This window comes from Quyinboa mangrovi (assembly GCF_042219825.1).
Classification (GTDB): Bacteria; Bacteroidota; Bacteroidia; order Bacteroidales; family UBA5342; genus JBHJHP01.
On the sequence record NZ_JBHJHQ010000004.1, the window covers coordinates 288,358 to 652,078 of the forward strand.

The following is a 363,721-nucleotide window of genomic DNA, read 5'->3' on the forward strand; positions in this document are numbered from 1 at the left end:
TTTCGTAATATGTCCCGGAAATATCCAGGGTACTTTTATCTTCTTTCTGCTTTTTGGTATTGCAGGAATTCAGCAATGATAGTATTATAAAAGTGAGGATGATATTAATTTTCATGTTGATTATTTTTTAGAAATTGAATGAGCGCCAGCATATTACGTATATATTGTGATGTAGAGATATATTCCTGGTCAGACATATCCCTGTAAGGTGACGTGTCTGTTTCGTCTCCTACAAAGGTCGTTGCATATTTATCAGTTTCGGTTTTGTTTTGTCCGTCACCAATGTACGGGTGGCTGGTCATGGCATGTTTAATAAGCCATCGGTGTTTTTCATCCAGTGAATTTATGATATCAGAAACAGTTTCTTTTTTTGGGTAAAACATGAATTTGAAACCACTTAGATTATAATATTTTTGTGGTGTATCTGCTTGAGTAAATGGTGAGGGAAGGAGAGGAGACTCTTTGGTGACTTCTTCAGCATTTAATTCTGAAAGGCGCTTATATTCGTTTTTCAGTTGTTCTAATGGAACCCTGCATTTTCCATAATAATGTGAAGGGAGGTTTTGATCACTTTCATCGGTATAATAAATGCCATATTTAACATTCGATCCTTTTCGGTGAACGAAGATAGGTTTGTTAGTTTCAGTATTGACAAAGGTCGGATGTGTGCGTTCGCCTTCAATCTCGGTTTCTGGTAGTTTTGTATTCTCAAGCCACTTAATTGCGGCAGGTACATTTTCAAGAAAACGAGTATCACCGGTGTACTGGTAAAATTTAAGCAGCAAAAATGCATTTTCGCAAGTGGTGGATGGTAAAAAGGCCAGCGGTTCAAAAGTTCGTGCACTGGCAGGTTTAAGATCCATATCCAGTTGTTGTGCCCACGCTCCGCAATTGTCCTGCGAAAGCAGGTAAAAATCCATTCCTTTTTTTATGGGCTCAAGAAATCTTTTTTCACCAAGTGTGAGGTAACATTGTATCAGAAAATTTATGTTTTCCCAAGTTACATCATCATTGAATGTATAAAACGAAGTATAATCAGGAAATCCCTGTTTGATAAAATCATGTCGTAAAGGATAGCGTTGTGGCCAGCCGCCATTTGGATACTGACTCTCCAGAATAAAGTTGATTGCTTTATCCAGTGAGGGTTTGTATTTGGGATCCAGTTTTTCAAGGTACATTTGCAATAAGAAACGGGCCGCATCGCTTGAAACATCATCATCGAAGGTGGAATTGCCATAGTAATGCTGAAATTCCTCCAGCCTCCAACCGTTTTTTCCGATTGTTTCATACCAGTGTTTTAATGATCTATCACCCGCAAAATCCACCATGTAATTCCATCCACCTTCAGGGTTTTGTCCCCAGATAATGGCAGCAGCTGCTTTTTCTGCAGCCTGATAATAGTATTCATTACCTGTAACGTGATAGGCTTCCATGAACACATGCCCCATACTTACAGTGCCAGGATGTTGGAGCCATATCATAGTTGGATATGCTTCCATTTCACCCCATTGTCGAGACATATCGGGCAGATAATTCCAAAGATAACCACCATTGGTACTGACGTCATCCACCATAAAACGGGTGGCATCATACATGGTCTCCAAAACTTTTTGTGTGATGGAATCTTCGGATTGACTAAAACTATTGATTGGTCCGATAAGAGAGCAACTCAATATGACCACCAAAGTGAATAATTTCTTTTTCATAATACAACGGGAAGAAGGTTAGCATTTAAGCCGAAAAAGGGAAGTCCTTAAGGACTTCCCTTTAATTATTTTATAATTAAAATTTATTGTTGTGGAAAACCATATCCGTTTGTTATTTTACCTTCAGAAGTAGAAATGGTTTGAGCAGTTAAAGGATACATGTAAATTGGTGCTAATCCTTGTTGATACCCACGGAAAACATATGTGGAATATTCGTCTGAGAAATCGGTAAATTCACCTGTCTCATCCGGCAATTTGTATCCAACTATGTCTGCTCCCCAGCGTGTTCTTACATAACCATCAGCTTCGAGTTGTGCGGCTTCCGCGCCATTTGGATCAATGTATCTGAATAAACCTTTAATGGCGGTATTCGTATTATAGTCACCATTATATTTAGCCCCGATACCTTCACCGCCTACATTTTCCCAATCATTATACTGACCTCTCCATCCAGGGAAGAGCAGAGGATTAGATTCATCTGTGCTCTGGGTAGTTAAACGATAACCTAATTCAGTACCAGCATCAACTTCTTTAGTCCAAACGTAACATGGGAATACGTTGCCATTAGCGAATTCATAATACCCATTTGTTTTAAGTCCCTGTACCATTGCAGCAAGATTTGCTTTAAGGGTTTCGATCATTTCCGGCAATTTACCGTTATAAAGCATATCCCATTTGCGGATTCCTTCACCTGCCAGTTCGAACTTTCTTTCGGTAAGAATCGCATCCAAGAGAGCATCACCTGATTTACCGTTGATATAAGAATCTACTTTATCTGCCTGTTTATCGGAAGAGAATGCACGACTACGAACTTTTTTCCATTCTTCCTTGGCACCGGATTCGTCGCCTAATACGGCATCAACTTCTGCCAGTAACAGAATCATATCTGACATATGCATATAAGGATTGTTTACCCCTGATTGGCGTTGTGCCTGATAATAAGGTGGGCTCATACGGTTTTCATCCCATTTGTTATTGCCGAAACCACCGTTGGTTTTATTACCAGGTGTAAGGCTTAGTAATGTTTCCCTTCCATTGCCCTGACTACATGTCACAGCTACTGTAACATCCCGTCTCATGTCGTCAGGATCATAATCGCCGTAGTAAAATGTAGGATGCATTCTGCTTTGTCCATAACTTTTACATGGAAAAGCATTGGAGCCACCTCCTCCGGACGGACGACCAAAGGCATATGGACGTTCTGAGTATACGCCCTGTGTTTCAGGGATTTCGTAAATAGATTCTGTAGAAACATCCAGATCCAGCATTTGTTGGAATTTATACTGGAATGGATTACCAAATTTTTCACCATTTGCTCCGGTACCCCGAGGGTCTGAAGTGATCAATTCTGCAGCACCTGGATTATTAACAAGGTCAGTCAGATATTTTTTAGCTTTTTCGTAGAATTTCATATAGTCTGTACGGCGCTCGTAAATTCCGCCATTGTTTTCAGCACCCATTGTTTCAAACGAAATGGTGTTGCCATCCAGATCATGGTAGAATTCAGCTCCAAGGTCTGTACGACGTGTAGAGTAACCGCCTGCAAATAAGCATAAACGTGCAACCAATCCTTCTGCATACGTACGTGTCATTCTTGTTTTTACAGACTGTTCATTTTCACCGGCACGGTACATTAATGGAATAACTTTCTCAACTTCTTTTATGTGATATTCCCATATATAATCACGGCAGGTTAAGAAAGAATCAACATCCAGACTTGAAATCTGATTCACAATATCACCAAAATAACGGGTTAATTCGTAATAAATAGTAGCCCTTAAACAAACAGCTTGTCCGTAAATATTTGAAAGGTCGGTTGGTGTTTGATTGTCCAGCCAGTCCTGATAAAAACTGGTTGCTTCATAGTTGGTTATTAATTGATTACAAGTAGCAATAACGTTGTAACCTCTTGTCCATCCTGTTGAACCGATATCAATATTTGCCCAGGCTGAGGTTCCTCCATAATATAAGTTTTCGGGAATGTGACGTTCCTGGTCTGCATATTTCTCAGGATGACGTTCTGCATCTGAGCTACATACACTAAGTTCATAAAACATCCCGTTTGAGTGAATGCGACTGTCTCTCCATACATCATAAGCACCGTCTAACAATGCCAACGCACTGGTTGGATTTGAAAGTACTTCTTCGAGGGTTATTTCTGAAGGGGAAGATTGCTCGATGTAATCCTTACAGGAGGTACTAATCAGTACAGCACCTATAAATGTGAATATATAAATTATCCTTTTCATATGTATTATAAATTTTCTCAGTTAAAATTAAAAATCAACATTTACACCAAATGTATATGTTCTGGCTCTTGGATATGCACCGAAATCAAGGCCCGGTGTAGCATAAGACCCCTTGCTCTCATTTGCATTTACTTCCGGGTCAAGACCTGAATATCCAGTAACTGTTAGTAAGTTTCCACCGGTAAAATAAACCCTTAACCTGTCAATGGCAACTTTTTTAGTCAAACTCTTTGGTAAGGTATATCCTAACGTTAATGTATTCAAACGTAAATAATCCGATTTTTCAATCCATTCAGACAGAACCAGACCGAATTCATGGTATGGTGTATGATATAATGCATTGGCATTTAACGCATTCAAATTATCAGGATCTGTTACAGGAATAAGGTCACCGGAACCATCAATATCATAATATCTGTAAGTATCCTTTACAAAATTTAAACTGTTTGAACCGAATGTGTAGTCTTTTCTACCTGTTGTATTTAAGAGTTTTGCCACGTTATAAACATGACCACCTAACGCATATACAAAATTAGTAGTAAAGTCGATACCTTTATAGCGTACATTTAATCCAAATCCACCTGTATGACGAGGTATCATTTCACCTAGTATAGTTGCATCGTCCGGAGTGATTACACCGTCACCATTTGTATCCTTAATTTTTAAAGCGCCTGGGAACACCTTAGTACCAATATCTACTGCAGTTCCGGTTGAGTCCATGCGTACAACATTAAAAGGATTAGGATAATTACCAATTTCGTTAAAATTATCGTAATAAGGTACACCGTCTTTCAGTGTATACTCACCGGTATTGCTATCATAGTTGAAATCATCCGGGCTGTAATAACCGTCATAGACATATCCCTGGATTGTTCCCAATGGAGTTCCTTCTTTAAACAGGAATTCTTTTCTGGGATATGTTGAGGTTGAATTCCAGTCAGTACCGTAATCTGTTACGACACCTTCTTTCAGTTTCTCGATATTATTTTTGTTGTAATTATAAGTAGCATTTACACTAATGGTAAGATCTTTATTGCGTACAATATCTGTATTGAATGAGATTTCCACACCTTTATTCGATGTATTGCCTAAATTCTCCCATTTATAATCATACCCGCTTGACTGTTGTGTTGGTACCTGACCTAATAAGTCAATTGAATTGTTTGAATATACTTCAACTGTACCGTAGATACGGCCATTAAATACACTGTAATCAACACCCAAATTTCTTGAGATAGTGGTCTCCCATTTCAAGTTATTGTTAGGATAAATACCATTGGACACATAAGTGATATTGCCGTTGGCATCAAAGCTTGGAGAATAAAGAGCATGCCAGGCATCATAAGGAATATTGTCGTTTCCTGATGAACCATAGGAAATACGAAGTTTCAAATTGTCAAGCCATCCTCTGGTAGACTCCAGGAATGGTTCATCGGATGCACGCCAGGCAAAAGCTCCGGAGGGGAAAGTACCTGTTCCGAATCTCGGTGCAAAATTAGATGAAACATCAGTCCTTACGGCTGCCGTAAATAAATATCTGCCTTTATAATCATAATTTAAACGGCCGAAGTATGAATATGCAGCTGAAGCAACATTGAAATTATTGTAAAAATCAAAGTTTTGCTTTTGGATCGGATACAATCCAGACGCTTCATCATACGATGATAAATCCGCAAACTGCATTCTTGCCATAGTTGTCTGGAAATCATAATCTGCGGGATAACTTTGTCCAAAGATGCGTGATGTTTTACTTTGTGATTTTGAAATCTCAAAACCTGCCAGTAATTTTAAGCTATGTTCTCCAAGACCCTGAACTTCCCAGTTAACTGTTGTAAACGATCTGTAGGCAGTTGACCGGTATAAATCAAGTCTGGCCCGACGGTCAGTAACCAGATTGTCGGCATTTGGAATTGCAATACCCGCATTATAATACTGATTTTCTGAATACCGGTTCGAACCATTAATTTCAGATCTGAAGGTCAGTCCGTTAATAATCTCCCAGTTAATATAAGCAGATCCTCTGAACCGTTGAAGGTTTCTGATATCTTCTACATTGGTTGTAAGTACGTAAGGGTCATAAGTTGGATCCACATTAACGTCACCATTACCAAACCCTGAAGGGATAGGATCATACTGTCCCAGCGGATTGTCAATTGGTCTGAAACGGTATGCAGAAGATAAAATTGATCCTGAACCGTTAGACGTACTCTCGTTACCTTCCTGACGGGTTTGAACATAATTTAAGTTAAAACCAATTTTAACCTTCTTATATAATTCATGTTCCAGTTTTAGCTGAAGATTATGACGCTGGTAACCAGATTTAATTTTTATCCCGTCGTCTTTTATCATATTGGCATTAACAGCAAGAGTTGTTTTTTCAGTTGCTGTTGAAACACTAAGGTTGTGTTCGTTTGTCAACCAGCCACTTCTTAAAAGGTCATTTGTATAATCATGTATAGGAACGTTTGCATAATCATTCCACGCTTCAATACCTGAATGCCCCAGTGAATTTACATTAGCTGTTCCTAAACCATAATATAAGGCAAAATCGTCACCCCAGCTTTGCTGCATGGCTGTCATATAGCTCCACTGATTTAACAGATAATCCTGTGTGTTCAGCGGTACAAGTTGTTTAGCGATGTCTTTTGATTGCATGTAACCACTATATGATATTTTTGTGGTGCCTTTTGCAGTTTTTAATCCTTTTGTCGTAACCAGTATTACACCGTTTGCACCGTTTGCACCATAGATAGCTGTTGATGCAGCATCTTTAAGTACATCGATGGATTCTATCTGATCGGCAGGTATTTCATTTAATGAAACACCCTGGATGCCGTCTACTACAACTAAAGGATCATTGGATTGTGTAATGGAACCTCCTCCACGGATTCGAATCTTAATATTAGCTCCCGGACGTCCGTCCTGTGCTGTTACTGCTACTCCGGAAAGTTTGCCCTGCATAGCCTGAGCAACATTTGCTACCGGAGTTTCTATTAATTCATCTGTTTTAATGGAAGAAACAGCGCCGGTTAAATCGCGTTTAGTTGTTACGCCATAACCAATGGCTATAACTTCATCCAGGCCAATACTGGATTCTTCCAGTTTTACGTTAATTGTTGATTGTCCTGTAAATGGAATTTCCATAGTTTGCATTCCAATGAAGGAGTAAACAATAGTTTCGGTGCCTTCAGGGACATTAAATGTATAATTTCCGTCAATATCCGTTATAACACCTGTTCCAGTTCCTTTGGCTACGACATTAACACCAGGCAACGGATCACCGGTTTTAGAGTCAGTAACCTTACCTTTTACTGTTTGGGTTTGTGCAAAAACGCCAAACGTTGTAATTAAAAGTGCTGCAATTGTAACCGCAACCTTTCGGGATATATACAACCCGGGTTGCAAAAGGGATTTTTTCATAAAATTTGCCATACTTTTTTAGTTAAGTAAATTATAATTGTTTCAATCTTAATATTTGATTCGCTTTTTTGTCGCAGAGTTTTGAGGTTCGTATCTCATATGTTGATACAAATTAGTGTGGTTTTTTTCTTGTTCTCAATAAAAGCAGTTTTTCAATATACGAAATTGTTAAAAAAAATTAACAATTAATAGTGTTTTTATATCTATTATAGGGATTATTTTCCCAAAAAGCGGGCTATAATTTACATAAGCATGATCGTCCTACTGTTTTACGAATAGTCTTATTTCGGCTATCTGAAATTTATCATTCGTTCTTTCAGGAGTTTAGTTGATCCGGAAATATCTTGATTTTGATTTTTGTTTTTTCTGCCCTAAATTTCCGTTCAAAATAATACTAAATGACTTTTGTTTTTATTCTCTATCTGGTATTGTTAATTTTTATTGTTGCGTGGTCTGCCCGGAAATCCAAATCAAATACCGATTTTGTGATAGGTGGCCATAAATTATCGGGATACTCCCTAGCGCTCTCAGAACGTGCCACAGGTGAATCTGCCTGGTTGCTTCTTGGGTTAACAGGTCATGCTTATGCCGAAGGTATAGCTGCAGTCTGGGTTGCTGTAGGATGTGTGGCAGGAATTCTGTTCATCTGGTTTTTTATGGCTCAGCCACTCAGAGAAATGCAGCAGAAAACATCCGCACTTACCGTTTCTTCATTGTTTACACATAGATTCAGGAACCATCATAAAAGCATTACCATAATTACATCTGTGATTATTATCTTCTTTTTCATGTTATACATTGCTTCTCAGTTTTCAGGAGCTGGAAAAATATTCAATAATACATTTGGTATTGATCCTGTATGGGGTATGGTTTTGGGTTCATTACTCGTAACTGTTTATACTATGTTGGGAGGTTTTATAACAGTAGTGGCAACAGATGCGTTTCAGGCCATATTAATGGCAATAACCTGTATTGTATTGCCCGGTGTTGCTATTGTAATTGCTCAGAATAATGGGGTGGATTTATCAGGATTATTTACTACAATCCCAGAGTCTTATTCACAATCCGGAGGAGCAGGGATCTTCTCATTTCTGTTGATTGTTAATGGGCTAAGCTGGGCATTCGGATATACAGGCCAACCACAATTGCTTACGCGAATGATGGCCCTGCGGAACAGGAAGGAAACTTTACAGGGCAGGAGAGTGGCTGTTATCTGGACCACATTGGCATATGGTGGAGCATTTATGATTGGTTTGATGGGATATAAGATGGTACAGGCCGGTTTGCTTGGCAATGCAGCAGCATCTTTAGCTGAAGATGCCGAAAAAATTATGCCGACAATGGTTATGTTGCTCCTGAATCCGATATTGGCAGGTATATTATTGTCAGGAGCCATAAGTGCAATGATGTCAACTGCTTCATCACAATTAATGGTGGCATCCACAGCCATAAGTGAAGATCTTGTTGAGAGCCTGAAAAGAAAGAAGTTTTCGCAAAAACAAAAATTGCTGATTAATAGGATTCTGGTAATTGTGGTGGGGATTGTTGCATTTGGTTTTGCAATTTCAATGGAAGAAACGGTTTACGGACTGGTCTCCTATGCGTGGTCGGGTATTGGAGCATCTTTTGGACCTGCTGTTTTATTGCTTCTGTTCTGGAAACGGTTTTCGGTTTTCGGATTGTACGGTTCATTAGTCGGCGGAACATTATCAGCCATTGTATGGAAAACATGGTTGACTGATCCAACCGGAATTTCGGAAAGACTGGTAAGTTATCTCATGGCTTTTACGCTAGCCGTTTCTCTATCACTTTTATTTCCTTCAAAAATACAGAATCAGAACTGCAAAAACAGATCAAATGAGGTTTTTTAGTAAAAATAAAAAGCTCGCCTTCGTACCGGTTATCCGGTGACTTCGGCGAGCGAAGGCGGTCTGGACGGGACTCGAACCCGCGACCCCATGCGTGACAGGCATGTATTCTAACCAACTGAACTACCAAACCAAAAATGTTGATCAATCGCTTTATTGATCAGCCCTTATTGTTAAAGGCGGTGCAAATATACAACAAGAATTTATTTTTGCAATGGTTCAAAAAAAAAAAATCCAAACTTTTTTCAATTTGTAAAAAATCAGGATTTAAATTAAAAGCACAAAAAAATTAAGGGGTGGTGGCCCACCCCTTAACCATAACCTATTAACCTAATATAACCTTATGAAAAAGCCTAATTGTGCTTTTGCTCTACAAAGGTAATTGATGATAGCGTTAAAAAATAATCATTGAATTTAATAATTATTAATTGCTGCAGGAATTTTGTTAATAAGTATGCAGAAGTGATTTTGCCTTCCACATGTCAAGGTATTAAATTTGAGGTTTTAATCCTGTAAAGTGAAAGATTTTTTAAAGGAATTAAACAGCGCTCAGAAAGAAGCGGTTATACATACGGATGGACCATCCCTGGTGCTTGCTGGAGCAGGGTCGGGAAAAACAAGGGTACTAACCTACCGTATTGCTCATCTTTTAAATAATGGTGTAAATCCGGGATCGATACTTGCCCTGACCTTTACTAATAAGGCTGCCAGGGAAATGAAGGACCGTATAGCCAGAATTGCCGGATATCAGGTTGCCCGGTATTTATGGATGGGTACCTTTCATTCAATCTTTTCAAGAATTCTGCGTAAGGAAAGTGAGATGCTTGGATTTCCTGCTACATTCACTATCTACGATACCTCCGATTCCAAATCATTGATAAAAACCATTGTTAAGGAGCTGAAGCTGGATGACAAAGTATATAAACCCGGTTACATTCAATCCAGAATATCGCTTGCCAAAAATAATCTTATTACACCTGGTGCTTACGAGTCTAATTCACAATTGGTTCAGACCGACGGCATGAACAAAATGCCGCAGATAAGCCTGATTTACAAGATGTATGCAAATCGTTGTAAAAGGGCTGGGGCAATGGATTTCGATGATTTATTGTTATATACTAATATTCTGTTCAGGGACCATCCTGATGTGTTGAGAAAATACCAGGATCAGTTCAGGTATGTTTTGGTGGATGAGTATCAGGATACCAATATGGCGCAATACCTTATTATAAAAAAGCTGTCAGAAGTTCACCGGAATATTTGTGTGGTTGGGGATGATGCCCAGAGCATTTATAGTTTTAGGGGAGCAAAAGTTGATAATATTCTCAGGTTCCCGAAGGATTTTCCCGGATGCAATGTATATAAGCTGGAACAGAACTATCGATCAACACAAACTATTGTTTTAGCAGCAAACAGTTTGATAGATAAAAACAAGGATCAGTATAAAAAGAATATATTTTCTGAAAATGATACCGGGAATAAAATATCTTTTATAAATGCTTACAGCGATGTGGAGGAAGGTGTTTTAGTGGTAAACCGTTTAAATGAATTGCGCCTTCGTGATCATTTCGATTACCAGGATTTCGCGATTCTTTACAGAACAAATGCACAGTCCAGAGTATTTGAAGAGGCCTTGAGAAAACGCAATGTTCCATATAAAATTTATGGAGGATTATCTTTTTACCAGCGCAAGGAAATTAAAGATTTACTGGCTTACTTCAGGCTTATTATTAATCCTTCAGATGATGAAGCCTTGAAGAGAGTGATAAACTTCCCTGCCAGAGGAATAGGAAAAACAACCCTGGATAAATTGTCTGAAATGGTTGCGGTTAATCATGAACCAATACTAAAAGTCTGTCTGGATCCGCTCAGGTACAATCTTAATGTTAATTCCGGTACTGCAAATAAGCTGACCCGGTTTGGAAATCTGATTGTTCAGATGAGAACAATTTCCGAGGAAGGCAATGCCTACGAACTGGCATATGAGGTAGCGTATAAATCAGGATTGGTTAAAGAATTAAAATCAGATAATTCACCAGAGAATGTTAGCCGGCTTGAAAACATTGAGGAACTTCTGAATGCAATCCGGGATTTTGCCGATTCTGCCAGAGAAGAAGGAAGTCCGGACGGGATAGAACATTTTCTGCAGGAGGTTTCCCTGTTAACTGATCAGGATAATGAAAAAGAGGAAGACCGGAATAAAGTAACCCTGATGACTGTACACGCGTCAAAAGGTCTTGAATTTAAAAATGTATTTGTTACCGGACTGGAAGAAGAGCTTTTCCCCTCGGCCAAAGCTATGGATAATCCAAAGGATATGGAAGAAGAGCGACGTTTATTTTATGTTGCAGTAACAAGAGCCGAAGTTAACTGTACTGTTTCGTTTGCGAAGTCGCGTTACCGTTTTGGAACACCTGTTTTTTGTAAACCGAGCCGTTTTTTAAGAGATATTGATCTGGAATTTTATGATAATCCACAATCTGTTGGCCTGCTGTTGGGGAATGGTTTAGTAAATCGAGCCAATAAGGACAGGCAAGGTTTTGTGAACAGGAAGAAGACAGAATCTGCAAGTACACGGTTTAAGAGACCTGAAAGAAACACTCCGGTAAGGGACACGTCTGATTTTAAACCGGATCCTGCTGAAAATATCAAGGCAGGAGATACGGTAGAGCATATAAGATTCGGTAAAGGAAAAGTTATTACTTTACAGGGTGAAAAAGCCATCGTTGACTTTGAAACTGCCGGAAAAAAAACCTTGCTACTTAAATTTGCAAGGTTAAAAATATTGTAAATATTTAGATCAGTTTTTATTTTTTGCCTTTTGTTTTTGGTGCTGATTTGGAAGTTGCCTTCGGTTTCGCTGTACCTTTTACGGTTGTTTTGGTTTTTGTAATTTTCTTAGCAGATGTTTTTGTTGCAGCACTTTTTGACGTAGTTGTTTTGGTAGCTGCCACAGGTTTTACTTCGTTTCTGACTTCAATTTTAGTCTGAATGGATTTAAGCTGCTTTTTGGTTTCCTCCAGCTCTTTTTCAAGAGAAGCTATTTTTAATGTTTTTTCATCCATCCCTTTTGTTGCTTCCTTGAGCTGCAGTTCAAAGTCGCTCAGAACATTCATATAATTCATGAATGCATCGTAAGGTGAGTCGTAAGGATTAAAATAAGCATGAACCTCTCCATCGGAGAAAAACTTGGTACACATATAATAAAAATGGTCGCTGCACTGCAGATATTGCCAGTTCTTTTTCAAAACAAAATCATCTACTTTATCAACCAGATGTTTTAGTTTGTACAATTTATTAAATGCTTCATCCTGAAGTTCATTCCCAAGCCAGGCCGTAAGATCACGTTCCTCATCAGCCCATGAAATTGGATATGGAACATGAATGGCAGAGATCGGATTAAAGGATTTTGCAACCTCAGATGGTGTGGCAAATTTGAATTTATTTTTGATGGCCACTTCAGGTAATGACTTAATAAAGTCAAAAATTCCCGTATCAGCTTTCTGATGCTCACCAAAGGTTTCATAGTCCATAAAGATGTTGAAAACCTCTTCCTTTTGATCATGAGAATTAATCCATCCAATATACTTGTCAGCGGTTAATGGATGTTCGCTCCAGGCAGAATTTGAAAACCTGAACGCTATATCGTCACTAAGTTTATAATTTCTGAGTAAAACTTTAAGTTTTGGATTCAGACTATTGCAGTACATGAAATTGGGACTTTTCCAACCCAAAACATGCTTTGCACCTTCTGTTAGCATTGCCTTAAAACCCAGCTCAGAAATAGTCAGTCCCATTTCATCGGAATAAATGAGCTCAGTGTTTCTGAAAACTGTAGGTTTTTGCCCGAATAATTCTTCAATCTTTTCACTGTGCTTTTCAATCTGTTGTTTGAAACCACTTTTTGTTTTTAAAGCTGCCAGAGAATGGGCATATGTCTCAGCTAAAAATTCAACCTGACCTGTGGCTGCCAATTCCTTAAAACTTTCTAAAACTTCAGGAGCATAAAGTTCAAAATGCTCCAGTGCAAGCCCCGAGATGGAATAGGCAACTTTAAATGCACCTTTGTGTTTTTTTATCAGACTTAGAATCAGTTTGTTTGCTGGAAGATATGAGTTGTAGGCAACTTTTGTTGTTATAGATTCATTCGTATAATCATCGTAATAATAATGATCGTTGCCAATATCAAAAAAACGATACCTTTTTAGTCTGAAAGGTTGATGAACCTGGAAATAGAAACAAATCGTTTTCATAAAGGATTATTTTGGACTGTAAACTGAGTTATATACTTCTCTAACCTTAAGGGCTGCATTTTCCCATTTAAGGTTATCCACTTCAATCCGCCCCATTTTTTTAAACATAGAACTTAAAGCAGGATAATTTAGTAACCCGTATATCATGTCGGCTGTCGCGTCAATGTCCCAGTAGTCAACTTTAAATGCATGAGTTAAAATCTCAGCAACACCGGATTGTTTGGAAATAATTACGGGAACATTGGATTGCATTGCTTCAAGAGGTGATATACCAAAGGGCTCAGAAACGGATGGCATTATATATACGTCACTAACCTTAAGCATTTCAAACACCTGATCCCCTTTAAGAAATCCGGTAAAATGAAACCTGTCAGCGATTTTTCGTGATGCTGCCATCGAGATCATTTTTCTCATCATATCGCCGGAACCTGCCATTACAAACCGCACGTTACTCATTTTTTGTAAAACTCTGTAAGCTGCTTCAACAAAATATTCCGGGCCTTTCTGCATGGTGATCCTGCCTAAAAAGGTAACCACCTTATCATCTATGCCTTTCTTGATTTTTAGTTTATCGAGATTGCTTATCGGTTCTACGGCATTGTAAACGGTCGTAACTTTTGCCGGGTCAATAAAGTATTTTTCTATAACGGTGTTTCGGGTCAGATTACTTACCGAAATAATTTTGTCAGCATAATCCAGCCCCTCTTTTTCCATTCTGTAAACCTCCGGGTTCACATTTCCACGGCTGCGGTCAAAATCTGTGGCATGAACATGCAGAACAAGTGGTTTTCCGGAAACCCTTTTCGCAGCCATTCCTGCAGGATATGCCAGCCAGTCGTGGGCATGGATCACGTCAAAATCATAGTCTCTGGCAATAACTTCAGCAACAAGCGAGTAGTTGTAAATTTCTTCTAAAAGATTGGCTCCGTAAGTCCCGCTGAAATCAATCGTACCGTCATCTTTAGTCTGGACTGTTTTATATTCTGTCGACACATTATAGTCAAGTAACTTCCAATATTCTTCCGGATCAACATAAGGTACAATTCTTGAAGAAACTTCCAGATATTCAATTCGGGTATTGTTTTCTTTTAACTCAACTTTTGTTTTGGTTATAGGAATCTTATTGGCACCAATCAGGCTCATGCGTGAGGTGTCTTCGTCGCCATAGGCTTTTGGAACAACAAAGATTATATCAAGGTCTTTTTGTGCAGAGAGTCCCCTTGTTAATCCATAGCTTGCTGTTCCCAGTCCGCCAGATATATGAGGTGGAAATTCCCACCCAAACATGAGTACCTTCATAAAGTATTATTTTTTTCTAAATCCTGTAATTTCAATGCAATTCTCAGCAGTTCAGCCACATTAATCGCTGAAGAAATAGCGCCGTGTCCTTCATGGGGTGGGTTGCCATTATAATATTCTGATATTGAACCGATACAGTTATGGGTCATTTCAACATCAAATTCATCAAGTAAAGTCTGAAGATAATGCACCCCGCTATTCTTGTATATTTTTAAATATGCATCGGTAAAAGATCCCAGTAGCCATGGCCAAACTGAACCGTTAAAGTAATATTTGTCCCTGAAATGCTGGTTGCCATGAAGATCACCAACAAAATCAGGTTCCCTCGGTGAGAGTGACCGTAACCCACGTGGAGTTAACAAATTCTTTTCAATAACATCCAGTACTTTTTTCTGAAGATCTTTTTCTATGGGTGAATAATCAAGTGAAACAGCAAAAAGCATGTTCGGTCTGATAATTCTGCATTTATAATTATTGGCCGGATCAACAAAGTCATACAAAGCAGTACTGTCTCCGTTTTTAAATATCCCTAAAAAGCTCTTTTCAACTTTTGCTATAATTTCTTTAATCAGCTTTTTCTGTTTGCATTTTGGCGAACAGTTATCTCTGTAATAACATAATGCATTATACCATAGTGCGTTGGCTTCTATGAGATAACCACTTCTGTATACAGATGGTTTGCCTTCAGAAACAGCGTTCATCCAGGAGCCGGGAATGTCTTGTCCATCAACATATAGTAAGCCGTTATCGTGTAAGCTAAGTCGATTGACATTACCATCAATAATATATTTTATTGCTTTACCATATACAGCTTCGTAATTACTGAATTCCAGTCCGATAGTTCCTGTAAGTTTTTGGAGTGACCAGGCAGCCCAAAGCAATACATCAGGGGCATCATAATCCTGAATGCCCGGAGGTATAATATGTTTGTCGAGGTAAAGATTCATATCAGAAATAATATTCTTAAATGTATTTCTGAATGGTTGTGTGCCTCCTATGGATAAAGATAATCCGGGCAAAGCTATAAATGTATCCCTGCCGCGTATCGGAAGCCATGGATAACCAGCTTTAATATCTGCTCTGTTTTCTTTATAGACAATAAACTGGTGAGCTGAATTTTTCAAACAATTAATAAAATTATTTCTCGGTGACCTGTTTTTAACTTCAGCATTAAATTTCTGCTTTAACCCTTTAGTGTTTATTTCACTTGTTCCGGCAGAAAATATTATGCTTTCTCCCTTTTTAATTGGTAGCTCAAAAAATCCTGGAGAGAACAAATCCTCTTTGAAATCATATCCACGTTCCTGTTCTTTTCTGTATTCAACTCCATAATACCAATGAGGTACAGCTACATATTCTACGGTTTTTGAAAATTGCATCGCAAGCTCGGGATAACCATCGTACATGCTTGTGGCTATACCGTTTTCAATGATCCTGTGGTTGTGATTGACATTCATGTTAGAACCGCTTAGGGCGTGGTAATTTCTGAATGCCAGCAGAGGTTTGAATTTCATGATGACAGGCGAATGTGCATCTACTAAGGTATAACGCAGCAAAACCCGGTCTTCTCCAGAAATAAATACCTTCTCTTTTGTAAGAATAACACCTCCAACCCGGTAGGTTACTTTCGGAATTGTTTCACATTCAAATTCACGGATATATTTATGACCTTTAGGAGAATAGTGCTCATTGTCGAATTTATGCAGTGCGAGATTAAATTCGGATTCGTGTTGAACCACAGTTTCATCTAATGATGAAAGCAATACGTGTGGGTCGTTATCAAGTTCCGGAACCGGGCAAACCAGTAACCCATGATATTTCCTGGTGTTGCAGGCACTTATTGTTGAACAACTGTATGCACCTGTTCGGCTCGTTCTTAATAGTTCTTTGTCTAATGAGATTTCAAGATTTATGAGGTCTTGTTTCTCGAATTGGAGATAACTCATTGTTTTAATATTTTACGCTCCTTAAATATAATAGATTTTTTGCAAGATACCTATAACTCTGTTAACAGGATTTCTAATTTCATGCTCCTTGAACCTTTTAGCAAAATGTAAGAATTTGTAATGGGTTTTAAAGCAATTTGTTCCAACGCCACTTCTGTCGTAGGATAAAACTCAATCTGGGGATATTTATCATTAAATTTTGTAAAAACTTCACCGATGCAAATTAAGCGAGAAAAAAGTTTTCTTTCAAACAAATTTAAAATTGTTTTATGCTCTTTTTCAGCAAATTCACCAAGCTCTTTCATATCGCCTATTATAGCAACTTTATTACTAAATCCTGATGACTGAAATTCAGTTATAGCTGCAGCCATACTGGTAGGGTTAGCATTATACATGTCGAGAATAAGTGTGTTTTTCTGCGTTTTAAGTACCTGTGAACGATTATTTGTTGGTTGATAATTTTTAATAGCATTAATAATTTTATCATCTGAAACGCCAAAAAAAATACCAATACATACAGCTGCCTGAATATTTTCCAGATTATATTTTCCAATAAGATTTGTTCTCACAATTTCATTCGACTCTGATTTTTTATAAATTAATTCCAGTAAAGGCGAACTTTGTTCTGGATTAACTTTAACTTTTTCCATTCCGTAAAGAATTCTTTCGATCCCCTCAGATAGACGCATTAATAGTTCATTGGTCTGATTAACAAACAGTTTTCCATGTTTTGAACGAATGAAACCGAAAAGTTCGTTTTTAGTCCTGATAACAATTTCGTAAGATCCGAAACCTTCAAGATGTGCTTTCCCAATGTTAGTAATTATTCCGTAGTCCGGTTCTGCAATTTTGCTTAATTCACCTATTTCTCCAGGATGATTGGCTCCCATTTCAATGATTGCCATCTCGTGTTTGCTGGTAAGTTGAAGAAGCGTAAGGGGAACCCCAATATGGTTATTAAAATTACCTTTTGTGAAGTGTGTGTTAAATTTTTGTGAAAGTACACTGGATATTAATTCCTTAGTCGTTGTTTTTCCATTTGTACCCGTAATGCCTATCACGGGAATGGTAAATTTTCTTCTGTGAAAATTAGCTAACTTCTGTAAGGATACAAGCACATTGCTGACCAATATATGTCTACCATCTTCTATATAAAATTCTTCTTCATCGATAACTGCAATACTGCATCCATTTTCCAATGCGTTCAGAGCAAAGCAGTTGCCGTTGAAATTATCTCCCTTTAATGCAAAGAAAATACTGCCCCGGGGACAATCCCTACTATCAGTGGTAATTACAGGATTAGTGGAGTACAGGTTATAAAGTGTCTCTATTCCGGGATTAATCATATACCATCAATAAAAAACCCCGGCAAAAGCCAGGGTTTAAATGTTTTACATATCTGTTCCTAAATAAGTCATTGCGCATCGGAATCCCAAATCGTCCCTGGCCTTACCCTGATCGAGGAAACGCCGATTTGCAGGTTGCAACCAGTATGGCCTGTCTCTCCATCCTCCACCTTTAAATACCCTTACATCGTTTGATACTCTGGATGCAAGAACTTTTTCTTCATTGGTTGTTCCGCCATACATTTTGTCGGTTGCCTTTTCCGGTGATAACTGAGCTGTCCAGTCTTCAAGATGTGAGGCAGGATCACCATCTTTGGCATTTCTTACATCATTCAAACTATCAAGAAGAACGTATTTTACTCTTCCCAGTGAATCGGATGCAGGTATTTTAACCATATTACCATCGATGTTTTTATATTCCCATTCAATTTCCTTGAATTCGTTACCACGGTATGGGTTATATTCTTCTACAAATTTATAGCTCTGTGTTCTGTATACATCTGCAACCCACTCGTTTACATTTCCGGCCATATTGAACAATCCGTAATCGTTAGGCTGGAAATAGTCAACCGGTGCAGTGGCTGTAAAGCCATCATTTGGCCGGCTTGCCATACCACCCATGTCACCACGGCCACGTGCGAAGTTTGCAAGCATCAGACCTCTGAACTCTTTTGCAGGATTTCTAAGACTATGACCATCCCAGGGATAGATCCTTCTTTGTCCGTAGTTTTCTTCTCCTTCGATACCAATCATGCCATATGCAGCGTATTCCCATTCTGCTTCAAAAGGAAGCCTGTATTCTGGTAAGAGATGACCTTCGTCCCAGTTCGTTTTGGTAACTGAATTTCCTTTTCTGTCAGCTGGTCTGTAGGTTGTATTGAAAAGATATTTTGAAGTGTTAAATACCATATTATTGATGGAGTCCTGACTGGTCATTGATTTTATTGTTGCAAAATCCGGTAATGAAAGGTAGCCACGATCTGCCAGAATCTTTTCATTCACTCTGTCTGTTCTCCATCGACAGAATTCATCGGCCTGTTCCCAGCTCACGCCAACAACAGGGTAGTTATTATACGCCACATGCCTGAAATAACCTGCTACATAAGGTTCGTTAAAGGCTAATTCCCTTCTCCATACTGTTGTGTCAGGTAAAGCCTTCTCTGCTACACCCGGCATATTATGATAAACAACACTTAACCAATGAAGGTATTCTCTCCACTGCAGATTACTGATTTCAAACTGGTCCATATAAAAGCTGGAAACAGTTACCCGTCTTGGCATATTATTCGCATCAGTTAAAACCTCCCCTGAAATACGTCCCATGGTAAATGTACCGCCCTTAATATATATCATGCCCGGAGGCATAACGCGGTTGTTGTAAAACTGGCGCTCGTCAGTTACTTCGAAACCTCCATATTTATCATCGTTATAAACCCAGCCCGTAGTTCCGGATTCATTTTTACCTCCTGAACCTGCTCCGCAAGAAGAGAGTACAGTAGCAATAATGGTATAATACAAAATGGTCTTCAGCTTCATAGCTTTATAAAAATTATGTATCTAATCGTTGCAAATATAACTATTTAAACCAAACCTTATTGTTTAAAGAATTATTTTTTTAATAATTTATTTACAAACACAATGTTAAAGTTTAATTTTTTTAGACTTTAATTAATGTTTCCTACTTTCATTAAAACACCTATTTTTGTAAAAAATTATATCAAATTCTGATTTGTGGCTAAAGTTTTTAAAAAACAAAACCATTTGAATATAAACGGATCTCTTTATTCGATTGAAGATCCGGTAGTTATGGGGATACTTAACATCACCCCGGATTCTTTTTTTGACGGGGGAAGGTTTTTTAGTCCTGATAATGCTCTTGAGAGGGTAAAAGTAATGGTTGAGGAGGGTGTTGACATTATTGATGTGGGGGGCTGGTCCTCTCGTCCCGGATCAAAACTAATAAGTGAACAGGAAGAATTAAACCGGCTGTTGCCCGTTTTGGATGAGATTCGTTCGTCATATCCTGATATAGTTTTATCTGTTGACACATTCCGGTCAGGAGTAGCCCGTAACGTTGTGAATGAATTTAATGTTAACATGATAAACGATATCTCAGCTGGTAGCATGGATCAAAAAATGTTTGAAACCATTGCCGATCTTCGTGTCCCTTACATTTTGATGCACATGAAAGGTACGCCGGAAACCATGCAGACGGAACCGTTTTATGAAAATCTATTCAGGGAAATTGTCAAATATTTTTCCGAAAAAGTCGATAAACTCAGACTTATGGGAGTAAGTGATATTATACTGGATCCGGGATTTGGTTTTGGTAAAACACTTGAAAATAATTTTGAACTATTGGCCAGACTCGATGAATTCAAGGTTTTTGAATTACCGCTTCTTGTTGGTTTATCCAGAAAGTCCATGATATATAAAACCCTTGAAACAACACAGGATCATAGTCTTGAAGGTACGGTTGCTGCTAATATTATTGCATTGCAAAACGGTGCCAACATTTTAAGGGTTCATGATGTAAGGGCAGCAAAAGAGTGTATTCGTATTTATGTTAATACACATTCATAATATAAACTAATGTTTTTAGAGCTACGACCTATTGATATACTTGATATTACACTGGTAGCATTACTGCTTTTCCAGTTGTATAAGCTGATAAGAGGTACCGTGGCATTAAAAATTTTTTTCGGACTCTTTTCATTTATTGTTTTCTGGCTTTTGGTAAAAGCTCTCGAAATGGAACTGCTGGGTTCCATACTGGATGCTTTGGTCAGTGTTGGTGTGATTGCTATTATTGTTCTTTTCCAGGAAGAGATACGGAAATTCCTACTTCTATTGGGCTCACGGTATAAATTTGATAAATGGTTTTCGTGGGAAAAGGTTATGGCCACTAATAAAAGTGGTATGCTGAATATTTATATCAATCCGATAGTCCAGGCCTGTGAGAATATGTCTAAGACCAAAACCGGAGCTTTAATTATTATAAGCAATCAGTCTGAACTTGTTGATATTACTAAAACAGGCGAACTATTAAATGCCAATATTTCATCCTCACTGTTGGAGAATATTTTTTTTAAAAACAGTCCATTGCATGATGGTGCTGTAATTATTAACCGGAATAAGATTAAAGCTGCAAGTTGTATATTGCCCATTTCTCATAATACTGATATCTCAAAAAATCTTGGGCTAAGACACAGGGCAGGTCTTGGGGTTGCACAGGCAACAGACGCGCAGGTCATCATTGTTTCTGAAGAGACGGGCGCAATATCCTATGCGCATGAGGGTAAATTAACGCATGATATTTCCAAAGATGAGTTGCGTCATTTTCTGACTAAAGCCTGATCTTACAATATGTTAACCTTCTTAAAATATACTTAACCATTAATTTTTTTTAACAATGGTTAAATCAATTTTATAGTGTTATCGTTTACTTTTGGTGCTGCCTAATCAAAGGCTTACATAAATGAAAAGATAGATAAAACCTTATAGCATGGAGCAAACAGTTGATATTAGAGCATTGAATGAACGCATCGAAAAGGAAAGTGCGTTTGTTGAAACCATCGTCATTGGCATGAACAAAGTTATTGTCGGGCAGAAGCATCTTGTTGAATCTTTACTGATTGGATTATTATCCGATGGGCATGTATTGCTTGAAGGTGTTCCTGGTCTGGCTAAAACCCTTGCCATTAATACACTGGCAAATGTAGTTGACGCAGATTTCAGCCGCATTCAGTTCACGCCTGACCTGCTTCCGGCTGATGTCATCGGAACGATGATCTACAGTCAGAAAAAGGAAGAATTCATAGTGAAACACGGACCAATTTTTGCCAATTTCATATTAGCAGATGAGATTAACCGTGCACCGGCAAAAGTACAAAGTGCTTTGCTTGAAGCAATGCAGGAACGGCAGGTGACCATTGGTGAAAAAACGTATCCGCTACCAAAACCTTTTCTGGTTATGGCAACACAAAACCCGATTGAACAGGAAGGTACATATCCTTTACCTGAGGCTCAGGTTGACAGATTTATGCTGAAGGTTGTCATCGATTATCCTAAAAAGGATGAGGAAAAACTGATTATCAGACAAAATATATCAAAGGTATTTCCAACTGCACAGGCAGTACTGACGCCCAAAGATATTTTAAATGCGCGTGAGGTTGTTAAGGACGTGTATATGGATGAGAAAATTGAACGCTATATTGTGGACATTGTATTTGCAACGCGTTATCCGCAGGATTTTGGATTATCTAATCTGCAAAATATGATTGCTTTTGGTGGATCTCCGCGTGCATCTATTTCTCTTGCTACAGCAGCACGCTCCTACGCATTTATTAAACGCAGAGGATATGTAATACCTGAAGATGTAAGGGCAGTATGTCATGATGTATTGCGCCACAGAATAGGACTAACATATGAAGCTGAGGCTAACAGCCTGACTTCAGATGAGATTATCAGCGAAATATTGAATAAGGTAGAAGTGCCGTAGAAGGCTAAATAACAACTCCGGATTTTATGGAAACAAGCGATCTGCTTAAACGCGTACGTCAGATTGAAATAAAAACCCGTGGATTATCACGGAACATCTTTGCCGGTGAATATCACTCCGCATTTAAAGGACGTGGTATGACATTCAGTGAAGTCCGTGAATATCAGTTCGGTGACGATATCCGTAACATAGACTGGAATGTGACGGCCCGGTTCAACCATCCATTTGTTAAGATTTTTGAAGAAGAAAGGGAGTTGACCGTTGTTCTGCTGATTGATGTATCCGGGAGTCGTGAATTTGGTACCATTTCTAAACTAAAAAAGAATATGATTACCGAAATTGCTGCGACACTCGCATTTTCAGCCATTCAGAATAACGATAAAATCGGAGTCATCTTTTTTTCTGACCGTATTGAGAAATTTATCCCGCCACAAAAAGGGCGAAAACATATTCTTCATATCATCAGGGAACTGATCGATTTTACTCCTGAACACAGGCAGACTAATATTGGTGAGACTTTAAAGTATCTTACTAATGCCATCAAAAAAAGGTGTACAGCATTTGTAATTTCCGATTTTATAGATGAATCATTTGAAGATTCTTTAATGATAGCATCTAAAAAGCACGATCTGGTTGCCTTGCAGATTTACGATAAACGTGAAGCTGAGATGCCAAATGCAGGTTTGGTCAGGTTTAAAGATGCTGAAACGGACGAGGATGTATGGATTGATACATCGGATGTAAAGGTACGGAACAGTTATGCCGAAAGCTGGAAAACCAGACAGTTGCAATTGGATCAGTCGTTTAAGAAAACTGGTGTGGATGCTGTTTCAGTGAGAACGGATGAAGATTATGTGAAAGCATTAATGGCACTTTTTAAGAAAAGAGCATAAGATTAAGATGAACAGATTAAAACTGAATATTTCACTTGTTGCCGGTTTGTTAATTTGGTTAGGTGTTGCTGTGAATTGCTTTTCACAGGAAATCAAAGCAAAAGCTTCCCTTGATTCTGTAACGATGCTTATTGGTAATCAAACGCATTTGAGGCTGGAAGTGAAGCAACCTAAAAATGTTATTCTCGATTTTCCGGTATTTGGGGATACTCTGCAAAAAAGCATTGATGTTCTGGGCAGAACGGAACTGGATACTACTACTATAGATGCAGATAATATTTTACTGAAGAAAAGTTATCTGATCACATCATTCGATAGTGGACATTACATGATTCCGCCTATCCGGATAAATATCGATCAGCAAAGTGGTGGTGGTTATGTGGAAACAAACCCGCTGGCTTTAAAGGTTTTCACATTTAATGTGGATACAACCCAGGCAATTTTCGATATTAAAGGTGTTGAGGATGTGCCTTACACATTCAGAGAGATGTTGCCATGGTTGGTAGGTGGTGTACTTCTGATTGGTTTTGTGATTCTTTTTATTTGGCTGTTCCGTAGAATAAAACGCAAAGAGCCTGTATTCTCCTTGAGAAGAGAAAAACCAAAACTGCCTGCTCATGTGGTGGCCCTGGATGAACTGGAAAAACTGAAGAAGGAAAAACTCTGGCAAACGGATCGTATTAAGGAATTTTATACCAGATTGACGGAGATCCTGAGGGTTTATATTGAGGACCGATTCCAGATAAAAGCTATGGAACAGACATCGGACGAGATACTGGAGGACATGAAAACGGCTGACCTGGAAGGCGATGCAGTTCTGGAAAACCTTCGACAGATATTAATACTGGCCGACTTGGTGAAATTTGCAAAAATGAATCCGCTACCGGATGAAAATGATCTGAGTATGATGAACGCTTTCTTTATTGTGAATCAGACAAAAATTGTAGAAGTTAAACCAATTGAGGAGATTGCCAAAGAGAGTGAAGTTACTAACGATGAAAAGCAAAAATAGGTTATGGGACATTTAATATTTGCAAATCCACATTATCTGTTTTTACTGCTGTTGATTTTGCCGGCAGTTGCCTGGTATGTGCTGAACCTGAAAAAAAATACTGCTACTTTACAGGTGTCATCGTTACGTGGATTCGGGCAGGTAAAAAAAAGTTATAAGTATTATCTCCGCCATTTGCCATTCATTTTGCGTATGCTAGCGATTGCTGCAATTATTCTTGTTATAGCAAGGCCGCAATCTACCAATAGCTGGCAGGAAACCGATACGGAGGGAATTGATATCGTGTTGTCGATGGATATTTCTGGAAGTATGCTGGCAGAGGATTTGAAGCCCAACCGTCTGGAAGCTTCCATTGATGTGGCTACGCAGTTCATTAACGGCCGCCCTGATGATAATATTGGGTTAGTGGTTTTTGCCGGCGAGGCTTTTACACAATGTCCGCTTACAACGGATCATGCAGTCTTAATCAACTTGTTTAAAGACATTCCATCCATACAGTTGGAACAGGGTACTGCGATAGGCATGGGGCTGGCTACGGCAGTGGCCAGAATTAAGGATGGCAAGGCAAAATCAAAGGTGATCATCCTTTTGACAGATGGAGAAAACAATGCCGGAGAAGTTCCTCCGCAAACAGCCGCTGAAATGGCAAAAACATATGGTGTAAGGGTCTACACGATTGGGGTTGGAACCAGGGGCAAAGCCAGGGTGCCTATACAAACGCCATATGGCACCACACAGTATCAGATGATGGATGTAAACTTAGATGAGGGACTGTTAAGGAATATTGCCTCAACCACTGGAGGAAAATATTTCCGGGCCACGGATAATGAGAGTTTGAAAGCAATTTACAAAGAGATCGATCAGTTGGAGAAAACCAAGTTGGATGTGAAGCAGTTTAATAAACGAACGGAAGAATTTTTCTTCTTCGCAATGCTGGCAGCTATATTTATTCTGGCAGAGATTTTGTTGAGATTAACCGTTTTAAGAACAATGCCATAAAGACAGAGTTATGTTCAGATTTGCAAATCCCGAAATATTATATGCACTGGTTTTAATTCCTGCATTATGGCTTTTTTTTCTGGCAAACAGGAAGAGCCGCAAAAAGAAACTGAATGAATTCGGTGATCCGGAACTCGTGAAAGGTCTGATGCCTGATGTATCGCCCATGAGACCGGTATGGAAATATAATTTATTGTTATTTTCTCTTTTTGTATTGATTTTTGTGTTGGCCAGACCGCAGTTTGGATCAAAGCTACAGACTGTAAAACGCAAAGGGGTTGAGATTGTTATTGCGCTGGATGTTTCCAATTCGATGTTGGCCCAGGATATAAAACCAAATCGTCTGGAAAGAGCCAAACAGGCCATTTCAAAATTGCTTGATAAATTACATGATGATAAAATAGGACTGATAGTTTTTGCCGGGGATGCGTACACTCAGTTGCCGGTAACTACCGATTATGTGTCAGCTAAAATGTTCCTGTCCACTATTAATACAAATTCTGTTCCGGTTCAGGGAACTGCTATTGGAAAAGCCATAGAACTGGGCATCAAATCATTTGGTCCTGAGACAGGTGCCGGCAGGGCCATTATTGTAATCACCGATGGAGAGAATCACGAGGATGATGCTGTTGCAGCAGCAAAAAAAGCCAAAGAAGATGGCATTGTGGTTTATACAATCGGAATGGGTCTTGAACAGGGCGCCCCGATTCCTGTTCCCGGAACCAACGATTTTAGGAAAGACAGAGAAGGAAATGTGGTCGTTTCGAAGCTCGATATGAATATGTTGCAGGAAATAGCCCGGGCTGGTGGAGGAGAACCAATCAGGGCATCAAACGGGAACGTGGGATTAAACAGACTGTATGATGATATAAATCAGTTAGATAAAGCTGAAATGGAATCAAGGGTTTACAGCGATTACGAGGAACAGTTCGATTGGCTGGCCTGGATTGTACTTGTGGTTTTATTTTTCGAAATTTTTATTCTCGAAAGAAAAAGCAGGTTATTCAGCGGAATAAATTTGTTTAAGGAAGATAAAAGACAAAAGACACAAGAATAAAGATTGAGGATTAAAGAATTTGAAATGAGTATAATAGAAATATGATGAGATCAGTTATCAGTATATTAATTCTGTTTTTTACAGTGTCTGTTTTTGCACAACAGGAAAGGCAGCAGATTCGTAAAGGGAACGAATTATTTAAGGACAAAAAATATACAGAGGCAGAGGTTGCTTACCGGAAAGGACTGGAAGGAAAGGATCAGCTTTACCAGGGAAAATTCAATCTGGGCGATGCCATGATCAAACAAAAAAAATATGATGAAGCTATTCAGCAGTTTCAGATCCTGTCGCAAACTACTGAAGATAAAGAGCAATTGGCCAAAGTGTATCATAATTTGGGTAATGCATTTATGGGGAAAAAGCAATACGAGCAAAGCATATCAGCCTATAAAAATTCACTGATCAATGATCCGTCAGATAACGAAACACGTTATAATCTGGCCTACGCTCAGGCCATGCTGAAGCAACAACAGCAGCAACAGCAACAAAATAAGGACGACAAAAACAAACAGGATAAGGATAAGCAGGATCAAAATAAGGATCAGAATAAAGACAAACAGGATCAAAACAAAGATCAGCAGCAAAAAGATAAGCAGGACCAGCAGCAACAGGACCAGCAACAACAGGACCAGCAACAACAGGATCAGCAACAAAAGGATCAACAGCAACAGAACGAGCAGCAGCAAGACCAACAACAGCAACAGCCTAAAGAAGGTGAGATGAGCAAGCAAAATGTTGAACAGATTCTGAATGCGTTGCAGCAGGATGAGAAAGAGGTTCAGGACAAAGTCAAGTTGCAGAAGGCTAAAGCAGCAAAATCAAAACGTGTGGAAAAAGATTGGTGATTGAAAACAGCGTTATTACATTTGTCGACACAATGAAAGCATATAAAATAAATACAATATTAATCTTATTCCTGATGGCATTTGTTGCATTAAGCGCGAATGCTGAAGATATGGAATTTGTGGCCAAAGCTCCCGGTGCTGTAGTTGTGGGGAATCCATTTTATTTGCAATATGAACTGAACAAAGCCGGTTCTAATTTACGTCCACCGGCCTTTGAAGGTTTTCAACAAAAAGCCGGGCCCACCACGCAGCAAAGTTCAAGTTATCAGTTTATAAACGGAAAATCTTCAAGAACTCAAACGTTTACTTACACGTATGTATTGGTTGCCCAAAAGGAGGGAACCTATACTATTCAACCTGCTACCGTTGAGGTGGATGGAAAGAAACTGACTTCCAATTCTTTAACTATAAAAGTTGTTGCGGCTGGTCAGTCTACCGGAAATGGACAGGAATCAGGTTCGCAGGCGGGAATAAGTAGCAGGGATATTTTTATACGTGCAACCGTCAACAAATCAAATCCGTATCAGCAGGACGCCGTGTTATATACTATAAAGTTGTTTACACGTGTTGATGTTTCCAACATTACCAATGCTGATATTCCTGAGTTCAATGGTTTCCTGACACAGGACATTGAGAATAAAACCGGATCATTGGTTCAGAGCGTGGAGAATTATAATGGTATGGTATATAAGACCTATGTGATTCAGCAAAAAGTATTATTTCCACAACGTTCGGGCGAGATTAAAATCGATCCGGTTAAAATCAGCCTGAATATCCGTATGAGGACACAAAGAAGAAGTTATAATATCTTTGATGATCTGTTTGACTCATACCAGGATGTTACCAAACAGCTTTCTTCCAATGATATTAGGTTGAATGTAAAACCGTTACCATCACCAAAACCGGATGGATTTCAGAATCTGGTGGGAAATTTCTCGTTAAAGTCTTCCATCACATCCGAGGATGTAAAGGAAAATGATCCGGTAACCATTAAACTGGTACTATCAGGTGAAGGTAACCTGAAACTGCTGCCAACACCAGAAGTAGAATTCCCGGAAGATTTTGAAAAATATGATCCTAAGGTGACCAACAATCTTAACACAACGCTTGCCGGTGTTAACGGAACGCGCTCATTCGAATATCTGGTTATTCCAAGATATGGAGGCGATTTTAAAATTCCTGCCGTTAAAATTCCTTATTTTGATCCTAAATCGGGAAGATATAAAACACTGAGTTCTCAGGAGTATACTATTCATGTTGAAAAGGGTGAGGGAAGCCAGACGTCAGGGCCGGTAAGAAATTATACGTCCAAGGAAGATGTAAGGTTTCTCGGATCAGATATCCGGTACATTAAAACCGGGAATCTGAAGCTGAAACCGCGGGGTGTTTTCCTGTTCGGTTCTACACCGTTCTGGTTGCTGCTTGTTATTCCGGTTGTGCTTTATATTATTGCTTTGATTTTGTACAGAAAACAGGCTAAACAAAAAGCAAATGTGGCGCTGGTAAAAAATAAGCGGGCAAATAAAGTGGCCAAAAAGCGGTTGAAAGCTTCCGCCGATTTTATGAAAAAAGATGATAAGGAAGGCTTTTATGAAGAAGTGCTAAGGGCTATGTGGGGATATACCAGCGATAAACTTAATATTCCGTTATCACGGTTGAACAAGGATAATATTGAGGGAATCCTAAAAGAGAAAGGTGTGTCTGAGGATCAGGTAAAGGAATTTATCGACCTTCTGAACACCTGTGAGTATGCCCGTTATGCACCTTCTGCAGTTGCCGGAGGTATGGATGAAACTTATAAAAATGCTGTTTCTGTAATCAGCAATATGGATAATAAATTATAGTTAGATACAAGAATCAAGACATAAGACACAAGATATAAGAATTAAGACATAAGATTTATGAGTACCAGACTTAGATATGGTAACTGGCCAAATTCAGAAATTGAAGTTTCAGTTTGGTAAAATAATAAGTCTTGATTCCTGATACATGATACTTGATACAATAAAATGGACATGAAACAATTGCTTATAATATTAAGTCTCATTTTGGTTTCCGTTACTTCAGTAATGGGGCAGAGCGATCAGCTGAAAAAGGCAAACGATCTGTATGCCAGGGGAGATTTTGAAAATGCCATTCCTGTTTATGAATCCCTGGTGGATACAGGATTGGTGTCGGGCCCCTTATTTTTTAATCTTGGTAATGCCTATTATAAAACGGGCCAGCTTGGTTTTGCTATTTTAAACTATGAAAGGGCCAAATTGTATATGCCTAAAGATAAAGATCTGGAATATAATCTTCAGATGGCACAGAAAATGGTTGTGGACAAAATTGATAAGGTGGATGTGTTTTTTCTGAAACGTTGGATCATCGGCATTGGAAACAATATGAGTTCCGACAAGTGGGCTTACACTGGTATTGCAGCATTTATTTTACTGATAGTAAGCATTGCGGTTTATACATTTTCCGGTCGATCCGGACTTAAGCAGCTTGGATTTTATTTTGGTGTCCTGATGATCCTTGTTACGGCGGTTTCTTTTGCATATTCCGGTTCACAGAAAAACAAGATAACTGAGCGAAACGGAGCCATAGTATTTAGTCCCACAGTGACCGTTAAGGGATCGCCTGATGATAGCGGAACAGAATTGTTTATCCTTCATGAGGGAACTAAGGTAAATGTAACGGACAGCATCGGAGACTGGAATGAAATAGTACTGGGAGACGGGAATGTGGGATGGCTTAAAAAATCAACCATAAAAAAGATATAAGTCAGGTCTTGTGTCTTATATCTTGTGTCTTATATCTGTAAAATGAAAATATACCTCATTGCCGGGGAAGCATCGGGCGACCTGCATGCCTCCAATCTGATTAAATCATTAAAACTGCTGCATCCTGATGCCGAATTCAGGGGATGGGGTGGCGATTTGATGCAGAGTGCAGGGATGGAACTTGTAAGACATTACAGGGATACGGCGGTGATGGGTCTTATCAACGTTATTTTAAAACTGCGTTCCATAGGGCGAAACATTCAGGCCTGCAAAAAAGATATTGAAAGCTGGAAGCCGGATTTAATGATTTTTGTGGATTATCCGGGATTTAATCTTCGTATTGCCGAATTTACAAAAACTGCCGGCATAACGAATTACTACTATATTGCACCGAAAGTCTGGGCCTCGCGCGAGAAGAGGGTGGAAAAAATCAGAAAGTATATCGATAAGATATTTGCTATTCTTCCGTTTGAAGAGAACTATTTTTCAAAGCATGGCATTACGGTAGAATATGTTGGGAGTCCGGTTGTGGATGCACTGGAAGACAGGACCTGCAAAAATGAAAAACGGTCTGAATTTATTCAGCGGATTGGCCTGGAGAATAAACCCATCATAGCACTTTTGGCCGGTAGCCGTCAGCATGAGGTGACGCAGATACTGCCTTATTTTTTAAGAATAGCGACGCAATATCCGCAATACCAGTATGTGGTGGCCGGTGTTTCTGTTTTGGACCGTTCCGTTTATAATAGCCTGATTGAAAGTGCAAAGGTTAAGTTGGTGTTTGATGAGACCTATGCGTTGTTGCAGCATGCCGAAGTTGCTTTGGTAGCATCGGGAACAGCGACACTTGAAACCGCTTTACTGAACGTTCCTCAGGTGGTTTGTTACAGGCTTTGGGGAAATAATATCACTCAGTTTGTGATGAACAGGATCGTGAAAGTTCCTTGGGTTTCACTCGTGAACCTGATTATGCATAGTGAAGTGGTGAAGGAACTGATCCAGAAAAAACTGACTGACGATACATTGAAGCTTGAGTTTGAAAATCTGGTTCAAAACAAGGATTACAGAACTAAAATGCTGAAAGACTATAAGGAGCTTCAGAATATAGTAGGTGGTCCGGGTGCGTCGGAGAGAGCAGCCGCAATGATTTCGAGGTCATTTACTGAAAGCATAAAGCGTTAGGCATAAAATAGTATATTTGCAAATTTAAAATAAGAATCAAGACATAAGAATCAAGAGACAGGATTTCAATCCTGATACTTGATTCTTGATACCTGATACTAGAAGAAATGAAAATAGCATTAATAGGATACGGAAAGATGGGACACGAGATTGAAAAAATCGCCATCGACAGAGGACATGAAGTTTGTGTTGCCATTGACGCAGATAACCAGGATGATTTTGAATCGGAGGCTTTTAAAAGTGCTGATGTGGCTATTGAGTTCACGGTTCCTTCCGTAGCATATCAGAATTATCAGAAATGCTTTAAACACGATGTGCCGGTTGTTTCGGGAACAACAGGATGGCTGGATAAAATTGACGAGATAAAGCAGCAGTGTAATGCGGGTCAGACATTTTTCTATGCTTCGAATTTTAGTCTGGGCGTAAACATATTTTTTGCGGTCAACAAGTATCTGGCGAATATAATGAACGATTTTCCACAATACGATGTATCCATGGTTGAGGTTCACCATACACAAAAACTGGATGCGCCCAGTGGAACAGGAATTTCACTGGCAGAAGATATCATGGACCGGATCGAACGGAAGGAAAAATGGATTAATGAACCGGGTGGTGATGCGAAAGATTTGTACATCGAAAGCATTCGGGAAGGACAGGTTCCCGGAATTCATACCATAAAGTACGATTCAGAGGTGGATGAGATCATGATTCATCACAGTGCAAAAAACCGAAAAGGATTTGCATTGGGCGCAGTAATTGCTGCAGAGTTTGTAAAAGATAATAAAGGATTCCTCGGAATGGAGGACATGTTAAAGTTTTAATAATTACACTATGGACGCTAAACGCAAAGGTTTGATAAAATTTGCCATCTGGGGAACAATCTACATTCTGTTCTGTATCTGGGTACAGAACCTGTGGTTATTACCAGGTGTGGTTATCATTTTTGATATGTATGTTTCTAAAAAAGTTCCGTGGGACTTTTACAAGAAAACAAAAAGTGGTAAAAAACCTCACTGGATTGTTGAATGGCTGGATGCCATTATTTTTGCCCTGATCGCTGTTGGACTTATCAATATTTATCTGTTTCAGAACTATAAAATTCCAACATCATCGCTGGAGAAAACGTTGCTGGTTGGCGACCATTTGTTTGTGAGTAAGGTGGCATACGGACCACGAAACCCAATGACACCACTTTCTTTTCCGCTGGCCCAGCATACATTACCGATTATTCATACCAAATCATACATAGAAAAACCGCAATGGAAATATAAACGTCTGGCAGGTTTCGGACATGTAAAGCATGATGATATTGTGGTGTTTAATTTTCCGACAGGGGACACGGTATGTACGAATATTCCTAATCCTGATTATTACGAGCTTTGTCGTGAATATGGCCGGGACAGGGTGCGTCATAATACCGTACCTGGCGTTGATTTCGGAGAGATTGTATGGCGTCCGGTAGACCGCAGGGAAAATTACGTAAAACGCTGCGTGGCATTACCAGGTGACTCTCTTGTGGTTAAAAACGGAAGAGTAATCGTAAATGGTGTGCCGCAGAAACCGCATAAAGGGATTCAATTTAATTACATGGTGGTGACCAACGGTACCCAGATCAATCCTAAGATATTTGAGAAGTTGGGTATTGCCAAAGAGGATCAGCACTATGCAGGGAACTATAACGTATATTACCGCATGCCTTTGACCGATGATAATGTGAAAGCGTTACAGGAACTGAGCAATGTGGTTTCTGTAAATCCCAGCAAAAAAATGAAGGGTGAAAATGATCCGCAGGTCTTTCCTCACTCTGATCTGTACGACTGGAATGCAGATTTCTTTGGTCCGCTCTGGATTCCTAAAAAAGGTACAACCGTTCATCTGACTAAAGAAAATATTCCGGTTTATGAAAGGATTATTCATGCCTATGAGAATAATGATTTTAAATCTGTAGGCGACAGCATTTTTTATATAAACGGTGAAAAAACTGATACCTACACATTTAAAATGGACTACTATTTTATGATGGGCGACAACCGTGATAACTCTGTGGATTCACGCTTCTGGGGCTTTGTGCCGGAGGATCATGTTGTGGGTAAACCGATATTGGTCTGGTTATCTCTTGACAAGGATAAATCATTTCCTGCCAATATCCGCTGGAACCGTTTCTTTAAGATTGCCGGTAAAGATTAATCTGTTGTATGAAACCTGAGCGTAAAAGTCTGATTAAATTTATTGTTTGGGGAACAATATACACCTTGTTCTGTATCTGGGTGCAGAACCTGTGGCTGTTGCCGGGTGTGGTCATCATTTTTGATATGTATGTATCAAAAAAAGTTCCGTGGGACTTTTACAAGAAAACAAAAAGCGGTAAAAAACCGCACTGGATTGTTGAATGGCTGGATGCCATTATTTTTGCCTTGATTGCTGTCGGACTGATCCATATATATTTGTTCCAGAACTATAAGATCCCGAGTTCATCATTAGAGAAAACATTGCTGATTGGCGACCGTTTGTTTGTGAGTAAGGTGGCATACGGACCACGAAACCCTATGACACCGCTTTCTTTTCCGTTGGCGCAGCATACCTTGCCAATTATTCATACAAAATCATACTTCGAAAAGCCGCAATGGAAATATAAACGTCTTGCAGGTTTCGGACATGTAAAACATGACGATATTGTAGTGTTTAATTTTCCAACAGGGGACACTGTATGTACAAATATTCCTAATCCTGATTATTACGAACTATGCCGTGAATACGGCCGTGACAGGGTGCGCAATAATACCGTGCCAGGGATTGATTTCGGAGAGATTGTCTGGCGTCCCGTGGACCGCAGGGAAAATTATGTAAAGCGCTGTGTGGCACTTCCAGGGGATACACTGACTATTAAAGATGGTAAAGTAATTATAAATGGTGTGCCGCAGAACCCGCACAAAGGGATTCAGTTTAATTATATGGTTCAGACCAACGGGACGCAGATCAATCCTAAAATATTTGAGAAGTTGGGCATAGCCAAAGAGGATCAGCATTATGCAGGGGATTATAACGTCTATTACCACATGCCCCTGACCAATGATAATCTGATAGCGTTAGAAAAACTGTCAAATGTCGTGTCTGTAAAACGGATGAAGAAGATTCCGGGTGAAAAAGATCCACAGGTCTTTCCGCACTCTGATCTGTACGATTGGAATGCTGATTTTGTAGGTCCACTCTGGATTCCTGAGAAAGGTATAACAGTTCGTTTGACTAAAGAAAATATTCCGGTTTATAAACGGATTATTCACGCATACGAGAATAATGATTTTAAATCTGTAGGGGACAGCATTTTTTACATAAATGGTGAAAAAACTGATACTTACACATTTAAAATGGACTACTACTTTATGATGGGCGACAACCGTGATAATTCAGTGGATTCACGTTTCTGGGGCTTTGTGCCGGAAGACCATGTGATAGGAAAACCGATATTGGTCTGGTTATCACTCGATAAGGATAAATCGTTTCCTGCCAATATCCGCTGGAACCGTTTCTTTAAGATTGCCGGTAAGGATTAAATATGGCTGAAATAACATATCAGAATGCACTTTCAAGAGCTGCAGCATTGTGCAGCAGGTCTGAGAAATGCATCACTGATATCCGGAAGAAACTGTTCGACTGGAAGTTAAATCCTGCTGATCATGATAAAATGATCAGTTATCTGGTATCAGAAAAATACATTGATGAAGAGCGCTTTACGCGTTTTTATGTGCGTGATAAATTCCGGTTCAACCAATGGGGGAAGGTTAAAATAAGGTACCAGTTGTATGGGAAAGGAATACCTGAGCTTATTATAAACACCACACTTGAAGAGGAAATAAATCCTGAAGATTATCAGCAGCTGGCGTATGATCTGGCCAAAACCAAATTAAAATACATTAAAGCCGAAAATGAATTTGAACGAAAGGGGAAGCTGATGCGCTTCTTAAGCGGTAAGGGTTTTGAACCTGACCTGATCAACCAGATTGCGGATAAATTATTATGATTTCGTCCCTCCGGGAATTCGTTTATATCTTCTTTCCGAACATATACCTATATTAAAGCGCTAACAAGCTTTTTTAGATAAAATTAATTGAATATTATTTGTTAATAAACCTTAAGGGAAAGGTTACAATTAACAATAATGCATGCGTCGCTTAGGGATAATATATTGGTAAAAACGATCAACCGAAGAATACATAAGTGCCTTAGGTGCGAAACCGGAGAGTTTTATAAATTCATCATCGGTACCCTTAAAAAAATATTTTACTTCCTTTTAAATTTATATACACCAGAAGTAATTTTTCGTAACTTGAATATTCTGAAATTAATCCTTCGGCATAAAACTATGCTGTAATCTTCCCTTTGCTAAGAAATTAGTTTATTGAAAAGCAGTCTTTAATTATTTGAAATCGAGTGTTATGAAAAATTCTACTTTTATACTTACCTCATTTTTGTTCTTACTGGTCAGTTCTGCGGGAACCTACGCACAGATTACTGAAAACGATGGTGACTGGTCCGAAAAATATGTTTCGCTGTCAAACACCCCGGAAGCTGAATTTATGGTGAGAACAGGGGATATTGATAATCTTGGGTTTGGCTGGCCGGTGAATTTTGATCCGTTTTCCGGTAACAGTACACCTGGTCATGGATTCCCTTGGACGCCGGATGAAACAGACCCGTCAGGCACAGACCGGATAATGGTTATTACCAGTTATGTTGGAACACCACCATATGGCAGGGATGGATATACCAGCGGGACGTCGAGGCCCTCCAATTCTGTTCGTCCCATTCAACTGACTTTCTCTGATACATTTAATATCGGTTCAGCCGAAATACAGATGTTCGTGGATGATTTTCAGGCTCCAGTCTGGGGATCACATTACGTGGTACTGCTTGACAGTTTAAGAAACAGTGATCTGGAAAATATTATCAATGCTCTGGTTCAGACCGGACCCATTGGCAAAATGATCACATATACCATTCCGGAAAACCTTCTGTATCTGCTTGGGGACGGCAAACTTGCCATTGAATTTGATGACTTCACGACCGGTGCCGGAGATGGTTATGCGATTGATTTTATTAAATTACTGATCAATCCTGTTGATACATCGAATAATAACACAGTGATCAGCGGAACAGTCACAGATAAAACAAGTGGTAATCCGCTTGAAGGTGTCATTGTGAGCACAAATGATAACAGGAAGGATACAACAGACGTATACGGAAAATATGCCATTCACAATGTTAAACCGGGTATCGTGCATGTGAATACATTCAAACCGACATATGGTGCAGAAAGTAAAGTGGTTGACATTCGGAAGGATCAGACCATTACGGCTGATTTTCAACTTTTATCACCATCACCCCAATTGATGTTCAGCACCCCGGAAGACGGAGAGAATGATGTTGAACAGAACAGGATTATTAAACTGTTGTTTGATCAGTATATCGATCTGTCTACTTTTAATTCAACATCCTTTATCCTTTCAGGGCAATTGCAGGATGTTGCAGGCCAGTTCAGTTATTCAGGGGATACTTTAATTTTTGAACCGGATACGTTAAGACCGGGAACACGATATTTCATCACCATTACCACAAATCTGAAAAACAGTGCAGGAGTAAGGTTAGACCAGAACATTGTGATCAGTTTTAAGACATCTGGTAGTAATGCTGTTACTACTACAGATGCGGGTGGTGAATACCTCTCCATTTACCCAAATCCTGTTGGAGATGTGATTAACATAACTTATAACGATAATGTAAAATATTATACCCTGTATAATACAGTAGGTAAAGTTTTACAAAAGGGTGTAATTTCAGGTTCCATTGCGTTTGAGAAAGAATTGAACTGTGGCATTTACCTGATTCAGGTTTCGGATTCGGATCAGCGACCATTAACCTGTAAAAAACTGTTTAAAAAGTAAACGAAACTTTACAAGTATCTGAAAGGACATTCCGTTTTAACCGGCTGGATGTCTTTTTAGTTTACTGGATACAGATATTGAGACAAGTGATAAAGTTCTGTAATTACCGTAGATTTTGTATAAATAACTCTAAAAGGACCTATAATTAAATAAAATGCTAAATTTGTTCCTGTAATTGCTTGGTACTAACTAACTATACTTGAAAAAAACGTAATGATGGTAAAAAGACTTATGGTGCTTGTTAGCATTGTGCTAACGACTGTGTCGATGTTGGCACAATCCGTAACTATTGATGATGCAGCCGGCTGGCTGGAATCTGCTTATGTAAAATGGCAACCTGGTGAAAACGCTGACAGCTACAATGTGTATTATTCCGGTGAAGGAATAACCGATCAACAAATCGATCCGCAACTGATCCGTGATTATGGTTCGTATTTTCGTGCGGACGTGTTGGGGCTGAAAGCCGGTAGTTACACCCTAAAAATTGTTCCGGTGATTTCGGATGTAGAAGGCGAAGTTACACAAACTGCTGCGCTCACTGTATTGGCTCACGACAGAACCGGTTTTTCATTTTCAAACGGAAGGGTTCCCGGAGCCTATAAAGCTGACGGAACGCTGAAAGATAATGCGGTTGTTCTGTATATTACAGAGAACACAAAAGATAAAGTGTCACTGGAAGTGACCGGCGCCAATGAGAATCCGTGCGTTGGTCTGGAAACGATTCTGGAAGGATTTAAAAAAGGTGATGATAACCGTCCGCTGGTGTTGCGTCTGGTTGGTCAGATCACAGATCCGGCATACCTGGATAAAGGCGATATCGTCATTGAAAACGACAATAATGCAGCTGGTTATATCACCCTGGAAGGTGTAGGCGATGATGCTGTGGCAGACGGCTGGGGAATCCGCGTCAAAAATGCTTCGAATATTGAGATCCGGAACATTGGCCTGATGAACTGTAACAGCGATGAAGGCGACGACATCGGTCTGCAGCAGAACAATGATTATGTGTGGGTACATCACTGTGACTTCTTTTACGGTGATGCCGGAAGTGATTCGGATCAGGCCAAAGGAGACGGTGCACTGGATTGTAAAAAATCCACCTATGTGACATTTTCGTACAACCACTTCTGGGATACCGGTAAAAGCAACCTGTTGGGTCTGAGTGAAGGAACCACCCAGGGATTGTTTATCACCTATCACCATAACTGGTACGACCATTCCGATTCCCGTCACCCGCGTGTGCGTTACTATTCGGCTCATGTGTATAACAACTATTACGATGGGATCGCAAAATACGGTGTTGGTTCAACCCTGGGATCGTCTGTGTTTGTGGAAGGCAACTATTTCCGCCATTGCAAGTACCCGATGCTGACATCCATGCAGGGGTCGGATGTGTACGACGAAAGCACGCAGAGCAACGATTATTCAGATATGCCAACATTCTCGAAAGAAGATGGTGGAACAATCAAGGCGTTTAATAACTACATGGAAGGACAACGGCGGTTTGTGCCTTATGGTGATGCCGGATATCCTAATTCGACCGTTGATTTTGACGCGTATGTGGCAACTACTCGCGACGAAACTGTTCCTGCAACCGTAAAATCGTCTTATGGCAGCAATACCTATAATAATTTCGATACCAATTCATCTGTGATGTATGCCTATACTGCAGAGACTCCGGCTGATGCCAGAAATACAGTGATGCAGTGGGCCGGTCGTGTAAATGGAGGTGATTTTAAATGGACGTTCAATAATGCGGTGGATGATCAGTCGTATGCGGTAAATACTGCGTTAAAAGCGGCTTTAACAGGCTATGAAACCACATTGGTTGCTGTTCAGGGAGACAGCATAGCGACTGGTGGAACAGGTGGTGGTACTGGTGAGATCACCGGCGATGTGGTGCATAACTTCACATTATCAGGCTTGTCAAGTGAGTTCTTTGATATTACTGGCACACTCTCTGCTACCAAAGGTACGGTAACTTATGGCGGTTTAACGCTGACCCAATGTTTGAAAATTGAATCCAGCACCAGTGTTTCGTTTACCATTGCAGAAGATGCAACATTAGTGTTGGTATTTAACGAAGGTTTTTCAGGTGAGATCAATATTAACGGAACAGCTTATGCCATCAGCAATGGTGTGATGACGGCGACACTTACTGCCGGCACATACGAAATCACCAAGGTAGATGTGGCTAATCTTTACCTGATGAGTCTTGAATTTGCCAGTGCCATTCAACATCCAAATGCAGTTAACGTGCAGTTGTATCCAAATCCGGTAAGTACAGCGCTGAATATTGCAAGCGATGCAGAAGTACAAAATGTGGAGATTTACAGCCTGAGCGGGCAGTTAATCAATGACATTAGCGGAAACGTAAAAACTCTTGATGTCAGCCAATTAAACCAGGGAACTTACCTAATAAAAGTCTATACAGGAAAAGGAATCTTCAGACAAACCATACTTAAGAAATAAAGGTTAAAAATTTAAACTGATCCGATGACTTCAGGATATTGGATTAGTAACAAACCATAAATTGCCTGAAAGGCAATAATTATAATAGCCCCGGGTAACACCCGGGGTTTTTGATGTATATAAAGAATGGCCGCACAGAATGGTTCTTCAAGGAGATATTGCTCATTTCGGCCAATTGCAGAAGGCTGAATATCTTTAACCAAAATCAGTTTTTTATGTAAATTTTCAATTCGCGAATCGCGAATCGCGAATTGAAAATATTTTGTATATTTGTTTTGATTAAAATGAATCTAATATGAAACAGCATAGCGGTATGCGTCCACATGATGTGGCAGTTTTGCTTAAAATAGCCAGTAAAGGGAAACAAAACTGGTATATGAAAGATCTGGCATATGAGTTGGAGATTAGTGCCAGTGAAATTAGTGAAAGCATCTATCGTTCTGTAATTGCAGGTTTGATGAGTGCTGATAAAAAGACACTGAATAAACTGGCTTTACTTGACTTTTTAAAATCAGGATTACGATATGTGTTTCCACAGCAACCGGGAGCAATGGTTAGAGGTATGGGAACGGCTCATTCAGCACCTCCGCTTATTGACCTTATCCTGAGTGAAGAAAACTATGTTTGGCCATATGCAAATGGAAATACACGAGGACAGGCAATAGAACCTCTACATCCTAAAACACCGATGGCTTGTTTGAAGGATAATAAGTATTATGAATTAATAGCTTTAGCAGATGCAATACGTTTGGGAAAAGTTCGCGAACAGGAATTAGCCATAAGTATGATTAAAGAAAGAATAGAAAATGCTTAAAAACCAAACGATTAATTTAAAGGTTATTGAACAGGTTGCGATAGCATTGGGAGAACTTAATAAAGATGTGGTATATGTGGGTGGTGCAGTTGTAAGTTTGTATGTAACTGATAAAGGCGCAGAACAACCAAGACCTACCAAAGATATTGATATTTCTGTCCAGGTCAGTACATATGCCCAAATGAATCAGTTAAGAGAAAAATTAGCTATGAAAAAAATATATCCTGCTCCAACTGAAAAAGTATTATACCGGTACAGTTATCAGGATATATTAATTGACTTTATACCTTATGAAGAAACACCATTGGGTCCGACAAATAGTTGGCTTAAACCCGGTTTTGAAAAGGCTTATTCTTTTGGTATTGGTGATGTAGAAATAAAAATTTTACCTGTGAGTTTATTTTTAGCAACAAAATGGGAAGCTTTTAAAAGCAGGGGTGGTGATCCAAGAATGAGTCATGATTTTGAAGACATCGTATATGTAGTTGATAACAACCAGGAGTTGGTGGATGATGCAGCAGGAGCAGATCAGGACGTTAAGATATTTTTGAAAGGGATGAGTGAAGAAATTCTTTCTAATCCATCACGAAATGAGATCATCGAATGCCATTTGAATCCCTTTACTGCTGATGAAAGAAGAAAATTGATTGTTGATAAACTAGAGAAAATACGGGACTTAATTTAGTTGTTATTTTGCCCTTCAGGCAAAATTTAACTCACAAATTCATGGTTTACAAAATTGACCAAAGGTCAATAAGCACAAAACACAGGGTGAAGCCCTGTGATTATAACGTCATGTAAATCTCTTGCCGTGCAGAAAGGATGATTAATGAGATATTGCCCTAGTCGGCCAATTGTGGGAAGCCGAATATCCTAAATCGATATGATCAGCGATCCACAAAAAAGAATCGTCCTTCAGCAAGCTCAGAAACCGGGTTTATTGACATTGATTTTAATCTGTTATTCTTGTGTTTGGCCATCTGATAGTACTAACAGATGATAAATCTTATTCCTGGTTGCCATTATGAATAAATGCTGTATCTTTAGCAATAAGGTTATAAAGCCCGTATTCTGTTTAGCAGTTCTTCAGAAATATGAAGAATGGTAAATAGCAGAGGCTATAAAGAAAGGTTGGGAAACATTATTTATACAGCTGGTAATTGTGGGAATCTCGTATTCGAATTTAATAATTGAAACTGATAGGCTTTTAATACGTCCTATTAACCTGGATGATATAGAACCTGCCTATGCCATGAATTTAGATGCTGACGTAAGTAAATACACAGGTGACGGTGGGGTAGTTTCAAGAAAGGAAATTGAAAGAAGAATTAAAGAAGATGTTTTGGGTGACTATGAAAAATATGGGTTTGGGAGACTGGCAGTTGAATTAAAAGGAGAGAATGAATTTATTGGATTTACCGGACTCAAATACTTGCAGGAATTACATGAGGTTGACCTTGGATATCGCTTAATGAAAAAATACTGGGGAAGGGGAATAGCGACTGAAGCTGCCCGGGCAAGTCTGAAACTTGGATTTGATAAATTAGGTCTAAAAAAAATACTCGCTTTAGTTCTTCCGGAAAACAGTGCCTCAATTCGGGTTCTGGATAAACTAAAGTTCAGTTTTGAGAAAAACATTTTCGAGGACAATCATCGCGTCCGGGTATATTCTATCTATAATGAAACACCCCTAAAATAATTTGAAATTATTTAGATTGTCTGAAGGGCAAAATTGTAGTCTGTTGATTCAAGATTCGCAAAATTGGCCAAAGGTCAATAAGCATATAACACAGGGTGAAGCCTTGAGATTAAAACGTCATGTAAATCCATGGCCGTGTAGAAAAGCTCTTTAATGAGATATTACTCTTGTCGGCCACATGCAGAAAGGGCGAAACTAATGGATTCATCGTATTAACATTCTAAACGAATTTTTAATTCGCGAATTAAAATATAAACCTTTTAAATTGCCTTAACTTACTAAACATCCCTTCAGATCAGGTGTTTTTTATTAAACTAAACTTCCTGCATTATGGCAATACTATTTAAATCTGATCAAAGAGATTTTCAGCCGCATCCCCGAAGAATTGATAATTACAGGTTATTCACGGATATGTCAATAGCAAAAAAAGGTGTAAATCCTGAAAACCTGAATTTTGACCTGCGGCAGCTAAATCCCGGAGAGTATTCGGCACCGTATCATTCCCACCGGTATGCCGAAGAACTGTTTATGATTGTATCCGGTTCAGCGACGCTCAGAACAACCGAAGGCCTGGAAATTGTAAATTCCGGTGATTTGATGTTCTTTGAAAAAGGAGATACTGGTGCTCACCAGTTATTTAACCATACCACAGAACCCTGTGTTTATTTGGACATCAGAACGTATCTGGGGCATGATGTGGTGGATTATCCTGATTCCAATAAGATTTTGCTGGCACCTTCATTTGAAATTTTTCAAAAAGACTCACAGGCAAAATATTTCGACGGAGAAGAGAATATAAAGGATAAATGGAAAGAAATTGAGGCTAAAAAGGATTAATTACATTTGTGCTGTATTTGCCCTTAAGGCAAAATAGAAACCCCGTTGATTCATGGTTTACAAAATTGACCAAAGGTCAATAAGCACAAAACACAGGGTGAAGCCCTGTGTTTATAACGTCATGTAAATCTCTGGCCGTACAGAAAAGCTCATTAATGAGATAGTACCCTTGTCGGCCATGTGTAGAAAGCTGAATATTCACAATGCATCATTGATCAACATCCTACACAAAACAGTCAAGTACAACAACTGGAGGTTAAACGATCTTCCATCAGAATAATGTATAGTTTTCTATATTTAAGCAAATTGCTTACCTTTAATGCTTTAAAGAACTGACCCTGTTCATGTTTGGATCAGACTGTGAAAGAAATTGATGCTTAAAGACGGCTTTTATGAAAAGAATCCTTATTGTTCTGGTATTGGCATTTTTAACTGTTCTGTCGGCATTTTCTGTAAGAGTTTTTACAAGCTTTGATATCGCCGGATGGTACTTCGATGCAGATCTTGTCTTAATTTGTTCTGTACATCATATTGATACCATTTATCTAAGTCATTTTGATTCCCTTGCGAATGATGGAATGCATGTGAGATATGACCTGGTTAAAGAGCGCTACCAAATTGTTGTGGATTCCATTCTTAAACCAGATAAAGATCAACTCATTTCGTTTGATACTATTTTTTCTCAGGAGTTTTCAATAAACAATTATGAAGGTGAAGAAACCAAAGAGGTATTATATCATTTTGACATTAACGGGGATACGATTGGGACTGACACAGTGGGGCGTATTGAAATGACTATGAATCATTGTTACGATGATACTTATTTCCGGCTTCAGCAAGGGGAAAAATATGTTGTGATATTATCTCTGAGACAAAACAGATATTTTATTGATTACGGAACTGAGGTCGATGATTCTATACTAAGGTTAATGGAGGAGGTCAAAGCGAAAGGGAAATCATTTTTTCCGCATGTCCCGGATGGGTAGTTCCAATAAATACGTTGGCAAACAAGCCTTTCCTTCTTTATGCAAATTTCAGTAAATCCCTTACCTTGTTAATTCACAAAATATATTTTCGCAGGCAACCATTTATTATAATTTGAGGTTCCCATTAATAAAATCAAATTACTTGCTTTGAAAGAGCAACGTTTAGTTAAAATATTGCATACAAAAAGAGGTCAGCAAATCCTGTTTGAACAGTATTACACGTCCATGTACGCAGTGGCTGTGCGTTACGTTAAACTTCGGGAAGATGCAGAAGATCTTTTAAGCGAAGCCTTTATTAGGGTTATTAGGTATTCAGATACATTTGAATTTTGCGAAGAAGGAAGCTTGAATAAATGGATCAAAACTATCGTGATTAATGAAGCACTCCGGATGCTTGAAAAGAAAAAAAAGATTAGAATATGTGAGGAAATGTATGAAACCGATTTGGAAATCACCGCAGATGTAGAAGGAAGCATTGATATGGATTTTTTTCTAGGCGTAGTTAATACCTTGCCGGATGGATATCGTGTTGTTTTTTTGATGTATGTGGTGGAAGAGTATACTCATAAAGAAATTGCTGAAAAATTGAATATCAGTATCTCAACCTCAAAAAGTCAGTTGTTTAAGGCGCGCAGTTTTATTGTGAAAAAACTAAAACATTTAGCAAAAGATGAAATTATCAGAAATAGAAAAACGGTTTAAGTCCTTTATGGAAAACCAATTTAATGATTCCATCAGTAAGGATATTGAAAATGGGAAGGATAAGGTTTGGAAAAATGTGCAAGCAAATTTGCCAAATGAAGCACGAAGCATCCCGGCATGGACACTTGCGGCTGCTTCGGCAGTAATAATTTTAATAGCTTCCTTTGGCTACAGCGGTATTAAAAATCGTAATCAGCAGATTGCCAGGCTCCGGACTGAATTACAGCAACGAATTAATAACAATACCTTACTGGAAGAAGATATGTCGGAAGTAAAAAAACAATTGATGAATTTACAAAATCAACCACCGAAATTTGATACCGTTTATAAAACCAGAATAGTGTATATTGAAAAGGAACCGGTGACAGAAAAAGTGAATACTTATGAAGATTATGTGAATCCTGAAGAAGTAGAAAATGAAAGTATGATTCGTCTGGGAGTTGACCGGTTGGATTTAGCCGGCATTCAAGATGATGTGGAAAGTATAAAAATTGAATACGGGAAAAAAACCAAAGGAGTACAGGCTTTACCTTGGACCTTTAAAGTAAAATATAATTAACAACGCAATAATTAAAAGAACTATGAATACAGAAAGAACCAAAATCACAGGAATACTGATAATCACTTTTATGATATTAGTCACGGGCGCAGGAAATATATGGGCTCAGAAGTTTTCTCATCCGAAATATAAAGCTAAAAATGCAGAATACGTTGAATTGTCAGGTGTTGAAATCACAAACGAATACACGATAGTTACGATAAGCGCATTACATCATTCCAGCTGGGCTTTACATGTTTCACCCAAAACCTATATTATAAATAGTTTGGGTGGAGAACGTTTGTATGTGCAAAAAGCGGAAGGAGTATATATACTTTATAAAAAGGTACAACCATCTGGAATATCAATTGTGGATAGTCTTGGGAGAATTGAAATCAATAAATCATATTACGATTTAGGTATAAATTTTAAATCTGTAAAACTTTACTTTCCCAAAATTGATAAGGAAGTGCAAAATATAGACTACCGTTCAGGAAAAGACGGGAACTTCTGGCATTTCTTTGAAATTAATGTTGCCAGCGATATTGGAGTAGATAAATCAGTAAAGTCTGGGAAAAAAGGTAAAGATGGAAATTGTCAATATATTGATAATCCTGGGTATACAGCCAAATCGGGCAATTTTAATATTACTAAAATTGAATTGTGTGACACTGCCACCATATTACATTTTCAGGTACAAATCCCAAAAGAGAGTTGGATTTATATTCCTTCTAAATCCTGTATTCGTGATAGCGAAGGAGGAGAAAATTTGTTTGTTACATCCGCAGAAGGCACTAATATTGATGAACGTATTTTGTCCGATGAAGCAAAAGATGGTCAAATTTTTTATAAGCTTTTTTTCCCGCCTATAAAGAAATCAGTAAAGAAAATCGATTTCCGTGAGATTAATGAAGGTGGATCGTGGTTTGTGTTTGAGCTTGATTCGAGTTTTTAGTCACTACATAGAGAAAAGAAATCAGAGATATTCTTGGTTAGCAGGAGTTATTTTCAATAAAGGGTATACTCTTAATTCTCAGGTTAGGTAGTTTTAGATATCTTTCAAGATGATGTCAAACGTTTCAATAAGATATATTGAATACTTTTTGTGCTGAAAAGACGCATTGTGCATCATTATCAAAATCAGGTTAACCCTTTTATTAATTGGGGAACAATTTAATATTCCTCAATTGGTCTCAGCGTTTTTAACCTGAAATTATATATTTCATTCACTCCTGCTTTCACTTCACTCCCTGATTCCTGCATTTGGGTAATAAGCACGCCTGATTGTTACATTCAGTCCCTCGGGTCACCTTAAATTTGTCATGAGTTTTCCAAGGAATAGTAACATATTAAGCCAGAATTAATGGTACGTAGAAGTACACTCTCAAATGCCGCTGTAAGTCTCTTTATGGCGGTATTTTTTTTGTCTTTCGCATCATGCGGACATAAAAGCGAAACAAGAGACGGGTATTTAAAATTGGTAAAAACAGCTAGGGCTGTTGAGATTTCTGCAGACAGGCAGGAACAATTTCCCGGTGTAATAGAAGAACTTGACCAGGTTAACCTGGCATTTCGTGTGGCAGGACCCATAAAAAAGATCTATGTGAAGGAAGGGGATTTCGTTGAGAAAGATCAGCTTGTTGCCGAGATGGATACAAGAGATTATGAGATTCAGAAAAATGCCATTGAAACGCAGGTCAAACAGCTGCGGTCTGAATACGACCGTATTGCAGAACTGAGAAAACGGGGCAGTGTGTCTGAAAACGACTATGAAAAAATGAAGGCCGGAAAGGAGATGGCCGAGGTCAAACTGAAAAATGCGTATGATCAGTTGAAGGACACGAAACTTTATGCTCCTTTCTCTGGCTATATTTCAGATGTAATGTTTGATGAGGGTGAGCTGGTGAACCACGGAACACCGATAGCTTCGCTGATCAACATCAGTTCGTTCAAAGTGGATATTAATGTGCCGGCAGAGCTTTATATTAAGCGGGACAGAATAACGGACATAAATTGTACGCAGGAAGATATTCCCAACCGTATTTTCCCCCTTGTTGCTTCGGGCTTTAATAAAAAGGCCAATAATAACGGGTTGTATAAACTTTACCTGTATTATAATCCAGAAGGCGATACCCAACTGGCGCCTGGAATGAACGTGTCGGTTCATGTAACCTATAAGGCACAGGATACAACAGTGACCAGTATTCCGGCCAGTGCGGTTTTTGAACGTAACAGTAAAAGTTATGTATGGCTTGTAAATGATTCCCTGGTGCATGCACGGCAGATTATTACATCCGGTGTCCTGAACAATGGTAACATAAATATCAAGTCCGGATTAAACCCCGGAGATGAAGTTGTGAAAGGCGGCCTGAACCTTTTGAAGGAAAATGAAAAGGTACGGATTGTGGCTCCTGAGAGCAAGACTAATATTGGTAACCTGCTTTAATTATCCACATCATGCATATTTCAGAATTAGTATTTAAGAAGAAAAAAATCTTCTGGTTTGTTCTTGTCGCGATAATATTGGGAGGGATATTTTCCTATATGCGACTGGGGAAACTCGAAGATCCGGAAATCACTGTAATGGTGGCCAACGTGGTGACAGTCTATCCGGGGGCCTCAGCCCATGATGTGGAACTTAAAGTGACTGACGTTCTTGAGAAGGAACTGTCGGCGATGGCTGATCTCAATAAAATTCATTCCCGCTCAGAAGCCAATGTATCCATCATCCAGGTGGAACTTAAAATGACGGTTCCGCAAAAAGAGATTCCACAGCGCTGGGATATCTTAAGGCATAAACTGGATATGGCAATGCCTAAACTTCCGGAGGGTGTACAAACGCCTATGGTATACGACGATAAAGGAGATGTGTTCGGGATGTTCTATGCCATGATAGCAGATGATGGCTTTTCATACCAGGATATGACCAATTATGCCACCTTTATCGAGAAGAATATGACCGACGTTAAAGGTGTACGTAGAATTGATATTTACGGTGAACAGAAGCCTGTAATGAACATTACGCTGACTGCCGATAAAATGAGCGAGATGGGCATTTTGCCACTTCAGATCTTTACAGCACTTAATGATTATACCAAAGAGCTTTATGCCGGTAACATGATAAGCGGAACCCAGCAGCTAAGGGTTAAGGTGGATGATAATGCAACAACAAAGGAGGATCTCGAAAATATACTTATAAAGACGGTATCAGGGGAATCGATCCGGTTGGGTGATATAGTGACCATTGAAAAAGGTTACAGCGAACCCATGCGTAACACCATGTTTGTCAACAATCAGAAAGCTATAGGGATTGGTCTTTCCATGGAGAGTGGAGACAATATTCTGGTTGTGGGTAAACGAGTGGAAGAAAAGATGGCGGAACTGAAGAAACAAATTCCTGAGGGAATAACGTTTCAAAAAGTCTTCTTTCAACCCGAGAAAGTGAATACCGCCATTAATGGTTTTATGTGGAACCTGGTCTTTTCTGTGATTATTGTCATCCTGGTTTTGATGTTCACCATGGGATTGCGGGGTGGTATCATTATTGGCACCGGTCTGATCCTGACAATTCTGGCTACCTTTCCGTTTTTACTGATTGCTCATGGTACGTTACAGCGCATCTCACTTGGGGCATTTATTGTGGCGATGGGAATGCTGGTAGATAACGCCATCGTGGTTATGGATGGAATTCTGGTGGGGCTGAAACAGGGCAGGAAAGGGAAGAGCGCCTATACCAGACCAACAAAACAAACGGCCATACCTCTGCTGGGGGCGACACTCATTGCCGTTACAGCCTTTCTGCCGGTTTATCTCTCGCCGGATACCGCAGGAACTTATGTACGCGACCTGTTTCTTGTTCTGGCTATTTCATTGTCGATAAGTTGGGTGTTGGCACTGACCCAGGTCCCGGTATTTACGGCTATTTTCTTTAAAAAGAGAAAGAAGAAACCCAAAAAGGAAACTGTGGTTTCGGATCCCTTTAATAAACCTTTGTACAGGGGAATGAAGCGATTTCTGGAATTTGCGATGCATCATCGTTCCGGTACAATTTTGGTAACTTTCCTGCTACTTGGCATTGCAGTATGGAATTTCTCAAAAGTGGACAAAGCATTTTTCCCTGATTTCAATTACAACCAGTTTTACATAGAGTTTGCACTTCCCAAGGGGAGCACACCTGATGAAGTTAATGAAAAACTGAAAGAAATTACCGATCACTTTAATACCTACGATGAGGTAAAAATGGTGGTGACCAGTCAGGGTATGTCGCCAATGCATTATGCACTTGTACGGGCCATGATGTTTGAGAATGCTGATAACTACGGGGAACTGATTGTAAATTTTAAAGATTATGAAACCATGCTGAAAATGCGTCCGGTATTCAGTAAATACCTGCATACGCACTTTCCCGAAGCACAGTCGCGAATCAGAAAATATAATCTTTCAATTAAGTCAACACATACAATAGAGGCTCAGTTTACGGGTCCCGATCCGGCCGTTTTGAAACGATTAAGTGATCAGGCCAAGACTATTATGTTGCAGAATCCACATGTAGACAAATATACCCTAAACGATGACTGGAGCCCAATGGCAAAAACACTTAGGGCGGTTTATAATCCAACTGCGGCTAACCGTGTTTCAGTGACCCGAAGCGATATATCCAACGCCCTTCTTGCCGCCACTGACGGTTTGCCTGTAGCAAAGGTATACGAAGGAGAAAATCCGTTGCAGGTTATTTTCAGATTACGGGATAAAAACGGAAACCGGATTGAAGACCTGAATAATATTCCGGTATGGAGTACCATTCCTAATGTGGGAGCAAGTCTTAATATGAATACGATAACGGGCCTGGTTACCGGTTCAACCAATATGAACGATATTCTGAAGGAGACCTTAACAGCCGTGCCTTTAAGTTCAGTAATCGATGGTGTTATGATGGATTATGAAGAACCGGTGGTGAGACGTCTGAATGGAAGACGGGCCATACAGGCACAGTGTGATCCGATAGACGGCCATAGTCCGGCTGAGGTTCAGGCCGAAATAGATGATCAGATCCGAAGCATTGACTTACCTGAAGGTTACGAATTCAACTGGGTTGGTGAGTCGGAGTTAAAATCAGATGCAATGAAGGAAATTCTGAGCTTTGTGCCACTGGCTGCAGGCATTATCATTCTGATTTTATTGTTGCTTTTTAATGATTATCGGAGGCCACTTATTATTATCCTGTGTCTTCCTATGTCGGTAATCGGTATAGTTCCCGGACTTTTACTGGCTGGTCAGCCCTTATCCTTTATAGCAATAGTGGGTATAATTGGTTTGTCAGGTATGATCATCAAAAATGCCATCGTCCTGCTGGATGAAATACGGGTTAGATTGAAATCTTCCACCTCTGCTTACCATGCAGTTGTAGATGCGACGATATCAAGGGTAAGGCCTGTGATTATGGCATCTCTGACTACTATCCTCGGAATGATCCCCTTATTAACCGATCCGATGTATGCCTCTATGGCCGTGGCCATCATTGCCGGTCTGATAGTAGGTACCATGGTAACGCTGATTTTTGTGCCGATCCTGTATTCGGTGTTCTTCAGAGTAAGTATTCATGAAGCCGTTAAACAGTCCTGAATTTATTAAAATGAGAAAGAAGATGAAGAAGATAATTATATATAGCTGGGCAGTGCTGTTCTCAGTTTCCCTGGCAGCTCAGGATACATTAAAGCTGAATCTGGATCAGTGCCATGCAATGGCTTTGGAAAACAGTAAAGCCATTAAAATTGCTGAACAGAATATGAATAAGGCCAAGGCTGGGAAGACTACTGCACGTTCAGCCTGGTTTCCGAATATTTCTGCGTCGGCTACCGGTATGTATTCCAGACATGAACTGCAGACCGAACTGACACTTCCTACCAAAACATTTGATATGACAACCGGGGAGTTAAAGCCCAATATTGCCATTAATCCTGCTACAGGTCAACCCATTACCGGACCGGACGGAAACCCTGTATTCAATACGTATGCTTTTCTGCCACTGGATATCACGTTGTATGGTGGTGCTGTTGCAGGCATTTCAGCACAGCAACCTATTTATGCTGGTGGAAAGATTCTGGCAGGAAACAGAATGGCCGGAATAGCTGAAAATCTGGCTTCTGATAACAAACAGCTAAAGGAGGATGAGGTAATTTTTGAAACGGATAAAATGTATTTTACCTATTTATCTGTTCAGGAGAAATATAAACTGGCCAAAGAATACCAGGATTTGTTGAAGGCGGTTGTAAAAACAGTGAATGACAGTTACGAAACGGGTATGGTGAACCGGAATGAATTGCTGAAGGTACAGGTAAAATACAACGATGCCACCCTTAAGGTTCAAAAAGCAGCCTCCGGTCTGAAATTATCCCGGATGGCACTTTGCAGGGTAATTGGGTTAGACCTGTTCTCACCCATTCAGATTGATGACTGCATTAGCAATGTGTCGTTTGATCCGGATCATCTGGCTCATGGATCATTTGCTGACAGGGAGGAATATAAACTTTTGCAGGGCCAGGTAGAACTTGCTCAGCAACAGGTGAAAATGGTGCAGGGTGATTACCTGCCAACAGTCGGTGTGTCTGCCGGATATAACTATTTTAATGTGGGACTGGAAAACATGAGTAACTATGATTCTCATGGTTTCAGCGCTATTGCCAATGTGAAAATACCGATCACTACCTTTGGTGAGCGCAAAGGGAAGGTGGCATCAGCAAAAGCAGATTATACCATAAAACAACTGGAACTGCAACAGGCGCAGGAGCTTTTAATGCTCGAGATTGAACAGGCACGCCTGAATTATCAGGATGCATGGACACGCATTGAAATGACCCGTAAAGCTTTGGATCAGGCCAATGAAAACATGAAAGTTTGCGACGATAATTACAGCCTTGGCATGGAGACAGTTGTTAATGTGCTTGAAGCGAAAGCTGAATGGCAGAAGGCATACAGCGACAAAATTGATGCTTTGACCGATTTTAAAATTAAGGAAAGCAACTATTACAAGGTTACCAATCAGTTAAAAAAATGAATGCTAATTCCTTTGGGTTCAGGATCAGATTGTTACGATTTTTAAACCTGATGCCGGTTGTTTGATAAACGTGTAGGATGGGAAAGAAAGGTTCAGCCGGAGTGAATAAATTATTTTTATTATATCTTTATCATTTAGAAGCCTTTATTTTATAATGCACACTAAAGTCAGGGATAACATAAGACTGATTATTATTGAGGATGAAGCACACAACAGTCGTATGCTTAGAGGAATGACTGAAAAGCTTCGTCCGTTGTGGAATATTGAAGCTGTGCTCGAAAGTGTGGAGGACAGCGTGTTGTGGTTGCAGCAACATTCAACACCGGATCTCATACTCATGGATATACAGCTTTCTGATGGCATATGCTTTTCAATTTTTAAGCAGATTGACGTAGAAATGGACAGCCGGATTATATTTACGACGGCTTATGATGAGTACGCGATTCGTGCGTTTAAGGTCAACAGTATTGATTATCTTCTGAAGCCTATTAATGTTGAGGATCTGGAACTGGCATTTTTAAAATTTGAAAAGCTGGAGGCATTAGAGGGATCAGGTTCATACATGTTGCAAAAGGACAGGGAATATATATCGCATTTATTTAATTCCATTGTATCCGGTAAAAGAGAAAACAGAACACGGTTTTTAATCTCCGGTGTTCATGGATATCAAAAACTGGAAACAAAGGATACCGCTTATATTTACAGTGATAATAAACTGACGTTTGCCGTTGATTTTGAAAAAAAAGAGTACATTTTGGATTATAACCTGGAACAACTGGAATCGGAACTGGATCCGGAATGTTTTTTCAGGGCGAACCGGAAAATTATTGTGAATATTGATGCTGTATACAAACTGAATAACGACCTTGGCGGAAAGCTGATAGTTGAGACAAAACCTCCGGCTGGCTTCGGGATTACTGTCAGCAGACTAAAAGCGGGCGAATTTAAAATCTGGATGGGAAAATAAAAAGCAATATGTTTGGTTCAGGTAATTTTGATTTTTTTGTAAATATTGGAACATATAAGCCCAAATATGTTCTGATACGTTCTCTTGTCATTTCTGTTTCGGCTATCATTATTATTTATATTACCGGGGTAATGACCAAATGGGAACTTCTGCCTGCTGAACTGAAACTGACAATTTACACTATAGCAGTCCTGGCATTCAACAGTGTAACGGAAGTTAATCTTTTTATTATCCGTTTATTCAGAAAATGGGAACGTTTTGGGAAAAGCTTGTATATACAGATTCTAAGCGTTTTTGCTGTTACACTTCTTTTAATTTTTGCATGGATCCAACTTGCCGAAAAGCTGTTGGGAGAAGTAAATCTTTTAACACTCCACGTAACTCAGATTGTTTTGATTATCGGTCTGTTAATAATTCTAATTCATATTTTGATTATCATATTGTCAAATTTGACAAGAGATTACCTCAACAGCCGAAAAGAAATTGATGAGTTGACACAGGCTAAACTCATGAGTGACTACAATCAGTTACGGGACCGTTTGAATCCGCACTTTCTTTTCAATAACCTGAGTGTACTAAAGTCGCTGATACATTACAGTCCTGATGATGCTGAGGTCTTTACAGAGAATTTTACCAATGTATACCGGTATATGCTCAAATGTCACGATCAGAAAACGGTGCTTTTGCAGGAAGAAGTAAAATTCCTTCATTCTTACATTGCACTTCACAAGGAACGTATTGGGGAGGGATTGCAGGTTTCAATACACATTAAGGATTCTGATCTTCAGAAAGAATTACCGCCAATGGCGTTGCAGTTGCTGGTTGAAAATGCCATTAAGCACAATGCCGTGAACCGTAATCATCCGCTTACTGTAGAAATTACTTCTGACGATAATTCTATAAGTGTTCAGAATAACCTGAATAAAAAAGATACAACGTACTCCACGCAAACCGGATTGAAAACCTTGGATGCCCAATATAAAATGCTGGCGGGGAAATCAATTTCTGTGAAAGAAGATGGTTCTGTTTTTACCGTGACTTTACCGCTGTTGTAGGATTAATTTCTATCATTTACGTTACATCTTGATGTTCTGTTTTCTATTGCATAAAAGGTGGAGGAATAAAATTTGTTATTTATATTAAATTGCTTATTTTTATTTGAATGAATGTTTAACCTGTTAAGCAATCTGTTGAAGTTAAAATTAACCTGAAAAACTTGTATCATGAAACATCAGTTTTACCTGTTTGCATTGATTATAATATTACCAATAGTAAATTCCTGCTCAACACAAGGGACTTCAGATTATATTTCTTTTGATGATGTGGTCGTGGATGATCCTGATAGTCCCAATAAGTTCCGCCAGATTACCTTCGTAATTAGTCTGAAGGATGAAGAAAACGGATATCTGAATCTTGAACGGATTGATAGTGTTAAGTTGTTCGTTGATGCCAGGTACTGGGGATGCTTTTCTTCTGAGCTTCATGACACCACTGGGCTAACGTCCCAGGTGATTAACGATTTATCTTATTCAGATAAAAAAATCGACTATCTGGTCGTAGCACCTTATGATTATTCGCCGGATGAGCTGGAAACTGCGGGCCAGTTTGTACAATATCTTAAAGACCGGATTGTACTTACTCCGGGAGCATATGTGTGTGAAATTAATAAGATTAAATATTCTAACCATAACAAGGAATTTCTTGATCGGAAAGTGCAGGTGTTTTCTGATTTTACCGTGGTGGAGAATGCAACCAGTTCTTATGTTGGTGATATTGAAATTATTGTAAATCCCTGAGATTATGAAAAAGTTTATTTTTATAGTATTTGCTGTTCTACTCGTATCCTCCTGTCAGGATGAACCGTCTTCTATTAAAATTCAAAATAGTCTTTCTGACGCTGTCATTAGAAATGCTCAGTGGGGTACGGTAAGGGTTGCCTCTGAATTGTTGCCTGGTCAAAGGTCTGAAGCGTTACATTTAGATAATTACTACAATTATTATGATATCAGACTGCCGAATAAATTCCCGGTTAAATTTTATGTGGATGTGGATGGAGATAGAGTTTATCTTCAAACCCGGGATTCATTCAGGTTGGGTATTGAGGAAGATATTGTTATTATCATCGATGATGATACTGAAGTGTTTAACCAATTACTTGAGGAATACAATTATTAAATAATTACTGGCATAAAACTTGCTTTTATCCGGTATGTTGTAGATTTCAGTTTAGATAACCTCTTTAAAATATAACCGGATATTGTATTATGAAATCAACGCTCGTTTTAATATTCTTTTTTGCCTTATTTACAAAGAGTTATTCTGTTGAGATTACCGGTAATATCAAGGATACCGATACCGGTAAGCCTGTGGAATATGCTGCGGTATACATCAACGGAACCACTATTGGTACAATAAGCAATACAGAGGGATATTTTAGTCTGAATTATGAATTTGATAACTGTCAGCTTGTAGTTAATCACCTGAGTTATAATCTGGTCGTTGTAAATATAGCGCCGGGGCATTCCAGTAACCTGATAATTAACCTGGAACCTAAAAATATTGAAATATCACAAATCAATGTCCAAAGTGAGAATTTGAGGTCAAAGAATTTGACTTATTTTAAAAAAGTTTTTCTTGGGAATAATTTCTGGGGCGAAAATGCAGAAATCCTTAATGACAGTGTGTTGGTATTCAGAAGTGAATATTTTGGGGATGATGCACCCCGAAAAGAATTGATTAATAAAATTAAGTATTTTGAAGTTAAGGCAATGGCTCCTCTGCAGATTGATTTACCACGACTGGGATATTTACTGCAGTATGATATGGTCAGGTTTGTTGAAGCATATGATCCGCAGTATGGAATGACTATCATAAATAACCTTGGATATATTTACTTTAAATCTTACGACCATGTTTCCAGATTAAAGGAAATGCGGTTCAGACGAAACAGGTATAAAGTGTATTACCATTCCATAATGCATTTCGTGCGTTCGTTGTATGACAATAAACTGGCTGAAAACGGGTATGATGTTTTTACGTATTCTAAAAACGATTCTGTTGAAACAATAACTCAGTTTTCCCTTGATACCTGTGATTGTATTAGCTATAAAAATGATGAAGCCTCTATAACAGGTATGAAAGGACGCAAAATTCTTATTCATTACTATACCAATAACTTTAAACCAACTAATCTATCCAAATATAATGATGATGCATCCTGGAGAATTTTAACCGGATTAAAGCCTGCATCGTATTCACTTCTATATGTAGGTAAAGATACATGTGTTATTAGAAAAGACGGTACTCTCCCGGGAGGGGGTGAACTGATTTTTAATGGTGATATTGCCAAAAAACGGTATGGGGCTATTCTGCCCAGTGACTTTGAACCATAAAAAAATCCACCCTTTTTAGGAGTGGATTTTTACAATGATCAGTATTCTATTTTAAAGCACTCAATGCTGCTTCATAATTTGGTTCTTCTGTAATTTCAGGAACCTGTTCGGTATATAATACTTTGCCATTTTCGTCTGCTACGACAACAGCCCTTGATAGCAAAGCAACAAGCGGCGAATCAACGATTTCAACGCCGTAATCTTTTCCAAATTTACCGGTTACGTAATCTGAAAGCGTTTCTACGTTTTCAATACCTTCTGCACCACAGAAACGACCTTGTGCAAATGGCAGGTCTTTTGAAATGCATAATACCTTTACGTTATTTAAATCTGCTGCTTCTTTATTAAAGCGGCGTACCGATGCAGCACATGTACTGGTATCCAGACTCGGGAAAATATTTAAAACTAGTTTCTGGCCTTTATAATCTGCCAGCTTAGCTTTTGATAAGTCTCCTTTGGTTAATTCAAAATCTTTTAACGACTGTCCAACTTCAGGTAATGCACCTATAGTGTTGACCGGGGTTCCTTTTAATGTGACTTTACTCATTTTTTTTGGTTTTAAATTTCAATGTATATAAAACCATAAAGGTGTTCTTTGTTCAATAAAATGTTGAATTTTAGTGAAATTTTATGAAACACGAGATTGTTGTTTAACACGGATGCCCATTCTTTGGTTTTATCCGTTTACTCTTTTATAAAACTGGCCTGCGAATGCTCTGATTTTAATACATACATTCCAACAGGTAGGCTGGATACTGAAATAGTGTTTCCGGATGCTGTTGTACATGTTCCTGCCTGAACTACTTTTCCTCCCACTGTTAGTATCTGGTATTCCATTACCTGTTCATCTGTAGTAATATGTAGTTTGTTATGAACCGGATTAGGGAAAACGTTTAACGCTTCAGAAGTTACATTTTTAATCGGAGTTATTGAACTAAAATTTGCAGTTATATTTTTACTGGCATCCATTTTTACATAGATTACGGAATCCGTATCTGTTACATCTCCGGTCCAGCCATCGAATTCATAACCTGTTTCGGGTCGGGCAGTCAGTTTGATGTATTCTCCCGGCATGTAGGCTGTGTTTTCATATGGATTGATTACATTTCCTCTACTGACAATGTCAATGTTCAGATCGTAAATTCTTTCTTTGGGCCATTCCATTACCGAAGACAACGAAAGAATGGCGCAATAACCATGAGGATGACTGGACGGTGGTGCACTCACAGTTGACTGCGCCACATACGTTGCATAATTATCTTTTATACCCATACCGCCAACAAAACCGTTTATGACCGGCATATTTTTGTTATCCATGGTAATCTTTGCCTGCATACCTTCCCATCCTTTAGCAATTACATCGTCGTACGTTGCATCAATGTAACCTTTATCACGCGCTTTTTTGAGCATGTAAATAAACATGGCGCTGCCTGATGTCTCAATCCAGTTTGATGAGAGATTTCCTTTATCAACTACCTGGTACCACAGTCCAGTGGTATTATCCTGGTTTTCTTTAATCCCCTGAGCCAAACCCTGTACAAGAGAAATGAAATCCTGATATTTTTCATGATCAGTCGGGAGAATATCCAACATGTCAACCAAAGCCATGCAGTACCATCCCATTCCCCTTGACCACACTTCGGGAGAACGACCGTTAGCATCGGCCCAGGATGCAGCTTTGGTTTCATCCCAACCATGATATATCAGGTGGAGATCTGAATCATATGCGTGTTCAGCCAACAATGTTGTTTGTAGTGTTGCTTCGTTCGATGCATAAGTCAAATCATCAAACATCGATCCGTATTCCATTAAAAAAGGTTCAGCCATATATATTCCGTCTGCCCACATCTGATTAGGATAACGCTGTTTGTGCCAAAATCCACCGGAAGGATTTCGCGGTTGTTTGTCAAATTCACTGCGAATAATATCTGCTGCTTTTTTATATTTCTCCAATCCTGTCTCCCTGTAAAGAAAATTTAAAAGTAGCCCTGGGTGCAGATGATCCAGATTATTGGCACTGGAATCAAAACTGATATTGCCTGATGCACTTACAAAATCATCCACATATTTTTTCACATATTCCAAATACTCCGGGTTATGGGTGTAGTTGTATATTTTTATCATTCCATATAACACAATGCTGTTAGAATATTCCCAGCCCTTGTGTGTCATGTCATTAATCGTGTTGGGATGACGGTACATTATGGCATCCGAAAATTCAACACCCCAGTTTGTATCCTGGGCATGCAGCAAAGAAAAGTTTATCGTAACTAGACAAATAGCGAGAAATATTAGTTTTTTCATGATCATGTAATTGGTAGTAATATCAGACAAAGAAAGTAAAAAAAGCATCGCAATAAAAATGGAAAACAATATGAATAAATACTTTGGGTTAATATTTTATGAATATGATGAAAAGTACAATATCTGAGATCTTTTCGGTTTGAAATTGATTCTTTTTTTATAACTTAGGGTCTCTTTTTATGTATGGATCAACGTAGAATACTTATCAACAATGAAAAATTCATCAACTATATTTCTGATTATTTTCAGTTTGATCTCTTCTTTGGCTTTTTCTTCGGTAAAACTAAAAGTGAGTGAAACTAACGCAGGTAAAAATTTAATTACCGGGAAGGCCGTTGTGGCAAAAGAATACAAATTTCCGGGAGTAATACAGAAATCGTATCTGGATACGCTGACCAATTCTATTACAGTTGTTCAGCAACGTCTTAACCAAAGTGGAGAATGGCTTAAGAACCGTGGCGACCTTATCCTGTTCAGTATTAAGGATGACAATATAAAGTGGAGTAAATCCATAAATTATGTAAACAGTAAAGTGTTGCAGTACAATGATAATATATTTCTGGAAACGGATAATATTTTAAATTGCCTGAGGATAAGCGATGGTGATGAATTGTGGGATGCCAAAGTAAACCTGAAATATATTGATCCACTAATGAATGTTGGAATAGGCTATACATATCGCTCGGCTGTTGGTGTAACAAATATGCTTAAAGGTGTAAATCTGAAAACCGGAGAAGTAATCTGGAAAAGAGAAATAAGTGAGCAGTATAACTGGAGCAATCAGATTATTCATGTTAACGATTCGGTTATTCTTATTGTCGCTGCAGGTTTGCACACCATAAATCTTAAAACTGGTAAAGGTTGGGATTACGATATGATAACGGGCGAGAATGAAACAAAAATAGTGAATAATGACGTCTATCATATATCCGATGTATATGCGTTTACAAAGTATTCTGGTGTATTCCTTAAGAATGAAGTCATATCAAACGTTGGCTCAAACCTTTTAAATGAAGACGGTAACATCTATTTTGCCTCAAAGGATAATTTGATTAAAATAGATTTGAATGGTAATATTCAGTGGACATTTGATATACCATCAGGGAAATCAAGTAGTTCAGAATTATTTATACGCTACAATAGACTGTTTCTTTTTAATAAAGGATATGCATCGTATAATGAAACATCGGTTGGTCCGCTGGATCCCAATGTTTATGATCCGAGCGTGGATTCAAGAGACGGAGATGAAAAAATATCCTACGGCAAACCATATCTTACAGCATTTAATCCGAAGAATGGGGAGCAACTATTTATTAAAGAGTTTAATACAGATGATCAGATGATTTTGGATTCAAAAGTTCAGGAGGATAGGCTGACTGTGCTGTATCAGGACAAAATGGAAGCATTTTCTTTAGTTGATGGTTCGGTTATCGAAGAAAAATCATTTCTTATTAATGTCCTTGATCCATTTAATCATTTTTTAAATGATAAAGTTTATTTGAAAACTGAAGATGTAAAGGGCCGCAAAATTATTGATCCTGATACATATTATCTTATCAATACTCGTGATAATAACCTGGTTGTTATTGATCATAATTTTAAGTTTGTTAAAAATCTGGTTTTGGCTGAGAATTATCTTCCCTTCACCAGCAATGAGTATGGGTACAATATATTTGCCAATAATAAGGAAACCATAATTCTGAATCCGGCAGGTAAAGCAGCTGCCCTGTTATCTGTTTCAGCAAACCAGATTATCGCAAAGAAGGTTTTATACGAAATAAAGGATGGCAGTTTTGTAATTGTTGATCTCCAGGACATTCTGATGGAATAATATTATAATTCTTCCATCAGTAACTCCGCTTTGTAGACTTTGTTATTCTCATTTATGTCAAGCTTATAGTGACCCGAATAAAGAAGTTCAAGTCGTTTTTGCATGTTGGAAAGGCCGATACCTTTTTTTTCTCCGTGATGGGATTGGGAATTTCCCGGTTTACTGTTTTCTGCAATAAACAACAACTTGTCACCTTTGCGTTCAAACGATAGTTTTATCCATGGTATGCCGGGATCGGAACCACTTCCATGCTTAAAACAGTTTTCAACAAATGTAAAAAGGATCATAGGTGCAATCCTGAAATTATCAACGCCCACATCGATTTGAATAGAATAATCCAGCCTGTCACCGTACCGGAGTTGCTGTAGTTTGACATAGTTGTTGATGAGGTTCATTTCTTTTTTCAGTGTAATCACCGGCGTATTGCATTCATACAGTATGAACTGGAACATATCGGACAACCTCGAAATCATTTCCGGAGTTTTATCAGATTTCATTAAAGCCAGCGTATAAAGGTTGTTAAGCGTATTGAACAGGAAGTGTGGGTTAAGCTGGTTTTTAAGCATCTTCAGTTCTGTTTGCAGGTTCTCTTTTTCCAGTTCTGTCTTGGCCTTTGATTCTTTTAACCATTCGGACGTAAACTTTCGGGTAACAAGGAACATTGAAGGAATCCAAACCGGTAAAAGAGACTGTATGAACAGATTGAATGAAAACCATTTTTCCGGGGCGAGTGCATGAGGCCAGAATATACCATAAAACACGAAATGATTCAGTGATAGAAAAAGTATTCCCGAAACAATTGTTGTGCCTGTCACAGTTAGAGCAACAGCCAGATAATTCCTTTTTTTTGTGAGCAGTGCCGGGACAAAATATTTTAACATCATATAGGCAAACAAAGCAAATGCAGGAATGCCTGAAAGATAATGTGTAAACACAAACCAGAACGGTTGTTGTCCGTTAAGACCTATTAAGGATGCCATAAAAAGGCAGTATACCAGCCAGAATACACTGTGGTATATTACATTGAAAAGTCCTTTGTAATTACTTGATGCCATAATTCCCCAATTATGTTACAGCTTACTTATATAAGTTACTGATATATTCCGGAGTAAATGGTTGCCCTGTAGCATCCTTTATGATATCTCTCCAACATTTGGAATCGCCATATCTAAAGATGTTCTCGGTCATCCATTGACCATATTTTTTATTGTGCTTTACTTCTTCGAGCAACATTCCGCCAATAGCAGCCGCATATATATAAGCCTGGTAAATTCCTGAATTATGGATGATGTGCGTATCCTGAATCCACAACGGAACCTTATCAATATCCGGCTGATCATAGTAGAAATATTTCTTTTTCAGGGCCCAGAATAATTTATTAATATCCTGATCAGGGTCCTGAATGATTTCCTTTTCCAGTTCAGCTCTCACCAGCAAATCCCTCGTCATAAACAGCATGTATGGAATTTTCAGATCACTGAAATATTCGGATTTTAAAGGATTCAACCCTAAACGATCTGTTAGCTGTGGGTCTGCGATAAACAAGGATTGAAAAACAAATCCAGAGGCTTCATTCATTGCAAGATTAGGTTCACGCAGCATAAACGGGATGTTCTGCTCAACATTTTTGAAATAAAAGGCATGTCCGGTTTCATGCAAAATGTTAACCATGTCCCAGAATACAGGTTTGAATGAACCATATATGCGTACATCTTCCCTGTTATCCATATTGATCACAAAACTACCTCTGACCTTATCATCACGCCACCATATATCGCTGTTTGAGTAAATGTTGTCTGCCATAAACCCTTTGTCATTAAAGTAATCTATAAGAGTGTTTTCTATGGAATCCTCGCTCATGCCAATTTTAAGCTTGGAAGGATATGCCAGTTTGTACACATACAGGTAAAAATCTGAATATGTGATTTCTTCCGGGGTAATACCTTTGTCTTTTACTATAAAACTGTCAATGATATGCTTGAACCTAAAATAATCGTCCCGTGTCAGGCTGTCGATACCTGATATTATTTTTTCCTGTTCAGTATTGGTTAGTTCATTTTTATCCAGCCAGTAAGTCCAGAAATTTTTAAATCCGGCTTTTTTGGCCGCACTGTTTTTTTCCCTGACGATGTCTTTGTAGTCTGCAATCAGTTCGTTTCTTCTCTTGTCATACATCAACATAGAGTCTGTTCCCAGGTACTGGATATCATCATCGCCAGGTTTGCTCTTTTCCAGATCATAAAATTTATTAGCCAACTGTGCCTGCTTATCCATAAGGGTGTAAAAATCAAGCCTTGCCCATGCATACTGATCATATAATTTCTCCAGTTCGCGTTTTAATATGGGATCATCCACAAGACCGGAACGTCGTAACCGGTTCAGAAAATCATATTCTGAAATATTATTATAAATTGCCCTGATATTTAATTCAGCTTCTGTTTTTTGATTAAAAATTCTGTGTATGCTATCAGCCTTATAATAATACATATCAGGGTCCTTATTGTCGGTATAATTCTCCCAAAGCACCTCAGCATTTTCTTTATGCAACTGTTCCAGTCCTTTTTCGTGCGTAGCAATAAAATGTTTTAGCAGGTATTCTGCTTTTTTGTTACCGGAACAACCTGATATAACAAATAAGACAACTAATATAGGCAGTAGTCTTTTCATATTACAGTACTTAGGCTATAATTATCCATGTTTCAAAATTACCGAATTATTCCGTCTGTTTGAGATATTTAAGCTTTAAAACTAAAACGGATCATTGAATATAAGCTTAATTTTCAATCAACCGTAATATGTAAGATGTATTAAGTGTGTAAATGTTTTTAAGTCAGTGTGTTATGATGTTGCCTTCATGATTTTGGTCTGTGAGCGTATTTTAAACCATAATGTGTGTCGTTGACCCGGTGAATTATGTTGTTCGTTGATAAACACACGTTGAATTGTTGTAATCAATAAATTTGTAACTTTACAACTGATACCTGAAAAAATTGAGTAGAATGAGCCTTCTGAACTCAGATATTATACGTGGAAACCACAGGGGAATTATTTCATCTTTTAGTGTATTCATTCATCAATCTTTTTTATCATGAAGAACAAATGTATTATAGTTGATGATGAACCATTGGCCCAGGCGCTGATGAAAGATCATGTGTCCAAACTGGAAGATTTTGAACTGGTTGGCGTGTGCAGTAATGCAATGGAAGCTATGACAGCTTTGCATAATAACAAGATTGACCTGATGTTTCTTGATATACATATGCCCCAAATAAGCGGAATCGAATTTCTGAAAATACTTAAGAATCCACCAAAAGTAATATTTACAACTGCATACAGGGAACACGCTCTTGAAGGGTTTGAACTGGACGTTGTGGACTATCTGCTGAAGCCCATTACGTTTGAACGGTTTTTGAAATCGGTGAATAAGTTTTACCAGACCAAAAGTGATACAGTTCAGGTGAATGAGGGAATAAAGGGACCGGATGATTCATATATTTACGTGAAAGAAAATAAAATGGTAAAGAAAATACCGTTGAAAGATATTCTGTATATAGAGGGGTACAGTGAATATGTAAGAATATACATGCCGGATAAACGGATTATTACAAAAGCGAGCCTTACCGAACTTGAGAATAAACTGCCGGCAGATGATTTCCTAAGAATTCATAAATCTTATATTGTATCTGTTCCGCATATTACGGCGTTCAGTGCAAGTATTATTGAAATTAAAGAGAAGGAATTACCAATAGGAAGGAATTATAAGAATTCGGTTATGAAGGCCCTGAATTATAACGGTTCTGTTAATGTTACCTGAATCAGCGCTTATGAGCAATAGTGGCATAAAACCAGTCTCCGATCACCATCATTTCTTTTGATGTCACAGTTTCTGATTTAATATATTCATTCAGTTTTTCCGGTTCAATCCGTATATTCACAGGAGGGCCTGAAGGTGTTTCAATAACCTGCCATTCAAGAATAACAACACGGCCACCTGGTTTTGTGATGCGTAAAAGTTCACTAAGATATTTTTCAGGATGCGGTACCTCATGAAGCACAAAAGAACAAAACGTAAAATCAAATGTATTGTCAGGTAAAGGAATAATCATTGGTTCCATCTTTACCACGTCAATATTCTTTATTTCTTCATCAATTTTACGGCTGTTGACAAAATTAAGCATTTCGGCTGAAATATCGGCTGCAACAACCTTATTCGGACTAACATATTTAGCAGCAGGTATACTGAAAAAACCTGTTCCACATCCGATGTCGGCAACAGAATATTCAGGTTTTAGTCCCGTTTTAATGAGAGTTTCTTTAGGAGGAACCGCTTTATAGCGGTCCTCCGATTCCAGTTTCAGTAGTTTTTTCGGATCAAAAACTTTAGACATTACGGTTAAGATTTCTTTTTCTGTGTACTAATTCCAAATGGTAAATAGAGAGGACATGTGCCTACCAGACTGGTCAAAAGAAAAATAATTCCAATTACAAGCAGTACAATACCCAGAGTCCCCGTAACAACATTTGTGAAATAAAGTACTCCAACTGTGATGGCAATAATTACTCTTATTACCTTGTCAATGGCACCCATGTTTTTTTTCATGACGTAAAAATTTTGATGATCACATGTAATAACAAATGTATGTGTTATAAGTTTAATTCTGAGTTGGCCGACCCATTGCAGGAACGTATAAATACGAGTTGTCAACAACCTTAGATCAGAAACAGAAGTTGTTGGCACATTAGTGTTTATCGTTTGTATCCGCAAACCAGCGGTAGACTGAAAATTCAGTGAACGGTGTAAGAATGCTTTATACATTTGGTTCAGAATATTAAATCAAGTGCCATGAAAACAAAACTTATAGTATTAGTAGGAGTTATTTGTCTGGCTTTTGCAGCCCAGGCTACTGAAAAGAAAATGATGAAGGGACAAACATTCACTTCAATGGGTGACTATGAAGTGTATAAGGATCTGGATAAGTCGAACGACGATTTTAAAATTTTTGTGATCAAATATGAAAACACAGATGAAACTTTTGTTGTAAGAGTCTGTGAAGGAGATAAATGCCATAATTATGTAGTATATGGTAATGAATTGGAATTGCAGTACAAAGCAAAAAAGAACAATGTATTTGGTTTAACGAAAATGGATAAGGAATTCAGGAAACTGGATAAAGACGTTACGGCAAAACGAGTAGACAGGGAACAGATGTTCAGACAAAAAGTTATCTCAACCACACCAAAATCAGAGAAACAGTATCTGGGACTGATAGCTTGTTATCTTCCACAACTGGTTAAATAATTGGTATTACAGAATAAAAAAATGCCCGGCAAACACCGGGCATTTTTTATGTACGATTGAGAATTATCTTTTCCTTAAATAAGGATAAAGTTTACAGGCTACACAATAAGAAAATGCCGATTCCAAAAGTGCAAAGAATACAAGAACCCCTGCAAAGTAACAACCTATTGTACTGAATCCCGTAACCGAGCAGAACAATACGGCTCCTGAAATAAATGTTCCTACCTGTGCTGCAAAAATTTTCGGGCCTGCATTAATCATCTTGGGTTTAATCTGAAAATTGCTTAAAATAAACTTGCTGGTTCTTGATACAGGACTAAATGCAGGTTCCCAAAAGCCTCTGACCAGAAAGTCAAGAAAAATAAACCCAATGACAACAGGACTGCCTGTTGCAAAAAAGAAAACAAAAAGAACGATAATGAATGACGAATTTAATCGTGCAACATTATTATCCACGCTTTTAAATGTAATCGGACACAATTTCTCCATTATACTTCATTATTTCAATTTGATTTAAATAACAATAAGAAGTATCAAATGTTCTTAATTTTTTCAAAAAATTAGTAGCGTTCTGTTTCTGAAAAGAAAAATGCTGCCTCAATCAGGGCATTTTCATCGCTGTCGGATCCATGAACTGCATTATGCTGCATTGATTCCGCAAAAAGTTTCCGAATGGTACCTTCTTCGGCATTGTCAGGATTTGTGGCCCCAATTAAACTGCGGAATTCGGTAACAGCATCATCATGTTCCAGAAGCGCGGCTACAATAGGGCCGGACGACATAAATTCTGTCAGTGTTTCGTAGAACGGTTTACCTTTATGAACCGCATAAAACTGTTCTGCACGGGCCTTGGATAACCGCGTTAACTTCATTGCTTTAATTTTGAACCCATGCTCGTTGATGATACCTAAAATTGGACCAATATGGTTCTTTTCTACTGCTCTGGGTTTAATCATGGTAAGTGTTATATTTCCTGCCATAGTAAAAAAAATTGTAAAGATTAAGGTTAAACATATTCATACAGTCAGTTTCTATAACCCGCAACTGTATGATAAAGTTTGAAGCGCATAAAATTAAATTTATTTTTTATTTATGGTAAATAATCTCTCCCTTTTTTGATCGTATATACAAACATAAATTTTTAAATGTTTAGGATTTTTTCATTTTCAATCTGCTGATAATTATTATTTTTGCGGACTTTGAAGAAATACATACAAACAAACATGAAAAACTTTTTATTAACGCTTGTAGCATTCTTACTAGCCTGTGGTAATTATGTAAAGGCTGATGAAGGCATGTGGATGCTGCCCTACATCAAAGATCTTAATATCAAAACCATGCAGGAAATGGGGCTTAAGCTCGATGCGGATAAGATCTACAGTATCAATCATTCCAGTATTAAAGATGCAGTTGTAATTTTTGGAAGGGGATGTACAGGCGAGATAATTTCAGATAAGGGGTTGATTCTGACCAACCATCATTGTGGTTACTCTGCTATACAGAGTCATAGTTCTGTGGAACATAACTATCTGGAAGATGGCTATTGGGCTGAAGAAATGGCCGATGAAATTCCTACAGCGGGATTATCCGTAAAGTTTCTGAAAAATATTGAAGATGTTACCGATCGTGTACTGGGTTGTGTAACCGATGATATGAAAGAAGAAAAAAGGCAATTAAAAATTGATTCCGTTTTGGTTGCCATTGCAGGTGAAGTTCCTGATACTTTGGGATATGTTCCTGTGGTCAAGCCCTTTTACTCAGGGAATGAATATTACCTGTACGTTTACCAGGAATATCCGGATGTTCGCTTTGTAGGCGCACCTCCATCTTCAATCGGTAAATTTGGAGCTGACACAGATAATTGGATGTGGCCACGTCATACAGGTGATTTCAGTATGTTTCGCGTTTACACTGATACACTTGGGAACCCCGCCTCCTATTCGGAGCAGAATGTCCCGATGAAGCCCAAATATCACCTTCCCTTGTCTATAAAAGGAAATCAGACAGGTGATTTTGCTATGATTCTGGGATTTCCGGGAAGCACGGACCGATATCTAACTTCATGGGGTATTGAGGAGAGGATGGACATTGTTAATATGGCCCGTATCCAGGTGCGTGAAATCAAACAGAATATCTGGCTTAAGGATATGCAGGCAAGTGAAAAGGTCCGGATTCAGTACGCGACGAAATATGCGCACAGTTCCAATTATTATAAGAATAGCATTGGAATGAACAAGGGACTGAACGATTTACACGTACTGGATACAAAAAGAGAACTGGAAAATCGGTTTACAAATTGGGTCAACCAAACAGATGCACGAAAAGAAAAATATGGCGAAGCATTGCCGTTGTTGGAGGAAGGCTATACGCAAAGAGCACCTCAGAACAAAGCCCGTAATTATCTGCGTGAGTCTTTGATTTCCGGTACGGAGGTTTATTCCTTCGCTTACAGGGCAAGGCGATTCGCAGATATTATGATAAGCGGTAACGAGGAGCTTCAGAGAATTATGATCGATCGTATGCGTGCGGACGGAGAAAAATTTTTCAAGGACTATAATCCGTCAACTGACAGGAAGGTTCTGGAAGCTATGCTTAAGGTATATGCACAGGAAATTTCAAATGTTTATTATCCATCCGTTTACCAGCTGATTAAATCAAGGTATAAAGGCAATTATGCCAAATATGCCGATAAGTTATTCCGTAAATCGATTTTTGTAGATAAAGATCGTTTTATGGCTTTTCTCGATAAACCGAGCATCAAAATCCTGAAAAATGATCTGGCATTTATCGGAGGTGTTTCTGTTTTTAGTGAATATAGTCTGTTAACACAACTCATGAAACAGGAGGATTTTAATATCTCAAAAGGGCGAAGACTTTTTGAAGCAGGCCTACATGAAATGGAGCCGAATAAAGAATTTTATCCTGATGCAAACTTCACAATGCGAATGACCTACGGTCAGGTTGAGGATTACATGGCACGCGATGCGGTTCATTATCTATATTATACCACACTTCAAGGTGTCATGGAAAAGGAAGATCCGAAGAACTGGGAATTTGTGGTGCCGCAAAAGCTTAAGGAACTGTACCTGACCCATGATTACGGCAGGTATGCGGATAAAGACGGAACAATGCACGTTAACTTTTTAACAAATAATGATATAACAGGAGGTAATTCCGGTAGTCCGGTGATCAATGCCAACGGAGAATTGTTTGGATTGGCATTCGACGGTAACTGGGAAGCCATGAGCGGTGATATTGCCTTTGAACCGGAACTCCAGCGGACCATTAATGTGGATATACGATACGTGCTTTTCATCATTGACAAATATGCCGGAGCAGAACGATTAATTAATGAGATGACGATCGTTGAATAAATGGTATTGATCTAAAATAGTTAAGTGCTGTAACCTATCTGTTGCGGCACTTTTTCTACGTATTACTTTCAGTTTCCTTTTTAATTTCTCCTGCTTTTACAAGGAAAAATTTTGCCATTACCGGACCAATGATCTCGTGCACTATGGTTGCTCCGATGACAATACTTATTACCATGTCTGCAATTTGGGAAAAACTGTCGTTTTGTTTAATCATTAGTGCTAATCCAATAACAATGCCACCCTGTGGGAGCAGTCCACCGGCAGTAAAATGGCGAACCTTTCGGTCTGCTTTTACCATAATGGCACCACTGAAAGTTCCCATGAATTTCCCCATCGCCCTTAATATGATAAAAATTATAATGAGCCAGTAAGAATTTGAAACGACAGAAAAATTAAGATGCATTGAAGAAATGACAAAAAACAGTACGAAGATCAGTTCTTCTGTATATCCCTCAAGAATTTTAAAAATCCGGTCCTGTTTTGGGTTGAAATTTGCGATGGCAATTCCCATCGTCATGGTAGCCAGTAATTCATCAACTTTAATGAGTTCTGCCAGTCCGAACGCCAGCATCAAAAATCCAAAGGTCATTAAAATCAATACCCCGTCATTAAGTTTTTTAGAAAACCTGGTGGTAAGATTAAAAACTGTTCCCATGATAATGCCTAAAACAATTGAACCTCCTATGATGTAAGCAGGTTCCATAAATGCTTTATGGAAAGAAAACGATTGACCTGTCATCATGGTAGCTGCCAGCACAATAAATATACTGTAGTTCAGAATCCCCGCAATATCATCAAAGGCTGCAACACCAAGAATAGTGGAGGAGACTTCTCCTTTCGCTTTGTATTCATGAGTGACTGCTAAGGTAGCTGAAGGATCGGTGGGGCAGGCCAGCGATCCCAGAATTAATCCGATGGGCAGTGAGTATATCGCGAGGCTTGAGTCAATTCCCAGATATGGAAACAAAAAGTAAAAGCCTAAGGACACCATTATAAATGCCACTTCAGCTTCCATGACTGTGATCAGCAGGATGGTTTTCCCCATTTTGCGTAGCTCACTCATCTTTAAGGTTCCACCTACAGATAGTGTAATGAATGCCAGACTGATATTTGTGACAAATTCGGTGTTGTCGATGAATCCTTCGGGAATAACTGACGTAATCTGAGGATTTAATATTAAACCCACCAGTAAATAACCTGTCACCCTTGGGAGACCTGCTTTCTGTGCACCTATCCCGGCAACATATCCGGCAATAATTATGATCCCGTAAATTAATATCGGTTGCATAGGTCCTGTATTAAATATCAGTACTTTGGTAAAACCACTTCATTCTCTTAATGTTTACTGCGATACTAAATAAAAAATGCATATTCATTCAAATTTTGTAGAATGACCGCATAAAACTATGCGCATTACCTTGTAGTTCTGTCTGAAAACTTATATATCTGATACAGAAAATTGGTTCTCCGGAATTTTGTACTGCTGTGGATACAGGTGGATAGAACTCATCTTTATATCCTTTTATTTTTTTTGTTTCAATAACGATTAATATATTCAGTAATCAGTAAGCTGGTTGTGATCGTTTTATTCTTTTGTGTTCAGATACTGATATTTTGATTTGATTTTTTCCTGGTCGGTTTTACTGTAATCGTAATTCCACAGTGCTTTGTCAAAGCTGCCATACGTAGGATTAGGCAGAACGAACCATTCTTTTCCCCAATGAGCAATTTGCTTTAAAGCCATTTGTTTTCTTTCATTCGGATCGGGTTTGCCCAGATAGGTAAAGTCATTATAATCGTCGCCAATCAGCAGAAGTATTCTATAGGATTGTGCAATAAGTGCACGTCGTGAGGTCTTGTCTGAGCCCCAGTCGGGTTGTTCGTTTTTACAAAGTACATCGTCTGCGGTTATATCAGGGGAAACTTCCTTTTTCAGGTTTTCCACTGTCGGATCCTGCAGAACGCGGTTGGTTACAAAAAATATTTTTACGCCATGGGACTGCACCTTTTCCAGGAATTCTTTGGCTCCGGGAATTGGTTCAGCCTTTTCTTCAAGAACCCATTCTTTCCATAATTCATCTGAATAGGCCTGGTGGTGTTTTATGAGTCTGGCCTGAAAAGGCGAATTATCTAAGATAGTCTCATCAATATCCACGATGATTGCCGGTGGCAGGTCAGAGAAATCCTTGGTTTGTTCCAGTGCTGCCGTCCAGGTTTTATCCTGTAGTGCCAGTTCTAAGTTCAGAAATGCAAATTTGTAGGTTTGTTGACATAACATGTTATATTCTGCTGAAGTTTGCATCCATAACGTAGCATTCAGATTTTCGTTAGCTGTAGGGAATGAGCCGGAATTACCATCTGATCCGATTTGACATGATGAGAGACCTGCAAAAGTTGTAAATCCTAAAATAAAGATGATGGAGTTTGTTAGTTTCATTTTGTTTTCTGTTTTATCAGGCTAAATTTACCAAATTCAAATATAGAATAACACTGTATTCAAATATTTGTTGAAAATAATGGCATGGCAACACAAATCAGGTATCTCTACCTGTGAGGCCTGTATATTGTAAATGTAGAGTTAAAAAATAAAGGGAATAAACCGTTTGGTTTTTGACATATACGCTTTATATTTTTCTCCAAAATATGCTATGGATTCTTTTTCTTCATACAAGGTAGTGATGTGCATGAATATTGAGGAGATTATGGCAACAATTAAAAGAGGTAAAGTTATATGTTTAAAGAATAATCCCCATGTGAGATAGACCAGTGACGCGTACAGTGGATGACGGATGTATTTAAAAACACCATGATCAATCAGGTTTGTTGTTTTTTCAAAGTGGAAGAGTTCTTTTTCGTCTCTTTCTTTCGATGGTTTTCCGGCTCTTCGCATAACCAGATATCCGCATATTACAAGGTATGCTGCAATGAATAAAAAAATCCATGATAGAATTTGGTTCGGACCTAAAGGATTGTTAAACCAATAGCGATAGTTGCTGGCGAATAACCAGGCAATACCTTCCCACCCGAAAAATCTGTAAAACCCATGGCTCTTTATATTCTGCAACGGATGCCATGATGCAACCACCATCGGAATACTGACAATTACAAAAACAATTAGTGTATGATTCATAGGGCTAAAGTTAATCAGAGTCATTAAAAATAAGGCATTTATGGGAAAAATATTCAGAAAAAGTGTGAATAATACAATAAAGAAATTATCTTAGCCTATTGTTTTGGGAATTTAAAAGGTACTATGAATCTAATCTTTACTGCTAACCGCTTATTAAAAGGTATTGTTATGGGTTTTATGCTCATGGCAATTAGTTTTGGCATCCATGCACAGACACTGCGTATTAACGAGTTTCTGGCACTAAACCAAACGTCCATAACCGATGAAGATGGTGATTATTCCGACTGGATAGAAATCTATAATCCAACATCCGGTGCTATCAACTTACAGGAATGGGCCTTAACCGATGATGCCGCCGATCTTAAAAAATGGGTTTTCCCGGATATTACGCTTGAACCGGATCAATATCTTGTAGTTTTTGCTTCAGGAAAGGATCGTACGGACCCGGCCGGTGAATTACATACTAATTTCAAACTGAGTGGAAACGGAGAATACCTGGCATTGGTAAATCCTTCGGGAGTTCCTGTAACTGCCTTTGATCCTTCCTTCCCGGTACAGGAAACAGATGTATCATACGGTTATTTTGATGGCGCTTATGTTTCGTTTACCGTGTTGTCTCCCGGAACAGTTAATCCGGGGTCGGGCAGCAGTATCATTCCGGCACCGGAATTCAGCCGTAATCATGGATTTTATGATTCTGCATTTGATCTTACAATAAGCAGTAATGTTGGTTCAGCAAAAATATATTACACTACCGACGGCAGTGAGCCGACCGAATCAAACGGAACACTGTATGTTAATCCAATCCATATCAGTACAACCACTGTGTTACGGGCTTCTGCTTTTGTGACGGGTCAGACAGCCAGTAAAATTAACACCCAAACGTATCTGTTTGTGGATGATATTATTCATCAGCCCAATAATCCTGCAGGTTATCCCGACGAGTGGGGGCCGTTTCAAACCTTATCGGGGAATGCACCTGCTGATTATGAAGTGGATCCTGAACTTGTGGCTGATCCGGAATTTGCAGCTTCATTAAAGGTAGCCTTAAAGGAGCTTCCGGCCATCTCAATCGTGACTAAAAAGGAAAATTTCTTTTCTCACGATTACGATGAAGTAACAGGTGGTATATATATTTATACTGGATTTATTTTTACCGATAATCCTCTAGGCAGGGACTGGGAGAGACCCATTTCCTTTGAATTGTTTGACAACAAGGATTCTCTTTCTCTTCAGGTTGATTGTGGCATTACCATTAACGGTGGACATAGCCGTCTGGCCACTAAAAATCCAAAGCACTCTTTCAGGTTAAAGTTTAAAAGTGAATATGGCCCGTCAAGGTTGAACTTTCCGATTTTTGGTGAGGATGCTGATGACAGTTTTAACACATTGATTCTTCGCGGTGGTTTTAATAATACATGGGTTCATGGAGATTCTGATCAGCGTGAGAGATCGACGTATCACAGAGATGCCTGGGGAAAAGACATGCAGCGTGCAATGGGGCACCCGTCTGGTCATGCCTTGTATACGCATTTGTTTATCAATGGATTATACTGGGGTATTTACACCGTATCTGAGCGCATGGATAAAGATTTTGCTGCTTCGTATATGAAAGGTAGTGATGACGAGTTTGATGTGATTAAAGATTATTCTGAAGTGATGGATGGATCAGGTGATGCATGGAATGAACTTATTAGTACAGTTAATGCAGGTACTGTTTCTGATGCAACCTATCAAAAGCTTCAGGGCAACAATCCGGATGGTTCTGTAAATTACAATTACAAACCATTACTGGATATGGACAACCTGATTGACTATATGCTGATTAATATGTATGGAGCCAACTCTGATTGGGATCACCATAACTGGGCAGCTATGTATAACAGGGTGTATCGTTGTGCCGGATATAAATTCCTGGTATGGGACGCAGAACATATACTGGAAGGTGTGAATGATAATGTGACAAGTGAATTCAACAGTGGTTGTCCGAGTAATATTTTCCAGAATATGATGAAAAATGAACTGTTTAAGCGTCGTTTTGCAGATCGTGCCTATAAATATCTTTTCAATGACGGGCTTTTGACTCCCGATAAAACAGTGGAATTATGGATGAAACGTTATGTGCAGATTGAAGATGCCATTGATGGAGAATCTGCCCGTTGGGGCGACTACAGACGTGATGTACATTCCTGGAGTTCATCACCTTATTTGCTCTATACTAAAGCGAGCTGGCTTTCAGCTGAAAGTTATATGCAGAATACCTATTTCCCTCAACGAACCGCTAAGCTTTTACAACAATTTAAAAGTGCAGGATTTTACCCAAACATTGATGTGCCGCAACTGTATCTGAACAATACTGTTACAACCGGAACAACTATAACAAGAGGAGATGTATTGACCATGCAGGTTGCCAATGGGGAGATTTATTATACAACAGACGGAAGTGATCCGATAAAAGGTGAAGTAGGCAATGTTACAGAAGAGGATCTGGTGAGCACAACAAATACAATGCAGGTACTGGTTCCGGAGTCAGGGTTTAGTGATAATACCTGGAATACTACTGGTTTTGATGCATCCTCGTGGGAAAACACATCTGGCTCAGCCAAAGGTGTTGGTTACGAAGCAAATTCCGGTTACGAGTCTATGATTGCAATTGATGTGGCAGATAAGATGTATGATGGTAATACTACCACTCCAAATAGTAGTTGTTTAGTGCGGTATCCTTTTACGATCAGTGATCTTAATTTAAATGATTTGTCAACATTAACCTTAGCAGTACAATATGATGATGGGTTTGCGGCTTACCTGAACGGACAGTTAGTGGCCGGAGCCAATGCACCTTCATCTCTTACATTTACCAGTGCTGCCACAGGATCACATGAAGCCGCTTCATTTGAAATTTTCTCGATATCTGCCAACATTAATTTATTGAAGCAAGGGGAAAATGTACTGGCTGTTCAGGGGTTGAACCGTAACACTTCCAGTTCAGATTTTTATATTAAAGCGACATTAAAGGCGGGAATAAGGGAGTCTGATTCAGGTAGTGAAATGGCTGATGTCTATAGCGGACCAATTACGTTATCCGGTTCAGCACATGTAAAAGCAAGAACCTACTATAACAATGAATGGAGTGCATTATCTGAAGCATTTTTCAGTGTACAGGAGGATTTGAATAACTTAAGAATTACAGAAATAAATTATCATCCTGAAGCATCGGATACTGTGGATGGAGATAAATTTGAATTCCTTGAACTGAAAAATATCGGTGATTTTGCCATAGATATGAGTGGTGTGCAGATTATTAAAGGCATTAGTTATGTTTTCCCTGAAGGAACCTATCTGGAACCGGGTGGATTTATTGTACTGGCATCAGATGAAGATGACTTTTTTAACCGGTATGGTTTTATGCCTTTTGGAGAATATGACGGACAGCTTGATAATAATGGCGAGCGTATTTTAGTTGCTACTGCGACAAACGATACCATCTGTGATGTCAGATATTTTGACGACTATCCATGGCCGGTAGAACCGGATGGATATGGTTATTCACTTGTTCCTGTAAAAAAGAATCCGTTAATAAATCAGGACAGCTCAGTATACTGGACTGTGTCTTCACTGGTGAATGGTTCTCCGGGCAGGGATGATCCGATGTCTGTTGCAAATCAGGCTCCTGAAATGCCAGAGGAACTGCTGACGTCATGTTATCCGAATCCGTTTAATAACCGGATGACAATCAGCTTTGAATTGCAGTCACATGCATCGGTCCAGTTAAGTATACGAAGTGTAACAGGCCAGGTAGTCCGGATCTTGACGGCAGGAAATTATTCTGCAGGCACGCATCTTGCTGACTGGGATGGAACAACGCAAACCGGAGCCGATTTGCCGGATGGTGTCTATTTCTACGAACTGAAGGTGACAGGTGCTGTCGGAACTCAGATTAAGACAGGTAAGATCATCCGGATCAGATAGGTTTATCTGAAAATAATTTGCCAGCATTTAAGGATCCCTTTTTCGTGATCCAGACGTTTAACAGGGGAGAGGTTCATTTCCTTTCGAGCCTCATTTACCTGTTGAAGCGTTGGAATAAACTGATTGCCATTGTACTTCTGATGAAGTTTATAGGCAGTAATCAGCGTGGTTCCTTTAAACCTTAACGTAGAAGCACCGGTACGCGATGGATGAATGTGTATGTACCGTTCTTCATGCTCTCCCTTTCTTAAAATCCATTCGGAATCATCGCTTAATCTCAGTGTTTTGTACGGTTTTTCTTTATGAACCCAACTTAAAAATTGTTCATTCGATTTAATTCCCTTGTGGTTTAGCAGGACATTAATCTCGGTGCAAACGTTTATTGGGGTAAGCCGGCCTGTGTAAATATCAATGTAATTCGACTGAACCAGTTCAGCCCATTCTTTCATGGTTATGTTTGATGCCGATTTAATAAATCCAATAATGGATGACCTGTGATGTTTTAAAGGATTGTATCTAAAGGGGGGTGGTATGTTAAATTCAGGAAGCATTCTGATGGGTTATTCAACTCTGTATTAATTCGATCTGTAAAGGTTGCAAAATATTTTTTGATCCCTGTCCAAAAATTAGTGTTAAAATTATTGATCCTGATATATACAAAGTGTATATTTGTGTATGTTTTTGGAGTTGTCAAATAAAGAAACAGCATTACTGGAAGCCATAAGGAGTTATTTAATGCTGTATGGTAAGATGCCGAGTACAAGGAGTTTAATGCGTGATTTGGGTTATAAATCGCCGCGTTCAGTAACTGTTCTTTTACAACAGCTTACCGAAAAAGGAGCATTGACCCGAAAAGGAGATGGCAGTCTTGCACTGGAAGATTTTACGTTTGAAGATCAGGGTGACAGAGCGCTTACTGCTAAAGTTCCATTGTTGGGTTCAGTGGCGTGCGGTTTGCCTATGCTTGCAGAAGAAAATGTGGAGGCTCAGATTTCTGTATCCGTTGATTTGATTGAAAAAGATAAGCGGTATTTTTTTCTCAGGGCTTCAGGAGATTCCATGAATCAAAAAGGAATTGATGATGGTGATCTGGTCCTGATCCGGCAGGATCATTCAGCTAACTCAGGTGATCTCGTTGTGGCGCTCATTGATGATGATGCAACCATAAAACAACTACAGTTGGATCAGGATCACATTGTATTGCGTCCCTGCTCAGATAATCCGGTTCATCAGCCCATTATTCTGACCCGAAATTTCAGGGTTCAGGGAGTCGTGGTTTCGGTGATTAAAGTGAGCTAGAATTGTAAGTAACTAAAGTGAGCTAGAGTTGTAAGTGAACTAAAGTGACTAAAGTTAGATGAAAATGGATAATAAAGAGTTTAGTAAAATTCTGGAAGAAAGAACTAAATCTTTTGCAGTTCGTATACTGAAATTTTCATCAGCCTTACCGGGTTCAGTTGAAGGACGTGTTTTAAAAAATCAACTTTCAAAATCAGGAACAAGTATAGGAGCAAATTACCGTGAAGCAAACAGGGCAAGAAGTAGAGCTGATTTTTCAAGCAGAATTAAAATATCCGAAAGTGAAGCAAGTGAAACAGTATATTGGTTAGAGGTAATTAAAGATTTTGGAAATGGAACAGAAGGTTTGGATGAACTGGCTGTTGAAGCTAAGGAATTGCTTGCTATTTTTTCTTCGATAAGCAAAAAGCTATAAGAAAGTGAGCTATAGTGACTAAAGTGAGCTAAAGTTTACACTCTTCTAAACTTCTAACTCTAGCTCACTTCTAACTCTAGCTCACTTCCAACTTTAGTCACTTCCAACTCTAGTCACTTGTAACTTAAAAATGGACAAATCAATCGTACATATCGATCTGGACACATTCTTTGTGTCGTGTGAGCGGCTTCTGAATCCGGAGTTGAACAACAGACCCGTATTGGTTGGTGGAACAAGTGGCCGAGGAGTTGTGGCTGCCTGCAGTTACGAAGCGCGTACCTATGGCATTCATTCCGCTATGCCCATGCGGATGGCTCAAATGTTATGTCCTGAAGCTATTGTGGTACGGGGAAACAGTTCTATATACAGCAAATTTTCTGACACTATTACCGAGATAATAAAAGAACGTTCGCCTTTGTATGAAAAATCTTCCATAGATGAGTTCTATATTGATATGACAGGCATGGATCGTTTTTTTGGCACTTATAAGTGGGCCATCGATTTACGCGAACGCATTATCAAGGAAACAAAACTTCCCATATCTTTTGCATTATCATCAAATAAAACGGTTTCAAAAGTAGGAACAGGAGAAGCTAAACCGAACAATCATATGCAGATTGTTAATGGGAATGAAAAGGCTTTTCTGGCACCGTTACCGGTTAAAAAAATCCCTATGGTTGGTGATAAAACCAATAAGATGTTGACTGGTCTGGGAATAAAATACATTAAAACACTCCAGGAAATGCCTTCTGAATTGCTTGAGCGGGTGATGGGAAAGAACGGTATTGCACTTTGGAAAAAAGCTCAGGGAATTGACAACACACCAGTTGTTCCTTACCACGAACGAAAGTCAATATCATCGTCGCTCACACTTGGAAAGGATACCATTGATGTACGTCAGTTAAAAAGTATTCTAACGGCCATGGCGGAAAAACTGGCTTTTTATCTCAGGAACGGCAATAAAGTTACATCGTGCGTAACGGTTACGGTACGCTATTCCGATTTTGACACCAGAACACGTCAGAAACGCATCACTTATACATCGCTTGATCATACACTTATTCAAACCGTTATGGAGTTGTTCGATCAGTTGTACGACAGACGAGTATTGGTCAGATTAGTGGGTGTGCGCTACAGTCATTTACTGGGTGGCGGATATCAGATGAACCTGTTTGAGGATAATGAACGGTATGTGAAGCTTTATCAGGCAATGGACAGGATACGTAACAGATTTGGACAGGACAGTGTACTGAGAAGTGTGACAATGGATACGAGTGGTGTGGGAATGATGAGTAATCCGTTTAATGGTGAACCACCTGTTATTCCGGCTCACAGAAGATTGTAAATAAGTGAGCTAAAGTTGAAAGTGACTAAAGTGAGCTAGAGTTGAAAGTGACTAAAGTGAGCTAGAGTTACAAGTGATCTAAAGTGAGCTAGAGTGAGCTAGAGTTACAAGTGATCTAAAGTCTAAAACTTGAGTACAACTAACATTAGTGTTGTGTCAAATATCATTTGCCTTTACACACCCCGGTACCCTTGTTCCTCCGCTATAGCCTCGGCGACTCGCGGAAAGGGGAAATCTACTCCGCGGAGAGGGTCCCTTCTTCGCCTTCGCAAAGCTTCAGCAGAGCGAGGTAGGGAATTAAAGGGTAAGCGCAGGAATAAAATTAGGCGTCATTTTATAATTGACATAACTCTAGCTCACTTTCAACTTTAGTCACTTGTAACTTTAAAGGAATGTTATTAAACAACCATACATATTTCAGTTATAAGTTTGGAACGCTTTCTATTGAACAGTTATTGGAAGAGGCACAATCCAAAGGGCATCAAACGTTGGTACTTACCGATGTTAACAGCACTTCGGCTGTATTTGATTTTATTCGTCTGAGCACAAAGGCAAATATAAAACCGCTTATTGGTATTGAATTCCGAAATGGTGCCGAACAGAAGTATATAGGAATAGCAAAGAATAATGCAGGTTTTCAGGCGCTGAATGAGCATCTCACACAACATTTACATTCCGGGAAGAAGTTCTCGTTACGGGCTCCGGAATTTTCAGATGTTTATATTGTCTATCCTTTTAATAAAACACCGTTTCGCGAACTGGCCCGGAATGAGTTTATTGGCGTTCGGCCTTCGGACGTATCTAAACTTGTCTTTTCACAATGGCAACATCATTCAGATAAACTGGTCATTCTCGCTCCGGTAACATTCCGGAATAAACGCGGTTTTAATGTGCACCGTTTGTTACGTACCATTGATAACAATACCTTATTAAGTAAGTTACCAAAGTCGGAGGAGGCATCTCCTGACGAAATTATGCTGACTCCTCAAAAACTTACAAAGATTTATGCGGATTATCCGTATATGCTGGAAAATACAAAGCGTTTGACAGATTCCTGTTCCATACAGTTTGAGTTCAAAACGCCTAAAAATAAAAGTTGCTTTACAAAGTCGCCGGAGGAAGATTACCAACTTATGGTGGAGGAGTGCAAAAAGGGCTTGAAATACCGGTTTGGAAACCATCCGTCAAAGGCTGTTCTCGACAGGACGGAACATGAGTTAAAAATAATCAGGGAACTGAATTTCTGTTCTTATTTTTTGATCAACTGGGATCTGGTAAATTATGCCAGAAGCCGTGGTTTTTACTATGTCGGTCGGGGTAGCGGAGCCAATAGTATGGTCGCCTACCTGCTTCGAATTACCGATGTGGATCCGGTTGAACTGGATCTGTATTTTGAACGTTTTATTAATCCTTCCCGAACATCACCTCCGGATTTTGATATCGATTTTTCATCGTGGGACCGCAATGATGTAACCCGTTATTTGTTCGACCGGCATGGTTGGGACCGGACCGCTTTGGTAGGCGCTTACAGCACATTTCAATACAGATCTGTTATCAGGGAGTTGGGGAAGTCGTTTGGACTACCGGCTTCGGATATCGATAAGTTACAGGCAGCCAAAGGAACCGAGTCTTTTGATGAAATTGGTCAGTTAGTGCTGAAGTACAGTAAGTTGATTGAAGGTTTTCCCAGCCATTTAACGGTGCATTCCAGTGGTATCATTATTTCAGATAAACCTTTAAGTTATTACACGTCGACCATGTTGCCGCCCAAAGGTTTTCCTACTGTTTTTTTTAGTATGATAGAAGCTGAGGATGTTGGCTTTTCCAAATTTGATATTTTGGGTCAGCGCGGATTGGGGAAAATAAAGGACACTCTGGAGATTGTTTACAATAACAGGGGAGAAGAGCTGGATATTCACGATATAAACCGGTTTAAGCAGGATGTCAAAATAAAAGATCTCTTGAAGAAGGGTATGACTATTGGCTGTTTTTATGTGGAATCGCCTGCTATGCGTATGCTGCTGCAAAAGCTTGAAGCAGATGATTACCTGAGGCTTGTGGCAGCCAGTTCAATTATCCGGCCTGGAGTTTCAAAAAGTGGTATGATGGGAGAGTATGTGCTGCGGTACCGCCATCCGGAATTGCGTGATAAGGCACGTAATGAAATGCCGGAATTGTATGATTTATTGAAGGAAACTTATGGTGTGATGGTTTACCAGGAAGATGTACTGAAGGTAGCACATTTATTTGCAGATCTGACCCTGGCAGAGGCAGATATTCTGCGCCGGGGAATGTCCTGGAAATTTAAGCAACGCAATGAGTTTGATAAGGTGAGAGGAAAATTCTTCTCAAACTGCCGGAAGAAAAACTTTCCGGAACATATCATCGAAAGGGTATGGAAACAGATTGAAAGTTTTGCCAATTATGCGTTTGCCAAAGGCCATTCGGCATCGTATGCTGTAGAAAGTTTTCAGGCTTTGTTTCTAAAGGCGTATTATCCCCTGGAATATCTGGTGGCAACCATAAATAATGGTGGTGGTTTTTACAGAATAGAGTTGTATTTGCATGAGGCAAGGATGCATGGTGCAAAGATTGAGCTTCCATGTGTGAACCGAAGTGAAGACGAGACTACGATTAAAGGTGATACAATCTGGCTGGGGTTCAATATAATGTATAACCTCGACACTGAAACACAACGTCAGATCCTGCTAAAGCGTTACCAGTACGGATTTTATAAAAATCTGCAGGATTTTATAAAAAAGGTTCCTATATCGCTTGAGCAGATAACCATTCTGATCAGGATCGGGGCATTCAGGTTCACCGGGAAATCTGTGAAGGAACTACTTTGGGATGCACATTTTATTTTGGTGAAAAGCAAAAAGACGACCCCGTCTAATACGCTGTTTGAAGAAAAGGTAAAAGAATTCAAACTGCCTGATTTGTACTATCATCAGTTGGAGCAGGCTTATAATGAGTTGGAATTGCTGGGATTTCTGGTCACATTTACACCGTTTCAGTTAGTACAAAGTATGCCGCACAATACTATTAAGGCCAGGGAATTACGTTTTTTAGTCGATCAGACCGTTAGCGTTGTTGGTTATTTGGTTCATGTTAAAAGAACTCAGACTCATGATGGTAAGATGATGAGTTTCGGGGTTTTTGTGGATGTAGAAGGAAACTGGATAGATACGGTGCAGTTTCCTCAGGTTGCAAATGATTTTCCATTCAGAGGCCCCGGATGTTATCTGATTATTGGAAAGGTGATGAATGAATTGGGATTTATAAGTATTGATGTGGCGGAACTGTACAAACTTGCCAATACTAATATCGATGAAGAATCCACGCGGTTAAAACCTGTATTGAATTAAAAAATTTGATACACCGTAACGGGAGACTGATTTTTGATTACTTTTTACGGTGGAAAACAAACAAAGTTTTAATTTTAGCAGTTAATAGAGCAAGTTAAACTATGCTACTGTTTAATTATAAACACAGAAGAAAGAACATGGACAGAATACGGATTGTAATTTTAGGATTATTTATTTCAATAGCAACATTATCAGCCCAGTCATTTAACGTAATGACTTATAACATAAAATATGATAATCCGGGAGATTCTCTTAATAACTGGGACCACCGTAAAGATATGGTTGTTGGTTTGATCCGGTTTCATAAAGCAGAGATTTTTGGAATTCAGGAAGGGCTGCATCATCAGGTTGAGTATATTGTTCAACATTTGCCGGGTTTTCATTACGAGGGTGTAGGCAGGGATGATGGCAAGCAAAAAGGAGAGTACTCGGCTGTTTTTTATAATGCTGAACGGTTCAAACGTATAAAAGGAACAACATTCTGGTTGTCTGAAACACCTGACAAACCAAGTATTGGCTGGGATGCAGCTTTGGAACGCATATGCTCATGTGTTTATCTCAGGGATAAAAAATCCGGCGAAAAAATGTGGGTATTTAATGCTCATCTTGATCATATGGGACCGAAAGCCAGGCTGGAATCACTGAAGCTTATTCATCGCGAAATAGATGAAATGAATACAGAAAATGATCCGGTAATTCTGATGGGCGATTTTAATGCAACACCGGTTGATGCACCAATTGTATTCATCAGTCAACATTATACCGATACCAAAATGTTGAGTAAAGAGTCGCCTTATGGACCTGATGCCACATTCAATGGATTCTTTTTTCATAAGATACCTAAGAATCGCATTGACTACATTTTTGTAAACAAAAAGGTTGGAGATGTGAACAGGTATGGTGTTTTAACTGATTCTAAGGATTGCCATTATCCTTCGGATCATTTTCCTGTTTTGGCAGAAATTGTACTGACGAAAAAATAAAAAACAGGACCAATTTTCAGTCCTGCTCCTTTATTCTTTGGTTAGGTTTCCTTATTTTTTTATTTTAACCACAACAAGACTTTTGGCTCCAATGTCAAGTTTCATATCCTTCCCATTGGTCTTTATGATGGTTTCTTCGGGATAAATTTCCTTAGGATTATCCAAGGTATTCATATCATCAGGAGAAGAACCCGTTAATGAGATTACGGTTACTTTTTTACCGAATTTTTTTAAGCCTTCAAAATCAAACGAAAGACTTTTGTCCGTGTTTGTGGAATTAACCAGTTTCAGGATGATTTCATTGGTAGAATTTTTAACAGATGCAGTTGCATATAAACCATCCTGTCCGGTTACATCTTTACCGTCCAGAAGAATTGGAACCACATCATCACCTGTGTTTGTGGAGAACATTTTTTGTACATAATAGTTCGCTGATCCCATAGATCTGAGATTATCAAACCAGATCAGGTCCGGTGTCCATTGCCATCCATCAACGTGTGCAAACAAAGGTGCATAGGAAGTCATTATAACGAGATCAGCATTCCGTTCCATTCCTGTTATAAACGCAGCTTCGGAAAGGGCACAGTCCCAGTTATTCTTGTTTTTAGGACTTGCTATCGCAACGCTTTGCGCTGCATATTCACCAGCGAAAACTTTCGGTCCGCTTCTGTCGTAGTTGTCATATCGTGTTGCATTATCGAGGAACCACTGTGGAGGTCTGTAATAGTGCTCATCAACTATTTCGGCATGAAGTTTTTTAAGTTGTTCCCAGCCATAATCAAAATACTCGCCATCAGGGAATGGCCCGCTGCCTGAAACAACCACGATGTCAGGATATTTCTCTTTAATGGCTTTATCAAATATTTTGTAACGTTTAAAATATTCGGGTCCCCATTGTTCGTTACCGATTCCTATATATTTCAGGTTGAATGGTTCCGGATGACCCATGTCGGCTCTTACCTTTCCCCATTCAGTTGAAGGATCGCCATTGGCAAATTCAATTAAATCCAGAGCATCGTCCACATATGGATCAAGTTCTTCCATGGGAACAAGTTCACCTGTGTTGAACTGGCAGGCCATACCGCAACTTAAAATTGGTAGGGGCTGAGCGCCAAGGTCTTCCGCCAGTTGGAAATATTCAAAAAATCCCAAACCAAAGCTCTGGTAGTAGTCTGGCGTGAGACGATGTGCAAATTCCGTATTCCAACGGTTAACCAGGTTTTCACGCTCCTCTATTGGTCCCACAGTTTTTTTCCATTGGTACCTGCGGTCCAGCGTACGACCCTCTACGATACACCCTCCGGGAAATCTGAGGAATCCGGGCTGCATATCTGCCAGCAGCTGAACAAGGTCCTTTCTGAGTCCTTTGGGTCTGCCTTTCCATGTATCTTCAGGGAACATGGATATCATATCCATATCAATAATTCCTTTTTCAGCGAATGTAATTTGCAATTTTGCTTTCGGGCAGGTTTTATCTGCTCTAATGGACGTAGCATAATTTTCCCACTTGTTTCCATTAACGGCTACGGTATCTGAACCAATAATACTGCCATCCTGAGCTACGAGGCTGAAAATAACATGATTGATCCCTTTTTCTTCGCGGGCTAAAAAAGTCAGGTTATAGGTATCATCTTTTTTTATTCCCATGCCACGAAATCCTTCGTTGATAATGGAATAACCACTGGGATCATTCACTTCAATTTTTATGAAATGCTGGTTTTTTTCATCACTACTGCGTTTAATGGGCGTTGCTTTTCCTGATTTCAGATTTAGGGAATGCCTGTCTGAGTTTGGTTCAAGCCATCCCATCATTGGTTCAAAAAACTCAAATGATCGGTTCTTTACCAGTTCGGCATATATTCCGCCATCTGCAGCAAAGTTGATGTCTTCGAAAAAGATTCCGTACATGGTTGGCTGAATCTTTGCAATAGGATCATTGGGCTTTACAACAAGTTTTGTTTGCCCGACAAGGTTAACAGATAAGGCAATAAGAAAAATTGCTAATAATTTACGCGTCATAATGTTGTGAATTATAAGAGTTGTTTTTTAATTGTTCGTATAAAACTTCAGTTTTGGTTTGTAAATATACCAAAATTAGTGCAATGATTCTTTGGTCGAATGTTGACAAAAAAACAATTGTGCTGTACATAATTTATGGGATCAAATTTAATCCCGATGGTTTTTAACTTCTATGCAGATATTAAAGTTCCTTAAGTATTATGCATTTTTTCGTGATAATTTGTTTATCAATAAATTGTGATGCTATGAAATTCAGAATTGAACATGATGCACTGGGTGATGTCAGAGTTCCTGAAAATAAATACTGGGGAGCCCAAACAGAAAGAAGTTTAAACAATTTTAAAATCGGACCAGCAGCCAGCATGCCAGGGGAGATTATACATGCCTTCGCAATTGTAAAAAAGTCAGCGGCGTTGGTTAATAACGAATTAGACATATTTGAAAAAGATAAAGCCAATGTTATTATTTCGGTATGTGATGAGATTTTAGATCATAAACTGGATGATCAGTTTCCTTTGGTGATCTGGCAAACAGGCAGTGGTACGCAGACAAATATGAATGTGAATGAGGTAATAGCTAATCGCGGACACGTACTGAATGGTGGAGACCTGAGCGATGAAAAGAAATTTTTAAGTCCTGTTGATGATGTCAATAAAAGTCAGAGCAGCAACGATACCTTTCCGACTGCTCTGCATATTGCAGCTTACCAGCTTACGGTAGAAAATACACTTAAAGGACTGAAGCAACTAAGAGATGCACTTTATGAAAAATCTGATTTGTTTTCAGATATAGTTAAGCTGGGGCGCACACATTTTATGGATGCAACACCGGTTACTTTAGGGCAGGAATTTAGTGGCTATACACAGCAAATAGATAATGGTATTGATGCGATTGAAAATGCATTGGGAAAAGTTGCGTTACTCGCACTGGGAGGGACTGCTGTTGGAACCGGCTTAAATGCACCTGAAAAGTTCGATGAGCTCACGGCACTTAAAATTGCAGAATTAACAGGTTATCCTTTTAAAACTGCTCCGAATAAATTTGAGGCCCTGGCCACAAATGATGCCATTGTTGAATTAAGCGGAGCTTTTAAGCGGGTGGCAGTAAGTCTGATGAAGATTGGCAATGATATACGGATGCTGAGCAGTGGTCCGCGTGGTGGTATAGGAGAGATATTTATACCGTCAAATGAATCAGGGTCAAGCATTATGCCGGGTAAGGTAAATCCAACTCAGGCTGAAGCTGTAACAATGGTGGCTGCCCAGGTTATGGGAAACGATGTTGCAATTGGTATTGCAGGAAGTAACGGACAATTTGAACTCAACGTGTACCGCCCGGTTATAGCAGCTAATATCATACAGAGCGCCCGTCTTTTAGGAGATGTAAGTCTTAGTTTTTGTAATCACTGCATTAAAGGAATTAAAGCAAATAAGACGAGAATTGATTCAAATCTTAAGAATTCACTTATGCTCGTAACCAGCCTGAATCCTCATATTGGCTATTATAAATCAGCAGAAATTGCTATGAAAGCCTACAAAGAAAACACCACGTTAAAGGAAGCAGCAATGGCATTGGGTTATGTTACTGAAAAAGAGTTTGATGAATGGGTTGATCCTTCCAGAATGGTTTAACGAACAGGTTATGCACTTAATCCGTTGTATTTAATGTCATCGACAATTACAGCACCGGCTTCGTACATTACTTTCCATGCTTTTTCTTCATCGCCCGGATTTGCTTTTACAGCTTCGGTAGCATTTTTGATCACAAATGTTTTAAAGCCGTTTTTAATGGCATCCAGAACCGTTTCCTTAACACAATATTCTGTGGTCAGACCGCAAACATATAATTCCGTTACTTCACGCTCATTGAGCACATCCACAAGATTAACATTCGTCGCTTCAAATGCTGAATAACCATCATCGGTATCTTCTGTTCCTTTTCTCAGGACGAGATCAATATTTTTAGATTTCAGCGCAGCAGGGAATTTTGATCCCAGAGAACCTCTGACGCAATGAACCGGCCATTTTTCAAAATGAACAGATTCATTCGGATGCCAGTCTTTGGATGCAATGACAAAGTGGAAATCTTCCATCAGGTTATTCACAACCGGTATAATATTGTTCCCGTCCGGTGCAGGTAACGCTCCGCCGGGTAAAAAGTCATTTTGCAGGTCTACAATTAATAAAGCTTTCATACCTTTCCTGTTTTAAAGTTAATTAAAGTGTCAGGGGATATCTATTCACGATTGGTTAGCTTGTTGCGGGTCTGCAATAATTTATTACTGATCCCGACTTTATAAACGTGCGGATTTAAAAAACGTTTATATTCTTCAGGTAACTTTTTTAACCTGTTTTTTGTAAATATAGCAATTTCTTTCGATTGAGCGGAAGAAACCACAATTTTACCACTGCTTACAACCTGTTTTAATAACTCTTCAAACCTCAAGGATTGCAGATCCATATGCTTTCCGGGTTCAGTTGGATGATACATTGCAGTTATCTGAGTGTCCTCTTCAAGTAAAATGGCATCACATTTAAATAATCCCTCTTCATCAAAATACCGAAAGATTTTTTTCTTTCCCGGGAGTGTCATTTTGGCTAGGTTTTCAGAGAATTTCATGGTGGGTGACCCATCCAGATCGGACAGTTTATAAACACCATCCAGTGCTGCATCCTCTTTTCCCGTTGCGAGTGAAGTTCCAACACCAAAAGAATCTATTGGGGCACCCTGGGACAATAAGCTTTGAATAATGAATTCATCCAGTTGATTTGAAGCTACAATTTTTACGTCAGGAAATCCGGCCGCATCCAGCATATTGCGGGTCTGTTTACTCAGGTACGTTAAATCGCCGCTATCCAATCGTATTCCCGCCAGTTTTTTCCCCTGACTTTTAAGCTCTTCCGCAATTTTAATGGCATTGGGCACACCGCTTTTTAAGGTGTCGTAGGTATCCACGAGCAGAATGCAATTGTCAGGAAATATTCTGGCATAGGTTTTGAAAGCCTCCAGTTCAGTGCTGAAACTTTGTATCCACGAATGAGCCATTGTACCTGTACTAACTACTGAAAATATTTTAGCACTCAGAACATTCGAGGTGGCGTCAAATCCTCCGTTCATGGCTGCTTTTGTGGCCATTAATCCACCTAAACCCTGGGCGCGCCTCAGACCAAATTCTAAAAGCAAACGATCTCCTGCTACAATCCTCATCCGGTTGGCTTTAGTCGCAATCAGCGATTCGAAATTCAAAATATTTAATAACAGTGTTTCAATCAGCTGTGTTTCCAAAAGATTACCTTCAATTCTGACAATTGGTTCATTGGGAAATACAACTTCACCTTCCTGCACTGACCAGATATGTCCACGGAACCTGAAATTTTTAAGATGATTCACGAAATCCTTATCAAAACCCACCGATATTAAATAAGCGCAGTCGTCCTCACTGAATTTGAAATCTTTTAGAATTTCAAGAAATGTGGAAAGGCCTGAAAAGGTTACAAATCCACCTTTAAATGGATTACGTCTGTAAAAATAGTCGAACGAAGCTCGTTGTGTATATTTACTACTAAGGAAATATCCCTGTGCCATCGTAAGCTCATAATGATCTGTGTAAAGACCGAAGAAATGATCAAATATTTTCATTTGACTAAACTTTTTCTGCTATTTATACAAAATACGGAAAATGAAACTCCCGGGAGAAATTATTTTTGGTTTTAAGATTTATTAAGGCCGTTATTGCAAGTATTGTTGGAACAGGTTCGGGTTATACGCTTTTAAAATCCTGAGCATCCTTAATGTGTTCCACCTCGACGGTTGACCGACTGTTTCCATATCAAAATGGATTTTGCCCGGATATGGCGCCTGTAAATTCCATGTTTGTTGTTTGTTTCTTTTAATAATAAGGTGTTGTGTTGCATCGTGCATTCGGTTATCCCATGGTGAACCCGAACACTGAAAATAATCCATGGCTTTCAGAATGTCGTATCTCCAGCGGCAGGGGTAGGGCATGCGTAGAAAATCTTTCTTTATAACCATTCCTGTTTTATCGGATTTATAAAGATGGTGCATTAAAATAAATTCCCGTGATGTTGATTCAGCTTTCGTTAATTCATCAAGTCTGTATGTATACCCGTTTTTACGATACTCGTCGATTCCTTCCAGAACTGACAAGGTAGTATGTAAAGAGCTGTGGCGCGCCCCGCTTCGGTTCGACCAGCAGTTGAAACCTCCGTCAGGCATTGTCTCTTTCAGAAGGAAGTCAACTACAGATTTCAGGTCTTCGGGGGTTGATTTAAAATAGCTCGCGTAATTAAGGAACATACCGTTCAGGCACACATCACTGACCTTTACAGTTCCTATGGGATTAACACCACCATCGAATGCCTTTTCTTCTTTCAATATTTTGGTTAAAATAGTATTTATTGAATTTATGTCAGGATCGATTGCCAGATTTTTCAGATCGAGAAGTGTATAGTGGGTAGATGTCCATTTTGGCTGATAAAATTTTAAGCCCCAATGTCCATCTGGTCTTTGTTTTGATAGAAACATTTTTCCCCAGCCTTCCTTAGCTATTCTTGATCTCAGGTCTTTTCTTTCTGTTCTCAAAAGGTCACGATGAACCTGATACTGAATGGAAACGTCTCCTGAAAGTAGCCAGTTTATAATGTTGTACAGACTCATGCGTTTTATTTTATTGATTGTAAACATTTAATTTTTGCAGCCAGTATATGCATCAGTAACAGATTTATTGCAGCCGCACTTAAAATAATAAGCGTATAAGTTATTGTCCGGTTCAACTCAAAAAATGCAGATGTTAGGTACCTGTTTAAAGTATAAAAACTGTATATAGCTGTCAGTAAAGAGGTAGCCAGTGCCGGAATATAGGATCGCAACAATATGGCCTGACCAATATGAATAAGCAGGTGAAGCGTATAAACTGTAACCAGCGATGCAAAAAGGGTATAATTTTGTACAAAGAATGCATACAGTGTAATAATTGTGACTATCAGGAATTCTTCCGCCACAATGAATGAAAAGGCCTCAGTTGTTACTAACAATTGTTTTTTTACAATAACAGGTCCTGCTTTGGGAATCTTTGAAATAATCTTCGATTCAGATCTTTTTATCCAGGGACGCATGAAAATAATTTCCTCGAATTCGTGGAGCATAAATACAACAGGGAAAATAAGAATAAGAAATTCAAAATTCATGTTACACAAATTTGTCTCAATTTAGCAAATAAGCTTTGAAAGCCTTAAAAAAGCAAAGGCATTTTATTCTGTAAGTGACTTATAGAAATCGTTTAAATGATGCTTCCCATAGCAATCAGCTACGGTATCATCTGCCATCAGCGTCAAAAAAAATTCAATAGGACCGTATGTTTTGGATGATGTAAATGTACGAACTGTCCAAATAGTAAATTTACGTATCCAATCCGGCAGGTGCATAATTTTTACCGGTTTGCCCAGCGCGTTTAAGGCCAGTTCACCAATTTCATTTTGGCTTAGAATATCCGGTCCGCCGATTTCAATTTCAGTTTTGTTTGAATTTATTGCTTCAATAAATACTTTTGCCAGATCCTCTCCATGAATGGGATTAAGTTTTTGCTCTCCGCAACCAAACAAATAAACACGTCCCTTTTTAGCCATTTCAAAGAAATCTGTCATGTCGGAGAAAAAGCCATTCGGGCGCATTATTACGTAAGATAAACCAGAGTCTTTCAAAGCATCCACAAATTTCTCTTTTGCTTCAAAAATTTTCAAATGGCGGTATAGGTTTCCTTTAATAGCAGAGGTGTAAATAAATTTTTGGACGCCTGCATTTTTAGCTTCCTGCATAAGGTTCATGTTAGCCTGGTAATCCACATCCATATACGTCAGACCATCTTTTTGCCGGGTAATCCCAACAGTAGAAATCACATATTTTATCCCTGTTAAGCAGTCTTTAAGAGTGTCTGGATTGGTTACATCTGCTTTAACCACTTCGAGGTTTGGATGCTTGAGATCATTTAATTTTTCAGATGTTCTGGCAATAGCACGCACAGAATAATTTTGGTTTAACAGTTCTTTTACAATGTATTTGCCCAGATATCCGGTTGCCCCTGCTACTAAGACTTTATGCATAGTTTTACATCTGAACTTATTTGAAAATATTGTATCCTACTATTAACGAGAATCCTGAGAGATTAGATTGCCAGTATACTTCTTTTGGGAACAATTCCTTCTGGAAGTTATAACGAAGTTCAACGTTTAGTCTTTTGTTCCAACAATAGCCAACGCCAAAATTGTACGAAAAAATAACATTGTCTAAATCATATGGAAACCTATGACCTAAATAATCAACATAAATAATGTCAGAATCAAAAACTATATCAGCCAGATAAGCAACATTTGCAAATAATTCTGATTTTGGAGAGATGGATAGATATTGCCTTATTCCAAAGGGAAATTCAAATGAAGTATAACTTATCTTTGAGTAGATGGAGTTTTCAATTTTATCGGCGAAGAAGTAATTATACGAAGGGTCAATAATCAATGCGGTCCTGTTTTTAAGTATATTCATATTGAATTCAATTTCCGCACCAAATCTCATTGTTGGCTTATGTCCAAAGTGTACAGAAAAAGGCATATCTGCATTCATATAAATAACCTGCATCGATTCATAACTAAAACCAGGTTTAATATAAAGGTTAAAAAGGTCATATTCCTTCTTTGCCTTAAGCTTTACATAACTATCCTGTTTACATACATTATATCTGATAAACAATGTAATAAGCTTTGAATCTGAATAGGTCAGATTTGAAAAGTCGGCATCAATTAAACCAGGGCATAAAAGTTCCGATTTCAATACTGTAATATACTCCTGTTGATTCTCTGATTCAGGTGGTGGTAAAAGCATTGTTTCTGAATCTTTCAACTTAAAAAAGTATAGGGATGAACCTTCGTTATCCTGACGGAATAAAGTTGCTTCTCCTGAAACCAAAACATTTAGAAATAAGCGTTTGTTAATTTTCGGTACCTCCGTCCATTTATACCTGGTACCATCTATTATATTTACTTCAGTTACAGAATCTGCCAGCATTTTAACAACAGGTGATGACGCCGTTATCCTGTATGTAAATGCTTTGAAGGTCTGGTTCAGATCTGATTCGCTAATAAAACAGTTTATTCTTTTACCGTTATTCTGAATAAAATATCCCGGTTTATATTTATTCTGGCTAAAAACTGTTAGTCCTGACAGTAACAACATAAATAATATTGTTCGTTTGAGGTTTTGCATTTCCTGGGTCAAATATTAGATTACGTTTTATGAAACATCGATTAAAAATAATACATTTATTCTAAACCACCCTGGCAACAAGCAATTTTAAATTTATCTAAGAAAATATTTGTATCCATTGCAACATATTTTTTATACTTTATTCTCATATTATTGATTCGGCTGTATTTTTTTATGCTGTCTCTTACAGAATCTCAATTGATAAATAAGAAAGTAGCCGTGCTCGAGAATTGCCTGATAGAAACTTGTTGTTCAAAGAAAGGAAGTAGGAAATCTCAAATTTTCTTAGATTTAATAATGTTTAGGTTATAAACTTTTAAATCTTTGAAAACACGGGTTTCCACTAAAAACAAAAGTCTTGAAATGTTGTTTTAGGTAAAGTTTATGCTTAAGAATCAGATCAATTGACAAAATTTTATAAAGAAGTGCCATGATAGATAATTTCGCAGAAAAAGCTGCAGACTGGGACAGTCCTCAAAAAATCAAAATGACAGAAAAGTATGTATCCGAGCTATTAAAGCTTATAACACTGCATAAAAATCAAAAGGCACTTGAACTGGGCGCCGGAACTGGTCTTGTTGGATTTAAACTGTTACCCAAAATAAATTCTGTGGTATTTGTGGATACCTCGGCAGCCATGCTTGAAATATTAAAACGAAAAATTAAACCTGATGATCAGGTTGAGGTTCTTCATGGTGATGTATTGCTTTATGATAAAAAGGACATTGATCTGGTTGTTTCCAATATGGCTTTTCATCATATTATAAATATCAAAGATGTATTAAAACACCTGTATAAAATAACCTCAGATCATGCCAAAATTGTTATATCCGATCTGGTGAGTGAGGACGGTTCCTTTCATAATTTTGAAGAAGTTCCTCATAAAGGCTTTGAAATAGAGGATCTTTCGGCGCAATTTGAAGATGAAGGTTTTAAAAATATAAAATCATACGTTTATACTACCTTAAAGCGTGAAAAGAGTGACGGCAAAATGCACTATTATGATCAGTTTATTTTGTTAGCTGAAAAATAATGGTTTTTGCAAAATGCATCCGTTTCACACCTGACTAAGTCTTAATTTACTTCCAAATTTTTTATAGAAGAGGTTTTATCTTTTCATCAGGTACGTAAAATCTATGAACCAAAACACTGTAGAATTCTCTCAATTTTCATACCTTTAAGCATTTATACTGGTATATAATTCCAACTGTTAATCATTAAAAAGATGTACTATGAAAAACCTAATTTTACTTTTATTTATTTGTATTTCATTTATTAGTTATGGTCAGGCGGACATAACCACAGGTTTAATTGCCCATTATTCATTTAATGGTGATTACAATGACGCTACAGCAAATGGTCATAATGGATCTGCTGTCGGTGCTCCGGAATTCACAGAAGGTGTTGAGGGGCAGGGAGTAATGTTTCATGGACTTGAAACTGGTACAACGGATGCTATATTGACTGATATTCAGTTTGCGCCTGCAGGAAGTTTTTCCTTTTCTCTGTTTTTTAAATTAAACAAGTTTGAAGTTGATGCAAAATTTGACAATGTTCTTATTGGTGACCGGGGAGAAGATGGAGCCGGTTTTCAAATCCGTCAATATGCTAATGCCGAAACTTATCCTGATATAACTGCCGAAAATGGTGGTTTTTTATGCTTTACATCCCGTGGTGTTGCTAGTGATAAAGATTTTGACCCAAGAAGTGGTCTTGAATCAACAGAGATTAAGTATCCGTCAGATATGCCATACATGCAACCAATTTATCCTGATGGCTTTGTCCATTGCGTTTGCATTGTGGACGTGGAAAACCAGAAAAAACAAATCTGGATTAATAAGGAGTTAGTCGTTGATGGAGCTTTCACAGATCCAAGTGTTTACGTTCCTGCAAATGCCGGGGATTTTATTATGATTGGTGCCAGGAATGACGGTTCCGGTACGCAAACACCGGAAGAAGGTTCATTTAATGGTGTTATTGATGAGGTCCGTATTTATGATAAAGCGCTTTCACCAGAAGAGATTGCTGCCATCTATGCTGATGCAGGATTTACACCTGTTGAAAATGTTAAAATGAATTCAGGAGATCTTATTGTAGCGCAGTTAAAAGGTCAGATTTCATGTCAATTGACATTAGATGTTTCATCTGAAGTTCATGCAAGTATTTATGATATGACAGGTAGAGTTGTTGCAGATAATATTTTTGAAGGAAATGCAGGTGAAAATACCTTTGATGTTAAAACATCTGATCTTAATAATGGGACCTATATCGTTAAAGTTTCTACGTCGGATTTTAATATAACCCGAAAAATTAATTTAAAATAAACGGAGTAACAAATATTAGGAAGAGGCTGAAATTTTACAGCCTCTTCCTTTTTATATACATTCCAGAATTGTACGGAGATATTCTTACTGTTTCGCCTGACAATTTTAGTCCGACTAAAGTTCTAATTTGCAAAACACGGCTAATTATCTTAATATGCGTGTAAATTATTCATTTTAAAGAATATTATTCATGCTGATTCAGTCTCAGGAAATGGAGGACGTCCTTTTCCGGCTATTTGTAAAATATGGGTTTTCTTCAGTTAAGGCAGCCGTTTTGGCGGAGATATATACCAACAATACCATCGATGGCGTAAATTCTCATGGTATAAACCGTGTCCGGCAATTCCTCGACTATGTTGAATGGGGATTGGTTGTCCCGAATGCTGAGGCTGAAATGTTAGGATCTTTCGGTAATATGGAACGTTGGGATGGGAATCTTGGTCCCGGAATTATAAATGCTACTAAATGTACCAATCGAGCTATTGAACTGGCAAAAATGCATGGTATGGGACTTGTGGCATTGCGGAATACCAATCACTGGATGCGTGGAGCAACATATGGATGGCAGGCTGCTGATGCCGGTTGTATAGCCATCTTGTTTACCAATACCAAACCCAATATGCCGGCCTGGGGTGGAAAAGACAGTAGGATTGGTAATAATCCCTTTGTTGTGGCCATTCCACGTAAAGAAGGTCATGTTGTACTGGATATGGCTCTGTCTCAATACTCTTTTGGTAAGATTAATTCATACAAGCTTGAAGGTGAAAAACTACCTTATCCTGGAGGTTGGGATCAAAATGATGAACTTTCAAATGACCCCGAAAAAATTTTAACTAAGGAACGAGGATTACCAATAGGTTACTGGAAGGGATCAGCTTTATCCATGGTTCTGGATATAATAACTACGGTTCTTTCAGCTGGTGATTCCACTTTTAGGATTGGACAGAAGGCGCATGAATCGGGTGTGTCGCAGATCTTTCTTTGCATTAATCCGGAGCGGTTTGGTGATAAGGATATCCAGGATAAACTGCTCGATGAAATTATTAATTACACACATGATGTTGAACCTATGCGGCCTGGTGAACGTACCTATTATCCCGGAGAACGTACGCTGTTAACCCGTCTGAAAAACCTGGAGAATGGCATTCCTGTGGATGATAAGGTCTGGCAAAATATACTTGTTTTACTGGAGTGAGAGATATTTTTATAATGCAGGTATGACAAATACTTTTGCAAATCACAAAGAATTACGCTAATATGCGTAAAATTTGTGCCAATGCGCTACCTCATTATTTGGTTTTTAGTTTTAACGCCTTTCCTTTATTCACAAACCAAATGGGAATCGATCGTTATTGAAGGAGATACATGGAAATATCTTCCGGCAACTTCTGAACCATCTGCTGACTGGTACAAGACGGGTTTTGATGATACATCATGGAAATACGGTTCAGGAGGTTTTGGCTATGGTGATAACGATGACCTCACAATTCTCAGCAACATAAATTCTGTTTATATCAGGAAAACATTTACGGTTAGCGATGTTTCGGTTATTAATCAATTGGTTCTGGATATAGATTATGATGATGCATTTGTTTGTTATCTCAACGGAACCGAAATAGCCAGATCATCGAATCTTACGGATCCCAGTCCGGTTTTCAATTCATCCCTAACATTCGATCATGAAGCATTGATGTACCAGGGGCAGCAGCCTGAACGTTATCTCATAGGTACTTCTGTTCTGGTGACCGGTACAAATACACTTGCAATACAAATAATTAACGTTAGCCTTGGGTCAAGCGATATGAGTGGGAGAGTTTTTTTGACGGCAGGCCTCAATGGTGTTTCAGGATTGTACCAGACTGTTCCTTCATGGTTTACACCACCGGAGAGTGGAGAGGAAAGTAACCTGCCGCTAATCCTGATTGATACACAGGGACAATCCATAAAAGATGAACCCAAGATTACAGCCCTGATGAAAGTCTTAAATGATCCGGATGGAACCAATAGTATTACAGATACAGACTTTGAATATGATGGATATATTGGTATAGAGATCAGGGGATCATCGTCCCAGTCCTTTGAAAAAAAGAATTATACATTAGAAACAAGAACAGATTCAGGTACTAATTTAAATGTGAATCTTTTAGGATTACCCAAAGAAAATGACTGGGTTTTACACGGACCCTATTCTGATAAATCGTTGATTCGGAATGCGGTGGCATATCATCTGGGCAATGAAACCGGACGATGGTCACCACGTACGCGTTTTTGCGAACTCTATATTAACAACGATTATCGCGGTGTTTATCAGTTAACTGAAAAGGTTAAAAAGGATAATGACCGGGTAAATATTGCGACATTGAACCCGGATGAAATAACGGGTGATGAAGTGACCGGAGGTTATATTCTTAAAATTGACCGGCCTGATTTTGGTGCGTGGACCTCTCCATATAAAGACAGAAGTGGTCACTTCGATATTCCGTTTAGTTATGTTTATCCGGAATATGAGAACATGCCACAGGTTCAGCGGGATTACATACGTAATTATGTTACCAGTTTTGAAAATGCTCTAAAAGGCGGAGGATTTAAAGATCCAGTTACCGGTTACCGTCCCTTTATTGATGTAACGTCGTATATTGATTTCTACCTCATAAATGAACTGGGGCGCAATGTGGATGGTTACCGCTTAAGTACTTATCTTTACAAGGATAAGGAGAGTAAAAATGGACGGTTAACCATGGGGCCTTTATGGGATTTTAACCTGGCTTTCGGTAATGCAGATTATTACCAGGGGGGCAACATAAGTGGTTGGGTATCGGATGGTGTGAGTGAATGGGATGGTTTGGCTATTCCTTTCTGGTGGGACAGGTTACGTGAAGATCCATGGTTTGAAGCCCAACTGAAAAAGCGTTGGAATGAACTGCGAAGAAGTGCGTTCAGCAATGAGTCTATTCTGAGTTATATCGATTCATGTGCATTTCTGTTACAGGATGCCCAGCAACGTAACTTCACCCGGTTTGATGTCCTTGATATCTATATATGGCCGAATTATTACATCGGACATAGTTATACTAATGAGGTGGATTTCCTGAAGAACTGGATCACGGAACGACTGGTATGGATGGATAACCAGATTGATATGATTGCCACATCAAATTACGGGTTGACTTCAACGGGGTTGAGAATATTTCCGAATCCATTCAAAGATAATGTTACGTTTCAGTTTACGCTGCATGAAAAAGCTGAAGTTGAGTTAAGGATTCAAACCATAACCGGAATGGAAATATATCACAGGATTGTTACCTGTAATTCCGGTACTCACCAGATTAACCTGAATGAAGATGTAACGGGTTCAGGTCCAAACCTGTTTATATTTTCATTAAAAGTAAACGGTGAATCCATATCATCGGGTAAGCTGGTGAAAAATTAGGAGGATTTTTCTATCTAAATATTATTCTATAAGCTCATGGGACAGTGTTTGTACTATTCGAAGCCTGTTGATATTTGCCGATGTATTTGACGTATACATTTTTTAATTACCTTTATAACAGATTACTAATTACGTTATAAATACCGTGAAAAAAATTTTAATTCTTTTTGTCATTCTTTTTATTACTTCCGTTAGTTGTAGTCCTTCAGGAAAAACAGTAAAGATACCTGAAAGTATCCATGGGAATTATTTTGATATAAATGCTGATGATTTCTGGGTTTATTCCATTCAGGAGGATTTTGTTATTAGTGATTGTAAATTCTGGGAAATTAAAAAAGTAGTTGACAAAAAAAAGTTCATTAAGCTTGTTCTGGTGAATAATAATACGCAAAAGAATTTGGTTGTCAGCAAAATTTCGGATAATGCATTTCAATTCAAAGATAATAATGCAAGCAGAATTTGTAAAACAAGTAATGACAGATCGGGAAGAATTGCCCGAAATCTGCCATTTACTCTACAACCTGGTTCGGTTACTATTTTAGGTTTTATAAAAAACTATGAGAAGTATAAAACGGAAAATCCAGTAATTGAGTTTACTTATAATAATTATGTATTAACTAAGGAAAACTCAGAGTATGCTAAAATTGATAGTTTGGGTAGGTTTGCATTGAGAATGGAATTATTGTCAGCACAGGATATTATGTATAAGTTTAAGAATGAGCTTCATAATCTGTTTGTTTCACCGGGTGATAGCATCATGCTTTATTTTGATCCCGACGGTGAGGAAAACACGAATTATCAGGGAGGCCATTCTGATGTATGTTATGACATGCAGGAAACCTATAATACCAGGTGTAAATTAAACAATGCAAGGGAAAATAACCGTCAGTATGGAAAACCTTTTAATGAATACAAACTGTACAGAGAAACAGTAAGAAATAACGAACTGGATTATCTACAGCAATATTCAGAAAAGCCATATTGTACCGAAATATTTAAAATCTGGTATGACAAGACTTCTTATCTGGATAATATTATGGAATTACTCAAATGTAATCTCAAATATCATAATCTGGGCGATAAGAATTCAGAAAAGAGAGCCTTCGATAATTTTGTGAGCAAGTTTAAAGCGGAAGTGAACATGAATGATACATTGGCAGCACTATCAGGATTATATTTCTTTTATACACTATCGGTAAGTGAACTATTGTATGATTTTAGAAATGCCTATAAAGAAGCACATCTGCAAAACAAAAAATATATTAGTGAAAATGAATCTCTTAACAATAATGAAAAGCTAAAACTACAGGATAAAACTGCATATAAAATTATGGCAAATAATGTATTGAGTATGTCACCTGGAAGATTTAGAGATATTGTTTGTTCAAATTTGGTTGCCAAAGTTTTAGATTACCGTCAAACAGATAATGTTGAGTATGTTTATACTTTGGTTAAAGATAAGATTGATTATATTCCATATCTGGACATGCTTACCGGTCATATTAATGATTTTCAGGGAAAAGAGAAAGCACTTACTGCATTTCCTGTGAACCAATGGCAATCCGGTGAAAGCGGGGAAGTTCTATTAAAATCAATCATTAATACGGATAAAGGGAAAAACATAATTCTTGACTTCTGGTTCACGGGTTGTGGCGCGTGCAGAACAGGCTTCAAAGCAATTAATGCCTTTAAAAAAGAAGTGGAATCGGAAGCTAATGTGGTATTTGTTTATTTATGTTTTAATTCAAGTGAAAAAGATTGGAAATTTGTATCCAACGAGTTTGATCTGCTTGATCGTAATTATTTGCTAAATTCTGATCAGACTGCGTTTTTTAAAAAGAACTTTTCCTTATCAGGCGCACCCCGGTATATTCTGATTAATTCCGACGGAAAGATAGTGGATGATAACTTTAAATTTCCAAAAGAAAAAGCACAATTTGTTCATGACCTGAAGAGTAGCTTACAGCTTGATTAAATTTACAGAGAAACACATCTACTTATGATTTATAAAAAACATAGGCAGTACCCTTTAATTTTAAGATACTGCCTATGATATGAATATTGTAAAAGCGTTACTTCGTCTCAAGGGTTGTTACAGCTTTCTTAAACCCGTCCGAGGTCGCTTCTAAAGTAATTTTTCCCGGATCAATACCTGCTTGAACAATTAACATGGCTTTACCGTAAAAAAGGTTTACAGAGGTGGACTGAAAGCCGTTATACGATTGGGGATTGCCGTTTCCGACGCCTGCAATTTTTCCCTCACCTTTGATTGATATGCTAATTTTATTGTCAGCAAGCGGATATACATTCCCTTCTTTATCCACCGCTTCTAAAAGAATAAATGACAGATCTGAACCATCAGCTTTGATGACTTTTCTATCAGGTGATATTCTCAGTTTAACCGGATTGCCTGTTGTTGTTAATATCTGTTCCCCAATTTTTTTCCCATGTAAGTAAGCCACAGCTTTCAATTCGCCGGGTTCATATTTTACCTTGTCCCACATCAAACGGAAGCGGTCGACGGATTTACCTGCCCTCGGATTTTTACATCTTTTGCCAAGTGATTTGCCGTTCAGGAACAGTTCGGCACAGTCCCCGTTTGTGTAAACAAATACCGGTGTAATTTCACCTTCACGACCTTCCCAGTTCCAGTGTGGAAGAATATGAATTGTTGTTTCGTCAGGTTTCCAGTAACTTTTGTACAGGTAATAGCGATCCTTGGGAATACCGCATAAATCCACAATGCCAAAATATGAACTACGCGATGCATTTTCATCGGTCATGCCATGTTCTTTTACCCAGCGGTTATCGTAAGGTGTTGGTTCACCAATATAATCAAAGCCGGTCCAGACAAACTCTCCGGCTACGTATGGTTCTTCCTGCTGCCATTTAAAGTCATCATCCGGAATCTCTGCCCAGTAAGGCGCATTCAGATCGTAAGATGAAACCTGCAGCGAGTTTGTAAAATCATCTGGTTTTTTCGGTAGCGGAAATTCATAGAATCCTCTGGTGCTTAATGTAGATGCAGATTCTGAAACGATAACAGCTTTTTCTGGTTCCAGTTGTCTGGCAAGCTCATATCTGCGTTGATAGTTCCATGAATGCACATCGTAAAAGTCGAAATGACGGTTTGCAGCCTGACCCGTCATATCGCATGCCATGGTTACAGGACGGGTGGGGTCATATTTATGCACATAATTTACCATGGTATGCAGCCGCCACAGTCCGTTATTACTGTTGGTTTGTACATCGTGCATTTCGTTGCCGACACTCCAGATAAAAATACTTGGATGATTGCGGTCCCGTTTTACAAAATTTCCAATATTTCGTTTTGCAAAAGCATCAAAATCTGTGGTGTCAGTGATATCTGCTTTGCGGTCGTATTTATCGAATGCCTCATTATAGACCAGCAAGCCCATGCTGTCACAAAGCTCAAGCAATTCAGGTGCGGGCACATTATGGCTGGTTCTAATGGCATTACATCCCATACTCTGCATAATCTGTAACTGCCGTTCCATCGCACGTTTATTAAATGCCATTCCTAAAGGGCCAAGATCCGAGTGCAGATTCGCTCCTTTAAGCTGAATCCTGCAATTGTTAAGATAAAAACCATTGTCTGCTGTAAATCGCATTTCTCTTACCCCAAACGTGGATTTGTAGGTATCCATCAGCTCATTATTTCTGTAAACCCTGGTAATCACGGTATAAATATTGGGGTGAGCCACATCCCACTTTTGCGGTTCGTTCAGGGTTAGAGTGGTTTCCAGCCTTTGTGCTAAGCCCGAAGCAATATTTCCTTTAACGGATTTTTCTGCGACCAACTCTTTTTCAGGATTCATAATGCTGTGTTTAACGGTAACTTCAGAACCGGCGGTTGATGCATTTCGAATGATTGTTCCAATGCGTACATCCGCGTAATTTGGTTTAATAACCGGAGTTGTAATTTGGGTTCCCCATGTATCAACGTGAACCGGATTCACTGCTACCAATGTTATTTTTCTGAAAATTCCGCCACCGGGATACCATCGGCTGTCATGATTTCGTGTGTCAGCATGGATTGCGAGTATATTTTCCGAACCGGTTTTTAAGAAATCTGTAATGTTCAGATAAAAGGAATTGTAACCGTAATCCCATTGCCCCGCAAATTTTCCATTGACATAAATCTTTGGGAATGCCATAATACCATCACATACCAGGTAAATCTGCTTTCCACTATAATTTTCAGTAAGGTTCAGTTTTTTCCGGTACCATCCTTCATCTTTCCATGGTAACTTACCGGTACTACCGTTTCCGTCCTTGATGAACGGACCTGCTATGGCCCAATCGTGAGGAACAGAAACAGTCTCCCAATTGCTGTCATCAAAGTTGATTTTATAGGCATCAACTGCTTCTCCTTTATGGAATTTCCATTCTGACTGAAGTACGGTTTCGATACGTTGTTGTGACCGTGTAGTAACCGACATAGTTGCAATAAGTAAAACTGCTGTTAAAAATTTAAATCTCATAAAAATTGGTTAGTTAGTTTGTTCTTTTATCCAGTTAGTCATAATCTCCAATGCTGCCGGTGAAAAGGTTTCTTCTATTTTCCCGTAATCAGTAGGATTGCCGGTTTCAGAGTGTTGAAATAAGTGGTTTAAACCGGGCAACTCTTTTACTGTAACATTTTTATTGCCAACTTTTTTTAAAGCCGACTCTATTGCAGACAGGTTATCTTTTGGCGGAACCTGAAGATCATTTTCACCGTTCAGAGCCAGAACAGGACATTTAACTTTTTCAAGGGTAGGAGCAGGATTGTATTTAATAAAATTCAGCATCCACGGGGTGGTAATGGCATCTGTTTGCATCTTTATAAAATTTGCTTTATCCATTCCGGGAGGTACGGTCATATCGGCGTTTTTATTCACTGCATCGGAAATAATTGCTCTGATTTGATTTTTTAGTCCCGTTGTATCCCTGGCATTGAGAATTAAATCGAAGATTTTTTTGTTATTACTTTGCTGAGCAGCTATATCATTATCACTCATACCTGAAACTTTACCTATTAATTTCTGTTGTTCCAGCAGGATTTTATCTCCACGCAGACCCGGACCTGCAAGAAGTACAATAAAGTCCACGTCGGGTCTGTGAACTGCTACAATTGGAGCTATAAGTCCGCCTTCACTGTGACCAACCAAACCAATTTTTTTGGAATCGATATTCGTTTGTGTTTTGAGAAAATCAAGGGCACTTTCCACATCTTTAACAAAATCGTTGCTTGTAGCAGCTTGAAAATCACCTGTTGATTTGCCAACGCCGCGATCGTCGTAACGCAATACTGCAATGCCATGCCTCGTAAGATAATCGGCTATAATAAGGAAGGGCTTATGCCCGAAGATTTCTTCGTTTCTGTCCTGAGGACCACTTCCGGTGATCAGGATCACTGCAGGATATTTCCCTTCGGCAGAGGGTAGGGTTAATGTTCCGGCGAGGGTTATGTTGTCCTTTTTATTTTCAAAGGTCACCTCTTTTTCCTTGTACGGATAGGGTGGAACAGGATCCTGAGGTCTTTTGACCATTTCTTTTTTAACTTCTTCATGCCTGAGAACGAGAGGAATGGATTGCCCCATTTGTGTGAATGTACCTACAATGGAATCGGTCATGTACGTTCCTGTATACTTTAATGCAATGTTAGAAACCTCTATTGTCAGCTCCGGTTCGTCATACTCAATTTTTGATACGGGGATACCAAATGCACTCTGATCAGGACTGTCCATTTTGGCATCAAGTCCCTGATCTGTTTTACTGATGTGGAACACAAGCCTGAGTTGCATGCCCTGTACCTTTAATAAACCATTCCATGTTCCGCTTATATCCTGCGAAAAAGCAGAAACTGTTAAGAATAAAATGCAAGTAAGAAATACGTGTTTTTTCATGGTATTTATTAGTATTTATACATATCAAATGACCTTAATTCAACTAAAGAAAAAGAGTTGTAAAGTTACCTTATATTTCAAATTTTAACAATAGCAGTATTTACTACTGGGGAGTAGCTTCAGGCGAAACCCTTGATAAAAATGAATTCAAACCCTTATTAAACTACGAAACCCTCACTAAAATGAAAGGTGAAAGTTTTATTGTTTGAATAAAAATGGTTAATATTGCAGCCGAAAATACTTTCTGTATAAGTAAGACATGATGCACGCTATGTTAAATACAACAACAATGACAACAACCCCCTGGGGGGGTAAATGATATAATTGTGTGTATACAACGTGTTCTTTAATGGTCTTATTAATTTCCAATTTTCAAATAATATGCGAGTTTTAAAATTTGGCGGTACTTCTGTAGGATCTGCTGAAAATATATTGCGGGTTAAAAAAATTGTTGAAGCCCGTACGGAAAAGATTGTAGTTGTAGTATCTGCTATTGGCGGAGTAACAGACTTGCTCCTTGAAACAGCAGCTTATGCACAGAAAGGTGATGAGAAATATCTGGAATTCTTTGAAAAACTTCATACACGTCACCAGATTATTATTGATGAGTTGCTGTCCAACGGACTTCATCAGGACGTGAAAAATCAGATTGATAAATTACTGGATGAACTCAAAAATATTTATACCGGAGTTTACCTGATTCAGGAACTTTCTGATCGCACATCTGATATCATCGTATCATATGGCGAAAGGATGTCTTCAATCATTCTGGCTAGTGTTTTAGGTGGAGTCCCTAATAAAGATGCACGCAGGTTTATTAAGACACGGGCCTCGTTCGGTAAAAATGTGGTGGATTTTGAAATTACAGATGAGCTGATCAGTGCTGCATTTACAGCGATGCCTCAGCTGTCTGTGGTGCCGGGATTTATAGCCAGTAATACAAAAGGTGAAATTACTACTCTGGGGCGTGGAGGCTCAGATTATACTGCTGCTATCATTGCTGCCGCACTGGAAGCAGATATGCTTGAAATATGGACTGATGTGGATGGTTTTATGACAGCTGATCCCAAAGTGATTAAAAATGCTTATCCCATTGAAAAGCTGAGTTACTCAGAGGCCATGGAGTTGTCACATTTTGGTGCTAAGGTTATTTATCCGCCAACTATATATCCGGTTCTTTTAAAAGAGATTCCGGTTAAGATTAAAAATACTATAAATCCTGAGGTTGTTGGAACACTGATAAGTAAAGAAAGGGATTCCGGTAAAGCTATTAAAGGTATTTCATCTATTAACGATACCTGTCTTATTACCATTCAGGGTATTGGTATGGTTGGCGTTATCGGCATCAATCACCGCTTGTTTGAAGCTCTGGCCAAAGCCAACATTAGTGTCTTCCTGGTTTCCCAGGCTTCGTCGGAAAATTCAACCTCTTTCGCTATAAAAAACGCCGATGCAGAAAAAGCAGAACGGGCCATACGCATGGAGTTTGCCAAGGAATTTGAATTTGGTGATATCAACCATATTATCATAGAAAAGGACTTAGCCACAATTGCTATTGTCGGTGAGAATATGAAGCATACGCCAGGTATAGCAGGTAAGTTGTTTCAGACTTTAGGAAAAAATGGTATCAATGTAATTGCCTGTGCACAGGGAGCGTCTGAGTTGAATATTTCATTTGTTATTAAGCTGGAAAGTCTGCGCAAGGCATTGAATGTTATACATGAATCGTTCTTCTTGTCTGAATACATAGAGTTGAACCTGTTCATGGTTGGTGTGGGAACTGTTGGAAGTGACCTGTTGCAGCAACTTGCCAAACAGCAGCAAAAGCTTAAGGAGGAACACCAACTCAGAATCAGACTGGTTGGTATTTCCAATTCAAAGAAATATGTGCTGGATCGTGATGGCATAGAAATATCTGATTACAAAAAGCTACTGGATGAATCAGCTAAAGTCAGTAATTTGGTTGAATATCAGAAGTCAATTATTGATCTGAATATGTTCAATTCGGTTTTTGTGGATTGTACAGCAAGTGATGCAGTGGCTAAATTGTACAACGATCTGTTGAAGCACAACGTGCATGTAGTTACCGCCAATAAAGTTGCAGCATCTTCTGCTTATGATAACTATAAGGAATTAAAATCCATAGCACAAAGACGTGGTGTGAAGTTTTTATTTGAAACCAATGTTGGGGCTGGACTTCCGATCATAAATACCATGAATGCGTTAATGAAAAGTGGTGATAAGATTATTAAACTCGAAGCAGTTCTTTCCGGTACACTAAATTTCATTTTCAATACATTAAGTTCTGATATTCCATTGAGTAAAGCTATCTTAATGGCTAAGCAGGCCGGGTATTCCGAACCGGATCCGAGAATTGACCTGAGTGGGGTGGATGTGATCCGGAAACTGGTTATTCTGTCGCGCGAAGCAGGCTATAAAGTTGAGCAGAATGATGTTCAGATGAAACCTTTTATTCCTCAGAATTGTTTTGATGGAACACTGGATGAGTTCTGGAGTAAGGTCAGTGAACTGGATGGTGAATTTGAAGAAAAACGCAAGGTGCTCGACGGTGAAAGCAAAAAATGGCGCTACGTGGCCACTATGGAGAATGGTTCATGCAGTGTAGAACTTAAGGAAGTAGGTAGTAAACATCCATTTTATGATCTTGAGGGGAGTAATAATATTATACTGATAACCACCGAACGTTATAATGAATACCCGATGATGATTAAAGGGTATGGAGCAGGAGCAAGTGTTACCGCAGCAGGCGTGTTTGCGGATATCATTAGTATTGCGAATCCTTAGGTGTAATAAGTTAATTAGTAGTAAGTTATAAGCGAAAAGTAGAAAGTAAAAGAGTTATGAGTCAGTCACAAGTAACCCGGTAACCCGTAACTTGTAATTTGTCTTGATTCCCGATACTTGATACATGATACTGAAAATAGATTAAATGAAATATATTGTCATTTTAGGAGATGGGATGGCTGACCAACGGGAGCCGGAGCTTGATAATAAAACTCCGCTGATGGTGGCCGGGAAGCCCTGGATTGATTTGGTAGCGAAAAATGGACAAAGTGGAATGCTTCACACCGTACCTGATGAGTTTCATCCGGGAAGTGAAATCGCAAACCTTTCAGTAATGGGGTATAATGTGGCTGAGGTTTTCGAAGGCCGCGGTTCATTGGAAGCTGCCAGCATGGGTGTTGAACTAAAAGATGGAGACCTGGCATTACGGTGTAACCTAATTTGTGTAGAAGGTGATATTTTGAAAAACCATTCTGCAGGTCATATCAGTGATAAGGAAGCTGCAGAATTGGTGGCTTACCTGAATGAAAATTTATGTCCCCAGGGAGTAACCATATATTCCGGTGTGAGTTATCGTCATCTGATGGTGATTAAAAATGGCAGTAAAGCGGTTAAATGTACACCGCCACACGATGTGCCGGGAACCCCTTTTGAAGATGTATTGCCCGAAGCAGCAAATGAAGATGGACAAGAGACAGCAGAACTTATCCGTTCCATGATCCTGAAATCGCAGGAACTAATGGAAAACCATCCTGTAAATGTCGCAAGGAAAGCTGCCGGTAAGGATCCGGCAAATTCAATCTGGCCATGGTCTCCCGGATTCCGGCCAGCCATGAAAACCATGAAGGAATTGTACGGCGTAAACAGCTCGGCGGTTATTTCTGCAGTGGACCTGATCCGTGGAATTGGTGTGTATGCCGGTATGGAAGTGATTATGGTTGAAGGCGCCACCGGACTTTACAATACCAACTATGAAGGCAAAGCTCAGGCAGCACTTGATGCATTAAAACGCCACGATTTTGTATATCTTCATATCGAAGCCAGCGATGAAGCAGGCCATGAAGGGGATTATAAATTGAAGACCAAAACGATAGAGTACCTTGATTATAGAGTGGTAAAAACTATTTGGGAAGAGACGCAAAGATGGGATGAAGAAGTTGCCATCGCTATTCTTCCGGATCACCCGACGCCATGGAAAATAAAAACACATACCAGAGAGGCTATTCCTTTTGTGATTTATAAGCCCGGACTTGAACCTGACAGTGTTACACAATATGATGAGGATGCCTGCAAGAGTGGTGTAATTGGTGAATTATCCGGAAATGAATTTATGAAACTGTTTTTAAAATCGTAAAATGAAGTATTACAGTACCAATCATAATGCTCCCGAGGCAACACTTCAAACAGCCGTAACCAAAGGTCTGGCTCCAGACAAGGGGTTGTACATGCCGGAACGGATTAATACATTCGATCCTGCATTTTTTGATGCGATGACAGATTTGTCTTTACAGGAAATTTCATACAGAGTAGCCGATAAATTCTTTGGTGAAGATATCGACCGCGATATATTGAAAGCCTTGGTTTACGATACCATGCAGTTTGATATTCCCCTGGTAAAAGTCACGGACAATATTTACTCACTGGAGCTGTTTCATGGGCCCACGCTGGCATTCAAAGATGTTGGTGCCCGGTTTATGGCAAGGTTATTATCGCATTTTATCAAAAAGGAAGGCGAAGGTGAAGTAAATGTGCTGGTAGCTACTTCGGGTGATACTGGAAGTGCAGTAGCAAACGGATTTTTGGGTGTTGAAGGAATTAATGTGTTTGTGCTCTATCCTAAAGGACTGGTTAGTGAAATACAGGAAAAACAGTTTACTACACTGGGGCAAAATATAACAGCCATTGAAATAGATGGAACCTTTGATGATTGTCAGCGGTTAGTGAAAGAGGCATTTCTGGATGAAGAAATTACTGTAAAACTAACATTAACGTCAGCCAATTCAATTAATGTGGCACGTTTTCTTCCTCAATCCTTTTACTATTTCTGGGGGGTGGCACAATTAAAAAAGCTTGGTATATCTGATCATATTGTTTGTAGTGTGCCAAGTGGTAATTTTGGCAATATAACAGCTGGATTGTTCGGACAGAAAATGGGATTGCCTTTGTCTAGGTTCATTGCTGCCAACAATAAAAATGATATTTTCTATAATTATCTTAAATCAGGTAAATATGAACCCAAATCATCTGTGGCTACCATAGCCAATGCCATGGATGTGGGTGATCCAAGTAACTTTGCCCGCGTGCTTGATCTGTATGGATCATCGTATGATGAAATTAAAGAGAATATTTCGGCTTTTACATATACTGATGACGAAATACGGGAAACTGTAAAAACTGTTTGGCAAGAGTATGATTATTTGCTTGATCCCCATGGTGCAACTGGTTTCAGAGCTTTAAAGGAAGGTTTGAAGAACGGTGAAACAGGTTTTTTTATTGAAACAGCGCACCCTGCAAAGTTTCTTGATACTGTTGAAAGCATCGTATCTGAAGCTGTTGACATACCTGAAAAGCTTCAGGAGTTTATGAAGGGCGAGAAGCAGACGGTGTCTCTGTCATCAAAGTTCAGTGATTTTAAATCCTTTTTATTGGATTGAAAACAATTAATTGATTCTCAAAGCAATATTTTTTGTTTTTTGTTAGTTTTGTAAAAAGGAACTCAATCACTCAACCAAATGTTGATGACCAAGAAATGAGCATAAACTTTAAGTATCCTAAATTATATCAAATACAGAAGCTTAAAATTTATGGGGAATAGAAGAGGTTACAAGAGTGCAGAAGTTTTTGTTTTAAGGCGTAACAAAACAAAAAATTAAAAAAATGAAATATCTGAAAACATTTGCCGGAATCTTATCACTACTGTTGTTATTTTCTTGTAAAAATACATCGGTTACACTGCCAACGCCAGGTGGCCGTGCGGGTGATCTGCTTATTGTGATTGATCAGAATGTCTGGAATTCTCCAGGTGGAGATACCCTTAAAAATCTGTTTCAACAGGATATCGTTGGTTTGCCCTGGGAAGAGACATTGTTTGATATATCACATACCGACCATCAGAATTTCATAAGGATCCTTCAGACAGCACGCAGTATTATTGATGTAGATGTAAGTAAGACTTATTCTCAACCCAAAGTTATCTATCAAAAAGATCTGTTTTCCAAAACACAACGCTTTATTAAATTACAGCTTCCTTCAGTCAGTGATCTTAAGCCTGTGGTTGAAAAGGAAGGGATGAAGATGGTATCTTTTATGTATCAGGGTGAAAGAGAGAGATTTCTTGCGAATTACCGTAAGTTCAGTAATAAAGAGTTAATGCAAAAGGTCAAAGACACTATTGGCGTTGATATGTTAATACCAAACGATTTTACACGATACAGTTTTCAGGATAATTTTGTGTGGATGCTTGCAAAAAGCAATGACTATATGAAGTACATTGCCATTTACAGTTATGATTATAAATCGCAAAATCAACTTTCTGAGAAAAATCTGGTTGCTACACGCGATTCTGTCATGAGAGCAAATATTCCCGGTTCAAGACCCGGATCATATATGTCTACCGGTATGTTCTATCCACCTGTACTTACACAGTTTATGGATCATGGAAAGTATGTAGCAGAACTAAGGGGGATTTGGGAAACAGTTAATGACATGATGGGCGGACCATTTGTGAGCCAAACGAGAATAGATGAACCTTCTAACAGGATTGTAACAGTTGAGGTATTTCTGTATGCCCCGGAACAGAATAAACGCAATACATTGCGCGAACTGGAATCGCTTCTGTATACTGTAAAGATGGCTGATGAAGAAAAACCACAGGGAACTCAAACAAAAGAAAATGAAGAATGATAAAATAGTTGTCGGAATAACGCATGGTGATATAAACGGCATAGGATACGAGGTCATCATAAAACTTTTAAGTGATAACCGTCTGTTTGAATTATGCACTCCAATAATCTATGGTTCGCCTAAGATTATGGCATATCACAAAAAGGCAACGGAATCTGAGAATATAAACTTTAATAACATTAATCACACGCGTGATGCCAGAGATGGCAGAGCAAATATCATTAATTGTGTGAGTGATGATATAAAAGTAGAACTTGGACAACTGACAACGGAGGCCGGTAAAGCTTCATTTGATGCACTCAATGCTGCTGTTAAAGATTTGCAGGAAGGATTGATAGATGTACTTGTTACCGCACCCATAAACAAGGAGAGTATTACCAAAGCCGGTTTTGAATTTCCCGGACATACAGAATATCTCGAAAGTAACTTTGAAGGTGAAGCATTAATGCTGATGGTGAGTGATAATCTTAAAGTTGCAGTGGTTACAGGCCATATTCCGTTAGGCGATGTAAAAAGCAGCATTACGGCAGAACTGATAGAGAATAAACTTCGAATACTCAACCAGTCACTCATAACAGACTTCAATATAAGAAAACCACGCATAGCTGTTATGGGCCTTAATCCACACGCAGGGGATAATGGTGTAATCGGCGAAGAGGAAAAGGAGTTGATCGAACCGTTGCTGAACAGAATGCGTGAGGAAGGAATGTTGGTGTTCGGACCATTTCCTGCTGATGGTTTCTTCGGGGCAAAACGTGAATATAAGTACGACGCTGTACTGGCGATGTATCATGATCAGGGATTGATACCTTTTAAGGTTCTGAGTATGGAGCATGGCGTTAATTATACTGCCGGATTAAACATAATAAGAACAAGTCCGGCGCACGGAACGGCATTTGACCTGGCTGGAAAAGGAGAAGCCAGTGAAGAAAGTTTGCGGGAAGCCGTTTATATGGCTCTGGATACGTTCCGAAATCGTCAGAGCTATGTAGAAGCCAACAAAAATCCGTTGAAAAAGCAAATACTTCCGGGACAGTTTTCAGGTCCTGATCTATCAGTGGATCAGCTTGAAGATGTGGAAAAAGAAATTGAGGATTAATAAACAAGGGACCCGAAGGTCCCCTGAATCGTTTGAATAAGGCATAAAAAAAGCGCTCTTTAGAGCGCTTTTTTTATTATTGAAAATATCCTCTTATAATTCCTCGTTTTGAGTTTCTGATGAAAAGAATTATTTCATCTCTTTCTTTTGTAGCTGGTAGTTCGGCTTCAATAAGATCACAAGCTTCAGTATTATTTAGTCCTTTTTGATATGTATAACGGTAAATTTCCTGAATGTCTCTAATCTGATCATTGTCGAATCCTCTACGGCGCAGACCAATAGAGTTTACACCAGCATAGGAAAGGGGTTCACGTGCTGCCTTAATAAAAGGAGGTACGTCTTTTCGTACCAAAGATCCACCTGAAATCATGACATGTGAACCAATGTGGCAAAATTGGTGAACTGCTACAAGACCGCTCATAATAGCCCAGTCGTCAACTATAACTTCGCCTGCAAGCTGGGTGGCATTTCCAAGAATAACATTGTCACCCACTATACAGTCGTGAGCTACATGTACGTATGCCATAAGAAGGCAGTTGCTTCCCACAATGGTTTTCCCTTTAGCCACAGTACCACGGTTAACGGTAACACATTCACGGATCGTTGTATTATCACCGATTTCAGCAGTTGTTTCTTCTCCTCTGAATTTCAAGTCCTGGGGAATTCCTGATATGACTGCACCAGGAAAAATGTTACAGTTTTTTCCTATCCTTGCTCCTTCAAGAATGGTTGCACCCGAACCGATGCGGGTTCCTTCTTTAATTACTACGTTTTTATCAATAGAAACGAAAGGTTCTATAACCACGTTTGGAGCAATTTTAGCTTCCGGATGTACATACGCTAATGGTTGTTTCATTTGTTCCTTTGTGTTAGGTTTTATTTGTTTTTAATAATTTGTGCCATGAACTCTGCCTCAGCAACAACCTTGTCGCCGACAAAGGCAAGACCTCTGGCACTGGCAATACCTCTACGTATGGGAGAAGTGAGTTCCAGTTTGAAGATCACAGTGTCTCCCGGTACCACTTTTTTTCTGAATTTTACGTTGTCTATTTTAAGAAAATATGTTGAATATCTTTCAGGTTCATCCACACCACTAAGAACAAGGATTCCCATCGTCTGAGCCATAGCTTCAACTAACAATACTCCCGGCATTACAGGTTCTTCGGGAAAATGACCACGGAAAAAATCTTCGTTCATCGAAATATTTTTAAGACCTATAATCGTCTCAGAATCTTCAATCCGAAGTATTTTATCAATCATTAAAAATGGTGGTCTGTGTGGCAGAAGCGTTTTTATTTGGTTCACATCCATGAATGGTTCTATGGATGGATCGTAGAACGGAACCTGATCAGGATTACGCTTAATGATTTTACGAATTACCTTTGCCATCTCAGTATTTACCAGGTGCCCTGGTTTGGTGGCAATTATTTTCCCCTCAATTCTACATCCAATTAATGAAATATCGCCAATAACATCAAGTATTTTATGACGGGCAGGTTCATTGGTGAAAGTTAATTCGGTATTGCTGAGGTAACCGTTTGATTCCACGTTAACATGTTCATGATTGAATAAATCTGCCAGACGGTCCAACTCTTCCTGATTAACTTCTTTATCAACAATTACCAGTGCATTATCAAGATTTCCTCCTTTCACATGATTGCTGTGTAGTAACGGCTCCAGTTCATGTAGAAAAACAAATGTTTTACATGTAGATACTTCAGTTTCATAATCCTCGATGGATTCAAGATTTGCATACTGATTTGCAAGAAGATTTGAACCGGAGTATGAAAGCAAGGTACTTACACTGAATTTATCATCCGGAAGAATTATAATGCTGCTTCCTGTTTTTTCATCCGTATATTCAATTTTAGAGGTCGGTTTAAAAATAAACGCTTTTTTATCCTGCTCTTTAATTCCTGCTTCCTTGATTTTATCAATAAAAGGTTTGGCACTTCCTTCAATTATCGGCATTTCAGGGCCGTTGATTTCAATCAGACAGTTATCAATGCCTGATGCATAAAGGGCAGACAGTGCATGTTCTATTGTTGATACAGTTGCTTCACCTTTTCCGATTACTGTACTTCGTGTCGTATTTACGACATTTTCAGCTACTGCATCAAATGCCGGTGAGTTATCAAGGTCAATACGTTTAATCTGGTATCCTGAGTCAACAGGTGCTGGTTTAAATGTAGCTTTCACTTTGGCCCCGGTATGTAAGCCCTGGCCTTCCAAGGAAAACTCAGCAGCAAGTGTTTTCTGAAAAATACTCATGTTTTTATGGTTTATCTTTTTTTATATCTTCTTTAAATGCCTTTAGCTCTCTTTCCGTCTGATATACAGTTCTTTGTATGTCAGGAAGGTTTTTGAAAACTGCATATGCTTTTCTATAATCAATAATTCCAATAGCAGGTGAACCTAACAGTACTTTACCCTCTCCTTTAATGGTGTTTGCAATACCGGATTGGGCGGCTATTTTAGTATTATCAGGAATGGAAATATGACCCGCAAAACCAACCTGTCCACCTATCATACAGTTCTTTCCTATTTTTGTTGATCCTGCAATGCCTGACTGTGCAGCAATAACCGTATTTTCACCAATCTCTACGTTATGGGCTACCTGAATCAGATTGTCAAGTTTTACACCTTTTCGAATAATGGTTGACCCCATGGTTGCCCTGTCTATCGTTGTATTGGCTCCAATTTCCACATGATCTTCTATGACTACATTACCGATCTGCGGAATTTTGGCATAGTCTCCCGATTGTGGGGCAAAACCAAATCCATCAGAACCGATAACAGAGCCTGCATGAAGTACACAGTTGCTACCAATTTTGCAACCATCGTAAATTTTTACTCCGGCAAATATAATTGTGTCTTCTCCTATCTCAACATTGTCTCCAATAGAACAGTTCGCATTAATTTCAACGCCACTGTTGATTCTGACATTCTTCCCAATTGAAACAAAAGCATCAATAAAAACAGTCTCAGGAATTTGAGCCGTTTCATCAATTGCAGTATTGGGGTGTACACCTATTTTTACCGGCTTGGAATTTTCATAAAGCGTGAGCAATCGTGCTATGGCCTGGTAGGGATCAGCAACACGTATGAGAGTGGCACTGATTTCCTGTTTCAATTCGAGGTCACTTTTAATCAACACTATAGATGCATTGGTAGTGTAGAGATAAGGCTCGTATTTTGGATTAGATAAAAAACTTAAAGTACCAGGCCTCCCTTCTTCAATTTTTGAAAAATCAGAAACCGTTATATTATGATTACCATCTATGTCTCCCTCAAGATATTCGGCTATTTGCTTAGCTGAAAACTCCATAAAAAAAAATTTGTGGCAAAATTAAAGATTTCTCTCTAAAAACCCTGTTTTGTTCAAATTTTGTTGTCAATTTCTTATGTAACAGAAGAAAAACTTCTCTTCACTTGTTATATGTTGCGAAATTCTGATGATCTCAGAAGCTTCATCCACACTCACCACATCTCCGTTTTTGTAAAGAATTTTAATTTTATCCACATCCGGAGTGTAGAGTTCAGATGAAGTGGTTCCCTGGAATACAAAATACTCCAGCTCATAGTTTTTTAAATTGTGTCGTCGTAATATTTCATGCTTTTTTTTAAGAATATAAGTTTCTTTAAAAGGCGTATTACTTATTTCAATTTTATATAATTTTCTGTTTATCAGTCCATTTGATAATGTGGAAAGGATCATGTCTTTATTGTCAATCCAGTATTTCAGGCAGGTTAGAATATCAGTATCATCCAGTTTTATAAACTGGTTCAGGGCATTCCTGTCGGACTCCAACCCTTCAACTGAAACCTTATTAATGAAAAAGTATTCTAACGCAGGAGTCAAATAAAGTGTTTTTCCCTGTTTATGTAATTCGCGGGCCCGTTTTAGTACATTGATCAGCATTTTTTCTGAGGCAAGCGCTGTTTTATGCAAATATACCTGCCAGTACATTAGCCGGCGTGCGATCAGAAACTTTTCAATGGAATAAATGCCTTTTGCTTCCAGAACCAGTTGATCATTCACTACATTCAGCATTTTTATTATTCGGGCTGATCCAATGGTTCCTTCTGTGACACCCGTATAGAAGCTGTCTCTGCGTAAATAATCCATGCGATCCATATCCAGCTGTCCGGAAACAAGCTGGTGAAGAAACCGTTTTGGATAGTTCCCTTTAAAAATTTTAATGGCAAGATCCAATTTGCGATCCAGTTCCTTGTTCAGCATTTCCATAAGAACCAGAGAAATAGCCTCGTGATTGATATGAACAATAGTATCTTCCAGAACATGTGAGAATGGACCGTGTCCAATATCATGCAAGAGGATGGCTGCAAGTACCGCTTCTTCTTCCTTCTCTGTAATATCCTGACCTTTTGAACGCAGTACATTTACAGCCTCCTGTGTCAGGTGCATGGCACCTAACGCATGTTGAAAACGGGTATGCTGTGCTCCGGGGTAGACATTTGAACTGAGCCCAAGTTGTCGTATGCGTTTTAAGCGTTGAAAAACCGGATGTTCAATCAGCCGGAATATAAGATTGTGGTTGATTTGTATAAATCCAAAAACGGGGTCGTTAATGATTTTGTGGCTATTTATAGGCCTGTCTGTCATTCAATTGTTTTAATCGTAAACATTCCCTATTTTAATAAGTTTTGGAATGTTGATCAATTTAATCCGCCTTCCCTGGAGTTCAATCAGGTTGTCTGCTTTAAATTCAGATAAGAGTCTGATGACGGATTCTGTAGCAGTGCCGACCATGTTTGCCAGTTCTTCACGGGTTAGTGAAATATTGAGGTAGTTATCCTTGTCCAGATCAAATGAATCCATTAATAATAAAAGTACCTCGGCCAGTCTTTCACGAACTGTTTTTTGAGCAATATCGGTAATATATTTGTTGGATTCTCCCAATTCCTTACACGCCATACGCATAAGTGCCATTGAAAACTCAGAATTCTGCTTAAGCAATTCCAGCAAATGGACACCCTGGATATAAAGTAACTGCGCACTATCAATTATTTTAGCTGTAGTACATGCCAGTTCAGCATTAATAACAGAACGGAACCCGATGAGATCACCTTCCTTGGCAAATCGTATAATTTGTTCTTTCCCGTCAATACCAGTCTTAAATATTTTAACGATACCTTTCTCAACGAAATAACACCCGTTTATCCGATGGTCCTCTTCATAAAGGAGTTTTCCTCTTGGAAATACATGCGTCTCAATTTCAATATTCATTGATTCTATTTCACCCTCTGTAAGAGAATCAAAAATTGAATACTTTCTAAGATTTATACTTTTATCGATATCTTCACCTTGCACTTTACGCATAGTTCAAATTTATTACAGTTTAAGCCTTCCCGCAATATAGTAAAAACTATCAATATGTAGATTCAAATTGCTTAAGAAATCTTATGTCATTTTCGAAGTAAAGACGCAGGTCTTTTATTCCATATTTTAACATGGCAATTCTTTCAATTCCCATGCCTAAAGCAAATCCTGAATATTCTTTAGGATTGATGCCTGCACTTTCAAGCACATTGGGATCAACCATACCACAACCTAAGATCTCAAGCCATCCGGTATATTTACATACATTACAACCCTTACCGTGGCATAACGAACAGGAAACATCCATTTCAGCTGACGGTTCGGTGAAAGGGAAGAAAGACGGGCGCAGACGAATTTCAGTATCCGGTCCGAATAGTTCCTTGGCAAAATATAGCAAGGTCTGTTTAAGATCAGCAAACGAAACTTCCTTGTCGATATAAAGTGCTTCTATCTGATGAAATATACAGTGTGCACGGGCAGAGATTGCTTCGTTCCGGAATACGCGGCCGGGAGCAAGTATTCTGATTGGTGGCTTGCTGGTTTCGGTCACACGAACCTGAATGGATGATGTATGTGTTCGCAATAATACATCCGGATCCTTTTTAATAAAGAAAGTATCCTGCATATCACGCGCCGGATGTTCAGGTGGAAAGTTAAGCGCAGAAAAAACATGCCAGTCGTCCTCAATTTCCGGACCTTCTGCTATAGTGAACCCTAAGCGTTTAAAAATTTCAATGATCTCATTTTTAACAACAGATAAGGGATGCCTTGCACCGGTTGCTATCGGAGAGCCAGGCATGGTCAAATCCATTTCATTACTACTGTCAGAAGCTGATTCCATTTCTTCTTTAAGCTGATTGATCCTGTCGAGTGCTTTGGTTTTCAATTCGTTCAGGAGAAGACCTATTTCACGTTTCTGTTCATTTGGTACGGTCTTAAAATCATTAAATAGCTGCGATACCAACCCCTTTTTACTAATGTATTTAATTCGCAGTGCCTCAACTTCATCAAGGGAGGTAGCCTTTAAATTATTTATTTCTTCTCCTAACAGTTTTATCTTGTCAATCATGCTCAAAATTTTAATGCCCACAAAGGTAATAAATTGTTCTTTTTTACACGTTTTTAATCAAACTTTTATGGGGTGTAACCTGCATTGCACAATACCTTAAAAAATGTAAAAGTAAGGCCCCCGGATTAAAGACATTTTTCCATAATTTGCTATATTTGTGAGCCCTTTTTAGAGTTAAATTTTAAATTAAAATATATGTTAAACATTGATTCTTACAATTTTGCAGGTAAAAAGGCCATCGTTCGTGTGGATTTTAATGTGCCTCTTGACAAGGAAACTCTGGAAGTGACTGACGATACGCGTATTGTTGGTGCTCTGCCAACTATTAAAAAGATTCTTGCTGATGGAGGTTGTGCCGTTTTGATGTCCCATCTAGGTCGTCCGACAGATGGTCCGGAGGATAAATTCTCATTGCGCCATGTTGTTCCGACCTTATCCAAATTATTGGGTCAGGATGTGAAATTTGTTGATGACTGTATTGGAGAAAAGGTTCTTGAAGCCAAAGCAGCCTTAAAACCCGGTGAAGTTTTAGTACTTGAAAACCTGCGTTTTTACAAGGCAGAGCATAAAGATAAAGAAGCTATGCCTGAATTTGCCAAGAAACTTGCTGAAGGATGTGATGTTTACGTAAACGATGCATTCGGAACAGCGCACCGTGCACATGCTTCTACCGCCATTATCGCAAATTTTATGGCAGATAAAATGGCTGGTTACCTGCTTGAAAAAGAGATTAAGTTTTTAGGTGAAACTGTAGCAAAACCTGAAAGACCATTTGTAGCCATCGTTGGTGGTGCAAAGGTTTCAGGCAAACTTGAAGTTCTTCAGTCTTTTATTGAAAAAGTTGATACTATTCTGATAGGAGGTGGTATGGCATATACATTCTATAAGGCACAGGGCCATTCAATCGGAAATTCGCTGGTTGAGGAAGATCTTATAGGTACTGCTAAAGAAATTCTTGCCAAAGCAGAAGCTAAGGGTGTTAAATTTTTGCTGCCTGTTGATAACCTGGCTGCTGATAAATTTGATAATGCTGCTGATATTGAAGTTGTCGGCGTTGATATTCCAGAAGGAAGAATGGCACTGGATGTTGGTCCTGAAACTGTAAAACTGTACGCTGCGGAAATTGCAAAAGCAAAAACAGTGGTTTGGAATGGTCCTATGGGATGTTTTGAAATGCCAAATTTTGCTAACGGAACATTTGGCGTTTGCGAAGCTGTAGCTGATTCTTCTTCTGTATCAATTATTGGTGGTGGCGATTCTGTTGCTGCCGTTAACCAAAGTGGTTTAGCTGATAAGATGAGTCATATCTCAACTGGTGGTGGTGCTTCCCTTGAATTTCTGGAGGGTAAAGAATTACCGGGAATTAAAGCTGTAACTGAATAATAGAAAAATTATAAATAGAAAGAGCCGGGTCATAAGATCCGGCTTTTTTATTTGTAAATCCGCATGCTGTTCAATTTCTTCTGATATTCTCTGGCGTATTTTTTATGCTCTGAAAAGGTTTCCGAAAAATGATGTTCTCCTGAAAAATCAGCTTTGGCACACATATAGAGGTATTTGTGTTTTTTATAATTTAATACCGCATCAATGGCTGTTTTTGTTGGAATTCTGATGGGGCCGGGAGGAAGACCTTTAAACTTGTAAGTGTTATAAGGCGAATCAATTTCTTTGTCCTCATTAATAACCCTTTGTTTTTCAAAGTCATTCAGGGCAAATTTCAACGTTGGATCAGCCTGTAATAGATAACCTCTCTTTAGACGGTTTATATAAAGACCCGCAATAATGGGCTGTTCTTTTGAAAAATTACTTTCTTCATTTACGATTGAGGCTAATGTAATGACCTGCTCAGGAGTCATGCCAAGCGCTTTGGCTTTATTTAAACGGTCCTGAGTCCAGAACTTGTTATATTCATACACCATACGTTCGTACAGGTCCTTTGGGCTGATAGTCCAGTACACCTCATAACTGTCAGGAAGGAAAGGACAGACAGCTGTAAATGTATTGAAGCCCTGCGATGCTAGAAAACTGGTGTTGTTCAAAATATTCAGGATTTCAACTGAATCTGCCAGTAATTGCTTTCCCAGATTTCCTGAAAGATCATTTTTTGTTCTGATGTTATTGAACGTAAGGGTTATAGGATTCTGGTTTCCGGATCGAAAAATACTAATTAATTGATTGTTAGACATGCCTTCTTTAATGATGTATTTCCCTGGTTTTACGTAACCTGAAAAACGTTTAAGTTTTGCAGTTAAAAGGATGGTCTTTTTGTGATTAATAATTTTGCCGAGCGGTAAAGAATCATTTAATAAACTGTCAAGCGTTACATTTTCGCCAACATATAATTCAGTAAATCCGGTTTTAGTCTCCTTAATATTTGAACCTAATACAGCTGTGTACAGAATTATGGCAAGCGGAATTATAAAGATTAAGATTATTATTGACAGATACTTAATTGTTTTCTTCATACAAATGTCTTTATGATAAACCGGTTTTAAAATTAAAACTTAACAAATAACGGTTTTAACCACGAATTAATATAACCGATTATTTTTTTAGTGATTTATCTACAGAAAACAATAATACAAAATCTAAAGTTCTTGGTTTAGTTTTAATGATAAAAAATGTCTGAGATATTAGGGTGTTATTTGTAATTGTCATTAAATCAGAGTGGTATGTGTAATTTGATTTCGTTAGTCCTGTTGTCTGATAATATATAATTTAACACCGTGAGGAGCTACAGATATGATCTTATCGGAATTCAGTTCACCTTCATCCTGTTGTTTCCAGGCATCTCGTAAAATACTGGATTCTTTCAAACCTAATATTCCAGGATTAATGGTTATACGAGCAGTACTCCCACCGAGGTTAAAGATACCTACAGCAAATCTGCCACCTTTAAGTTCAGCTTTATACATCTGAATATTATCTTTATTGTAGATTCTTTCAGCTTGTTTCCCCAGCGGGTCCTGGTTGATGGATAAAACTTCGTTATTACATAACAGATTTAACGTGAAATCATCGAGGCTGGTCAGATCACAACCAATCAGTAAAGGAGATTTGAGTAAACACCACAGACTGATATGTGTATATTGTTCATCCGGTGTAAGCCGGTTATTTCTTACGTTTCCCCATCCCAGTTTTCCAACCACCAGCATATCCGGATCATTCCAGTTTCCGGGTTTAGCGTACGGCGCTTTGTCAAACTGGCTAAAGCCAATTCCGGACATACTTTCCCAGGTATCTTCAATATCGCCTGTTGTGCGCCATAAATTTCCTCCAACCGAACCGCCCCATTTCCATACATCACCCATACCATACTGGCAAAGACTAAAGACCACGTCTCTGGGTTGATTTGATAGTATTTTTGAAAGGAGCTTATATGGTTTTTTCATTTCGTCCAGTGTAGGATTTGGATAGATCGTATAATAGCCACACCAATCGTATTTTATATAGTCAAACCCCCAGTTTACCCAGGTTTCAACATCCTGTTGTTCGTGTTCATAACTACCAAGGTAACCTCCGCAGGTTGTTGGTCCAGGACTTGAATATAACCCAATTTTCAAGCCGTTTTTATGAACATAATCTGCAAGCGCTTGCATATCAGAAAATTTCTCATTTGTGTGAATGTGCCCGTATTGATCCCTTTCCGGTGCTTCCCAGCCGTCATCAATATTGATATATGTCCACCCGTATTCTGAAAGTCCGGTTTTAATAAATGCATCTGCAGCATTCTTCACTTTTTGTTCATCTAAGCTTAATCCCCAGCAATTCCAGCTGTTCCATCCCATTGGGGGCGTCAGAGCTATAGTGTCACCAACTTTAATACACAAATCTTTGACATCTTTTCCATAGGAATTTTGTGCTGTCAGTTTAACCTGATATTCACCCGGTTTTATTATTTTTCCTGTTATAATTCCCGTATTTTTATTCAGATCCAGCCCTTTTGGAAGTTTTTTTGCAGAAAACGTAACAGGTTTTTTCCCGGTTGCAGGAATTTTATAAAGAAACGGATTCCCGGGTCTTACACCTGTAATGTCCGGTCCGTTAATTACCGGACTTAACGGTGCTTCAGGTGTCAGGATATAAGGAATATCCTCAAATGCTGAAGTTGAAACCTGCGATATTTCTTCAGTGAATTGGTAATTAACTCTGCAGGGGCCATTCATTTCTCGATTGAAATCAAGAGTGTATTGTATTGAACCAGAGGAAGGCAGTGAGACTTGCTTGTCAGTTTTATAAATTATATTTTCTTCAAAAAGATCTTTTACAGTTATATATAATGTTCCGCTGACAGGATTTTTTGATGATGAATGGATATCGATACTTCTGTTTACATTTCCGGTGGCATCAATATAAAAACCGCCTTGGGAATTATCAATGGTGATAAAATCTACAGGTGAGGAAGGGAAAATAGAAGGTTTTCCTTTATACATTCCACCACCACCACCTGTATCCAATACTTTTACTACTATGGTATTCAGTTGATCCCATTTTATTAGGGTATCATTTTTATCAACGAAATATTTACGTTCGTTTCGCCAGTCAGATTGTGATCCGATTAATTTCCCGTTGAGAAAAACAGAGTCCCTGTCATCAATTGCACCCAGATAAAACCACAGTCCTTCACTGTTTTTTATTTTCCCTAATATGGATGGAATGACAATTGTTGAACGGTAGCACCCCATGCCATCGTATGACTGATACCCCTGGACATCCCATGATTTATTGACATCAATTGCAGACCATTCAGAATCATCAAAATCAGGATTTTGCCAGGTTTGATGATTCCCTGTTTTAAATTTCCAAATGGAAAAATCTGTCGTTTTATTCTGTGAATAAGAATTGCTGGTTATCCATAAAAATATTAACAGAAGCCGATACAGAAAGGACTTTCTCATTTTTAAATCAATTAAAAGTAGTTTAGCCAAATAAAAGCCGAATTAGCAAATCTCTCACATCTGATACGGCTAACTTTTCACTTAATATTTTAAGGTATAAATTCCTGAACCAAGCGTCAGTTTTAAGCCATTGGCATTATTTTCTGCCTTATAATGCTGTGTTTTATTCGCAGGTTTGTCATTTATCATCAGTTTTTTTATATCTGCATTGGGCAGAATTACGGTTGCCATGGTATTGGCTGGTATTTCAACCTCATAAACAAATGTTTTACCCTCAACTTTCCAGTCGGACCGTATCAAACCGTACATTGAATTAAAAGATGCATTCGCATAGGTCAGGCCGCCACCAACATGGGGAGACAGAAAGAAGTGTTTATATCCCGGTTGATCCGGATCAAGTCGGATGCCGGCAACGTATGTATAAAGCCATTCCCCTATTGCACCATAAGCATAATGGTTAAAGCTGTTCATGCCAACATCCTGGAATGAACCATCAGGCTTTTGTCCGTCCCAACGTTCCCATATAGTAGTTGCTCCCTGGGTAACCGGGTATAGCCACGAAGGATAATCCTTACGCATAAGCAACATAAATGCCAGGTCGTCTCTGCCGGTTGAGGATAAAGAACTGCACAGCAGTGGAGTCCCCACGAATCCTGTCGTCAGGTGTCCGAATTTCTTTACATCTTCAGCCAGATATTTAGCCGCATTATCCTTTAGGTTGTCAGGTAACAAATTAAAAGACAAGACCAGGGCGTAAGCTGTTTGTGTATGCGAAACCAGCCTTCCGTTGGGAGTAATAAATTCAGCATTAAACGCCTGTTTTATCTGATTCGACAATTGCGCATATTTCTTTTCATCTTCTGTATTCCCAAGTATTCCGGCAATTTTACTAAGTAAATGACTGGAGTAACAAAAATAAGCTGTGGCAATTAAATCTTTTTCAGTCGTTGCTCCGGGATAGTCGGACCAGGTAGTGGCAAAAGCCAACCAGTCCCCGAAATGATAATCACCTGTCCATATAAGATCATTGCCAGCACGACCTTTCATATATTCCACCCAGCCTTTCATGCTATTGTACTGTTCTTTAAGTATTCGGGTATCACCATACACGCGGTAAACAGTCCAAGGAATAATGATAGAAGCATCTGCCCAAGCGGTAGCTCCACCGCCACCATTCAATACGTCCGGAATTACATGAGGAACTTTACCATCCGGCAACTGATCTGCTGCCAGATCTTTCATCCACTTGGTGTAAAAACCTGCAACGTTGAAATTATATGCAGCAGTCATACTGAAAACCTGGGCATCGCCTGTCCAGCCTAACCGTTCATCACGTTGCGGACAGTCTGTGGGGATATCCAGAAAGTTGCCCTTCTGACCCCATTGAATATTGTGCTGCAACTGATTAATTAATGGATCGGAACACGAAAATGATCCGGTGGGTTCCATATCCGAATGGATCACAATTCCTGTTATTGCGTCCAGATGAGGAGTTCCGGGATAACCCTCCAGTTGAACAAAACGAAAGCCATGAAACGTAAAATGAGGTTCGTATATTTCTTCTCCATTTCCTTTCAGAATATAATTGTCAGTAGCTTTTGCATTCCTGAGATTTGCAGTATAAAAGTTTCCTTCTTTATCTAAAACTTCTGCAAATTTCAGAGTTACTTTATCTCCTTTATTTCCCTGAACTTTTAAACGAACCCATCCTACCATGTTTTGCCCAAGATCGAAGACTGTTTCACCATTTGGTGTCTGAAAAACGCGCAAAGGTTTAATCTCCTTTGTGTCTCGAACCGGAACACCCTGTGGGGCAATCAGATCATCCTTTGTGTAAGTTTCAACCGATACATTTTGCCACGATGCATCAATTAAATTAGTGTCGTCCCAACCTGGTTGTTCAAGTCTGGCATCGTATGTTTCGCCATTGTAAATATCAGAAAACAGAATAGGACCGGTACTCCATTTCCAGTTATTATCAGTTACAATGGTTTCTTTGGTCCCATCAGTGTAGGTTACGACCAGTTGTGCCAGCAAAGCCAGTTTATCACCATAGTAATTCTGCTGGTTATTAAAACCAATATATCCTCGGTACCAGCCGTCTCCTAAAATCGCACCAATTGTATTTTCAGCTTTTATCATGTTCGTTACATCGTAAGTCTGGTACTGAATCCGGTTGTTATAGCTGGTCCAACCTGGTGTGAACAGGTCCTTGCTTACCTTTTCGCCATTAATAAAAAGCTGGTACAATCCTCTGGATGTCACATAAACTCTTGCAGATGCAATTTTTTTATCACTGCTAAAATCCTTTCTAAAATACTGGCATGGTTTTGAACCTTTCACTGTCGGTTCAGAAGATACACTTATCCAGTTTGCTTTCCACGATTCAGGTTCAAGAACCCCCATTTCCCATGAGGCTAAATCGCTCCATTTTGTTGCTTTGTCGTTCTGATCCCAGATTCTAACCTTCCAGTTAACATGCTGACCGGTTTGTAGGGGTTCGCCAGTATAAACTATATTTACGGATTGTGATCCGGGTACCTTGCCAGTTGACCAAACTAAGTATTCATCACTATCGTTTGCAGATCCGGAAAAAGCTTTTATCTCGTAAGCCATCTGACTGACATTGTTTTCCGTAGTATTTATTTGCCAGCTCAGTCTTGGTTGCACTGTTCCAATTCCAATCGGATTGGTTTTATATTCGCAAACAAGCTTGTTAACATTTGTTTTGGATGAAACCATGATTGGAAAAGCAAATAATATAAGCAGTGAGGAAATGATAAATCTGGATTTTAAAGATTGCATTGAATATCGTTTTAAGGTTAGTCGTTTTATTTCAAAAATTCCCTTGCTTTTTCATATAATTACCGCAAGAGTGTATTTAATACTCATTTGGAAATTTATGTGTTTTTAAATTCAAGGCTTATACATTTATATTTTTTAGTTAAACATCTCTATTTCGTTTAACGACAAGAATTCCGGATTTTATTTTCCGTAGGTTCTCATTTTTAAACTGGAAGGATGAAAAATTTTCAACTCTATATTTGTTTTCGTAAGTTTACCGCTTGTTGCGTCCCTTTTCAGCACTACAACATTATCGCTGAACTGGTTTGCAACAATCACGTAATTACCGTCCGGAGAAAGCACAAAACTACGGGGGTGATTTCCAAATACAGGATAAACTTCTATTCGCTCGAGGGTCCCGTTTTCAGGATTAATGCTAAAAACAGAAATAGTATTTTCATCTGTACGATTGGATGCATACAGAAATTTTCCGTCGGGTGAGATATGAATGTCGGCTGATGCGTATTTTCCTGAATTGCTGTTGTAAGATTTATAACTGTCAATTGTTTCCAGTGATCCGTCCTTATAATTATAAGCTGTAACTGAACCGCTTAGTTCATCAACACAATAACCAAATTTTCCGTTAGGATGAAAGGTAAAGTGTCTCGGACCGTCACCAGGAGTCACTTTAATGTCAGGATGATCCGGGTCTTTTATCACTGTTCCTTTTTCGAGTTTCAGAACCCGAATCTGATCTGTTCCCAAATCCGGCGAGAAAACATATTTATTGTCCGGAGTAAAGATAGAGGAGTGGATGTGCGCTGCGTCCTGTCTGCCCTTTACGATGCTGCTGCCGGAATACCTGTAAATAGCTGTTGCCTGATCAAGGCTTCCGTCTGTATTACATCTGTAAAAACTAACCGAAGGGTCTGTGTAATTTGAGTTAACAACATACTTATTGTCAGCACTTACAATAACATGAACAGGATTTCTTCCTCCGGCATCCTGTTTATTGATGAAAATTAGTTTTCCGTGAACAGAATCTATACTATAAGCTGAAACAGCACCGTGTTTATCCAGCTGACTTTCGTTACTTGCGTATAAATATTTGCCATTTGGAGATAAAGTCAGAAAGGAAGGATTTACAACATGGCTTACCCTGCCGGATTCAGTGAGTTCACCCGTAGAAGGATTGAATTTGTAAACGTAGATGCCATCAGCTGGAGAACCATTTGTATAGGAACCAATAAAGAGGTAAGTAATGCTTTTGTTTTGCTGGGCATAGCCTAAAGTTAAGAATCCAGTAAAAAGTAAGGAAATGTATAATAAAATTACCCGATACATATTGTATAAATCTGAAGATGTAAATTAGATTAATAAAAATACAGTTTCAGAGGGTAATCTGCAAGAATAAATTCAATATAAGTGTTTTAGTAAAACAGTTTAACTATCTAAAGATTCCAGTCAGGAAGATTTCCATGTACATCTGAATATTTTCTTACAAGTAAATCTGCAATTTTTTCAGGTTCATCGTTTGTAGTTTCGTACCAGTGAAAATTCAAGCCTTCTGCATCGCTTTTAATCAGATTCATGTAAAAAAATATTTTACCGGGAACTCCGTCGTAATCCTCTGCATGAACGATCTTCTCGAATAATCCGGGCTTACAAGAAGCAGATGACATTTTGTTGGATGACCCAATATAGACCAGCCTGGAGTTTTCCTCATTTAATTCATAAATCAGGAAAATACCACAACTTTCTTTCGGTGCATTACACACTTCTTCCAGCAAATCGCATGGACGAAAGATAAACTGATCGGATGGATATTGACTGAGCTCTTCAAACATTTTAAAATTTGTTCTTATCTTTTTGAACCTTATGAAACTAAGATAAAAGTTATCCTGGAGATTTACAAAAAGTATTCATAAACAGAATGACAGGCCACAACGGCAGCTGTTTCTGTTCTGAGGCGACTGTTTCCAAGTGAAAGAGGGGAGAAGCCGGATTTTATGGCCTGTTCTACTTCTTCCGGTGAAAAATCACCTTCAGGGCCAATCAGGATGGTAATGGTGTTTCCCCCGGCCGGGATGAGAGTTTTGATGATTTCTCGTTCTGTATCGTAACAATGGGCAACCATCAGGTTTTCTGATGGATTGGCTTGTGAAATGAATTCCTGAAATGACCTCATTTCATTCTGCTTAGGGAGGTACGATTTTAGCGATTGTTTCATGGCAGAAACCAGGATACGTTCAATGCGGTCTGGCTTAATTATTTTACGTTCCGAATGTTCGCACAGCAAAGGTGTAATTTCATCAATACCAATTTCTGTCGCTTTTTCAAGGAACCACTCAAAGCGGTCGATGTTTTTTGTTGGTGCAACGGCCATGTGAAGGCGATACGGTCTTTTTTGTTGATCTTTAAGTGTTCCGGTAATGTCGACTCCACAGGCATTGGCATTGGCAAAAACGATTTTAGCCTCAAAAAATCCACCGTTTCCATCCACCACCTGAATAGGGGCTCCTTCACGCAGGCGTAATACTTTAACGGCATGGTGCGACTCCTGAGGTGACAGGATCTTTGTCGTTAAAATATCCGGTGTGAAAAACAAATGCATGCGTCAGAATTTTGCCGTGATACTGAAATTAAACCTGCGGCCTGTCAGATAATTCGGAACCGCATAAATGTTTCCATAATTATCAGGTACCCAATAATAAGAATTTACATTGTTAATATCAAACATGTTAAATACATCCAGACCCAGCCATAATTCCTTAAAATGGCGCAGGAAGTTCTTTTGGTTTTCTCCAACTATTAACCTGGAGGCTCCCATATCAACCCTCGTATAGGGTGAAGAACGATATCCCATCTGATATTTCTGCCCGTTGGGAGGGCCAAAAGGAAGAGGGGCAGCATAAACGCCTTTCAGGTGAACCTTGTAATTTGGATTTCCCGGAAAATAATCCTGAAAAAATATCGATAAGTTATAAGCCTGGTCCGTAGGACGAGGAATATATCCGGGATAAATTGTACCTATTTTAAAACCATCGTCATCATATAATGGATGTGAATCGTTCAGCAGGTCTTCTTCTGTTCTTAGCAGCGACAGGCTGATCCATGAATCCACGCCCGGAACAAATTCACCAAAGATTCTGAAATCCAGTCCGGCAGCGTAGCCAACCGCTAAATTTTCGCCATAATACCTGATTTGAACATTTTTAATATCATAAGGTATCAGGTTCGACATGTTTTTGTAGTAGGCTTCCACGGACAGCTTGAATGGTCTTTCCCATTTCCGGAAATAGTAATCCATGCCAAGCACATAATGAACGGATTTCTGTGATTTAATATGGGTGTTGATTTCTCCTGTTCTACTTCTGATCTCTTTGTAGAACGGTGCCTGATAGTAAATACCTGTGGCACCTTTAAAGGCAAATTTTCGTTTCCATTTTGGGGTATATAACACAGAGAATCTGGGACTGAATAAGGTTTCACTATTAAAACTCCAGTAGCTTAAACGGGTGCCGCCGGTTAGGATCAAACCGATATCAGAAAAGTTATAGCTGTCCTGTAAATATAGATTAACCCTGTTACTTGATATTGAATTGATGGTATTGTAATGGTTGTAAAGAACTATATCCTGTTCGCTGTAAGGCCATGAATAGCCGGCTGAGTCGCGCATTTCCCACTCATTGATTTTGTCAGTGATCATCTCTTTTTGAACCGTGGCTCCCCATTGTAGCGTGTGATTTTGTAACGCGTGTGTTCCACGCAAGGAAACTGAAGCCACTGAGGCAATAAGATGATTTCTGGTATGTTCCAGTGATCCTCCGACACCTATGTTTTCAATACTGTCGCCGTAGTTTTCAGACCCCATTTGATTATCAAGTTCATTCAACCAGTATTCCGACAGAATATCATTTGCTTCATCTTCAACCGTGCTGTAGTATGATCCGGTAAGTTTTACCATGTTATTATCATTGACACGGTATGAAAGACTGGCTGCTCCGGTTCCGGCCATGAATACATCGTTTTCCCAGCCATCGAAATACACCATTAATGATCGGGCAATGTTGTATGTTCCAAATTTAGTTTCCCTGTTTCGGGGCCTGAACTCATATCTGTTTTTGCTGATATTTCCCAGAATAGAAAGTTCAATTCTGTTGGTCAGCATGTAAGTCATATAGGTTTGATAATCCAGAAAACTTGGATTATATTCTGCTTTTGTATCCAGACTACCCAGAAGGTAAGCAGATGTTTTATAGCGAATGCCGTGCATCTGGGTGAACCTGCCATTCTTTGTGGCATGTTGCACAAATATACTGGCTCCAAGAAGACTGGCGGAGAGAGATGCTTTGTTACCTGTCGGTTTTCTGTATTTGATATCCAGAACGGAAGACATTTTGTCTCCGTATTTGGCATCAAAACCACCGGATGAAAACGATATGGAAGAGACCATGTCCGAATTAATGAAACTTAAGCCTTCCTGTTGTCCCGAACGGATCAGCAAGGGACGGTAAATTTCTATATCATTCACATAAATCAGGTTTTCATCAAAATTACCTCCGCGTACAGAATACTGGGAACTTAATTCATTGTTGTTGAAAACACCTGGCAGGGTCATAATCAGTTCTTCAACTTTATTACCGGAAGCACTAGGAATATTTTCCGCATATTTGGAATCAATGCGTTGCATGGTGGCCGATTGGGTTTGCTGATAAGATACGGAAACTTCGTCCATGGTTGTAACAGCATCAGGCATGACGATATCCAGTTTATAATTGGTGCTGTCTGGATAAATGACTTTTTCAATTTTTTCACTTCCCATACGTGAGAATATAATGGTAACGGAATCTCTTTTTGGGAAAGAAATTTCATAATTTCCGTTTGAGTCGGTCGTTGTACCTTTTAGTGTGAATTTTTGCTGGATACTTACAAGTTCCAGAGGGTTGCCTGAAGCATCGGTAACTTTACCGTAAATGACATACCGTGTCTGGGCATTCAACGGAAGCAAACAGAGCAAAATGAGTGGTATTATCAGGAATAGTCTACGCATGTTCGTTTCTACAATACCCAAAACTTTATATTCTCCAAATTATTGTGTTTACCGGATAATTTTCATTTCGTCAAGCAGATATCCGGCGGCTGCAAATTTATCAATAATAAAAAGAATATACCTGATATCGACAGTAATATTGCGGCAAATCTTTGGATTATAATACAGGTCGCTCATCACGCCGTCCCATGCCCTGTCAAAATTCAGGCCGATCAGTTCTCCGTTGGCATTAAATACCGGACTTCCTGAATTTCCTCCCGTGGTATGATTGGTTGCCACAAAATCAATATTTAGTAATCCATCTTCACCATATGGCCCAAAATCAGATTCGTTCAATAATTGACGCAACTTATCCGGTATATTATAGTCGTAAATTTCAGGATCATCTTTCTGTAGGATTCCTTCTGAAGTTGTGTAATATTTGTAATGTACACCATCTTTGGGATCATAACCTTTTACTTTCCCATAAGAGACCCGCATGGTGGAGTTGGCATCAGGGAAGTAGATTTTATCCGGTGCATACGCCATGATGGCTTTCATATAAATTCTGTCCAGACTGTCGATAGAAGCTTTTATTTTTCTTACCTGAGGCATTAAGTTATCGTTATAAATGCTTTGATATTCCTTATAAGTAATAAAGAACGGATCTTTTTTCAGGCTTCTAACTACCTTATCATTTCCTTTGTTGTAGGCAGCGATCCAAAGTGTGTCATCAATTAGTGAATGCCTGTACAGATAGTCCGTAACTTTTTCAATGTCACCCTTTTTCTTTTTATAAACCGATTTTAGTGTTTCAGGGATAATATTCTGGTTGCTGTAGGCAAACAAGTATGTCAGCAACCGTTTGGTCAGATCGCGGTCAACCGTTACATCATAATCCTTGTAAAACACTGCAATTTCATCTTCTGAAGCTCTGTTTTTATTCATTTTGGACCTCAGCACAATCTTCTGTATGGCATCGGCTTTACTGAAGCATTCCATGCTGTTTTTTCCAAAAAGTTCCCGCAATACATTGGCATCTGTATTCAGTTGTGCATAGCTGCCGTATAATTTTTTGTACTGATCCAGAATATTTTTGTACGCTGCTTTGTTATCCGCCCAGTTTTGAAAATCTTTTTCAAATGCTTCTTTTTTGTTGATGACACCAAACCGGTCCAGCCCCTTGATTTCTCCGCGCCAGCGCTTCCATGAATTGCTCAGACTGGCTTCTTTATCAGCATATTTTATGCGTCGTCCAGGATCAAGATTCATATGGTAATTGATGACTTCGAGTTTTCTGTCCCTGATCTCAATCAGCCTGGGATAAAGCATATCGTGCAGCATTTTCAAATGGTACGATGTTTTGTATTCCTCTGTTGTGCCGGGGTATCCGAAAACCATTGTAAAATCATTTTCATGAACGCCTTTCAATGAAACAGGGAAGGAGTGAGCCGGTTTATAAGGCACATTGTCATCGGAATAATCTTTGGGACTATTGTTGGCATCTGCATAAATTCGGAAAACACTGAAGTCACCGCCATGGCGTGGCCACATCCAGTTATCCGTATTGCCGCCAAATCCGCCCACCGAAGAAGGTGGTGCTCCAACCAGACGGACATCGGTATAAACTTCGTAAATGAATAGAAAATACTGATTTCCTTCGAAAAACGCATTTACATCTGCTTTATAATGGTTGCCTTTAATGGCACGGTTAATCAGTGTGTCGCTGTTGATCTGTATGATGTTATTACGTTGACTGATAGTCATATTATCGGCAACGCCTTTCAGAACATCATTGGTTACGTCACGCATTTCTTTTAAAAACGTTACAGTAAGACCCGGATTCGGAAGTTCTTCTTTCCGGTTCATAGCCCAAAAACCATCAGTAAGATAGTCGTGTTCAACGGTGCTGTGCCGTTGTATGTATTTAAAGCCGCAATGATGATTGGTAAAGACCAGGCCTGCGTCCGAAACAACCACACCGCTGCAACCACCGCCAAATTTTACCACCCCATCTTTCATCGATGCCTGGTTCACACTGTAAATATCTTCGGCAGAGAGTTTAAAACCATCGGCCTGCATTTCTCCAATGTTATATTGTTCAATGAGTAACGGAAGCCACATGCCTTCTCTGGCACCGGCAGAAAAGGATATAACTGTAACAAGAATTAAAAGTGAAATGTGTTTCATTTGGAATTAAAACTTTTTGAGTTCCTGATAGAGTTTTTGAACCGGGAGTCCCATTACATTATAAAATGATCCGTTAATTTTTTCTACGCCAATAAAACCTATCCATTCCTGAATGCCGTAAGCACCGGCCTTGTCAAATGGACGGTAGTTGTCAACGTAAAAGGCTGTTTCCTGTGGTGTTAACCAGCAAAAGGTTACATCTGAAACACTTGAAAAGGCCACTTGTTTATGTTTGGTGGTCAGGCAAACGCCGGTAATTACCTCGTGTGTTTTACCCGATAAAAGCGTGAGCATATCTATGGCTTCCGGTCTGTCGGCCGGTTTGTTGAGTATGTCTGAACCGGAAATAACAACCGTGTCCGCAGTTATGATCAGTTCATTATCGGCCATGCTTTTTTTATAATACGCTGCTTTCTTTTGAGCCAGAAATTCAGCTACACTTGCCGGGTGAAGATCATGTGGAAAGGATTCATCCAGTTCGTTTGACGCCCTGGTTTGAAAAATAATGCCCAAGCCTTTTAACAGCTCTTTACGGCGAGGAGAGTTTGAAGCCAGAATGATGTGATATTTCTCAAGGTTAATTAACGGAGAACTCATTGAATGATAAGGTTAAAGAAAGGAACAGCAAATTCCTTTGCGATCAGCAGATAAATTGGAATGGTGAATAATGTTCCGGCGAACATAATGAATTTCATAATATTGCCTGCCAGACGAAATTCGCCCGGTTTCTGCGCTTTGTAAAATGTGATGGCAAAATACAGGAAGGGAAATATTAATGCCAGGAAGAAGTAAAACAGAACAAATTTATTCTCGATTGTTACCTGATACTGACTGAATTTATAAATCATGTATCCGGCGGTTAATGAGGTTAATGCCAATACTATGACTTTGGTCCAGAATTGTCCGAGTACAATGGGTACGGTATTGCATTCCAATTCGCGGTCGCCTTCCTCGTCTTCCATGTCTTTCACAAGTTCCCGGATCAATGTGGTAAAAAATGCAAACAGACTGAAAAGAATTCCCCAGTTAAAAATAAGACGGATGAGTCCGTTATCAATGTATTCTGTTCCGAACTTAAACCGCAGGAAGTAAACTTCGAAAAGTACAATGGTCATCGGAACCAGTGCGCTGCAAAGCGATACAATGATATTCCCAATGAGGAACTGCCGTTTGTAAACCGAAGAATAAAACCATAACAGACCCGGAATAAACAGAAAAATAACAGCAACAGCATAACTGTGCGCACGCCAGCTGAGCAAAAGACCTATGGCAACACCAACGCCTGTAAGCAACTGGTGGAGGGTCATGGCAAGTTTTCGTGAAATAGCTTTTCCAACAATAACCTCTTCAGGTTTATTGATCTCATCAATACGCGTATCGAAGTAATCGTTGATGATGTAACCTCCGGCAGCGATAAAGACGGTAGCGGCAACCAGTAACCCAAAATAGATATTGCCCGTAGCCAGTTCCGTTTTAAAAATGGCCAACAGCGGGTAGAGGATGGCATATCGTACAATCACCTGAATAAGAATGATGAATGCCAGATTCTTAACGCGTATAAGTTTTAAAAAATTCATCGGGTATCAAAAGTAAGAAATTAAACCAAATCCGAAAATGATTGGATTGCTTTTAAATCATTTTAAAGATTGTATTACGTACTGAAATTGGTAATATCAAAAATATGTACTTAATTTAAGTTGTTGTTGATTCAAATTTTGATCTTAATAATTTTGTGATTGTGTGTAAGATATGCATAACGAGGATCAGATAGTTTTTATATATTATTTTCACTTATAATAATGGTCAATGAGAAAACTAATTCTAATAGTTATAGCTTTATTAAGCTTATTTGATACAATATATTGCCAGTCCGGTCAAACGGAATTAGAGGAGGATGCAATAAAGGTGTTTTATATAAAATATCTCACAGAAATTGCAAAAGAGCATACTGATTATAATAAAGTAGATTCATTAAAAGAAATATATTGTACAAAGGAGCTCATATTTAATATTAATAATATAGAAATAGATTATGATCCCTTTTTTCAAGCACAGGATTTTGATTTGAGTTGGCTGGAAAATCTAACTGTTTTGCAAGATTCTGTACAATTTAATCAGTTTAATGTTTCATACTACGATGCTTATGAAATGAAACGTATAATTATAAAATTGACTGTAATACGCAATAGTAATTCTATTAAAATAAATGATATCAACAATACTTATGCAACAAAACTGCGTAATAACTGATGGACATATTGAATCCTTGATTATATGAAATCGGCCCGATATTAAAGAATAATTATCTCACGATTCATAGCAAACGTCTCACGATGTCACCCGTCACCTCGTAACCTGTAACCCGTCACCTCGTAACCTGTAACTCGTCACTTTTTTACATCCCATCCGTAATCCACGTATTCCCAGGTAAACTTATCATCGTCAACTTTAAATAATGTAAATCCTTCTTCCGTATTGCGGTTTGGGCCGTTCCACCAGGCACCGCAGATGGCACCGCCGGTAATATAATGGATGCTGTCAATATACACATCTTCGGCAATGTGTGTATGTCCCTGCATTACCAGTTTCAGATTGTGATCTTTGAACAGGTCAAGAATATCTTTTGAATTGGCTACCACAAGTGATGAGTCGTTACCTAATGTGCTGCCGTAATAAATCTGGTTGAATGTCGTTATAAAAGGAATATGCGTGGTGATGGCAATGGGTGTGTCTTTATCGGTTTTTGACAATTCTTTTTTGATCCATTCTTTTTGCTGGTCATCAATCCATCCAATATAACAACCCTTATCATCCTTTTCCACAGAATTAAGAATAAAGAATTTCCATCCGTTGTAACTGAATGTATAGTAGGAACTACCAAGCCTCTTTTCGAACATTTTTTCGTTGTACTCCGGGTTTTGGCTTAGATCCGTTTTTGTGTTACAAATACCGAATATCTCGTGGTTTCCCATGGTATTATGAACCGGCATATTCAATTCGCTGCTCACTTTCTCATAGAGCTTATATAATGAATCGGCTCTGCCATATGACTGCTTCAGTGCATCCATGATCAGATCGCCACCTGTAATTACAAAATCCGGTTTCAGATGATTGATCTCAGTAATAGCTTTTTCGAAACCTTCCACTGCGTGCTTTTCCGGTTGAAGATGGATATCAGTCATGAACACAAAACTGAACGGTTTGGAGGACTGTGAAAATGCTGAATTATAACTAGTGACGTAAATAATAACTATTACGATAGTTTTTAAAAGAGAACTTGGCCTCATAATGATTACAATTATTTGCTCAAATGTATAAAAATGATTTGTTGGAAATAAAACTTTCCCGTTAAAATACTGTGACAGTCTTAACCGTTTGCAGGACGTTGCCGTTTCCATCGCCGGTGCGACCAAAGCCAGTACTCCGGTTTTTCACGGATTGTTTTTTCCAGTCGGTTCATATAGCGTTTGGTAATTTCTCCATCTTCAAGAGCCGAAGGATCACTCACCAGTTCTTCAGTCCGCAATTCATAATATCCCCGTTTCAGTTTCATAATCTCCAGGTAAATAACCGGAAGGTTATATTTACGGGCATATTTTTCCGGTCCGTGTAAACAAGGTGTTTCCCGATTCAGGAAATCAATCCAGTAGGCCTGATCCATGTGTTTTGTTCCTGGACTTTGATCAGCCACCAGGATAAAAGCAGCATGTTTATCGTAGTATTGCTGAAATATGTCTGAGGTGTTTTTTATTTGATCCAGAACCGTTCCATACCGGCTACGGTTTTTGTGAATAAATGCATCTATATGAGGATTTTTGATGCGTTTGTTGATGGCAATAAATTTAAAACCGGCTTGCAGAGGTGCTGATAGTGCACCCCATTCCCAGTTACCGTAATGCCCGGTAACCACTAGTATGGATTGATTTGTGGATTCGTATGTTGAGAAACTTTCAGAATGAATCAGATGGTGCCTTTTGGTTATGGCTTCAGGATTCATCCCAAAGGCTTTAAAGCTTTCTACAAAGATGTCAGCCAGGTGATGAAAGAACTTCTTTTCTATAAGTAATCTTTCATGTTCGGTTTTCTCAGGAAATGAGGAGGCAAGATTTGACCGTACTATATTCCGTCTGTATTTAAAGCCATAATAAAGGACAACATAAATGACATCTGCAAACGCATAAAAAAAGGCAAACGGAATAAAGGAAGTGATTTTAGCAAAGATTTTCAGTAATATATAAACCAGTTTCCCCAACGTTATAACATTAAAAAACAAAAAGAATCAGGACGTAAAATCAGAGCAAAGTCTATTTAATGGCCTTTTTCAACGAAACTATTTTGTTTCCGTTGAATGTAATGACCTCGGCAGATGGATATGTTTGTCTGATTTTGTCGGCTGCGTCAATCGCAGAACTGTAATCCTTAAAGTTTCCAATGGAATAGTAGAATACGCCTTTCTGTTGATGCTCATTAATGACAGAAGGATCAGTAAAATTTTCGGTGTCAATATTTACGGCATTGCTGGTTTGTTTTACCAATACCGAGAAATATGTATTATCGTCCACATTTCTTGTAACACCGTTTTCATCAATGTACACATCCTTACCCCAATCAATCAGTGAAAGATGAACGTATTTTGATGGTTGCTGTTGCATATCGGTCAGCAGTTTGTCAAGCGATTCTGTCGTCGCATTCAGGTTGGCATACAGTGCCTTGTCGTTCACCAGGTTACCCAGCGAACCTTCGTTATTAACTACTTTAACCAATATGGAATTCAAACTGGCAACAGCTGTATCTATACGCGAAATAGCAAGTTTTAAATCCGAAGATGCCAACGAATCGGTTATGGCATTTACGTTGGTTAACGTAGCTTTTAACCCGGTTTCACTGTTATTTAAGTCCTGTGTGATTCTTCTGAGATTTCTTATCGTGGCTGTCAGATCTCCTCTTTCACCCAGCTGATTTTTAATAGATTCTGTTGTGGCATCAAGATTTGCCACAGATGTACTTAAATGATTGATCGTACTGTCAGCAATCAGATCATCAAGTTTTTTTACATACTCTGCAATCTTTTCTTTAACAGGGCCAAGTTGGTCCTCAAGTCCACCCAACATGCCTTTATCTATATTACTTGGTAATGTATCTCCGTTTTCGTAGTATGATCCACGACCAGGAACCAGTTCCAGTTTTACAGCTTTGGTTCCCAATAAATCAAGATCGTACAACACAGCCTTGGAGCCTTTCGGAATTTTCAATTTTTCATCTTCCAGAACCATAGTCACGATAAGCTTGCTGTTATCATCACTTAGTTCAATATTTTCTACAAGTCCCACTTTGAATCCTCTTACCATAACAAAGTTAGACTCCATCAAACCACCTACATCTTCAAATTCACAATAATAGTAATTAGCCGGAGTAAGGAGGTTGCGTCCTTTGAGAAAATTAAAACCCCAGATAAAAAGGGCAAGTATTACAGCAATTAATAAACCAATCTGTGCTTCTCTTGATTTGAGAACTTTCAATTTCATACTTTCAATTTATGGTGCAAAAGTAGGAATTACTTTCGAGAGTCCCTCACAATTTTTTTAGCTTCGAGTACCGGAATACGTTCGTTATTGTTGAACGCAATTATAAATGCCTCTGGATAACGCACTAGCAGATCATTAAGGATTTGTTTAGCGGCGTTAAAATCCCTGGCATTTCCGGCAGTATATTTATAAAAACTACCATCCATATAATATGAAACATCCGGAATACCTGCTAATCCGGGATCATTCATGGATAGTTCTTTGTTCGACATAACAAACTGTATCTTAAATATTACACCGGATGCATCAATTTTTTGAACCTGTTCTGTAGGTTTTGCCTGTTTTGTTTCTGTTTTAACCGGTTGTGCTTCAGGAACGGACTTTTGTTCAGTTTTTTGTACAGTCTGTGGTTTTATTGTATCTGTTTTGGTTTCATCCGCACCTTTTTCAGTGTCTTCTATCATCACATCTTTTAAAGCTGTAATATTTTCCGGTACTTCATAATTTTTCAGCACTGGTCTCAGTAAATGTTTTTCTACTGTTATGGTCACAGTATCTGTTGTGGCAATGCCACCGGGGAGATTGGGTAAATCATCATTTTTCTGAAACACAATGGTAATAATATACTTATCACTTTTGCGATCATATTCAATGCCTTCAACAACACCAAGTTTGTTGGTTTTACCGGCCAGCATTTCCAGTTTTTCCTTTTTTGAAGTAGTACTACGTTTAACAATGTTAAAACCTATAATAATAACAATAATTGCAAGTACAATGATTGCTCCTGTTCGGGCTTCTTTCGACTTTAAAAAACTCAGATTTACCACAGTCAAGGTTATTTTAGTTAATTTTTAGCTTTAATAAGGCGTTTGGCTTCAGATATCGAAATGCGTTCCCCGTCCTTAAATGCTGCAATAAATGCATCAGGATACCTGTCTTTAATGTTGTTCTGTATTTCTTTAATTACACTCAAATCACTTGAGTTGCCAGTTGTATATTTGTAAAAGGCCCCATCCTTATATTTCCAAACAGCTACTAAATTCTTAAATGCCGGATCATCTGGTGCAAGTTCAGTTTTAGACAGCAGAAACTGAACTTTATATGTTACGCCATGATCTTCGATGACAGAATTCTCATTTTCAGGCTCTTTCTGGTTTGCTAAGATAACAGTTTTTTTGTTTTTAGCGTCAATTTGTTGTTTGTAAGTTCTTACTGACCTGAAAATAGCTGAGGCCATAAACTCTTGTCCTTCTTTCGACATCAGGAATTTTTCTTCTGTTGAATTGGTAATAAATCCCAACTCAATAAGTACCGAAGGCATGGTTGTCCGGTGTAATACAAGGAAAGGTCCCTGGTGTATACCATAATTACGTCTGCCAACTCTGTTTTTAAACTGATCCTGAATTTCCTGTGCCAGGTTAAGGCTCTGCTCAAAATATGCTTTAGTAGAATTGAAATTGAAAATTATATACGATTCATCCTTGTTAGGATCAAACCCCTGGTAAACCTCCTCGTAATTATCTTCCATTTCAATTACCGAGTTCTCCAATTTTGCCAGCTCAAGGTTCGACTGATATTTTCCAACACCCAACAGCCAGCTAGAAGCTCCCGTAACCCTTGAATTAGAAACTGCATTTACATGTATGGATAAAAACAGATCGGCGTGATTACGGTTGGCAATGTTCGCTCTTTCATGCAGCTCGATAAATTCATCCGTTTTTCTTGTGTATATAACTTTAACATCCGGCATATATTTTTCAATATACTGACCTGTAAGCAAAGCCACAGCAAGGTTGATGTCTTTTTCTTTTGCTTTCCTGCCTATGGCTCCAGGATCTTTTCCTCCATGTCCTGCATCAATGACAATAGTTTTAATCTGGTATGCCTGAGCATCCAGATTGTTTGGGATAAAAAAGATCAATGTTAAAACAAAAATAACCTTCAGCCTCCCGACGAATTTTTTCCAAAGCAACGATGTCATATTATAATACCCTGTTATGTTTGTTTAACGTTAAAAATTGTTTTTGGCTGCTATATTTTTAATGTTTTTAGATAGCTTTGCCGTTTTAATACCAGTTTGAATTTAACAGACACAAAAATAATTGATTAAAGTTGTTAAAAAAATTTAGTATATATCTTTTTAACCGCAATTTTTTAATCTTTTTAGTGATTTCTTGCCTCTTTTGCGGACAGGCTTTGTTGGCTCAGAATGCTGACAGAGATTCGCTTGTGTTTCCATCGGATTCAATCCGGAGTTTGCCGGATAAGGTTGCTGCCGACACAATTCCAAAGGACTCTGCAACTGTTATAACAACGGAGGAACGAATTGCAATGATAAGTCCGACAAAATCCTTATTTGCTGCCAATGTTGACTATAATGCCGATTCCATTGTAATGATAGGTACCAGCGAAGTTGAGATGTTTGGGAATGCCAGTGTGGTTTATGGCGAGACAGATCTTAAATCGTATTACATCTGGATGAATCTTGATAGTAGTTTGATTTATGCACGAGGTCGGCTTGACAGTACAAATACACTAGTGGAAACTCCTGAATTTACGGATGATGGAACAACCTATAATCAAGAGGAGCTTACATATAATTACAACACAGGTAAGGCTTTAATTAAGAATGTTGTCACTGAGCAAGGAGAAGGATTTGTGACCAGTGAAACAACAAAGCGCATTGGTGAGGATGCATTTTGTATGAAAAACGGAGAATATACAACCTGTGCAAATCATGATCATCCGCATTTTTATTTAAAGATGACAAAGGCCAAGGTCAGACCTGGCAAAAATATTGTTACGGGACCAGCATACATGGTGATGGAGGATGTACCGATTTACCCGCTGTTTATACCATTTGGATTTTTCCCGTTTACTAAAAGTTATTCTTCAGGTTTTGTTATGCCATCGTACGGAGAGGAGAATAACAGAGGTTTTTATCTGAGAGATGGTGGCTATTACTTTGCACTGAACGACTATTTTGACCTTTCAACAACCGGAGACATATATTCAAAGGGGTCATGGGCTGTAAGAGCGCGTTCAAACTACAGATTGAAATACAGGTTTAACGGGAGTGTAAACATATCTTACATCAATAACGTTGTAGGAGAAAAAGCTTTAGCGGGAGATTATACTGCTACCAAGGATTTTTCTATTAGATGGACGCATTCTCAGGATAGTAAAGCTGCAGCTTATTCCAATTTTTCAGCCAGTGTGGATTTTACCTCCACCTCATTTGAAAAGAACAGTATCGGGGTGGAGTCAGTTATATACAATCCAAGTTATCTGGCACGAAACCAAAAGAGTTCCAGCGTATCCTATTCAAGAACATTTCCAGGAACCCCTTTCTCTATGTCATCAACGTTACTGGCCTCACAAAATGCAGCCGACTCATCGTTAAGTCTTACATTGCCACAGCTTAACCTCAATATGTCAAGAATTTATCCATTTAAACGTAAAAAGAAAATAGGAAGGGACAGGTGGTATGAAAAAATAGGCATGTCTTATTCTGCGACCCTTAGTAATAGTGTAAGCGATAAGCAGGCGGCTATAATGAATGGAGATCCTTCGGTTCACTGGAGAAATGGGGTAAGGCACTCAATTCCTGTGTCAACATCCTTTAATATTTTAAAAAATATTTCCATTTCGCCAAGTGTAAGTTATACTGAACGATGGTATACCGAAAGTATTAATAAAACAGTAGATACACTGGATAACATGACAACCAAAGTTGTAACCGATACCGCTAATGGCTTTTACCGGGTTTACGATTACAATGCTTCGGTAAGTGCATCTACAAAATTATATGGTTTTTATACCCCATTCAGGAAACTATTCGGAGATAAGGTGGAGCAGATCCGTCACGTGATGACTCCCTCTGTAAGTTTGAGTTATCGTCCTGATTTTGGACAGGAAAAATGGGGCTATTATGATACCTATACGGAATATAATGCGGCAACTGATGAATGGTTGACCAGAGAGTATTCTCATTTTCAGGGCTCATTATATGGTACGCCGGGAAGTGGGAAATATGGAGCTGCCAGTTTTTCTGTGGGTAATAATGTGGAGATGAAAGTGAAAAATGATGCAGACTCTACAGGTAACGGATTTAAAAAGATTAAGTTGCTTGAGAGCCTGAATTTTGCTACAAGTTATAACATGGCCATCGACTCTATGAGGTGGTCCGATATTTCCGTAAGGGGAAGAACAAAACTATTTAAGGGATTATCCATAAATGCAGGTGCCACGTTTGATCCTTATGTAACAACCGTGAACAGTAATGGTCGTGTTATACGGATAAATCAGACACATTGGGAAAGGGACCGAAGTATTGGTAAGCTGAAAAACCTTACGCTGTCTACCGGGTATTCATTTAATAATGAAAAGTTGAAATCCTTTCTGAAAGGATTCAGTGGTGGTGGAGATGAAGCTGAAACCAAAACAGCGGATGACAGTGAGGGTAAATCTTCTGACAGCAAATCAAAAAGTGATTCAAAATACGACGATGACGGGTATCTTTTGTTTAAAATACCATGGAATCTTTCGTTCAGTTATTCATATTCATTACGTGGAGCGTACGATAAAACAATGGATGATTTCAAATATACCGGGGTGTCAAACTTCCGTTTTAACGGTAGTCTGACCCTGACAGAAAAATGGTCCATGAATTTTTCTTCCGGATACGACTTCAGAAATCGTGAAATAACATCGACTAACCTGTCTATAAACAGAAACCTCCATTGCTGGTCAATGAGTTTCAATGCTGTGCCGTTTGGCCGGTATAAAACATATAACTTCACCATTCATGTGAATTCCTCTATGCTCCAGGATCTTAAGTACGAAAAGCGGAGTTCACCATGGGATAACCCGGGCTGGAACCAATAATCAGTTTGAAAGTAAGGGGAATTCTTTCAGCATAAGGTAATAAAGGCTCTTCTTGTTTAAAACCACCGGTTCATCAAAAGTCAGCGTCGATTCTGTTTGTGAAAATGTTTTAAGTGTCCATTTCCCATGCGAGTATTCTGCTGAGGTACAATGTTCAACCCAATCGCCGCAATTAATATAGTTCAGAGTTCCGTTGTTATCACTAATGATTTTGTTTACAGGAGTGTGCGTGTGACCGCAAATAACTGTTCCGTAACCTTTTTTCCTGGCATGTGTGATAATTCGTTCTTCAAACCCGGATAACTTTTCAGGATGTGTTTTGATCTTTTCCTTTATGGTTTTGTAAATGATTACAGATCCCAAACCAAACACCGAGAGGGTTTTATTAATGGCTTTATTGGTTATAGTGATCAGACCATATAGTGCCGCTCCGGTTCGGGCGAGCCATTTATGCTGATGGATGATACGGTCGTAAAAATCACCATGAAAAATCCATGTTTTTAGTCCGTTCTGGTTAAGCTCATGCTGATTGACTATTTTCAGGTTCTGAAATGAAACACCGGAAAGGTTACGCATAACTTCGTCATGATTTCCCGTAATATAGATTACCTCTGTTCCGTTTTCAAGAAATTTAATCAGTAAACGGATGATTTTGAGATGTGTCTTTGGAAAATAACTGCGGCTGAACCGCCAGGAATCAATGATATCGCCGTTTAAAATGAGTTTCTCCGGATGAATGCTTTTCAGGTAGTTAATTAGTTCTCTCGCTTTGCAGGCATGGGTTCCAAGATGAATATCCGAGATGACTGCAACTTCAACATTGCGTGGTAGATTCATTAAGTTTTTGGTAAAAGTAACACAAAAACGTTATATCAGTGTGAATCTGTAATGAAAAAGGTATTACAAAAACAGAAGGTGATTTACCGTTTATTGGCACCAATATCTGCTAAATACAATATCTCCTGATTAGAATTATTGTGTGAACCATTTTCCAGCGAGATAGAAGAATTTACAACCTCGGAAATATTTTTGGCGAGGAGAAGGTTGCCACGTGAAACATTTTTAAACCAGCTTTCTTCAGCATGTGTAATGTTATTTTCAATCCTAATTACGGCCAGATCGTTCGAGTCTATGTTTTTATTAGTCAGGTTATTAATAATTTCAACCCTTCCGGATTCGTCCAGGCACTCAATGGAATAGGGATAATCGGAGGGATTATAAATGGTATTGTTATAAACTTTTACATCTTTTGCATTACAGATATAAATTCCCGATTCCCGGATAACCGAAATCATGTTATTGCGGATAATTCCACCGGAATGCGGTTCATTGTTGAACCCAAATAAAATTCCACGGTCACAGTTTACAATTACATTGTTTTCTGCAATACAGTTTTTTGATGCGTTTCTGAACCGGATAGCACCAGTGGATTGTTTCTGATCCCTGGAATTAAGGTTCTTGAACGTGCAATTGCTGATGCGCCAGTCTGTTCCGCCATAGATATCAATTCCGCCACACGGATTATTCTGTGCTTTGCTGTCGGTTAGTTCAAACAAACAGTTTTCAACAGTTCCGTAATCTGCATGATCACTTGAGTAATCTTCATCGTAGGTTGCAACTACCATCTGGCTTTTAATGTTATAGAACCGGATATTCTGAACATAAAGGCTATCGGCATCCTTTTCTCCCTGTATTTTTATTCCGTTTCCGCTTACCTCTCCAATAGTAATATCCTTAACTGCAAAATTATTTGCCGAAATTGTGAAAATACGGCTTATGCTTCCGTTTATACCTTTCCCTTTCAATATAACACGATCACGATTGGCTGATTCACTTCGGTAGATAATTCCATCTCCGGCAATTCGAATTGGTTCGGAAATTTCATATTCACCGTCTTTTATGACCACGACCTTATTCCCATCTTTAGTCAACCTCGTTGTGGCCATCAATTCCGGAACATTGGATACATATATTATTTCTTTGCCGGCTTCTTTGGGAAACAGATCAGTGAATTCCATCTTTTGGCTGATGTCAGATTCACTATTATTCTCACATGAGAAATGAGTTAGTGACACCAGAACAATAAGTGCGGCAATAAGTGAATATTTCATAACTTTTAAGTTTAATATAATGTTAAAATTAACATTTGATCCATGTCTGAGACTTAAAAGTGGGCTAACTGTACTAATGACAGATGAGAGCTTTCTTACACGTACAAAATTATTAATAAATTGTTAATATAACCAAATAAATTTGTAAAAAAGTACAATACAAAGGATTTAGGTCACATTAAAAAAATGAAAAATAAAGAAATGGTTTATTCGTAAAGTCGCTTTACATTGAGAATTCCACGTATGGATTGTATCTTCTTTAGGACACTGTTTAGGTGAGAAATGTCTGATACAGAAAGTGTTAATGTGCCGTTGAATACTCCGTCACCGGAATCAATGTTAATTGAACGTAATTTAACCTTAAGTTCATTTGCAATCACTGAAGAAATATTGCTTACAATTCCGATATTATCTTCTCCTGTTACCTGGATTGTTACCTCATACTTCGTTCCTGCTTTGCCCGACCATTGAGCTTTTACAATCCTGTAGCCGAACCGGTTGATCATTTGAGGCGCATTAGGACAATCAGTTCTGTGGATTTTTATACCGCCTGATGAACCAACAAAACCAAAAATATCATCACCGTAAATAGGTTTACAACACTTGGCAAGGGTGAAATCGATGTTCTTCAGGTGTTCATCTATCGTAAGCACATCTTCACCTTCCTCTGCTATATCTGATTGAAGGTTATAGTTTCCAGCCGTTTTAATTTCCTGACTTTCGGGAGTGCTGGTAGTCTCTTTGCGTTCAAGCTCCAGGTAAGTTTCCCTGATAAATGCAAGTTCAATTTCTTCATTGGATATCGCACAGTAAAAGTCTGTTGTTGTGTTGAATTTCAGATGATGTACCATACGTTGAAACCGGCCATCGTCAATGTTTATTTTCCAGTTTCTGAACCTGCGACGAAGCATTTCACGCCCAAGTTCAGCTTCTTTGAACTGTGCTTCCTTCAGGGCTTGCTTAATTTTGGTTTTGGCTTTTGATGTGGTAACTATCTGCAGCCAGCTCTGTTTCGGTTTTTGACTGTTGCTGGTTAATATTTCAACCTGATCACCGTTATTCAACTGGTGCCGGATAGGTACATTTTTACCGTTAACTTTCGCTCCGACACATTTACTGCCAATGGCGGTATGAATATCAAAAGCAAAATCCAATACCGTTGAACGCAAAGGCAGCTTTTTTAAATCACCTTTTGGTGTGAATACAAACACTTCCTTTTCGTACAAACCAAGCTTAAAGTCGTCGATGAAATCAACAGCATTTTTCTCAGGATTTTCCAGGATCTCCCGAATATTCATTAGCCATTCATCCAGTCCTTTTTCACTTTTAATACCTTTATAGCGCCAGTGAGCCGCCAGGCCCTTTTCTGCAATTTCATTCATTCGTACGGTCCGGATCTGTACTTCTACCCATTTGCCGTCGGGCCCCATTACTGTTGTATGCAGGGATTCGTAACCGTTACTTTTAGGTATAGACAGCCAGTCGCGCAAGCGTTTTGGATTAGGTGAATACATGTCAGTAATGATAGAGTAAACCCTCCAGCAGTCTGATTTCTCATTTTTTAGTTTGGTGTTAAGAATTATTCTGATAGCAAAAAGATCGTAAATATCCTCGAAAGGGGTATTCTTACTCATTTTGTTCAGAATACTGAAAATGGTTTTAGTACGCCCCTTGATCTCAAATTTAAAACCTTCTTTTTCCAGTTTCTTTTTTATGGGATCAATAAAGTTGGCAATGTACGTTTCACGTTCCCGTTTTGTTTCATTCAGTTTTTGGGCTATCTCTTTATAAAGCTCCCTGTTTGTATATTTCAGTGAAAGATCTTCAAGCTCAGACTTAATTGTGTACAGACCTAAACGGTGTGCGAGTGGAGCATACAGATATGATGTTTCCCTGGCAATTTTCAGTTGGTCTTCTTCGCTGAAGTACTGCAGATGTCGCATGGTGTGCAACCTGTCTGCCACCATGATCAGGATTACCCGGATGTCGCGCGCAAATGTTAAGAGCAGCTGACGAAAATTTTCTGTTTCTATAGCGGCACTTTTTTCATATAATGCCGATGCCTGATCCAAACCACGTATAATTTCTACAACCTGCTGACTGAATTCCTGTTCTATTTCTTCAAGCGGTATGTGGTTGGCATGAACAACATCGTATAACAATGTACAGATCAGTGATGTCTTTCCGAGTCCGATTTCGTTCACCACTATCTTGGAAACATCCAGAGTTTTATAGATTGCATGTCTTCCGGAACGGACGCGCTTGTTTCCACGCTCATTCATGGCAATATGAAAAGCCTTGTGAACATGGGCTTCGGCATCATCTTCCTTAAAAACAGAAGCGTCCTTTAGTAATTCCCTGAATGTTACATAAAGTTTTTCCTGTTCTTCCGGTGTAAATAATGATGTGTCTGACATGCAAATTAATTTTGTTGCAAAATTAGGAAAAAGCTGAATGTAGAAAAACGGAATTCTTATTGCTTTTTATAAATATACTTTTCGCTCACTGTCCACAGGTAGATACCCCTGCTGAACATAAAAAGCAACATGGCTACCCATAAGGCATGATTTCCCAGGCTGTTTTTAAATATGTACCAAACGGGGAAAAAAATGGCAAATGTGGAAATCATGATAGAGAGTAGCATTTGCCTTGACGCTGTAGCTCCTATGTAGACGCCATCCCATAAAAAAGAAGCAAAGCATGCTAATGGAATCAAAGCTATATAAAACAGGTAGGGCTTTGCTGTTTCTAATATAATTGCCTGATTCGTTAACAAAGACATGACCTGGTAACCTAAGCCTCCATAAATTAAAGTAGTTAAAACAGTGATGCCGATTCCCCATTTGAAAATTCTACGCACAATCGAACGGATATCTTTTCGGTTTCCGGCACCGATTTCCCCGCCAATGATTGGTTCTGCAGAATAGGCAAATCCATCCATCAAAAAGGAGAAGAACATCAGGAATTCACGGAAAAGTGAATTCACAGCCAGGATGGTATTGCCCTGTCCGGCAGATTCAGAGGTGAACCATGTAAATACCAGGATCACCATTAGTGTTCTGAAAAATATATCACCTGAAACGGACAGAAAGTTTTTTAACTCATTAAACGGTGCAATGCTTCTTAAGCTGATGTGTTTAATCAGATTTGGGAATATGCGGAATAAATAGAAGATATACATGGCTAGCCCTATATACTGGGCGCATACAGTTCCTATGGCAACCCCATCTGATTTATAATCCAGAATGACAACAAACAACACACTAATCAGGATGTTGAATACATTAATCAGAATAGAGACGATCATTGGAATCCTTGCGTTATGCATCCCAAGGAACCAACCAGAAAATGCAAACAGGGCAATAGAGGCAGGCGCGGCAAATACACGAATCTTAAAATATATAACAGCTTCCTTCTTTACGGCATCGGTTCCATCCAGCAGATTAAATCCTACATGACTGATTCCATTTCTGAAAAGCAGGATGAAAAAACCGGAAATGATCGCGATAAATAATGCTCTCGAAAGGATCTTTGCAGCCTGTTCATGGTCCTTTCTGCCATATGCCTGGGCTGTAAGGCCACTGGTACTCATGCGTAAAAATCCAAGGCTCCAGTAGATGAAATTAAAGATTACAGTTCCAAGTGAAATAGCGCCGATATATACGGGAGAATTCAGATGCCCCATTAATGCCATATCCACAAACCCAAGCAGAGGAACGGTAATATTGCTTATGATGTTTGGAATGGCAAATTTTAATATCCGGCGATCCAGTTGTTTCATAGGATGCAAAAGTAGAAAAGCTAAGGTAATTCCTGTTTACTCAGGATAATAAAATTCAGTCAAATATGTAAGGAATGAGTAGTGTGGATTAAATAAATGCTTTTTCGTAACTTGAGATGTTTTAAAAATAAGTGCAATGAAATATATTTTCTTTATCGGTTTTCTTCTGATTAGCCTGGTTTCTTCAGGGCAATCTGATAACAATAACCCGGAGAAAAATAAGAAGAACAGGTTTGATTTGAGCCTTGGTTATGCTGGTTCTGTTGCGCCCGGTCAAATAACGGACCTGATGAATGCATATGGTTACAACGACCCAACGACAGGATGGCTTTTTAATGCAGGTGAGATAATTAATCATCCTAAGTTTTCCGGTCCTCAGATATTTGTGTCAGGTTCGTATACCAATTTTTATAAGGGGAAAAGCGGTATTGGTGGCGATTTGCGCTATGCCTATCTGGGCGAAGTCAGTGGTTACAGCGAAAGTAAAGGTTATTTGTTTGTCTCACTGCATTCTGTTTCTGCCGGGCTGCATTATACATACCGGCCTTTTAAGCATTTTGAGTTTTCGTTGGGACCGTTACTTTCTTTAAATGCAGGCGATAATACAAGTGCAGAGGCAACAAAGTATCGTAATTATTCTTTTGGACTGGATGGGAAATTGTCGCTGGTTCTGACTGAGGGTAAGGTATCTTTCTGGGCTCTTAATGCAGAATATATTTTAATGTCGAAAACAGCTTTAGGACCTTATGAAACTACAAATTATACCACCAACTTTACAATACCGGAAACGCAGATTAATTTCAGTACCTTGCAGATTGGGATGGTTTACGGATTTAAATTTTAAATTCTACCCAGTGCCATAAATACCGCGTGAAAGGAAATAGTAAGGAAGAGATAAAGCATTCGGGCCTTTCCCGGCTTCATTTTAAAGAACCTGTACTGAATAGACTCTGCATGACATGATTGTACACAGTCTCCGCATAAAGTACATGTTATTCCTGGTTTTTTCTGCTCTATATTAATTGGTTTAAGAGCATTATAACGGCAGGTTGTGGTACATACCATACAGCTTGTGCAGTTGGAATCAATTTGCATCCGGAAAGGATTAATATATTTTGCATAACTGACCACAGTACCAACAGGACAATACTGAATACAATGCACCATCTGTTTTTTTCTTACTGAAACAAAAAGAATTATTGCAACTCCTGCCAGTCCGAAAGCAACGGCTATAATTGTGGCCCAAAGATTGGATATTCCTGAAAAACGAAGAACAAGAGCTGTAACAATAATAAGGATAACCATGCTGTTTTTGAATGTTTTAAGCGCTTTGAGCTTTGCAGGTCTTCCTTTTTTATTGGCTGCCAGTCCGTCCAATGCTCCGAAATAACATAAATGACTGCACCAGGCTGGTCCGGTTAATATAACTGTGCTTAGAAACAACAGGGTCATGACTGAAAGATGGCCCCGGTAAACCGGTCCGCCTATTATCATCATTGGAATGGGAAGATGTAATTTGCCGGTAAGAAGAAACTTCTCTGAAATAAGTAGTCCAAGAATCAGTTGAATAAAAAAGAACCAGCTGAATACAGACCATGTTCGTAATCGCCATTTGGGCACATTGGCCGGTTCCTGCATTTTAAAGGCAACAAAACCTCCATAAAAAGCAACAACAACAATTTCAATCCAGCCGCCGCCGGGGATGAACCGATCCAGCATTAGCATGCGCATTTTTACCATCAGCTGAACCGGAACTAACAGAGCAATGATGAACAATGAAACCGAAAGTTTCAATATGAATGACTTTCGGATCATCTTCAGGCTTTTAACATTGTGAGCAACATTTTAAACTTACCATCTGCTTCAACGGCATGAGGCATATTAGCCGGCATGATGATCATTTCATTTTCGGAAAGAGTGTAGGGTTGTTTGTCAATAATTATCCTGGCATTGCCTTCCAGAATTTGAACAATAGCATCAAACGGGGCAGTGTGCTCGCTCAGGTTCTGATTTTCATCAAATGCAAACAATGTGATATTTCCTGCAATGTTTCGTGTTATAATCTTACTTACAATTGATCCTTCCGCATATTGAACGGATTCTTTTAGTACGTATGGTTTTGAATGATCAAAAACTCCATTGGTCATAATATAAATTTTAAAATTTGGATACGGTAAAGGTAAGTGCTTAAAAAAATAAAAAAGGTAACAAATGTTACACATAAAAAAGCAGCCTGATCTACAGGCTGCTTTGAGAGAATTTATGTTAATAATTAACAGGTTAAAATGATCGGATAGTATTAAAGTTGGCGTACAATCCGAATTCTGCGAATGGACCAAACCGATTATAGGAATAATCTGAATTTGTGTCGCTGTAACTTGTCCTTTTTAATCCGGCGTCAATATATCCCGACACTTTTTCTGTCAGCGGAACCTCCCACCTGACATAGCCACTGATTTGAAGTTTGAGATCTGAATTTGTATAAGATACGTTTCCCATGTAATCTGTTGATTCAGAATTGCTCTTGCCAACCTCCACTTCACCGTTTGCGGAAAAATTATTTAACCAGTCCGTAGTTGGTGCATTGATACCGCCTCCCAGGTATACGCCAAAATCATTGCTTTTGTATTTGGATTCATCATCTTTACTATGGTCACCATAAAGATCCAGATAAGCTCCACCTTTAACTTTTATGTTATCTATTACATAATAGTTTAAGGAAAGATCAAACCCTCCCGAAAAATTTCCCCAACTGTTAATAGTCCCGTTATCGTATTTATTTTTTTCTGATCCAAAACTTACCCATATTGGATTATACGAATCAAAATAGAAGTTACCCTGTTGATGATTGTCTATTCTGGAAGGAAAATCGTAATCATCCATTCCGCAATAGAACTCGTCACATCCTACTTCAGCCACTGTGTTTATATCGATACAGACCCGTGAATCAATATTGTTATAGGTATCATAATAATTTGTGAACCGGTCATAACCGGCATTGATTTTGGTAAGGATGCTGTTATTACTGAAATTTTGCATGAGTATTCCGGTGTTGATCTCAAATCCTGCTGCCGGATTACTGTTTTTTCTAGGATCATAGCCGCCATCATTATAGCTGTAATATTTGTCGGTATTATATCCTGCATTAATATCAAGTCCGGCATAGTAACCAATACCTGACTGTGTTTGATCTCCATAAAGAACACCCAGAGTAATTCCCCTGTATTTTGTAATATTATCCATACCACTATTGGGTTTCCATGCTGTTCTGTCGTATTCCAGGCCAGCTGTAATTCCAATATTGTCCATTACCATGTTGGTCGATCTGATGTACACATCCTGTGAATTTCCACCGCCATACTTCTGACCGCTACTGCGTTGACTGTAGGCATCCCATTTTAATAAGTAACCAACGTCAGTGATTGAGTTTCCCTGGTTAAACATCTCCATGTTAACTGCTGTTACCGGAGAAGCACCGGTTAAATCCCTTTTTTGTTTTGGTTTTTCCCCAAACAGGTTTAATGGCACAATAATTACCATTGATAAAACCAGTATATTCCACAAATAATTCTTTTTCATGATGGTGTTATTTTATTAAGTTCAAATTGCTGATATAAAACGCCAGTGCCAGTCTTATTGCAAATCCGGAATAGCTTGTGCTAATACTGGAAACGGTGTTGGTATACCGGTTCACTTCATATAGCAGTGTACTGGTAAGCGCCATATATGATGTAAGGAAGTAAGCATAACCAATACCCATTGAATAGGCAAAGATTTTGTCTTTATTAGTACTGGATTCACTGTTTAAATACTCATATGCGCGATTGCCAAAACCAATTTTTGCCTGTGCATACAGGTTATTCAGACAAGAATTGATAAAAGGAAGGTTATACCTGAGTCCTACACCAAATTTAAATCCGGAATCCCTGTTGCCATAATCGCTATCCTGCTGTGTTGTTTTATTAGAATAGCTGTTAAGATACATCAATGCTGCAAGGTTTTGAATCAGGTATATTCCAAATCCTAACTGCAAACCCGTATTGAAATAATTGTTTACACTGTTTTGCGCATCTGTGAATTTGGATGTAATACTTCCAAGCTGTAGAAAAGGATTCAGGCCTGTCGTGATGAAGATTAACCCCGGAAGGTATGGATTCATAATTTTAGCAATACTGCTGTTTCTGCAATAAAAATCATTGCACGACAAAGCTGCAATAATACTTGCAGACATATACAAACCTGATGTTACTGTATTATAACTATCATTTGCCTGGTTGCGAAGTGCGTAGCCTATTCTTGGCTGAAGCAGAACAGGAAGTGCAAGGATAGGCCACCAGTAAGCTCCCAGTTCCAGCCGGGCACCTGTTAAAAGTGCCTTTGTGTTGTTACCTGCGGCTTGATTCACATATCGGAAATAGTCTCTTGCCGCGCCAATTCCAAGCATGGCTGATCCATAAAGACCCAAGGTCTGTGATAACTGATAGCCGTAAATATATCCGGCATACAGCATTTTGCTTCTGGCAATTTGGGTGAAGCTGTACGTAGATTCATTGTTAGTGAGCGTTCTGGAATAATCCAGTTGCGCAATTAAACCACTGTTGTTAATGAAGAACCATGTAAATGAGAGGCTTAATGTTGCTGCAATAGCATTTGATAACCTATCTCCGTCAGAAAAGCGATTCCTGATATCGATATCCAAATCATTGTGAATGGCTGTATACATTTTGTTTTTGGCATACATGCCTTCGTTGTCATTTTCATTCTCGGCATGAAGGTTTAGTGGGAGCAGTGCCACTATTACCCAAAGGGTAAAACAAATAATCCCGGTTGTTTTCATGATGCTCTATTTTTGATTAGTAATCTGAAAATTCAATACTAAACAGAGAGTTATATTGAGTAAAGTCAACTATGAGCGGGGAAAGTACCAATCAGGGAGAGATGCAAATTGCAAAATACAATTGGGCCAGTACAAGGTTATTTTAATATTTGTTAACCTATCAATTCAACAAGTGTTAAATTTTTTTGTTCAACCCGGAATTAAATTCACCTGGCCAGGTAGTTTTTATTAATGAAGTGAAGCAGGATAAGGCCTAAAAAAGTTATGAAACCATTCAGCAGTAAAACTTCAAATCCAAGTGTGTAGTCCCATAAAGCTCTAAAACCGTAGTAACAGGCAATTGATACCAGTGGAGACGCAATCATAACATATGGTATGTGCTTGTCATTCGGTTTCAGTCGGGTGAATAATCCTGCAAAATAAACACCCAGCAGGGGTCCGTAAGTATAACCTGCAACCATAAATATAGCACTTACAACGGCCTGGTTATTGATTTTGTTAAATAAAAGAATAATGATGGCAAGTACAACGGAAAATACAAAATGAACCAGGATTCGTTTTTCCCTTGGGAGTTCATCATCCTCTTTATTGTAGCCTAGGATATCGACCGAAAATGAAGTAGTCAGCGAAGTTAAGGCTGAATCAGCACTGGAGTAGGCGGCTGCTACCAGACCAAGCATAAATATTACGGCAAGGTACGGACTAAGATAACCTCCGGTTGCAAGCGTAGGGAACAGATCATCGCTGCGTTCGGGAATTTGCATTCCAATGTGGTAGGCATATATAACTAAAAGCACACCCAGGGATAAAAACAGAAAATTAACAGGAACAAAAGCAAAACCGTACCAACGCATGTTTTTTTGCGCATCCTTTAAATTTCTGCAGCTTAGGTTTTTCTGCATCATGTCCTGATCCAGACCTGTCATCACAATGGTGATGAAGACACCAGAAAGGAATTGTTTGAAGAAATTCTGTTTACTTGCGAAGTCATCAAATACAAAAATCTTTGATAATGGATTGCTGTATACAGTACTAAACGTTTCACCTGCTGTCAGGTTAAGCTTGCCCGAAATTTCAATAACAGTTATAACAAGGGCTGCCAGCAGTAAAAAAGTTTGTAATGCATCTGTCCATATGATGGTTTTTATGCCGCTTCTGAAGGTGTAGAGCCAAATAAGCAGAATCGTTACGACAACGGTCACAGAAAATGAAATTCCCAACTGTTCAAAAATAGTAATCTGTAATACATTAGCCATCAGAAACAACCTGAAGCTTGAACCTATGGTTCTGGATAATATGAAAAACCATGATCCGGATTTATATGTGTTTTTACCAAATCGTTCGTCCAGGTAAGAGTAGATTGAAGGCAGCTTTAGTTTGTAATATATGGGTAAAAGGATCTGCGAAATAACGATATATCCAACTACATAGCCCAGAACCATTTGCATATAGGTGAAATTGGTGCTCATAACCCATCCGGGAACAGATATAAAGGTGACACCGCTCAATGAAGCACCCAGCATTCCAAAAGATATGATATACCATGGTGCACGCCGGTTTCCTGTAAAAAAGGTGTCGTTGGTGCTGCTTTTGCCGGTTATAAACGAAATAAGAAATAACACACCGAAATAAGCTACCAGAATGTATATGTATGTCCCTGGATTCATATTCGTTATTTAACACAAAGAAAACCATTTAATTTGCTTTTTATAAAATAATCTTGCAGGATAAAGCAAATTTTAGAGGTATCGTATTTCCGTTTAACCGCTTTAGAAGAAGTAGCGAATTTCTTGCTGAATTGGAAACTGTCCGTTTTATTCAATTTTCAGAATCAATGTATTCAGCAGTTGATTACGACTTTCAACATCATTTACAATGAGTAAGTATGTGCCGGAGTTTAAGCTGCTGAGATCCAATTCATACGGATGTTGTTGGGCTGTTCTGCAAAAACTTTTAACAAGCTGTCCCATGCTGTTGTATATCCCGAATGAAAGGGTTTCGGATTGTTTTGTGGCATCTATTCTGATCCGGATCAGGTTCTTAAATGGATTAGGATAGACACTGTTTTTGATTGTATTAGTACCGATATTAACCGATGTATAGTTCCCGGGTGAACCATAAATTTCTGTTGATAATTCCCAGTTAGTTGCTTCTGCATTATCACTGTTCGGGTCCTTAAGTACTAAAGATCTGCCATGGCCATCAGCTTCCCACGGCCATGGATATGCGTTGCTGTAACTGACTGAATCCACTGTATCTCCAAAACTGTTGGCCAGTAAAATAGTTTCTCCGTCATTGCTCAGGCGTTTTGAATATATATCGTAGGGATCAAAGTTAAATAAGGAGGAGAACATTGTTCCATCATTTGCTAATACTGTTACTGCTCCGGGATTTAAAATCAGATCGTTGTCAAAAGTGTATTCAATGCCGTCAGTAAACGTGTAGCCTTTGATGTTGATTTCTTTTTTGCTATTATTCAGGAGTTCAATAAATTCAAGATCCTGATAAGCGGAATTGTACATAATTTCACTTATCATGATTGCATTGTAATCGCTTTCAGGTATAAAACCGGCCTCAGCAAGTGCGCTCCATTCGTTGGTTTCGGTTGATAAGAATCTGGTTTTAATTGTTGTTGTTTTATTGATCGCGATTGGAGTTTTGTATTCGGTGCCTTGTATGCTACCACCTTCTTTTCTGGGATCGGTGCCATCAAGTGTGTAAATAATTTTGCCAGGAACATAATTCGTACTGGAAATAGAAACAGTTGCCCCGCTTTCTACTATACCTTCCTCTTTATCAAATATGGGTGGCATTACAGAAGGAAACAGACGGTTACTGTTTTGTCTGAATTGGTCCAAAACCTTGTTTAAACGGTTAGGAATATATTCTGATAAAACTTTATCCACCTCCGGTATCCAAAAATCGTCCCTGGTGTAAACTGTATTGGTTGAACTCTCAAGATAATCTCCCCATCTTGCAGATTCCAGGATGATTGCCTGGTCAAGCTCATTTTTACGTTTATTAAAAGCGAGCTCAAAATTCTCCGGAGTCAAGGCACCGTTATTGAATGCATGTTTATAAAATGCATCGGCAAACATAAGTCTGTATTCCGCATTGTTTTTCAGCAACTGGTGGATTTCCGTTGGACCACCGGAATCATTTTTGCCTGTATTATTGTAATTTACATCTGAATATCGCATCACATGCTCAGCATCCCAGGTGTAAAATCTGTAACCTGAATTCAGGTTTTTGTTTACTGCTGCATAAAAATTCTGATGTGCCCAATCGTAATTTCCCAGGTAAAAGTTCAGTATCATGTAGTCAATAAACTTTGGAAGATCAAGGAGTTTCTTTATTTCATCCAGTGGCGTATTATCTGTGAAACCTTTTCGTGCCTCTTTCAGCAGATTAAGATATGAACTGTTTGATCCTGCTACAATGGTATTTGGATTATGTTTAATGATATCGTAATCCTCTGTCCGGGCATCATAATATTCTGCCATAAAATCCTCATCCGGTCGTTCGTGGAGATCGTAAATGCCCCAGTAAAGGCCATTGATATAAACATTGACATAAATGCCATGGAAACTTAATCCTCCCATTTGGTTTTGTAAGTCAGACGCAAGCTGATCTCTGAAATACAGCGATGTCTTTCGTTGCATATTGTCCCATGGATGGATCCACGAATACAATAATCCGTCAACCACCAGGGTATTGATAGATTCAATCTCAGAATCCGGAAACAGTTTTTTCTTTAATTTCTTCGGGCCATACTGGCTCTTGAACAACAATCTCATGGATTGTTTGGGTGATTTCCAATCCACAATACTGGTGCCGCCCTGATTTTGAACACCACAATTAATTAAAAAGCTCTCATTGGGATCAGAATAAATGAATTCTGCGCTGACAGGCTTTTCCCTGGTGATATTTGTATTAGGATAACCAACATACAGACCTGATACAGGATCAAACCATTCATCGGTTTCCATGGTGAGTGATAACGCGGGAAGGGATTTCAGAGCGGCTTCAATTTTATCTGAATAAACAGGATTGTTAATTACTTCAGGATCCATTTCATAGTCAGCATTTATTGTACTTGATCCCCCCCAGGTTGCCGGGAAGCCAGAGGGATTTTTAGGTTGCCTGCGAATATCCTCAGGAAAAAGATACGTCTGAGTAATCAGTTCCGATGTATCTGAGGAGGAATAGGCTACTGCTCTGACGATTGTTGTTTTAGTTACCGACAGGCTGTTGGTGTATGCCATGCTACTGCTCGAAAGCGGATCTGAACAGTCTAATGTGTATTTAATAATAGCTGAAGGATCAGATGAAGTTATGGTGAGGTTGAAGGCATCATGGTAATAACCGCGTTCATGATTAAAATCTAATGTCAATGAATCTGTAGACGCATTTATATTAATTCCTGAACCCAGAATCAGAACTGTTATAAACCAAGTAAATCGTTTCATCCTCTATGCAAGCGTAAAAATATCACCCAAACAGGTTGTCCTGTATATTAAAAGGACGAATTTAATAAAACTTTTAATGTTTTGTCTCTTGAGCGACAGATATGTATGGTTTGAGCAAAGTTTTAACATAGGATCTGATAAGCAGAAAAATTTAAGTCAGGCATTCCCCAAGGTAGGGATGTTCTGTTTACAGAATCTACCGGATTTCGTACTGAAATAATATTTAAATATAACATTTGTTATGGCGACAATCATACTTTTATCGTTCTGCCGTCTTAATAATTTTAAGTGTTTGGCTTTCAGAATTTAAGAAGTGGAGTTTAAGAATTTCTTGTTGTTTTAAATGCCAACTGGTAGGTACTGGTATGCTGCAAAACATGTTTTATAGATGTGTTTTTTAATTATATTTGATAGCTTTTAAATACACGGCCTGATAGTAATTTAGGGTCAATTGAAAACGTAAAAATGCATATATGAACCTGATACAAATTAATAACGATCTGGAAGTGCCAAAGTACAAGCAGATTATTAATTCAATTTTTCAGGCGATACAGACAGGAGAGTTGAAACGCGGGGACAAAATTCCGTCTTTGAATCAGATCAAGGATGAATTTGGATTGTCACGCGATACCGTTCTGGCAGCATTTAAAGAACTTAAGGATAAGAAAATAATTTCATCCACACCCGGTAAGGGATATTATATTTCCACAACCAATATCAAACAGAAAGAGAAAATTTTTCTGATGTTTGATGAATTCAATGCGTTTAAGGAGGATTTGTACAACGGGTTTATCGGTGAGATAGGAAATAATGCTGCGGTTGATATTTATTTTCATCATTTCAATCGTCAGGTTATGGAAACCCTGGTTGAGGAGAACAAATACAAATATACTTCGTTTGTGATCATGCCGGGATCCATTGATAATATTGCTCCTGTTATAAAAAAACTTCCGTTTGAGCGTACGTATATACTGGACAGAAAATCTGAGCTACCTTATTTGTATGGCACGATTTATCAGAATTTTGAAGAAGATATTTACGACGCGCTGGTAACCGGACAGATGTTTTTGATGAAATATGAAAAGTTGATTTTGGTTTCACCAAAAGGCAAAGAGCCGGAAGAGCGTAAAACGGGTTTTGTCCGTTTTTGCAAGGAGAACAGTTTCGACTACGAGTTGCTGGAATCGTTGGATGGAAAAACAATTAAGCAGGGTGAAGTCTATTTTGTAACGCACGACAGACACCTGATTCAGATCATAAAACAAACGGAGAAATTTAAGCTGCATCTGGGCAAGAATATTGGTCTTGTTTCGTTTAATGATACGGACCTCAAAGAAGTTGTAGCGGGCGGGATCACGACGATTTCAACCGACTTTAAACTGATGGGACAGGAGATGGCCCGGATGGTGCTGGACAGAACAAAAGAGATAAAAGAAAACCCCTCGCAATTGATAATTAGAAAATCGTTATAACACAAATATTAACTAATCGATTTAATAAAATGGATGTAAAAACACTTAAACAAGAGTTCGTGAAAACTTACGGGGAAGGAGAAATCGGTGTATTTTTCTCTCCTGGAAGGGTTAATCTTATTGGAGAACATACAGACTATAATGGTGGCTTTGTATTTCCATGCGCTTTGTCATTCGGAACTTACTGCCTGATTCGTAAAAACGGCAGCGATGTTTTCAAATTCAAATCACTGAATATGCCTCAGGTAGTTGAGGTTAAGCTGGAGAATTTAACAAAACCACTTCCCAAAGGAACCTGGGCTAACTATTCACTCGGTGTAATTGCTCAGTTCGTTAAAAATGGTCATGTGCCTGCCGAAGGTGCTGATATTCTGATCTGGGGTAATGTGCCTGGCGGAGCCGGACTCTCTTCGTCTGCATCACTTGAAGTTGTAACCGGTGTTGCGGTTAATGATACCTATGGTTTTGGCCTGGATAAACTGACGTTGATTAAATACGGACAAAAGTCCGAGCATGAGTTTGCAGGTGTAATGTGCGGTATTATGGATCAGTTTGCCTCAGGAATGGGACAGAAGGATAACGCTGTATTCCTGAATTGCGATACACTGGAATATGACCTTGTTCCTGTTGTTTTGGATGGTGTGAAGATTGTGATTGGTAATACTAACTCACCTCACTCCCTGGATTCTGGCATGTACAACAAACGCGTAAGCGAATGCCATGCAGCTGTTGATGCCATAAAACCACATATTCCTATCAATAATCTGGGTGAGCTGACCATGGAACAGTTTAAATCGGTAGCCGATAAAATTGAAGATGAAACAGTGATGCGCAGAGCACGCCACGTTGTGAGTGAAATTGACAGAACCACAAGAGCTGTTTCTGAATTACAGGCCGGAAATCTTGAAGTATTCGGACAGCTGATGAACGGATCACACGATTCATTGCGCGATGATTACGAAGTAACAGGCCATGAACTGGATTCAATGGTTGAAGCTGCACGTAAGATTGAAGGAACAATTGGTTCGCGTATGACTGGTGGCGGTTTTGGTGGATCAACCGTTAGTCTTGTAAAAGATGAATACGTGGATGAATTTATTGAAAAAGTAGGTAAGGAATATACCGAAAAGACAGGGCTGGTTGCAGAATTCTATGTAGCCGAAATTGGTGACGGTGGTCACAGGGTGGAATAAGACAATTGAACGAATATAAAAGTTAAAGGCTGTCTTAACCGGACAGCCTTTAATATTTTATAACGTGCGTTAATCTTCTTCTCTTTCCATTGGTTCTTCCGCATCGTCTTCCACGTTATCGGCCAGATATTCCAGATCTGAATACTTGTCTTCGTATTCTTCCTTGATTTCGGTTTTTAATACACCGTCATCATCGTAATCGTCGTCCTGGTCAATAATGATTTCAGCTTCTTCTGCGGTCATCCTGATCATGTAATACTTTTCATCCGTTTCAAAAGGCAATGCACTCACAAGCTTTCCGTCTTTGTTTGTAAAGGTGATCAGATTTTCAGTAAATCCGTAAGGATATACAAGTTTAATCTGTTCCAGAATGCCTGCATCAAGTTTGTCGTAATCTTTTATTACACGTGGTTTTACCTGGCTCATATTAAAAAATAATTTAATGTTAAACTAAAAATTCAGAGCTCTTATGTGACTACAAACATAAAAATATTTTTTAATCACAAACAGTATTCAAGTCAGATGTTTTGTACAATATTAAATTATTTTTTTTGTTAAAACCAAATTCATTGGTGTTTAATGTGTTAGAGACCTTGAAGATATGTTAATTAACATAATATGACACTCCTTCCATCTCGTTTAGATTCTGTAACAATTCGTCGGTAACATTGATACGGATTCCGCGTGAATGAAAGCTAACCACATGATTATCTTCGGGATTTACAATTTTAAATGACAGCAATACGCTCCCTTTGTTATTATCAAACATCTGATACAGGTCATTCACATTATTCTCGTTGACGGATCCCAGATCCATATTAAGAGTCATCTTTTTTACCAGCTTTTCCCTGACTTCACTCAGTAGATTGATGGATTTTATACTGAAATCATATTTTGTATTATCCCATCTACGTTGCTGAACACGGCCTTTAATCATGATGATATAGCCAACCTGGAAGAAATTCTTGAATTTAATGTAATCTTCACCGAAAAAAGCAAAGTCAAAAGGACCATGATAGTCTTCCACGGTTAGTATTCCAAATAATTTTCCGTTCCTTGTTGTTCCGGTTCTGAATTTTGTCACCATGCCTCCGGTTGTAATTTCTTTTCCCAGCATTTCATCCATGTTATCAAGCATAGGCATCTGGATGTTAAAGAAATTCTCTATCTCAAACCTGTAACTGTCTAAAGGATGAGCCGAAAGGTAAATGCCAATAACATCCTTTTCTTCGTTCAGCTCATGCAGTTTCGACCATGGATCACATTCCGGGATGTCTGGTTTTTTGATCTGAATGGCTGAACTTCCCATATCTCCAAATAACGAATTCTGCTGCGATGCCTTATCGTTCTGAAACATGTTGCCGTACTTGATCATGCTCTCGATAAAGGTGTTTTCATCGTTGGGTGCCTGGGCAAAAAATTGGGCTCTGGTCTGCAGGTTCAGGTTATCAAAGGCACCTGACTTTGCCAACGCTTCCCAGTTCTTTTTATTCACAGAAGTCAGGTTCACCCGTTCTGCAAAATCGAAAATATCTTTAAAACGTCCGTTTGTTTCCCGTTCTTCAACGATATCAGAAACTGCATTTTGTCCCACACCCTTTACTCCAACCATGCCGAAAAGGACCTCACCCTTGTCATTTACTGCAAATTTGTGAATACTCTCATTTACATCCGGACCTTTAACCACGAGACCCATTCTACGGCATTCCTCCATGAAGGTGGTTATTTTGGTGATGTCGTTAAGGTTACGCGACAACACGCCTGCCATAAACTCTGCAGGGTAGTGGGCTTTTAAATAGCCTGTCTGGTAAGCGATGCGGGCATAACATACCGAATGCGATTTATTGAAAGCATAACTTGCAAAAGCTTCCCAGTCCTTCCATATCTTCTCGATAAGTGTATCCGGTTTTTTATCCACTTCCTTACACCCTTCAATAAAAGCGGGATTCGACTTACACCCTTCCATGAACTTCACTTTCAGGTTATCCATCATAGCCTTGATTTTTTTACCCATGGCTTTACGCAGCGAATCCGATTCACCGCGGGTAAACTGACCCAAATGACGCGACAGAAGCATCACCTGCTCCTGGAATACAGTGATTCCGTAGGTTTCATCCAGGTATTCTTCCATCATTGGATGATCGTATTCCACTTTTTTACGGCCATGTTTGCGATCAATGTAATCGGGGATATATTCCATTGGTCCCGGACGATACAAGGCGTTCATGGCCACAAGGTCCTCAAAGCGGTTTGGCTTCAAAGCCCGGAGATGCTTTTTCATTCCGGGTGATTCAAACTGGAAAATAGCAGTTGTCTCACCACGACTGAACAGCTCAAATGTTTTTTCATCATCTTCAGGTATGTGATCAATATCTACTTCAATACCCTTTGATCGTTTAATGTTGTCCAGAGTCTCTTTTATAATGGAAAGAGTCTTTAAACCCAGAAAGTCCATTTTTAATAAGCCGATGGATTCTACAAAACGACCATCGTACTGGGTGGTGAGCAATTGTGCTTCTTTGGCAGGCATTAAAGGTACGTGCTGATCCAAAGGATCACGACCGATAAGGATTCCACAGGCATGTACACCGGTCTGGCGTACAGAACCTTCCAGTGTTTCTGCAAACTTAAGGGTTTGAGCCACTAACGGATTATCCGACTCTTTTTCCTTTTCCAGTTCGGGAACCTCCTTGAATGCTTTTTTAAGTGTGATTTTAGGTGTTTCAGGCACCATTTTAGCTAAGCGGTCCGCTTCAGGCAGCGGTAATCGAAGAACACGCGCCACATCGCGGATAGCCAGTTTTGCTGCCATTGTTCCAAAGGTACAAATGTGCGCCACCTTATCTTTTCCGTATTTTTTGGTTACCCAATCCAATACAAGTTGCCGTCCGTCATCATCAAAGTCTATATCCACATCGGGCATCGAAATACGATCAGGATTCAGAAAACGTTCAAACAGCAGGTCGTACTTTATGGGGTCAATATTGGTGATCCCGACACAATACGATACGGCGGCACCGGCTGCAGAACCACGTCCCGGACCAACCAGAACACCCATTTCCCTGGCTGCATTGATAAAATCCTGCACAATGAGGAAGTATCCCGGAAAACCCATGGTTTTGATGGTTTCCAGCTCGAAGTCGATACGATCCCTTTTTTCTTCCAGGGTGTCTTTATATTTTTTTGCAGCTCCTTTATAAGTCAGATAAGTTAGATAATCCGATTCAAGCTTTACTCTGATCACCTTTTCATAACCGCCCAGTCGATCAAAAGCCGGTCCGAATTCTTCTTTTAGTGATTCTTCGTTGAATTTAGCCCGGTATTCCGCTTCAGTTCCAAATTCCTCGGGAATAGGGAAGATTGGCATGATTGGATCCGCATTCAGTTTATATACTTCCACCTTATCCGCAATTTCCTGCGTATTCTGCAATGCTTCAGGAACATCAGCAAAAAGGGCATTCATTTCTGCCGTGGTTTTCAGATATTCCTGCTTAGTGTAACGCATCCTGTTCTCATCGTTCAGATCTTTTCCTGTATTCAGGCAGATGAGCAGGTCGTGGGCATCTGCATCCTCAGCGTTGATAAAATGAACATCATTAGTGGCAATCAGCTTGATATCGTGTTTTTTAGCCAGTTCTATCAGGTGTTTGTTCACCAAAACCTGGTTGTCATACACATCCGCTCTCAATGCAGGATCATCCGTTTTATGTCGTTGCAGCTCTAGATAGTAATCATCTTTAAACACCCTTTTAAACCACTGAATGGTTTCTTCGGCATCATCCATATTACCTGCCATAATTTTTTGAGGTACCTCGCCACCGATACACGCAGAGGTCACAATAAGACCTTCGCTGTATTTTTCAAGGGTTTCCTTGTCTATCCTGGGGCGGTAATAAAACCCTTCGATATTGGCTATGGAGACCAGCTTCAGGAGGTTTCTGTAGCCTTTTTCATTTTTTGCGATCAGGATTAAATGGTAGTTGGACCTGTCCTTGTCTTTACGGTTGTTTACCACATAGGTTTCGACCCCTAAAAGCGGCTTGATGCCCTCTTTGTTGCACAGATCATGAAACTCCTTTATGCCGAACATATCACCGTGATCAGTGAGTGCAAGAGAAGTCATGCCATCATTTTTAGCTTTTGCTATGAGATTCCTGAGGCTGGCGGCACCATCAAGAATTGAATATTGTGAGTGTACGTGCAGATGCGTATACGGTATCATTGTAAAAAAAATTTAGCAAATAAAATTAGTGAAGTCAGTGGGGGATTCATGAATCTTAAACAAAAAAACTATCAACAAGTTTTAAAAGAATTTTTTACTTGAAATTTCGTTAATAAGTATTACGAAGTGTTTCAGTTGTTTAGATTTTGATTTTTTATTTTTGCATCATATGTTTAATAAGATGATACCGAAAAGACCATTCCTTGTTTCTGTTCTGTTAATGGTGATATTTGCCATGAATGCACAGACACTTACCCGCGAAGATTATGTAGAAAAGTTTGCTCCTATAGCTATAAGAGAGATGCAGCGATATGGTATTCCTGCCAGCATTACCCTGGCGCAGGGCATTCTTGAGTCATCAAACGGAAACAGTTATCTGGCTCGGGTTGCCAATAACCATTTCGGCATTAAATGCCACGACTGGACAGGACCTTCGGTTCATCGTGATGATGATATGCGGAATGAATGTTTCCGGAAATATAAAGAACCAGTAGAGTCGTTTGAGGATCATTCAAAATTTTTGACATCCAGGGAGCGTTACAGAATTCTGTTCGAACTAAAGGTGACAGATTACAAAGGGTGGGCGAGAGGACTGAAAAAAGCCGGATATGCCACTGATCCTCAATATGCCAACCGTCTTATAAAAATTATTGAAGACAATGAATTGTTTTTATACGACCGTGGTGTAAAAGTTGAGTTCACCGAAGATGAAGTCATTAGTACCCGTAAAACAAGAAAACAGGAACCGGTGGATAATTTTGTAATCAAACCGTTTTCGTCGCATCAGATTTATTCCAATAATAAAGTAAATTATGTAAAAGTGCGTCCTGGAGATAGTTTTCAGAGTATTTCGCAGGAATTTAATCTGCGTGACTGGGAATTGTATAAATATAACGATTTGCCTGAGGATGCTTATCTTACTTCGGGACAGGTTGTTTATATTCAGCCGAAACGTAACCGGTCAAAAAACTATGAGTTTCATGTGGCTAAGGAAGATGAGTCCATGCGCGAAATTTCCCAACGTTACGGGATAAGATTGCGTAGTCTGTATAAAAAGAATAATATGGATAAGGGAACACAGCCGCAGCCGGGACAGCGCATTTATCTGAAGCATCATAAACCCTCGAAATAGATTGTTTTAATGGTCATGCAGTCCTTTGCCTTCCAGAATTCGGGGAATGCATTTCTCAATACGTGTTTCGCGGGTTTTAGATTGTTTTGGTTGTGAAAAATAGATGAGATAACCTTTTTGCCGACCTGGTGTTAAAGCTTCAAACGCTTGCCTCAATACAGGTTCTTCATCCAGTTTATGTTGTAGCTCTTCAGGCACAGCATATTCATTCACCGTTTTAAATTTTACTTCACGTCCTTCTTTTTCAAGCTCAATAGCTTCATGAATAAAAGCTTTTAATTCGGGTTCCTTTTCGATGATCTGCTGGATGTTAGTAAATTTGATCAGTCTGCCAGCCTGTGAATTTTCTCCCGGTTTATCTAAAATTCTTTCAGGATCTTTTAACAGGGAACCTTTGAAAAAACTAAGAGCACAGTATTCCCGGAAGGCGCTCATTATGGCCACATTTTTATTATGCCAGGTATAACAGGGGACACCCCATTTTAATTCTTCGTTTAGTCCGCAGTCCAGGATGATCATTCGCAACAGATTCAGTTCTTCCGTCCAGTTGTGAACCTTACATTGCGGAGTGCCGCCAAATTCACACCGCATACAGCCCTGACTAAGATATATGTCAATTTCGGGATTCATATTATTTGTTTGACAGGATTTTAGAAGGTAGAAGTGAGGTTTTGATTTTTATAACAAACAGGAATCGCGTGTGGTTCAAGGTGCATTAATTTCTTCATATCCTGCATATGAATAGCCTGTGTTGAAGTGCCGGGAATTGGTAAAAAAGGAGGAGGATTAAGATCCTCTTGGTTTATTTCAAGGCTTTCTCTTATGTGCTTTTCAGGATGATATACCGATTTCCTATAAAAGTTTTAACCATTTTTTTTAGAAATCATGCATCATTATAATATCAGGTTAATTATTAGTCCTGCTATCACGGAAAACAAAAAGACATATGAAAAGTAGAGGAAAAAGCTTTTGGTTCCCAATGCAATTTTTAATGCTCCCAGGTTGGTTATTTTGGTCCCCGGACCGGAGATCATAAAGGCGCCGGCAGCGCCCAGGCTCATTCCCCGATGCAGCCAGTCCATTAACAGGGGAATCGTGCCACCGCCACACACATAAACCGGAACACCAAGAGTGGCAGCCATCAACACACCAAATCCCTTTTGTTCCCCAAATAGTTTTGCGAAACCATCATTTGGCACGTAGCGTTGAAAAAGTGCGGTCAGGATAATGCCGATCAGAAAATAAAGACCGGTTGCTCTGATGTTTCGCCACAGATTCTTTAAAAAACGAATGAAAAGATTAGGATGCGTGTCCCTGTTTGCTCTTCCTGAAAAACCGGAGAAATTAAAAAATGTACGATTTCTGTAAAACGCAGAGATAAGTAATCCGGCAAATATTCCGCCTACAAAACTAAGTGAAATACGAATTATCAGTGCTTCCATGCCGAGTGCTGCACTGTATATGATAAGCTGAGGATTCAGCAGGATAGAACTCATCATAAAAGCGGCCAGCCAGTCCTGGCGCATACCTTGTTTATGAAAGGAAGCCACAATGGGTATGGTGCCGTACATGCATAAAGGAGAAGCAATCCCAAGTAAACTTGCCGGTATTATTCCCAGTAATCCTAACCGGGTATCTTTAACAGAAGCAAAAAGCTGGTTTATCTTTGTTTTTCCAAAAACAGAAACGACAGAACCAATTAAAATTCCAATTAACCAGTAAGGGAAGATCTGGTTGAAAAGAACGGTAAAGTAATACCATAAATAAATAAATTCTCTTTCAAGCATGGGAAGGCATCAGGTAAAGCTGTTTATGTTTATCCTTTTCAAAGTGCGATTCAAATTTATTCTTTCATTAATGATGCCTGACGTATTACCGCATCCCCCGAAATAAACTGCATCACATACCGGCCTGAGGGCAGGTTCTGAATGTGAATTTCCGGTTTGCTTTCATACCTGGCAATAAGTTTTCCCAGCATATCAACAACGTGAACATAATCGTATTTTGAAAAATTAGGAATGTTTACCCCCGAAGATGCCGGATTGGGATATATCAGCTCTTCAGATATCTCATTTTTTTGTATCGCCGTATTTGAAACCTTCAGTAGGTTGTATTTCCTGGTGCCAAATCCAATATCTTCTGCATGTTCAAGTGTATGAATTCCGTTGCGTGATTCCATTCGTTCAATCAAATCGTGTCCGTCATGTGCCGCATACACCAGGTCGACGCAGGCCTGATCCAGTGCAACCGGGTCAAGTGAGGCCAGAATACCAATATCAGCCATCGTCGGGGCCGCAGGACTGTTATCGCAATCACAGTCTACCGATAAATTATTCATGACACTGATGTAGATAATGCTGTCTCCCATGGCATTGTCGACGGCAAACGCTGCCTCAGCCATTGATTCCAGGAATGGATCCTGTGCTCCGCCCCACATGCTGCTCATGCTATTGCCAGCCGTATGGATCCAGCATTTACCTGCTCTTGCTGCAATGCCGATGGACATATTTTTTATAGCGCCTCCAAAACCGCCCATGGCATGGCCTTTAAAATGAGAGAGTACGATAAAGAAGTCATAATTATCAAAATGTGAACCCACAAAATCTTCGGTAATATTAGTTCCGTTCGGTACAGGTAAACCAACATAGCCGTCTTCGTCCATAATATCTGTCGGTGCGATGGCCGTAAAGCCATGATCTTCAAGTACCTGCTTATGCATGGCTGTGCTTGCCCTGCTTCCTCCATAGGCTGTATTGCATTCTACGATGGTCCCATCAACAGTTTGCACCAGGTCTTTGATAAAATCCGGTGTTAAAAAATGATGACCGCCTGGTTCACCAGAATGCAGTTTAACAGCTACCTTCCCTTTGGCTTCACGGCCCAGTGCCTGATAAACCGCCATCAAACCTTCCGGACTTAGATCGGTAGTCATGTAAACCTTTGCTGTATCAGCATATGTTTTTACTGTTGTCAGCGATTTGGACAGATGTTTCGTTTTGGGGCTTTCCTTTTTTATGGCGGAACTACTAGCGAATAGGATCAGTAAAATAAGTGGAATGGAGTAATATGGCAGCCTTTTCATCTTACAGAAATTGAGTATTATTATCGGTTATGTAAAGATAAGGTTTTTTAACAGATTGAATTTATATATATTACGGATTGTTCTACCATTATTACGGATTTCAAGTGCATGCATAAATTATATCGGATGAGTAAGTTATATTTGTGTAACATAATTACAGATATGATATTACATTAATGCTTTTATCAAAATCTTGAACGTTAATTTTTAATTCTTATACAATATTATTATGAAAATTATAAGCCTCACTTTTGTAGCTTGTTTACTTTACTTCACAGCTTATGCTCAGATCTATCAGTTCCGTGGACCGGATCGTGATGGAAAATTTCCTGAAGACGGACTTTTGCAGGAATGGCCTGAGACAGGTCCGCAATTGCTGCTGGAATATGAAGGGATTGGTGATGGTTGGTCCTCAGTAATTTCCAACGGGAAATATATTTATGCGTCCGGGAAAAAGGATAGTATGGACTATCTGACCTGTATAGATTTTGAAGGTAACAATAATTGGCAGGTGGCTTATGGCAAGGCATGGGAAGCATCTTTTCCGAATACCCGCGGTACGCCAACCCTGGAAGATGGACGGATATATATTGTCAGCGGGATAGGAGAACTGGTATGTCTGAAAGCGGAAACCGGGGATATCAACTGGAAAATTAATGTGGATAAGGAATACCAGGCGGATTGGCATACCTGGGGTGTAGCCGAATCGCCGTTGATTGTGGATGATAAAGTTATCTGTTCGCCGGCAGGAGCAGGGGCAACATTTGTGGCTTTTGATAAAATTACCGGAGAGGAGGTATGGAAGAGTCCGGGTACAGATGGCCAGCGTTCCTATGTCTCGCCTGTTTTGCATCAATTCAACGGGAAGCCTTACATTTTAGGGGCATCAGCCAGTGACCTTTATATTGTGGATCCTGAAGATGGTGCCATCAGAACATCCTACCGGTATTTTGATCCTGTCAAATGGAAATGGCAACCCAAAGGCATGATCTGGGCAAATTCACCCGTGGTAAAAGAAAACCGGATTTTTATTTGCATCGGTTATAATTATCCGGCCAAAATGCTGGAAGTCAATGATGATGTTTCTGTGATCAGCGAAGTTTATACCGATTCGGTTCTGGATAACCATCATCACGGCTTAATAGAACATGACGGATACCTGTACGGATCGAACTGGATCCATAACAATGCCGGAAACTGGGTTTGTCTGAACTGGGATACCGGTGAGGTGATGTATGAAGAGAAATGGAATTCCAAAGGAGAAATGGTGTTTGCCGATGGCCTGTTATATGTGTATGTTGAAAAGACAGGTGATGTGGGCCTTGTAAAACCGGATCCGGCAGGTTTTAAAGTCATCAGTTCCTTCAAAGTGGAAAAAGGACGTGGACAACACTGGTCACATCCCTATATTTATGACGGCAAGCTCTTTCTCAGGCATGGGGATGCACTTCTGGTCTACAATATTAAAGCTTAACGTCTACTTTAGCGTGGCATCGAAACGCCATGTGCCAGGTAAAGCATAAAATGTGACGTAATTGCTGTTTTCTCCACCTCTGGAGATTCCCTCCGGACTGTGTCGAAACCTGCCATTTTTCCAAATAGTCTTACCATTCACCGTAATAGTTTGAATACCATATTGTTTAGGGATTCCGATGCATGCTTTTGTTCCCTGCGGTGATTCGAGGTTCATTGTAAAACGTTCTGAAGAGAGCACATGCATAACTTTTATTTCTCCTTTTACCGTCGGAACCGTCTGATTGATTTCTGTCAAGCCGCCCATCTGTGGCATTACCTGGTAAACCGCCCATCCCGGTTCAAGCGGAGCAACTCCGGCAATGTTTTGTGATAAAACAGTGTTAGGTGCATTCCATCCATGGTTAATGGTGCCTTCACTTAACCCGTTCCACACCTCCCAGAGTGTATTGTATTTTTTGCTGTTAACCATCTCGGAATACCGTTCCTTCATTCGGATCAGAGCCAGTGAATCGGAGCCGGTTTTGCAAAGCGCTTCCAGTACATATTTCTCCATATAGGGACTGGCAAACCTTTTTTCCTGTAATATCTTCCGGATGCCGCTATACTGATCCGGTTTGGCCAGACCGGCAAGAACGGCCATGGCATTAGCCCTGTCATCAGGTTCGGAAAGTTCAGAAGAGCGAAAGCATTGTTGATCATCCTTCCAGAATATTTTTGAAAAATTTGTGGAGATGCTGTTCATTCTGGTCCGGTAATCTAAAGTGTCTGTAGCATACCCACTCATGGCTGCCATGGGAATGGCTGCTTTCAGCGCAAGGTAATACCATGTATTGTCCAGAACTGCAATATCGATATTGGTTCCCCAGTCACCCCAGTCCCAGGCTCCGCGACGATGTACGACAAGACCATCCGGTCCCATTTTCCAGATTGCCAGGTATTTCCTAACCGCCGGATAGGCTTCACGAATGGTTGTACTGTCGTTGGTGTTCATAAAATAGTTCCAGAAGCCATACCAGCCAATGCTTGCCAGCATCTGTTGAGGCAGTTCAGCGCTCCATTTTGTGGCGGTAGGGGAGAAAAGGGTGCTGTCTTTTCGCTGCCAGGCCACCAGTGTTTTCATGGATTTCCGGATCAGGGCATGAGAAGTGGTATCGAGGGTGTAAAAACATTCACCACTCTGATTCACGACATCGCCCCACCACAGGGCACGTTCCCGGTCAGGACAATCCATAAAATTATCGTACATATTAATGTATAATGTTCGGCGGGCCATGGTCCAGAGTTTGTTATAAAACGGATCGTTACATGAAAAACTACCGGTAAAATCAGCCGGATAACCGAGTTCCCTGTATTTCAGTGAAATGATATTAACTCCTTCAGGTATGCTGTAAAGCACGGTGTTACCACTCATCCAGACCAGACTTTCAAATTCCTGAATGCCGTCTTTGGTTATATATTCTGCACGGTTGGCTGGTCCCTCACCGAAATCATACCAGCCATCATACTGGTCAGTTTGCATATTGATCTGTTTTCCTTCCGGCGCTTTGACTTTCAGATAGACTGAAACCCTTGCATCATAGGGCAGAACTGCTTCCACCACTTCTCCGTTACCGGTTTCAGGAATGGCTTCAGCATTCACATAGTCCTGTAATCCACTGTTCTTCCATTGCGGAAACGGACGTTTGACCATGGTATTCCAGGGCAGCACTGGCGGTACACCCTTTTCAGTAGCAGATTTCCATGATGAATCATCGTAGCCGGGGAGTTGCCAGTCTTCAATCGTGTCATTGGCTGCATTAAACCTGACATTCCAGACCGATAAGCGCATATTGGGTTGTCCTCCTGTGACAGAATGCTTGTAACCTGGATGAACTTTTAATTTCCATGTTGAATCAGATACCACTGGTGTACCCCCGAAATTAGCATCAAATAAAAATCCCCCTTTCCCACTGTCGTGATGTGAAAAGCCTTCTCTGCCCCAGTACCAGACCTTGGCTGCAATTGTATTCGTCCCTTCAATCAGGTATGGTGCCAGGTCAATTTCGTCATACCAGGTTTCATTCAGCCGGTCCCGTTTGAGCTGGCCTTCAAATACAACCTGTTTTCCATTAATCCACAACCAGTATTTAGAATCAGCAGAGATACGTGATGTTGCTTTTTCAGGAATATTACTCAACCGGATATTTTTACGAAAACACATCCACGTGTCCTGCGGACCATCCGCATCCTGCCAGATCCAGTTAGTCTTCCAGACGTCATTTACCTGAGTGTCTGGACTACTCTGGTTGGATTGTGCACTTAACAGTATGGGAATGATAAGAAAAGAGAGTTGTAATACAAGTTTTTGTATGGTAATAGTTCGTTGTTTTTTGTATTGCACAGTCATAACCTGTTAATGTGTTTTTATAATAATTAGTTAAATGCAAATTTAATTTTCTTTTGCAGGTTATCTGATAAATAATTCGTCATTGTCTGTTATGAATTCAACGGTATCTTTTGAAGTCATTAACCAGGACACTCCATGGCGCATTTGAAAGTTCCGATGTCCTCCTTTTTTCAAAAGGAGGTGGCATTCCGATGTAAATCGGGATGACGGAGGATTTATTTTTCTGTCTCACCTAATACCAACCGAAGTGTCGGGATCGGAGGATTTTAGTAATAATAGTTTGAAATGGGTCTGGGTATCCATACCTTTGAATAAACCCTGAACAATGAAACTAAATTACAGTAAGCACAATAAGGATTTTGCTTGTGAGAACAGAAAACATGGTACCATGGGAGAAGCAATTTTATGGCGGGATGTATTAAAAGCAAAACAATTAAACGGGTATCAGTTTAACCAGCAGTACAGAGTTGGTAATTATATTGTTGATTTTATTTGCCGAAGGCTAAACCTGATTATTGAATTGGATGGCAGTTCACACAAAACAAATGGGGTAAAGGATTATGAGCGCGAAAAGTGGTTGACAGATTTGGGTTATACTGTATTAAGGTTTTCAGAAAATGAAGTAATCTACCATCTTAATTATGTAGCTATGGATATACAGAATATGGTTGAAAAACTGGAAAAGGAATCTGATGTTTGATAAATCCTCCGCCTCTCTTACGTTCGGCACCTCCTTTTCCAAGGAGGACACTCCATGGCGCATTTGAAGACTCTGACGTCCTCCTTTTTTCAAAAGGAGGACGTCATAGAACCATACATAATTAAGAAAATTGATTTGGATTATTTTGAAGAATAAATAATTACTATAGAAGCAATAACCCAAATTATCAATATCTCAATATTAGTTTTGCTTTCCTTTTACTACCTTTAAGCCATATTAACCAAATTACGTTAACATATCAGTATGAAGTTGCAGACGGGGAGACTATATGTAATGTACTTGAAATAAAATTTAAAGATTCACTGGTTCACATCCCGAAATTAATGCAGCATAAAAGACTTCTGCCTGTAAGAAATTTTCCGGTGGCTTTTTATGATGACTTTACAGATCGATATTAAATCCTCTGTCCGTCAGCCGACGGACACCTCCTTTGTTAGCAAAGGAGGACGATCCACAGAGATTCTCAAAGTTCCGATGTCCTCTGTAAGGTGCCATTATTTCAAAGAAATAAATTTTTATATTGCAAGCGTTATTATTAACATTTACCCTTGTTTGACGAGATACAGAAATTTACTTATTTTTCAGAATTGTATCTTTGTATGGATTTTAGTAATTCTTTTAAACAAACAGGGAAAAGTCAAAGAACGTATGATGAAAACCTCCCATATTTTATTCATCCTGATATTTTGTGTTACCGGAGCTACTCGAATTTTCAGTCAGAATACAAAACCGCGTGTGATTGTCACCACTGATGGCGAGGCAGACGATCGGGCTTCGATGGTGCGGTTTTTGTTAACCTCCAATGAATTCGATGTAGAAGGGATTATCAACAGCAGTTCGCAGTTTCACTGGGTTGGAGGAACAGGATGGAATGCATTTCATCCCGTATCCTGGGTAAAAGATTATATTGATTTGTATGCAAGGGTTTATGATAACCTGAAATTACATGATCCGGATTACCCGTCGCCTGATTATCTCTTGAGCAAGTGGAAAGTAGGCAATATAAACGGTATCGGAGAGGATGATATTCGTACCGAAGGCGCAGAACTGATTGCTCAGGTAGTGTTAGATGACAGTGATTCGCGTCCTGTTTGGGTGCAGGCATGGGGAGGATGTAATACTATTTCTCGTGCGCTTAAAATAATCCAGGAAGATCATCCCGAACGTATGAAAGATGTGGCGGGAAAACTGCGTTTATTTTTGATCTGGGAACAGGATGGCACCTACCAGGACTATATTCGTCCCAACTGGGAAAAGTATAACATCCCAACTATAATTTCCGACCAGTTCGACTGCATGGCATATATCTGGCCCAAAGTACTTCCTGAAGAGGTGAGAACGTATTTCGAAGCAGACTGGATGAGGAAACATATCCTGAACGGACATGGGCCGTTGTGTGATGCCTACGAAAATAATAACGAAGCATTTAATGCTGAAGGCGATACTCCTTCATTTTTATATAATATTTCTAATGGTCTGCGCTGCATGGAATCTCCCGGCTGGGGGGGCTGGGGCGGACGATATGTTTGGGTCCGTAATAATGTGTGGATGGATCCCCTGCCAGACTCAACTTATAAGCGTCCCACGGGCCGTTGGTTTATTGATAACAGCTGGTCGAAAAAGATGGAGAATGACACGGCAAAGGTAGAAATGGATATTCGAACCAACTATTTTAAGCCCATCTGGCGCTGGCTGGATGATGTTCAGAATGATTTTGCTGCCCGGGCGGAATGGTGCGTCAGGGATTATACTTCTGCCAACCATCATCCTGTTGTGCGTTTAAAGAATACACCATTGAGCATAAAAGCAAAAGCAGGTTCCAAACTAAAACTGGATGCAGGTAAAACATACGATCCGGATGGAGATGTCTTATCCTTCAAATGGTGGAATTACATTGAGGCAGGCACATATTCGGGAAAAGCCATTTCGGGATCAGGAAAAACTAAATTCAAAATTACGGTACCGGATGATGCCAGACCCGGAGATACCATCCATATGATCTGCGAGGTCACTGATTCAGGAAAACCACCCTTAACAAGATATGTGCGGGTTATTATTACTGTGATACCATAAAAAAACTCCATCTTTGGCACTTACTTTGTAAGAAGAAGGAGGGCACATTTGATTGCTATTGTACGGACGGGGACTTCATCCGCTACAACAAGTTACTGATATGAAACTACCACTATTTGGGAAAGAATTCCCATACATAACCATATCATATGCCTAATTTCACCTTTTAATAAAAGTGATGTGACCGCGATGCATTATGGGAGCTATACAACTGAATATTTATTACAATAATAAAACATAACAAATTCAATATTTATGAAACAATTTTTACATTATTCCGTCTTGATAATTACCCTGTTTAGCTTACAAAATATTTTCGCACAGGATAAACCGGATGGGTTTGCAGCAGTAAGTGGGTTGGGATTGGAGACAACTACCGGAGGTGAAGGCGGTGAAGTGGTGATTGCAGATACCTATGCAAAATTCAATACCTACGCGAGATCTTCAAGGCCATATATTATTCTTGTTAAAGGTGTTCTTGAATCAACATCCTGGCAGGAAATTGATGTGAACTCCAATAAAACCATTATAGGTTATGGCACTAATGCCACTTTAAAAAATATGGAACTGCACATCATTAACAAGCAAAACATTATAATCCGTAATTTGATCATCAGGGATTCCTATGTTGAGGGGGACTGGGATGGAAAAACCAACGATAACGATGCCATTCAGGCGGATAACAGCCACCACATGTGGATTGATCATTGCTTTTTTACAAACTGTGGAGACGGTTTAATAGACCTGCGCCACAGTACAGATTATGCTACGATTTCGTATAATAAGCTAACTCATCATAACAAGGCTTTTGGTATTGGTTGGATCACAGATGGAGTTGATAATCCTGATTTTCACCTTACGATTCATCATAACTGGATCGACTCGACCAATCAACGAAACCCAAGTTTTGATATGGGAATAGGCCATTTATACAATAATTACCTTAGCAGAGTATTTTCCTATGGCAATCAGGCACGTGGAACCGGACGGATCATTGTACAAAATAGTGTGTTCGAAAATGTACATGACCCTCTGACCATCAGCAGCCCGGGGATTATGTATGAAGATGGTAATCTGTTGATAAATTGTTCAGGCGATCAGAATGGGAATGCATCTGTTTATCCGTATGATCTGGATTCCTACTACAGCTATACTCTTGATCCAACCGACCAGGTGAAGGAGATCGTAACTTCACAGGCAGGACCACAACAATATATCAGCGACCAGTACCATGCAACTGCTATTGATGAGGTATCTGTTTTAAAAGATCAGGTTAAATATTATGTAGATCAGCACAGCAAAACACTCTACCTTGAATCGCAGAACAGTGTGGATGCTCAAGTACGCATTTATTCAAGCAGTGGAAGAATGATTTATTCTGGTAATTTGAATATAAGTCATCAGGAAAGTTTACCACTTAAAGGCTACAACCCCGGAATCTACCTGATACGGATAGAGTCTTCCGGTAATTTCAAGACTGGTAAAATTATTTTAAACTAACCTGAAAAATTATCTCATGAAAAAGTATTTACATAAGATTTCAATATCTGCGCTAATCCTTCTTTTTTCTTTAACGGGTATCAGTTCTGTGTTGGCTGCTGATGTTGTTGCCGTAAATGCTGACGGCGGCAATGTACTGGTTGATAATGTAAAGGAATGGTATGAATGCGTGGCTAAGGGTAGTCAACTGATTGACTTTGCACACGATGGTTGTTACATCACGTTTGATGTGCAGTCTTCGGTGTCCGGCTACTTCGTATTTACATCTGCTATTGCCACATCCAGTAATAATGTAAGAGGTGCATTAGGGATAATAAACTCAAACGGAGATTTTGTAAATGCAGATACTGTGGATATTGCAAATACGGGAAGCTGGACTTCAACCCAAAATTATGACTGGTTATTTCATCTGGAAGCCGGAGTGGTTTATAATTTTAAGATGAAGGGTTTTGTGAATTCTGGATACGTCTTTAATGTATTTACTATAAAAATTGCACCTTTTGTTGCTGATGTATCCCTTAAGGATATGACAGTAAATGGCTTTACCGTGATTCCGGATAATGATGTATTTTCTACAGATGCGTATTACGATCAGGATCTGAATATTACTGTAACGCCCTCGGCAACAACTGCAGAGGTAAGCTATACTGCAACATGTAATGACGCTGATATCGCCATTAGTGCGGATGGAATTATCAGTAAATCTGATTTTACAATTGGTGACGTGGTGGTTGTAACTGCCAGAATTATGCATGGGGCTACTGACTTTGCAGATTATAAGGTTACCATAACCATAAATGACCTGATGAAAAAACAAATCAGGGGAACAACAGAAAATGATGGATATTGGGCCAATGTAGCATCATCTTCTCTGGTACAATCCTGGACAGATTACATTTATACACTCACACCCGCAGATACCTCTACGAGATTTGGGAATGGAACCTGGAGACCAACAGGCGGATCAACTCTTTATGGGTTTTATGCCAATAACAGTTTGGTATCGCTTTCCATTCCAACCAATTTCAATGTAGCTTCTGTATCCTTAATTGGATATGGCACAGCTACTTTTGGTTTATCAAGTGAAGGTGCAACAATAACACCACTTACATCAGGCACTTTTGATGAAGCTGCCAGCGCTGATCAGCTGGACGAAGTGAAGTTTTCCATTTCGGATCATGTAACGGGTACACCTCTGAATATTTCAGTTGATAAGGTCTACTGCAGGTTCTATGTTGTATTCAGCTACAAGGAAGAAGTCGATGTTAATGCCCCGGTTTTGGTTGATCAGAATATTGAAAACGGGGAAGTCCTCTCCGGGATTAACGGTTATATTTCACTCCGGTTTAACGAAGCAGTAAAGATAAGCGAGACAGCATCAGCAACGTTAAACGGCAATGATGCCAAATTAAGATCAGAAGATAACGTGTTCATTAAGCACTATTATCACGGACTGGAATATAGCAGCAACAATACATTTGTGCTCAAAGCAAACAGTATCGAAGACATGTCAGGTAACAAAAATGAAAGCGACATAACTCTTACATTCTCGGTAGGAGAAAAGCCTGTAGTAACCAAAAAAACATTTGATTTTGTTGTAGGAGTAGACGGTACAATTGATGAAGCTATTACTGCAGCAAACAGAGCTTCAGGAACTGATCGTTATTATATTTTCGTTCCGGATGGTAGTTATGAGTTGACTGGTAATGCAGGTGATCACATGACAAATCTTAACCGAAGCAGGGTTTCAATTACAGGGCAAAGCAAGGACAATTCAATCATTACCAATACACCGGATTCGTATGGTATATCTACAACTGCAACCATTCAGCTTAATGGTGCAAGACACACCTATATGCAGGATATAACCATAAAGAATAACAGGGGTGAAGCTGGACAGGGACAACAGGTGGCCCTTTATGACCGTGGCTCACAAAATATCTTTAAAAATATAAAAATATTTAGTTTTCAGGACACTTACGTTTCCGGCGATCGTGCATATTGGGACAGTTGTGATATTTATGGTTCAACTGACTATATCTGTGGTGGTGGTGATGTGTTTTTTGATCATTGCCTGATGTATAACCGTGCAGCAAGCGGTAGTAAGGTGACAGCTCCGGCAACAGACGAGAGTCTGAAATGGGGCTACGTATTCTCACATTGTACGATTGATGGTGGCAGCTTTGTTTTGGGAAGGCCATGGCAGCATGAACCACGTGCCTACTATTTATACACTAAAATGAATAAACAGCCTGATGGCACAGGATGGGAAGGAATGAGTGGTTTGATTACCCATTTTTATGAATATAAAAGCATGGACTATTCCGGTAATCTTCTTGATTTATCAGGAAGGGGAAATTCTCCAACCAGCACCAACACTTACACCCCAATCCTGACAGATGATGAAGCATCGGAATTTACTTTATATAATGTGCTTGGAAGGGATGATGGCTGGATGCCTTCAGATTTTACACAGCAGACGTTGGCGCCAGAAGTCAGTGTGTCAGGAAGCAGGATAAGCTGGACTAACGACAAAGATGCACTTTGCACGGTATTATTTAAGGATGGCGTTTATTTCGCCTGCGTCGCAGAGAACAGTTATATGCTAACGGAAAATGGTACATATACGATACAGTCTGCAAATGAGATGGGTGGTCTGGGAGAAGCAAGCACAGTGGTGGTTACCAGTACTGGTATAGAACTGGTGAAACGTGAAAATGATATGGAATCCGGAAAGATATATGATTTAATGGGACGACCTTTGAAACAGATGCCGGAGGAGGGATTTTACATTGTAAACGGAAAGAAATTTTACAAAGCACCGAAATAATTTATGACTTAAGTTATTAGTTTTTAGCTAACTATATGTCAATTATATTAATTACTAATTTAAAAATAATTTACTATGAGAAAACAATTTTTACTATTATTAAGCTTTTTATTTGCAGGCTTAATATCAATGAATGCTACAACCAGTCAGGTTGTACAGGCGGAAAATTTTACGGTAAAAAGTGATGGAGATAATCCCAGGGCTCTTACCGGAAAAGTAGGGTATATATATGATGGTTTATATATAGGTTTTACAGGAGAAAGTCAAATTGAATTTGACGGTAATGAAACTTCTATAGAAGTCAATATTGTAAGTTATAATGCAGGTGGTGAAATTTTATTTGTACTTGATGATCCTAATCCGGATGTAGGAACAGTAATTGCTACAGCTACAATTGATAGCAATATAAAGTTGTATACTTCCACTACATTTTCAGGTAGCTATACAGGTAAACATGATTTTTATCTGTATTTCAAAAACCCAAATGCCGGAACCGATTGGCTGTATGATGTTGACTACTTTAAATTTACAGGTAATGTGCCTAATTATACAGTTACAACAGGTGTGAGTCCTGAGAATAGTGGATTAGTCATAAAAGATTTTACAGGTAGCAGTGTCTCACAAGGTAGTCAGGTTCTTTTTTATGCAAAAAGATTAGCCGGTTATAGTTTTAATCACTGGGAGGATGGTAGTGGCAATTCTCTTTCTACTGAAAATCCATTTACTTATACAATAACAGGAGATCTGGACATAAAAGCAGTGTTTGAGACAATGACAGAAACCTTTGAATTACCATCCTGGACATTCGATAACGAATATTTCGCGGATTCAACAGGTGATGTTGTAACATTCATTCCTGTAATGCTACCCATCTCATGGCGACCGGGTTTCAAAGGTGCGATGGTTTATCCGGATAACTATCCTGCAACCCGTTCATCTAATTTAACTTCAAAAGGAGACACAATTTTTACTTCATTAACTGGAGACAATCAGGTATGCCGTATCAGCTGGACGGATGCCAATACCGTAAGTGATTTTACAGATCCTGCACAGCATAATCAGTATTTTGAATTCCAGTTTCCAACTACAGGTTTTAAAGATGTCAGTCTTGAGTTTTCTTTTTCAGGAGGTCAAAACGATGTTTCTGATTATCTGGAGCTGGTATATTCTGTTGATGATGGAACAACCTGGGTAGATGGCGGTGCGTTCTATTCTGAAGCACACTGGAATACATGGGTATATGCAGATCCTGTTTTAACAGGTGCGGATAATAAAGCAATGGTTAAGGTGAGATTAATTGGTATAACATTAAATACAGGTAGCAGCCTTAATTTTAACCTCGATTATTTCACAGTTCATGGTACTGTTACAGCCATATCAAAAACACAGGTCTCATCTTCTGTTATAACAACTGGTGCAGGTTACATTAAAGTAGCTGTTGACAACCCGGCTGACGTTAATGTTTATTCTATTGAAGGTAAGTTAATAACAAGACAGTTTGTTGAGTCTGTCGCAACTATTCCAAGTCAGTCAGGAATTTATATTGTTAAAGTTGGTGATCAGGTGAAAAAAGTTCAGGTTGCCAAATAAGCTAAGTCAAAACTAAAATTATTATAAATGCAGGTCCTCTCGTTACGGGAGGACCTTTTTTGATTTTACTATTCTTCGAAAGGATGTTAAATACACCTCTTATAAGGATATCATAAAACTGAAAGATACTTCAGGCTTTTCTAAGCTTAATTTCCAATGATGCAATTTATGTTATTGAATGTAAACAACCTGTTGCTTTTCTGTAACAGAGCCGGATGAAATGTTGATCAGATATATGCCGTTGCTGAGATTTAATGCAGATAGCGATAAAATAAAGTTGTTCCCTGCAGAAAAATCGACGTTTGTTTTTTCAAAAATGCGTTTACCATTTAAATCATGAAGCGAAAGCCTGGCATTATGTATAGTTTTTTTGCTTTTTATGACAATAAAATCTGAACTTGGATTTGGATATATGGTAATATTTGTGGGTGTATTGGATGCGGTAAACTCTAGTCCATCTGGTGAAGAATCATCAGCAAAAGGTGTCCCGCCCCAAACAGAAGACTTGATCCAGTTTTCTCCGTTTGTGTTAATTGTTTCGGGATTTGGGTTTGACGGAACCAGAGAATAACCTGCAAGATCAACGATATTTGGCCAGGGCGAATCAATACCGTAGGATACATATCCTAAAATGTGATTATAATCTGTGGCCAGAATTACCTGTTCGCCTCCGTTCGACAAATTGCCGCTAAACCATCCTGTAGCTGTCTTCTGATAAGCATATTCAAAAAGGTATGGGTTTGAAACCAGTACCACAAATTGCCCCGCTTGTAATATCTGAGGCGTATTAAAGGTAAAGTTTATTCCGCCCGATACGACTAAATCGGAAATATTTATGGCTTGATCACCAATGTTTTTAAGTTCAATGAATTCATAGTTTTTACCTGATTTACCAGCCAGATCATCCGGATTATAATGGATCTCTGTTAGACGTAAATCATCCGGTTGTTTTGTGTCCAAAACGTGAACGGTTCGCAATGGGCTGGTTTCATCTGAATTCAGAATACGGGACCTGATTTCGGTAGTTTCAGACACTTTTATTGTATAAGTATCTTCGGAAGTTGATATGGCATTTGGGTTTAATGTTCCATTTACAGAAATTGGATCTTCACCATTTGTTGTCAATACGATTGATCCCGTTCCATTGGGATTTTTTAGCATAATCAGAACAGTATCAACAATGGATAAGCTAAGACCATTTACATTTTGCATTGCCTGATTCTGTACACTCATATATAATTCGGGAGCTTCCGTTTCGGGCAGTAAATCTGCTGTTTTTAACTGATCAATTACAATCCCTGTTCTTACGTCCAGAAACCTGTCAATGATGTCCTGGACATCTCCCTGCCAGTCTGCTTTGGTTAAGGCAACAGTGGATTTTGAATCTCCCCATCGGGCAGATTCACCAATGATGGCGTACTGAATTTCATCGGCCCTCGACTGAAACAGGGCTTTACTTTTGTTTGGCGTCAACACACCGTTATTATATAAATGCTTATACGCCCGGTCTGCAAATCTATGTCGGTACAATTCGTTTTCAGATAGTTTGTTATGCAGGGACTGTGCCTGAAAGGAATTAATATTGTTAACATTTATTACCAGATTAACGCGATCTTCCATGGGGCCAATTCCGGGACCAACAGGGTATGCCAATAAGGAATGTTCGGCATCGTGAATAAGAAACTGGAACCCGTTTCGCTTGTAGGTTCTGTTTCGGATGTTATAAAAATTATTAATGAAATTACCAAACTTTGAATAGGGGCTGTCAAAATTCCCGGTATAAAAAATAACCAGCATGTAGTCGATGAGATTATCAATGTCAACCAAAACCTCCATAGAGGTATCTATGGCACCAACGGCATCCCGCCCCTGAAGTCTGTAATAGTTGGCATTGCTGGTAAATCCTTGACCGAACAAACTGTATAGTACTTCCCATTTTTTTAAATTGCCATCGGTTGCTTCAATTGTTCGTGATGAATAATCCTGTGTATTAACTTTTATAACGTCATATTCGTCCTTGTCTCCTCCAAAATAGGATTCCGCAAAACGGGCTTCTGCTCTTTCCTGTGTTTGATAAAGTCCCCAGTACATGCCGTTCAGATAAAGATGATAATAGCGGCTTCTGGTATATGGTTGATGCATTTCCCGTTGAAGATCGCGGGAAAATACGTCACGGTTCATGGTACAGTATTGATCTCCTTTATAACTCCATGAATAATTCTGCGATGTCCTGAGGTCAATTTTGTCATAAGAATCAGTCCCTTCAATACCGAATAAAGGGTATTCCAGTTTCGGGTTACCATACTCGCTTCTGAAAAACAGACGGAATGCATGTTTGGGATTATCGGGATGCCGGCTCCATCCACCACGGATTCGAATTCCTGTATTGACCTGAAAACCCCCTTCTTCGTTAGGTGTATTAAACAGTTCCAAAGAACCTGCCCGTTCCCAGTCAGCGCCTCGGATTCCGGCGTTCACATATATTCCGTAAGATGCATTAACCAGATTATCGGTAGACGTCACCAACGACATGGATGGAATATCGGTCAGTGCGAGTTCAATCTGGTTTTTATAGGCCGGACTGTTTACAACATCGGGATCCATAGCGAAGTCAAAAATCTGTCCGTTTACTGACTGTGAAGGCCATTGACCACCCGGATAGTTTTGTGTTTTTACTTTATCAGGGAAAATATAGGAAACGGTTCCTGACCAGGATGGCGCCAGTGAATCGCTGATTGCACAGGCCCTGAGAATAACACCAGGTGTACGGGGACGGTTGCCTGTGGCATCCGGATCAATCTTAACCGTAACAGGACTGGTGGTTTCTATGGCTGTTGGCGAAGTTTGTGGATCAGAGCAATCCAATGTATACCGGATACGATCACCTAACGTTTTTGTAGTAATAGTCGCATCAAATGGTGTGTCGTAAAAACCTGCTGCATGACTGAATTCCACTTTTTGGGTTCTTGGAACTTCAGGTTCTTTCACTCTAAGCTTCAAGGATAAATCGAAATGTATATCGCTGCTGGTTAAATTGTAATTAAAAACCTGAACTGCAATACTATTTTCTCCTGCCTTTAAAAAAGACTCATCCGGAGATAAGATATAATTTTCAAAGTTACCGGATTCATGTAATGCTGTAGCGAATGAATTGTAAACCGGATTTTGTGGCGCATTTTCACTAATAGTAAGATGACCGTTTATGAACAGATTAAATCCGTCGTCATAATTGAGAAAGAAAGAAACATCTTCAACATTGGTTAAAGAGTCAATTTCAATTTTAGTCCGGAGGTAGAAAGATGAGTAATTATTCTGCATATCGTCCAGAACGGTGCCATTGGATCCATCACCGTACCAAAAGGGAGAAATTCCAATAGTCCAGGATTGATCGTTAAAATTTAATTGGGTCCATTCATTCGCGGACGCAGGGCTTTGTAATCCTTTAAAATATTTGTATTCAGTACCACTTCTGATTAATTCCTGAGATGAAGCTGATATAACAATACAAAGAAAGAACAATATATACCTCAGTCTTTCCAAATCCTGTCTCTTTTAATGTAAAGTTAAAAATATAACTATTCAGGAGCGCAAAAACCTATAATTTAGAAGCATCTTAGATTAAGACTTTCAGGTTATCATTTTTTTGTCTGAAGCCACAAAAGAACAATAATCGGTCAGAAAAATCGTATGTTTCTATAATTCAGCTAATCTAGCTTTGCCTTTGACCCGGAATGTTGTACTAATGACTTCCGTGGTGGCTGCATGCAGATCACTGTTGAATCCAGGCTGTTCCCCGCCCACAAAAACAGTAAATGTACCGTCTTCAATAACCCGTTCAGATTTATTGTTGATCATGGACAGTTGCCTTGGTTCAAGCTTAAAACTTACTACTTTACTTTCCCCGGGATTGAGATGAATTCGTTCAAAACCTTCAAGCTGATGGAGTGGGCGGGGTGTGGATGCTTTTTCGTCTTTCAGGTACAGTTGTACAACCTCGTCACCGGATCTTTCCCCTGTGTTTGTAACGGTTACAGAGACCATAACATTCTCGCCTGCTTTCACTGATTTCTGAACTTCCAGATTTGTATATTTAAACCGGGTATAACTTAAGCCATAACCAAACGGATAGAGTGGGGTACCTGTATAATACCTATATGTTCTCTCCTTCATGTTGTAATCTTCAAACGGCGGCAGTTCTTCCAGCGATGTATAATATGTGATTGGCAACCGGCCTGAAGGATTGTAATCACCAAAAAGAACATCGGCCAGGGCATTCCCGCCTTCTTCTCCGGGATATCCTACATTGACTATCGCTTCAACATTATCTTTGGCCCAGTTTACAGCCAGTGCGCTTCCGGCGTTCAGAACCAGGATCACCGGTTTCCCGGTAGCTTTAACAGCTTTCATTAGCTTTTCCTGAACCGCAGGAAGTTCAATATCCTTTCTGTCTCCTCCTTCTCCTTCCAGACGTTGTGACAGTCCGAGAACAAGAACCGTAATGTCTGCCTTTTCTGCTACGGCAACAGCTTCGTCAATCAGGTTTTTTTCAGGCATAGCCCACAAAAACTGTGCATGTGCATTGGATTTATCACTAAAGAACGTAATGTCAACCGGATATCGCTTTCCTTTTTCAAGCTCCATTATCCCTGTCGCATATTTGGCATGATGAGCAGATCCTTTACCATTGGTTATTTCTTCACCATTTATTTTTATGGTCATGCCTCTTTTGGAAAATAGCCCCAATTCATATTTTCCACTTTCAGGCGGAACCAGATACCCTGTCCACCGAACAGAGAAATCATCGATCAGATCTTTGGAAATCGGTTTATGTTCCCACCAGAATTCGATATGCTCATCTGTTCGTTCCAAAACAGGTTCACCTTCCCATTCTGTATTGTTATAATACCTGGCGGTCAGTCCCTGCTTGCCGTCTTCCGTTTGTAAATATACGGATGGAACCGGTTTAAGATTAAGGGTCTCATAATCCAGGTTTGATCCTTCAGCGTACTGAACCGTTACGATTGGTTCAACCTTGTTTTTAATCCCGTTAAGGAAAGTCACCGGATGAAGCGGAGTACCATGATAGTTTCCCACCAGCGATTCCCAGTTATCTGCATTGGGTCCAATTACGGCAATTGTTTTAAGTTTTTCTTTATCAAGGGGCAGGAGGTTATTTTGATTTTTCAGAAGCACAATGCTCTCCTGTGCTGCTTTTCTGGCCAGACTGTTATTTGCCGAGCAGCATACAATATCAACCGGAATATCTGTATAAGGTACAATGGAATCCGGATCAAACATACCCATTCTGAATCTGGCCATTAAAACCCTTTCGAGCGCACGGTCAATATCATTTTCGGTAACAAGGTCTTCTTTTACAGCTTCTGTTAGGTTTTTATAATAACTGCCACAGTTCAGGTCGCAACCACCTTTTATGCCAATTGCAGCAGCTTCAGCTTTAGTATCAGCCAAATGATGACCGGTTTCAATATCCCGGATTGCACCACAGTCAGACACTACATAACCTTCAAAACCCCAGGTATCCCTAAGCAGCTTATTTAGAAGGAAGTTGCTGCCACTGCACGATTCGCCCCTGAAGCGGTTATAGGCTCCCATTATGGAGTAGACCTTTGCATCTTCTACGGTTTTTCTGAAGGCCGGTAGGTATGTTTCATACAAATCGCGGTCGCTCACATCCACATCAAACTGATGACGTAATGCTTCTGGTCCGGAGTGAACTGCAAAATGTTTGGATGTTGCTATGGTCTTGAAATATTTCGGATCATCGCCCTGAAGGCCAGTGATAAATTGTGTGGCCAGCTCACCTGTGAGATAAGGATCTTCACCATAGGTCTCATGGCCTCGTCCCCATCGCGGATCACGGAAAATATTAATATTGGGAGACCAGAAATCCAGGCCGGTATAAATCTCACGTTTGTTTATCCTGACAAATTCGTGGTATTTGGCCCGGGCCTCATCAGAGATCACAGTGCCGATGTCGTGCATTAAATCTTTATTGAATGACGCAGCAACCGTAATGGATTGGGGAAAAACTGTTGCAAACCCGTTCCGTGCAACACCATGCAGGCATTCATTCCACCAGTTGTATTTCGGAATATGCAGCCTCGGTATGGCTTTGGAATCGTTCATCAGTTGACTGACTTTTTCTTCCAGAGTCATTTGATTCACCAGAATTTCCACCCGTTCTTCGAAAGACCGGTTGTAGTCGAGGTAGGAAAAATCAACTTCCTTCTCCTGAGCAGGCATGGTACTGCTGATTACCCCGAGTATTAAAATTAAAAGTATGGCATGTAGATTCTTATACATAAGCGATAGTTTATTTCAGAAAGAATTATTTAAAAATAATTTAATTGCCGTAGTTTACTTAATAATTATCATTCTTTTGGTATCAAATTGACCATCAACACCTAAACGATAATAATAAACGCCACTGTTAAGATCAGAAACGTTCATAACCTCTTTATGGGATCCCTGGTTTTGCTGTTGATTTACAACATGATTGATTTCCTGTCCGTTTACATCCAGCAAAACCAGATTAACCTGTCCCGGATGGTTTAAACTGTAATTAATTGTAGTGGTTTTACTTGCAGGATTTGGATAGTTCTGATTCAGGGCAAAGCCGTTATTCCGATCTGTCGTTGTGCCATTTATACTGCTGGTGATAAGCTTTTCAATGGCTAACGCATTGATTTTGGCATTATCCGTTACAGTAATAAGGTTTATATTCAGTGTTCCATCTGTCATCTCAACCGGAATGATAACATCATAGGCCACATCTTTGCCTACCTGCGCGAAAATATCAAGGTTCTCAATGACTCTTTTCCCTTCAACATTGACATTAAATAGCCTGCTATTGGGTGAGTTATGATAGATCTCTGCCATTTTAAGGATGACGTTGTACTTTCCATTCTCCAAAGGAATATTGATACTGAATGTTCCAAATTGTTCCGTTTTATACAGCTCATCGTCTTCAGTTCCTGTGATGTTAGTTGAAGATGTTGAATACGATCTTCCACCTGAAACATATTGTGAAGGCATGGATAAATATTCTGTTCCATCAACTGCCGTATACGTATCGCCAAAATTGTATGCCTGAACAATAACACCTTCCTCTACGGACTGTGTTGCAGTTACCACTTCATCTGTTGGGGTGGAGATACCGAAAACATTATAACTTCGCAGGCGATAAGTATATTCGGTTGCTTCCTGTAATCCTATTTCGCTGTATGAGGTGACATCAGGCCCTAAAATAGCGAGCGTCTGGAAATTTCCGTCTACTTTTTTATCAACGATATAACCGAGCAGCTCTTCCGATGTTGCATTCCATGATAAATCGATCTGACTGGCACTGGATGAGGCCGCATTAAACCCGGTTGGAGTTGAAGGTGCATCACCGCTTGTTATCCGGGTGTCTCCTTCTACCTGTACACTTATTCCTGAAGAAGGAATTGTTCCTGAATACGATATTTTAATGTGACTGAGATCTCCTTTACCTGTACGTTCGTAAGCTACATCACTACCGTTAACCTGAACTTTGGATACTGAATTGTCACCTTCTGTGTATTTATCAGAAACATAAATTGCGTTCACCTGCACGTCGTAATCAGGCGTAAACGTTATGGTTTGGTTCTGGCCTGAATCTCCTGATGCCTTATAGCTTATTGTTACATATCCTTCAGGGGTAATGAGCGGAATGCTATCCAATTCGCTGACTCCCTCAAATAGCTTAGGTTCAAGCCATAACTCTCCTGTGTACTGATTGTAGTGATAACCTGCAAGGTTATAAAAATTACGCCAGAGAACAGGTGTACTGATATACTCATCAGAACCGTCTGTGGATGTTGCGATGTAGGTAGGTGTAGTCACTTTGGGTGGAACGCCTAATTCGTGATTAAATACCAGATTCCTGTTCAGGTAGTTGCGTTCGTACATGTCTTTTTGAAGAGCCAGCCAAACATCTGAACGGTTGGTCTGCAGGGCATAGCCTCCTAAATGGGCAACAAGGTAAGGCTGCCATTCTGAATAAGAACCACCCGGCAACCCCATCCCTTTATTTACAGGATCATAGTAAACCAGCATGTTTATGAATAAGTTGTCCAGCTTTGATTTATCCCAAAATGGATTAATCTTTGAGTAATTGGCTATCCATAAGTTTACCATGGCACTTTCACAATAATTACCCAGGGGATAACTCTTGTCCAACCAACGGGCCTCAAAACCGGTAACTGCAGATTCCAATGCTGTGCTGTAAGTTGTTACCAGTTCAGTCTCACCTTTTATGGTTGCCAGTTCAGTCATCATCTTGTATGCAACAATAGATAAACCTGTGTTGTAGGCCTGTGAGTTTCCTCCCGCATCATATGTGCTCTCCGAAGTTTCAAATGTATAAGGATATTGAGTACTTCCGTACAATTTAATCTGATCCAGAATGCGCTGACCGGCTTTTTTTACATAAGGCCAGAAGTAATCCAGCTTTTCCTGATCAGCAGTGGCATTAAACGTTTCATAAACAGATAAAATAAAACCACAGTTTAAATCCACCCATTTATCAATGGCTCTATAATCTTCATGTTCGGTATCATCCCAGCCTACATAGTTGAAATAGGTTCCAAAATCGTGATGAATCTGACCCGCGTAGCTTGTTACATGTTGTGTTCGTGCCCACCATTCCAACTCCTTCCAGGCCAGTTCCGGATTAATCATGGTAAAGATCTGACGGGCATGCCACATCTGATCCATGGTTCCTTCAGGTTCCCATTGTCCTTCTGTATGACAGTAACGGCCGTCTTTGAAATATACACTGTTGTTGACCAGTGTCGCTGTTGAATTCAGCGTTTGGTCAATTAGCCATTCCGGAAGGTTGGATGCACGCATACGGTTTACCAACGCTTCAGAATTCGCTTTGAAGGTATCGAATTTATCAAGCGCGGAAACAGCCACCTCTTTCGCACTGTTCCAGAGGTTTGTGTAGTAATAGTGGGAAATATCATCCGGTCGATACCATGCAAGTACGAATCGGACAGTTTTTGTTTCATTGGCAGTCAGGATCACTTTTGTTGCGACACTGTTGGTTGATCCGGAGATGGTATTATTATATACTCCGGTTGTAGCATAATTCGCATCATTCCCGTAACTAATAACACCGGAATGATCGGGCGTAGAAGCTAATAGACAAAGTTCCGGACTGGCACCCGAAGCAATAAAGCCGGAATCAGTAATGCCCAGTGGATTTGATGCTGTAGTCAGCTGAAATGCAGGAGATACGGTGACCTCTGAAGCTTCAAGGTTTTGTATTGTCATTTCACACATCATTGCCGGGTGGCACATATTATCAACCGAATACTGATCGTAAGCCATGTAAAGGGTCATGTTTACAGATACATTATTGATTTTCCCGAAATTCACCTTATGAAGTGGAAATATGGCGTCATCATCCACCCTGCCATTTGTAATAACAGCAGATAATAAATCATCTGTTTCTATAGCTATTCCTCTTTCGGTAAAGATTTTAAACTTTGCTCCGTTTAACGTCTTGTAATTACCGTTTCTGGTTGGTGATGTAAAGTTATAAGAGAATGTTCCGTTACCTGCCCTAAATTTAATGGCTCCCGTACCAATACCTCCCAAAGGAATACCGGTTGTTCCATCTGTTTTTCCGGATAAATTGATGCTTATAATTAAGAATACTGCAAGAATGATAGATATAAGTCGCATTACGAATTATTTATTGATTGCACAACTTAGCAATGATAATTCATTTAGCTGAATGGTTATGTTACTAAAATATCATTTTATAGGAAAAATATACCGTATCAATTTTATAGTTAGTATTAGCAGTTTTACGATGGTTTAAACAAATATTTCACCAGTAACTTTTGAAAGAAATGGAGTAAAACGAATATTTTTTTTAGCGTTATTTACTGTTCCGTTTTTTTATTTCACTGGCGCTCATGTTGTATTTCTTCCGGATACATTTTCCAAAATAAGAAGCATCGCTGAAACCGCATGCATATGCAATTTCTGTCACCGAAAGATTGCTTTCGGTCAAAAGCTGGTGGGCTCTTTTAAGTCGAATATCGTTAATAAATTCTTTAACTGTCATATTTGTCAGGGCAGACAGTTTTCTGTAAAGTTGCATCCGGCTTATTGACATTTCATTCATAAATAATTCTATGTCCAGATCCGGATTATCAATATTTTCTTCAACTATTTTAAGGGCTTTCTGAATAAATTTCTCATCAGGCGATTCAATCTTAACGGTGGTTGGCTTTAATACCATCTCTCTGGAATATTTTTCTCTGAGTGATTCACGTAATGCCAACAAATTTTCAATTTTTGTCTGTAAGATAGATATGTCAAACGGCTTAGGAATATAATCATCCGCACCTTTCATTAATCCCTCTAAAACACTCTCCTTGGAGGATAGGGCAGTCAAAAGAATGATGGGGATATGAGATGTTCTTTCATCTTTCTTCAGAATATCACACAACTCATTCCCTTTCAGTCCGGGCATCATAACATCTGATATGATTATATCGGGAATGGTTTGAATGGCTATATCCAGACCGTTCTTCCCATTTGCAGCCTGGTATACCCTGTACATTTTTTCGAAATGTGATTTTAAAAATGATCTGACATCATTATTATCTTCAACTATCAGAATAATTTTCCGGTCATCTGATTTATTTTCCTCAAAGGAAAGCTGTGAAGACTGATTCACGTTCTCTACAGGTACATTTTCTTCAATTATTAATGGTTCCTCCCTTAGCGGGATTAATATCGTAAAGGTTGTGCCTTTCCCTTCTTCACTTTCAACCATAATCCGTCCATTCAATAATTTAATAAGTTCTTTTGTGAATGCAAGACCTATGCCTGAACTGGTAGAGTTTTCATGTTGACCAGAAAAGAAGCGGTTAAAAATATTTTCCAGGTTTTTTTCAGGAATGCCTATCCCTGTATCTTTAATCACAAATTGAAGATACTGATCATATATATCCTCATTAGGATCATTATTAAGAATAACGGAAATGATGAAGCTAATACTTCCTCCTCGTCTGTTATATTTAATTGCATTAGACAGCACATTGTCCAGGATCTTTTTTAGCTTATCGGGATCAAAATCTGTTATCAATGTGTCTTTTACGCTTATAAACCGATATGTAAGCTCCGATTCATCCATCAGGTTCCTGAATGAATTAAACAAATCCCGTGAGAATTGAATGATGTCACCTTTTTTGTAATTCACCATTAGCATGCCTGATTCAAGTTTTCTGTAATCCAGCAGTTGTGTTATCAGATTCATTAAATGGCGGGCATTTTTATGCATCAACAGCAGATTCTCTCGTATTACGGAGTCTTTAAAATCAAAATGCATAATCCTTTCCAAAGGACTTATAATTAAGGTTAATGGTGTTTTTATTTCGTGCGAAATATTCGTAAAAAACTGAAGTTTAAGGGCATCAAGTTCATGTAATCGTTGTGCCTCTTTCTTTTCATATTCCAGGCTTTTACGTAATTCAAGTACTTTAAAAATATACCTGAAACTCAAGAAAATAATTAGGGCCAGCACAAGTGTTGCTGTAATATAAAACCACGTGGTTTTGTAATAGGGCGGTTTTATTGTTAGTTTAAGAGATGCTCCCGTTGTATTCCATGTATTTTTGTTGTTACTGGCAATAACTCTGAATGTATAGTCACCGGGATCGAGATTGGTATATGTGGCACTTCTGTTTTCTGTTATTTCCGACCACTCATTATCAAATCCTTCGAGCTGATATCTGTATCGGTTTTTGGAACTGTTTGTATAATTTAGTGCGACAAATTCAAATGTCAGAAACCTGGAGTCAAAGGGTATATTTATGTCTGCTGTTGAATCCGATAAAATTTCCTTGTTCTCAAATGATTTATTGTATATTTTGAAGTCGGTTATATAAACAGGTGGTTTAAATGTATTTTCTTTAATATCTGAGGGGTTAAAAATGTTGAACCCGTTAATTCCACCAAATATTAAGTTTCCTTCATTGGTTTTATACGATGCGCCATAATGAAACTGATCACCCTGTAATCCATCGATCCGGTAATAGTTATGAAATATTTTATTTTTGGTATCAAAACATGAAAGACCATTGACCGTACTTATCCATAAATTATTGGTGTTGTCTTCAAGCATACAATACGTCAGGTTACTCGATAATCCATCATTTTCGGTGTAATTTTTAATTTCTCCATTAATCTTATCATAGGCTACAACTCCTCTGTTTATGGTCATAATCCAAATACGACCGTTACTGTCTACATAGAATCCCCTGGCATTTTCTTTAAATGTATTTATGATCCCAAAGCCAGGTCTGTATATTTTAATAACTTCAGATCCCAACCATAAGTCATTGTCTTTGTCAATGCCGATCCATGAAACACCGTTGACCATATCATCGAACTGCGGAAAATGTTTAAAGGTTTCTGTTACCGGATCAAACCGGTCCAGGCCGCTTGCCGTGGCAACCCATATGTTGTTTTTATGATCGATTTCGATGTCCCAAACGATATTATTCGAAATGCTGTTAGGATCGCTGGCATTATGCATCAGGACTTTTGATCTACCCTTATTTTGGTCATAAATGTTTAAACCACCATTAAATGTTCCTATTAAGATACTGTTCTTAAAAGGTTGAATGGCTTTAACGCAATTATTGCTTATCTTCTTATTTTCCGTTGTTAAATAAGAAAAGGTGCCTGTTTTGACATTAAGGATATTAACTCCGCCATTTTCGGTGCCAGACCATATTTTTCCGGAGGGATCTACCCAAAAACAATATATTTCACTGTTGTTTAAATATTTATTATTATCCGGTAGCGCTTTATAGGTTTTAAATACCTGTTTCCCCATCGACAAGTAACTGAGACCACCTCTGGTTCCAATCCATATGTCACCTTTCTGATCCATAAAGATGTTTACAATGGAATTATGAACCAGTGATTTTTCTTCTAAAAGATCGTTTTGATACAATTGAAGTTTGTGGGTTGCATCGTCAAAATAATATAATCCACCCCTGGTTCCAATCCAAAAATTTCCATCCTTTGTTTGTAGAATTGATCTTACCGTGTTATTTCTTTCCTGTTTATCATTGAATTGAAATCTTATGCCTCCTGGATTTTTATTATCAATCATAATAAGACCTTTTTCTCCGGTCCCGATCCATTTTCTCTGCCGTGTATCAACCGTAATCTCAAAGATTTCATCATGTAAATCTGGGTTGATAGTTGAATAGTTTGTAATGATTTGAGACTTTAAATTAAGCTGATCCAGGCCGGATCGTGTTCCGATCCATAAGATCGTATCGTTCTCAAGGGACAAAGTTCTGACATAATTGTCCGAAATTGAATTTTCTGCAGATATTTTTCCCTGAGAATAATTTTGTAATACTGATTCTGTAAAATCAATTTTCCAGATTCCCGTTTTTGTTGCTGCCCATAAGTTGCTGTCCTTATCCTCAACTAAATCTTTAACTGAACCATCAGTAAGTACAGATTTGTTATTTAATATAAGCCTTTCAAAAATATCCTTTTGTTTGTTGTATTTTACCAACCCATAATCTTCAATGCATCCGTAAAGGGTATGATTTCTGCTTTCAAAGAAATTCCGGATTAAAAAATTTTTCACATAAGTTGAATCATCTGTGTAAATCCCGTACTCTTTGAACTTAACGCCGTCAAATTTTTGAATGCCCAATGCTGTGCCAATCCAAATCCAGCCTTCATTGTCCTGAAGAATACAGTTTACATAATTATCAGTCAGGCCATTCTCTGTTGTAATATTGTCAAAATACAATTTAGTATTTAATGAGAATGAAAACTGTAGTATAAATAAAAAGGAAGTAATAAAATAATTCCTCATGCTAATTTCCAGATTTTTTAAAAAGGTAAAATTAAAAATTATGAGAACTATTTCATCTTTTTGTAAAGAAATTGGGAAGGGACAGGTCGAAGATTATGGTACAAGTTTATCGTTTATCTTCATAAATTCTCGCATTTAGTTATAGTTTTTCAACGATTCAATCAGTTTTTTCTTTTTAGGTTTTTCCAGGGTAAATGGTACAACATAGAGAATTCCTGCAGTAAAAAGAATCATGTCATTATCCATAAATCCGTTTTTATTTGCTTTCTGATTATTGAATATGTAATAACCTAACAATCCTGTTGCAATGGAAAGCGATGCGTACTGAAGTATTTTTATGTTTTTTACCTGTGTTAAATATTTGCTTGAATATCCTGATTCGGAAAAATCCTGCATTATGTTATTATAGTTCAGTTTTTTAATTTGATCATCGTTGAACTGATATTGTGTTAATCGTTCATTGCTGGTTCTGTGTTCTAATCCAAACGTAAAATTGTTATGATAAATTTTCACCTTATCGGTTGAATCGGTTTTAAATGTCAGTTCTGTATACCTGAATTTACCTTTTTTATTCAAATTTATTTTGGATAGCTGTCTGAAGTTCCCTTCCTGATCGTAGCCTTTATAGCTTCTGATATCCTGCAATTTAATCTTTAAACCGGATGGATTATCAATCCTTACATATGGCTTGAATAATGTTGGAAATTCATTCAGTTTGATCCAGTCGGTTGTGATAATGCTATCCGATTCCAGGGTTATTTTTACCTGATTTTCCTGTGAAAAGCTATATATATTTATAAAAAGTAGAATTCCACTTAGTAATTGTTTCATATGTATGGGTCTGTTATAAATAAAAATAATGTTTTTAGCGGTTACTTTAAAAATGTGAACGAATCATTCTCATATGTAAAAAGTGTTATTAATTTCCAATACTTTGCCGTGATTGTCTGTAACGATTTACGGTTCTGTCTGTAAAAAGCAGCTTTACATATACTTTATTTTTTTCAGATTCATTGCATAAAACAGGAACAGGTCATTTCAGGAATTAAAAATATAAAATAAATTTTGAACTGGGGGTTCTTAATGGAAATATATAAAAAAAGATCCCTCTCATTGGGGCTGAGAGGGATCAGATTTTGGGTAATTACATAGAGAATTAACGCCTGTTTGAATGTAGAAAGGTTATGAGTTTAAATTAACTTCTTTTTCATTAAGTAAGTAAATAATTACCATTGCCGGTATCAGACTCATTAAAATCAATCGTAAGAACGATGTCTCATAATTGAAATAAATAAGTACACCAACTGTTGTGTAGAAGAGCAGGCATCCATTAATGGCCGTGGCCAGGTTGCCTCTTTTACGGGTCATTATCTTAGCCGAAAAGTGTGATAATGCAGGAACTATAAAGAACCAAAACACAATCACAGAAAACAAATTCCAGCTTATAACCGTGGAGTAGAGCAGAAACGCGCCCAACAACACTACCAACACAAATAGCACGGTTATTAATCTACGGGTTACTCGGGTTATCATAATTAGTGATTTACAGTTTCTATTATGACATCCTTTTTAAAAAATCCCTTAGTCGAAAGTGTACTTTTTGTATAAAATCTAAATAAAAATTACGATACTTGTGTAAGTATTTGATAGACAGTATTTATAATTGGAGGTTTGTGACATAAAAATTAAAATCAGAAAGAAAAAGGTAGTTTTTTATTGGTGAAAAAGGGGCTCATATCCTAAATATATTCGAGGTTTGAGTTACCTCTGAAATTAGAAAATTACAATTAAAGAATATATTAAATTGCTTCAGATACTAAAAATCTGTTATCACAAATTTACTTCTTATCACTATTGAATTATCCGTGTCATACAGGATGATCAGGTATAACCCATGATGTAGATTACATATATCTATCACACTGGATGCTGTACTTCCGGTTTGAACAACTTTACCTGAAAGATTATAAATATTGAAGTGCGCTTTGGTGTTATTAAGGTTTTTCAGTGTTAGTATTCTTTCTGATGGATTGAGGACAACATCCGGCGTATCTTCAGGCTTGGGGACATTAATTTTATCGTCTTTCCATACTATTGTAGCTTCGCACGAATCTGCTATACCTGTTTCATAGGCGCCAATCACACCATCGGAATAACACCGGAGACCTTTGCTCATATTTGCATCACAAGCTTCGGCCCCGAATGGAATGTAGTTAAACATATAATGAATATCCCCAAGACGTTCTATTATTTTAGATTGATAAGGGTAAGATTCATCCTCGCCATTATAAGAGATTCTTTTGTAAGTCACGTGTAATTCTTTAAGAGCATTATCGTTTATAGTTAAGGTTTTAATTGAATCTACGTGAATTCTTACAGTATCTACATCATCTCCGGAATCATGTAAAACCTTAAATTGCCATGAATCATTCTGCGTTGCACTAAAGTCATATAACAACTGGAATTCATTAAAACTGGGATCCCAGAAAAAAATAGAATCATTTCTTTCAAACATATATTCAATGTCAGGTCTGTCGTTGCAATGAATCTTATGGTGTTTTGTTATTTTTTTGCACATTATCCCCATAAAAACAGTGTCCTTTTCAACCTCAAATTTAATAAAGCCTTCCAGTAGCGGAAATGAATCAAAGTAATCTTCGGAGTAATGCCATGTGGCACCTACGGGAGCCCATTCCTGTGCATATATTGCAGTACTTAACAACACAGAGCATATAAGCAGTAATATTTTAGTGTGTTTCGACATAGTTCCGGTGAATTAGAGATCAACTGTCTATTTTTCTAAAAGTTCTGTAATCTCATCCATATGCAGATGCATATGGCGCAAAAAGTCAGGAATCATTTCTTTTAATGAAACCATTTCATCAGCTTTGCCTGCAATCCAAACATTTTCCAACTTTTCAGGGTTAACGTTTTCTATTATATGAGCCAGGTGGAGATGGGTATATTTCCACAACTGAACCAGGTTGAACCAATCTTCTTCTTCATAATTTTGTATCGCAATCCAGCGGTCGTTATTGCCGTGTGTGGCATAATTCGGAAACTCCAGTGGATTTTCACGGTATTGCAGGTGTATAATGCGGTGTGTATTATTGGATGCAGAATCAATCATGTGGCCCAGTATCTGTTTGATATTTCGGTTCTGACTGTTTCTTCTGTTGCAAATTAAATCATCCTGCAGAGACAAAAGTCTTGTTTCCCACTTTTCAAGTTGTGCCTGTATGCCATTTACTACCAGTTCAAATTCTGAAATCATATATGTCAGTTTATTTTTTTAGTTGCCAGATGACGGACTCGTGCCGATTTATCGTACACGGAAATATGAAACAAAGTTGCCGGATCATTAATTTTCTCTGTGGCCAGGTATCTGATATCCTCCATTTTGTCAAAATAGGCCACATGCTTTAAATAATAATCATTGTTGATTTTTTGTACTGCAATTTTCCGTATTTCCGGATCCTTTTCAAAATATGCTACATGTTTTAAGTATTCTTCATTATTCAGTTTTTCCACAGCCAGTTTTCGAATTGCCGGATTTTTCTCAAAGTAGGCAATGTGCTTCAGGTACATGCTGTTGTTCACCTGTTTTACTGCGGCTAAGCGGTTGTCCGGATCAGGATTGAATAATGCTATTTTATTAAGAGTTTGGGAACTGTTGACTTTAGACAATGCCAGTTTTTTAACAGTTTCACACTGTTCAACCATCATCACATCCTTCAAAACAGATTGGTCAGTGATATTCTGTACCGCAATAATTCTGACAATTGTGTCTCTATCCGATGTGGCAATAAGTTTTAAGGTGCTATTATCATGTGTTTTCTGGGTAGCTATAATACGGTTTTTCAGAGATTGCTGAAAAAACAAATGATTGTTAAACGTTGATTTAGACTTAGAATCATCACTTATTTTTTCCATGATTCTCACTACTGTGTCACGTGATATAATGACCTGGTTATAAAAGCTGGCCTCCTTTATGGTCAAGGTTTCGGAGATCAGATGTCCATCCTTCTCCTTCATTGAAGTATTTTTTCTGTAGGAGAAATGGATGCAACTGGTCATAAACAGAATAAAAACTGCAATCAGTGTATAGATTTTCTTCATACTATATGTTTTAGGATTCTGCTTGGGTTATTACTACATGTTTTCTTTTCGGCTGATCCGTAATATCCTTTCCGCCAATGATCTGGAACTGGTTATTAAAATATATCCAAAAATATACAGTATCAATGTCCCAATCTGCTGGAACAATAAGTGTGAAGGCTGGCTCATATTGCCCAATACATACTTTATTATTTCTGCAACAGCTGCAATAAAGGCAGGTAAGCGGAATACTACAATGACAAGTCCCATAATGATAAGGGACAGATGCAACAATTCCACATAATTTGTACCAGGAGTAAAATTAATTTCTGTATCGTTTTTGATGATCAGTTTTGTGAAGAAATTTGTTTTGAACACAAGCACATAACTAATAAATACTAACACAAGGAATGCCATAAAATATCCAATAATTCCTCCTATTGCGGTCATGTGGTTGTTACTGTTATTAAAAATCTGTGAGAAATTAACGATATCTTTTATCAGTAATAGTGCACCAACAAAAATCTTTATTCCAAACAGTTTCAGGACTAAATCTATAACATCAATCTTTTTCATATCAGGTAATTTAATGGTGTACAAGTTACAAAAAAAATTAACGCATCCATTAAAGAAAATCAGCATACTGAGGAGCCGTAATATGTTCCCGTCCGTGAGCAGGTATGTTGATAACGGTTATTTAATACAAAAAATCCCGGTTTTGCCGGGATTTAGATATTGTAACTTCTGGCAACTACCAGCTCGTTGGAACACCACCGTCCACAACCAGCATTGCCTGAACCAGTTTTGCGTGATTAATCAGATCCGTTGCAGAACTCACTTCTGATCTGTAGTTGATACCCAAAGGCCAGAAATGCGTGTTATCCCCATGTAATTCCTGCCCTGTCAACTGCTGGCACAAGGCTTTTGCAACCGGTCCCTGCCATACTCCATTAACCATATTGTTCCAGTAGGCATTGGATGTTCCGGATCCAAAATAATGTGCCATTTCATGCATGGTAGTTCCAACCCACATATAAGTTGTATTGGGGCCATAACCTATGCTTCCATGATAGTTGGCCTGTGCAGTGGGAATGCCCGAACTGTAATATACATGTATATTCGCTTTGAATTCGGTATACCGGTTGTAGTAATAACAGGCGCTGTCCAGTGCTTCTTTTATAAGTGCATAATATTCAGGGAACTGGTTTTTGTCAATATCAATTGTATATGTCACATTCCCCATGAGTGTCTGTATCTTTTTAACATCTCCATAAGTTGTTCCCATACAGTTTGTCACATAGGGTCTTACATAATAGGTTGATCCCAGAGTTAAACCCGTGGTAGATGCGTACAGTTTTCCTGCATTGGTCCCGCTACTGAATTTATTATCTTCCACTGTTGGACTTGGGTTTGTTTTTGACCAGCACAGGCCTCGTTCAAGAATTGCACAGCCGCCATCTGTAACATTAAGTTTGCAGATAATTTTATCCAGTTTGTATTCATAATCTGCCGATACCAGTTCTACGGTTGGAACACTAAATGTCCCTTCAGAATACGTCATGCTATCAATCTCCGAAATACTTAGGGCTGTAATATTTCCGTCTTTCAGATGAACCAGGATATTGTTGTTGGCTTCATCAACCTGAACACTGTCGAGGTTTGACAAAGCATAACGCTGCACCGTTTTGTTGATTTTATAAATGTTCAGTGTAAGGTTCTGTGCCGCAACAGAGCCAAGAAACAGAAATATTGTCAATATAATTAAAAGTCCTTTCTTCATTGTTTTGTAAATTTTGCAACGTTTCTACCACATTTTAAAATATATACCCCTTCAGGTAGCCTGCTTATATCAATTCCTGCCTGTGCTTCTTTTGTATCCCGGCTCAAAACCTGCCGGCCGGTAAGGGAAAATATAGTTAAAATGTCTGATTCGGAATTTGTAGCTATTACATGCAGCCTGTCGGTTGCCGGGATTGGATAAACAACCAGATTACTGCTTAATTCGGGTTCATTCAAAGCAGTAGCCCACTGTGCGAATGTTATTTTGCGAATGTCGGAATTTGCAAAGGTGTTATTTGATCCGGAGGTAAAATCAAATATTGTAGAATTATCGTTTGCAGTAAAATGACTGATGGCATCCAATTTCAGGCTGACCACTGAGTTATCATTTTTTACAATTTCAAGATAGCCTGCTTTGGGTAACCGGATCATGTCAGTAATGGTTGTTTCTGCCGTTTTGCTATCATCGATATTGGCAGCATAAGCTTTTTCGAGCATGGTAAGGTTATCGCTGACATTTATTTTTGTTTTTGCTATTTCGTCCTGATCCAGGGCCCTGCTGTAGATACGAAAATCATAAATCAGGGTATTTCTCAGATACACATCTGAAGTATAACAGGAACGACCTAACCAGTTATACAGAGTTCCTGTAATACCGGATTTTATTAGGGTTGTTGTAGGCAGATTTGTGATCTTGTCCTTTGCCACTGCAATACCGTCAATATAAATAGTTCCCGCAGTTCCCTGCTGTGTGAAGGTAAGATTGTGCCAGTTACCTTTCAGCGCATTTTTGCTGTAACCTACATCCTGATTGCCGGATGCTTCGGTATAGTTGCCGGGAGAAATACTCAAACTCTGATCCTTAAGGCTACATATGATGTATCCGTTTGCATAGGACATAGCATCTGCTGTATTGGACAGGTTCCACAGAAAATTACCGTTATTATCAAGTCCGGAATATGAATCATCAATCCTGAAATAAGCTGAAATGGTATATTCATTTAATCGGCTCACTACTTGTCCCATATCACTTCCCATATCAAAATAACCGGTTGAATTTCCAAGACTAAGCACATTAAAAATGCCCGTAGATTCCGTCCCCATGGTGACCACTTTGGCAGTATTTTTAAGTGTTCCGGAAAAGCCTTTTTCAGCAATATCTGTCACAGTGGAACCATCCAGGTTGGAGAAATCGTAACGAACAAGAAGATCACTTTTAAATTCAGTTCCTGAATTCGCCAGAACGGTTGCATTGAATGTTTTGGTTTTGGAGATGGAGCCGAGTTTTACGGTTGCTGTCAACACAACATTGGAATTGAAATAATCCGGGCGGATAACAGTTCCGTCAACGGCAATGACCGTTGGCTGCGATGATGTCCAGGTAACGGTTACACCTTTATCACCAAGTGTTGTTGGTAAGGTAAGGTTACCGGTTACACCCGAAAGGTCTCCCAGGTCAAGTTGATCGTATTGAGCATAAAGTTCGTCCAGTCCTGTCAGCATCAATATCTCCTCATCACTGAGAGCCCTGTTGTAAACTCTGATATCATCAAATATGCCTCTAAAGCCATTTAAATCCTGTGTCCAGCGAGAATAGCCAAAATAATTATCTGTGGTTGTTCCCAACCATGAAGCAATGTTATAGGATAGATTTGATGTCTGTGCCACAGTATTTCCGTTCAGATACATTTTGACAGAGCCTTTTGATCCATCCCAGTTGTAGGTTACGGCTACATGCGCCCAGGACAGAGTCGGGCATTTTTCGGTCGACATAATGTTTAATGCGGTACCGGAAGCCGGTCTGAATCTAAGGTTCATATATCCATCGTCGGAACCATAACTTGGAATAAATGCAATAAAATTATTAGTCCCGTCTGTTCCAGTTCCCCAGTCAAAAAAACGGGTGGCATCCTGTCTTGAGAGCAGCCTTACCCAGGAGGCAAAGGTGAAGGAGGTCATCCCTGCATTGATATTATCCGGAGCCTCGATGTAATCACCATTTTTATTACAGATAACCCCTTTTCCGGTTTTGCCTGTAAAAACGGTTGCACCGCCCTGCATTGTACCATCATTTCCATTGCCTGAGTCATCTGTTATTGTTGATCCGGATATGTTCTCAAACGTATAGCTTAGTATCAGTCCTTCATTTAGATCCTGAGCTTTCGCCAGGTGTTGTATCAACAGAAGTAAAGTAATAACCGACAAGCGGCTTATGAATAAATAATTTAAAGGTTTATATCTCATTCCTCTTGTATGTTGGATTCCATATTAAAACGCCACGAAAATACTAATTTAAGAAGATCGGAAATGGCAGAAAATCGTCATAAATTACTGATTTTTCGATCTGTCAAACGAATTTCAAACATTTTTACTTTAATCCTGTATGATTGAGGAAGCGAATTCATGTTCCGTATTTTTATCATTCTCTTATTTAGAATTCCAACATTTAAGCCTTTTCGTATCTTTGCTGCGCAAATTCAAACAGGTTAATTATGCATTTTAAACATTTACCAACTAAACGCGCGCTGCTATTTAAGAAATGGAGCCGCAAAGCATTTGCAGTTTATAATACACTGCATAAAGAGATAAAAATTGGCGTTTTAAGCGTGAGTGCCTTTTTAACTTTAGGCATGCAGCAAACTTCGGCTCAAACCGATACCATTCGCACCAACGATAAGGTGGATCTGGAAGAAGTGGTTGTGAGTGCCGATGCCACACCTGAACTTCAATCTGAAGTTGCTAGGGTTGTTACCGTAATTACAAAAGACGAGATTCAGGCGTCGCCGGTCAATAGCATTGCCGACCTGCTTGAATTTGCACTTAATGTAGACGTACGGCAACGTGGAGTAAATGGTGTTCAGTCTGATGTAAGCATTCGTGGTGGATCTTACGATCAGGTAATGGTACTGCTGAACGGTGTAAATATCTCTGATCCCCAGACAGGGCACAATATGATGAATCTTCCCATTGACCTGAACCAGGTTGACCGGATTGAAGTATTGCAGGGAGCCGGGGCACGACACCTGGGGGCCAATGCCTTTAGTGGTGCTATCAATATTATTACCGGTTCAGCCAATATGAATAAGATTCAACTTTATGGTTCAGCCGGGGAATACGGATTCTTCGAAGGAAACCTGAGCATAGCGTTTCATAATTCGGCAACACATCATCAGATTGCAGCTGGAGAGAAAGGCAGTGATGGCTATATTAGTAACACCGATTTCAAAAAGAAGAATATTTATTATCATGGTGGCCTTGATCTGGATTTTGGTTCATTCGAATGGCAGGCTGGTTACACGGATAATGGCTTTGGAGCTAACAGTTTTTATACACCGGTTTATCCGGATCAGTATGAAGAAGTGAAAACAAGCGTGGCAAGTCTGAAATTTACCACCGGAACCAAACTGAAGCTTTCACCGGTAGTCTACTACAGAAACTCGCGTGATCGTTTTGAATTGTTCAGAGACAAGCCGGATGTGTATCCGTATAATTTTCATAAAAGCGATGTGTATGGTGCCCGTGTCAACACGACCTATTATTCCAATGTTGGAAAAACTTCTCTTGGTGCTGAGATCCGGAATGAAAATTCACTGAGCAATACACTTGGCAATACCCCCGATACAGTTAAGGTGCCCGGATACGATGCATTTTATTATAAATCGTATCAACGCACGAATTACAGTGTTTTTGCCGAACACCAGTTCCGTACAGGACCACTGTTTGTTACGGCAGCGGTTATGGCGTTTGGTTCAGATGCCTGGAATAACAAGTTTTCGTTTTATCCGGGGCTTGACATTAGCTATGAGCTGCTGAATGGTTTCAGGATTAAAGGTTCTGTAAATCGTTCTTTGCGCATGCCTACATTTACAGACCTGTTTTATAACGGACCAACAAATTTGGGTAATCCTGATCTGAAACCGGAAACTGCCTGGAGTTATGAAGGTGGTTTTAAATACCATAAAAACGGCATTGCTTCGCACATAACTGCATTTTATCGCCAGGGAACCAATCTGATTGACTGGGTTCAGTTGCCCGGAAACGAAAAATATACAACCACCAATTACACTCAGGTCAATACATTTGGTATTGAAACGGCTACCCGTTTAAATATTGCGCAGATGACCGGTTCAAATTGGTTCGTTAAAAGGATGGGAGTGAGCTATTCATACCTGAACTCTGACAAGGTAGAACAGAATTACGATTCCAAATATGTGCTGGATTATTTAAAACATAAATTTACGCTAACGCTGAATCATTCAATCGTAAGTCACCTATTTGCCGAATGGAATGCATCGTGGCAGGACAGGGCAGGGACTTATCAGAAATACCTGGGTAAGGACGCAGAGGGTAATGTGATGTATCAGACAACTTCCTACGATCCGTTTTGGCTGGTCAGTGCCAAGGTTTACTGGCAACATGAATGGTTAAAACTGTTTGTGGAGGCTTCCAATATTTTTGATGCGCAATACATGGATGTGGCTAATGTTATTCAGCCCGGAAGATGGGTAAAGGCAGGTGCTGTTTTCAATATAAGCTATTAAAGACTAAAAGCGGGAGTACGATATTGATCGTGCCCCCGCTAAATAGCCTTATCAGTTGTTAGTTAAATGATCTCTATTCCTTTTTCTTTAAGCATTTCAAGTCCCTGTTCCCCAAGCTTGTATTTCTGAATTTTTCCGCTGGCAGTCATGGGATAACCTGATACAAAAAATACATATTTTGGGATTTTAAATCGCGCAATTTTTCCACGGCAATAATCCATCACATCACTTTCAGTCAGGCTGCTGTTTTCATCCAATATAATGAACGCCCCAACCTGCTCGCCATATTTGGGTGATGGGACACCGGCAACCTGTACATCACGAATTCCTGGCATGCCATAGAGAAACTCTTCTATTTCGCGGGGATAAATATTTTCACCACCCCGGATGATCATATCTTTAATACGACCTGTAATTTTAAAATATCCTTCGTTGGTTTTTAGTCCTAAATCTCCTGAATGCAACCAGCCTTCATTGTCAATAGCTTCTTTAGTTGCTGCTTCGTTGTTGTAATACCCTTTCATAATATTATAGCCTCTACAGCAGACTTCTCCCTGTTCATCAGGAGCACATTCCTCTCCGGTTTCAGGATTAACCACTTTAACTTCTATAGCAGGGAGCTCTTTGCCTACAGTGGATACTCTTGCATCCAACGGATCATCGGTCCGGGTCTGGGTCATAACAGGGGAGCCTTCGGTTAAACCATATGCAATGGTTACCTCATTCATGTGCATTTTCTCCACTACTTTCTTCATCACATCCATCGGGCAGGGCGATCCCGCCATAATTCCGGTTCGTAATGATGAAAGATCAAACATATCAAACATGGGGTGGTTAAGTTCTGCAATAAACATGGTTGGAACTCCGTAAAGTGCCGTGCATTTTTCTTTTTGAACCGATGCCAGAACCATTAATGGATCAAAACTTTCAATAATTGCCAGCGTACCTCCGTGTGACAGCAACGCTAACACGCCCAGTACAATGCCGAAACAATGGAACAGCGGAACCGGCAGACAGAGTATCTCCTCAGAAGTAAATTTTTGACATTCTCCGATGTAATAACCGTTATTCAGAATGTTATGGTGCGTCAGCATGACACCTTTCGGAAAACCTGTTGTCCCTGAGGTGTATTGCATATTAATGACTTCATGACTATTCAGCGAGTTTTTTATAGCATTCAGTTCATCGTTATTTACATGTTCTCCAAGCAATAAAAGTTCGGGTGTATTGTACATTCCCCTGTGTTTCTCCTGACCTATAAATACCACATGTTCGAGTACCGGAAATTTTTGGGATTTGAGCTGACCACGTTCCATAATCTTTAATTCCGGAATCAGTTCATTTACCATGCCAACGTAATCACTGTCGCGCCAGCCGTCAATGAGACAAAGTGCTTTTAAGTCCGCATTTTTTATAAGGTATTCCAGTTCATGTACTTTGTAACTTGTGTTAATGGTTACCAATACGGATCCGATTTTAGCTGTGGCAAATAAAAATGTGAGCCAGTCAGGGACATTGGTTGCCCAGATACCTACATGATCACCTTTTTTAATCCCGATGGTCAGCAAGCCCTTGGCCAGCTTATTTACCCTGTCGTCAAATGTTTTGTAAGAGAACCGGAGATTACGGTCCGGATAGATGATAAAATCCTTATCGGGTGTTTTTTTAACAATATTTTCAAGTGCTGTTCCCAGCGTATGTTCTAGCAAATACATAACAGTAACTTAAAAAGGTGCATAAACTACAGCCAGCAAAATGGCATCTTCATTCCCTGCACTCACATGGTGCTTCACAATTGAATCGTAATAAATTGAATCGCCCTGGTTCAGAACAAAAGTTTCTTTGCCATAATTTACAGAAACACTTCCACTCAGGACATATAAAAATTCTTCACCTTCGTGTGATGAAGAAATAAATTCTTTCGATTCACTGGCTGTTACGTTGATAAGGAAAGGTTCCATATGCCGGCCTGATTTATTTCCTGCCAACGAGAAAAAATCCATTTCTTTTCTTGCACTGATATTGTCATTTGAAAAGCTAATAGATTTTATATGGTCTTCCTTGCGCGAAATAACAGGACCAATACGGTCTTCATCGTCAAGAAAAGTACCTAAACGAACACCTAAAACACGGGCAATTTTAATAAGCGGGCTTAAAGACGGTAAAATTTCATCTGCCTCAATATGTTTTATCTGCTCAACCAACAAGCCTGCCCTTTCTGCAAGGTCTTCTATGCTAAGTCCTTTTATTTTTCTGATCTCATTGATTTTTTCTCCAACGTTGTTCATCATGATAAATTCCTTTTTGTGTTTTTAATGGGGACACCAAATGTAAATAAAAATCATATTCGTCCTGTTTTGCTGTCCTTCAAATCAACTGAAAACAGGTTATTCAGAATCAATTTATATATCTTTGGATATTAATCAAAACATATGTTACGGTATACAGGCCATAAAATTTTCCTAAACGGAAAACTTACTGATATATCTTCCTGTCTGGAAGAATACATGGAAGGACAAAATATTTATGAGGTTATCCGAATTATAGATGGGAAAATTCTCTTTTGGGAAGATCATTTTAATCGCTTAGTGAATTCTCTCAGGGCAAAGGAGGTCAATGCTCCGTTTTCGGAAATCAACTTTCCTGAGTTAATTTCCATACTTATCCGTCAGAATATGTTCCGATATATGAATATCAGGTTAGACGTGTTTATTTCGGAATCCATTAATGTGATAATTGGATTTATTCCATCGTTTTATCCTGAGCCTGCGATTTATAATACCGGGGTAAAAACTGTTACTTTGGAATCAATAAGAGAAGATCCTGCAGTGAAAGTGGTTCATCACGATTTAAAATTGAAAGTGGATCATATCTTGGAAAATCAAAATGTGTACGAAGTGCTTTTGATAAATGAATTAGGTAATCTGACAGAAGGGAGCAGAACCAACCTGTTTTTTATAAAAGGAGAAGAAGTGGTTACACCTGAATCGAAAGATGTATTATCAGGGGTGACCAGGAATAAAGTGATTGAACTTTGCAGGAGAGAGAACATCTGTGTAACGGAGGGTAATATTGGTTATAATGAAATTCACAGATACGACGCATGTTTTATTACCGGTACATCACCAAAGGTTTTGCCGGTAACTTTTATAGATGGAATCGGGTTCAAAGTACGTAACAGTATTTTATTAAAAATAATGAATGCATACAACCTTTTGATCAATAGATCGTTATATAATGTGGAATGATTTTGGCATGGTTGTTGAATAATTTCTGACATAATTATATAAAACAATCTAATTTTAAATGATGACATTGTCGTTTTAACAAAAAAGATTATTTTAGCGGCTTGTAAATTGAAATAACTAAGTGTATAACAAATAAATATAATTGAAAATGAAAAAAATTGGGGTAATATTGACATTTTTGGTCTTTTCACTTGGCATGTTTGCACAGGAGAGTGCAGCTGAACTAAAAAATGCAGGAAACGAGGCTTTAAGGACGAAGCACTATGCGGATGCAGTTACAAAATATGAAGCGTATTTTGCAACCAACGAGGATGGAGTCGCTGACGATAATACAACCTTATATAATCTGGCTAACAGTGCTTTTAAGGCAAAACAATATGATAAAGCTGAAAAGTATTTCAACGAATGCATCACAAAAAATTATAAGCCTGATCTTTCGTTGTATTATATTTCAAAAATATACAGTGACAAAGGTGATCAGGTAAAGGAGATTGAAACGCTTAAAAAGATTTTATCAGATTATCCAAACAGTAAGTATTATTCAAAATTTCGTGATTATGTAGCGAAGTACTACAATATTCAGGCTCAGGATCCTTATAATAAAGCCAATGAAATTGCTGTAACAGCTGCAGGTAGTGGCGATGCAGGAATTTACCTTTCTAAAATGAAAGATGCTCTGGCTTTGTGGGATAAAGCTAAAACTGGTTTTGAGAAAACACTGGAAATCGATCCGAGTAATACCATTGCCAAGAGTGCAATCTCAAATATGAATGATCAGATCAAAGCATACGAAACATATAAGGCAAGCATTCCCAAAAAATAGGCTTGCCGGAAGAGATTAAAAAGAGGTGCAGAAATGTACCTCTTTTTTTGTTTAAATCGTTTTCTTAATCATATTGATTATTGTAACTTCGCAGCCCAAATAATAAATTAAAATGGCTAAAGCGTACATCATCAGATCGCTTCAGAATTTCCGCAGATTATCGACTGAAAATAAATTATACATCATCAGTTTTATTGTAGGGCTATTAAGTGGACTTGCTGCATTTGTTTTAAAGACTACAGTTCATTACACCCATCATTTACTTATTGAACATTTCTCATCAGATAAGGGGAATTATCTGTTGTTACTTTTCCCAATTCTCGGGATCCTTTTAACGGTGTTGTTTATTAAGTATTTTGTGAAGGACAATATAGGGCATGGTGTATCAAAAATTCTATTTGCTATTTCCAATAAAAAAGGGCGTATAAAGCCGCATAATTCCTGGTCTTCTATAATTGCAAGTACGTTTACCATTGGATTTGGAGGATCGGTAGGAGCAGAGGCCCCGATCGTTTTAACCGGAGCTTCACTGGGTTCAAATATCGGTCGTTTTTTTAATCTCGATCACAAATCACTGATCGTTTTGATTGGTTGTGGTTCAGCCGGAGCTATTGCCGGTATCTTTAAGGCGCCGATGGCTGGTATGGTATTCACACTGGAGGTGTTGATGCTGGACCTTACTATGGCTTCGCTTATACCATTGTTGATTTCTGCTGTAACAGCAGCTTCGTTTGCAAACTTTTTAATGGGAGACGAAGTATTATTTAATTTTGAACTTATTGATAGTTTTGAACTCTGGACGATACCTTTTTTTATCTTTCTGGGCGTTTTTTCAGGATTCATCTCGCTCTACTTTTCAAGGGGGGTAATGTTTATTGAATCATGGCTGGATAAATTCAAGACGCAAATGCATCGACTGTTGATTGGAGGGGCTATACTGAGTGTGCTTATCTTCTTCTTTCCTTCTTTATACGGAGAAGGATATACAACAATTCGTTCTTTGCTTCACGGAGAAAGCGGTGCTGTGCTGAATGGCAGTATTTTCACCGGAATTCAGGGAAACTTTTATTTGTTTGCAGTTTACCTTTTATTGATTGTGACATTTAAAGTCGTGGCAACCAGTGTAACAACAGGTGCCGGAGGAGTAGGTGGTATATTTGCACCTTCTTTATTTTTAGGTGGTGTAGCTGGGTTCACCTTTGCGTTTATCTTTGGACATTTCGGGGTTATGCTCCCCGAGAGTAATTTTACGCTTGTTGGCATGGCCGGGATGATGACCGGTGTAATGCATGCTCCGTTAACAGCAATCTTCCTGATTGCGGAGATAACGGACGGCTATGAATTGTTTATCCCCTTAATGATAACGTCTCTGTTTTCATATATCACCATCAAATATTTCGAGTCGCATAGTATATACCACAAGAGGCTGGCGCAACGTGGACAGTTACTGACACACCATAAGGATAAAACTGTTCTGACGTTGATGAAACTGAATAGTGTTATTGAGACAGACTTTGAGAAGGCATACCAGGACTGGACACTTGGAGATATTATAAAGGTTATTTCTTCATCCAAACGTAATATTTATCCTGTGGTTGATCACGAACAGAAGCTGGTTGGAATCGTTCTTCTTGATGATATTCGCAATATCATGTTTCGGCCCGAAAAATATGACGTATTCAAGGTAAAGAAACTGATGATTGTACCACCTGCTGTTATTAGCATAAATCAGACAATGGAGGAGGTGATGAATGTATTTGAAAAGACGGGTGCATGGAATCTGCCGGTAGTGGACGATAATGGTGTTTATCTGGGATTTGTGTCGAAATCAAAAATTTTTAATGCTTACCGAAAAGTTTTGGTTCACTTTTCAGATGAATAAAAAAGCTGCACCTTGCGATGCAGCCTTTTTTGAAATATGAAAAAAACCCTTAATTAATTCGTTCTGTTACCTCTTTGAGGTCTTTCTCCGTTTGGAGGCCCTTGTCTGTTAAATCGTTGCCTTCTTTCTTCCTGTATTTTGTCATACTTGGTTTTTTGTTCGTCCGTTAAAAGCGCTTTGAATTCCGTATCATATTGGGTCATTATTTCACGGAATTTTCCACGTTGTGCCTGACGTTCTTCAGGCGTTGTTGCCTGGTTGCGCATGTCCGTCATTTTCTTGTCGTACTTTTTGTTCAGTTCTTTTGCTTTTGTAACCTGATCTTCAGTCAGGGAGAGATCTTTGGTTAACTGTGTAAGACGTTGCTCCTGACGTTCTGCATACGACATCCTCTGTCTTTGTCCCTGTTGGCCTTGCTGACCTTGCTGACCACCATTACGTTGTCCGCCACCATATTGAGCCATAGATGTTGTTGCAGAAAGAGATAACATGATCACAGCACTTAAAAATAATGTTAGCTTCTTCATTTTTTTAAATTTATTAATTTTACAACGTTTAGACATCCGGGCATTCAATTTTATTCCATGATATTCAAAAATAGTTCTAAAAAAATAAAAGGCATCATATGGGACTGGAATGGTACCTTATTGAATGATGTGGCATATTCTATAGGTTGCATTAATGAACTTCTTGTAAAACGGGACTTGAACCTATTGACAGAGGAGCACTATAAAAAGGTGTTTACTTTTCCTGTTAAAAATTATTACGAGACAATTGGTTTTGATTTTACATCTGAAAAGTGGGAACTGGTTGCGATGGAATATATGGAGACTTACTGGCAGAATATGCATAGGCTTGAGCTCTTTGGTGATGCGGTTTTTGTGTTGAATAAAATGCGGGAACAGAATCTGAAACAGTTTATTGTTTCGGCAATGGAACATAGCAAATTGAATCGCATGATCATGGATTATAAACTTGAGCAGTATTTTGATGTCGTTCTTGGAATAGATGATCATTACGGAGGAGGAAAAGCTCATTTAGGAAATCTTATTCTTGAGCAAAGTGGATTAAGCCCCGACGAAGTGGTCTGGATTGGTGATACTTATCATGATTATGAAGTTGCAGATTCCATAGGTATTAAAACTGTATTTGTGGCCTGCGGGCACCAAAACAAGGAGATTTTATTACAATCAGGATGTACGGTATTCGAGACGTTATCGGATATAAGATTAATGTAACTTAAAAATATCTTCCCTGCCAGGTATCTCTGTCTTTCAGTCTTTTTTCAAGTTTATGCACGAACTCAAAGTTTTTTAGTCCCCATATTTTATTCACCAGCAGTTCTGTTGGCGACTGGCTGATAAAACGTTCAACGATGAACTCAGGATTCAGATACTCCAAAAAATCAATGGCCAGATCAATATATTCATCGGCAGAATAAAATGTGAACCACTCAGGATGTTCTTTATACTGATGAGCCATCTTTGTTCCTTTTATCAACTGGAGTTGGTGTAGTTTTATCGTGTGCAGTGGTAATTTTGATATTCGTTTGGCATGACCCAGAATATCTTCCCGTGATTCCTTAGGCAGACCCAAAATGAGGTGAGCACCCGTATGAATGCCTGCTTTTGAAGTCATATTTATTGCATCAACAGTGTTTTGGTAATTATGCCCCCGGTTTATGAATTCAAGGGTTGAATCCAGTGTTGACTCAATGCCATATTCAACAGTTACATAATATGTGTTTTGAAGTGTATTGAAATAAGTCAGCAGTTCATTTGAGATGCAATCGGGCCGGGTGCCGATAACCAGTCCGATAACTTTCGGGTGATGCAATGCTTCTTCATATTTGGCAACGAGTTTTTCAATAGGCTCATACGTGTTGGTGTAAGCCTGAAAATAGGCAAGGTATTTTTGGGTTTTATACTTGTGATCGAAAAAACGGATACCCTGTTCTATTTGCTCTGTGATTGATCGTTCTTCAGAGCAGTATTCAGGATTAAAACTCTGATTATTACAATATGTACATCCACCGTACCCGGTCTTTCCGTCCCTGTTAGGACAGGTAAAGCCAGCATTGATCGAAACCTTTTGTACCCGTTCTCCAAAATATTTTCTGGAAAATGACGGATAATCATTATATCTTCTATTTCTTTGCGTCAAATTATTCATGCGCTGCAATGATACAAAAAATGTATTTGTCATGCTGCCCAGAGTATAAATAAACATGGCTGCATTTTTTTAAAATGTATCGTATTTAAGTATCTTTACGCAAAATTGAAGAACGAGATGTTTACAGAAAAGGATTTGGAACAGCTAGGAAATAAGGGGATAGAACCGGCTGTTGTAGAAGATCAGGTAGAAACGTTTAAACGTGGTATTCCATTTTTAAATATTAAGGAACCTGCGACCATAGATAATGGCATTTTGTTTTTGAAAAGTACCTCAGAAAAAATTGAGGATTGGGAAAAGGCACTTAAGAAAGGTATTTCTGTAGTTAAATTTGTTCCTGCTTCAGGAGCAGCTTCCAGAATGTTTAAAGATTTGTTTTATTTTCTGAATAAACAGGAGCAATACCCCGAAAGAGAATCCGTGAAGAATTTCTTTAAGAAAGTGGAGGATTTTGCATTCTTTGAAGATCTGTCGGATTACCTGGAAGATATGGATATTGACGATGGGAATTATTTTAAAAAGATGGTATCCCGTCTTCTGGATAAAAGTGGCATGGGATATGGCGTGTTGCCCAAAGGACTACTTAAATTCCATAAATATGAGAATGGAGCCCGCACAGCTTTTGAGGAACATCTGGTTGAAGGTGCCATGTATTCAAAACAGACCAATAAGATTGTAAATCTGCATTTTACAGTGTCTGAGGAGCACATGGTGGCTTTTAATAAGCTGCAGAAAAAGATTCAGCTTCAGTACGAAAAGGAACTGGGAGTGAAGTTTGATATTTCGTATTCAGTTCAGAAACCTTCCACAGATACTGTTGCTGTAAATATGGACAATACCTTATTTCGGAACGAGGATGGTACACTGTTATTCCGTCCGGGGGGACATGGGGCACTGCTCGAAAACCTGAACGAACTGGATGCAGATATCATCTTTATTAAAAATATTGACAATGTGGTTCCGGATCACTTTAAAGAACCAACCATTACATATAAAAAAGCGCTTGCCGGAATTTTAATGGATGTCAGGAATAAGGTGTTCGATTACCTTGAACAATTAAATCAGCCTAATGAAGAACTGATTACAGAGGTTAAAAACTTTATTGAATCAGAACTCTTTTTCAGATTTAGCGACGGATTTGATCAACTGGATTTCAATGCAAAAGTTGACCTGTTGAAACAAAAACTTGACAGACCGATAAGGGTTTGCGGCATGGTTAAAAATGAAGGAGAACCCGGAGGTGGACCATATTGGGTGGTTGATGCCGAAGGAAACCAGTCGTTGCAGATTGCTGAAATGAGTCAGCTGGATGCGGATGATGAAGATGTTAAGAAAATGATTGCCGGAGCAACTCATTTTAATCCGGTTGATTTGATTTGCAGCGTGAAAAAAGCAGATGGTTCAAAATATGATCTCAGGAAATACAAGGATCCTGAAACCGGATTTATTTCTTATAAGTCAAAAGACGGAAAAGATTTGAAAGCGCTGGAATTACCGGGTTTATGGAACGGAGCTATGGCATACTGGAGTACCATTTTTGTGGAAGTTCCGGTAGCAACGTTTAATCCGGTGAAGGAAGTGAACGATTTATTACGTAAGGAGCATCAGCCGGCCTGATGCCCTTGCAATATCTTCTCAATTTTATCAACATTCGATAATTTTCCGTTGACCATAGCTACTCCGGTTACTGTGGCTTTTATAGCACGTTTCATATCAGGCAATCTGAATATTTCCTGCTGAAACAAATATTTTAATCCTTCTTTTTTGAAATTCAGGCACGACAAAAATTTATCACCACTTTTCAGGGGTGCTTGGAATGCCATTTCCAAACGGGCCACAACCATATCGATACCTTCCTCATGCAATTTCATGATGTCAAGTCCAACGGTTTTAATAAACTCATGCCGTGTGTGTTCCAGATAATTCAGATAAATGGAGTTGTTAACTATTCCCTGAAAATCACATTCGTAATCGCGTACAGCTAATTCCAGTTCAAACTGATAACCCTGCTTCATGGATGTTAAAATTAATTCATATTGGAATATAAAAAATCCGGCTGAATGAGCCGGATCATATTATTTAATTTTGAGCTTCTATCAAATCAAATCCGATTTTCAATGCTTCTTCATTTTTCGGTATCAGATGATGATGCCGGGAAGGGAGGGATTTCTTCAATCCCGCAATAACATTATCAGTTTCCACGATAGGCTTAACTTTTAGAAAACCGCCCAGAACAATCATGTTGAACGTTTTCAGCATCTTAAGTTTTGCTGCTTTTTCGGTTGCATCAACCCTGAAAATATTAATGTCCTTACGTTCAGGATGACGTGTAATCCCGTTTCCGTCGTATATCAGTGTTCCTCCGGGTTTTACCTTATCTTCAAATTTATCCAACGAAGGCTGGTTCAAAACTATTGCAGTATCAAATTTGGTAAGAACCGGAGATGATATGCGTTCATCACTCAGTATTACCGTAACATTTGCCGTTCCGCCTCGCATTTCAGGTCCGTAAGATGGCAGCCATGAAACTTCCTGTCCCTGCATAAGGGCCGAATAAGCCAGAATTTTACCCATAGATAAAACACCCTGGCCACCAAATCCTGCGATTATTATTTCTTCTTTCATGGGGTTTCTTTTTAAATGTCTTTAATATCACCGAGTGGATAGAACGGGAACATATTTTCTTCCATCCATTCGTTGGCTTTTACAGGTGTCATTTTCCATCCGGAGTTACAGGTGGAAACAACTTCAATAAATGAAGTACCTTTATTTTCTTCCTGGTTTTTAAAAGCTTTTAGTAATGCTTTTTTTGTCCTTCTAACACTCGCTGCAGTATGCACACTCTGGCGGGTAACATATCTGGTTCCTTCAAGATGAGCCACAAGTTCAGTCATCTTAATTGGATTTCCATCCTGCGAGCTTTCCCTTCCGAAAGGACAGGTGGAAGTTTTCATCCCTTTTATGGTTGTTGGAGCCATCTGTCCACCCGTCATGCCGTAAATACCGTTATTGATGAAAACGATCACGATGTTTTCTCCACGGTTGCAGGCATGAATGGTTTCTGCAGTTCCGATGGCGGCAAGGTCGCCGTCACCCTGATATGTAAATACATAACGGTCAGGAAGTAAACGTTTGATGCCGGTTGCAACGGCAGGTGCTCTACCGTGTGCAGCTTCCGTCCAGTCAATATTGAGATAATTATACATGAAAACCGAACAGCCAACAGGAGCCACGCCAATGGTTTTTTCCTGTATCCCCATCTCTTCTATCACTTCTGCAATTAATTTATGTACCACGCCATGGCTGCAACCAGGGCAATAGTGCATTGGCTTATCGGTGAGAATTTTCGTTTTTTCGTAAACGATATTTTCGGGTTGCATTATTTGTTCAAGAGTCAGTTCCATATTTTACCCTCCGATTATTTTATTTTTCAATGCGTCTACAATCTCATCCGGCGAAGGAACAATACCACCCATACGGCCAAAATGTTCAACTTTAATTTTCCCGTTGGTGCTTAAACGCACATCTTCAATCATCTGTCCGGCATTCATTTCCACAGTTAGCATGCCTTTAACTTTTGTAGAATATGTGTCAAGCCTTTTTGAAGGGAAGGGGAACAGCGTTATGGGTCTGAACAGTCCTACTTTTATGCCTTCCTCGCGGGCAATTTCGGCTGCCTTCTGACAAATTCTTGCAGCAGAACCAAAAGCTACAAGCAGGTATTCGGCATCTTCGCACATGATCTCTTCGAACATCACATCATTCTCTTCAAGATCCTTATACTTAGCCTGCATCCTCAGGTTATTTTGTTCCATCATCTCGGAATCCATCTCAAGGGAGGTGATGATATTATAATCACGGGAACTGTCTTTGCCTAAGGTTGCCCATGGATAATTGCTTCGGATATATGATTCTTCCATCCTGTCTTTCTGGGCAGGAAGAACAACTTTTTCCATCATCTGTCCGATAATTCCGTCTGACAGGATCATGGCCGGATTTCGGTATTTAAAAGCAAGTTTAAAAGCAATATCAACGAAGTCAGCCATTTCCTGAACTGAACTTGGTGCCAGTGTAATCAGCTTATAGTCACCATGTCCACCGCCTTTAACGGTTTGCAGATAATCGGCCTGACTGGGCTGTATGGTTCCAAGTCCCGGACCACCACGCATTACGTTAACTACAAGACATGGCAGTTCTGCGCCGGCAATGTAGGAAATTCCTTCCTGCATTAAGCTGATTCCCGGACTGGATGATGATGTCATCACTTTTTTACCACATCCGGCTCCACCGTATAACATATTAATTGAAGCCACTTCACTTTCGGCCTGTAAAACAACCATGCCGGTGGATTCCCATGGTTTCTCAGCCATAAGTGTTTCCATAACTTCAGATTGTGGAGTAATGGGATATCCGAAATAACCATCACAACCACAACGGATGGCTGCCAGGGCTATTGCCTCATTTCCCTTGAGTAGTCTTACTTCTTCCATAAGATTTGTTCTTTTATATTTTTACCCTGTAAACGGTAATACAACTGTCAGGACAAACCAACGCGCAATTGTTGCAACCTGTACAGTTATCAGGGTTGGCCATATACGAATAGTTATAACCTTTCTTGTTTACCTTGGCTCCCAATGCCAATACATCCTGTGGACAAGAGACCACACATAAATCACATCCTTTACAGATTTCGATGTCTACTTTAATTGCGCCTTTAACTTTAGCCATGCCACTAAAATTATGAGTTATTTTGAGGTTCGATCCTTAAATATTCAGATCTATTCTGTGAATAAAAAATTCTACAATTTGAATAAATATTCACTTTTAAAAATGAACGTATCGGAACAAAGCTATATAAAATTAACCGAACAACAAACAAACTTTTGTCAGGTTGCCGCTATATAAAACCGTTAGAAATAAGGGACGATGTGATGGAATTATGTTTGATTTATTATCAAATTAGAATAATAAATATTCAATTCGTTTATGATTAACGTACTTCATTGAAAAAATGTGATGTTTTGTAAGTTAAATATTACTTTTTGGAAGAAGATATTTTTGATTTGTTAACAATTAGTGTATTTTAGCTGAAAAGCATGATTATGGTAAAATTACAGGAAATTCTTCAGGCTGTAGATGGCGCAATAGGAGGGAGCGGATGGTTTGTATTTATGTTACTTGGTGTAGGAATTTTCTTTACTTTTTACCTTGGATTTCCCCAGATCAGATACTTTAATCATGCCATACGCTGTGTGCTGGGCAAATACGATAAAAAGAGTGACAAAGGTGATACTTCGCATTTTCAGGCTTTAACCACTGCTCTTTCAGGGACGGTTGGAACCGGCAATATAGCAGGAGTAGCACTGGCAATACATCTCGGTGGTCCGGGCGCACTTTTCTGGATGCTGGTTACTGCAGTACTTGGCATGTGTACCAAGTTTGTTGAAGTTACATTATCGCATAAATACCGTGAATTTGGCGAAGACGGAACCGTTAGTGGTGGTCCTATGTATTACATGAAAAAACGTCTGAATTTAAAAACCGGATCAGGCAAAATGATAAAAACAGGTTACTGGATGGGAGGGTTTTTTGCTGTTGCAACGGTAATATCTTCGTTCGGAACCGGTAATTTACCACAGATAAACGGTATTTCGAATTCGCTGTTTTCAACGTTTGGTATTAATAAGGTATTAACCGGACTGATTCTTGCTGTTTTGCTGGGGCTGGTTATTATAGGCGGTATCAAGCGAATTGCTAAGGTTACTTCGCGCCTGGTGCCGGCAATGGCAATTTTTTATTTTTTAGGAGCTTTGGGTGTTTTGATCGCTAACTATAGTAATATATTACCTTCGTTTGCATCAATTTTTACAGATGTATTTACGGGAACTGCTGCTACCGGAGGATTTCTTGGAGCGAGTTTTATATTCGCATTTAACAGGGGTGTGAACCGGGGATTGTTTTCCAACGAGGCAGGTCAGGGATCGGCGCCAATTGCACACTCTGCGGCCAGAGCTCATGAACCTGTTTCTGAAGGTTTCGTGGCTATTCTTGAGCCGTTTATTGATACGATAATTATATGTTTCCTGACGGGAATGGTTATATTATCTTCGGGTGTCTGGAATGAAAAGCTGGAACAAAAATTTCAGTATTCCGATATGGAAATTCTTAACGGTGTTTACCGTGAAAATAATCCTGGGGAAAAAGAAGCTGTTTATCATCATCTGCAGGATCAGAAAAAACTGGAGGAATTTACAGGTGATCTGGATATTATCAATGGAAAAATTACCAATGCTATAACATTTCTGCATGCAAGATCTATCGCAGATCATATTGTTGTTAAGCAGGGTGATCAACTATATACAGGAAAGGTTCACGTTACAGATGGTAATATGCCGGCAGATGCCAATCTTGATTTTTATGGGAAATCCCTGATGCATAGTGCTCCATTGACTGCGGCAGCTTTCACAAAAGGTCTCTTTGGATCATTCGGACAATATATTGTTTCCATCGGACTCCTGTTGTTTGCATTCAGTACGGCGATATCCTGGTCGTATTATGGTGACAGGGCTGTTACATATCTGGTTGGAAGCAAATGGGTTGTCTGGTACAGAATTATTTATGTGCTGGGTTTTTTTGTGGCCGCTTTTGTGGATACAACACTTGTCTGGATCTTGTCAGGAATTACAATTGCATTTATGACAATTCCTAACCTGATAGGAATATTTTTGTTGCATGGTGAAATGAAGACGACCGTGAAAGATTACTGGACAGATTTTATAAAAGAACATCCTGAGAGCAAAATTCCGCGCGGTGTGTTAAAAAATTAAAAAATTTGTTTTAATTTTACCGTAATTTAAAATACAACAGAATAAACTGATTACATATGCGATCTAAACACTACTTATCCCTGCTTTTATTTACTCTGTTTTTTTCGGGTTTTGTATATGCCGGGGAGGATGTTAAAATTGTGTTGAATGATTTTATATCCAAGGACGCAGATACCCTGGGCGCCAGGGAGCTGGTTAAAGCCGGTGACAGGCTGTATAAAAAAGGCGTAGAACACTACGGAGAAGCATTAGAATTTTTTAAAGGTGCTTTAGTTGCCAATAGTAATTATGCGCCTTTGAATTATAAAATAGGTGTTTGTTATTTATACACCAATAATAAAAGGCCTGCTTTATCCTATCTTCTAAAATGTGAACCGGATATTTCTCCGGAATATTATTTTGTTTTGGGAAGGGCATACCATTTTAACCTGATGTTTGACAAAGCACAGCAGTGTTATTATTCATATTACGATGGACTGAAACCTAAAAAACAGCAGGAACTTTCGAAGAAAATAGCCAAACTAACTTCTGAATGTAAAAACGGTAAGGCATTAATCGCAGACAGTGCATGGGTTGATGTGCATCCCTTTTATGCATTAAACAGTAAAAAGGATGAGTTTCAACCGTTTTTTGCTTATACAGACTCTGTTTTCTTTTTCAGTAGTAATCGTAACAGCAAAAATAAAATAAACGAAGACTTCTTTTATGTAGACCGAAGTGCGTTAAAGCTCGGTGAAGATACAGTTTTAGAGTTGGGGGAACCGGGTCATGGCGTGAATAGCAAAATCAATAATGCTGCGTTGTGCTATAACCCGTCAATGGATATACTTTTAACTTACAATGGAAAGGCGGGAAAGGGAGACTTGTTTTACATGGAGAAAAATAAGCAGGGGAAATTTAAACAGCCTAAACCACTGAAAGGAGAAATTAATACAAAATATCAGGAGGGAACAGCCATGTTTCTTGATCTGAAAACCCTGGTTTTATCAAGTAACAGAAAAGGTGGAGAAGGTGGAATGGATTTGTACATTACACATCTAAATGATGATGGTAAATGGAGTGTGCCGCAAAATTTGGGGTCCTATATAAATACACCTTACGATGAGGAAGTTAGTGGTGTAAGTATTGATGGGAGAACATTATATTTTACGACTCAGGGACATAATTCCATGGGAGGAAATGATATTTTCAGCACAACACTGACACGGGAAGGTGTGTGGACCACACCGGAAAATCTTGGCTATCCGATCAATACGCCTGATAATGATGTCGGTTATCTTGAAATTGATACCAATAAAGTAATAGTTGTTGGTACCCGCCCCGAAGGAGTTGGTGGTTTGGATATGTTTCAGCTGACTTACAAGTATGTTGTAAATCTGGATGACGAGCACTTCAGCATTAAGGGTAAAGTAACCGACTCCGAAAATAATGAACCGGTGGACAGTGCACATGTTATTATTTATAATGTTTTTAACGATTCTGTTCTTGCCGAACTCACAACAGACAAGGAAGGGTTTTTCTATAAATGGTTCCCTGATAAAGAAAATGTAGGGTTCAAGGTAGATGCTGTCGGTTACAAACCATATATGGAAGTATTTAAAGAAGAAATTGGATCAGATACATTGTACTTTGCATCTGTGGAAATGGTACCCGAAGAAGTTGAAAAAGTTGTAACCTACGACTTTACCTTATTGGGGCAGGTTAAAGATAAACAAACCAATAAGCCTTTGATTGCCATAATAGAAATCTATAATGATGCAGATTCACTGATTGATAAGGTTACAACGGATGAAACCTACGGTAGATATAAAACTGAACTCAGTGATATAAGGAGATCGTACTATTTTAAAGTATCTGCAAACGATTATATTTCTGAAGATGAGTTGCATGTGTTTAATGCTGCAGACAGTGTTAGAACAGCGGTTCAGAACTTTACGCTCATGCCACAACCCAAGCAGGAATCGCTTATGTTTGCAGGAACTGTCACAGATTCAAACACCGGCGAACCAATTGTTGCAGAAATGAAATTTATTGATCCGGTTTCGCAACAGGAAAGTATTATCTATCCTGATTCAGTAACCGGCCGTTACAATTACATGTTGCAGGCGCATCACAGTATGGTGGTTGAACTGCGTAAGGATGGTTACTTCTTTACGTTTGAAATGGTACCTGCTCCACAGAATAAAGAAGAGAAGCTGGTTCGTAAGGATTTTCAGCTTAAACCGATAAAGAAAGGTGAGAAGATTGTTTTGAATAACATTTTATTTGAGACCGGTAAAGCTGTTTTAACCAAAGATTCTTATGCTGAACTTGACAAACTGGTTAAGGTGATGCTGAACAGTAAAGTTAATGTTGAGATTTCAGGGCATACCGATAACACAGGTGGTTATGAACTGAATAAAAAACTGTCTCTTGCAAGAGCTAAAGCAGTAGTGGATTATTTGATTTCAAGTGGCATTGAAGCGTCACGGTTAAAATATGCCGGATATGGACCGGATCAACCGATAGCAACCAATACTACCAGGGAGGGCAGAGCTCAGAACCGAAGGGTTGAAATGAAAATTATTGACTAATAAATGGATAACATAAAGATCATGAAAAATATACGAATGTTGAAAATATCCGGAATTCTGATGACACTGGTCCTGTTGGTGGCAGGGTGTGTTGAAAAGGAAGTTCTGGATCTTAATAACGCGGATTTTGAAACGTTCGATGTGCCTGCAAGGATAGCAATACCATTGGCTAAAGGAAATGTTTCAATACGTGATGTAGTGGAACGTCTGGATATTAAGGATTTTGAACTTAAAACATTTGATGACGGACTGATTTATTTTGACTATACAACTACTTTTGATATTTCAGAATTTGTAAAAGTTGATGTGCCGGATCAGACGCATCAGGAGCAGTTGATACAAGATGGAACACCAATTCCGGATTTCATTCCTGTTTTTGGCGGGTTGAGTTACCCAATTTCATCAGAATCAAAATTTACCGTACAGGTGGAAGGAGCAGAGATTTATGAGGCAGTGGTTAACGGCGGTACATTTGAGGTTTATGCTGATGATGTTTTGGGCGGTAATTATCCTGGAATTGAGCAAAAGCTGGAAGTGACAATTAAGGAATTAACGCTTGATGGTGCGTATTTCAATCAGACATTTACCAACGATGACTTTGGTAAAACTCATTCATTTGATATGGCAAATTATGTATTGGTTCCTTCTGTTTCGGGAAGTGATGAATATATTACCATTGAATATACCTATACATTGACCAATACAACTTTATCAACAATAAATGTTGCAGCACCTAAATCATTGTATTTTGAGTTTGCAATGCGTAATATTGATCCAAGATACGTAAGAGGTTTCTTTGGTACACGAGAAATTTACAGCGGTAATTCTATTGTTGATATTCCAATTATTGATACTAAGTACGTTGAGGATTCAACAATATTTTTTAAGAATCCGAGTGTAGTGATTGACCTGATTAATCCTATTGCCATGCCTTTTGATGTAAACATTAAACAGATTGGATTGATTAACCGTAATAAAAAGGACACAACATTTCTGGAAACTGATGAATCAACATTCAGTGTTGACGGTGGAGTACCCCATTTCCCGGGGGATTATCAGGTGAATATAACGCCATCAGAATTAACTTATACGTTTGATACTCTGAATTCAAATGTAGAAGAATTTGTAGGAAATCTTGGGCGTGCATTTGATAAAGTACTTTTGAACTACAATGTGATTTCAAATCCTGCAGGGAAGGATCCTGAAAATGATAATGTGCTGTTATTTGACAGTGCAAATGTTATGGTTAAATCTACTGCCATACTTCCATTATGGGTCAAAGCAGAAAATCTGTCGTATGAAGATACGGTTGCTTTTGATTTTGAAGCCGAAGTACTTGATAGTGTGGATATGGACACAACTGCTATTGATAATATTGATTCCGTACGGGTTATTCTTGGGCTGACGAACTCAATCCCGATTGATTTTATGGGGCAGATTTATCTTGCAGACCAAAACTACAATATTCTTGACAGCGTGTTTACTCAGTCCGAAAATATTTTGATTCATGGTGCTGAAGTTGATGGGGCAGGAGAGGTAATTTCCCCGGTTGAGAGTGTTATCGAGTTGGCGGTAAGCCCTGATAAAAGAAATGTATGGCGACCCGGAAAGTATATTATTTTTAAAGCCAGAGCCCAGTCATCGTCAAAACGTTTTGTTAAAGTATACGATTACCTTGGTTTGGAATTCTATGTAGGATTTGAAGCAAGTGGTCGCGTGAATAACGACTTAATAGATGCCAGTCAAAATCAATGAAAAACAGTAGAATGATGCAAAAGATAAAAGTAATAGCTTTGTTTATAGCCGTCTTTTGGGGGTTAAACGCTAACGGTCAGCTCGTTAATTCATTGTATTATATGGATAATCTTCCCCAGGCGTCCAGACTTAACCCTGCACGAATGCCAAACTGTAACTTCTACATCAACGTGATGAATGTGGGAACCAGTATGTTTACGGAATTGGGTCCGCAGCATATCCTTACGCAGGATAATGTAATAAATGACACGCTTCGAATGCCATATTATAATGAGACATTGTGGAATGAATTTCTGGATAAGCTGCATGATCCGATATCGTTAAATCTGGAAACTGAAGCTGGAATGGGATTTGGTTTCAGGGCAGGAAGAGGGTATTTTCATTTCGACCTTACAGAACGTAATATTATGAACATTCATTTGGCGAAGGATTTCCTTACTATGAATGATCTTGGAAACGATGTTACAAAAGACTTTAGTACATTAAGTATAAATTCCACGGCATTTATGCAGGCAGGACTCGGTTATGCAAGGGAAATAACACCTAATTTAAATGTTGGTATGAAACTTAAGCTGCTAAAGGGACTTGCTGCGGCTACTGTTAATGTAAACCGTGCTGAATTATATACGTCCGTTGAACAGTGGAATTTTACAGCCGATGCCATTGGCGATGTTTCTATTCCTGTTCGTTTCGATGTGGATCAAAACGGTGATCTGGTTGCCAACGATTCTGTTTTACAAAATATTGATTTCGGATACATTAAAAAGTATTCTTCGCCGGCAACGAATTTCGGTGCTGCAGTTGATTTGGGTGTGGAATATAAAGTAATGCCTCAGTTATACCTGTCAGCCAGTTTGGTGGATTTGGGAAAAATCTGGTGGAACAACAATGTTTCCAATATTGCTGCCGGAGGAAACGTAAATTTTGAAGGCGTAAGTGAAGAACCTTTGCTGTATACTGATCAGGAAAAGGTCGATGATTATTTTCAGAATCTGGGAGACAGCCTTCTGAATGAATTATCCTATGGGGTCAGCCATAATAATTTTTCATCAGGCCTTGCTCCAAAATTGTATGTGGGTGCGGAATATCTTTTAAATGAACAGATCAGCTTTGGTTTGCTTTCAAATACTACATTTTATAAAGATAAGACCATGGAGTCCATAATGTTCTCTGCCAATGCGAATCTGTATCATTTCCTGACAGCAGGGGCTCACTATGGCTGGAACTGGGGATATGCCAATACCGCTGGTTTTACTTTGGGAATAAATATTTTCCCGATACAGATTTATTTAGCAGCTGATTATTTACCGTTGAGGTATCAAAAAGTTGATGTCACCGAAGGAAATAATCAAATAGATCTTGGATTTGCCAAATGGGATTATGCACCGATACCGGTAAACTTAAATGCATTGAGCCTGCAGGTAGGACTCAACTTTAAGTTTGGTTGCAGAAAACGTTATAACGAACCGATTTATAAAGATAAATATGATAAAGAAATTCCCGGATGGAGGGAATTGTAATCAGTTAAGTGAATTACACTAAGCCGTCTTTATTTCAGGCGGCTTTTTTTTTCTGTTAATTTTTATATGCGTCGCAAGCAAGGTTATTACATTCAATGTGAGTAAAATAATTGGTAAGGTAGTAGCCTGTTTAACAATAAGTATTATCAGTAATGCGATCAGATAATAAATGAAATACAAGTTAAAAAATATGCCTGTTTTTTTAAAAAAGATCAGGTAAAAGGCACCCAGAATATTCAGTGGTTGCAAAATCAGAATATTATAATTTGGAAATACAGCCGGATGAATAGAAAAGAAACTGATAAAACTCAGGATCAACCCACCAATTCCAGTTATGAAAAGTACGATAATCAGAGGCCAGTTTTTAAGATCTTTTGCTTTGAAAAAGCGGATTAAAAGAATGATCAGCAGAACAATAAAAACCTGTGCAGGGGTTAGGAACGAGGTTTTTGAATTCTGAGGTTCTGCTTGGTATAACGTAGTTATTGCATATCCTTTCTCTTTGTATGCATTCATTAATTCCAGGGGGAGAAACAACTTCTCTCTTTGAGTAATAATGTTTTCAAGGGGTTCTCCGAGTGCAAGATTAATCCCAAATCGTGTCCACGTTGCGTGTTTTAAATAAGGTTGTAATATATCTCTGAAAGTCCGGGGGGGAGCAGTATCTTCATAGGTGTGGATGTCAAAAGTTTTTTCAAGGTCGTCACGGACCTTGGTGGCACAGTTGTTATATAAAAAATTGTAGAGATATGTTCTGTTCTCAGGTTTATAGTCTGTAGCCAGTATTTTTATCAGTTTATGTTTTTCATCAGGAGTCAGGTTCAGTTTTTGCTCCCAAACACTTCTTTCTTCTACCTGGTACGAAAACATAAATGATTCATAGGATTGAACTCCCAGCATATAATACGTTTCACCTTTTACAAATTTCCAGATAAAATGTTTGCTGCTGAAATTAAAAAGTCCGTAGTTAAATACATAATCCTCTTTTGTTTCTGTATTGTTTACCCGAATTGCTGTATGACCGAACAGTGAATATACATCGGTACCTTCAGAACAGGTTAGAAGACTGAATTCTGAATTTGTGCTTAAAATGGCTCCCTTGAAAAGTACAGAATTTAAAAGTAATAAAATGATGAATGTAGCTTTTTTCATGATGACTGTTTAATATGCTTTTCTGCATGATACGATGAACGTACAAGTGGACCACTTTCCACCATTTTAAATCCTTTGTTTAATGCTATTTCCTTAAATTTTCTGAATTCATCGGGGTGAACATAACGTTCTACAGGCAAATGAAATTTAGTGGGCTGTAAATACTGACCCATGGTTAAAATGGATGTTCCGGTTTTCCGGATGTCGTCCATTGTATTCAGTATTTCATCATCAGTTTCGCCCAGGCCAAGCATTATACCTGATTTTGCTGTTACTCCTGATGAAGCTATATGTTTCAGAACGTCCAGACTTGTTTTGTATTTTGCTGCAGATCTGACTTTGGGTGTCAGTGATTCCACAGTTTCAAGATTGTGCGAAATAATTTCGGGTCGGGCAGATATAACGTTATTTAAAAGGTCTGTTTTGCCCTGAAAATCAGGGATCAAAACTTCAATTGTAGTTTCCGGGTTGATTTCCTTAATCTTTGTAATAGTCAATGCCCAGTGCAGGGAGCCTAAATCTTCCATATCATCTCTGTCAACAGAGGTTATGACTGCGTGCTTCAGTTGCATAAGCCTGATTGATTGCGCAACATTATCAGGTTCCAGCGGGTCAGCAGGTAAAGGTTTCCCGGTTTTTGTATTGCAAAATTTACAGGATCGTGTACATATATCTCCAAGGATCATAAACGTGGCGGTTCCCAGATTCCAGCATTCGCCCATATTGGGACACTTACCGCTGGTACAGATGGTGTGCAGGTTATGTTTTTGTACAATATCATAAACGGTTTTGTACGATTCTCCCTTAGGTAGTTTTATTTTTAACCAGTCCGGTTTTCGTCTGCTTTCTGCCATCTTTTTTGTGCAAAGATATTATTTGTGTTATTAAAATTATTGCAACCATTCATTTAATTGGATCATAACATCGCTAAGTGTTTCCACAATAACAAGTTTATTATAGTTCATGCTTTTCAATAGTGCAATAGATTCAATACTTTGGTTCAGTGCAATCAGCGGCTTTTTGTTTTTTATGGTCAGTGCCATTTCTGAAAGTGTTCCGGGGGTGTTGCCTATGGCGATAACCACATCGCTGGATAATACGTTAATATTATTTCTTGCGTTTCCCATTCCGGTTATTATTGGAACAGTAATATTTTGTGCAGCTTCTGATTTGTCAGAACCGGGTAAAATCCCTACTGAAATACCTTGTTCTGAGGCTACACCATCGATTGCGGATTTCATAACACCGGAATTCCTGCCACCACATAAAACAATGAAATTCTTCCTGGCCAGTTGTGATCCCAGTTCGAAGGCAATTTGTTTATCTTTAACACTTGCATCCTCACCTGAGCCCATTATTCCTATAATACCCATAGTGGTTCTCATTATTATTTATTAAGTTTGTAGGTAAGACAAATTTAGAAAAATGGAATCAGAAGAGCTAAATTATTCGGACGCCCTTGCCGAACTCGAACAAATTCTTGAACAAATTGAAGGTGACGAACTTAATATTGATGATTTGTTGGGTAAGGTAAAAAGGGCTGCTGTTTTAGTTGAGGCTTGTCGGTCAAAATTGAATGGAATTGAAACTGAAGTGGAGAATATTTTGACCAAAATAAAATAAATGTTAAGAAACATTAATGCACTTAACTTAACATTTTTTAAAAAACCGGATAAAAAAAAATGAATTCGTAAGTTCCGAAAATTGCCATTTTTTCAACAGAAAAAAAAATAAGAAAAAATTGATTTTTTTTAGGTTGATTAAAACCCTTATTTTTAAAGCAAAATAGCTCGTTTTGTTTGTAAGTTTCTGATAGTTAAATTGTTATATAATTAACTGAAACACAAAACGTTGTATTAAAAATTACAATTGCAAGTATTATTAAATTTTTTTTTGAACTTTTTTTTCTCAAAATTTGTCTTCACGTTTAATTGAAACTGAATGTCTAACCCTTTTAATACTAAAATTTCAAATGGTTGAAACTTGTGAACATGTCTGGTCTAAATGCATGGACTTTTTCAGGGATAATTTGCAGCCTGCTACATATAAAACGTGGTTTGAGCCGATTAAGCCTTTGAAAATGTCAAATAATGTGCTGACTATTCAGGTTCCCAGTCCATTTTTTTATGAATTTTTAGAAGATAAATATATAGATCTGCTCAAGAAGGCCTTGTATAAAGAGTTGGGCCCTGGTGCCAAGCTCGAATATCAGGTGGTTGTTGATAAAAATGATGCAGACAGAACAAAGGGTAAGGAAAGTGGAACCGTAAGGCTTCCGGGACAAAATGGTGGAGATGCACATTCAGGAATGCCACGTCATAACGGATCACCTGTAATTAAGAATCCGTTCATTATTCCTGGAATAAAAACAATTGATTTGGATCCACAGTTAAATCCGAACAATTCCTTTAACAACTTCATTGAGGGTGATTGCAATAAAGTTGCGTGTTCTGCGGGAAATGCAATTGCCTCCAAGCCCGGGAAAACACCTTTTAATCCACTGTTTGTTTACGGTGAATCAGGTTTAGGTAAAACGCATCTGGCTCAAGCTATTGGCTTAAAGGTTAAAGAGTTGAATCCTAATAAAACTGTACTTTATCTGAGTGCGAATCAGTTTCAGACCCAGTATACCGAATCAGTTCGTAATAATACTCAAAACGATTTTGTAAATTTTTATAAACTGATCGATTTTCTGATTATTGATGATATTCATGAGTTGTCAGGAAAGGAAGGAACGCAAAATACATTCTTTCATATTTTCAATCATTTGCATCAGTCAGGTAAGCAACTGATTCTAACATCGGATAAGCCACCGTTTCAGCTACAGGGAGTGGAACAACGCTTATTATCCAGATTTAAATGGGGGTTGTCTACAGAATTGGAATCCCCTGATTATCTGACACGTAAAGCAATTCTGAAGCATAAGGTGTATCAGGAAGGGTTGGAGATAGGTGATGATGTTATTGATTATCTGGCAGAAAATATTACGGCCAACATTCGAGAGCTGGAAGGCGCTTTGATCTCTTTAATAGCGCAGTCAACCTTTATCACACATAAGGAAGTGGATATAGAAATGGCTCAGGATATTGTTAGTAAGCTTATTAAGACTTCTAACCGAACAATATCCATTGAAAAGATTCAACGGGTGGTGTGTGATTATTTTGAACTATCACTTGATGTATTACATTCAAAATCAAGGAAGAGAGAAATTGTACAGGCAAGGCAAATAGCCATGTATCTTGCAAAGAACTATACGAAAAACTCACTCCAGAATATAGGTCAGCAAATAGGTAAACGGGATCATGCTACTGTTCTGCATGCGTGTAAAACAGTTAACAACCTGATGGATACGGATAAGTCTTTCAAGTCCAGTTTGAAGGAGCTTGAACTTAAATTGAAATTCTAGAAAAATCAAAATAACTGAAAGAGGAGTAGCTTTACTCCTCTTTTTTATGGCATTAAATTTTTTATTTTTTGTAACAAATAAAAAATGTATTTTTGTCACACCACATAATTTAATTCTCTGGATTATCCAATTTCTGTAAAGAAAAATAAACTACTCAATATCAGTATGATAGTAGGCGTATTATCAGATTGTTTAACATTGTCTGATTTAAACTGTTATTATAGTGATTAAGTGGAATTGGAAATCGGTAAAATAAGAAAATACAACACATGAAGATACAATCGTTTAATGTTACTCCACCACAGTGGAAAACAATTAATGTGGCTTCGAGCCTTCCTGAAGAACTTAAGGGTTTGGGTGAAATTGCAAGAAATTTCTGGTACGTCTGGAATTATGAGGCAACAGATGTTTTCAGTACAATTGATCCTGATTTATGGGAAGATTATAAGAATAATGCAGTGCTTTTACTGGAACGTACCAATTATAAAAGATTCGAAGAATTGTTAGGCAATGAGTCTTTTATGAAGAAGTATCACAAGGCATATGATAAGTTCAAGGCTTACATGGCTGAAAAACCGGCAGCAGATTCTCCTTCCATTGCGTATTTTAGTATGGAGTATGGATTGGCTGATATTCTGAAAATATATTCAGGAGGTTTGGGAATTCTCGCCGGAGACTATCTGAAAGAGGCAAGTGACTGTAATGTTAATATGACAGCGATCGGACTTCTTTACCATTACGGATATTTTACGCAAACACTTTCAATTAACGGTGAACAGCAAGCTATTTTTGAAGCTCAGAATTTCAATCTGTTACCCGTTGAACAGGTTAAGGACGAAAATAATAATATTATCAAATTTACAATACCATTTCCTGGGCGTGATTTGCATGTAGCCATGTGGAAGGTTAATGTTGGAAGGGTAGCGCTATATCTGCTTGATACGGATCTTGAAGAAAATAATCCTGCTGACAGAACGGTAACACATCAGTTATACGGAGGAGATTGGGAAAACAGGCTGAAGCAGGAAATACTTTTAGGTTTTGGTGGGATAAAAGCTCTGGAAACTCTGGACATTAATAAAGAATTGTACCATTGTAACGAAGGACACGCGGCATTTATCAATGCTTCGCGTTTGTCGCATTATGTAAATTTTGAAAATCTTGATTTTGAAGTTGCCCTTGAACTTGTCAGAGCTTCGTCACTTTTCACGACACATACTCCCGTACCAGCCGGTCATGACAGCTTTGATGAAGATATGCTGAAGCATTATCTGGGTTATATACCTGAACAGTTAACACTTGGATGGGATGATTTTATGGCACTGGGGAGAACAAATCCAGATGATAAAAATTCCAAATTCTCCATGAGTATTTTTGCCGCTAAAACATCACAGGAGATGAATGGCGTAAGCTGGTTGCATGGGAAAGTGAGTCAGGAAATGTTCCGGAATCTTTGGCCGGGATTTATGCCAGAAGAACTACATATTGATTATGTTACCAATGGTGTACATTACGGAACATGGACAGCCCGTGAATGGCGAAAACTATATGAAAAGAATTTTGGTGAAAATTTCCTGAGTGATATATCAAATCCTGCTCACTGGAAGAAGATTTATGCATTGCAGAATGATGAAATCTGGAAGGTGAAACTGGCATTGAAGGAAAAGTTGGTTGATTATATAAAACAGCGGTTCGAAGAAGACTGGTTGAAAAAACAGGGTGATCCATCAAGGATCGTACAGCTAATTGACGGTATGAAATCAAATGTGTTAACGATTGGTTTTGCGCGTCGGTTTGCAACTTATAAGCGTGCTCATCTGCTTTTCAATGATCTTGACCGGTTGTCAAAAGTTCTTAATAATCCGGAAAAGCCTGTACAATTTCTTTTCGCAGGAAAGGCGCATCCGGCCGATGGTGGAGGACAGGGACTTATTAAGCATATTGTTGAAATTTCAAGGAGACCTGAGTTTCTGGGTAAAATCATATTCCTGGAGAATTACGATATGTCACTTGCTCGTAGATTGGTGTCAGGTGTGGATATCTGGCTTAATACGCCAACCAGACCATTGGAAGCATCCGGTACAAGTGGACAAAAAGCTGAAATGAATGGAACACTTAATCTGAGCGTATTAGATGGATGGTGGCTCGAAGGTTATCGCGAACAGGCAGGTTGGGCAGTTACAGACAAACGTACGTATGACAACCAGGCTTTTCAGGATGAACTGGATGCAGCAACAATTTATAGTCTGCTTGAAAACGACATTATCCCGGCTTATTATAACAGAGACAAAGAGGGAATTTCTCAGGACTGGATTGAATATATTAAAAAATCAGTCAGTGAGATAGCTCCGCATTATACCACTAAACGTATGCTTGATGATTATATTCATAAGTTTTATACCAAGCAGCACAAGCGTGTATTGAGTCTGAAGGCAGACGAAAGCAAACTGGCCAGGGAACTTGCGGAATGGAAAAATAAAGTCATAGAACAATGGGACTCAGTAGAGATCAAATCGGTTGATGTTCCAGATTTTAGTTCCATGCAGCCTAAAATTGGTGAATCGTTCGATTTAAATGTTTCAGTGGATATTAAAGGTTTAAAAGCAGAAGATATTGGGATAGAACTGGTGCAGATGGCAGAAGATGATGAGACACATAATCAGTACGTGAAGGCTTTAAATCAGATGGAAGTTTTAAAAACAAATGGTTCTGAAATTACATATCATCTAAATCTTACCTTCTCTGATCCCGGATCGTATAATTATGCCATCCGGATGTATGCCAAACATGAAAATCTACCGCACAGACAGGATTTTGGTTTGGTCAAATGGGTCAATTAAAACAATCGTATATCTTATAGGAAAAAGGTCTTCTGTTCCAGAAGGCCTTTTTTTATGATTATGATTGGTATAAACCTTTTAAATGTTAATGTTTTTTAGAAATCCTTTAATCTGTTAACATTTCTTGAATGCCTCAGCCTGTTATTGTAAATTTGACTTTACTGGTAATATTTTAAATTGTGAAATTATGAAAATGGCAAACTTAGATAAAGAATCCATAACAAAAGTGGTTCTGAAGGAGGTGACGCGTCAGAACAGAGGGGCTGAAATCCATGCGAAACATACCAGAGATCTTCCAAATCCTGCCAGACTTGCATGGAAGAACAAAGAGGAAAATTATATGCCCGATATCATTGTGAGAAACGGGAAGAATGGTATGAGCATTTATGAAATCGAATTAACTGATGAATTTGATATTGATAAATGGCGTTTATATTCTATGTATGCAAGACGCTCAAACGGAAAACTGCATCTGGTTTTACCACGCTGGCTTTCTACCCGTGCCAAAGAAAAAATTGACGAATGTAATCTTAAAAATATCCTCGTTGAATTTGTAACTGACGCCTGAAATTTTAACCATATAAATTATTTACTTTTTTATGACAATCTACAACAAAGTCCAAAGGGATATTGCAGAAAAAATTAGTTCTGATACTACTGGAAAAAACTGGCAGGACTGGAAATGGCAGCTAAAAAATTCCATTAATACCATTGAAAAGTTTGAAAAACTCTCCGGAATTAAATTCTCTGATGAACAACGCAGGAAACTGGACAAAACACTTGATAAATTCCCGCTTTCAATTACACCGTATTATTTTTCTTTAATTGACTTTGATAATTATGAGAACGATCCTGTTTTTAAGCAGTCGTTTGCTGATAACAGGGAACTTATAATTGCTAAAAGTGATTTGAAGGACCCTTTAAGTGAAGACAAGGATAGTCCTGTTCCGGGAATTACACATCGCTATCCAGACAGGGTATTGTTTCATATCAGCAATATCTGTTCAATGTATTGCCGATTCTGTACACGGAAACGTAAAGTTGGTGATACAGATTTTATTCCGAGCAGAGCTCAGTTGAAGCTTGGTATTGACTATATAAAAAATACACCTGGAGTAAGAGATGTCCTTCTTTCCGGTGGTGACCCTTTGATGTTGCCTGATGACTATCTTGACTGGATATTGACAGAACTGCGCTCAATTGATCATGTGGAAGTCATAAGAATCGGAACCAGAATGCCGGTGGTACTGCCTTACAGAATTACAGATGACCTTGTAAATATGTTGAAAAAACACCAGCCGCTCTGGATTAATACACATTTTAATCATCCAAGAGAAATTTCACGATCCTCAAAAGAAGCCGTAAGAAAACTCGCAGATGGTGGATTCCCGTTGGGAAATCAATCTGTTTTACTGGCCGATGTTAACGATTGCCCTAAAATAATGAAGAGCCTGATGCATAAACTGGTAATGAACAGGGTACGTCCGTATTACCTCTATCAGTGCGATTTGTCGGAAGGATTAACACATTTCAGAACACCGGTAGGGAAAGGGATAGAAATTATGGAGAGTCTGATAGGCCATACCAGTGGTTTTGCTGTTCCAACGTATGTTGTTGATGCTCCGGGTGGAGGGGGTAAAATACCGCTTACACCAAATTATATCATATCATGGTCCACTAATAAAGTGATTCTAAGAAATTATGAGGGAGTGATCACCACGTACAAAGAACCGGATACGTATGAGCCTAAATTCTGTAACCGTGATTGTGAAAATTGTACACTTGAACTTGATCTTAATGAGGCTACTGAGTCACAAATGCTTGGTATTCAGAAATTACTGTCTGATGAAAATGATTCTATTTCACTAATTCCTAATGAAAATGAACGGTATAAAAGAAGAGAAGAGCACATTTGATAAAATTGAAAAAATTGGCCACGGCAGTTTGGTTCAGCATGGCAAACTAAATGATCGTCTTTATCTTATAAAGTTGCATGCTAATGACGGCGAGATTATTACAAATATGATTGAGAAAATTGCTGCCGAAAGTAACTATTCTAAAATATTTGTAAAAATCCCTTTTTCGGCCCGAAATGGGTTTATCCGGAACGGATATGTTCAGGAAGCGGTAATTCCGCATTATTATCTGAATGCTGAAGACGTGTGGTTTATGGCGAAATATTTATCAAAGGATAGAAGCATACCTGATTTTGTAGATTTAAAAAACTTTCGTAAAGTTCTGGATTCTCCGTTAAACAGTTTAAAATATAATGCCGATCCGGAAGTGACGTTACGGGAACTGAATGAAAGTGATATTTACAATATTGTTGAGGTATATAATAAGGTCTTCAAAACTTATCCGTTCCCCATACATGATCCCAATTATATAAGAGACGTTATGAAGAGCCACGTGCGGTTTTTTGGGGCATTTTTTCATAATCACCTCATTGGTTTATCTTCTGCAGAGATGGACAGAGTAGCCGGGGCTGCTGAAATGACGGATTTTGCTGTTTTGCCTGAAAGCCGGGGGAAACGGCTGGCATATCATTTGCTGAATCTGATGGAGAGGGAAATGTTAGATGAAGGTATTGAAACAGTATTCACAATTGCCCGGATCAAATCTGCAGCGATGAATAAAACGTTCATAAACAGTGGCTATACATTTTCAGGAACATTAGTGAATAACACCAATATAAGCGGGAATATTGAATCGATGAATGTATATTATAAGAAACTTTTGGTGTAGGGAATCACTGGATAAGTTGGATTAACCCAGCTTCATTTAATATGGAAATTTTTTTCCCGTCAGCAATAATTAATCCGTCCTTGTCCATTTCGCGCATGGCACGGGTCAGCGATGGCCTTGCCACTCCAAATATTTCCGAAAGCTCGTTATGTGATGCTGTTAACTCAAATGTGTTATTGCCACTCTTTTTTGATTGTTGAATCAGGTAATGCGCAATTTTTCCTTTTATGGTCTGAAAGGATAAGAACCTGATACGTGATGTTAAGAACTGAGCCCGGTTTGATACCAAACCAAGATAATTATTTAAGATTGTTTGGTTAAGCTGAAAAAGTTTCAGCAGTGAGTCTTTGGGGATTACCAGTATTTCAGACTCCTGAATGGCAACGACATCAACCGGGAAACGGTTGTTTTTGCCGAAAATAAATGACGGAGCCAGAGGTTTACCCTGATCCAGTTCTTCGATCCTGATAACTTTTCCCGAAAAATCTATCATCTCACCCTTAACTTTTCCTTTAATAACAATATAAAGAAAACGGCATTCTTCATCGCTGTAAGCTATAGTATCCCTGGGATTATATGTTTTAAGCTTAAATGAAATTTTTTCCAGTTCATTGTTAATCACCTCTTCTGATAATCCGAAAAAGATCGGGCATTTCACTAATATACCGGCAATATCTGTCATAAAATACATTTTATCAAATGTACCTTTTTAACAGCCTTCGTTCAATAATGTTTTTACATAAATTTTTTTTTAAAAATATGTGGTTGTAACAATTGTTACCGGTATGGATCATAAAATCATACCATTTTTGTAGTGTAAAATTAAATGAGATGCTAAGAGACGTAGTAAAAATAGATGAAAGCCTTTGTACCGGATGTGGTGATTGTGTTCCGGGGTGCCATGAAGGAGCGTTACAGATAATAGATGGAAAAGCCAGGTTAATCAGTGACCTGTTGTGTGACGGACTGGGGGCCTGTCTTGGACATTGTCCTACCGGAGCATTAACCATTGAAAAACGGGAAGCAGAACCTTATGATGAAGTTAAGGTAATGCAACTGATGGTTGAAAAAGGACATAATACTGTCGTGGCTCACATGAAACATTTAAAGGAGCATGGTGAAACAGGTTTTTTGAAGGAGGCTGTTGGCTATCTTAAATCCAATGCAGTATCGCTTAATATAAATGTGAATGCTATTATCTCTGAAGTTCATAACAGTGGTGCTTCGTGTGGTATGAATCATGGCGTTCAACAAACACCTGTTAAAATGCAGCATGCGGGCAGTAGCTGTCCCGGATCTAAAAGCATGAGTTTTGCCCCAACAGGAATGACTGTAGGCACTGCTGTTGAGAATGATGATTATACCGCTTTGTCGCAGTGGCCGGTTCAGATGCATCTTATTAATCCTGCTGCAGGTTATTTCAATGGTGCCGATGTGGTTGTAGCCGCGGATTGTGTGGCATTTGCCATGGGAAATTTCCATCAGCGGTTTTTAACCGGTAAAAAATTGTGTATCGCCTGTCCTAAGCTGGATTCAGGATTAGAGAGTTATCTGGATAAAATGAAGCGTCTGATTGATGAGTCTGATATAAACACAATGACAGTGGTGATAATGGAAGTACCATGCTGTTCAGGATTACTCAGGCTGGCTCAGATTGCAGTTGATCAGGCATCACGGAAGATTCCGTTAAAAGCAGTTACTGTATCTGTTCAGGGCAAAGTGTTGAAAGAGGAATGGGTATAAAAATTTGTGTTCAAAGGAATAAATAATAAACTAAAAAAAATAAGAATTTACAATGAGTATGTTTTGTTTTCAATGCCAGGAGGCAGCAAAGGGAACCGGTTGCACGGTAAAAGGAGTGTGTGGTAAAACTGACGAAATAGCTGCAAGTCAGGATACTTTAATTTATGTGGCAAAAGGTGTTTCATTCTTGGCTGATGCACTGAACGAAGCCGGACAGAAAAGTGATGCTGCTGATAAATTTGTATTTGAAGCACTCTTTATTACGATTACCAATGCAAATTTTGACAATGTCAAAATCGAAGATAAAATTCACGAAGGCATGATATTAAAAGCAGAGTTGCTGAATACGGTGAAATCATTTTTTGTACCTGATTTTCAATATCCCGATGCTGTAACATGGTATGCAGAGACCGAGCGGGAGTTTGAACTGAAGCGATTTGCAGTGAGTATTCTTAGTGAGGAAAATGAAGATATCCGTTCTCTGAAGGAACTTTTAACGTATGGGTTGAAAGGTATGGCTGCATATGCTGAACATGCTTACAATCTTGGGTATACAAATAATACTGTATTCAACTTTATGCATAAGGCATTAGCTGCAACGTTACAAAAAGATATTTCCGCAGATGAACTAACCGATTTGGTTCTGGAATGCGGTAAACATGGTGTAGATGTGATGGCGCTTTTGGATCAGGCCAATACGGAAAGTTACGGACACCCGGAATTGTCAACAGTAAATATAGGCGTAAGAAAAAATCCGGGTATTCTCATTAGTGGACACGACCTGAAAGATATGGAAGAGTTGCTGAAGCAGACTGAAGGAACAGGTATTGATGTATATACACATAGCGAAATGTTGCCTGCTAATTACTATCCTGCATTTAAAAAATATAAACATCTGGTTGGAAACTACGGTAACGCATGGTGGAAGCAGAAAGAAGAATTTGAAAGCTTTAATGGTCCGGTATTGCTGACTACAAACTGTTTGGTTCCGCCCAAAGATTCGTATAAAAACAGGGTTTATACAACAGGAGCAGCAGGATTTGACGGATGTGTTCATATACCTGAACGTAAAGACGGGCAACCCAAGGATTTTTCTGCTATAATTGAACATGCAAGATATAGTGAAGCACCTCTGGAAATTGAACAGGGTTCAATTGTTGGCGGTTTTGCGCACAACCAGGTTTTCGCTCTAGCAGATAAAGTGGTGGATGCTGTTAAGTCGGGCGCTGTAAAACAGTTTGTGGTTATGGCCGGTTGCGACGGAAAGATGAAGAGCAGGGATTACTATACTGAATTTGCCAATGAATTACCGAAGGACAATATTATATTGACCGCAGGTTGTGCAAAATACAGGTATAATAAACTGAGTTTGGGAGATATTGGTGGAATACCAAGAGTTCTTGATGCCGGACAATGTAACGATTCCTACTCACTGGCGGTGATTGCGTTAAAACTGAAAGAAGTATTTGAATTGAACGATATAAATGAACTGCCGATAACATATAATATCGCGTGGTACGAGCAAAAAGCAGTAATTGTACTGTTGGCCTTACTTTATCTTGGTGTTAAAAACATACACTTGGGGCCAACATTGCCAGCATTTGTTTCACCTGGAGTTGCAAAAGTTTTGATTGATAATTTTGGGTTAGGTACAATATCGGATGTGGAGAGTGATCTGGTGAGCATGAGTTTAACAGTGGAGCAGGATTGATTTTTGGATGAACGGAATCCGGTATGTACAAATGAAAGAGGCTGTCAGTTTTTGACAGCCTCTTATTTTTTAATAAGTGATTCTCACCAGAGTTTTGAAGGATATTCACCATCGGCAATCAATTGATTTAATTTAGCCACGGCATCTTCCTTGTCCTCTTTATAGGTTACACCGAACCATTGAGCAGTTGTGCTTAAAACTTTTACTTCTGCTTCTCCTTTGCTGATTAGTGTATTCAGTACGGTTGGCATATAGAATTCTGCCTTTGGATTATCCACATTGGCTTTGATGAATTCATTAAAATATGCTTCGTAATATGTAAAAGCGGAAGGTGTGAATGCCATAAAGTTCATGGATACCGGTTGTTCGGGTGCAAGTTCGTGAATGCTTCCGTTTTCGTCATATACAATTTTACCACTGTCTTTATAGATCTTTGTCCGCTCAACTATATCTGCCAGATTTCCTTTATTATCTACGCTGCATACACCGCGCGATACCGAACCAAAGTCAGATAATGTTTTTTGTACCTCATAACCCAGCAGGAAATATGTTTTCGCTTCGTTGGTTGTGGCCGATAATTCTCTGGCTACGGTTTCAAAGGCATCGCGTCCGTAAAAATCATCAGCATTAATGACCGCAAACGGAGTTTTAACCGCATCTTTTGCAACCAATACAGCATGGCCTGTTCCCCAGGGTTTTGTGCGTTCTGCCGGAACGGATAGTCCTGCCGGTATGATATCCAGTTCCTGATACACATATTCCACATCTATTTTTCCTTCGAATTTACTTCCAAAGTGTGCTTTAAATGCTTCTTCAATGCTTTCGCGGACCACGAAAACCACTTTCCCGAATCCGGCTCTGATGGCATCGAACACTGAATATTCTATAATGGCTTCTTCGTTAGGACCAAAACCGTCAATCTGCTTTAAACCTCCGTATCTGCTACCCATTCCGGCAGCTAAAATTACAAGTGTTGGCTTCATATTTTAGTTTTTAATTTATTCGCAAATTCCACTGAGACATAATTATCATAACTCATACATACCTCGCTGGAAAAAGAAACGGCTATATCAATTATCTTTTTCCACATAACCTGATCCAGCCCGTTAATTGCTTCACGGGTAATGTTATACTTAAACATAGCATAGGCAAAACCAGCATTGAAATTATCGCCTGCGCCAATTGTACTTAATGGTTTTAGTTTCTGAACCGGAAATTTATAGGTTTTGTCTTTTAGTACAACCTTTATGCCTTTTGAACTCATGGTATAAATGAGTGGCTGTTCGTTTTTACAAACATGACGATAGATTTCGTCAGTATTTTCGGTATTTAAAATGTTATAGAAATCTTCATCCGAACCACGAATAATGGTGGCATCAGAGAAGTTTTCAAATATTATTGGCTTTATGGCTTCAAGCTGATGCAAATGCGCACTTCTGAAGTTTGGATCATAATATATAATGCCGTTATGTTCTTTTGCTTTCGTGAGAACACTTTTTACCTGTATTCTTAATGCAGGATTTAATGCAAAGTATGAACCAAACAGAATGAAGTCGCCCGGCTGAACATCCGGAAATTCAGACTGGAGTCGTTCTTTCGGATATTTTTTATAAAATTCGTATTCTGCGTCACTTTTGTCATTCAAAAAAGCCAGTGCAAGGGCTGACTTTCCGTTTTCAAACCGGGTAATGTATTTTGTTTCAACGTTGTTCTGCTCTAAAAACCGTATGATTAAATCTCCTACTTTATCACGTCCGGTTTCACTGATAAATGTGGAAGGAATTCCTGTTCTTGCAATCGAGATAAGGGCGTTAAAAGAAGAGCCGCCTGGTTTAGCGGCAACCGGTTGATCGTTTTTAAAAATGATATCGAGTACGGTTTCGCCGATGGCGATCACTTTGCGCATACTATTTACCTTTTGCCTGTGTTCGTGATTTATCCCCAAGGTAGCCTCCATGGTGACGTTTAGCATAGTCCATGCTGCTGAATTTTATTTTCTCCATCATAAGAACTACCAGGATGTTCCCGATTACGTTCATAACAGTAGTGGAAGTGGTGGGTGAGAGTCCTAACGGACATATTTCGCCGGGATTGCCGGTCCAGATAGTTGCGTTGGCTTCGTTTGCCAGGAAACTATTTTTTTGTCCGGTAATAACAATAATAGGAATGGTGGGAATAAGGTATCTGGCCAGATCGATCAATTCAACAATCTCTCGGGTCTTTCCGGAGTTGGAAATCAAAAGAAGAACGTCATTTTTTTGAAGAAGTCCAAGATCACCATGTTGTGCCTCACTCGGGTGCATAAATGCAGCTGGCGTTCCTGTAGAACTGAAGGTGGTAGCCATATTATGTGCAATTTGTCCGGCTTTCCCCATTCCACTGGTCACAAGTTTTCCTCCTTTTACCTGAACCTGTTCAAAAATAATGTTGATAGCTTCTTCAAACGATGTCTGTAATGGAATATTTTTAACGGCTTCCGATTCAAATTTCAAAAGCTCAGTAATACGGTCAGTCATTATAAATCAATTCTTAAGCGGTCTTTTTATAGACTTTTATCCAATCTACGATAAGTTTACCCGGAGCCGGTTTTTTCTTAGTCTTGTAAACCATGGAAGCCAGTTCAAGAATCATTTCTTCTTTGGGTAATTTTATTTCTGTTCTGAAGACTTCCTTATCGTTTACTTTCCAGATCAACATTTCCTTTTGCCATTCAACAGAAAAAATATGAAAACCTGCATTGGTATTTAATCCCTTTATTCTGGACGTTCTGACTGTATGGCGTTTCCCGTCATACGTACTCAGACCGACCATAGGTTTACCTTTCTGTGAAATTTGTAAAAGCTTAATCTGGATATTGCCTTTGGGTGAAACAAGTTGAACCGAATGTGATACAGGTGCGTGGCTGTCTGTTTTAAGTTTTATCTTAAAAATTCCCTCGTTTTGTTTAAAACTTTTTCCGGTCGAAATCACGCCTGAGGTATAATTCATTTCTCTCTGAAAAAAACCTCGTTCTTTGTCCCATACTCTTGCGGTCGTATTTTCAGCACGTGTGTCTATGGTCATATAATCACGCGAAATCTCTATATTTCTTCCGTTAGAATAGGCCTGTAAATGATTTTCGAGGCTGTAATTCCCTTGTCCAAATTCTGATCCTAAATGAAATTGGGTTTTCCATTTATGGGTATCAAGTTTTTCAGGTGCAAAATCTTCTGCAAACGTAATATCATAAAATTTAAAGAGGTCAAATAAATCGGAATTATGGAATTTGACGTAATTTTTAATGTTTACATCCTGATCCAGATTATGAAAACGTTGTTCCTTTTTTGCCTGTTCGGTGTGGTTCCAACGGTGTACATCTTCACAAAATGCCTTGTATTCTTTAAACTTGTCTGATTCTACCTCTTCTTTTAGTTTCAGATATTGGTTTAAAGTACCTGAACCTTCAATTTTTTTAAAACTTTTATAAACTTTTGAATTCTCAAATTTAAAGTAGCGTTCAAGATCAGCAGATGCTTTCCTTTTTTTCTTGTCAGTTATATCCCTATAGGCATCTGTTTTTCTAAATTCAAGGTACGATTTTAACTCATCTGAATCTTTAAGTTCAAAATAAGCTTTTAAATCTTTATTTTTAGTTAACTTGTTAAATTCTTTAAGCCTGGAATATTCTTTGGTTGATTTCCATTTTAAACCAGTAACACGATGTTTTTCGTTTACAAATTCCGGAGAAGAGACTTCATCTTTTAATTCCAGATATTCCTTTAGATCTTCTGAATTAGCTGTTGCCAGTACTTCCTGGTAAAGACGCTTGTGTTCCGCATCCTGTTTTTCAATCTTCTCTGTGTCGGGAAATTTATTTCCAAAAAGGCCCATGTTTATAAATTTTTACAGACTCTTGCCAAAAATACTAAAAATATTAACAGCAATGAATGATAATGTAGAATTAATTTTAAATTAAAGTGAGTGGTCTCTAATTACTTTCCCACTTTCAGAGAAACGTATTTTTTCAACTTTTATGATTTCACGTGGTCTTTCAAACACATCAAGCGTAGATTCAATCTTCTTCTTAAGTTGTCTGTAGGTTTCGGAATTTCGTTTTTCAATAATTATAACCAGCTTTTCGCCAAGATTTTTGTCTGGTTTTCTGCTGATATAGAATGGGAAAGGGATTAAATCTTTTAATTTTGATTCAATATCCTCTGGAAATACTTTTACCCCGCCAGTGTTTATTACAAAATCAAATCGGCCTTTCCAGTAAAAATGATTATCATCAACCAGGTCAACGATGTCGTTAGTCACTATTGGGGAATCTGATACATGAGGTGCATGGATTAAGAGACAATTTCTGTGGTCGATACTGAAAGTAACGCCTGGGATGGCCGCATATGGATGAATAATTTCTGTATGGTTGAGTGGTCTTAATGCGATGTGACTTGCTGTTTCTGTCATTCCATATGACTGGTAAATCCTTGTATCGAACTCATTCAGCATATCGTGGGTGGAATTATCCAATGGAGCACCGCCGATAAGTATTACCTCGGTCTTCTTTAAATAATCCGGCGTTTCAATGGATTTTTTTAATTGCATAGGTGTCATGGCAACAAAATCAATCTTTTCATCCAGCCTTGCTAAAGGATTACTGTCAGGTTTCTGAATTATAAGGTTCATGCCACTCGCAATGGCCCGGATCAACATCAGTTTTCCTGCAATATAATTGACAGGCAAACAAAGGAGTGCGGTACTTTTTCCTGTAAGTTTAAAAATTGAACAGGTTTTTAAAGCCGAAGCAAATACTATTGATTTATGCAGTTCAATGGTTGAAGGTGATCCGGTGGATCCGGATGTATTGACATAGATTACGTCATTCTGACTATACCATTCCTTTAAGAAGTTATACACTTCAGTACTGAAAGTGTCCGATTTAAAAATGCCGGAAGGTGCAGATCCGGTAAAATATGCCGGATCATACCAGTTGTTGTTTATTTTTATCTGATTTAAAGGGTTTGGCATAACGAAACAGAATTAATTATTTGTTTCTTTCCATAACAAAAATACCGCAGGTTCCTTCCTGATCAATACTACTACCAATAATCTTCCCTTCACTGTTTATATTTCCTTCCCAGTTGTCAAGTGAGTATTCTGTACGGAAATCTCCTCCGTTCAAAATTTTATAAGATGTTCCTTTCAGAACAATTTTCCTATCCAGCACAATGCCGGCAAGTTTTTGAATCAGGTGCAGAGGGGACTGACCTTTAATGTTTTCGGTCATTTCAATTTCACCCCAAAGCTTATTGTCTTCCTGAAAAAGCTTTGCTTCTCCATTGCAGACTCCTGTTTCGAATTCTTCTTTAAAGAACCATTTCCCGGAAATATCCATACTAATTGTTTTAGCAGAATCCAAATATAATGTTATTCTTAATCGGAATTGTCAAAAATATGTGAATTAATAATTAAGTAATGGGATGACAACATAGTTTAACATTTTACATGAATTGTTAATTATATTCAAATCCCTTTTAGAATCAGCAATTTGATTCTGTGGCATGTTAATGTTAAATTGAATTAATAGAATATTTTTAGTAATTTTGTGCGATCTTTTCAACAACAAAGTATGGAAGCAAAAAAGGTTCTATTTATTTTTCAGGAAATTACTCCCTATGTGCCCGAGTCAGAATTATCAGTAATTGGTAGGAATTTACCGCAAGGTATTCAGGAAGCAGGAAAAGAGATTCGGACATTTATGCCACGTTATGGATTGATTAATGAAAGACGAAATCAGTTGCACGAAGTAATTCGTTTATCCGGGATGAACCTGATAATAGATGATACCGATCATCCATTGATTATAAAGGTAGCTTCCATTCAGGCTGTTAGACTACAGGTGTATTTTATTGATAATGAGGATTTTTTTCAGCGCAAAGCCATTGTTTCTGATGATGAAGGGAAGGAATTCGAAGATAATGACGAACGTGCCATATTTTTTGCACGGGGAGTGCTTGAGACGGTAAAAAAACTAAGATGGTCACCGGATATCATTCATTGTCATGGCTGGATGTCGGCTTTGGTGCCTTTATATATTAAGAAGTCTTATCATGATGATCCGTTCTTTCAGCATTCCAAAATGGTATATTCGATATATGATAATCCATTTGAGAATACTTTCAGAGAATTGTTTAAAGAAAAGATTTTAATGCCTGGTGTAACACCGGAGGATTTAAGTCTGGTTGAAAAACCTGACTATGAAAACCTGAATAAGCTGGCAATTCATTATTCTGATGCTGTAATTCAGGGAAGTGAAAACATAAATAAGAATGTAAAAAAATTCATTGATACTGAAAATAAGAAATTCCTTGGTTATCAGTCACCTGAGTCCTATATTCAGGCTTATGATAGTTTTTACGATGAAATTTTAAGTTAAATTAACGCCTTTTAGTGTATAGAAACCCGTATATAAACGTTATTCCCGAAAAAATATATATGAATTTTAAACCCTTACTGTTAGTATTAATTGTTATTGCTACTATTACAGGTTGTACCCAGGATCAAAACATCATTGGTGGTTCCATAAGTCCGCTTAAAGATAAAATCAATGTAGCGTATGTAGATTCAATTCCTTTTAAAGCATTTAGTTTTAAACCTGCCGCACATACAATGAGAACTGATGGTGGAATCAAGGGGAATGACTATTTTATGTTAGGAGGCTATACAACGGAACTTCAGGAAGCCGCTAGTGTAAAAGGAGATATTGCCATGGAATTTTGGTACGATCAACTTGATATGAAGCAGTCCAGTCCTGATAGTGTGTTGGTGTTGGATAGTGTGTTGTTGGTTTTATTACAAAACGGTTATTATGGTGATTCAACGGCACTGCATTATTTTGAGGTTTATGAACTGAACAAACTTTTGTCAAACAGTGAGGACTACTTTTCGGATGAGAATCCGGCAGATTATTATTCTGAAGATGATAAGATAGGTGAAAAACAAACCCAGACCATTGACTTTACCATTCCTGATAGTGTTAGATGGGCAAACGGATATATTCACCATATTTCAATACCGCTATCTAAATCAATTGGTCAGAAGATTATTGATAATTATGACGATGTATATAATAATGTTGATAAGTTCAGGGATTTGTTCAAAGGGGTTTATATAAAAACTACCTTTAGTACAAAGGCCATGATGTATATTTATCCGTATTTGAGTACTACCTCTACAACAATTAGCTATACTGACTTTAGTGCTTTGAACCTGGTTTACCATTATAATCCTGCACATAGGGCAATTATCGGCGAAGATACCGTGATTACATATCCTGAAAGGGATACTTCTTTTTATTTTGTTCAGAGTATTGTGGTTAATAATCAATGTCCCCGGTTTAATGTGATCCGAAAAGATTATGGGAACTATGATTTCTCCTATAATGAAAATACGTTACAACCAAGTGTATTGTATGTTCAGGGACTTAATATCTCTAAAGTCAGACTTAGGTTTCCTTCGGTATATGATTTGGATGCTTTTAAACCCCTTGCAGGTGAAGATAGTGCAAGAATTGCCATAAACAGCGCGAAACTGACCTTAAATGTTGATAAAAACATTCAGGATCAGGGTCAATATATGGCACCGTATCAACTGTATTTAAGAAGGGACACACTTGGAAGGGATACTATCGGGAACGTTACCTATATTCCGGATCAGGCCGTATATGTATCACAAAATGCGACTTATACGTATGGCATTCGAACTGATTCATATACTTATGTTTTTAATATTGCTGAATATATACAAGATATTCTGGACAGGAAAGAAGAAAATCCGGATGACTTGATCCTTTCAGTAGCTGGAAACAGAAATAATCCAGGATTCGCGTTTTTGAAAGGTTTAACAAATGCGAATGACAATTTAAAACTGGAAATTGTATATACAAGATACTAAACCTTGGTTTTATGTGTGGAATAGTTGGTTATATAGGAGAAAAGGATGCTTGCCCTATTTTGATAAACGGACTTAAAAGATTGGAATACAGGGGGTATGATTCGGCAGGGATTGCTTTGTATAATAAAGAAAATATTGGTGTATTCAAGAAAAAAGGTAAGGTTTCAGCACTCGAAGAAGCCTTGCAGGGAAAGGATACAGAAGGTACAATTGGGATAGGTCATACGCGTTGGGCGACTCATGGAGAGCCGAATGATATAAATGCACATCCACATATTTCAATGCATGGAAAATTTGTACTTATTCATAACGGAATCATTGAAAACTATAATACACTTAAAACATTTCTTCTATCAAAAGGCTATAAATTCAAAAGTGAGACAGATACAGAAGTTCTGGTAAACTGGATTGAATATGTGTATATGAGCGAGGACATATCTGCTGAGAAAGCGATAAGATCTGCTCTTGCTAAAGTAATCGGTGCTTTTGGATTGGTTATTATTTGTAAAGAAGAAGGGGATAAGTTGATTGCTACCAGAAGAGGTAGTCCGCTTGTTGTTGGTGTTGGTGATAATGAATATTTTCTGGCATCAGATGCAACACCTATTATTGAATACACCAAACGTGTAATGTATCTGGATGATGATGATATCGTAATCTTAACCAATGATTCCTTACAATTAAAAAATATTCATGGAAATGGGAATATGACTCCTTTGATCCATAAACTGGATATGGATGTTAATGATATTGACAAAGGAGGATTTGACCATTTCATGTTAAAGGAGATATTTGAACAGCCAACAGCTGTTCTCGATACTATTCGGGGACGTGTAGCTGCTGATGGAAGTTCGGTACGCCTGGGCGGAATCAGGGAGGTGATGCCGAAACTTGAAAAGGCAAACCGCTTAATCATAATTGCCTGTGGAACATCATGGCATGCCGGTTTGGTTGGAGAATATTTATTTGAAAAATACGCCAAACTTCCTGTGGAGGTGGAGTATGCTTCAGAATTCAGGTATCGTGAACCAATTATAACGGAAGATGATGTTGTGCTGGCTATCACGCAAAGTGGTGAGACCGCTGATACGTTAGCGGCAATTCGTATGGCTAAGAAAGCTGGCGCCACTGTCCTTGGTATTTGTAACGTAGTTGGTTCAAGTATATCACGTGAGACAGATGCCGGGGTTTATACTTACGCCGGACCGGAAATTGGTGTAGCCTCAACAAAAGCATTTACGAGTCAGATTACCGTGCTTACAATGATGACACTGATGCTGGCACAACGTAAAGGCACTATTGATGAAGATACATTTCAGGCAATGGCACTTGGCTTAAGGAATATGCCGGATAAGATTCGTTTGTTGCTGAAGCAGAACGATCATATAAAAGAACTTGCAGAAAAGTATGCCGAAGCGACTAATTCACTTTATTTAGGACGTGGAATTCAATTCCCAGTAGCATTGGAAGGTGCCTTAAAACTGAAGGAAATATCCTATATTCATGCAGAGGGATATCCAGCGGCAGAAATGAAACATGGTCCGATTGCATTGATAGATGAGAAACTTCCGGTCGTTTTTGTCGCGGCAAAGGATGTAAATTATGAAAAAGTTGTCAGTAATATTCAGGAAGTAATTGCAAGAAAAGGAATTGTTATTGCGGTAGTTACAGAAGATGATGAGCAGATAAAACATTTAGCTACCCATGTGATAGAAGTTCCTGAAACACATGATGCCTTAACGCCTTTATTGTCTGTTATTCCGTTGCAATTATTTTCATATCATATAGCTGTAAAACTGGGTAGAAATGTGGATCAACCCAGAAACCTGGCTAAATCGGTTACAGTAGAATAAAAATGATAAAATATATTCTTAAAGGGGATTGATTTTTAGTTAAACAATCCCTTTTTTAATATCTCCATTTATTGGCAAGTGCAACAAGTGAAAGCATAACCGGCACCTCAACCAAAACACCCACAACGGTTACAAGGGCAGCAGGCGATTGCAGACCAAACAATGCAATAGCAACGGCTACGGCCAGTTCAAAAAAGTTGCTGGCGCCAATCATGGCAGCCGGCGAACATATGGCATGAGGCAATTTTAAAAAGCGTCCAGCAAACCATGCTATAAAAAATATGAAATAGGTTTGAATAACCAGTGGTACAGCTACAAGCAGAATTATTAACGGTTTTTGTGTAATTGTAGATCCCTGAAATGCAAATAACAGGATCAGGGTAACTAACAATGCGATAATGGAAACGGGTTTGAATTTCGGAAGGAAACTGGATGTAAACCAGGCCTCGCTTTTCTTTCGTATCAGAACCTTATGGGTGAGATAGCCTGCAAGAAGTGGAATGACCACGAAAATAATAATACTTGCAACGAGTGTATTGTAGGGTATTGTAATATTGGTGATCCCTAAAAGTAATCCAACGATAGGTACAAAGGCGATCAGGATGATCAGATCATTTACAGAAACCTGTACCAGTGTATAGTTGGGATCACCGTTGGTAAGATAACTCCAAACGAAGACCATTGCTGTACAGGGCGCTGCACCAAGCAGTATGGCTCCGGCAATATATTCACCTGCCATTTCCGGGGAAATAATAGCAGAATAAATCTTGGAGAAAAAGATCCATGCGAAGAATGCCATCGAAAAAGGTTTGATCAGCCAGTTTATGACCAGTGTAAGAATCAAGCCCCGGGGTCTTTTTCGCACATCTTTCAGGCTCGAAAAGTCCACCTGCAACATCATCGGGTAGATCATAAGCCATACCAGGATGGCAACCGGCAGATTGACGTTGAAGATTTCCAGCTCACTCAGAAATTTTATGGTATCACCGGTGAAATGCCCTATGGCAATTCCGGTTGCAATACACAGAGCGACCCAAAGTGTCAGGTATTTTTCAAAGAAACCTATTCTTCTTTCAGATGATTCCATTTAACGTTGTGGTTTTATCTCATTGATATAGAGATTATAAAATGCTTCCTTAATTTCATCTCTGACCCTGATGAATTCACTCCAAATAAATTCATCTGTACCGGTGGCATGTGATGGGTCATCAAACCCGATATGTAAACGGTGTTTAACCTTGCCTAAAAAAGCCGGACAGGTTTCATTGGCCCCGCCGCATACAGTTATCACATAATCCCATTCGTCATTCAGATATTTATCAACTGAATCAGAAGTATGGTGACTGATGTCAATACCTGCCTTTTTCATGACTTCTACAGCTTTGCTACTTAATTTACCCGAAGCGTTGGTGCCGGCAGAGCACACTGTTAATCCGGGATCAAAAGATTGAAGAAAACCATGTGCCATCTGACTACGGCAGCTGTTTCCTGTGCATAAGATTAAAATTTTCATATGTGTTATATTTATAATATCAAGTTAAAAATGAAGCCTACCAGCATAATCCCTGTGGCAACAATACCTATGAAAATGGCGATGAATTGCCATTTCAAAACTTTTTTAAGGATTACCATTTCAGGAAATGACAGTGCAATAACGGACATCATAAATGCCAGTGCAGTTCCCATGGAAACGCCTTTTTCTATCAGTACACTGACAATAGGAATAATGCCTGCAGCATTAGAATATAGCGGGACGCCAACCAGAATAGCTAATGGTACGGAATACCAGTTTTGTGCTCCCAGGATATTTGCCATAAGATCATCGGGAACGTAACCATGAACTCCGGCTCCAACCGCAATTCCTATCAAAATGTAAACCCATATTTTTTTTATGATTTCTTTTACCAGGTTATATCCGGCATTGAGCCTGTCGCTTAACTGAAGCTTTCTGTTATCTATGGTTTGCTGCTGACCTTTAATCTGAAAAACCCAGTCGGCAACATAGCGTTTCATGCCAAGCTTTTCAATTATAAATCCCGAAACTATCGCTATGATAAGTCCGGTTCCGACATATATGGCTGCAATTTTCCATCCAAATAAACCACCCAGCAATACAAGTGCTACTTCATTGATCATTGGAGCCGCAATTAAAAAGGAAAAGGTTACGCCAATGGGAATGCCAGCTTCAATAAATCCGATAAAAAGTGGAATGGCAGAACAGGAACAGAATGGTGTAAAGATACCAAGAACGGAGGCAAAAATGTTTCCGGCAAACAGCGGCTTTCCTTCCAGTGCTTTTCGTGTTTTTTCCGGTGAAAACCAGGATTGTATAAATCCTACTACAAATACCACCATGGCAAGCAGTAGCAGGATTTTGGGGGCTTCGTAAATAAAAAACCGGATAGCAGACGTATAAAACCTGTTTGGGTTCATTCCAATGATCTCATACAGGGAATAGTCGCAGATGTAAACGAACAGGTTTGTTTGTCCTGAGCAACATTCCGGGTATTTTAACATCAACGGAGTGTAGTCAATAAAAGGCAGTTTTGTAAAGAAAACCACCCAAAGCAACAATAAGGAAAAGAAGAATAGAAGACGTTTATACATCAGTTTCTATGTTTGCTTTGCAGTATTTGAATAATTTCGTTTACGGATGGTACATTTCCTTTGGTTACAATTTCACCATTTACAACCAGAACAGGCGTTGTCATAACGCCATATTGCATAATCTCAACAATATCTTCTACCTTAGTAACGGTAGCATCAATGCCTGACTGTCTCACGGCTTCCCTTGTAACGTTGGCGAGCATATTACATTTTTTGCAGCCGGTACCTAATACTTTAATATCCATTTTGTTTTTATTTTTCGGTTGAACACGAATCGTTTGTCTGTATCTCTTTATTAAATAAAGTTTCTATCAATTGTCTGGCATCATGCCATGCTGTTTTATTCAGACAGTATTTTATTTTAGGTGCTTCAATTTCGCCCTGTATAAGCCCGGCTTCTTTCAGTTCCTTCAAATGCTGTGACAAAGTCGATTTGGCAATTGGAAGTTCATCACTTAAATCACCACTGTAACAACAGGCCTGTTTCGAGAGCAATTCAAGTATATATATCCTTACCGGATGACTTAATGCCTTGGCATATCTTGCTGTCTGTGTCTGCTCTTCTGTGAAAATTGATACTTTCATTTCGTATTTCGTAAAATTACGAACAAATATAGAAGTTTTATTTTTATTACAAAATATCAAGCGTAAAATACCTTAACTATTTTTTAAGCCGTTAATAATTAATATATTTGATGAATGTACTAATCTGCTTCTGAGCATTTTACATAAATAACCTGAATGTTTATTCTAAAACCCCAAAATCATGAAACGAATTCTTCCGTTATTATTTATTGTTTTAATTTCTTTTCCTGTGTTTGCACAGGTTGTTGTTAATGATCCTGTGGTTGGTTTGTCCACAGTAAAGGATTTGTCTGTTCGAAAAATTACACTTACAAAAGATAGTACTGTTATAGACTTTTCTTTTCAAACCTATAAGGGAAGAGGGTGGTATGCAATTCCGCGTAAAACCTACATCCAACCTGTTGGAAGTGATGAAAAACTATTCCTGATCAATAGTATCGGAATAGAAGTGTCTAAACAAAATACACAGGATAAAACGGAAAAGGTAACCTATTCACTTGTTTTTCCAGCTCTTGATAAGTCAGTAAAGGCATTTGATTATGGTGAAGCCAATGAAAGTGGAAGCTGGTTTATTTATGATATTCGTTTGGAAGATAGAAAAAATGTCTTTCCACTGCCTGAGGCGCTTTATGGTGACTGGTTCGACTCTGAGAGCCATTTGTGGAATATTGGCTTTTATAATAATATAGTAATTTATAAAAGTAAAGTTTGGGATTATGGTCCCCTTAACCTGAAAAAGAAAAAAGGAGAGCTCGTTTTAAAAGCGAAAGATGATTCAGAGCAAAAAATCTTTTACAGGTTAACTAAAGAGGGACTATATATAGGAGAATCGGTAATGGATATGAATGTACTGGTGCGAGAAAATGTCCTTGCAGAAAAACGCCAGCCTACGGATAACAAGCCATTTGACGAACCTCTGTTTAAAATTGACACGGTAACTTACAGTGGTGTAATATTGAATTATACACCACGAATTGGTAGAAGAACTTTCATGATTTATCACAATAATGTTATTTTAGGTGATCAGGTTTCATATACTGTGACCATCCAGGAAGATGGTACATTCAGCAAGAAAATACCCGTGTATTGTCCAACGGAATTAATGTTGAATAATAGTTTTGTTAGGGAGAACAGGAAAATTTTTATTGAACCTGGAAAATCACTTTTTCACGCAATTGGCACGGCTTCTGATAAGGCAGAATACATGGGAGAACTGGCCAGGGTAAATAGTGATATTGATCTGTTCTATGATGTTCATGGATGGAATAATTACGAGATGCGGGATACCATATTAAAAATTACGCCCGAGCAATACAAAGTGTATATACAAAACGTAAGGAATAAAGATTTAAAGAAATTTGAAACTATATCAAAACAATACAATACATGCCTGAAAGCCAACATGGTTGAGAAAAGAGACATTGATCAAAGCTATCTTGGGAGAATGATTTTTTATGATAATTATTATGAGTCGGCATATAGGGAGAAAAATAATATACCGCGTTCACAACGTCAGTTGAACCTTGACAACTTGCCTTTGCCAGCCGGATATTTTGATTTTCTTACAGATGAAATCCTGAATGATAAATTCGGACCAATGACATTCGAGTATTATTTTTTCATTAACAGAGTGATGTATTGTGATTTAATTCCTCCGGTATGGATTTCAACGAATTATTCTGAATGTATCAATGATTTGATTGAAGATAGTGGGACATTTACTGACAATGAGAAAAAGATAATTCAATTTATTAAAAACAGAGAAAAAGCTGATAATTTGCCGGAGGTTAAAACGTACAGGAGTATTCCTCCCCAAAAATGGACGGAGATGATAGAAAGATACAAAGATACATTGGCAGTTCCAGAAAAAGACGAGATTTACTTTACTAATATTGTGGAGAAGTTGAAAAAAAATAGAATAGAACCTTCTCCTGAGGATCAGGAATTAATTGATATTTATAACAGATATAAAGAATGTGAACCCCTTAGAGTGGTATCTACATTTTTTATGGAAAACAGAGATTCAGTTATGGCCTTTCAAAAAAAGCTTGAGCCGTATGGTAAATATTATATAACAAGGGATAGAAATACTTTACGGAATGAGGCTATTAAGGAGCATCTTGGCATTGAAAAGGGATTAACTAATGACATTATGTATTCTCAGGATGTTTTGCGTAATGTAGTATCACAGATGACGCCTTTAACTGTAAGAGAGCTTAAAAAGATTCAAGGTGATATAAATAATGACTTTATCTCAGATTACATTGCTTATTCCAATGAGGCAACCCTTCGGAAAATTGAGTCGCAAAAAAATAAATCCGGTTTTGTTGTTAACGATGTGCCGGAAACAGAGGGCGACAAATTGTTTGAAGCCATTATGAAAAAGTACAGAGGAAAAGCAGTTTATGTTGATTTCTGGGCTACCTGGTGCGGGCCTTGCCGATCAGGCATTGAAAGGATCAAGCCACTAAAGGAAGAAATAGATACATCTAAAGTGGCATTTGTGTATATTACCGGTCCCTCTTCACCTGAAAATACGTGGAATAATATGATTCCTGACATAAAGGGTGAACATTACCGGGTTTCAAAAGATGAGTGGAATTATTTGTGCGGTAAATTCGAAATATCCGGTATTCCGCATTATGTGTTTGTAGGTAAAGATGGTGAGGTAATTAATCCTCATTTACCACATTTGCCAAACAGCCAGATTAAAGCATTAATTGAAAAGGAGACAGAATAATAAATAAAAAACCTGCTTTTGTACTAAGCAGGTTTTTTTATGTTTACTTTTCATAAAATGTATAGTGAATTCTCAGAGCCAACTGATAATTGGTTGCTGTGCTGTATGCCAGAAACGGATCCAAACTGAAATTATCATTCAGCATAAATTTAGGATTCAGATAAAATCCAGCCTCACTGATACCAAGACGCACATAATTTCCCGGATGATTTCGGAGTCCTATTCCAATTCCAGCCTGAAAGGCCGGCAACTCACCGGGTAAATAGTCTGCATAGTGGGCATCTGCAAAAAAGACATTTTCTGGTCCAATTCTTAGTGCCAGAGATGGTATGATTCCTGAGCTTTTATATTCAGTTTCCAGATAGCTTAGATTTATTCCCAGCTTACCACCAATGAATCTACTGTCCCATTTCACATAGGGGGTAAAACCCAAATAGTTTGCATAGTCATAATTAATTGTATAAAGCTGACTACCAAAAGAAAACTTTTTATCTTTTTTGTATTCGTTCGTATATTCAAGATTCATCCCAAAGGCGCTATATTCATTGACGTCACCACAGATTTCTTCCTCCAGTCCATAATTGCCTCCTGCACCAATTGTAAAATATTTTTTGGAAGTAAAGACAGAATCCAGGGGAGTACTTAATGTTTGAGACATAAATAAAAATGCCATGAATACCATAAGAGATGGAAGTGCATAAGCAACCTTTATTTTAAGCGCTTGAACTACGTTCATAGAAGTGATAAAAAGTGCAGCATAGCTAAATAACTGAAGGAATACCAGTTCAGTAAAAGTGAGCCAGTTTGACACATAAATTAAAAGGAGCAATAAACCAGAGAGCACAAAAATATACCTGTTGATATCAGTGACCAATCTCTCAGATTCCTTATTGCCTTTTCTGTATTTCTCTGCAATGAAAACAAACCCTGTTGACAGGATAAATAATATAATAGAAATTACCTGTGCCTTTTGTAATCCTAAAATTCCGGTTTGGCCAGGTCGTATGAATTCTTCAAAGAACCGGAATATGCCATATAGAATAATGGATAAAAAGAATAAGCTACTCTCATGTTTTAATATTCTTTTTTTGTAAAAGGAATACAATATAAAAAGTATTAATACGCAATATATTATCTCATACAACGGAACCGGATGGACCGGAAGTGAGACAGTTTGGTTTGATTGGATCAGACCGGAAAATAGCTGGGAATTATATGCCAAGGAACCTTTAGCGTATGAGATACCTAAGACAGAATGTGTAACACTGCCATAACAGCAACCACCTGTCAGGCAGCCAAGTCTAGTAACGATTAAGCCAACAGGCCACGCAAAAGCGAAGGCCGTACCAACCGGATATTTGAATTTTAAAAGATATCGGGTCAGATAAAACCCTATAACTCCAAAAATAAGATATCCTAGAATGGTCTTGTTTCTGGTTTCGGGAATCTGATGGGTTTTTAAAATGTTCAACCATTCATCAAAACCAAAGGAAAAAAGTTTGCCGCCAAGGATTGAAAATAAAAAAGTGGAAAATAAAAGTAATATTAGCGGAGTCAGCGGAATTTTTTTACGAAGACCGTATGCAGTAATTATTACAACAACTGTTACCAGTGCCAATAAGTAAAACAGTAAATGTTGATTTCCCTGATTATCAGGATTTATGGTAAGCCAACTGTTCATAAGGCATAAATAAATTAATTATTTAATGCAAGTAAAGTGAAGGTGGTTAATAGTTATAAAGTTAGCAATTTTTAATTTAAGTTGAACTGTTGACCGCTTAAAGCTTCAGAGATTCCTCGCTTCACCCGGAATGACAGGTATATAATAGCGTTCGATCCGGTGGATGGGTTGGTTTGCGAATCATTCGCAAACCAACCCATCCACCAGCCCTCAATGAACCTGTCTGGCTGTCATCCTGAGCGTAATAAAATGAAGCGAAGAATCTGTATTTCATATTTATTTTTGACCGGACAACAGTGATTAAGTTATAAAAGGAAATGAATTTGTAATGAAATAAACCTCCGATAAAGTGATATATAATTCAAAACTAAAATAGTGTCATCCCTGAATTAGTTGAAGGTAATTTTTGCGATTAAGACTTTCATTTATTATGCTTGTTTCTCAGACTCTTAATTCTTTTCCATCGTTCTTTTGCGAATTTCTGCATATCGTTTATTTCATCTTTTTCATCTATGATCTCAAATCCTAAAAGGGATTCTATGATATCCTCCATTGTAATGATACCCTCTGTGCCACCAAATTCATCTACAACCAGGGCAAGATGTTCTTTACGCCCAAGAAGGATATCCCAGGCGTTAATCAATGCCATGGATTCAGGTACGATGGTTATCTCCCTTCGAATATCTTTGAGAGCCAGTTTTGTCTCACCTTCGGCTATTTTTTCAAATACGTTCTGACGAAATACATAACCAGTAATATTCTCTATATTTTTGGAATAAACGGGAATGCGGGAAAACCTGTATTCTTCGCGTTTATCAAAAAATGCGGATAATGACATGTTTTCATTGGCAGAGGTCAGAACAACACGGGGAGTTCTTACCTCGCTTACCTTCATATTTTTAAGATGGATAAGATTCTGCAGTATTTTACTTTCAGTATCTGTAAATATGCCTTCCTGATTACCAATAACGGCAAGTGCTGATATTTCATCCCTACTGATGGTTTGGGATTTTTTTGTTTTTGAAATCAACTTTGTAAGTAAAGCCGAAAAGAGAACTAACGGATAAGTTGTAAATATCATTCCCTGTATGATATGTGCAGATGGTTTGGCCAGACTTCTCCAGTAGGTGGCTCCGATGGTTTTCGGAATAATTTCACTGAAAATGAGTATAAGTATTGTTAGTATCGCAGAGATAAGCCCAAAGTAAGTTTCTCCAAAGATGGCAGTTGCCTGCGCTCCAACGCCGGCAGCCCCTACTGTATGAGCAACGGTGTTAAGTGAGAGAATGGCAGAAAGAGGTCGGTCGATGTTATCCTTCTGTTTGAGAAATAACTGAGCAAATGCTTTTCCTTCTTTTGCCTTAACATTAATATGCGACAAGGGGGTTGACAACAGTACCGCTTCCATAACAGAACAGGTTGCGGAAATGAACAGTGCCAGAAACAGATAGAATAATAACAGGACCATTTGTGCTAATTTATTTGATTTATAATTCTATATATTTTGAGAATTTGAATGCTTAAAACATACAATGCCATAATATATTAATTTTTTATTCAATTTGTTTGTTTAAACTCAATCCATTAAGACTGATGCTTTACGCTGTTCAAGGTCTGTAAGTACTTATTGTTCAAACCGCTGGTCTGTAGTCAACAAAAGTCTGGGAGCTAAAAATAAATTATCCTCACAAGTTTTACATTAATCTATTTTTTAGTGGACTCATCTATTATAGGTTTTGTTGCATTACCATTATTTGAGTTGAATTGTTGAACCGTTATGAACACTATGGTGGATATCGCAATACCGAAAAAGTTAGCGTCAAGGCCTAAAGGTAATTTCAGGTCCCACACAATAAGCATCAATGTGGTAAATCCTCCGGTTACCATGCTCCAGAATGCCGCAGAAGTTGATGGTTTTTGTAGAATCAGTATTGCAAGAACGGGAATAAACAGACCTGATACCATAAACGCATAAGAGTATAGCATAAGTTCAAGTACATTCTGCATGGTAGTAGCAAGTAGAATAGCAACAGTGCCTATAATCAGTGTAATTAACTGGGAGCGTTTAATATTATTTTTAGTATGCTTTATTGAAAACGCTCCTATAATATCGGTTTGAAGATTACCTGAGGCTGCCATCAGGCAGCTGTCAGCAGTTGACATGATAGCTGAAAAATAAGCAGACATCATCAGTCCCATGAGTCCAACCGGTAAAATGTGGGCCAGAAATAAAGGCAGACCCAGTTCAGGGTCGGGTTCATTACCTGGTGCATAACCAAAGGTTGAAAATAAACCTTGTTCAAATGCTACACGGGCAAATAATCCCAGGATCACTCCCATAAAAGCCATAACAGGCCACTCAAATAATCCTGCAATTCTCCATGCTCTTTTTGCTGTTTTTTCGTCTTTACAGGCATATATGCGTTGGTAAAGTGTCATGCCTACAAACCAGATGGGAACAATGGTAATGAGCCAGTTGAAAAATTGCATAAATGTGATGTTGGTCAATGAAAAAAGATGATCCGGAATATTGTTTTGAATAGCCTGCCATCCTCCAAGTCTGTAATAACCGTAGGGAATACCTATCAAAAATAAACCTGAAATCAGGATGATCCACTGAATGGTATCGGTGTAAATTACGGCCTTAATACCTCCCATTACAGTGTATAATGCAGCTATTATTCCCATTATTAGTACAGCATCAATTATAGTTATAGCAGGAAATGTAGCAGTAGCCAGTTTTGCACCGGCTAAAATCTGGGAGCTTGTAAAGCCGATATATCCAATTAGTGAAATAACTCCCGCAAGAACAGCCACCGGTTTATTATAATAATGTTTTAAAGCTTCAGGGAAGCTTAGTAAATTGTATTTTCGTGCAACAGGGTATATTTTAGGAATGAGGAGTGCGGCGCTAAGCCATGCTCCCAGAAGTCCGGTAAACAGCATCCAGCTTCCAGATAGTCCTATCGTAAAACCAAGACCTCCAAGTCCAATGGAAAAACCACCACCAACATCAGTAGCCACAACAGATAAGCCTACATGTCTGGCAGTCATTCTACGGCCACCTACATAATAATCTTCATCAGAACTGTTTCTTTTTAAAAAATAAAAGCCAACTCCCAGCATTGCTGCCAGATAAAGGATAAATATCAATGCGTCAATCCAGTGTATTTCCAAAACATGTCATTTTTACGTGGTGTCATTATAACATTTTATATGTATTTACCAAATGTTGACTGATGATATATTAAGGCAGATTACATAGGTTTAGTACATTTAGGTTTGGATCAACAGTCCTTTGCAGTTCAGGTAAAACTTCAGATTAAAACAGAGGTTTTTAATTATCATTGTCGGTTTTATATTGATGTGTTGTGGTGGTATGCCACTTATACAATAAATGTTATAGCATTGGTTAATTAAAAATTAAATTTGACAAGGATTTTTGATCCGTTTTTTTAATTTAATCGCATGGTTTATGCCTTTGAATATTGACAAGTATCTGTTTGTTATTTATTTATGCTAAAATATATTTACTGAATATACTTTTTGTGTGAAAGTATATTTTATGTTAAAAAAGTTTTAAGTATTGCCTTTTTTGTTATTTTTGTATTAATTAATTGAATATTTTGGCTGTTTAATCAATACTATCACCATGAAACGGATTTATCTCACTCTATTATTGTTCATCTCAATTTTAACAATTTCATTTTCTCAAACTTGTATAAGCAATGCAAGTGAGTTGGAGGAACCATTCTTTGCAGCAGATTTTGAACGTAACTCATATGTAAGAATAAGTAACGGAAATGATGACACACGAGGAATGCAGGTTTATCATGATGAAGATTTTACAGTAGATATATGGGTGTATCCACAATTTTCAAAAGATGCCAGCAACTACTATTTTATTTATAGTTATGGTAAGTGGGATGATGATCATAATAGTTTTTTTGTTGCATTTGAGAGCAAGGATCATTCAGGGGACAAATGGGCCATTAGGGTGTCTGATGGTAATGATGATGGTAGTAACAGCGATCTGCTTTGGAAGTTTACTCCAGATTATTATGAGGCAAATTTTCACAATAAATGGACTCATATTTGCGTGGTTCTTGATTCTCCGAGCGATAAGGATGGAGATGCAACAGTAAAGCTTTATGTGAATGGATCATACAAAAGCTCGCAAACCGGTTTTGATATGATATCATATGGAAGCGGAGATAGTGAAATCAGTTATCAGAAGTACAGTTATCTGGGCGAAGGCCTGTCTCCTTACACTAGTTATAATGAAGCTTTCTATGGTTATATGTCCGGGTTAAGGTTATGGGACAGAGCGTTAACCTCAACAGAGATTCAATACGTTAAGAACAAAACTTTTTTCGACATAAATTCATTCATACCTGAATATCAGTATTTGTTCAACAGTTTGAGAGTCAATATGTACCGGGATGTAAATAATAATAATAACATTGCTTCAACCACTTATGATGCTTTAGGTATAGGAATGGTGGAATATAATATTCCGGCTCATTATAATGAGCATCATCCTGCAAATCCGGTCAAACCTTATAATTTGACACTAACCGAAAATTGTGATAATATTTACCTGCATTGGGATAAATCTGTTTTCTCGGGAACCTCGGCGATACTTAGACGACAAATTTCACCCATCGAGGAGTATGATTTTACCTTATTATGTCAGACAAATGCAGACTATTATCAGGACAACAGTATTGAAAAAGAGACAGAATACGAGTATAAAGTCGAATCAAGATGGTATAACCCGGACAACCCTCTTAACACGGTACAGGGAATATATATTTCGGAAGGGGAATTAATCAGAGGTAGATCAAAAGCTTATGCTTATCCACGCAATTTTTCTGTTGAAGATGATCAGACCTGTAATGGAAAGCTTGTGTTCTCCTGGACTGAAAGCAGTGAGGCCATTTATGGTTATTCCATATTTTCAAAAACTTCGGATGAAAGTTGGAATCTTGTTACAGATATTACAGATAAAGGGACGACAAATTATGCCTATGATGTTCCGGATCAACAATACGGAGAACCGGTAACATATGCCATAGAAGCCAGAAATGACGGCTGTACCTATTTTGAAGATGGAGGTGATGTGCTTGCAAGAACAAATAAGCCATGTACCGAAAATCCACAGAATATAACGGCAAGCGAAGAAGCCGGAAATATAAGAATTGACTGGGACTTTACACAGCCGGCATCGGCTTTGGCTACCGGTTTCAGAATTTACAGAAGAGTTGTTAACGGAAATACTATTCTGATTGATGAATTGGAAAATCAGCCGAATGTCAGGATTTATATTGATGAGTCTGCCGGATCGTGTATTGAATATGAGTATATGATTCAGGCAGTTAACAGCTGTACGTATGACACCCATAATGGCGAGTCAGCGTGGAGTGCGGGTTTTAATAAAAGCCTTGATTTTACGGATGTATTCATTCCTGAGAGCATCGACGCTTCGAAGGGATATTTTAACGATCGTGTGGTGTTGGAATGGGCTGTTGACCCGGATCAGCGGCCGGATATTAATGCTTTTGAAATTTATCGAAAGTCATCCAAAGCAAACAGTTTTACTCTGCTCTCAACCGTTACAAATCCAAATGCTACAGAATATGTTGATAAGGATCTGGATGCCAATGTGCTTTATCAATACAAAATTATTGCGCGAGCCGAATGTAACAGCAGTTACGAATATTCCGAAGAACAATTTACCGAAGGATTCAGAACCAATGTAGGAATCGTTAGCGGTAAAACATCATTCGCGGGAGGTAATGCAGTTCAGGGAGTGGAAATAAGGGTGGAAAGCAATTATTTTTCTCCGTCGCATTGTATTTATCAGGATGGAAGTACTGAGCCGTTATATTTTGTTAAAACACTAAACGACCTTGATTCGTTGCAAACAAAGCCATTTGGTTTTGAAGCGTGGATCAAACCGGAACGGTTAAACTTTACCTTGCTTTCTGCAGGAGCATTTAAATTATATTTTCTGGAAGGTATTCCGGTGGTTAAAATTGCAGAAAAGGTTAATGAAAATATATTTACGTCCATTCTTTCAGGGTCGGACGCAATTCCGACAGGACAGTGGACGCATGTGGCGATCAATGTATCGCCAACTGAAATATCCTTATTTGTAAATGGCCAACAGAAGGCATCAAAAACAGCAGGATTCAGAAGTTGGACTGCAGTAAATATCACTGGATTTGAAGCTGGTGACACAACATTTGTTATAGGTATTGGTGATAATAATTATAAAGGCTATCTGGATGAAGTCAGGTTTTGGAATACAGAAAGGCCTGAAGAAGATATTTACCGTGATTATAAACGTATCCTGACAGGAGAAGAAAAAGACTTGATTTCATATCTGCGTATGGATGAAGGTTTTGGAAACAGTACTTATGATGTGTCCAATATCAGAGGAAATTATCATAAAAATCATTTTGCAGCCGATACCATTATCTGGAGCACCCAGGTTCCCCCGGAAGAGCTGTTGCACGTATCAGGCATAACCGATGAATATGGCAATTACAAGATTTCCTCTATTCGGTATGACGGAAGTGGTGGTACATTCAGGATCATTCCGATGCTTGGTGTGCATGAGTTTGATCCGGCCGATATCGAATTATTTATTGGGGATAATTCTCCGGTTCATAATAAAATTGATTTTACCGATATTTCATCGTTTGTAGTTAAAGGAAAGATTGTTTACGAAGGAACCAATTTCCCCGTAAAAGATGTGTACATAAAAGTTGATGGCGATTATGTTAAGGGAGCTGACAATATGCCGGTGGCAACTAAAGAGGATGGTACGTATCAGGTGGATGTTCCTATTGGGCAGCACTATATTGAGGTAGAGAAAAACGGACACACATTTATATCTGCTTATTATCCGGGAAAAGATTCAAATGGAGATATACTGAAGCACTATTTTAATGTACCTATTGATAATCTTAATTTTTACGATAAAACCAGGGTTAAGCTGATTGGGAAAGTAGTTGGCGGCCCGGTTGAAGCGGCTAAACAATCCGGTTCTGTCAACAATCCTGCAAAGAATAATCTGGGAGTAGTTGAAATTACATTGACCAGCCTAGGCGAACAGTATAATTTACCTAATGGCAAACGTGATACCACATTTTATACAAGTCCGAATGATGGTAATTTTGAAATTGATCTTTTGCCGGAAGTTTATAAACCCAAAGATGCCTTATCAATAGGTAACACAACATATAAGTTTAATCGTGACGAGGATTTAACAACCATTGATCTGAGAAACGTTTTCAACGAAAAATATGTGGTGGATTCTGTATATGAGACAAACCCCGACGGTTCAGAAACACTGGTGGGAGTGGATACCGTTTTGATTTACAATCAGGAGCGAAACTGGATTTGGAGAAATACACCGGAACTGGAGGTTTATAATGGAAATGGTTCATCGTTATTGGGTGATTCCATTATTTTATATGATAACGGTCTTGGTGAATATGCGCCTTTAATAATAGCATCAACAGCAAGTGATGGTATGCCGGAATATAAATTCGGACATCCGTCATATACCATGGGGAATCCGTACAGTTTGTTGATCGTAGCCATTGAAAGCTATGAAAATAATGATCAGCCGGAAGTTGTAGATAAAGTTCCTGTTACGGATGGCGAAGTTTACATAATGAATGACTGTGCCGTTAACAGTGATAATTACAGTATTGGATTAAATGAAGAAGGCTATGCCATTTACCGCTTCAGTGCTGGAATGCCAAATCTAGCTAATCCATATACGCATAATATGGATATTCAGTTGATGGTTGATAATGTGGCATACCAGTGGAGCGAAGCGCCTTTGGTCTGCTATGTGTTTGGCGCTGTTCCTACCGGGAATAATTTTGTGACAAAGGGACCAGACAAAGTAGATTTTATTTTGCGTGACCCTCCGGGATCAAATTCCTACGCCTTTTTCGAAGAAGGTTTTACCACCACAGAGGTGAACACAACCAATCTTATTAATGGCTGGGAGCAGGAAACCAGTCTGGTACACATGCTTGGTGTTAGAATAGCTACCCAGGCTGGATCACCCTTTTTCTCCGTTCAGAATGAATTTAAATCAGACAATTCTATTGGTGTAACAGTCCAAACCGGATTAAACTGGGGCACAGGAAGTAGCGAAAGTACCACGGTTACCTATAACCAGGGTTTTAGTACCAGTGAATCGGCGGATTATGTGGGCGACATGGGCGATGTGTTTTTCGGGCGAAGCACCAATATGATTTATGGCCTCGCTACATTTTTGCAGGTACTTAAACCCGGTGATGCACTGGATCAGGGTACACTAAAGGATTCTGTTGATTTTGATGGTACAACTTATTGTATTGGACAGCGAAAAGGCTTAAGAATGTCTCCGGAAGTGAAGACTACGTTTGTGTATACACAGAATCATATAGAGAATGCCTTGATACCCAATTTAATAATGTTAAGAAACCTGTTCTTTACTTCCCATCCGGGCAATTACGTTTCGCACGTGGTAAGTCAGGATGATTCAAGGTACCTGTCGAACAACGACGATGAAATATTGTGGGGCAGCGACGCTACGCCCGATGATCCCCATAACGGCCTTTCGTACACTTATATGCCTGATAACGATGCAGAAGGCCATCCCAAGTGGGATTCAGATTCCGTGAGGTTTTATAATCAGCAGATAGCACAGTGGGAAAGCAAGCTTAGGCTTAACGAAAAGCAAAAAGTCAAGGCTAAAAAATTCAAATCAGAAACAGGCATTCCTGAAAATGTGTCGTTTGATGCGGGTACCAGCTACGAAGCCAGTATCGAAAACAGTGTGGATTCAACAGAAACCAGTTCCTTTGAATACGAAATGAATGCCGGATTGGCTCTCGAACTGGGTTTTTCTATCAATAAATTCGGGTTCAGACTCGAAACAAAACAAACCTGGCATTTGGATTACACGCATGACAGTGAAACAACCACCACGCAAAACAATACCGTTGGTTTTGTTTTGGCAGATGAAGATGCAGGCGACTATTATACAGTAGATATCAGGGAATGTCAGTCGGGTAACGGGCCCGTGTTTAGAACCCGTGGAGGACAAAGTTCCTGTCCTTATGAAGGAGTTACTTTATCGAAATATTATAAACCAGGAGAGGTGCTGAACGAAGCTACCATGCAGATTGAGAAACCTTCAATTTCTGCACCGCAGCAGTTTGTTTCAGGTGTGCCGGAAACAGAACCGGCAGTCTTTACCTTAGAGCTGGCCAATACATCCGAGACAAACGATGACGGATGGTATATTTTAATGGCTGATCCTTCCAGTAATCCTGACGGAGCAAAAATTTATGTGGATGGGACTTCAATGGGGGCAGAAGGTAAAGCAATTCTGTTACCTGCCGGTAAAACAATTTATAAAACGGTAGAAGTTTATAAAGGAAAATCTGATGTGGATGAATACAATGATCTTGCAATGATAATTCATTCGCAATGTCAGTTTGATCCTACCAATTTCTGGGAAGATATTGCAGATACGGTTTTATTGTCAGCTCATTTTGTTCCGTCATGTTCACCGGTTAATCTGGCTGAACCTTTGGATCAGTGGATTGTAAATGCTGATATGAACGATACCTTGCCGGTTCTTATTAATGGATATAACCTGCAACATGAACGGTTGAAAAGCATCGGATTCCAATATAAACCACAAAGTTCATCTACATGGACAACATTATACTGGTGGGTAAATGATCCGCTGTTGGCCAATAATGATGCTGTTGAAGATACGTTTAGTCTAAGTGGCAGCAGCAATGCACGTTTGCAGTGGAATATGTCTGAACTCAGAGACAGGGCATACGATTTAAGAGCTGTAACCTATTGTAATGATGGTAACAAGAATTATTCTGATGTAAAAGCAGGTATTCTGGACGGCATCAGGCCTTCTGTATTTGGGCATCCGCAACCTTCGGATGGTATATTATCTGCCGGAGAAGATATCTCTGTTCAATTTAGTGAGGAGATAGAAACAGGTTTACTGACTTCAGAAAACTTTGTGGTCAAGGGCGTTCTGAATGGCTATGAAATCGATCACCAGGCAAGTCTCGGGTTTGATGGATCAGCGTCCTATGCCACCGTTCCTGCCGGTGTAAACCTCTCATATAAATCGTTTACACTTGAATTCTGGGCAAAAACAACAGGGGACGGAACTTTCTTTTCATATGGTTCTCCGGATCAATCTGTTGGATTGGAAATATCAGGTGGAAATAGTCTGACAGCTTATCTTGGAACGGAATCTGCATCAGGTTCTGTTAGTACAGATACAGAAAACTGGCATCATTATGCGTTTGTATACGATCTTGATGGAAACAGGTTTAAGATTTATCTGGATGATGAGGAAGTTATAATTCACGATATGCCGGATACTTATTTATATGGAGGAAACGGGCCCTTAAATTTTGGAACGTCATTGGCAAATGTTAAATTCCTGAACGGAAATATGCATGATGTAAGAATATACAGCGAAGCCAGAAATCTTTCTGTGGTATATTCCGAGATGTATAATGCACCTGCATTTACTGATCCTTCCTTAATAGGATACTGGCCAATGGATGATGCAACAGGAACTCTTGCTGAGGATATTGCCGAAAACAGGCATGCAGAAATAAATGGAGCAGAATGGAGTGTTGATCCCAAAGGAAAAGCGGTAAATATCGGTTCAGATAGTTATATTTCACTGGATGCGACACTGATTCCGGTTAGCCAGGATGAGGATTATACCATTGAATTCTGGTTCAAGGCAGATATTCAGTCTGACACTGCAGCATTGTTCAGTTGTGGTATACAGGGAAAATCCAGACCTGAACATTGTCTTGAAATTGCTGCATTACCGAATGGTCATCTCATGCTTGGAACCATGAATGGTAATATGGAAATAACCTCATTCAACACTTTTGATAATACATGGCATAAATTTGCATTGACAGTTTCACGGATTGGTGAAGCAAAAGTTTACCTTGATGGTGAAATCACGTGGACCGTAACTAATAGTCAGGTCAATGGATTTGCAGGTTATGAAATACTCATTGGTGCAATAAAACGGCGTACTGCTTCCGAATTTGATGGTGAGGTGATGCATTATTTCAATGGTTTGGTGGATGAGATGCGCATCTGGAATGCAGAAATTAAGGAAAATGAATTGTCGCTGAACAGCAATAACAGGCTGACTGGCAGTGAAACAGGGCTGATTGCATATTACCCGTTTGAACAGTATGAAAAGGATAACTTTGATCAGCTTGTACAGCATGATTCAAAAACTGATGCATCAAAGATCAGTGCTGAGGCTATTTTTACAGGATCGGTAACATTCTCTGATGATGCACCAAATATTAAGGATGTTAAACCGGCAGAGGAAGTGCCTGTAATCTTTACAGCCAACGGAGATAAGATTATACTCACACCTGATGTTGATCCTGAGCGCATTGAAAAGTGTATTCTGGATATTTCTGTCGTTGGTGTTGAGGACCTTCATGGAAACTCTATTGCATCACCTGCAAAATGGAGTGCTTATGTTCATCAGAATAATCTTTTATGGTCGTCATCTGAAGTTGAAGCCGAAAAGATGGTTGGTGAAACAGGAACCTTCGACGTCTTAGTTTATAACAAGGGTGGTGCTGTTGAAAGCTTTTTGATCACAAATCTTCCGGACTGGTTAACCGTAAATGAGTCGTCAGGCAGCATTGATCCGGAAAGTGAAAAGCATATTGAATTTACAATATCCGGCGCATTAAATATTGGAGACTATCAAACAGCGGTTTATCTCACATCTACTGATGGTTTTGATGAGAAGTTGAATGTCAACGTGAAAGTAAGAGGTGAAGATGTGAAATGGAGCATAGAGGATCAGGAATTTGAATATTCCATGTCTGTTTTTGGTAAACTGATCATTAATGGTCAGGTTTCAACGGATATTGATGACAGGGTTGGCGCTTTTGTTGGAGACGAATGTCGAGGCGTATGTAATTTGAAATATTACAGCGATTATAACATCTATCTTGTGCCTATCCAGATTTATGCCAATAAAGAAGGTGAGACAGTAACATTTAAAGTATGGGATGCCAGTACAGGCCGAACTCATGGAAATGTAACACCTGAACTGATATTCCAGGCGGATGATATTATGGGTAGGCCGTCTACTCCGATCGAAATTATCGCAAACGATGATGTTGAAGATGATATCATAATTGATGCCGGATGGAACTGGCTCTCTTTCAATCTTGAAACCGATACATTATGTTCCGTTGATGGTCTGATGAAAGATGTAAAATCGACCACCGGAGATATTATAAAAGGATCGACAGCTTTCGATAATTATGTAACCGGTCTGGGCTGGAATGGCTCACTTTCAGCAGCAGGTGGTCTCGAAATTGGCAAGCTTTACATGATGAAAAACAGCTACAGCGACAATCTGATCTACTACGGTATTTCGGCCAAAACTTCGGATTATCCGATTGTTCTGCAGCCCGGCTGGAGCTGGATAGGTTACGTGCCTCAGACGATGATGCCGGTTAATGATGCGTTGGCTTATTACACACCACAAACTGATGACCTGATAAAAGGCAGAACACGTTTTGCAATGTACGATCCGGTTATGGGATGGATAGGAAGTCTTGAATATCTCGAACCAAACAAAGGATACATGTACTATTCCGGTGCATCAGAGAATGTATCATTCCTATATCCTGAGCAGTCGCTTTACACAAAAGGAGCGGTGATGAACGTAAATAGTAATCTTAGCATTATACCCGCAGAGTACAGTAATTCAATGAATATTGTGGCCGAAGTTGTCGGAATGGACAGCAGGGACTATAATCTCATGGTTTATACTGGTGATAATTTCAGGGGCATTGTTGAACCGGAAATTGTAAACGGAGTACCGGTCTATTTTCTTTCCGTTGGTGGAGAAAACGGGGATGATTCGGAATTGCGTTTTGAACTTTCTAATGGGCAGCAATCAATAGAGCTGTTTGGTTCCGGTGAAATTCAACTGGGTATAAATCAGATTCTGGGCACTGTAAAAAGTCCTGTGCAATTGTTTACAGAAGATGCCAGGGCAGGGTTTGGAAATTCAGGTATCTATGTTTATCCCAACCCGTTTGCTTCAGTCGTTGATATCTTTGTTGATCCATCAAAGGCAGAACAAATTATAATACAGGATATGGCCGGTAGAACTGTAAAAGTAATTCAGATTGATAGTAACAGGGTGACCTGGAATGGAACAGATGACAGTTCTGCTAACGTTGCACCAGGAAGCTATATGGTTAAGGTTCAGGCCGGATCGGAAGAGACAGTTATAAAACTTATTAAATTATAAAATGAAATTTCCGGGCAGAATATTCCTGCCCGGAATAAAAAATATATATCATGAAAAAACTCTTTACATTAAGCTTATTGTTTCTCTGCTTATGTCATTTGGATATAAATGCTCAGGATGAATGGACGGTTAATCCGGCAAATTTTCAGAATACAATGACCATAACCTGTATGGCACGATATGATTGGGCTGTCGTAAATGATTCTGTTACAATTGCTGCATTTGTTGAAGGCGAATGCCGGGGAGTTAAGGAGTCGGTTTATATTCCTGAAGTAAACAAACATGAGGTTTTCCTGATGGTTTACAGTAATACGCAAAATGAAAAAGTGAATTTTAAAGTTTATTTTAAAAAGATGAATCAGACAGTTGATATCATGGATACGGTTGTTTTCACAAGCAATGCCATAATTGGGAACTATAATTCACCTAAAATATGGCGAACTGAAACAAATCTGGCTGTTGAATCTATCAACTTTGAAACCGTAACATTGTATCCAAATCCGGTACACCGCGAATTAAAAATAAGTAACGGACAACCAATCCGTGAAATCATTATTTATTCATTAAACGGGGAGGAGCTTATAAGGGATAAAGCTGGAAACAAGACTGTAGATGTATCAACATTAAATCCCGGAATCTATTTTTGTAAGCTATCTGATGGGAAGAACGCTGTTGTTAAGCGTTTTATGAAAAAATGAAATACGTGATTTAAAAATTGAATTAAGAAATTTTGTCTTTAGGGATGTGCTTAGGCCTCCCTTTTTTTATGGATATAAAAATAATTTGAATAATCCATATAAAGACTTTTTTTACCTTTGTTGATCGAATCAGGGACTTACTTTCCCGTAAACAGATGTATTATGTCAGCAATTACAGGAGACAGAAAAAGAGTAACAACACACCGCCTTTCTGAAATGAAACTGCGCGGTGAAAAAATATCAATGTTAACAGCCTACGATTATTCTATGGCCAGAATTGTGGATCATGCAGGAATAGATGTTATTCTTGTCGGTGATTCGGCATCAAATGTTATGGCCGGAAATGAGACCACTTTGCCAATTACACTTGATCAGATGATTTACCACGGAAGTTCGGTAGTAAAAGCTGTGAACACGGCGCTTGTTGTGGTGGATTTGCCGTTTGGATCATACCAGGGGAACTCCAAGGAAGCCTTAAGTAGTGCAATTCGTATTATGAAAGAAACACATGCGGATGCTGTAAAACTGGAAGGTGGAAGTGAGGTGCTTGAATCTGTCAACAGGATATTGTCTGCCGGAATCCCAATTATGGGTCATTTGGGCCTGACACCGCAATCGATCCATAAATTCGGAACTTATTCCGTTAGGGCAAAAGAGGAGGCCGAAGCCAATAAATTGGTGGAGGATGCGAAACTGCTTGAAGAAGCAGGATGCTTTGCCATAGTACTTGAAAAAGTTCCTGCAGCTTTGGCCGAGAAAGTTGCAAAAGAGCTGACTATTCCGATAATTGGTATTGGAGCTGGTCCGGGGGTGGATGGGCAGGTGCTTGTATTGCATGACATGCTTGGCATAAATCAGGAATTTTCACCCCGTTTTTTACGACGCTATCATAACTTATTTGCCGAAATTAAAGGTGCCGTTGAAAATTATGTGCAGGATGTAAAATCTGTTGATTTCCCAAATAAAAAAGAGTCCTATTAATTCAGGTTTACCGGATGGAGGATATAAATATTTTATACGAGGATAATCACCTGATTGCAATAAATAAAAGCACTTCAGATCTTGTTCAGGGAGACAAAACAGGCGATGAGACTTTAGCAGACAAAATAAAAAGGTATATCAAGGTTAAGTATAATAAACCCGGAGATGTTTTTCTTGGTGTAGTACACAGACTGGACAGGCCTGTAAGTGGTGTGGTGATTTATGCCAGAACTTCAAAAGCGCTGGCCAGAATGAATAAGATTTTTCAGGATAGGGAGGTCGACAAAATTTACTGGGCTGTGGTGAAACAACAGCCAGAAAAGCCGGAGGACAAACTGATTCACTGGCTGGTTAGGAACCAAAAACAGAATAAATCGTATGCTTATGAAAGTGAGCGTCAGGATGCTAAAAAAGCTATCCTGAGTTACCGTACATTGTCTATACTTACAAACTATAGTTTGCTGGAAGTAAAGCTGGAAACGGGCCGTCATCATCAGATAAGAAGTCAGCTGGCTAAAATAGGATCTCCTATAAAAGGGGACCTGAAATACGGATTTGCACGTTCTAACCCTGATGGAGGAATTTCGTTGCACGCCAGACAAGTAAGTTTTATTCACCCTGTTCAGAAAAAGGAAATCACGATAACGGCAGATCCACCCAAAAATGATAACTTATGGAACGCATTTATGGAAACTATAACCGATTAATAATACTTATATGAAAAAGCTTTTACTATTTACCGTAATGACGATTGCATCTTTTTCGGTATTCTCTGAAAATCAGATTAAGTCGCCTGACCAAAAAATTACACTAACATATGATGTGTCGGATCAGGTGACATGGAGCGTTTCATTCAATGGTCAGCCAGTTATTGAAAATGGAGTGATTGGACTGGTTACGAACGGTAAGGATTTGATGAAAAAACAAAAGATTCGAAAATCTTACACAGGATTGGTTATTCAAAATGTGAAACCTTCGGTTCCGTTAAAATATGCGGATCATACCGTTCAGTATAATCAGGATAGATTGGTTCTGAAAAACGGATTGACACTGGTATTCAGGGTATATAACCGTGGTTTGGCATACCGCATATTAACTGATTTCAGAAAAGAATCTGCGATTGAAAATGAAATTGTGCAATTTGATTTTGAACCTGGCTCAGCATTGCTTTTCCCCCAGGAGGATCAGTTGATTTCGCATTATGAAAGACAATATCTTGATTTGAAAATTGATGATGTAAAACGTGATATGTTTTGTTCTCTGCCAATGCTGGCAACTGTAAATGGCATTCGTATTGGAATAACTGAGGCAGACGTTACGGGCTACCCGCAAATGTTTCTGAAGGGAAATGGCAGTATGGGACTATCGTCTCTTTATCCTCAATATCCGTTGGAAATTGAACCGGCAGAACGTGGTGGAGACCGTAATGTAGTTATTACGAAAGAGGCAGATTATATTGCTAAAATAAAGCCTGGAAAGGATCTGCCATGGCGCGTGTTTATGATTGCAGATAACGATAAAGCCCTTCTGGAGAACGATTTACCTGTGTGTCTTAATAGTGGGGCAAAGATTCCGACAGACTGGATTAAACCGGGTAAAGTGGCCTGGGACTGGTGGAATGCCAATAATATTTACGGCGTTGATTTTAAATCGGGGATCAATACAGAAACCTACAAATATTATATTGATTTTGCTTCGAAGTATGGGCTGGAATATATTATACTGGACGAAGGTTGGTCAAAAACCACAACTGATATTTTGAAATCAACAGATGATATTGATCTGGATGAGTTGATTTCGTACGGCAAACAAAAAAATGTGGACATAATACTTTGGGTTTTATGGAAACCGCTTGAACAGCATCTAAATGGGGCACTTGATCTGTATGAGAAGATGGGCGTGGCAGGAATCAAGGTCGATTTTATGCAACGTGCCGATCAACTCATGGTTGAATATTACGAAAATGTAGCGCGTGAAGCGGCAAAACGTCATTTGCTGGTAGATTTTCACGGTGCATTTAAACCGTCGGGTATTGAGGCTTTGTATCCTAATGTTGTAAATTATGAAGGAGTAAAAGGTCTTGAAAACGATAAGTGGAGTGATCTCATAACACCTGAACATGACGTGACACTTCCGTTTACACGTATGCTCGCCGGTCCAATGGATTACACCCCTGGTGCCATGCGAAATGCCCAGGAAATTAATTTCAGTATATCATTTGAACGTCCAATGAGTCAGGGTACACGCTGCCATCAGGCTGCCATGTATGTGATTTATGAAGCACCATTGCAGATGCTGGCTGATTGTCCGTCCAATTATTTAAGGGATCCTGAATATACCGGGTTCATTGCTGAATTTCCTACGACCTGGGACGACATAAAAGTACTTGAAGCTAATGTTGGTGATTATGTGGTACTGGCCAGAAGACATGGAGATAAATGGTATATTGGTGGCATGACAGACTGGACTGAACGCGAATTTGAGCTATCACTTGATTTTTTGCCGGACGGTAAAACATATAAACTGATAATGGTTAGTGATGGGGTGAACGCAAACCGTATGGCCGAAGATTATAAACTGTCAGAATCAAAGGTTGTGAAAGGAACCAATCTTCACGTTAAAATGGCCAAAGGCGGTGGTTTTGCCGGAATTCTGGAACGAGTGGATTAATAAAAATTATAATAAAGAAAAACACCGTAGCGATTTCGTTACGGTGTTTTTTATAAAATTTATGTTATGCTATAATCTAAATTGCTTTCAAACTCATATCCAGACTTTTTACAGAATGAGTCAGTGCCCCAACAGAAATATAATCAACACCGCATTCTGCATAGTCCCGTAATGTTTCGAGAGTAATTCCGCCGGATGATTCTGTTTCGTACCTGTTGTTGATAATGTTCACTGCTTTTTTTGTATCCCCGGTATTGAAATTATCCAGCATAATCCGGTGAATTCCGCCCACTTCCAGAACCTGATTCAGTTCATCGAAATTACGTACTTCCACTTCAATTTTCAGATTTTTGTTATGATCCTTCAGATATTTTTGAGTGGTTTTAATTGCTTTTTCGATACCTCCGGCAAAGTCCACGTGGTTGTCTTTCAGCATCACCATATCAAAAAGCCCCATTCTGTGATTTTCACCACCACCAATTTTTACCGCCATCTTTTCCAGAATTCTCATGCCTGGCGTTGTTTTTCGGGTATCAAGTACTTTTGTGTGTAATCCTTTAAGCTTATCCACGTAAACAGCAGTACGCGTTGCAATACCGCTCATGCGCTGCATAATGTTTAGCATCAGACGCTCGGTTTGCAGCAGGCTTTGTGTTTTTCCTTCTACTTCGAAAGCAATATCACCAACTTTTACGCGCGATCCGTCCTGTATAAAAACATTGATTTTTAATTCCGGATCAAACCGGTGAAAAACCAGTTTAGCTACTTCAACACCTGCTAATACGCCGTCTTCCTTAATGATTAAACGTGATTTTCCTATGGCATCTGCCGGAATACATGAAAGAGTGGAATGGTCGCCATCGCCAATGTCTTCTTTAAATGCCAGCTCAATGAGTGCATCAATGTATGCATTTGAAATCATGTGTAGGGAATATTATTTATTTAATTCTGATCTGATGGATTAACGTTGTACTGCCTTTACCACGAAGTAAAAAAGTAATACGGTATGTTTTATTATTCTTTGTTGTAAGATTTCCGATTAAATATCGTGCATCTTCCCGTGTACTGTCGTAGGCAATATTGAAATCGACCGGTGGATTCTTTTTGAAAAATTCGCTCATTACCATTTGAGCCTGGGGTTTAGTGTACATTTTATCATCATCATTAATAACAATTTCGACAGAAGAATTAAAGAGTTGTGATAGTTGACCAGCACTTCCCATTTTAATGGCAGAGGTTAGATTATCCACCGTTTGAGCTTTTAGCAATGTAGCGGATAAAACCAAGGTAAGTATAATAAGTATTTGTTTCATCAATTTTCTTTTGCCTTATGCAAATTTAATACCAATACGCAATAATAAAAATTATTTAGCATTTTTAGCAGGTTGTTGGGTAAATGTTAACTTTGTAAAGGCCTGCATAAAAAGGAACTGATGAATATTAAACTGATTACCGTAGGGAAAACCGATTCTGATCATGTTAAAGTTGGTACGGAGCTTTATATTAAACGGATAAGACGGTATATTAATTTTGATTTTCTGGTAATCCCTGATCTGAAAAAATCAAAAAAAAGATCGGAAGACGTTCAGAAAGAGCAGGAGGGGAAACTGATTCTAGAAAATTTGCAGGCGGGCGATTTTCTGGTTTTACTGGATGAACACGGTAAAGAACTCCGATCTGTTGATTTTGCAGAGTTTATTCAGCAGCGTATGAACAGCGGAATAAAACAGCTGGTATTTGTTATTGGAGGGCCTTACGGCTTTGGTGAGGAAGTGAAAGAACGTTGCAATTATAAATTATCCCTCTCAAAAATGACCTTTTCGCATCAATTGGTACGTGTTTTGTTTGCGGAACAGCTTTACAGGGCGTTTTCCATTATTAAAGGTGAACCCTATCATCATGAATAAAGAGAAGCAAAATAAATATTTTATTACACTATTGGTACTGAGCACGGTTTTTATCATAACCGGACTCTTATCCGAAAATATTTATTTGTCTCCATCCAAAAAATCAGAAGTAAAAAATAAAATTGAATCCCACATTCAGAGTAAACAAGCTGAGCTCAGAAATCTGTTGAATTCTTACCGGTTGGATCTGGCTTCTGATTCATTTTATGTTGACCACTTTAATACATTACTTCATCAGTCGGAAAAAGAATTCTATTTGTTCGGTTTTCAGAACGGAGCAATGTCTTTCTGGAACTCCAATAAGATAATTATAGATACAACTGAAGTTGATCACCTGGCTAACACTGTCGTCGAATTTCCCAATTCGTATTGTATGTGGGACAGTATAAATGTAGGCACCAAAACGCTGTATGGATTTTATCCCATTGAATTTATCTACCGTATCGAAAACAGATTTATAAAGAGTTATTTTCAACCGGAACTGGAAATTCCGGAGCATTCGGTCATATATCTTACTAATCTTGGAAAAACTTCAAGTATCCGTGGAATTGATAACCAGATATTGTGTTATCTGGATATTGGTCCGGTTAATACCAGAGCCAATATTTTCAAAATAGTTGGGCTCTTTTCATTTCTTTTGTTTCTGCTCTTTGTTTGGGGTGCATTCCTGTTACATATTGCCAAAATCAGAAGCAAGTTAAAGAGAAACCTTCTTATTCTGCTATCTTTCGGGATAATCTTTTTGATAGTGGCGTTTATTGGAGGTTTGGAATATCCTGTTTTGCTGAATTATACAGAATTATTTTCACCTTCTGTTTTTGCAATGCCGGGATTATTTAAAAACCTGGGATTGATACTGGTATTTGGGATGCTATGGATCCTGTCGGCGTTGCTTTTTAAGGAAAGGTTTGCATTTGGAAAGTTAACTCATATCAAAAACGTGATATTCTCCATTTTGATGGGAATTACATTTGTGGAGATTATTCGATTGTATGTGAATGTAATCGAGCACTCGGTTATCAATTTTCAATTGCAGTTGCTTAAGGATGTAGATATGTATTCTTTACTGGCTTATCTCATCTTTATTTTGATGTTCGGTGGATGGTTCTTAATTGTTGATGCATTTGCTAAATATATCAGTTGTGTTAAAGATGCAAGAGTATACATTTTTTCATCGTTGGCAATACTTGCCGGATCAACGGTGTTATTTACTTTTATCAGAGATATAAATCTTACGTTGCCAGCTTTGATGGCGATTGCAATTGCTGGTGCTTCATATATCATCAGGAGCAGGACTTCCGGTGGTTATAATTTTATGAACCGTTTCGTCATTATTCTATTGTTCAGTATCCTGGGGTGGATTATGTTTTGGCAAACGCAGGATGAGACAGACAGGTCTAAGGAAGATACCTTGCTTGGGAATCTTGCTTTCAGTGTTCTCAAAGAGCGCGATCCAATTACTGAAATTAACCTTATAAATAAAACTGAAGGGATCTTCAATGATTACTATATAAAGCAGATGGTCTCAGGAGAAGATATAAAAGTAGACCAGCTTCAGGAGTACCTTCGTAAGTTTTACCTGAATGAGTTTTGGCGTAAATATGATATTCAGGTGGTATTATGCTGGCCCGGAACAGATTTGTATGTGGGAGAGGATGGCGATAATAATGATTGTTACAACTATTTTTCAGGGATGATTAATGAAATAGGTGAGCAAATTAATGAATCTGATGTATACTATCTTGATAATTATAACGGGCGCGTTAATTACTTTGTCTGGATCAAATATAATCAGGGCCAGGATAATGAGGTGTCTTTATTTATCGATCTTGAAACCCGTAGTACTTCAAAAGGCATAGGATATCCTGAGCTTTTATCGGACAATAATATTGATCTCAGTAACCTGTATGATGACTACAGTTTTGCACGGTATGTTGATGGTAAACTGGTAAATTATGCCGGAAACTACCAGTATAACACATTAAGCGACTGGGTAAAGAATGATACAGTTCTTCAGGTCTTTAACGGATATATCCACCGGTTCTATAAAACCGGCAACAATGAGTTATTTGTGCTGTCCAAGCCAGAGCGTTCAACATTCGATACGCTGTTATTCCTTGTTTATCTGTTTTTGTATCTTTTCATTTTGACGTATATCGCGATTTTCTTCACAGGTTTATTTAATCAAAGATCCAAAAACAACCGGACACTGGCATACAGGATCAGGCAAAATGTACTCCTGATTTTGCTCCTGAGTTTTATGCTTGTGGGGGCTACATCCATCTATTTTAACGTACGGCAATATAAAAACAAGCAGCTTGAAGTGTTGCAGGAAAAAAATAAAAGTGTTCTCGTGGCACTTGATGGTTATCTGGGGCAGGTCAGCTCTCTTAATGATATCGATTTACGTGAGTTTACCTCTTTGTTGCAGAATCTTTCCAATACATTGTATATCGATATTAATGTATACGATACAGATGGAAGACTGGCTGCTACCTCCCGACCCGAAGTATTTCAGCGTGAAATAATAAGCCGGAGAATAGATCCTGCATCTTACTATAAGCTTAAATATGATAAACAACCTTTTGTGCTGACCAATGAATCATTGGTTGGCCTCAACTATTTATCAGCTTATCAGCCCATCAGTAACTGGGAGAATAACTTTCTGGGTTATGTTAACCTGCCGTATTTTGTAAGTTCCGATGAACTGTCAAATGATGTGAGTGATTTTATTGTGGTTCTGTTGAATATCTATCTTATATTCGTCATTATAGCGGTATTTCTTACAGTATTGTTGACCCGGGAAATAACCAGACCGCTGCTTTTAATCCGTGAAAAACTTGCAGGATTCCGCTTGCGTGGAGCAAATGAAAAAATTGATTATCATGGCAGAGACGAAGTGGCCCAACTGGTTGAAGATTATAACCGACTCGTGGATGAACTTGAGAAAAGTGCTGAACAGTTAGCCACTTCAGAACGTTCTATGGCCTGGAGGCAGATGGCAAGACAGATTGCTCATGAGATAAAAAATCCGTTAACGCCAATGAAGTTGAGTATCCAGCATTTGCAAAGGGCAAGAACAGAGGGCGACGAACGGTTTAATGAATTTTTCAAAAAAACAACCAAAACACTGGTTGAACAAATTGATAATCTGAGCCGGATTGCTTCAGAGTTTTCTTCGTTCAGTAAAATGCCGGAATCAAAACCGGAAGTAGTTGATATTATCGAGCGGGCCGGTGTGGCAGTGGATCTTTTTGTAGATACACCCAACGTTAAAGTATCACTTAAAAACAGCAGTCAAAGTATTCTTGTTTATGCCGACAGGGAGCAATTAAAACAGGTCTTTAATAATCTGATTAAGAATGCTATTCAATCTGTACCTCAGGACCGGAAAGGGATTATAACTGTGACTGTTACTGAAGAAAACGGCTTTGCCCGTGTTCAGATAACAGATAACGGAAAGGGTATTCCTGAAGACTCCAGGAGTAAACTGTTTGAACCGAATTTTACAACAAAGTCCAGCGGAATGGGACTTGGTCTGGCGATCACAAAAAATATTGTGATTAACTCCGGTGGCGATATCTGGTTTGAAACGGTTGAAAATAAAGGAACTACGTTCTTCTTTACTTTGCCACTTTTTAAACGATAATCATGGTTACAATTACTGTATTAAATGACAATACTCCGGGAAGAGGTATGCTTTCTGAACACGGATTGTCTTTTCACATTCAAACCGATGACAGAAAAATACTATTGGATGCCGGTCCGGGTGACGTATTTAAGAAAAATGCAGATAAACTTGGAATAGATTTGTACGATATTGATGCTGTTGTATTGAGCCATGGCCACTGGGATCATGGCAATGGGTTTAAATACTTGCCAAGTCTGCCACTTTATGCGCATCCTGCGGTGTTTAAAAAAAGATATCATAAAGAAAGGAATGAAGACTATGTTGGTCTGGATTTTAACAGGGCGGATTTTGAGGAGCGGTTTGATCTGCATATTACCGATAAACCGTTTCAGCTTGGCAGGAATATATGGTTCCTTGGTGAAATTCCCAGGCTGAATAAATTTGAATCAAAATCAACAGCTTTTATTGATGAGGCCGGAACTGAGGATTATATTCCTGACGATACCGGGGTAGCAGTAAGAACAAAAGGCGGACTGATCGTTATTTCTGGATGTGCTCATGCCGGAATAGTTAATACGATTAATCATGCCCAAAAGGTTACAGGTATTGAAAAAGTCAGGGCTGTTATGGGAGGATTCCATCTTAAAAAGGCAGATGAAGTTACACGTCAGACAATAAGAGAGATAAAGCAGTTGGATATTAAAGAAGTTTATCCGTCGCATTGCACTGATCTGCCCGCTTTGGCAATGTTTTTTAACACTTTTGGTATGAACCAGGTTAGAACGGGCGACGTTTTAACTTTTGAATAAAACACAAAACTATGGTATATGTACATTTCGCAGAAGGGTTCGAGGAAATTGAGGCAGTGTCTATTGTAGATGTACTTCGGAGAGCAGGAATACCGGTTAAAATGATATCGGTTACAGGCGATAAACTTGTTGCCGGAAATCACAGTATACCTGTCATGACGGATGTATTATTTGAAAATGCGGATTATTCTGAAGCAGATATGCTTGTATTGCCCGGAGGACTACCCGGTGCACATAATTTAAGAGCACACAAAGGATTGGAATCAAAGCTTTTGCAGTATAAAAAAGAAGGCAAATGGATAGGTGCAGTATGTGCTGCGCCTTATGTACTTGGAGATTTGGGAATTCTTGAAGGCGAAAAAGCAACCTGTTATCCCGGATTTGAAGATCATCTGGATGGAGCTGTTAAAGTTATTGAACCTGCTTTGATTTCAGGTAAAGTAGTTACCGGAAGAGGACCTGGCGTGGCAATAAAATTCGCTTTGAAAATAGTAGAAGCGTTAAAAGGAGTGGATATTGCAAATGAGGTAGCTCATAAGATGTTAGTTGATTAACGATTATATTCGGTTATATTTGCAAGAAATTTTATGGGCAGAATAGTAGCAATTGATTACGGTAAAAAAAGGGTAGGTCTTGCAGTGACAGATCCGCTTAAACTGTTTGCCCAGGGACTAACAACAGTCAGTAGTGATCAGATTTATATATTTCTAAAATCTTATGCGGAAAAAGAGAAGATAGAAGCATTTGTTGTGGGATGGCCAATGAATCTGGATAATACACCGGCTGAATCAATGCAGTATGTGGAGCCATTTGTTAATGGTTTAAAAAAGCGGTTTAAAACAATTCCTGTTGATCTGGTGGATGAGCGCTTTACTTCGGTTTTGGCTCAAAAAGCCATGTTGATGGGAGGACTTAAAAAGAAACAGAGACAAAATAAAGCACTGGTGGACGAAATCAGTGCACAAATTATATTACAATCCTGGTTGGATTCAAAAAGGTAAATGAAATGATACTTCCTGTAGTCGTATACGGACACCCTGTATTAAGGAAAGTTGGTGAAGATATTACACCTGACTATCCTCATTTGAATGAATTGATAGAAAACATGTTTCAAACCATGCATAATGCTGACGGTATAGGTTTGGCCGCTCCTCAGGTAGGTTTGTCGATTCGTATGTTTGTCATTGATCTTTCCATCATGGGAAATGAAAATCCGGAATTTGCAACGTTTAAAAAAGCATTTATTAACGCTCAAATTGTGGAAAAAACCGGAGACGATGAATTTGAGGAAGAAGGATGTCTTAGTATTCCGAATATAAGAGAACGTGTATTAAGAAAAAACAGGGTAAGAATAAAATACCTTGATGAGAATTTTGAAGCACATGATGAAGTATATGAAGGTTGGATTGCACGCGTAATTCAACATGAATATGATCATATTGATGGCCGCTTGTTTGTGGATTTAATATCTCCATTAAGACGCAGACTGATTAAAAATAAGTTGATTGCCATCTCAAAGGGCAAAATATCAGCTGGTTATAAGACTAAGATTGCCTGATATTAACATTTTGTCAGCATGGGTAATTTCCCAACTTTTCTTAAGTAAGGCCTTTCTTAATTGTTTTAATTGATGCAATTTGTCTAAATTGGTGACTCTGTTTGAGTGACCATGATCAGACGAATTGTAACAATAATCATGTTTTCAGCATGGATTGTGTCCGTGCTTCGCGCCCAGGTGTTTTCAGGGCGTGAGACGGTGTTGTTCGATTTTGACTGGAAATTCACCAAAGGTTCCATTGCCGGAGCTGCTCAATCTGATTTTAACGATAAAAAATGGCGGGATGTTAACCTTCCGCACGATTGGAGTATAGAAGATTTACCTGTTGTTGCGGATGAAAATGATAAGGTGATTAATTTATCTACAGGTCGTTGGAAGTTTATTCGTGGCGATAACATGGAGTATAAAGAGTATGGCGTTTTTGAAGGAAACTGGGATTTGGTACTGGTTCCCGCTGACTGGATGACATATCCATTGCCGGAAGCTGATCCGCACTGGGGATGGTACCGCCGTTCAATATCTTTGGGTGAAGAAGATCGTGGTAAAAATATTTCGGTTCAACTTGGTAAAATAGGTGATGCCGATGAACTCTATTTCAATGGTAAACTGGTTGGCTCAAGCGGACAAATGCCACCAGCATTTATTTCTGCAAAGAATGAAGAACGGGTTTATATGATTCCTCCGTCTGCAATGAATTATAACGGCAGAAATGTATTGGCTTTACGTGTCTACCGGGAAAGTGGTGAAGGAGGAATATATAAAGATAAACCGATTCGTAAAATCAGTGGTCCCTACGATTCTTACAGCGAGGGTGGTCCTGAGACCGGATACACGATTGGAGGCACTGGCTGGTACCGTAAAATATTTCGGGTCAGCGAAAATGATATAAACAGGGCATTCCGGTTAAAATTCGATGGCGTTTATAAAGATGCCGAGGTCTGGATAAATGGTCACAAAATGGGCATTCATAACAACGGTTATACGCCATTTGAATACGATGTAACAGAATATATCAGACCGGGAGAAGATAACGTGCTGGCCGTTAAAGTAAGTAATACCGGTAAAAACAGTCGCTGGTATTCCGGCTCCGGTATATACAGACATTTATGGCTGATTAAGAGTGAAAGGGTCTTTCACGATGACCGGTATTGCAGGATTGATTATCCGAAAGTTGATACGGCATCTTCTGCCATAAATTTTGTTGCGGGGGTAAAGAATATTACCTCAGATACCATTTTGCTCCGATGGCTGGTTCAGATAGAGGATGCAAATGGGGAGGAGGTACACGTTCAGGAAAAAATGATCAATGTATTTGCTGGTGGACCTCATGAATTTAATATGAGGATGAACATTGACCATGCAAAACTCTGGAGTCCGGATCACCCCAATTTGTATACCTTACGTTCTTCGTTATTTTCAGGTTTGAAACCAATGGATGGGCATATCATTACATTTGGATTGAGAACCATAGATATTTCTCCGGATAAAGGATTGAGAATTAACGGTGAATCAATTGTATTAAAAGGTGGAAACTTGCAGCCTGATAATGGCGCGCTTGGATCAAAATCATTTGATGCTGCCGAATTCAGGAAAATAAAATTGCTAAAAGATGCAGGTTATAATGCAGTGAGGATTGTTCATGCACCACCTTCGTCAGGATTGCTGGATGCCTGCGATCAACTGGGAATGATGGTGGTTGAGGAAACCTTTGACGTATGGCGTGTGGCACGGTTGCCGCAGGATTATCATATGTATTTTGATGATAACTGGAAAGACGATCTGACATCGGTTATTTTACGTGACAGAAATCATCCGTCTGTTATTATGTGGAGCATTGGCGATGATGTGCCTGAGCGGTTTGATCCGGGTGTAGAGGATATGGCAAAAATGTTATCAGATCAGATAAAAAAATATGATAATACCCGACCTGTGACTGCGGGAATCAGCAAGGGAAAAGTTGAATGGAAAAGGGCTGACAACTTTTTTAGCACGATGGATGTTGCCGGTTATAATTATGAAATAGAAAGCTATGCGGCAGATCATAAACGTGTACCTGCAAGAGTAATATGGAATTCATCATCTTATCCGTATGAGGCATGGAATTATTGGGAAAGTGTTCTAAAATATCCTTATGTCGTTGGTGATTTCGTCTGGTCGGCATTTGATTATTTAGGAGATGTTGGGTTAGGGCAATACAGCAGACAGAATGAACCGGAAATATTATATCCATGGACTACGGCATATTGCGGGGACTTCGATATTACAGGTAATAAAAGACCTCAGGCAGAGTATCGTTCAACGCTTTGGAGTTCCAGACCGGAAGTTCATTTGTTTGTAAGAAATCCCAAACCATTGTTTGGAGAACGCAGTAAAATAGCATGGGGCTGGGATGATGTTAGTCCGGTGTGGACCTGGAACGGATATGAATCGTTGTTTTTCGAAGCTGTGGTTTATACAAATTGCAGCGAAGTAAAACTTTTCAGTAACGGTAAGGAAGTGGCAGGAAAAGAAGTGACCCCGGCGATGAAAAATACGGTTACTTTTTTAGTGAAGTATGAACCCGGAACATTGGTTGCTGCCGGGATCAATAACCAAAAAACTGAAGTAACATCGACTCTGAAAACTGCAGGATTTCCCTCTGTTATTGTATTAAAACCTTCAAAAAGCGAAATGTTGGCAGACGGGCAGGATTTGGTATTTGTAGATGTTGAAATTCACGATGATAAAGGTGCTCTGAATCCAAATTACAGAATCCCTTTAAATTTTCAGGTGGATGGACCCGGAGAAATTGTGGGAATTGGTAATGGAAATCCGCAGAACACAGAAAGTTTTCAGGGACCAGTAAAATCCACATACAATGGCAAATGTCAGGTTATTATCCGATCCAGGCGAGAAGCCGGAATCATTCATTTACGTGTTGCCGATATCGGAAAACTGATTCCGGGAGACCTGACCATTAAATCTGAAAGTACCCGAAGATCGTTTTTATGGTAGTACTTCTATAGCTTTCTTCAAACGGCGAATGGTTTCTTCCTTACCGAGGATTGCAATAATGTCAAACATATGCGGCCCTTTACCTTCACCAACAATTGCTAAGCGGAATGCATTCATTATGGCACCCATACCCAGTTCGTTTTCGGTAATCCAGTTTTTAACCGCTTCTTCAGTATGTTCAGTATCAAATATTTCAACTTTTTCAAGAACCGAAATCAGTTGTTGCATTAAATCCGGTGTTTGTTCTTTCCAGCGCTTACGGACAGTTTTTTCATCGTAGCTCTCGGGAGCTTCAAAGAAAAATGATGACTGTTCCCATAAATCCTTAATAAAGGTTGCTCTTTCTTTAACCAGTCCGCAAATAAATGCAAGTTTGTCCTGATCAACTGAAATTCCTTTTTCTTTAAGCAGTGGCATGTAAAGATCTGCAATGCTATGATTATCCAGATTCACAAGATACTGGTGGTTAAACCATTTTGTTTTTTCTGGGTCAAACTTTGAACCTGATTTGCCCACCCGTTCCAGCGTAAAAATCTGGCTCAGTTCTTCCAGCGAGAATATTTCCTGATCCGTTCCCGGGTTCCATCCCAGCAAGGCAAGCATATTAATAAATGCTTCTGGCAGATAGCCATCTTCACGGTATCCTGATGAAGTTTCACCGTTAGTATCGGTCCACTGAAGCGGGAATACGGGAAATCCCATTTTATCACCGTCGCGTTTACTCAGTTTCCCCTGTCCAACCGGTTTCAGTATCAATGGTAAATGAGCAAATTCCGGACGTTTATCCTCCCATCCAAAAGCCCTGTAAAGCAATGCATGAAGCGGGAGAGACGGTAACCATTCTTCACCACGGATTACGTGTGAGATTTGCATGAGGTAATCATCAACTACGTTAGCAAGGTGATAGGTTGGTAATCCGTCAGCTTTAAACAGAATTTTATCGTCCAGATCGCCGGTATTGAAAGTTACATCACCACGAACAATATCGCTGATTGTTACTATCTCATTCTCCGGCATCTTAAAACGTACGACGTAAGCCTCTCCTGCACTGATTTTTGCCTTAACTTCATCGTCGCTCAAGGTAAGCGAGTTTTTTAAGCTCCCACGGGATGTGTGATTATAGATGAATGTCTTTTTCCCGGCTTCATAGGATGACCGGATATTATTTAATTCTTCCGGTGTATCAAACGCATAATATGCCCAGCCACTGTTCACAAGTTTTTCGCTGTATTCCTTATAAATAGCACGCCTTTCGCTTTGCCTGTAAGGACCAAATGAACCATTACCAAAACCGACTCCTTCTTCAGGTGAAATACCACACCATTTTAATGATTCAATAATGTATTCCTCTGCTCCGGGTACAAAGCGGTTTTGATCTGTATCTTCAATACGAAGAACAAAAGTTCCGTTATTTTTTTTTGCGAAAAGATAGTTGAATAATGCTGTTCTTACTCCGCCCATATGTAACGGGCCAGTTGGACTTGGTGCAAATCTTACGCGAACGGTTGACATATTTCTGTTTTATTTATGTGTCGGGTAAAGCAAAATGCTTAACCTGATTTTTTAGTGTGGCAAAGATAATAAAATCGAAGCTTTCCAAAAGTCATGATGAATAATGTTTGTAATCAGAATGAAAGGATCACGACCTTGCTAATTACCGGCATTTTAAATTTCTGCATATTAAATTTAGAACGTCTTTAAATTATGCCAAAGTGTTTTAAGAAGCCGTTTATTTTATAGTTTTATACGTTCCAAAACAATTTACTATACTCAAATTAATCTCACATGATCTGGAATGAAACGTTTGAATGCATGGACCGTGAATCAATGCGAATTGTTCAGGGGAAGCGACTCCATGATATGATTGAAAGAGTTTACCACAATTCTCCTTTCTACAGAAAAAAACTTCAGGAACTGAACCTGACACCGGACGATATTAAATCAGTTGAAGATTTACACAGACTTCCGTTTACATTAAAAACCGATTTGCGCGATAATTATCCTTTTGGTATGTTCAGCGTTCCAATGAGCGAGATAGTCAGGGTGCATGCTTCTTCAGGAACCACGGGAAAACCAACGGTTGTTGGTTACACCAGAAAGGATATTGGTACATGGAGCGAAGTGATGGCACGAACTTTTTCCGGAGCAGGTGTGGTAAAGAGCGACTTCATACAGATAGCATATGGATACGGTCTTTTTACAGGAGGCCTGGGAGCACATTATGGTGCTGAAAAAATAGGTGCTTCCGTTATTCCAATTTCGGGTGGTAATACAGATAAACAGCTTCAGTTGATGGAAGATTTCGGCACAAATGTTATCGCCTGTACACCATCCTATGCACTTTTTCTGGCAGAAGCGATCAAAGAAAAAAAGATCGATCGCAAGAAACTGAATTTACGGGTAGGTGTTTTTGGTGCGGAACCCTGGACCGAAACCATGCGCCGTGAAATAGAACAAAAACTGGAGATAAAAGCCATTGATATTTATGGCCTCAGTGAAATAATAGGTCCTGGTGTATCTTTTGAATGTGAGCATCAATGCGGGTTGCACATTAACGAAGATCATTTTATCCCTGAGATCATTGATCCGGTTACACTAAAACCTCTCCCGGAAGGACATGAAGGCGAGCTGGTATTTACAACCATTACCAAGGAAGGTTTGCCTTTGATCCGCTACAGGACACGGGATTTAACGTCATTGAATTTTGAAACGTGTAAATGTGGCAGAACCCTGGTTAGAATGAAAAAATGTACCGGTCGCTCAGATGATATGCTGATCATCAGGGGAGTAAACGTATTTCCGTCACAAATTGAAAGTGTATTGCTTGAAATGAGCGAAACAGAGCCGCATTATCAGCTTATTGTTGAACGTGAGGGAACGCTGGACACGCTGACGGTATTGGTGGAAGTTCAGGAACAGTTTTTCTCTGATGAGATCCGTGTACTGCAGGATTTGAGCAAAAAAATCAGGCATAACATTCAGTCAACACTTGGCATTTCCGTTAATGTAAAGCTGGTGGAGCCAAAAACAATTGAGCGTACTGCCGGGAAATCAAAACGCGTGATTGATAACAGAAAATTATGATTGAGACACAAGACTCAAGACACAACAGAATAAAAACATAACATACTATCATGATAGCGAAACAACTTTCAGTTTTTTTAGAAAATAAAACCGGCCGGTTGACTGAGGTAGCTCAGTTTCTTGGCGATGCAGGAATCAATATGTCGGCATATACATTGGCCGATACCTCTGATTTTGGAATCCTTAGAATGATTGTTTCCGACCCTAAGGAAGCATATAATGTGCTTAAGGCTGCGGGATTTACCGTGAAGATCTCTGAGGTAATAGGTTTATGTTGTCCCAATGAACCGGGAGCTCTTGCAAAAGCACTTCAGATTATCTCCAGAGAAGGGTTAGAGATTGAATATCTGTATGCATTTTCAGTAAATGAAAGTGCTCATGTTATATTAAAGCCTGATAATATTAAACAGTGTATTAAAGTTTTGCAGTCTCATAAACTGGAATTGATTGCAGCAAGCGACCTTTATAAACTGTGAATAAATTCATCCCCGGATTTTATATCCTTTGATAGCATAATACAGGATAAACAGGTATGACGGAACCAGTATCCAGTATGCTACCTGTGAATTGTAAAGGTCGAAAAGTTTTCCCCATAACAATGGTAGAAGGGCACCGCCAAGAATAGCCATTATCAGCATAGCAGAACCAGTATTAGTATGTTTACCTAAACCGTTAAGTGCCAGAGGCCATATTGCTGGCCAGACCATTGCATTCGAAAGTCCAAGTAAGGCAATAAAGACTACTGAAATTTCACCTTTTAGGAGTATCGCTGCCAGGGAAAACAAGATTCCTGATATGGCTGATATTTTAAGTATTCCCTGTTGACTGATGTATTTAGGAACGGTAATGATTCCAATGATATAACCGATTGTCATAAACACCATGGTTGCAGATGTAAATGTTTTAGCCAGGTTCATGCTGATTCCCATCGCATTCCCATGACGCACAATTGTGTCACCGGCAATGACTTCAACACCAACATAAAAGAACAGTGCTATAACGCCGAGAATAAGATTAGGATAGCTAAAAACAGTTTTATGTGAGTCTTTTTTAGCCGATACCGTTTCATTTTTGTCGGGTTCAATTTGTGGTAAAGGCGATAATTTCACGCCAATTCCCATGGCAATAAGAGCGATTGTCATCACTATGTATGGTCCAATAACACGCCTGGCCAGAGCATTTAATGTAATAATTCTTTCGTCAGCTCCCATTAACTCCAGACTATTGGTCAGAGTATCAACATCATTCAGAATGTAATAGGCCAGAATGAGAGGTGCAATGGCTCCGGCAAGCTTATTGCAGATTCCCATAATGCTGATGCGTTTTGCTGCACTTTCGATAGGACCTAAAATAGTGACGTATGGATTGGCCGCTGTTTGCAACAATGCAAGTCCGGTTCCCATGATAAATAAGCCAGATAAAAAAACCGAATAAGTTCTCGATAAAGCAGCAGGAACAAACAATATTGTTCCAAATGACATCACAAACAGTCCGATCATCATCCCGTTTTTGTATCCTGTTCGTTTTAGTATCCATGCCGATGGCAGAGCCATAAAGAAATAAGAAATGTAAAACATAAAAGCAACGAACATGGCTTCAAAATTGGTGAGTTCACAGGATATTTGCAGGTATGGAATCAGGATACTGTTTAACCATGTAACAAAACCAAATATAAAAAAAAGTGCACCTATGATTATGATAGGAGGAAACTTACTGCGTGTGGTTGTTTGCATAAACTGTGCTTTATGAGGCAGTCTAAGAAGACAAATAAAAATATTATGAACTTATAAATTGAAAGTTATTCTTCTTTATACCCCTCCAAACCTCCCCTAAAGTGGGAGGCTTTAACTCCCCTTTCCGCGTGTCGCTGAAGCTTTAGCGGAGGCTCAAGGGGATTTAGGGGTGATTTATAAAAAGCTACTTACAATCCATAAGTAAAATTTTTTCAAATATTACTTTTTGGACAGCCTCAATTTCATTTCAAATATAATCAACTGAAATGAATAAACGAGGGCAGATCTGTTACTGTTCGTTGTGTTGCAATAATTTTTAGATTTCTCACTCCGTTCGAAATGACACTAACATTTTTCCTTCGCGGATGCAGCAAGTACTAATATAATTAAAGATTTGGTTAGCATCCGCGTAATATCTCTGGACGATTGTCACTTCGGGCGTAGCGAGAAGTCCCAATCCGATTAATTTAAAAATTTTGGTGCTTTGCGGTGTTTGGTTTCCTGTTCGTAAGCATATGCAATTTCAATCAGTATTGGTTCACTCCATGCCCTGCCGAAAATCGAAATGCCAACGGGGAGTTCATTTACAAATCCCATGGGAAGTGTGATATTGGGATATCCGGCCATGGCAGCAGGAGATGAACTTGAAAGTACAAAGCTGTCTCCGTTTTCAAGGTCAGTGCGCCATGCCGGGGATCCGGTAGGAGCAATAATCGCATCCAGATCATATTCATCCATTAGTTTGTCAATACCGCCTGTTGTTACCATCTCTTTCATTTTCATTAAAGCCTTCTGATATTCGGGTGAAGTTAAATCTCCTTTTTCTTCAGCAATTTCAAGTATTTTCTGATCGAAATATTTAAGTTCAACAGAATCAGAATTATTAAAGGCTATTATTTCTGAAAGCGATTTTACAGGTGCTGCTTCACCAAGAGCAGCTAGATACTTGTTAATGCCATCTTTAAATTCATACAACAAAACATCAAATGAATAATCCGAGGCTAACGTATCATATACCGAATGAATGTCTGTTACAAATTCAGCACCGCCGGATTTCATATCTTTTATTGCCAGTCTCATAAGGGAATCTACCTCAGGTAGTATGCCAATCGGGCCTGTATACACGGCTATTCTTTTCCCTTTAAGTCCCTTTGGATTGAGATATTGTGAATAATCTTTTTCACGCATACCTTTACTCATAAATGTTTTGCTATCGGTAGAATCGATACCTGTTAGTGATCCAAGACAGATGGCTGCATCGGTTACGGTTCTTGCCATAGGACCCGGAGTATCCTGCGTGAAAGATATAGGAATAATTCCCGATCTGCTTATCAATCCCACAGTTGGCTTGATCCCAACTATTCCGTTTGCACCGGAAGGACAGACAATGGATCCGTTGGTCTCTGTGCCAATGGCCACCATGCACAGATTAGCTGAAACAGCAACTCCTGAACCGGAACTTGATCCGCAAGGATTTTGGGTCAATACATATGGATTTTTTGTTTGACCGCCTACGCCGCTCCAGCCACTGGACGAATTGAATGATCTGAAATTGGCCCACTCACTTAAGTTCGTTTTACCCAGGATTACAGCACCGGCTTCACGCAGTTTAGCTGCTACCCAACTGTCTTTTGTCGGATAGGATCCCAGTAAAGCCCTTGAACCACCTGTGGTTTCCATCATGTCATGCGTATCGATATTGTCCTTTAGTAAAACTGGAATCCCATGAAGTGGCCCTCTTGAATGTCCGTTTTTGAGTTCTTCATCCAGTGTTGCAGCAATTTCAACCGCATCAGGATTAATCATTATGACCGAATGCAATTCAGGTCCGTCCCAGTCGATGGTCTTGATACGCTCAATATAATATGCTACTACTTCAGAAACGCTTCTAGTACCTTCTTTATAACATTCTTGTAGCTCCGGAATTGTAATTTCTTCTATTGCAGCACATTGTTCTTTTGGTTTGTTTTTGCATGCGAAACCGATCAAAACTAAGACCGTTAGCATTAAATGGACTAAATTCTTTCGGGTCATAACGGAAAAATGAGAGATTAATATTTAGGTTCAAATTACAACAAAATTTTTAATCGTGCAGAGTGTCATACTTTGGAATTATAGATTGAAACATGGGATAGCCTATAAATTCATGCACTTGTTTAACATTTATTGACATTTTTTAATGTAATCTACACATTCACTATATGATCATAAAAAAATCATCAGGATTAAACATAAGACTGTTCAATGATGTTTGTTAAGCGTCACACCTTATTTAGAACAACAAAAACGGTACGACATTGTTATAGTTTAGAATAAATAAAAACTGAATGGATAGTATTAACAGACATCCGTTAATTACGGACGATCACAGAAACTACAGAGAAAAAATACGCACGTTTGCTGAAAAGGAGATTAAGGGTATTGCACGACAGCTGGATAAGGAAAACCGCTTTTCTGTTGAATTAACTAAAAAGATGGGAAAGTTGGGTTTGCTGGGTATTCAGATTCCTAAGGTTTATGGAGGACAGGAACTTGATACGTTGTCATATATAATTGCTGTTGAGGAACTTGCACGTATTGACGGTTCTCAGGCTGCTACCATTGCGGCTCATAATTCACTTGGCTTATATCCAATTTATAAATATGGCACTGATGCACAAAAGGAAAAGTACCTGCCAAAACTTTCATCAGGAGATCAGTTATGGGCTTTCGGTATAACAGAACCGACAGCAGGTTCTGATGCTCAGGGCGTTAAAACCAAAGCAGAATTGCAGGGTGATAAATGGTTGATCAACGGTTCAAAAATATTCATTACCAATTCCGCATCAGACATGTCCGCGGGTGTAACAATTCAGGCTGTAACAGGTGAAAAGAATGGCAAGCCGGAATTATCAGCAATTCTGGTTGATAAGGATACCAAAGGCTTTACCCGCGGTTTTATATCAGGTAAACTCATGTGGCGTGCCGCTGACACCGGAAGATTATTCTTTCAGAACAGTATTGTGCCCAAAGAAAATCTGCTTGGGGAAAAGGGACAGGGTGCAAGAATCATGCTGGAAACATTGGATGGCGGTAGGTTATCTATAGCAGCAATGGGGCTTGGACTGGCACAGGGAGCTTACGAAATGGCAAAAGAATATGCGTTGAACCGTAACCAGTTTGGCCGTCCGATATCTAAATTTCAGACGGTGGCATTTAAGCTGGCCGATATGAATAAAAAAATTGAACTGGCCCGGAATACTTTGTATAACGCTTGTTGGTTAAAGGATCAGGGTGAACCATTTGGAAGAGAGGCCGCGATATCCAAACTATATTGTTCTGAAATTGCTAAAGAAGTGGCAGATGAGGCAGTTCAGATATTTGGTGCTTATGGATTAACAGATGAAAACGATATAGAACGTTTTTACCGTGATCAGCGTATCCTTCAGATTGGTGAGGGTACCTCGGAAATATTAAAGCTGGTAATTTCGCGCCACATAGGTATTTAATGCGTATATTGGCATTTAATTTTTAAACAAAAAGACCCCGGATAGTACATGAAGAAGCGGAAAACAGAACACCTGAATCTGGCATTTCAGTCGCGAACTGACGTGTCGGAAATTGATAACCGCTTTATATATGAACCGATGTTTAGCGGACATCCTAAGAATAATATTCCTGAAACAGTTTTGGCTGGTAAAAAACAACGAGTGCCAATCTGGGTTTCGAGTATGACGGGTGGAACTGATTATGCCGGGCATATAAACCGAAATCTGGCGAGGGCCTGTGGTGAATTCGGAATGGGGATGGGGCTAGGTTCCTGCCGTGTGTTACTTGAAGAAGGCAAATACCTAAGTCACTTCGACCTCCGGAAGTATTTGGGTAATGATGTGCCGTTTTTTGCAAATCTTGGCATTAGTCAGATTGAGAAAGCTATAAAAAATAATACGGTTGATGATATTGCTGCAATGGTTGAAAAAATCAGGGCAGACGGACTCATCATTCATATAAATCCAATTCAGGAATGGTTACAACCTGAGGGTGATGCAATTGAAGTTCCGCCTATTGAAACGGTTCAGGCGTTTATTGAGAAGAGTGGTATCCCTGTTATTGTAAAGGAGGTAGGTCAGGGAATGGGCTACGAAAGTTTAAAAGCACTTCTGAAGCTTCCGCTGGTTGCGGTAGAGTTTGGTGCATTCGGAGGTACAAATTTTGCGCAGATAGAATTGGAACGTAGCACCCCGGAACGTAAAAAATTGTATGAGCCACTGGCTTATATCGGCAATGATGCCTATAAAATGTTAGATTATGCTAATTCCATAATGTTATCGGAGAACGATCTTAAATGTGAAAACCTTATTGTTTCGGGAGGATTAAAGAATTATTTAGACGGATATTATTTTCTGCAAAAATCAAAGTTTAAGACGGTTTATGGCCATGCTTCCGCTTTTCTGGAATATGCAAGGGAAGAATATGAATTATTAAGGGATTTTGTTGAAAGCCAGATTAAGGGCCTGCAGATAGCATATGCTTACTTAAAGCTTAACAAAGAGTATTAAACCTGAAAAACAACCCCAATGTTTAAAGGATTTTCAAGGTTATCGAAAGACGAAAAACGGCAAATTCTTATCAGGGAAGGATTAATTTCTGAGAACGAATTAACTGAATTAATAAAGGCTGAACATTCACAGGTTGAATTCCGCAAAAGGCTGGAAGGTTTCAGCGAAAATGTTCTGTCATCCTATCATCTGCCTTTCAGTGTTGCTCCCAATTTCTTAATAAACGGATCACTTTTTATGGTTCCCATGGTTACTGAAGAAAGTTCTGTTGTTGCTGCTGCTGCAGCTGCTGCAGGGTTCTGGGCTCAACATGGAGGCTTTCACTGCGTAGTGAAAAATACGGTTAAAGTTGGACAGGTATTTTTTGAGTGGGAAGGCGAACCTGATCAGTTACACAAAGTTTTGTCTGAGCTTACAGCTGTATTGAATGAAGCTGCAAAGCCGATTACTGAAAACATGGAAAAGCGTGGCGGTGGAATTACAGGCTATTCGCTGGTTCATCATGTGGCGGTTTCTGAAGCGTGTTTTGAACTGCACGTTGAGTTTGAGACCGCAGATTCTATGGGGGCGAACTTCATTAACTCCTGCCTGGAAATTATGGCCACAGAAATACCGGAATTTATCGGTCAGCATTTTCCGGATCAACCGGAAGCAGAAATTATTATGGCTATTCTTTCGAACCATACTCCCGAATGTACGGTGGAATGTTATGTTGAAGCACCGTTTGAGGCATTGGGTAAATTTGATACGAATGGTGACGGGAAACATTTTGCGGTTAGGTTCAAAAAGGCAGTGGATATTGCATTGAATGATACGTCGAGAGCCGTAACGCATAATAAGGGAATTTATAACGGTATCTCAGCTGTTTTGCTGGCTACGGGAAACGATTTTCGGGCTGTGGAAGCCGCGGGTCATGCGTTTGCGGTCAAAAACGGTAAATATGTTTCATTGTCCGGGGTGACCCTGACAGATAATTCATTTCGCTTATCACTGGAAGTTCCGTTGGCTGTGGGAACGGTTGGCGGTTTAACCAGATTACATCCATTGGCGGCATCGGCGCTGAAAATGCTAAAAGAACCTGATGCTAAAACGTTGATGATGGTGATTGCTGCAGCAGGCCTGGCGTCCAATTTTTCTGCGGTAAAGGCATTAACAACCAGCGGTATTCAGCATGGTCATATGAAAATGCACCTGGTGAACATTTTAAACCAGATGGGGGCCACCAGCGAACAAGTTGAGGAAGCGCAACGTTTTTTTAAAGATAAGACGGTTTCTGTAAGTGCTGTTCGTTCATTTTTAACAAAAAACAATTAACTATGGAGGAAGATATTTACACTGCTTATTCAAGAGGTAAATTAATGCTGGCAGGTGAGTACATGGTGCTTGCCGGTTCAAAATCCCTTTCCGTACCTTTAAATTTCGGTCAAAAGCTAACCATTAGTTATAATGCTGACGGACCACACGAAGTATTGTGGAAAACATTTGAAGGGGAATCACAACCCATTGAATTTAATTTTCCCATTGAAGATATTGATCAGCAAAGATACAAACCCGAAGGCGAACGTGGATATCTGCTACGCTTATTACGTTCAGCACGAAAAATTAATAAGGAATTTCTTTCTGAAAAAGGACTTTATGTTGCCGAATCTGTTTTAGATAGCGGATTGAAACCTGGTTTTGGTCAGAGTTCTTCTCTGATTTCCAATATTGCATATTGGGCTAATGTGGATGTTTACCGCTTGAACCGGCTTATGAGCAAAGGATCAGGATACGACCTTGCTACAGCCAGGGTCGAATCTGCCATCACTTATTTAAAAAAGTGTCCTGAACCGGATATTGAACAGGTAATTATAGCACCTGAAATAATTGATACATTATTTTTGATTCATTTAAATAAAAAGGAGAACAGCGAGAAATCAATTTCATTATATTTGAAATTGTTGATGACAAAGAAAAAAGCAGTTGCTTCCATGAATGCCATTATTGATAAGATGGTGGTTGCAAAATCAGTTTCTGAATATGGAAAATTGATGGAAGAGCACGATAAGCTTCTTTCGGGTGTATTAAGAAGAAAGACTGTTAAGGACTTGTATTTCAGGGATTTTAAAGGTTGGATGAAATCTTCTGGAGCGTGGGGAGGCGACTATATTCTGGCATTAACAGGGGAGGATGAGAAATCGGTAAAAGCATATTTTACCGAAAAAGGATTTAAACAAGTAATAAAGCTAAATGAATTGATGGTATGAGTTCATCACAAACGTGGAAAAAAGTAGCTTGGCGTAGTCCGTCGAATATAGCATTAATAAAATACTGGGGAAAATACGGGAGACAACTACCGCGGAATCCGTCTATTAGTATGACGTTGAAAAACTGTTATACTGAAACGGAAATGGAATACAGATTTGGGAATGTTTCAAACGGACCTGTTCTGGATTTTAGGTTTCAGGGGAAACACGATGAGATATTTGCAGCCCGGATAATGCATTATCTGGATGATATCAGTAATGAAAAACCGTTTCTGAAAAATCTGGAGATGAAAGTGAGCTCATCCAATAGTTTTCCGCATTCTGCTGGTGTGGCCTCATCAGCATCCTCGATGAGCGCTTTTGTGTTATGCTTGTTGGTTGCAGAGAATGAAATAATGGGTATTGAGAAGGATGAGGAGGATTTTCTAAAAGAAGCGTCTTCATTCAGCCGTCTTGCATCAGGGAGCGCAGCCCGTTCATTGTACGGTGGTTTTGTTATTTGGGGAGAATCGGCTTTTATACCTCATTCGTCATCAAAGTATGCATTACCGGTAACAGAGGTTGCACCCGTATTTCAAACGTACAGGGACGCTGTGATGATTGTATCAAGCAAAAAGAAAACGATGGCGAGTACTCGCGGACATAAGTTAATGGAAGATCACCCTTTTGCCCAGGAACGGTACGGTCAGGCACGGGTAAATTTATCCCGGATGATAGAAATACTTAGAAATGGAGACCAGATGGGGTTTGCTGAACTTTTAGAACATGAGGCTTTGACTTTACATTCCCTAATGATGTCATCCATTCCGGGCTATATTGAAATAAAAGCCAATACCATAAATATTATTGACCGGATAAGGGAATACCGGGAGAAAAGTGGTGTGCCATTGGCATTTACACTTGATGCTGGCCCCAATGTCCATATATTATATCCTGAAGAGGACAAGGAAGAAGTAATCTATTTCATAAAACATCAGTTGAAGGATTTGTGCGAAAACAAAAAATGGATTGACGATGAAATGGGGACCGGACCGGAAAGACTGATATAAGACACAAGAATCAGGATAAAGGACATTAGATTGACGATTCACGAATACGAAAAGGATGTTATAAGGTATGTATAACTAACATATTACTTACAACTTATTACTTACAACTTACTACTAATTGACTAAATCATGAACTACGCCAAACTGTTGCTTTTTGGAGAATATACAGTGCTTAATGGTGGAGACTGCATTGAGTTACCGTATAAAAGGTATAGCGGTGTGTTAACTCTGGAAGAACCTGCTGAAGGAGAGGAACAGATGGCACGATGGTCTAACAGACAATTGCTTGAGTTTTATCATCACTTATTAAAAACCGTAAATACAAAAGCTTATTCCCTTTCGTTTGACATCGAACAAATGGCAACGGACATGTCGCGTGGTCTTTGGTTCAAAAGTGATATTCCGGGACAATCAGGCTTTGGAAGTTCCGGTGCTCTGGTTGCTACAATTGTAAACCGTTACGGAATAAATGTATTGGCAGAGAGTACAGAAAATCTACAACGGCTTTTTGCTGCACTTGAAAATAATTTTCATGGCAACAGTTCAGGAATGGATCCCTTAGTCTCTTTCCTTTGTGTTCCGGTTGCAAAAATCAAAAATGAATTACATTTTGCTAATTTGCAACAACAATTAACGGATGAGATTAAACTGTTTCTTGTACAGGCAAAGCAGGAAAATAATACAAGGGCGCTAATCCAAACCTTTAAAAAAAGGATGGCAGATCCCGGGTTTAAAAAGAGTTATTCAGAAAACCTGGTGCCGTTAACTAACCGGATGATTAGTTTGATTTTAAATCGCGATAATACGGATTGGTTTAAATATTTGAAAGAATTATCTCAGCAACAGAAAGCGTTCTACTCCGATATTATTCCGGAAAATTTACAAGGTATGATGGATTCAGATCTGTTTCATCTTAAACTTCTTGGATCCGGTGGGGGATATATGTTAGGTTTTACCCGTGATTATAAAGAGACTGTAAATTTTTTTAATACAGCCAATATTCCTCTTATCAGGATCAGACATTCAGATCTTATCGTGGAATAAGTTTTACATCACATCTTTTACACATCGAAAACCGATATGAGGAGCGCTTGTATCGGGAGTGGATTTCATCCGTGCTGCTGCTCTGTATCCTGAACAATATACATCATTGCACAAAAATGATCCGCCCCGAATCACTTTCTTATGGGCATAGGGCTCATTCGGATCAAAACTTGTTTCCGGCCCCTGAGGGTTATCTGCCACAGAGCTTAAGTCAAATGTGGAATAGTAACTATTGTTGTACCAATCGTTGCACCATTCCCAAACATTTCCGGCCATATCGTATAATCCAAAATTATTAGGTTTGAACTGCATTACCGGTGCAGTGTAATAATAGCCGTCAGCTTCGGTATTGAGATACGGAAACTTTCCTTCCCAACTGTTGGCTTTAGGGCTACCCGAATTAACAGATTCATTTCCCCATGGATAGATATAGTCATCGTTTCCACCCCGTGCGGCATATTCCCATTCGGCTTCAGTTGGTAAACGTTTACCTGCCCATTCAGCGTAAGCGTTTGCATCTTCCCAACTTACATGTACAACGGGCTGATCCATTTTATCTTCTATTGAGCTTTCTTTCCCTAGAGGATGTCTCCAATCGGTTCCGTTAGTCCATTTCCACCATATCATTGGATTATCAAGGGGAACTGCTTTTTCTGACGGATTAAACATCAGTGAACCCGGCTGTAACATTTCATCAGGAGGTTTTGGTGTTCCCTTTGGTAGCTCTTTTTTCAGTTCATCCCAGTTTACGGCTTTTTCTGCAGTAGTGATGTAGCCGGTTGCCTCAACAAAAGCTGAAAATTGGCGGTTGGTCACTTCATGTTGATCCATTAAAAATGCATTAACTTTTACCTTATGAACCGGAAATTCATCGGATCTGGCAAACTGTTTTTCCCTTCCTCCCATGTTAAATTCTCCTGACGGAATCAGAACCATGTCATCAGGCACCTGAATTTCATCTTGTTTTCCATCTTTATCCTGTATTACCGTGTTATCAGAGGTGTTGTTTCCCTTTTGTACCATCAACTGAAACCTTGATTCTGTTGAAGGGGAAATACAGACTTCAGCTGAATCTGAGTTCATATTTGATCCGTTATTTTGAACCGGTTTGTTTTTGCAGGAGAATATTATGAAAGTGGTCAGAAAAATGAATGAAATTCGCATATATACATTGTTGTTACTGTCAAAAGAACTCGTTTCAGACGATAAAGGTTCATTGTCTGATAAAAAACTTTAGCAGGTCGTAATATCCAAATTTAACTACGCTCCAACAACATCCCGGTTTATGTAATTGTTGAAATTTAACAGCTTTAAACCAGAGTGACTATAAAATTCAAAAAAACTTAAAATCATCAACTTACATTTTACCGGATTGTTTCTAAAAAAACATTAAGCTGTATAACTATGCACGTACATCTTCATTCCAACCAACTTATTAGTGAGAGCAGTCCGTATTTACTGCAACATGCGCACAATCCCGTGGACTGGCATCCATGGAGTAATGAAACTTTGGAAAAAGCAGCAAAGGAACAAAAAATGCTGATTATCAGTATCGGTTATTCGGCATGTCACTGGTGTCATGTGATGGAACATGAAAGTTTCGAGAATAAAGAGGTGGCAGCTTTCATGAACAAACATTTTATTCCCATAAAGGTTGACAGGGAAGAGCGACCTGACATTGACCATATCTACATGAGTGCCGTTCAGCTGATTAGTGGACGAGGAGGATGGCCGCTTAATGTGATTGCTCTACCGGATGGCAGACCTGTATACGGTGGAACTTATTTCCCGAGGGTACAATGGCTTGATATGTTACAGCAGCTGGTGGATTTTGCCGATAAGAATCCGGAAAAGATGGAGGAATATGCCGAGAATCTTACAAACGGAATTATTCAGAGTGATATTGTCACACCGGTGCAACATCTGGAATCTTTTTCGCTTGAAAAACTGCATACGATTTTTAAGAACTGGAAAGAACATCTTGACCTTGAAAAAGGGGGAACACGGGGTGCACCTAAATTTCCCATGCCGGTTAGTTATCAGTTTTTGATGCATTACGCATTTTTAACAGGAAATAAAGAAGCAAATGAAGCCGTTATGCTGACCTTGGATAAAATGGCTATGGGAGGAATTTATGATCATTTAGGAGGTGGATTTGCACGTTATTCAACCGATGAGGATTGGAAGGTTCCACATTTTGAAAAGATGTTGTATGATAATGGTCAGCTGGTAAGTTTATACGCTAATGCTTACCAAAATGCACAAAAGGATGAATATAAAAACGTTGTTTTACAAACCCTGAATTTTGTTGAAGAAGAACTTATGTCGCATGAAAGTGGGTTCTATTCAGCGCTTGATGCTGACAGTGGAGGTGTTGAGGGTAAATATTATAGCTGGACAAAGAAGGAGTTAGATCATTTACTTGGCGACATTGCTCCCATTGTATATAAGTATTATGGCATTACCGAAACCGGAAACTGGGAAGACGGATTGAACATATTACATCGTTCCTTTTCGGACAAGGAGGTGGCAGATGAATTTGGTATCTCCGTAAAAGCCTTGCACCGGAAAATTAAGAAAGTGAATGAACTGCTTTTTGATGAACGGGAAAACAGGGAAAAACCGGGGCTGGATGATAAGATTCTTACTTCATGGAACGCCCTAATGTGTAAAGGTTTTATTGATGCTTACCGTGTTTTCGATGATCCGCATTACCTGGAAATTGCCACACGAAATCTTGCATTTTTATTATCGAAGCTGAAGAAACAGGATTACAGGCTTGACAGGAATTACAAAGATGGAATATCATCTATAAATGGTTTCCTTGATGACTATGCATTTTTGATTGATGCACTGATAGCTATGTATACAGCAACCTTCAATGAGTTTTATATTGATGAAGCTCTGGCTTTCACGGAATATGCAATTGAGCACTTTTACGATCAGAGTGGGGGAATATTTTTCTATACATCCGATATGGATCATAAACTTATTGCCCGAAACCATGAAGTAACTGACAATGTTATGCCTTCTTCAAATTCTGCTATGGCAAAAAATTTGTTTATGCTGGGGCACTATTTTGAGAAAAATGAGTTTATTGAAATGGCTCAACGCATGCTTACCAGTGTTAAGAAAGAGATGCAGCGATCAGGTGCCTATTTTGCCAACTGGTGTATTTTGAAAGCATGGTTTGCACAACACCCGTTTGAAGTGGCAATTGCAGGTAAAGAAGCAATTGAGGTGCGTAAGGAAATGGATCACTATTATTTACCACATGTGCTGTTTTGCGGAGGAAATGGCAACAGTACACTTCCGTTGCTTAAAAACAGACAGGTTCAGGGCAAAACCATAATCTATGTGTGTCAGGATAGTAGATGTCTGCAACCGGTTGAACAAGTTGAAAATGCACTGAATCAAATTAAAATACAGACTGCCGATTTGAATTAGCAGTCTGTAAAAGGGTTCAAACAATTTTAATTAAAATCAAGTATTTTATTCTTTTGCAGAAACGAATTTGTCAGGTTTCAGCATAAAGTACCATGAAACTGCGTAAGCAGTAGGATCATTGCTAAGTTCAGGAGAATTCTTCTTCGACATATCAGGTTCCATACTGTTATTTTTGAAAGGGATGATTACATCAGCGCCCGTTGTCCAGTTTGCGGGCGTCAAAACTTTATCATCATCACTTTTTTGTAAGGCTAAAACAGTTCTTTTAATTTCTTCAATATTTCGCCCTGTTTCCATCGGATAAAACATAATTGCCCTGATTGAATTAGTTGGATCGATAATAAATACGCCTCTCACATTTTTTGTGCTGTTAACATTTGGATGTATCATTCCGTATTTTCTGGATATAGAATATTGTGGGTCGGAGCATAATGGAAAATTAAATTTTGTGTTACTGATGCCTTTATACGTTAATTCTTCCATGGACTTAACCCACAATTTGTGCCTTTCTATATTATCTGTGGACACAACAGCAATCTTTACTCCCAATTTGTCAAAATCAGAACTGGCATGAGCCATCTCAAGTAGTTCAGAAGTGCATACAGGAGTAAAATCTGCTGGATGGCTTAGTAATATTTTCCAGCTGCTGCCAAAATCTTTGGGAAAGTTCAAATTTCCCTGAGTTGATTCAGCCTTGAATTCCGGTGCTTTTTCTCCAATTAATGGAAAATACTCAATTCCCTTTTGTTTCTGAGCCAAAAGGCAAAGAGGTAAAAGAAAACATACTGTAATTAATAAAAGATTCTTTTTCATGTGGCATTTGTTTTAATTTGAATTAAATCTAAATAAAAACAAATATCCGATGTTAAAATCAAATTAGTAATTTATGAATATTAGTATTACATTAATTTAATAATGTTGACATAGATGAATAAAGGTAAATGAGGTGTAAAAGGATTAAATATCATTTTATTAAATCAATAATTGGCAGATTGACGAAATAATTAATTATTAATATTAAATTAATTAATGTTAGAAGTAATAATAACGTATTAAAGATATATTAAAACAAGTATCAATTTAACAAATAAAAATATGTATATATGTAATTAAATCGGATTTTAGTGTTCGGAATGATAATTGTCATGTTTTTAACCCAATGCCACATCCAGTAACATCATAGTTGCAAATCCAAGCATGGCGCCAATGGTAGAATAGTCAGTTTCGTCACCGGTTTGAGATTCAGGAATCAGTTCTTCTACAACCACAAAGATCATGGCACCGGCAGCAAATGCAAGGGCATAAGGTAAAATAGGTGTCATGGAGAGTACCAGGTATGCACCAATCACGCCGGCAATGGGTTCAACCATTCCGGAAAGTTGTCCGTAGTTGAATGCCTTTAGCCTTGAAAAACCTTCCCGACGTAAGGGTATAGATACTGCTGCTCCTTCCGGAAAGTTTTGCAAGCCAATACCCATAGCAAGAGCAACCGCTCCAATCAGAAGGGCAGGATCAGGATTGTGAGCCAGTGCCCCGAATGCTACCCCAACTGCCAGTCCCTCAGGTATGTTATGTAAGGTGATCGCTAAAACAAGCAGCACACTTCGTTTCCATGTGGTATGTATCCCTTCAGCTTTATCGCGTGATAATCCCAAATGGAGATGAGGGAGTATTTTATCAACAATCAGCAGAAAAGCTCCACCAGCCAAAAATCCTATAACTGCCGGTGCCCAGGATGATCCGCCATTGGCTTCAGACATTTCTATGGCAGGTTTCAACAAGGACCAGAAGCTGGCCGCAATCATAACTCCTGCAGCAAAACCAAGCATGGAGTTCAGCACTCTTTTATTTATCGATTTAAAAAAGAATACCATCATGGCTCCAAGTGCTGTAAGCGCCCAGGTAAACAGTGTAGCTCCTAATGCCAGTAGAATGGGATTATAGTCAAGTAAACTTTCAATATTCATCTTTTGCTGGTGTATTTAATAATGCTAAATTCAAAATTAACACTTTTTTAGAAATCACCTAAATGTTGAAAGCAATACAGAGTAAAAAATCGGAATAAGGTTTATGGTTCAATTAGAAACTGTATACTGCATAAAGTCCAGGATTGTGATCATCAAACTGAGGAATAATAGTAATTTTTGCATCTTTTTTAAAGGGATTGAAATTTTTTAAGGGTTCAAAATGATATACCAAATGTGTAACCAGTAAACCAATTCCGGCTCCGACCATAACATCCGATAACCAGTGTTTATTATTGATCATTCGGAATGAAGCTGTTGCCGTTGAGAAGGCAAAACCACTGTAAGCCAGAAGTGGTGATGTTTCGTTGAATTCGTGGTATAACACGGTAGCGTTGGTAAATGCAAGAGTTGTATGACCCGAAGGGAAAGAAAATCGTGCTCCGGTTGGACGTGTTTTCAGGGTCAGAAATTTAAGACCATGTGTAATTGATGCCGTTATAACATTGGATATAATAAGATATTTCGTTTGATCAAACCAATGGTTTTTTGCTTTTACTCCGCATAGATCAGCCAGGTAAAGTTCTGCAACAGGGGCATATTGCATGTAATCATCTATCCTGAACTCATAGCTGTTCCCTACGGTGTTTCGGAGGTTAGTCTGCAGATTTTTTTCAAACAAACTACCACTGATGATACTACCTGCTCCAATAAGAGAAGCAGGCAATATTTCGGTTTTAATAAGTGATTTTATTGTAGTGCTGTCCTTAACCTGAGCCGACGATTTGGCATGGAATGAAAGTAAAGCAAATGTAATCAATACAAAAAGTACAGGTTTTAAAGGGCAACGATCAATCGTTATCTTCCTCATCTTCATCAATTTTCTTTTGTTTTATGACTTTGCCGCTTTTGTCAAAAACGATTTCGAGAGCTTCGTTCTTCTTTTCCAGTTTTATTTCGTAAAATACGCCATCGCGTGTTTCTGAAATTTCGGCTTCGTCCATTTTATACCCGCTGAAATCTTTTGTTATTGTGTTCTTTATACTTTCAGGAAGATCTTTTTTGCTGATTTCTGATTCAGTTTCGAGCCATTTTCCTGAAGCATCATAATTGGCAGAATATTCCATTCCGTTTATTCTGAATTCAGCTTCCCATTCCGTTTCTGATTCTTTTCCCCACTCAACATGTTTTGCGTTGGGGAATTTTTTTGTAAATGCTGTTTTAACCTGTTCAGGTACTTTTACTTTTGGCTGACCACAAGCGTTTAGCATTAAGGCTGCCAGTAAGGCAATCGTTAATGTGACTGATTTCATAATTTGTATTTTAGTTTGTAATGCTCAAATGTAAAGCTTGATTCTAAAGGAAATTTGAAGTGTTGTTACTTCCTGTAAAACCGGTATCCTATATTCCATTCTACAAAATCAGACACGTGGAACTTATACGCTCTTAATGTAATACCTGCAAATATTTTGTCCGTCAGATAATATTTAAGTCCAACCTTTTGATGAAACACGGGTGTTAAATTATCAATATGTTTACGATAAAGATAAAAGGATGGCAGCAGAACCAGCGACAAACGATTCGCAACCAGTTCATATGTTGGATAAATACTGATCATGAGTTTATCGGTAAAAGGTCCGTCTACTGCTTCAAGTTCATTATTGTTTACTGCTACCTGAGTCGCAATAGAGCCATCATAGGAAAAAGACATACCAGCGCCAATTTTTGACTTGTAGCTGATTCGACGGTTATAACCCAAAGAAAAGCCTATCTCAGGAAAAAATACACCTTCATACTTTTCCATAATATTGATATCTACATTATCGAATACCACGTTTTTGGCTCCACCGTAAAATGAGATCAGCCATTCACTGTTGGGTGTAAAATCCGGTACTTCCCGGTGAATAAACTCAGGTCTTTCATGGAGATCATATTTCACACTTACTCTGGGCGCAATCGTGTTCAATCCGAAATTTGGTTTTTTCATGCCGCCATTTGAAAAGTGGGTGAGACTGAAACCTGCATTTAAAGCAATCTTATCCGTCAGATAGTATTCCAGGTTCATTCCAGCATCCAGTAAAAATGATTCACCTGCACCGATGGCCACATTGTACTGATTGGTAACCGGATTAAACGATTTCCAGTTAAACGTTGCTCCAAAGCCAATTTCGTAATTAAACGTGAGATTTTCCCAGCGGTGAAAAGGGCCGTTGAAAAAGCCGTATATGGCAATTGGATTACCAATCTCCTCAGGATTATAAAAGTCGGCGGTATAGATTCCGGCTCCCCAATACGGATAATTAAAAATTTGCTGCCACAGTTTTTCTCCGGTTGTCTGGGTGGCTAATTTCAGTGCAAAGGCCTGGTAGGCATTAATCTTCTCAGCTTCAATGTTTGCACCTCTTAAAAAATCATTGGTTGCAAAAACATGTCCGTTCTGGTACATGAACTGAAGAGAAGAATAAGTCATAAAGTTGTGTTTCTTTATTTGTGCCGAATCTTTCTGGGCAGATACAATTCCAACACAAAACAGAAAAAGGATAACGTAAAGAAATTTCATGAGTTACAAATATGAATTAATGTTTAATAATCAGTTTTAACAGGGATGGAAGTACAATCAATAACAAGGGCAAAGCCATAACCAAACCTCCTATAACGGCAATTGCCAGGGGCTGATGCATTTGGGCTCCGGTTCCTAAACCTAAGGCCAGGGGTGTAAGTGCAACAATGGCGCCGCTTGCTGTCATCAGTTTTGGGCGCAATCGGGTGGAAATGGCATAATAAAGTGCGTTGTCGAACGATGCTTTTTTGAGCTCACTGAAGAACTGCTGAATGGTAAAGATGGAGTTCTCACCAATGATCCCAATGATCATGATAAGGCCGGTGTAACTGCCAACATTCAATGGCGTTCCGCTGATAAAAAGAGCTGCAAGACTTCCTGAAATACCCAATATACTGATGAATATGACCGCAAAAGCAATTCTTACATTCCTGAACATAAATAACATTACAGTGAATACGAGCAGTCCGCCCAAAAGCAATATTAACAGTAATTCAGAAAAAGATTTTTGCTGTTCTGCGAATGAACCACCATAAACAATCTGATACGACTGAGGAAGCGCAATACCTTTCAGTTTAGCCTGAATATCACTCATCACACTTCCCAGGTCCCTGTTGTTCAAACGGGCAGTTACAACACCCATGGTTTGCAGGTTTTCCCGTTCAATCTCCGAAACACCGCTTTCAATGCTGAAATCGGCAAACCTTGTAACGGGAAGCAATTGTCCGTCAGGCGTACTGATGTTAAAATGTTTCATGCTCTCAACAGATGTCTGATTATTTCCGGGGAATATCATTCTGATATCGGTAAGTTGTTCTTTTTCGGGTATACTGCCAACTACAATTCCGGCCATATGCATTTCCATTTGTTGCTGAAAATCTGTTGTACTCATACCGAATTGTTTGAGTGCGCTTTCTTTCGGATGAATCCTGATGACCGGACCGGCGACGACGATACCGTCAAAAACATCTGCCGTACCCTGAACTTTTTCTACAGAATCAGCCACCTGTTTTGAAAGCTCTTTCAGTTTAATATGATCGCTACCGAATATTTTAATTTCAATAGGTTGAACACTGCTCATTAAATCGCCCAGCATATCCGTAATTACCTGTCCAAAATCAACCGTAAGCATGGGTAGTGTTGCTTCTATTTGGGTTCGGATCTCATCAGAAACTTCATCCGTTGTTTTCTTCCGGTTCTTTTTCAGCTCAATGAGGTAATCTCCGCGATTGGGTTCAGTAATAAAAAATCCCATTTGCGTTCCGGTTCTTCGTGAATAGGTTTTAACCTCAGGAACCGATTCAATAATGCGATCTACTTCATTGAGGATACGATCTGTCTCCTCCAGAGATGTTCCGGGAGGCGAGTTATAATCCAAAACAATTGATCCTTCGTCCATTTCGGGCAGAAAACCAGTTGAAAGTTTTGGAATAATCTCAATGACAGCAACAATGAGCAAGACTACAAATCCAAGACTTATGTACGGGCGCATAATAAAGAAACGGATCCATTTATGCGTCTTTTCTTTATGAGGTTTAATCTTGTTTTTGTCCAGAGGATGCCTGATAATCAACAGATAAATTACAGGCAGACCGATCCATGTAATCAGAAATGAACACAACAGCGTTATGATCATGGTTTGGGTCAGGACTTTAAAATAGGTTCCCGCTACTCCCGACATGAGTTCAAATGGGATTAAAATAACAATGGTACTGAGTGATGAACCAACCATGGAAGGAAACAAAAATGAGATGGCTTTTCCGACAAGTTTTTTGGATTTTTCCCCCGGATGCTCTTCCCGTGTTCGGTGAATCTGCTCAACTACAATAATGGCATCGTCAATTATCAGCCCGATGGACGCAGCTATGGCACCGATCGTCATCAGGTTCAGATCGAAGCCAATGGCATTTAATACCGTAAACGTTAATCCGAGTGTAAGGGGGATTGTGATCAGGATGACTGTGCTCGCCTTTGCCGATCGTAAAAAGATAATCACAACAACGATGGCCAGCAAAAGTCCGATCCAAAGTACGTCGATAATGCTCCGGATACTGGTTCTTACGAATTCTGATTGATTATAATATGGCTTCAGAACAACACCTTTTGGAAGCAATTTATTAAGATCCTTAACCTGGTTTTGAACCTGGTCGGCAACATCAATCAGGTTACTTTGGGGTTGTTTTAATACTGCTAAAAGCGGGACGTTATGTCCGTCAGCTTTTATTTTTATGTATTCATTTTTTTCAGCAATCTCAACCACTGCAATGTCAGAAACGGTAACTTTTCGTTTGGCGTCGTCAAATATGACCAGCTTTTCAAGCTGATCCTTGTTTTTTATGGTTGCATCAGTTACCGTTAAATAAAGCCGGTCATAATCGTTGGTGTATCCGTTTGACGAAATAAAACCCGTATTTTGGATCGCCGTTTCAATATCCGCCGGACTAATGTTAAGTTGTCTTAGTTTTTGCTGATTCAGTACAATTCTGTACTCTTTATCCTTGCCTCCGATAACCTCAACCGACGAAACACCGCTTATTCTTGATAAATATGGTTTGATCACATAATTGGCCAGCATCTTAAGTTCAATCTGGTTTTTAGTCTCCGATTGCAAAGAATAACCCATAACCGGTAAAATGGACGGATTCATCTTTTCAATGGTGAGATGCAGGTCAGCAGGTAACAGATCCCGGATTTGATTGATCCTCGATTCTACCTGCTGTTTATCCAGATCAATATCCGATCCCCAGTTCATAAATGCGGAGATTTCGCAGCTTCCCATGCTGGTTGTACTTCGGATCAAACTGAGATTTTCTACTTTTTTTACGGCATCTTCAAGGGGTTTGGTAACGGTCACCATCATTTTATCCACCGGTTGTTCTCCGTTTTCGGCGATGATCTTTATTTTGGGAAAAGTAATATTCGGGAACAGGGATGTTTTAAGGTGCGTAAATGAATACACGCCGCCAATCAGTAGAAGAATTAAAATGACAGTAACCGGACTTTTATATTTTACAAATATTTTTTCCATGTTTTTACTTCGTAATATGTACACTGCTACTGTCGGGTAATTCGTAACTTCCTTCTGTTATGATCAGATCAGTGTCGTTGAATTGCGGTTCGGTTATTTCAATAAGACTATCCGTTTCTATACCTTTTTTCACAGGTATTTTAAACGCTGTTGAGCCGGAAACCTTCATCACCCAGAATTCACTTTGTGTTTCATTGGTCATTAAAGCCTGTTTGGGAAGAACTGTCGCGGCTTTATGCTGTACATCAATATAACGGATCGTTACATTTAAGTTTTCAGGTAAGGTTCTGTTAGTCTGTGGTTTTATCATTATTTCCTGAGTTTGATCCTGACCCTCAATCATTGGGATTATCCGGTAAACATTACCTGAGATAATGGATTGATCCGCAAGGATTATCTCGCAATTATCATCTTTTTTTATTTTCCCGGCTTTCTCAAACGGAACATTAACCCTGATTACAGGCTGAGAGTCTTCTGTTACAATACAGAGCATTTCACCTTCAGAAACAAAATCACCTGTATTATTAAACTTTAATTCCGAGATGTAACCATCTGCATTTGAACGGACTTCAATGTGTTTTGCAGGTGATGAATTTCCCAACGCTTTTTGTTCCCGTGTTTCTAGTTTGAACATTAGATCATTTTGATGCACCTTCTTCCCAAAGAATAACTTATTCTCTGTAATGTATCCGGTTACGGGAGCAGTTAGGCGGTTTTTGTTCAGATACACAGTGTTTCCGTAATACTCTGCGTATTGGATGATATCCACTTGCCTGATCCGGGTGACTTTTACATTAACAGTCTTTTGTGAATTATCCGTTTGTTTCGGCGTATTTTTGCAGGCCGGAATCACTGTTATAGTCACTATTAAAAGAATCAGTTTATATAGGTTTTTCATAATCTTGTTTTTAATAGTTCCAGTAATTATATGCATTGATCAAAAATTGTTCTTCAGTTTTTAATCGAAGCATATCCTTTTCTTTTGAAGCCATATCACGGTAAATATTTTTAATGTCCATAATGGATGTTTCTCCCTGAGACAGCTCCTTGCTATAAGCGTCTAAGATCGTTTTGTATTGCGTGATCTGTTCATCTAAAAGTTGTTGTTGCTCTCTGTTTAGCCTGATCCGGTTCAGTATCCCGTTGTTTTGCATCCGGTATTTCGATAAAAACTGTTCCTTTTTGAATTGAAGAGACTCCAGGTGTATTTGGGTTTTATTATGTTCTGTATGACGTTGGTTCCCATCAAAGAGTGTTATGGAAAATGATAATCCTGTACTAAACCCAAGACGGTTTATACCTGGTAAATAAACTGCGTTCATACCGGCACTGCCAAACAAATCTATCTGAGGTTTGTATTTCAGATCATACAGATCCTGCTCAGTTAATAATTTCATGCTATCAAGTCTGTACGATGTAAGAAATGCGGACTGTGCTTCGATATCAGGTTGCAAATGATAAACCGTATCGGTCAGGCTGACCAGCGTTGTATCATTAATACCACAAAGAAGGTTTAGATCGTAGAGGTTTTGCTGATAAGCTGATATCTGATTCGTGTATTCAATGGCGTAATTTTTGAGTTCGATATCAAGCAGCATCAGATCTGTCTGTTTATATACCCCATTGTCCACCAGCTTTTGTAAGGTATTTTTCTGGTCCTTAAGATCACGAATTAGTGCTAATTGAATCCTCTTTTCTTTTTGACTGCGAATGCATAACAGATACTGGTATCCAACTATTTGTTGAACCTCATGCACCGACAATGCAATTTTATTTTCATTGATTTGATGAGAGACGGTGTTGTCATTTTGATAGGCATCAAGTTTTGATTTGTTGAACAAAGGTTGTTTTACGGTTACAACAGCCTGGTATTGCCCTCCATCTGTTCCTGCCAGGTCATACCCCGAGTAATTATTAGCTCCTGACGAAACCCACTGAAATTTATCAGATACTCCATTGTGATTAATTATGGGAGCAAACAATACGTTAATGTCTGCAGTGACTTTCGGTTTGCTTAATACGGCTTGTATCTGATCCATATTCAGGTCAAGCAGTTTATTCATGTTTCTGGTTTCGTGAATAAGAGGGCTGTTCTCCTTTGCCTTTTCCAGATAATATGACAAATTCCGTGTTTGTGAATTAGTATAAGTTGCGGAAAGCAATAGTATGAATATCAGATAAATGTATTTCATGATTTGACGGTGTTTGACTTTTCAATTAAGAAACAGTGCATATCATTTTTTACATATTTTATTGTAAGTTGATGCGTATCGCAAATCTTTTTCACAATGGATAAGCCTAAACCATACGACTTTGAATTCCCCTTGGAAAACCGGTTGAAGATAGTGTTGTTTTTAAGCGTATTAGGTTCACCCGTATTACATATTTTTAGCTGTTGATCGCTGATGCTGATCACGATTTTTCCATTTTTGTAGTTGTGATTTACGGCATTTGAAAAGAGATTGTTGAATAAAATATCTGCAAGATGATCATTGATTTCATGCATGAATTTTCCTGTTTCATGAAGTGTAATTTCAATGGACCTGGTATCAAATAAAACTGAAAATTCTTCTGTCTTTTGTTTTATCAGCACATTGAAATCAACCGTTGATTTTGTTGTAAATTGTTGATTTTCAATCTTGGCAAGTAATAAAAGACTCTGGTTCAGCCTGGAAAGTTTTTTAATGGCATTCATTGCACTGGCAATTTTTTGGAACGATTCTGAATCCATATCCTGTTGCAGAATCTCTTCAAGATTCAGACTGATTGTTGCCAAAGGAGTCTGTAATTCGTGAGATGCATTTTCTGTAAACTCTTTCAATGTATCATAATCAGATCTTAATTTTCCTGTTAGATTCTCAACGACATTATTCAACCGGTCAAATTCTTCGATGTGCGTTTTTTTAAGTGTTAGCTGATATTTATCTGAGAAGTTATATTGTTCTATGGCAGACAGATTATCTTCGAACTGAACCCATATAGTTTTATTGACTTTTTTACTGATAAAATATGAGATTAAAAACGCAGTTAAAAGCAGAATAAATAAAGTAATCGTTAAAATGATAATGAGATCTTCAAATTCAAAAGTTGCCTGGCGAAGCTTGATTGCATAGAATTTCCCGTTTATTTCAAGCCGTGTGGAATATTCCAGAAACGGTTCCATTTCATCTTCCTGTTCGTTGTAAATATAAATTACGTTGAATTCTGATTGTGTGGTTTCTATATGAGATATCTGTTTAGTTTCTATACCCGGTTCCAGGTTAGGGAGTGAACCTGTTTCGTTGATCAGTTTTTCAATAGCATCTGCTTTATTAAGCAGATTTTCTTTAGCTCCGCGTATAATGGTGATGCGTAGTATAAAATAGCCTGTTAAAGAAATCAGGATCAGAACCATCGTAAGTATAATGAAAAAGTTCCTGTTTACTTTTGTCAGGAATTTTATATTTCGGGATGTACTGGTATTCATTTTTATGAAATGTTTTTACTTTTCTGAAAATTTATACCCCATGCCGTATACCGTTTGGATATAGTCTGTACCTCCGGCGTTTTTAATTTTTCTGCGGATATTGTTGAGGTGTGTATAAATAAAATCGAAGCTGTCAGCCAGATCAATTTTATCTCCCCAAAGATGCTCTGCGATGGATTCCTTGGTCAACACCCGGTTCTTATTCACCATAAAATACAGCAGCAACTCAAACTCTTTTTTTGTAAAAACCACGGTATTATTACCCACGGTTATTGTTTTGCCGGTGGTGTTAATGGATATTTCATTAAAGGAAATGGTATCTGATCCATCAAAATGTTTTCGTCTTAAAACGGCTTTAATACGCGAGTTAAGTTCAGAAAACTGAAAGGGTTTGGTCAGATAGTCATCTGCACCCAAATCCAGCCCCGTGACTTTATCATCCAGAGAATCTTTGGCTGAAACGATAATAATACCCGATTTTATTTGCTTTTGTTTGATGATCCGAAGAAGGTCCAACCCATTGCCATCGGGTAGGGAGATGTCTAAAAGGATCAGATCGTATTCATAAATAAAAAGCTTTTCTTCTGCCTTTGAATAACTCTCTGCCAGTTCACATATGTATTCTTCTTTTACCAGGAAATTATTGATGGCAAGTAACAGATCAATCTCATCTTCAATCACTAAGATTTTCATACTTCAAAATAACAAAGAAAATCTAAAGAGATTCTAAAGATTTGCTTCAGGTTTTCTTAAGGATGGTTAAAAACTATCTTCTGTTATTTCTGTATTTATCCCAGGTTTGCTGAATGCGATCCTCAACTTCAATATTTAGTTTTTCTTTCAAAATTTTTAATTCTTTTTGAGCTTCGGGTATATTTGAACTATTGGATAAAAGAATACTTTTTTTGTTTTTTGTGTCAATAAGGTAAACCTGATAAAGATGATAATTTACGTCTCTGTCCATTCCAATAGCATTTGGTGCTACAAATCTGAATTTATTTACATGGTGTTTAAAAGTTAAAACCAATTTATCATATCCAGACAAGGACTCCCATTTGCCAAACCCAAAAGGATAAACTGATAATTCTGACCGGATTTTCTGATTTTTGTAATCGATTTGGATAAACTTCAAAGCTAGAATTAAATTTATACTGATGTAAAATAGGAGAATTGTAAAAACTCCGGGGAAATTGGTTTGCCAAAGTTTTATAGAAGCATATAATAATAATATACCTGGTAATGAAACACCCCAATAAAATGTAGGCGCAAGGAAGATTCTTTCTTTGGTCTTTTTCATGTTAGGTATTACTGTTAAAAATAATAAGAAAAACAATTGTAAATTAACAATTTCGTTTTGGTAAATTTGATTTAAAAATAATACTTTAAGTTTATAGAAGCAATATTTATCAAGAGGTTGCCCAAAATGCAGTTGCATCCTGGACAACCCTGGTTTCAATTAATGTGCATGTTCCGTTTCTTCCTTATTCATATCAGCCAGTAAATAATAGGCTGCATTCAGAACTACCTCTGCATTTTCAGGAACAGAATCAATAAACTTTATGCCGGTGAAGTCCCCGTCCTGACGTCCCGCAATCACTTCAATCATCTTAAATTCCGTCCATTCCTCTTCGTGTGCATGGCCATCCTCATCTGCTTTTATAAAAATAAAGGATTTGGTCCCTTCACTTACAATGGCATCGTTGGGGAGAGCTGGCGTACTTTGAGCATCGGTATGAATATGTCCGGAAATATACAGCCCCGGAATCAGGCTTTCATCAGGTTCATCCAGTGTGGCATGTATGTGTACGGCTCTGGTTTCCGGTTCAAACACTTTCCCTACTGCAAAAATAGTAGCCAGGTACTCTTTTCCGGTTTGATTGGCCACATCGAAATGAATCTTCTGTCCTGGTTTAACACGAGGCACATCTTTTTCATACACCAGGAAATCTGCATGAATGTCGGCATTGTCGGTGATTTCAAACATAATATCCCTGGCATCAACGTATGATCCGGATTTGATATTGACCTCGTTTACAAAACCATTTATGGGGGACAGGATTTGAATGGACCCCGATATTTTTCCGTGCAGCACATCGTCAGGATCAATGTTCAACAGATCGAGCCGCGATTTGAGTCCTTCGTATTTTGCTTTGGTTATGTTGTAATTGGAGGTGGCTTGTTGCAATGCCTTTCCAGACCCCACATTGTTATCATACAGTTCCTGCTGGCGTTCAAGCTCCTTTTTCTGAAACTCAAGGTTACTGGCAGCTTCTGCAAAATTTTCCTGTATGGTGATGTAATCCGGATGGATCAACCGGGCCAGTAATTGTCCTTTTTTTACCTTATCGCCATGAAAGACAGCGATTTCTTTTACGTTGCCGCCAAACAGTGCCGTGACTTCAGCGCTGCCGGATGGTGGTACCATTAGCTGACCATTGGTTTTTACCACAGTGGTCAGATTGCGCATTTGAATATGTCCCAGCTTCAGGCCGAGGGCGTTTTGCTGTTGCGTTGTTAACACAACCACACCTTCAGCTTCGTGATGATGTTCTTCTTCGTGGTTTTCTTTTTGAACCGGACCGCAGGCAACGCTTAAAAATGCAAGTCCAGTGAGAAAAATATATATCTGTTTCATCTTGTTTTATTTTCCGGTTAAATAGTTTAATTCTGTTTGTAATCGCAATGCTTCAGCTTGTTTTTGAATGTAAGTCCGTCTGGTTTTATAAGCCGCTTCCACGTTTTGAATAAACTGGATATAATCAATGCTTCCAAGTCTGTAACCCAGTTTTGCGGCAGAGATCTGTTCGGTTGCCAATGGAAGTGCTTCGTTTTGGTAGTAGGAAAGAACCTCGGAAAGGCTGTTATACCTGCTAAGTTTTTCATTATAGGCAGCCTGAAGCTTTAAGCGGTTCATCTTGTAATCCTGACCGGCCATCTTGTAATCCAGTTCTGCAGCTTTGTTTTTACCTAGTTGCGAAAAGACCATCAATGGAACAGAAATGCCGGCCTCCCAGCCGTAAAATCCATTTTCCCCGTCAATGCTTTGAAGCTTATAACCCAGATCAAGTTTGGGGAGCAATGCTGACTTTTCTGCTTTCCATTCAGCTTTACTGACCTCTGTTTTTGCACTCAGGGCATTCAGTATCGGACTACTTTGAATAGAATCTTCAGAAAATACCTCTGGTTTCTTAAATGGTGTTTCAGCGATTACCACAAATGGTTCTTCCAGCAAAAGGTATTGATTCAGCGATTGCAAGGCAGCTTTGTAATCACTTTCTGCAGTTTTTATATTAAGCTGTAGTTCACTGTACTTTGAAGAAGCCGCAAGGTATTCAATCTTAGAGGTTTGTTCGGTTTTATAGCGCAGTTCCGCTGCTTTAAGAAAACCTTCAAAAACAGTATCCAGTTCCTGATAAAGCAACCATTCTTTTTTTGCATTCAGTGCGGCATACCAGGCTAAACTGACCTGCTGTTTCAGTGCCTGCACCGTAATTTCTTTTTGTGTTTCGGCAAGTTGAATGCGTTCATTCGCCAGTTTTGTTTTTGCCGGTACAGCAAAAAGATCGATGTCGTTTTGTCCTACACCAATCCGGTTTTGAATTCCCGGTATTCCGCTTTTGGTCTCTTCCCGTCCGGTGTAAACCGAGGTTGATCCTAAATCGTAGGCGGTGGATTTCAGCGCTTTTTGCTTTTGAATTTCCATGTCAGCTGTTTTCACCGAAGGATATACCGCATAGGCTCTTTCAATAGCATCCTGAAGAGAAAGCGTTTGAGTCTGAGCTGATACCGGGTTGGCTAACAGGATCAGTCCGGTAACTAAAACGACAGGTATTGCTTTTGTGTTCAACCCGTTAAATGGCCCCTCCAGCCTGTGCTTACCGGTTTCCACCATTTTATAAAGAACCGGTAACACAATCAGGGTCAAAAGGGTAGAGGTAAGCATTCCGCCAATGACCACTGTGGCCAGCGGACGTTGAACCTCGGCTCCGGCAGATGTTGAAACAGCCATAGGGAGAAACCCAAGGATGTCTGTAGATGCAGTTAGCAGAATAGGCCTGATGCGTCTTACCGTACCTTTTTTAATGATGTCGCTCAATCCAAATTTACCTTTTGCCTTGAGTTCGTTGAAGCTGCTGATTAAAACCAGTCCGTTTAATACGGCAATGCCGAAAAGAACGATAAAACCTACACCGGCAGAAATGCTTAGCGGCATGCCACGAAACCAGAGTGTGAAGATTCCGCCAATGGCAGCAAATGGAATGGCAGCATAAATCATAAGCGTTTGTTTAAACGATTTTACAGCAAAAAAGACCAGCAAAAAGATCAGCGCCAGCACCAGCGGTACCACTAGCGTTAAGCGTTTAGTTGCCCGTTCCAGGTTTTCGAAGGCGCCGCCGTAACGAATGTAATATCCGGGAGGCAGATCCAGTTGTTCATCCAGCGTGCTGCGGATTTCGTTCACCAGCGACTTTACATCGCGGCCTTCCACGTTAATGCCGACATACGTTCGACGGTTTGTATTGTCCCGGCTGATTTGCATCGGACCCGGCTGGTAGCTGATCTCAGCCACTTCTTTAAGCGGGATCTGGTTGCCATCCGGCAGGTTGACGTATAAATTCCTTATGTGATCAATGCTTTTCCGGTGTGCTTCATCCAGGCGTACTACCAGGTCGAACATGCGTTCACCCTCGTATATAATGCCGGCCACACCGCCACTGAAAGCCGTTTGTACCGCCGTATTCAGTTCATCGATGTTAAGTCCGTACTGACCAAGTTTATTCCGGTCATAATGAACCGTAATCTGCGGTAAACCGCGGGTAGCCTCTGCTTTTATGCCGGCAATGCCTTCAATGCCCGATACCAGACCCGCTATCTCCTGGGCCTTATCGGCCAGTACATCCAGATCATCACCGTACAACTTGATGGCTACATCTTCCCGTACACCTGTCAGTAGTTCGTTAAAGCGCATCTCAATGGGCTGGGTGAACTCATAATTAATGCCCGGAAATACTGCAACGGCTTCTTTAATTTTGTCCATGAGTTCCTGTTTTGAGGATGCTTTGCTCCAGTTTTCCTGTGGTTTCAGAATCACAAAAATGTCGGCAATGTCCATCGGCATGGGATCTGTGGGAACATCGGCCACGCCAATCCGGCTTTGAATGGAAGCTACCTCATCCGGAAATTCCTTAAGCACCAGTTTTTCAATACGCGTGGATGCATCTTTTACCTCTGTGAGTGATGTACCCGGTTTTAAAAAGGCATGAAAGGCAAAATCGCCTTCATCCAGTTGAGGAATAAACTCCGCGCCCATGCGGCTGAAAACAAATCCACCGGCAATTAGGAGGACGACTGCTGAAACTGTGATGAGTTTTGTTTTACGAATGGACCACGATATTATGGGCTTGTAAGCTTCTTCCAGTCGCTTAACAACCTTTTCTCCCCACGTTTTTTTATTGTTTTTAGGCGGCTGTAAAAACAGGGAAGCCATCATGGGAATATAAGTCAGGCAAAGAATGACTACTCCCAAAACCGCAAAGCCAAAGGTCATGGCCATAGGCTTGAACATTTTTCCTTCCACGCCCTGAAGTGCCATAACCGGAATAAAAACGATCAGGATGATCAGCTGGCCGAAAAATGCTGAATTCATCATTTTTTTCGCCGAGCTTTCAGCAATTTTATTCCGTTTGGAAGCCGTAAGTGTTGTTCCGATGAACTTCTTTTTATGGAGGTAGTAGATCATGCTTTCCACAATAATGACAGCACCATCCACCAGAATCCCGAAGTCAATGGCTCCAAGACTCATCAGGTTTGCCCATACCCCAAACAGATACATCATGATAAATGCAAAGAGCAGGGACAGCGGAATAGTAGAGGCTACAATAAGTCCACCTCTGAGGTTGCCAAGGAAGATGACCAGAACAAAGATCACAATCAGTGCACCAATGGTGAGGTTTTCGGCAACGGTTGAAGTGGTGTGTTTGATTAAGCGGCTTCTGTCCAGGAACGGTTGTATGGTGACACCTTCAGGTAGTGACTTTTGAATCAATTCAATCCGTTCTTTCACATCACGAATGACATTGTTGGAATTTTCACCTTTCAGCATCATCACTATGCCGCCAACGGATTCTCCCTTCCCGTTTTGAGTGAATGCCCCGAACCGGACAAAACTGCCGTATTTTACTTCGGCTACATCTCTTATAAAAACAGGATGTCCGTTAATGGATTTAACCAGCGTATTTCTAATGTCATCCGGCGAACGCATCAGGCCTTCGCCACGAATAAAGTTGGCTTTGTGATTTTTTTCGATATAGGCGCCACCGGTGTTTTGGTTGTTGGATTCCAGTGCGTTAAAAATATCAGTGATGGTCAACCCCATGCTGCGTAACTGATCCGGATTCACAGCCACCTCGTATTGTCTGCCACGCCCTCCAAATGAGTTAACTTCAACCACACCTGGCACCATGGCCATCTGCCGTTTTACAATCCATTCCTGCATGGTGCGCAGATCCATGTCATTATAGGCTGTGTCAAAACCCGGTTCAACCTGAAGCGTATACTGGTAGATTTCGCCGAGCCCTGTGCTGATGGGGGCAATAAATGGCTGACTAAAGCCTTTTGGTATTTTTTCTTTTACATCATTCAGCGCTTCACTTACCAGCTGGCGCGGCAGGTAAGTTCCCATGTTATCTTTAAATACAATGGTAACGACCGATAATCCAAACCGGGAAACTGAACGGATCTCGGTTACACCGGGCAGATTGGCAACAGCCAGTTCCACCTGGTAAGTAATAAATTGTTCTATGTCTTCGGTTCCCAGATTTGGCGCTGTAGTGATGACCTGAACCTGGTTGTTGGTAATATCAGGTACGGCATCCAGGGGAATACGGGGCACCGAATAAATGCCACCCAGGATCAGGCCAACGGTCATTAGTCCGATCAGGGCTTTGTTTTTAATGGAAAATGATATTATACGATTGATCATACATCTGATTTGTAAGATTAATAATATGGCAGAATTGATCCGTTTGAATACGACGGAAGAGTCCTGTAACACCTTTGATAAAGGCGATTTAGATTACCTGTTAGTAAATACAATCTTTAGTTTTCTGCTTCACCCTTTAGGCGAGGGGTAATTAGCAGAAAAACACGGAATATTGCTATCACATTTGGTAATAAGTAAAAATCAGATGAATTGTGGCGGACCACGCAGTGGGTCCGAATCGGGAAAATTATGTTGTTTGAAGCAGACCGGGCCAAATGTAAATATATTGGATAGGTAAACCTCCGGTTGAAGCTCTGTTTCTGTATTAACAATTGCAATGAAAAAATATTCAGGTTGTACAAAATTATAACGTGCTGTTAAAATACGGTCAACAAACGAATCATTGAACGCGTGACAATGGGAGGAAGAATCCTCGTGATTACCATGCTGAGTATCAGGTGTGGTTTTAAAAGGCGATTCGGATGTATGTGAATAAACCGAATCGAAGTGGTGATGATGTGGAATCAGTTCGTGCGCGGAAATTAAAATTCCCGAAAGTAGAATAAACAGTAACCCGATATATTTTTTAAACCTTTTCAAAACCTCATTCTGAATGAACCACAAATATAGAATAATTTACAAAGTCCTTCAATACTGAAATGTTATGAAATTGCTTTATCGGTCCATCCAGTCCTTAAATGCAGCAACGCGTTCCCTGCTGACAATAATATCTTCTTCTGTTGGAGATGATTTGAGTGAAATTTTTAAGCGGCTGTTGGAAAATGCAAGCACATCTTTAATGGTTTGATAATTCACGATGTAATTTCGGTTCACGCGAAAAAAGCGATAATTATCCACATGTGTTTCTATTTTTTCGAGTGAATAATCTATGGGGTAGTTTTTGCCCGTGGTTGTAAAGATAAAATTGCACCGTTCCATTATGTAAAAACAGACAATATCTGATGCGGGTACCGAATGGAAGTAATCGCCGGTTTTGATCAGAAAACGTTCTTTTGTTCTGGGTTGCAATTTTGTGAGAAGTGATTGAATACTGTTTAGTTTCGGTTGGGTTTGATGGATTTTTTTGAATTTATCCAACGCATGATTTAATTCGGTTGGATCAATGGGCTTTAGGAGGTAATCAACGCTATTTACCTTGAAAGCTTTAAGAGAAAACTCATCGTATGCAGTGGTGAAAATTACCGGCGTATCAATTTCTACATTTTCAAATATTTCGAAGCAGGTACCATCTTCCAGTTGGATATCCATGAATATCAATTCCGGAGCAGAATGAGCTAAAAGCCAGTTGGAAGCTGATTCAACAGAGCTTAACTGATCCAGAACATTAATCTCCGGATCAGCTTCAGCCAGCATGCGTTTCAGCTTATCGGCAGCCGGTTTCTCATCTTCAATGATCAGAATGTTCATTATTAGTCATTTTAAGTGGCAGAAAGACCACGAATTGATTATGTTCTTCTTTATAAGTCATGGTTTTATTCAGAATCAAATGTACACGTTCTTTCAGGTTTTTCAGTCCTGTACCTGTAGATTCCTGCATGGTTGATTTACGTTGAATATTGTTTTTAACGCAAATCACTTCATTTTCTATGTTGAGTTCAATAATCAGAGGCTTATCCATTGATGCCGCATTGTGTTTTAATGCATTTTCGATCAGCATCTGAACCGAGACAGGAATGACCTGATATTGGTCTGTTTCGAAGATTGTTGAATGCAGTTCAATTTTCCCATTGTCCCGTTCTTTTTGCAAGGCAAAATACTTATCCACAAACGCCAGTTCCTTTTTTAAAGGAACAAGATCATTTGTTTCGTTTTCAATGATATAGCGATAGATTTGTGATAACTTCTGGATGTAGTTGTCTGCTTTTTTGGCATCGCTGTACACCAGTTCTGATAGTGTATTAAGACTATTAAATAAGAAATGCGGATTGACCTGGGATTTCAATGTTCGGTACTGAAACCGTAGATTTTCTTCGCGTAATTGCTGTTCTTTTTTAGCGGACTTCTGCCATAATACGAAGAAAAAGGCAAGGGTGAAAAACAACAGCCATATCAGTAAGCGGGCGTTGCCAAAGCTAAGCTCCTGATGCAACAAATGATTCCAGAATCCCTGAAAACTTTCTCCGGTGAAAAAATACCATCCGGCCGAACCAAGAGTAATTGCGATGTTAGCGATTATAAAAGCGGCGATGTGAAAAATAAGGAGTCCCGGAATGATCTTTTTGCGCAATTCTTTATGAGAATATTTTTTTGAATGATTTACCAGATAAATGGTCAGGTACCCCAGCGAAATACACAAAATGAATATTGTAAAGAAAGAGGCTAAAGCAGTTGGATGAAATGCATCATGGTATTGAACCGATTTTATAATCATGGCTGCTAACAAGCTGAAAAACAGCAGGCCAACATGATAAATAATCCAGAATTTTGTTTTTTTAGATGGTTTCATTTGGTGTTTTTTTATAATTCACCAACAAAATAAAGGTATAACTACAATTATAATAAATTTTACTTGCAGAGCTGTGGAATTTACATGCTAAGTTGTTAGTGTACCTGTTAAGAACAGTATAAGGCAGTTTTTTAAGCGAATTTTAAGGAAAGTCTTACCTTCATTTAAGCAGTCCGGTTCTAATTTTGAACCAGTTAAATTAAATTCAAAGTTATGATTGACACAACTCACTTGCATCCCATGATTGTACATTTTCCAATCGCTTTACTTATTGTAGGCTTTGTATTTGACATCGTAAGCCTGTTCTTTAAAAAAGAGTTTTTTTCCCGGGCTGGATTTACTTTGTTGATTTTAGGTGCTTTAGGAACTGTTGCAGCTCTTTTATCCGGCGAACTGGCAGGAAGTGGCATTGCTGAAGAAGGTATGCTGAAGCAGGCACTCGAAATCCATGAATCAGCAGCAGAGTTAACAATATGGTTAGTTAGTATTACAGCCCTATACAGAATAGTTGTTGTATATTTGAAGAAATATTCAGGTATTTTGAAAGTTTTGTCAATGGTTCTGTTTTTTGCTTCTGTTTTAGCGATAGCAAGAACCGGATATTATGGAGGAGAACTGGTTTTTAAACACGCTGCTGGTGTTGAATTAAACCTGGGGTTTTAATCTGAATTGTGCATAAAATTAAATCTGAATGCGAATACTGATTGTTGAAGATGAACCCGGAATTGCAAATCTCCTTAAAGAGGGTTTGGAGGAAGAATCATATGCGGTTGATGTAGCTTATGAAGGCAATAAAGGTCTGGAGCTTGCACTGACAAATGATGGCGAATACGATATATTATTACTGGACTGGATGGTTCCTGGAGTTACGGGGCTGGAGATATGCAGGCAGGTCAGAAAGAGCGGTTCGGAGGTTCCTGTTATTTTTTTAACGGCCAGAGATACTGTGGATGATACAGTTTTTGCGCTGAATATGGGAGCTAACGATTACATCAAAAAACCATTCTCTTTTGATGAATTACTGGCCAGAATAAGGGTTCAACTAAGGAATGATAAATCGGAAACATCTGTTTTAAAAGTTGGTGATTTGGCAATGAATGTAGAATCGCATCAGGTTTTTTTGAAAGGAGAGGAGATTGCATTGACACAAAAAGAATTTGCATTGCTGGAATTCTTAATGCGCAGTAAAGAAAAAGTCTGTTCCCGGACCAGAATCATAGAACATGTGTGGGACATACATTTTGATTATGATACATCCGTAATTGATGTTTACATTAATGCATTGCGTAAAAAGATTGATAAAGGCAGAAGTACCAGTTATATTAGAACCATAAGAGGTGTGGGATACCTGATAAAAGACAATGAACGGTAGCAAATACAGTAATCGTGTAGCACTAAATTTTATGCTGGCTTCGGCCATGCTATCCATAGTAATTTTTCTTACCATTTACATTGTGGTGCACTCCACAGTCTATAATCATTTGGATGGTGACCTAAACGCCGAATCCCTGGAGCTCTTCAATAGCGTGGTTGTTTTGAGTGATCAGATTTACTTTACCAATCCCAATGAATGGTTGGAAAACGAACACGGTCAGATTGAGGTTAATCCAACCTTTATTCAATATGCCGACAGTTCAGGAACAGTTGTAAAAAGATCTCCAAATCTCGTAAATGAGGCTCTGCATGTTAAGAAGGATCAAATTGGAAAGTTGAACTTTAAAGATGAGATTTCCGGATCTCCCATTTACCAGCTGCAGGTTCCGGTTAAAAATACTCAGGGAGTAACACTTGGTTATATTTCAGTGGCTATGCCCCTGGAGGATACATTGATGGTTTTGAGAAACCTTAGAATTATATTAATACTTGCTTTTCCTGTTGTTTTGGGCATTTTATTTTTAATTTCCAGCTACATTGCACGAAAGAGTATTGAACCTATTTATCAGTTAACGAATACAGCGCAAAAAATTACGCATGAAAATTTGAAGGAACGTATAGAATTGCCTGTCCGTAAAGATGAACTATATACTTTGACCCAAACGATTAACGGTTTGCTGGATAGGATTCAGGGTGCCATAGAACGGGAAAAGCAATTTACGTCAGATGCTTCTCATGAACTGCGTACTCCGTTGTCTGTTTTGAAGGGAACAATGGAGCTGATGCTCAGAAAACCGCGTGAGGTGGCTTATTACGAGGATAAACTCAACAGTGGATTGGCTGAAATTGAACGGATGTCCGGTCTTGTTGAACAGCTTTTACTTCTGGCCCGGTTTGAAAGTGGAAAAGAAACACTGAATTTTAATGAACTTTCTGTTATTGAACTGGTCCACGATGTGATCTCGCGATTGGAGGAACCCGTTAATAAAAAGGATCTCACTTTTGATATTAGTATTCCGGAATCGATTACTATAAGAAGTGATGCATTTATGTTGGGACAAATCATTGAAAATATTTTAACCAATGCTGTTAAGTATTCGCCTGAACATGGGATCATCAATATAGCATCACATGAAAGTTCAGAACAACTCTCATTAACTATCAGGGATGAAGGTAAAGGAATGAGTCCGGAAGAAGTAAAGAAGATTTTTGAACGGTTTTACCGGACTGATGAGTCGCGAAGCAGTAGTATCAGCGGAAATGGATTGGGGCTTTCAATCGTGAAACGCTTTGCTAATCTGCTTAATATTATAGTTTCAGTTAATAGTGAGTCCGGAAAGGGAACTGCTTTTACCCTGATTTTCCACCATTGATTTTAAGTAAGTCTTAAGAATCCTTTCAGGTTCTTTTTATGCTCTTGGCTGTAGATTTGTGGGAGTAAAAAACATAAAATATAAAATTATGAAAACAGGATTTATCTCTTTTTTTATTCTTATAATGCTGTCATTGAATTTGACAGTTGAAGCCAAAGCACCGCTGGCTGTTAATTATCAGAAATCAGTTAAGGATTTGCAAAATGCATTTAAAGGTGAAACTACTGCAAGTGCAAAGTATGCAGCTTATGCAGAAAAAGCTGACAAGGAAGGTTACGGTAAAATTGCCCTGCTGTTCAGAGCGGCTTCTAAAGCTGAGAGTATACATGCAGGGAACCATAAAGCTGTACTCGAAAAAATGGCTGCCGAGGTACCGGTAGTAAATCCGGAATTTGAAGTTAAAACAACCAAGGAAAATCTCGGTGATGCGATTTCTGGTGAATCCTACGAAATTGCTACCATGTACCCAGATTTTATAAAGGATGCATCAGCTGAAAGTGCTAATCTGGCAATGATCTCATTTAACTATGCATATCAGGTCGAGAAGAAACATAAAGCCTTGTATGAAAAAGCGCTGAATGCGTTAAACGGAAACAATGTAGACTCATTATCTGATTTGTACATGGTTTGTACAACCTGTGGAAATACTTACGAAGGTGAAGCCCCGGCAAGATGTGGTATCTCAATGACCCCCAAAGAGCGATTTGTAAGAATTAAATTATAATTAGCAGGTTTCTACGGTTAGACATCAGGAAATAGTAAACCTGAAAATGAGACCCGGTTCAAAAGGACCGGGTTTTTTATGACTTAATCGAAATTATTGCAGAGTTACAGATTCGTCTGTTTCGTTGATCCAGTCATTTGCCTTCTCAAACGATGTAAACGATTTTATTATCAAACCGTTGTGTTTTGCGTATTGAGCGATCAGATATACAATTATTGAAACCGACCCTACAGATACAAGAGCAATTTTATTTTTAAGCCTTTCTTTTTGTTTAATAAGTCTGGCTTTTATGCTTTCAATTTCGTTATAGGATGGGTTAAATCTTATTTCGGTCAGATCAACGTTAAATTTTAGGTTTTCATGAAACTCGGGATGGTTCATGACCTTATTTAGTGCTTCAAGAGATTCACTGATTGATATATTTCCGACAGCCTTAATATTGCAAATATTTTCTTCAGTATTAAAATGATGCATAAATCCATCTCTCACATTTCCGTTCTCAAATATCATATCGATCAGGTATAAAGTATTATTTTAAAGAGGCGGCAAAAGTACAACCCTCAATTATACAAATTTATGATTTTTGTTAGTTTTTTCTCTATAATTCATTCATAGTATCCAGGTGAATTTCTTCTCCTGATAACATTATGGCAGTCTCTATTAACGCTAAATGTGAATACGCCTGAGGAAAGTTTCCCAGCAGACGTTTTGTTTGAAAATCAATATCTTCACTGTATAGCCCCAGATGATTGCTATGGCCGAGAAGCTCCTCGAATATTTTTTTTGCTTCCACTTTTTCACCAATTTTATATAAACTGTTGATGAGCCAAAAAGTACATATCGTAAAGGCGGAAGAAGGAACTCCAAAATCATCCGTATTTCTGTACCGATACATCAGTCCGTTGAATACCAGCTGTTTTTGAGTCGCTTTTACAGTTGATATATATCTGGGATGTCTTGCGTCAATAAATCCATAACTCTCCATTAGAAGAGTGGAAGCATCAAGTTCTTTTGAACCATAAGATTGAGTATAGGCACCGATTTCCTCATTCCATGCTTTTTTGTGTATATCTTTTTCAATGTTGTCACGCAGTTTTTCCCAAGGTTTAATATATTCCTTCTGTTTGATAAGTTTTGCAATTTTAAGTCCTCTGTCAACAGCAACCCAGCAAAGCACTTTTGAAAAGGTGAAATGACGTTGTTCATTTCTGATTTCCCATATTCCGCGATCCGGTTTCTTCCAGTTTCGTTCAACGCTTCTTAGAATACTTCGGGTTATCGTCCATAATTCTTCACTGTTCTGTAGAGATGTTTCATAAAGCTTGAACTGCTGATACATAACGTCCATTAAAACACCGTAAATATCATGCTGCTTCTGCTTATAGGCATCATTTCCAATTCTTACCGGTTTTGAGCCCATATATCCATCCAGATAATCAAGCGTTGTTTCAGTTAGTTTCTTTTCCCCGTTAATACCATACATAATCTGTATTTTATCATCTTTGTCTGATATCACATCAATGATAAAATTCAGGTACTTCTGCGCAACATTCATGTGACCAAGACCAGCCATGACTTTTATAACCATGGAGGCATCCCTGATCCAGCAAAAACGATAGTCCCAGTTTCTTATCTCACCTATAGTTTCAGGTAATGAAGTGGTAAGAGCAGCTATCACAGCTCCTGTTTTATCATAACTAAGTAATTTTAAAACAAGGGCACTGCGGATAATTTCATCGTTATAGTTTGTATATAGCATAGTCCGCTCTGACCAATTCAGCCAGTATACTTTAGTACGTTGTAACTTAAGATAACTTCGTTGAACGGATTGTGGTAAAATCTTTTGGTTATAGGAAACAAGAAAATAAGCATCAGAAGTAACTGTTATGGTTTCTCCATTCAAAATGCTGTTGAAATCTATATCAGAATAGAGGTAAAGAGAATCGTAGGTCCCTTTTAGTGTATGGCTTTTTACATACCCATCGTGAATATACGTTTTTGTAGGATGTTTTGCATATTCAAGACTGGGATTGTACTTAACCTTAAATTCTGGTGTCCCTTTAATGTGTTTTATAAATCGGATTATGTCCGGGGGACAGTAATAACCTTCCGAAGATTCATTTTTATACCTTGGCATGAAATCGATAACTTCAAAGATGTTTTCCCCATTATCAAACCGTGTGGATAAAATATTAGTATTTTTTAAGTATTTCTGTGAAATCGCGTATGAATCATCAGTAATGATTTTAAACGTACCACCCTTATTTTCATCAAGTAAGGATGCGAAAACAGAAGAAGAATTGAATGCCGGAAGACAGAACCAATCCAATGATGCATGCTCCGAAATTAGTGCGGCGCTACGGCAGTTGCCAACTATTCCGTAGTTTAAGTTGTCCATTTTTAATATATTTGTAAGAGTACGCAGTAAAATAAATCAAAAACCTTTAGTATTTCAAGGAATCCCCGTATTTTAAAGAAAAAAATACAACTACATATATATGAGTAAAATATTAATTGTTTCAAACAGATTACCTAGTCAGATTACAATCGAAGAGGACAAAATTTCAACAAAACCGAGTGTTGGAGGACTTGCAACCGGGATGAAATCAGTGTATAAATCCAGTGAAGGTGAATGGATTGGCTGGCCGGGTTTTAATAATGAAGATGTAACACCTGAACAAAAGGCTGAAATTGAGAAACTTCTGAAGTATGATAATTGTATTCCTGTTTATCTGGATCAGAAAGATATGGATGATTATTATGACGGTTTCAGTAACAGCACGATCTGGCCTTTGTTTCATTACTTTGCCCAATATACGGAATACAACCAGGAATTTTGGGATGCATACAAAGATGTAAACCAAAAGTTTGCGGATGTAATTATGCAGAATCTTGAAGGGGTAGATAAAGTATGGGTACATGATTATCACCTTATGTTATTACCAAAAATTATTAAAGAAAAGCGCCCCGATATTTCTATTGGTTTCTTCCTTCATATACCTTTCCCGTCATATGAGATATTCAGGATTCTGCCCTGGCGTGAAGATCTTATCGAAGGGATGTTGGGTGCTGACCTTATAGGGTTTCATACGTATGACTACCAGCGGCATTTTACCAGTTGTGTCAGACGTTTGTTGGGCTACGATGTGCAAATGAACCAGATAAACCTGGGAGATCGTATTACCAAGGTGGACGCCTTTCCAATGGGAATTGACTTTGAAAAATTCAGTAAGGCCGCAGAACGTAGCATCATGAAATCGGTTCATGATAAAACAGAGATCCGTCAGGAACTGGAAAAATACCTGTTGCTGGAGCAGGGGCGAAAGCTTATACTTTCCATTGACAGACTTGATTACTCCAAAGGTATACCAAACAGGTTGCATGCATTTGAAAGGTTTCTCGAGAAACATCCTGAATATACCGGTAAGGTCACATTAATACTTTTAGCTGTTCCATCAAGGGTTGAAGTGGAACATTATCAGGAAATGAAAAGTGAAATTGATGAATTGGTCGGAAGGATTAACGGAAAGTATTCAAAGGTGAACTGGACTCCAATCTGGTATTTTTACCGTTCATTTCCTTTTGAAAGTCTTATAGAACTTTACAATTCAAGTGCTATTGCTTTGATTACGCCTGTAAGGGACGGAATGAACCTTGTGGCTAAAGAATATATTGCTACCCGGACGGATAACAAAGGCGTATTGATACTAAGTGAAATGGCCGGCGCTACCAAGGAGCTTGGTGAGGCCCTTATAATTAACCCAAATAATTTTGAACAGATAGCTGATACCATTTATGAGGCTTTGAATATGCCTGAAGAAGAGCAGATTGAACGTAATATTATGCTGAAAGAACGTTTAAGACGTTATAATGTGGAACGTTGGGCAAATGATTTTCTGGAATCGCTTATTGACACGGCAAATTACAGGGAAAAATACCTGGCTAAGAAACTCAGTGATCCTATTATTAAATCCATAAAAAAGGACTATGACAAAGCCTTGAAACGCGTCATATTTCTGGATTATGACGGTACACTTGTAGGTTTTAAGAAGAATCCAAGGCAGGCCAGTCCTGAAAAAGAGGTTTATGAAATTCTGGATAAACTTGCAGCCGATCCTAAAAACCAGGTTGTACTGATCAGTGGCCGTGATAAGGAAGTGTTTACAGAATGGTTTGATAACCATAATTATACTTTGATAACCGAGCATGGTGTTTGGATTAGAAAACCAGGTGGAGTTTGGGAAATTATTGAACAGATGGATAACGACTGGAAGTCCTTTATCAGACCGGTCATGGAATTGTATGTGGACAGAACTCCGGGATCATTTATAGAAGAGAAGAATTATTCTCTGGTTTGGCATTACAGGAAAGCAGATCATGAGCTGGGAGCCATGCGTGCTCTTGAGATAAAAGATGAACTTACCAGTATGATCGCTAATCTGAGTCTGGAAATTATGGAGGGAAGCAAAGTAATTGAAATTAAAAACAGTGGGGTAAATAAAGGACGTGCTGCGGAAAAGTTATTGTTTAATGCCCAGGAAGAATTCGATTTTATATTGGGTGCAGGTGACGACTGGACAGATGAGTATTTGTTTGAACGTTTACCGGAAAATGCGGTCACTATAAAAGTTGGCATTGTCAATACGCAGGCCAAATACAAAGTGGATAATTATAATGCTGTTCGGAGTTTCCTTAAAACGCTGGTAGAGTAATTCAGGTTAATTCAGATAAACAGATCCCTTTCTGAAGATAAGGGTTTCTTCAGGAACGGGATTATATAATGTTATGAGATAATTATATGTTTTGGGTTCAAAACCTTTGAATTCAAATTCCCAGGTATAATAGCACCTGCAGCGGCAGTAACAATTTCCCTCGGCAAGGTCACAGGTGTCAGTAATGCTGATGAATATCGTGTCGTTATTGAATTCTGCCTCTGTGATAAACGGGGCGCAACAAATATAGTTTATGCCGACAAAGGCATGTAACGTGTCCCCGATAAGTGAAAAGTGAAGTGTGTCAGGTTCTTCCATCAATGTGCTTTTAATATCTGCACCTAAATTCCGGAGATTGCATCCGCCCGGCTGAACTGAAATAAATTCAATATTAGCGGGTTTTTCATTGGTTTGATTTTCACAGGAAATTGATATTAATGCGATTACGATTAATGTTATGAATAAAAGTCTTTTCATGGCGTGAGGGTTTTTTGACACTATCAAAATTAAGGATTTTATCCTGGATTAGTAATATTAAATTGAATTCAGTTTTTATAACAATTATCATTAGGTTATCTATCCGCGTTTTGTATTTTTAATGACCAAAAAAATAATAATGACACACAGCTTAATACCACAGGAAACCATTGAAGAAATAGCAGATGAACTTGCAATAAAAGATTTAGGTAAGGCAACTATTCGTGAAATCGTTTCGCTGGTTAATAAGACAGAGACCTTTACCGGTGAAAAATATGTTCGTATGGAAATGGGCGTTCCAAGCCTGCCACCACCTGAGATTGGTATTAATGCGGAGATAGAAGCTCTGAAAAATGGAGTGGCATCGAAATACCCAATGCTGGAGGGACATCCTGAACTGAAAAAGGAAGCTTCGCGGTTTTTTGAAGCATTTCTGGATGTGGTTATTTCACCTAATCATATTGTACCGGTTGTGGGTACTATGCAGGGAACCTATATTTCATTTATGACTGCAACTCAGGCAATGCCTGACAAGGATCATGTATTGTTTATTGATCCCGGATTTCCTGTCCAGAAGCAACAACTTCAGGTGATGGGCATTAAATACCGCACGTTTGATGTGTACCGGTACCGTGGGAAATATCTTGCTGATAAGCTGGATGATATGTTGCGCGATGGCAAAGTTGCCTGTATCATCTATTCCAATCCGAATAATCCGTCGTGGATATGTTTTACAGAGGATGAACTCCGGATCATTGCAAAAAAAGCGGATGAGTACAATGTCATAATTATAGAGGATCTCGCTTATTTTGGAATGGATTTCAGAAAAGACCTGGGCAATCCGTATGAACCCCCATATCAGTTAACTGTCGCTAAATATACGTCAAACTATATCATTCATATGTCCAGCTCAAAAGTATTCAGTTATGCCGGGCAACGTGTGGCGCTTACGGCTATATCAGATCTGTTGTATGAGCGCAAATATAAGTTGCTGAATGAGCGTTACGGCGTAGCCTCATTTGGTGCAACGTATGTAACGCGTATCCTGTATGCACTGACTGCCGGAACATCACATTCGGCTCAGTATGGTTTAACGGCTATGCTGAAAGCGGCTAATGAGGGTCGTTTCAGATTTCTGGATGATGTGAAGGTATACGGTAAAAGGGCAGGGGTGATGAAAAAAATGTTTCTGGATAATGGATTTCATCTGGTTTATGATAAAGATTTGGACCAGGAACTGGCTGATGGCTTTTACTTTACGATTGGATATAAAAATATGACAGGTGGAGAGCTGGCTCATAAGCTGATCTACTACGGAATCAGTTCCATTTCTCTGGATACAACCGGAAGCAGACAACAGGGTATAAGGGCCTGTACGGCTTTTGTTACGGAAGATCAGTTTGAAGATTTGGAGAAACGTTTAAAAGCTTTTGCCAATGACTTCTGAGTTGGATCGGCTTGAAGATTTCATGAAAACGGACCTGATTCTGTCCGCTGTTCCTGAACTCAGCAAAAGAGCTGTTGATGATCCTCAATTATTCAATCAGTTATGGGTATTTGTTAAACGACGGGAACCAAAACTTTCGTGGCGTTCAGCATGGGTACTGGACCATGCAACAGAAGATCATTCTGAATTACTAGACCCAATTTTGCCGGAAGTTTATAAGGAATTGAATGAATCCGGTGAAGAGATTGACGGCACAATAAGGCATCTGATGAAATTTGTATTGCGTTGTCCTGTGTTGGAAGAGGAAGGTGGTTATCTGATTGATAAATGCATGACATGGTTGATGACCAATGATATACCAACAGCAATCCGGGTCCATTCCCTGGAATATCTCTATAACATTTATCTCCTGATGCCTGAATTTAAAAATGAATTACTGTCTGTTATCGATGCCAATATGGAAAAAGGTTGTTCGCCCGGACTTATGGTAAGGCTTAAAAGAGTAAGGCTCAGTATTGAGAAAGGTAAAAGACAAATAGGTTGAAAGTTGCGAGTTACAAGTTACAAGTTGGGAGTTATAGCATGAAATGTTGATTCTTATGTCTTGTGTCTTATATCTTAAAGTGCTATTTTTTCCAGAAAGCTGCACTGAACATTACAATTATTGTAAAGAGTTCCAAACGTCCAAGAAGCATAAGGAAAGAGAGGTACCATTTTCCAAAGTCAGGAATATAGGCAAAATTAGCAGCCGGTCCAACATCCCCGATACCAGGACCAATGTTTCCGATACAGGTTACCACAGCGCCAACACTGGTTTCAAAATCAATTCCCAGAGCAGAAAGTACGACGATACTAACAATAATACTTATCACGTAGAATACGAAAAACGCCAGTACATTGGTTACAATTTCAGGTGCCACCACCCTTGAATTATATCTTGCCGGAATAATTGCGTTGGGATGAATCAACCTTTTTAATTCGTATGAACTGTTTTTAATCAGCATGACAATACGTACGATTTTTATGCCACCACCTGTTGACCCGGCACTTCCTCCAAAGAACATCAGAATAAATATCAGGATCGAAAGCAATGGAAACCATGTCAGGTAATCTGCTGTAGCATAACCAGTGGTTGTTATGATAGAAACCACCTGAAAAAGCGAATCCCTGAATGCCCGTTCTAAACCAAGTCCGTGCTTATACATTAAACCTGCACCGATAACGAGTGTAAAAAGGATCACAAAACCAAGATAGAACCGGAATTCTTCATTCTTAAAGACCTTTTTCGGTTTCAGTTTTATGGCAAAATATGTAAGGGTGAAATTGGTTCCTGCAAGGAACATGAAGAGAGTAATAACGTATTGAATATATGGTGATTCCCAATATGCTATACTGGCCTGTTTGGTTGAATAGCCGCCCGTTGCCATTGTTGTAAAGGAATGACAAACAGAATCGAAAACATCCATTCCTCCAAATGCCAGAAGTACTGTCTCTGCAATGGTTAATGCCAGATAAATTCCCCACAGTCTTTTAGCTGTTGATGTAATCTTAGGATGCAGCTTGTCGGGAGTTGGACCCGGAACTTCTGCAGCAAAAAGCTGCATTCCGCCAACTCCGAGAAAAGGAAGTACCGCAAGTGATAACACTATAATTCCCATACCGCCCAGCCACTGAATAATACTTCGCCAAAAAAGGATGCCATGTGGCAGGGCTTCAATGTCGTTTAATATGGAAGATCCGGTAGTGGTAAAACCTGACATGGTTTCGAAAAAACTGTCAGTAAAAGAAGGGATGTAACCGCCAATGTAGAATGGGAGAAGACCAAAAAATGAAAAAACGATCCATACAAGACTTACAATGATATAACCTTCCCGCTTACCGATTTTTTTTCCTGCATGTCTCCCCAGGATACCAAAAATTATTCCCGTCCCACCGGTTATAATAGCCGCCTTAATATGAGAAGTGATATCCGGTTCCTTATAAAACAGTGCCACTCCTGCGGTAACAAACATAAAAAATGCTTCTACCACCAAAAGTAGACCAAGAACCCGGAAAATCAACTTGTAATTTATCATCAGGCCAGTATGGATTAGAAAAGTTTTTCAATTTTTCTGATACCGGATGGCAGACAGAAAACAATTACCTGATCACCGGTCAGAATCTGAAGATCTCCATGTGCAATAAAAATCTCTCCGTTTCGAATAACGGCCCCGATATTTACATCGCGTGGAAGTTTCATTTCATTTAATTTACCCCGTGTTATTTTTGAACCATCTGTAGCCACTAATTCCATAACTTCGGCATCGGATGCTGTGAGACATTTAACATGAGATACCTCAGCATTCAATGTAAGCTGGTATATATGGCTAGCGGCAATACGCTTTTTATTGATAATTGTTCCTACGCCGAAGTTTTCAGCTAATCCAAAATAATCAATGTTTTCTACTTCGGCAACCGTCTTTTTAACGCCCATTTGTTTTGCAAGCATACATGACAGAATATTGGTTTCCGCATTTCCTGTTAGCGCTACAAATGCATCCATTTTATCTATCCCTTCTTCCCTTAGAAGGTCCATGTCGCGTCCGTCGCCATTTATCACAAGCGCTCTGTCCAGTTTATCCACAATTTTAAAACTGCGGGCTTTATCAATTTCCACAATTTTTACATTGTAATAGTCGGGAACAAACTGCGCCGTTTTAATTCCGATGCGTGATCCTCCCATGATCATCACATTTCTTACATCGAAATTCTTTTTACCGGCACGTTCTTTTACAACCGGAAGTTGTGCTTTTGTCGTAATAAAATAAACAATGTCGCCGTCTTCTATCTCATCATCTCCGGTTGGTATAATGGTGTCATAACCTCTCGTGATAGCCAGGATCCGGTAATTCTCATCACGTGCATCAAGATAAGCAAGTGGTTTATTTACAATCGGTGCATTTCCCCGAATCTTAAGTCCGATTAGAATCAGTTCCCCATCAGAAAAATCAAACAACTGACGAATGCCCGGCATACGCAATGACTGCACAATCTCGCGTGCTGCCAGCATCTCAGGATAAATGAGTGAATCAACGCCAAAACGTTTGAAGCGTTCTATATTTTCAGGCTGTACATAATCATTGTTGTCAATTCTGGCAACCGTCATTTTTGCACCAAGGTCTTTTGCCAGAATACAGGAAGTTATATTTTCAGATTCATATGGTGTTACCGCGATAAAAAGATCAGCATTTTTTATGTTGCTGTCTTTTAAATCGTAAATTGATACCGGACTACCTGCATGTGTCATGAGGTCGAAATTGGCATCCAGTGGTTTTAAATGTTCTTCTTTCTGATCCAAAAGAACGATGTCATGACGTTCTGTGGATAACATTTTTGCAAGGTGAGTACCTACTTGTCCGGCTCCTGCAATTACAATATTCATAGTGTTGTTCCTTTCTCTCTAATAGCAAATCAGGTGCAAATTTAATATGAAAAACCCATATGGCTAAATTTAGAGTATGAATTACAGTTAAAAATTTGTTATAGATCTGTAAATCAATTTTATATCATGCATTAAATATGGAAAATACGGCAAAGAGGATATGTTGAAAGTTTTGGAATAATTTTGTGTTGCTAAGTATCTGTTTTGAGCAAAAGATGCAGTAAATCAGATAGCTACACGGAAGGTATTCATATAATCATTATATTGTGAGGCTATTTTAATCTAATACAAGTCGTATGCAAAGCTTTTTTAATCCGGCAGAACATAGTGATATTCTGATTCCAATGTATGGAAAAATTCATTTGCTGACCCTGGCTGGTGTCGTTGTTTTGGTTTTATTAATGATGCTGAATAAAAAGGGAATAAGGAGACTAGCCGGAAACCGCAGGTTTATGGTAAGGTTTATTATGGGTTACATGCTTATTGAAATGCTTTACTGGACGCTAATCTGGGCTTTTAAAGTAGAACCGTATTTTGAACGATTCCCACTGCATCTTTGTGCTTCGTTATCCATTCTGATGCCTGTTCTGATCCTAACCCGGAAATATGGTTTATTCCGCTTCTTTTCCTATTGGTCATTATGCGCAGGGTTTATATCTTTTGTGAATCCAAGTTTTATACATGATGCTCCAATGAGTTTCCCGTTTATTCATTATCTCATCAGGCATTATTTCCTTTTCATTATCCCGATTTTTATGCAAATAGGTTTGGAATTTAAACACAGCTACAGGGAATTTCTGGTCTCAATTGCCAGTCTGGCAGGATATGCGTTGTTCATCTTTTTCCTGGATTGGGCAACCGGCGCTAACTATATGCATCTGGGTAAGCATAATCCATTGGATATAGGCTTTTTACCTTCAAGCTTTACTGCCTGGCCATGGAGCTATCCCAGTTTTGTAGGTGTGGGAATTATCCTGCTGCACCTGGCCTATTTAGGACTTAAAGGAATAGAATTAAAAGAAGTGAAAAGATAGAAAAGCCAGATTGTTATTTATGGAATGCGTGCTAATCTATTTTTAAGAAGGGATAAAACAATTTTTTGAAGATATTGAAGTGTAAATGTTTGGGAATCACAGAAAAAATGTGTTATTTTGCGCTCCGATTAAATAAATAATTAATTATGAGTTATTTGACACCAGAGAAAAAGCAAGAGATCTTCGGGACTCACGGAAAGTCTAATTCTGATACTGGCAGCCCAGAGGCGCAGATAGCATTATTTTCATACCGTATTTCCCACTTAACAGAACATTTAAAGATCAATAAAAAAGACTTTGCTACTGAACGTTCTTTGAAAAAACTCGTTGGTAAACGTCGTCGTCTGCTTGATTACTTAAAATCAAAAGATATTGAACGTTACCGCGCAATTATCAAAGAACTTGGAATTCGCCGTTAATTCCAACACTCTTAAAAAATTAAAGCCGTCTGAATTTTCAGACGGCTTTTTTATGTTTTTTATTTGACACCCTTTAGCGCATAAATCATCGGTAGTTTACCCTCAAGTCCCCGGATCTTAAACTTTCCGGGTTCGGTTTCAACCGTATTTTGAAAACAATCATAGGGCGAGTAATCGAATTCTCTGAAAATTTCTATTGATATGCCATTTTGTTTTAAAGCTGTAAATATATCAGAAAGAGTATGGTTCCACGAAACTGATTCTAGTTCAAGGGTTTCACTGCCGTCGGTATACGATCCTTTTTCGGTTTCAACAATAGAACCGGTATTAAAATAACCATATTCTACCGACTTAAAATCATAACTGAACATCCATACTACCGGATGGAATTCTGCCAATATGAAAGACCCTCCAGGTTTGAGGTAGCGATTTATAATTCCGGCCCAACGCTCAATATCAGGCAACCATCCAATGGTGCCGTAACTGGTAAATACAATATCGAAAGTTTTGTTAAGGTGTTTGGGAAGATCGTAAATATCACAACGAATAAATTTGGCTCTTAAATTGGTGCTCTTGCTCAGTTCTCTTGCTTTCTCAATGGCCACGTCCGATAAATCAACACCGGTTACATTAGCGCCCATCCTAGCAAGTGACAATGTATCCTGTCCGAAATGGCATTGCAAATGCAAAATTTTTTTTCCGGTAATATCACCAAGCAAATCAAGCTCAATGCAGTTCAGGCTATTTCTACCCTGCAGAAATGATTCATTGTCGTAGAACGCTGATCCGAAATGAACTTTGGTTCGTTCATTCCATAATTTTCGGTTGATATCTATATAATTCATGCTGCAAAATAATAAAATTAGCAATGTAAAAGGGGGCTTATATCCAGTTATGTGCTGTAAATCAGATATTAAGTTAAAAAACAGCAATAAATAATACACACCTTAAATATTAAATGTACATTTGTTGCGATTTCAGGTTTGAAAATTTGTGCTTTCATTTTCTAATTTCCATTTAGCTCTTAGTCAATTTCAGTTCACCTTTTTGAATCCTTATTAGTTTTGATATCAGACATATATTATTGGTTATGCTGTTTCAATCTGAACAAAGCAGGATATTTTAGCTTTAGCGTATGCCATTTTTCTGATCTGGTATCAGGTTACACATTTAAAAGAGAAAAAATGAATATTTATGTTGGGAACCTTGATTTTAAGGTTAATGAGTATGATTTAGAACAGTTATTTAATGACTTTGGATCGGTAAGTGAAGCGAAAGTTATTATAGACAAGTATAGTGGCAGGAGCAAAGGTTTTGGCTTTGTGACCATGGAAGACGATGAAGAAGCTAAAAAAGCAATTGATGGTTTAAATGGCTCTTCATTCAAGGCCAGAGATTTGATTGTAAATGAAGCAAAACCAAAGAAAACAAGTTTTTAAGAATTGATAATTATGCAGAAAGGAAAAGTAAAATGGTACGATGATATCAAAGGTTTTGGATTCATCGAGTCTGAAAATGATGGTGACATTTTTGTACATCGCTCAGGTCTTGATAGTCCATATAGTGGTTTACAGAATGAACAGGAAGTAACTTTTGATACAAAACGGGGCGAAAAAGGCCTTGTAGCGTTAAATGTAAGATCGGCTAATTAAGATTACGTTGAAAGCATTTAATATAGGAGATTTAAGAATACCCATTCCAATCATTCAGGGCGGAATGGGTATTGGTATTTCTTTATCCGGCCTGGCATCTGCGGTGGCAAATATGGGTGGTGTTGGTGTGATTTCTACTGTTGGTATTGGATTTATTGAAGACAGTAGCAGTTTTAACCTTAAAAATAAACATATTGAAGCCATACGGAAAGAGATACAAAAAGCAAGGGAGAAGACCAGGGGAATACTTGGGGTAAATATCATGTCGGTGATCACAAACTTTTCTGATATGGTACGAACTTCCATTGAGGAGGGGATTGATATTATTTTTTCTGGCGCAGGTTTACCACTTGATCTTCCCAAATACCTCGGTGAAGGAATTAAAACCAAACTGGTGCCAATCGTATCTTCGGGACGTGCAGCATCTATTTTGTGCTCAAAATGGAAGCAGAATTACGATTACCTCCCTGATGCTCTTGTTGTGGAGGGGCCAAAGGCAGGAGGACATCTTGGGTTTAAACCTGATGTTATCAGCGATGAAAACCAGTCCCTTGAAAACCTGGTGTCAGATGTGTTGGTTGTAACCCGGGACATGAAGGAAAAATATAATGTGGATATTCCGGTTATAGCGGCCGGAGGCATTTATTCAGGCGAAGATATGTATCAAATCATGGAAAGAGGTGCTTCTGCCGTTCAGTTGGGAACAAGATTTGTTGCCACTGAGGAGTGCGATGCATCCATTGATTTTAAAAATACATTTATTAACGCAAGGGAAGCGGATATCCGGATCATTAAAAGTCCGGTAGGCTTGCCGGGACGCACAATTAATAACAATTTTCTTGATGATGCATATGCAGGGTTGCGCAGGCCAAAATCATGCAAATATAATTGCATCAAAACCTGCGATCCTAAAACAACATCATACTGTATTGCAGACGCTCTTTTGGCAGCGTATCATGGAAATATGAAAGACGGATTTGCTTTTACCGGTGCTAATGCCGAAAAAGTAGACCGCATATCAACTGTTAAGCAGGTATTTGAAGATTTAATAGCAGAATTTAAAAACAGAAAAAGTTTAAATCAATAATCATTTTAAAAATTATTTATGGGAAGATCACAGGAAACCTTTAATAAAAAAGAAGTCAGAAACAAAAAAGAAAAGAAAAGAAAAGACAAAGAAAAAAAGAGACTGGCCAGAAAAGAAGGTGATAAGAAAAACAGTCTTGATGATATGATTGCCTATGTGGATGAGAACGGACAAATTACGTCCACACCACCTGATCCGGATAAAAAGACCGAAGTAGAACTGGACGATATTGAGATAAGTACGCCAAAGATGGATGAGTCGAATCGTCCTGATCCCGTTCGCAAGGGTATTGTTATCTTTTTTAATGATTCCAAAGGTTATGGCTTTTTAAAGGATAAGGAGACACAGGAGAAAATTTTTGTTCATGCCAATAACCTGAATGAAGAGATTAAGGAAGGCAATGTTGTTACTTTCGAAGTAGAAAAAGGGCTCAAGGGGCTCAATGCAGTAAGGGTTTCAGTGGTAAAGTAAGTTTTCATAATCCATTTAATAGTTTCGGTTTCATTGTATTAATTCGCGGAACCATGATTCCACGGATTAAATGACGATATGGCTGTCAGTGTTGTTAATATCACTGACATGTTTATCTTTGTGTTCACTAAACAGGTATGCAGCAATTATTTACCATATCTACCAATGTGCACGAGGGACTGTTTGACATTACCCGTCAGGTGGAAGAGATTGTCCGTCAGTCGGACGTTGAGCAAGGATTGGTTTCTGTCTATGTTCAGGGAGCTACAGCTGGTATTATGATCCAGGAAAACTGGGACGATTCTGTACAAAATGATGTCGTAACTTTATTGCGTAAATTAATACCACATGGCGTTTGGGAACACGACGCGCAGGACAACAACGGGGACTCTCATTTAAAAGCAGGATTGGTTAGTCCTTCAGAGACAATTCCTCTTATAAACGGCAGGATGGGGCTTTCTATCTGGCAGAATATTTTTCTGTGTGAATTTGACGGACCACGTGATAAACGGTCTGTAGTTGTCACAATTATTAAAGATCAAACTTAATGGGAAACACCTCTTTCAGAATTCGATCTTTTATAATACATCTTATCACTGCCATTCGGAACAACAAAGGTTTCGGTGTGCAGTCTCCATTTGCATACAATCTGCTGAAAGAAGCTATTCATGGTGATCATTCGTTTTATTCATTTCTGGATCTCAGAAAGGAGAAAAACAGGATGCTGAGGATAAAGCGGGAGATTGAGGTCGAGGATTTTGGTGCCGGTGGCTACAGCAGATATTTGTGCCCTGTTTGTGAGGTCGTATTCAAATCTGTAAAATCCACGGGGCAGCAGGAAATGTTGTTTCGTTTGGTCAACCACATGAAATCTTCAACCATACTGGAACTGGGAACTTCACTGGGCCTGACAACTGCATATCTTGCTTCAGCAAATCCTAAGGCACAGGTGGTAACCATCGAAGCCTGCCATGCCTGTGCAAAAGAAGCTGCTGATCTTTGGAAAAAACTGAACCTAACAAATATTACACTTATTGAAGATACGTTTGATAATAAACTTCTGCCAGCATTAAAGCTACTTAAAAATGTTGATTTTGTATTTATTGACGGGAACCATACCGGTGAGGCTCTTGAACGTTATTTTGAACAGATTCTGCCATACTGTACTGAAAATTGTATGGTTGTTGCTGATGATATTTACTGGTCGCACGATATGTATGATAGCTGGTTGAGGATAAAAGGTCATTCTTCGGTACGCGTTTCCTTTAATCTATTTCATATGGGGATTATGGTTTTGAATTCTGAAGTTACCCCCGGACATTATAAGGCGATAGTTTTATAATAGAATCAAGATACAAGACAAGAATCAAGACGGTATAACTTATCACTTTTACTTACAACTTACAACTTACAACATATTACTTACAACTTATTACTTACAACTTATTACTTATTACTCACAGCTAGTGACTTTGTTAATAATTTGGTCATAGTTTGAACACACTAAATTCGGGCCCTGCATCGTTATTTTAGTTAATTTGTAAATCAAAACTCAAAACTGATGAAACTTCGTAACGTAATTTTATTTTTTACTGCTACAATACTGATCAGCAGTTGTATCCCGTTGAAATCATTCAAGGACATGGAAGAGCAGAACAAAAACTTTGCTGCTCAAAACAGTCGTTTGAACCGTGAAAACAGGGAAATGACTGTAGCCAATAAAGAACTGAATGCTCAGAATGCCAGTCTGACAAATGAAGTGGATCTGCTGGTCGCTGATACATTGCGATTAGCTAAAAATGTTCACGATCTGCAATACAGCCTGGATCAGAGCAGGAAACAATATGATGACCTGATTAGCGCGTATGAGTCGTCCTCATCAGGAAATACTGCCGAAATGACCCAGTTACTGAAACAGTTGCAAAATTTGCAGAACGATCTTCAGGCTAGGGAAGATGCATTGAATTCCACACAGCAGGCGCTTTCTGAAAAGCGGAAGAACCTTGAAAATGCGGTGGCTAATCTGGAACAGGCTCAGAAAGATATTGAAGCCAGAAATGCGCGTATTCTTGAAATGGAGCGCATTCTGCATCAGAAGGATTCTATCATGAACAGTCTGCAGAGTAGAGTCATGGAAGCATTAAAGGGCTACCACGGTAAAGGTCTTCAGGTACACATGAAAGATGGATTGTTATACGTGTCCCTCGATGAAAAACTGTTATTCCAGTCAGGTAAGTGGGATGTGGATCCAAATGGTGTGGCAGCTTTGAATAAGCTTGCAGAAGTGTTGGCAAATAATCCTGACATCAGGGTGATGATTGAAGGCCATACTGATGATGTACCATATAACGGAACAGGACAGATTTTGGATAACTGGGACCTGAGTGTGAAACGAGCTACTGCCATTGTTCGTATCCTGCTTAAAAATCCTGGTATTGATCCTAAAAATATAACTGCTGCAGGGCGCAGTAAATATGTACCACTTGATTCGGCCAACACTCCTGAAGCCCGTCAGAAAAACAGACGCACCGAGATTATACTTACCCCAAATCTGGATGAGCTGATGAAGGTGATTGGAAATGTAGAATAATGGAACTGCTCACAAAAGTCACCATTCCTGAGCCGTTTCAGCGGCTTGAACATTATCATCCGGTAATGTTTATGGGATCATGCTTTGCAACCAGTGTGGGTGAACGTTTTGTGAAAAGTAAGTTTCCTTCCGTTATTAATCCGTTTGGTGTTATATATAATCCGTATTCTGTTGCGAGTGCTCTTGGGTTCATGATTTCCGACGATCCGCTACCAGAATCCGCATTGATTGAACACGATGGGATGTGGCACAGTTTTTACCATCACAGTATATTTTCTGCTGAAACCAAAGAAGCCTGCCTGCAAAAAACAGAGGAAAAGCGCCTGAGGGCATCGGAGTTTCTTAAAAGCGCAGAATGCTTATTCATAACCTTTGGAACATCGTGGGTATTTGAACATCAGCAAACCGGATTGGTGGTTTCAAACTGCCACAAAATTCCCGCATCACAATTTAACCGCTATCGCTTGAACCAGGAAGAAATAGTGGCTCAGTACAAGGATTTGTTGGTAAAACTTAATGTGTTTAATCCGGCATTAAAAGTGGTGTTTACTGTTAGTCCGGTTCGCCACTGGAAAGATGGGGCACATGGGAATCAACTCAGTAAAGCAGTTTTGTTACTGGCTGTAGAACAACTTTGCGAATGGTTCGATTCGGCAAGTTATTTTCCGTCATACGAGCTGGTGATGGATGAACTGAGGGATTACAGGTTTTATGCATCCGATATGCTGCATATGAACGATCAAACCGTGGAATATATCTGGCAACGTTTTTCTGATAAGTGGCTGAGCCGCGATGCTCGACAGGTGGTGAAAAAGGTTGAAGAGATTGTTAAAGCCGTTGAACACAAACCATTTAATCCTAACAGTGAAACTTATATAACGTTTCTGGAAAATGTGTTACAAAAGGCACACGATCTGGAAAACCATTTTCCGCATCTTGATTTTTACGCAGAAAAACGTATCTTGAACGAACGTTTATCACAGGCATGATCAACCTTTCAATAAAAGATATTGCACAAATTACAGGTGGTGAAATTTATGGAGATGCTGCTGCCAAGGTTACCTCAGTTCTTACGGACAGCAGGATTGTAAGTAATACAGCCGGTGCACTGTTTTTTGCCTTGAAAACCAGCAAAAATAACGGACATAAATATCTTCCGGATCTGTTGGAAAAAGGAGTGACTTTGTTCGTTGTTTCTGAAAAGCCATTAGTTAAGAATATTACATATTTGTTGGTGGAGGATACCCTGAAAGCTTTACAGGATATCGCTTTATATCAGCGAAAACAACTTCATGGAAAGGTTATCGCCATAACCGGAAGCAACGGTAAAACGGTGGTAAAAGAATGGCTGTTCCAGCTGTTGAGCACAAAATATAACGTGTACAGATCACCAAGAAGTTATAACTCCCAGCTTGGAGTGGCGCTTTCGCTTATCAATGCGGAACAGGGGAGCGATATTAACATTATTGAAGCAGGTATTTCTCAGCCTGGTGAGATGGAGCGGCTGGAAGAAATTATTGCGCCCGATGTGGCAGTGCTTACGAATATTGGCGAGCCGCACCAGGAAAATTTTGGATCTTATGAAGAGAAAACCCGTGAGAAACTGGTGCTTTTCAGACATGCGGAAGTAAAGGTTGTACCTGCCGATGGTGTGCCGCTTCAGAAGTTGTTGCTTAATAATTTTACAGGGTATTATGCATGGTCTTATCACAGTAGTTACGGAGCTTCTGTTTCGGTTCGGACCATAGATAGCAAGTCGGTTTTAAACTTTAAAGGCAGGCTTAATCACGAAATTGTAATTCCTTATACAGACAAGGCATCTATTGAAAATGCCATCACATGTTTTTTTACGATTCACGCTTCCGGCTATGACCCGAAGGAGTTCAATGATGCATTTTTACGTCTTGAACCGGTAGCTATGCGTATGGAGTTGAAACAGGGGGTTAACAATTCTATCCTGATTAACGATTCTTATAATTCAGATATTGGATCGCTGGCCATTGCTTTGGATTTTCTGCTGCAACAGGCTGGGAGTGGAAATCGCCTTAAAAGGGTGATCCTGTCTGATATTATTCAGTCAGGTAAGCAACCGGAAGATTTGTATGATGAGGTCAATAAGTTATTGGTTGAGAAAGGCATAGACCTGTTGATTGGTGTGGGAGAATCCATTTCGGATCATTCCGGATTATTTTCGATTCCAGGCCATTTTTATAAATCTACCGGAGACTTTCTCAAAGATATTGAACAGTACCAGTTTAGTGGTGAGGCCATTCTTATTAAAGGTGCCAGACGTTTTGAATTTGAGACCGTGGCGGAGCATCTGGCTTATAAAGTACATAAGACAACACTGGAAATCAACCTGAACCGCCTTGTTCAGAATATTACTGTTTTCAAACGATTATTAAAACCGGAGACAAGGATAATGGCTATGGTTAAAGCCTTTGCATATGGTTCCGGTTCGTTTGAGGTAGCACGTCACCTACAATTCCATGGTGTTAATTACCTGGCTGTTGCCGTTGCTGATGAAGGCGTGGAATTGCGAAACGCAGGAGTTACATTACCTATTGTGGTTATGGCGCCTGAAATGCAAAGTCTTGATATACTTTTTAAATACCATCTGGAACCCGAAGTGTATTCTTTCGAAATTCTGGAAACTCTGATCAATGAGGCAAAAGCATTAGGCGAAATGAATTATCCTGTTCATGTTAAGCTGGATACCGGGATGCACAGGATGGGGTTTTTACCGGAAGATATTGAAAAACTGATTAGTATATTAAACGAACAGAGTTATATAAAAGTACATTCCGTTTTCAGTCATTTGGCTGCTGCAGATGAACCCGATAAGGACGCTTTTACGTTGGAACAAATTAATTTGTTTAAACAATATTCAGAGAAAATAGAAGATGGTATTGGTTACGGATTCTTAAAGCATATTTTGAATTCTGCTGGTACAGAACGATTTTTTGAATATCAGTTCGATATGGTAAGACTCGGGATCGGAATGTATGGTGTAACTGCAGCCGGAAATGATGAGCTGAAGCCGGTTGGAACTTTTAAAACCATGGTATCTGCGGTAAAAGCCGTTCCCAAAACTGAAACAGTTGGGTACGGAAGAAAAGGCGTTCTGTCTCGCGATTCAGAAATTGCGGTTATTCCGGTTGGTTATGCTGATGGTCTGGCACGTTTGCTTGGGAATGGGAGAGGATATGCGGTCATTAACGGGAATAAGGTTCCGTATGTAGGCAATATTTGTATGGATTTAAGCATGTTGGATGTTACCGGACTCAACGTAAAACCAGGTGATGAAGTCATTCTTTTTGGTGATGATCCGCATATTAATACGGTGGCAGACTGGATGCAAACCATACCTTATGAAGTGATTACCAGTATTTCGCAGCGCGTTAAACGTGTCTTTACCAGAGAATAAATTTCCAGTGAATCATATAATCCAGTGTCTTGTTTCTTTAATCTTAAGTCTTAAAAAATAAACTGTTGCAGGTTCAAATAATAAGCTTACCTTTGCGGCTCAAATTTCAGGGGTGATCATCGTATAGAGTTCAATGTTGAAGCGCCTGAGATTTAATCCATTCCGCAGTCTTAGAGAAGGCTGTTTAATTCAAAAATATATATGACATTTTTAGAATCGGGGCTGGAGCCAAATGTTCTACGTGCGATTGAAGAACTTGGTTTTGTTACCCCAACGCCTATTCAGGCAAAGACGATCCCGCATCTGTTAAACTCGGATCAGGATATTGTAGCATTGGCCCAGACCGGTACCGGTAAGACCGCCGCTTTTGGTTTGCCGATTATTCATTTGGTTCATACAGAACTAAAAACCGTTCAGGCACTTATTCTGTGCCCTACACGCGAATTATGTATTCAGATTGCCAGTGATATGGCGAATTTTTCAAAGTATGTTCCGGGACTTGATATTGTATCGGTTTACGGAGGTGCACCAATCGGTCCGCAAATAAAATCAATTAAAAGTGGAGCCCAGATTGTGGTAGGAACTCCCGGACGTACCCTTGATCTGATTAACCGAGGTGTGTTGAAAGTAGATATTATTCAATGGGTGGTTTTCGACGAAGCTGACGAAATGCTCAACATGGGCTTCAAGGAAGATCTGGATGAGATATTAAAAACCACTCCTCCTGAAAAACAAACTTTATTGTTTTCTGCCACAATGCCTGTCGAGATCAGTCGGATCGCAAAGAAATATATGACAGATGCCATTGAATTCTCTGTTGGCAAGAAAAATGCAGGAGCTGAAAATGTGATCCATGAGTATTACATGGTTCATGCCCGTGACCGCTATGCTGCGTTAAAACGGATTGCAGATATGAATCCTAAAATTTACGGGATTGTTTTTTGCCGCACCCGTCAGGAAACAAAAGATGTAGCAGATCATTTGATCAACGATGGATATAATGCCGATGCGTTGCATGGGGATTTATCTCAACCACAGCGCGACCTCGTTATGAATAAATTCAGACAGGGACATCTGCACATGCTGGTTGCTACCGATGTGGCAGCGCGTGGATTGGATGTAAACGATCTGACTCATGTGATCAACTATAATTTACCGGATGATCCTGAAGTATATGTTCATCGTAGTGGTAGAACAGGAAGAGCAGGGAAGAACGGGGTTTCAGTTTCTATCATTCATACCCGTGAGAAAGGAAAGATTAAACAGATAGAGCGCATCCTGAATAAGCAGATGGAGCATAAAATGGTACCGGGTGGTCGGGCCATTTGCGAAAAGCAACTGTTCAATCTGGTTGATACTGTAGAAAATATTACAGTTGACGATCAGCAGATAGACAAATATCTTCCTGTAGTGTATAAAAAACTGGAGTGGTTAAGTCGTGAAGATCTGATCAAACGCTTTCTTTCTGTGGAGTTCAACCGTTTTCTGGAGTACTATAAAAATGCTCCGGATTTGAATGCGGGTGTAAAGGAGGAGAGAAGTGAAGGTGGAAAGAGTGAGAGAAGAAGAGGGAAAGGAGCCAAAGGAGGTAAGCGGAGCAGTTCCAATATGTCGCGTTTATTTCTTAATGTGGGGGCTATTGATAAGCTGAATCCTGCAAAGCTGATTGGTATGATCAATGATTTTACCCAGGTACGTAATATCGAAATCGGCGAAATAGATATTAAAAAGAAATATGCCTTTTTTGAAGTGGATAATAAATTTGAAGCAACAGTTATTAAATCGTTCAAACGTCAGAGCGTAAATGGCAGAAAACTGAACGTGGAGGTAGCACAGAAAATAAGATAGGTTCAGTCCTTATAAAGCAAAAATCCTCGTTTTTTAACGGGGATTTTTTGTTTACTATATTTCCCTCTTTCCATGCCTTGATGCAATAAAACTGATAATCAGCAACTGAACAGGATGAAACAACATGATGGGTAATAAAAAGATGCCGGTTGAAGCCGAATTCTGAAACAGAATTTTTGCAAATACGGTACCGTGAACCAACGATTTTTTTGTGCCGCTAAACTGGGCTGTAATCGTGTCTTCCAAATTGAAATGTAGCAGTTTGGATATAAAACCAGTGAGAAAAAAGATGCCAAAGAAGAGTACTATGACAGCTCCCATAATGAGTAAAAGATCATAAGCATTAATGGAACTGAAAACATTATTTTCAAAGGATTCCGAGAAGCTTTTATAAATGATCAGCAGAATAACAGATTTATCAAATAATGTGAGGTATCTTGAATGCTTGCGTGCAAATTTCCCCCAGAACCGGTGGAGGGCGAGCCCCAATGCAACAGGAAGCAGGATTTGTGTAATAAGTCTGATATAAATTTCTCCAAGATTGAAGTCAACGGAGGATTGTTGCATGAACAGCCCCATCCACAAAGGTGTGATCACAATTCCAATAAGGCCGGAAATGCTGGCATTAAAAATAGCTGCAGGAATATTTCCCCTGGCTATGGATACCATTACCACAGAAGATGAAACGGTTGATGGCAATGCACCTAAAAACAAAAATGCAAGCCAGATGGTATGTCCGTTTTCTGTAGTGATAAACGGATAAAACAGCAGAACAACCAGAGGAAAAATAAGGAAGGTAGTAAGTTGAACCAGAATATGCAGTTTCCAGTTTCGCAGTCCGGTTTTAATTTGATGTGGGCTTAGCTTAAGTCCGTAAAAAAAGAAGATCAGAGAAATACCAATGCTGGCAATAAGGTTGAGTGGAATGCCACTGTTGGGACTGGCAGGTTGTGGAAAGAACCAGGCCAGCACAATGACAACTAAGATTGCCAATATGAATTTGTCAATTTTCATGAAAATATCCGACGCTTTGTTTGTGGTCAAATATACTACCAATTAAAGGATTTGAAAAAAGAAGATATTTTGACTTTTAAGGGATGTATATTTTATAAAGGTGTGATAAGTCAAAACGCTAAACGGAGATATGAATTCAAGAAGATATCATATGTAGAACACATCCATCATTTATGAAGATCAGTTAATTGTTAACACACATGTTGATTACGTTTGCACGTATAAAGCCTTTAAAACTAGTATTTTTTAGTGCTGCTTAATTTAATCAAACGAATACTGTTTTTATCAATGTGAGTAAATGTTCCCGTAATGCTCTTTTTGTTTGTAATATCATCGTTGAGTTTATCGTACAGATCTCCACACTCTATTTTAGTTGAATGCAGCAGTGTAAATTCAGAGTTTTCATTTTTAACAACCAAAGATTCAAAACCATTACTATATTCGATAGTAAGCTCAATATCAAAAGTGGTCTCTTCTGGTACTTTTGTCTTTGAAATTATTCTTTCCAGGGTATAAGTAACTGCTGGAGCATCTATGGGAGGGTCTTCAATATATTTTTTTTGAACCTTTATATTGTAAATATAACCTAACTCATAATCAAAACCATGAATATTCTGAGCGAATCCTTTCCAAATCCCGGTCCCGATTTCATCTTCTTCTTCGACCCAATAGGATAATCCGTAAAATAGCTCCTGGAAATTTGCCGGTTGCTGGTAATGGTTTATACGCAAATTAACAATTTCAGTTGTGTCATCTTTCTCACAAGCTGTTAAAAGAATAGCTAAAAATAAAATAAATGGTAATTTTCTCATTGTAACTGATTTTTTATATGCATAATGAGGGTATTCATTATAACTTGGTTGCATCAAAGAGAATGTTTTGTGCAAAGAGAAGAGGAGCGGAAGACCTTATCGCGTTATTCCGATAAATTAATTTTTATATATTCGGTTTGCTTTTTTAAAGTACCTCCTTCAGATTTGATGTAATCAAAAGCATTCTGACAACCTATAGCAATGTATATAAACTGTGTTTGTTCAGGCAAGTTTAAAGTGTATAGCATTTCTTGAAATTGGCATAAGAATTTTGATTCCTCCGGTTCATCACATGTTTTTATCCACTGATAGTTTAAATTGCCAGAGCTTTCCGTATAATATATTAATACCAAATCAAACGGTGTTTGACTTTCAGCATTTCCTGAAATATGAATATAATTCCCATCTTTTGTAACTGAAACACTATCAAGGACCACGTTAACATCAACTGGTTTACACAAAAGTGCAGAATTAATAACAATCGGTACTTCTCCACCAAGTATTAGCTGGTTCTTTAAATGATAAGTTCCTAGCCCGTCTTTTTCGAAAATAATATGTTGGTACCCGATTGGAACAGACATATTAAAATAGCCATCCTGGTTTGTTCTATTAATATAATCTTTTGCATTGTTAACGGTTATTTTAACATCTGAAGGATCAATTTTTTGTCCATACTCATCCAAGCATTCAACGTATCCGACAATATTTCCTGATTCAAATTCAGGTACATTTTCAATTGTATGTGTACAAGCTGAAATTCCTGTCAGGAATATGCATATTTTTATTAAGCGAAATTTAATAAACATGGCTGCTATTCTTATCATAAAATCCTTCAAAGAAAATATCATTGTCAAATACTACCGGATATTGCCTTATATTGTTTGCAGAATGCCAGTTCGTGTATGGATAGTTAAAACCCAGAACCGGATATATGGCGTAATATACATCGGAATCCGGAGCATCAACACCTAAAAATAAGTAGTTAATAAAGTCCGGATTGTAATTATTGTCAACATACATAAAATCGGTGTAATTAGTATAATCTGCTTTTTCTTTTTCATTAATAAATATAATAAATTCAACGCGTTCATTTTCCGAGAATGAACCACTACAAATTAATTGATGAAAGTATAGTCCCTCATAGAGAATTTTATCAACTCGTATCGTGGTTATGTATTTCTTTTTAAAAATGTAAAACCCATCGGTTTGTATCGGGTCTGTAAAGAAAATCTGATAACCGGGAATGTATGTCGAAACATATCCATCTTTTATCAACGTAATATTATAAGTGCCATAGGGAATATTTGAAAACTTAAAATCGCCTTCCGAATCACAAGTGGTTTCAAAAATCTGATCACCTCTGTTAAAAATTATTTTAACATTGCTAACATTATGAGTTCCATCATACCAGTGGAGTGAATCTCCATATATATGTCCGGAAAAATCTCCTGAATAACTGAATGTATTTTTATCAGTCTTTTCACATGCTATAATGAGGAGCATGGATACTATGAAATATAATATTTTCATTGAATACTGCTTTTGATCTGATACCATCCTGACCTTTGCACGGTTCTAACATAGCCTTCATATGGAACCACAGCTAAATTATAATAGTTGAATATTTTTTCAGAATTAATATCAGCAGAGGCGAAATATCCGATACTGTCATTACGAATATCGATATATCTTGAAAAAAGGAATTGAATGTCTGAATTCAACGTGTCGTTACTTCCCCAAAACTCTATCCGTGAAACTTTATTTCTGAATGGTACTTTTATGTACAAGTACAGGTAATGTTCATATTTTACAGAATCGGAAATAATTTTTGCAGTGTAATCCGGTATGTGGCTGATTCTTGCATTCAGTGTAATTGTGTCATAACCACCTAGTGCAACAACTTCAATGCTATCCATCGAAAATCCAGGAAAATCATGAATATAACCACTGAAAAAACCAAATGGTACTTCAAGCAAATTACTGGAATTTATTACGTCATAATTGAAGGTGTCCTTTTCGTTATTTATTAAAGTTAATTGTCCTGAGTAAATATCCTTAATGTATCTGTTAGGTTCTTCCCCAAAATAGGGATTAATAATATCAATATCCAGATAAAGAGGAACTGTTTTTTCATATGGATTGGAAATCTTCTGCGTACAACTTAACAGACTTAGAAAAATAACAAATAAATATTTTCTTTTAATCATTAATCATTAGGTTTAAAATATTTAAAATTAATATTTTAATGTGAAAGAAACCAGATTTGAATTCAATTTAATTGTTGGAAGCTTTCGGATTTGATGTTTTTTGTCTGCATAGGAGTTTATTTAAAATGCAATTTTCATGCATATATCTTATTAAGTTTTTAGTAATAAGATTATGATTGATACAATCACGAAGATTAATGACCAGGTTTCGGCCTTACAAATGTTCAATTATTTTTTATAACAATCAATCACAACAAAAGGAACACTTAATTTTAGAGTCCCATCATTCTGCGATTTTAGGTTTAATTCATTTTCTACCAGTAAAAATATTTCTTCTTGTTTGTCTTTAGGTAAAATTTCTTTCCATCCGTTAATAAATGCAAGTCGGATGAAGTAGTGGTTCAGCATGGATGTTCCATCAACAAATCTGTATTCAAATCTATCGTGAACCACTGAATTTATGGTGAATCCATATGATTTAATTAATTCAATATACTGATCAAGCGGTTTACGTTTCTTGTAAATCTGTTGTTGCATTGATTCTAAAAAATTATGAAATTTTAAATCAGTCAATATTTTTTCCATGGTTGAATAAAACTCAATCATAGTATTGTTCAAATTCATGGTTTGAATAAATTGTCCTCCTTTTTTAATGATACGGGCGCATTCGTACAACGACTTGTTTATATCTGTCACATTGTTTAATCCGTTATTACTGACAATTAAATCAATTGAGTTATTCTTTAGAGGAATATCCTCGGCAATTCCACGAATTATTTCAGTATTTCTGATGCCATAAAAGTCAATTTTTTTTTCGGCTCTGTCAGTTGCAGCATCCCATGGATCAATCCCATATATTTTTGAGTCTTTACCTAACCGCATGGCAATTTCAGTTAATGGAAATCCGGTGCCAAAACCAATATCCAGCACTTTAATTCCTTTTTTGTAATGAATTCCATCAAGTAATTTTAATCCAAACGGTGCAGCCCATAGAGGTAATTCGTCAAATACATTTACAAGACTTTCTGAATCCAAATCCCAATCGGTTTTCAAGTATTGAGTCATGTTGTAGTTTTTTATGTTATCGCTGTCCCATTTATTGAGAGGAATTAATTCAAACTAAAAGAGCAAACGGAGAAAATAGACTTTTTAAAATTGAAATAACTGTTATGCTTTATGGCTTTGTGTCGTCCCCGGTTACTTTTTTCTTATCAGTCTGTTTATGAACCCAATTGCATGATGAAAAATTATACCGCTAAAAAGTAACCCATTTGAAAATATAATTAGGTACAGTAACTGACTATCATGATTTAATTTTAGCATACTCTTATCAAATATAAAAATAAGAAGGCTGTTAAAAAACATGAACACAAAAAGGGTGATTATCTTAATTTGATTATTGCCTTTCAAGTACAGATAAATAAACCCACTTGCAACACATGCAACTATCAAATCATAATATCCAATTTTAATCTCATTATGTGAAATATTGGTAATCATAAAAAGCAATATCAGGGACAGGGCAGTGGAAAGTCCAATCCCAAATAATCCCGCTATTTGCCACGATTTTATTGAAATCATGTAAAAAATAGTCAGTCCTGTCGCGACCGAAATCAATAACACTAAAATCTCAGGAAAAGATGCAAAGCCTAAGGTAGAAACATAATTTATCAGCACCATGAAACCAATAACAGAAATCGCTATCCAAATTACACTCCAGTCAGGAATTCTTCTGATCAAACCCAGAATACCAACAAATCCAATAGATAATGCAAAAATCCCACCAAATGCAATGCCCGAATAAAGTCTCCATGCAGGAATCTCATAGCATGATCCACCTGCAATTAAACAACCTACTGTCATCCCCAGGCCAATGAGCATAACAGGCAACGTCGTTATGTATATTTGTTGGGTTGCCAATGACGTTTTTGTCAACTTATTTATCAAAATCCTCTCAGGTTATGATTCATTATGGTTAATATTTTCACGAATTTAAACTAATTTTTCCATGATGTGATTCAAGAAGCTTTGTATATTTCTGTGAAATAGCATAATAGGTCATATTATGTGTCTTACGCCGTAGTTAATGACTATTTCTTATACTATTCAATTCTGTTTATACAAGGAAGGTCTAACTCTATTTTTTATATTTTATTCAATCTATTAATAGTTGCAGATCATAGCTCATTATCGTGTACCTTCCCACGGTATGCTGTCTTCCCGATAAATATCGGGATGCACTATGACTGCGTGTATTGTATGGCTTTATTACTATTTCTTCAAAGATAAATGTAAATCGGCTTGCTTTTTGTCTTAAGTAAATACCGGGTTTTATCTGTTTCTTGCTTTGTTTTAATCTTATAAACAAATCCAAAGCAGCAATTACAATCACACGTATTTCCATACTCTATTAGCTCTAAAACAACAAGATTTTCTTCGGGTACATAATTAAATCCTGCAAAGAAATCAGAACAACAATTAGCTTGAATTGTAATATTAACCGACAATATGCTATCAACAAGACATGTGTCGAAGGCAACGATATTTTTGTACTCAGGGTAAGGATAAATTATCGTATCTCCTTCTTCATAAGAACGAGAACTATTGCAAGGTATAGGTTCTACTTCAATTAATTCAAAACCATTGTCTGTGGCACATTTTATACTGGGTGAATCTTTGTCTAGCAACAATCTTGGAGGAGGAGGTGCCTCCCAAGGAATAAATTCAATCAATGTATCAGTTGATAGAGGTATAATTGAGTCTGAAGTATTATGATTTTCAATTTGAGAATGGCATTTTAAATAAGACAAACTCAAGTAAAATGTCAAAAGGAGTATTATTTTCATCCTATATTTATTAACCAATTTATAGCAGATTCAATGCCACATAACGTTCCTGTGTTATGCTGTCGTCCCAATGTACATCGGGATGCAGTATGACCACGTTTTGGATGTATGTTTGCGGTATCTAAATTTGCAATCTTATCAATTATGAATGGTTTTGTTCCTGTCAATGTACTCTATGAAGTTTATTAAGAAATAAAAATATTCATTTAAGTTCTTATTGTCAACCACAGTTATTTTGTCTCTAAAGCTATGTATTTCGCCAAAAGATACAGGAGAAAACATGCTAGCAATTATTGGAAATGATAATTTTGTGTCATCTGTCAGGTTTATCACTGGTATTCCTTTTTTATATCTTGTAAAATAACTACGCTGAGGAATTAAACCACCGACTAAGTTTCCCAATATTGAAATTCCAAAATCTTTGAAAAAATGTTGCCCTTTGAAAATGTAAAAATCACTCAATGCACCTTCTGGAAGTTTTGTTTTATTCAATGGATAATCAGACTTATTGCAAATCACTTGTGCTATATCAACTAAATTATAATCACTTACATTTTCTGTTACAGTAATACCATTTAATCCTGCTTTACCAATCATGTCTATATTAATGGCATAATAACTTTTAGCCCAGTCTTTTTTTCTAACTTTTGACACATGAGTTCTAGCACCTCGAAGGCCATATTCTTCCAATCCTGTAAATAAAAAACGATAGGTATAATGCATGTCTTTATTTAAAACATAAGATAAAAGATGTATGGACATTGCAACGCCAGTTCCATTATCATATACTCCTTTCGACAAGTAAATATTAGATGTTATTATATCAAGGTTGCCATTAATTAACATATTAAGAACAGCTAAAATGTTTCCATCAATTTTATCATAATGACAGACTATGTAAACGACAGAATCTGTTTCTCCTCTTTTTTCGACAATAACATTTCTATAAACTCCAAACCAGTCAATAGCTTCAGTTTTTATCCTTAGGTTGTCCAGGCTATCTAACTGGTTAAAATAGTCTTTGAGGTATTTGTATCTGTGGTAATTATTTCCTTGGGCAAAATCCTTTATCGTAGAGCAAAAGTCAATTGAATCATGCTCTTTTAATTGATTATTTTGTGATAAACCAACATAAGAAAGTAAAACTAAAAAAATAGATAATTGTATTCTCATTATCATATTAATAAGTTTAATGGATTAACTAATCAACATACTTATGCCTAACGGATGTGCATATGAAACGTTTGGCATTTCAAAGCGACTTCCTATCAAACCGTTGCGATATTTGTTAAGTGTACCACTCTTATAATTAGCATTTTACGACAAATGTTTTATGTGCTGTGTAATGTACTGGGCGTTATTAGTATGTCTCATTTATTCATCTTTAAGTGTCATTACAGGATTTTGAATCGCTGCTCTATAAACCTGAATATTAATGCTAAGTATGGTAACCAATATTAATAAAACACTTGTGATAATAAATATCCCAACACCAATATTAATTCTATATGCAAAACTTTGTAGCCAATTGTCTATAACATAATATGCAACAGGGAAAGCAATGAACAATGATAATATTAACATTAAGAAATATTTTTGATTCAACATTTTTACAACATTAGAAACTGTTGCTCCATTGACCTTTCGAATTCCTATTTCTTTAGTTCGTTGTTGAATATTTTCAATCGATATGCTAATTAAACCAAGAGTAATAATAACCATTGCAATAACAGAAAGTATGATTAGTATTCGTCTTGCATAGGTTTCTTTGCTATAAAGGCTATTATAAGAATTTTCAAAAAAGGAATATTTTAAATAATTGTCTGAGGTAAACTTTTTCCATTGTTTTTCAAGGAATCCAACCGTTGAAACAGCATTATTATTTCCAGTCTTAATTGATAAATAATTAGGAATCCAATGGGTGTATACTGTAGGCATCGTTACAAAAGCCATAGGTTTTATTTCCTTTTGTTTTGAATCGAAATGGAAGTTTTTCACAACGCCTATTATTTTAAAAGTTTTTCCTCCAAATTCAATGCTGTTATTTAAAACATTATTATATCGCAGAATTTTAGCTGCCGATTCATTTATTACAATTTTATTATCATTTGAATAATCGTTAGAGAAAAATCTTCCTTGTAAAATTTCCAGTTGAAATACATCTTTAAAACTAAAGTCGCAAGGACAAAATGCCATAACAAAACTTTCTTTTGATCCTTTAATGATTTTCTTACAAGCTATTTCCGGAAACTGTTCGCCTGGAATTGTATAAGAATAAGTTACCTGTTCAATTTCTGGATTATTAAGCAACGAATTTTTAAACGATTCTAACGAATTACCCAATTTGTCAATACCTTTAACATTTATTATATTTTCTTTTGTCATTCCTAATTCATCATTCTCCATGTAATGTAGTTGTCGGTTTATTATTAAAGTGCTGAAAATAACAATTACAGATATCACCAATTGAATTACCATTAAAGCATTAAAGCTATTCTTCTTTGATATATTATGGTTGCGATTTATTAAAGATGATAAACTCTGTTTAATTGTTGATGGTATAGACACCATTGCCACTGTAAAGGCGATCATCAAGGAAACCACTAATAAAATAATATAATTGCTGAAATTGTCAGTAAATCTAAAATTTTCAATTTTTATTATTAATGGAACCAATGTCTCAAGCAAAATAAAACTTATAAAAATAGAAATCACTGTTATTATTATTATTTCAGACAAGAACTTGTAAAAGAGACTGTCGTTTCTGGCACCACTGACCTTTCTTACATATATTTCTTTATGTGATTTGTTTATTCTAATTTTTGTAAGCGTAATGAAAATAGAACTTGTAATTATTAATATCAGGACTAAAACTGAAATGAATAATTTGATATATATTACATCACCATTTTGTTCGAGTTCATCATTAAAGTTCGAATGTAAATGTATGTCTGTCAATTTTTGTAAGTCATGCCTGAAATAATTTTCCGAATTGGTTAAAGAAGCATTATTAAAATCCTTAATAATTGGGGCGATATAGTTTAATGTATATTCATTAATTTTTTTTTGAAGATTTTCAATATCAATATTTTTTTGCAATAGTAAATAGGTATAAAAATCCGTAGATAACCATTGCTCATTATCAGTCCACCTCAGTGTATTCATGGAAAACAGTATATCGAAGTGAAAATGTGATTCATTTGGGAAATTATTTACAACACTTTTTATTGTGAAAGTATGCTTGTTACCATCAATGAAGAAATCTAATTTATTTCCTGCTACATTATTGCTTCCAAAAAGTCTATTAGCGGCTTTCTCAGTAAGAATAACTTCATTTGGATTACTTAAAATTTCTTTGTTGTACCCATTGATAAAGCTTACATCAAATATCGAAAAAAAGCTAGTGTCAACCCCGTATGCTTTAAGATAAAGCGCATTTTTATCCTCATTGGTTACTTCCACACTACCAATCTTGAGAATCCTTGTTGCAGCTTTTACTTCAGGGAAATTATTTTCTAAGGATTTAGCTAAAGGTGCGCCAGTACGTGCGCTTGTTATTGTCAAATCACCTGCTTTTCCATTAATTACAACCCTATATATGTCCTGTTGATTTTTATGAAATTTGTCAAAACTTTTTTCGATGAAAATCCAATTAGAAAGTGTTAATATCACTGTAAGTCCAAGAGTTATTGAAATTATACTTGTTATAGAATACAATGAATGTCTTTTTAAGTTCAGAGATATACTTTTAAGATTTATTTTCGACATAATATATTGTTTTTCTTATCATAAAGCTATTCCAGAAATCATGCCCAAAGTATATTGTGTTTAATATCAGCACATTAAAAATCATCATATAATCTCATTGTCTAATTTATTTACGGTTGAAGTAAATTTTTTCACACAGTCTCATGATTGTTTTAAAGCTTGCAGGATGTTTTTTCGCCTTGTACATAGCGTTCCCGCGGTATGGTGTCGTGGCAGTTTCTGTCCGACTGGAAAGGAATTGTCACGACAAAAGAGACAGCCTGCGAACGTTGATATGTTTTATTTAAAAGTACAGCCATGCAGTATGACTGCGTGTTAGCTGCTGCCTTTTTTTTCGATTGTAACACGTTTAATTGAGAATTTGTATAAATCGTCTATATCCCAATTATGACGATAATATTCCACTATTTTATTTTCAACTTTAGTTATTTTCATTTCAATCAGTTCGGACAATTTTATAAGTAAGTTTTTTAGGTCATTAATTTCTTCCGGAGAAATTTTCACTGTCCGTATATGAAAAGCGCCAACATTAATAATTTCTTTAGTTTCACTGGGACTTAGCACAATTAAGGATTGATTTGTTTCCTCTTCATTTAATCCTTGATGAGCTATATATTTATTCCTCAGAATTAGGAAAAAGTCAAGAGTTTTGGATAAAATTTCATCTTTCCTTAAGATACCTTTATCTAATGTTACTTTTCCACCTTCACCTTGATTAAAGATTCTTCCTAAAAGAATTACGGATTGTTTCCATAAAGCCTCTTTAATCACATCATTATCAATTATCTCGTAATTACTTAATAATTCTAAGGCTTGGTTAAGATCAGCTTTTATACTATGGTAACCAGCGTGCTGTTTACTAAAGGGATCTGTTACTTTACTTTCAGGATGAGTTGTTAATACAAATGGGCATATAATTCCATTTTGTACAATGTTGAAAACTCTGTCTTTGTTGTTATTACCATCGATAATCATATGGTTATTTTAAGGTTGCAGCTAACGTTCCCGCGGTATGGTGTCGTGGCAGTTTCTTTCACTCGTGAAAGGAACTGTCAGGACGAAAGGCGCTTGCAGCGAACGTTGAATTATTTTGTTTAAAAGTACTGCCATGCACTATGACCGCGCTTTATATTTACACCTGTTTATCAACAAAAAGAATCATATAATGATGTAAGTGATTGATATTCTTTTCTTTTTGCTACTTTTTCTTTTCTTGTTAATTGT

Annotated in this window: 278 protein-coding genes and 1 tRNA gene (1 of these 279 cut by a window edge); 131 read left to right on the forward strand and 148 right to left on the reverse strand. The window is 38.7% G+C overall.

Annotation, left to right across the window (positions count from 1 at the left end):
- The 4 genes from ACE1ET_RS10025 to ACE1ET_RS10040 all read right to left on the reverse strand — a co-directional run.
- Window positions 1-115: the start of a family 43 glycosylhydrolase gene (locus ACE1ET_RS10025; protein WP_375728262.1), read on the reverse strand. Its footprint begins 1,409 nt before the window's first position; 115 of the gene's 1,524 nt are visible here — the first part of the coding sequence; its start codon is at window positions 113-115; the stop codon falls past the left edge of the window.
- Window positions 105-1,706: a pectate lyase gene (locus ACE1ET_RS10030; RefSeq protein ID WP_375728263.1), complete on the reverse strand. Its 1,602-nt coding sequence runs from the start codon at window positions 1,704-1,706 to the stop codon at window positions 105-107. Before ACE1ET_RS10030 ends, ACE1ET_RS10025 begins: the two co-directional genes overlap by 11 nt.
- Window positions 1,707-1,789: 83 nt before the next feature.
- Entirely contained in the window at window positions 1,790-3,955 is a 2,166-nt protein-coding gene (locus tag ACE1ET_RS10035) for a RagB/SusD family nutrient uptake outer membrane protein (RefSeq protein ID WP_375728264.1), read from the reverse strand.
- A gap of 27 nt (window positions 3,956-3,982) precedes the next feature.
- Window positions 3,983-7,375 carry a SusC/RagA family TonB-linked outer membrane protein gene (locus ACE1ET_RS10040; protein ID WP_375728265.1) on the reverse strand — a complete coding sequence of 1,131 codons (3,393 nt, stop codon included), beginning with the start codon at window positions 7,373-7,375 and terminating at the stop codon, window positions 3,983-3,985.
- Between the two features lie 398 nt (window positions 7,376-7,773).
- Between ACE1ET_RS10040 and ACE1ET_RS10045 the strand changes: the two genes are divergently transcribed.
- A complete protein-coding gene (locus ACE1ET_RS10045; RefSeq protein WP_375728266.1) occupies window positions 7,774-9,246 on the forward strand; it encodes a sodium/proline symporter in 1,473 nt (490 codons plus the stop codon).
- A gap of 56 nt (window positions 9,247-9,302) precedes the next feature.
- Here ACE1ET_RS10045 and ACE1ET_RS10050 read toward each other — a convergent pair.
- Window positions 9,303-9,376, reverse strand: a tRNA-Asp gene (locus ACE1ET_RS10050).
- Window positions 9,377-9,760: 384 nt separating this feature from the next.
- Between ACE1ET_RS10050 and ACE1ET_RS10055 the strand changes: the two genes are divergently transcribed.
- Complete coding sequence (locus ACE1ET_RS10055; RefSeq protein ID WP_375728267.1) at window positions 9,761-12,034, forward strand: ATP-dependent helicase; 2,274 nt, start codon at window positions 9,761-9,763, stop codon at window positions 12,032-12,034.
- Between the two features lie 16 nt (window positions 12,035-12,050).
- On the opposite strand, the gene ACE1ET_RS10060 is transcribed toward ACE1ET_RS10055, so the two are convergent.
- From ACE1ET_RS10060 to ACE1ET_RS10080, 5 genes are read right to left on the reverse strand one after another with little or no spacing between them, the layout of a single operon-like run.
- On the reverse strand, window positions 12,051-13,496 hold the full coding sequence (locus ACE1ET_RS10060) for a glycoside hydrolase family 57 protein (protein WP_375728268.1): 1,446 nt from the start codon (window positions 13,494-13,496) through the stop codon (window positions 12,051-12,053).
- Between the two features lie 6 nt (window positions 13,497-13,502).
- The gene (locus tag ACE1ET_RS10065; RefSeq protein ID WP_375728269.1) at window positions 13,503-14,795 is read right to left on the reverse strand and encodes a glycosyltransferase family 4 protein; all 1,293 of its coding nucleotides are present in this window, start codon (window positions 14,793-14,795) and stop codon (window positions 13,503-13,505) included.
- A complete protein-coding gene (locus tag ACE1ET_RS10070; protein ID WP_375728270.1) occupies window positions 14,792-16,741 on the reverse strand; it encodes a glycogen debranching enzyme N-terminal domain-containing protein in 1,950 nt (649 codons plus the stop codon). The genes ACE1ET_RS10065 and ACE1ET_RS10070 overlap by 4 nt, the downstream gene beginning before the upstream one ends.
- 50 nt (window positions 16,742-16,791) lie before the next feature.
- On the reverse strand, window positions 16,792-18,087 hold the full coding sequence (locus ACE1ET_RS10075) for a UDP-N-acetylmuramoyl-tripeptide--D-alanyl-D-alanine ligase (RefSeq protein ID WP_375728271.1): 1,296 nt from the start codon (window positions 18,085-18,087) through the stop codon (window positions 16,792-16,794).
- A gap of 45 nt (window positions 18,088-18,132) precedes the next feature.
- Entirely contained in the window at window positions 18,133-19,623 is a 1,491-nt protein-coding gene (locus tag ACE1ET_RS10080) for an SUMF1/EgtB/PvdO family nonheme iron enzyme (RefSeq protein ID WP_375728272.1), read from the reverse strand.
- Between the two features lie 195 nt (window positions 19,624-19,818).
- Here ACE1ET_RS10080 and folP point away from each other — a divergent pair, with 195 nt between their 5' ends.
- The 17 genes from folP (at window position 19,819) to ACE1ET_RS10165 (ending at window position 39,755) form a co-directional block, all read left to right on the forward strand.
- Window positions 19,819-20,670 (forward strand): dihydropteroate synthase, encoded by an 852-nt coding sequence (folP, locus tag ACE1ET_RS10085; protein ID WP_375728273.1) that lies wholly within the window; start codon window positions 19,819-19,821, stop codon window positions 20,668-20,670.
- Between the two features lie 9 nt (window positions 20,671-20,679).
- A complete protein-coding gene (gene cdaA / locus ACE1ET_RS10090) occupies window positions 20,680-21,444 on the forward strand; it encodes a diadenylate cyclase CdaA (protein WP_375728274.1) in 765 nt (254 codons plus the stop codon).
- A gap of 148 nt (window positions 21,445-21,592) precedes the next feature.
- Window positions 21,593-22,588 (forward strand): AAA family ATPase, encoded by a 996-nt coding sequence (locus ACE1ET_RS10095; RefSeq protein WP_473774474.1) that lies wholly within the window; start codon window positions 21,593-21,595, stop codon window positions 22,586-22,588.
- 26 nt (window positions 22,589-22,614) lie between these two features.
- Complete coding sequence (locus tag ACE1ET_RS10100; protein WP_375728275.1) at window positions 22,615-23,481, forward strand: DUF58 domain-containing protein; 867 nt, start codon at window positions 22,615-22,617, stop codon at window positions 23,479-23,481.
- 7 nt (window positions 23,482-23,488) lie between these two features.
- Window positions 23,489-24,493 (forward strand): hypothetical protein, encoded by a 1,005-nt coding sequence (locus ACE1ET_RS10105; protein ID WP_375728276.1) that lies wholly within the window; start codon window positions 23,489-23,491, stop codon window positions 24,491-24,493.
- 3 nt (window positions 24,494-24,496) lie between these two features.
- Entirely contained in the window at window positions 24,497-25,492 is a 996-nt protein-coding gene (locus tag ACE1ET_RS10110) for a vWA domain-containing protein (protein WP_375728277.1), read from the forward strand.
- A gap of 10 nt (window positions 25,493-25,502) precedes the next feature.
- On the forward strand, window positions 25,503-26,549 hold the full coding sequence (locus ACE1ET_RS10115; protein ID WP_375728278.1) for a vWA domain-containing protein: 1,047 nt from the start codon (window positions 25,503-25,505) through the stop codon (window positions 26,547-26,549).
- A 41-nt stretch (window positions 26,550-26,590) separates the two neighbouring features.
- Window positions 26,591-27,394, forward strand: coding sequence for a tetratricopeptide repeat protein (locus ACE1ET_RS10120; RefSeq protein WP_375728279.1), 804 nt, complete (start codon window positions 26,591-26,593; stop codon window positions 27,392-27,394).
- A 74-nt stretch (window positions 27,395-27,468) separates the two neighbouring features.
- A complete protein-coding gene (locus ACE1ET_RS10125; protein WP_375728280.1) occupies window positions 27,469-29,238 on the forward strand; it encodes a BatD family protein in 1,770 nt (589 codons plus the stop codon).
- Window positions 29,239-29,409: 171 nt separating this feature from the next.
- The gene (locus ACE1ET_RS10130; protein ID WP_375728281.1) at window positions 29,410-30,162 is read left to right on the forward strand and encodes a tetratricopeptide repeat protein; all 753 of its coding nucleotides are present in this window, start codon (window positions 29,410-29,412) and stop codon (window positions 30,160-30,162) included.
- A gap of 42 nt (window positions 30,163-30,204) precedes the next feature.
- Window positions 30,205-31,344, forward strand: a complete 1,140-nt coding sequence (gene lpxB / locus ACE1ET_RS10135) for a lipid-A-disaccharide synthase (RefSeq protein ID WP_375728282.1) — start codon at window positions 30,205-30,207, stop codon at window positions 31,342-31,344.
- A gap of 107 nt (window positions 31,345-31,451) precedes the next feature.
- A complete protein-coding gene (dapB, locus tag ACE1ET_RS10140; RefSeq protein ID WP_375728283.1) occupies window positions 31,452-32,165 on the forward strand; it encodes a 4-hydroxy-tetrahydrodipicolinate reductase in 714 nt (237 codons plus the stop codon).
- 10 nt (window positions 32,166-32,175) lie between these two features.
- The gene (locus ACE1ET_RS10145; RefSeq protein WP_375728284.1) at window positions 32,176-33,531 is read left to right on the forward strand and encodes a S26 family signal peptidase; all 1,356 of its coding nucleotides are present in this window, start codon (window positions 32,176-32,178) and stop codon (window positions 33,529-33,531) included.
- A gap of 8 nt (window positions 33,532-33,539) precedes the next feature.
- Complete coding sequence (locus ACE1ET_RS10150) at window positions 33,540-34,895, forward strand: S26 family signal peptidase (RefSeq protein WP_375728285.1); 1,356 nt, start codon at window positions 33,540-33,542, stop codon at window positions 34,893-34,895.
- A gap of 2 nt (window positions 34,896-34,897) precedes the next feature.
- Window positions 34,898-35,362, forward strand: coding sequence for a regulatory protein RecX (locus ACE1ET_RS10155; RefSeq protein WP_375728286.1), 465 nt, complete (start codon window positions 34,898-34,900; stop codon window positions 35,360-35,362).
- Window positions 35,363-35,777: 415 nt separating this feature from the next.
- A complete protein-coding gene (locus tag ACE1ET_RS10160; protein WP_375728287.1) occupies window positions 35,778-37,283 on the forward strand; it encodes an Ig-like domain-containing protein in 1,506 nt (501 codons plus the stop codon).
- A 213-nt stretch (window positions 37,284-37,496) separates the two neighbouring features.
- Window positions 37,497-39,755, forward strand: a complete 2,259-nt coding sequence (locus tag ACE1ET_RS10165) for a pectate lyase family protein (RefSeq protein ID WP_375728288.1) — start codon at window positions 37,497-37,499, stop codon at window positions 39,753-39,755.
- Between the two features lie 11 nt (window positions 39,756-39,766).
- Here ACE1ET_RS10165 and ACE1ET_RS10170 read toward each other — a convergent pair whose 3' ends face one another.
- Window positions 39,767-39,958 (reverse strand): hypothetical protein, encoded by a 192-nt coding sequence (locus ACE1ET_RS10170; protein ID WP_375728289.1) that lies wholly within the window; start codon window positions 39,956-39,958, stop codon window positions 39,767-39,769.
- Window positions 39,959-40,050: 92 nt separating this feature from the next.
- Here ACE1ET_RS10170 and ACE1ET_RS10175 point away from each other — a divergent pair, with 92 nt between their 5' ends.
- The 16 genes from ACE1ET_RS10175 (at window position 40,051) to ACE1ET_RS10250 (ending at window position 56,744) form a co-directional block, all read left to right on the forward strand.
- Window positions 40,051-40,569 (forward strand): hypothetical protein, encoded by a 519-nt coding sequence (locus ACE1ET_RS10175; protein ID WP_375728290.1) that lies wholly within the window; start codon window positions 40,051-40,053, stop codon window positions 40,567-40,569.
- On the forward strand, window positions 40,562-41,254 hold the full coding sequence (locus ACE1ET_RS10180) for a hypothetical protein (RefSeq protein ID WP_375728291.1): 693 nt from the start codon (window positions 40,562-40,564) through the stop codon (window positions 41,252-41,254). The genes ACE1ET_RS10175 and ACE1ET_RS10180 overlap by 8 nt, the downstream gene beginning before the upstream one ends.
- Window positions 41,255-41,731: 477 nt before the next feature.
- A complete protein-coding gene (locus ACE1ET_RS10185) occupies window positions 41,732-42,268 on the forward strand; it encodes a GNAT family N-acetyltransferase (protein ID WP_375728292.1) in 537 nt (178 codons plus the stop codon).
- A 330-nt stretch (window positions 42,269-42,598) separates the two neighbouring features.
- A complete protein-coding gene (locus ACE1ET_RS10190; protein WP_375728293.1) occupies window positions 42,599-43,105 on the forward strand; it encodes a cupin domain-containing protein in 507 nt (168 codons plus the stop codon).
- A 392-nt stretch (window positions 43,106-43,497) separates the two neighbouring features.
- On the forward strand, window positions 43,498-44,091 hold the full coding sequence (locus tag ACE1ET_RS10195) for a hypothetical protein (RefSeq protein ID WP_375728294.1): 594 nt from the start codon (window positions 43,498-43,500) through the stop codon (window positions 44,089-44,091).
- A gap of 147 nt (window positions 44,092-44,238) precedes the next feature.
- Entirely contained in the window at window positions 44,239-44,793 is a 555-nt protein-coding gene (locus tag ACE1ET_RS10200) for an RNA polymerase sigma factor (RefSeq protein WP_375728295.1), read from the forward strand.
- Window positions 44,762-45,352, forward strand: a complete 591-nt coding sequence (locus ACE1ET_RS10205; RefSeq protein ID WP_375728296.1) for a hypothetical protein — start codon at window positions 44,762-44,764, stop codon at window positions 45,350-45,352. Before ACE1ET_RS10200 ends, ACE1ET_RS10205 begins: the two co-directional genes overlap by 32 nt.
- A 22-nt stretch (window positions 45,353-45,374) precedes the next feature.
- On the forward strand, window positions 45,375-46,286 hold the full coding sequence (locus tag ACE1ET_RS10210) for a hypothetical protein (RefSeq protein WP_375728297.1): 912 nt from the start codon (window positions 45,375-45,377) through the stop codon (window positions 46,284-46,286).
- A 408-nt stretch (window positions 46,287-46,694) separates the two neighbouring features.
- Window positions 46,695-47,777: an efflux RND transporter periplasmic adaptor subunit gene (locus ACE1ET_RS10215; protein WP_375728298.1), complete on the forward strand. Its 1,083-nt coding sequence runs from the start codon at window positions 46,695-46,697 to the stop codon at window positions 47,775-47,777.
- An 11-nt stretch (window positions 47,778-47,788) separates the two neighbouring features.
- Complete coding sequence (locus ACE1ET_RS10220; protein WP_375728299.1) at window positions 47,789-50,953, forward strand: efflux RND transporter permease subunit; 3,165 nt, start codon at window positions 47,789-47,791, stop codon at window positions 50,951-50,953.
- Window positions 50,954-50,975: 22 nt separating this feature from the next.
- Window positions 50,976-52,385: a TolC family protein gene (locus tag ACE1ET_RS10225; protein WP_375728300.1), complete on the forward strand. Its 1,410-nt coding sequence runs from the start codon at window positions 50,976-50,978 to the stop codon at window positions 52,383-52,385.
- 154 nt (window positions 52,386-52,539) lie between these two features.
- The gene (locus ACE1ET_RS10230) at window positions 52,540-53,352 is read left to right on the forward strand and encodes a LytR/AlgR family response regulator transcription factor (protein WP_375728301.1); all 813 of its coding nucleotides are present in this window, start codon (window positions 52,540-52,542) and stop codon (window positions 53,350-53,352) included.
- A gap of 8 nt (window positions 53,353-53,360) precedes the next feature.
- Complete coding sequence (locus tag ACE1ET_RS10235) at window positions 53,361-54,407, forward strand: sensor histidine kinase (protein WP_375728302.1); 1,047 nt, start codon at window positions 53,361-53,363, stop codon at window positions 54,405-54,407.
- A gap of 168 nt (window positions 54,408-54,575) precedes the next feature.
- On the forward strand, window positions 54,576-55,148 hold the full coding sequence (locus ACE1ET_RS10240) for a hypothetical protein (protein WP_375728303.1): 573 nt from the start codon (window positions 54,576-54,578) through the stop codon (window positions 55,146-55,148).
- Window positions 55,149-55,152: 4 nt separating this feature from the next.
- Window positions 55,153-55,527 (forward strand): membrane lipoprotein lipid attachment site-containing protein, encoded by a 375-nt coding sequence (locus tag ACE1ET_RS10245; RefSeq protein WP_375728304.1) that lies wholly within the window; start codon window positions 55,153-55,155, stop codon window positions 55,525-55,527.
- 89 nt (window positions 55,528-55,616) lie between these two features.
- Entirely contained in the window at window positions 55,617-56,744 is a 1,128-nt protein-coding gene (locus tag ACE1ET_RS10250) for a carboxypeptidase-like regulatory domain-containing protein (RefSeq protein WP_375728305.1), read from the forward strand.
- 46 nt (window positions 56,745-56,790) lie between these two features.
- Here ACE1ET_RS10250 and tpx read toward each other — a convergent pair whose 3' ends face one another.
- Both tpx and ACE1ET_RS10260 read right to left on the reverse strand, forming a co-directional pair.
- Window positions 56,791-57,291, reverse strand: a complete 501-nt coding sequence (gene tpx, locus ACE1ET_RS10255) for a thiol peroxidase (protein WP_375728306.1) — start codon at window positions 57,289-57,291, stop codon at window positions 56,791-56,793.
- A gap of 137 nt (window positions 57,292-57,428) precedes the next feature.
- Window positions 57,429-59,048 carry a glycoside hydrolase family 88 protein gene (locus tag ACE1ET_RS10260; protein WP_375728307.1) on the reverse strand — a complete coding sequence of 540 codons (1,620 nt, stop codon included), beginning with the start codon at window positions 59,046-59,048 and terminating at the stop codon, window positions 57,429-57,431.
- 211 nt (window positions 59,049-59,259) lie between these two features.
- Here ACE1ET_RS10260 and ACE1ET_RS10265 point away from each other — a divergent pair, with 211 nt between their 5' ends.
- On the forward strand, window positions 59,260-60,879 hold the full coding sequence (locus ACE1ET_RS10265) for a PQQ-binding-like beta-propeller repeat protein (RefSeq protein WP_375728308.1): 1,620 nt from the start codon (window positions 59,260-59,262) through the stop codon (window positions 60,877-60,879).
- A gap of 2 nt (window positions 60,880-60,881) precedes the next feature.
- Here ACE1ET_RS10265 and ACE1ET_RS10270 read toward each other — a convergent pair whose 3' ends face one another.
- A complete protein-coding gene (locus ACE1ET_RS10270; RefSeq protein WP_375728309.1) occupies window positions 60,882-61,934 on the reverse strand; it encodes a sensor histidine kinase in 1,053 nt (350 codons plus the stop codon).
- Between the two features lie 22 nt (window positions 61,935-61,956).
- A complete protein-coding gene (locus ACE1ET_RS10275; RefSeq protein WP_375728310.1) occupies window positions 61,957-63,546 on the reverse strand; it encodes a gluzincin family metallopeptidase in 1,590 nt (529 codons plus the stop codon).
- 421 nt (window positions 63,547-63,967) lie between these two features.
- Here ACE1ET_RS10275 and ACE1ET_RS10280 point away from each other — a divergent pair, with 421 nt between their 5' ends.
- Window positions 63,968-64,693 (forward strand): LytR/AlgR family response regulator transcription factor, encoded by a 726-nt coding sequence (locus tag ACE1ET_RS10280; RefSeq protein ID WP_375728311.1) that lies wholly within the window; start codon window positions 63,968-63,970, stop codon window positions 64,691-64,693.
- 1 nt (window position 64,694) lies between these two features.
- On the opposite strand, the gene ACE1ET_RS10285 is transcribed toward ACE1ET_RS10280, so the two are convergent.
- Entirely contained in the window at window positions 64,695-65,267 is a 573-nt protein-coding gene (locus tag ACE1ET_RS10285; RefSeq protein ID WP_375728312.1) for a class I SAM-dependent methyltransferase, read from the reverse strand.
- A 5-nt stretch (window positions 65,268-65,272) separates the two neighbouring features.
- Complete coding sequence (locus ACE1ET_RS10290; RefSeq protein ID WP_375728313.1) at window positions 65,273-65,479, reverse strand: YgaP family membrane protein; 207 nt, start codon at window positions 65,477-65,479, stop codon at window positions 65,273-65,275.
- 243 nt (window positions 65,480-65,722) lie between these two features.
- Here ACE1ET_RS10290 and ACE1ET_RS10295 point away from each other — a divergent pair, with 243 nt between their 5' ends.
- On the forward strand, window positions 65,723-66,178 hold the full coding sequence (locus ACE1ET_RS10295) for a hypothetical protein (RefSeq protein WP_375728314.1): 456 nt from the start codon (window positions 65,723-65,725) through the stop codon (window positions 66,176-66,178).
- Window positions 66,179-66,241: 63 nt separating this feature from the next.
- On the opposite strand, the gene ACE1ET_RS10300 is transcribed toward ACE1ET_RS10295, so the two are convergent.
- Window positions 66,242-66,667 (reverse strand): DUF4395 domain-containing protein, encoded by a 426-nt coding sequence (locus tag ACE1ET_RS10300; protein ID WP_375728315.1) that lies wholly within the window; start codon window positions 66,665-66,667, stop codon window positions 66,242-66,244.
- 71 nt (window positions 66,668-66,738) lie between these two features.
- Complete coding sequence (ndk, locus tag ACE1ET_RS10305; protein ID WP_375728316.1) at window positions 66,739-67,158, reverse strand: nucleoside-diphosphate kinase; 420 nt, start codon at window positions 67,156-67,158, stop codon at window positions 66,739-66,741.
- 243 nt (window positions 67,159-67,401) lie between these two features.
- On the opposite strand from ndk, the gene ACE1ET_RS10310 reads away from it, so the two are divergent.
- Window positions 67,402-69,552, forward strand: a complete 2,151-nt coding sequence (locus ACE1ET_RS10310; protein ID WP_375728317.1) for a S46 family peptidase — start codon at window positions 67,402-67,404, stop codon at window positions 69,550-69,552.
- A gap of 55 nt (window positions 69,553-69,607) precedes the next feature.
- On the opposite strand, the gene ACE1ET_RS10315 is transcribed toward ACE1ET_RS10310, so the two are convergent.
- The 3 genes from ACE1ET_RS10315 to ACE1ET_RS10325 all read right to left on the reverse strand — a co-directional run bounded on the left by ACE1ET_RS10315 (window position 69,608) and on the right by ACE1ET_RS10325 (window position 72,682).
- Window positions 69,608-70,840 (reverse strand): cation:proton antiporter, encoded by a 1,233-nt coding sequence (locus ACE1ET_RS10315; protein ID WP_375728318.1) that lies wholly within the window; start codon window positions 70,838-70,840, stop codon window positions 69,608-69,610.
- A gap of 297 nt (window positions 70,841-71,137) precedes the next feature.
- On the reverse strand, window positions 71,138-71,989 hold the full coding sequence (locus ACE1ET_RS10320) for a 5'-nucleotidase, lipoprotein e(P4) family (protein WP_375728319.1): 852 nt from the start codon (window positions 71,987-71,989) through the stop codon (window positions 71,138-71,140).
- 141 nt (window positions 71,990-72,130) lie between these two features.
- A complete protein-coding gene (locus tag ACE1ET_RS10325) occupies window positions 72,131-72,682 on the reverse strand; it encodes a methyltransferase family protein (protein WP_375728320.1) in 552 nt (183 codons plus the stop codon).
- Window positions 72,683-72,805: 123 nt separating this feature from the next.
- Here ACE1ET_RS10325 and ACE1ET_RS10330 point away from each other — a divergent pair, with 123 nt between their 5' ends.
- On the forward strand, window positions 72,806-76,651 hold the full coding sequence (locus tag ACE1ET_RS10330) for a lamin tail domain-containing protein (protein WP_375728321.1): 3,846 nt from the start codon (window positions 72,806-72,808) through the stop codon (window positions 76,649-76,651).
- A gap of 2 nt (window positions 76,652-76,653) precedes the next feature.
- Here ACE1ET_RS10330 and ACE1ET_RS10335 read toward each other — a convergent pair whose 3' ends face one another.
- A complete protein-coding gene (locus ACE1ET_RS10335; RefSeq protein ID WP_375728322.1) occupies window positions 76,654-77,100 on the reverse strand; it encodes a hypothetical protein in 447 nt (148 codons plus the stop codon).
- Between the two features lie 226 nt (window positions 77,101-77,326).
- Here ACE1ET_RS10335 and lexA point away from each other — a divergent pair, with 226 nt between their 5' ends.
- From lexA to ACE1ET_RS10360, 5 genes are all read left to right on the forward strand, one after another.
- The gene (lexA, locus tag ACE1ET_RS10340) at window positions 77,327-77,950 is read left to right on the forward strand and encodes a transcriptional repressor LexA (protein ID WP_375728323.1); all 624 of its coding nucleotides are present in this window, start codon (window positions 77,327-77,329) and stop codon (window positions 77,948-77,950) included.
- A 64-nt stretch (window positions 77,951-78,014) separates the two neighbouring features.
- Window positions 78,015-78,365, forward strand: coding sequence for a four helix bundle protein (locus ACE1ET_RS10345; protein ID WP_375728324.1), 351 nt, complete (start codon window positions 78,015-78,017; stop codon window positions 78,363-78,365).
- Between the two features lie 130 nt (window positions 78,366-78,495).
- Window positions 78,496-79,710 carry a DNA polymerase IV gene (dinB, locus tag ACE1ET_RS10350; RefSeq protein WP_375728325.1) on the forward strand — a complete coding sequence of 405 codons (1,215 nt, stop codon included), beginning with the start codon at window positions 78,496-78,498 and terminating at the stop codon, window positions 79,708-79,710.
- 392 nt (window positions 79,711-80,102) lie between these two features.
- The gene (locus tag ACE1ET_RS10355) at window positions 80,103-83,078 is read left to right on the forward strand and encodes a DNA polymerase III subunit alpha (protein WP_375728326.1); all 2,976 of its coding nucleotides are present in this window, start codon (window positions 80,103-80,105) and stop codon (window positions 83,076-83,078) included.
- A 137-nt stretch (window positions 83,079-83,215) separates the two neighbouring features.
- Window positions 83,216-84,061: an endonuclease/exonuclease/phosphatase family protein gene (locus ACE1ET_RS10360; RefSeq protein ID WP_375728327.1), complete on the forward strand. Its 846-nt coding sequence runs from the start codon at window positions 83,216-83,218 to the stop codon at window positions 84,059-84,061.
- Window positions 84,062-84,112: 51 nt separating this feature from the next.
- Here the strand turns inward: ACE1ET_RS10360 and ACE1ET_RS10365 are convergent, their stop codons facing one another.
- The gene (locus ACE1ET_RS10365; protein WP_375728328.1) at window positions 84,113-86,080 is read right to left on the reverse strand and encodes an alpha-L-arabinofuranosidase C-terminal domain-containing protein; all 1,968 of its coding nucleotides are present in this window, start codon (window positions 86,078-86,080) and stop codon (window positions 84,113-84,115) included.
- A 245-nt stretch (window positions 86,081-86,325) separates the two neighbouring features.
- Here ACE1ET_RS10365 and fumC point away from each other — a divergent pair, with 245 nt between their 5' ends.
- A complete protein-coding gene (fumC, locus tag ACE1ET_RS10370) occupies window positions 86,326-87,711 on the forward strand; it encodes a class II fumarate hydratase (RefSeq protein ID WP_375728329.1) in 1,386 nt (461 codons plus the stop codon).
- A gap of 8 nt (window positions 87,712-87,719) precedes the next feature.
- On the opposite strand, the gene ACE1ET_RS10375 is transcribed toward fumC, so the two are convergent.
- The 6 genes from ACE1ET_RS10375 to ACE1ET_RS10400 form a co-directional block, all read right to left on the reverse strand.
- A complete protein-coding gene (locus tag ACE1ET_RS10375; protein ID WP_375728330.1) occupies window positions 87,720-88,274 on the reverse strand; it encodes an isochorismatase family protein in 555 nt (184 codons plus the stop codon).
- Window positions 88,275-88,315: 41 nt separating this feature from the next.
- Window positions 88,316-89,719 carry a nicotinate phosphoribosyltransferase gene (locus ACE1ET_RS10380; RefSeq protein ID WP_375728331.1) on the reverse strand — a complete coding sequence of 468 codons (1,404 nt, stop codon included), beginning with the start codon at window positions 89,717-89,719 and terminating at the stop codon, window positions 88,316-88,318.
- 90 nt (window positions 89,720-89,809) lie between these two features.
- On the reverse strand, window positions 89,810-90,757 hold the full coding sequence (locus tag ACE1ET_RS10385; protein WP_375728332.1) for a prenyltransferase/squalene oxidase repeat-containing protein: 948 nt from the start codon (window positions 90,755-90,757) through the stop codon (window positions 89,810-89,812).
- Window positions 90,758-90,762: 5 nt separating this feature from the next.
- Complete coding sequence (locus ACE1ET_RS10390; RefSeq protein ID WP_375728333.1) at window positions 90,763-91,287, reverse strand: HXXEE domain-containing protein; 525 nt, start codon at window positions 91,285-91,287, stop codon at window positions 90,763-90,765.
- A 63-nt stretch (window positions 91,288-91,350) separates the two neighbouring features.
- Window positions 91,351-92,199 carry an SDR family oxidoreductase gene (locus ACE1ET_RS10395; RefSeq protein ID WP_375728334.1) on the reverse strand — a complete coding sequence of 283 codons (849 nt, stop codon included), beginning with the start codon at window positions 92,197-92,199 and terminating at the stop codon, window positions 91,351-91,353.
- A 16-nt stretch (window positions 92,200-92,215) separates the two neighbouring features.
- Window positions 92,216-93,325: a hypothetical protein gene (locus ACE1ET_RS10400; RefSeq protein ID WP_375728335.1), complete on the reverse strand. Its 1,110-nt coding sequence runs from the start codon at window positions 93,323-93,325 to the stop codon at window positions 92,216-92,218.
- A gap of 460 nt (window positions 93,326-93,785) precedes the next feature.
- Between ACE1ET_RS10400 and ACE1ET_RS10405 the strand changes: the two genes are divergently transcribed.
- The 5 genes from ACE1ET_RS10405 to ACE1ET_RS10425 all read left to right on the forward strand — a co-directional run bounded on the left by ACE1ET_RS10405 (window position 93,786) and on the right by ACE1ET_RS10425 (window position 101,084).
- Entirely contained in the window at window positions 93,786-94,388 is a 603-nt protein-coding gene (locus ACE1ET_RS10405) for a class I SAM-dependent methyltransferase (RefSeq protein WP_375728336.1), read from the forward strand.
- 199 nt (window positions 94,389-94,587) lie between these two features.
- Window positions 94,588-95,679 (forward strand): LamG-like jellyroll fold domain-containing protein, encoded by a 1,092-nt coding sequence (locus ACE1ET_RS10410; protein WP_375728337.1) that lies wholly within the window; start codon window positions 94,588-94,590, stop codon window positions 95,677-95,679.
- A gap of 190 nt (window positions 95,680-95,869) precedes the next feature.
- Window positions 95,870-96,874 carry a 3-dehydro-L-gulonate 2-dehydrogenase gene (yiaK, locus tag ACE1ET_RS10415; protein ID WP_375728338.1) on the forward strand — a complete coding sequence of 335 codons (1,005 nt, stop codon included), beginning with the start codon at window positions 95,870-95,872 and terminating at the stop codon, window positions 96,872-96,874.
- A gap of 81 nt (window positions 96,875-96,955) precedes the next feature.
- Window positions 96,956-99,109 carry a CotH kinase family protein gene (locus ACE1ET_RS10420; RefSeq protein ID WP_375728339.1) on the forward strand — a complete coding sequence of 718 codons (2,154 nt, stop codon included), beginning with the start codon at window positions 96,956-96,958 and terminating at the stop codon, window positions 99,107-99,109.
- 145 nt (window positions 99,110-99,254) lie between these two features.
- On the forward strand, window positions 99,255-101,084 hold the full coding sequence (locus ACE1ET_RS10425) for a TlpA family protein disulfide reductase (protein ID WP_375728340.1): 1,830 nt from the start codon (window positions 99,255-99,257) through the stop codon (window positions 101,082-101,084).
- A 97-nt stretch (window positions 101,085-101,181) separates the two neighbouring features.
- On the opposite strand, the gene ACE1ET_RS10430 is transcribed toward ACE1ET_RS10425, so the two are convergent.
- On the reverse strand, window positions 101,182-103,614 hold the full coding sequence (locus tag ACE1ET_RS10430) for a glycoside hydrolase family 2 TIM barrel-domain containing protein (RefSeq protein WP_375728341.1): 2,433 nt from the start codon (window positions 103,612-103,614) through the stop codon (window positions 101,182-101,184).
- A 9-nt stretch (window positions 103,615-103,623) separates the two neighbouring features.
- Window positions 103,624-105,021, reverse strand: coding sequence for an alpha/beta hydrolase family protein (locus ACE1ET_RS10435; RefSeq protein WP_375728342.1), 1,398 nt, complete (start codon window positions 105,019-105,021; stop codon window positions 103,624-103,626).
- 381 nt (window positions 105,022-105,402) lie between these two features.
- Between ACE1ET_RS10435 and thrA the strand changes: the two genes are divergently transcribed.
- From thrA to pdxA, 5 genes are all read left to right on the forward strand, one after another.
- A complete protein-coding gene (thrA, locus tag ACE1ET_RS10440; RefSeq protein ID WP_375728343.1) occupies window positions 105,403-107,826 on the forward strand; it encodes a bifunctional aspartate kinase/homoserine dehydrogenase I in 2,424 nt (807 codons plus the stop codon).
- A gap of 145 nt (window positions 107,827-107,971) precedes the next feature.
- Entirely contained in the window at window positions 107,972-109,180 is a 1,209-nt protein-coding gene (locus ACE1ET_RS10445; protein ID WP_375728344.1) for a cofactor-independent phosphoglycerate mutase, read from the forward strand.
- 1 nt (window position 109,181) lies between these two features.
- Complete coding sequence (thrC, locus tag ACE1ET_RS10450) at window positions 109,182-110,480, forward strand: threonine synthase (RefSeq protein ID WP_375728345.1); 1,299 nt, start codon at window positions 109,182-109,184, stop codon at window positions 110,478-110,480.
- Window positions 110,481-110,703: 223 nt separating this feature from the next.
- On the forward strand, window positions 110,704-111,729 hold the full coding sequence (locus ACE1ET_RS10455; RefSeq protein WP_375728346.1) for a DUF4837 family protein: 1,026 nt from the start codon (window positions 110,704-110,706) through the stop codon (window positions 111,727-111,729).
- Window positions 111,719-112,828, forward strand: coding sequence for a 4-hydroxythreonine-4-phosphate dehydrogenase PdxA (gene pdxA, locus ACE1ET_RS10460; protein WP_375728347.1), 1,110 nt, complete (start codon window positions 111,719-111,721; stop codon window positions 112,826-112,828). Before ACE1ET_RS10455 ends, pdxA begins: the two co-directional genes overlap by 11 nt.
- 76 nt (window positions 112,829-112,904) lie before the next feature.
- On the opposite strand, the gene lpxA is transcribed toward pdxA, so the two are convergent.
- The 6 genes from lpxA to pheS all read right to left on the reverse strand — a co-directional run bounded on the left by lpxA (window position 112,905) and on the right by pheS (window position 119,241).
- Entirely contained in the window at window positions 112,905-113,684 is a 780-nt protein-coding gene (gene lpxA / locus ACE1ET_RS10465) for an acyl-ACP--UDP-N-acetylglucosamine O-acyltransferase (protein ID WP_375728348.1), read from the reverse strand.
- Between the two features lie 20 nt (window positions 113,685-113,704).
- The gene (locus ACE1ET_RS10470; protein WP_375728349.1) at window positions 113,705-115,099 is read right to left on the reverse strand and encodes a bifunctional UDP-3-O-[3-hydroxymyristoyl] N-acetylglucosamine deacetylase/3-hydroxyacyl-ACP dehydratase; all 1,395 of its coding nucleotides are present in this window, start codon (window positions 115,097-115,099) and stop codon (window positions 113,705-113,707) included.
- Between the two features lie 4 nt (window positions 115,100-115,103).
- Window positions 115,104-116,156, reverse strand: a complete 1,053-nt coding sequence (lpxD, locus tag ACE1ET_RS10475; RefSeq protein WP_375728350.1) for a UDP-3-O-(3-hydroxymyristoyl)glucosamine N-acyltransferase — start codon at window positions 116,154-116,156, stop codon at window positions 115,104-115,106.
- Window positions 116,157-116,222: 66 nt separating this feature from the next.
- A complete protein-coding gene (locus ACE1ET_RS10480) occupies window positions 116,223-117,455 on the reverse strand; it encodes an HD domain-containing protein (protein WP_375728351.1) in 1,233 nt (410 codons plus the stop codon).
- Between the two features lie 9 nt (window positions 117,456-117,464).
- A complete protein-coding gene (locus ACE1ET_RS10485; protein ID WP_375728352.1) occupies window positions 117,465-118,172 on the reverse strand; it encodes a Crp/Fnr family transcriptional regulator in 708 nt (235 codons plus the stop codon).
- Between the two features lie 49 nt (window positions 118,173-118,221).
- Window positions 118,222-119,241 (reverse strand): phenylalanine--tRNA ligase subunit alpha, encoded by a 1,020-nt coding sequence (gene pheS, locus ACE1ET_RS10490; RefSeq protein WP_375728353.1) that lies wholly within the window; start codon window positions 119,239-119,241, stop codon window positions 118,222-118,224.
- A 195-nt stretch (window positions 119,242-119,436) separates the two neighbouring features.
- Here pheS and ACE1ET_RS10495 point away from each other — a divergent pair, with 195 nt between their 5' ends.
- Window positions 119,437-120,624, forward strand: a complete 1,188-nt coding sequence (locus tag ACE1ET_RS10495; protein WP_375728354.1) for a phosphoglycerate kinase — start codon at window positions 119,437-119,439, stop codon at window positions 120,622-120,624.
- 47 nt (window positions 120,625-120,671) lie between these two features.
- Here the strand turns inward: ACE1ET_RS10495 and mltG are convergent, their stop codons facing one another.
- The 10 genes from mltG to ACE1ET_RS10545 form a co-directional block, all read right to left on the reverse strand.
- On the reverse strand, window positions 120,672-121,706 hold the full coding sequence (gene mltG, locus ACE1ET_RS10500; protein ID WP_375728355.1) for an endolytic transglycosylase MltG: 1,035 nt from the start codon (window positions 121,704-121,706) through the stop codon (window positions 120,672-120,674).
- 225 nt (window positions 121,707-121,931) lie between these two features.
- A complete protein-coding gene (locus ACE1ET_RS10505; protein WP_375728356.1) occupies window positions 121,932-124,139 on the reverse strand; it encodes a putative Ig domain-containing protein in 2,208 nt (735 codons plus the stop codon).
- Between the two features lie 81 nt (window positions 124,140-124,220).
- Window positions 124,221-126,944: a glycoside hydrolase family 78 protein gene (locus tag ACE1ET_RS10510; protein WP_375728357.1), complete on the reverse strand. Its 2,724-nt coding sequence runs from the start codon at window positions 126,942-126,944 to the stop codon at window positions 124,221-124,223.
- Window positions 126,945-127,124: 180 nt separating this feature from the next.
- Window positions 127,125-128,267: a lactonase family protein gene (locus tag ACE1ET_RS10515; RefSeq protein ID WP_375728358.1), complete on the reverse strand. Its 1,143-nt coding sequence runs from the start codon at window positions 128,265-128,267 to the stop codon at window positions 127,125-127,127.
- 107 nt (window positions 128,268-128,374) lie between these two features.
- Complete coding sequence (locus tag ACE1ET_RS10520) at window positions 128,375-128,770, reverse strand: hypothetical protein (protein ID WP_375728359.1); 396 nt, start codon at window positions 128,768-128,770, stop codon at window positions 128,375-128,377.
- A gap of 62 nt (window positions 128,771-128,832) precedes the next feature.
- Window positions 128,833-129,537 carry a 16S rRNA (uracil(1498)-N(3))-methyltransferase gene (locus tag ACE1ET_RS10525; RefSeq protein WP_375728360.1) on the reverse strand — a complete coding sequence of 235 codons (705 nt, stop codon included), beginning with the start codon at window positions 129,535-129,537 and terminating at the stop codon, window positions 128,833-128,835.
- Between the two features lie 3 nt (window positions 129,538-129,540).
- Window positions 129,541-131,976, reverse strand: a complete 2,436-nt coding sequence (locus tag ACE1ET_RS10530) for a TonB-dependent receptor (RefSeq protein WP_375728361.1) — start codon at window positions 131,974-131,976, stop codon at window positions 129,541-129,543.
- A gap of 48 nt (window positions 131,977-132,024) precedes the next feature.
- Window positions 132,025-134,145: a S46 family peptidase gene (locus ACE1ET_RS10535; protein ID WP_375728362.1), complete on the reverse strand. Its 2,121-nt coding sequence runs from the start codon at window positions 134,143-134,145 to the stop codon at window positions 132,025-132,027.
- A 6-nt stretch (window positions 134,146-134,151) separates the two neighbouring features.
- Window positions 134,152-134,742, reverse strand: coding sequence for a Maf-like protein (locus ACE1ET_RS10540; RefSeq protein WP_375728363.1), 591 nt, complete (start codon window positions 134,740-134,742; stop codon window positions 134,152-134,154).
- Window positions 134,739-135,722, reverse strand: a complete 984-nt coding sequence (locus tag ACE1ET_RS10545; protein ID WP_375728364.1) for a geranylgeranylglycerol-phosphate geranylgeranyltransferase — start codon at window positions 135,720-135,722, stop codon at window positions 134,739-134,741. Before ACE1ET_RS10545 ends, ACE1ET_RS10540 begins: the two co-directional genes overlap by 4 nt.
- A gap of 229 nt (window positions 135,723-135,951) precedes the next feature.
- On the opposite strand from ACE1ET_RS10545, the gene ACE1ET_RS10550 reads away from it, so the two are divergent.
- A complete protein-coding gene (locus ACE1ET_RS10550; protein ID WP_375728365.1) occupies window positions 135,952-136,395 on the forward strand; it encodes a DUF3828 domain-containing protein in 444 nt (147 codons plus the stop codon).
- 137 nt (window positions 136,396-136,532) lie between these two features.
- On the opposite strand, the gene ACE1ET_RS10555 is transcribed toward ACE1ET_RS10550, so the two are convergent.
- The 5 genes from ACE1ET_RS10555 to ACE1ET_RS10575 form a co-directional block, all read right to left on the reverse strand.
- Window positions 136,533-137,327, reverse strand: a complete 795-nt coding sequence (locus tag ACE1ET_RS10555; protein WP_375728366.1) for a metallophosphoesterase family protein — start codon at window positions 137,325-137,327, stop codon at window positions 136,533-136,535.
- A gap of 185 nt (window positions 137,328-137,512) precedes the next feature.
- Window positions 137,513-138,397, reverse strand: coding sequence for a lysophospholipid acyltransferase family protein (locus ACE1ET_RS10560; protein WP_375728367.1), 885 nt, complete (start codon window positions 138,395-138,397; stop codon window positions 137,513-137,515).
- Between the two features lie 52 nt (window positions 138,398-138,449).
- A complete protein-coding gene (locus ACE1ET_RS10565; RefSeq protein WP_375728368.1) occupies window positions 138,450-139,670 on the reverse strand; it encodes an MlaD family protein in 1,221 nt (406 codons plus the stop codon).
- Between the two features lie 29 nt (window positions 139,671-139,699).
- Window positions 139,700-140,497, reverse strand: coding sequence for a hypothetical protein (locus tag ACE1ET_RS10570; RefSeq protein WP_375728369.1), 798 nt, complete (start codon window positions 140,495-140,497; stop codon window positions 139,700-139,702).
- 17 nt (window positions 140,498-140,514) lie between these two features.
- A complete protein-coding gene (locus tag ACE1ET_RS10575; protein WP_375728370.1) occupies window positions 140,515-141,651 on the reverse strand; it encodes an N-acetylmuramoyl-L-alanine amidase family protein in 1,137 nt (378 codons plus the stop codon).
- Window positions 141,652-141,836: 185 nt separating this feature from the next.
- Between ACE1ET_RS10575 and ACE1ET_RS10580 the strand changes: the two genes are divergently transcribed.
- Window positions 141,837-144,557, forward strand: a complete 2,721-nt coding sequence (locus ACE1ET_RS10580) for a putative LPS assembly protein LptD (RefSeq protein WP_375728371.1) — start codon at window positions 141,837-141,839, stop codon at window positions 144,555-144,557.
- On the opposite strand, the gene ACE1ET_RS10585 is transcribed toward ACE1ET_RS10580, so the two are convergent.
- The 4 genes from ACE1ET_RS10585 to ACE1ET_RS10600 form a co-directional block, all read right to left on the reverse strand.
- Window positions 144,558-145,394 (reverse strand): UDP-2,3-diacylglucosamine diphosphatase, encoded by an 837-nt coding sequence (locus ACE1ET_RS10585; protein WP_375728372.1) that lies wholly within the window; start codon window positions 145,392-145,394, stop codon window positions 144,558-144,560.
- A gap of 83 nt (window positions 145,395-145,477) precedes the next feature.
- Entirely contained in the window at window positions 145,478-146,668 is a 1,191-nt protein-coding gene (locus ACE1ET_RS10590) for a right-handed parallel beta-helix repeat-containing protein (RefSeq protein WP_375728373.1), read from the reverse strand.
- A gap of 206 nt (window positions 146,669-146,874) precedes the next feature.
- Window positions 146,875-149,085: a RelA/SpoT family protein gene (locus ACE1ET_RS10595; protein ID WP_375728374.1), complete on the reverse strand. Its 2,211-nt coding sequence runs from the start codon at window positions 149,083-149,085 to the stop codon at window positions 146,875-146,877.
- A gap of 56 nt (window positions 149,086-149,141) precedes the next feature.
- Window positions 149,142-150,449: an MATE family efflux transporter gene (locus ACE1ET_RS10600; protein ID WP_375728375.1), complete on the reverse strand. Its 1,308-nt coding sequence runs from the start codon at window positions 150,447-150,449 to the stop codon at window positions 149,142-149,144.
- A 136-nt stretch (window positions 150,450-150,585) separates the two neighbouring features.
- Between ACE1ET_RS10600 and ACE1ET_RS10605 the strand changes: the two genes are divergently transcribed.
- The gene (locus ACE1ET_RS10605) at window positions 150,586-151,293 is read left to right on the forward strand and encodes a hypothetical protein (RefSeq protein WP_375728376.1); all 708 of its coding nucleotides are present in this window, start codon (window positions 150,586-150,588) and stop codon (window positions 151,291-151,293) included.
- Here the strand turns inward: ACE1ET_RS10605 and ACE1ET_RS10610 are convergent.
- The 6 genes from ACE1ET_RS10610 to ACE1ET_RS10635 form a co-directional block, all read right to left on the reverse strand.
- The gene (locus ACE1ET_RS10610; protein ID WP_375728377.1) at window positions 151,290-152,264 is read right to left on the reverse strand and encodes a 4Fe-4S binding protein; all 975 of its coding nucleotides are present in this window, start codon (window positions 152,262-152,264) and stop codon (window positions 151,290-151,292) included. The genes ACE1ET_RS10605 and ACE1ET_RS10610 overlap by 4 nt on opposite strands.
- Before the next feature lie 2 nt (window positions 152,265-152,266).
- Window positions 152,267-152,596 (reverse strand): cupin domain-containing protein, encoded by a 330-nt coding sequence (locus ACE1ET_RS10615; protein ID WP_375728378.1) that lies wholly within the window; start codon window positions 152,594-152,596, stop codon window positions 152,267-152,269.
- 133 nt (window positions 152,597-152,729) lie between these two features.
- Entirely contained in the window at window positions 152,730-154,028 is a 1,299-nt protein-coding gene (locus tag ACE1ET_RS10620; RefSeq protein WP_375728379.1) for a hypothetical protein, read from the reverse strand.
- A 7-nt stretch (window positions 154,029-154,035) separates the two neighbouring features.
- On the reverse strand, window positions 154,036-155,286 hold the full coding sequence (locus tag ACE1ET_RS10625) for a hypothetical protein (RefSeq protein WP_375728380.1): 1,251 nt from the start codon (window positions 155,284-155,286) through the stop codon (window positions 154,036-154,038).
- A 206-nt stretch (window positions 155,287-155,492) separates the two neighbouring features.
- The gene (locus ACE1ET_RS10630; RefSeq protein ID WP_375728381.1) at window positions 155,493-156,953 is read right to left on the reverse strand and encodes a sodium:solute symporter; all 1,461 of its coding nucleotides are present in this window, start codon (window positions 156,951-156,953) and stop codon (window positions 155,493-155,495) included.
- A 147-nt stretch (window positions 156,954-157,100) separates the two neighbouring features.
- On the reverse strand, window positions 157,101-159,755 hold the full coding sequence (locus ACE1ET_RS10635) for a CotH kinase family protein (protein ID WP_375728382.1): 2,655 nt from the start codon (window positions 159,753-159,755) through the stop codon (window positions 157,101-157,103).
- Between the two features lie 473 nt (window positions 159,756-160,228).
- Between ACE1ET_RS10635 and ACE1ET_RS10640 the strand changes: the two genes are divergently transcribed.
- Window positions 160,229-161,227 (forward strand): GntR family transcriptional regulator, encoded by a 999-nt coding sequence (locus tag ACE1ET_RS10640; protein ID WP_375728383.1) that lies wholly within the window; start codon window positions 160,229-160,231, stop codon window positions 161,225-161,227.
- 29 nt (window positions 161,228-161,256) lie between these two features.
- Window positions 161,257-162,420, forward strand: coding sequence for a galactokinase (locus ACE1ET_RS10645; protein WP_375728384.1), 1,164 nt, complete (start codon window positions 161,257-161,259; stop codon window positions 162,418-162,420).
- Window positions 162,421-162,489: 69 nt separating this feature from the next.
- Here the strand turns inward: ACE1ET_RS10645 and ACE1ET_RS10650 are convergent, their stop codons facing one another.
- Together ACE1ET_RS10650 and dnaE are read right to left on the reverse strand one after the other, a co-directional pair.
- Window positions 162,490-162,846, reverse strand: coding sequence for a hypothetical protein (locus ACE1ET_RS10650; RefSeq protein ID WP_375728385.1), 357 nt, complete (start codon window positions 162,844-162,846; stop codon window positions 162,490-162,492).
- A 178-nt stretch (window positions 162,847-163,024) separates the two neighbouring features.
- Window positions 163,025-166,642, reverse strand: coding sequence for a DNA polymerase III subunit alpha (gene dnaE / locus ACE1ET_RS10655; protein ID WP_375728386.1), 3,618 nt, complete (start codon window positions 166,640-166,642; stop codon window positions 163,025-163,027).
- 181 nt (window positions 166,643-166,823) lie between these two features.
- On the opposite strand from dnaE, the gene ACE1ET_RS10660 reads away from it, so the two are divergent.
- Window positions 166,824-167,774: a glucosaminidase domain-containing protein gene (locus ACE1ET_RS10660; protein WP_375728387.1), complete on the forward strand. Its 951-nt coding sequence runs from the start codon at window positions 166,824-166,826 to the stop codon at window positions 167,772-167,774.
- A 6-nt stretch (window positions 167,775-167,780) separates the two neighbouring features.
- Here ACE1ET_RS10660 and ACE1ET_RS10665 read toward each other — a convergent pair whose 3' ends face one another.
- The 3 genes from ACE1ET_RS10665 to ACE1ET_RS10675 all read right to left on the reverse strand — a co-directional run bounded on the left by ACE1ET_RS10665 (window position 167,781) and on the right by ACE1ET_RS10675 (window position 170,856).
- Window positions 167,781-168,404 (reverse strand): YdeI/OmpD-associated family protein, encoded by a 624-nt coding sequence (locus ACE1ET_RS10665; protein WP_375728388.1) that lies wholly within the window; start codon window positions 168,402-168,404, stop codon window positions 167,781-167,783.
- A 263-nt stretch (window positions 168,405-168,667) separates the two neighbouring features.
- Entirely contained in the window at window positions 168,668-169,561 is an 894-nt protein-coding gene (locus ACE1ET_RS10670; RefSeq protein WP_375728389.1) for a permease, read from the reverse strand.
- 56 nt (window positions 169,562-169,617) lie between these two features.
- Entirely contained in the window at window positions 169,618-170,856 is a 1,239-nt protein-coding gene (locus tag ACE1ET_RS10675) for a DUF362 domain-containing protein (protein WP_375728390.1), read from the reverse strand.
- A gap of 229 nt (window positions 170,857-171,085) precedes the next feature.
- Here ACE1ET_RS10675 and ACE1ET_RS10680 point away from each other — a divergent pair, with 229 nt between their 5' ends.
- Window positions 171,086-172,330 carry an outer membrane protein assembly factor BamB family protein gene (locus ACE1ET_RS10680; protein WP_375728391.1) on the forward strand — a complete coding sequence of 415 codons (1,245 nt, stop codon included), beginning with the start codon at window positions 171,086-171,088 and terminating at the stop codon, window positions 172,328-172,330.
- Between the two features lie 3 nt (window positions 172,331-172,333).
- Here the strand turns inward: ACE1ET_RS10680 and ACE1ET_RS10685 are convergent, their stop codons facing one another.
- Window positions 172,334-174,718 (reverse strand): alpha-L-rhamnosidase-related protein, encoded by a 2,385-nt coding sequence (locus ACE1ET_RS10685; protein WP_375728392.1) that lies wholly within the window; start codon window positions 174,716-174,718, stop codon window positions 172,334-172,336.
- A gap of 325 nt (window positions 174,719-175,043) precedes the next feature.
- On the opposite strand from ACE1ET_RS10685, the gene ACE1ET_RS10690 reads away from it, so the two are divergent.
- The 5 genes from ACE1ET_RS10690 to ACE1ET_RS10710 all read left to right on the forward strand — a co-directional run bounded on the left by ACE1ET_RS10690 (window position 175,044) and on the right by ACE1ET_RS10710 (window position 183,432).
- On the forward strand, window positions 175,044-175,418 hold the full coding sequence (locus ACE1ET_RS10690) for an endonuclease domain-containing protein (RefSeq protein WP_375728393.1): 375 nt from the start codon (window positions 175,044-175,046) through the stop codon (window positions 175,416-175,418).
- Window positions 175,419-176,087: 669 nt separating this feature from the next.
- Window positions 176,088-177,512 carry a DUF1593 domain-containing protein gene (locus ACE1ET_RS10695; RefSeq protein ID WP_375728394.1) on the forward strand — a complete coding sequence of 475 codons (1,425 nt, stop codon included), beginning with the start codon at window positions 176,088-176,090 and terminating at the stop codon, window positions 177,510-177,512.
- A 255-nt stretch (window positions 177,513-177,767) separates the two neighbouring features.
- Window positions 177,768-179,012, forward strand: a complete 1,245-nt coding sequence (locus tag ACE1ET_RS10700; protein WP_375728395.1) for a pectate lyase family protein — start codon at window positions 177,768-177,770, stop codon at window positions 179,010-179,012.
- A 16-nt stretch (window positions 179,013-179,028) separates the two neighbouring features.
- Complete coding sequence (locus ACE1ET_RS10705; protein WP_375728396.1) at window positions 179,029-181,842, forward strand: pectinesterase family protein; 2,814 nt, start codon at window positions 179,029-179,031, stop codon at window positions 181,840-181,842.
- Window positions 181,843-181,917: 75 nt separating this feature from the next.
- On the forward strand, window positions 181,918-183,432 hold the full coding sequence (locus ACE1ET_RS10710) for a carbohydrate-binding protein (protein WP_375728397.1): 1,515 nt from the start codon (window positions 181,918-181,920) through the stop codon (window positions 183,430-183,432).
- A 171-nt stretch (window positions 183,433-183,603) separates the two neighbouring features.
- Here ACE1ET_RS10710 and ACE1ET_RS10715 read toward each other — a convergent pair whose 3' ends face one another.
- The 12 genes from ACE1ET_RS10715 to ACE1ET_RS10770 all read right to left on the reverse strand — a co-directional run bounded on the left by ACE1ET_RS10715 (window position 183,604) and on the right by ACE1ET_RS10770 (window position 205,465).
- Complete coding sequence (locus ACE1ET_RS10715) at window positions 183,604-186,972, reverse strand: CotH kinase family protein (protein ID WP_375728398.1); 3,369 nt, start codon at window positions 186,970-186,972, stop codon at window positions 183,604-183,606.
- A gap of 153 nt (window positions 186,973-187,125) precedes the next feature.
- Window positions 187,126-189,756: a glycoside hydrolase family 3 C-terminal domain-containing protein gene (locus ACE1ET_RS10720; RefSeq protein ID WP_375728399.1), complete on the reverse strand. Its 2,631-nt coding sequence runs from the start codon at window positions 189,754-189,756 to the stop codon at window positions 187,126-187,128.
- Window positions 189,757-189,810: 54 nt separating this feature from the next.
- Window positions 189,811-193,164, reverse strand: a complete 3,354-nt coding sequence (locus tag ACE1ET_RS10725) for a malectin domain-containing carbohydrate-binding protein (protein WP_375728400.1) — start codon at window positions 193,162-193,164, stop codon at window positions 189,811-189,813.
- Between the two features lie 199 nt (window positions 193,165-193,363).
- A complete protein-coding gene (locus ACE1ET_RS10730) occupies window positions 193,364-197,344 on the reverse strand; it encodes a hybrid sensor histidine kinase/response regulator transcription factor (RefSeq protein ID WP_375728401.1) in 3,981 nt (1,326 codons plus the stop codon).
- Between the two features lie 135 nt (window positions 197,345-197,479).
- The gene (locus tag ACE1ET_RS10735) at window positions 197,480-198,175 is read right to left on the reverse strand and encodes a hypothetical protein (RefSeq protein ID WP_375728402.1); all 696 of its coding nucleotides are present in this window, start codon (window positions 198,173-198,175) and stop codon (window positions 197,480-197,482) included.
- Between the two features lie 351 nt (window positions 198,176-198,526).
- Entirely contained in the window at window positions 198,527-198,877 is a 351-nt protein-coding gene (locus ACE1ET_RS10740; protein ID WP_375728403.1) for a hypothetical protein, read from the reverse strand.
- Between the two features lie 283 nt (window positions 198,878-199,160).
- Window positions 199,161-200,108 (reverse strand): T9SS type A sorting domain-containing protein, encoded by a 948-nt coding sequence (locus ACE1ET_RS10745; protein ID WP_375728404.1) that lies wholly within the window; start codon window positions 200,106-200,108, stop codon window positions 199,161-199,163.
- Window positions 200,109-200,135: 27 nt separating this feature from the next.
- Window positions 200,136-200,618: a hypothetical protein gene (locus ACE1ET_RS10750; protein ID WP_375728405.1), complete on the reverse strand. Its 483-nt coding sequence runs from the start codon at window positions 200,616-200,618 to the stop codon at window positions 200,136-200,138.
- Window positions 200,619-200,623: 5 nt separating this feature from the next.
- The gene (locus ACE1ET_RS10755; protein WP_375728406.1) at window positions 200,624-201,463 is read right to left on the reverse strand and encodes a hypothetical protein; all 840 of its coding nucleotides are present in this window, start codon (window positions 201,461-201,463) and stop codon (window positions 200,624-200,626) included.
- A gap of 33 nt (window positions 201,464-201,496) precedes the next feature.
- Complete coding sequence (locus ACE1ET_RS10760; RefSeq protein WP_375728407.1) at window positions 201,497-202,018, reverse strand: hypothetical protein; 522 nt, start codon at window positions 202,016-202,018, stop codon at window positions 201,497-201,499.
- A 175-nt stretch (window positions 202,019-202,193) separates the two neighbouring features.
- The gene (locus ACE1ET_RS10765; RefSeq protein WP_375728408.1) at window positions 202,194-203,222 is read right to left on the reverse strand and encodes a hypothetical protein; all 1,029 of its coding nucleotides are present in this window, start codon (window positions 203,220-203,222) and stop codon (window positions 202,194-202,196) included.
- Entirely contained in the window at window positions 203,219-205,465 is a 2,247-nt protein-coding gene (locus ACE1ET_RS10770; RefSeq protein WP_375728409.1) for a LamG-like jellyroll fold domain-containing protein, read from the reverse strand. The genes ACE1ET_RS10765 and ACE1ET_RS10770 overlap by 4 nt, the downstream gene beginning before the upstream one ends.
- A gap of 248 nt (window positions 205,466-205,713) precedes the next feature.
- Here ACE1ET_RS10770 and ACE1ET_RS10775 point away from each other — a divergent pair, with 248 nt between their 5' ends.
- Complete coding sequence (locus ACE1ET_RS10775) at window positions 205,714-207,762, forward strand: TonB-dependent receptor plug domain-containing protein (protein ID WP_375728410.1); 2,049 nt, start codon at window positions 205,714-205,716, stop codon at window positions 207,760-207,762.
- Between the two features lie 62 nt (window positions 207,763-207,824).
- On the opposite strand, the gene ACE1ET_RS10780 is transcribed toward ACE1ET_RS10775, so the two are convergent.
- Window positions 207,825-209,477 (reverse strand): AMP-binding protein, encoded by a 1,653-nt coding sequence (locus ACE1ET_RS10780; RefSeq protein ID WP_375728411.1) that lies wholly within the window; start codon window positions 209,475-209,477, stop codon window positions 207,825-207,827.
- Between the two features lie 9 nt (window positions 209,478-209,486).
- On the reverse strand, window positions 209,487-210,053 hold the full coding sequence (locus tag ACE1ET_RS10785; RefSeq protein ID WP_375728412.1) for a helix-turn-helix domain-containing protein: 567 nt from the start codon (window positions 210,051-210,053) through the stop codon (window positions 209,487-209,489).
- Between the two features lie 141 nt (window positions 210,054-210,194).
- Here ACE1ET_RS10785 and ACE1ET_RS10790 point away from each other — a divergent pair, with 141 nt between their 5' ends.
- From ACE1ET_RS10790 to ACE1ET_RS10800, 3 genes are all read left to right on the forward strand, one after another.
- Window positions 210,195-211,010 (forward strand): aminotransferase class IV, encoded by an 816-nt coding sequence (locus ACE1ET_RS10790; RefSeq protein WP_375728413.1) that lies wholly within the window; start codon window positions 210,195-210,197, stop codon window positions 211,008-211,010.
- Window positions 211,011-211,158: 148 nt separating this feature from the next.
- On the forward strand, window positions 211,159-211,833 hold the full coding sequence (locus ACE1ET_RS10795) for a tetratricopeptide repeat protein (protein WP_375728414.1): 675 nt from the start codon (window positions 211,159-211,161) through the stop codon (window positions 211,831-211,833).
- 112 nt (window positions 211,834-211,945) lie between these two features.
- A complete protein-coding gene (locus ACE1ET_RS10800; protein ID WP_375728415.1) occupies window positions 211,946-213,715 on the forward strand; it encodes a chloride channel protein in 1,770 nt (589 codons plus the stop codon).
- 53 nt (window positions 213,716-213,768) lie between these two features.
- Here the strand turns inward: ACE1ET_RS10800 and ACE1ET_RS10805 are convergent, their stop codons facing one another.
- Window positions 213,769-214,242 (reverse strand): Spy/CpxP family protein refolding chaperone, encoded by a 474-nt coding sequence (locus tag ACE1ET_RS10805; RefSeq protein WP_375728416.1) that lies wholly within the window; start codon window positions 214,240-214,242, stop codon window positions 213,769-213,771.
- Between the two features lie 57 nt (window positions 214,243-214,299).
- Here ACE1ET_RS10805 and ACE1ET_RS10810 point away from each other — a divergent pair, with 57 nt between their 5' ends.
- Entirely contained in the window at window positions 214,300-214,953 is a 654-nt protein-coding gene (locus ACE1ET_RS10810; protein WP_375728417.1) for an HAD family hydrolase, read from the forward strand.
- A 1-nt stretch (window position 214,954) separates the two neighbouring features.
- Here the strand turns inward: ACE1ET_RS10810 and mnmL are convergent, their stop codons facing one another.
- Window positions 214,955-215,944 carry a tRNA modification radical SAM protein MnmL/YtqA gene (gene mnmL / locus ACE1ET_RS10815; protein WP_375728418.1) on the reverse strand — a complete coding sequence of 330 codons (990 nt, stop codon included), beginning with the start codon at window positions 215,942-215,944 and terminating at the stop codon, window positions 214,955-214,957.
- Window positions 215,945-216,004: 60 nt separating this feature from the next.
- Between mnmL and ACE1ET_RS10820 the strand changes: the two genes are divergently transcribed.
- Window positions 216,005-217,504, forward strand: coding sequence for a DUF4301 family protein (locus ACE1ET_RS10820; protein WP_375728419.1), 1,500 nt, complete (start codon window positions 216,005-216,007; stop codon window positions 217,502-217,504).
- Here the strand turns inward: ACE1ET_RS10820 and ACE1ET_RS10825 are convergent.
- The 5 genes from ACE1ET_RS10825 to ACE1ET_RS10845 all read right to left on the reverse strand — a co-directional run bounded on the left by ACE1ET_RS10825 (window position 217,492) and on the right by ACE1ET_RS10845 (window position 220,615).
- On the reverse strand, window positions 217,492-217,902 hold the full coding sequence (locus ACE1ET_RS10825) for an acyl-CoA thioesterase (RefSeq protein ID WP_375728420.1): 411 nt from the start codon (window positions 217,900-217,902) through the stop codon (window positions 217,492-217,494). The genes ACE1ET_RS10820 and ACE1ET_RS10825 overlap by 13 nt on opposite strands.
- 64 nt (window positions 217,903-217,966) lie before the next feature.
- Window positions 217,967-218,512 carry a 2-oxoacid:acceptor oxidoreductase family protein gene (locus ACE1ET_RS10830; protein ID WP_375728421.1) on the reverse strand — a complete coding sequence of 182 codons (546 nt, stop codon included), beginning with the start codon at window positions 218,510-218,512 and terminating at the stop codon, window positions 217,967-217,969.
- An 11-nt stretch (window positions 218,513-218,523) separates the two neighbouring features.
- Complete coding sequence (locus ACE1ET_RS10835) at window positions 218,524-219,291, reverse strand: thiamine pyrophosphate-dependent enzyme (RefSeq protein ID WP_375728422.1); 768 nt, start codon at window positions 219,289-219,291, stop codon at window positions 218,524-218,526.
- A 3-nt stretch (window positions 219,292-219,294) separates the two neighbouring features.
- On the reverse strand, window positions 219,295-220,377 hold the full coding sequence (locus tag ACE1ET_RS10840) for a 3-methyl-2-oxobutanoate dehydrogenase subunit VorB (RefSeq protein ID WP_375728423.1): 1,083 nt from the start codon (window positions 220,375-220,377) through the stop codon (window positions 219,295-219,297).
- 13 nt (window positions 220,378-220,390) lie between these two features.
- Complete coding sequence (locus tag ACE1ET_RS10845) at window positions 220,391-220,615, reverse strand: 4Fe-4S dicluster domain-containing protein (RefSeq protein ID WP_375728424.1); 225 nt, start codon at window positions 220,613-220,615, stop codon at window positions 220,391-220,393.
- Between the two features lie 374 nt (window positions 220,616-220,989).
- On the opposite strand from ACE1ET_RS10845, the gene ACE1ET_RS10850 reads away from it, so the two are divergent.
- The 4 genes from ACE1ET_RS10850 to ACE1ET_RS10865 are packed head-to-tail and all read left to right on the forward strand — an operon-like array spanning window position 220,990 to window position 228,562.
- Complete coding sequence (locus ACE1ET_RS10850; RefSeq protein ID WP_375728425.1) at window positions 220,990-222,714, forward strand: alanine/glycine:cation symporter family protein; 1,725 nt, start codon at window positions 220,990-220,992, stop codon at window positions 222,712-222,714.
- 56 nt (window positions 222,715-222,770) lie between these two features.
- Window positions 222,771-225,287 (forward strand): OmpA family protein, encoded by a 2,517-nt coding sequence (locus ACE1ET_RS10855; RefSeq protein WP_375728426.1) that lies wholly within the window; start codon window positions 222,771-222,773, stop codon window positions 225,285-225,287.
- Window positions 225,288-225,308: 21 nt separating this feature from the next.
- Entirely contained in the window at window positions 225,309-227,042 is a 1,734-nt protein-coding gene (locus ACE1ET_RS10860; protein WP_375728427.1) for a hypothetical protein, read from the forward strand.
- On the forward strand, window positions 227,039-228,562 hold the full coding sequence (locus ACE1ET_RS10865; protein WP_375728428.1) for a DUF5723 family protein: 1,524 nt from the start codon (window positions 227,039-227,041) through the stop codon (window positions 228,560-228,562). Before ACE1ET_RS10860 ends, ACE1ET_RS10865 begins: the two co-directional genes overlap by 4 nt.
- A gap of 18 nt (window positions 228,563-228,580) precedes the next feature.
- On the opposite strand, the gene ACE1ET_RS10870 is transcribed toward ACE1ET_RS10865, so the two are convergent.
- From ACE1ET_RS10870 to ACE1ET_RS10880, 3 genes are read right to left on the reverse strand one after another with little or no spacing between them, the layout of a single operon-like run.
- A complete protein-coding gene (locus tag ACE1ET_RS10870) occupies window positions 228,581-229,714 on the reverse strand; it encodes an Lnb N-terminal periplasmic domain-containing protein (RefSeq protein ID WP_375728429.1) in 1,134 nt (377 codons plus the stop codon).
- Window positions 229,711-230,568 carry a lipoyl synthase gene (lipA, locus tag ACE1ET_RS10875; RefSeq protein ID WP_375728430.1) on the reverse strand — a complete coding sequence of 286 codons (858 nt, stop codon included), beginning with the start codon at window positions 230,566-230,568 and terminating at the stop codon, window positions 229,711-229,713. Before lipA ends, ACE1ET_RS10870 begins: the two co-directional genes overlap by 4 nt.
- Window positions 230,569-230,604: 36 nt before the next feature.
- Window positions 230,605-231,099: an SLOG cluster 4 domain-containing protein gene (locus tag ACE1ET_RS10880; RefSeq protein WP_375728431.1), complete on the reverse strand. Its 495-nt coding sequence runs from the start codon at window positions 231,097-231,099 to the stop codon at window positions 230,605-230,607.
- 40 nt (window positions 231,100-231,139) lie between these two features.
- On the opposite strand from ACE1ET_RS10880, the gene xseB reads away from it, so the two are divergent.
- The 6 genes from xseB (at window position 231,140) to ablB (ending at window position 238,705) form a co-directional block, all read left to right on the forward strand.
- Entirely contained in the window at window positions 231,140-231,337 is a 198-nt protein-coding gene (xseB, locus tag ACE1ET_RS10885) for an exodeoxyribonuclease VII small subunit (RefSeq protein WP_375728432.1), read from the forward strand.
- A gap of 349 nt (window positions 231,338-231,686) precedes the next feature.
- Window positions 231,687-233,120 carry a chromosomal replication initiator protein DnaA gene (gene dnaA / locus ACE1ET_RS10890; RefSeq protein ID WP_375728433.1) on the forward strand — a complete coding sequence of 478 codons (1,434 nt, stop codon included), beginning with the start codon at window positions 231,687-231,689 and terminating at the stop codon, window positions 233,118-233,120.
- A 269-nt stretch (window positions 233,121-233,389) separates the two neighbouring features.
- Entirely contained in the window at window positions 233,390-235,960 is a 2,571-nt protein-coding gene (gene glgP / locus ACE1ET_RS10895) for an alpha-glucan family phosphorylase (RefSeq protein ID WP_375728434.1), read from the forward strand.
- 193 nt (window positions 235,961-236,153) lie between these two features.
- Window positions 236,154-236,528 (forward strand): hypothetical protein, encoded by a 375-nt coding sequence (locus ACE1ET_RS10900; RefSeq protein ID WP_375728435.1) that lies wholly within the window; start codon window positions 236,154-236,156, stop codon window positions 236,526-236,528.
- A 31-nt stretch (window positions 236,529-236,559) separates the two neighbouring features.
- Entirely contained in the window at window positions 236,560-237,876 is a 1,317-nt protein-coding gene (gene kamA / locus ACE1ET_RS10905; protein ID WP_375728436.1) for a lysine 2,3-aminomutase, read from the forward strand.
- Entirely contained in the window at window positions 237,842-238,705 is an 864-nt protein-coding gene (ablB, locus tag ACE1ET_RS10910; RefSeq protein ID WP_375728437.1) for a putative beta-lysine N-acetyltransferase, read from the forward strand. The genes kamA and ablB overlap by 35 nt, the downstream gene beginning before the upstream one ends.
- 4 nt (window positions 238,706-238,709) lie before the next feature.
- On the opposite strand, the gene ACE1ET_RS10915 is transcribed toward ablB, so the two are convergent.
- Complete coding sequence (locus ACE1ET_RS10915) at window positions 238,710-239,387, reverse strand: Crp/Fnr family transcriptional regulator (protein ID WP_375728438.1); 678 nt, start codon at window positions 239,385-239,387, stop codon at window positions 238,710-238,712.
- Between the two features lie 149 nt (window positions 239,388-239,536).
- On the opposite strand from ACE1ET_RS10915, the gene ACE1ET_RS10920 reads away from it, so the two are divergent.
- A complete protein-coding gene (locus ACE1ET_RS10920) occupies window positions 239,537-240,448 on the forward strand; it encodes an ATP-binding protein (protein WP_375728439.1) in 912 nt (303 codons plus the stop codon).
- Between the two features lie 52 nt (window positions 240,449-240,500).
- Window positions 240,501-242,159 carry a hydroxylamine reductase gene (gene hcp, locus ACE1ET_RS10925; RefSeq protein ID WP_375728440.1) on the forward strand — a complete coding sequence of 553 codons (1,659 nt, stop codon included), beginning with the start codon at window positions 240,501-240,503 and terminating at the stop codon, window positions 242,157-242,159.
- An 83-nt stretch (window positions 242,160-242,242) separates the two neighbouring features.
- Here the strand turns inward: hcp and ACE1ET_RS10930 are convergent, their stop codons facing one another.
- From ACE1ET_RS10930 to ACE1ET_RS10955, 6 genes are all read right to left on the reverse strand, one after another.
- On the reverse strand, window positions 242,243-243,142 hold the full coding sequence (locus ACE1ET_RS10930; protein ID WP_375728441.1) for a nucleotidyltransferase family protein: 900 nt from the start codon (window positions 243,140-243,142) through the stop codon (window positions 242,243-242,245).
- The gene (locus tag ACE1ET_RS10935) at window positions 243,139-244,065 is read right to left on the reverse strand and encodes a PfkB family carbohydrate kinase (RefSeq protein ID WP_375728442.1); all 927 of its coding nucleotides are present in this window, start codon (window positions 244,063-244,065) and stop codon (window positions 243,139-243,141) included. Before ACE1ET_RS10935 ends, ACE1ET_RS10930 begins: the two co-directional genes overlap by 4 nt.
- A gap of 1 nt (window position 244,066) precedes the next feature.
- Window positions 244,067-244,675 (reverse strand): SIS domain-containing protein, encoded by a 609-nt coding sequence (locus ACE1ET_RS10940; protein WP_375728443.1) that lies wholly within the window; start codon window positions 244,673-244,675, stop codon window positions 244,067-244,069.
- 13 nt (window positions 244,676-244,688) lie between these two features.
- Window positions 244,689-246,029 carry a family 16 glycosylhydrolase gene (locus ACE1ET_RS10945; RefSeq protein ID WP_375728444.1) on the reverse strand — a complete coding sequence of 447 codons (1,341 nt, stop codon included), beginning with the start codon at window positions 246,027-246,029 and terminating at the stop codon, window positions 244,689-244,691.
- A gap of 81 nt (window positions 246,030-246,110) precedes the next feature.
- On the reverse strand, window positions 246,111-247,166 hold the full coding sequence (locus tag ACE1ET_RS10950) for an AMP-binding protein (RefSeq protein WP_375728445.1): 1,056 nt from the start codon (window positions 247,164-247,166) through the stop codon (window positions 246,111-246,113).
- A 16-nt stretch (window positions 247,167-247,182) separates the two neighbouring features.
- Window positions 247,183-247,533, reverse strand: coding sequence for a hypothetical protein (locus ACE1ET_RS10955; RefSeq protein ID WP_375728446.1), 351 nt, complete (start codon window positions 247,531-247,533; stop codon window positions 247,183-247,185).
- 234 nt (window positions 247,534-247,767) lie between these two features.
- Between ACE1ET_RS10955 and ACE1ET_RS10960 the strand changes: the two genes are divergently transcribed.
- Genes ACE1ET_RS10960 through glmS form a run of 3 tightly spaced genes read left to right on the forward strand, consistent with a single transcriptional unit; the run spans window position 247,768 to window position 251,944 of the window.
- Entirely contained in the window at window positions 247,768-248,574 is an 807-nt protein-coding gene (locus ACE1ET_RS10960) for a glycogen/starch synthase (RefSeq protein WP_375728447.1), read from the forward strand.
- A gap of 59 nt (window positions 248,575-248,633) precedes the next feature.
- Entirely contained in the window at window positions 248,634-250,091 is a 1,458-nt protein-coding gene (locus tag ACE1ET_RS10965; RefSeq protein WP_375728448.1) for a DUF4270 family protein, read from the forward strand.
- A gap of 11 nt (window positions 250,092-250,102) precedes the next feature.
- A complete protein-coding gene (glmS, locus tag ACE1ET_RS10970) occupies window positions 250,103-251,944 on the forward strand; it encodes a glutamine--fructose-6-phosphate transaminase (isomerizing) (protein ID WP_375728449.1) in 1,842 nt (613 codons plus the stop codon).
- A 55-nt stretch (window positions 251,945-251,999) separates the two neighbouring features.
- Here the strand turns inward: glmS and arsB are convergent, their stop codons facing one another.
- From arsB to ACE1ET_RS10995, 5 genes are read right to left on the reverse strand one after another with little or no spacing between them, the layout of a single operon-like run.
- Window positions 252,000-253,031 (reverse strand): ACR3 family arsenite efflux transporter, encoded by a 1,032-nt coding sequence (gene arsB / locus ACE1ET_RS10975; RefSeq protein WP_375728450.1) that lies wholly within the window; start codon window positions 253,029-253,031, stop codon window positions 252,000-252,002.
- Window positions 253,032-253,457 carry an arsenate reductase ArsC gene (locus ACE1ET_RS10980; RefSeq protein WP_375728451.1) on the reverse strand — a complete coding sequence of 142 codons (426 nt, stop codon included), beginning with the start codon at window positions 253,455-253,457 and terminating at the stop codon, window positions 253,032-253,034.
- An 11-nt stretch (window positions 253,458-253,468) separates the two neighbouring features.
- The gene (locus ACE1ET_RS10985) at window positions 253,469-254,551 is read right to left on the reverse strand and encodes a permease (protein WP_375728452.1); all 1,083 of its coding nucleotides are present in this window, start codon (window positions 254,549-254,551) and stop codon (window positions 253,469-253,471) included.
- Window positions 254,551-254,796, reverse strand: a complete 246-nt coding sequence (locus tag ACE1ET_RS10990; RefSeq protein ID WP_375728453.1) for a thioredoxin family protein — start codon at window positions 254,794-254,796, stop codon at window positions 254,551-254,553. Before ACE1ET_RS10990 ends, ACE1ET_RS10985 begins: the two co-directional genes overlap by 1 nt.
- Before the next feature lie 7 nt (window positions 254,797-254,803).
- Window positions 254,804-255,136 carry an ArsR/SmtB family transcription factor gene (locus ACE1ET_RS10995; RefSeq protein WP_375728454.1) on the reverse strand — a complete coding sequence of 111 codons (333 nt, stop codon included), beginning with the start codon at window positions 255,134-255,136 and terminating at the stop codon, window positions 254,804-254,806.
- A gap of 181 nt (window positions 255,137-255,317) precedes the next feature.
- Here ACE1ET_RS10995 and ACE1ET_RS11000 point away from each other — a divergent pair, with 181 nt between their 5' ends.
- A complete protein-coding gene (locus ACE1ET_RS11000) occupies window positions 255,318-257,876 on the forward strand; it encodes a TlpA family protein disulfide reductase (RefSeq protein ID WP_375728455.1) in 2,559 nt (852 codons plus the stop codon).
- A gap of 43 nt (window positions 257,877-257,919) precedes the next feature.
- Here ACE1ET_RS11000 and ACE1ET_RS11005 read toward each other — a convergent pair whose 3' ends face one another.
- The 4 genes from ACE1ET_RS11005 to ACE1ET_RS11020 form a co-directional block, all read right to left on the reverse strand.
- Complete coding sequence (locus ACE1ET_RS11005) at window positions 257,920-259,557, reverse strand: prolipoprotein diacylglyceryl transferase (protein ID WP_375728456.1); 1,638 nt, start codon at window positions 259,555-259,557, stop codon at window positions 257,920-257,922.
- A 121-nt stretch (window positions 259,558-259,678) separates the two neighbouring features.
- Complete coding sequence (locus ACE1ET_RS11010) at window positions 259,679-259,831, reverse strand: hypothetical protein (RefSeq protein ID WP_375728457.1); 153 nt, start codon at window positions 259,829-259,831, stop codon at window positions 259,679-259,681.
- Window positions 259,832-259,978: 147 nt separating this feature from the next.
- Window positions 259,979-261,025, reverse strand: coding sequence for a CNNM domain-containing protein (locus tag ACE1ET_RS11015; RefSeq protein WP_375728458.1), 1,047 nt, complete (start codon window positions 261,023-261,025; stop codon window positions 259,979-259,981).
- A 236-nt stretch (window positions 261,026-261,261) separates the two neighbouring features.
- On the reverse strand, window positions 261,262-262,734 hold the full coding sequence (locus ACE1ET_RS11020; RefSeq protein ID WP_375728459.1) for a sodium:solute symporter family protein: 1,473 nt from the start codon (window positions 262,732-262,734) through the stop codon (window positions 261,262-261,264).
- Between the two features lie 475 nt (window positions 262,735-263,209).
- Here ACE1ET_RS11020 and ACE1ET_RS11025 point away from each other — a divergent pair, with 475 nt between their 5' ends.
- The 5 genes from ACE1ET_RS11025 to ACE1ET_RS11045 all read left to right on the forward strand — a co-directional run bounded on the left by ACE1ET_RS11025 (window position 263,210) and on the right by ACE1ET_RS11045 (window position 277,287).
- Window positions 263,210-272,938, forward strand: a complete 9,729-nt coding sequence (locus ACE1ET_RS11025; protein ID WP_375728460.1) for a LamG-like jellyroll fold domain-containing protein — start codon at window positions 263,210-263,212, stop codon at window positions 272,936-272,938.
- 50 nt (window positions 272,939-272,988) lie between these two features.
- Entirely contained in the window at window positions 272,989-273,636 is a 648-nt protein-coding gene (locus tag ACE1ET_RS11030; protein ID WP_375728461.1) for a T9SS type A sorting domain-containing protein, read from the forward strand.
- A 162-nt stretch (window positions 273,637-273,798) separates the two neighbouring features.
- Window positions 273,799-274,617: a 3-methyl-2-oxobutanoate hydroxymethyltransferase gene (gene panB, locus ACE1ET_RS11035; RefSeq protein ID WP_375728462.1), complete on the forward strand. Its 819-nt coding sequence runs from the start codon at window positions 273,799-273,801 to the stop codon at window positions 274,615-274,617.
- A gap of 14 nt (window positions 274,618-274,631) precedes the next feature.
- Window positions 274,632-275,324 (forward strand): RluA family pseudouridine synthase, encoded by a 693-nt coding sequence (locus ACE1ET_RS11040; RefSeq protein ID WP_375728463.1) that lies wholly within the window; start codon window positions 274,632-274,634, stop codon window positions 275,322-275,324.
- A gap of 10 nt (window positions 275,325-275,334) precedes the next feature.
- Window positions 275,335-277,287 carry a glycoside hydrolase family 97 protein gene (locus tag ACE1ET_RS11045; protein ID WP_375728464.1) on the forward strand — a complete coding sequence of 651 codons (1,953 nt, stop codon included), beginning with the start codon at window positions 275,335-275,337 and terminating at the stop codon, window positions 277,285-277,287.
- A gap of 76 nt (window positions 277,288-277,363) precedes the next feature.
- Here the strand turns inward: ACE1ET_RS11045 and nadC are convergent, their stop codons facing one another.
- Window positions 277,364-278,209, reverse strand: a complete 846-nt coding sequence (gene nadC / locus ACE1ET_RS11050; RefSeq protein WP_375728465.1) for a carboxylating nicotinate-nucleotide diphosphorylase — start codon at window positions 278,207-278,209, stop codon at window positions 277,364-277,366.
- 16 nt (window positions 278,210-278,225) lie between these two features.
- Entirely contained in the window at window positions 278,226-278,600 is a 375-nt protein-coding gene (locus tag ACE1ET_RS11055) for a DUF4783 domain-containing protein (RefSeq protein WP_375728466.1), read from the reverse strand.
- A gap of 120 nt (window positions 278,601-278,720) precedes the next feature.
- On the opposite strand from ACE1ET_RS11055, the gene rlmH reads away from it, so the two are divergent.
- The 7 genes from rlmH (at window position 278,721) to ACE1ET_RS11090 (ending at window position 288,186) form a co-directional block, all read left to right on the forward strand.
- The gene (gene rlmH / locus ACE1ET_RS11060; RefSeq protein WP_375728467.1) at window positions 278,721-279,194 is read left to right on the forward strand and encodes a 23S rRNA (pseudouridine(1915)-N(3))-methyltransferase RlmH; all 474 of its coding nucleotides are present in this window, start codon (window positions 278,721-278,723) and stop codon (window positions 279,192-279,194) included.
- Entirely contained in the window at window positions 279,187-282,843 is a 3,657-nt protein-coding gene (locus tag ACE1ET_RS11065) for a sensor histidine kinase (RefSeq protein ID WP_375728468.1), read from the forward strand. Before rlmH ends, ACE1ET_RS11065 begins: the two co-directional genes overlap by 8 nt.
- Window positions 282,844-282,845: 2 nt before the next feature.
- Window positions 282,846-283,634 carry an MBL fold metallo-hydrolase gene (locus ACE1ET_RS11070; RefSeq protein ID WP_375728469.1) on the forward strand — a complete coding sequence of 263 codons (789 nt, stop codon included), beginning with the start codon at window positions 282,846-282,848 and terminating at the stop codon, window positions 283,632-283,634.
- Window positions 283,635-283,645: 11 nt separating this feature from the next.
- Window positions 283,646-284,188, forward strand: coding sequence for a DJ-1 family glyoxalase III (locus tag ACE1ET_RS11075; protein ID WP_375728470.1), 543 nt, complete (start codon window positions 283,646-283,648; stop codon window positions 284,186-284,188).
- 33 nt (window positions 284,189-284,221) lie between these two features.
- On the forward strand, window positions 284,222-284,635 hold the full coding sequence (gene ruvX / locus ACE1ET_RS11080; RefSeq protein WP_375728471.1) for a Holliday junction resolvase RuvX: 414 nt from the start codon (window positions 284,222-284,224) through the stop codon (window positions 284,633-284,635).
- 5 nt (window positions 284,636-284,640) lie between these two features.
- Window positions 284,641-285,192 (forward strand): peptide deformylase, encoded by a 552-nt coding sequence (gene def / locus ACE1ET_RS11085; protein ID WP_375728472.1) that lies wholly within the window; start codon window positions 284,641-284,643, stop codon window positions 285,190-285,192.
- A gap of 111 nt (window positions 285,193-285,303) precedes the next feature.
- Entirely contained in the window at window positions 285,304-288,186 is a 2,883-nt protein-coding gene (locus ACE1ET_RS11090; protein WP_375728473.1) for a glycoside hydrolase family 2 TIM barrel-domain containing protein, read from the forward strand.
- On the opposite strand, the gene gltX is transcribed toward ACE1ET_RS11090, so the two are convergent.
- The gene (gltX, locus tag ACE1ET_RS11095; protein WP_375728474.1) at window positions 288,178-289,698 is read right to left on the reverse strand and encodes a glutamate--tRNA ligase; all 1,521 of its coding nucleotides are present in this window, start codon (window positions 289,696-289,698) and stop codon (window positions 288,178-288,180) included. The genes ACE1ET_RS11090 and gltX overlap by 9 nt on opposite strands.
- Before the next feature lie 273 nt (window positions 289,699-289,971).
- On the opposite strand from gltX, the gene ACE1ET_RS11100 reads away from it, so the two are divergent.
- Both ACE1ET_RS11100 and ACE1ET_RS11105 read left to right on the forward strand, forming a co-directional pair.
- Window positions 289,972-291,270 carry a phenylacetate--CoA ligase family protein gene (locus ACE1ET_RS11100; RefSeq protein WP_375728475.1) on the forward strand — a complete coding sequence of 433 codons (1,299 nt, stop codon included), beginning with the start codon at window positions 289,972-289,974 and terminating at the stop codon, window positions 291,268-291,270.
- A gap of 50 nt (window positions 291,271-291,320) precedes the next feature.
- Window positions 291,321-291,746, forward strand: a complete 426-nt coding sequence (locus ACE1ET_RS11105; protein WP_375728476.1) for an acetolactate synthase — start codon at window positions 291,321-291,323, stop codon at window positions 291,744-291,746.
- 6 nt (window positions 291,747-291,752) lie between these two features.
- Here the strand turns inward: ACE1ET_RS11105 and ACE1ET_RS11110 are convergent, their stop codons facing one another.
- Together ACE1ET_RS11110 and ACE1ET_RS11115 are read right to left on the reverse strand one after the other, a co-directional pair.
- Complete coding sequence (locus tag ACE1ET_RS11110) at window positions 291,753-293,003, reverse strand: sugar MFS transporter (protein ID WP_375728477.1); 1,251 nt, start codon at window positions 293,001-293,003, stop codon at window positions 291,753-291,755.
- Window positions 293,004-293,465: 462 nt separating this feature from the next.
- A complete protein-coding gene (locus tag ACE1ET_RS11115) occupies window positions 293,466-295,010 on the reverse strand; it encodes an amidase (protein ID WP_375728478.1) in 1,545 nt (514 codons plus the stop codon).
- Between the two features lie 320 nt (window positions 295,011-295,330).
- Between ACE1ET_RS11115 and ACE1ET_RS11120 the strand changes: the two genes are divergently transcribed.
- The 6 genes from ACE1ET_RS11120 (at window position 295,331) to ACE1ET_RS11145 (ending at window position 301,880) form a co-directional block, all read left to right on the forward strand.
- Window positions 295,331-296,491: an acyl-CoA dehydrogenase family protein gene (locus tag ACE1ET_RS11120; RefSeq protein ID WP_375728479.1), complete on the forward strand. Its 1,161-nt coding sequence runs from the start codon at window positions 295,331-295,333 to the stop codon at window positions 296,489-296,491.
- A 48-nt stretch (window positions 296,492-296,539) separates the two neighbouring features.
- Complete coding sequence (locus ACE1ET_RS11125; protein WP_375728480.1) at window positions 296,540-297,541, forward strand: beta/alpha barrel domain-containing protein; 1,002 nt, start codon at window positions 296,540-296,542, stop codon at window positions 297,539-297,541.
- A gap of 18 nt (window positions 297,542-297,559) precedes the next feature.
- Window positions 297,560-298,855: a hydroxymethylglutaryl-CoA reductase gene (locus tag ACE1ET_RS11130; RefSeq protein WP_375728481.1), complete on the forward strand. Its 1,296-nt coding sequence runs from the start codon at window positions 297,560-297,562 to the stop codon at window positions 298,853-298,855.
- A 2-nt stretch (window positions 298,856-298,857) separates the two neighbouring features.
- Complete coding sequence (locus tag ACE1ET_RS11135; RefSeq protein ID WP_375728482.1) at window positions 298,858-299,787, forward strand: GYDIA family GHMP kinase; 930 nt, start codon at window positions 298,858-298,860, stop codon at window positions 299,785-299,787.
- A complete protein-coding gene (locus tag ACE1ET_RS11140; RefSeq protein ID WP_375728483.1) occupies window positions 299,784-300,836 on the forward strand; it encodes a diphosphomevalonate decarboxylase in 1,053 nt (350 codons plus the stop codon). Before ACE1ET_RS11135 ends, ACE1ET_RS11140 begins: the two co-directional genes overlap by 4 nt.
- 129 nt (window positions 300,837-300,965) lie before the next feature.
- Window positions 300,966-301,880, forward strand: coding sequence for a GHMP family kinase ATP-binding protein (locus tag ACE1ET_RS11145; RefSeq protein WP_375728484.1), 915 nt, complete (start codon window positions 300,966-300,968; stop codon window positions 301,878-301,880).
- A 3-nt stretch (window positions 301,881-301,883) separates the two neighbouring features.
- Here the strand turns inward: ACE1ET_RS11145 and ACE1ET_RS11150 are convergent, their stop codons facing one another.
- A complete protein-coding gene (locus ACE1ET_RS11150) occupies window positions 301,884-302,963 on the reverse strand; it encodes a formylglycine-generating enzyme family protein (RefSeq protein ID WP_375728485.1) in 1,080 nt (359 codons plus the stop codon).
- 321 nt (window positions 302,964-303,284) lie between these two features.
- On the opposite strand from ACE1ET_RS11150, the gene ACE1ET_RS11155 reads away from it, so the two are divergent.
- The gene (locus ACE1ET_RS11155; protein WP_375728486.1) at window positions 303,285-305,327 is read left to right on the forward strand and encodes a thioredoxin domain-containing protein; all 2,043 of its coding nucleotides are present in this window, start codon (window positions 303,285-303,287) and stop codon (window positions 305,325-305,327) included.
- A gap of 45 nt (window positions 305,328-305,372) precedes the next feature.
- On the opposite strand, the gene ACE1ET_RS11160 is transcribed toward ACE1ET_RS11155, so the two are convergent.
- From ACE1ET_RS11160 to ACE1ET_RS11235, 16 genes are all read right to left on the reverse strand, one after another.
- Window positions 305,373-306,140 (reverse strand): peroxiredoxin, encoded by a 768-nt coding sequence (locus ACE1ET_RS11160; RefSeq protein ID WP_375728487.1) that lies wholly within the window; start codon window positions 306,138-306,140, stop codon window positions 305,373-305,375.
- Between the two features lie 338 nt (window positions 306,141-306,478).
- Window positions 306,479-307,294 (reverse strand): ZIP family metal transporter, encoded by an 816-nt coding sequence (locus ACE1ET_RS11165; protein WP_375728488.1) that lies wholly within the window; start codon window positions 307,292-307,294, stop codon window positions 306,479-306,481.
- Window positions 307,295-307,406: 112 nt separating this feature from the next.
- Window positions 307,407-308,162: a phosphatase PAP2 family protein gene (locus ACE1ET_RS11170; protein ID WP_375728489.1), complete on the reverse strand. Its 756-nt coding sequence runs from the start codon at window positions 308,160-308,162 to the stop codon at window positions 307,407-307,409.
- The gene (locus ACE1ET_RS11175; protein ID WP_375728490.1) at window positions 308,143-308,604 is read right to left on the reverse strand and encodes a PepSY-like domain-containing protein; all 462 of its coding nucleotides are present in this window, start codon (window positions 308,602-308,604) and stop codon (window positions 308,143-308,145) included. The genes ACE1ET_RS11170 and ACE1ET_RS11175 overlap by 20 nt, the downstream gene beginning before the upstream one ends.
- 65 nt (window positions 308,605-308,669) lie before the next feature.
- Window positions 308,670-309,851 (reverse strand): acyloxyacyl hydrolase, encoded by a 1,182-nt coding sequence (locus tag ACE1ET_RS11180; RefSeq protein WP_375728491.1) that lies wholly within the window; start codon window positions 309,849-309,851, stop codon window positions 308,670-308,672.
- Between the two features lie 16 nt (window positions 309,852-309,867).
- Window positions 309,868-312,879, reverse strand: coding sequence for an efflux RND transporter permease subunit (locus ACE1ET_RS11185; protein ID WP_375728492.1), 3,012 nt, complete (start codon window positions 312,877-312,879; stop codon window positions 309,868-309,870).
- Between the two features lie 4 nt (window positions 312,880-312,883).
- Window positions 312,884-313,777 (reverse strand): efflux RND transporter periplasmic adaptor subunit, encoded by an 894-nt coding sequence (locus ACE1ET_RS11190; protein WP_375728493.1) that lies wholly within the window; start codon window positions 313,775-313,777, stop codon window positions 312,884-312,886.
- Window positions 313,778-313,787: 10 nt separating this feature from the next.
- Window positions 313,788-315,071, reverse strand: coding sequence for a TolC family protein (locus ACE1ET_RS11195; RefSeq protein ID WP_375728494.1), 1,284 nt, complete (start codon window positions 315,069-315,071; stop codon window positions 313,788-313,790).
- A complete protein-coding gene (locus ACE1ET_RS11200; protein ID WP_375728495.1) occupies window positions 315,068-316,345 on the reverse strand; it encodes a sensor histidine kinase in 1,278 nt (425 codons plus the stop codon). Before ACE1ET_RS11200 ends, ACE1ET_RS11195 begins: the two co-directional genes overlap by 4 nt.
- A gap of 15 nt (window positions 316,346-316,360) precedes the next feature.
- Window positions 316,361-317,038: a response regulator transcription factor gene (locus ACE1ET_RS11205; protein WP_375728496.1), complete on the reverse strand. Its 678-nt coding sequence runs from the start codon at window positions 317,036-317,038 to the stop codon at window positions 316,361-316,363.
- Window positions 317,039-317,111: 73 nt separating this feature from the next.
- Window positions 317,112-317,642 carry a hypothetical protein gene (locus ACE1ET_RS11210; RefSeq protein ID WP_375728497.1) on the reverse strand — a complete coding sequence of 177 codons (531 nt, stop codon included), beginning with the start codon at window positions 317,640-317,642 and terminating at the stop codon, window positions 317,112-317,114.
- A 159-nt stretch (window positions 317,643-317,801) separates the two neighbouring features.
- Complete coding sequence (locus tag ACE1ET_RS11215; RefSeq protein WP_375728498.1) at window positions 317,802-318,980, reverse strand: efflux RND transporter periplasmic adaptor subunit; 1,179 nt, start codon at window positions 318,978-318,980, stop codon at window positions 317,802-317,804.
- A 6-nt stretch (window positions 318,981-318,986) separates the two neighbouring features.
- Complete coding sequence (locus ACE1ET_RS11220) at window positions 318,987-323,327, reverse strand: CusA/CzcA family heavy metal efflux RND transporter (protein WP_375728499.1); 4,341 nt, start codon at window positions 323,325-323,327, stop codon at window positions 318,987-318,989.
- Window positions 323,328-323,528: 201 nt separating this feature from the next.
- Window positions 323,529-323,927 (reverse strand): hypothetical protein, encoded by a 399-nt coding sequence (locus ACE1ET_RS11225; protein ID WP_375728500.1) that lies wholly within the window; start codon window positions 323,925-323,927, stop codon window positions 323,529-323,531.
- Between the two features lie 75 nt (window positions 323,928-324,002).
- The gene (locus tag ACE1ET_RS11230; protein ID WP_375728501.1) at window positions 324,003-324,755 is read right to left on the reverse strand and encodes a LytR/AlgR family response regulator transcription factor; all 753 of its coding nucleotides are present in this window, start codon (window positions 324,753-324,755) and stop codon (window positions 324,003-324,005) included.
- Complete coding sequence (locus tag ACE1ET_RS11235; RefSeq protein ID WP_375728502.1) at window positions 324,736-325,794, reverse strand: sensor histidine kinase; 1,059 nt, start codon at window positions 325,792-325,794, stop codon at window positions 324,736-324,738. Before ACE1ET_RS11235 ends, ACE1ET_RS11230 begins: the two co-directional genes overlap by 20 nt.
- A 213-nt stretch (window positions 325,795-326,007) precedes the next feature.
- On the opposite strand from ACE1ET_RS11235, the gene ACE1ET_RS11240 reads away from it, so the two are divergent.
- The 4 genes from ACE1ET_RS11240 to ACE1ET_RS11255 all read left to right on the forward strand — a co-directional run bounded on the left by ACE1ET_RS11240 (window position 326,008) and on the right by ACE1ET_RS11255 (window position 329,265).
- Window positions 326,008-326,457 (forward strand): DUF2231 domain-containing protein, encoded by a 450-nt coding sequence (locus ACE1ET_RS11240; protein WP_375728503.1) that lies wholly within the window; start codon window positions 326,008-326,010, stop codon window positions 326,455-326,457.
- A 28-nt stretch (window positions 326,458-326,485) separates the two neighbouring features.
- A complete protein-coding gene (locus ACE1ET_RS11245; protein ID WP_375728504.1) occupies window positions 326,486-327,166 on the forward strand; it encodes a response regulator transcription factor in 681 nt (226 codons plus the stop codon).
- A complete protein-coding gene (locus ACE1ET_RS11250) occupies window positions 327,156-328,541 on the forward strand; it encodes a sensor histidine kinase (RefSeq protein ID WP_375728505.1) in 1,386 nt (461 codons plus the stop codon). Before ACE1ET_RS11245 ends, ACE1ET_RS11250 begins: the two co-directional genes overlap by 11 nt.
- 88 nt (window positions 328,542-328,629) lie before the next feature.
- Window positions 328,630-329,265: a rubrerythrin family protein gene (locus ACE1ET_RS11255; protein ID WP_375728506.1), complete on the forward strand. Its 636-nt coding sequence runs from the start codon at window positions 328,630-328,632 to the stop codon at window positions 329,263-329,265.
- A gap of 93 nt (window positions 329,266-329,358) precedes the next feature.
- Here ACE1ET_RS11255 and ACE1ET_RS11260 read toward each other — a convergent pair whose 3' ends face one another.
- Together ACE1ET_RS11260 and ACE1ET_RS11265 are read right to left on the reverse strand one after the other, a co-directional pair.
- A complete protein-coding gene (locus ACE1ET_RS11260) occupies window positions 329,359-329,775 on the reverse strand; it encodes a hypothetical protein (protein WP_375728507.1) in 417 nt (138 codons plus the stop codon).
- A gap of 88 nt (window positions 329,776-329,863) precedes the next feature.
- On the reverse strand, window positions 329,864-331,663 hold the full coding sequence (locus tag ACE1ET_RS11265) for a glycoside hydrolase family 15 protein (protein WP_375728508.1): 1,800 nt from the start codon (window positions 331,661-331,663) through the stop codon (window positions 329,864-329,866).
- Window positions 331,664-331,763: 100 nt separating this feature from the next.
- Here ACE1ET_RS11265 and ACE1ET_RS11270 point away from each other — a divergent pair, with 100 nt between their 5' ends.
- Window positions 331,764-333,977: a bifunctional alpha,alpha-trehalose-phosphate synthase (UDP-forming)/trehalose-phosphatase gene (locus ACE1ET_RS11270; protein ID WP_375728509.1), complete on the forward strand. Its 2,214-nt coding sequence runs from the start codon at window positions 331,764-331,766 to the stop codon at window positions 333,975-333,977.
- A 6-nt stretch (window positions 333,978-333,983) separates the two neighbouring features.
- On the opposite strand, the gene ACE1ET_RS11275 is transcribed toward ACE1ET_RS11270, so the two are convergent.
- Entirely contained in the window at window positions 333,984-334,454 is a 471-nt protein-coding gene (locus tag ACE1ET_RS11275; RefSeq protein WP_375728510.1) for a hypothetical protein, read from the reverse strand.
- 139 nt (window positions 334,455-334,593) lie between these two features.
- Here ACE1ET_RS11275 and ACE1ET_RS11280 point away from each other — a divergent pair, with 139 nt between their 5' ends.
- Window positions 334,594-335,901, forward strand: coding sequence for an aminotransferase class I/II-fold pyridoxal phosphate-dependent enzyme (locus tag ACE1ET_RS11280; protein WP_375728511.1), 1,308 nt, complete (start codon window positions 334,594-334,596; stop codon window positions 335,899-335,901).
- On the forward strand, window positions 335,891-336,445 hold the full coding sequence (locus tag ACE1ET_RS11285; protein WP_375728512.1) for a hypothetical protein: 555 nt from the start codon (window positions 335,891-335,893) through the stop codon (window positions 336,443-336,445). The genes ACE1ET_RS11280 and ACE1ET_RS11285 overlap by 11 nt, the downstream gene beginning before the upstream one ends.
- Before the next feature lie 82 nt (window positions 336,446-336,527).
- On the opposite strand, the gene ACE1ET_RS11290 is transcribed toward ACE1ET_RS11285, so the two are convergent.
- Window positions 336,528-337,976 carry a TrkH family potassium uptake protein gene (locus ACE1ET_RS11290; RefSeq protein ID WP_375728513.1) on the reverse strand — a complete coding sequence of 483 codons (1,449 nt, stop codon included), beginning with the start codon at window positions 337,974-337,976 and terminating at the stop codon, window positions 336,528-336,530.
- A gap of 14 nt (window positions 337,977-337,990) precedes the next feature.
- The gene (trkA, locus tag ACE1ET_RS11295; protein ID WP_375728514.1) at window positions 337,991-339,322 is read right to left on the reverse strand and encodes a Trk system potassium transporter TrkA; all 1,332 of its coding nucleotides are present in this window, start codon (window positions 339,320-339,322) and stop codon (window positions 337,991-337,993) included.
- Window positions 339,323-339,618: 296 nt separating this feature from the next.
- Here trkA and ACE1ET_RS11300 point away from each other — a divergent pair, with 296 nt between their 5' ends.
- Together ACE1ET_RS11300 and rpsO are read left to right on the forward strand one after the other, a co-directional pair.
- Window positions 339,619-340,356: a YwaF family protein gene (locus ACE1ET_RS11300; protein WP_375728515.1), complete on the forward strand. Its 738-nt coding sequence runs from the start codon at window positions 339,619-339,621 to the stop codon at window positions 340,354-340,356.
- Between the two features lie 146 nt (window positions 340,357-340,502).
- Window positions 340,503-340,775 (forward strand): 30S ribosomal protein S15, encoded by a 273-nt coding sequence (gene rpsO / locus ACE1ET_RS11305; protein WP_375728516.1) that lies wholly within the window; start codon window positions 340,503-340,505, stop codon window positions 340,773-340,775.
- A gap of 59 nt (window positions 340,776-340,834) precedes the next feature.
- Here the strand turns inward: rpsO and ACE1ET_RS11310 are convergent, their stop codons facing one another.
- Window positions 340,835-341,620 carry a class I SAM-dependent methyltransferase gene (locus tag ACE1ET_RS11310; protein ID WP_375728517.1) on the reverse strand — a complete coding sequence of 262 codons (786 nt, stop codon included), beginning with the start codon at window positions 341,618-341,620 and terminating at the stop codon, window positions 340,835-340,837.
- Window positions 341,621-341,959: 339 nt separating this feature from the next.
- On the opposite strand from ACE1ET_RS11310, the gene ACE1ET_RS11315 reads away from it, so the two are divergent.
- The 10 genes from ACE1ET_RS11315 to ACE1ET_RS11360 all read left to right on the forward strand — a co-directional run bounded on the left by ACE1ET_RS11315 (window position 341,960) and on the right by ACE1ET_RS11360 (window position 351,850).
- The gene (locus ACE1ET_RS11315; protein WP_375728518.1) at window positions 341,960-342,214 is read left to right on the forward strand and encodes an RNA recognition motif domain-containing protein; all 255 of its coding nucleotides are present in this window, start codon (window positions 341,960-341,962) and stop codon (window positions 342,212-342,214) included.
- Window positions 342,215-342,226: 12 nt separating this feature from the next.
- Complete coding sequence (locus ACE1ET_RS11320) at window positions 342,227-342,427, forward strand: cold-shock protein (RefSeq protein WP_375728519.1); 201 nt, start codon at window positions 342,227-342,229, stop codon at window positions 342,425-342,427.
- A 7-nt stretch (window positions 342,428-342,434) separates the two neighbouring features.
- Window positions 342,435-343,514 carry an NAD(P)H-dependent flavin oxidoreductase gene (locus ACE1ET_RS11325; RefSeq protein ID WP_375728520.1) on the forward strand — a complete coding sequence of 360 codons (1,080 nt, stop codon included), beginning with the start codon at window positions 342,435-342,437 and terminating at the stop codon, window positions 343,512-343,514.
- 18 nt (window positions 343,515-343,532) lie between these two features.
- Window positions 343,533-343,985: a cold-shock protein gene (locus ACE1ET_RS11330; protein WP_375728521.1), complete on the forward strand. Its 453-nt coding sequence runs from the start codon at window positions 343,533-343,535 to the stop codon at window positions 343,983-343,985.
- Between the two features lie 137 nt (window positions 343,986-344,122).
- On the forward strand, window positions 344,123-344,533 hold the full coding sequence (locus ACE1ET_RS11335) for a secondary thiamine-phosphate synthase enzyme YjbQ (RefSeq protein WP_375728522.1): 411 nt from the start codon (window positions 344,123-344,125) through the stop codon (window positions 344,531-344,533).
- Window positions 344,533-345,327 (forward strand): O-methyltransferase, encoded by a 795-nt coding sequence (locus tag ACE1ET_RS11340; protein WP_375728523.1) that lies wholly within the window; start codon window positions 344,533-344,535, stop codon window positions 345,325-345,327. Before ACE1ET_RS11335 ends, ACE1ET_RS11340 begins: the two co-directional genes overlap by 1 nt.
- A gap of 219 nt (window positions 345,328-345,546) precedes the next feature.
- Window positions 345,547-346,575: an OmpA/MotB family protein gene (locus ACE1ET_RS11345; RefSeq protein WP_375728524.1), complete on the forward strand. Its 1,029-nt coding sequence runs from the start codon at window positions 345,547-345,549 to the stop codon at window positions 346,573-346,575.
- Window positions 346,575-347,564 (forward strand): GSCFA domain-containing protein, encoded by a 990-nt coding sequence (locus ACE1ET_RS11350; protein ID WP_375728525.1) that lies wholly within the window; start codon window positions 346,575-346,577, stop codon window positions 347,562-347,564. Before ACE1ET_RS11345 ends, ACE1ET_RS11350 begins: the two co-directional genes overlap by 1 nt.
- Window positions 347,561-350,002: a bifunctional UDP-N-acetylmuramoyl-tripeptide:D-alanyl-D-alanine ligase/alanine racemase gene (locus ACE1ET_RS11355; RefSeq protein WP_375728526.1), complete on the forward strand. Its 2,442-nt coding sequence runs from the start codon at window positions 347,561-347,563 to the stop codon at window positions 350,000-350,002. Before ACE1ET_RS11350 ends, ACE1ET_RS11355 begins: the two co-directional genes overlap by 4 nt.
- Before the next feature lie 201 nt (window positions 350,003-350,203).
- Window positions 350,204-351,850: a DEAD/DEAH box helicase gene (locus ACE1ET_RS11360; RefSeq protein ID WP_375728527.1), complete on the forward strand. Its 1,647-nt coding sequence runs from the start codon at window positions 350,204-350,206 to the stop codon at window positions 351,848-351,850.
- 54 nt (window positions 351,851-351,904) lie between these two features.
- Here ACE1ET_RS11360 and ACE1ET_RS11365 read toward each other — a convergent pair whose 3' ends face one another.
- From ACE1ET_RS11365 to ACE1ET_RS11415, 11 genes are all read right to left on the reverse strand, one after another.
- Window positions 351,905-352,864 (reverse strand): bile acid:sodium symporter family protein, encoded by a 960-nt coding sequence (locus tag ACE1ET_RS11365; RefSeq protein WP_375728528.1) that lies wholly within the window; start codon window positions 352,862-352,864, stop codon window positions 351,905-351,907.
- A 236-nt stretch (window positions 352,865-353,100) separates the two neighbouring features.
- Window positions 353,101-353,676, reverse strand: coding sequence for a DUF4377 domain-containing protein (locus tag ACE1ET_RS11370; protein ID WP_375728529.1), 576 nt, complete (start codon window positions 353,674-353,676; stop codon window positions 353,101-353,103).
- Window positions 353,677-353,780: 104 nt separating this feature from the next.
- On the reverse strand, window positions 353,781-354,500 hold the full coding sequence (locus ACE1ET_RS11375; protein WP_375728530.1) for a hypothetical protein: 720 nt from the start codon (window positions 354,498-354,500) through the stop codon (window positions 353,781-353,783).
- A complete protein-coding gene (locus tag ACE1ET_RS11380; RefSeq protein WP_375728531.1) occupies window positions 354,472-355,206 on the reverse strand; it encodes a carboxypeptidase-like regulatory domain-containing protein in 735 nt (244 codons plus the stop codon). Before ACE1ET_RS11380 ends, ACE1ET_RS11375 begins: the two co-directional genes overlap by 29 nt.
- Entirely contained in the window at window positions 355,203-355,883 is a 681-nt protein-coding gene (locus ACE1ET_RS11385) for a hypothetical protein (protein WP_375728532.1), read from the reverse strand. The genes ACE1ET_RS11380 and ACE1ET_RS11385 overlap by 4 nt, the downstream gene beginning before the upstream one ends.
- A gap of 228 nt (window positions 355,884-356,111) precedes the next feature.
- Window positions 356,112-356,948 (reverse strand): class I SAM-dependent methyltransferase, encoded by an 837-nt coding sequence (locus ACE1ET_RS11390; RefSeq protein ID WP_375728533.1) that lies wholly within the window; start codon window positions 356,946-356,948, stop codon window positions 356,112-356,114.
- A gap of 132 nt (window positions 356,949-357,080) precedes the next feature.
- Window positions 357,081-357,764, reverse strand: coding sequence for a hypothetical protein (locus tag ACE1ET_RS11395; protein ID WP_375728534.1), 684 nt, complete (start codon window positions 357,762-357,764; stop codon window positions 357,081-357,083).
- Between the two features lie 398 nt (window positions 357,765-358,162).
- Entirely contained in the window at window positions 358,163-358,729 is a 567-nt protein-coding gene (locus ACE1ET_RS11400; RefSeq protein WP_375728535.1) for a hypothetical protein, read from the reverse strand.
- A gap of 138 nt (window positions 358,730-358,867) precedes the next feature.
- Window positions 358,868-359,908 (reverse strand): M28 family peptidase, encoded by a 1,041-nt coding sequence (locus ACE1ET_RS11405; RefSeq protein ID WP_375728536.1) that lies wholly within the window; start codon window positions 359,906-359,908, stop codon window positions 358,868-358,870.
- Between the two features lie 195 nt (window positions 359,909-360,103).
- Window positions 360,104-362,497 (reverse strand): ABC transporter permease, encoded by a 2,394-nt coding sequence (locus ACE1ET_RS11410; RefSeq protein ID WP_375728537.1) that lies wholly within the window; start codon window positions 362,495-362,497, stop codon window positions 360,104-360,106.
- Window positions 362,498-362,812: 315 nt separating this feature from the next.
- A complete protein-coding gene (locus ACE1ET_RS11415; protein WP_375728538.1) occupies window positions 362,813-363,472 on the reverse strand; it encodes a hypothetical protein in 660 nt (219 codons plus the stop codon).
- Between the last annotated feature and the right edge of the window lie 249 nt (window positions 363,473-363,721).

What these genes read in the sequence shown, in the direction of transcription:
- ACE1ET_RS10830 (WP_375728421.1), bottom strand. Translation starts at nt 218,512, where the DNA reads ATGAAAGAAGAAATAATAATCGCAGGATTTGGTGGCCAGGGTGTTTTA.
- cdaA (WP_375728274.1), top strand. Translation starts at nt 20,680, where the DNA reads ATGTTTTTAGAGCTACGACCTATTGATATACTTGATATTACACTGGTA.
- ACE1ET_RS10535 (WP_375728362.1), bottom strand. Translation starts at nt 134,145, where the DNA reads ATGAAACACATTTCACTTTTAATTCTTGTTACAGTTATATCCTTTTCT.
- ACE1ET_RS11355 (WP_375728526.1), top strand. Translation starts at nt 347,561, where the DNA reads ATGATCAACCTTTCAATAAAAGATATTGCACAAATTACAGGTGGTGAA.
- ACE1ET_RS10285 (WP_375728312.1), bottom strand. Translation starts at nt 65,267, where the DNA reads ATGTCTAAAGTTTTTGATCCGAAAAAACTACTGAAACTGGAATCGGAG.
- dnaA (WP_375728433.1), top strand. Translation starts at nt 231,687, where the DNA reads ATGGTTGAAACTTGTGAACATGTCTGGTCTAAATGCATGGACTTTTTC.
- ACE1ET_RS10330 (WP_375728321.1), top strand. Translation starts at nt 72,806, where the DNA reads ATGAATCTAATCTTTACTGCTAACCGCTTATTAAAAGGTATTGTTATG.
- ACE1ET_RS10585 (WP_375728372.1), bottom strand. Translation starts at nt 145,394, where the DNA reads ATGAATCTACCACGCAATGTTGAAGTTGCAGTCATCTCGGATATTCAT.
- ACE1ET_RS10955 (WP_375728446.1), bottom strand. Translation starts at nt 247,533, where the DNA reads ATGGATATTTCCGGGAAATGGTTCTTTAAAGAAGAATTCGAAACAGGA.
- ACE1ET_RS10070 (WP_375728270.1), bottom strand. Translation starts at nt 16,741, where the DNA reads ATGAGTTATCTCCAATTCGAGAAACAAGACCTCATAAATCTTGAAATC.
- ACE1ET_RS11205 (WP_375728496.1), bottom strand. Translation starts at nt 317,038, where the DNA reads ATGAAAATCTTAGTGATTGAAGATGAGATTGATCTGTTACTTGCCATC.
- ACE1ET_RS10930 (WP_375728441.1), bottom strand. Translation starts at nt 243,142, where the DNA reads ATGAAGCCAACACTTGTAATTTTAGCTGCCGGAATGGGTAGCAGATAC.
- ACE1ET_RS11320 (WP_375728519.1), top strand. Translation starts at nt 342,227, where the DNA reads ATGCAGAAAGGAAAAGTAAAATGGTACGATGATATCAAAGGTTTTGGA.
- def (WP_375728472.1), top strand. Translation starts at nt 284,641, where the DNA reads ATGATACTTCCTGTAGTCGTATACGGACACCCTGTATTAAGGAAAGTT.
- ACE1ET_RS11410 (WP_375728537.1), bottom strand. Translation starts at nt 362,497, where the DNA reads ATGTCGAAAATAAATCTTAAAAGTATATCTCTGAACTTAAAAAGACAT.
- lipA (WP_375728430.1), bottom strand. Translation starts at nt 230,568, where the DNA reads ATGGCAGAAAGCAGACGAAAACCGGACTGGTTAAAAATAAAACTACCT.
- arsB (WP_375728450.1), bottom strand. Translation starts at nt 253,031, where the DNA reads ATGGAATCATCTGAAAGAAGAATAGGTTTCTTTGAAAAATACCTGACA.
- ACE1ET_RS11160 (WP_375728487.1), bottom strand. Translation starts at nt 306,140, where the DNA reads ATGAAAAAGAATCTTTTATTAATTACAGTATGTTTTCTTTTACCTCTT.
- pdxA (WP_375728347.1), top strand. Translation starts at nt 111,719, where the DNA reads ATGAAGAATGATAAAATAGTTGTCGGAATAACGCATGGTGATATAAAC.
- ACE1ET_RS11015 (WP_375728458.1), bottom strand. Translation starts at nt 261,025, where the DNA reads ATGGTCCTGTTATTATTCTATCTGTTTCTGGCACTGTTCATTTCCGCA.
- ACE1ET_RS11380 (WP_375728531.1), bottom strand. Translation starts at nt 355,206, where the DNA reads ATGAAAATATTATATTTCATAGTATCCATGCTCCTCATTATAGCATGT.
- ACE1ET_RS10695 (WP_375728394.1), top strand. Translation starts at nt 176,088, where the DNA reads ATGATGAAAACCTCCCATATTTTATTCATCCTGATATTTTGTGTTACC.
- ACE1ET_RS10525 (WP_375728360.1), bottom strand. Translation starts at nt 129,537, where the DNA reads ATGCATTTGTTTTTCACACCGGATATTTTAACGACAAAGATCCTGTCA.
- ACE1ET_RS11140 (WP_375728483.1), top strand. Translation starts at nt 299,784, where the DNA reads ATGAGTTCATCACAAACGTGGAAAAAAGTAGCTTGGCGTAGTCCGTCG.
- ACE1ET_RS11120 (WP_375728479.1), top strand. Translation starts at nt 295,331, where the DNA reads ATGGATAGTATTAACAGACATCCGTTAATTACGGACGATCACAGAAAC.
- ACE1ET_RS11045 (WP_375728464.1), top strand. Translation starts at nt 275,335, where the DNA reads ATGAAAAAGCTTTTACTATTTACCGTAATGACGATTGCATCTTTTTCG.
- ACE1ET_RS11255 (WP_375728506.1), top strand. Translation starts at nt 328,630, where the DNA reads ATGAAAACAGGATTTATCTCTTTTTTTATTCTTATAATGCTGTCATTG.
- rpsO (WP_375728516.1), top strand. Translation starts at nt 340,503, where the DNA reads ATGAGTTATTTGACACCAGAGAAAAAGCAAGAGATCTTCGGGACTCAC.
- ACE1ET_RS10520 (WP_375728359.1), bottom strand. Translation starts at nt 128,770, where the DNA reads ATGTTTGAAGAGCTCAGTCAATATCCATCCGATCAGTTTATCTTTCGT.
- ACE1ET_RS10650 (WP_375728385.1), bottom strand. Translation starts at nt 162,846, where the DNA reads ATGAGCCAGGTAAAACCACGTGTAATAAAAGATTACGACAAACTTGAT.
- ACE1ET_RS11040 (WP_375728463.1), top strand. Translation starts at nt 274,632, where the DNA reads ATGGAGGATATAAATATTTTATACGAGGATAATCACCTGATTGCAATA.
- ACE1ET_RS11220 (WP_375728499.1), bottom strand. Translation starts at nt 323,327, where the DNA reads ATGATCAATCGTATAATATCATTTTCCATTAAAAACAAAGCCCTGATC.
- ACE1ET_RS10035 (WP_375728264.1), bottom strand. Translation starts at nt 3,955, where the DNA reads ATGAAAAGGATAATTTATATATTCACATTTATAGGTGCTGTACTGATT.
- ACE1ET_RS10030 (WP_375728263.1), bottom strand. Translation starts at nt 1,706, where the DNA reads ATGAAAAAGAAATTATTCACTTTGGTGGTCATATTGAGTTGCTCTCTT.
- ACE1ET_RS10105 (WP_375728276.1), top strand. Translation starts at nt 23,489, where the DNA reads ATGAACAGATTAAAACTGAATATTTCACTTGTTGCCGGTTTGTTAATT.
- ACE1ET_RS10040 (WP_375728265.1), bottom strand. Translation starts at nt 7,375, where the DNA reads ATGAAAAAATCCCTTTTGCAACCCGGGTTGTATATATCCCGAAAGGTT.
- ACE1ET_RS10515 (WP_375728358.1), bottom strand. Translation starts at nt 128,267, where the DNA reads ATGTATCGGGTAATTTTATTATACATTTCCTTACTTTTTACTGGATTC.
- ACE1ET_RS11275 (WP_375728510.1), bottom strand. Translation starts at nt 334,454, where the DNA reads ATGAAAAGACTTTTATTCATAACATTAATCGTAATCGCATTAATATCA.
- ACE1ET_RS10260 (WP_375728307.1), bottom strand. Translation starts at nt 59,048, where the DNA reads ATGAAAAAACTAATATTTCTCGCTATTTGTCTAGTTACGATAAACTTT.
- ACE1ET_RS10165 (WP_375728288.1), top strand. Translation starts at nt 37,497, where the DNA reads ATGATGGTAAAAAGACTTATGGTGCTTGTTAGCATTGTGCTAACGACT.
- ACE1ET_RS10195 (WP_375728294.1), top strand. Translation starts at nt 43,498, where the DNA reads ATGAAAAGAATCCTTATTGTTCTGGTATTGGCATTTTTAACTGTTCTG.
- ACE1ET_RS10265 (WP_375728308.1), top strand. Translation starts at nt 59,260, where the DNA reads ATGAAAAATTCATCAACTATATTTCTGATTATTTTCAGTTTGATCTCT.
- dinB (WP_375728325.1), top strand. Translation starts at nt 78,496, where the DNA reads ATGGACAAATCAATCGTACATATCGATCTGGACACATTCTTTGTGTCG.
- ACE1ET_RS10080 (WP_375728272.1), bottom strand. Translation starts at nt 19,623, where the DNA reads ATGAAGCTGAAGACCATTTTGTATTATACCATTATTGCTACTGTACTC.
- lpxD (WP_375728350.1), bottom strand. Translation starts at nt 116,156, where the DNA reads ATGGAGTTTTCAGCTAAGCAAATAGCCGAATATCTTGAGGGAGACATA.
- ACE1ET_RS10855 (WP_375728426.1), top strand. Translation starts at nt 222,771, where the DNA reads ATGCGATCTAAACACTACTTATCCCTGCTTTTATTTACTCTGTTTTTT.
- ACE1ET_RS10225 (WP_375728300.1), top strand. Translation starts at nt 50,976, where the DNA reads ATGAAGAAGATAATTATATATAGCTGGGCAGTGCTGTTCTCAGTTTCC.
- glmS (WP_375728449.1), top strand. Translation starts at nt 250,103, where the DNA reads ATGTGTGGAATAGTTGGTTATATAGGAGAAAAGGATGCTTGCCCTATT.
- fumC (WP_375728329.1), top strand. Translation starts at nt 86,326, where the DNA reads ATGAAATTCAGAATTGAACATGATGCACTGGGTGATGTCAGAGTTCCT.
- ACE1ET_RS11185 (WP_375728492.1), bottom strand. Translation starts at nt 312,879, where the DNA reads ATGGAAAAAATATTTGTAAAATATAAAAGTCCGGTTACTGTCATTTTA.
- ACE1ET_RS11165 (WP_375728488.1), bottom strand. Translation starts at nt 307,294, where the DNA reads ATGAATATTGAAAGTTTACTTGACTATAATCCCATTCTACTGGCATTA.
- ACE1ET_RS10270 (WP_375728309.1), bottom strand. Translation starts at nt 61,934, where the DNA reads ATGGCATCAAGTAATTACAAAGGACTTTTCAATGTAATATACCACAGT.
- ACE1ET_RS10870 (WP_375728429.1), bottom strand. Translation starts at nt 229,714, where the DNA reads ATGAAAAAAGCTACATTCATCATTTTATTACTTTTAAATTCTGTACTT.
- ACE1ET_RS11240 (WP_375728503.1), top strand. Translation starts at nt 326,008, where the DNA reads ATGATTGACACAACTCACTTGCATCCCATGATTGTACATTTTCCAATC.
- ACE1ET_RS10545 (WP_375728364.1), bottom strand. Translation starts at nt 135,722, where the DNA reads ATGAATTTTTTAAAACTTATACGCGTTAAGAATCTGGCATTCATCATT.
- ACE1ET_RS10745 (WP_375728404.1), bottom strand. Translation starts at nt 200,108, where the DNA reads ATGTCGAAACACACTAAAATATTACTGCTTATATGCTCTGTGTTGTTA.
- ACE1ET_RS11310 (WP_375728517.1), bottom strand. Translation starts at nt 341,620, where the DNA reads ATGAATTATATAGATATCAACCGAAAATTATGGAATGAACGAACCAAA.
- lexA (WP_375728323.1), top strand. Translation starts at nt 77,327, where the DNA reads ATGTTTTTGGAGTTGTCAAATAAAGAAACAGCATTACTGGAAGCCATA.
- ACE1ET_RS10205 (WP_375728296.1), top strand. Translation starts at nt 44,762, where the DNA reads ATGAAATTATCAGAAATAGAAAAACGGTTTAAGTCCTTTATGGAAAAC.
- ACE1ET_RS11075 (WP_375728470.1), top strand. Translation starts at nt 283,646, where the DNA reads ATGGTATATGTACATTTCGCAGAAGGGTTCGAGGAAATTGAGGCAGTG.
- ndk (WP_375728316.1), bottom strand. Translation starts at nt 67,158, where the DNA reads ATGGCAGGAAATATAACACTTACCATGATTAAACCCAGAGCAGTAGAA.
- ruvX (WP_375728471.1), top strand. Translation starts at nt 284,222, where the DNA reads ATGGGCAGAATAGTAGCAATTGATTACGGTAAAAAAAGGGTAGGTCTT.
- ACE1ET_RS11210 (WP_375728497.1), bottom strand. Translation starts at nt 317,642, where the DNA reads ATGAAAAAGACCAAAGAAAGAATCTTCCTTGCGCCTACATTTTATTGG.
- ACE1ET_RS11070 (WP_375728469.1), top strand. Translation starts at nt 282,846, where the DNA reads ATGGTTACAATTACTGTATTAAATGACAATACTCCGGGAAGAGGTATG.
- dapB (WP_375728283.1), top strand. Translation starts at nt 31,452, where the DNA reads ATGAAAATAGCATTAATAGGATACGGAAAGATGGGACACGAGATTGAA.
- ACE1ET_RS10315 (WP_375728318.1), bottom strand. Translation starts at nt 70,840, where the DNA reads ATGCAACCGATATTAATTTACGGGATCATAATTATTGCCGGATATGTT.
- ACE1ET_RS10455 (WP_375728346.1), top strand. Translation starts at nt 110,704, where the DNA reads ATGAAATATCTGAAAACATTTGCCGGAATCTTATCACTACTGTTGTTA.
- ACE1ET_RS10980 (WP_375728451.1), bottom strand. Translation starts at nt 253,457, where the DNA reads ATGAAAATTTTAATCTTATGCACAGGAAACAGCTGCCGTAGTCAGATG.
- ACE1ET_RS10935 (WP_375728442.1), bottom strand. Translation starts at nt 244,065, where the DNA reads ATGCGCAAAGTGATCGCCATCGGCGAAACCGTACTCGATATCATTTTT.
- ACE1ET_RS10920 (WP_375728439.1), top strand. Translation starts at nt 239,537, where the DNA reads ATGCTAAGAGACGTAGTAAAAATAGATGAAAGCCTTTGTACCGGATGT.
- ACE1ET_RS10725 (WP_375728400.1), bottom strand. Translation starts at nt 193,164, where the DNA reads ATGCGACTTATATCTATCATTCTTGCAGTATTCTTAATTATAAGCATC.
- ACE1ET_RS10800 (WP_375728415.1), top strand. Translation starts at nt 211,946, where the DNA reads ATGGCTAAAGCGTACATCATCAGATCGCTTCAGAATTTCCGCAGATTA.
- ACE1ET_RS10405 (WP_375728336.1), top strand. Translation starts at nt 93,786, where the DNA reads ATGATAGATAATTTCGCAGAAAAAGCTGCAGACTGGGACAGTCCTCAA.
- ACE1ET_RS10720 (WP_375728399.1), bottom strand. Translation starts at nt 189,756, where the DNA reads ATGTATAAGAATCTACATGCCATACTTTTAATTTTAATACTCGGGGTA.
- pheS (WP_375728353.1), bottom strand. Translation starts at nt 119,241, where the DNA reads ATGATTGACAAGATAAAACTGTTAGGAGAAGAAATAAATAATTTAAAG.
- trkA (WP_375728514.1), bottom strand. Translation starts at nt 339,322, where the DNA reads ATGAATATTGTAATTGCAGGAGCCGGACAAGTAGGTACTCACCTTGCA.
- ACE1ET_RS10865 (WP_375728428.1), top strand. Translation starts at nt 227,039, where the DNA reads ATGAAAAACAGTAGAATGATGCAAAAGATAAAAGTAATAGCTTTGTTT.
- hcp (WP_375728440.1), top strand. Translation starts at nt 240,501, where the DNA reads ATGAGTATGTTTTGTTTTCAATGCCAGGAGGCAGCAAAGGGAACCGGT.
- ACE1ET_RS10675 (WP_375728390.1), bottom strand. Translation starts at nt 170,856, where the DNA reads ATGAAAAGGCTGCCATATTACTCCATTCCACTTATTTTACTGATCCTA.
- dnaE (WP_375728386.1), bottom strand. Translation starts at nt 166,642, where the DNA reads ATGATACCGTATACGCATCTGCACGTACACTCACAATATTCAATTCTT.
- ACE1ET_RS10380 (WP_375728331.1), bottom strand. Translation starts at nt 89,719, where the DNA reads ATGAAAATATTTGATCATTTCTTCGGTCTTTACACAGATCATTATGAG.
- ACE1ET_RS10470 (WP_375728349.1), bottom strand. Translation starts at nt 115,099, where the DNA reads ATGAGTATTTTTCAGAAAACACTTGCTGCTGAGTTTTCCTTGGAAGGC.
- ACE1ET_RS10680 (WP_375728391.1), top strand. Translation starts at nt 171,086, where the DNA reads ATGAAAATTATAAGCCTCACTTTTGTAGCTTGTTTACTTTACTTCACA.
- ACE1ET_RS10595 (WP_375728374.1), bottom strand. Translation starts at nt 149,085, where the DNA reads ATGTCAGACACATCATTATTTACACCGGAAGAACAGGAAAAACTTTAT.
- ACE1ET_RS10045 (WP_375728266.1), top strand. Translation starts at nt 7,774, where the DNA reads ATGACTTTTGTTTTTATTCTCTATCTGGTATTGTTAATTTTTATTGTT.
- ACE1ET_RS11260 (WP_375728507.1), bottom strand. Translation starts at nt 329,775, where the DNA reads ATGATATTTGAGAACGGAAATGTGAGAGATGGATTTATGCATCATTTT.
- ACE1ET_RS11065 (WP_375728468.1), top strand. Translation starts at nt 279,187, where the DNA reads ATGAATAAAGAGAAGCAAAATAAATATTTTATTACACTATTGGTACTG.
- ACE1ET_RS10110 (WP_375728277.1), top strand. Translation starts at nt 24,497, where the DNA reads ATGGGACATTTAATATTTGCAAATCCACATTATCTGTTTTTACTGCTG.
- ACE1ET_RS10345 (WP_375728324.1), top strand. Translation starts at nt 78,015, where the DNA reads ATGGATAATAAAGAGTTTAGTAAAATTCTGGAAGAAAGAACTAAATCT.
- ACE1ET_RS10160 (WP_375728287.1), top strand. Translation starts at nt 35,778, where the DNA reads ATGAAAAATTCTACTTTTATACTTACCTCATTTTTGTTCTTACTGGTC.
- ACE1ET_RS11190 (WP_375728493.1), bottom strand. Translation starts at nt 313,777, where the DNA reads ATGAAAAACCTATATAAACTGATTCTTTTAATAGTGACTATAACAGTG.
- ACE1ET_RS10245 (WP_375728304.1), top strand. Translation starts at nt 55,153, where the DNA reads ATGAAAAAGTTTATTTTTATAGTATTTGCTGTTCTACTCGTATCCTCC.
- ACE1ET_RS10130 (WP_375728281.1), top strand. Translation starts at nt 29,410, where the DNA reads ATGAAACAATTGCTTATAATATTAAGTCTCATTTTGGTTTCCGTTACT.
- ACE1ET_RS11215 (WP_375728498.1), bottom strand. Translation starts at nt 318,980, where the DNA reads ATGAAACAGATATATATTTTTCTCACTGGACTTGCATTTTTAAGCGTT.
- ACE1ET_RS10395 (WP_375728334.1), bottom strand. Translation starts at nt 92,199, where the DNA reads ATGCATAAAGTCTTAGTAGCAGGGGCAACCGGATATCTGGGCAAATAC.
- ACE1ET_RS11250 (WP_375728505.1), top strand. Translation starts at nt 327,156, where the DNA reads ATGAACGGTAGCAAATACAGTAATCGTGTAGCACTAAATTTTATGCTG.
- panB (WP_375728462.1), top strand. Translation starts at nt 273,799, where the DNA reads ATGTCAGCAATTACAGGAGACAGAAAAAGAGTAACAACACACCGCCTT.
- ACE1ET_RS11130 (WP_375728481.1), top strand. Translation starts at nt 297,560, where the DNA reads ATGTTTAAAGGATTTTCAAGGTTATCGAAAGACGAAAAACGGCAAATT.
- ACE1ET_RS10760 (WP_375728407.1), bottom strand. Translation starts at nt 202,018, where the DNA reads ATGAAAAAGATTGATGTTATAGATTTAGTCCTGAAACTGTTTGGAATA.
- ACE1ET_RS10915 (WP_375728438.1), bottom strand. Translation starts at nt 239,387, where the DNA reads ATGACAGATATTGCCGGTATATTAGTGAAATGCCCGATCTTTTTCGGA.
- ACE1ET_RS10755 (WP_375728406.1), bottom strand. Translation starts at nt 201,463, where the DNA reads ATGAAGAAAATCTATACACTGATTGCAGTTTTTATTCTGTTTATGACC.
- ACE1ET_RS10730 (WP_375728401.1), bottom strand. Translation starts at nt 197,344, where the DNA reads ATGAGGAATTATTTTATTACTTCCTTTTTATTTATACTACAGTTTTCA.
- ACE1ET_RS11395 (WP_375728534.1), bottom strand. Translation starts at nt 357,764, where the DNA reads ATGCTCATTGGCCTGGGGATGACAGTAGGTTGTTTAATTGCAGGTGGA.
- ACE1ET_RS10850 (WP_375728425.1), top strand. Translation starts at nt 220,990, where the DNA reads ATGGTAAAATTACAGGAAATTCTTCAGGCTGTAGATGGCGCAATAGGA.
- ACE1ET_RS10290 (WP_375728313.1), bottom strand. Translation starts at nt 65,479, where the DNA reads ATGAAAAAAAACATGGGTGCCATTGACAAGGTAATAAGAGTAATTATT.
- xseB (WP_375728432.1), top strand. Translation starts at nt 231,140, where the DNA reads ATGGAATCAGAAGAGCTAAATTATTCGGACGCCCTTGCCGAACTCGAA.
- ACE1ET_RS11290 (WP_375728513.1), bottom strand. Translation starts at nt 337,976, where the DNA reads ATGATAAATTACAAGTTGATTTTCCGGGTTCTTGGTCTACTTTTGGTG.
- ACE1ET_RS10210 (WP_375728297.1), top strand. Translation starts at nt 45,375, where the DNA reads ATGAATACAGAAAGAACCAAAATCACAGGAATACTGATAATCACTTTT.
- ACE1ET_RS11235 (WP_375728502.1), bottom strand. Translation starts at nt 325,794, where the DNA reads ATGAAACCATCTAAAAAAACAAAATTCTGGATTATTTATCATGTTGGC.
- mnmL (WP_375728418.1), bottom strand. Translation starts at nt 215,944, where the DNA reads ATGTTTATTTATACTCTGGGCAGCATGACAAATACATTTTTTGTATCA.
- ACE1ET_RS11400 (WP_375728535.1), bottom strand. Translation starts at nt 358,729, where the DNA reads ATGAAAATAATACTCCTTTTGACATTTTACTTGAGTTTGTCTTATTTA.
- ACE1ET_RS10605 (WP_375728376.1), top strand. Translation starts at nt 150,586, where the DNA reads ATGAAATATATTTTCTTTATCGGTTTTCTTCTGATTAGCCTGGTTTCT.
- ACE1ET_RS10385 (WP_375728332.1), bottom strand. Translation starts at nt 90,757, where the DNA reads ATGAGTCTGTACAACATTATAAACTGGCTACTTTCAGGAGACGTTTCC.
- mltG (WP_375728355.1), bottom strand. Translation starts at nt 121,706, where the DNA reads ATGAAGAAAACAATTAAGTATCTGTCAATAATAATCTTAATCTTTATA.
- ACE1ET_RS11345 (WP_375728524.1), top strand. Translation starts at nt 345,547, where the DNA reads ATGAAACTTCGTAACGTAATTTTATTTTTTACTGCTACAATACTGATC.
- ACE1ET_RS10820 (WP_375728419.1), top strand. Translation starts at nt 216,005, where the DNA reads ATGTTTACAGAAAAGGATTTGGAACAGCTAGGAAATAAGGGGATAGAA.
- ACE1ET_RS10335 (WP_375728322.1), bottom strand. Translation starts at nt 77,100, where the DNA reads ATGAAAGAATGGGCTGAACTGGTTCAGTCGAATTACATTGATATTTAC.
- ACE1ET_RS10645 (WP_375728384.1), top strand. Translation starts at nt 161,257, where the DNA reads ATGGATGTAAAAACACTTAAACAAGAGTTCGTGAAAACTTACGGGGAA.
- ACE1ET_RS11125 (WP_375728480.1), top strand. Translation starts at nt 296,540, where the DNA reads ATGAAGAAGCGGAAAACAGAACACCTGAATCTGGCATTTCAGTCGCGA.
- ACE1ET_RS10510 (WP_375728357.1), bottom strand. Translation starts at nt 126,944, where the DNA reads ATGCAATCTTTAAAATCCAGATTTATCATTTCCTCACTGCTTATATTA.
- ACE1ET_RS10530 (WP_375728361.1), bottom strand. Translation starts at nt 131,976, where the DNA reads ATGCGTAGACTATTCCTGATAATACCACTCATTTTGCTCTGTTTGCTT.
- ACE1ET_RS10410 (WP_375728337.1), top strand. Translation starts at nt 94,588, where the DNA reads ATGAAAAACCTAATTTTACTTTTATTTATTTGTATTTCATTTATTAGT.
- ACE1ET_RS10275 (WP_375728310.1), bottom strand. Translation starts at nt 63,546, where the DNA reads ATGAAAAGACTACTGCCTATATTAGTTGTCTTATTTGTTATATCAGGT.
- ACE1ET_RS11365 (WP_375728528.1), bottom strand. Translation starts at nt 352,864, where the DNA reads ATGAAAATTGACAAATTCATATTGGCAATCTTAGTTGTCATTGTGCTG.
- ACE1ET_RS10670 (WP_375728389.1), bottom strand. Translation starts at nt 169,561, where the DNA reads ATGCTTGAAAGAGAATTTATTTATTTATGGTATTACTTTACCGTTCTT.
- gltX (WP_375728474.1), bottom strand. Translation starts at nt 289,698, where the DNA reads ATGTCAACCGTTCGCGTAAGATTTGCACCAAGTCCAACTGGCCCGTTA.
- ACE1ET_RS11090 (WP_375728473.1), top strand. Translation starts at nt 285,304, where the DNA reads ATGATCAGACGAATTGTAACAATAATCATGTTTTCAGCATGGATTGTG.
- yiaK (WP_375728338.1), top strand. Translation starts at nt 95,870, where the DNA reads ATGCTGATTCAGTCTCAGGAAATGGAGGACGTCCTTTTCCGGCTATTT.
- ACE1ET_RS10180 (WP_375728291.1), top strand. Translation starts at nt 40,562, where the DNA reads ATGCTTAAAAACCAAACGATTAATTTAAAGGTTATTGAACAGGTTGCG.
- ACE1ET_RS10630 (WP_375728381.1), bottom strand. Translation starts at nt 156,953, where the DNA reads ATGAATCCAGGGACATACATATACATTCTGGTAGCTTATTTCGGTGTG.
- ACE1ET_RS11315 (WP_375728518.1), top strand. Translation starts at nt 341,960, where the DNA reads ATGAATATTTATGTTGGGAACCTTGATTTTAAGGTTAATGAGTATGAT.
- ACE1ET_RS10220 (WP_375728299.1), top strand. Translation starts at nt 47,789, where the DNA reads ATGCATATTTCAGAATTAGTATTTAAGAAGAAAAAAATCTTCTGGTTT.
- ACE1ET_RS11270 (WP_375728509.1), top strand. Translation starts at nt 331,764, where the DNA reads ATGAGTAAAATATTAATTGTTTCAAACAGATTACCTAGTCAGATTACA.
- ACE1ET_RS11390 (WP_375728533.1), bottom strand. Translation starts at nt 356,948, where the DNA reads ATGACTCAATACTTGAAAACCGATTGGGATTTGGATTCAGAAAGTCTT.
- ACE1ET_RS10295 (WP_375728314.1), top strand. Translation starts at nt 65,723, where the DNA reads ATGAAAACAAAACTTATAGTATTAGTAGGAGTTATTTGTCTGGCTTTT.
- ACE1ET_RS10555 (WP_375728366.1), bottom strand. Translation starts at nt 137,327, where the DNA reads ATGACTGATATCCATCTTCAACCGGAAAAGCACGCAGTGGAAGGTTTC.
- ACE1ET_RS11030 (WP_375728461.1), top strand. Translation starts at nt 272,989, where the DNA reads ATGAAAAAACTCTTTACATTAAGCTTATTGTTTCTCTGCTTATGTCAT.
- ACE1ET_RS11000 (WP_375728455.1), top strand. Translation starts at nt 255,318, where the DNA reads ATGAAACGAATTCTTCCGTTATTATTTATTGTTTTAATTTCTTTTCCT.
- ACE1ET_RS10615 (WP_375728378.1), bottom strand. Translation starts at nt 152,596, where the DNA reads ATGACCAATGGAGTTTTTGATCATTCAAAACCATACGTACTAAAAGAA.
- ACE1ET_RS11105 (WP_375728476.1), top strand. Translation starts at nt 291,321, where the DNA reads ATGATAGCGAAACAACTTTCAGTTTTTTTAGAAAATAAAACCGGCCGG.
- ACE1ET_RS10495 (WP_375728354.1), top strand. Translation starts at nt 119,437, where the DNA reads ATGTTAAACATTGATTCTTACAATTTTGCAGGTAAAAAGGCCATCGTT.
- ACE1ET_RS10325 (WP_375728320.1), bottom strand. Translation starts at nt 72,682, where the DNA reads ATGAATCATACACTAATTGTTTTTGTAATTGTCAGTATTCCGATGGTG.
- ACE1ET_RS11265 (WP_375728508.1), bottom strand. Translation starts at nt 331,663, where the DNA reads ATGGACAACTTAAACTACGGAATAGTTGGCAACTGCCGTAGCGCCGCA.
- ACE1ET_RS11200 (WP_375728495.1), bottom strand. Translation starts at nt 316,345, where the DNA reads ATGAATACCAGTACATCCCGAAATATAAAATTCCTGACAAAAGTAAAC.
- ACE1ET_RS10360 (WP_375728327.1), top strand. Translation starts at nt 83,216, where the DNA reads ATGGACAGAATACGGATTGTAATTTTAGGATTATTTATTTCAATAGCA.
- ACE1ET_RS10860 (WP_375728427.1), top strand. Translation starts at nt 225,309, where the DNA reads ATGAAAAATATACGAATGTTGAAAATATCCGGAATTCTGATGACACTG.
- ACE1ET_RS10065 (WP_375728269.1), bottom strand. Translation starts at nt 14,795, where the DNA reads ATGAAGGTACTCATGTTTGGGTGGGAATTTCCACCTCATATATCTGGC.
- ACE1ET_RS11405 (WP_375728536.1), bottom strand. Translation starts at nt 359,908, where the DNA reads ATGATAATGAGAATACAATTATCTATTTTTTTAGTTTTACTTTCTTAT.
- ACE1ET_RS10665 (WP_375728388.1), bottom strand. Translation starts at nt 168,404, where the DNA reads ATGAATCCCGAAATTGACATATATCTTAGTCAGGGCTGTATGCGGTGT.
- ACE1ET_RS11330 (WP_375728521.1), top strand. Translation starts at nt 343,533, where the DNA reads ATGGGAAGATCACAGGAAACCTTTAATAAAAAAGAAGTCAGAAACAAA.
- ACE1ET_RS10685 (WP_375728392.1), bottom strand. Translation starts at nt 174,718, where the DNA reads ATGACTGTGCAATACAAAAAACAACGAACTATTACCATACAAAAACTT.
- ACE1ET_RS10835 (WP_375728422.1), bottom strand. Translation starts at nt 219,291, where the DNA reads ATGGAACTGACTCTTGAACAAATAATGCAACCCGAAAATATCGTTTAC.
- ACE1ET_RS10825 (WP_375728420.1), bottom strand. Translation starts at nt 217,902, where the DNA reads ATGAAGCAGGGTTATCAGTTTGAACTGGAATTAGCTGTACGCGATTAC.
- ACE1ET_RS11340 (WP_375728523.1), top strand. Translation starts at nt 344,533, where the DNA reads ATGGGAAACACCTCTTTCAGAATTCGATCTTTTATAATACATCTTATC.
- ACE1ET_RS11175 (WP_375728490.1), bottom strand. Translation starts at nt 308,604, where the DNA reads ATGAAATCAGTCACATTAACGATTGCCTTACTGGCAGCCTTAATGCTA.
- ACE1ET_RS10190 (WP_375728293.1), top strand. Translation starts at nt 42,599, where the DNA reads ATGGCAATACTATTTAAATCTGATCAAAGAGATTTTCAGCCGCATCCC.
- ACE1ET_RS10940 (WP_375728443.1), bottom strand. Translation starts at nt 244,675, where the DNA reads ATGACTGACCGTATTACTGAGCTTTTGAAATTTGAATCGGAAGCCGTT.
- ACE1ET_RS10960 (WP_375728447.1), top strand. Translation starts at nt 247,768, where the DNA reads ATGGAAGCAAAAAAGGTTCTATTTATTTTTCAGGAAATTACTCCCTAT.
- ACE1ET_RS10700 (WP_375728395.1), top strand. Translation starts at nt 177,768, where the DNA reads ATGAAACAATTTTTACATTATTCCGTCTTGATAATTACCCTGTTTAGC.
- ACE1ET_RS10125 (WP_375728280.1), top strand. Translation starts at nt 27,469, where the DNA reads ATGGCATTTGTTGCATTAAGCGCGAATGCTGAAGATATGGAATTTGTG.
- ACE1ET_RS10485 (WP_375728352.1), bottom strand. Translation starts at nt 118,172, where the DNA reads ATGCGTAAAGTGCAAGGTGAAGATATCGATAAAAGTATAAATCTTAGA.
- ACE1ET_RS11135 (WP_375728482.1), top strand. Translation starts at nt 298,858, where the DNA reads ATGGAGGAAGATATTTACACTGCTTATTCAAGAGGTAAATTAATGCTG.
- ACE1ET_RS10310 (WP_375728317.1), top strand. Translation starts at nt 67,402, where the DNA reads ATGAAAAACTTTTTATTAACGCTTGTAGCATTCTTACTAGCCTGTGGT.
- ACE1ET_RS10505 (WP_375728356.1), bottom strand. Translation starts at nt 124,139, where the DNA reads ATGAGAAAGTCCTTTCTGTATCGGCTTCTGTTAATATTTTTATGGATA.
- ACE1ET_RS10375 (WP_375728330.1), bottom strand. Translation starts at nt 88,274, where the DNA reads ATGAAAGCTTTATTAATTGTAGACCTGCAAAATGACTTTTTACCCGGC.
- ACE1ET_RS10705 (WP_375728396.1), top strand. Translation starts at nt 179,029, where the DNA reads ATGAAAAAGTATTTACATAAGATTTCAATATCTGCGCTAATCCTTCTT.
- ACE1ET_RS10400 (WP_375728335.1), bottom strand. Translation starts at nt 93,325, where the DNA reads ATGTTGTTACTGTCAGGACTAACAGTTTTTAGCCAGAATAAATATAAA.
- ACE1ET_RS11110 (WP_375728477.1), bottom strand. Translation starts at nt 293,003, where the DNA reads ATGCAAACAACCACACGCAGTAAGTTTCCTCCTATCATAATCATAGGT.
- ACE1ET_RS10640 (WP_375728383.1), top strand. Translation starts at nt 160,229, where the DNA reads ATGAACCTGATACAAATTAATAACGATCTGGAAGTGCCAAAGTACAAG.
- ACE1ET_RS10575 (WP_375728370.1), bottom strand. Translation starts at nt 141,651, where the DNA reads ATGACATCGTTGCTTTGGAAAAAATTCGTCGGGAGGCTGAAGGTTATT.
- tpx (WP_375728306.1), bottom strand. Translation starts at nt 57,291, where the DNA reads ATGAGTAAAGTCACATTAAAAGGAACCCCGGTCAACACTATAGGTGCA.
- ACE1ET_RS10235 (WP_375728302.1), top strand. Translation starts at nt 53,361, where the DNA reads ATGTTTGGTTCAGGTAATTTTGATTTTTTTGTAAATATTGGAACATAT.
- ACE1ET_RS10430 (WP_375728341.1), bottom strand. Translation starts at nt 103,614, where the DNA reads ATGAGATTTAAATTTTTAACAGCAGTTTTACTTATTGCAACTATGTCG.
- ACE1ET_RS10150 (WP_375728285.1), top strand. Translation starts at nt 33,540, where the DNA reads ATGAAACCTGAGCGTAAAAGTCTGATTAAATTTATTGTTTGGGGAACA.
- ACE1ET_RS10445 (WP_375728344.1), top strand. Translation starts at nt 107,972, where the DNA reads ATGAAATATATTGTCATTTTAGGAGATGGGATGGCTGACCAACGGGAG.
- ACE1ET_RS10945 (WP_375728444.1), bottom strand. Translation starts at nt 246,029, where the DNA reads ATGGGCCTTTTTGGAAATAAATTTCCCGACACAGAGAAGATTGAAAAA.
- kamA (WP_375728436.1), top strand. Translation starts at nt 236,560, where the DNA reads ATGACAATCTACAACAAAGTCCAAAGGGATATTGCAGAAAAAATTAGT.
- ACE1ET_RS10805 (WP_375728416.1), bottom strand. Translation starts at nt 214,242, where the DNA reads ATGAAGAAGCTAACATTATTTTTAAGTGCTGTGATCATGTTATCTCTT.
- ACE1ET_RS10390 (WP_375728333.1), bottom strand. Translation starts at nt 91,287, where the DNA reads ATGAATTTTGAATTTCTTATTCTTATTTTCCCTGTTGTATTTATGCTC.
- ACE1ET_RS11335 (WP_375728522.1), top strand. Translation starts at nt 344,123, where the DNA reads ATGCAGCAATTATTTACCATATCTACCAATGTGCACGAGGGACTGTTT.
- ACE1ET_RS10690 (WP_375728393.1), top strand. Translation starts at nt 175,044, where the DNA reads ATGAAACTAAATTACAGTAAGCACAATAAGGATTTTGCTTGTGAGAAC.
- lpxB (WP_375728282.1), top strand. Translation starts at nt 30,205, where the DNA reads ATGAAAATATACCTCATTGCCGGGGAAGCATCGGGCGACCTGCATGCC.
- ACE1ET_RS10355 (WP_375728326.1), top strand. Translation starts at nt 80,103, where the DNA reads ATGTTATTAAACAACCATACATATTTCAGTTATAAGTTTGGAACGCTT.
- ACE1ET_RS10155 (WP_375728286.1), top strand. Translation starts at nt 34,898, where the DNA reads ATGGCTGAAATAACATATCAGAATGCACTTTCAAGAGCTGCAGCATTG.
- ACE1ET_RS10995 (WP_375728454.1), bottom strand. Translation starts at nt 255,136, where the DNA reads ATGAAAGTATCAATTTTCACAGAAGAGCAGACACAGACAGCAAGATAT.
- ACE1ET_RS10550 (WP_375728365.1), top strand. Translation starts at nt 135,952, where the DNA reads ATGAGAAAACTAATTCTAATAGTTATAGCTTTATTAAGCTTATTTGAT.
- ACE1ET_RS11115 (WP_375728478.1), bottom strand. Translation starts at nt 295,010, where the DNA reads ATGCTAACGGTCTTAGTTTTGATCGGTTTCGCATGCAAAAACAAACCA.
- ACE1ET_RS10810 (WP_375728417.1), top strand. Translation starts at nt 214,300, where the DNA reads ATGATATTCAAAAATAGTTCTAAAAAAATAAAAGGCATCATATGGGAC.
- ACE1ET_RS11245 (WP_375728504.1), top strand. Translation starts at nt 326,486, where the DNA reads ATGCGAATACTGATTGTTGAAGATGAACCCGGAATTGCAAATCTCCTT.
- ACE1ET_RS10365 (WP_375728328.1), bottom strand. Translation starts at nt 86,080, where the DNA reads ATGACGCGTAAATTATTAGCAATTTTTCTTATTGCCTTATCTGTTAAC.
- ACE1ET_RS11100 (WP_375728475.1), top strand. Translation starts at nt 289,972, where the DNA reads ATGATCTGGAATGAAACGTTTGAATGCATGGACCGTGAATCAATGCGA.
- ACE1ET_RS10900 (WP_375728435.1), top strand. Translation starts at nt 236,154, where the DNA reads ATGGCAAACTTAGATAAAGAATCCATAACAAAAGTGGTTCTGAAGGAG.
- ACE1ET_RS10100 (WP_375728275.1), top strand. Translation starts at nt 22,615, where the DNA reads ATGGAAACAAGCGATCTGCTTAAACGCGTACGTCAGATTGAAATAAAA.
- ACE1ET_RS11375 (WP_375728530.1), bottom strand. Translation starts at nt 354,500, where the DNA reads ATGATAAGAATAGCAGCCATGTTTATTAAATTTCGCTTAATAAAAATA.
- ACE1ET_RS10765 (WP_375728408.1), bottom strand. Translation starts at nt 203,222, where the DNA reads ATGAAGAAAGGACTTTTAATTATATTGACAATATTTCTGTTTCTTGGC.
- ACE1ET_RS10750 (WP_375728405.1), bottom strand. Translation starts at nt 200,618, where the DNA reads ATGATTTCAGAATTTGAACTGGTAGTAAATGGCATACAGGCACAACTT.
- ablB (WP_375728437.1), top strand. Translation starts at nt 237,842, where the DNA reads ATGAACGGTATAAAAGAAGAGAAGAGCACATTTGATAAAATTGAAAAA.
- ACE1ET_RS11170 (WP_375728489.1), bottom strand. Translation starts at nt 308,162, where the DNA reads ATGAGGAAGATAACGATTGATCGTTGCCCTTTAAAACCTGTACTTTTT.
- ACE1ET_RS10735 (WP_375728402.1), bottom strand. Translation starts at nt 198,175, where the DNA reads ATGAAACAATTACTAAGTGGAATTCTACTTTTTATAAATATATATAGC.
- ACE1ET_RS10660 (WP_375728387.1), top strand. Translation starts at nt 166,824, where the DNA reads ATGATACCGAAAAGACCATTCCTTGTTTCTGTTCTGTTAATGGTGATA.
- ACE1ET_RS11025 (WP_375728460.1), top strand. Translation starts at nt 263,210, where the DNA reads ATGAAACGGATTTATCTCACTCTATTATTGTTCATCTCAATTTTAACA.
- ACE1ET_RS11230 (WP_375728501.1), bottom strand. Translation starts at nt 324,755, where the DNA reads ATGAACATTCTGATCATTGAAGATGAGAAACCGGCTGCCGATAAGCTG.
- rlmH (WP_375728467.1), top strand. Translation starts at nt 278,721, where the DNA reads ATGAATATTAAACTGATTACCGTAGGGAAAACCGATTCTGATCATGTT.
- ACE1ET_RS10120 (WP_375728279.1), top strand. Translation starts at nt 26,591, where the DNA reads ATGATGAGATCAGTTATCAGTATATTAATTCTGTTTTTTACAGTGTCT.
- ACE1ET_RS11010 (WP_375728457.1), bottom strand. Translation starts at nt 259,831, where the DNA reads ATGAAATACAGATTCTTCGCTTCATTTTATTACGCTCAGGATGACAGC.
- ACE1ET_RS11280 (WP_375728511.1), top strand. Translation starts at nt 334,594, where the DNA reads ATGACACACAGCTTAATACCACAGGAAACCATTGAAGAAATAGCAGAT.
- ACE1ET_RS10230 (WP_375728301.1), top strand. Translation starts at nt 52,540, where the DNA reads ATGCACACTAAAGTCAGGGATAACATAAGACTGATTATTATTGAGGAT.
- ACE1ET_RS11350 (WP_375728525.1), top strand. Translation starts at nt 346,575, where the DNA reads ATGGAACTGCTCACAAAAGTCACCATTCCTGAGCCGTTTCAGCGGCTT.
- ACE1ET_RS10435 (WP_375728342.1), bottom strand. Translation starts at nt 105,021, where the DNA reads ATGAAAAAACACGTATTTCTTACTTGCATTTTATTCTTAACAGTTTCT.
- ACE1ET_RS10115 (WP_375728278.1), top strand. Translation starts at nt 25,503, where the DNA reads ATGTTCAGATTTGCAAATCCCGAAATATTATATGCACTGGTTTTAATT.
- ACE1ET_RS10965 (WP_375728448.1), top strand. Translation starts at nt 248,634, where the DNA reads ATGAATTTTAAACCCTTACTGTTAGTATTAATTGTTATTGCTACTATT.
- nadC (WP_375728465.1), bottom strand. Translation starts at nt 278,209, where the DNA reads ATGATTTCAAATGCATACATTGATGCACTCATTGAGCTGGCATTTAAA.
- ACE1ET_RS11055 (WP_375728466.1), bottom strand. Translation starts at nt 278,600, where the DNA reads ATGAAACAAATACTTATTATACTTACCTTGGTTTTATCCGCTACATTG.
- ACE1ET_RS11155 (WP_375728486.1), top strand. Translation starts at nt 303,285, where the DNA reads ATGCACGTACATCTTCATTCCAACCAACTTATTAGTGAGAGCAGTCCG.
- ACE1ET_RS10740 (WP_375728403.1), bottom strand. Translation starts at nt 198,877, where the DNA reads ATGATAACCCGAGTAACCCGTAGATTAATAACCGTGCTATTTGTGTTG.
- ACE1ET_RS10795 (WP_375728414.1), top strand. Translation starts at nt 211,159, where the DNA reads ATGAAAAAAATTGGGGTAATATTGACATTTTTGGTCTTTTCACTTGGC.
- ACE1ET_RS10770 (WP_375728409.1), bottom strand. Translation starts at nt 205,465, where the DNA reads ATGAGATATAAACCTTTAAATTATTTATTCATAAGCCGCTTGTCGGTT.
- ACE1ET_RS10625 (WP_375728380.1), bottom strand. Translation starts at nt 155,286, where the DNA reads ATGAAAACAACCGGGATTATTTGTTTTACCCTTTGGGTAATAGTGGCA.
- ACE1ET_RS11360 (WP_375728527.1), top strand. Translation starts at nt 350,204, where the DNA reads ATGACATTTTTAGAATCGGGGCTGGAGCCAAATGTTCTACGTGCGATT.
- ACE1ET_RS10565 (WP_375728368.1), bottom strand. Translation starts at nt 139,670, where the DNA reads ATGAAATTGAAAGTTCTCAAATCAAGAGAAGCACAGATTGGTTTATTA.
- ACE1ET_RS10590 (WP_375728373.1), bottom strand. Translation starts at nt 146,668, where the DNA reads ATGAAATATTCACTTATTGCCGCACTTATTGTTCTGGTGTCACTAACT.
- thrA (WP_375728343.1), top strand. Translation starts at nt 105,403, where the DNA reads ATGCGAGTTTTAAAATTTGGCGGTACTTCTGTAGGATCTGCTGAAAAT.
- ACE1ET_RS10880 (WP_375728431.1), bottom strand. Translation starts at nt 231,099, where the DNA reads ATGAGAACCACTATGGGTATTATAGGAATAATGGGCTCAGGTGAGGAT.
- ACE1ET_RS10610 (WP_375728377.1), bottom strand. Translation starts at nt 152,264, where the DNA reads ATGATCCGAAAGTCATTCATATTGAAACTTTCGGTTTCATTGTTCATC.
- ACE1ET_RS11195 (WP_375728494.1), bottom strand. Translation starts at nt 315,071, where the DNA reads ATGAAATACATTTATCTGATATTCATACTATTGCTTTCCGCAACTTAT.
- ACE1ET_RS10950 (WP_375728445.1), bottom strand. Translation starts at nt 247,166, where the DNA reads ATGCCAAACCCTTTAAATCAGATAAAAATAAACAACAACTGGTATGAT.
- ACE1ET_RS11370 (WP_375728529.1), bottom strand. Translation starts at nt 353,676, where the DNA reads ATGAGAAAATTACCATTTATTTTATTTTTAGCTATTCTTTTAACAGCT.
- ACE1ET_RS10990 (WP_375728453.1), bottom strand. Translation starts at nt 254,796, where the DNA reads ATGGATATTAAAGTATTAGGTACCGGCTGCAAAAAATGTAATATGCTC.
- ACE1ET_RS10240 (WP_375728303.1), top strand. Translation starts at nt 54,576, where the DNA reads ATGAAACATCAGTTTTACCTGTTTGCATTGATTATAATATTACCAATA.
- ACE1ET_RS10420 (WP_375728339.1), top strand. Translation starts at nt 96,956, where the DNA reads ATGCGCTACCTCATTATTTGGTTTTTAGTTTTAACGCCTTTCCTTTAT.
- ACE1ET_RS10480 (WP_375728351.1), bottom strand. Translation starts at nt 117,455, where the DNA reads ATGACAGACAGGCCTATAAATAGCCACAAAATCATTAACGACCCCGTT.
- ACE1ET_RS10635 (WP_375728382.1), bottom strand. Translation starts at nt 159,755, where the DNA reads ATGAAACGATTTACTTGGTTTATAACAGTTCTGATTCTGGGTTCAGGA.
- ACE1ET_RS10790 (WP_375728413.1), top strand. Translation starts at nt 210,195, where the DNA reads ATGTTACGGTATACAGGCCATAAAATTTTCCTAAACGGAAAACTTACT.
- ACE1ET_RS10075 (WP_375728271.1), bottom strand. Translation starts at nt 18,087, where the DNA reads ATGATTAATCCCGGAATAGAGACACTTTATAACCTGTACTCCACTAAT.
- ACE1ET_RS10775 (WP_375728410.1), top strand. Translation starts at nt 205,714, where the DNA reads ATGCATTTTAAACATTTACCAACTAAACGCGCGCTGCTATTTAAGAAA.
- ACE1ET_RS10710 (WP_375728397.1), top strand. Translation starts at nt 181,918, where the DNA reads ATGAGAAAACAATTTTTACTATTATTAAGCTTTTTATTTGCAGGCTTA.
- ACE1ET_RS10985 (WP_375728452.1), bottom strand. Translation starts at nt 254,551, where the DNA reads ATGTATAAACGTCTTCTATTCTTCTTTTCCTTATTGTTGCTTTGGGTG.
- ACE1ET_RS10280 (WP_375728311.1), top strand. Translation starts at nt 63,968, where the DNA reads ATGAAGAACAAATGTATTATAGTTGATGATGAACCATTGGCCCAGGCG.
- ACE1ET_RS11145 (WP_375728484.1), top strand. Translation starts at nt 300,966, where the DNA reads ATGAACTACGCCAAACTGTTGCTTTTTGGAGAATATACAGTGCTTAAT.
- ACE1ET_RS11005 (WP_375728456.1), bottom strand. Translation starts at nt 259,557, where the DNA reads ATGAACAGTTGGCTTACCATAAATCCTGATAATCAGGGAAATCAACAT.
- thrC (WP_375728345.1), top strand. Translation starts at nt 109,182, where the DNA reads ATGAAGTATTACAGTACCAATCATAATGCTCCCGAGGCAACACTTCAA.
- ACE1ET_RS11150 (WP_375728485.1), bottom strand. Translation starts at nt 302,963, where the DNA reads ATGAACTCAGATTCAGCTGAAGTCTGTATTTCCCCTTCAACAGAATCA.
- ACE1ET_RS10145 (WP_375728284.1), top strand. Translation starts at nt 32,176, where the DNA reads ATGGACGCTAAACGCAAAGGTTTGATAAAATTTGCCATCTGGGGAACA.
- ACE1ET_RS10250 (WP_375728305.1), top strand. Translation starts at nt 55,617, where the DNA reads ATGAAATCAACGCTCGTTTTAATATTCTTTTTTGCCTTATTTACAAAG.
- ACE1ET_RS10060 (WP_375728268.1), bottom strand. Translation starts at nt 13,496, where the DNA reads ATGAAAACGATTTGTTTCTATTTCCAGGTTCATCAACCTTTCAGACTA.
- glgP (WP_375728434.1), top strand. Translation starts at nt 233,390, where the DNA reads ATGAAGATACAATCGTTTAATGTTACTCCACCACAGTGGAAAACAATT.
- ACE1ET_RS10175 (WP_375728290.1), top strand. Translation starts at nt 40,051, where the DNA reads ATGAAACAGCATAGCGGTATGCGTCCACATGATGTGGCAGTTTTGCTT.
- ACE1ET_RS10845 (WP_375728424.1), bottom strand. Translation starts at nt 220,615, where the DNA reads ATGGCTAAAGTTAAAGGCGCAATTAAAGTAGACATCGAAATCTGTAAA.
- ACE1ET_RS10215 (WP_375728298.1), top strand. Translation starts at nt 46,695, where the DNA reads ATGGTACGTAGAAGTACACTCTCAAATGCCGCTGTAAGTCTCTTTATG.
- ACE1ET_RS10620 (WP_375728379.1), bottom strand. Translation starts at nt 154,028, where the DNA reads ATGAAAAAGAATTATTTGTGGAATATACTGGTTTTATCAATGGTAATT.
- ACE1ET_RS10320 (WP_375728319.1), bottom strand. Translation starts at nt 71,989, where the DNA reads ATGAAACTAACAAACTCCATCATCTTTATTTTAGGATTTACAACTTTT.
- ACE1ET_RS11300 (WP_375728515.1), top strand. Translation starts at nt 339,619, where the DNA reads ATGCAAAGCTTTTTTAATCCGGCAGAACATAGTGATATTCTGATTCCA.
- ACE1ET_RS10780 (WP_375728411.1), bottom strand. Translation starts at nt 209,477, where the DNA reads ATGTATTTGCTAGAACATACGCTGGGAACAGCACTTGAAAATATTGTT.
- ACE1ET_RS11285 (WP_375728512.1), top strand. Translation starts at nt 335,891, where the DNA reads ATGACTTCTGAGTTGGATCGGCTTGAAGATTTCATGAAAACGGACCTG.
- ACE1ET_RS11385 (WP_375728532.1), bottom strand. Translation starts at nt 355,883, where the DNA reads ATGATTAAAAGAAAATATTTATTTGTTATTTTTCTAAGTCTGTTAAGT.
- lpxA (WP_375728348.1), bottom strand. Translation starts at nt 113,684, where the DNA reads ATGAAACAACCATTAGCGTATGTACATCCGGAAGCTAAAATTGCTCCA.
- ACE1ET_RS10300 (WP_375728315.1), bottom strand. Translation starts at nt 66,667, where the DNA reads ATGGAGAAATTGTGTCCGATTACATTTAAAAGCGTGGATAATAATGTT.
- ACE1ET_RS11180 (WP_375728491.1), bottom strand. Translation starts at nt 309,851, where the DNA reads ATGAAATTTCTTTACGTTATCCTTTTTCTGTTTTGTGTTGGAATTGTA.
- ACE1ET_RS10540 (WP_375728363.1), bottom strand. Translation starts at nt 134,742, where the DNA reads ATGAGTTCTCCGTTAATTAACCTTGAGAAATATCACATCATTCTGGCT.
- ACE1ET_RS10785 (WP_375728412.1), bottom strand. Translation starts at nt 210,053, where the DNA reads ATGATGAACAACGTTGGAGAAAAAATCAATGAGATCAGAAAAATAAAA.
- ACE1ET_RS10840 (WP_375728423.1), bottom strand. Translation starts at nt 220,377, where the DNA reads ATGGAAGAAGTAAGACTACTCAAGGGAAATGAGGCAATAGCCCTGGCA.
- ACE1ET_RS11415 (WP_375728538.1), bottom strand. Translation starts at nt 363,472, where the DNA reads ATGATTATCGATGGTAATAACAACAAAGACAGAGTTTTCAACATTGTA.
- ACE1ET_RS10600 (WP_375728375.1), bottom strand. Translation starts at nt 150,449, where the DNA reads ATGAAACAACTGGATCGCCGGATATTAAAATTTGCCATTCCAAACATC.
- ACE1ET_RS10095 (WP_473774474.1), top strand. Translation starts at nt 21,593, where the DNA reads ATGGAGCAAACAGTTGATATTAGAGCATTGAATGAACGCATCGAAAAG.